Annotated in this window: 368 protein-coding genes, 3 rRNA genes, 10 pseudogenes and 3 riboswitches (2 of these 384 cut by a window edge); of the genes and pseudogenes, 221 read left to right on the top strand and 160 right to left on the bottom strand. The window is 71.6% G+C overall.

Going from position 1 to position 461,373, the window contains the following annotated elements:
• On the top strand, positions 1–1,260 hold the 3' portion of the coding sequence (locus tag ACK1X7_RS07235; protein ID WP_390792694.1) for an LVIVD repeat-containing protein. It extends 222 nt beyond the left edge of the window; only the last 1,260 of its 1,482 coding nucleotides appear in the window; the start codon falls outside the window, past its left edge; it ends in the stop codon at positions 1,258–1,260.
• Positions 1,261–1,272: 12 nt separating this feature from the next.
• Here ACK1X7_RS07235 and ACK1X7_RS07230 read toward each other — a convergent pair whose 3' ends face one another.
• Both ACK1X7_RS07230 and ACK1X7_RS07225 read right to left on the bottom strand, forming a co-directional pair.
• A complete protein-coding gene (locus tag ACK1X7_RS07230; protein WP_216340939.1) occupies positions 1,273–1,914 on the bottom strand; it encodes a TetR/AcrR family transcriptional regulator in 642 nt (213 codons plus the stop codon).
• Positions 1,915–2,075: 161 nt separating this feature from the next.
• Positions 2,076–2,282 (bottom strand): annotated as a pseudogene (locus tag ACK1X7_RS07225) (hypothetical protein); the annotation flags it as partial.
• A gap of 808 nt (positions 2,283–3,090) precedes the next feature.
• Here ACK1X7_RS07225 and ACK1X7_RS07220 point away from each other — a divergent pair.
• The 5 genes from ACK1X7_RS07220 (at position 3,091) to ACK1X7_RS07200 (ending at position 11,718) form a co-directional block, all read left to right on the top strand.
• Positions 3,091–5,934 (top strand): helix-turn-helix transcriptional regulator, encoded by a 2,844-nt coding sequence (locus ACK1X7_RS07220; RefSeq protein ID WP_413114785.1) that lies wholly within the window; start codon positions 3,091–3,093, stop codon positions 5,932–5,934.
• Between the two features lie 156 nt (positions 5,935–6,090).
• Positions 6,091–7,284 carry a cytochrome P450 gene (locus ACK1X7_RS07215; RefSeq protein WP_385139789.1) on the top strand — a complete coding sequence of 398 codons (1,194 nt, stop codon included), beginning with the start codon at positions 6,091–6,093 and terminating at the stop codon, positions 7,282–7,284.
• A gap of 42 nt (positions 7,285–7,326) precedes the next feature.
• Positions 7,327–7,521, top strand: coding sequence for a ferredoxin (locus ACK1X7_RS07210; protein WP_385139816.1), 195 nt, complete (start codon positions 7,327–7,329; stop codon positions 7,519–7,521).
• A 76-nt stretch (positions 7,522–7,597) separates the two neighbouring features.
• Complete coding sequence (locus ACK1X7_RS07205) at positions 7,598–8,662, top strand: 3-dehydroquinate synthase family protein (protein WP_385139792.1); 1,065 nt, start codon at positions 7,598–7,600, stop codon at positions 8,660–8,662.
• Positions 8,663–8,937: 275 nt separating this feature from the next.
• Positions 8,938–11,718, top strand: a complete 2,781-nt coding sequence (locus ACK1X7_RS07200; RefSeq protein ID WP_413114784.1) for a helix-turn-helix transcriptional regulator — start codon at positions 8,938–8,940, stop codon at positions 11,716–11,718.
• 99 nt (positions 11,719–11,817) lie between these two features.
• Here ACK1X7_RS07200 and ACK1X7_RS07195 read toward each other — a convergent pair whose 3' ends face one another.
• On the bottom strand, positions 11,818–12,474 hold the full coding sequence (locus ACK1X7_RS07195) for an O-methyltransferase (RefSeq protein ID WP_385139794.1): 657 nt from the start codon (positions 12,472–12,474) through the stop codon (positions 11,818–11,820).
• Positions 12,475–12,717: 243 nt separating this feature from the next.
• Between ACK1X7_RS07195 and ACK1X7_RS07190 the strand changes: the two genes are divergently transcribed.
• From ACK1X7_RS07190 to ACK1X7_RS07165, 6 genes are read left to right on the top strand one after another with little or no spacing between them, the layout of a single operon-like run.
• A complete protein-coding gene (locus ACK1X7_RS07190; RefSeq protein ID WP_383148081.1) occupies positions 12,718–13,584 on the top strand; it encodes a 3-hydroxyacyl-CoA dehydrogenase family protein in 867 nt (288 codons plus the stop codon).
• Positions 13,581–13,856, top strand: a complete 276-nt coding sequence (locus ACK1X7_RS07185; RefSeq protein WP_385139798.1) for an acyl carrier protein — start codon at positions 13,581–13,583, stop codon at positions 13,854–13,856. Before ACK1X7_RS07190 ends, ACK1X7_RS07185 begins: the two co-directional genes overlap by 4 nt.
• On the top strand, positions 13,853–14,965 hold the full coding sequence (locus ACK1X7_RS07180; RefSeq protein ID WP_413114783.1) for an acyl-CoA dehydrogenase family protein: 1,113 nt from the start codon (positions 13,853–13,855) through the stop codon (positions 14,963–14,965). Before ACK1X7_RS07185 ends, ACK1X7_RS07180 begins: the two co-directional genes overlap by 4 nt.
• The gene (locus tag ACK1X7_RS07175) at positions 14,962–16,074 is read left to right on the top strand and encodes an HAD-IIIC family phosphatase (RefSeq protein ID WP_385139804.1); all 1,113 of its coding nucleotides are present in this window, start codon (positions 14,962–14,964) and stop codon (positions 16,072–16,074) included. Before ACK1X7_RS07180 ends, ACK1X7_RS07175 begins: the two co-directional genes overlap by 4 nt.
• Before the next feature lie 52 nt (positions 16,075–16,126).
• The gene (locus ACK1X7_RS07170) at positions 16,127–18,193 is read left to right on the top strand and encodes a carbamoyltransferase family protein (RefSeq protein WP_390792697.1); all 2,067 of its coding nucleotides are present in this window, start codon (positions 16,127–16,129) and stop codon (positions 18,191–18,193) included.
• A gap of 37 nt (positions 18,194–18,230) precedes the next feature.
• Positions 18,231–18,536, top strand: a complete 306-nt coding sequence (locus ACK1X7_RS07165) for an O-linked N-acetylglucosamine transferase (protein WP_385139810.1) — start codon at positions 18,231–18,233, stop codon at positions 18,534–18,536.
• Positions 18,537–18,729: 193 nt separating this feature from the next.
• Here the strand turns inward: ACK1X7_RS07165 and ACK1X7_RS07160 are convergent.
• From ACK1X7_RS07160 to ACK1X7_RS07150, 3 genes and pseudogenes are all read right to left on the bottom strand, one after another.
• Positions 18,730–30,066: pseudogene (locus ACK1X7_RS07160) on the bottom strand (SDR family NAD(P)-dependent oxidoreductase); the annotation flags it as partial.
• A 128-nt stretch (positions 30,067–30,194) separates the two neighbouring features.
• Positions 30,195–40,451, bottom strand: a pseudogene (locus ACK1X7_RS07155) (type I polyketide synthase); the annotation flags it as partial.
• Between the two features lie 96 nt (positions 40,452–40,547).
• The gene (locus ACK1X7_RS07150) at positions 40,548–61,010 is read right to left on the bottom strand and encodes a type I polyketide synthase (protein WP_413114782.1); all 20,463 of its coding nucleotides are present in this window, start codon (positions 61,008–61,010) and stop codon (positions 40,548–40,550) included.
• Between the two features lie 352 nt (positions 61,011–61,362).
• Between ACK1X7_RS07150 and ACK1X7_RS07145 the strand changes: the two genes are divergently transcribed.
• Both ACK1X7_RS07145 and ACK1X7_RS07140 read left to right on the top strand, forming a co-directional pair.
• The gene (locus ACK1X7_RS07145) at positions 61,363–61,719 is read left to right on the top strand and encodes a hypothetical protein (protein WP_390795626.1); all 357 of its coding nucleotides are present in this window, start codon (positions 61,363–61,365) and stop codon (positions 61,717–61,719) included.
• A 172-nt stretch (positions 61,720–61,891) separates the two neighbouring features.
• The gene (locus ACK1X7_RS07140) at positions 61,892–62,362 is read left to right on the top strand and encodes a nuclear transport factor 2 family protein (RefSeq protein ID WP_385152980.1); all 471 of its coding nucleotides are present in this window, start codon (positions 61,892–61,894) and stop codon (positions 62,360–62,362) included.
• Between the two features lie 34 nt (positions 62,363–62,396).
• Here the strand turns inward: ACK1X7_RS07140 and ACK1X7_RS07135 are convergent, their stop codons facing one another.
• Complete coding sequence (locus ACK1X7_RS07135; RefSeq protein WP_390795629.1) at positions 62,397–63,899, bottom strand: FAD-dependent monooxygenase; 1,503 nt, start codon at positions 63,897–63,899, stop codon at positions 62,397–62,399.
• A 97-nt stretch (positions 63,900–63,996) separates the two neighbouring features.
• Here ACK1X7_RS07135 and ACK1X7_RS07130 point away from each other — a divergent pair, with 97 nt between their 5' ends.
• A complete protein-coding gene (locus tag ACK1X7_RS07130; RefSeq protein ID WP_385152974.1) occupies positions 63,997–64,638 on the top strand; it encodes a TetR/AcrR family transcriptional regulator in 642 nt (213 codons plus the stop codon).
• A 51-nt stretch (positions 64,639–64,689) separates the two neighbouring features.
• On the opposite strand, the gene ACK1X7_RS07125 is transcribed toward ACK1X7_RS07130, so the two are convergent.
• Positions 64,690–65,574: a helix-turn-helix domain-containing protein gene (locus ACK1X7_RS07125; protein ID WP_398162010.1), complete on the bottom strand. Its 885-nt coding sequence runs from the start codon at positions 65,572–65,574 to the stop codon at positions 64,690–64,692.
• Positions 65,575–65,733: 159 nt separating this feature from the next.
• On the opposite strand from ACK1X7_RS07125, the gene ACK1X7_RS07120 reads away from it, so the two are divergent.
• The 6 genes and pseudogenes from ACK1X7_RS07120 (at position 65,734) to ACK1X7_RS07095 (ending at position 71,060) form a co-directional block, all read left to right on the top strand.
• A complete protein-coding gene (locus ACK1X7_RS07120) occupies positions 65,734–66,519 on the top strand; it encodes an alpha/beta fold hydrolase (protein ID WP_413114781.1) in 786 nt (261 codons plus the stop codon).
• 204 nt (positions 66,520–66,723) lie between these two features.
• Positions 66,724–67,611: a serine hydrolase gene (locus ACK1X7_RS07115; RefSeq protein ID WP_385152965.1), complete on the top strand. Its 888-nt coding sequence runs from the start codon at positions 66,724–66,726 to the stop codon at positions 67,609–67,611.
• A 204-nt stretch (positions 67,612–67,815) separates the two neighbouring features.
• Positions 67,816–68,745, top strand: a complete 930-nt coding sequence (locus ACK1X7_RS07110) for a LysR family transcriptional regulator (RefSeq protein WP_390795632.1) — start codon at positions 67,816–67,818, stop codon at positions 68,743–68,745.
• A gap of 79 nt (positions 68,746–68,824) precedes the next feature.
• Positions 68,825–69,570 (top strand): annotated as a pseudogene (locus ACK1X7_RS07105) (NAD(P)-dependent oxidoreductase); the annotation flags it as partial.
• Positions 69,571–69,669: 99 nt separating this feature from the next.
• Positions 69,670–70,314: a LysE family translocator gene (locus ACK1X7_RS07100; protein WP_382956568.1), complete on the top strand. Its 645-nt coding sequence runs from the start codon at positions 69,670–69,672 to the stop codon at positions 70,312–70,314.
• A gap of 53 nt (positions 70,315–70,367) precedes the next feature.
• Complete coding sequence (locus ACK1X7_RS07095) at positions 70,368–71,060, top strand: M24 family metallopeptidase (protein WP_390795633.1); 693 nt, start codon at positions 70,368–70,370, stop codon at positions 71,058–71,060.
• Here the strand turns inward: ACK1X7_RS07095 and ACK1X7_RS07090 are convergent.
• Both ACK1X7_RS07090 and ACK1X7_RS07085 read right to left on the bottom strand, forming a co-directional pair.
• Positions 71,033–72,328, bottom strand: coding sequence for an MDR family MFS transporter (locus tag ACK1X7_RS07090; RefSeq protein WP_413114780.1), 1,296 nt, complete (start codon positions 72,326–72,328; stop codon positions 71,033–71,035). The genes ACK1X7_RS07095 and ACK1X7_RS07090 overlap by 28 nt on opposite strands.
• Before the next feature lie 109 nt (positions 72,329–72,437).
• The gene (locus ACK1X7_RS07085; RefSeq protein ID WP_413114779.1) at positions 72,438–73,367 is read right to left on the bottom strand and encodes a cobalamin-binding protein; all 930 of its coding nucleotides are present in this window, start codon (positions 73,365–73,367) and stop codon (positions 72,438–72,440) included.
• Between the two features lie 101 nt (positions 73,368–73,468).
• A riboswitch (cobalamin riboswitch) is annotated at positions 73,469–73,613 on the top strand.
• 38 nt (positions 73,614–73,651) lie between these two features.
• On the opposite strand from ACK1X7_RS07085, the gene ACK1X7_RS07080 reads away from it, so the two are divergent.
• The 4 genes from ACK1X7_RS07080 (at position 73,652) to ACK1X7_RS07065 (ending at position 76,055) form a co-directional block, all read left to right on the top strand.
• Positions 73,652–73,873 (top strand): CbtB domain-containing protein, encoded by a 222-nt coding sequence (locus ACK1X7_RS07080; RefSeq protein ID WP_014058848.1) that lies wholly within the window; start codon positions 73,652–73,654, stop codon positions 73,871–73,873.
• 21 nt (positions 73,874–73,894) lie between these two features.
• On the top strand, positions 73,895–74,656 hold the full coding sequence (locus ACK1X7_RS07075) for a CbtA family protein (protein ID WP_390792521.1): 762 nt from the start codon (positions 73,895–73,897) through the stop codon (positions 74,654–74,656).
• Positions 74,657–74,736: 80 nt separating this feature from the next.
• Positions 74,737–75,555 carry a CPBP family intramembrane glutamic endopeptidase gene (locus ACK1X7_RS07070; protein ID WP_413114778.1) on the top strand — a complete coding sequence of 273 codons (819 nt, stop codon included), beginning with the start codon at positions 74,737–74,739 and terminating at the stop codon, positions 75,553–75,555.
• Positions 75,556–75,674: 119 nt separating this feature from the next.
• A complete protein-coding gene (locus tag ACK1X7_RS07065) occupies positions 75,675–76,055 on the top strand; it encodes a VOC family protein (RefSeq protein WP_137964481.1) in 381 nt (126 codons plus the stop codon).
• A gap of 12 nt (positions 76,056–76,067) precedes the next feature.
• Here ACK1X7_RS07065 and ACK1X7_RS07060 read toward each other — a convergent pair whose 3' ends face one another.
• Together ACK1X7_RS07060 and ACK1X7_RS07055 are read right to left on the bottom strand one after the other, a co-directional pair.
• Positions 76,068–76,436: a DUF952 domain-containing protein gene (locus ACK1X7_RS07060; protein WP_385149301.1), complete on the bottom strand. Its 369-nt coding sequence runs from the start codon at positions 76,434–76,436 to the stop codon at positions 76,068–76,070.
• Positions 76,437–76,482: 46 nt separating this feature from the next.
• Positions 76,483–77,148 carry a hypothetical protein gene (locus ACK1X7_RS07055; protein ID WP_385149298.1) on the bottom strand — a complete coding sequence of 222 codons (666 nt, stop codon included), beginning with the start codon at positions 77,146–77,148 and terminating at the stop codon, positions 76,483–76,485.
• A gap of 163 nt (positions 77,149–77,311) precedes the next feature.
• Between ACK1X7_RS07055 and ACK1X7_RS07050 the strand changes: the two genes are divergently transcribed.
• The 10 genes from ACK1X7_RS07050 to ACK1X7_RS07005 all read left to right on the top strand — a co-directional run bounded on the left by ACK1X7_RS07050 (position 77,312) and on the right by ACK1X7_RS07005 (position 89,178).
• Positions 77,312–78,388, top strand: a complete 1,077-nt coding sequence (locus tag ACK1X7_RS07050; protein WP_413114777.1) for an ABC transporter substrate-binding protein — start codon at positions 77,312–77,314, stop codon at positions 78,386–78,388.
• Positions 78,388–79,470: a FecCD family ABC transporter permease gene (locus ACK1X7_RS07045; RefSeq protein ID WP_413114776.1), complete on the top strand. Its 1,083-nt coding sequence runs from the start codon at positions 78,388–78,390 to the stop codon at positions 79,468–79,470. Before ACK1X7_RS07050 ends, ACK1X7_RS07045 begins: the two co-directional genes overlap by 1 nt.
• Positions 79,467–80,237, top strand: coding sequence for an ABC transporter ATP-binding protein (locus ACK1X7_RS07040; RefSeq protein ID WP_385149289.1), 771 nt, complete (start codon positions 79,467–79,469; stop codon positions 80,235–80,237). The genes ACK1X7_RS07045 and ACK1X7_RS07040 overlap by 4 nt, the downstream gene beginning before the upstream one ends.
• Positions 80,238–80,356: 119 nt before the next feature.
• Positions 80,357–81,787, top strand: coding sequence for an MFS transporter (locus ACK1X7_RS07035; protein ID WP_385149286.1), 1,431 nt, complete (start codon positions 80,357–80,359; stop codon positions 81,785–81,787).
• 34 nt (positions 81,788–81,821) lie between these two features.
• Positions 81,822–83,648: an asparagine synthase (glutamine-hydrolyzing) gene (gene asnB / locus ACK1X7_RS07030; RefSeq protein ID WP_413114775.1), complete on the top strand. Its 1,827-nt coding sequence runs from the start codon at positions 81,822–81,824 to the stop codon at positions 83,646–83,648.
• 12 nt (positions 83,649–83,660) lie between these two features.
• Complete coding sequence (locus tag ACK1X7_RS07025; protein WP_413114774.1) at positions 83,661–84,917, top strand: cytochrome P450 family protein; 1,257 nt, start codon at positions 83,661–83,663, stop codon at positions 84,915–84,917.
• Positions 84,918–84,968: 51 nt separating this feature from the next.
• The gene (locus tag ACK1X7_RS07020; protein WP_398162030.1) at positions 84,969–85,904 is read left to right on the top strand and encodes an L-tyrosine/L-tryptophan isonitrile synthase family protein; all 936 of its coding nucleotides are present in this window, start codon (positions 84,969–84,971) and stop codon (positions 85,902–85,904) included.
• A 145-nt stretch (positions 85,905–86,049) separates the two neighbouring features.
• A complete protein-coding gene (locus tag ACK1X7_RS07015; protein WP_390795643.1) occupies positions 86,050–86,307 on the top strand; it encodes a hypothetical protein in 258 nt (85 codons plus the stop codon).
• On the top strand, positions 86,307–88,595 hold the full coding sequence (locus ACK1X7_RS07010) for a heavy metal translocating P-type ATPase (protein WP_413114773.1): 2,289 nt from the start codon (positions 86,307–86,309) through the stop codon (positions 88,593–88,595). Before ACK1X7_RS07015 ends, ACK1X7_RS07010 begins: the two co-directional genes overlap by 1 nt.
• Before the next feature lie 70 nt (positions 88,596–88,665).
• A complete protein-coding gene (locus ACK1X7_RS07005; protein ID WP_413114772.1) occupies positions 88,666–89,178 on the top strand; it encodes a copper chaperone PCu(A)C in 513 nt (170 codons plus the stop codon).
• Positions 89,179–89,314: 136 nt separating this feature from the next.
• On the opposite strand, the gene ACK1X7_RS07000 is transcribed toward ACK1X7_RS07005, so the two are convergent.
• The 5 genes from ACK1X7_RS07000 to ACK1X7_RS06980 form a co-directional block, all read right to left on the bottom strand.
• Complete coding sequence (locus ACK1X7_RS07000) at positions 89,315–90,049, bottom strand: GNAT family N-acetyltransferase (protein ID WP_390795645.1); 735 nt, start codon at positions 90,047–90,049, stop codon at positions 89,315–89,317.
• Positions 90,050–90,111: 62 nt separating this feature from the next.
• Entirely contained in the window at positions 90,112–91,080 is a 969-nt protein-coding gene (locus tag ACK1X7_RS06995; protein ID WP_413114771.1) for a pirin family protein, read from the bottom strand.
• The gene (locus ACK1X7_RS06990; protein WP_385149258.1) at positions 91,077–91,766 is read right to left on the bottom strand and encodes a phosphatase PAP2 family protein; all 690 of its coding nucleotides are present in this window, start codon (positions 91,764–91,766) and stop codon (positions 91,077–91,079) included. Before ACK1X7_RS06990 ends, ACK1X7_RS06995 begins: the two co-directional genes overlap by 4 nt.
• A gap of 145 nt (positions 91,767–91,911) precedes the next feature.
• Complete coding sequence (locus tag ACK1X7_RS06985; RefSeq protein WP_361505070.1) at positions 91,912–92,847, bottom strand: M56 family metallopeptidase; 936 nt, start codon at positions 92,845–92,847, stop codon at positions 91,912–91,914.
• A gap of 109 nt (positions 92,848–92,956) precedes the next feature.
• Positions 92,957–93,607, bottom strand: coding sequence for a DUF5134 domain-containing protein (locus ACK1X7_RS06980; RefSeq protein WP_385149255.1), 651 nt, complete (start codon positions 93,605–93,607; stop codon positions 92,957–92,959).
• Positions 93,608–93,822: 215 nt separating this feature from the next.
• Here ACK1X7_RS06980 and ACK1X7_RS06975 point away from each other — a divergent pair, with 215 nt between their 5' ends.
• Positions 93,823–94,242, top strand: a complete 420-nt coding sequence (locus tag ACK1X7_RS06975; protein WP_413114770.1) for a PPOX class F420-dependent oxidoreductase — start codon at positions 93,823–93,825, stop codon at positions 94,240–94,242.
• 151 nt (positions 94,243–94,393) lie between these two features.
• Here ACK1X7_RS06975 and ACK1X7_RS06970 read toward each other — a convergent pair whose 3' ends face one another.
• Complete coding sequence (locus tag ACK1X7_RS06970) at positions 94,394–94,780, bottom strand: VOC family protein (protein ID WP_361505079.1); 387 nt, start codon at positions 94,778–94,780, stop codon at positions 94,394–94,396.
• A gap of 141 nt (positions 94,781–94,921) precedes the next feature.
• Between ACK1X7_RS06970 and ACK1X7_RS06965 the strand changes: the two genes are divergently transcribed.
• On the top strand, positions 94,922–95,479 hold the full coding sequence (locus ACK1X7_RS06965) for a GNAT family N-acetyltransferase (protein WP_385149249.1): 558 nt from the start codon (positions 94,922–94,924) through the stop codon (positions 95,477–95,479).
• Between the two features lie 42 nt (positions 95,480–95,521).
• Here ACK1X7_RS06965 and ACK1X7_RS06960 read toward each other — a convergent pair whose 3' ends face one another.
• Positions 95,522–96,205 (bottom strand): glycerophosphodiester phosphodiesterase, encoded by a 684-nt coding sequence (locus tag ACK1X7_RS06960; RefSeq protein WP_385149246.1) that lies wholly within the window; start codon positions 96,203–96,205, stop codon positions 95,522–95,524.
• Between the two features lie 308 nt (positions 96,206–96,513).
• Between ACK1X7_RS06960 and ACK1X7_RS06955 the strand changes: the two genes are divergently transcribed.
• The 3 genes from ACK1X7_RS06955 to ACK1X7_RS06945 are packed head-to-tail and all read left to right on the top strand — an operon-like array spanning position 96,514 to position 99,805.
• A complete protein-coding gene (locus ACK1X7_RS06955; protein ID WP_385149243.1) occupies positions 96,514–97,911 on the top strand; it encodes a DUF6421 family protein in 1,398 nt (465 codons plus the stop codon).
• A 53-nt stretch (positions 97,912–97,964) separates the two neighbouring features.
• A complete protein-coding gene (locus ACK1X7_RS06950; RefSeq protein ID WP_390795648.1) occupies positions 97,965–98,747 on the top strand; it encodes an SDR family NAD(P)-dependent oxidoreductase in 783 nt (260 codons plus the stop codon).
• A complete protein-coding gene (locus ACK1X7_RS06945; protein WP_385158176.1) occupies positions 98,744–99,805 on the top strand; it encodes a threonine aldolase family protein in 1,062 nt (353 codons plus the stop codon). The genes ACK1X7_RS06950 and ACK1X7_RS06945 overlap by 4 nt, the downstream gene beginning before the upstream one ends.
• A gap of 75 nt (positions 99,806–99,880) precedes the next feature.
• Here the strand turns inward: ACK1X7_RS06945 and ACK1X7_RS06940 are convergent, their stop codons facing one another.
• The gene (locus tag ACK1X7_RS06940; protein ID WP_216347930.1) at positions 99,881–100,612 is read right to left on the bottom strand and encodes a lysophospholipid acyltransferase family protein; all 732 of its coding nucleotides are present in this window, start codon (positions 100,610–100,612) and stop codon (positions 99,881–99,883) included.
• Positions 100,613–100,788: 176 nt separating this feature from the next.
• On the opposite strand from ACK1X7_RS06940, the gene ACK1X7_RS06935 reads away from it, so the two are divergent.
• From ACK1X7_RS06935 to ACK1X7_RS06910, 6 genes are all read left to right on the top strand, one after another.
• Positions 100,789–101,154 carry a TlpA family protein disulfide reductase gene (locus ACK1X7_RS06935; protein WP_385158174.1) on the top strand — a complete coding sequence of 122 codons (366 nt, stop codon included), beginning with the start codon at positions 100,789–100,791 and terminating at the stop codon, positions 101,152–101,154.
• Positions 101,155–101,348: 194 nt separating this feature from the next.
• Positions 101,349–101,855, top strand: a complete 507-nt coding sequence (locus tag ACK1X7_RS06930) for a flavin reductase family protein (protein ID WP_413114769.1) — start codon at positions 101,349–101,351, stop codon at positions 101,853–101,855.
• A gap of 239 nt (positions 101,856–102,094) precedes the next feature.
• Positions 102,095–102,880, top strand: a complete 786-nt coding sequence (locus ACK1X7_RS06925; protein WP_386948215.1) for an electron transfer flavoprotein subunit beta/FixA family protein — start codon at positions 102,095–102,097, stop codon at positions 102,878–102,880.
• Between the two features lie 84 nt (positions 102,881–102,964).
• Complete coding sequence (locus tag ACK1X7_RS06920) at positions 102,965–103,927, top strand: electron transfer flavoprotein subunit alpha/FixB family protein (protein ID WP_413114768.1); 963 nt, start codon at positions 102,965–102,967, stop codon at positions 103,925–103,927.
• A gap of 180 nt (positions 103,928–104,107) precedes the next feature.
• Positions 104,108–105,397 carry a DUF6986 family protein gene (locus ACK1X7_RS06915; RefSeq protein ID WP_413114767.1) on the top strand — a complete coding sequence of 430 codons (1,290 nt, stop codon included), beginning with the start codon at positions 104,108–104,110 and terminating at the stop codon, positions 105,395–105,397.
• Between the two features lie 221 nt (positions 105,398–105,618).
• Positions 105,619–106,830 (top strand): hypothetical protein, encoded by a 1,212-nt coding sequence (locus tag ACK1X7_RS06910; RefSeq protein ID WP_413114766.1) that lies wholly within the window; start codon positions 105,619–105,621, stop codon positions 106,828–106,830.
• Positions 106,831–106,874: 44 nt separating this feature from the next.
• Here the strand turns inward: ACK1X7_RS06910 and ACK1X7_RS06905 are convergent, their stop codons facing one another.
• Positions 106,875–107,543: a GAP family protein gene (locus ACK1X7_RS06905; RefSeq protein WP_385141089.1), complete on the bottom strand. Its 669-nt coding sequence runs from the start codon at positions 107,541–107,543 to the stop codon at positions 106,875–106,877.
• 137 nt (positions 107,544–107,680) lie between these two features.
• Here ACK1X7_RS06905 and ACK1X7_RS06900 point away from each other — a divergent pair, with 137 nt between their 5' ends.
• Positions 107,681–108,064, top strand: a complete 384-nt coding sequence (locus ACK1X7_RS06900) for an SHOCT domain-containing protein (RefSeq protein ID WP_385141085.1) — start codon at positions 107,681–107,683, stop codon at positions 108,062–108,064.
• A 23-nt stretch (positions 108,065–108,087) separates the two neighbouring features.
• Here the strand turns inward: ACK1X7_RS06900 and ACK1X7_RS06895 are convergent, their stop codons facing one another.
• The gene (locus ACK1X7_RS06895; protein WP_390794596.1) at positions 108,088–108,540 is read right to left on the bottom strand and encodes a hypothetical protein; all 453 of its coding nucleotides are present in this window, start codon (positions 108,538–108,540) and stop codon (positions 108,088–108,090) included.
• Positions 108,541–108,708: 168 nt separating this feature from the next.
• Entirely contained in the window at positions 108,709–109,770 is a 1,062-nt protein-coding gene (locus ACK1X7_RS06890; RefSeq protein ID WP_385141079.1) for a LacI family DNA-binding transcriptional regulator, read from the bottom strand.
• A 145-nt stretch (positions 109,771–109,915) separates the two neighbouring features.
• On the opposite strand from ACK1X7_RS06890, the gene ACK1X7_RS06885 reads away from it, so the two are divergent.
• Positions 109,916–110,893, top strand: coding sequence for an ROK family protein (locus tag ACK1X7_RS06885; RefSeq protein ID WP_385141076.1), 978 nt, complete (start codon positions 109,916–109,918; stop codon positions 110,891–110,893).
• A 106-nt stretch (positions 110,894–110,999) separates the two neighbouring features.
• Positions 111,000–111,155, top strand: a complete 156-nt coding sequence (locus ACK1X7_RS06880) for a hypothetical protein (protein WP_385141073.1) — start codon at positions 111,000–111,002, stop codon at positions 111,153–111,155.
• 69 nt (positions 111,156–111,224) lie between these two features.
• Here ACK1X7_RS06880 and ACK1X7_RS06875 read toward each other — a convergent pair whose 3' ends face one another.
• The gene (locus tag ACK1X7_RS06875) at positions 111,225–113,282 is read right to left on the bottom strand and encodes an NPCBM/NEW2 domain-containing protein (RefSeq protein WP_385141070.1); all 2,058 of its coding nucleotides are present in this window, start codon (positions 113,280–113,282) and stop codon (positions 111,225–111,227) included.
• A 213-nt stretch (positions 113,283–113,495) separates the two neighbouring features.
• On the opposite strand from ACK1X7_RS06875, the gene ACK1X7_RS06870 reads away from it, so the two are divergent.
• The 4 genes from ACK1X7_RS06870 to ACK1X7_RS06855 all read left to right on the top strand — a co-directional run bounded on the left by ACK1X7_RS06870 (position 113,496) and on the right by ACK1X7_RS06855 (position 117,862).
• Positions 113,496–114,779, top strand: a complete 1,284-nt coding sequence (locus ACK1X7_RS06870) for an ABC transporter substrate-binding protein (RefSeq protein ID WP_216346083.1) — start codon at positions 113,496–113,498, stop codon at positions 114,777–114,779.
• A gap of 12 nt (positions 114,780–114,791) precedes the next feature.
• Complete coding sequence (locus ACK1X7_RS06865; protein WP_382956636.1) at positions 114,792–115,706, top strand: carbohydrate ABC transporter permease; 915 nt, start codon at positions 114,792–114,794, stop codon at positions 115,704–115,706.
• On the top strand, positions 115,703–116,620 hold the full coding sequence (locus tag ACK1X7_RS06860; protein WP_413114765.1) for a carbohydrate ABC transporter permease: 918 nt from the start codon (positions 115,703–115,705) through the stop codon (positions 116,618–116,620). The genes ACK1X7_RS06865 and ACK1X7_RS06860 overlap by 4 nt, the downstream gene beginning before the upstream one ends.
• A gap of 207 nt (positions 116,621–116,827) precedes the next feature.
• The gene (locus ACK1X7_RS06855) at positions 116,828–117,862 is read left to right on the top strand and encodes an NUDIX hydrolase (RefSeq protein WP_361504304.1); all 1,035 of its coding nucleotides are present in this window, start codon (positions 116,828–116,830) and stop codon (positions 117,860–117,862) included.
• A 127-nt stretch (positions 117,863–117,989) separates the two neighbouring features.
• Here ACK1X7_RS06855 and ACK1X7_RS06850 read toward each other — a convergent pair whose 3' ends face one another.
• Positions 117,990–119,351, bottom strand: coding sequence for a dipeptidase (locus ACK1X7_RS06850; RefSeq protein WP_390794598.1), 1,362 nt, complete (start codon positions 119,349–119,351; stop codon positions 117,990–117,992).
• 171 nt (positions 119,352–119,522) lie between these two features.
• Between ACK1X7_RS06850 and ACK1X7_RS06845 the strand changes: the two genes are divergently transcribed.
• The 3 genes from ACK1X7_RS06845 to ACK1X7_RS06835 all read left to right on the top strand — a co-directional run bounded on the left by ACK1X7_RS06845 (position 119,523) and on the right by ACK1X7_RS06835 (position 123,024).
• Complete coding sequence (locus tag ACK1X7_RS06845; RefSeq protein ID WP_385141060.1) at positions 119,523–120,728, top strand: geranylgeranyl reductase family protein; 1,206 nt, start codon at positions 119,523–119,525, stop codon at positions 120,726–120,728.
• A gap of 377 nt (positions 120,729–121,105) precedes the next feature.
• Positions 121,106–122,335: a sensor histidine kinase gene (locus tag ACK1X7_RS06840; RefSeq protein ID WP_385141057.1), complete on the top strand. Its 1,230-nt coding sequence runs from the start codon at positions 121,106–121,108 to the stop codon at positions 122,333–122,335.
• Positions 122,336–122,358: 23 nt separating this feature from the next.
• Positions 122,359–123,024 (top strand): response regulator, encoded by a 666-nt coding sequence (locus tag ACK1X7_RS06835; protein ID WP_413116856.1) that lies wholly within the window; start codon positions 122,359–122,361, stop codon positions 123,022–123,024.
• A 69-nt stretch (positions 123,025–123,093) separates the two neighbouring features.
• Here the strand turns inward: ACK1X7_RS06835 and ACK1X7_RS06830 are convergent, their stop codons facing one another.
• The 5 genes from ACK1X7_RS06830 to ACK1X7_RS06810 all read right to left on the bottom strand — a co-directional run bounded on the left by ACK1X7_RS06830 (position 123,094) and on the right by ACK1X7_RS06810 (position 126,872).
• Positions 123,094–123,999 carry a DUF2797 domain-containing protein gene (locus ACK1X7_RS06830; RefSeq protein WP_385141108.1) on the bottom strand — a complete coding sequence of 302 codons (906 nt, stop codon included), beginning with the start codon at positions 123,997–123,999 and terminating at the stop codon, positions 123,094–123,096.
• Positions 123,999–124,241, bottom strand: a complete 243-nt coding sequence (locus ACK1X7_RS06825; protein WP_385141054.1) for a DUF6332 family protein — start codon at positions 124,239–124,241, stop codon at positions 123,999–124,001. Before ACK1X7_RS06825 ends, ACK1X7_RS06830 begins: the two co-directional genes overlap by 1 nt.
• Positions 124,242–124,247: 6 nt before the next feature.
• Positions 124,248–124,757 carry a DUF4442 domain-containing protein gene (locus ACK1X7_RS06820; protein WP_385141051.1) on the bottom strand — a complete coding sequence of 170 codons (510 nt, stop codon included), beginning with the start codon at positions 124,755–124,757 and terminating at the stop codon, positions 124,248–124,250.
• A gap of 68 nt (positions 124,758–124,825) precedes the next feature.
• Complete coding sequence (locus tag ACK1X7_RS06815) at positions 124,826–125,560, bottom strand: maleylpyruvate isomerase family mycothiol-dependent enzyme (protein WP_385141048.1); 735 nt, start codon at positions 125,558–125,560, stop codon at positions 124,826–124,828.
• 55 nt (positions 125,561–125,615) lie between these two features.
• Positions 125,616–126,872 carry an MFS transporter gene (locus tag ACK1X7_RS06810; RefSeq protein ID WP_385141045.1) on the bottom strand — a complete coding sequence of 419 codons (1,257 nt, stop codon included), beginning with the start codon at positions 126,870–126,872 and terminating at the stop codon, positions 125,616–125,618.
• 17 nt (positions 126,873–126,889) lie between these two features.
• On the opposite strand from ACK1X7_RS06810, the gene ACK1X7_RS06805 reads away from it, so the two are divergent.
• Positions 126,890–128,119 (top strand): ROK family protein, encoded by a 1,230-nt coding sequence (locus tag ACK1X7_RS06805; protein WP_014058804.1) that lies wholly within the window; start codon positions 126,890–126,892, stop codon positions 128,117–128,119.
• 140 nt (positions 128,120–128,259) lie between these two features.
• Here ACK1X7_RS06805 and ACK1X7_RS06800 read toward each other — a convergent pair whose 3' ends face one another.
• A complete protein-coding gene (locus ACK1X7_RS06800; RefSeq protein WP_385141042.1) occupies positions 128,260–128,847 on the bottom strand; it encodes a DUF4865 family protein in 588 nt (195 codons plus the stop codon).
• Positions 128,848–129,073: 226 nt separating this feature from the next.
• Between ACK1X7_RS06800 and ACK1X7_RS06795 the strand changes: the two genes are divergently transcribed.
• Entirely contained in the window at positions 129,074–129,367 is a 294-nt protein-coding gene (locus ACK1X7_RS06795; RefSeq protein WP_385141039.1) for an SHOCT domain-containing protein, read from the top strand.
• A gap of 396 nt (positions 129,368–129,763) precedes the next feature.
• Here ACK1X7_RS06795 and ACK1X7_RS06790 read toward each other — a convergent pair.
• Together ACK1X7_RS06790 and ACK1X7_RS06785 are read right to left on the bottom strand one after the other, a co-directional pair.
• A pseudogene (locus ACK1X7_RS06790) lies at positions 129,764–130,219 on the bottom strand (ATP-binding protein); the annotation flags it as partial.
• Between the two features lie 185 nt (positions 130,220–130,404).
• Positions 130,405–130,740: a hypothetical protein gene (locus ACK1X7_RS06785; RefSeq protein WP_059145517.1), complete on the bottom strand. Its 336-nt coding sequence runs from the start codon at positions 130,738–130,740 to the stop codon at positions 130,405–130,407.
• A 179-nt stretch (positions 130,741–130,919) separates the two neighbouring features.
• Between ACK1X7_RS06785 and ACK1X7_RS06780 the strand changes: the two genes are divergently transcribed.
• Complete coding sequence (locus ACK1X7_RS06780; RefSeq protein WP_385141035.1) at positions 130,920–132,041, top strand: PLP-dependent cysteine synthase family protein; 1,122 nt, start codon at positions 130,920–130,922, stop codon at positions 132,039–132,041.
• 59 nt (positions 132,042–132,100) lie between these two features.
• On the opposite strand, the gene ACK1X7_RS06775 is transcribed toward ACK1X7_RS06780, so the two are convergent.
• Both ACK1X7_RS06775 and ACK1X7_RS06770 read right to left on the bottom strand, forming a co-directional pair.
• On the bottom strand, positions 132,101–132,574 hold the full coding sequence (locus ACK1X7_RS06775) for an SRPBCC family protein (protein ID WP_385141032.1): 474 nt from the start codon (positions 132,572–132,574) through the stop codon (positions 132,101–132,103).
• A 24-nt stretch (positions 132,575–132,598) separates the two neighbouring features.
• On the bottom strand, positions 132,599–133,444 hold the full coding sequence (locus ACK1X7_RS06770; RefSeq protein WP_014058797.1) for a DeoR/GlpR family DNA-binding transcription regulator: 846 nt from the start codon (positions 133,442–133,444) through the stop codon (positions 132,599–132,601).
• Between the two features lie 202 nt (positions 133,445–133,646).
• Between ACK1X7_RS06770 and ACK1X7_RS06765 the strand changes: the two genes are divergently transcribed.
• Entirely contained in the window at positions 133,647–136,031 is a 2,385-nt protein-coding gene (locus tag ACK1X7_RS06765) for a hypothetical protein (RefSeq protein ID WP_413114764.1), read from the top strand.
• On the opposite strand, the gene ACK1X7_RS06760 is transcribed toward ACK1X7_RS06765, so the two are convergent.
• The 5 genes from ACK1X7_RS06760 to ACK1X7_RS06740 form a co-directional block, all read right to left on the bottom strand.
• Positions 136,001–138,439 carry a right-handed parallel beta-helix repeat-containing protein gene (locus ACK1X7_RS06760; RefSeq protein WP_413114763.1) on the bottom strand — a complete coding sequence of 813 codons (2,439 nt, stop codon included), beginning with the start codon at positions 138,437–138,439 and terminating at the stop codon, positions 136,001–136,003. The two genes, ACK1X7_RS06765 and ACK1X7_RS06760, sit on opposite strands and share 31 nt — an antisense overlap.
• 211 nt (positions 138,440–138,650) lie before the next feature.
• On the bottom strand, positions 138,651–139,253 hold the full coding sequence (locus tag ACK1X7_RS06755) for an Rv1733c family protein (protein ID WP_385141024.1): 603 nt from the start codon (positions 139,251–139,253) through the stop codon (positions 138,651–138,653).
• 80 nt (positions 139,254–139,333) lie between these two features.
• The gene (locus tag ACK1X7_RS06750) at positions 139,334–141,091 is read right to left on the bottom strand and encodes a GAF domain-containing sensor histidine kinase (protein WP_385141021.1); all 1,758 of its coding nucleotides are present in this window, start codon (positions 141,089–141,091) and stop codon (positions 139,334–139,336) included.
• Positions 141,092–141,206: 115 nt separating this feature from the next.
• Positions 141,207–142,169 carry a universal stress protein gene (locus ACK1X7_RS06745; RefSeq protein ID WP_385141018.1) on the bottom strand — a complete coding sequence of 321 codons (963 nt, stop codon included), beginning with the start codon at positions 142,167–142,169 and terminating at the stop codon, positions 141,207–141,209.
• A gap of 79 nt (positions 142,170–142,248) precedes the next feature.
• Entirely contained in the window at positions 142,249–142,707 is a 459-nt protein-coding gene (locus ACK1X7_RS06740) for an ATP-binding protein (protein WP_361503079.1), read from the bottom strand.
• 218 nt (positions 142,708–142,925) lie between these two features.
• Between ACK1X7_RS06740 and ACK1X7_RS06735 the strand changes: the two genes are divergently transcribed.
• Positions 142,926–143,375, top strand: a complete 450-nt coding sequence (locus ACK1X7_RS06735) for a cyclic nucleotide-binding domain-containing protein (RefSeq protein WP_385141015.1) — start codon at positions 142,926–142,928, stop codon at positions 143,373–143,375.
• Positions 143,376–143,484: 109 nt separating this feature from the next.
• Entirely contained in the window at positions 143,485–144,192 is a 708-nt protein-coding gene (locus ACK1X7_RS06730; protein WP_385141013.1) for a response regulator, read from the top strand.
• A gap of 440 nt (positions 144,193–144,632) precedes the next feature.
• On the opposite strand, the gene ACK1X7_RS06725 is transcribed toward ACK1X7_RS06730, so the two are convergent.
• A complete protein-coding gene (locus ACK1X7_RS06725) occupies positions 144,633–145,127 on the bottom strand; it encodes a DUF6643 family protein (RefSeq protein ID WP_385141011.1) in 495 nt (164 codons plus the stop codon).
• A gap of 239 nt (positions 145,128–145,366) precedes the next feature.
• On the opposite strand from ACK1X7_RS06725, the gene ACK1X7_RS06720 reads away from it, so the two are divergent.
• Positions 145,367–146,773, top strand: coding sequence for a TerD family protein (locus ACK1X7_RS06720; RefSeq protein WP_413116855.1), 1,407 nt, complete (start codon positions 145,367–145,369; stop codon positions 146,771–146,773).
• 25 nt (positions 146,774–146,798) lie between these two features.
• Here the strand turns inward: ACK1X7_RS06720 and ACK1X7_RS06715 are convergent, their stop codons facing one another.
• Positions 146,799–148,103, bottom strand: a complete 1,305-nt coding sequence (locus ACK1X7_RS06715; protein ID WP_413114762.1) for a glycosyltransferase — start codon at positions 148,101–148,103, stop codon at positions 146,799–146,801.
• Positions 148,104–148,186: 83 nt separating this feature from the next.
• Between ACK1X7_RS06715 and ACK1X7_RS06710 the strand changes: the two genes are divergently transcribed.
• Positions 148,187–148,966 (top strand): glutamate racemase, encoded by a 780-nt coding sequence (locus ACK1X7_RS06710; protein ID WP_390794654.1) that lies wholly within the window; start codon positions 148,187–148,189, stop codon positions 148,964–148,966.
• Positions 148,967–149,064: 98 nt separating this feature from the next.
• Positions 149,065–149,622: a hypothetical protein gene (locus tag ACK1X7_RS06705; RefSeq protein ID WP_216347924.1), complete on the top strand. Its 558-nt coding sequence runs from the start codon at positions 149,065–149,067 to the stop codon at positions 149,620–149,622.
• Positions 149,623–149,756: 134 nt separating this feature from the next.
• Here the strand turns inward: ACK1X7_RS06705 and ACK1X7_RS06700 are convergent, their stop codons facing one another.
• Positions 149,757–150,752 carry an O-antigen ligase family protein gene (locus ACK1X7_RS06700; RefSeq protein WP_413116854.1) on the bottom strand — a complete coding sequence of 332 codons (996 nt, stop codon included), beginning with the start codon at positions 150,750–150,752 and terminating at the stop codon, positions 149,757–149,759.
• 231 nt (positions 150,753–150,983) lie between these two features.
• Between ACK1X7_RS06700 and ACK1X7_RS06695 the strand changes: the two genes are divergently transcribed.
• From ACK1X7_RS06695 to ACK1X7_RS06685, 3 genes are all read left to right on the top strand, one after another.
• On the top strand, positions 150,984–151,463 hold the full coding sequence (locus ACK1X7_RS06695; protein WP_364013177.1) for an NUDIX hydrolase: 480 nt from the start codon (positions 150,984–150,986) through the stop codon (positions 151,461–151,463).
• A gap of 55 nt (positions 151,464–151,518) precedes the next feature.
• On the top strand, positions 151,519–152,325 hold the full coding sequence (locus ACK1X7_RS06690; protein ID WP_390794606.1) for a 3-hydroxybutyrate dehydrogenase: 807 nt from the start codon (positions 151,519–151,521) through the stop codon (positions 152,323–152,325).
• 245 nt (positions 152,326–152,570) lie between these two features.
• Positions 152,571–154,625: a helix-turn-helix domain-containing protein gene (locus ACK1X7_RS06685; protein WP_385141005.1), complete on the top strand. Its 2,055-nt coding sequence runs from the start codon at positions 152,571–152,573 to the stop codon at positions 154,623–154,625.
• On the opposite strand, the gene ACK1X7_RS06680 is transcribed toward ACK1X7_RS06685, so the two are convergent.
• The 9 genes from ACK1X7_RS06680 to dhaK form a co-directional block, all read right to left on the bottom strand.
• Complete coding sequence (locus ACK1X7_RS06680) at positions 154,619–156,040, bottom strand: MFS transporter (protein WP_413114761.1); 1,422 nt, start codon at positions 156,038–156,040, stop codon at positions 154,619–154,621. The genes ACK1X7_RS06685 and ACK1X7_RS06680 overlap by 7 nt on opposite strands.
• A 197-nt stretch (positions 156,041–156,237) precedes the next feature.
• Positions 156,238–156,918 (bottom strand): TetR/AcrR family transcriptional regulator, encoded by a 681-nt coding sequence (locus ACK1X7_RS06675; protein ID WP_385141000.1) that lies wholly within the window; start codon positions 156,916–156,918, stop codon positions 156,238–156,240.
• A 157-nt stretch (positions 156,919–157,075) separates the two neighbouring features.
• Positions 157,076–158,437: a cytochrome P450 gene (locus tag ACK1X7_RS06670; protein ID WP_385140997.1), complete on the bottom strand. Its 1,362-nt coding sequence runs from the start codon at positions 158,435–158,437 to the stop codon at positions 157,076–157,078.
• A gap of 82 nt (positions 158,438–158,519) precedes the next feature.
• Entirely contained in the window at positions 158,520–159,890 is a 1,371-nt protein-coding gene (locus ACK1X7_RS06665; protein WP_390794609.1) for a cytochrome P450, read from the bottom strand.
• Between the two features lie 4 nt (positions 159,891–159,894).
• Positions 159,895–160,818 (bottom strand): terpene synthase family protein, encoded by a 924-nt coding sequence (locus ACK1X7_RS06660; protein WP_216347219.1) that lies wholly within the window; start codon positions 160,816–160,818, stop codon positions 159,895–159,897.
• Positions 160,815–161,894 carry a polyprenyl synthetase family protein gene (locus ACK1X7_RS06655; protein ID WP_361510648.1) on the bottom strand — a complete coding sequence of 360 codons (1,080 nt, stop codon included), beginning with the start codon at positions 161,892–161,894 and terminating at the stop codon, positions 160,815–160,817. Before ACK1X7_RS06655 ends, ACK1X7_RS06660 begins: the two co-directional genes overlap by 4 nt.
• A gap of 713 nt (positions 161,895–162,607) precedes the next feature.
• Positions 162,608–163,024, bottom strand: a complete 417-nt coding sequence (gene dhaM, locus ACK1X7_RS06650; RefSeq protein WP_390794610.1) for a dihydroxyacetone kinase phosphoryl donor subunit DhaM — start codon at positions 163,022–163,024, stop codon at positions 162,608–162,610.
• Complete coding sequence (gene dhaL, locus ACK1X7_RS06645; RefSeq protein WP_093468828.1) at positions 163,021–163,656, bottom strand: dihydroxyacetone kinase subunit DhaL; 636 nt, start codon at positions 163,654–163,656, stop codon at positions 163,021–163,023. The genes dhaM and dhaL overlap by 4 nt, the downstream gene beginning before the upstream one ends.
• Before the next feature lie 59 nt (positions 163,657–163,715).
• Positions 163,716–164,708, bottom strand: coding sequence for a dihydroxyacetone kinase subunit DhaK (gene dhaK, locus ACK1X7_RS06640; RefSeq protein WP_385157931.1), 993 nt, complete (start codon positions 164,706–164,708; stop codon positions 163,716–163,718).
• Between the two features lie 142 nt (positions 164,709–164,850).
• Here dhaK and ACK1X7_RS06635 point away from each other — a divergent pair, with 142 nt between their 5' ends.
• From ACK1X7_RS06635 to ACK1X7_RS06590, 10 genes are all read left to right on the top strand, one after another.
• Positions 164,851–166,959 (top strand): pyridoxamine 5'-phosphate oxidase family protein, encoded by a 2,109-nt coding sequence (locus ACK1X7_RS06635; RefSeq protein WP_385157933.1) that lies wholly within the window; start codon positions 164,851–164,853, stop codon positions 166,957–166,959.
• A gap of 136 nt (positions 166,960–167,095) precedes the next feature.
• On the top strand, positions 167,096–168,274 hold the full coding sequence (locus tag ACK1X7_RS06630) for an acyl-CoA dehydrogenase family protein (RefSeq protein ID WP_385148260.1): 1,179 nt from the start codon (positions 167,096–167,098) through the stop codon (positions 168,272–168,274).
• A 588-nt stretch (positions 168,275–168,862) separates the two neighbouring features.
• Positions 168,863–169,717: a universal stress protein gene (locus ACK1X7_RS06625; RefSeq protein WP_413114760.1), complete on the top strand. Its 855-nt coding sequence runs from the start codon at positions 168,863–168,865 to the stop codon at positions 169,715–169,717.
• A 354-nt stretch (positions 169,718–170,071) separates the two neighbouring features.
• A complete protein-coding gene (locus ACK1X7_RS06620) occupies positions 170,072–171,004 on the top strand; it encodes a potassium channel family protein (protein WP_385148266.1) in 933 nt (310 codons plus the stop codon).
• Between the two features lie 391 nt (positions 171,005–171,395).
• A complete protein-coding gene (locus ACK1X7_RS06615) occupies positions 171,396–172,550 on the top strand; it encodes a 4Fe-4S dicluster domain-containing protein (RefSeq protein ID WP_385148269.1) in 1,155 nt (384 codons plus the stop codon).
• Entirely contained in the window at positions 172,547–173,002 is a 456-nt protein-coding gene (locus tag ACK1X7_RS06610; RefSeq protein ID WP_385148272.1) for a cyclic nucleotide-binding domain-containing protein, read from the top strand. The genes ACK1X7_RS06615 and ACK1X7_RS06610 overlap by 4 nt, the downstream gene beginning before the upstream one ends.
• Positions 172,999–173,811, top strand: a complete 813-nt coding sequence (locus tag ACK1X7_RS06605) for an FAD/NAD(P)-binding protein (RefSeq protein WP_385148275.1) — start codon at positions 172,999–173,001, stop codon at positions 173,809–173,811. Before ACK1X7_RS06610 ends, ACK1X7_RS06605 begins: the two co-directional genes overlap by 4 nt.
• Before the next feature lies 1 nt (position 173,812).
• Positions 173,813–174,655, top strand: coding sequence for an oxidoreductase (locus ACK1X7_RS06600; protein ID WP_385148278.1), 843 nt, complete (start codon positions 173,813–173,815; stop codon positions 174,653–174,655).
• Positions 174,652–176,007, top strand: coding sequence for a Ni/Fe hydrogenase subunit alpha (locus tag ACK1X7_RS06595; RefSeq protein ID WP_385148281.1), 1,356 nt, complete (start codon positions 174,652–174,654; stop codon positions 176,005–176,007). Before ACK1X7_RS06600 ends, ACK1X7_RS06595 begins: the two co-directional genes overlap by 4 nt.
• Positions 176,004–176,516: a hydrogenase maturation protease gene (locus ACK1X7_RS06590; RefSeq protein WP_383147887.1), complete on the top strand. Its 513-nt coding sequence runs from the start codon at positions 176,004–176,006 to the stop codon at positions 176,514–176,516. The genes ACK1X7_RS06595 and ACK1X7_RS06590 overlap by 4 nt, the downstream gene beginning before the upstream one ends.
• A gap of 200 nt (positions 176,517–176,716) precedes the next feature.
• Here ACK1X7_RS06590 and ACK1X7_RS06585 read toward each other — a convergent pair whose 3' ends face one another.
• Positions 176,717–176,848 carry a hypothetical protein gene (locus ACK1X7_RS06585; protein ID WP_383147893.1) on the bottom strand — a complete coding sequence of 44 codons (132 nt, stop codon included), beginning with the start codon at positions 176,846–176,848 and terminating at the stop codon, positions 176,717–176,719.
• Here ACK1X7_RS06585 and hypF point away from each other — a divergent pair.
• The 5 genes from hypF to ACK1X7_RS06560 all read left to right on the top strand — a co-directional run bounded on the left by hypF (position 176,816) and on the right by ACK1X7_RS06560 (position 182,283).
• On the top strand, positions 176,816–179,035 hold the full coding sequence (hypF, locus tag ACK1X7_RS06580) for a carbamoyltransferase HypF (protein ID WP_385148311.1): 2,220 nt from the start codon (positions 176,816–176,818) through the stop codon (positions 179,033–179,035). The genes ACK1X7_RS06585 and hypF overlap by 33 nt on opposite strands.
• Positions 179,036–179,053: 18 nt before the next feature.
• Positions 179,054–179,353: a HypC/HybG/HupF family hydrogenase formation chaperone gene (locus ACK1X7_RS06575; RefSeq protein ID WP_078645775.1), complete on the top strand. Its 300-nt coding sequence runs from the start codon at positions 179,054–179,056 to the stop codon at positions 179,351–179,353.
• A complete protein-coding gene (gene hypD, locus ACK1X7_RS06570) occupies positions 179,350–180,471 on the top strand; it encodes a hydrogenase formation protein HypD (protein ID WP_413114759.1) in 1,122 nt (373 codons plus the stop codon). Before ACK1X7_RS06575 ends, hypD begins: the two co-directional genes overlap by 4 nt.
• Before the next feature lie 64 nt (positions 180,472–180,535).
• Positions 180,536–181,525, top strand: coding sequence for a hydrogenase expression/formation protein HypE (gene hypE / locus ACK1X7_RS06565; RefSeq protein ID WP_382958680.1), 990 nt, complete (start codon positions 180,536–180,538; stop codon positions 181,523–181,525).
• Positions 181,526–181,617: 92 nt separating this feature from the next.
• Positions 181,618–182,283 (top strand): CBS domain-containing protein, encoded by a 666-nt coding sequence (locus tag ACK1X7_RS06560; protein ID WP_385148287.1) that lies wholly within the window; start codon positions 181,618–181,620, stop codon positions 182,281–182,283.
• Between the two features lie 30 nt (positions 182,284–182,313).
• Here ACK1X7_RS06560 and ACK1X7_RS06555 read toward each other — a convergent pair whose 3' ends face one another.
• Positions 182,314–183,270: an Acg family FMN-binding oxidoreductase gene (locus ACK1X7_RS06555; protein WP_385148314.1), complete on the bottom strand. Its 957-nt coding sequence runs from the start codon at positions 183,268–183,270 to the stop codon at positions 182,314–182,316.
• Positions 183,271–183,384: 114 nt separating this feature from the next.
• Positions 183,385–183,546: pseudogene (locus ACK1X7_RS06550) on the bottom strand (DUF1918 domain-containing protein); the annotation flags it as partial.
• Positions 183,547–183,779: 233 nt separating this feature from the next.
• Between ACK1X7_RS06550 and ACK1X7_RS06545 the strand changes: the two are divergent.
• Genes ACK1X7_RS06545 through ACK1X7_RS06525 form a run of 5 tightly spaced genes read left to right on the top strand, consistent with a single transcriptional unit; the run spans position 183,780 to position 189,922 of the window.
• The gene (locus tag ACK1X7_RS06545; RefSeq protein ID WP_385148290.1) at positions 183,780–184,454 is read left to right on the top strand and encodes a CBS domain-containing protein; all 675 of its coding nucleotides are present in this window, start codon (positions 183,780–183,782) and stop codon (positions 184,452–184,454) included.
• Between the two features lie 36 nt (positions 184,455–184,490).
• A complete protein-coding gene (locus ACK1X7_RS06540; protein WP_390794617.1) occupies positions 184,491–185,345 on the top strand; it encodes a universal stress protein in 855 nt (284 codons plus the stop codon).
• A gap of 59 nt (positions 185,346–185,404) precedes the next feature.
• Complete coding sequence (locus ACK1X7_RS06535) at positions 185,405–186,280, top strand: universal stress protein (RefSeq protein WP_390794618.1); 876 nt, start codon at positions 185,405–185,407, stop codon at positions 186,278–186,280.
• Between the two features lie 34 nt (positions 186,281–186,314).
• The gene (gene ppk2, locus ACK1X7_RS06530) at positions 186,315–187,196 is read left to right on the top strand and encodes a polyphosphate kinase 2 (protein WP_385148299.1); all 882 of its coding nucleotides are present in this window, start codon (positions 186,315–186,317) and stop codon (positions 187,194–187,196) included.
• Positions 187,193–189,922: a GNAT family N-acetyltransferase gene (locus ACK1X7_RS06525; RefSeq protein WP_390794619.1), complete on the top strand. Its 2,730-nt coding sequence runs from the start codon at positions 187,193–187,195 to the stop codon at positions 189,920–189,922. The genes ppk2 and ACK1X7_RS06525 overlap by 4 nt, the downstream gene beginning before the upstream one ends.
• Before the next feature lie 25 nt (positions 189,923–189,947).
• On the opposite strand, the gene ACK1X7_RS06520 is transcribed toward ACK1X7_RS06525, so the two are convergent.
• Positions 189,948–190,826: a universal stress protein gene (locus ACK1X7_RS06520; RefSeq protein WP_390794620.1), complete on the bottom strand. Its 879-nt coding sequence runs from the start codon at positions 190,824–190,826 to the stop codon at positions 189,948–189,950.
• A 359-nt stretch (positions 190,827–191,185) separates the two neighbouring features.
• Here ACK1X7_RS06520 and ACK1X7_RS06515 point away from each other — a divergent pair, with 359 nt between their 5' ends.
• On the top strand, positions 191,186–193,765 hold the full coding sequence (locus tag ACK1X7_RS06515) for a cation-translocating P-type ATPase (RefSeq protein WP_413114758.1): 2,580 nt from the start codon (positions 191,186–191,188) through the stop codon (positions 193,763–193,765).
• An 83-nt stretch (positions 193,766–193,848) separates the two neighbouring features.
• Here ACK1X7_RS06515 and ACK1X7_RS06510 read toward each other — a convergent pair whose 3' ends face one another.
• The 3 genes from ACK1X7_RS06510 to ACK1X7_RS06500 are packed head-to-tail and all read right to left on the bottom strand — an operon-like array spanning position 193,849 to position 196,499.
• Entirely contained in the window at positions 193,849–194,580 is a 732-nt protein-coding gene (locus ACK1X7_RS06510) for an FAD:protein FMN transferase (protein ID WP_390794655.1), read from the bottom strand.
• Positions 194,581–194,623: 43 nt separating this feature from the next.
• A complete protein-coding gene (locus ACK1X7_RS06505) occupies positions 194,624–195,106 on the bottom strand; it encodes an FMN-binding protein (RefSeq protein WP_413114757.1) in 483 nt (160 codons plus the stop codon).
• Between the two features lie 34 nt (positions 195,107–195,140).
• Positions 195,141–196,499, bottom strand: coding sequence for a ferredoxin reductase family protein (locus tag ACK1X7_RS06500; protein ID WP_413116853.1), 1,359 nt, complete (start codon positions 196,497–196,499; stop codon positions 195,141–195,143).
• Positions 196,500–196,659: 160 nt separating this feature from the next.
• Here ACK1X7_RS06500 and ACK1X7_RS06495 point away from each other — a divergent pair, with 160 nt between their 5' ends.
• Both ACK1X7_RS06495 and ACK1X7_RS06490 read left to right on the top strand, forming a co-directional pair.
• On the top strand, positions 196,660–197,394 hold the full coding sequence (locus ACK1X7_RS06495) for a response regulator transcription factor (protein WP_385157462.1): 735 nt from the start codon (positions 196,660–196,662) through the stop codon (positions 197,392–197,394).
• The gene (locus ACK1X7_RS06490) at positions 197,391–198,857 is read left to right on the top strand and encodes a sensor histidine kinase (RefSeq protein WP_390794622.1); all 1,467 of its coding nucleotides are present in this window, start codon (positions 197,391–197,393) and stop codon (positions 198,855–198,857) included. The genes ACK1X7_RS06495 and ACK1X7_RS06490 overlap by 4 nt, the downstream gene beginning before the upstream one ends.
• 57 nt (positions 198,858–198,914) lie before the next feature.
• Here the strand turns inward: ACK1X7_RS06490 and ACK1X7_RS06485 are convergent, their stop codons facing one another.
• The gene (locus ACK1X7_RS06485) at positions 198,915–200,036 is read right to left on the bottom strand and encodes an FAD-dependent oxidoreductase (protein ID WP_413114756.1); all 1,122 of its coding nucleotides are present in this window, start codon (positions 200,034–200,036) and stop codon (positions 198,915–198,917) included.
• A 198-nt stretch (positions 200,037–200,234) separates the two neighbouring features.
• Positions 200,235–202,637: an ATP-binding cassette domain-containing protein gene (locus ACK1X7_RS06480; protein WP_398160558.1), complete on the bottom strand. Its 2,403-nt coding sequence runs from the start codon at positions 202,635–202,637 to the stop codon at positions 200,235–200,237.
• 247 nt (positions 202,638–202,884) lie between these two features.
• Here ACK1X7_RS06480 and ACK1X7_RS06475 point away from each other — a divergent pair, with 247 nt between their 5' ends.
• The 8 genes from ACK1X7_RS06475 to ACK1X7_RS06440 all read left to right on the top strand — a co-directional run bounded on the left by ACK1X7_RS06475 (position 202,885) and on the right by ACK1X7_RS06440 (position 212,927).
• Positions 202,885–203,313 carry a helix-turn-helix transcriptional regulator gene (locus ACK1X7_RS06475; RefSeq protein WP_385153845.1) on the top strand — a complete coding sequence of 143 codons (429 nt, stop codon included), beginning with the start codon at positions 202,885–202,887 and terminating at the stop codon, positions 203,311–203,313.
• Between the two features lie 10 nt (positions 203,314–203,323).
• Positions 203,324–203,740: a VOC family protein gene (locus tag ACK1X7_RS06470; protein ID WP_216346699.1), complete on the top strand. Its 417-nt coding sequence runs from the start codon at positions 203,324–203,326 to the stop codon at positions 203,738–203,740.
• 149 nt (positions 203,741–203,889) lie between these two features.
• Complete coding sequence (locus tag ACK1X7_RS06465) at positions 203,890–204,840, top strand: oxygenase MpaB family protein (protein ID WP_413114755.1); 951 nt, start codon at positions 203,890–203,892, stop codon at positions 204,838–204,840.
• Positions 204,841–204,862: 22 nt separating this feature from the next.
• A complete protein-coding gene (locus tag ACK1X7_RS06460) occupies positions 204,863–207,031 on the top strand; it encodes a tetratricopeptide repeat protein (RefSeq protein WP_390794625.1) in 2,169 nt (722 codons plus the stop codon).
• A 627-nt stretch (positions 207,032–207,658) separates the two neighbouring features.
• The gene (locus ACK1X7_RS06455; protein WP_385153854.1) at positions 207,659–209,215 is read left to right on the top strand and encodes a phytoene desaturase family protein; all 1,557 of its coding nucleotides are present in this window, start codon (positions 207,659–207,661) and stop codon (positions 209,213–209,215) included.
• Between the two features lie 120 nt (positions 209,216–209,335).
• Entirely contained in the window at positions 209,336–210,439 is a 1,104-nt protein-coding gene (locus ACK1X7_RS06450) for an NAD(P)H-dependent flavin oxidoreductase (RefSeq protein WP_385153857.1), read from the top strand.
• Between the two features lie 103 nt (positions 210,440–210,542).
• Complete coding sequence (locus ACK1X7_RS06445) at positions 210,543–212,099, top strand: acyl-CoA synthetase (protein ID WP_413114754.1); 1,557 nt, start codon at positions 210,543–210,545, stop codon at positions 212,097–212,099.
• 225 nt (positions 212,100–212,324) lie between these two features.
• Positions 212,325–212,927: a chorismate mutase gene (locus tag ACK1X7_RS06440; RefSeq protein WP_385156582.1), complete on the top strand. Its 603-nt coding sequence runs from the start codon at positions 212,325–212,327 to the stop codon at positions 212,925–212,927.
• 666 nt (positions 212,928–213,593) lie between these two features.
• On the opposite strand, the gene ACK1X7_RS06435 is transcribed toward ACK1X7_RS06440, so the two are convergent.
• Positions 213,594–215,219, bottom strand: coding sequence for an acyl-CoA synthetase (locus ACK1X7_RS06435; RefSeq protein ID WP_385156579.1), 1,626 nt, complete (start codon positions 215,217–215,219; stop codon positions 213,594–213,596).
• Between the two features lie 165 nt (positions 215,220–215,384).
• On the opposite strand from ACK1X7_RS06435, the gene ACK1X7_RS06430 reads away from it, so the two are divergent.
• From ACK1X7_RS06430 to ACK1X7_RS06405, 6 genes are all read left to right on the top strand, one after another.
• Positions 215,385–216,191, top strand: coding sequence for a crotonase/enoyl-CoA hydratase family protein (locus ACK1X7_RS06430; RefSeq protein ID WP_361508385.1), 807 nt, complete (start codon positions 215,385–215,387; stop codon positions 216,189–216,191).
• Between the two features lie 58 nt (positions 216,192–216,249).
• Positions 216,250–217,209, top strand: coding sequence for a Zn-ribbon domain-containing OB-fold protein (locus tag ACK1X7_RS06425; RefSeq protein ID WP_390794630.1), 960 nt, complete (start codon positions 216,250–216,252; stop codon positions 217,207–217,209).
• Positions 217,210–218,286 carry a thiolase domain-containing protein gene (locus tag ACK1X7_RS06420; protein ID WP_385156574.1) on the top strand — a complete coding sequence of 359 codons (1,077 nt, stop codon included), beginning with the start codon at positions 217,210–217,212 and terminating at the stop codon, positions 218,284–218,286.
• Positions 218,283–219,449, top strand: coding sequence for a thiolase domain-containing protein (locus ACK1X7_RS06415; protein ID WP_390794631.1), 1,167 nt, complete (start codon positions 218,283–218,285; stop codon positions 219,447–219,449). Before ACK1X7_RS06420 ends, ACK1X7_RS06415 begins: the two co-directional genes overlap by 4 nt.
• A 93-nt stretch (positions 219,450–219,542) precedes the next feature.
• A complete protein-coding gene (locus ACK1X7_RS06410; protein WP_086708648.1) occupies positions 219,543–219,788 on the top strand; it encodes a DUF397 domain-containing protein in 246 nt (81 codons plus the stop codon).
• A gap of 404 nt (positions 219,789–220,192) precedes the next feature.
• Positions 220,193–222,025, top strand: coding sequence for an AMP-dependent synthetase/ligase (locus tag ACK1X7_RS06405; RefSeq protein ID WP_390794632.1), 1,833 nt, complete (start codon positions 220,193–220,195; stop codon positions 222,023–222,025).
• Between the two features lie 7 nt (positions 222,026–222,032).
• Here the strand turns inward: ACK1X7_RS06405 and ACK1X7_RS06400 are convergent, their stop codons facing one another.
• Positions 222,033–223,175, bottom strand: coding sequence for an isoafricanol synthase (locus ACK1X7_RS06400; protein WP_413114753.1), 1,143 nt, complete (start codon positions 223,173–223,175; stop codon positions 222,033–222,035).
• Between the two features lie 250 nt (positions 223,176–223,425).
• On the opposite strand from ACK1X7_RS06400, the pseudogene ACK1X7_RS06395 reads away from it, so the two are divergent.
• The 3 genes and pseudogenes from ACK1X7_RS06395 to ACK1X7_RS06385 all read left to right on the top strand — a co-directional run.
• A pseudogene (locus ACK1X7_RS06395) lies at positions 223,426–223,926 on the top strand (AAA family ATPase); the annotation flags it as partial.
• 496 nt (positions 223,927–224,422) lie between these two features.
• Positions 224,423–226,354, top strand: a complete 1,932-nt coding sequence (locus ACK1X7_RS06390) for a hypothetical protein (protein ID WP_413114752.1) — start codon at positions 224,423–224,425, stop codon at positions 226,352–226,354.
• A gap of 61 nt (positions 226,355–226,415) precedes the next feature.
• Positions 226,416–226,916 carry a hypothetical protein gene (locus ACK1X7_RS06385; protein WP_014058743.1) on the top strand — a complete coding sequence of 167 codons (501 nt, stop codon included), beginning with the start codon at positions 226,416–226,418 and terminating at the stop codon, positions 226,914–226,916.
• A 128-nt stretch (positions 226,917–227,044) separates the two neighbouring features.
• Here ACK1X7_RS06385 and ACK1X7_RS06380 read toward each other — a convergent pair whose 3' ends face one another.
• Positions 227,045–229,069: an N-acetylmuramoyl-L-alanine amidase gene (locus ACK1X7_RS06380; RefSeq protein ID WP_385155342.1), complete on the bottom strand. Its 2,025-nt coding sequence runs from the start codon at positions 229,067–229,069 to the stop codon at positions 227,045–227,047.
• Between the two features lie 159 nt (positions 229,070–229,228).
• Complete coding sequence (locus tag ACK1X7_RS06375) at positions 229,229–230,332, bottom strand: aminoglycoside phosphotransferase family protein (RefSeq protein WP_385155345.1); 1,104 nt, start codon at positions 230,330–230,332, stop codon at positions 229,229–229,231.
• A 246-nt stretch (positions 230,333–230,578) separates the two neighbouring features.
• Here ACK1X7_RS06375 and ACK1X7_RS06370 point away from each other — a divergent pair, with 246 nt between their 5' ends.
• Positions 230,579–232,087 (top strand): hypothetical protein, encoded by a 1,509-nt coding sequence (locus tag ACK1X7_RS06370; RefSeq protein WP_385155348.1) that lies wholly within the window; start codon positions 230,579–230,581, stop codon positions 232,085–232,087.
• 176 nt (positions 232,088–232,263) lie between these two features.
• Here the strand turns inward: ACK1X7_RS06370 and ACK1X7_RS06365 are convergent, their stop codons facing one another.
• Complete coding sequence (locus ACK1X7_RS06365; protein WP_413114751.1) at positions 232,264–233,805, bottom strand: PP2C family protein-serine/threonine phosphatase; 1,542 nt, start codon at positions 233,803–233,805, stop codon at positions 232,264–232,266.
• 314 nt (positions 233,806–234,119) lie between these two features.
• On the opposite strand from ACK1X7_RS06365, the gene ACK1X7_RS06360 reads away from it, so the two are divergent.
• From ACK1X7_RS06360 to ACK1X7_RS06335, 6 genes are all read left to right on the top strand, one after another.
• Entirely contained in the window at positions 234,120–235,544 is a 1,425-nt protein-coding gene (locus tag ACK1X7_RS06360; RefSeq protein ID WP_390794635.1) for a HEAT repeat domain-containing protein, read from the top strand.
• A 334-nt stretch (positions 235,545–235,878) separates the two neighbouring features.
• Positions 235,879–237,045 carry a glycosyltransferase family 4 protein gene (locus tag ACK1X7_RS06355; RefSeq protein WP_385154062.1) on the top strand — a complete coding sequence of 389 codons (1,167 nt, stop codon included), beginning with the start codon at positions 235,879–235,881 and terminating at the stop codon, positions 237,043–237,045.
• A gap of 118 nt (positions 237,046–237,163) precedes the next feature.
• Complete coding sequence (locus tag ACK1X7_RS06350) at positions 237,164–238,393, top strand: glycosyltransferase (protein WP_385154065.1); 1,230 nt, start codon at positions 237,164–237,166, stop codon at positions 238,391–238,393.
• Positions 238,390–239,709, top strand: coding sequence for an SGNH/GDSL hydrolase family protein (locus ACK1X7_RS06345; RefSeq protein ID WP_390794636.1), 1,320 nt, complete (start codon positions 238,390–238,392; stop codon positions 239,707–239,709). Before ACK1X7_RS06350 ends, ACK1X7_RS06345 begins: the two co-directional genes overlap by 4 nt.
• Complete coding sequence (locus ACK1X7_RS06340) at positions 239,706–243,317, top strand: hydantoinase B/oxoprolinase family protein (RefSeq protein WP_413114750.1); 3,612 nt, start codon at positions 239,706–239,708, stop codon at positions 243,315–243,317. Before ACK1X7_RS06345 ends, ACK1X7_RS06340 begins: the two co-directional genes overlap by 4 nt.
• 271 nt (positions 243,318–243,588) lie before the next feature.
• A complete protein-coding gene (locus ACK1X7_RS06335; protein WP_385154074.1) occupies positions 243,589–243,855 on the top strand; it encodes a WhiB family transcriptional regulator in 267 nt (88 codons plus the stop codon).
• A gap of 181 nt (positions 243,856–244,036) precedes the next feature.
• Here the strand turns inward: ACK1X7_RS06335 and ACK1X7_RS06330 are convergent, their stop codons facing one another.
• From ACK1X7_RS06330 to ACK1X7_RS06320, 3 genes are read right to left on the bottom strand one after another with little or no spacing between them, the layout of a single operon-like run.
• Positions 244,037–244,954 carry a biotin-dependent carboxyltransferase family protein gene (locus tag ACK1X7_RS06330; RefSeq protein ID WP_385154077.1) on the bottom strand — a complete coding sequence of 306 codons (918 nt, stop codon included), beginning with the start codon at positions 244,952–244,954 and terminating at the stop codon, positions 244,037–244,039.
• Positions 244,951–245,619, bottom strand: a complete 669-nt coding sequence (locus ACK1X7_RS06325) for a 5-oxoprolinase subunit B family protein (protein ID WP_382948857.1) — start codon at positions 245,617–245,619, stop codon at positions 244,951–244,953. The genes ACK1X7_RS06330 and ACK1X7_RS06325 overlap by 4 nt, the downstream gene beginning before the upstream one ends.
• The gene (locus tag ACK1X7_RS06320) at positions 245,616–246,395 is read right to left on the bottom strand and encodes a LamB/YcsF family protein (RefSeq protein WP_385154080.1); all 780 of its coding nucleotides are present in this window, start codon (positions 246,393–246,395) and stop codon (positions 245,616–245,618) included. Before ACK1X7_RS06320 ends, ACK1X7_RS06325 begins: the two co-directional genes overlap by 4 nt.
• Positions 246,396–246,631: 236 nt before the next feature.
• Between ACK1X7_RS06320 and ACK1X7_RS06315 the strand changes: the two genes are divergently transcribed.
• The 8 genes from ACK1X7_RS06315 (at position 246,632) to ACK1X7_RS06280 (ending at position 259,238) form a co-directional block, all read left to right on the top strand.
• Positions 246,632–247,378: a GntR family transcriptional regulator gene (locus ACK1X7_RS06315; protein ID WP_390794638.1), complete on the top strand. Its 747-nt coding sequence runs from the start codon at positions 246,632–246,634 to the stop codon at positions 247,376–247,378.
• A gap of 140 nt (positions 247,379–247,518) precedes the next feature.
• Entirely contained in the window at positions 247,519–248,241 is a 723-nt protein-coding gene (locus ACK1X7_RS06310) for a DUF969 domain-containing protein (protein WP_385154086.1), read from the top strand.
• Positions 248,238–249,206 carry a DUF979 domain-containing protein gene (locus ACK1X7_RS06305; protein ID WP_390794639.1) on the top strand — a complete coding sequence of 323 codons (969 nt, stop codon included), beginning with the start codon at positions 248,238–248,240 and terminating at the stop codon, positions 249,204–249,206. Before ACK1X7_RS06310 ends, ACK1X7_RS06305 begins: the two co-directional genes overlap by 4 nt.
• An 11-nt stretch (positions 249,207–249,217) precedes the next feature.
• Positions 249,218–249,862 carry a pyroglutamyl-peptidase I gene (gene pcp, locus ACK1X7_RS06300; protein ID WP_413114749.1) on the top strand — a complete coding sequence of 215 codons (645 nt, stop codon included), beginning with the start codon at positions 249,218–249,220 and terminating at the stop codon, positions 249,860–249,862.
• A 128-nt stretch (positions 249,863–249,990) separates the two neighbouring features.
• On the top strand, positions 249,991–250,977 hold the full coding sequence (locus ACK1X7_RS06295) for a DUF2891 domain-containing protein (RefSeq protein ID WP_413116852.1): 987 nt from the start codon (positions 249,991–249,993) through the stop codon (positions 250,975–250,977).
• A 130-nt stretch (positions 250,978–251,107) separates the two neighbouring features.
• Positions 251,108–252,640, top strand: a complete 1,533-nt coding sequence (locus ACK1X7_RS06290) for a hypothetical protein (RefSeq protein WP_093468884.1) — start codon at positions 251,108–251,110, stop codon at positions 252,638–252,640.
• A 67-nt stretch (positions 252,641–252,707) separates the two neighbouring features.
• Complete coding sequence (locus tag ACK1X7_RS06285) at positions 252,708–253,568, top strand: hypothetical protein (RefSeq protein ID WP_385158459.1); 861 nt, start codon at positions 252,708–252,710, stop codon at positions 253,566–253,568.
• Between the two features lie 69 nt (positions 253,569–253,637).
• Positions 253,638–259,238: a hypothetical protein gene (locus ACK1X7_RS06280; protein ID WP_413114748.1), complete on the top strand. Its 5,601-nt coding sequence runs from the start codon at positions 253,638–253,640 to the stop codon at positions 259,236–259,238.
• A gap of 10 nt (positions 259,239–259,248) precedes the next feature.
• Here ACK1X7_RS06280 and ACK1X7_RS06275 read toward each other — a convergent pair whose 3' ends face one another.
• From ACK1X7_RS06275 to ACK1X7_RS06250, 6 genes are all read right to left on the bottom strand, one after another.
• Positions 259,249–268,908 carry an Ig-like domain repeat protein gene (locus tag ACK1X7_RS06275; protein ID WP_413114747.1) on the bottom strand — a complete coding sequence of 3,220 codons (9,660 nt, stop codon included), beginning with the start codon at positions 268,906–268,908 and terminating at the stop codon, positions 259,249–259,251.
• Between the two features lie 182 nt (positions 268,909–269,090).
• A complete protein-coding gene (locus ACK1X7_RS06270; RefSeq protein ID WP_385153621.1) occupies positions 269,091–270,557 on the bottom strand; it encodes an aldehyde dehydrogenase family protein in 1,467 nt (488 codons plus the stop codon).
• Positions 270,554–271,711 carry an aromatic ring-hydroxylating oxygenase subunit alpha gene (locus ACK1X7_RS06265; protein WP_390794643.1) on the bottom strand — a complete coding sequence of 386 codons (1,158 nt, stop codon included), beginning with the start codon at positions 271,709–271,711 and terminating at the stop codon, positions 270,554–270,556. Before ACK1X7_RS06265 ends, ACK1X7_RS06270 begins: the two co-directional genes overlap by 4 nt.
• Positions 271,712–271,930: 219 nt before the next feature.
• Positions 271,931–274,378 carry a GcvT family protein gene (locus ACK1X7_RS06260; RefSeq protein WP_413114746.1) on the bottom strand — a complete coding sequence of 816 codons (2,448 nt, stop codon included), beginning with the start codon at positions 274,376–274,378 and terminating at the stop codon, positions 271,931–271,933.
• Complete coding sequence (locus ACK1X7_RS06255; RefSeq protein WP_385153629.1) at positions 274,375–275,460, bottom strand: S-(hydroxymethyl)mycothiol dehydrogenase; 1,086 nt, start codon at positions 275,458–275,460, stop codon at positions 274,375–274,377. Before ACK1X7_RS06255 ends, ACK1X7_RS06260 begins: the two co-directional genes overlap by 4 nt.
• A gap of 321 nt (positions 275,461–275,781) precedes the next feature.
• A complete protein-coding gene (locus ACK1X7_RS06250) occupies positions 275,782–276,579 on the bottom strand; it encodes an IclR family transcriptional regulator (RefSeq protein ID WP_059145443.1) in 798 nt (265 codons plus the stop codon).
• Between the two features lie 151 nt (positions 276,580–276,730).
• On the opposite strand from ACK1X7_RS06250, the gene ACK1X7_RS06245 reads away from it, so the two are divergent.
• Positions 276,731–277,093: a bifunctional 3-phenylpropionate/cinnamic acid dioxygenase ferredoxin subunit gene (locus ACK1X7_RS06245; protein ID WP_385152950.1), complete on the top strand. Its 363-nt coding sequence runs from the start codon at positions 276,731–276,733 to the stop codon at positions 277,091–277,093.
• On the top strand, positions 277,090–278,301 hold the full coding sequence (locus ACK1X7_RS06240) for an NAD(P)/FAD-dependent oxidoreductase (RefSeq protein ID WP_398160527.1): 1,212 nt from the start codon (positions 277,090–277,092) through the stop codon (positions 278,299–278,301). Before ACK1X7_RS06245 ends, ACK1X7_RS06240 begins: the two co-directional genes overlap by 4 nt.
• Here the strand turns inward: ACK1X7_RS06240 and ACK1X7_RS06235 are convergent.
• Positions 278,249–278,668, bottom strand: a complete 420-nt coding sequence (locus tag ACK1X7_RS06235) for a hypothetical protein (protein WP_385152944.1) — start codon at positions 278,666–278,668, stop codon at positions 278,249–278,251. The genes ACK1X7_RS06240 and ACK1X7_RS06235 overlap by 53 nt on opposite strands.
• Before the next feature lie 363 nt (positions 278,669–279,031).
• On the opposite strand from ACK1X7_RS06235, the gene ACK1X7_RS06230 reads away from it, so the two are divergent.
• From ACK1X7_RS06230 to ACK1X7_RS06215, 4 genes are read left to right on the top strand one after another with little or no spacing between them, the layout of a single operon-like run.
• Positions 279,032–281,731, top strand: a complete 2,700-nt coding sequence (locus tag ACK1X7_RS06230) for a nitrate- and nitrite sensing domain-containing protein (protein WP_385152941.1) — start codon at positions 279,032–279,034, stop codon at positions 281,729–281,731.
• Positions 281,728–282,156, top strand: coding sequence for a roadblock/LC7 domain-containing protein (locus ACK1X7_RS06225; RefSeq protein WP_078645849.1), 429 nt, complete (start codon positions 281,728–281,730; stop codon positions 282,154–282,156). The genes ACK1X7_RS06230 and ACK1X7_RS06225 overlap by 4 nt, the downstream gene beginning before the upstream one ends.
• A gap of 16 nt (positions 282,157–282,172) precedes the next feature.
• On the top strand, positions 282,173–282,568 hold the full coding sequence (locus tag ACK1X7_RS06220) for a DUF742 domain-containing protein (RefSeq protein WP_385152938.1): 396 nt from the start codon (positions 282,173–282,175) through the stop codon (positions 282,566–282,568).
• Complete coding sequence (locus tag ACK1X7_RS06215) at positions 282,549–283,142, top strand: GTP-binding protein (protein WP_385152935.1); 594 nt, start codon at positions 282,549–282,551, stop codon at positions 283,140–283,142. The genes ACK1X7_RS06220 and ACK1X7_RS06215 overlap by 20 nt, the downstream gene beginning before the upstream one ends.
• Positions 283,143–283,215: 73 nt before the next feature.
• Here the strand turns inward: ACK1X7_RS06215 and glpK are convergent, their stop codons facing one another.
• The 4 genes from glpK to ACK1X7_RS06195 all read right to left on the bottom strand — a co-directional run bounded on the left by glpK (position 283,216) and on the right by ACK1X7_RS06195 (position 287,409).
• The gene (glpK, locus tag ACK1X7_RS06210) at positions 283,216–284,748 is read right to left on the bottom strand and encodes a glycerol kinase GlpK (RefSeq protein ID WP_385152932.1); all 1,533 of its coding nucleotides are present in this window, start codon (positions 284,746–284,748) and stop codon (positions 283,216–283,218) included.
• A 14-nt stretch (positions 284,749–284,762) separates the two neighbouring features.
• Positions 284,763–285,527 carry an MIP/aquaporin family protein gene (locus tag ACK1X7_RS06205; protein WP_385152929.1) on the bottom strand — a complete coding sequence of 255 codons (765 nt, stop codon included), beginning with the start codon at positions 285,525–285,527 and terminating at the stop codon, positions 284,763–284,765.
• A gap of 245 nt (positions 285,528–285,772) precedes the next feature.
• Entirely contained in the window at positions 285,773–286,963 is a 1,191-nt protein-coding gene (locus ACK1X7_RS06200; RefSeq protein ID WP_413114745.1) for a lipid-transfer protein, read from the bottom strand.
• On the bottom strand, positions 286,960–287,409 hold the full coding sequence (locus ACK1X7_RS06195) for a Zn-ribbon domain-containing OB-fold protein (protein ID WP_385152923.1): 450 nt from the start codon (positions 287,407–287,409) through the stop codon (positions 286,960–286,962). Before ACK1X7_RS06195 ends, ACK1X7_RS06200 begins: the two co-directional genes overlap by 4 nt.
• A 127-nt stretch (positions 287,410–287,536) precedes the next feature.
• On the opposite strand from ACK1X7_RS06195, the gene ACK1X7_RS06190 reads away from it, so the two are divergent.
• From ACK1X7_RS06190 to ACK1X7_RS06175, 4 genes are all read left to right on the top strand, one after another.
• Entirely contained in the window at positions 287,537–288,685 is a 1,149-nt protein-coding gene (locus ACK1X7_RS06190) for an ABC transporter ATP-binding protein (protein ID WP_413114744.1), read from the top strand.
• Between the two features lie 91 nt (positions 288,686–288,776).
• The gene (locus tag ACK1X7_RS06185) at positions 288,777–289,958 is read left to right on the top strand and encodes an ABC transporter substrate-binding protein (protein WP_413114743.1); all 1,182 of its coding nucleotides are present in this window, start codon (positions 288,777–288,779) and stop codon (positions 289,956–289,958) included.
• Between the two features lies 1 nt (position 289,959).
• The gene (locus tag ACK1X7_RS06180) at positions 289,960–290,805 is read left to right on the top strand and encodes an ABC transporter permease (protein WP_385152914.1); all 846 of its coding nucleotides are present in this window, start codon (positions 289,960–289,962) and stop codon (positions 290,803–290,805) included.
• A 47-nt stretch (positions 290,806–290,852) separates the two neighbouring features.
• Positions 290,853–291,665 (top strand): ABC transporter permease, encoded by an 813-nt coding sequence (locus tag ACK1X7_RS06175; RefSeq protein ID WP_385152911.1) that lies wholly within the window; start codon positions 290,853–290,855, stop codon positions 291,663–291,665.
• A 3-nt stretch (positions 291,666–291,668) separates the two neighbouring features.
• Here ACK1X7_RS06175 and ACK1X7_RS06170 read toward each other — a convergent pair whose 3' ends face one another.
• Complete coding sequence (locus ACK1X7_RS06170; RefSeq protein ID WP_413116851.1) at positions 291,669–292,469, bottom strand: M15 family metallopeptidase; 801 nt, start codon at positions 292,467–292,469, stop codon at positions 291,669–291,671.
• A 121-nt stretch (positions 292,470–292,590) separates the two neighbouring features.
• On the opposite strand from ACK1X7_RS06170, the gene ACK1X7_RS06165 reads away from it, so the two are divergent.
• Positions 292,591–292,836 (top strand): hypothetical protein, encoded by a 246-nt coding sequence (locus ACK1X7_RS06165; protein WP_208521121.1) that lies wholly within the window; start codon positions 292,591–292,593, stop codon positions 292,834–292,836.
• Positions 292,823–294,415: a serine hydrolase domain-containing protein gene (locus ACK1X7_RS06160; RefSeq protein WP_390794648.1), complete on the top strand. Its 1,593-nt coding sequence runs from the start codon at positions 292,823–292,825 to the stop codon at positions 294,413–294,415. Before ACK1X7_RS06165 ends, ACK1X7_RS06160 begins: the two co-directional genes overlap by 14 nt.
• A 39-nt stretch (positions 294,416–294,454) precedes the next feature.
• On the opposite strand, the gene ACK1X7_RS06155 is transcribed toward ACK1X7_RS06160, so the two are convergent.
• Positions 294,455–296,887, bottom strand: coding sequence for a glycoside hydrolase family 31 protein (locus ACK1X7_RS06155; protein ID WP_413114742.1), 2,433 nt, complete (start codon positions 296,885–296,887; stop codon positions 294,455–294,457).
• A gap of 209 nt (positions 296,888–297,096) precedes the next feature.
• Between ACK1X7_RS06155 and ACK1X7_RS06150 the strand changes: the two genes are divergently transcribed.
• Positions 297,097–299,118 carry an acetoacetate--CoA ligase gene (locus ACK1X7_RS06150; RefSeq protein WP_413114741.1) on the top strand — a complete coding sequence of 674 codons (2,022 nt, stop codon included), beginning with the start codon at positions 297,097–297,099 and terminating at the stop codon, positions 299,116–299,118.
• Here the strand turns inward: ACK1X7_RS06150 and ACK1X7_RS06145 are convergent.
• Positions 299,033–300,823: an aminotransferase class I/II-fold pyridoxal phosphate-dependent enzyme gene (locus tag ACK1X7_RS06145; protein ID WP_413114740.1), complete on the bottom strand. Its 1,791-nt coding sequence runs from the start codon at positions 300,821–300,823 to the stop codon at positions 299,033–299,035. The genes ACK1X7_RS06150 and ACK1X7_RS06145 overlap by 86 nt on opposite strands.
• A 48-nt stretch (positions 300,824–300,871) precedes the next feature.
• On the opposite strand from ACK1X7_RS06145, the gene ACK1X7_RS06140 reads away from it, so the two are divergent.
• Entirely contained in the window at positions 300,872–302,197 is a 1,326-nt protein-coding gene (locus ACK1X7_RS06140; protein WP_385157140.1) for an MFS transporter, read from the top strand.
• Positions 302,198–302,219: 22 nt separating this feature from the next.
• The gene (locus ACK1X7_RS06135; RefSeq protein WP_385157143.1) at positions 302,220–303,236 is read left to right on the top strand and encodes a hypothetical protein; all 1,017 of its coding nucleotides are present in this window, start codon (positions 302,220–302,222) and stop codon (positions 303,234–303,236) included.
• Between the two features lie 84 nt (positions 303,237–303,320).
• Here ACK1X7_RS06135 and ptsP read toward each other — a convergent pair whose 3' ends face one another.
• Both ptsP and ACK1X7_RS06125 read right to left on the bottom strand, forming a co-directional pair.
• On the bottom strand, positions 303,321–304,991 hold the full coding sequence (ptsP, locus tag ACK1X7_RS06130) for a phosphoenolpyruvate--protein phosphotransferase (RefSeq protein WP_361508310.1): 1,671 nt from the start codon (positions 304,989–304,991) through the stop codon (positions 303,321–303,323).
• 108 nt (positions 304,992–305,099) lie between these two features.
• A complete protein-coding gene (locus tag ACK1X7_RS06125; RefSeq protein ID WP_385157146.1) occupies positions 305,100–305,546 on the bottom strand; it encodes a PTS sugar transporter subunit IIA in 447 nt (148 codons plus the stop codon).
• Positions 305,547–306,106: 560 nt separating this feature from the next.
• Between ACK1X7_RS06125 and ACK1X7_RS06120 the strand changes: the two genes are divergently transcribed.
• The 13 genes from ACK1X7_RS06120 (at position 306,107) to ACK1X7_RS06060 (ending at position 322,594) form a co-directional block, all read left to right on the top strand.
• A 16S ribosomal RNA gene (locus ACK1X7_RS06120) occupies positions 306,107–307,633 on the top strand.
• Between the two features lie 283 nt (positions 307,634–307,916).
• Positions 307,917–311,038: ribosomal RNA gene (locus ACK1X7_RS06115) — 23S ribosomal RNA — on the top strand.
• Positions 311,039–311,130: 92 nt separating this feature from the next.
• A 5S ribosomal RNA gene (gene rrf / locus ACK1X7_RS06110) occupies positions 311,131–311,247 on the top strand.
• The 16S, 23S and 5S rRNA genes sit together here, the layout of an rRNA operon.
• Before the next feature lie 146 nt (positions 311,248–311,393).
• Complete coding sequence (locus tag ACK1X7_RS06105) at positions 311,394–312,002, top strand: CDP-alcohol phosphatidyltransferase family protein (RefSeq protein ID WP_014058691.1); 609 nt, start codon at positions 311,394–311,396, stop codon at positions 312,000–312,002.
• Positions 312,003–312,114: 112 nt separating this feature from the next.
• Positions 312,115–314,610: a mannose-1-phosphate guanyltransferase gene (locus ACK1X7_RS06100; RefSeq protein WP_351888660.1), complete on the top strand. Its 2,496-nt coding sequence runs from the start codon at positions 312,115–312,117 to the stop codon at positions 314,608–314,610.
• 117 nt (positions 314,611–314,727) lie between these two features.
• Entirely contained in the window at positions 314,728–315,654 is a 927-nt protein-coding gene (locus ACK1X7_RS06095) for a DUF881 domain-containing protein (protein WP_385158534.1), read from the top strand.
• Positions 315,651–315,983, top strand: a complete 333-nt coding sequence (locus tag ACK1X7_RS06090; RefSeq protein WP_014058688.1) for a small basic family protein — start codon at positions 315,651–315,653, stop codon at positions 315,981–315,983. The genes ACK1X7_RS06095 and ACK1X7_RS06090 overlap by 4 nt, the downstream gene beginning before the upstream one ends.
• A 659-nt stretch (positions 315,984–316,642) precedes the next feature.
• Positions 316,643–317,431: a DUF881 domain-containing protein gene (locus ACK1X7_RS06085; protein WP_385158542.1), complete on the top strand. Its 789-nt coding sequence runs from the start codon at positions 316,643–316,645 to the stop codon at positions 317,429–317,431.
• 130 nt (positions 317,432–317,561) lie between these two features.
• A complete protein-coding gene (locus ACK1X7_RS06080; RefSeq protein ID WP_413114739.1) occupies positions 317,562–318,389 on the top strand; it encodes an FHA domain-containing protein in 828 nt (275 codons plus the stop codon).
• A gap of 17 nt (positions 318,390–318,406) precedes the next feature.
• Positions 318,407–319,159 carry a MerR family transcriptional regulator gene (locus tag ACK1X7_RS06075; protein ID WP_390795396.1) on the top strand — a complete coding sequence of 251 codons (753 nt, stop codon included), beginning with the start codon at positions 318,407–318,409 and terminating at the stop codon, positions 319,157–319,159.
• Positions 319,160–319,211: 52 nt separating this feature from the next.
• Complete coding sequence (locus ACK1X7_RS06070) at positions 319,212–319,685, top strand: bifunctional nuclease family protein (RefSeq protein ID WP_014058684.1); 474 nt, start codon at positions 319,212–319,214, stop codon at positions 319,683–319,685.
• Between the two features lie 167 nt (positions 319,686–319,852).
• Positions 319,853–320,479 carry a MerR family transcriptional regulator gene (locus ACK1X7_RS06065; RefSeq protein ID WP_078645872.1) on the top strand — a complete coding sequence of 209 codons (627 nt, stop codon included), beginning with the start codon at positions 319,853–319,855 and terminating at the stop codon, positions 320,477–320,479.
• A 111-nt stretch (positions 320,480–320,590) separates the two neighbouring features.
• Positions 320,591–322,594 (top strand): DNA polymerase IV, encoded by a 2,004-nt coding sequence (locus ACK1X7_RS06060; protein WP_413114738.1) that lies wholly within the window; start codon positions 320,591–320,593, stop codon positions 322,592–322,594.
• Between the two features lie 143 nt (positions 322,595–322,737).
• On the opposite strand, the gene ACK1X7_RS06055 is transcribed toward ACK1X7_RS06060, so the two are convergent.
• Together ACK1X7_RS06055 and ACK1X7_RS06050 are read right to left on the bottom strand one after the other, a co-directional pair.
• Positions 322,738–322,932, bottom strand: a complete 195-nt coding sequence (locus ACK1X7_RS06055) for a hypothetical protein (protein WP_413114737.1) — start codon at positions 322,930–322,932, stop codon at positions 322,738–322,740.
• Between the two features lie 26 nt (positions 322,933–322,958).
• Positions 322,959–323,276, bottom strand: a complete 318-nt coding sequence (locus ACK1X7_RS06050; protein ID WP_014058681.1) for a PRC-barrel domain-containing protein — start codon at positions 323,274–323,276, stop codon at positions 322,959–322,961.
• A 124-nt stretch (positions 323,277–323,400) separates the two neighbouring features.
• A riboswitch (glycine riboswitch) is annotated at positions 323,401–323,498 on the top strand.
• 1 nt (position 323,499) lies between these two features.
• Positions 323,500–323,624: riboswitch (glycine riboswitch) on the top strand.
• Positions 323,625–323,689: 65 nt separating this feature from the next.
• On the opposite strand from ACK1X7_RS06050, the gene gcvP reads away from it, so the two are divergent.
• Complete coding sequence (gene gcvP / locus ACK1X7_RS06045) at positions 323,690–326,605, top strand: aminomethyl-transferring glycine dehydrogenase (RefSeq protein ID WP_385147219.1); 2,916 nt, start codon at positions 323,690–323,692, stop codon at positions 326,603–326,605.
• A gap of 126 nt (positions 326,606–326,731) precedes the next feature.
• Here the strand turns inward: gcvP and ACK1X7_RS06040 are convergent, their stop codons facing one another.
• Both ACK1X7_RS06040 and ACK1X7_RS06035 read right to left on the bottom strand, forming a co-directional pair.
• Positions 326,732–326,938 (bottom strand): DUF5999 family protein, encoded by a 207-nt coding sequence (locus ACK1X7_RS06040; RefSeq protein WP_043236576.1) that lies wholly within the window; start codon positions 326,936–326,938, stop codon positions 326,732–326,734.
• Between the two features lie 265 nt (positions 326,939–327,203).
• On the bottom strand, positions 327,204–327,791 hold the full coding sequence (locus tag ACK1X7_RS06035; RefSeq protein WP_361508029.1) for a hypothetical protein: 588 nt from the start codon (positions 327,789–327,791) through the stop codon (positions 327,204–327,206).
• Between the two features lie 446 nt (positions 327,792–328,237).
• Between ACK1X7_RS06035 and ACK1X7_RS06030 the strand changes: the two genes are divergently transcribed.
• Both ACK1X7_RS06030 and ACK1X7_RS06025 read left to right on the top strand, forming a co-directional pair.
• Complete coding sequence (locus ACK1X7_RS06030; RefSeq protein ID WP_385147216.1) at positions 328,238–329,740, top strand: glutamate--cysteine ligase; 1,503 nt, start codon at positions 328,238–328,240, stop codon at positions 329,738–329,740.
• 75 nt (positions 329,741–329,815) lie between these two features.
• A complete protein-coding gene (locus tag ACK1X7_RS06025; RefSeq protein ID WP_385147213.1) occupies positions 329,816–330,625 on the top strand; it encodes a CPBP family intramembrane glutamic endopeptidase in 810 nt (269 codons plus the stop codon).
• Positions 330,626–330,653: 28 nt separating this feature from the next.
• On the opposite strand, the gene ACK1X7_RS06020 is transcribed toward ACK1X7_RS06025, so the two are convergent.
• Entirely contained in the window at positions 330,654–331,478 is an 825-nt protein-coding gene (locus ACK1X7_RS06020) for a PhzF family phenazine biosynthesis protein (protein WP_385147210.1), read from the bottom strand.
• A 196-nt stretch (positions 331,479–331,674) separates the two neighbouring features.
• Here ACK1X7_RS06020 and ACK1X7_RS06015 point away from each other — a divergent pair, with 196 nt between their 5' ends.
• Positions 331,675–332,328: a PadR family transcriptional regulator gene (locus ACK1X7_RS06015; protein WP_413114736.1), complete on the top strand. Its 654-nt coding sequence runs from the start codon at positions 331,675–331,677 to the stop codon at positions 332,326–332,328.
• A 198-nt stretch (positions 332,329–332,526) separates the two neighbouring features.
• On the opposite strand, the gene ACK1X7_RS06010 is transcribed toward ACK1X7_RS06015, so the two are convergent.
• Complete coding sequence (locus ACK1X7_RS06010; RefSeq protein WP_386947793.1) at positions 332,527–332,955, bottom strand: type II toxin-antitoxin system Rv0910 family toxin; 429 nt, start codon at positions 332,953–332,955, stop codon at positions 332,527–332,529.
• A gap of 225 nt (positions 332,956–333,180) precedes the next feature.
• Here ACK1X7_RS06010 and ACK1X7_RS06005 point away from each other — a divergent pair, with 225 nt between their 5' ends.
• Complete coding sequence (locus ACK1X7_RS06005) at positions 333,181–333,708, top strand: Clp protease N-terminal domain-containing protein (protein ID WP_398161689.1); 528 nt, start codon at positions 333,181–333,183, stop codon at positions 333,706–333,708.
• Between the two features lie 31 nt (positions 333,709–333,739).
• The gene (locus ACK1X7_RS06000; protein WP_385147198.1) at positions 333,740–334,729 is read left to right on the top strand and encodes an EamA family transporter; all 990 of its coding nucleotides are present in this window, start codon (positions 333,740–333,742) and stop codon (positions 334,727–334,729) included.
• Positions 334,730–334,792: 63 nt separating this feature from the next.
• Here ACK1X7_RS06000 and ACK1X7_RS05995 read toward each other — a convergent pair whose 3' ends face one another.
• Positions 334,793–335,494, bottom strand: coding sequence for a pyridoxamine 5'-phosphate oxidase family protein (locus ACK1X7_RS05995; protein WP_413114735.1), 702 nt, complete (start codon positions 335,492–335,494; stop codon positions 334,793–334,795).
• Positions 335,495–335,530: 36 nt separating this feature from the next.
• Between ACK1X7_RS05995 and ACK1X7_RS05990 the strand changes: the two genes are divergently transcribed.
• Positions 335,531–336,859 (top strand): aminotransferase class I/II-fold pyridoxal phosphate-dependent enzyme, encoded by a 1,329-nt coding sequence (locus ACK1X7_RS05990; protein WP_390795400.1) that lies wholly within the window; start codon positions 335,531–335,533, stop codon positions 336,857–336,859.
• 137 nt (positions 336,860–336,996) lie between these two features.
• Here the strand turns inward: ACK1X7_RS05990 and ACK1X7_RS05985 are convergent, their stop codons facing one another.
• On the bottom strand, positions 336,997–337,950 hold the full coding sequence (locus tag ACK1X7_RS05985) for a DMT family transporter (protein WP_385147190.1): 954 nt from the start codon (positions 337,948–337,950) through the stop codon (positions 336,997–336,999).
• Positions 337,951–338,023: 73 nt separating this feature from the next.
• Here ACK1X7_RS05985 and ACK1X7_RS05980 point away from each other — a divergent pair, with 73 nt between their 5' ends.
• The gene (locus ACK1X7_RS05980) at positions 338,024–338,932 is read left to right on the top strand and encodes a LysR family transcriptional regulator (RefSeq protein WP_351888706.1); all 909 of its coding nucleotides are present in this window, start codon (positions 338,024–338,026) and stop codon (positions 338,930–338,932) included.
• A 77-nt stretch (positions 338,933–339,009) separates the two neighbouring features.
• Here the strand turns inward: ACK1X7_RS05980 and ACK1X7_RS05975 are convergent, their stop codons facing one another.
• Complete coding sequence (locus tag ACK1X7_RS05975; RefSeq protein WP_385147187.1) at positions 339,010–339,477, bottom strand: pyridoxamine 5'-phosphate oxidase family protein; 468 nt, start codon at positions 339,475–339,477, stop codon at positions 339,010–339,012.
• Between the two features lie 57 nt (positions 339,478–339,534).
• Between ACK1X7_RS05975 and ACK1X7_RS05970 the strand changes: the two genes are divergently transcribed.
• Entirely contained in the window at positions 339,535–340,239 is a 705-nt protein-coding gene (locus ACK1X7_RS05970) for a cysteine hydrolase family protein (RefSeq protein WP_385147184.1), read from the top strand.
• Here the strand turns inward: ACK1X7_RS05970 and ACK1X7_RS05965 are convergent.
• Positions 340,205–340,711 carry a Rieske (2Fe-2S) protein gene (locus ACK1X7_RS05965; protein WP_390795402.1) on the bottom strand — a complete coding sequence of 169 codons (507 nt, stop codon included), beginning with the start codon at positions 340,709–340,711 and terminating at the stop codon, positions 340,205–340,207. The two genes, ACK1X7_RS05970 and ACK1X7_RS05965, sit on opposite strands and share 35 nt — an antisense overlap.
• A 142-nt stretch (positions 340,712–340,853) precedes the next feature.
• Here ACK1X7_RS05965 and ACK1X7_RS05960 point away from each other — a divergent pair, with 142 nt between their 5' ends.
• The gene (locus ACK1X7_RS05960; protein ID WP_385147178.1) at positions 340,854–342,473 is read left to right on the top strand and encodes an ATP-binding cassette domain-containing protein; all 1,620 of its coding nucleotides are present in this window, start codon (positions 340,854–340,856) and stop codon (positions 342,471–342,473) included.
• Between the two features lie 121 nt (positions 342,474–342,594).
• On the opposite strand, the gene ACK1X7_RS05955 is transcribed toward ACK1X7_RS05960, so the two are convergent.
• From ACK1X7_RS05955 to ACK1X7_RS05945, 3 genes are all read right to left on the bottom strand, one after another.
• Positions 342,595–343,851, bottom strand: a complete 1,257-nt coding sequence (locus ACK1X7_RS05955) for a YbfB/YjiJ family MFS transporter (protein ID WP_385147175.1) — start codon at positions 343,849–343,851, stop codon at positions 342,595–342,597.
• A gap of 88 nt (positions 343,852–343,939) precedes the next feature.
• Entirely contained in the window at positions 343,940–344,320 is a 381-nt protein-coding gene (locus ACK1X7_RS05950) for a nuclear transport factor 2 family protein (RefSeq protein WP_413114734.1), read from the bottom strand.
• Between the two features lie 103 nt (positions 344,321–344,423).
• Positions 344,424–345,137 (bottom strand): SDR family NAD(P)-dependent oxidoreductase, encoded by a 714-nt coding sequence (locus tag ACK1X7_RS05945; protein ID WP_385147169.1) that lies wholly within the window; start codon positions 345,135–345,137, stop codon positions 344,424–344,426.
• A gap of 235 nt (positions 345,138–345,372) precedes the next feature.
• Here ACK1X7_RS05945 and ACK1X7_RS05940 point away from each other — a divergent pair, with 235 nt between their 5' ends.
• Positions 345,373–346,296: a LysR family transcriptional regulator gene (locus tag ACK1X7_RS05940; RefSeq protein WP_390795421.1), complete on the top strand. Its 924-nt coding sequence runs from the start codon at positions 345,373–345,375 to the stop codon at positions 346,294–346,296.
• 15 nt (positions 346,297–346,311) lie between these two features.
• On the opposite strand, the gene ACK1X7_RS05935 is transcribed toward ACK1X7_RS05940, so the two are convergent.
• The 4 genes from ACK1X7_RS05935 to ACK1X7_RS05920 all read right to left on the bottom strand — a co-directional run bounded on the left by ACK1X7_RS05935 (position 346,312) and on the right by ACK1X7_RS05920 (position 349,529).
• Complete coding sequence (locus ACK1X7_RS05935; protein ID WP_385147163.1) at positions 346,312–347,094, bottom strand: DUF899 family protein; 783 nt, start codon at positions 347,092–347,094, stop codon at positions 346,312–346,314.
• A 159-nt stretch (positions 347,095–347,253) separates the two neighbouring features.
• Positions 347,254–347,802 carry a YciI family protein gene (locus ACK1X7_RS05930; protein WP_398161683.1) on the bottom strand — a complete coding sequence of 183 codons (549 nt, stop codon included), beginning with the start codon at positions 347,800–347,802 and terminating at the stop codon, positions 347,254–347,256.
• A 135-nt stretch (positions 347,803–347,937) separates the two neighbouring features.
• Positions 347,938–349,113, bottom strand: a complete 1,176-nt coding sequence (locus ACK1X7_RS05925) for an RNA polymerase sigma factor (RefSeq protein ID WP_413114733.1) — start codon at positions 349,111–349,113, stop codon at positions 347,938–347,940.
• Positions 349,110–349,529, bottom strand: a complete 420-nt coding sequence (locus tag ACK1X7_RS05920; RefSeq protein WP_216341447.1) for a YciI family protein — start codon at positions 349,527–349,529, stop codon at positions 349,110–349,112. The genes ACK1X7_RS05925 and ACK1X7_RS05920 overlap by 4 nt, the downstream gene beginning before the upstream one ends.
• A gap of 247 nt (positions 349,530–349,776) precedes the next feature.
• Between ACK1X7_RS05920 and ACK1X7_RS05915 the strand changes: the two genes are divergently transcribed.
• Positions 349,777–350,385, top strand: coding sequence for a helix-turn-helix transcriptional regulator (locus ACK1X7_RS05915; protein ID WP_413114732.1), 609 nt, complete (start codon positions 349,777–349,779; stop codon positions 350,383–350,385).
• 25 nt (positions 350,386–350,410) lie between these two features.
• Here ACK1X7_RS05915 and ACK1X7_RS05910 read toward each other — a convergent pair whose 3' ends face one another.
• Entirely contained in the window at positions 350,411–351,136 is a 726-nt protein-coding gene (locus ACK1X7_RS05910; RefSeq protein WP_385146270.1) for an SDR family NAD(P)-dependent oxidoreductase, read from the bottom strand.
• 157 nt (positions 351,137–351,293) lie between these two features.
• Here ACK1X7_RS05910 and ACK1X7_RS05905 point away from each other — a divergent pair, with 157 nt between their 5' ends.
• The gene (locus tag ACK1X7_RS05905) at positions 351,294–352,331 is read left to right on the top strand and encodes an Lrp/AsnC family transcriptional regulator (RefSeq protein ID WP_385146268.1); all 1,038 of its coding nucleotides are present in this window, start codon (positions 351,294–351,296) and stop codon (positions 352,329–352,331) included.
• A gap of 14 nt (positions 352,332–352,345) precedes the next feature.
• Here the strand turns inward: ACK1X7_RS05905 and ACK1X7_RS05900 are convergent, their stop codons facing one another.
• Positions 352,346–354,772 (bottom strand): SpoIIE family protein phosphatase, encoded by a 2,427-nt coding sequence (locus tag ACK1X7_RS05900; protein ID WP_413114731.1) that lies wholly within the window; start codon positions 354,770–354,772, stop codon positions 352,346–352,348.
• A 336-nt stretch (positions 354,773–355,108) separates the two neighbouring features.
• On the opposite strand from ACK1X7_RS05900, the gene ACK1X7_RS05895 reads away from it, so the two are divergent.
• The gene (locus ACK1X7_RS05895; protein ID WP_413114730.1) at positions 355,109–356,242 is read left to right on the top strand and encodes an FAD-dependent oxidoreductase; all 1,134 of its coding nucleotides are present in this window, start codon (positions 355,109–355,111) and stop codon (positions 356,240–356,242) included.
• Positions 356,243–356,254: 12 nt separating this feature from the next.
• On the opposite strand, the gene ACK1X7_RS05890 is transcribed toward ACK1X7_RS05895, so the two are convergent.
• From ACK1X7_RS05890 to ACK1X7_RS05870, 5 genes are all read right to left on the bottom strand, one after another.
• Positions 356,255–356,638, bottom strand: a complete 384-nt coding sequence (locus ACK1X7_RS05890; RefSeq protein ID WP_385146262.1) for a VOC family protein — start codon at positions 356,636–356,638, stop codon at positions 356,255–356,257.
• Between the two features lie 87 nt (positions 356,639–356,725).
• Complete coding sequence (locus ACK1X7_RS05885) at positions 356,726–357,637, bottom strand: geranyl diphosphate 2-C-methyltransferase (protein ID WP_385146260.1); 912 nt, start codon at positions 357,635–357,637, stop codon at positions 356,726–356,728.
• 5 nt (positions 357,638–357,642) lie between these two features.
• Positions 357,643–358,956 (bottom strand): family 2 encapsulin nanocompartment cargo protein terpene cyclase, encoded by a 1,314-nt coding sequence (locus tag ACK1X7_RS05880; protein ID WP_413114729.1) that lies wholly within the window; start codon positions 358,954–358,956, stop codon positions 357,643–357,645.
• A gap of 99 nt (positions 358,957–359,055) precedes the next feature.
• Positions 359,056–360,468: a family 2B encapsulin nanocompartment shell protein gene (locus ACK1X7_RS05875; protein ID WP_390795412.1), complete on the bottom strand. Its 1,413-nt coding sequence runs from the start codon at positions 360,466–360,468 to the stop codon at positions 359,056–359,058.
• Positions 360,469–360,685: 217 nt separating this feature from the next.
• Positions 360,686–360,808 (bottom strand): hypothetical protein, encoded by a 123-nt coding sequence (locus tag ACK1X7_RS05870; RefSeq protein WP_385146254.1) that lies wholly within the window; start codon positions 360,806–360,808, stop codon positions 360,686–360,688.
• Positions 360,809–360,866: 58 nt separating this feature from the next.
• Here ACK1X7_RS05870 and ACK1X7_RS05865 point away from each other — a divergent pair, with 58 nt between their 5' ends.
• Positions 360,867–361,193: a PhzF family phenazine biosynthesis protein gene (locus ACK1X7_RS05865; protein WP_413114728.1), complete on the top strand. Its 327-nt coding sequence runs from the start codon at positions 360,867–360,869 to the stop codon at positions 361,191–361,193.
• 181 nt (positions 361,194–361,374) lie between these two features.
• Here ACK1X7_RS05865 and ACK1X7_RS05860 read toward each other — a convergent pair whose 3' ends face one another.
• Both ACK1X7_RS05860 and ACK1X7_RS05855 read right to left on the bottom strand, forming a co-directional pair.
• Complete coding sequence (locus ACK1X7_RS05860) at positions 361,375–362,559, bottom strand: pyridoxal phosphate-dependent aminotransferase (RefSeq protein ID WP_390795414.1); 1,185 nt, start codon at positions 362,557–362,559, stop codon at positions 361,375–361,377.
• 94 nt (positions 362,560–362,653) lie between these two features.
• Positions 362,654–363,274 carry a LysE family translocator gene (locus tag ACK1X7_RS05855; RefSeq protein WP_390795415.1) on the bottom strand — a complete coding sequence of 207 codons (621 nt, stop codon included), beginning with the start codon at positions 363,272–363,274 and terminating at the stop codon, positions 362,654–362,656.
• 112 nt (positions 363,275–363,386) lie between these two features.
• Between ACK1X7_RS05855 and ACK1X7_RS05850 the strand changes: the two genes are divergently transcribed.
• Together ACK1X7_RS05850 and ACK1X7_RS05845 are read left to right on the top strand one after the other, a co-directional pair.
• Positions 363,387–363,839, top strand: a complete 453-nt coding sequence (locus ACK1X7_RS05850; RefSeq protein ID WP_385146244.1) for an Lrp/AsnC family transcriptional regulator — start codon at positions 363,387–363,389, stop codon at positions 363,837–363,839.
• 86 nt (positions 363,840–363,925) lie between these two features.
• Positions 363,926–364,624, top strand: a complete 699-nt coding sequence (locus tag ACK1X7_RS05845; protein WP_385146242.1) for a hypothetical protein — start codon at positions 363,926–363,928, stop codon at positions 364,622–364,624.
• On the opposite strand, the gene ACK1X7_RS05840 is transcribed toward ACK1X7_RS05845, so the two are convergent.
• A complete protein-coding gene (locus ACK1X7_RS05840) occupies positions 364,587–365,633 on the bottom strand; it encodes a helix-turn-helix domain-containing protein (RefSeq protein ID WP_385146240.1) in 1,047 nt (348 codons plus the stop codon). The two genes, ACK1X7_RS05845 and ACK1X7_RS05840, sit on opposite strands and share 38 nt — an antisense overlap.
• Positions 365,634–365,717: 84 nt before the next feature.
• Here ACK1X7_RS05840 and ACK1X7_RS05835 point away from each other — a divergent pair, with 84 nt between their 5' ends.
• On the top strand, positions 365,718–366,851 hold the full coding sequence (locus ACK1X7_RS05835; protein ID WP_385146238.1) for an alpha/beta fold hydrolase: 1,134 nt from the start codon (positions 365,718–365,720) through the stop codon (positions 366,849–366,851).
• Positions 366,852–366,978: 127 nt separating this feature from the next.
• Here the strand turns inward: ACK1X7_RS05835 and ACK1X7_RS05830 are convergent, their stop codons facing one another.
• A complete protein-coding gene (locus tag ACK1X7_RS05830) occupies positions 366,979–367,773 on the bottom strand; it encodes an SDR family NAD(P)-dependent oxidoreductase (protein ID WP_385146236.1) in 795 nt (264 codons plus the stop codon).
• Between the two features lie 213 nt (positions 367,774–367,986).
• Between ACK1X7_RS05830 and ACK1X7_RS05825 the strand changes: the two genes are divergently transcribed.
• The 6 genes from ACK1X7_RS05825 to ACK1X7_RS05800 all read left to right on the top strand — a co-directional run bounded on the left by ACK1X7_RS05825 (position 367,987) and on the right by ACK1X7_RS05800 (position 374,169).
• Positions 367,987–369,282 carry a flavin-containing monooxygenase gene (locus ACK1X7_RS05825; protein WP_413114727.1) on the top strand — a complete coding sequence of 432 codons (1,296 nt, stop codon included), beginning with the start codon at positions 367,987–367,989 and terminating at the stop codon, positions 369,280–369,282.
• 10 nt (positions 369,283–369,292) lie between these two features.
• Positions 369,293–369,790 carry a RidA family protein gene (locus ACK1X7_RS05820; RefSeq protein ID WP_385146232.1) on the top strand — a complete coding sequence of 166 codons (498 nt, stop codon included), beginning with the start codon at positions 369,293–369,295 and terminating at the stop codon, positions 369,788–369,790.
• Complete coding sequence (locus ACK1X7_RS05815; protein ID WP_385146230.1) at positions 369,787–370,461, top strand: DUF1028 domain-containing protein; 675 nt, start codon at positions 369,787–369,789, stop codon at positions 370,459–370,461. Before ACK1X7_RS05820 ends, ACK1X7_RS05815 begins: the two co-directional genes overlap by 4 nt.
• A gap of 53 nt (positions 370,462–370,514) precedes the next feature.
• On the top strand, positions 370,515–371,663 hold the full coding sequence (locus ACK1X7_RS05810; RefSeq protein WP_413114726.1) for a M20 family metallopeptidase: 1,149 nt from the start codon (positions 370,515–370,517) through the stop codon (positions 371,661–371,663).
• 125 nt (positions 371,664–371,788) lie between these two features.
• Positions 371,789–373,156: an MFS transporter gene (locus ACK1X7_RS05805; protein WP_385146226.1), complete on the top strand. Its 1,368-nt coding sequence runs from the start codon at positions 371,789–371,791 to the stop codon at positions 373,154–373,156.
• A gap of 86 nt (positions 373,157–373,242) precedes the next feature.
• The gene (locus ACK1X7_RS05800; protein WP_385146224.1) at positions 373,243–374,169 is read left to right on the top strand and encodes a LysR family transcriptional regulator; all 927 of its coding nucleotides are present in this window, start codon (positions 373,243–373,245) and stop codon (positions 374,167–374,169) included.
• Positions 374,170–374,217: 48 nt separating this feature from the next.
• Here ACK1X7_RS05800 and ACK1X7_RS05795 read toward each other — a convergent pair whose 3' ends face one another.
• Together ACK1X7_RS05795 and ACK1X7_RS05790 are read right to left on the bottom strand one after the other, a co-directional pair.
• Positions 374,218–375,147: a universal stress protein gene (locus ACK1X7_RS05795; protein ID WP_385146222.1), complete on the bottom strand. Its 930-nt coding sequence runs from the start codon at positions 375,145–375,147 to the stop codon at positions 374,218–374,220.
• A gap of 231 nt (positions 375,148–375,378) precedes the next feature.
• Positions 375,379–375,777, bottom strand: coding sequence for an ACT domain-containing protein (locus ACK1X7_RS05790; RefSeq protein ID WP_385146278.1), 399 nt, complete (start codon positions 375,775–375,777; stop codon positions 375,379–375,381).
• A gap of 233 nt (positions 375,778–376,010) precedes the next feature.
• On the opposite strand from ACK1X7_RS05790, the gene ACK1X7_RS05785 reads away from it, so the two are divergent.
• The 3 genes from ACK1X7_RS05785 to ACK1X7_RS05775 all read left to right on the top strand — a co-directional run bounded on the left by ACK1X7_RS05785 (position 376,011) and on the right by ACK1X7_RS05775 (position 377,646).
• Positions 376,011–376,520 (top strand): GNAT family N-acetyltransferase, encoded by a 510-nt coding sequence (locus ACK1X7_RS05785; RefSeq protein ID WP_385146276.1) that lies wholly within the window; start codon positions 376,011–376,013, stop codon positions 376,518–376,520.
• Positions 376,521–376,623: 103 nt separating this feature from the next.
• Complete coding sequence (locus ACK1X7_RS05780) at positions 376,624–377,187, top strand: dihydrofolate reductase family protein (protein ID WP_413114725.1); 564 nt, start codon at positions 376,624–376,626, stop codon at positions 377,185–377,187.
• 105 nt (positions 377,188–377,292) lie between these two features.
• Entirely contained in the window at positions 377,293–377,646 is a 354-nt protein-coding gene (locus tag ACK1X7_RS05775; protein WP_385146218.1) for a VOC family protein, read from the top strand.
• Between the two features lie 60 nt (positions 377,647–377,706).
• Here ACK1X7_RS05775 and ACK1X7_RS05770 read toward each other — a convergent pair whose 3' ends face one another.
• A complete protein-coding gene (locus ACK1X7_RS05770; protein WP_385146216.1) occupies positions 377,707–378,402 on the bottom strand; it encodes an alpha/beta hydrolase in 696 nt (231 codons plus the stop codon).
• A gap of 534 nt (positions 378,403–378,936) precedes the next feature.
• Between ACK1X7_RS05770 and ACK1X7_RS05765 the strand changes: the two genes are divergently transcribed.
• From ACK1X7_RS05765 to ACK1X7_RS05750, 4 genes and pseudogenes are all read left to right on the top strand, one after another.
• Complete coding sequence (locus ACK1X7_RS05765; protein ID WP_385146212.1) at positions 378,937–379,563, top strand: HutD/Ves family protein; 627 nt, start codon at positions 378,937–378,939, stop codon at positions 379,561–379,563.
• Positions 379,564–379,604: 41 nt separating this feature from the next.
• Positions 379,605–380,447 (top strand): annotated as a pseudogene (locus ACK1X7_RS05760) (IS5 family transposase).
• Positions 380,448–380,977: 530 nt separating this feature from the next.
• The gene (locus ACK1X7_RS05755) at positions 380,978–381,781 is read left to right on the top strand and encodes an SDR family oxidoreductase (RefSeq protein WP_390795418.1); all 804 of its coding nucleotides are present in this window, start codon (positions 380,978–380,980) and stop codon (positions 381,779–381,781) included.
• Positions 381,782–381,973: 192 nt separating this feature from the next.
• Positions 381,974–382,207: a hypothetical protein gene (locus tag ACK1X7_RS05750; protein WP_385157843.1), complete on the top strand. Its 234-nt coding sequence runs from the start codon at positions 381,974–381,976 to the stop codon at positions 382,205–382,207.
• A gap of 16 nt (positions 382,208–382,223) precedes the next feature.
• Here the strand turns inward: ACK1X7_RS05750 and ACK1X7_RS05745 are convergent, their stop codons facing one another.
• Positions 382,224–383,426: an IS110 family transposase gene (locus ACK1X7_RS05745; RefSeq protein ID WP_398161669.1), complete on the bottom strand. Its 1,203-nt coding sequence runs from the start codon at positions 383,424–383,426 to the stop codon at positions 382,224–382,226.
• Between the two features lie 235 nt (positions 383,427–383,661).
• On the opposite strand from ACK1X7_RS05745, the pseudogene ACK1X7_RS05740 reads away from it, so the two are divergent.
• Together ACK1X7_RS05740 and ACK1X7_RS05735 are read left to right on the top strand one after the other, a co-directional pair.
• Positions 383,662–383,967: pseudogene (locus ACK1X7_RS05740) on the top strand (IS701 family transposase); the annotation flags it as partial.
• Entirely contained in the window at positions 383,964–384,125 is a 162-nt protein-coding gene (locus tag ACK1X7_RS05735) for a hypothetical protein (RefSeq protein WP_385157839.1), read from the top strand. The pseudogene ACK1X7_RS05740 and the gene ACK1X7_RS05735, both read left to right, overlap by 4 nt.
• Before the next feature lie 14 nt (positions 384,126–384,139).
• Here the strand turns inward: ACK1X7_RS05735 and ACK1X7_RS05730 are convergent, their stop codons facing one another.
• Entirely contained in the window at positions 384,140–385,132 is a 993-nt protein-coding gene (locus tag ACK1X7_RS05730; protein ID WP_385158046.1) for an aldo/keto reductase, read from the bottom strand.
• 468 nt (positions 385,133–385,600) lie between these two features.
• Here ACK1X7_RS05730 and ACK1X7_RS05725 point away from each other — a divergent pair, with 468 nt between their 5' ends.
• The 3 genes from ACK1X7_RS05725 (at position 385,601) to ACK1X7_RS05720 (ending at position 387,683) form a co-directional block, all read left to right on the top strand.
• A complete protein-coding gene (locus ACK1X7_RS05725; RefSeq protein WP_390796141.1) occupies positions 385,601–386,491 on the top strand; it encodes a helix-turn-helix transcriptional regulator in 891 nt (296 codons plus the stop codon).
• A 170-nt stretch (positions 386,492–386,661) separates the two neighbouring features.
• On the top strand, positions 386,662–387,213 hold the full coding sequence (locus ACK1X7_RS48285) for a zinc finger domain-containing protein (RefSeq protein ID WP_423247792.1): 552 nt from the start codon (positions 386,662–386,664) through the stop codon (positions 387,211–387,213).
• The gene (locus ACK1X7_RS05720) at positions 387,162–387,683 is read left to right on the top strand and encodes a recombinase family protein (RefSeq protein WP_423247806.1); all 522 of its coding nucleotides are present in this window, start codon (positions 387,162–387,164) and stop codon (positions 387,681–387,683) included. Before ACK1X7_RS48285 ends, ACK1X7_RS05720 begins: the two co-directional genes overlap by 52 nt.
• Positions 387,684–387,811: 128 nt before the next feature.
• Here the strand turns inward: ACK1X7_RS05720 and ACK1X7_RS05715 are convergent.
• The 3 genes and pseudogenes from ACK1X7_RS05715 to ACK1X7_RS05705 all read right to left on the bottom strand — a co-directional run bounded on the left by ACK1X7_RS05715 (position 387,812) and on the right by ACK1X7_RS05705 (position 389,456).
• Positions 387,812–388,581 (bottom strand): annotated as a pseudogene (locus ACK1X7_RS05715) (DUF899 family protein).
• A 39-nt stretch (positions 388,582–388,620) separates the two neighbouring features.
• Positions 388,621–388,962 (bottom strand): ArsR/SmtB family transcription factor, encoded by a 342-nt coding sequence (locus ACK1X7_RS05710; protein ID WP_385146840.1) that lies wholly within the window; start codon positions 388,960–388,962, stop codon positions 388,621–388,623.
• Complete coding sequence (locus tag ACK1X7_RS05705; protein ID WP_385146838.1) at positions 388,959–389,456, bottom strand: ATPase; 498 nt, start codon at positions 389,454–389,456, stop codon at positions 388,959–388,961. Before ACK1X7_RS05705 ends, ACK1X7_RS05710 begins: the two co-directional genes overlap by 4 nt.
• Before the next feature lie 1,154 nt (positions 389,457–390,610).
• Here ACK1X7_RS05705 and ACK1X7_RS05700 point away from each other — a divergent pair.
• The gene (locus ACK1X7_RS05700; RefSeq protein ID WP_390794775.1) at positions 390,611–391,159 is read left to right on the top strand and encodes a MarR family winged helix-turn-helix transcriptional regulator; all 549 of its coding nucleotides are present in this window, start codon (positions 390,611–390,613) and stop codon (positions 391,157–391,159) included.
• 32 nt (positions 391,160–391,191) lie between these two features.
• Here ACK1X7_RS05700 and ACK1X7_RS05695 read toward each other — a convergent pair whose 3' ends face one another.
• The 3 genes from ACK1X7_RS05695 to ACK1X7_RS05685 form a co-directional block, all read right to left on the bottom strand.
• Positions 391,192–391,740, bottom strand: coding sequence for a GNAT family N-acetyltransferase (locus tag ACK1X7_RS05695; RefSeq protein WP_413114723.1), 549 nt, complete (start codon positions 391,738–391,740; stop codon positions 391,192–391,194).
• Between the two features lie 183 nt (positions 391,741–391,923).
• Positions 391,924–392,505, bottom strand: a complete 582-nt coding sequence (locus ACK1X7_RS05690; protein WP_385146829.1) for a DJ-1/PfpI family protein — start codon at positions 392,503–392,505, stop codon at positions 391,924–391,926.
• A gap of 470 nt (positions 392,506–392,975) precedes the next feature.
• Positions 392,976–393,809 carry a PIG-L family deacetylase gene (locus ACK1X7_RS05685; protein ID WP_385146826.1) on the bottom strand — a complete coding sequence of 278 codons (834 nt, stop codon included), beginning with the start codon at positions 393,807–393,809 and terminating at the stop codon, positions 392,976–392,978.
• Between the two features lie 478 nt (positions 393,810–394,287).
• On the opposite strand from ACK1X7_RS05685, the gene ACK1X7_RS05680 reads away from it, so the two are divergent.
• The 6 genes from ACK1X7_RS05680 to ung all read left to right on the top strand — a co-directional run bounded on the left by ACK1X7_RS05680 (position 394,288) and on the right by ung (position 398,881).
• Positions 394,288–394,929: an SMI1/KNR4 family protein gene (locus ACK1X7_RS05680; protein ID WP_413114722.1), complete on the top strand. Its 642-nt coding sequence runs from the start codon at positions 394,288–394,290 to the stop codon at positions 394,927–394,929.
• A 171-nt stretch (positions 394,930–395,100) separates the two neighbouring features.
• Positions 395,101–395,925: a HipA family kinase gene (locus ACK1X7_RS05675; RefSeq protein WP_413114721.1), complete on the top strand. Its 825-nt coding sequence runs from the start codon at positions 395,101–395,103 to the stop codon at positions 395,923–395,925.
• Positions 395,922–396,317, top strand: a complete 396-nt coding sequence (locus tag ACK1X7_RS05670) for a DUF3037 domain-containing protein (protein ID WP_014058588.1) — start codon at positions 395,922–395,924, stop codon at positions 396,315–396,317. The genes ACK1X7_RS05675 and ACK1X7_RS05670 overlap by 4 nt, the downstream gene beginning before the upstream one ends.
• 182 nt (positions 396,318–396,499) lie before the next feature.
• A complete protein-coding gene (gene fabG / locus ACK1X7_RS05665; RefSeq protein ID WP_361498484.1) occupies positions 396,500–397,261 on the top strand; it encodes a 3-oxoacyl-ACP reductase FabG in 762 nt (253 codons plus the stop codon).
• 18 nt (positions 397,262–397,279) lie between these two features.
• Positions 397,280–398,041, top strand: coding sequence for an SDR family oxidoreductase (locus tag ACK1X7_RS05660; RefSeq protein WP_361498486.1), 762 nt, complete (start codon positions 397,280–397,282; stop codon positions 398,039–398,041).
• 159 nt (positions 398,042–398,200) lie between these two features.
• On the top strand, positions 398,201–398,881 hold the full coding sequence (ung, locus tag ACK1X7_RS05655) for a uracil-DNA glycosylase (protein ID WP_216341414.1): 681 nt from the start codon (positions 398,201–398,203) through the stop codon (positions 398,879–398,881).
• Between the two features lie 13 nt (positions 398,882–398,894).
• On the opposite strand, the gene ACK1X7_RS05650 is transcribed toward ung, so the two are convergent.
• Positions 398,895–399,302 carry a DUF3224 domain-containing protein gene (locus tag ACK1X7_RS05650; RefSeq protein WP_385146817.1) on the bottom strand — a complete coding sequence of 136 codons (408 nt, stop codon included), beginning with the start codon at positions 399,300–399,302 and terminating at the stop codon, positions 398,895–398,897.
• Between the two features lie 148 nt (positions 399,303–399,450).
• Between ACK1X7_RS05650 and ACK1X7_RS05645 the strand changes: the two genes are divergently transcribed.
• Positions 399,451–400,512, top strand: a complete 1,062-nt coding sequence (locus tag ACK1X7_RS05645; protein WP_398160807.1) for a helix-turn-helix transcriptional regulator — start codon at positions 399,451–399,453, stop codon at positions 400,510–400,512.
• A gap of 26 nt (positions 400,513–400,538) precedes the next feature.
• A complete protein-coding gene (locus ACK1X7_RS05640; protein ID WP_216341411.1) occupies positions 400,539–401,003 on the top strand; it encodes a hypothetical protein in 465 nt (154 codons plus the stop codon).
• A 33-nt stretch (positions 401,004–401,036) separates the two neighbouring features.
• Here the strand turns inward: ACK1X7_RS05640 and ACK1X7_RS05635 are convergent, their stop codons facing one another.
• Entirely contained in the window at positions 401,037–401,552 is a 516-nt protein-coding gene (locus ACK1X7_RS05635; protein ID WP_385146808.1) for a CGNR zinc finger domain-containing protein, read from the bottom strand.
• 265 nt (positions 401,553–401,817) lie between these two features.
• Here ACK1X7_RS05635 and ACK1X7_RS05630 point away from each other — a divergent pair, with 265 nt between their 5' ends.
• The 4 genes from ACK1X7_RS05630 (at position 401,818) to ACK1X7_RS05615 (ending at position 404,467) form a co-directional block, all read left to right on the top strand.
• A complete protein-coding gene (locus tag ACK1X7_RS05630; RefSeq protein ID WP_385146805.1) occupies positions 401,818–402,687 on the top strand; it encodes an alpha/beta fold hydrolase in 870 nt (289 codons plus the stop codon).
• Between the two features lie 138 nt (positions 402,688–402,825).
• Positions 402,826–403,497 (top strand): nitrile hydratase subunit beta, encoded by a 672-nt coding sequence (gene nthB, locus ACK1X7_RS05625; RefSeq protein ID WP_385146802.1) that lies wholly within the window; start codon positions 402,826–402,828, stop codon positions 403,495–403,497.
• The gene (gene nthA / locus ACK1X7_RS05620; protein ID WP_413114720.1) at positions 403,494–404,096 is read left to right on the top strand and encodes a nitrile hydratase subunit alpha; all 603 of its coding nucleotides are present in this window, start codon (positions 403,494–403,496) and stop codon (positions 404,094–404,096) included. Before nthB ends, nthA begins: the two co-directional genes overlap by 4 nt.
• Positions 404,093–404,467 (top strand): nitrile hydratase accessory protein, encoded by a 375-nt coding sequence (locus tag ACK1X7_RS05615; protein WP_413114719.1) that lies wholly within the window; start codon positions 404,093–404,095, stop codon positions 404,465–404,467. The genes nthA and ACK1X7_RS05615 overlap by 4 nt, the downstream gene beginning before the upstream one ends.
• 44 nt (positions 404,468–404,511) lie before the next feature.
• On the opposite strand, the gene ACK1X7_RS05610 is transcribed toward ACK1X7_RS05615, so the two are convergent.
• Positions 404,512–405,018 (bottom strand): DinB family protein, encoded by a 507-nt coding sequence (locus ACK1X7_RS05610; protein ID WP_385146793.1) that lies wholly within the window; start codon positions 405,016–405,018, stop codon positions 404,512–404,514.
• A 41-nt stretch (positions 405,019–405,059) separates the two neighbouring features.
• A complete protein-coding gene (locus ACK1X7_RS05605) occupies positions 405,060–405,716 on the bottom strand; it encodes a TetR/AcrR family transcriptional regulator (protein ID WP_385146790.1) in 657 nt (218 codons plus the stop codon).
• Between the two features lie 85 nt (positions 405,717–405,801).
• Between ACK1X7_RS05605 and ACK1X7_RS05600 the strand changes: the two genes are divergently transcribed.
• A complete protein-coding gene (locus ACK1X7_RS05600; RefSeq protein WP_390794767.1) occupies positions 405,802–407,019 on the top strand; it encodes an FAD-dependent monooxygenase in 1,218 nt (405 codons plus the stop codon).
• A gap of 22 nt (positions 407,020–407,041) precedes the next feature.
• A complete protein-coding gene (locus tag ACK1X7_RS05595; RefSeq protein WP_413114718.1) occupies positions 407,042–408,007 on the top strand; it encodes a Gfo/Idh/MocA family protein in 966 nt (321 codons plus the stop codon).
• On the opposite strand, the gene lnt is transcribed toward ACK1X7_RS05595, so the two are convergent.
• From lnt to ACK1X7_RS05580, 3 genes are all read right to left on the bottom strand, one after another.
• Positions 407,919–409,511, bottom strand: a complete 1,593-nt coding sequence (gene lnt, locus ACK1X7_RS05590) for an apolipoprotein N-acyltransferase (RefSeq protein ID WP_413114717.1) — start codon at positions 409,509–409,511, stop codon at positions 407,919–407,921. The two genes, ACK1X7_RS05595 and lnt, sit on opposite strands and share 89 nt — an antisense overlap.
• Positions 409,512–409,597: 86 nt before the next feature.
• On the bottom strand, positions 409,598–412,039 hold the full coding sequence (locus tag ACK1X7_RS05585) for a SpoIIE family protein phosphatase (RefSeq protein WP_385146779.1): 2,442 nt from the start codon (positions 412,037–412,039) through the stop codon (positions 409,598–409,600).
• 126 nt (positions 412,040–412,165) lie between these two features.
• The gene (locus tag ACK1X7_RS05580; protein ID WP_390794765.1) at positions 412,166–413,179 is read right to left on the bottom strand and encodes a sugar ABC transporter substrate-binding protein; all 1,014 of its coding nucleotides are present in this window, start codon (positions 413,177–413,179) and stop codon (positions 412,166–412,168) included.
• Between the two features lie 187 nt (positions 413,180–413,366).
• On the opposite strand from ACK1X7_RS05580, the gene ACK1X7_RS05575 reads away from it, so the two are divergent.
• The 4 genes from ACK1X7_RS05575 (at position 413,367) to aspA (ending at position 418,195) form a co-directional block, all read left to right on the top strand.
• On the top strand, positions 413,367–414,122 hold the full coding sequence (locus tag ACK1X7_RS05575; protein WP_361501688.1) for a FadR/GntR family transcriptional regulator: 756 nt from the start codon (positions 413,367–413,369) through the stop codon (positions 414,120–414,122).
• Entirely contained in the window at positions 414,119–415,558 is a 1,440-nt protein-coding gene (locus ACK1X7_RS05570; RefSeq protein WP_385146773.1) for an amino acid permease, read from the top strand. The genes ACK1X7_RS05575 and ACK1X7_RS05570 overlap by 4 nt, the downstream gene beginning before the upstream one ends.
• Before the next feature lie 160 nt (positions 415,559–415,718).
• A complete protein-coding gene (locus ACK1X7_RS05565; RefSeq protein ID WP_385146846.1) occupies positions 415,719–416,753 on the top strand; it encodes an asparaginase in 1,035 nt (344 codons plus the stop codon).
• A gap of 41 nt (positions 416,754–416,794) precedes the next feature.
• Positions 416,795–418,195, top strand: a complete 1,401-nt coding sequence (gene aspA, locus ACK1X7_RS05560) for an aspartate ammonia-lyase (RefSeq protein ID WP_390794764.1) — start codon at positions 416,795–416,797, stop codon at positions 418,193–418,195.
• A 24-nt stretch (positions 418,196–418,219) separates the two neighbouring features.
• Here the strand turns inward: aspA and ACK1X7_RS05555 are convergent, their stop codons facing one another.
• A complete protein-coding gene (locus ACK1X7_RS05555; RefSeq protein ID WP_390794763.1) occupies positions 418,220–419,527 on the bottom strand; it encodes a GAF domain-containing protein in 1,308 nt (435 codons plus the stop codon).
• Positions 419,528–419,737: 210 nt separating this feature from the next.
• The gene (locus ACK1X7_RS05550) at positions 419,738–422,197 is read right to left on the bottom strand and encodes a SpoIIE family protein phosphatase (protein ID WP_413114716.1); all 2,460 of its coding nucleotides are present in this window, start codon (positions 422,195–422,197) and stop codon (positions 419,738–419,740) included.
• 184 nt (positions 422,198–422,381) lie between these two features.
• Between ACK1X7_RS05550 and ACK1X7_RS05545 the strand changes: the two genes are divergently transcribed.
• A complete protein-coding gene (locus tag ACK1X7_RS05545) occupies positions 422,382–423,284 on the top strand; it encodes a DUF1396 domain-containing protein (RefSeq protein ID WP_385145255.1) in 903 nt (300 codons plus the stop codon).
• A 36-nt stretch (positions 423,285–423,320) separates the two neighbouring features.
• Here the strand turns inward: ACK1X7_RS05545 and ACK1X7_RS05540 are convergent, their stop codons facing one another.
• The 5 genes from ACK1X7_RS05540 to ACK1X7_RS05520 all read right to left on the bottom strand — a co-directional run bounded on the left by ACK1X7_RS05540 (position 423,321) and on the right by ACK1X7_RS05520 (position 427,728).
• Positions 423,321–423,569 carry a DUF5133 domain-containing protein gene (locus tag ACK1X7_RS05540; RefSeq protein ID WP_385145253.1) on the bottom strand — a complete coding sequence of 83 codons (249 nt, stop codon included), beginning with the start codon at positions 423,567–423,569 and terminating at the stop codon, positions 423,321–423,323.
• 77 nt (positions 423,570–423,646) lie between these two features.
• A complete protein-coding gene (locus ACK1X7_RS05535; RefSeq protein WP_385145251.1) occupies positions 423,647–424,213 on the bottom strand; it encodes a hypothetical protein in 567 nt (188 codons plus the stop codon).
• A 128-nt stretch (positions 424,214–424,341) separates the two neighbouring features.
• The gene (locus ACK1X7_RS05530) at positions 424,342–425,682 is read right to left on the bottom strand and encodes an ANTAR domain-containing protein (protein ID WP_413114715.1); all 1,341 of its coding nucleotides are present in this window, start codon (positions 425,680–425,682) and stop codon (positions 424,342–424,344) included.
• A 112-nt stretch (positions 425,683–425,794) separates the two neighbouring features.
• A complete protein-coding gene (locus ACK1X7_RS05525; RefSeq protein ID WP_413114714.1) occupies positions 425,795–427,249 on the bottom strand; it encodes a serine hydrolase domain-containing protein in 1,455 nt (484 codons plus the stop codon).
• A gap of 107 nt (positions 427,250–427,356) precedes the next feature.
• The gene (locus tag ACK1X7_RS05520; protein ID WP_390794758.1) at positions 427,357–427,728 is read right to left on the bottom strand and encodes a VOC family protein; all 372 of its coding nucleotides are present in this window, start codon (positions 427,726–427,728) and stop codon (positions 427,357–427,359) included.
• A gap of 118 nt (positions 427,729–427,846) precedes the next feature.
• Here ACK1X7_RS05520 and ACK1X7_RS05515 point away from each other — a divergent pair, with 118 nt between their 5' ends.
• Positions 427,847–428,935 carry an enoyl-CoA hydratase/isomerase family protein gene (locus tag ACK1X7_RS05515; protein ID WP_385145243.1) on the top strand — a complete coding sequence of 363 codons (1,089 nt, stop codon included), beginning with the start codon at positions 427,847–427,849 and terminating at the stop codon, positions 428,933–428,935.
• 121 nt (positions 428,936–429,056) lie between these two features.
• Here ACK1X7_RS05515 and rpsN read toward each other — a convergent pair whose 3' ends face one another.
• Together rpsN and rpmB are read right to left on the bottom strand one after the other, a co-directional pair.
• Positions 429,057–429,362 (bottom strand): 30S ribosomal protein S14, encoded by a 306-nt coding sequence (rpsN, locus tag ACK1X7_RS05510; RefSeq protein WP_385145241.1) that lies wholly within the window; start codon positions 429,360–429,362, stop codon positions 429,057–429,059.
• Positions 429,362–429,598 (bottom strand): 50S ribosomal protein L28, encoded by a 237-nt coding sequence (gene rpmB, locus ACK1X7_RS05505; protein ID WP_211127227.1) that lies wholly within the window; start codon positions 429,596–429,598, stop codon positions 429,362–429,364. Before rpmB ends, rpsN begins: the two co-directional genes overlap by 1 nt.
• An 89-nt stretch (positions 429,599–429,687) precedes the next feature.
• Between rpmB and rpmG the strand changes: the two genes are divergently transcribed.
• The 4 genes from rpmG to rpsR are packed head-to-tail and all read left to right on the top strand — an operon-like array spanning position 429,688 to position 431,573.
• Positions 429,688–429,852, top strand: a complete 165-nt coding sequence (rpmG, locus tag ACK1X7_RS05500) for a 50S ribosomal protein L33 (RefSeq protein WP_043238828.1) — start codon at positions 429,688–429,690, stop codon at positions 429,850–429,852.
• 5 nt (positions 429,853–429,857) lie between these two features.
• Positions 429,858–430,115 carry a type B 50S ribosomal protein L31 gene (locus ACK1X7_RS05495; protein ID WP_385145239.1) on the top strand — a complete coding sequence of 86 codons (258 nt, stop codon included), beginning with the start codon at positions 429,858–429,860 and terminating at the stop codon, positions 430,113–430,115.
• Positions 430,112–431,278 (top strand): GTP-binding protein, encoded by a 1,167-nt coding sequence (locus ACK1X7_RS05490; protein ID WP_385145237.1) that lies wholly within the window; start codon positions 430,112–430,114, stop codon positions 431,276–431,278. The genes ACK1X7_RS05495 and ACK1X7_RS05490 overlap by 4 nt, the downstream gene beginning before the upstream one ends.
• Positions 431,279–431,330: 52 nt before the next feature.
• Positions 431,331–431,573, top strand: coding sequence for a 30S ribosomal protein S18 (gene rpsR / locus ACK1X7_RS05485; RefSeq protein WP_361507075.1), 243 nt, complete (start codon positions 431,331–431,333; stop codon positions 431,571–431,573).
• A 4-nt stretch (positions 431,574–431,577) separates the two neighbouring features.
• On the opposite strand, the gene ACK1X7_RS05480 is transcribed toward rpsR, so the two are convergent.
• The 5 genes from ACK1X7_RS05480 to ACK1X7_RS05460 all read right to left on the bottom strand — a co-directional run bounded on the left by ACK1X7_RS05480 (position 431,578) and on the right by ACK1X7_RS05460 (position 437,874).
• Positions 431,578–432,948, bottom strand: coding sequence for an MFS transporter (locus ACK1X7_RS05480; RefSeq protein WP_385145235.1), 1,371 nt, complete (start codon positions 432,946–432,948; stop codon positions 431,578–431,580).
• 129 nt (positions 432,949–433,077) lie between these two features.
• Positions 433,078–434,595 carry a mannitol dehydrogenase family protein gene (locus tag ACK1X7_RS05475; protein WP_398160791.1) on the bottom strand — a complete coding sequence of 506 codons (1,518 nt, stop codon included), beginning with the start codon at positions 434,593–434,595 and terminating at the stop codon, positions 433,078–433,080.
• A 5-nt stretch (positions 434,596–434,600) separates the two neighbouring features.
• On the bottom strand, positions 434,601–435,821 hold the full coding sequence (manD, locus tag ACK1X7_RS05470; RefSeq protein ID WP_385145231.1) for a D-mannonate dehydratase ManD: 1,221 nt from the start codon (positions 435,819–435,821) through the stop codon (positions 434,601–434,603).
• On the bottom strand, positions 435,818–436,819 hold the full coding sequence (locus ACK1X7_RS05465) for a 2-hydroxyacid dehydrogenase (RefSeq protein WP_385145229.1): 1,002 nt from the start codon (positions 436,817–436,819) through the stop codon (positions 435,818–435,820). The genes manD and ACK1X7_RS05465 overlap by 4 nt, the downstream gene beginning before the upstream one ends.
• A complete protein-coding gene (locus tag ACK1X7_RS05460) occupies positions 436,816–437,874 on the bottom strand; it encodes a LacI family DNA-binding transcriptional regulator (RefSeq protein WP_385145227.1) in 1,059 nt (352 codons plus the stop codon). Before ACK1X7_RS05460 ends, ACK1X7_RS05465 begins: the two co-directional genes overlap by 4 nt.
• Before the next feature lie 193 nt (positions 437,875–438,067).
• Between ACK1X7_RS05460 and ACK1X7_RS05455 the strand changes: the two genes are divergently transcribed.
• A complete protein-coding gene (locus tag ACK1X7_RS05455) occupies positions 438,068–439,081 on the top strand; it encodes a cation diffusion facilitator family transporter (protein ID WP_385145225.1) in 1,014 nt (337 codons plus the stop codon).
• Positions 439,082–439,153: 72 nt separating this feature from the next.
• Here the strand turns inward: ACK1X7_RS05455 and ACK1X7_RS05450 are convergent, their stop codons facing one another.
• The 3 genes from ACK1X7_RS05450 to ACK1X7_RS05440 all read right to left on the bottom strand — a co-directional run bounded on the left by ACK1X7_RS05450 (position 439,154) and on the right by ACK1X7_RS05440 (position 441,816).
• Complete coding sequence (locus tag ACK1X7_RS05450) at positions 439,154–439,513, bottom strand: ArsR/SmtB family transcription factor (protein WP_014058546.1); 360 nt, start codon at positions 439,511–439,513, stop codon at positions 439,154–439,156.
• 102 nt (positions 439,514–439,615) lie between these two features.
• Entirely contained in the window at positions 439,616–440,446 is an 831-nt protein-coding gene (locus tag ACK1X7_RS05445; protein ID WP_413114713.1) for a recombinase family protein, read from the bottom strand.
• Between the two features lie 416 nt (positions 440,447–440,862).
• Positions 440,863–441,816 carry a GlxA family transcriptional regulator gene (locus ACK1X7_RS05440; protein WP_413114712.1) on the bottom strand — a complete coding sequence of 318 codons (954 nt, stop codon included), beginning with the start codon at positions 441,814–441,816 and terminating at the stop codon, positions 440,863–440,865.
• A gap of 88 nt (positions 441,817–441,904) precedes the next feature.
• Between ACK1X7_RS05440 and ACK1X7_RS05435 the strand changes: the two genes are divergently transcribed.
• Complete coding sequence (locus ACK1X7_RS05435; protein WP_385145219.1) at positions 441,905–442,627, top strand: DJ-1/PfpI family protein; 723 nt, start codon at positions 441,905–441,907, stop codon at positions 442,625–442,627.
• Between the two features lie 109 nt (positions 442,628–442,736).
• On the top strand, positions 442,737–442,994 hold the full coding sequence (locus ACK1X7_RS05430) for an isochorismatase family protein (RefSeq protein WP_413114711.1): 258 nt from the start codon (positions 442,737–442,739) through the stop codon (positions 442,992–442,994).
• A 26-nt stretch (positions 442,995–443,020) separates the two neighbouring features.
• On the opposite strand, the gene ACK1X7_RS05425 is transcribed toward ACK1X7_RS05430, so the two are convergent.
• Together ACK1X7_RS05425 and ACK1X7_RS05420 are read right to left on the bottom strand one after the other, a co-directional pair.
• On the bottom strand, positions 443,021–443,653 hold the full coding sequence (locus tag ACK1X7_RS05425) for a solute carrier family 23 protein (protein ID WP_413114710.1): 633 nt from the start codon (positions 443,651–443,653) through the stop codon (positions 443,021–443,023).
• Positions 443,654–443,927: 274 nt separating this feature from the next.
• Positions 443,928–444,800, bottom strand: a complete 873-nt coding sequence (locus tag ACK1X7_RS05420; protein ID WP_390794753.1) for a ketopantoate reductase family protein — start codon at positions 444,798–444,800, stop codon at positions 443,928–443,930.
• Positions 444,801–444,862: 62 nt separating this feature from the next.
• On the opposite strand from ACK1X7_RS05420, the gene ACK1X7_RS05415 reads away from it, so the two are divergent.
• Positions 444,863–445,492, top strand: a complete 630-nt coding sequence (locus ACK1X7_RS05415) for a TetR/AcrR family transcriptional regulator (RefSeq protein ID WP_413114709.1) — start codon at positions 444,863–444,865, stop codon at positions 445,490–445,492.
• Positions 445,493–445,514: 22 nt separating this feature from the next.
• Here the strand turns inward: ACK1X7_RS05415 and ACK1X7_RS05410 are convergent, their stop codons facing one another.
• The 3 genes from ACK1X7_RS05410 to ACK1X7_RS05400 form a co-directional block, all read right to left on the bottom strand.
• Complete coding sequence (locus ACK1X7_RS05410; RefSeq protein WP_119994161.1) at positions 445,515–445,706, bottom strand: hypothetical protein; 192 nt, start codon at positions 445,704–445,706, stop codon at positions 445,515–445,517.
• Positions 445,696–448,380, bottom strand: coding sequence for a Tn3 family transposase (locus ACK1X7_RS05405; protein WP_413114708.1), 2,685 nt, complete (start codon positions 448,378–448,380; stop codon positions 445,696–445,698). The genes ACK1X7_RS05410 and ACK1X7_RS05405 overlap by 11 nt, the downstream gene beginning before the upstream one ends.
• Positions 448,381–448,485: 105 nt before the next feature.
• Positions 448,486–450,612 carry a heavy metal translocating P-type ATPase gene (locus tag ACK1X7_RS05400; RefSeq protein ID WP_413114707.1) on the bottom strand — a complete coding sequence of 709 codons (2,127 nt, stop codon included), beginning with the start codon at positions 450,610–450,612 and terminating at the stop codon, positions 448,486–448,488.
• A gap of 104 nt (positions 450,613–450,716) precedes the next feature.
• Here ACK1X7_RS05400 and ACK1X7_RS05395 point away from each other — a divergent pair, with 104 nt between their 5' ends.
• Both ACK1X7_RS05395 and ACK1X7_RS05390 read left to right on the top strand, forming a co-directional pair.
• Positions 450,717–451,112 carry an ArsR/SmtB family transcription factor gene (locus ACK1X7_RS05395; RefSeq protein ID WP_390794750.1) on the top strand — a complete coding sequence of 132 codons (396 nt, stop codon included), beginning with the start codon at positions 450,717–450,719 and terminating at the stop codon, positions 451,110–451,112.
• Between the two features lie 3 nt (positions 451,113–451,115).
• Positions 451,116–452,381 carry an APC family permease gene (locus ACK1X7_RS05390; RefSeq protein WP_398160779.1) on the top strand — a complete coding sequence of 422 codons (1,266 nt, stop codon included), beginning with the start codon at positions 451,116–451,118 and terminating at the stop codon, positions 452,379–452,381.
• Between the two features lie 109 nt (positions 452,382–452,490).
• Here the strand turns inward: ACK1X7_RS05390 and ACK1X7_RS05385 are convergent, their stop codons facing one another.
• Positions 452,491–453,411 carry a glycosyltransferase family 2 protein gene (locus tag ACK1X7_RS05385; protein ID WP_413114706.1) on the bottom strand — a complete coding sequence of 307 codons (921 nt, stop codon included), beginning with the start codon at positions 453,409–453,411 and terminating at the stop codon, positions 452,491–452,493.
• 186 nt (positions 453,412–453,597) lie between these two features.
• On the opposite strand from ACK1X7_RS05385, the gene ACK1X7_RS05380 reads away from it, so the two are divergent.
• Positions 453,598–454,140 (top strand): hypothetical protein, encoded by a 543-nt coding sequence (locus ACK1X7_RS05380; protein WP_385157895.1) that lies wholly within the window; start codon positions 453,598–453,600, stop codon positions 454,138–454,140.
• 30 nt (positions 454,141–454,170) lie between these two features.
• Here the strand turns inward: ACK1X7_RS05380 and ACK1X7_RS05375 are convergent, their stop codons facing one another.
• The 6 genes from ACK1X7_RS05375 to ACK1X7_RS05350 all read right to left on the bottom strand — a co-directional run bounded on the left by ACK1X7_RS05375 (position 454,171) and on the right by ACK1X7_RS05350 (position 458,728).
• Positions 454,171–455,010 carry an MBL fold metallo-hydrolase gene (locus tag ACK1X7_RS05375; RefSeq protein ID WP_385157889.1) on the bottom strand — a complete coding sequence of 280 codons (840 nt, stop codon included), beginning with the start codon at positions 455,008–455,010 and terminating at the stop codon, positions 454,171–454,173.
• Positions 455,007–455,540 carry a hypothetical protein gene (locus tag ACK1X7_RS05370; RefSeq protein ID WP_385157891.1) on the bottom strand — a complete coding sequence of 178 codons (534 nt, stop codon included), beginning with the start codon at positions 455,538–455,540 and terminating at the stop codon, positions 455,007–455,009. Before ACK1X7_RS05370 ends, ACK1X7_RS05375 begins: the two co-directional genes overlap by 4 nt.
• Before the next feature lie 69 nt (positions 455,541–455,609).
• Positions 455,610–455,843, bottom strand: coding sequence for a hypothetical protein (locus tag ACK1X7_RS05365; RefSeq protein ID WP_413114705.1), 234 nt, complete (start codon positions 455,841–455,843; stop codon positions 455,610–455,612).
• Positions 455,818–456,327 (bottom strand): DinB family protein, encoded by a 510-nt coding sequence (locus ACK1X7_RS05360; protein WP_385157893.1) that lies wholly within the window; start codon positions 456,325–456,327, stop codon positions 455,818–455,820. Before ACK1X7_RS05360 ends, ACK1X7_RS05365 begins: the two co-directional genes overlap by 26 nt.
• A 157-nt stretch (positions 456,328–456,484) precedes the next feature.
• On the bottom strand, positions 456,485–457,501 hold the full coding sequence (locus tag ACK1X7_RS05355; RefSeq protein WP_385156777.1) for a sporulation protein: 1,017 nt from the start codon (positions 457,499–457,501) through the stop codon (positions 456,485–456,487).
• Between the two features lie 237 nt (positions 457,502–457,738).
• Positions 457,739–458,728 (bottom strand): LysR family transcriptional regulator, encoded by a 990-nt coding sequence (locus tag ACK1X7_RS05350; protein ID WP_390794747.1) that lies wholly within the window; start codon positions 458,726–458,728, stop codon positions 457,739–457,741.
• A gap of 180 nt (positions 458,729–458,908) precedes the next feature.
• Here ACK1X7_RS05350 and ACK1X7_RS05345 point away from each other — a divergent pair, with 180 nt between their 5' ends.
• Both ACK1X7_RS05345 and ACK1X7_RS05340 read left to right on the top strand, forming a co-directional pair.
• The gene (locus ACK1X7_RS05345; RefSeq protein WP_413114704.1) at positions 458,909–459,481 is read left to right on the top strand and encodes a DUF6817 domain-containing protein; all 573 of its coding nucleotides are present in this window, start codon (positions 458,909–458,911) and stop codon (positions 459,479–459,481) included.
• A 492-nt stretch (positions 459,482–459,973) separates the two neighbouring features.
• Positions 459,974–461,373, top strand: partial view of a phage tail sheath family protein gene (locus tag ACK1X7_RS05340; RefSeq protein WP_390794746.1) — the 5' portion only. It continues 448 nt past the right edge of the window; only the first 1,400 of its 1,848 coding nucleotides appear in the window; it begins with the start codon at positions 459,974–459,976; the stop codon falls past the right edge of the window.

Genomic DNA, 461,373 nt, shown 5'->3' with positions numbered 1-461,373 from the left:
GACAATGTCAGCCACCTCATCAACATCCCCAAGCAGGACCTCAAGGGCATCAACACCGACCTGGCCTTCCAGGGCAAGTACGCCTTCGCGGGCAACTACGACGGCTTCGTCATCTACGACATCAGCCGGCCGAAGAGCCCGAAGATCGTGAGCCAGGTGCTCTGCCCGGGCTCGCAGAACGATGTGTCGGTCTCAGGAGACCTGCTCTTCCTCTCCACCGACTCCTCGCGCAGCGACAACTCCTGCACCAGCACCACCCAGCCCGCGACCGAGAAGTCCTCCTGGGAGGGCATGAAGGTCTTCGACATCAGCGACAAGCGGAACCCGCAGTACGTCGCCGCCGTCGAGACCTCCTGCGGTTCGCACACCCACACCCTGGTGCCCGAGCGCAAGGACGTGTACATCTACGTCTCCTCGTACGCGCCCAGCGCCACCTTCCCGGACTGCCAGCCCCCGCATGACGGCATCTCCGTCATCAAGGTGCCCCGTAAGACGCCCGAGAAGGCCGCGGTGATCGACTTCCCCGTGCTCTTCCCGGACGGCGGAAACCCCGGCGGGCCCACCAACCCGGGCGTCTCGCAGACCACCGGCTGCCATGACCTCACCACGTTCCCCAAGCTGAAGCTGGCGGCGGGCGCGTGCATGGGCGACGGTGTCCTGCTCGACATCGCCGACCCCGCGAAGCCGAGGGTCATCGACCGGGTCGAGGACAACGTCAACTTCGCCTTCTGGCACTCGGCGACCTTCAACGAGCGCGGCACCAAGGTCGTGTTCACCGATGAGCTGGGCGGCGGCGTCGCCGCGACCTGCAACACCGAGGTGGGCCAGGACCGCGGCGCCGACGGCATCTACGACGTCGTGGGCAAGGGCGACAAGCGCAAGCTGGCCTTCCGGAGCTACTACAAGATCCCGCGCCATCAGGCCGACACCGAGAACTGCGTCGCCCACAACGGCTCGCTGATCCCGGCCAAGGGCCGCGACATCATGGTCCAGGCGTGGTACCAGGGCGGCGTCTCCGTCTGGGACTTCACCGACTCCGACAAGCCCAAGGAGATCGGCTACTTCGAGCGCGGGCCGCTCTCCACCGACTCGCTCATCACCGGCGGCTCCTGGTCCGCGTACTACTACAACGGCTACATCTACTCCAACGACATCGAGAAGGGCTTCGACGTCCTGAAGATCCACGACCGGCGCACCGACAGCGCCGCGTCGGTCCGGCTGGGTGAGCTGAACACGCAGACGCAGCCCGACTACCGCTGAGCGCGCGTCCGTTCACTCCAGCGTGCTCATCCGGCTCCCGTCGGGCGGCTCCTCGCCCGGCGGGAGCCCGAGCTCCCAGTCCAGTCCGTAGCGGTGGAACAGCTCCGCCCGCAGCCGCTCGGGCGGCATCGGCGCCCCCGGCAGCAGCACCGCGACCACGGCGCCCATCAGCAGAGCGCGCAGCAGCCGGTAGTCGGTTTCGGGGTCCTCGGAGCCGTACCGGGTGACGGTATCCCGCAGCAGAGTGGCCAGCCGCTGCTGCTCGGGGCACTGGATGAAGCCCTCGGCCGTGAGAATCCCCGCCATATGCGTGCGCATCAGCCGCGGCCGGTCCCGGGCCAGCCCCAGGATCGCGTCGATCGCCCGCGCCATCAGCTCCCGCCCGGTCTCCGCGCCCTCCGGACGCGGCTCCCGCTCGAGCCCCCGGGCCAGCTCCATATGCATCAGCCGGTGGACGGCCGTTTGCAGCAACTGCCGCTTGCCCGGGAAGTAGTACGAGACCAGGCCGCGGGCCGCTCCGGCCCGGTCGGCGATATCGCCGAGGGTGGTCGCCTCGTAGCCGTGCTCGTCGACCAGCTCGACCGTCGCCTCCAGCAGACGGACCTGGGATCGGCGGCGCAACTCCTCATTGACCGACGGGCTTCGGGGGACCATGCTGTAACTCCTGCGTTGGCTGGCTGTCAGCCAATATACTCAGGCGACGTTCGGTTGTCCGCCGATCCTTCCAGGGCCGCCGCATGTCTCCGCCGGTTCGGGCGACACGGGGGGATCGCCCGAACCGGTGGGTTCGCCCCACGGGATCCCTTTCGGGATCAGCCGATGTTGCTGACCACCGCGATCCGCACCCCGTGCCGGTGCAGCTCGGCCGGCCCCTCGGCGGCGTCCGGGTAGGGCTGCCGGGCCGCGGGCTCCAGGTGGCGGTCATAGAGGGCGTCGTACAGCTCGGTACGGAGCCAGGACTCGGTGGACTCGATTCGGAACAGAGTCCCGGAGAAGTCGAACAACGCGCCCTTGACGGTCACAGTTCACGCTCCCTCGTCTCTGATGTGGCCAGCAGTCAGGACTTCCGGCATCGTATGCCGCGGGGACGGTCCCGGGTTCGGTCCATGGCGCACCCGTTTCGGCCGTTTTGCAGGCAGATAAACCCCGGCCAAATCACGGCGCAGAGTTTAGGGGAATCATGGGGCGGCGGCCGTTTATGGTCGCGCTGGCGCGGTGAGCATGTAGGGGTCAATCCCCGTATCTCCGCGACGAGTCGGGGGCAGGCATTATCTGCTGAGGGGCGAGGAGGTTGCCGGGAATGGTATGCGACATGACTTTGAGGCAACCGGGGGATGGCCGCAGGTTGGACACTTGTCACTCCGGAGCCCGCTGGGACGGGCATGGAGCGGCGACCGGCCGGGGCGGCTGCTGGTAAGCCACCAGCTTTGCACAGGGTAAGGAATACTGCCGGGTCCATAACCGGTTCAGAGGCTGAGGTGCATTCGCGTCGGCATGCCGCACATCGCGTTTATCCTGCAAGCCGGCACTGGCGGCGTCCCGCCCTTCTCGGGGGTGCGAGGACGGGGCCGCCCGCTCAGTCGGGCACGTTCGCACGGGGTTTGGAAACCGTGGCTGATCATGATCGGTGGACGGTTTCGCTCCGGTTGTGACTCTGCTTGTATGAACGTCAAGGACATGGGCTCCCACCGGAGGTGATCCAGATCAGGGAATCAGCCGCCGTCGGCGCAGCGGTTATCTGTCTCGTCAGAGAAGGCTTCCTCCGCAGGGTGGGATGACCGCGGAGATCAACTCATCGCTCAGACGCACACACCCCCACAGCGAGGACTGATGAGTATGGGACTGACAGATTATCAATCAGAGCTTCGCGGCGTCCTCGACATGGCAGCACGAGGAAACGGCGGGCTTCTCAAAGTGACCGGGGGACCCGGTGTCGGAAAGACCTCCTTATTGGGCAGTCTGAAGGAGCAGGCGGCCGAATCGGGTGCGGTCTGTCTTATGGCGTCCGGATTCGCCGACGACACCGCGATCCCGTTCAATATAGTGGAACAGCTCATCTGGTCGTCCGCGTTCACGGATGAATTGGACGTCGTGGCGCGCTGGAGGACCGCCGGAGAGCGGTATTCGGAAGCCGAACCCGGCATGCTGAGAAGCCTGGTCCGAGAGATATCCGATGTGCTGCACCGCATCGCGGGCGGCAAGCAACTGATCATCGCGGTTGACGATGCCGAGCATGCCGACTACCCCTCCCTCATGTGCCTGCTGCATATCGCCAGGCATGCCTCCGGCACCCGTACGCTCGTCGTGATGACCTGCGGGCAGAGTCATCAGTTGTGTGTCGGCACTCACGGCTTCCATGAGCTCTACAAGATCAAGATCGATACACTCCCGGAATCCGGGGTCGGACACCTGCTGGAGCGGCACGGCGACGCCGACCTGGCCGACCGGATCCGCGCCTCCTGCCACGCCGTCAGCGGTGGCAATGCACGGCTGGTCAAGGCCCTGCTGCGGGACCATCTCCAGGCCGCTCCGGGCGGGTCGGAGACGGATGTCACCGTCGGCGCGGAGTTCCAGGAGACCTATCGCGGGTGCCTGTTGTCCCATCCGGCGTTGCTCCAGGTGGCACAGGCACTCGCGGTGCTGGACCGGTACGGCGGCCCGGGGCGGGTGGCCAGTCTGCTCGCCTGCGGCCGGGAACGCGCGACCCGGGCCATCACCGTCATGAACTCCGCCGGACTGCTGGAGGACGGACGGTTCCGGCACCCCGCGGCGCGATACATCACGCTGGAGACGCTGTCGGCGGAGGACCGGGCCCGGCTCAGCGCGAAAGCGGCCGAACTTCTGTATGCCGACGGGGCCGATCCGATCGCGGTGGCGGAACTCCTGGTCACCGCCGACAGAACGCCCGACCAAAAAGACGTCACCGTGCTCTGGCACGCGGCCCAGAAGAATCTCGACCACGGCCGTACGGAGGAAGCGATCGCGGGCCTGCGGCTCGCCGCCCGCGCGGACCTCGGCCGGCGCGAGCACATGGACATTCTCATGGCGCTGGTCGGCGCGTTATGGTCCAGCAATCCGGCGACCGCCGAACCCGAACTGGACCGTCTGATGGCCGCGATACGGGAGGAATTCCCCGCGGACATCCCGGAACAGTATCTGTGCTTCCTGCTCTTCATGGTGCTCTGGTTCGGCCGGTTCAGCGATGGGGAAGAAGCCTTCAAGTGGCTTTCGGGCGGTGGTGACACCGATAACGCGTCCAGCATGGCCGCTCTGCGGGTGACCCGGCAGTGGGCCACCTTCCTCAAACCGGCCCTGATCCATGACTTCCCCGACCAGGCTTCCTCGGACGGGGAAGTCGACGGACTGTGGGCGGCCAACCTGGAGCACGGTCTTCAGCTCTCCGTCGACGAACTGGGCATGGAGATCGGGCATTTCCAGGATCCCCGGCAGGTGGCGGACTTCTCTCCCGACACCATGCATCTGTTGTCGCCCTCCAACCACTTCTGGTTCGCCTACGCATACGCCTGCCGGATGGTCTGGGCATTGGCCGCGAGAGGCGAAGCGGAAACGGCGGACCGGCTGTGCGGCGCGCTTTTCACCGCGGCCGGCAACCTGAACATGAAGACGCCCGGCGCCGTCGCCCTGGCCATGCGCGCCTACATCAGATGCCGCCATGGGGACTTCACCTCGGCCATCGATCTCGCCGGCACCGCGCTGAAGTCCATCCCCCCGCGCGGCTGGGGCGTCGCCATCGGATTGCCGCTCTCCGTTCTGGTGGCGGCCCACACCGCCATCGGCAGACTCGATGAGGCCCAGCGATATCTGCATTACTGGGTGCCGAAGGAAATGTTCGACAGCGTTGTCGGGTTGGAGTACCTCCGGGCCCGTGGACAGTACTGCCTGGCCACCAACCGTCCCTACGCAGCGCTGAACGACTTCATGGTGAGCGGGATGCTGATGGACCAGTGGCCCGTGGACTTCGGCGACCTGGCGCCCTGGCGTATCGACGCCGCCGAGGCGTATCTGCGTGTCCAGGAGCCGGCGGAGGCCAAAAGACTCGCCCTGGAGGAACTCAAGCTGTCGCCCGACCGCCCCTTGAGCACCCGCGGCCGGGCGCTGCGCGTTCTGGCCATGGCCGAAGACCCGGACAAGCGCAGGCTGCTCCTGTATCAGTCCGCCAAGTGTCTGCGCGAGCACGGCGACCGTTTCGAACTCGCCCGTACGCTCGCCGAGCTCAGCCAGGACTTCCTCAGCACCGGGGAAACCCAGCAGGCCCGCGGCACCTGGCATGAGGCGCAGAAGCTGATGGACGAGTGCGGGATCAGCGCCCAGCACGAGAGCCGCAGGGACCTCGTCGTGGATGGCGCCGAGAGCCCCGCGGACGCGCGACTGCCGGAACCCGCCGGGGATACCGGGGAGCCCGAGGAGTCGGACCCCGCCGCCTCGGCCGAAGGCGCGGAGCAGCCCGTTCTCTCGGAGGCCGAGTGGCGCGTGGCGACCCTGGCCGCGTCGGGGATGTCCAACCGGCAGATCGCCAAGAGCCTCTACATCACGGTCAGCACCGTGGAGCAGCATCTGACCCGCATCTACCGAAAGCTCTCGGTCGGAAATCGGCAGGAGCTGTCGCGTCGGCTGTGGCAGCTCATCGGAGCCACCGGATCGTCCTCCTGCTGAGCGTCCTGCCGCCGGGGCACGGGGGGATACCCGCTCCCAAGCCAAGGGGGCATAGGGGAGTGGTTAGGGGAGTGGGGATCCGGTGCGCGGACCAGACTTGTCCATCCGTAGGGCGGCGCAGTGGTGGCGACGAAGCGACTGACGGGACGGACAGGCATGGACGAGATACGCGACTACCCCGAATTGCGGGCTGCTGCATGCCCGTTCTCACCCCCGCCGGGATACGAGGAACTGCGCGAGCGGTCCGCCGTCACGCGGGTGCGGATGTGGGACGGCAGCACCCCGTTTCTCGTCACCGGCTATCACGAGGCGCGGGCGGCGCTCGGCGACAGCAGGTTCAGCGCCGACGGCACGCACAAGGCGATGCCCCGCTTTGTGAAGTTCGAGGTGCCGGCCGAGGTGTTCAACCTCGGGAGGATGGACGATCCGGAGCACGCCCGGATCCGCCGCATGCTCACCGCGAACTTCACCATCCGGCGCACCGAGGCGATGCGGCCGATGATCCAGGGCATCGTCGACGGCCTCCTGGACCGGCTGATCGCCCAGGGCCCGCCGGCCGACCTGGTGGCCGACTTCGCCTTCCCCCTGCCGTCCCAGGTGATCGGCGTGATGCTGGGGGTCTCGGACGCCGACTTCGCGGAGTTCCAGCAGGCGTCGCAGGGCGTCATGGACTTCACCGCGTCGGCCGAGGAGATGGGCGCCGCGCTCGGCGTCATGGTGGACTACGTGACCCGGATGTGCGCGGCCAAGCGCGCCGACCCGGGCGACGATCTGCTCAGCCGGCTCATCGTCGACCAGGAGCCGACGGGCGGGCTCACCCAGCAGCAGGTGGTCGCCACCGCCCTGGTGCTGCTGCTGGCCGGGCACGAGACCACCGCCAACATGATCGCCCTGTCCACCGTCCTGCTGCTGAACCACCCCGACCAGCTCGCCCGGCTGCGGGCCGATGCCGGGCTGATGGGCAACGCGGTGGACGAACTGCTCCGGTACATCACGATCGTCCAGGAAGGCACCGGACGGGTGGCCGTCGAGGACGTCGAGGTGGGCGGCGTACTCATCCCGGCCGGTGAAGGGGTGATCATCAACCTGCCCAGCGCCAACCGGGACCCCCACTTCGCGGACGCCCACGAGCTGGACCTGAGCCGGCCCAACGCCCGCGAGCATGTCGCGTTCGGCTTCGGCGTGCACCAGTGCCTGGGGCAGACCCTCGCCCGGGTCGAGCTCCAGATCGCTCTGGAGACCCTGCTGCGCCGGCTGCCCACGCTGCGCCTGGAGGTCCCGCTCGAGGACCTGGCGTTTCTGTACGAGTCGATGAACTTCGGCGTCGCCCGTGTGCCCGTCGCCTGGTGACCGCGGAACGGATGACAGAAGGATGATGAGGGGAACACGATGGTGAAGGTCTCGGTGGATCAGGACAAGTGCTGCGCGGCCGGGCATTGCGCGCTGGCGGCGCCGGAGGTTTTCGACCAGCGGGAGGAGGACGGGACCGTGGTCCTGCTGGATGCGCGGCCGCCGCTCGAGCTGCGCGACAGCGTCGCCGAGGCGTCGTTCCTCTGCCCGGCCGCCGCGATCGCGGTCGAGGACTGAAAACGGCTCCGCACCCGATTCCGGCCCCGGCGAGACGGCTTCTCGCCGGGGCCGCGTCAGCGATGGGAAGGCAGTCTTGACCACGTCGACTTCCACTTCGGCCACCGGCTCCGCGTCCCCTGCCCGGCAGGTCACCGTCGGGCTGGCCGAACGCTCCTATACCGTTCACATCGGCCACGGTGTGCAGCGGCTGCTGCCACAGGTGGTGGCCGCCCTGGGCGCGCGCAGGGCGGTGGTGGTCACCGCGCGGCCCGCCGGGCAGACCCCCGACCCGGGAGTGCCCTCGCTCGTCGTGCCCGCCCGCGACGGGGAGGAGGCCAAGGACCTGGCCGCCGTGACGGACCTGTGCCGCCGGTTCGTCGGATTCGGACTCACCCGCTCGGATGTGGTGGTGTCCTGTGGCGGCGGCACCACGACCGACACGGTGGGCCTGGCCGCCGCCCTCTACCACCGGGGCACCCCGGTCGTTCATGTGCCGACCTCGCTGCTCGCCCAGGTGGACGCGAGCGTCGGCGGGAAGACCGCGGTGAATCTGCCCGAGGGCAAGAACCTGGTCGGCGCCTACTGGCAGCCCGCGGCCGTGCTCTGCGACCTCGAGCATCTGAAAACCCTGCCCGACCGGGAATGGCGCAACGGCCTCGGTGAGATCGCCCGCTGCCACTTCATCGGCGCGCCCGACCTCGACGGGCTGCCGCTGCTCGACCAGATCTCGGCCAGTGTGACGCTCAAGGCGGGCATCGTCGCCGCGGACGAACGCGACTCCGGCCTGCGCCACCTCCTCAACTACGGACACACCTTGGGGCATGCGCTGGAACGCGCCACCGGGTTCGCACTACGCCACGGCGAGGGCGTGGCCATCGGCACGGTCTTCGCCGGCCGGCTCGCCGGCGCGCTGGGGCGCATCGGCCCGGAACGGGTCGCCGAGCACCATGACGTCGTATCCCGCTACGGCCTGCCGACCGGGCTGCCGCCGGATGTCTCGGTGTCCGAGCTGGTGGAGCTGATGCGCCTGGACAAGAAGGCCACCGACGGGCTGACGTTCGTCCTGGACGGCCCCGAGGGGCCCGGACTGGTGCGCGGGATCCCCGAGGACACCGTCAGCACCACCCTCGCGGCGATGCCCCGCGCGCCCGCATGGTGATGCCTCACGGTGTCCGGGCCACCGAGACCTTTCTCCGCATGCGTTTTAGGGGCGCACGGACTCGATAGGGGGTTGACCGTGCGGCGCCCGCCACGGATAACTGAACAGCCCGATGCGGAGAACGAGATGTGGTGGGGCCGGTTAGGGGGCGGAGCTTCCGGTAGGGGTTGAGGCAGGCAGGGGCGTGCTGATGGAATCGTGTCCCGATCAACAATTTGGTCTGACTCAAGGGCCGCGAGTCCGCATTCCGTCGACCTCGATCGGGGACCATCACCATGCCCTACAGCTATGCCATGCCGGTGAATACCGAGCGGAATTCCCGTCCGCTGGGCGGGGTATTGAATACCGCGGTGCACCTCGGACATCCATTCGGTGACTCTTTGGTGCGGCCCGGGCAGGCTCTTCTCGTGGACGGACCGCTGGCATGCGGGAAGACGACCCTGCTCCGGTCGTTCGCCGAACGAGCCTCGGAATCCGGCTATCTCACCATCAGCGCGACATGCTCCCCCAGCGAGCGGGACCTTCCCTTCGGCGTCGTCTCGCAATTGGCCCGCGGCGCCTGGAAGTCACCGGGTGGGCCGCCCGAGGTACCGGGGCTGCCGGACATCCTCCGCGGGGCCGGCGATCCGGTGGACCGGGCCGGGATCGCCCGGCTGTGCCACCGGCTGTGCACCTCGCTGATCGACCACGCGGAACACACACCACTGCTCCTCGCCGTGGACGATGTCCGGCACAGCGACCCGGCCTCCGCAGCCTTCCTCCTGCAACTGGTACGGCGCCTGGACTCGGCGCGCATCGCGGCCGTATTCACCGACGACCTGAGCCTGTCCTCGTCCCTGCCGCTCCGCTACGAACTGCTGCGCGCCCAGCACCTGCGCCGCATCGGCCTGGGCCCCCTTTCCCCGGGTCAGGTGGCCGAAGTGGTCGTGGCGGAGCTGGGGGAGACCGCGCGCCGCCACGTCGGCGACATCCTCGCCGCCACCGGTGGCAACCGGCTGCTGCTGCACACCTTGCTCTCCGACTACCGTGAGTACGGCGAGGCCCGCCAGACCGGCTACGGCCAGTCCTTCCTGAGCTGTCTGCACCGCAATGAGCCGATCTTCCTGGACGTGGTGCGCGCGCTGGCCGTGGTGGGCTCCGCCCTGCCCGCCGCCGACCTCGCCTGGCTGACCGGACACGAGCCCGAGCCCATCAGCCAGGTGCTCGCGGCGCTGACCGGGGCCGGGCTGATGGACGAGGGCGCGTTCCGGCAGGAGACGGCCCGGCTGAGCGTGCTCAACGACATGCCCGCGCAGGCCCGCAGGACCCTGCACCAGCGGGCCGCGCGGCTGCTGCACGACCAGGGCAGGCCCGCCGCCACGATCGCCCGTCATCTGGTGCGGGCCGGGCAGATCCCCGACTCGTGGTCGGCCGAGGTGCTTCTGGAAGTGGCCGAGCAGGTGGCGGTGGGCGAAGAGGCGTCCATCGCCGTCGACTTACTGGAGCAGTCCTTCGAGCAATGCCCGCACGAAGAGCGCCGCGCCGCCCTGAGAGCGAAGCTCGCCGAGGCGGAGTGGAAGATCAATCCGTCCACCGCCACGCGGCACCACGCACCGCTGTACGGCGCCGTCCGGGCCGGCCGGCTCGGCCTCCCCGACAGCGTCACCCTGCTCATGCAGCTCCTGTGGAAGGGGGGACTGAGCGAGGTGGAGGGGCTGCTCGCCCATCTGCGCGCGGACCCCGCGGCCACCGACCAGCTCCATGCCATCGAGGCGGCACTCACCTGCACCTATCCCTGGCTGGCCGAGCGGCGGGCGGCACCGCCGCACCACGGTGGCGCCGCGGCGACACGGGCGGCGGCGTGGCCCCGGGCCGGTACGGTCCTGGCCGACGTGCTCACCGGCGGGCAGACCCATGACACCGTCCGCCGGGCCGAGGAGGTGCTGCGCGAACTTCAGCTCGGACACGACCCGGCCTGCCATGAGCAGGCGGGGCTGTTCGCCCTGCTCGCCCTGGTCTACGGCGGCCGGAACGACCTGGCGTCCGCCTGGTGCGAGGGTGCGCTCGGCGAGACCGGTGGTGGACCGCACGTCCCGATGCGGCAGGCGGTGCTGTCGGCCGCCAGGTCGGAGATCGCACTGCGCCGCGGTGACCTAGCCGAGGCCGCGGAGCAGTCCCGCGCCGCCCTCACCCACGCCTCCCCCGGCGCCTGGGGCGTCGCCATCGGACTGCCGCTCGGCGCCCTCATCCTGGCGTGTACGCGGATGGGGCGGCACGAGGAGGCGGGGTTCCATGTCGCGCAGACCGTGCCCAACGCCATGTTCAAAAGCTCCTACGGGCTGCACTACCTGTACGCGCGCGGCCACTACTTCCTGGCGGCGGGCCGCCACCAGGCCGCGCTCGCGGACTTCCTGCTCTGCGGCGAACTGCTCACCGACTGGGGGCTGAGCAGCGGCTGCGACCCGGTGCCGTGGCGGATCGGGGCGGCGGAGGCATGGCTGGCGCAGGGCAACCACGACCAGGCCCGGATCCTGGTGTACCAGCAGCTCAGCCGTCCGCACACGGACGGCGCCCGGGCCCGCGGACAGTCGTTACGCCTTCTGGCGGCCACCAGTTCGGCCAAGCGGCGGCCGCAGTTGCTCAACGAGGCGGTGGGCCTGTTCACCGAGCAGGAGGACAAGTACGAGCTGGCCCGCACCCTGTGGGACCTCAGCCAGGCGTACCACGCGCTCGGCGAGAAGAAGCAGGCCCGCCGGACCATGCGCCGGGCCTGGCATGTGGCGAAGATGTGCGACGCGGCGTCGCTGTACGAGGAGTGGCTGCCGGCCGACGACCAGGGCCATGCCACCGGGCCAACGCCGAAGTCGGACACCGCGATCGAGCGGCTGACACACTCCGAACGGCGGGTCGCGTCGCTGGCCGCCATGGGCTACACCAACCGGGAGATCGCCGGGAAGCTGTACGTCACGGCCAGCACGGTGGAGCAGCATCTGACCCGGGTGTTCCGCAAGCTGGACATCAAGCACCGGGAGCAACTGCCGACCGAACTGTACGCCGACCGGATGGAGTTGGCGTGACCGCGGTGCCGCGCGCCTGACCGCGGAGCAGCGCGGACGGCCATGTCCCGGGAGGATCCCGGAACATGGCCGTCAGACGTTCGGACCCCGGCCACGTGGTCAGCGTTTGACCGCGAGCGTGATGCCATCACCAACGGTGAGCATGCTGATCTCGACGCGTCCGTCCTCCCGGAGCAGCTTGTTCACCTCGCGCAGGGCGGCGGTGTCGGCGTCCTGCGCGGCGGGGTCGGTCACCCGGCCGAAGAAGAGGGTGTTGTCCAGGACGATGAGCCCGCCGCGCCGGAGCATCGCCAGCGACTCCTCGTAATAGTGCGCGTATCCGGTCTTGTCCGCGTCGATGAAGACCAGGTCGAACTCCCGGCCCTCACGCCGCAGCCCGGCGAGCGTCTCCTTGGCGTCACCGATGCGCACGTCGATGCGGTCCGCCACCTCGGCGCGCTCCCAGAACGGGCGGCCGAGCCCCGGCCACTTCGCCGTGATGTCGCAGGTCACCAGCGTGCCGTCGGTCGGCAGGGCCCGCGCCATGCACAGCGTGCTGTAACCGGTGAAGGTGCCGATCTCCAACACCGAACGGGCGCCGACGAGCCGTACCAGCAGCCCGAGGAGCTGGCCCTCCTCGGGCATCACCTGCATGGCCTGGGCGGCGGGCAGACCCGCGGTCTCCGCCCGCAGCCCGGCCAGGATCTCGTCATCGCGCAGGGACAGTTCCCGGACATATCCGAGAATTTTTTCGGTCACATCGACTTGCTGAGCCATCGGATTTCCGCACCCCGCAAAGCTGAAAAGGTAAGGACCAGGGAAAGGCAATGCGGCCCATGCTAAGAATCCGTCGACGCGCCGCGCAATGGCGTCTTCCAGAATGCTGGAACTCATATTCCGGCTGAGGGGGGTATAGGGGGGATCCTTAGGGGATTTGGGTGACCGCCCGGACAATACCGTGAACGCGGAAGCGCGTGTCATGGTCGGCACGTTGTTCACAACGCGCTGCGGAGGCGATTGATGAGCGGAGATGCGGAAGCGCCGCGGCTCACGGTGCTGGGCGCAGGAACGATGGGACTGGGAATCACCTCTCTCGCCGTCGGGCACGGAATCCCGGTGACGGTCGTCGAGGTGGACGAGGCCAAGGCCGGCCGAACACGGGCCGCGGTCACCGAACGGCTCCGCATGGCGCAGCTCATGGGAGCCCTGCCGGCCGGCCGCCCGCGGGGCGAGCTGACGGTCACCGCGTCCCTGGCCGACGGCCGGAACGCCACCGCGGTGGTGGAGGCCGTCACCGAGGACACCCCCACCAAGGCCAAGGTGCTCGAAGCGGTCGCCGGGCTCACCGGAGCGCGGGTGCCGCTGATCTCGAACACCTCCTCCATCCCGATCGACGAACTGGCCGGTCATATCGCCGATCCGGCACGGCTGGTCGGCACCCACTTCATGAACCCGCCCTATCTGATCCCCACGGTGGAGGTGATCCGCGGTCCCCGGACCGGGGAAGCGGTGATGACCGCCGTGACGGATCTGCTGCGTGCGCTGGAGCGCAAGCCGGTCGTCGTCGGCGACGGGCCGGGGTTCGTCACCAGCCGGGTGCTGCACCCGATGATCAACGACGCGATCCGGGTGGTGCAGGAGGGCACGGCCACGGTGGAGGCCGTGGACGTACTCATGCGGGACTGCCTGGGCCACCGCACCGGGCCGCTGCGCACCGCGGACCTGATCGGCCTGGACAACCTGGCCGACTCGCTGCGCGTGCTGCACGAGCGCACCGGCGACTCCCGGTGCGCGCCGAGCGAACTGCTGCTGAAGAAGGTCCGCGACGGCCACCTGGGCCGCAAGTCGGGCCGCGGGTTCTACGCATACGGGAAGGAACTGGCGTGACCATCTCATCCGAGCCGGGCAGCCACACCGCCGAGACGGTGGCGCAGGAGGTGCAGCAGTTCCTCGAACAGCGCACCAAGCAGACCTGGGACCCGGACACCGATCTGTTCAGCTCCGGTGCCGTGTCCTCGATGTTCGCCATGGAGCTGGTCGTGCACCTGGAGTCGACCTTCGACGTGGTGATCACCGGCCCCGACCTGGCGCTGGACAACTTCCGCACGGTCAACGCGATGACCGCGATGGTCCTGCGGCTGCGCGGGGTACAGCCGTGACCGACGCCGCCACCAGCCATACGGAGCTGGTCAGCGGGTTGATCGGGGACCGGGCGGACGCCTGGGACCTGGCCGGGGAGCTGCCCCGCGACCTCCTGGTCAAACTCGGCGCCTCCGGTGTGCTGTGCGCGCAGGTCGGCGCCGAGCACGGCGGCGCCGGACTGGACAGCCGTGCCAACGGGGAGCTCACCGCGGCGGTCGGCGCCCGGTGCAGCTCGCTGCGCAGCGTGATGACGTCCCAGGGCATGGCGGCGTGGACCGTACGGCGGCTGGGTGGCGCGGAACAGTGGTCCACCTTTCTGCCCTGGCTGACCTCCGGTGATCTGGCGGCGGTCGGATTCAGCGAGCCCGGGGCGGGCAGCGACCTGGCCGCGATGGAGACCGAGATCGCCGATGACGGCACACACGTGGTCGTCACCGGCCGCAAGGTGTGGATCACCGCCGCCCACTACGCCGATCTGCTGGTGGTGTTCGGGAAATATCGTGGCGGCGCCGCGGCCGTGGTCGTGCCCGCCCGGGCCCCCGGAGTCAGCATCACGCGGGTGCCCGACCCGCTGGGCTGCCGCGCCGCCGGCCACGCGGACATCACCCTGGACGCCGTCCGGGTGCCCACCGGCCAGGTACTCGGCGGCACCGGACTGCCACTGCCCCTGGTGACCACCGCGGCGCTCACCTACGGGCGCATGTCCGTGGCGTGGGGGTGCGTCGGCATCCTGCGCGCCTGCCTGGACGCCGCCGCCACGCACACCGCCACCCGGGAACAGTCCGGCCGCAGACTCGCCGAGCACCAGTTGGTGGCCCGGCACCTGGCCGAGCTGTACGTCGCGGAGCGGCACGCCACCCGGGCCTGCGAACACGCCAGCGCCTCCTGGGACACCGGCTCGCCCGATATGGCGGTCGACGCTGTGCACGCGAAGTACGTCGCGTCCCGCGAGGCGGCCGACGGCGCGGCACGCGCCGTACAGCTCCTGGCGTCGGCCGCCGCATCCGACGGCCATGTGGTGGCCCGGGCGTACCGCGACGCGAAGCTGATGGAAGTCATCGAGGGCACCAGCGAGATCTGCCAGCTCGTCCTCGCCCAGCACACGCGGAAGAAGGTGCAAGCATGACGGAGGGGAAGCCCGTGAGCGAGCCGCCGACGGCCGTCAAATGTCTCGTCTGGGACCTGGACAACACACTGTGGCGCGGCACCCTGCTCGAGGACGGCGAGGTGCTGCCCTTCGAGTGGGTGCGCGATGTCATCACCACCCTCGACGAACGCGGCATTCTCCAGTCCATCGCCAGCAAGAACGACCACGACCACGCCTGGGAGCGCCTGGAGGCCCTCGGCCTCGCCGAGTACTTCGTACTGCCGCATATCGGCTGGGGCCCCAAGTCCGCGTCGGTACGCGCCATCGCGGACCGGCTGAACTTCGCCGACCGCGCCATGGCGTTCGTCGACGACCAGCCCGCCGAACGGGCCGAGGTCGCCTACCGGCTCCCCGAGGTGCGCTGCTACCCGGCCGAGGACCTGGCCGGGCTCACCGGGCTGCCCGAGTTCAGCCCCGCCGTGGTCACCGTGGACTCCCGGCAGCGCCGGAACATGTACCAGTCCGGATTCCGCCGTGACGCCGAGCGGGCCGAGTTCAGCGGCCCCGACGAGGACTTCCTGCGCACCCTGGACATACGGATGGGCATCTCCCGCGCCACGGAGCGGGAGCTGTCCCGGGTCGAGGAACTGACCCTGCGCACCAGCCAGATGAACGCCACCGGCGTCCACTACCCCGACTCCGTACTGCGCGGACTGCTCACCGACCCCGCGCACGAGGTGCTGGTCATCACGATGGCCGACCGGTTCGGCCCGCACGGCGCCGTCGGCATCGTGCTGCTGGAACGGCACCCCGCGGTGTGGCATCTGAAACTGCTCGCCACCTCCTGCCGGGTGGTGTCCTTCGGCGCCGGGTCCACCCTGCTGAACTGGCTGGCCGATCAGGCGGCACAGGCCGGGGTGCACCTGGCCGCCGACTTCCGGCGCACCGATCGCAACCGGATGATGGAGGTGGCCTACCGCTTCGCCGGGTTCGCCGACACCACCTGCGCGTGCACCGCCGCGCTCGCGGCCCCCGACGAGGAGGGGGTCGAGCGCCTCCACCTCACCCCCGCGTTCCAGCCGGCCCCGACGACGCTGCGGCTGACGGCGCCTGAGCTGGCCGACCCGGCGCTGCCGCGCTCCCGGTGACCGGCGGGCGTCTTCCGCCCCGCATCCTCGCGTTCGCCTCCGACTGGTTTGGGTGATCACTGTGCTTGTGCTCGGGCTCAACGGCAACTTCTCCGCCGCGGACACCGATGTGGTGCCGCAGCTCGGCGAGGTGTTCTTTCACGACTCGGCGGCTTCCTTGATCCGCGACGGCGAACTCGTGGCCGCCGTGGAGGAGGAGCGGCTCAACCGGATCAAGAAGACAACCAAATTTCCCCTCAACGCGGTCCGTGAGTGCCTGGCCCTGGCCGGTGCGCGGCCCGAGGACGTCGACGCGGTGGGCTACTACTTCCCCGAGAACCACATCGACACCGTCCTCAACCACCTCTACACCGAATATCCGCGGGCCCCCCTGCGCTACTCCCGGGAGCTGATCCGGCAGCGGCTGAAGGAGGGCCTGGGCTGGGACCTGCCGGACGAGAAGCTGGTGTACGTGCCGCACCACGAGGCGCACGCGTACTCCTCGTATCTGCACTCCGGCATGGACTCCGCACTGGTCCTGGTGCTGGACGGCCGCGGCGAACTGCACTCCGGCACCGTCTACCGCGCCGAGGGCACGCACCTGGAGAAGCTGGCCGACTACCCGGTGCCCAAGTCGCTCGGCGGGCTCTATCTGAACGCCACCTATCTGCTCGGCTACGGCTTCGGCGACGAGTACAAGGTGATGGGCCTGGCCCCCTGGGGCAACCCCGAGACCTACCGCGACACCTTCGCCAAGCTCTACACCCTCCAGGACAACGGCGAGTACGAGTTGCACGGCAACATCATGGTGCCGAACCTGGTCAGCCCGCTGTTCTACGCCGAGGGCTTCCGGCCGCGCCGCAAGGGCGAGCCGTTCACCCAGGCCCACCGCGACTTCGCCGCCGCGCTCCAGGAGACGGTCGAGAAGATCGTGCTGCACATCCTCGAATACTGGGCGAAGACCAGCGGCCAGTCCCGCCTGTGCTTCGGCGGCGGCGTCGCCCACAACTCCAGCCTCAACGGGCTGATCCTCAAGTCCGGGCTCTTCGACGAGGTGTTCGTGCACCCCGCCTCGCACGACGCGGGCGCGGGCGAGGGCGCCGCCTACGCCGCCGCGGCGAGCCTCGGCACGTTGGAGCGGCCGAGCAAACGGCTGCTCAGCGCGAGTCTCGGCCCGGCAATGGGCGGCCGGGAGCAGATCAGGGCCCGGCTGGCCGACTGGGCGCCGCTGATCGATGTGGAGTTCCCGGACGACGCCGTGGAGACGGCGGCCGGACTCCTCGCCGAGGGACAGGTGCTCGGCTGGGCGTACGGCCGCTCCGAGTTCGGCCCCCGCGCCCTGGGCCACCGCAGCATCGTCGCGGACGCCCGCCCCGAGGAGAACCGGACCCGCATCAACGCGATGGTGAAGAAGCGCGAGGGCTTCCGGCCGTTCGCCCCGGTGGTCACGGCCGAAGCCGCCCGCGACTACTTCGACCTCTCCGGCGCGGACGGCAACCACGAGTTCATGTCCTTCGTGGTGCCGGTGCTGCCGGAGCGGCGTACGGAACTCGGCGCGGTCACCCACGTGGACGGCACCGCCCGGGTGCAGGTCGTCTCCGCCGAATCGGGCGAGCGGTTCCACCGCCTGGTGCGGCGGTTCGGCGAACTGACCGGCACCCCCGTGCTCCTCAACACCTCCTTCAACAACAACGCCGAACCCATCGTGCAGAGCCTCGACGACGTGGTCACCAGCTTCCTGACCACCGACCTGGACGTCCTGGTGGTGGAGGACTGCCTGGTACGCGGCAAACCCGCGCCTGACCTGGGCGTTCTGGTGCCGCGGTTCCGCCCGGTGACCCGGCTGGTCGAGCGCAGGACGGCCGGTCCGGACGCCTCGGCGGGAGCCAGGACCCACGAGATCCACCTCGACTACGACGGCGGCCCGTCCGCGAAGGTCTCGCCCGAGCTGTACGAACTGCTCGGCGCGGTGGACGGCACCACCACCCTCGGGGATCTGGCCAAGACCGTCGGCGGACTCTCGGAGGCACTGGCCACCGAGGTGTTCGCCCTGTGGGAGCAGCGGTTCCTCACCCTGGCCCCGGCCGGGGACCTCCCGACGGGCCACGGGCCCGCGGACGACGGTGCGCGGGGGCGTTGACCCGATGGCGGCGGACCCGAGGATGGCTGACTCGAGGGTGGCTGATCCGATGGTGGCGGACCCGATCGGCGAAGTGCACCGGGAGATCACCCGGCTGCTGACGGAGCTGGGCCGGGCCGGCGGGCGGCCGGACGCCCTCGTGGAGGCGTGCGTCGCCTGCCTGGAGGCGGCACAGTCCACCTCGGCCGCCGCCACCGGACAGCAACAGCCGGACTCCGCCGCCCAGGAGGCGCTGCACGCGGTCAACGCGGCGGCGCTGGCCATCAGGTACGCCCTGATCAAGGCGGGCGACGAGCGCCGCCGCGCGGCCCGGGCCGGGGAGAGCGTCACCTCGGACACCTAACGAGCGACGGCCGCCGGGCCGTGGAACCCGTCAGTGAAACTGGTCCCTTCCCCAAAGAAACCGGGGGAAGGGACCAGTCATGTTGCACGGCGTACGGCGGCGGCCTGGTGAGGAGGGCGGGGGAGCGCCCTACGGCAGCGTCCCCGGCCGCCACGGCGGCCGGGGACGCTGTTGTCCGTCTCAGGAGGCGTCCTCAGGAGGCGTCTTTCAGCGCGAGCTGTTCCTGGAGGTGTTCGGCGGCCATCGCCGGGGTGGGGTGGTCGAACAGCAACGCCGCCGGGAGCTGGAGGCCCGTGGCCGCGTTGAGCCGGTTGCGCAGTTCCACCGCGGTCAGGGAGTCGAACCCGATCTCGAAGAGCGGATCGTCCGGTCCCACCGCGTCCGAAGTGGCGTGTCCGAGCACGGCCGCGGCTTCGGCGCGGACGAATGCGGTGAGGTGCTGGAGCCGCTGGGCCGGATCGAGGGCGGCGAGTTGCTCGGGGAGGGGCGGGGCGGCGGCGGTCCGGGGGGTGGTGTGGGCGGTGGGGCGGTGGTGGCTTTGCGCCAGGGTGCGCAGCAGGGGCGGGAGGGTGTGGGAGGCGGCGCTGTTCCGGAGGGCGGTGCGATCGAGCTTGAGGGGGATCAGGTGGGGCTGGTGGGTGGTGAGCGCGGTGTCGAGGAGGCGCATGCCGTCGGCGTCGGTCAGGGGAATGACACCGCTGTGGCGGGTGCGCTGCTGATGGGTGGTGGACATCCCGGCCGTGAGGGCGCTGGTGGTCTCCCACAGACCCCAGGCGAGTGAGGTGGCGGGGAGCCCGGTGGCGTGGCGCTGCTGGGCGAGCGCGTCGGCGTAGGTGTTGGCGGCGGCGTAGTTGGCCTGACCGGGGGTGCCGAGCGCACCGGTGGCGGAGGAGTAGATGACGAAGGCCGCGAGGTCATGGTCGCGGGTGAGGTCGTGGAGATGGGTGAGGGCGTCGACCTTGGGGCGGAAGACGGTGCCCAGGCGTTCCGGGGTGAGGTCGGTGAGCAGGGCGTCGTCGAGGGCGCCGGCGGTGTGGATGACGGCGGTCAGCGGCTGGTCTGCGGGGATGGTGGCGAGGACGGTGGCGAGCTGGTCGCGGTCGGCGACATCGCAGGCGGCGATGCGGATACGGGCACCGAGCTGGGTCAGCTCCTCGCTCAGCCGGTCCGCGCCGGGGGCGTCCGGACCCTGGCGGCTGACCAGAAGGAGGTTGCGTGCCTTGTGGTGGGTGATGAGGTGGCGGGCGGTGAGGGCGCCGAGGGTGCCGGTGCCGCCGGTGACGAGGACGGTTCCCTCGGGCGCGAGGGTGAGGGGCCCGGGTGTTGGGGTGGGCGCGGGGGCCAGGTGGGGGGTGTAGGCGGTGGCGTCGCGGAGGGCGAGTTGGGGTTGGTCGGTGGTGGTGAGTGCTGTCGGCAGGGTGCGGTGGGAGTGCTCGTCGATGTCGATGAGCTGGATCCGGCCCGGGTGTTCGGACTGGGCCGAGCGGACCAGGCCCCAGACCGCGGCGGCGGCCGCATCCGTGACCTCGGCGGTGTCGTGGACCGCCATGGCACCGCGGGTCAGGATCACCAGCCGGGTGTCCGCCGGCTCGGGCCGGTCCACCCATTGCCGCAGCAGATCGAGGACTCGGGCACAGAGCGCGTGGGCGCGGTCGATGGGCGGCCCGGTGTTCTCGGGAGCCCATGCGGACACGTCGGCGACGAGTGCCGCGGGCTGTTCCCCGGCCGCCACGACCTGGGAAACATCGGCATAGTGAAGTGGGGAGTCCAGGAGTTGGCTCTCTCCGAGTGTGGCCCACTGTGCTTCCGTCGTGTCGTCGAGCCCGCATTCGGCCCATTCGACCGCCCACAAGGCATTGCCACCTGAGGTGGCGGAGAGGGCCCGCAACTGCTCGGGTGTGGTCTCCCGGAGCTGGAGCGAGCCAATGGTGGCGACCGGCAGTCCGTGCGGATCGGTGATCTGCACACACAGCCCGTCCGTGCCGGACGCCGTCGCCCGCACCCGTACAGCGGTGGCGCCCACGGCATGGAGCCGCACGTCGGTCCAGGCGAACGGCAGCATCGTGGGCCGGTCGCCGCCGGACCCCGCCTCGGCCAGTTGCTCGTAGAACCCCTCGAGGGCGACGGGTTCGGCCCCCTCGGGCGGCCACGGATGCGCTGTCGTGGCCGCCGCGGTGGCGGTTCCCCCGGTCAGCAGTGTGCCGGTGGCGTGCTCGGTCCACTGCCGTATGCCCTCGGGGCGGGAGTAGACCCCCACCTTGCGGCGTCCGCCTTCGTCGCCTTCCTCGCCGCCGACCAGCACTTGGACGTGCAAGGTTCCCTCGTCCGGCACCGCCATCGGTCGACTGATGATCAATTCCTCCAGTACGCGGGCCTCCGCCTCGTCTCCGGCTCGCACCGCCAGCTCCACCATCGCCGTACCGGGAAGCAAGACGGTGCCGGAGACGGCATGGTCGGCCAGCCAGGGGTGGGTGGTCAGGGAGAGCCGCCCGGTGAGCAGCACACCGTCGGTGTCGGGCACACTCACCACGGCCCCGACCAGCGGATGGCCGGTGTCCTCCAGGCCGACGGCACGGACATCACCCGGGCCGCTGCGGTCCAGCCAGAACGTCTCCTGCTCGAAGGGGTAGGTGGGGAGGGTGATGCGGGTGGGGTGTGTGCCGGTGAAGAGGGTGGGCCAGTTGACGGGTGTTCCGTGGGTGGTGAGGTGGGCGAGGTTGGTGAGGAGGCGGGTGGGGGTGTCGTCGTCGCGGCGGAGGGTTCCGGTGACGATCGCGTTGGGGGTGTTGTGTGTTTCGAGGGTTTCTTGGATGGCGGTGGTGAGGACGGGGTGGGGGCTGACTTCGATGTAGGTGCGGTAGCCCTGGTCGGCGAGGGTGGTGATGGCGGTGTGGAACTGCACGGTCTGGCGGAGATTGCGGTACCAGTAGGTGCTGTCGAGGGTGTTGGGTTCGATCCACTCCCCGTCGACGGTGGAGAGCCAGGGGAGGGTGCCGGGCTCGGTGGTGGTGTCGGCCAGGGTTTGGTGGAGTTCGTTCTTGATGGTGTCGACGTGTCCGGTGTGGGAGGCGTAGTCGACGGGGATGATGCGGGCTCGGATGCCTTGGTCGGTGTAGTGGGCGTGGAGTTGGTGCAGGGCTTCGGCGTCGCCTGCGATGACGGTGGCGTTGGGGCCGTTGTGTGCGGCGATCCAGAGTTTGCCGTGCCAGTTGGTGAGGTCGATGGTGTCGGCGGGGGTGGCGAGGGACATCATGCCGCCGTGTCCGGCGAGGTGGTCGGCGATGATCTGGCTGCGCAGGGCGACGATTTTGGCGGCGTTGGTGAGGGTGAGGTGTCCGGCGACGCAGGCTGCGGCGATTTCGCCTTGGGAGTGGCCGGTGACGGCGTCGGGGTGGATACCCATGGATTGCCAGAGGGTGGCGAGGGAGACGACGACGGCGAAGGTGGCGGGCTGTACGACGTCGACACGGTCGAGCGAAGGGGCATCGGGTGCGCCGGTGATGACGTCCATCAGGGACCAGTCGGTATACGGGGCCAGCGCGTCGGCACACTCGCGCAACCGGGCCGCGAAGACGGGCGAAGTGTCCAGGAGCTGTGCCCCCATCCCCACCCACTGCGACCCCTGCCCCGGGAAAACGAACACGGTCTTGCCCTGGGTGGTGGCGTAGCCCGTCGTGAGGCGGGGATGCGGCTGTCCGGTCACGAGGGCGGTCAGGGCGGCCGTGGCCTCACCGCCCTCGGCGCGCGTGTCGGTGTCGGTGTCGGTGAGGATTATGGCGCGATGGTCGTGGAGGGTGCGGGTGGTGGCCAGGGACCAGCCGATGTCGAGGGGGCGGCCGTCCACCCCGGATTCCAGGTGGTCCAGGAGGCGTTGGGCCTGAGCCCGCAGGGCCGTGGGGGTCTTGGCCGACAGGACCCAGGGCGCGATCCCGCCGGTGGCGACCAGACCAGGGATGTCGTCGGCCTCGTCCGCCTGCGGTGCGGCCGCTTCCGGGGCCTGCTCCAGGACCACATGTGCGTTTGTCCCGCTGACGCCGAAGGAGGAGATCCCGGCGCGGCGGAGGTGTCCGGTCTCCGGCCAGGGCCGTGCCTCGGTCAGCAGGGACACCGCGCCCGACGTCCAGTCCACCTGGGTGGTGGGTTCGTCGGCGTGCAGGGACCGGGGAAGCGTGCCCTGCCGCATCGCCAGGACCATCTTGATGACGCTGGATATGCCTGCGGCCGCTTGGGTGTGGCCGATGTTGGACTTCAGCGAGCCGAGCCACACGGGTTCGTCCCCCGGGCGGTCCTGGCCGTAGGTGGCGAGCAGTGCCTGTGCCTCGATGGGGTCGCCGAGGGCGGTGCCGGTGCCGTGTGCCTCGACCGCGTCCACGTCGGCCACTGTGAGCCCGGCATTGGACAGGGCCTGCCGGATCACTCGCTGCTGGGAGGGCCCGTTCGGAGCGGTGAGGCCGTTGCTCGCCCCGTCCTGGTTCACCGCGGTGCCACGGATCACGGCCAGCACCTCATGGCCGTTGCGGCGGGCGTCGGACAGTCGTTCCAGCAGCACCAGACCCGCGCCCTCCGACCAGTTGGTGCCGTCGGCGCCCTCGCCGAAGGACTTGCAGCGGCCGTCGGACGCGAGACCGCGCTGGCGGGAGAACTCGACGAATGCGCCGGGCTGGCCCATCACCGCGACACCGCCCGCGAGTGCCATCGTGCATTCGCCGGAGCGCAGAGCTTGTGCCGCGAGGTGGAGGGCCACCAGGGAGGAGGAGCACGCCGTGTCCACCGTGACCGCCGGACCGGTCAGGCCGAAGGTGTACGACAACCGGCCCGACGCCACACTCGTCGCGCCGCCCACCCCCAGATAGCCCTCCAAGCCTTCCGGAGCCGCGCCAGGACCGGTGCCGTACCCCTGGCCGCTGGCCCCGACGAAGACCCCGACCTCCTGTCCGCGCAGTGACGTGGGAACGATCCCGGAGCGTTCCAGGGTCTCCCACGCGGTCTCCAGCAGGACACGCTGCTGCGGGTCCATCGACAGGGCCTCGCGCGGGGAGATGCCGAAGAACGTGGCGTCGAAGCCGCCCGCGTCGGTGAGAAAGCCGCCCTCGCGGACGTAGGACTTGCCCAGGGCGTCCGGGTCGGAGTCGAAGAGCCCGGCCAGGTCCCAGCCCCGGTCCTGCGGGAACGGCCCGATCGCGTCGGTTCCGGCGGCGACCAGCCGCCACAGGTCCTCGGGGGTGCGGACGTCGCCGGGCAGGCGGCAGCCCATGCCGACCACGACGACCGGATCCTCGGCCGCGTCCGGAGCCGACCGGTCGCGCCGGGCCGGGCGGGGCGTGGCCTCGACCGCGCGCCCGCCCAGTTCGTCCCGTAGGAGCTCGGCGGTGGCCAAGGGGGTCGGGTGGTCGAAGACCAGCGTCGCCGGGAGCCGTAGTCCGGTGGCCGTGTTGAGGCGGTTGCGCAGCTCCACCGCGGTCAGCGAGTCGAACCCCATATCGCGGAATGCCTGCTCCGGCCCGATCGGGTCGACGGTCGGGAACCCGAGCACGGAAGCGGCCTGTTCGCGGATCAACTCGACCAGCAGACGCTCCTGTTCGGCCGCCGAAAGACCGGCCAGCCGCTCGACGAGGCCGCCCTCACCGGCCTTCGGCACCGGCCGGGCCGTACGCCGGGCCGGCCGGACCAGCCCCCGCAGCAGCGGCGGCGGTTCCGCGGCCTCCGCACCGAGGGCGGCGAGGTCGAACCGCAACGGCACCAGCAGGGACAGCCCGGACGCCACCGACCGGTCGAACAGGTCCAGCGCCTCCGCCGTGGACAGCCCGACGATGCCGCCACGCCGCACCCGGTGCAGATCCCCTGAGCCGAGCCCGGCCGTCATGCCACTGGTCTGCGCCCACATGCCCCACGCCAGCGAGGTGGCGGGGAGCCCGTGCGCACGCCGCCACTGTGCGAGGCCGTCCAGATAGGCGTTGGCGGCGGAGTAGTTGCCCTGGCCGGGTCCGCCGAGGACTCCGGCGGCGGACGAGTACACCACGAACGCGGCCAGGTCGTGGTCGTGGGTGAGGTGGTGGAGGTGGGTGACGGCGTCGACCTTGGGGCGGAAGACGGTGTCGAGGCGGTCCGGGGTGAGTGCGGTGAGGGTGCCGTCGTCGAGGGTTCCGGCGGTGTGGATGACGGCGGTGAGGGGGTGGTCGGCCGGGATGTCGGCGAGGGTGGTGGCGAGTTGGTCGCGGTCGGCGGTGTCGCATGCGGTGATGTGGACGGTGGCGCCGAGTTCGGTGAGTTCGGTGGTGAGGTCGGTGGCGCCGGGTGCGTCCGGTCCCCGGCGGCTGACCAGCAGTAGTCGGCGTGCGCCGTGCTGGGTGACGAGGTGGCGGGCGACGGTGGCGCCGAGGGTTCCGGTGCCGCCGGTGATCAGGACGGTGCCGTCCGGGTCCAGGGCGCGGGGGAGGGTGAGCACGATCTTGCCGGTGTGCCGCCCCTGGCTCATCCAGCGGAACGCCTCGGGGGCGCGGGTGATGTCCCACTGCCGCACCGGAAGCGGCTCTATCCGGCCCGCCTCGAACAGCTCCACCAACTGGTGCAGCAACTCCCGCACCCGCTCCGCGGGGGCCTCCCCGCCGAGGTCGAACGCCCGGTAGGTGACCTCCGGATGCCGTGCCCCGACCTCGCCGGGCTCCCGCAGGTCGGTCTTGCCCATCTCCAGGAACCGGCCGCCGGGATTGAGAAGTCCGAGAGAGGCGTCGATGTGCTCGCCGGTGAGGGAGTTGAGCACGACGTCGGCGGTGGGGAAGGTGGCGGCGTAGCCGAGGTCGCGGCTGGAGGCGAGCCGTTCGGCGGGCACGCCAAGCCGGTGGAGTGCGTGGTGCTTGGAGGGGTGGGCGGTGCCCAGGACGGTGGCGCCGAAGTGCTGTGCGAGCTGGACGGCGGCCATGCCCACACCGCCCGCGGCGGCGTGCACCAGGACCGTCTCGCCCGGCTGAACGCTCCCGAGGTCCTGCAACGCGTACAGCGCCGTCAGATAGGCCACCGGCACCCCGGCCGCCGTGCCGAACGACCAGCCATCCGGCATCCGGATCACCGTATGCGCGTCGGCGGTGGCCAGCGGCCCGAACGAGCCGGAGAACAGGCCCATCACCCGGTCGCCCACGGCCAGCTCCGCGACGCCCGGACCGACCTCGGTCACCACACCGGAGCCCTCCGTGCCGATCACCGACCGGCCCGGATACATGCCGAGAGCCACCAGGACATCCCGGAAGTTGAGCCCGGCGGCGCGGACCTCGATCCGCACCTGACCCGCTTCCAGCGGTGCGGGCTCGGCCTCGTCGGGCAGCAGCGCCAGATGGTCCAGAGTGCCGTACTCGGCCGAGTCCAGATGCCACGACGCCTGCGCGGGCACGCGCAGACCGGGCTCGACCCGGGCCAGGCGCGGCACCCACACGGCGCCACCGCGCACCGCCAGTTGGGGCTCCTCCCCGGACCACACCCCGGCGGGCAGCTTCTCGCACACCCCGTCGGCATCCACCAGGGCCACCCGCCCCGGGTGTTCGGCCTGGGCCGAGCGGACCAGGCCCCAGACCGCGGTGGCGGCCGGGTCGGTGACCTCGGCGTCGTCGCGCACCGCGACCGCGCCGCGGGTGACCACGGCCAGCCGGGTCCCGGCCATCGCGTCGTCGGCGACCCACCGCTGGATCTCCGCCAGCAGGCGGCCGGTGAGCCGGCGGGCCCGCGCGGTCGGCGGCCCGGTGAGGTCTTCGGCCCAGGCGCGCGTATCGGCCACGAGGACGTCGGGAAGGGCGCCTCCCGCGCTTCCGGTGTCTCCCATGGCCCCGGCGCCACCGGTGGCCGGATCGCCCAGCGCGGCCCAGGAGATCGCGCCGTCCGGCAGGGAGGTCTCGCTCCAACGGACCGTCCACAGCGCGTCGTCGGCCGTACCGATCTCCAGTTGGGCCGGATCCACCGCGCGCAGGGTGAGCGAGTCCACGGAAGCCACCGTCTGGCCCGAGCCGTCGGTCAGACGTACCGAGAAGGCGTCGTCGCCGACCGGGCGGACATGCACCCGGACCGCGGACGCGCCGCCCGCGTGCAGACGCACGTTGTTCCAGGCGAACGGCAGCAAGGTCACCTGTCGCGCCGGGTCCGAGGGCAGGCAGAAGCTGCCCGCGTGCAGCGCGGCGTCCAGCAGCGCCGGGTGGATGCCGAACCGTTCGGCCTCCGCGACGGACGCCTCCGGCAGCGCCACATCGCCGAAGATCTCACCGTCCCGGCGCCACGCGGCGACGAGCCCACGGAACGCCGGACCGTACGCGTATCCGGCGTCGACGAGCGAGCGGTAGAAGTCCTCCACCGGGATCGGCTCGGCTTCCGCGGGCGGCCACTGGACGGCGGCCCCGTCCCCGGCTCCGTACGCGCCCCCGTCCAGCGGTGCCGGGCCCTGCGCCGCGAGTGTGCCGGTGGCGTGCTCGGTCCAGTCGCTGCCCCCGTCGGTACGGGAGTAGATCCGCACCGTACGCCGCCCGCCCTCGTCCGCGCCCACGACGACCTGGACGCTCAGGGCGGTGTCGCCGGGCAGCACCATCGGCTGCCCGATCACCAGCTCCTCCAGCACCGGGGTGCCGGTCTCGTCCCCGGCGCGGACGGCCAGTTCCACCATGGCCGTGCCGGGCACCAGCACCGCCCCGGAGATGACGTGTTCGCCCAGCCAGGGCTGGGCCCGTACCGACAGCCGCCCGCTGAGCTGCACCCCGCCCGTCTCCGGGAGCTGCACCACCGCGCCCAGCAGCGGATGGCCCGCCTCCCCGAGCCCCACCGCGCCCACGTCACCGGATCCGGCGGCCCGCTCCAGCCAGTAGTGCTCGTGCTGGAAGGCGTACGTGGGAAGGGCGACGCGCCGGGCGCCGGACCCGGCGAACATCGCGTCCCAGTCCACCCGTACACCCCGTACGTACAGCCCGGCGAGCCCGGCCAGCACCGCGTGGGGCTCCTGGACACCCGGACGCAGGGACGGCACGAACGCCGCGTCCGCCTCGGGCAGACAGTCCTGCCCCATCGCGGTCAGCACCCCGTCCGGGCCGAGTTCCAGATGGGTGCGCACGCCTTGATCGGCCAGTGTGCGGACACCGTCGAGGAACCGCACCGCGCCCCGCGCATGCCGTACCCAGTACTCGGGGGAGCACAGCTCCCCGGGTTCGGCGACCGTGCCGGTGAGGTCCGACACCACGGGTATCCGTGGCGGCGCGTAGGTCAGCCGGGACGCCACCTCGCGGAACGCGTCCAGCATCCCGTCCATGTGCGGGGAGTGGAAGGCGTGCGAGACCACGAGCCGCTTGGTCTTGCGGCCCTGCCGCGCCAGCGTCTCCGCCACCGCCGTGACCACGTCCTCGTCACCGGAGACGACCACGGAGGTCGGGCCGTTGACCGCGGCGATGGAGACCTTGTGCTCCTTCCCCGCGAGCAGCGGCGCCACCTCGTCCTCGGCCGCCTCCACCGCGACCATCGCCCCGGTCGCGGTGAGTCGCTGCATCAGCCGCCCGCGCGCCCGTACCAATGTGCAGGCGTCCGGCAGGGACAGGACCCCGGCCACATGGGCCGCGGCCACTTCGCCGATCGAGTGGCCCAGCACATACGCGGGGCGCACTCCCCACGACTCCACGAGCCGGAACAGCGCCACTTCCAGCGCGAACAGCGCGGGCTGGGTGAACTCGGTCCGGTCCAGCAGCGCTGCCCTCGCCGACCCCTCCTCGGCGAAGACCACTTCGGCGAGCGAGACCTTGTCGTCCCCGTCGCGCAGGTCGCCGAACTGGGCGCACACGGCGTCGAAGGCCCGCGCGAACACCGGGTAGCCGCCGTGCAGTTCACGGCCCATTCCGGCTCGCTGGCTGCCCTGCCCGGTGAACAGCACCGCCACCTTTCCGGCGGCCACGGACCCGCTGACCGCCGACCGGGCGGACGCGCCCGAGGCCACCGCCTCCAGCCCCGCGACGGCCTGCTCGGCATCGGCGCACAGCACGACCGCGCGGTGGTCCAGCCGGGTCCGGGTGGTGGCCAGTGACCAGCCCACGTCCCGGAGGCCGTCGGCGGGCGTCTCCCGTACCTGGGTCAGCAGCCGGGCGGCCTGGGCACGCAGCGCCTCCCGCGTATGGCCCGAGAGCACCCACGGCACCACCTGGCCGGTGGCCACCGGACCGGGGTCGGCGGACTCCGCCGAGCGTACGGACGGTTCCTGACCGGCCGTGTTCTCCCCGGTCGCCTCGGCTTCCTCGGGGGCCTGTTCCAGGATGACGTGGGCGTTCGTTCCGCTGACGCCGAAGGAGGAGATCCCGGCGCGGCGGGCGTGTCCGGTCTCCGGCCACGCCCGCGCCTCGGTGAGCAGGGACACCGCGCCCGACGTCCAGTTCACCTGGGAGGTGGGCTGTTCGGCGTGGAGGGTCTTCGGCAGCCGGCCGTGGCGTAAGGCCATGACGGTCTTGATGACACTGGCGATGCCCGCGGCGGCCTGTGCGTGGCCGATGTTGGACTTGAGGGAGCCGAGCCAGAGGGGCTGGTCGGCGGGGCGTTTCCGGCCGTAGGTGGCGAGAACGGCCTGGGCTTCGATGGGGTCGCCGAGGGCGGTGCCGGTGCCGTGAGCCTCGACCGCGTCCACGTCGGCCACCGTCAGCCCGGCGTTGGACAGGGCCTGCCGGATCACCCGCTCCTGGGACGGGCCGTTGGGCGCGGTGAGGCCATTGGAGGCGCCGTCCTGGTTGACCGCGGTGCCCCGGATCACGGCCAGCACGTCGTGGCCGTTGCGGCGGGCGTCGGACAGCCGCTCCAGCAGCACGAGCCCGACACCTTCGGACCAGGTGGTGCCGTCGGCGCCCTCGCCGAAGGACTTGCAGCGCCCGTCGGGCGCCAGGCCACGCTGCCGGGAGAACTCGACGAAGGCGGTGGGCTGGCCCATCACGGCGACACCACCGGCCAGCGCCATGGAGCATTCGCCCGACCGCAGGGCCTGTACGGCGAGATGGGCGGCCACCAGCGAGGACGAGCAGGCGGTGTCCACGGTGACGGCGGGCCCGGTCAGCCCGAGCGTGTACGACACGCGCCCGGAGATGACACTGCCGGAAGCCCCGACCCCCAGATAACCCTCCAGGCCCTTGGGCGCGTCACCCGGACCGCCGCCGTACCCCTGGCCGCTGCCCCCGGCGAACACCGCGATGTCCCGGCCCTCCACCGACCGCGGATCCATCCCCGCCCGCTCGAAGGTCTCCCACGCGGTCTCCAGCAGCAGCCGCTGCTGCGGGTCCAGCGACAGGGCCTCGCGCGGCGAGATGCCGAAGAACGCGGCGTCGAACCCGCCCGCCCCCTCCAGAAATCCCGCCTCGCGTACGTAGGACTTGCCCACGGCGTCCGGATCGGCGTCGAACAGCGTCTCCAGGTCCCAGCCGCGATCCGTGGGGAACGGCCCGATCGCGTCCCGCCCCTCGTCCACCAGCTTCCACAGCGACTCCGGGTCGGTCACCCCGCCCGGCAGCCGGCACGCCATCGCCACGATCGCCACCGGTTCGGTGGACTCGGCGATCAGCCGGTCGTTCTCCCGCCTCAGCCGCTCGGCGTCCATCAGCGAGGTACGCAGCGCCTTGACCAGGTCTTCCCGGGACGCAGCCATATGTACTCCTCTCCGCAACCGCGGCGTCAGTGGTTTCCGAAGGTCGTGCCGCGCATCGCCCGGCTCACCAGCTCGTCGGCATCCAGCTCCGCGAGCGCGGAGGTCTCCGCCTCCGCGGCGGTGTCCAGGTCGCCCAGGTCGCGCAGACCGCTCGGGTCACCGGCCGCGGAGTCCGCGAGGCGCACCAGCGCGTCCAGCACCCCCAGCTCGTGGAAGCGGCGTAACGGCACCGAGGCCAGCACCCGCCGGATCTGCCGCTCGCGGCCCTCCGCGCCGACGGCCCCGCCATCCGCGGTCCTGTCCCCGTCCATGCCCCCGTTCGCGTCCCCATTCACGGCGGGGACCAGCTCCGTACGCAGCCTCCTCGCCAGCGTGGTCGGCTTCGGATAGTCGAACACCACCGTGGGGGAGAGCTGGAGCCCGGTGGCCGCGTTGATCCGGTTGCGCAGCTCCACCGCGGTCAGCGAGTCGAACCCGGTGTCCTTGAACGCACGCTCCGGCTCCACCGCGTCCCCGTCCGCATGCCCGAGCACGGCCGCCGCCTCACGCCGCACCAGATCGGTCAGGAACACCTCCTGCTCCGGGCCGGTCAGCTCGGCCAGGCTGCCCAGAAGCACCTCCCGCCGCGATGCGCCCCCGCCCCGCGCGTCCGCCGCCAGGATCTCGGCGACCTCGGGCAACTGCCGCAGCAGCGGCCGCTCCCGGGCCATCGTGTATCCCGGCACGAACCGCGCCCAGTCGACGTCCGCGACAATCGCATTCGGCAGACCACCGCCCACTGCCCGCGCCATCGCACGCAACGCGGGCGCCGGATCCATCGGCAGGATGCCGATACGGCGCCACTGATCGCCGCCGTCGGCGTCGATCATGCCGAGCCCGCCGCCCCAGCCGCCCCACGCCACCGATGTGGCCGCCAGCCCGTGGGCCCGCCGCCGGGCCGCCAGCCCGTCCAGGAAGGCGTTGCCCGCCGCGTACGGGGCCTGCCCGCCACTGCCCCAGACACCGGCGCCGGAGGAGAACAGCACGAACGCGTCGAGCTGCCGATCGCCGACGAGCTGGTCCAGCACCAGCGCCCCGCGCACCTTCGCCCCCGTCACGGCGGCGAACTCCTCGGCGGTCACCTCGGTGACCGGAGCCGAGGGCAGCCCGGCACCGGCGGTGTGCACCACCGCGGTCAGCGGATGGGTCCGCTCCGCCTCCGCCAGCACCGCGGCCACGGCCTCCCGGTCGGTCACATCACAGGCGGCGAGCGTGACCTGCACCCCCGCCAGGTCCGCCACCAGTTCGGCCGCGCCCGGCGCGTCACCGCCCTGCCTGCTGAGCAGCACCACATGGTCCGCCCCGCTGGTGGCGAGCCAGCGCGCCACATGCGAGCCGAGCCCGCCGGTGCCGCCCGTGACCAGCACGGTGCCGCGTGGCTTCCAGAGGCTGCCGGAGCCGTCCCGGTCGCGCACCATCCGGCGTGCGAACAGCCCGTCGGCGCGCACCGCGAGCTGGTCCTCCCCCTCCGGAGACGACAGCGCCGCGAACAGCCCGTCCGGCAGCGCCTCGCCGTCACCCTCCCTTTCGGCCGGCAGGTCGATCAGGCCGCCGAAGGTGTCCGGGTGGTCGAGCCCGAGCACGGCGCCGAATCCCCACACCGCCGACTGCACCGGGTCGGCCGTCTCACCGGCCACCGCGACCCCGCCACTGGTGACGCACCACAGCGGGGCGGTGATGCCGTGGTCCCGCAACGCCTGCGCCGCCGCGAGCGTGGCCGCGGTGCCCGTGGACACGGTGCCGTACTCGGTGTCGGCGCGGTCGTCCCACGAGAGCAGGGACACCACCCCGGCACCGCCGTCCGCCGACTTGACCTGGTCGCCCAGCGCCTCCCGGCCGGTCTCGGAGACCTCGGCGGCCACCACCTCGGCGCCCCGCGCGGCCAGCCCGTCCAGCACCGCTCGGACCCGCGCCGAGCCCGCCCGCACGGCCGGGACCAGCACCAGCCACCGGCCCGACATCTGTGGATCGGCCGCGGCCACCCGGGTCCAGCCGATCCGGTACCGCCATGCGTCCGTGAGGGAATCCTCCCGGCTGCGCCGACGCCATGAGGCCAGCGCGGGCAGCACCGTGCCGAGGGCCGCCGCGTCCACCTCGAGATCCCGTGCGAGGGACTGCGTGTCGCCGTCCTCGATGGCCGCCCACAGGGAGCCGTCGGCGGTCTCGGCCCGCGTCGGGGTCCTGGCGGGCTCCAGCCAGTAGTGCCGGTGCTGGAAGGCGTACGTGGGCAGCGGCACCCGGCGGGCCCCGGTACCGGCGAACAGAGCGCCCCAGTCCACCGGCACCCCGGCCGCGAACAGCCCGCCCAGCCCCGCGAGAACGCGGTCCGCGGCGCCGTCGTCGCGGCGCAGCGTCCCGGTGATGGTGGCCCGGACTTCGGGGAGGGTTTCGGTGGTCTCTTGGATGGCGGTGGTCAGGACGGGGTGGGTGCTGACTTCGATGAAGACGCGGTGGCCGTGGGTGAGGAGGGCTCGGGTGGCTTCTTCGAAGCGGACGGTGTCGCGGAGGTTGCGGTACCAGTAGTCGGGGTCGATGTGTGTGGGGTTGGCCCAGTCGGCGTCGACGGTGGACATCCAGGCGGTGTGGCCGGGTGTGGCGGTGATGCCGTCGAGTACGTTGTGCAACTGGTCTTTGATGGTGTCGACGTGTCCGGAGTGTCCGGCGAAGTCGACGCCGGGGAGTTGCCAGCGGTAGACCTTGGCTTTGGAGAGGGTGGTGCCGAATTCGGCGAGTGCGTCGGGGTCTCCGGATACGGAGACGGATGCGGGGCCGTTGACGGCGGCGATCCATAGGTGTCCGTGCCAGGGTGCGAGTGTTTCCTGGACCCAGGTGGGGGATGCGAGGACGGACATCATGGCGCCGTGTCCGGTGAGGTGGTGGGCGATGGTCTGGCTGCGGAGGGTGACGATTTTGGCGGCGTTGGTGAGGGTGAGGTGTCCGGCGACGCAGGCTGCGGCGATTTCGCCTTGGGAGTGGCCGATGACGGCGTCGGGGTGGATGCCGTTGGCCTGCCAGAGGGCGGCGAGGGAGACCATGATGGCGAAGGTGGTGGGCTGGAGGACGTCGACGCGGTCGAGCGAAGGGGCATCAGGCGCGCCGGTGATGACGTCGATGAGTGACCAGTCGGTGTAGGGGGCGAGAGCTTTGGCGCATTCGTGGAGGCGGGTGGCGAAGACGGGTGAGGTGTCGAGGAGTTGGGCTCCCATGCCTGCCCATTGGGCGCCCTGGCCGGGGAACACGAACACGGTCTTGCCATCACTGCCGGTCTCCCCGGTGATCAGGCTGGGGTGCGGCTGCCCTTCGCTGAGGGCGGTGAGGGCGGCGGTCGCCTGGTCGAGATCGGTGGCGAGGACGACCGCCCGGTGTTCCAGGGCGGCGCGGCTGGTGGCCAGCGACCAGCCCATGTCCACCGGGTCGGTCTCGGGGTGGGCGTGAAGGTGGGCGATCAGGCGTTCGGCCTGCGCCCGCAGGGCCGTTGGGCTCTTGGCGGACAGCACCCACGGCACCGCGCCGCCCGTGGCCACCAGCCCGGGAGCCTCCGGCTCCGTGGTCTCTGGTGCGGTGGCCGCCTCCTCCGGGGCCTGTTCGAGGATGAGATGGGCGTTGGTGCCGCTGACGCCGAAGGAGGAGATTCCGGCGCGGCGGGGGTGTCCGGTCTCCGGCCAGGGCCTGGCCTCGGTGAGCAGGGACACCGCGCCCGACGTCCAGTCGACCTTGGTGGTGGGCTCGTCGGCGTGGAGTGTCCTGGGCAGCATGCCGTGCCGCATGGCCTGGATCATCTTGATGACGCCCGCGATGCCCGCGGCGGCCTGGGTGTGGCCGATGTTGGACTTCAGTGAGCCCAGCCAGAGGGGCTGGTCGGCGAGGCGGTCCTGGCCGTAGGTGGCCAGCAGCGCTTGTGCTTCTATGGGGTCGCCGAGGGCGGTGCCGGTGCCGTGGGCTTCGACGGCGTCGATGTCGGTCGCCGACAGTCCGGCACTGGACAGGGCCTGGCGGATCACCCGTTGCTGGGAGGGGCCGTTGGGGGCGGTGAGGCCGTTGCTGGCGCCGTCCTGGTTGACCGCCGTACCGCGGACCACGGCCAGCACCTCGTGACCGTTGCGCCGCGCCTCGGAGAGCCGCTCCAGCAGCACGAGCCCGACGCCCTCGCTGAAGGTGGTGCCGTCGGCGCCCTCGCCGAAGGACTTGCTGCGGCCGTCGGGGGCGAGCCCGCGCTGGTGCGAGAAGCTCACGAACCCATCCGGGGTCGACATCACCGTCACGCCCCCGGCCAGGGCCATCGAGCACTCGCCCTCCCGCACCGCCTTGGCCGCCCAGTGGATGGCCACCAGCGAGGAGGAGCACGCCGTGTCGACCGTCACCGCGGGACCGGTCAGGCCCAGCGCGTAGGCCACCCGCCCGGACACCACGCTCCCCGATTTGCCCGTGCTCAGATAGGTCTCCGAGCCCTCGGGCAGCTCACCGGCGTTCGTCCCGTAGTCGTGGTAGATGACCCCGGCGAACACACCGGTGTCGCTGCCCTGCACCGACCGCGGGGCGATACCGGCCTGCTCGAAGGTCTCCCACGCGGTCTCCAGCAGCAGCCGTTGCTGCGGGTCCATCGCCACGGCCTCACGCGGGGAGATGCCGAAGAAGTCCGCGTCGAACTCGGTGGCCCCCGCCACGAACCCGCCCTCGCGGACGTAGGTCGCGCCCACCCGGTCCGGGTCGGGGTCGAAGAGCGTGTCCAGATCCCAACCGCGGTCGGTGGGGAACGCCCCGATGCCGTCCTCCCCGTCGGCCACCAGCCGCCACAGCCCGTCCGGGTCGGTCACCCGTCCGGGGAGCCGGCAGGCCATGCCGACGACGACCACGGGATCGTCCGCGTCGGCCCCCGGCCCGGCGACGGCGGCCGGGGCCGCCTCCGCCGGGCCGAACAGCTCGTCCCGCAGATACCCGGCCGTGATCGCCGGGGTCGGGTAGTCGAACACCACGGTCGCGGGGAGCCGCAGTCCCGTGGCCGCATTGAGGCGGTTGCGCAGTTCCACCGCCGTGAGGGAGTCGAACCCGACGTCGCGGAAGGGCTGGTCCGGCCCGATGCTGTCGATCGTCGTATGTCCGAGTACGGCCGCCGCCTCGGTGCGGACGAGCTCCGTGAGGTGCCGTAGCCGTTCGCCCTGGTCGAGGGCGGCGAGCCGTTGGGCGAGCGACAGGGTGTCGGCGGGGGCCGGTGTGTGGGCCGTACGGCGCGTGGGGCGCCGTACGAGGTGGCGGAGCAGCGGCGGAACGGGCTGCGCCGTGTCATCGGCCCGAAGGGAGGCCGGGCTGATCTTGATCGGGACGAGGTGGGGGTGGTGGGTGGCGGTGAGGGCCCTATCGAGGAGGGCGAGCCCCTCGTCGTCGGTCAGGGCGGCCACACCGCCACGGTGGGTGCGTCGGCGGTCCTCGGTGTTCATGGTGGCGGTGAGGGCGCTGGTGGTTTCCCATAGCCCCCAGGCGAGGGAGGTGGCGGGGAGCCCGGCGGCGTGGCGTTGGTGGACGAGGGCGTCGGCGTAGGTGTTGGCGGCGGCGTAGTTGGCCTGACCGGGGGTGCCGAGGGTGCCGGTGGCGGAGGAGTAGATGACGAAGGCGGCCAGGTCGTGGTCGTGGGTGAGGTGGTGGAGGTGGGTGACGGCGTCGACCTTGGGGCGGAAGACGGTGTCGAGGCGGTTCGGGGTGAGTGCGGTGAGGGTGCCGTCGTCGAGGGTTCCGGCGGTGTGGATGACGGCGGTGAGGGGGTGGTCGGCCGGGATGTCGGCGAGGGTGGTGGCGAGTTGGTCGCGGTCGGCGGTGTCGCATGCGGTGATGTGGACGGTGGCGCCGAGTTCGGTGAGTTCGGTGGTGAGGTCGGTGGCGCCGGGGGCGTCGGGCCCCTGGCGGCTGATCAGGAGCAGGTGCCGGGCGCCGTGGTGGGTGATGAGATGGCGGGCGGTGAGAGCGCCGAGGGTGCCGGTGCCGCCGGTGACGAGAACGGTGCCCTCGGGGTTGAGGGGGAGCGGCTGGGCGGGTGTGTCGGCGGGTGTTGTCGGGGTGAGCCGGGGCGCCCAGAGCGTGTTGTCGCGGAGGGCCAGTTGGGGCTGGTCGGTGGTGAGTGCGGTGGACAGTGCGCTGCGCAGTGTGTGGTCCGAGTGGCCGTCGGCGTCGATGAGCTGGATGCGGCCGGGGTGTTCGGACTGGGCCGAGCGGACCAGACCCCAGATCGCCGCCGCGGCGGAGTCGGTGACCTCGGCCGAGTCGTGTACGGCCATCGCACCGCGGGTGAGGACCGCCAGCCGTGTTTCCGACAGCTCAGGCAGCGTCACCCACCGCTGCAACAGGTCCAGCGCCCGCGTGGCCAGTTCGCGCGCCCGCGTGATGGGGTCGGCGTCCCGCGACTGCCATGCTGTCGTGTCGGCGACGATCAGCGCGGGCCGGTCCTCGGTCCCGGCGATCTCCGTGGCGGGCGCGGTGGCGATCTCTGTGACATCGGCGAAGGCCGGGGCTTCGGCGGCGGCGAGGACGGGTGAGACGTCCCCTAGGGTGCCCCACCGGATCTCGTCCGTGGTGGCGGTGTGTTCGGTCCAAGTGACCGTCCACAGCGCGTCGTTCACCGAGGTGGAGGCCAGCGCTTCGAGCTGCGCCGCGTCGACCTCCCGCAGAACCAGCGAACCGATCGACGCGACCAGCCCTCCGGCCGTGTCGACCAGGACCACGGAGAGGCCGTCGTCCTCGGTGTAACGGGCGTGTACGCGCACCGAAGTGGCACCGGTGGCGTGCAGGCGTATGTCGTTCCACGCGAACGGCAGCAGCATACGGCCGCCGGGCTCCCCGGGCAGGGAGTAGTTGCTCGCGTGCAACGCGGCGTCCAGCAGTGCCGGGTGGATGCCGAACCGGCCGGCGGCCTCCGTCTGCTCCTCCGGCAGCGCGGCCTCCGCGAACACCTCGCCCACGTCGCCGTCGCGGGTCCATACCGCCTTCAGGCCCTGGAACGTCGGTCCGTAGTCGTAGCCCCCCTCGGCCATCTGCTCGTACAGGCCCTCGACGGCCACCGGCTCGGCACCGGCGGGTGGCCATTCGGCGGCGGTGGGCGACGGAGGAGCCGTGGTGTCCTGGGCCAGCGTGCCGGTGGCGTGCACCGTCCACTGCGCTGATTCTTCTGCGGCGCGGGAGTAGATGCGTACGTCCCGACGCCCGGCCTCGTCAGGGCCGCCCACGACCACCCGGATGTCCAGGAAGCCACTGTCCGGTAGCGCCAGTGGCTGCTCGATGACCAGCTCATCCAGGGTGGGGGTGGCGGTCTCGTCTCCGGCCCGGATGGCGAGTTCGGCCATCGCGGCGCCGGGGAGGAGGACGGCACCGGACACGGTGTGGTCGGCCAGCCAGGGGTGGGTGGTCAGGGAGAGCCGCCCGGTGAGGACGGTGCCACCGGTGTCGGGGAGGTGGACGGCGGCGGTGAGAAGCGGGTGCGCGGGGTCGTGGAGACCGGCTGAGGCGATGTCGCCTGTGCTGGTGTTGCGGGGGAGCCAGTAGTGGTGGTGTTGGAAGGGGTAGGTGGGGAGGGTGATGCGGGTGGGGTGTGTGCCGGTGAAGAGGGTGGGCCAGTTGACGGGTGTTCCGTTGGTGGTGAGGTGGGCGAGGTTGGTGAGGAGGCGGGTGGGGGTGTCGTCGTCGCGGCGGAGGGTTCCGGTGATGGTGGTGTTGGAGGTGTCGTTGGCTTCGAGGGTTTCTTGGATGGCGGTGGTGAGGACGGGGTGGGGGCTGATTTCGATGTAGGTGCGGTAGCCCTGGTCGGCGAGGGTGGTGATGGCGGTGTGGAACTGCACCGTTTGGCGCAGGTTCCGGTACCAGTAGCCGCCGTCGAGGGTGTCGGGTTCGATCCACTGTCCGGTGACGGTGGAGAGCCAGGGGATGGTTCCGGGTTCGGTGGTGGTGTCGGCCAGGGTTTGGTGGAGTTCGTTCTTGATGGTGTCGACGTGTCCGGTGTGGGAGGCGTAGTCGACGGGGATGATGCGGGCTCGGATGTCCTGGTCGGTGTAGTGGGCGTGGAGTTCGTGCAGAGCGTCGATGTCGCCTGCGACGACGGTCGCCTGGGGGCTGTTGTGCGCGGCGATCCAGAGCTTGCCCTGCCACGGGGTGAGGTCTTCCTCGACCTGTTCCCGCGAGGCGAGGACGGACATCATGCCGCCGTGTCCGGCGAGGTGGTCGGCGATGATCTGGCTGCGCAGGGCGACGATTTTGGCGGCGGCGTCGAGGGTGAGGTGTCCGGCGACGCAGGCTGCGGCGATTTCGCCTTGGGAGTGGCCGGTGACGGCGTCGGGGTGGATACCCATGGATTGCCAGAGGGTGGCGAGGGAGACGACGACGGCGAAGGTGGCGGGCTGTACGACGTCGACACGGTCGAGCGAAGGAGCATCGGGCGCGCCGGTGATGACGTCGATGAGCGACCAGTCGGTATACGGGGCCAGCGCGTCGGCGCATTCGTTCAAGCGAGCCGCGAAGACGGGGGAGGTGTTGAGGAGTTGTGCCCCCATGCCCACCCACTGGGCCCCCTGGCCGGGGAAGACGAATACGGTCTTGCCGTCTGTTCCGGTCTGCCCGGTGACCAGGAGCGGGTCGGGCCGTCCCTCCGCCAAAGCGCGGGCGGTGGCGATGCCGTCCTCGGTATCCGTGGCGAGGATGACCGCGCGATGATCGAGGGCGGCGCGCGTGGTGGCCAGTGACCAGCCCACGTCCACCGCACGCGGAGCGTCCCCGGATTCCAGGTGGCTGACCAGACGCTCTGCCTGGGCGCGCAGCGCCGCAGGAGTCTTACCGGACAGCATCCACGGCACCACACCGCCTGTGGCCACCAGCCCAGGAGTGCCCGCCTCGCTGGCCTCTGCTTCGGGCACGGCCACCTCAGGCGGCGCCTGCTCCAGGATCACATGGGCATTCGTCCCGCTGACGCCGAAGGAGGAGATTCCGGCGCGGCGGGGGTGTCCGGTCTCCGGCCAGGGCCGGGCCTCGGACAGCAGCGACACCGCACCCTGCGACCAGTCCACCTTGGTGGTGGGCTCGTCGGCGTGGAGTGTCTTGGGCAGTACGCCATGCCGCATGGCCTGCACCATCTTGATGACGCCCGCGACACCCGCGGCGGCCTGGGTATGGCCGATGTTGGACTTGATGGAGCCCAGCCACAGCGGCTGATCCTCCGGGCGGTTCTGGCCGTAGGTGGCCAGGAGCGCCTGGGCCTCGATGGGGTCGCCGAGACTCGTGCCGGTGCCGTGCGCCTCGACCGCGTCCACATCGGCCACCGTCAGCCCGGCGTTCGCCAGTGCCTGGCGGATCACCCGTTCCTGGGACGGGCCGTTGGGCGCGGTGATGCCGTTGGAAGCGCCGTCCTGATTGACGGCGGTGCCACGGATGACCGCGAGCACCTCATGCCCATGGCGGCGGGCATCGGACAGTCGTTCCAGCAGCACAAGACCGGCGCCCTCGGACCAGTTGGTGCCATCCGCGCCCTCACCGAAGGACTTGCAGCGCCCGTCGCGCGCCAGCCCCCGCTGCCGGGAGAATCCGACGAAGCCGCCGGGGGTGGCCATCACCATCACGCCACCGGCGAGCGCCATGGAGCACTCCCCGGACCGGAGCGCATAACTGGCCAAGTGCATCGCCACGAGGGACGAGGAGCACCCGGTGTCCAGAGTGACCGCCGGGCCGAGCAGACCGAGCGAGTACGAGATGCGGCCGGACGCGATGCTGCCCGCGCCACCGAGACCCAGATATCCCTCGAACCCCTCCGGCACCTGGTCCACGGTCAGCGCGTAGTCACCGTTGGCCAGGCCGGTGAACACGCCGACGTCGCTGTCCGCCAGCGAACTCGGGTCGATTCCCGCGTGCTCGAGGGTCTCCCACGCGGTCTCCAGCAGCAGCCGCTGCTGCGGGTCGGTGGCCAGCGCCTCACGCGGGGAGATGCCGAAGAACTCGGCGTCGAACTCCGCCGCGTCGGCGAGGAAACCGCCCTCGCGCACATAGGAGGTGCCGACGGAGTCAGGGTCGGCGTCGAAGAGGTTCTCCAGGTTCCAGCCGCGGTCCTCCGGAAACCCGGCGATCGCGTCCCGGCCGTCGGCCACCAGATCCCACAGCCCGTTTGGGGTGGTCACGCCGCCCGGGAAGCGGCAGCCCATGCCGACGATGGCGATCGGCTCCTCCGTCGCCGCCTCGGCCTTGCGCAACCGTTCCCGCGTCTGGTGCAGGTCGGCGGTAACCCGCTTGAGGTAGTTGAGGAGCTTTTCGTCATTCGCCATCTGGACCTCGCCAAGAGCCTCGTGGGTGAAATCGGTGAGCGGAGACGAGACGGGGAATCAGTCCACGCCGAACTCCTGGTCGATGAAGGCGAACACGTCGTCGGCGTTCGCCGTGTCGAGTCGTTCGGTGACGGTTTCGCCGCCCGCGCCGTTGGCCTCGATCTCGGCGACCTTGGTGGTCATCCGCTGTAGCCGCGAGGTGATCCGGGCGCGTTCGATCTTCTCCTTCGGCAGCGCCGCCAAATGTGCTTCCAGCCGCTCCAGCTCGGCCAGCACCGAGTCCACCGACGAGGTGTCGGTCTGGCCGAGTTCGGTGCGGATACGGCGCGCCAGCGCACTGGGCCGCGGGTGGTCGAACACCATCGTCGCGGGCAGCTTCAGCCCCGTGCCGGCATTGAGGCGATTGCGCAGCTCCACCGCCGTCAGCGAGTCGAATCCGATCTCGCTGAACGGACGGTCCCCGGTGGCATCGGCGCTCGCGTGTCCGAGTACGGCCGCGGCCTCGGCCTGCACCAGCTCGGTGAGCAGCCGCTCCTGGTCCCCGGGGCTCAGCCCGGCCAGCCGTGCGATCAGCTCCGTCTGTCCCGCGCCGTCCTCGTGTGTGTCCTCGGTCAGCAGGTCGATGACATCGGGCAGTCCCCGCAGCAGAGGCCGGAACCGGGCCAGGGTGTAGCCGGGGGCGAACCGTTCCCAGTCGATGTCGGCCACCACCCCGTGGGCGGTGCCGCTGCCCACGGTGTGCGCCATCGCCAGCGCCGCCAGCCGCGGGTCCATGGTCATCAGACCCGTACGGCGCCACTGCGCGCCCATCGCCTCGTCGATCGTGCCAAGGCCGCCACCCCAGGCGCCCCACGCCACCGACGTGGCCGCCAGCCCCCGTGCGCGGCGGCGCTGCGCCAGCCCGTCGAGATAGGCGTTGCCGGCGGCGTAGGCGCTCTGGCCGCCGCTGCCCCAGGCCGCCGCTCCGGACGAGAACAGGACGAAGGCGTCCAACTCCCGTTCCCCCAGCAGATCGTCGAGGTGCCGCGCACCGGCGATCTTCGCCCGGCCGATATCGGCGAACTCGGCGAGTGTCATCTTCGACAGCGGCTTCTCCGGCAGCGCCAGCCCCGCGGCGTGGACCACGGCCGACAACGGCACGTCATCCGGAATCTCCGCCAGGACGGCCGCGAGCTGGTCCCGGTCGGTCACATCACACGCCGCGATGGTCACGTCCGCGCCCAGCGCGGTCAGCTCGGCCTCCAGCTCCGCCGCGCCCGCCGCCTGCGCACCCTGACGGCTGAGCAGCACCACACGCCGGGCGCCGTGACCCGCGGCCCAACGGGCCACGTACGAGCCGAGTCCGCCGGTGCCGCCGGTGATCAGCACCGTGTCCCGTGGCTGCCACGCCGGTGCCGACGTCACCGGTTCGCGCCGCATCCGCCGGGCGAACACCCCCGACGCGCGCACCGCGACCTGGTCCTCCGCGTCCACTCCGGCAAGCACCGAGCACAACCGGGCAAGGGCCGTATCATCCGGCGTCCGCGGCAGATCCACGATCCCACCCCAGGTGGACGGCTGATCCAGCCCCTGCACCACGCCCATTCCCCAGGCCAGCGGCTGGAACTCGCTGGTCACCTCGGAGGGTTCACGCACGGCGACCGCGCCACGCGTCAGGCACCACAGGGGAGCGGTGAGCCCGATCTCCTCCACGGCCTGCATCAGCGCCACGGTGGCCGCCACGCCCCGGGAGAGCGTGCCGGGTTCGCAGGTCCGCTCGTCCCATGCCAGCAGGGACAGCACCCCGGCGTACTCGTCATCGGAACCCGACATCCGCTCCCGCAGGAGGGCGGTCACCTCCGCCCGCTCCACCGTGTCCACCTCGACCACCACGGGATCGGCGCCGTGCGCGGCCAGCGCGGCGATCACGCCCGTCACCGCGGTGTCGCTCGTCTGCGGTGAGGCCACGGCCACCAGCCACGCTCCTGGCAGTACGGGCGCCTCCCCGCTGGCCACCGGATCCCAGGCGATGCGATACGACCAGGCGTCCACGGTGGACTGGTCCTGGTTGCGGCGCCGCCACGACGTCAGCCCCGGCAGGACGGGCTCCAGCGCCTTCTCCTCGACGCCGAGGGAATCGGCCAGGGAGGCGAGGTCGCCCCGCTCCACGGCCTCCCAGAACACACCGTCGGCCACCGCCTCCGGCACCTCGGACGGTGTGAGCCAGTAGTGGTGGTGTTGGAAGGCGTAGGTGGGGAGGGGCGTGGGGTGGGGGTGGGTGGCGGAGTAGAGGGCTGTCCAGTCGGGGGTGTGGCCGTTGGTGGTGAGGTGGGCGAGGTTGGTGAGGAGGCGGGTGGGGGTGTCGTCGTCGCGGCGGAGGGTTCCGGTGATGGTGGTGTTGGAGGTGTCGTTGGCTTCGAGGGTTTCTTGGATGGCGGTGGTGAGGACGGGGTGGGGGCTGATTTCGATGTAGGTGCGGTAGCCCTGGTCGGCGAGGGTGGTGATGGCGGTGTGGAACTGCACCGTTTGGCGCAGGTTCCGGTACCAGTAGCCGCCGTCGAGGGTGTCGGGTTCGATCCACTGTCCGGTGACGGTGGAGAGCCAGGGGATGGTTCCGGGTTCGGTGGTGGTGTCGGCCAGGGTTTGGTGGAGTTCGTTCTTGATGGTGTCGACGTGTCCGGTGTGGGAGGCGTAGTCGACGGGGATGATGCGGGCTCGGATGTCCTGGTCGGTGTAGTGGGCGTGGAGTTCGTGCAGAGCGTCGATGTCGCCTGCGACGACGGTCGCCTGGGGGCTGTTGTGCGCGGCGATCCAGAGCTTGCCCTGCCACGGGGTGAGGTCTTCCTCGACCTGTTCCCGCGAGGCGAGGACGGACATCATGCCGCCGTGTCCGGCGAGGTGGTCGGCGATGATCTGGCTGCGCAGGGCGACGATTTTGGCGGCGGCGTCGAGGGTGAGGTGTCCGGCGACGCAGGCTGCGGCGATTTCGCCTTGGGAGTGGCCGGTGACGGCGTCGGGGTGGATACCCATGGATTGCCAGAGGGTGGCGAGGGAGACGACGACGGCGAAGGTGGCGGGCTGTACGACGTCGACACGGTCGAGCGAAGGGGCATCGGGTGCGCCGGTGATGACGTCGATGAGCGACCAGTCGGTATACGGGGCCAGCGCGTCGGCGCACTCGTGTAGCCGGGTGGCGAAGGCGGGGGAGGTGTTGAGGAGTTGTGCCCCCATGCCCACCCACTGGGCTCCCTGGCCGGGGAAGACGAACACGGTCTTGCCATCCGTCCCGGTCTGCCCGGTGACCAGGAGCGGGTCGGGCCGTCCCTCCGCCAGGGCACGGACGGTCGCCGTGCCCTGCTCGGTATCCGTGGCGAGGATGACCGCGCGATGATCGAGGGCGGCGCGCGTGGTGGCCAGTGACCAGCCCACGTCCACCGCACGCGGAGCGTCCCCGGATTCCAGGTGGCTGACCAGACGCTCGGCCTGAGCCCGCAGCCCCGCAGGGCTCTTGGCGGACAGCACCCACGGCACCACACCGCCTGTGGCCACCAACCCAGGAGCGCCCGTCTCCGCCTCGGGCACAGCCACCTCCGGCCCCTGCTCCAGGATCACGTGTGCGTTCGTCCCGCTGATGCCGAAGGAGGAGATTCCGGCGCGGCGAGGGTGTCCCGTCTCCGGCCAGGGTCGGGCCTCGGACAGCAGGGACACCGCCCCCGACGCCCAGTCGACCTTGGTGGTGGGCTCGCCGGCGTGCAGTGAGGGCGGAAGCATGCCATGCCGCATCGCCAGCACCATCTTGATGAGGCCCGCGATGCCCGCGGCGGCCTGCGTGTGGCCGATGTTGGACTTCAGCGAGCCGAGCCACACGGGTTCGTCCCCCGGGCGGTCCTGGCCGTAGGTGGCGAGCAGTGCCTGTGCCTCGATGGGGTCGCCGAGGGCGGTGCCGGTGCCGTGTGCCTCGATCGCGTCCACGTCGGCCACTGTGAGCCCGGCGTTGGACAGGGCCTGCCGGATCACTCGCTGCTGGGAGGGCCCGTTCGGAGCGGTGAGGCCGTTGCTCGCCCCGTCCTGGTTCACCGCGGTGCCACGGATCACGGCCAGTACCTCATGGCCGTTGCGGCGGGCGTCCGAGAGCCGTTCCAGCAGCACCAGACCGATGCCCTCGCTGAAGGTGGTGCCGTCGGCGCCCTCGCTGAAGGACTTGCTACGGCCGTCCGGCGCGAGCCCGCGCTGGCGGGAGAAGCTGATGAAACCGCCGGGCTTGGCGATCACCGTCACGCCACCGGTGATGGCCATCGAGCACTCGCCCGCCCGCAGCGCCTGTACGGCCAGATGCAGCGCCACCAGCGACGACGAGCACGCCGTGTCCACCGTCACCGCGGGGCCTTCGAGGCCCAGCAGATAGGCCACTCGGCCGGAGGCCACACTCGTGGTGCTGCCGGTCATCAGGTAGCCCTCCAACTCCGGCGGGGGCGCCTCGGAGTGGGCGATGTATCCCTGGTCGATGACCCCGGCGAACACCCCGATGGCCTGTCCGCGCACGGACATCGGGTCGATGCCCGCCTGCTCGAACAGCTCCCATGAGGTCTCGGCGAGCAGTCGCTGCTGCGGATCCATCGCCAGCGCCTCGCGTGGCGAGATGCCGAAGAACTCGGCGTCGAAGTCACCGGCGCCGGTGAGGAAACCGCCCTCGCGTACGTAGGACTTGCCCACGGCGTCCGGGTCGAGGTCGAACAGCGTCTCCACGTCCCAGCCGCGGTCCGTGGGGAAGGGGCCGATCGCGTCCCGGCCCTGGGACACCAGATCCCACAGCTCCGCGGGGCCGGTGACCTTGCCGGGCAGTCGGCAGTTCATCGACACGATGGCCACCGGGTCGTCCGCCGGGGCCACCGCCGAAGCGGGCGCCGACGTCGACGGGGAGGCGGGGGCGGCCGTGTCTCCGGCCACCACGGACCGCAGATGTCCGGCCATCGCCTCCGGTGTCGCGTAGTCGAACACGACCGTCGCGGGCAGGCGCAGCCCGGTCGCGCCGGCGAGCCGGTTGCGCAGTTCCACCGCGATGAGCGAGTCGACCCCGATGTCGCTGAACGCGCGCCTGGCGTCCACGGCGTCCTTCCCGGTGTGCCCGAGCACGGTCGCCGTATGGTCCCGTACCAGGTCCAGCAGTAGCCGGTGCTGATCGGCCTCGGACAGCGCCGCCAGCCGGGCCGTCAGACCGCCTTCGCCGGATTGGCCCGACGTGGACCGCAGGGTGCGTCGGGTCGGCCGGACGAGCCCGGTGAGCAGCGGCGACACAGCGCCCGCGGCGGACTCGTGTGCGCCGGGGTCCAGCTTCGCCGGTACCACCAGGGGCAGCCCCAGGCCGAGGGCGGAGTCGAAGAGGCTCAGGGCGTGCTCGGTGGTCATCGGGCGGACGACACCGTGTCGGGTGCGATCCCGGTTGGCCGTGATCAGCGCGGCCGACAGCTCGCTGGTCTCCGCCCACAGGCCCCAGGCCAGCGACAGCCCGGCCAGCCCCGCCGCGCGCCGCTGCTGTACGAAGGCGTCGAGGAAGGTGTTGGCGGCGGCGTAGTTGGCCTGGCCCGCGTTCCCGAGGATTCCGGCGGCGGAGGAGTACACGGCGAAGAGGGCCAGGTCCTGGTCGCGGGTGAGGTCGTGCAGGTGGGTGACCGCGTCGACCTTGGGGCGGAAGACGGTGTCGATGCGGTCGGGGTCGAGTGTGGTGAGGGTGCCGTCGGCGAGGGTGCCGGCGGTGTGCACGATGCCGGTGAGGGGGTGGTCGGACGGGATGCCGGCGAGGAGTGCGGCGAGTTGGCCGCGGTCGGCGCTGTCGCAGGCGGTGATCCGTACTTGTGCGCCCAGTGCGGTCAGTTCGTCGTGAAGGTCGGCCGCGCCGGGGGCGTTCGGCCCCTGGCGGCCGGTGAGGACCAGGTTGCGTACACCGTGGTGGGTGACGAGGTGACGGGCGATGGCAGTGCCGAGGGTGCCGGTGCCGCCGGTGATCAGTACGGTGCCGTCGGGGTCGGGGGTGCGCGGGAGAGTGAGCACGATCTTGCCGGTGTGGCGGCCCTGGCTCATCCAGCGGAACGCGTCGGGGGCGCGGGTGATCTCCCACGGCCGGGTGGGCAACGGAGGGATCAGGCCCTGCTCGAACAGGTCCACCAGCTCGACCAGCAGTTCCTGGATGCGATCCGGCCCCGCGTCCGCGCCCAGGTCGAACGCGCGATAGGTGCGGTCCGGGTGCGTCGCGGCCACCTCGTCCACGTCCCGGATGTCGGTACGTCCCATCTCGATGAAACGGCCACCGGGGTTGAGCAACCGCAGCGAGGCGTCGATGTGTTCGCCGGTGAGGGAGTTGAGGACGATATCGGTGGTCGGGAAGGTGTGGGCGTAGGCGAGGTCGCGGCTGGAGGCGCGCCGTTCCGTGGCCACCCCGAGCTGTTCCAGGCTGTGGTGTTTGGCCGGGTGGGCGGTGGCGAGGACGGTGGCGCCGAAGTGGTGGGCGAGGTGTACGGCGGCCATGCCGACTCCACCGGCTGCGGCGTGCACCAGCACCGTCTCGCCCGGCTGGACATCGCCCAGATCCCGCAACGCGTACAGCGCGGTGAGATAGGCGACCGGCACCCCGGCCGCCGCCGTGAACGACCAGCCGCGCGGCATCCGCACCACCGTCCGCCGGTCCGCCACCACCAGCGGCCCGAACGAACCGGGCAGCATGCCCATCACACGGTCGCCCACGGCCAGATCCGCCACGCCCGGGCCGACCTCGGTCACCACGCCCGCGCCCTCGGTGCCGATCTCCGCCTCGTACATGCCGAGGGCGATGAGCACATCGCGGAAGTTCTGACCGGCGGCGCGTACCGCGATCCGCACCTGGCCCGCCTCCAGCGGCGCCTCCGCCCGAGGGTGGGGCACCAGGGCGAGGTTCTCCAGTGTGCCGTGTTCGGTGACGTCCAGATGCCACGCCGCGGTGGCCGGGACCGCCAGGCCCGGGCGCGCTCGCACCAGGCGGGGCACCCACGCGATTCCGCCACGCAGCGCGAGCTGGGGTTCCTCCGTGGCCAGCGCGGCGGGCAGGGCCTCGGCCGACCGGTCGTCGGTGTCGATCACGCACACCCGGCCCGGGTGCTCGGCCTGCGCGGCGCGCACCAGGCCCCACACCGCGGCGGCGGCCGGGTCGGTGACCTCGGTGTCGTCATGCACCGCCATGCCACCCCGGGTGAGCAGCACCAGACGGCTGTCGGCGAGTGCGTCGTCGCTGATCAGACGCCGTATCGCGGCCAATGCCCGGCCGGTCAGCGCACGGGCACGCTCCGGTAGTTCGCCGCCCTCCGCGGTGTATGCCCGGGTGTCGGCGACGACCACCGGCGGCCACGTGTCCTGGTCGGGCACGGCGTCCAGCGCCGCCCACGCCACCTCGTCCCGGGCCAGGGCATGTTCGGTCCACTCCACGGTGAACTGGGAATCCGCGGTGGACGAGGCCGATGTGGTGCGGAGCTGCTCCGCGGTGGTCTCCCTGAGCACCAGCGACCCGACGGTCACCACGGGCACCCCGTGCGGATCGGTCGCGTACAGGGACAGGTTGTCCGGCCCGGTGGAGGTGACCCGCACCCGTAGGGCGGTGGCGCCGTCGGCGTGCAACTGCACACCGTTCCAGGAGAACGGCAGATACGTCCCGCCGGCGGGCTCGTTGCCCGGGCAGAAGTTGCTCGCGTGCAGCGCCGCGTCCAGCAACGCCGGATGGATGCCGAAGCGGCGCGCGAGGTCATGCTGCTCCTCGCCGAGGGTGACCTCGGCGAACACATCACCGTCGCGCGTCCACGCCGCGGTGAGACCGCGGAACACCGGACCGTACTCATAGCCTGCCTCGGCCAGGCGGTCGTAGAAGCCCTCCAGGGCAACGGGTTCCGCCCCGGCGGGCGGCCACTGCCGCTCCGCCTCGACAGGTACGAGCGCCTGCGCGGACAGGATGCCGGAGGCGTGCTCGACCCAGGGCTCGGACTCGTCGCCGCGGGAGTAGACCCGCACCGTACGGCGCTCATCGTCCTCGGCCGCGCCGACCAGGACCTGCACCTGAAGCGAGCCGTCCTCGGGGAGAAGCATCGGCTGGCCGAGGACCAGCTCCTCCAACACCGGTGTGCCGGTCTCGTCCCCGGCCCGTACGGCCAGTTCCACGATCGCCGTACCCGGCACCAGGGCGACGCCGGACAGCATATGGTCGGCCAGCCAGGACTGCGCCGACGGTGCCAGCCGCCCGGTGAGCAGCACCCCTCCGGTGTCCGGCACGCTGACCACGGCCCCCAGCAGCGGGTGCGCCGCGTCGCGCAGTCCCACGGAGCCGACATCCCCGTGGTGGCCGGTGGCGGCCAGCCAGTAGTGCTGGTGCTGGAAGGGGTAGGTGGGCAGCGGAACTTGGGAGGGTGTGGTTCCGGCGTACGCGGTGGGCCAGTGGACCGGAATTCCGGCGGCGGAGAGCTCCGCGAGGCTGGTGAGGACGCGGTCGGGGCCGCCGTCGTCGCGGCGGAGGGTGCCGGTGATGGTGGTGGGGGTATCGGGGAGGGATTCGGTGGTGTCCTGGATGGCGGTGGTCAGCACCGGGTGGGTGCTGACCTCGATGAAGACGCGGTGGCCGTGGGTGAGGAGGGCTCGGGTGGCTTCTTCGAAGCGGACGGTGTCGCGGAGGTTGCGGTACCAGTAGTCGGGGTCGATGTGTGTGGGGTTGGCCCAGTCGGCGTCGACGGTGGACATCCAGGCGGTGTGGCCGGGTGTGGCGGTGATGCCGTCGAGTACGTTGTGCAACTGGTCTTTGATGGTGTCGACGTGTCCGGAGTGTCCGGCGAAGTCGACGCCGGGGAGTTGCCAGCGGTAGACCTTGGCTTTGGAGAGGGTGGTGCCGAATTCGGCGAGTGCGTCGGGGTCTCCGGATACGGAGACGGATGCGGGGCCGTTGACGGCGGCGATCCATAGGTGTCCGTGCCAGGGTGCGAGTGTTTCCTGGACCCAGGTGGGGGATGCGAGGACGGACATCATGGCGCCGTGTCCGGTGAGGTGGTGGGCGATGGTCTGGCTGCGGAGGGTGACGATTTTGGCGGCGTTGGTGAGGGTGAGGTGTCCGGCGACGCAGGCTGCGGCGATTTCGCCTTGGGAGTGGCCGATGACGGCGTCGGGGTGGATGCCGTTGGCCTGCCAGAGGGCGGCGAGGGAGACCATGATGGCGAAGGTGGTGGGCTGGAGGACGTCGACGCGGTCGAGCGAAGGGGCATCAGGCGCGCCGGTGATGACGTCGATCAGTGACCAGTCGGTGTAGGGGGCGAGAGCTTTGGCGCATTCGTGGAGGCGGGTGGCGAAGACGGGTGAGCTGTCGAGGAGTTGGGCTCCCATGCCTGCCCATTGGGCGCCCTGGCCGGGGAACACGAACACGGTCTTGCCGTGGGTGGTGGCGTGGCCGGTGGTGAGGCGGGGGTGGGGTTGTTCGGTCGCGAGGGCGGTGAGGGCGGCCGTGGCGTCAGCGCCCTCGGTGTCGGTGAGGATGACCGCGCGGTGGTCGTGGAGGGTGCGGGTGGTGGCCAGGGACCAGCCGATGTCGAGGGGGCGGTCGGTCACCCCGGACTCCAGGTGGTCCAGGAGCCGTTGAGCCTGAGCCCGCAGGGCCGTGGCGGTCTTGGCGGACAGCACCCAGGGCACGCTCCCGCCGGTCGCCACGAGCCCGGGAGTGGCCATGCCGTCGTCCGCCTTCGGCGCGGCTTCGGGCTCGGTCTCGGTCTCGGCCTGGGGTTCGGGCTGAGGGGCCTGCTCCAGGATGAGGTGGGCGTTGGTGCCGCTGATGCCGAAGGAGGAGATTCCGGCGCGGCGGGGGTGTCCGGTCTCCGGCCAGGGCCGGGCCTCGGTGAGCAGGGACACCGCGCCCTGGGACCAATCCACTTCCGGTGTGGGCTCGTCGGCGTACAGGGAGCGCGGAAGCGTGCCGTTCCGCATCGCCAGCACCATCTTGATGACGCTGGACACGCCTGCCGCGGCCAGCGTGTGCCCGGTGTTCGACTTCAGCGAGCCGAGCCATACGGGCTCGTCCCCAGGACGGTCCTGGCCATAGGTGGCCAGGAGTGCCTGGGCTTCTATGGGGTCGCCGAGGGCGGTGCCGGTGCCGTGTGCTTCGACGGCGTCGATGTCGGTGGCCGACAGTCCGGCGTTCGCCAGTGCCTGTCGGATCACGCGCTGCTGGGAGGGGCCGTTGGGGGCGGTGAGGCCGTTGCTGGCGCCGTCCTGGTTCACCGCCGTACCGCGGACCACGGCCAGCACCTCGTGGCCGTTGCGGCGGGCGTCCGAGAGCCGTTCCAGCAGCAGTACCCCGACACCCTCGCTGAAGGTGGTGCCGTCCGCACCCGCCCCGAACGCCTTGCACAGGCCGTCCGGCGCCAGGCCGCGCTGGCGTGAGAACTCCACGAACGCCGACGGCCGCCCCATCACCGTGGCGCCCCCGGCCAGCGCCATCGAGCACTCGCCCTGCCGCAATGCCTGTACGGCCCAGTGCATGGCCACCAGTGAGGAGGAGCACGCCGTGTCCACCGTGACCGCCGGGCCCTCCAGGCCCAGCACATAGGCCACCCGGCCGGAGGCGACACTCGTCGCCGAGCCGGTGAGCATATAGCCCTCGAGGTCCTCGGGAGCGGGACCGCTCCGCACGCCGTAGTCCTGGTTGATGACGCCGGCGAACACGCCGATGTCGCCGCCTCCCACCGCGGTCGGGTCCATGCCCGCCCGCTCGAACACCTCCCAGCAGGCTTCCAGGAACAGCCGTTGCTGCGGGTCCATCGCCAGCGCCTCACGCGGCGAGATGCCGAAGAAGTCCGCGTCGAAACCGGCCGCGTCCTCGAGGAACCCGCCACGCAGCACATAGGAGGTGCCACTCCGGTCCGGGTCGGCGTCGAACAGCGCCTCCAGGTCCCAGCCCCGGTCACGGGGGAAGTCGGTGATGCCGTCGCGCTCTCCGAGCAGCAGGTTCCACAGCCCGTCCGGGTCGGTCACTCCGCCCGGCAGACGGCAGCTCATCGCCACCACGGCGATCGGCTCGTCAGCGGCGGCGCGCACGGTCACCGGGGCCGCCGCGGCGGGTGCCGGGCCGCCGCCCAGCTCGGTGTGGAACAGCTCGGTGAGAAGAGCCGGGGTCGGGTGGTCGAAGAGCAACGTGGCGGGGAGCCGCAGCCCGGTCGCCGCATTCAGCCGGTTGCGCAGTTCGACCGCCGTCAGCGAGTCGAAGCCCATCTCCTTGAACGCCACCGTCGGCTCGATCGCCTCAGGCCCGGTATGGCCGAGGACCACCGCGGCCTCCGCCCGCACCAGGTTGAGCAGGAACTCCCGCTGCCCGGCGGGGGACAGCCCGGCCAACTGCCCCGACAGACCACCGGCCGCCGGGGCCGCGGTCCGCGCGGTGCGGCGCGCCGGGCGGGCAAGACCGCGCAGCAGCGGCGACAACTCGGCGTCCGGCGCGCGCAGGGCGGTGAGGTCGATCTTCGCTGCCACCAGCGCGGGCCGCCCGGACCGCAACCCGGTGTCGAACACCCGCAGCGCCTCGGCGTTGTCCATGCCCAGCACCCCCGCCCGCCGTGTGCGGCGCACGTCGGTGGCGTCCATCGTCGCGGTGAGCGTGCTGGTGTCGCTCCACAGCCCCCACGCCAGCGAGGTGGCGGGCCGATGGCGGGCGTGCCGCCACTGGGCGAAGGCGTCGAGGAAGGCGTTGGCGGCGGCGTAGTTGGCCTGGCCCGCGTTGCCGAGCGTTCCGGCGGCGGACGAGTAGATGACGAAGGCGGCCAGGTCGTGGTCGTGGGTGAGGTGGTGGAGGTGGGTGATGGCGTCGACCTTGGGGCGGAAGACGGTGTCGAGGCGGTCCGGGGTGAGTGCGGTGAGGGTGCCGTCGTCGAGCGTCCCGGCCGTGTGGATGACGGCGGTGAGGGGGTGGTCGGCCGGGATGTCGGCGAGGGTGGTGTCGAGTTGGTCGCGGTCGGCGGTGTCGCATGCGGTGATGTGGACGGTGGCGCCGAGTTCGGTGAGTTCGGTGGTGAGGTCGGTGGCGCCGGGTGCGTCCGGTCCCCGGCGGCTGACCAGCAGTAGTCGGCGTGCGCCGTGCTGGGTGACGAGGTGGCGGGCGACGGTGGCGCCGAGGGTTCCGGTGCCGCCGGTGATCAGGACGGTGCCGTCCGGGTCCAGGGCGCGGGGGAGGGTGAGCACGATCTTGCCGGTGTGCCGCCCCTGGCTCATCCAGCGGAACGCCTCGGGGGCGCGGGTGATGTCCCACTGCCGCACCGGAAGCGGCTCGATCCGGCCCGCCTCGAACAGTTCCACCAGCTCAGTGAGCAACTCCCGGATCCGGTCCGGCCCCGCGTCACCTCCCAGGTCGAACGCCTGATAGCCCACACCGGGATGTGCCGCGGCGACCACGGCGGGATCGCGGATGTCGTTCTTGCCCATCTCCACGAAGCGGCCACCGGTGCCGAGCAGCCCCAGTGAGGCGTCCACATACTCGCCGGTGAGGGAGTTCAGCACCACGTCCAGCGCGGGAAACGCCGAGGCGAAGCCGAGGTCGCGGCTGGACGCCAGATGCCCCTCCGGCACCCCCAACGCGGTCAGCACATGGTGCTTCGACGGATGGGCGGTGGCATACACGAGGGCGCCGAAGTGCCGCGCCAACTGGACGGCGGCCATGCCCACACCGCCCGCGGCGGCGTGCACCAGCACCGTCTCACCCGGCTGCACATTGCCCAGGTCCCGCAGTCCGTACAGCGCCGTCAGATAGGCCACCGGCACTCCGGCGGCCGTGGCGTACGACCACCCCTCGGGGATCGGCGCGACCGTTCGCGCGTCCGCGGTGGCCAGCGGGCCGAACGAGCGCGGGAACAGACCCATCACCCGGTCGCCCACGGCCAGGCCCTCGACCCCCGGCCCGACCTCGGTCACCACACCGGCGCCCTCGCCGCCCAGACCCTCCTGACCCGCCACGCCGCCGAGCGCGACGAGCACGTCCCGGAAGTTCTGACCGGCGGCGCGGACCTCGATCCGGACCTGACCGGTGGCCAGCGGCGCGGTGGCCTCCGGATCCGGCCGCAGCACCAGGTTCTCCAGGCTGCCCTTCTCCGAGACGTCGAGGTACCAGTGCTCGTGGGCGGGTACGGCGAGACCCTGCGACGACCGCACCAGACGCGGCACCCACAGCAGCCCACGGCGCAGCGCCACCTGCGGTTCGCCGGACGCCACCGCCTCGGGCAGCGCCTCCCGCGACGCGTCGTCGGTGTCCACCAGGGCGATCCGGCCCGGGTGTTCGGACTGGGCGGAGCGGACCAGGCCCCAGATCGCGGCGGCGGCCGGATCGGTGACCTCGGCGGTGTCGTGTACGGACACCGCCCCACGGGTGAGCAACACCAGCCGGACGTCGTCGAGTTCGGGTTGGGCTAGCCATCGCTGCACCAGGTCCAGCGCGCGGGCGGCCAGGTCCCTGGCCCGCGTGGGCAGCTCGGTGTCCCCGGCGGCCCAGGCCGTGGTGTCGGCGACCACGGCCCCGGGGCGGTCCTCTCCCGCGATGAGCGCGTCCATGGCTGCGTCCACGTCGGCGTGGGCGTGGGTGTCGCCGAGGGTGGTCCAGGAGACCTCGGTCCCCAGGGCGGTGGGGTGCTCGGTCCAGTCCACCGTGAACAGCGCATCAGCGGACCGATCGGCGCCGCCGGACGCGGCGGCGAGCTGCTCGGGACTGATCGCCCGGAGCACCAGGGAGTCCACCGAGGCGACGGGGGAGCCGGTACTGTCGTACAGGCTGATCGTGAACGAATCCGGGCCGGTGGCACGGGCGCGCACACGGACGGCCGTGGCTCCCGCCGCCAGCAGCCGTACGTCGTTCCACACGAAGGGGAGCAGCGTCTGGCCCGGGACCGGGGGCACACAGAAGTTGCTCGCGTGCAACGCGGCGTCCAGCAGTGCCGGGTGGATGCCGAACCGGCCGGCGGCCTCCGTCTGCTCCTCCGGCAGCGCGGCCTCCGCGAACACCTCGCCCACTTCGCCATCGCGCTTCCAGACCGCCTTCAGCCCGCGGAACGCGGGGCCGTACTCGTACCCGGCCTGGGCGAGGTCGTCGTAGAAGTGATCCAGAGCGATCGGTTCGACACCGGGCGGCGGCCACTCGGCCATGCCGTCTTCCCTGCCACCCTCGGCCGAACCGTCCGGCTGCGTGGCGAGCGTGCCCGAGGCGTGCTCCAGCCATTCCTGTTCCTGGGCCGCGTCGGGGCGGGAGTAGATCCGTACCCCTCGGCGCCCGTCCTCCTCGCCGCCGACCAGTACCTGGACGTGCAGCGCACCGTCTTCGGGCAGTGTCATCGGCTGGCCGATGACCAGTTCTTCCAGGGTGGGGGTGGCGGTCTCGTCTCCGGCGCGGATGGCGAGTTCGGCCATCGCGGCGCCGGGCAGCAGGACGGTTCCGGAGACGGCGTGGTCGGCCAGCCAGGGGTGGGTGGCCACCGACAGTTGCCCGGTGAGCAGCACACCACCGGTGTCGGGCACGCTCACCACGGCCCCGGCCAGCGGGTGGCCCGTGCCCTGGAGGCCCACGGCACTCACATCGCCTGTGGTGGTGTTGCGGCGGAGCCAGTAGTGGTGGTGTTGGAAGGGGTAGGTGGGGAGGGTGATGCGGGTGGGGTGTGTGCCGGTGAAGAGGGTGGGCCAGTTGACGGGTGTTCCGTGGGTGGTGAGGTGGGCGAGGTTGGTGAGGAGGCGGGTGGGGGTGTCGTCGTCGCGGCGGAGGGTTCCGGTGACGATCGCGTTGGGGGTGTTGTGTGTTTCGAGGGTTTCTTGGATGGCGGTGGTGAGGACGGGGTGGGGGCTGACTTCGATGTAGGTGCGGTAGCCCTGGTCGGCGAGGGTGGTGATGGCGGTGTGGAACTGCACGGTCTGGCGGAGATTGCGGTACCAGTAGGTGCTGTCGAGGGTGTTGGGTTCGATCCACTCCCCGTCGACGGTGGAGAGCCAGGGGAGGGTGCCGGGCTCGGTGGTGGTGTCGGCCAGGGTTTGGTGGAGTTCGTTCTTGATGGTGTCGACGTGTCCGGTGTGGGAGGCGTAGTCGACGGGGATGATGCGGGCTCGGATGCCTTGGTCGGTGTAGTGGGCGTGGAGTTGGTGCAGGGCTTCGGCGTCGCCTGCGATGACGGTGGCGTTGGGGCCGTTGTGTGCGGCGATCCAGAGTTTGCCGTGCCAGTTGGTGAGGTCGATGGTGTCGGCGGGGGTGGCGAGGGACATCATGCCGCCGTGTCCGGCGAGGTGGTCGGCGATGATCTGGCTGCGCAGGGCGACGATTTTGGCGGCGTTGGTGAGGGTGAGGTGTCCGGCGACGCAGGCTGCGGCGATTTCGCCTTGGGAGTGGCCGGTGACGGCGTCGGGGTGGATACCCATGGATTGCCAGAGGGTGGCGAGGGAGACGACGACGGCGAAGGTGGCGGGCTGTACGACGTCGACACGGTCGAGCGAAGGGGCATCGGGTGCGCCGGTGATGACGTCGATGAGCGACCAGTCGGTATACGGGGCCAGCGCGTCGGCGCACTCGTGTAGCCGGGTGGCGAAGGCGGGGGAGGTGTTGAGGAGTTGTGCCCCCATGCCCACCCACTGGGCTCCCTGGCCGGGGAAGACGAACACGGTCTTGCCATCCGTCCCGGTCTGCCCGGTGACCAGGAGCGGGTCGGGCCGTCCCTCCGCCAGGGCACGGACGGTCGCCGTGCCCTGCTCGGTATCCGTGGCGAGGATGACCGCGCGATGATCGAGGGCGGCGCGCGTGGTGGCCAGTGACCAGCCCACGTCCACCGCACGCGGAGCGTCCCCGGATTCCAGGTGGCTGACCAGACGCTCGGCCTGAGCCCGCAGCGCCGCAGGAGTCTTACCGGACAGCATCCACGGCACCACGCCGCCCGTGGCCACCAGCCCAGGAGTGCCCGCCTCGCTGGCCTCTGCTTCGGGCACGGCCACCTCAGGCGGCGCCTGCTCCAGGACCACATGGGCATTCGTCCCGCTGACGCCGAAGGAGGAGATTCCGGCGCGGCGGGGGTGTCCGGTCTCCGGCCAGGGCCGGGCCTCGGACAGCAGCGACACCGCACCCTGCGACCAGTCCACCTGCGTAGCGGGCCGCTCCGCGTGCAGCGTTTTCGGCAGCGTGTTGTGCCGCATGGCCAGCACCATCTTGATGACACCGGCCACGCCCGCCGCCGCCTGCGCATGCCCGATGTTCGACTTCAACGACCCCAGCCACAGCGGCTGACCCTCCGGCCGCTCCTGCCCGTAGGTGGCCAGGAGCGCCTGGGCCTCGATGGGGTCGCCGAGACTCGTGCCGGTGCCGTGCGCCTCGACCGCGTCCACATCGGCCACCGTCAGCCCGGCGTTCGCCAGCGCCTGCCGGATCACCCGTTCCTGGGAAGGGCCGTTGGGCGCGGTCAGGCCGTTGCTCGCCCCGTCCTGGTTCACCGCCGTGCCACGGACCACGGCGAGCACCTCATGCCCATTGCGGCGGGCATCGGACAGCCGCTCCAGCAACACCAACCCGACACCCTCGGACCAGTTGGTGCCGTCGGCGCCCTCCGCGAACGACTTGCAGCGGCCATCGGGGGCGAGGCCGCGCTGGCGGGAGAACTCGATGAACGACGTCGGCCTGCTCATCACCGCGACACCCCCGGCGAGCGCCAGCGAGCATTCGCCCGTACGCACCGCCTGAACCGCCAGGTGCAGCGCCACCAGGGAGGACGAGCAGGCGGTGTCCACCGTCACCGCGGGCCCGGTCAGGCCCATCGCGTAGGCCACGCGTCCGGAGACGACGCTCCCCGCGCTGCCCACGCCGAGATGCCCCTCCAGGCCCTCCGCCGCCGTCCCGGCGTCGGCCCCGTAATCGTGGTACATCACTCCGCTGAACACACCGACGTCGGTGCCGTGCAGCGAACCCGGGTCGATTCCGGCGTTCTCGAAGGTCTCCCACGCGGTCTCCAGCAGCAGCCGCTGCTGCGGGTCCATGGCCAGCGCCTCGCGGGGCGAGATGCCGAAGAAGGCGGCGTCGAATCCGCCCGCGCCGGTGAGGAAACCGCCCTCGCGGACGTAGGACTTGCCCACGGCATCCGGGTCGGAGTCGAAGAGCCCGGCCAGGTCCCAGCCCCGGTCCTCCGGGAACCCGGCGATCGCGTCCCGCCCGTCGGCCACCAGCCGCCACAGGTCCTCGGGCGTCGCGACCTCGCCGGGCAGGTGGCAGCCCATCGCCACGATCGCCACCGGCTCGTCGGACACCCCGCGCGCCCGCACCGGCGCCCGCACGCTTCGCTTCCCGGTGATCTCCCGCACCAGATGGCGTGCCAGCCCGGCGGGGGTCGGATGGTCGAAGACCACCGTGGCGGCGAGCCGTGCCCCGGTGGCCGCGTTCAGCCGGTTCCTCAGCGCGACCGCGGTCAGTGAGGTGAAGCCGAACGCGCTGAACGCCTGGTCGGCCTCGACCGGGTCGGCCGAGGCCAGCCCCAGCGCCGCCGCGGCGTGCTCGCGCACCAGCGCCAGTGCCATGTGCCGGCGGCCGGACTCGCTCTCGGCGGCCAGCCGCCGCCGGAACTCCGCGGCGGCGGGTTCGTCCGACGCCGGTACGCCGGACGGCGCGTCCACCAGGTGACGCAGCACCGCGGGCACCGGCTCGCCACCCGCCAGCCCCGTCGTACTCGGCCTGAGCAACACCAGTGGGCCCTGACCAGCCGTCAGCGCCGCGTCGAACAGGGCCAGCGCCTCGGGCAGGGGCACGGCACCGGCCACCGGTGCCGTGCCCTGCTCGCCCGGCAGCGGCCCCCAAGCCAGCGCCAGCCCGCTCAGGCCGAGCGCCCGGCGCCGCCGCACCAGGGCTTCGCCGAACTGGTCGACGGCCGCCAGGTCCGGGCGACCCGGCGAGCCCAGCACCCCCGCGGCGGAGGTGACGACGACGAACAGCGCGGGCCCGGCCGTCCGCGTCCGTTCCTCCAGGTGCGTCATGCCGCGCAGCGAGGTGGCGAGCGACCGTTCCGGACCCGGCTCCTCGATGTGTACGGCAGCGGTCACCGGCCGGTCCTGTGCGTCCAGCACCGAGTCCAGCGCCGCCCGCTCGGCCGGGTCGCACACGGCCATCGAGACCTGGGCCCCGTCCCGCGCCAACTCGGTCCGCAACGCGGCCGCCGCCTCTTCCGGCAGGCCATTCGCGCTGAGCAGCAGCAGGTTACGGGCGCCGTACGCGGTCACCAGATGGCGGGCCAGCGCGGTGCCGCGGGCGGTGTCGCCACCGGTGATCACGACCAGTCCGTCCGGGTCCAGGGCCGGGGCGGGCCCCGGCTCCGCCGGGACCGAGATCCGCGTCAGGCGCGGGACCAGCAGCACTCCGCCACGGATCGCCGCCTGGTCGTGCCCGTCCTGTACGGCCCGCAACAGCGCGGCCACCCGACCGTCCTCCCCGGCCCCGCCCCCTTCGTCGTCCACGTCCACCAGCGTCAGTCGGCCGGGGTAGGCGGCCTGGAGCGAGCGCACCACACCCCACAGCGCGGCCGACAGCGGCTCCGGTGCGTTCTCCTCGGAGCCGGTGGCCACCGCGCCAGTGGTGGCCACCACGAACGTCGTCCCGGCCAGCCGGTCGTCGGCCAGCCAGGTGCCCAGCCGGGCCGCCAGCCGGTCGGCCGCCTCGCCAGCCGTGACCCCGGCCTCGTCGGGGACCCCCGCTTCTTCGGGGAGGCCCACCACCTGAGGCGCAACCACGACCACGTCCGGAGCCGCACCGTCATCTCCAGCGACATCGGCCACCGGATCGGCCACGTAATCGGCCACCGGATCGGCCACGTCCACCCCCGCCGCCCGCAGCCCCTCCGCGAGCCCGGCCCCGAGCGCGTCCGCGTCCACCAGCGCCCAGGTTCCGGTCCCGGCCGGGGCGTCCGGCAGCGCGGGCTGCGGCACCCAGTCCAGCCGCAGCAGCGAGTCGTACTGGCCGTCCCCGGCGGCCCGCAGCCGTGCGGGCAGCTCCAGCAGTACGTGCCGGGTGATCTTCCCCGAGGCGGTGCGCGGCACCCGCGCGATCTCGTAGATCTCCTCCGGGACCTTGAAGTACGACAGCCGCTCACGACACGTGGCCAGCAGCGCCGACGGGTCGAAGCCGTCCGGGCCGGGCACCACGAAGGCCACCGGGACCTCGCCGAGCACCGCGTGCGGCTTGCCCACCACGGCCGCGTCCGCCACACCCGGCACGGTGCGCAGCACGGCCTCGACCTCACCGGGGTGGATGTTCTCCCCGGCCCGGATGACGAGTTCCTTGATCCGGCCGGTCACCGTGCAGAATCCGGCCTCGTCACGGCGGCCGAGGTCCCCGGTGCGGTACCAGCCGTCGCGCAGCGCCGCGGCCGTCGCCTCCGGCTGGTTGTGGTACCCGGCCATGATGTTCGGCCCGGACACCCAGAACTCGCCTTCCCGCCCGGCCGGAACGTCGACACCGGTGTCGGGGTCCACCAGCCGCACCGTCAGCCCCGGCACCGGCAGCCCGCACGACCCCTCGACCCGTGGGCCGGTGGGCCAGTTCACCGCGATCGCGCCACAGGTCTCGGTGGATCCGTAGGCGTCGACGAGTGGCACTCCGAAGGTGGCCTCGAACGACCTGACCAGGTCGGCCGTGGCCACCGCCCCGCCCACGAGCGCGATCCGCAGCTCGGGCGTGGCGAAGTCGCGCTCGCGGGCAGCCTCGATCAGATGGTGGTAGAGCGTCGGCACTCCGGCGATGAAGGTCGACCGCTCCTCGCGCAGCGCGTCCAGCACATCGGAGGTCGACACCCCGTCCACGATCCGGGTGCCGGCCCCGACGGCGGTGGCCGCCAGCAGACACACGATGTGCGAGAGGCTGTGGAACAGCGGCAGCGGCCACAGCACACGGTCCTCGGCGGTCAGCCCCGTCACCGGTACGTAGCAGGCGGCCAGGGACCACAGGCAGTTCCGCTGGGTGGACAGCACGCCTTTCGGCAGGCCCGTGGTGCCCGAGGTGTAGAGCATCCAGGCGACTTCGTCCAGGCCCAGGTCGTCGCGGGCCGCCAGGTCCGGCTCCGTGTCCGGCAGCGGCTCGAACGCGATGAAGCCCTTCGGCAGCGGCCCGTCCCCGCTGACCACCACCCTCAGCTCCGGGAACTGTTCCCGCAGCCGGTCGAACTGCTCGGCGTGGGCGACATCGGTGAGCACCAGCCGGGCGCCGCTGTCGGCGAGCAGATAGGAGAGTTCCGCATCGGTCGAACGCGGGTTGACCGGCACCGCCACGCCGTTCGCCCGCAGAACGCCGAAGTAGCTCTCCACCGTCTCGACGCGGTTGCCCAGGCAGATCATGGCGCGGTCGCCGGGGTGCAGCCGCAGTCCGGCGAGATGACCGGCCAGCCGCCGGGTACGGCGTTCGAGTTCGGCATGGCTGACCGTGCGGTGTCCGTCGGAACAGGCCGGCTTGTCACCGAAGCGATCCGCGTTGGCCCGGAGCAGTTCGGGCACCGGCCGGATCAGGTCAGTCCGTAGCATGCCGCCACACCTCTCGGTTCGAAGCAGGGCGCGCGGGAGGAGCGACCGGCCCGCGCGGGATCGCCCCTTGCGCGGGACAGCCGCGCTCCGGTTGCGCGGCCCAAGGGAAAGAAGGCCCGGGAGAGAAAGCTCCAACGAGCTTGAGGAAGCTCGCTGCTGTTGTTGTGATTCTTGTTCCGGCGGCGAGCGGGCCGTCCCCTAAACATCCCCCTCATTCCCCCTGACCACGGTGGCGGCAGTGGCCGTCAGGGGGAATGAGGGGGCTTCGGCCGCTCCGGCCGCCCCGATGGTGTGCGGTGGCCGCGCCGCCCCGTCCTGCGGACTTACGGTGGTTCGGGGGCACGGTCCCGGTGTGGGGCGACCCGCTCGCACCGGCACGGGAACCGGCGCTGTACAGGGCCGGTGTCCCTGGCCGGCCCGCGCCGTCTACGAGGGCTTTGTGGCGGCGAAGGAGGCAGGAGCCCGGCGGTACCGGCAGGGACGGCGACTGTACGAGGCCCCGTTCATGGTGCCCTGGCTGAACGCGCTGTACGAGGAGAACGCCGAGCTGATGACCGAGGACTGGTGGCCCTATGGCGTGGCCGCCAACCGCGCGGCCCTCGACACACTGCTGCGCTACCACCACGAACAGGGCCTGACCGCACACCGCTGGACGATCGAGGAGATCTTCCCCCCGACCTGCTGGAGACCTGACCTGCTGGAGACCTGACCGCCCGGGGTCGGTCACCCCTGGCCGTGGCCCAACTGCCCTCCATGAGCCCGCCGGTGTGCCGCCTGGGTGCGGTGCTCCTAGGCGGCGTTCGGCCTGGTCGGCGGTGCTCGACCGGTCCAGACTCGATCGGGCAGGACCGACCAGCACCCATGGACGAAAGAGGCCCGTCATGACAGCGACCGCCGACTACGACAGCCTGGCCCGCAGACTCCAGGCACTGGAGGACAAGGAAGCCCTGCGCGCCCTCATGATCCGCGGATGGCGGGCGCTGGACCGCAAGGACTGGCAGACCTGGATCGAATGCTGGGCCGAGGACGCGGTGCTGGAGTTCGGGCCGTGGGAGAAGATCCACGGAAAAGAGGCGGTCCGGGCCAAGGTGGAGGAGGTGGAATCACCCTACGCGAGCATGCAGCATCACATCCTCAACATGCACGTCGACGTGGCGGGCGACCGGGCGACGGGGATCGGCTACATGTGGTTCGTCGCCGTCACCGAGCCCGGGAGCACCTCCTCCCCCTACTCCATGGGCGGCCCCTACGACTGGGAATTCCGCCGGGGCCCGGACGGCTGGCTCCTGGTCCGCCAGCGGCTCGGCGTCTGGTGGACCGACGGCGAGGACACCTTGAGGGCCTTCGCGTAGGCGTCCTCCGTGTCACTCGGCCTTGTCACCCGGCTCAGCGCACCCTCGCGAGGTCGCCGGTGAGCGCGGCCAGCAGGGTGTCGCCGCAGGCGGCGGTGGTGTCCGTAGCCCAGCAGACATAGCCGTCGGGGCGGATGAGCAGGGCGGCGGCGCCCAGATCGTCGGCGCATGTGGCGCGGACGAGGTCGACTCGTGGCGGGAGCGGGAGGTCGGCCGGGACGGCTCCGGCCAGGTCGAGCAGGACGGCGTGCCCGGAGCCGAACAGTGTCGACAGCCGGGTGGTGCCGGTCTCGGTCACCAGATCGGCGTCCGGCATGCGCTGCCCGGTGAGCGGGTGATCGCCGGGCAGGTCGTAGCGCAGCGAGAGACCGGACATCAGCCCCGCGAGATGGCGGTTGGTGTCGGGCAGGCGCAGCAGGTCGGTGATGATGTCGCGCAGGGCGGCCACGTCCTCGCTCGGGTTCGGACTCGTCAGGACGCGCTGCGCCGAGGTGTGATGCAGGACCTGGGCCGCGACCGGATGCCGTTCGGCGTGGTAGCTGTCCAGCAACCCGCTCGGCGCCCGGTCCTGGAGGACCGCGGCCAGTTTCCACCCGAGGTTGAGCGCGTCCTGTACGCCGAGGTTGAGGCCCTGGGCGCCCAGCGGGGGGTGGATATGCGCGGCGTCCCCGGCGAACAGGACACGGCCCGTGCGGTAGTGCTCCAGTTGCCGTGTGGCATCGGAGAACCGCGAGGAGTTGTCCACGCCGCCGAGGGTGGTCTCGGGGCCGTACACGGCCTCCAGCGCGGCCGCGATCTCCTCGTGGGTGACGGCGGTGTCGCGGGCGGTGTCCGCCTGGTCCGCATGCCCGAAGGTGAACCGGTACCGGTCGCCGCCGACAGGGACCAGCATGGACCAGTAGCCCCGCGCCTGACGGGTCAGGGTGCTCATATGCCCCGCCTGCCGCGGCACCAGCGAGGAAACGGCGGACAGCCGGATATCGGCCAGCACCGCCTGATGCGTTCCGGCCCGGCCGGGAAACGGCAGCCCGAGCAGTTTCCGCACCGTACTGTGGCCGCCGTCGCACGCCACCAGGTAGTGAGCCCGCGCCCGCAGACCGTCCGCCGTGACGACCACACCATCGTCATCCGGCGCGACCCCTGAGACGGCGGCGCCGCGCAGTACCCGCGCGCCGGCGGCGGTCGCCCGCTCTTCGAGCACCTCCTCGATCTCCCACTGAGGGATCCCGATCGGAAAGGGGTGCTCGGTCCGCCAGGGGGTGCAGTCCAGGGGCACGGGCAGGGCCGCGAAATGGCCGCCCATCGGACCACGCGCGATGGCCCGCCGCAGCAGCGGCTCCAGCAGGCCGCGGGATTCCAGCAGTTCGGCGGTGCGGGGCTGAATCGTGCCGCCCTTCACCTGCTGGATCCGCTCTGGCAGCTTCTCCAGCACCAGGGTCTCGACCCCGGCCAGAGCCAGTTCGTACGCCAGCATCAGCCCGGTCGGGCCCGCGCCCGCGACAACGACCTCGGTCGTGCTCTCCGTCAACACCGTCACTCCATCTCATCTCAACGCTCCGGATCAGCTCACCGAGGGTAAATATATACCCGGTGCAGAAATTTACCAGGGGCAGTTTTCTGTTACCGTGGACGCCGTGGACGGCAAGCCAGGACTACGGGAACGAAAGAAGCAGCGGACCCACGCGGCGATCTCCGACGCGGCGATCTCGCTGTTTCTCGAACACGGCTTCAACCAGGTCTCGGTGGCCCAGGTGGCCGAGGCGGCCGAGGTGTCCAAGCGCACCCTCTTCGCCTACTTCCCGACCAAGGAAGACCTCGTGGTGCACCGCCTGGCCGACCACGAGACCGAATCCGCACGCGTCGTACGGGCCCGCCCGCCGGGCACCGACCCACTGACCGCACTGCGCGAGCACTTCCTCAAGGGGCTGCGCGAGCGGGATCCGATCACCGGGCTCAATGACCATCCCGCGGTGCGCAGGCTGCACCGCATGATCCTCGACGCGCCCTCGCTGGTGGCCCGGATGGCACGGTTCAAGACCGGCGCCGAGCACGCCCTGACCGAGGCACTGCGGGAAACGGCGGACATTCCGGAACTCACCGCGCGGCTCGCCGCCGTCCAAATCGTCGCGGTCCACTGGGCGTTGGCAGACGACAACGCCGAACGTGTGGCGTACGGGGAGCCGGCCGACGAGCGCTACGCGGGTGCCGTGGCCGACATGGAGCACGCCTTCGCCCTGCTGGAGAACGGATTGCGGCACCTGCCCCCGCAACAGTGAACCTGCCCCCGCACATCAGTGACTCTCCGGACCCCGGCCGCCGAGGGCGAGTCAGACGCCGCGTGTGCCGCCGGTGCTGTACGCGGCGCGCCACGCGGCGGGGGGCAGGCCGGTCTGGCGCCGGAAGAACGTGGTGAAGTTGCCGACGTCCCGGAAGCCGAGGCGTCGGCCGCAGCCGCTGACCGGCAGATCGGTGTGGGCGAGCAGCCGTTTCGCCTCCAGCAGGATGCGCTGGTCGAGAAAGGTCTTGGCGCCCGTGCCGGTGGCGGCGCGCGTTGCCCGGGTGAGGGTGCGTACGTCGTAGCCCAACGCCCGTGCGTAGTCGGCCACCTGGTGCCATTCGGCGAAGCGCTCTTCGACGGTGGCCCGATAGACCCGGAACACTTCGGTTGGCCGGCTGCCGGGTCTTGCCGCCTCGGCCGAGGGCGGTGTGCCCGGGAGTGCGCGCAGGATCAGCGCCGCCAGCAGGTGGGAGAGCAGGGCGGGGGATGCCAGGCGTGGTGTGTGCACTGCCGTGCTGTGCTCGCGGCCGAGATGTTCGGCCGCGAGCAGGGCGAGGGGCAGCCGCTGCCGGTCCAGATGCCAGCACGCCGGTGTGGTGGCCTCTGCCGCCGTGAAGCCGGAAAGGAAACCGGGCCGGAACAGGATCAGCGGGCCGTCGCAGGCGTCGATATCGCTCCAGCGGTGCACCATGCCCGGCCGGATCCACACGGCGCCGCCTTCCCCCAGCCGGTAGTTGTGGAAGTCCGCTTCATGGCTGCCGGTTCCGGAGCCGACCAGCGCGAACACATGGAAGTCGGGGCGCTGCGGCTGGGTACGACGGCGCTGGGTGTCCATCGAACGCAGCGCGGCGAAATCCAGGACCTCCACCCCGTACGCCGATCCCACGGCAGGCAGATAGCGCAGTTGCCGCACCGCACTGTGTCCGTTTTCCACAATGAACGTGTTCCTTTCCGCCAAGGAGTGGACACTCCCTCGCCTACGGTCGATTCCGCGCCTGATCGGCAGGTCAGGTTACTGGTTCCGAGCTGCGGCAGGACGACGGAGTCGCCTTCCGCGGCCGAGAGGGAAGGCGCGAAGATGATGGAAATGACAATGAGAGTTCCCGTGGCGGGCGGATCGCTCGATGTGCGAGTCGGGGGCGATACCGGTCCGACGCTGGTGTTCGCCCACTACTGGGGCGGCTCCGCCGACACCTGGAACGGTGTGCTCGGCCACCTGCCGCCCGGGCAGGCGACGGTCCGCTTCGACCAGCGCGGCTGGGGCACCTCGCGGGCGCTGCCCGGGCCCTATCACCTCGACCAGCTCGCCGACGATCTCGTCCGTGTGGTCGAGGAGCGGGTATCGGGGCCGTTCGTCCTCGTCGGCCACTCGATGGGTGGCAAGGCGAGCCAGCTCGTCGCGGCCCGCCGACCGGCCGGTCTGGCCGGTCTGGTGCTCGTCGCGCCCGCGCCGCCCCAGCCACCCGCCATGGTGACCGAGGAGTACCGACAGGGCCTGTCACACGCCTACGACTCGGCCGAGACGGTGGCGCACGCCCTCGACCATGTCCTGACCGCCACACCGCTGCCCGAGACGGTGCGGGCCACCGCGGAGCGCGACAGCCTCGCCTCCGGCGCCGAGGCCCGGCAGGAGTGGCCCCTGCACGGAATCGCGCGGGACATCACCGATGCCGCACGGCGTATCGAGGTCCCTGTGACGGTGCTTGCCGCGGAGAACGACATGGTGGAGCCGCCGCACATCCTGCGCGAACACCTCTTGCCCCACATCCCGCACGCGACCCTGATGACCGTCCCTGACGCCGGCCACCTGCTCCCCGCGGAAGCCCCCGGCGCCGTAGCCCGAGCCCTCGGAGACTTCCTCAGGGCCATTCGGCGCTGACCGGGTCCCGGCTCGTCCGCCGCACCGCGCCCGGTCCGCCCGGGCGCGGTGCCTATTGTGGAGCGATCTTGTGAGACTTGGACGCGTTCGTGAACCTCACCTGCCTCCGGCTCGTCATCCAGGGTCCGAGCACCCGGATGGCTTCGCGACGGAGCGAAGGCACCGCGTGTCCAACTGCCCCACGAACGAATGGACAAGCCCACCATGGGTCGACACCGACGAATAACCCAGCCTCCCCGTAGCACCCTGGCGACAAAGGCGGCGCTGGCCGCAGGGGTGCTCGTGCCGACGATCGCCTCGGTGGGGTCGGCACACGCGGCCACCCCGCAGGCGGCGATCTGCACCTCGGACCGGCCGGAACTCGCCGACAAGCTCTCCGAGGACATCAACTCGGCACTGGAGGGCTCCGCCGCCACCACGGCGATCAGCCTCCACGACCGCACCACGAACACCACCTGCACTCTGGACGCGGACCGGCACTTCGACTCCGCGAGCACGGTCAAGGTGACCGTGCTCGGCACCCTGCTGTGGGACGCGCAGAAGGACGATCGCGCCCTGACGCAGGAGGAGAAGGACCATGCCACCGCCATGATCACGAAGTCGGACAACGACGCCACCACCGCGCTGTGGAAGCAGCTCGGGGCCGACAAGATCAACGGGTTCCTGCACGCCGCGGGGATGACCAACACCACCCTCGACAGCGAGGGCCACTGGGGGCTCACCCAGATCACCGCGAACGACGAGGAAAAGCTCCTCCAACTGGTGACCCACAGCAACCCGGTGCTCAGCGATGACTCCCGCGCCTACATCCTCAAGCTGACGGGCGAGGTCATCCCCTCGCAGCGCTGGGGCACCCCGGCCGGTGCGCCGAGCGACGCCCAGGTGCATGTGAAGAACGGGTGGCTGGAGCGGGCCACCAACGGCTGGCGGGTGCACAGCCTCGGCGCCTTCACCGGCGGCGACCACGACTACACGATCACGGTGCTCTCGCAGGACAACGCCACGATGGACGACGGCATCGCCAACATCGAGGGCATCGCCCGCGCGGTCCACGAGAACCTCAACGCGCCCGCGTCCGGCGCTCAGTCGTAAGCAGCTTCGTTCGGGTCACCGCCACTGGCCGGACCCGTCTCGAAGGTCGTCCGATTCACCGGCCGGGGCCCTTTATGCGGGTCCCGGCCGTGTGCTGGTGAGCGACACCGAACTCCCCACCCGTCGACCACCTCGCGGACAGCCGCAGCCTGCACGATGCTGTACGCCGCGCCCTCGGGACGGGACGCGTCGTGGAGGTCACGCATGCAACTGCGCCAGTTGGAATACCTGGTCGCCCTCGCCCGCGAGCGCCACTTCGTCCGCGCGGCGGCCGCCTGCTATGTGTCCCAGCCGTCGCTGGCCGCCGCCATCCGCCGCCTTGAACACGAACTCGGTGTGCCGATCGTGCGCAGGGGACGACGGTACGAGGGGCTCACCCCGGAGGGCGAGGTGGTGCTGGCGTGGGCACACCGCATCCTCGCCGAGCGGGACGGGCTGCGGCAGGAGCTGTCGGCGTTGGGCGACGGCCTGACCGGTACCCTCCGCCTGGGAGTGATCCCCACCGCGATGCCCGCCGCGTCCCTCCTCACCAGCCCCTTCTGCGAAAGCCACCCGAGGGCCCGGGTGAGCATCGAGTCACTGTCCTCGATCGACATCACCCACGGGCTGGCCGAGTTCGAACTGGACGCGGCGATGACCTACCTCGACGACGACTCCCTGGGCGGCCTGCGCCGGCTCCCGCTGTACGAGGAGCGATACGTCACACCCGTCGACGGCTCGCTCGCCACCGCGGCCACGGCCCGCTGGGCGCAGGCGGCCGACCTCCCCCTGTGCCTGCTCGGCCCGCGGATGCGCAACCGCCGCATCATGGACGAGTGCTTCGCCGCCGACGGCGCCACCGTCACGCCCGCCATCGAGTCGGACAGCGTCGCCGGGCTGTACGCCCACCTGCCCGGCGGCCGCTGGTCCAGCGTGATCTCGCACGCCTGGCTGCATATGTTCGGCGTACCGGAGGGCATGCGGGTGGTGCCCCTGGAGGGGCCCGTGCACGGGCCGCGGGTCGGGCTGGTCACCGGCCCCGACGACCCGCCCTCCGTCCTCGCCGGGGCGCTGCTCACGGTGGCCCGGGAGGCCGACGTACGGCAGGCGCTGGACGAGCGCCTGCACACCTGCCTCAACGGACACGGGCGATAGCCGCCGACTATACGAGCATAGCGAGATTCGCTTTGACCAGGCCGTTCAGCGGCGAGGATGGTGAACCGCACCTGCCCACGTCACCTCCGACAAGGACGGCGACGGCTCGGTGTTCGACCGAGAGCCGCCCGATGCCGATGTCGTGATCTCGCAGCCGTTCTGGCCCGCGTACCTGACGTCCGAGCGCATCGCCGTCGCCAAGAACCTGAAGCTCGCCATCACCGCGGGCATCGGCTCCGACCACGTCGACCTCGACGCGGCGATCGCACACGGGGTGACGGTCGCCGAGGTGACGTACTCCAACAGCATCAGCGTCGCCGAGCACGTGGTGATGATGGCCCTGTCCCTGGTGCGGAACTATCTGCCCTCCCACCAGGTCGTTCTCGACGGCGGCTGGAACATCGCGGACTGCGTGGCCCGGCCATCAACGCGCCGCTGCACCCCGAGACCGAGGGCCTGTTCGGGGACGAACTGCTCGCCACGATGAAGCGCGGCGCGTACCTGATCAACACGGCCCGGGCCCGGATCGTGGACCGGGACGCCGTCGACCGTGCCCTGCGCAGCGGCCAGTTGGCGGGCTACGCGGGCGACGTCTGGTACCCGCAGCCCGCCCCCGCCGACCACCCCTGGCGCACCATGCCGCACCACGGGATGACCCCGCACATCTCCGGCTCCACCCTGTCCGCGCAGGCCCGTTACGCGGCGGGCACCCGCGAGATCCTGGAGTCCTGGCCCATGGGGCGGCCCATCCGCGACGAGTACCTGATCGTGGACGGGGGAGCACTCGCCGGAACCGGAGCGCACTCCTATTCCGTGACCAAGTAGGGGAGCGGCCACTGTCCGCGGGTGCCTGAGGCTGGAGTGGGCGTTCCGTCATCTGTTTGTATGTCCCCTGGACGGAGCGATTCAGGAGGTGGCGGACACGTGGTGTCCACGGAGAGTGTTCTCACGTTCGCGGCGATGTCGCTCTTGGTGATCGTGATCCCGGGGCCGAGTGTGCTGTTCGTGGTCGGCAGGGCCCTCGCCCACGGCCGCCGCACGGCGCTCGCGACGGTCCTCGGCAATGTGATCGGCTGCTACGCCCTGGTGGTCGCCGTGGCGTGGGGCCTCGGCGCGCTGGTGGAGAGCTCGGTGGCGCTGTTCATGGGCGTGAAGCTGGCAGGAGCGGCGTATCTCGTCTACCTGGGTGTGCAGGCGTTCCGGCACCGCAGGGAGATGCGCGTGGCGAACATGGACGCTCCGGCCGATGAGCGGCGTGGTGATCTGCGTTCGATCCTGGACGGCATTTTGGTGGGGGTCACCAACCCGAAGGGCATCGTCTTCTTCGCGGCGGTGCTGCCGCAGTTCGTCGACCACTCGGCGGGTCATGTTCCCGTCCAGATGATGGTGCTGGGCCTGGTCCCGGTCACCATCGGCCTGGTCACGGACACCTTGTGGGGCCTGGGCGCCTCGGCGGCCCGCTCCTGGTTCGCCCGCTCGGACCGCCGCCTCTCGATGGTCGGCGGGGCGGGCGGCCTCGCGATGATCGGCCTGGGTGTGACGGTGGCGGCGACCGGCCGCGCCGACTGAGGACTGCCTCATCCGGTTGCCGGGAAACGATCTAGCGGCCTACCGTCGGGCCCATGGCGGACGACGAACCCGCGCGCGCGGCACGGTTGCTGGATGCCCAGGCGAAGGCCGTACGGCTCTTCGCGGAGATCCAGGGGCGCGGGCTGGTGGCGCCGGGCGAGGGGGAGCGGGCGGTCAGCGACCGGATCCGGGACCTGGCGAACGAGATGTTCGGCACGACCCGGCACTGGCACAAGCGGATCGTGCGCTCGGGGCCGAACACGCTCCTGCCGTACCGGGAGAATCCGCCGGACCGGGTGATCGGCACGGACGACATCGTGTTCGCCGACCTCGGACCGATCTTCGAAGAGTACGAGGCCGACTTCGGCCGGACCTTCGTCCTCGGCGACGACCCGGTCAAGCGGCGGCTGCGGGACGATCTGCCCAAGGTCTTCGACGCGGGCAAGCGGTTCTTCGAAAGCGACCCGGAGATCACCGGGAAGCGGCTGCACGCCGAGGTGGACCGGCTGGCCGCCGGGGCCGGCTGGGAGCTGGGCGGCTGGCACGCCGGCCACCTGGTCGGGGAGTTCCCGCACGAGACGATCGACGGCGCGCGCGTGGAGTCGTACATCACGCCCGACAACGACACCCCGCTGCGGCACACCGACAAGGCCGGACGCCGCTGCCACTGGATCCTGGAGATCCACCTCGTCGACCGGGAACGCGAGTTCGGCGGCTTCTACGAGGAGCTGCTCACCCTGGGCTGATCCGGGCGGCGGGGCAGCAGTGTCACCGCGAGGGCCGGGACGGCGGCGAGGACGAGCCAGCGGGCGGCGGGCGGAAGGCCCAGGTCGAGCAGGGAGCCGGTGGCCGAGCTGCCGATGAGGACGATCAGGCCCGAGACGGACGACAGCGCCCCGGTGTAGAGGCCGAGCCGACCGTCCTCGGCGAGGTCGGGCACCCAGGCGCGGGCGGCCGGGACGACCAGCATCTGGCCGAGGGTGAGCAGCACGACGTAGCCCGCGGCGGGCAGCAATCCGACGGCGCCCGTCCAGGCGGCCGGGCGCGCGGCGGCCACGACCGCGAAACCGGCGGCGATGAGGAGCAGCCCGATGGTCATCGAGCGGCGCAGATCGAGCCGGTTGCCCGCCCAGTGGGTGACCGGGAGCTGGGCGAAGACGACCAGCAGGGAAGACAGGGCGAACAGCCACGACAGCGGCACCTGGGAGCCCGCCGCGCGCTCCACTTCGGCCGGGAGGGCCAGGTAGAGCTGGTTGTAGGCGAGCAGATAGGTGCCGTATGCGCAGCACAGGGCGAGGAATCGCCGGTTGCGCACCATCGCGCGGACGCCGCCCCGCTCCCGGTTACGGACCCGGCCCGGGATGTGCCGCGGCATCAGCCAGGCGTGCCCGGCGAGGACGAGGACGAAGACCCCGGCTCCGGCGAGGCACGCGGCGCGGAACTCCACGCCGAGCAGCAAACCGCCGAGGAGGGGACCGACGAAGGTACCGGCCTGGCCGGAGACGGTGAACAGGGCCAGGACCCGGGTGCGCGAACCGTGGCCCTCCTCCTCCCAGGCCACCGCCTGCCGGGCCACTTCGGATTCCACCGCGGGGGAGAACAGCGCGGCGGCGAAGCCGATCAGCAGCACCGCGCCGATCACCGCCCAGGTCCGCTCCGCGTAGCCGAGCCAGACGAAGCCCGCGATCCGCGCGGCACAGCCGGTCAGCACGACGGGGCGCACGCCGTAGCGGTCCACCAGCCAGCCGCCGACCACGAACAGCCCCTGCTGGCTGAAGGTCCGCAGACCGAGGACGAATCCGACCATCCATCCCGCCATGCCGATCGCGGTGCCCAGGTGCTCGGCGAGGAAGGGCAGGACCGCGAAGAAGCCGACGTTGAAGGCGAGTTGGGTCAGGATCAGCAGCCGCAGAAGCGGAGACAGATGCCTCCAGGTGCGCTCGCGCGGGGACTTCGGGGTCGGCGCCGTCCGGGCGGCTCGGCCGGTCAGGGCGCGGCGGATCAGGTCCGTCATGGGGTGTCGTCCGAGAGGGAGCCAAGACTGGTGCGCATCTTATGCATCAGCGCATCGTATGCAAGAAGCGCCGAGCACTTGCCGTGGCTTTTGGGCGGACGGAACCGCGTCACCGGCCGGGGGCGCCCGGGAACGGGTGTGCCTCGTCCGCCGTCACCGCGGTCCCGGCCCGTACACCGTGCAGGACGTGGGCGAGTACTTCCGCTCCGCGCACCACACGAGGGCCCGGGCGGTTGAAGTAGGCCGGCCCGTCCAGCACCCAGACCCGCCCGGCCCGTACGGCGGGCAGTTCCGTCCAGCCCGGGAGGCGGGTGAGGAGTTCCGTCTCGCGCAGGGTCCGTTCCGGCGGGAAGCCACACGGCAGGACCAGCACCACCTCCGGGCGGGCGGCGCGCACCGATTCCCAGGTCATCGGCTTGGTGTGCTCGCCGGACACGGCGAGCAGCGGTGCGCCGCCCGCGGCGCTGATCTGGTCGGGTACCCAGTGTCCGGCGGGCCACAGCGGGTCGAGCCATTCGATCGCCACGACCCGGGGCCGGGCGCGGCCCGCGACCGACCGGCGGATCCGCTCGAGGCGGTCGTGCAGCTCGGCCCGGCGCTGCTCGGCGCGCTCGCGCACGCCGAGCAGCTCACCCACGGTGACCAGGCAGTCCAGTACATCGTCGAGCGTGCGTGGCTCCAGGCTGAGGACGCGGGTGTCGGCGTCGAGCAGCCGGACGGCCCGGCTGACCCTCTCGTACGAGACGGCGCACACCTCGCACAGATCCTGGGTGAGCACCACGTCGGGGCCCAGGGCCGCGAGCGCTGCGGTGTCGAGGGTGTAGAGGGACGACCCGGAGTGCGTCGATCCGCCGACCGCGTCGGAGATCTCCCGGCTGGTGAGGGTGTTCTGGTCGAGGTCGGCTCCGGTGACCACGGGAACGGACGCCACGGTCCGCGGTGGCCAGTCGCATTCGTGCGTCCGGCCGACCAGGTGCTCGGCGAGTCCGAGTTCGGTGACGATGTCGGTCGCGGCGGGCAGCAGGGAGACGATGCGCATGCCGCGACCTTAGGGCCTGCCCGGGGCAGGCCCCGGCTCCCGCACCGTCCTCAGGACGTCCCGGCGCAGCGTCTCGCCAGGTGGGCGGTCTTGGCCATGAACGCGACACGCGGTACGGTCGGTGCGATATCGACGACGGTAAGACGGAAGCCGGTGGGAATCCGGCACGGTCGCGCCACTGTGAACCAGGGGTCCCGGATGGGATCTGTGGTGAGTCAGACCCGTAGCCGTCGTCCTGTGCACCACCGAGATGGGACGCGAACTCCCTTAAGGAGGGCCTGGTCATGGCGCAGCATGTCGCGCAGCCCACTGCCACCACCCCCGAACTGCCCGCCACGTTGCCGCTGAAGGCGATAGCTCCCTGGGCGGTCTTCTTCGGCATCCTGATGCTGGTCCTGCTGTATTTCGTCGGCGCCGAGCAGGGCGCCACCGCCGTTGTCTCCGGTGAGAACGTTCATGAGTGGGTGCATGACGCCCGTCATCTGCTCGGTTTCCCCTGCCACTGATGTGAGGGACGCCGCACAGTCATGAACTCCGCAATGGTGAGAAATCTGCTGATCCGGGGCATGCTCGCGGGTCTGGGGGCCGGTGTGCCGGCCCTGGTCGCCGCCTATTTCCTCGGTGAGCCGAACGTGGACCGTGCGATCAGCTTCGAGGGGGCCCACGCTCCCGCGCATGAGCATGAGGTCGAGCTGGTTTCGCGTGGTGTGCAGTCCACGGCCGGGCTGGCCACCGGTGTCCTGGTCTATGGGATCGCCTTCGGTGGTATCGCCGCTCTGGCGTATTGCGTGGCCCTGGGCCGTGTCGGCCGTTTCACGCCGCGGGCCACCGCGCTGTTGCTGTCGGGGTGTGCGCTGCTGGCGGTGTATGTGGTGCCGTTCCTGAAGTATCCGGCCAATCCGCCCGCGGTCGGTAACGCCGACACGATCGGTAAGCGTACGGCGCTGTACTTCCTGATGATGGTGCTCAGTGTGCTCCTGGCGGTGGGGGCCACGATGGTGGGCAAGCGGCTCGTGCCGAGGTTGGGTACCTGGTATGCGACCGTGGTGGCGGTGGCGGCGTTCGCCGTGGTGATCGGGGTGGCGTTTGCCTTCCTGCCTGTGGTCAATGAGGTGCCGGGGGACTTTCCCGCCACGGTGTTGTGGCGGTTCCGGTTGTCCGCGCTGGCCATGCAGGTGATTCTGTGGGGTGGGTTCGGTCTTCTCTTCGGTGAGCTTGCCGAGCGGTTGCTGAATCCCAGGCCCGCGACGGCCGATGAGAGCCGGACGGTGGCAACCGCCACGAACTGACGCCGACCGAGCAGGCCCAGCTTCTGGGCTGTGCGGCCGCCTGCCACGAAGTCCTGTCCGCGGCTACGCTCGGTCTCGTGATGAAGCGGTGGAAAGGCCACGTCATCCGTCATCCGCTCTGGGGCGCGGTGGAGTTGACCTTCGCATGGCATGCGGTGCTGCTGCTGTTCGCCGAGGTGATCCTGCCTCCGCTGGCGCCCTCGTGGTATCCGGATCTCGGCGCCACCCTGGTCAACGCGATCTGTGCCGCGGGGGTGTGGCTCGTCCTGTGGCGGTGGGGCTGGCTGCGCCGCTCCGCGGTGGCCGTACTCGGCCGTCCACGACGCTGGTGGCCGGCCGCGCCGATGCTGCTCATTGCCTGTTCGTACACCGTGGCGGGTCTCGACGGCAGTGCGACGGTCATCGTCAGCGGCCTGGTTTCGCTGCTGTGGGTCGGCATCAACGAGGAGATCTACAGCAGGGGCCTCGTCCAGCAGGCACTCAACCCGCTCGGTCCGATCCGCGCGACCGTCGGCGTCGCCGTCTTATTCGGAGCAGGACACCTCCAGAACTTCCTGTTCTTCGGCGATCCGCTCGACGACACGCTGTGGCAGATGCTGTCCGCCGGTCTCTTCGGCTTCACCTGTGCGGGTCTGCGTTACGCGATCGGCTCGGTCTGGCCGATGGTCGTCGTCCATGGGCTCGACGACTTCTTCCAGATCCGCTCGCCGGGCTCGGCCCCGGACTGGTGGCAGGTGAGCGTGTTCGTCTTCCAGGCCGCGTATGGCCTGTGGCTGCTGCGCCGATACGGGGCCGAAGGCGCCCACTCGGCTGCGGAGGCCGTCAGTCCCAGCCTCAGTCCCAGCTCCGGCTCCGGCTCCGGCGAGCGTCCCGAGGGAGACAGGCAGGCGAGGGCCTGAAATCCATTCGCCACTGCTCGCCTCGCCCGGTACGGTCCCGAGAGTCCTCACTGCGGGAAGCCTCTGAGATCTGCGCGCGGCCACCCCGGCAGTACCCACGCTGAGAGTAGGTTTCGTCAATGGCATGTCGTATCAGTGAACTCGTGCTCGGTTGCCGCGACCCCGAGGTGCTGGCGCGATTCTGGTGCGAGGTCCTGGACTTCGTGGTGCTCGATCGCGAGGACGACGGAACCCTCGAGATCGGGCCGCGCGAAGGGTTCGGCGGTCCGCAGCCGACGATCATCCTCAGCCGCAGGGACGAGCCGGAGCCCGGGAAATCCCGGCTGCACATCGATGTCAACGCCACCGACCGCGATCAGGACGCCGAGCTCGAACGCCTCCTGAAGCTCGGTGCACGGCGGGCCGACATCGGCCAGACCGGGGAGGAGCAGTGGCACGTCCTCGCCGATCCCGAAGGCAATGAGTTCTGCCTGCTCAAGGCCCGCCTCGCTCCACTCTGACGGCCCTCGTCGTCAGCGTGGGCGCACATCCGTCAACCCCACCGCCCGGCTCTCCGAGTCCCATACGATCTCCTGGATCCGCGCCACCGCCTCGCGGTTGAGCGGCCCGAAGACATGGGGAAACAGGCAGTTCTCGGCGACGCCGGGCGGCGGGGCGGGGTTCGCGGCCTCCCATTCGCATTTCGCGGTGAGCCGGTCCTCGTCGAGGAGCAGCGCCAGCAGCGGCCTCGGCGCATCGCGGTAGAAGGCGTTGACGACGGCCAGCGTGGTCGCCTCGTCGGGGGAGCAGTGGATGAAACCGTCCTCCGTGAGGGATGCGGGGCTGTAGGGGCGGTCGGGAGCGGTGTTCCACTCGGCAAGCGGTACGACGTGGTAGATCATGACTCGATTAAACCGCCATCATCTGCGGCAGGGTGGAAGGACCGCGCTACCGCAGCCCGGGCTTCGGTGGCGGTGCCACAACCTTCGGGTCCGGGTATTCGGGCGCTTCCCGGCAGTCGAGCTGCGACGTTGTCCTCTTCGCCGAGGCGATGAGCAGTTTGGCGTGGGAGTGGTCGCTGACGGTGAAGTGGTCGCGCAGGGCGAACTCCAGGGAACGACCCCCGCCCGACTCCGTCCCCCTTCCGCTGTCGATGTCACACGCGACCAGGAGCCTGCCGGCGTCCTCCGGACCGACGGTGGTCGTGTAGCGCACCGACCGGCCCGACGGGAGTGAGTGGGGAGTCCAGGCCACGGTGAGGGCGAGCAGCTCCTTCCCCTCGGCCTTGTCCGTCAAGGTACAGAGGTCCTCGGGCGTGCTCCTCCTGGCCGACTCCTCCCGCAGCGTCTTCGCCACGTGGCCGGTGCTCTCGGTCTCGACCGGATAGACCTCGCTGGGCCCGTTCGGCTCCCGGGCCTCTTTCGCGATGGCCTCGTCGAACAGGCCGCCGCAGGCTTGGGCGACAGGTATGAGCCCGGCGCCGGCGGTCGGCTTCGAGGTCGGCTCCGGAGCCCCGGATTCGCCGTCACCGCCGCCACAGCCCGTGACGGCGATGACAGATGTGCAGACGAGGGCTGCCAGCCGCCCCAGAGGCAGGCGGAGTTTGCGGTGCACGTTCTCTCCTGTCGACTCCATGCGTCACCGACGCCACGTACCTAGTCTGCCCTTCAAGTTCAGAGACTCTCACCGGCTCCCACTGAGCGGGAACCGATGCCGTATCCGCCACGACTACTGATCCGGGGCAACCCGGGTATCAAGTGGATCCAGGAGAGTTTCGATGCGTTCTCGTGTGTGGTGGGGTACGACGGCCGCGGTGCTGGGTGGCCTCCTCGTGGCGGGCTGTGGTGACGGAGGCGGCAGTGGCGGCGGTGACAAGGCGGGCCCCGCCGACGAGAAGTCGGCCACCGGCCACTACCCGGTCACCGTCACCGATTGCATGGACGCCAAGACCACGTTCTCCAAGGCCCCCGAGAAGATCGTCACCAGCAACGCCTCCAGCCTGGAACTGCTGCTGCGCCTCGGCGCCGGTGACAACGTCATCGGCACCGGCTTCCCGCCCGGCAAGGGAACGCTGCCCGGTGAACTCGACGCGCAGGCGCGGAAGGTGAAGGCGCTCGGGCAGTCCGTGATCCCGAAGGAGAAGCTCCTCGGCTCCGGCGCGGATCTGTACATCGACACCTTCGCCTCGATGAACATGGGCGGCGGCATGGGCGACGCGCCGACCGAGGAGGAGTTCAAGGCGGCCGGAATCAAGCACATCTACCTCAAGTCCACCGCCTGTGCGGCGCGGAACAAGGGCGCGGTGACCGACCTGTCCGCGGTGGAGGCCGACATCACCTCCCTCGGCGCGGTCACTGGCACCAGCGCGAAGGCGAAGGAACTCGTCGACGGCATGAAGGGGAAGCTGGACGCCGTCCGGAAGGCGGTCGGCCGGACGGCGGAGGGCGAGCGGCCGACGTACTTCTTCTTCGACTACGACGCCGGCACCAAGCAGCCCACCGTCGTCTGCAACCGCCAGGTCGCCAACGCGGTGATCACTCTGGCCGGTGCCCGCAATGTCTTCGCCGACTGCGACGGCGACTACAAGCAGGTCGGCTGGGAGGACGTCATTTCCCGGAACCCGGACTGGATCCAGTTGGGCGTCCGCGATCGGGGCAGCGAGGCGGCGAACCAGAAGGCGTTCGACGAGGCGCGGAAGTGGCTGGAGTCGAACCCCGCCACCAAGGGCCTGAAGGCCGTCAAGGAGGGCCACTTCCTGCGCATCGGCTCCGAGCGGACCACCATCGGCGGAGTCGAGAACGCCGACACCGTCAAGGAGATCGCCAAGGCCCTCCACCCGGGCAAGATCGGCTGATGGCGCTCGACACCACGGTGAGCCGGAAGGGCACCGATGCCCGTGTGCGCATCCGGCGCTCCATGCCCGCCGGGCCGCTGGCGCTGCTCCTGGCGGTCGCGTTGCTCGCGGCCCTCACAGCGGCGGTCGCCTGGGGTTCCACGTCGATACCGCCCGGTGAGGTGTGGAGCGTGGTCTGGCGCAGACTGAGCGGCGACGCGCCCCGGCCCGGCACGAACGATCTGATCGTGTGGCAACTGCGCCTGCCCCGCGCCCTGTTGGCGGCCCTGGTGGGTGCCGGGCTCGGCCTGGTCGGTACGGCGATGCAGGCGCTCGTCCGCAACCCGCTGGCCGACCCGTACTTCCTGGGTGTCTCCAACGGCGCCTCCCTCGGTGCCGTCGCCGCCATCGTCCTCGGCCTCGGCAGCGGGGGAGCGCTGGGCCTCGGTCTGTCCGGTGCCGCTTTCGCGGGAGCCCTGGCCACCTTCGCTCTCGTCTGGGCGGTGGCGCGGCGCGGTGGCGGATTCGCGCCGCTCAGGCTGGTGCTCGCCGGGGTGGCCATCGGGCAGTTCCTGTCCGGCTTCACCAGCTACCTCGTTCTCCAGGCCGGGGACGAGCAGCAGACCCACAGTGTGCTGTTCTGGCTGATGGGCAGCCTGAGCGGGGCGAGCTGGCCGCTGCTGGCCGCCCCTGCGGTGGCGGTTCCGGCGGTCCTGCTGCTGTTGCAGGCCCGGGCCCGGGGCCTGAACGCGCTGCTGATGGGCGATGAGACGGCGGCCGGGCTCGGCATCGACGTCGTACGGCTGCGCCGTGAGCTGTTCGCGGTCACCAGCCTGCTCACCGGCGTCCTCGTCGCGGTCTCCGGGGCCATCGCCTTCGTCGCCCTCATGGTCCCCCACGTCTGCCGCCTTGTCGTCGGCGGCGACCACCGCCGACTGCTGCCCGTGTCGGCGCTCTTCGGCGCGCTGCTGCTGGTGGTGGTCGACATCGTGTGCCGCACGGCCATGGACACGCAGGAACTGCCGGTCGGGGTCGTCACCTCGCTCATCGGCGCTCCGGCTCTGCTGTATCTGCTGGACCGGCGCTTGGGGAGCGGGAGTTGAGGATCGATATCGAGGACCTGCGGGTCGCGTACGCCGGACGTACGGTCGTGGCCGATGCCCACCTCATCGCGGCCGAAGGCGAGATCACCGGTCTGGTGGGGCCCAACGGCAGTGGCAAGTCCACTCTTCTGCGGACCGTGTACCGGCATCTGAAGCCCGCCGCCGGACGTGTGCTGCTCGACGGCTCCGACATCCGCGAGCTGAGCCCCGCGCGGTCGGCCCGGCACATCGCCGCGCTCCCACAGGAGCGGGGCGGGGACTTCGAGCTGACCGTACGTGAGGTGGTCGCCATGGGCCGCACCCCCTACAAGCGGGCGTTCGCCGGGGAGGACGCCGCCGACCGGGACATCGTCGCGGGTGCTCTCGCGGACGTCGGCATGGGGGACCACGCCGACCGCCACTTCAGCGAGCTGTCCGGCGGCGAGCGGCAACGTGTGTTGCTGGCCCGTGCGTTCGCCCAGCAGACGGACGTCCTGGTCCTGGACGAGCCGACGAACCACCTCGACGTACGCCACCAGGTCGAACTCCTCGCCCTGCTGCGCGGCCGACGCCGTACGACCCTGGTGTCGCTGCATGACCTCAACGCCGCCGCCTCCGTGTGCGACCGGCTGCATGTCCTGCACGAGGGTCGCGTGGTCGCCTCCGGTACACCCCGCGAGGTGCTGCGACCGCCCCTGCTGGCCGAGGTGTTCGGCGTACGTGCGGCCGTGGTCGAGCATCCGCTGACCGGGGACCCGCTGATCGCCTTCGACCACCGGGAACTATGAAATGGGAACCATGAAATCCAGCCGTTTTTCCTGATACATCCGGGAACTCACTCCGCGGTTCGCCCGACTTCTAGAGCGAGGCCGTCGCCCGGCGGCCGACCTGCCAGAGGGAGGGGTGCATGACCGACGACGCGTCCGGTGCGGATCAGGCCGGGGACGTACCCGAGCGGCCGGCGGATCCACCCGAAGTCCATGACCGCTGGCTCCTGGTGGCCGTGGCGGGCGCGCTGGCGTTCGTGGCGATGCTCGACATGAACATCGTCAACGTGGCGCTCGCGGACATCTCCCAGGGCCTGCGGGTACCGGCGGCGACCGCCCAGTGGGCGGTACTCGGCTACCAACTCCCCGTCGTCGCCCTCCTGTTGCCTGTCGGCCGCTGGCTCGACGACGTGGGCACCCGCCCCGCGCTGCTGGTCGCCACCGGTGGCTTCGCGCTGTGCAGCGCGCTTGCCGCCGCGTCCCCCTGGGCGGCCTGGCTGATCGCCGCCCGGATCGGACAGGGCGCGTGCGGCGCGGTGCTGTTCGTGCTGATGCCGGTGCTGGCGCTCCGCTCGGTGCGGCCCGAGCTGCGCGGGCGGGCGATGAGCGTGCCCGCGACCCTCGGCCCCCTGGGCGCCGTCGCCGGACCGGCGGTCGGCGGTCTGCTCCTGGACCACCTGGGCTGGCGCTGGATCTTCCTGGTCAAGATCCCGTTCTGTCTGCTGGCGCTGGCCGTGGTGTGGCGGGCGATGCCCCGGGACGGCCGCCTGCGCGGCGCGGACCGGCGCTTCCTCGCCGACACCGCCCTGATAGCCACCGGTGTAACGATCCTCCTGCTCTCCCTGACCCTGGCCTCCGATACCCCCGCCTGGCTGCCGCTCGCCCTCGTCGCCGCACCGCCGCTGTGGTGGTGGCTGCGGGGTCCGGGCGGCCGTCCGGTGGCCGGTGTGCTGCGGGCGGCGGGACTGCTGCGGGCGCATGGCGCGGTGCTGGCGCTGGCGGTGGGTTTCGCCGCCATGCACTACGTGGTCGCCCTCCACCTCCAGCGTGACGAGGACGTCAGCGCGACCACCACCGGCCTGACGGTGCTCGCCTTCCCCCTCGGCATGGGGCTGGCGGGCCCGCTCGGCGGACGGCTCGCCGACCGGTACGGGGCCCGGCCCGTCGCGGTCACCGGCGCCGCGCTCACCACCGTCGGCCTGCTGCTGCTCGTCCCGCTGGGCGACGGCTGGTCCCCTCCCGACGTGGCCTGGCGGCTCGCCCTGGCCGGACTCGGCATGGGCCTGGCCGGCGGCCCGGCCCAGGCCCTGGTCATGGGGGCCGCCCCGCCGGACCGCGCCGCCACCGTCGGCTCGACCGTCCAACTCGCCCGCAGCCTCGGCTTCACCCTCGGACCGGCCCTGGCCACGGCGGCCTGGGGGATGGCGGGCCAGGACGACGGCGTACGGGCGGGGCTCGCCCTCGCCGCCCTCGCCGCCTGCCTCGCCGTACCGCTGCTCGCCCGGCCCGCCCGCGGTCCCGCGAACCGCACCGAGAAGACCACCGACGCGGCGCCCGCCGCACCCCGCTGAGCCACCGCCCCACCCTCACCGAGGAGTCGCACCCATGTGCGGAATCACCGGCTGGGTGTCCTTTCACCAGGACCCCCGCACCCAGGCCCCGGTCATCGAGGCCATGACCGCCACCCTGGCCCCGCGCGGCCCCGACGCGGCCGGAGTCTGGCTCGGCCCGCGCGCCGCGATCGGCCACCGCCGCCTGGCCGTCATCGACCTCGCCGGTGGCGTCCAGCCGATGACCGACCGGCCCGACGCCCCGACCACCGTGCTCACCTACAGCGGCGAGATCTACAACCACCATGAACTCCGCTCACAACTGAGCGGCCTGGGACACGAGTTCCGCACGCGCAGCGACACCGAGGTGGTGCTGTGCGGCTACGCCGAGTGGGGCGAGAAGGTGGCCGACCACCTGGACGGCATGTTCGCGTTCGCCGTCTGGGACGAGCGGGCCCAGCGGCTGCTCCTGGTCCGCGACCGGCTCGGCGTCAAGCCCCTCTTCTGGGCGGAGGTGGACGGCGGTCTGGCCTTCGCCTCCGAACCCAAGGCGCTCTTCGCCCATCCGGAGATACGGCCACGGGTGGACGCGGACGGGCTGCGCGAGGCGTACAGCCTGCTGTTCAACACCGGTCCGACGGTGTGGTCCGGCGTGCGGGAGGTCGAGCCCGGCGGTCTGCTCCTCCTGGACCGGGACGGCATCCGCGAGCGCCGCTACTGGCAGTTGGAGGCCGACGCCCACCCGGACGACCGGGACGCGACCATCGCCCGGGTGCACGACCTGGTGAGCGCCGCCGCCCGCGCCCAGCTCGAGGCCGACGTCCCCCTGTGCTCCCTGCTGTCGGGCGGCATCGACTCCACCGTCCTGACCGCCCTGCTCGCCGACGAACTGCGGCTGCGCGAGGGCCCGGGCGCGCGTATCCGCTCCTACGCCGTCGACTACAGCGACCAGGCCGAGAGCTTCACCGGTGATGTGCTGCGCACCGGCCACGACACCCCGTACGCCACCGAAGCGGGCGCGTTCCTCGGCACCGACCACAGCACGGTGGTACTGGACCCGCGTGCCCTGCTCGACCCCGAGCACCGCAGGGCCGTGGTCGTGGCCCGCGACTCGCCGATCGGCGTCGGCGACATGGACACCTCGCTCCACCTCCTCTTCGGGGAGATCCGGAAGCACTCCACGGTCGCCCTGTCCGGCGAGGCGGCCGACGAGGTCTTCGGCGGCTACCCCTGGTTCCACAACCCCAAGGCGCTCGCCACCGCCACCTTTCCCTGGCTGCTGGTGACCGGAGACGAGGCCGCGATGCCGCTCAACCCCGAACTGGACCTGCGCATCGGCGAGTTCCGGGACGACACCTATCGCACCGCCCTGGCCGCCGTACCGCACCTCGACGGCGAGACGCCCACCGAGCACCGGCAGCGCGAGATGCAGCACCTCTCGCTCACCCGCTGGCTGCGTCAACTCCTCCACCGCAAGGACCGGTTGAGCATGGCCCAGGGCCTGGAGGTGCGCGTCCCCTACTGCGATCACCGGCTTGTCGAGTACGCCTTCACCACCCCCTGGACCCTGAAGAACTTCGACGGCCGGGAGAAGAGCCTGCTGCGTGCGGCGGGCACCGGACTGGCCCCCGACTCGGTGCTGCACCGCCCCAAGAACCACTACCCGGCCACCCACCACCCCGACTACAACCGCGGCCTGCAGAACATGGCCCGCGACGCCCTCGCCGACGACACCGTCCGCTCCCTCGCCGACGAGACCCGCCTCAAACCCTGCCTCGACACCCCGCCCGGCCAACTGGAGTGGGGCCACCGCCTCCGCCTCGAACGCGTCGTCGACCTCGCCCTGTGGCTGGACCACTACCAGCCCGAACTCGCCCTCTGAGGAGCACCTTCCATGACCCTCCAGGAATCCGGGACGGCCCCCGAGGCCCTGCCCGAGCCCGTGCCGCTGATGGGCTGCCCCTACAAGAGCAACCCGTACCCCCTCTACGAGCGGATGCGCGAGACCGGCCCGGTGCACCGCGTCCGCTTTCCCAGCGGCGTACTCGCCTGGCTCGTCACCGGCTACGACGCCGCGCACTCCGCACTGGGCGACGAGCGCCTCGGCAAGAACCACGACCGGGGCAACGACCGCTGGCGCGCCCGCGCCTCGATCATGCCCGAGCCCCAGCACTCCCAGCTCCAGGTGCACCTCCTCCACCAGGACCCACCGACCCACACCCGCATGCGGCGCTTCGTCACCGACGCCTTCACCCCGCGCCGCATCGAGCAACTGAGGCCCCTCTTCCAGAAGCTGGCCGACACCCTCGTGGACGCCCTCCCGGAAACCGGCCCCGCGGACCTGGTCACCGGCTTCGCCGCCCGCTTCCCCTTCCAGGTCCTCGCCGAAGTCATCGGCCTGCCGGATGAGTTGGCGGCCCGCTTCGACCGCGACTGGGGCAAGGTCGTCCAGCCGGTCGGACCGGCCGACCCCGGACGCCCGCTGTACGAGGCCCGTCTGCACGGACTCCAGAGCTACATAGCCGAGGTCGTCGCCCATAAGCGCGAACACTGGGCGGACGACCTGCTCAGCCGCCTGGTCGTGGCCCATGACCGCCGCGAACTCTCCCAGGAGGAGCTGGACTCGATGATCTTCCAGCTCCTCGTGGCGGGCCAGGAACCGGTCACCAACCAGATCACCACCGCCCTGATCGCCCTCTTCCGCCACCCCGCCGAACTCGCCCGGCTGCGCGACAACCCGGAGCTGATGCCCCGCGCGGTCGACGAACTCCTCCGCTACGACAGCGCCTTCGAGCTGACCACCTGGCGCTTCTTCGACCAGGACAGCGACCTGCACGGCACCGAGGTCCCGGCCGGCGACTCGGTGATCATCTCCCTATGCGCCGCCAACCGCGACCCGCGCCGCTTCCCCGACCCCGACATCCTCGACCTCGACCGCTCGCCCAACCCCCACCTCGCCTTCGGCCACGGCATCCACTTCTGTCCCGGCGCGGCCCTGGCCCGCGCCGAACTCCAGATCGCGCTGGGCACCCTCCTGACCCGCCTCCCCGGAGCGCATCTGGCCATCGACGACGGAGACATCGAGTGGATCCCGGCCGTCCTCGGCCGGGGGACCAACCACCTGCCCGTCGGCTACGACCGACGCGTCTGACGCATGCCCCCATGCCCGCGTCGCGCACACCCTCACGGAGGAACCCACCTCATGCCGCTGACGACCGCACCGGACACCCGCTCCACGAGCGGCATGAGCGCCGCCATCCTGGACCTGCTGCTTCCGTACCACCGCACGACCGACCCCACGCCCACGGCGGCGGAGTCGTTCGCGCACCAGTTGCGCCAGATCGGCGGGTTCGTCCGCGCCGGAGAACCCGTGGTCCTCACCCTGCCCGGCTTCCCCTGCAAGTCGCCCAACCCCGCCAAGGTTCTCGGCCACCTCCCCGACCAGGGCGAACGCCTCTCCCTCGGCTTTCTGAACACCCTGTGCGAGGAGATCGAGCGGGTCCACCCGCCGGGCGCCCGCGTGATCATCTGCTCCGACGGCCATGTCTTCGGCGACCTGATCCGCGTCCCGGATGACCACATAGACGCCTACGCGGACGAACTCAGACGCCTCATACGGGAGTTGGCACTGCACCGCCTCTCCGTCTTCGACCTGCGCGACATCCTGGGCGACCTGCCCCACCACACCAAGCGCGCCCAGGTGCACGAGCGGTACGCCCCCACCCTGGAGGCGCTGCGAGCCGAGGTCCGCTCCGAGGACCACACCCTCGCCCTGTACCGGGGCATCACCCGGTTCCTCGTCGACGACACCGCCGACTTCACCGGCACCCGCTCCGCCCTCCAACGCGCATGCCGCACCCGTGCCTACGGCGTCATCCAGCGCAGCCGGGCCTGGGGCGACCTGATCGCCGAACACCACCCCGGCTCCGTACGGCTGTCCATCCACCCCCAGCCCATCGGCGCCGCCAAATTCGGCATCCGCCTCCTGGACGCCGCCGATGTCTGGACCACCCCCTGGCATTCGGCCGCCCTGCACCGCACCGACGGCACCTGGACGCTCATGCCCCGCGCCCGCGCGGAGCGGCTCGGCCGTCTCGTCCACCGTGACGGCAGACCGAGCCACTATGAACAGGGCTGAGCAGGTCAGGCGCTCGCCGGACGAGCCCGGTGTCATGACGCGCATCACAGCACGGCGCCGGAACTCGGCTGCCGGTCGTCCCGACTCCTCTACCGGTACGGCCGGATCCGCTGAAGCCGTACGGAGTGATTGGAAGTTTCCTCATATGGCGCAGCCCCGCCCATCTGCCCGCCGGACACCGGGTGCGTTCCTGTCCAGGGCATTGCCCCCGCCGGCGCTGTGCGGATTCCTGCTGCTGCTGGTGATGGTGTTCGCCGCCTCCTACGCCGTCGGCGCGGGCGCCGGGCCCGTCGCCCCCGGCATGCACGGCAGCAGCACGACAGACGGCGGCTCGGGAGACGGCCACGGCGGTGGCGGCATGGACATGGGCGGCATGGACACGGACCAGGGGAGTGGACGCTGATGGCCGACGAACCGACGGCCTTGGCCGCCATGACCGACCTCTCCATCGGCGGCATGACCTGCGCGGCCTGTGTGAAGCGTGTCGAGAAGAAGCTGGCCAGGCTGGACGGGGTCACGGCCACCGTGAACCTCGCCACCGGCCGGGCCCGGGTGAACCACCCGCCCGAGGTCGGCCCGGACCAGCTCATCGCCACCGTCGAGCAGGCCGGCTACACCGCCGCGCTGCCCGAGCCGCCCAGGAAGGAACGGAGCGAGGACGGGGACGCGGCGCAGGACGCCCGGCGGGAGCGCGACCGGCTGGTGGTCACGGCGTTGCTCGCGGTCCCGGTGCTGGTCGTGTCGATGGTTCCCGGTCTCCAGTTCCGCAACTGGCAGTGGCTGTGCTTCGTGCTCGCCGCCCCCGTCGTCGTCTGGGGAGCCTGGCCCTTCCACCTGCGGGCGGCGCGCGGCCTGCGCCACTCGGCGGCGACCATGGACACTCTGGTGTCGCTGGGTGTCGTGGCCTCCTTCGCCTGGTCCTCCTACGCGCTGTTCTTCGGCGGGGCCGGCGAACCCGGGATGCGGATGCCCTTCAGCCTGGTGCCCACCGCCTCGGACGGCGTGGCCCATGTCTATCTGGAAGCCGCCGTCGGCGTACCGCTGTTCGTCCTCGCCGGCCGCTTCCTGGAAACGCGGGCCCGGCGGGGGACCGGCGCGGCACTGCGCGCCCTGGCCCGGCTGGCCGCCAAGGAGGTATCGGTACGCGACGGCGACGGCGAGCGCCTGGTCCCGATCGAGGAACTGCGGGTCGGCCAGGTCTTCGTCGCCCGGCCCGGCGAGCGCCTGGCCACCGATGGCACGGTGGTGGAGGGCAGCTCGGCCGTCGATCTGTCCCTGGTCACCGGGGAGAGCGAGCCGGTGGAAGTCGGCCCCGGCACGCCCGTGACCGGCGGTGCCGTCAACGCGGGGGGCCTGCTCCTGGTACGGGCCACCGCGGTCGGCGCCGATACCCAACTGTCCCGGATCACCCGGCTGGTGACCGAGGCCCAGGCGGGCAAGGCACGGGCGCAGCGGCTCGCCGACAAGGCCGCGGGCGTCTTCGTCCCGGTCGTGCTCACCCTGGCCGTCACCGTCCTCGGATTCTGGCTCGGGGCCGGTGCCGAGCCACAGGCCGCGATCACCGCGAGCGTGGCCGTCCTGGTCGTGGCGTGCCCCTGCGCGCTGGGCCTGGCGACCCCCACCGCGCTGATGGCGGCGACCGGCCGGGGCGCCCAACTGGGCGTCCTGGTCAGCGGACCGCAGGCGCTGGAGGGGCTGCGGCACCTGGACGCCGTCGTACTGGACAAGACCGGCACCCTCACTTCCGGGCAGATGAGTGTCGCCCGGGTCACCGCCGTACCGGGCGGGCTCGGCGAGGAGGAACTGGTCCGGCTGGCGGGCGCGGTCGAACAGGGATCGGAACACCCGCTGGGGCGTGCCATCACCGCCCATGCCCGGCGCACCGTTCCCGGAAAGTCCCTCCCGGCCGTGGCCGACTTCGTCGCGCTGCCGGGCAAGGGCGTGCGCGGGCGGGTGGCGGACCGGCTGGTCGAAGTCCTGGCCCCGGACGACGCGTTGCCCCCGGTATTGGCTCAGGCGCTGTCGGCCTCCGAGACCGCCGCCCGTACACCGGTCGTGGTCCGCGTCGACGGCGAGACCGAGGCACTGATCGAGGTCGGTGATGTGCTGCGCCCGGGAAGCTACCGGGCCGTGGAGCGGCTCCGCCGCCTGGGCGTGCGACCGGTGCTCGCCACCGGCGACCGCGAGGCGCCCGCCCGCGCCGTCGCCACCGACCTCCGCATCGAGGAGGTGCACGCCCGGTGCACCCCGGAGGACAAGGCCGCCCTCGTCCGGGAGCTGCGGGAGCAGGGCTACCGGGTCGCCGTCGTCGGTGACGGGGTCAACGACGCGGCCGCCCTGGCCGGCGCCGACCTCGGCATCGCCATGGGCACGGGCACGGATGTGGCGATCGGGGCGGCCGATGTGACCCTGGTACGCGGTGACATCGAGACCCTGGCGGACGCGGTCCGCCTCGCCCGCAGTGCGCTCGCCACGATCCGCGTCAATCTGCTCTGGGCGTTCGGCTACAACGCCGTGACCGTACCGCTGGCCATGGTCGGCCTGCTCAACCCCATGCTCGCGGCGGCCGCGATGTCGGTCAGCTCGCTGCTGGTGGTCGGCAACAGCCTGCGGCTACGCGCCTGGCAGCCGTCGCCGGCCGGCCACCGCCCTTCCCGGCCCGCCGCACCTGCCGCGCGGAAGCCACTGTGACGCCCCTGTACGCCGCCGCTGGGCGACCCGCCCGCAGCAGCGACCCGACACCAAGGTGGAGATCCGCCCGATGACGACCCTCTCCTGGACGCCCACCCGCCGTCGCCTCACGGATACCCTGCGGGCCGCGGCCGCTCCGTTCTGCGCCTGTGTCCTCGCGCTGGGCGGCCTCGCCACGTGGACCGCCTCGGGCAACGCGGGCAGCCCCCCGCGTATCGGCGTCACCGACGCACAGCTCTTCCTCCCCGCCCCGGGAGTGCCCCGGACCGCCGCGTTCTTCCGCATCACCAACACGGGCGGTGCGCAGGACCGGTTGGTCGAGGTGACCTCCTCCGCCGTCGCCGAGGAGATCTCGCTCAGCCGTCACCGGATGACCGGGCGGGGAACCGGCTCCCGGCAACTCGCGGACTCCCTGCCGGTTCCGGCGGGCGGCACGCTCGACATGTCACCGTTCACCAGCGATGTGACCGTCCCGGCCACGGCCCGCTGGCGGCCCGGAGACCTGGTGCCCTTCACCCTCCGCTTCGAACACAGCGGACGTGTCGAGACCATCGCCGTCGTCGTACGCCCCGGCGATCGGTGAGCACGCCCGGGCCGCCCCCGGCTCGGCACGCTGGTGAGTCCGGTGTCGGCCAGTGACTCCGGGGACCCTGGCGCCCCCTTGTCGGGGGCCGGTCCGGAACGCGTCCCGGCGGCCCCCGGCCGCCGTGGCGTGAGCGCTACGAACTGACCGGGGTGCGGAACCCGCGAAACGTCACCGGCTTGCGGGCCTCGAAGCCCAGCCGTTCGTAGAGCGCGATGGCGGCGGTGTTGGTGTCGGCCACATGCAGGAAGGGGCGCTCGTCCCGGGACACGATGCGCCCGGCGAGCGCACTGACCAGGCGGGCGGCGTACCCTCGCCCACGGGCCTCGGGGGCGGTGCAGACCGCGCTGATCTCGGTCCAGCCCGGGGGCCGCAGCCGTTCCCCGGCCATCGCCACCAGCGTGTCCTTGTCGCGTATGCCGAGGTAGGTGCCGAGTTCGAGGGTGCGCGCCCAGAACGGCCCCGGCTGCGTCCGCCCGGCCAGGTCGAGCATCTCGGGCACATCGCCCGGGCCCAGCTCGACCATGCCGGCCCTTGCCTCGACCATGCCGGTCCTTGCCTCGGCCTGGGAAGGGACGCGCGAGCCGGGGCCCGGCCAGATCATCTGGCGTCCTTCGAGGACGAAGACAGATTCCCAGTGCGACGGCGGGATCGACGGGCAGTCGAACAGGTCTGCGAACTCGCCCTGCCCCAGCAGCCGGGTGAGATCGGCCCACTCCGCCGGTCCCGCCCCGGCGGGCACCGCCGAGAAGGTCGCCACTCCCGGCAGGTAGGTGACGGCCCCGCCGTGTCCGCGGGCGAGATGCGCGTGGTGGCCGCGGAGTGACGCGCCCACCGGATCGTCGAGTACGACAGCGTTGCCGCCCGCCATGGTGCAGTGCCTTTCGTCTGGGGCCCGTCTGCCCGCCTGCCTGCCTGCTTGCCGCGCGAGGGTCAGCGTGTGCGGCCGCGGGGTTTGAGGGGCACGGGCGGGAGCTCCGGGGCAGGGAGTGGGTCACCGTCGTAGCCGTGCACCGTGCCGAAGCGGGTGCCCGCCGCCCAGTCCTCGCGCGCCCGGGTGATCTCATCGTGGGAGCGCCCGATGAAGTTCCACCACATCACGATCTTCTCCTCGAAGGGCTCCCCGCCCAGCAGCATGAACGCGCTGTCCACATCCGCGCGCAGCGGCAGTTCGGTGCGCCCGCAGCCGAGGTAGAGGAGGGAGCCGGGGGCGAGGCGGACCCCGTCGACCTCGGCCTCGCCGGACATGGTGAGCGCCGCGTACTCGAAGTCGGGCCGCACCGGCAGCCGGGTGTCGGTACCGGCGGCGAGGGCGATGTCCGCGCCCATCAGCGGGGTGAACGTGGTGCCGGGCGAGGCCGCGCCGTCCAGTTCGCCGAGGATGACCGTCGCCCGCAGCCCTCCGCCACCGGACACCCGGGGCAGCTCGGCGTGGTGCTCCCACATGGGGGCGATATGGCGGTCGCCGTCGGGCAACGCGACCCATAGCTGTGCCCCGTGCAGCAGGCGGGCGTGCTCGCGCGGGGACTCCTCGGAGTGCGCGATGGCCCGGCCCGAGGTCATCAGCCCCAATTCGCCGGGGCGCACGGTTTGCAGGCTGCCGACGCTGTCGCGGTGCAGCACCTCGCCGTCGTGCAGCCAGCTCACCGTCTGCAGCCCCATATGCGGATGCGGAGGGACCTGCATGCCCGGCTCCTGGGCGATGTCGTCCGGGCCGTAGTGGTCGATGAAGCACCAGGCGCCGACCATGCGCCGCCCGAAGCTGGGCAGCAGCCGGCGCACCATCGTGGATTCGCCCAGCGCGACCTGTTTGGCGGCCAGCAGTTCGCGAACCGGCTGGGCGGTGACGTCATCGCGGCCGCCGCATACGGTCGCCGCGGGCCTCACATCGAGATTGCTCATGACCGCACTCTCCCATCAGGGGATGACTCACGCTCACTCGTATGGCTCTGGGCGTAGCCGTACGCGGCGATCGCCCCGCACACCAGCGCCGTGCCCAGCAGCCAGCCGCCCAGCACATCGCTGGGCCAATGGACGCCCAGATACAGGCGGGTGAAGCCGACACCCAGCACGGACACCGCTGCGACGGCGGCCATGAGCCGCAGCCACTTCGGCGGAGCGCCGTGCAGTGTCATCAGCCACAGCAGCAGCCCGAAGGTGACGGTCACGGTCAGGGCGTGGCCGGAGGGGAACGCCGCGTAATGCGCCGTATCCACTGGATCCGGCCACCGGGGGCGCTCGCGGTCGACGGCGGCCTTCACCGCCTGCTGGAGCGCCGTGCCCACCGCCGCCGTGACGGCGACCCACAGGGCGAGCCGCCGCTCCCGGCGCCACAGCAGCCACCCCACGGCCACGGCCAGCAGCGCACGCATCGTCCAGGGGTCCCAGATCCAGTCCGTGAGCACTCTGTTGGCCCGGGTCCAGCCGTGATGCTCCACGGCGGAGCGGTGCAGGGCGACGACGATCTCCCGGTCGACGCTCCCCAGGGGCCCCCAACGGGCGGCCACCAGGGCGAGCAGCACCAGGAAGAGCGCGGTGAACACGGCCGCGGTGCGGGCGGCTCGGCGGTGGAGGGTTGCCGACTGCATGGGTCGATGATCGCCGACGGGCGGGCCTCGGAGCCAGGGGCCCCTGTGACAGCTCCGGGGCCAGAAGGCGTCTGCGACAGCTTCGGGGCCAGGCGGCCCTTGTGACTGACGGCCGCCGGGGCCAGTAGCCGCGTGCCGCGAACGGCTACCCCAGCACCCGCAGCGCCGGGACGAGCGTGACCAGGAGTGGGACGGCCGGGACGAGCGCCGCGGTGGCCGTGAGGCGCCAGCGGCGCCCCACCGAGAGGCGGGAGGCCGGTGCCAGCAGCCGGTCCACCCGCTGCGGGACCTGGGCGAGCGCGCTGGGGCTGGGGCCGAACACCCCACGGTCCTCGTTGAGTTCGACCAGCGCGAGCGCGGTGGTCGTCCGCCCGAAGCGCCGGGACGCGGAGTCGTCGGCGGCCAGTTCGACCAGCCGGTGCACCTCGTCGCGGAACGCCGCGAACATGGTCACCTGCGGAAAGCCGCTGGCCAGCGCGCCCGAGCAGTGCAGCAGCCAGTGGTGGCGGGCGCGGGCGTGGCCCTGCTCATGGGCGATGACGGCGTCCAGCCGACGGCCCTTGAGGCGGCGCAGCGCCGCCGTGGTGATGACGAGCTGAGGTGTGGTGCCCGGCAGCAACCAGGCGTCCGGCTTGTCGCCCTCCAGGACGACCAGACGCTCCCCGCTGGGCTCCTCGCCGGGCAAGACGGGGGAGCGGACGAGGAGTTCGGCGCGGTGCTGCCTGCGCCAGGCTCGGGCGCGGCCGATCTCGCGGGTGAGCATCACCGCGCTCCAGACGGCCCCGAGGGCGAGCACAAGGGCGACGGGCGCGGCCAGCGGCCCGTAGCCGGAGAGCGCGTACGCCTCCACCACGCTCTTGGGCGCGGGGGCGAAGACATTGCCGCGCACGGCCTCCCAGGCGGCCGCGGCGGTGAGCGCCATGGTCAGCGCGCAGCACAACAGCACCCCGACGACCACGCACTGCCACACCCACAGGGCGAGGACAGGTTCGCGGTCGATCCAGTCGGAGCGGGACAGCAGGCGCGGCGCCATTGCCGCCGCCAGTGCGCCGAGGCCCATCAGCGCGAACGGGACCAACATGGCGGTCACCCTATGATCGCGAAGCTCGGACCGGGTACGTTCACGACGGGGAAGTGACGCATACCACGGTGCGGCCACGGGCGCGGCTACGGCCGGGCCCGCCGCCCTCTCACAGGGCCAGGAGCATCGCGAACATCCCTATCCCCATCGACAGCCGGCAGGCATGCCGCAGCTCGGGCCGCCGTGACCAGCCGATACCGGACGAGCCCGCCCCCGCGCGGGCCCCGGCGCCCGCCCCCGCACCGTCCACGGCTCTGGTCCCCGCGCCGTCCAGTGCGCCGTCCGTCATCGGTACGAGCCGCAGCCCGGACCGTACGACGTAGACCGCGAAGTACACGAGCAGCAGCCCGGTCAGCAGCGGCACCCCGCCCGCCATCCGGCCCGGTGCCATCTGGCCGGTGTGATGGTGGCCGCCCGTGGTGCCCGTCATCATCGCGAGCGCCATATAGACCATCGCCAGCGCCCCGATGGCGTGATGCAGACGGTGCCCCGGAAAGCCCGCGCCGCGCACCATCGGCAGCAGAGCCCTTACGGCGGCCACGGCGAAGACCGCCGCGAACGCGGGCGGACCCCATGGCCGGGTGTCCAGCACGGTGGAGGGCACCGCCATCGCCGCCATCCCCCACCCCATCAGTGCCTCGGCGCCAGCTATCCGCCGCCCCGGCCCGGGCGGCTCACCGCGCATCTGAAGCAGACAGTAGGCACCCGTGGCCGCGCACAGCGCGACCAGCAGCCAGCCGACGAGCGGAGCTCCGTGCACGGCACACCTCCCGAAGGGGGACGTAATACCAGGAGACATCCCCTGCCGCGGCCCCACACATGGGAGCGCATGGGCGCAGTGGGGGAGCGCGAAGCGCGCGGTGTGGCAAGGGGCGCGCGGCGCGGTATGGCACCGTGAGAGTCGCGGCCCGTGGATCAAGCAGGCCCCCGCCGCACCACGGGTCGTGAACAGCCGTTCTACGAGGAGGAGAGCCCGTGTCGAATCCACCGCTTCCCGAGACCGCGGTCGCCATGCTCGAGAAGCCCAACCCGGCCGTGATCGCGACGATCCGGTCCGACGGCCAGCCGGTGTCCACCGCCACCTGGTACCTCTGGGACGACGGCCGGGTCCTGGTCAACATGGACGAGGGCCGCAAGCGGCTGGGCCATATCCGCAACGACCCCAGGGTCACGCTCACCGTGATCGACGAGGCGAACTGGTACAACCACATCAGCCTCATCGGCCGGGTCGTCGAGCTCAAGAAGGACGAGGACCTGTCCGGAATCGATCGGCTGTCCCGGCAATACCTCGGCAAGGACTACCCGCAGCGGGACCGCGGCCGGGTCAGCGCCTGGATCGAGATCGACCGCTGGCACGGCTGGGGCGAGCAGAAGGAGAACAGCCAGCCCGGCTGATCCCCCGGAACCGCCCGCCGTCCGCCCCGCCACCCTCGGCCACCGCGAGCCGGGGCGGGCGGGCGGACGGCTCGGGCGCCGGGGCGGCCGAGCGGCGGCAGGGTGCCCGGCCGCCGTCGGGCGATGGGTGCGTAAAGGCTTGCGGACGGCGTCAGGGCCGGTAGCGCATCGGATGGTCCTCGGGGACCTCCACGACCGCGATCCGCACACCGTCCGGATCCGCGATCCACATCTCCACCAGCCCCCACGGCTCCTTCTTCGGCGGGCGCAGCACCTCGACCCCCTGCGCGGTGAGCTCCTTGTGCGCCGCCGCCGCGTCCGCGACCTGGAGCCAGAGCTGGAGGCCCGGGGCGGGCGGGGTCTCGGAGCGGCCGGAGACCTCCAGGAAGCCCCCGCCGAGGAAGTAGACCGTGCCCCGCTCGGGGCCCGTCCCGAACTCCCGGAAGACCGCGAGACCCAGCGCCTCGCCGTAGAACGCCCGGGAGCGCTCGGGGTCCGTCGGCCGCAGCAGAATGCGGCTGCTCAGTACGTGAACCATGCCGCGACCTTACGCAACCCGACCCGCCTGGGGCAGGTTAAGGTCACTTTGCCGCCACCACCGCCGACCGCCCCCACCCTCGCCGACCGCCCCCACCCTCGCCAATGGACCCCCACCCCCCGAAGGGACCCTGCCGACGCCATGGACACCGCGGACGCCACCGTACGAGCCACCGCCCCGCTCACCTTCCGCCCGGCCACCGAGGCCGATGTGGAGGCGCTGGTGCCCCTGATCGAGTCCGCCTACCGCGGGGACGCCAGCCGCGCCGGATGGACCACGGAGGCGGACCTCCTGGACGGGCGGCGCACCGACCCGGAGGGTGTCGCGGCCGTGGTGCGGGACGAGAACAGCCGCATGGTGATCGTCGAGCGGGGTGGTGAGCTGATCGCCTGCTGCCAGCTCGAGCACCGCGGCGAGCACGCCTACTTCGGCATGTTCGCGGTCCGGCCCGCGCTCCAGGGCGGGGGACTGGGCAAGGCGATCCTCGCCGAGGCCGAGCGGTTCGTACGGGCGGAGTGGGGTGCGACGCAGATGCATATGACGGTGATCACCGCCCGTGAGGAGCTGATCGCCTGGTACGAGCGGCGCGGCTACGCCCGTACCGGCAAGCTGACCCCGTTCCCGTACGGCGATGAGCGGGTCGGCGTGCCGCGCCGTGCCGACCTCGAGTTCGAGCTGCTGGTCAAGCCCCTCGACTGAGCGCCGCTTACGCCGTACGGGTGAAGGTGGCCGGTAAGGGCGTCACGCCGTGAAGCGCGCCGCCCGCCGGATCTCCGGGAAGTCGGTGGTGGCGCCGTCCAGCCGGAGGCCGCGGACCAGCTTCAGATGGTCGGGGGTGTTCACGGTCCAGCCGATCACCCGGAGGCCGGCGGCGTGTGCCCGCTCCACCAGCTCCAGGGTCACCCTGCGGATGTTGAGCACCAGCATTCCGGCGTCGACGGCCTGCGCCCGGTCGATCACATCGAGGCCGTAGCGGCTGGCCACCAGGGCGGTGCGGGCGGTGGGGAGCAGGGTACGGATCTCGGCGAGCGCCTCGTCGTGGAAGGACAGCACGTCCACCCGGTCCAGCAGATCGCGGCCGGTCAGCACCTCCGCCAGCGCCCGGGCGGCCGCCGTGTCCTTGATCTCGGCCTGGAGCGGCGCCTTGACGGCGTCCACGACCTCCTCGAAGACCGGGATCCGCTCGCCCTCCCCGGCGTCCAGCTCACGCAGCTCCGCGAGGGTGAAGTCGCTGATCGGGCCCTTCCCGTCGGTGGTGCGGTCGACGTCCGCGTCGTGCATCACCACGAGCGCGCCGTCCTTGCTGAGATGCAGGTCCAGTTCGATGACGTCCATGCCCTCGTGCTCGGCCCGGACAAAGGATCGGAGGGTGTTCTCCGGCTCGACGCCCATCACTCCGCGGTGTCCGATGGTGAGAAAAGTCAACGCTGTCTCGCTCTTCTGACGGCCCTTGACGGCCTTCGTCGGGTCGTCTCGTCGGGTCGGGGGGAGGCAGTGGGGAGGCAGATTCGTCGGCTCTCGGCGGGCGGGCCGCCGGACCGGCGCACACCATACCGGCCGCTCATGACAGGACTGCTCAAGCGGGGCCGTGGCATGAGCCGGGCCAATGGGGGCAGGAAAAACTGCGGTGGTGCGGGTGTGACGCAGGATGATTTCCCGTACCGTCGCTTGAGCGAAGGAGTGTCTGGTGGCTACGGTGGTCGTACGCAAGTTTCTCCGGTTAAGGAGTGGTCATGACGGAAATTCTTTCGTCCCCGATAGCTGAAGGTGGCGTTCTGTCGGCAGAGCGTGTGGTCGAACATCCGGCCTGGCCGACCCTCAAGGACGCCGTCGAAACGTTTCGCCCGTGGCAGTCCAAGGACGGCTCCATCGACTTCGACGCCGAGGGCGCACCCACCCGCGAGACCGCCGCGGCGACCATCGCCCAGGTGATCGAGGCCATCGAGAAGCTCGCCCCGCTGCTGCCGCACGACGCCGACTACCACCGGGCACTCGTCGCGGATCTGCGCCGCTGGGCCGAGGGCGGCTTCGCGGTCCCCGACTTCCTCGACTCGCTGCTCGCCTTCCAGCCCGCCCGCACGCGCGCCGACGGCCTCCCGCACCTCGTCGTCTTCCCCATGTACACGCAGAACGGCAACCCGGACCGCAACCTGGAAGCCGTGGTGCTGCGCATGGTCTGGCCGGACTGGCTGGCCGAGCTGGAGCGCACCCGCTATGACAACCCGCTCTACTGCGGCCTGGCCTTCGAGGACTTCACCTCCGGCTACGACACCAACTCCGCGGTGCTCTTCCCGGAGACCATCGCCGTCCGCGAGGCCCCCGAGCGGTTCACCTGGGGCGGCATCTTCTGCGACCGCGAGGCGGCCCGCTTCCGCCGGGTCAGCGATGCCGCCGTCCGGACTCTCGGGCTCGAACTCCCCGAGGACATCCGGGACATGCTCGCCGACCAGCGCCGCTGCCAGGAGGCGTTCGCCCTGTGGGACATGGTCCACGACCGCACCCACAGCCATGGCGACCTGCCGTTCGACCCCTTCATGATCAAGCAGCGGCAGCCGTTCTGGATGTACGGGCTGGAGGAGCTGCGCTGTGACCTCACGGCCTTCAAGGAGGCCGTGAAGCTGGAGGGCGAGGGGGTCGCCCAGGGCCGTGACGTCCAGTACGCCGTGATCTTCGACCGGATGTTCCGGTTCCCCGTCACCGGCGCGCGGGTCCGCAACTACGACGGGCTCGGCGGTCAGTTGCTCTTCGCCTACCTCCACCAGCACGACGTCGTACGCTGGACGGACAACACCCTGCATATCGACTGGTCCCGCGCCTCGCAGGTCACCAACCAGCTCTGCGGCGAGATCGAGAAGCTCTACCGCGACGGCATCGACCGCCCCAAACTGGTCCACTGGTTCAAGGCGTACGAGCTGGTGTCGACGTATCTCGCACCTCACCCCGGCTCGGTCTGGGCCAAGGGTCCGGAAGCCCTGGACCTGGCCCAGCCGCCGCGCAAGCTCGTCGATGACGTGCTCCCCGACGAGTTTCCGCTGAGCATGTTCTACGAGGCACTTGCGAAGAAGCTGCGTGACGTGGTCGCCTCCACCAAGGGGATCACGGCCGACAGCGACCTACCGGCGGCGGCATGAGCCCCGCGACGGCGGACAGCCGCCGAGCGGGGAAGAACGAGGAGGCAGCGAGCATGACCACACCGACGTCGAGCCCCAGCCCGAACGAACCGGGCCAGCGGCCGCTGGACGGTGCGGTGGTGGCGGTGGCCGGCGCGGCCGGGCCCGCGGGCCGGGCCACGCTGCTCCGCCTCGCCGAGGCCGGCGCCACCGTCGTCGCCTCCGACTCCGACCCGGTGCGCTTGGCCGAGGCCGTGGACGCGGCGCGCTACGCCCACGGCGGCGCCAGTGTCACCGGCGAGACGGTCGACCTGCTCGACCTCGACGCCGCCCGCGCCTGGGCCGACCGCACCGAGAAGGAGTTCGGCCGGGTCGACGGGCTGATCCACCTGGTCGGCGGCTGGCGCGGCAGCAAGACCTTCGCCGACGCCCCGCTCGCCGACTGGGACACCCTGCACAATCTGCTGATCCGCACCGCCCAGCACACCTCCCTTGCCTTCCACGACGCCTTGCTGCGCAGCGGCAAGGGCCGCTTTGTGCTGATCAGCGCGGGGGGCGCGGCCAAGCCCACCGCGGGCAACGCCGCGTACGCCGCCGCCAAGGCCGCCGCCGAGGCATGGACGCTCGCGCTCGCCGACTCCTTCCGCAAACTGGGGGGCGAGGGCAACCCCTCGGCGGCCGCTGCCATCCTGGTGGTCAAGGCGCTGGTGCACGACGCCATGCGCGCGGAGCGCCCCAACGCGAAGTTCGCGGGCTTCACGGACGTCAAGGAGCTGGCCGAGGCCATCACCGGACTCTGGGACCAGCCCGCCCAGGAAGTGAACGGAACCCGCCTGTGGCTGACCCCCAAGCCGTGAGGACCGACGCCCGTCGCCACCACGACCCCGAGGTGAGCGGCTTCGCCAGCGACAACTACGCCGGCGCCCACCCCGAGATCCTCGCCGCGCTCGCGCTCGCCAACGGAGGCCATCAGGTCTCCTACGGCGAGGACGACTACACCGCGCATCTCCAGTTCGTCATGCGCAGCCACTTCGGCCCGCACGCACAGGCGTTCCCGGTCTTCAACGGAACCGGCTCCAATGTCGTCGCGCTCCAGGCGCTCACCGACCGATGGGGCGCGGTCATATGTGCCGAGACCGCCCATATCAACGTCGACGAGTGCGGGGCGCCCGAGCGCGTCGGAGGGCTCAAGCTGCTCACCGTCCCCACCGAGGACGGCAAGCTCACCCCCGAGCTCATCGACCGCCAGGCATGGGGCTGGGACGATGAGCACCGGGCGATGCCGCAGGTCGTCTCGATCGCCCAGAACACCGAGCTGGGCACCGTCTACACGGTGGACGAGATCCGGGCCATCTGTGATCACGCCCATGAGCGCGGGATGAAGGTCCACCTCGACGGCGCCCGGATAGCCAACGCGGCCGCGTCCCTGGATGTGCCGATGCGCTCGTTCACCAATGCGGCGGGCGTCGACATCCTGTCCTTCGGCGGCACCAAGAACGGGATGCTCTTCGGCGAGGCCGTCATCGTCCTCGACCCGGACGCGGCGGGCGCCATGAAGCATCTGCGCAAGCTGTCCATGCAGCTCGCGTCCAAGATGCGGTTCATCTCCGTCCAGCTCGAGGCCCTGCTCGCCCGCGATCTGTGGCTGCGCAACGCCCGCCACGCCAACGCCATGGCCCAGCGGCTGGCCGACGGGGTGCGCACGGTGGACGGAGTGGAGATCCTCCACCCGGTCCAGGCCAACGCGGTCTTCGCCCGCCTCCCGCACGAGGTGACCGAGCGCCTCCAGAAGCGCTACCGCTTCTACTTCTGGGACGAGGCCGCGGGCGATGTGCGCTGGATGTGCTCCTTCGACACCAAGGAGGAGGACGTCGACGGATTCATCACCGCCGTCAAGGAGGAGATGGGCCGCTAGGGCCCGGAGGCGGTACGGGCCCAGGGCCCGGGTGCGGTACGGGCGGGCCACCGGGGCCCGCCCGCGCAGGTTTGGTTACCGGCCCCGGTCCAGGGCCAGCGCCTCGGCCGGGGTGGGAGCGGTGCCGCCCAGATGGGCCGGGACCCACCAGGTGTCGTCCGGGCCCTTGGGCCGCACCGGATACGCCCGCTGCGCCGCCTCCAGCAGCTCCTGCACCCGGCCGCGCAGCCGCTCGGTCAGGGTGTCCGAGGGCTCGGTCGGGTCGGCCTCCATCGGCTCGCCGACCCGCATCGTGATCGGGAAGTGATGGCGGCCCAGCGCCCGCTTCTGACCCTTGGTCCACAGCCGCTGCGTGCCCCACAGCGCCATCGGCAGCAGCGGGACGCCCGCCTCCTGCGCCAGCCGGGCCGCGCCCGACTTGAAGTTCTTCAGGGCGAACGACCGCGAGATCGTCGCCTCCGGGAAGACCCCGATGATCTCGCCGGAGCGCAGCGCCCTCAGGGCGTGCTTGTACGCGTCCATACCCGCCGCGCGGTCCACCGGAATGTGCTTCATCGCGCGCATCAGCGGCCCGGAGACCTTGTGCCGGAAGACCGACTCCTTCGCCATGAACCGCACCAGCCGCTTCGCCGGACGGGCGGTCAGCCCGCAGAAGACGAAGTCGAGATAGCCGATGTGGTTGCTCACCAGAACCGCGCCGCCCGCCTGCGGGACATTCTCAGTGCCCTTGATGTCGAAGCGCAGATCGAGCGCCTTGAACATGGTGCGGGCCATGCCGATCACCGGCGGGTAGACGAGCTCTGCCATTGAGGACCCTTCGTCGTATGCCCTGGGAGGGTTCTCCGGGCGGAAGTTACGCGGCCGTAGGTTTCCGGCTTCTGGCAGATGGTGCCCGATGTCGTCCCGATGTGCTACCGGACGGCGCCGCCCGGCCGGGAGATCCTCATCACGTCGGGGGCCTCCGGGGAATCTCCGGGCCGCCCATGACGCTGAACGGGGGAGGTCCCACCGGGAGGAGACAGGTGCGAGACGGCGACGGAGACCGGCGGCTGGGCGCCGCCGAGCTGGGCGCGGAACTGGGGGAGCGGGCGACGCTGCTCCAATTCTCCAGCGCCTTCTGCCAGCCCTGCCGGGCCACCCGGCGGACGCTGTCCCAGGTGGCCGCGATGGTCGACGGGGTGGCGCATGTCGAGATCGACGCCGAGGCGCGGCTGGAGCTCGTCAGGGCCCTGGGCATCGCCCGTACCCCCACCGTGCTGGTCCTCGACGCGGCCGGGCGGATCGTGCGGCGCGCCTCCGGGCAGCCGCGCCGGGCCGATGTCATCGCCGCTCTGGGTGATGCCGTGTGAGCCACCGCGCCCCGGACCCACTTGACGGTCCGCATCCGACGTGGCCAGGGTGAACATCATGCGGCCTGGACTCCTTCTCTGTGGACGTGTGCACGAGAGCCCGGTGCGGACGGCCGGCGCACGGTGTCCGGGCGGGTGAGCGAACGACGACAAGCACCGCCCCCCGCCCGTACCTCCGGCAGAAGGACAACTCAATGACGGCAACGCACGACCTCGGTACGTCCTCGCTCGCGACGTCCGACCTCTTCCGCTCCGTCTTCCGGCGGCACGCCTCCGGCGTCGCCGTGATCACCGCCCGGGGCGCCCGCCCCGTCGGCTTCACCGCCACCTCCCTCGCCTCCGTCGCCGCCGAGCCGCCGCTGCTCTCCTTCGGCGTGGGCAGCGGCTCCTCGAGCTGGCCGGTGCTCTCCGAGGCCGAGCACGTCGGCGTCCATATCCTCGGCGAGCACCAGCGGGAACTGGCCGCGACCTTCGCGCGCAGCGGTGCCGACCGCTTCGGACCGGCCACCGGCTGGCGCTCGGGCCCTGAGGGCGTACCGGTGCTGGACGGGGTGCTGGCGTGGCTGGTGTGCCGGGTGGTGGCCCGCATACCCGCCGGGGACCACCGGGTGGTGATCGGCGAGGTGACTGCGGGCACCGCGGCCGGGGCAGGCCGTCCGCTGCTGTACCACCAGGGGCGCTTCAACGCGCTGCGCGACTGAGCCGTGCGCTCCCGCCGGCGTGCGCTCAGCCCGTTGATCGCCACGTTGGCAAGGTCACAGTTCACGCGGCTTGCATCCGGGGAATGAGCTGGGTGTACTGACGAGTAATATTTTGCTGCGGTGCATGGGCCGCCCCGGCAGGAAACCGCCCGCGGTAGCGCCCGGGTCCCGCCCCCGAAGGCGCCTATGCTGCCAGCAACAAGGCAGCTCGGTAGAGACGATGCAGTAGGAGAGCCGGCGTGAGCTTGAGGATCGTTGTCTGTGTGAAGTACGTGCCCGACGCCACCGGCGACCGGCACTTCGCCGAGGACCTGACCGTCGATCGCGACGATGTGGACGGCCTGCTGTCGGAGCTGGACGAGTATGCCGTTGAGCAGGCCCTCCAGATCGCCGACGAGGCCGACGATGCCGAGATCACCGTGCTGACGGTGGGTCCGGAGGATGCCAAGGACGCGTTGCGCAAGGCGTTGTCGATGGGTGCGGACAAGGCCGTGCATGTCGAGGACGACGATCTGCACGGTACGGACGCGCTGGGTACGTCGCTGGTGCTGGCCAAGGCCGTTGAGAAGACCGGCTATGACCTGGTGGTCTGCGGTATGGCGTCCACGGACGGGACGATGGGTGTGCTTCCGGCGATGCTGGCGGAGCGGCTGGGTGTGCCGCAGGTGTCGCTGCTGTCGGAGGTGTCGGTCGAGGACGGCACGGTGAAGGGGCGCCGTGACGGGGACAGTGCGACCGAGTTGCTGGAGGCGGCGCTTCCGGCGGTGGTGTCGGTGACCGACCAGTCGGGTGAGGCGCGTTATCCGTCGTTCAAGGGCATCATGGCGGCGAAGAAGAAGCCGGTGACCTCCTGGGACCTGGAGGACCTGGAGATCGAGTCGGACGAGGTCGGTCTCGAGGGCGCCTGGACCGCGGTGGACGGCGCCACGGAGCGCCCGGCCCGTACCGCGGGCACGATCGTCAAGGACGAGGGCGAGGGCGGCAAGCAGCTCGCCGCCTTTCTCGCGGAGCGCAAATTCATCTGATGCCGCCTCGCGGGTCAGAAGTTCATCTGAGCCCCGCTGTCCTTACCGTCCGTTTCTTTCGCATGTCGCAGGAGAGCGATTCCCATGGCTGAAGTCCTTGTCTATGTCGACCACGTGGACGGTGCCGTCCGCAAGCCCACCCTGGAGCTGCTGACTCTGGCCCGCCGTATCGGCGAGCCCGTCGCGGTCGCGCTGGGCGCTGGTGCGGAGAGCACCGCGTCCGCCCTGGCCGAGCATGGTGCGGTGAAGGTGCTGACCGCTGACGCGTCCGAGTTCGCCGACTACCTCGTGGTGCCGAAGGTCGACGCGCTCCAGGCCGCGTATGAGGCGGTGTCCCCGGCCGCCGTGCTGTTCCCGTCCTCCGCGGAGGGCAAGGAGATCGCGGCGCGTCTCGCGGTCCGTATCGGGTCGGGCATCATCACCGACGCGGTGGATCTGGAGGCCGGTGACGAGGGCCCGGTCGCCACGCAGTCGGTGTTCGCCGCCGCTTTCACCACCAAGTCCCGGGTGTCCAGGGGGACGCCGGTGATCACGGTGAAGCCGAATGCGGCGGCTGTGGAGGCCGCTCCGGCCGCGGGTGCGGTCGAGGCGCTGTCGGTGTCGTTCTCGGAGCAGGCGACGGGGACGAAGGTGGTCTCGCGTACGCCGCGTGAGTCGACGGGCCGTCCGGAGCTGACCGAGGCGGCGATCGTGGTCTCCGGTGGGCGTGGTGTGGGCGGTGCGGAGAACTTCCCCGTCGTCGAGGCCCTCGCCGACTCCCTGGGTGCGGCCGTGGGTGCGTCGCGTGCGGCGGTGGACGCGGGGTGGTATCCGCACACCAATCAGGTCGGTCAGACCGGTAAGACGGTTTCGCCGCAGTTGTACGTGGCGGCGGGTATCTCGGGTGCGATCCAGCACCGGGCCGGTATGCAGACCTCGAAGACGATTGTGGCGGTCAACAAGGACGCCGAGGCTCCGATCTTCGATCTGGTCGACTACGGCGTGGTCGGTGACCTCTTCGAGGTCGTCCCGCAGTTGACCGAGGAGGTCAAGACCCGCAAGGGCTGATCCTCCGCGATCCCCGCAGGGCATTCCGTGAGGCCCCGTACGCGATGCGCGTACGGGGCTCACGTCTGCCGAAGGGGGTGTTGACCAGCCGTCGAGTGCCCGGATAACTTCGCGCTACGGATCATCGTTTCCGTAACGTGGAAACAAGCTGGATGTGGTGGGAAGGGCGAAGGAGCGGACATGAAGCCTCGGGAGACCGTGCCGACCAGCCTGCCCGGTGCCGTACGGGCATCCGTCGCAGACTCCCTCGCCGCCGTCGACGCCGAGCTGGCCCGCCGCTATCCGGGCGACCCGGGAACCCGCCAGCCCGTCCACACCGTCTACGTGCCCGCCGATCTCCTCACCGCCACCACCGTGCGCGACTGGGGCGACCAGGCGCTGGCGGCCCTCGACCAGCACGCCCCCGACGCCGACTCCTTCGCCGCCGTCCTCGGCCTCCCCGATGACCTCGCCGAACTCGTCCACGCCCGGGTGCGGGCCAAGCTGGAGCGCGAGCCGGTGGAGGATCTGCGCATCGACTTCGAGGACGGCTACGGCCCGCGCCCCGACGCCGAGGAGGACGCCGCGGCCGCCCGCGCCGCCTCGCTCCTCGCGGCCGCCTGCGCGGAGGGCACCGTGCCGCCCTACGCGGGCATCCGCATGAAGTGCATGGAGGCCGCCGTACGCGACCGGGGCATCCGCACCCTCGACATCTTCCTCACCGGGCTCATGGCGGCGGGCGGACTGCCGGACGGCCTGGTGCTCACCCTCCCCAAGGTGACGTACGCGGAGCAGGTCACCGCGATGGTCCGGCTGTGCGAGGAGTTCGAGAAGGCCCGGGGGCTCGCCCCGGGCCGCATCGGCTTCGAGATCCAGATCGAGACCACCCAGGCCATCCTCGGCTCCGACGGCCGGGCCACCGTCGCCCGGATGATCGACGCCGCCGAGGGGCGGGCCACCGGACTGCACTACGGCACCTTCGACTACAGCGCCTCCTGCGGGGTCGGCGCCGCCCACCAGTCCATGGACCATCCCGTCGCCGACCACGCCAAGGCGGTGATGCAGGTCGCCGCCGCCGGCACCGGCGTACGGCTCTCCGACGGCTCGACCAACGTCCTGCCCGTCGGCCCCACCGAGCGGGTCCACGACGCCTGGCGGCTCCACCACCGCCTGGTCCGGCGGTCATTGGCCCGCGCGTACTACCAGGGCTGGGACATGCACCCCGGCCACCTCCCCACCCGTTACGCCGCCGTCTACGCGTTCTACCGCGAGGGCCTGGAGGCCGCGGCGGAACGGCTCGCCGCGTATGCGGCCCGTACGGCCGGAGGCACCGGCATCGCCGACGAACCGGCCACCGCCAAGGCGCTCAGCGGCCATCTGGTGCGCGGGCTGGACTGCGGGGCCCTCGACGGCGCCGAGGTCGAGCGGCTGACCGGCCTGGGCCGCGCCGAACTCGACGCGCTGGCGGGCCGCGCCCCGGCCGCATCCTGACCTCGCCGGCCGCCCGGTCCGCCGGGAGCCGCGGACCGGCCGGAGGCCGTCTCGCGGGAGCCCGTAGACCCGACTGAGCCCGCCCGTCCGCTGAGGACCGTCGCGCCGGAGCCCACGGTTCCACCCGGGCCGCCGGGCCCGCTGATCCGCTTGGCCATATCCGCTCACCCGCACGTGTCACCCGGGATGCGGCCCCGCCGGAGAAGGCGGGAGATGGGGACATGGCCAGAAGCGCCGTGTCGGCCCTGCTGATCCTGCTCGGCTGCCTCCTCGTACCGGTGTCCGTGCTGACGGTGTGGGTCCACGACATCGTCCTGGACACCGACCGCTACGTGGCGACGGTCGCCCCGCTGGCGAAGGACCCGGCGATCCAGGACACCGCCGTGGACCAGGTAAGCCAGGCCGTCGACATCCGCCACAACAGCCGGGAGGTCACCGCCGACATCGCCTCCTGGCTGCGCGCCCACGGCCTCCCGGAACGGGCCGCCGACACCATCGAGGGGCTGGCCCCGCAACTGGACTCGGCCCTGGACCAGGCGGTGCGGAAGGTGGCGGCCCATATCGTGCGCAGTGAGCAGTTCCCCGCCGTGTGGACAGGCGCCAACCGGGCCGCCCACACCGCCGTCGTGGGCGCACTCACCGGTAAGGGCGGCGGGCCGGTCGGCGTCGAGGGCCACACCGTCACCCTCAACGTCGGCGCCGCCGTGGAGCGGGTCAGACAGCAGCTCGTGGACGCCGGGCTCCCCGCGGTGACCGGCATCCCCGACATCCACCAGAGGCTCGTCCTCTTCCACTCCGACCGGCTCGACACCATCAGACGGTCGGCGCGCTTCCTCGACCTGGCGGGCAACTGGCTGCCCGCGCTGACGGTGACCCTCGGCGGCACCGGAGTGCTGCTCGCCCACCGGCGCCGCCGGGCGCTCGCCCGCGCGGCCCTGGGCACCGCGCTCGCCTCCCTCGCCCTGGCGCTGGCCCTGGCGGTGGGCCGTGGCTACTACCTCGACCATGTGCCGGTGAGCGTGCTGTCCAGGGAGGCCGCCTCGGTCCTGTTCGACACGGTGGTGCGCTTTCTGCGGGTCACCGTGCTCACCGTGCTGGTGCTCGGCGTAGTGGTCGCGCTCGGCGCCTATCTGGTCGGCCCGGGGCGGTTGCCGAGCACGGTACGCGGCACCGCCGAGGTCCTCGCCGACAGCGCGGCCCGCTGGGGCGCCGCCCATGGGATGCGTACCGGCCGGGCCGGTACCTGGACCGCGGACCACCGGCGGGGGCTGACATCGGCGGCCCTGCTGGTGCCGGTCGCGGTGTTCGCCCTGTGGAACCACCCCACCGTGCTGACGGTCCTCTTCCTGGTGCTGATCCTGCTGGCCGCCCTGGCGGTGATCGCCCTCCTGGCCGCCACGGGCCGCACGGGGGCGCACGGCAGAGGCCGTTAGGGGCCACAGGCCGTCAGGGGGCCAGCGGGCCAGGGGCCAGACCATCAGGGGGTCAGGATGAGCACGATGAAGATCAGGCATGCGGCGACATTGACCACCCAGCTATGCGTGGTGAGCCACTCCCGGAGCCGCGGCATCGCGCGCTGCGCCCGGTGGCCGAGGAGGAGGTAGACCAGCAGCGGCAGCGCCGCGATCAGTACGGTGGCGGCGATGAACGGCAGCGCCGCCGCCAACCCCGCCCGGTGCTGCTCCAGATTCGCCCCTACGGTCAGCATCACCACGATGTCGGACGGCATGAACAGGATGATCAGGAAGCCGGTCGTGAGCGCCTTACGGGGACCGGCTTCCATCAGCGAGCCCAGCCACTTCGGCGGCTCGACCGTCCGCCGCCGCACCACGTTCTTGACAGCGACCAGTGCCAACAGCCCCACCAGCACCAGTTGGACGACCGACGCGGCCGATCCCCGTTGGTCCGGGCTGCCCGGCGAGACCACCTGCCCCAGCAGCCCGCACAGCCACCGGGCGAGAGCGACCCCCGCCGCGGTCGCGACCGCCACCCCGAGCAGAAACGCCAGGGACACCCGCACCGGCCGCGCGGTGGTCACCAGGATGACCGCGGCCACGATCTGAGGACCGGCCATCATGGTGACGGCCAGGGGGAGAATCTGGAGATCCACGGCCGCCTGCCCTTCCAGCCCGCGTCGCCCGGTCACACTCCCGACTCCCATTTCTACGCACGGCCCGCCGCCACGGCATCCGGCGCTGCGCCGACCGTGGCGCCGTAAGCTGGAGACGTGGGCCCGACGGAGCGCTCACGGCTGCGCCGGGCGTGGCCGACGGGAGGCTGACGATGACCTACCCACTGCTGAATGTTTTCCTGACCACGATGTGGGTCTTTCTCTGGATCCTCTGGCTGGCGCTTCTGTTCCGCGTCTTCACCGACCTGTTCCGTGACGACTCGCTGAGCGGCTGGGCCAAGGCGGGCTGGACCGTCTTCACCCTCCTGCTGCCGTTCCTCGGGGTCTTCGTGTACCTGGTGGCACGGGGGCGCGGGATGGGCATGCGCGAGATGAAGCGTGCCGAGCAGGCGGAGAAGGACTTCCGGGAGTACGTGCGCACGAGCGCCACCACCGGCCGGGCGGAGGAGCTCGAGCACCTCGTGGAGCTCAAGAACCACGGCGACCTCACGCCCGAGGAGTACGAGCGGGCCAAGGCCAAGGTCCTGGCCGCTTGACCGAACCATCGGCACCGCGGTGATCAGTACCGCACCGCGGTGCCCACCTGTGCCGTGATGCGTCCGGTGAGCTTGCGGTGGCTGCGGGCGGTGGCCTTGGTGGGCCGGTGCGGGGGCACCTTGGACAGATGCAGGACGACGGCGTCGACCAAGTCCCCGCCCGCGTTGCGGAAGTTGACCTCAATGGCGTAGTTGGCCGTGTGCTTACCCCGGTTGGTCACGGTCAGCGGAGCCACGGACCGTCCCGCGCCGTTGCGGGTCACCTGGCCGGCCTTCACCTCGTGCTTGGCCTGGGAGCCGCCCTTGATCTTGTCCAGCTCGGCCTGGGCCGACGCCCGCGCGGAGGCGATCGCGGCGGAGGCCCGGGACACTTGGGACGACGGGGTGCCCCCGCCGCCCGAACAGCCGACGGCGGCCGGCGCCAGCACGGCCATGAGGCTCACCGCGCAGATCGTCCGCGTTCGGCGCCCGCTCATCGCGTCTCCCTCGTTCCGGCGGCCGGGGTCCCGGGCCCTCCGCATCCACCCTCGGGGCGGTGGGGGACCGGGGCAACCGGAGCGGGGCCGTCCAGGCGTTCGGGGGAAACCCGTCGTTCGGGGATGGGCTCAGCGACGCGGGAAGGCGGGCCGTTCGGGGCGGGCCGGTCAGGGCGTGGACGTCGCGGGCGGGGGCAGTTCGCCCGAGCCACGCGGGATCAGCCGGGTCGGCAGGACGACCCGCTGAGGGTCCCCGCCCGCGCCGTCGAGGCGGCGGAAGAGCAGATCGGCGGCGGTGCGGCCGAGCTGGGCCGAGTCCTGGGCTATGACGGTGATCCCGGGGGAGAGCAGATCGGCGAGCTCGAAGTCGTCGAAGCCGACGAGGGCCACCGGCGGGGCGGGCGCGGGGCGCTCGGCCAGGACCCGTACGACCGTGACGGTGACCCGGTTGTTGCCCGCGAAGAGCGCGGTGACCGGCTCGGCGGCGTTCAGCATCGCGGTGGCCGCGGCCCGGACCCGCTCCGGATCGGTGGGGCCGAGCGACACCCAGGCGTCATGGACCGGCAGCCCGGCATCGCTCATCGCCGCGTGATAGCCGCGCAGCCGCTCGGTGGCGGTGTGGATGCCCGGCAGGTCGCCGAGGAAGCCGATCCGGCGGTGGCCGTGGGCGATCAGATGGGCGATGGCGTCGCGGGAACCGCCGAAGCTGTCGGAGAGGACCGCGTCGGCGTCGACACGGCCCGCGGGCCGGTCGACGAAGACGGTGGCGACCCCGGCCGCCATCTCGGGGGCCAGATAGCGGTGGTCATGACCGGCCGGGATGATGACGAGGCCGTCGACCCGGCGCGCGCACAGGGCGAGCACCAGCTCCTGCTCGCGCTCGGGGTCCTCCGCGCTGGAGCCGTTGATCAGCAACGCCCCATGGGCCCGGGCGATCTCCTCGACGGCGCGGCTCAGCGGACCGTAGAAGGGGTCGGCCAGATCCTCCAGGACCAGTCCGATGCTCGCCGTACGGCCCTTGCGCAGAATGCGGGCGCTGTCGTTGCGGCGGAAGCCGAGTGCGGTGATGGCCTCCTGGACGCGGCGCTCGGTGTCGGGGGTGACCCCCGGTTCGCCGTTGACCACTCTGGAGACGGTCTTGAGGCCGACCCCGGCCCGTGCGGCGACATCCTTCATCGTGGGCCGGGTGCCGTAACGGCGTGTTGCGGTGCTCGGGGCGGTGTCGGTCACAGTGCGCTCGTCCCGTCGCTGGTCGTCGTGGGGGAGGGAGTGACGAGCATAGCCCCTGGACAACGTTGTCAGCGCCGGGAAGACTGTTGTCGCACAGCGAACACGTCCATGCCCACCAGCATGCCCACCAGGAGAGTCGACACCTATGCCACGTGACCTCATCGCCGCACTGGACATCGGCGGGACCAAGATCGCGGGCGCTCTGGTGGACGGGAGCGGAAAGCTGGTCGTACGGGCCCGCCGCGCCACCCGTGCCCAGGAAGCCGGCGCGACGGTGATGCGGCAGGTCACCGCCGTGCTCAAGGAGCTCGCGGCCACCGCGCACTGGTCGCGGGTGGCCGCCGTCGGCATCGGCAGCGCGGGCCCGGTGGACGCCTCCGTGGGCACCGTCAGCCCCGTCAACATCCCCGGCTGGCGCGATTTCCCGCTGGTCGCCGGGGTCCGGGAGACCACCGGCGAACTTCCGCTGTCGCTGGTCGGCGACGGGCCCGCGATGACGGCCGCCGAGCACTGGCAGGGCGCGGCGCGCGGCCGTAAGAGCGCGCTGTGCATGGTGGTCTCCACCGGCGTGGGCGGCGGGCTGGTCCTGGGCGGCCTGCTGCACCCGGGCCCGACCGGCAACGCCGGGCACATCGGACACATCAGTGTGGAGCTGAACGGCGACCTGTGCCCCTGTGGCGGACGCGGCTGCGTGGAGCGGATCGCCAGCGGCCCCAACATCGCCCGCCGCGCCCTGGACGGGGGCTGGCGCCCGGGTCCGGACGGCGACACCAGCGCCCAGGCAGTCGCCGCCTCGGCACGGGACGGCGACCCGGTCGCGCGGGCCTCCTTCGAACGGGCCGCCCAGGCCCTGGCCGCCGGGATCGCCGCGACCGCCGCGCTCGTCGAGATCGAGGTGGCGGTCATCGGCGGCGGAGTGGCGGGCGCCGGGGACGTGCTCTTCACGCCCCTGCGGCACGCCCTGCGCGACTACGCGACCCTGTCGTTCGTCCAGGGGCTGGAGGTCGTCCCGGCACAGATGGGCACCGACGCGGGGCTGGTGGGCGCTGCCGCCGCGGCCGCGCAGGAGGCGCGGCTGGAGGGGTTCGGCCCGGTGGCGGGCACGCATCCGACCGGCGATTGAGCCCCGCTGTCACCGTCTCCCCCTATGCCGTTCGCCCTCAGCCCGAAGCCCTGAAGCCCGGCAGCGGCCAGGCGGGGCCGAGGAGAGCGCGAGGGGGAGCGGAGCGGTGGCACCGGTGGAGATGGGCGGCGATCTGTCCGGCAGGCTCCTGGGCGGGCGGTACCGGGTGACGGGCCGGCTCGGCCGGGGCGGCATGGGCGTGGTCCTCTACGTCAAGGCCGGCGATGACGACGAGCCCCTCCCCGGGCTGCCCGAGTGCTGAGCCCGGGCGGCCGCGGGAAGGGGCGGATCTCCGTGTGGTGGAGAGGTTTCAGCGTGGGGTGGAAAGGTCTCAGCAGGTGAAGGAGGCGTCGGCCCAGTCGCCGTGATCGCTGGTGATCCCGTCCCCGCCGTCGGTGACGACGAGCCGGACCGTGTTCGCCTGGCCGATGGCGGCGTCAAGGGCGGCGGCCGGATCGGCGTTGGTCAGTGTCTTGGACGACGCCACCTTGGTGTCGTCCGCCCACACCTCGAAGGCGACCGATCCCTCGGTGCCCTCCTCGTCGTCCACGCCGACCTGCGCGGTGAAGCGCGAACACCGGCCCCCGGTGTAGTACGTGACCTCGCTGGGCGCGTGCACGCCCAGGCCCTTGTCGTAGGTGGTGCCGCCGACGGTGAGCGGATGGCCGTCACCCGCCCCGCTCTCGCCGACGCTGGTGTTCTTCTCCACCGGACCCCAGCCGTTGAGCGCGCTCAGCCAGGGCAGATCGCTCGCGTACGACCTGCCGGAGGGCGGTGCGACCACCACATGGACCGCCGAGACCAGCCGCGCGTCGGCCTTGGCGCCCTTCGGTGAGCGGTAGTCGGCGCCGACCGTCAGATCGTACGCACCGGGCGCCGCCCCGGAGGGCGCGGTGACCTGCCAGCGCGTGGCCAGCTTCGAGCCGGTGGGCAGCGAGGCGGCCCGGGTCGGGGAGGTGGCCTTGATCCGCCAGCCGTCGGGGCCGGTGAGGCGGACCGAGACCTGATGGGCCGGGGTGCGGCCGAGGTCGGTGAGGGTGGTGACGACCTGGGCGGTGTCCCCGGCCTCGGTCAGCGCGGTGCCGTCGATGCCGAGTTCGGCGAGGGGCGGGTAGGAGGCCCAGCGCGTGTCGGCCGAGGCCCGGTAGAGCACGGTGCCATGGGCCGGGACGGTGGCCGAAATGGCTCCGGCGGTGTTGTAGTCCTTGTGCGACCACAGGTCGCGCAGCCGGTACGCGGTCGACTTCGGCAGCCCGACCCCGGTCGCCGTGGTGGCGATGTGCTGCGGCCGGTCGGTCTCGTTGAACAGCGCGACGGCGCGGCTGCCGTCCGCCATCTCCTTGGCGATGACCCAGCGCCCGCCCTCGGAGGAGACTACGGTGCCCTGCTTGCCGAGCGGGTCCTGGTCGACGCCGATGACCTCGCGATTGCCGAGGATCTCATAGGTCTCGTCGGTGGCCTTGCGCAGATCGGTGCCGATCAGCAGCGGTGCGGCCATGATCGACCACAGCGAGAAGTGGCTGCGGTACTCGGTGTCCGTCATGCCGCCGTTGCCGACCTCCAGCATGTCGGGGTCGTTCCAGCGGCCGGGTCCGGCGTGCTGCGAGAGCGGCAGGTTCTGCTTGGCGATCGACAGCATGCTGCCCCAGCTATCGCTGATGTCGCCCGTGGTCCGCCACAGTTGGCCGAATTCACCGGCCCATTCCCATGGCTTGTTCTCGCCCCATTCGCAGATGCTGTAGACGATGGGGTGGCCGGTGGACTCGGACGCGGCCTTCAGCGCGTCGCGCATGGCGCGGTAGCGCTGCTTGGCGTCGACACCCTGGTTATTGCAGTTGTCGTACTTGAGGTAGTCGATGCCCCAGTCGGCGAACTGCTGGGCGTCGGACTTCTCATGGCCGAGTGCCCCGGGGAAACCGGCGGTGTTGCAGGTCTTGGTGCCCGCGCTGGTGTAGATGCCGATCTTCAGTCCCTTGGAGTGGACATAGTCGGCGACGGCCTTGATGCCGTTCGGAAAGCGGACCGGGTCGGGGACCAGCTTGCCGTCCGCGTCGCGCTGCGGCAGCGCCCAGCAGTCGTCGAGGTTGACGTACTGGTATCCGGCGTCCTTCAGCCCCTTCGCCACGAAGATATCGGCGATGCCCTTGACCATCGCCTCGTTGAACTCGGCGCGGCAATGGGTGGAGTTCCAGTTGTTGAAGCCCATCGGAGGGGTGAGGGCGAGCCCGTCACCGGGCGCGGCGCCCGGCGCGGAGGCCGGTGTGGTGACCTCGGCGGGGTGCGACGGCTGGGCGACGGCCGGGAGGGCCAGGCCGGCCGTCGCCAGCAGGCCGGCGCTCAATGCTCCGATGACTCTTCGCTTCGAGGGGCGAAAACAGCGGTGGCGCACGATGCGGGTCCTCCGTTCTCGACGGGGGTGACGCAGTGTCATGGCTGCGTCACATGCGAGCGTTTACGGTAGACCCTGTTGGAGTCTGTTGGAAGAGATGCGATAACAGTTGTTCGATATCTCGTCAAAACCCTTGACGATTCGACTGGGTGCCGGGTGAGATCCCCTCACTCGCGTTCGGTTGTGTTTGATTGGACCTCTGTGGAGGGGCACATGGCACCGTCATTGTCAGGACATCGGATCTCCCGCCGTGCGCTGCTACGAGGTACCGCGGCCGGAGCCGGCGCGGTCGCCCTCCCGACGCTGCTGACCGCCTGCGGTGGTCCGGGCAACGAAGTGAAGATCGGCTCCAATGCCTCCGACGCCGTGCCCCGGAAGGCGTTCGCCGAGGTGTTCAACGCGTACGAGAAGAAGTCGGACAAGAAGGTCAAGGTCAACACCGTCAACCACGAAGCCTTTCAGGAAGGCATCAACCGCTATCTGAAGGGCACCCCCGACGACGTCTTCATGTGGTTCGCCGGGTACCGCATGCAGTTCTTCGCCGAACAGGGGCAGCTCGCCGAGATCAGCGATCTGTGGAAGGGCTTCGACGGCTTCTCCGACGCGCTCAAGGCGCAGTCCACCGGCAAGGACGGCAAGCAGTACCTCGTGCCGTACTACTACTACCCCTGGGCGGTCTTCTACCGGAAGAGCGTCTTCGCCCAGCGCGGCTATGAGATCCCGAAGACCTTCGACGAGTTCCGGGCCCTCGCCAAGCGCATGGACAAGGACGGCCTCGACGCCATCGCCTTCGGCGACAAGGACGGCTGGCCCGCCATGGGGACCTTCGACTATCTCAATATGCGGGCCAACGGCTACGACTTCCATATCTCCCTGATGGGCGGCAAGGAGTCCTGGACCGATCCCCGGGTCAAAAAGGTCTTCGACCTGTGGCGCGGGCTGATGCCGTACCACCAGAAGGGCGGCAACGGGCGGACCTGGCAGGAGGCCGCCCAGAGCCTGGCGCAGAAGAAGTCCGGTATGGCGGTCTTCGGACTGCCCCACCCCGGCCAGCAGTTCTCCGCCGCCGACCGCGACGATCTGGACTTCTTCGCCTTCCCCGAGATCGACTCCGCCTATGGTCAGGACGCGGTCGAGGCGCCGATCGACGGCTTTTTGCTGGCGAAGAAGTCCAAGCGGCAGAAGGAGGGCAAGGAGCTGCTGAAGTACCTCGCCACACCCGCCGCCGAGGAGATCTACCTGAAGCGGGACCCGAACAACATCGCGGTCAACGACGGCGCGTCCACCTCCTCGTACAACGCGCTCCAGAAGAAGGCCGCCGAACTCGTCTCGAACGCGAAGCAGATATCCCAGTTCATGGACCGCGACACCCGGCCGGACTTCGCGTCCCAGGTGATGATCCGGGCCATTCAGCAGTTCATCAACAAGCCGGACGACATCGACTCCCTGACCAAGGACATCGAGTCCCAGAAGAAGACCATCTTCGCCGGCAATTAGGAGATTCGCGCCGTGCCGCTGATCAACGCGCGGCGTGCCAAACGGCGGGGTCCCCGGAGGTTCACCTCCCGCGACCTCGCCGTTATCGGCGTGCTGCTGGGCATACCCATCCTGCTCGACCTGGCCCTGATCTGGGGCCCGACCCTCGCCTCCATCGGCCTGTCCTTCACCAACTGGGACGGGATCGGCGATATCCACTGGGTCGGCATCGACAACTACAAGACCCTCTTCACCGACTATCCGCCGTTCTGGCCCGCCGTCCGCAACAATCTGCTCTGGGTGGCCTTTCTCGGCCTTGTCGCGACCCCCTTCGGGCTGCTGCTGGCCGTACTGCTGGACAAGGGCGTCCGGTTCAGCCGGTTCTACCAGTCCACCCTCTATATGCCGGTGGTGCTCTCCCTCGCCATCGTCGGCTTCATCGCGCAGTTGATCTTCTCCCGTGACCAGGGTGCGCTGAACGCGATTCTGGCCAACAAGGACAACCCGGTGGACTGGCTGGGAGATCCGGAACTCAATATCTGGATGGTGCTGCTGGCGGCCGCCTGGCGGCACACCGGGTATGTGATGATCCTCTATCTGGCCGGGCTGAAATCCGTCGATCCCTCGCTCAAGGAAGCGGCCGCGATCGACGGTGCCAGCGAGACCCAGACCTTCTTCCGGGTCGTGCTGCCCACACTGCGGCCGGTCAATGTCATCGTCGGTGTCATCACCGTGATCGAGGCATTGCGCGCGTTCGACATCGTCTACGCCATCAACCATGGCCGTAACGGGCTCGAACTGCTCTCGGTGCTGGTCACCGACAACATCATCGGCGAGGCCAGCCGGATCGGCTTCGGCTCCGCGATCGCCGTCGTCCTGCTGGCCGTGTCCATGGGATTCATCGTGACCTATCTGGTGCAGGAACTGCGAGGGGGGAAGAAGGGATGACCATCACCCGGACCGCCCCCGTACGGAGCGTGACGCCGGTGACCGGCACCGGCAAGCGCCGGGTGACCCGTGGAAGGCTCGGGCTGCACGCGTTCTTGATGACCGTGTCGCTCGCCTTTCTCGCCCCGCTGCTGCTCGCCGTCTACGCCTCGCTGCGGCCCTACGAGGAGACCGCCAAATACGGCTATTTCTCGCTGCCACGCCATCTGTCGTTCGACTACTACGCGCAGGCGTTCAACGACTCCGGAATGGGCAAGTACTTCATCAACTCGCTCATCATCGCGGTGCCCGGAGTGCTGTTGACGCTGTTTCTCGCCTCGTTCGTCGCCTTCTGCGTGACCCGGCTGAGAATGCGCGGTGGGCTCGTGCTGCTGATGGTGTTCTCGGCGGGCAATCTGCTGCCGCAGCAGGTCATCGTCACCCCGCTCTATGTGCTCTTCACCAAGATCAATCTGCCCTATTGGATGTCGGACTCGATGACGATGTACGACTCCTACTGGGCCGTGCTCTCCGTCCAGGTCGCCTTCCAGGTGGGCTTCTGCGTCTTCGTCCTCGCCAACTTCATGCGCACCCTTCCCGAGGAGATCACGGAGGCGGCACGGGTGGATGGCGCGGGGGTGTGGACGCAGTACTGGAACATCACGCTTCCGCTGTGCCGGCCGGCGCTCGCCGCGCTCGCCACATTGCAATTCACCTGGATGTACAACGACTTCCTGTGGGCGCTCGTCTTCATCTCCGACGGTGACAAGCTGCCCATCACCTCCGCGCTCAACAATCTGCGCGGCCAGTTCTTCACCGACTACAACCTGCTCGCGGCGGGCTCGGTGATCGTGGCGCTGCCCACGGTGCTGGTCTTCCTGCTGTTGCAGCGCCACTTCATCGCCGGACTCACCCTCGGCGCCAGCAAGGGCTGATACGACAGGGGTCACCGTGGTCCATGTGGCCGCGGTGACCCCTGTGGCACAAGGGCCCCACGACCCCCGACCGCGCCCCACCGCACCGCCCCGCCTCATGCGCCCATACGGTCCGGAGCGGCCCGATCCGTCACTCGGTCGTCTTCGGGCGTTTCCGTGGCAGGGTGATGCGGGCAACTGTCAGGAGGCGATGGATTAGGGGGAAATGTGATCGTCTGGCTGAACGGTGCGTTCGGTGCGGGTAAAACCGCCACGGCCCGTGAATTGGTGGACTTCATGCCCGGCAGCACGTTCTACGACCCGGAGCTGGTCGGTAACGGTCTGCGGATGATGCTTCCGCGTAAACGTCTTGAACAGGTGTCCGACTACCAGGATCTGCCCTCCTGGCGCCGGCTGGTCGTGGACACCGGGGCGGCGCTGATCGCGGAGGTCGGCGGTCCGCTCGTGGTGGCGATGACGGTCCTCAGACAGGAGTACCGGGATGAGATCTTCGGTGGTTTCGCGGCCCGTCGCATCCCCGTGCGGCATGTTCTGCTCCACACCGATGAAACGATCCTTCGCGAGCGGATAGCCGGGCGCGAGGAGATACCCGGGGACCCGGACGCGAACGAGTCCGTACGCCAGTGGTGCCTGGCCCAGCTCGCTCCCTACCGGGCCGCCCTGCCCTGGCTGACCGCCGATGCCCATGTCGTGGACACCACCGGCAGCACCCCGCGCCAGACCGCCCAGCACATCGCCGACGCCGTCCGCGAGGGCGCCGGGAGCTGCGACATCGTGCAGACCCCGGAGCCGACGGCGGAGACGCTGGCCGCCGGGGTGCTGCTCTTCGACGAGGAGGACCGGGTGCTGCTCGTCGACCCCACCTACAAACCCGGCTGGGAATTCCCCGGTGGCGTCGTCGAACCTGGCGAACCCCCGATGTGCGCCGGGGTGCGCGAGGTCACCGAGGAACTGGGTGTACGGCTGGATGAGCCCCTGCGGCTGCTGGTCGCCGACTGGGAGCGCCCCCAGCCGCCCGGCTACGGGGGCCTGCGGCTGCTCTTCGACGGCGGCAAGCTCTCCAGCGCGGCCGCCCGGGAGGTGCTGCTGCCCGGCTCCGAACTGCGCGGCTGGCGCTTCGTCACCGAGAGCGAGGCCGCCGCGCTGCTGCCACCGGTGCGGCTGAGCCGACTGCGCTGGGCGCTGCGCGCCCGCGAGCAGGGCCGCCCGCTCTACCTCGAAGCGGGCGTCCCGACCGGCTGACCCGCCGGCCCGCTCGTACCTCGTCCGCCCGCCCGTGCCTCACCGGCCCGCCGCGTCACCCAGCGGGACCGGGCCCTCGCCCCACGGTCCGGAACCGGCCGCGGGGCGACGGCGGGGAGGGGGAAGCTCAGCCCTTGCCCGCCGCGTACATCCCCAGGAACAACGCCTCGGTCAGCGAGAGCTTCTCCAACTCCTGCGGCGAGACGCTCTCGTTGACCGCGTGGATCTGCGCCTCCGGCTCGCTCAGCCCGATCAGCAGGATCTCCGCATCCGGGTAGAGCGAGGCCAGCGTGTTGCACAGCGGGATCGAGCCGCCCTGCCCGGCGATGGCCATCTCCTGGCCGTCGTACGCCAGGCGCATCGCCTCCCGCATCGCCGTGTACGCCGGGCTCGTGGTGTCCGCGCGGAACGGCTGGCCCTGGCCGACCTGCTCCACCGAGAGCCGCGCGCCCCACGGCACCGAGGACCGGAGGTGCTCGGCGAGCAGCCGGCTGGCCTCGGCCGCGTCCACGCCCGGCGGCACCCGCAGGCTGATCAGCGCCCGCGCGCTCGCCTGGACGGACGGGGTGGCGCCGACCACCGGCGGGCAGTCGATGCCGAGCACGGTGACCGCGGGGCGCGCCCAGATGCGGTCGGCGACCGTACCGGAGCCGACCAGCCCGACCCCGTCGAGCACCTTGGCGTCCTTGCGGAACGCCTCCTCCGGATACTCCAGCCCGTCCCACTCCGCGTCCGCCTCGAGGCCCTTGACGGTGGTCGAGCCGTCCTCGGCGCGCAGCGAGTCCAGGACGCGGATCAGCGCCGCGAGCGCGTCCGGGGCCGCCCCGCCGAACTGGCCCGAGTGCAGATTGCCCTCCAGGGTCTCCACCGAGACCCGCAGCAGCGTCATACCGCGCAGCGTGGCCGTGACCGTCGGCAGCCCGACCCGGAAGTTGCCCGCGTCGCCGATCACGATCGTATCGGCGGTCAGCAGCTCCGGATGGGCCTCGGCATAGCGCTCCAGGCCGCCCGTGCCCTGCTCCTCCGAACCCTCCACGATCATCTTGACGTTGACCGGGACCCCGCCCTGCTCCTTGAGCGCCCGCAGGGCGGTGAGATGCATGATCACGCCACCCTTGCAGTCCGCGGCGCCCCGCCCGTACCAGCGGCCGTCGCGCTCGGTCAGCTCGAAGGGCGGGGTGTGCCAGGCGTCCTCGTCCAGCGGGGGCTGCACATCGTAGTGCGCGTAGAGCAGCACGGTCGGGGCACCGGCCGGACCGGGCAGAAAGCCGTAGACGGACTGGGTGCCGTCGGGGGTGTCCAGCAGCGTCACATCCTCGAACCCCTCGGCGCGCAGGGCGTCGGCGACCCACCGGGCGGCCGCCTCGCACTCCTCGCGCGGGAACTGCGCCGGGTCCGCGACCGACTTGAAGGCCACCAGCTCGGCCAGCTCGGCCCTGGCGCGCGGCTGAAGGGCGGCTACGGTGGCGGCGAGAGGCGCCTTCTCCATGGGGGTCACTCCTTGGGGGTGCGACGGGCGAGCGGCGGGATGCGCCGCGATGGGCACGTATGTACGGCTTGGTGCCGCGTGGCCGATCATCCCACAGCGGGGTCATCCGTCGGGGAGCCGTAGGATGCCGGGAAGGCGCATCAGGTCGGTCGATTGGGAGCGGATCCACACGTGAGCAGCGACAACGCAGCCCCGGACAATGAGACGGTATGGGACGTCGTCGTGGTGGGCGCGGGCCCCGCGGGTGCCTCCGCGGCCCATGCCGCCGCCTGCGCCGGACGCCGGGTGCTGTTGTTGGAGAAGGCCGAACTACCGCGCTACAAGACGTGCGGCGGCGGCATCATCGGTCCCTCGCGCGACGCGCTCCCGCCGGGCTTCGAACTGCCGCTGCGGGAGCGGGTGCACGCGGTGACCTTCTCGCTCAACGGCAAGCTGGCCCGCACCCGCCGCTCCAAGCACGCGCTCTTCGGGCTGATCAACCGGCCGGAGTTCGACGCGGCCCTGGTCGAGGCCGCCAAGGACGCGGGCGCCGAGGTCCGTACGGGCGTCGCGGTCACCCGCGTCGAACAGCACGGCCCGGCCGTGCCCGACCGGCGCACGGTCGCCGTGGTGCTCGCCGACGGTGAGACGGTGCTGGCGCGGGCCGTGGTCGGTGCGGACGGCAGTGCGAGCCGCATAGGCGCGCATGTCGGCGTGAAGCTGGACCAGGTGGACCTCGGCCTGGAGGCGGAGATCCCCGTTCCGGAGACCGTCGCGGAGGACTGGGCGGGCCGGGTGCTCATCGACTGGGGCCCGATGCCGGGGAGTTACGGCTGGGTCTTCCCCAAGGGCGACACCCTGACCGTCGGCGTCATCTCGGCGCGCGGCGAGGGCGCCGGGACCAAGCGCTATCTGGAGGACTTCATCGCCCGGCTCGGCCTCGCCGGATTCGAGCCGAGCATCTCCTCCGGCCATCTGACCCGCTGCCGCGCCGACGACTCGCCGCTGTCGCGCGGCCGGGTCCTGGTGTGCGGGGACGCGGCCGGGCTCCTGGAGCCGTGGACGCGCGAGGGCATCTCCTACGCGCTGCGCTCGGGCCGGCTCGCGGGGGAGTGGGCGGTGCGCGTCGCCGAGGCGCATGACGCGGTGGACGCCCGCCGTCAGGCCCTGAACTACGCCTTCGCGATCAAGGCGGGGCTCGGTGTGGAGATGGGCGTCGGCCGCCGTCTGTACACGATCTTCGCCCGCCGCCCCGGGATGTTCCACGCGGCGCTCACCGGCTTCCGCCCGGCGTGGCGCACCTTCACGAAGATCACCCGCGGCACCACCACCCTGGGCGACCTGATCCGCACCCACCCGGCCGCCCGCCGGGCCCTGGCGGCGATGGACCGGGGCTAGCCGCTTCAGCTCGGGCGTCGCGCGGCCGCGACGCGCCGGGCGGCGGTGATGCGTCGCGCGTCGCGTGGCGGTGACGCGCCGGGCGGCGGTGGCGTCGTGTGACGCGTGGCTGTGATGCGCCCGGCGGGGGTGGCGTCGCGCGGCGGTGATGCGTCGCGCGGCGGTTCCGCGTCTTCGTCGGTAGTGCGGTGCGCGGCGGTCCCGAGCCTTCGCCGGTGATACGTCGTGCGACGGTCCCGCGGCCTCGCCCGTGACGCGCAAGACCGGGCGCATCCCGGCGGTCCGGGCTCGGCCGGTGCGGCGTACTCCGGCGGGAGTACGTGCGGGCACCGCGCAAGGGGGACGCCGGGCCCGCCCGGCCGGTTTAGCGTTGCCGTATGCACGGATTCACGGGGGAGCCCGGCCCCTGGCACCGGCCGGGCGGACGCCGGCGCGAGATGCCCTTCGGCCCACCGCGCTCGGCCGTACCCTGGCCCTCCTCGCTCGCCATCGCCGTCGTCCAGCTCATGGGCACCGGGTTCGCCGCGCACGACCAGACCGCCCGGGTGGGCCTGGGGCCCGGGGCCGGTGCGCTGCTGCTCGCCGGGCCCGCGCTGCTGCTCCTGCGCCATCGCCACCCCGGGACCGTCGTGGTCGGCACGGCGGTGGTGACGGTGGTCTACATCGCCGCCGGATATCCGTACGGGCCCGTCTTCCTCAGCGTCGTCGTCGCCTGTGTGGCGGCCGTCGCCGCCGGGCGGCGGATCGCCGCGTGGAGCGCGCTCGGGCTGCTGTGGGGCAGCCATCTGCTCATCGGCCACTGGCTCTACCGCTGGCTGCCGCCGGCCGGTGACGGGCCCGTCGGATGGGAGCAGGAGCTGGGGATCACCGCCTGGGCGATGGCGATCGTCGCCGCGTCCGAGCTCGTTCGCGTACGGCGTGAACGGTGGGTGCGCGAACGGGCCGAACGGGAGGCGGCGGCGCGGCGCCGGGCGGATGAGGAGCGGCTGCGGATCGCCCGCGAACTGCATGACGTCCTCGCCCACAGCATTTCGGTCATCAACGTCCAGGCGGGCGTCGGCCTCGCCCTCCTCGACCAGGACCCCGAACAGGCCCGCACCGCGCTGACCACCATCAAGGCGGCCAGCAAGGAGGCGCTGGGCGAGGTCCGCCAGGTCCTCGACACGCTGCGGACCTCCGGCGCGTCCGACTCCGCGCCGCGCTCGCCCGCGCCCGGCCTGGACCGCCTGGAGGAGCTGACCGGGCAGGCGGCGGACGCGGGGCTCGCGGTGCGGGTGGAGGTGGAGGGCGAACGGACCGCCCTGCCGCCCGGCGCCGACCTCGCGGCGTTCCGTATCGTGCAGGAGGCCCTGACCAATATCGTCCGCCACTCCAGCTCCCGGAACGCCCACGTCCTGTTGCGCTACGCCCCCGGTGAGTTGGAGCTGCGGGTGGACGACGACGGTCCGGCGGCCGGAGGCGAGGTGACGGGCGGCGGCAACGGCCTGGTGGGCATGCGCGAGCGGGCCGCCGCGCTCGGCGGCACGGTGGCGGCGGGCACCCGCCCGGACGGCGGCTTCCGCGTCCGGGCCCGGATCCCGTTCAGGGGCGGGAGGGAGACACCATGAACGAGGGGGACAGGGCAGACGCCGTGATCCGTGTCGCGCTCGCCGACGACCAGATCCTCGTCCGCGCGGGCTTCCGCGCCCTGCTGGCCGCGCAGCCGGATATCGAGGTGGTCGGCGAGTCGGCCGACGGGGAGCAGGTGCTGGCGCTCGTGCGGGAGCGGCACCCCGATGTCGTCCTCATGGACATCCGCATGCCGGTGCTCGACGGCCTCGCCGCGACCCGCCGGATCACCGAGGACCCGGCCCTCGGCGAGGTGAAGGTGGTCATGCTGACCACCTTCGAACTCGATGAGTACGTCTTCGAGGCGATCCGCTCCGGCGCCTCCGGCTTCCTGGTCAAGGACACCGAACCGGAGGAGCTGCTGCGGGCGGTGCGCGCGGTCGTCGGTGGCGACGCGCTGCTGTCGCCCGGGGTGACCCGCCGCCTCATCGCCGAGTTCGCGGCCCGTTCCAGGGAACCCGCGCCCGCGGCGGCGCTGGCGGAGTTGACCGAGCGGGAGCGGGAGGTGATGGCCCTGGTCGGCATGGGGCTGTCGAACCAGGAGATCGCCCGGCGGCTCGTGGTCAGCCCGCTCACCGCCAAGACCCATGTGAGCCGCACGATGGTCAAACTGGGCGTCCGGGACCGTGCCCAACTCGTCGTGCTCGCCTATGAGTCGGGTCTGGTCCGGCCCGGCTGGCTGGGCTGAGGAAGGCCCCGCGCTCGGGGAGCGGTGGCGAGGGTGCCAGGTGCACAGGGTGTTCTCTGAGTCCTTCGTTCAAAACAGCCCCTCCGGGGCCTCCGCGTCCCGCTCCCGCGCCGCCACCGGCGCCGTCGTCGGGGCGTCCGCCGCGGCCGCCGTCAGCGGCCAGCCCGCCAGTTGGCGGCTGTCCAGCAGCAGGATCCGGCCGTCCGTCGCGGCCAGGTGGATGTCCGGGCCCGCCACGGCGTCGATCCGACCGGCCACCGTGGTTTCGGGGACGAGCCGGACCAGCCCCAGCGCGGGGCGCACCCGGTCCAGATGGAACGCCGCGTCATGGTGCACCGGCTCGAACGGCGCCAGGGCGAGCGACTCCGGCAGCCCGGCCAGGCCGCGGGCCCGCTGGTGGAGCGCGGCCAGGTCGACGGCCCGCCGCTCCGGGGGCGGCGCGGCCTCGCGGGCGGTGCGCTTCGCGGCGTAGGGGAAGCGGTCCGGGACGCCGAGCGCTGTGCCCAGCACGGCCTCGGCGCGGCGCGCGGCCATCAGCGGGCCACGGCCCAGCAGACAGTACGAGAGCGCGGCCTGCTCCAGCAGCCGTGCCCCCTCCCGCTCGGCCGCGGTGATCCCGACCTTGATCAGATCCGGGCCGAACCAGGCGAGATAGACGTCGTAGGGGCGCGGGTCGTCCGTACGGGTGTCGGCGGCCACGGAGTACGAGCGGTCCAGCCGGGCGCAGTCCGGGCACTGCGCCGATACGGCGGCGGCCGGGACCTCGGCCCCGGCCGGGCACGGGGTGTGCCGGGCGCCTCTGCGGACGCCGACGCAGTCGCGCCGGGGCCCGGTGGTGAAGGAGAGCGGGCGGTCCGGTGTCAGCGGGGAGAGCCGTTCACCCTGGGCCGGATGGCGCCAGACGAGCGCGGGCCCGCGGTGGCCCCAGCGCGATCCCGCGCACTGCCACCGTGCCGGCCGCGGGCCCTGGGCCATCAGCGCCGCTGCCGGGAGAAGAGCCACAGCGCCCGCACCAGGCGGACGGCGAATCCGGCGGTGGCCACCGCGAAGGCGGCGCCCTTCCAGGCCGTCTCCCGGGCCCGGCCCAGATCGCCGAAGAGCGCGGGGCTCGCGACGGCGATGTAGAGCACCGCCGCCAGCAGACCGGCCGTGACCAGGGCGAACACTATCTCGACGGTGAGCGCGTCGCGCTCGTCCTGGGAACGGGGTCCGGTCATCTCGAATCAGTCCTCCGTCTGCTGTCCGGTGGCTGCCGCCGAGTCGGTCCGCCCCGGCTCGCGCTGCCCGTCACGCTGCTTGAGGCGCACATAGAGCTGCTTGCGCACCCGTGCCACGACCGTACCGTCCGCGGCGACCACATCGTTCTCGAACCACGGCAGCGCCTTGCCGCCGCCCGCCGTGGCCTCGCGGATCTCCTCCAGCCGCTCCTCGGTGAGCTTGAAGTCGGCGAACACATCGCCGCGGCCGGGCGAGACGAAGTCGATCTCGCCGGCCTTGTCCCAGACGATGTAGTCCCGGCCGAGCCGGTTCATCACCAGCAGCATCCAGAACGGGTCGCTCATCGCGAACAGCGAACCGCCGAAATGGGTCCCCACGTAGTTGGAGTTGAACCGGTGCAGCCGCAGCCTGACCCGGACACCGCTCCAGTCCTCCGCGAGGTGGACCACCCGCACTCCGGCGAAGAGATAGGGCGGCCACCAGTTCATCGCGCGGCGCAGGCGGCGCGCGGACATCGATCGACGTGACATATCAGGAAGCTAGCACGTGTTATTACTCGCCGGTAACCCAATGGCTGGGCGTCTCAGATGCCCGAGTGCTCCCGCCACAGCTCGGCCAGCTTCTCGTCCCCCTCCGTGTGCAGCGCGGTGATCGGCAGCCGGTTCCAGAGCGCGAGATAGAGGTCGGCGGCCGGGCCGCTCAGCTCGCAGTCGGCCGCCCCCTCGCCGTCGCGCACGGTGTGCGGAACGTCCTGCGACAGCCGCATCGTCCACACCGCGTCATGGTCCGTGGCCCTGACCCGGAGCGTGCGCGGGGTGTCCGTGCGCACCCGGGACCGGTCCAGGCTGTGGAAACCGACCAGCAGCTCATCGACGCCGTCGGCTGCGAACTCCGGGGTGAACGGGGAGAGGGCCCCGCCCCGCGCCGACTCCGCGTCGACCCGGTGGATGGCCGTCTCATGGGCCTGGCGCCGGGCCCAGAAGCCCAGCGGGAACTCCGAGGGCAGGAAGGTGAAGCACTTCAGCTCGGGGTCGGCATCGGTGAGGGCGCCCACCATCCGTCCATGGACCTCGCGGTACCAGGACACCAGCTCGGCATCGGCCGGGGCCGGCTGGAGCGTCGGCCGGACCGGGTCCGTCAGGCCCTCGCCGACGATCCGCGCGGCCCAGCCGTGCACCTGGCCGATGTGCGACAACAGGTCACGGACGCGCCAGTCGGGGCAGGTGGGCACCGGGGCGTCCACTCCGGCCTCGGCCACGGCGTCGGCCAGCAACTGGCCCTCGCGGTCCACGATTTCGATCAACTCGGCAGTATCCATGGCGGAATCATGCCAGCCGCCTCCGACATCGGCCGGGACCGGGACGGCGGGGGCGTCAGTTTCCGGCCGGGCGCACGGCGTTCCGCGTGCCGTAGGCGACCACCGCCGCCACGGCCGCCAGCGCCGCGACCGTGGTGAGCGCGATCGGCAGCGAGTACCAGTCGGCGAGGAAGCCGATCGTCGGCGGGCCCAGCAGCATCCCGCCGTAGCCGAGCGTGGAGGCCGCGGCGACCCCGCCCGGCCCCGTCAGCGCGCCGGCCCGCGCGATGGCGACGGGGAAGAGGTTGGCCAGCCCCAGCCCGGTGACCGCGAAGCCCAGGAGCGCGAGCCAGACCGTGGGCGCGAGCGAGCCCAGCAGCATGCCGGCCGCGGCCGTGGCGCCGCCCGCGATCAACGTCCTGGTCTGGCCGAGCCGTTCGAGCAGGGTGGTGCCGCTCAGCCGGCCGACGGCCATCATCAGCGCGAAGACGGAGTAGCCCGCGGCGGCGAGTCCGGCGGACGCGTCGAGGTCCTGGTGCAGATGGAGGGCCGCCCAGTCGGCCATCGCGCCCTCGCCGTACGCCGTGCAGAGCGCGACCAGGCCGAAGACGCCGACGAGCCACCGGGCGCGGCCCGGCCGCTCCGCGCCGGGCGGCGGTTCGGGGGCGGCGCCGTTCCCGGACTCGGCCGCGGGCCCGGCGGCGTCCCGTGGCGCGGGCACCGGCAGCGAGATCAGCGTCCGGCCGGCGGCGGCCGCGAGCAGCAGCCCGAAGACCGCCAGCAGCGACAGATGGCGGGTGGGGGAGAGGTGGTCGGCGATCAGCCCGCCGAGCCCGGCCCCGGCCATCCCGCCCAGGCTGAAGGCGGCGTGGAAACCGGGCATGACCGGCCGGCGCAGAGCGGCTATGAGGTCGACCGCCGCGCTGTTCATGGCCACGTTGAGCGCGCCGAACCCGGTGCCGAAGACCAGCAGCACCAGGCCGAGGGCGAGTGCGGAGTGGGTCAGCGGCGGCAGCGCGACCGAGCCCGCGAACAGGACACCGGCGGCCACCGTCGTCGGATGGTTGCCGAAGCGGCGGCACAGGCGTCCGGTGGCCATCATGGTGGCCGTCCCGCCCGCGGACACGCCGAGCAGGGCCAGCCCCAGCGCGCCCTCCGAGGCGCTCGTCTGGTCCTTGATCGCGGGGATCCGGGCGACCCATCCGGCGAACACGAAGCCGTCGAGGAAGAAGAACGCGGTGATGGCGGCGCGGAGTCGGGCGAGGTCGCGATCGGCGGTGACGGAGCGGCGCGCGCCCAGAATGGCCGTCCGTGTTTTGTTTGGAGTCGGCACAAAGTGAGAATAGGGGCGTGACCCAGACACGGACAAGGCTCGAGCGCGGCCGAAGCGCTCTTGGCCCGGCACTGGCACTCGTCCACACCGGCCGCGCGCCCACCCGCGCGGTGCTCACGGCCGAGCTCGGGGTGACCCGCGCGACCGCGGGCGCCGTCGCAGCCGAGCTGGAGGCGCTCGGCCTGATCCAGGTCGACTCACGGCCGCTCGGGGCCGCCGGGGCGCAGGGCCGTCCCTCGCACCGGCTGTCGATCGCCCCCCGAGGGCCGGTCGCGCTCGCCGCCCAGGTGCACGCCGACGGCTTCCGCGCGGCGCTCGTCGGGCTCGGCGGCCGGACCGTGGCCACCGCCCCGGGCTGCATGACCGTGCCCGCGGACCCGGCGCATGTCATCGACGCGGTCGTGGAGGCCGGTGCCCGGCTGCTGCGAGAGACCGGCCGCCGCTGTGTGGGCGCGGGGCTCGCCGTCCCGTCCGCGGTCGCCGAACCGGAGGGCACCGCCCTCAACCCGCTGCACGTCGCCTGGCCCGCGGGCGCTCCGGTGCGCGAGCTGTTCAACCGCAGCCTCGCCGCCGCCGGTATCCGCGGCGACGACGGGGAGCCGGTCACCGGCTTCGCGGGCAATGACGTCAACCTGGCCGCGCTCGCCGAACACCGCCATGGCGCGGGCGGCGGCGCCCAGCATCTGCTCTGTGTCGCCACCGGGCACCGGGGCGTCGGTGGCGCGCTGGTGCTCGACGGAAGGCTGCACACGGGCAGCGCCGGGCTCGCCCTCGAAGTGGGCCATCTGACCGTCAACCCCGAGGGCCCGCCCTGCCACTGCGGCAGCCGCGGCTGTCTGGACATCGAGGCCGATCCGCTCGCCTTCCTCACGGCGGCCGGGCGCGACCCGGGCCCGGAGGTGTCCCTGCTCCAGCAGGCCCGCGATCTGCTGCGCGAGGAGTACGCCACGGAGCCGTCCGTACGGGCCGCCACCTGCCAGCTCATCGACCGCCTCGGCCTCGGGCTCGCCGGTCTGGTCAACATCCTCAACCCGGACCGCATCATCCTCGGCGGGCTGCACCGCGAACTCCTGGAAGCCGACCCGGAGCGGCTGCGCGCGGTGGTGGCGGAGCGGAGCCTATGGGGCCGGAGCGGGGGCGTGCCGATTCTGCCGTGCACCCTGGACCACAACAGCCTGGTGGGCGCGGCGGAGTTGGCGTGGCAGCCGGTGCTGGACGACCCCTTGGCGGCCCTGGGCGTGGGCTGACCCGCCTATGGCCGGTGGCCCGGGAGGGCGCGGACCTTACGACGGTCACCGGGGACCACCGCGCGGTCCTTACGGCGCTCACCGGACCACCGCACGCTCCTTACGGCGCTCACCGGACCACCGCGCGCTCCTTACGGCGGTCACCACTGGCGGCCCGGGGGGAGCGCGGCCAGGTCCGGGGTCGACAGATGGAGCACCTGGTAGCGGTCGCCGGGCTCCGAGGGCGGTGCGGAGTCCTCCCAGAGCGTGAAGTGGATCAGCTCCCAGCCGCGCGGGTCGATGCCGAGTGCCGTCGTGTGGACGCCGTCCGTACGGGCGCGCTCGGCCAGTCGCGCCAGCGCGTCCTCGACGACGGAGGCGGGATCGGCGGCGGCCGGGACCGGCGCGGCGTGGCGGGTGGCGGCGCGCGGCACGGCGCCCGCGGCCGGGCCCCGTTCGAAGGCGAGCCCCTGCCAGTGCTCGACCGCGGGCCTGCCGAAGTCCCGGACGATGCCATGGAATCCAGGGCCCCACAGAAAGCGGTTCATGGCCTCGGGCGCGGTCCACAGATAGAACGGGGCGTACTGATGGACCGGCGAGCCGCCCACACCGCGCTCCCGGATGCCGTACGCCTTGAGGCCGAGCCCTGAGAAGTCGTCGAGCAGCGGCCCCTTCGTCGCCACCCGGTCCCGGATGATCCTCATGTCGTAGTCGGCGGGCAGGGTGATCCGGTACTGCATGACGAGCATCGGTGAACTCCTGTCGGCGGGGCGTGCGTTCGTGTCCGGTCGCTGCGGTCGATTCGATCGTACACACTAGTAGGTACAGAACGGGATGCCCCTGGCGCGCGTACTCCCCAGGAGGTAACGGGAGTGTCGTCGGCCGTACGACGACCGGGGCACCGTAAGGGAGTGATCCTCGAAGTGGCCATGAGAAGTGGCCATGAGGCAACCACTCCCGAGGAGCGCGATCATCATGAACACCCTGGCGCACGGCTTCGCCGACGGCGGCGGCCCCGGACCGTGGATTCTGCTCTTCCCGCTGATGTGGGCGCTGGTCGTCGGCGGTGCGGTCTTCCTCTTGAGGCGCGCCGGGTGGCGCGGACGCGCCCACTGGCGGCGGGGGCCCGTGGAATTCGGCGAGCGCTCGCCGATCGCGGTGCTGGGCCGTCGCTTCGCGGCCGGTGAGATCGACGAGGACGAGTACTGGCGCCGACTGTCCGTCCTGGACGAGCAGTTCGGACGCCATGCGAAGGGCGGAGCCCGCTGACCGCTGACGGTGGGGCGCCGGCGCAGGACGTTCGGGCCGGGGACGCCCAGGCCGTCAGGGCGGTCGGGGCCGTCCGGACCGTCCCGCCTCGCCGGAGGCGGGACGCCTGCGTGCTCAGCGGGAGGCTGTCGACCGGGCGGCCGCGGGAGCCCGCTCGCGCACCGCAGGCGCCGGGGCCGTGGCAGCGGCCGGTGCCGGGGCCGCGGCGACGGGCGTGGGGGCCGGTGCCGGGGCGACGGGTGCGGGGGCGACGGGTGCGGGGGTGGGCGCCGGTGCGACGGGCGTCGGTGCCGGGGCGACCGGTGTCGGGGCGGTGGCGGGTCCGGGTGTGGGCGCGGGGCCGGTGATGGGTGTGGTGGGCGCCGGTGCCGGGCGGGAGGCGTCCATGCGATGGGGCGGTGCGGTACGGCCCGCTCCATGCGCCGTGAGGGGCGACTTGGCGGTGGCGGCGGGCCGCGGCACGGCCAGCGTGAACCACACGACCTTCCCGCTGCCGTCGTCCCGCGCGTGCATCCCCCAGCTCTGACTGACGGCCGCGACCAGCGCGAGCCCCCTGCCATGCGTGGCGACGGGATCGCAGGCCCGAAGGCGGGGCAGTCGCGGATCCTGGTCGCGGACCGAAACGGTCAACCGGTCCAGCATGAGAACGATCTCAACTGTGCACTGCTTGTCCGGCTCGGCATGCCGATGCACATTGGTGAGCAGTTCGGTGACGCCGAGCGCCGCCGGGTCGATGAGCGGATCCAGATGCCAGTAGCGCAACTGCGCCGACACGATTCTGCGGACCTGTCCGATCCGCGACGGCAGGGCCTCCAGCTCCACCGTGCACTGCCTGCTAGGACGACTGATCACGGCTGCGACTCCCTGAAGAAGTTGGGGCTAGCCTGATTCAGATGCGGGCGACGAACACGTTCAGCAGTGGTGGCTGCTGGGCGCGACCGGTGGGACGGTTCTCAGCGTCACCGCTTGTTGACCCTCAGTGATACTGATACTCGTCCAGGGTCGGCCCCACCGCGCGCATGCGCAACTCGGCCACTTCACCGCTTCTGGGAGTGCCCCCGAGCGGACCGGACGGCGTCGAGGAAGCGGCTGGCGGCCCCCGAGCCGGACTTGGCCGAGGTGGACTTGGTGTCCTGCGAGCCGAGGGTGAGACGGTAACGGGTGCCGTTCACGGTGGCCATGGCCTGGTCCCCGTCGACGAACCAGGGCTTGCTGGCGCGCACCGACTGCACCGGCGCGCTGTCGATCTCGCGGCCGTAGCTGGTCAGCAACTCCAGCCTGCCGTCCTTGATCAAGACCTGTCCGGCGCGGGTGACCGAGCGCAGGAACCGCTCGATCCGCACTCCCCTGGCGTTGAACTCGTTATCGGCCATCACAACCGCCTCCCCGATGGCTCCGACTGGCGCTTCTGTCGCCGTCTCTCATTTTCCCTGCTGCGCAGTGTGCCCGGGACCGGCCCCGGGCACCAGGGCGCACTGGGGGACAATGAGGATCGAAACGGCACGAGTATGCCACCTGGGCTGGGCGTGGGCACAAGCAGGAGGAGTGGGCGTTGGACGGCACGGCGCGCGGGATCATCAAGACGATCGACGTGGACCGCAGCGACCACGGCTATCGCGGATGGCTGAAGGAGGCCGTCCGAAAGGTCCAGGCGGACGCCCAGCGATCGGCGGACACCCATCTGCTGAGCTTCCCGCTGCCCGAGCGCTGGGGGATCGACCTCTACCTCAAGGACGAGTCCACCCACCCCACAGGGAGTCTCAAGCACCGTCTGGCACGCTCGCTGTTCCTCTATGGGCTGTGCAACGGCTGGATCCGGCCGGGCAAGCCCGTGATCGAGGCGTCCAGCGGCTCGACCGCCGTATCCGAGGCGTACTTCGCCAAGCTGATCGGGGTGCCCTTCATCGCGGTGATGCCCCGCACGACCAGCCGGGAGAAGTGCCGCCTGATCGAATTCCATGGCGGCCAGTGCCATTTCGTGGACGACCCGCGGACCATGTACCAGGAGTCCGCCGCCCTCGCGGCGGAGTCCGGGGGTCACTACATGGACCAGTTCACCTACGCCGAGCGGGCCACCGACTGGCGCGGTAACAACAACATCGCCGAGTCGATCTATCAGCAGATGCGTCTGGAGCGCTATCCCGAACCGGCATGGGTCGTCGCCACGGCGGGCACCGGAGGCACCTCGGCGACCCTCGCCCGCTATGTCCACTACATGCAGTACGACACCCGGGTATGCGTCGCCGACCCGGAGAACTCCTGCTTCTTCGACGGCTGGGTCCACCATGACGACGGCGCCTCCAGCGACCACGGTTCACGCATCGAGGGCATCGGCCGCCCCCGGATGGAGCCCAGCTTCGTACCGGGCGCGATCGACCGGATGATGAAGGTCCCGGACGCGGCGAGCGTCGCGGCCGTCCGTGCCCTGGAGCGGGCCATCGGCCGTAAGGCGGGCGGTTCCACCGGGACGGGGCTGTGGAGCGCGCTGCGGATCGTCGCGGAGATGGTCGCCGCGGGGCGGACCGGGAGCGTGGTGACGCTGCTGTGCGATCCGGGGGAGCGGTATCTGGACAAGTACTACTCGGACGCGTGGCTCGAAGGGCAGGGGCTGGACATCGAGCCGTATGTGAAGACGCTCGACATCTTCCTCACCACGGGCAACTGGACCGACTGACGGCGCTCACGGCCGGACCGGCCGGCCTCTGCCCCGCCGGCCTGAGGCCCGTACGGCCCTCAGGCCGCCGCCACCATCCGGTCCAGGTTCCGCACCGCCTGGTGGAACGCGCGCCGCAGACCCGGCCGCATCGCCCGCACGACAGCGCGCAGCAGTGCGGTGCCGTCCACCGCGAACACATAGCGCACCACGGTGCCGCCGCTGTCCGTGGGCCGCAGTGTCCACTCCTCCAGCAGCGCCCGCAGCCCCGGTGCGTTGGTCTCGTCGACGCGGTAGGCATAGCGCTCGTGCGGCTCGACCGCCATGACCGTTTCGCGGAAGCGGCCGCCGCCCACGAGGCGGATCGCCCTGCCCTTGCCGCCGTCCGTGGAGCGGGCTTCCTTCACCGATGTGAACCACCGCGGCCAGCCCTCGACATCGGTGAACGCCTCGAACACCGCCTCGGGAGAGGCCGAGATCTCGGCGACGAAGACGAGCCGCAACGGGGCGGTCTCGACGTACTCCAGTCCGACGGCACGCAACCGGTGTGTCATGGACACACGATAACTGTCGGGGTGTCAGATGTCTGCGGTGCGGGACGGCTCGCCCGCCACCACCAGCTCCGGCAGATACTCGGAGATCTCCGCCCGTGCCTCCTCCGGCAGCCCCGGGTCCGTGACCAGCGCGTTCACCTGGTCCAGCGAGGCGAAGGAACTCAGCCCCACCGTGCCCCACTTGGTGTGGTCCGCGACCACCACGACCCGCCGCGCGGCCCTGACGAAGTGGCGGTTGGTCTCCGCCTCCGCGAGATTCGGCGTCGACAGACCCGCCTCCACCGATATGCCGTGCACTCCGAGGAAGAGCACATCGAAGTGGAGCGAGCGCACCGCCGCGTCCGCGACCGGCCCCACCAAAGTGTCCGACGGCGTGCGCACCCCGCCGGTGAGCACGACGGTGGCCGCACCCGGGCGCGGGCCCACCCCGCCGAGCGCCGCCGACCGCTGGGCGTTGTAGAACACATCGGCCACCCGGACCGAGTTCGTCACCACCGTCAGATCCGGCACCTCCAGCAACTGCTGGGCCAGCGCGAAGGCCGTGGTGCCCCCGGCCAGACCGATCGCGGTGCCCGGCGTGGCCATCGCGGCCGCCGCCTTCGCGATGTCCTCCTTGGCGCTCAGCTCGAGGCCCGACTTGGCCTCGAACCCGGGCTCGTACGTGCTCGCCTCGGCCACCGGCACGGCCCCGCCGTGCACCTTCTCCACCACGCCCAGCCGGGCCAGCGCGTCCAGATCGCGACGAACCGTCATGTCCGAGACATTGAGCTTGCGCGTCAGCTCATTGACCCGCACCCCGCCGCGCCGCCTGACCTCGTCGAGGATCAGGGCGCGGCGCTGCTCCGCGAGGAGGTTCTGGTTGTCGCTCACCCTGCCTCGTCTCCCTCCGGTCGGCCCTCGTCGCCCGCGCGTTCATCTTCGCATGAGGTGAGGACAGCCGGTCGCCACAGCACCCGGGGTTACGATTTCGCCACGCCCGCCCTGTCAGGGTCGGGTGAGGCGGCCGATGGGCACAATCCTGGAGCAGAACGACCGCACCACACCGGAATCGGGGGACACGGTGCCAGCGACCATGCCTACGGACACGCCGGCCGACGGGGCGCGACGGGCGACGGCAGCCCGTAAGGGCGGAGCGCCGCCGCCCGATCTCGAACTCCTCGTCCACGGAGTGGGCGGCACCACCCCCGAGGAGATGCTGAGCGATCCGCGCACCTGCCGGGTCACCGGCGACGAGACCGCGGCGGTCTACCGCAGGGCGGACGAGGTCGACGCCGAGCAGCGCCCGCCGGAGGACCGGGAGGGCCCGGACCGGGATGGTCCGATCCGCGAGGCGTACGTATGGTGCAACCTCACCTCGGGCAACAGCTCGCGCGCCCTGTGGCTGCTTTTACTGCCGTTCATGGTCGCCAACCTTGCCCACTGGATGCGGCCCCCGGCCGACCGGCGCGAGCGGACCGTGCGCACCTACGGCCTGTTCGTCCGGCTCGTGGCGCTCAGCCTGACCGTGCTGCTGATCGCCGGGGCCTGCGAGGTGGCCCTGGACCTGATCGCCTGGCAGTGTGCCGGTTCGGCCGACTGCGCCGGTGGCAAGTCCTGGCTCGGCTTCCTGTCCCCGGAGAACCACGGCTGGTGGAGCCAGCCCGGCCGCAGGCTCGCGCTCGCCGCGGTGCTGCCCGGCGCGCTCACCGGACTGCTGTGGTACCTGTCCAACCGCACCTGGAGCGCGTACGAGTCCTCCCCGCCGCTGGAGCGCCCGGTCGACGAGTCCGCCCCCGAGGCGGGCAACCGCCCCGCGCTGTGCCTGCCCGGCTTCTGGTACGGCCGCAGGATCGTCGCCCGGCTGCGCGCCGCGCACACCGCCGCCGGGTTCCTCACCATCGCGGCGGGCCTGACCCTGCCCACCACCACCTACGACCGCAGGCCGGGCGGCGGCGGGCTGGAGGACGCCGCGGGCTGGGCGCTGCTGACGCTGCTCGCCGTGGGCGCGGTCGCGGTGGTGGCCGTGGTGTGCTACCGCGGCCGCAGCGAGACCAAGGTCGACGGGGAGCTGGACCGCGTCACCATCACCGCGCTGCCCGGTGCGGCCCTCGCGGTGCTGGCGCTCTCCGTGCTGTACGCCGGGTGGTCCCGCCCCGGCTGGGCCTCCACCGGCAAGCTGTCGGGCAACCAGGCGTTCTGCGCCATCGCCATAGGGGAGGGCGCCCTGATCGTGGCCATGGCGGTGTGCGCCCTGGTCCTCCACCGCTCCGCTCCCGGCCGCACCCCGCTGTACGGGCTCGCCGGGCCCGCCGTCGCCGTGCTGGCCTGCGGGCTCGGCGCGGTGCTCGCGGGCGGTGTCGCCCAGCGCTTCGCCGACTGGCTGGACGGCGGCGCCACCCCCGGTGAGGGGCCGGGCATCGCCCCGCCGGTGCTGCTGACCTGGCTGGCCACGGCCATCCCGGCGCTGCTGCTCGCCCTGGTCGTACTGCTGCTGATCTTCACCGTAAGGGTGTGGCGGGTGCGCAACCGGCTGCTGCCGACCATCATGGACGGCTATCCGGGGGAGCGGCCCGACGCGGTGCGCACCCGGCGGATCGCGCGCACGATCGCCCGCGCCGGCCTCACCGACTCCGCCCCGTGGATCGTCGGCCCCGTCGCGCTGCTGACCCTGCTGTTCGGCGCCGCCGCCGTCACCGGGGCCTGGGCCACGGACCAGGTGCCGGGGCGGGCCGCCGACGACGCGCCCGGGGCCGTGGACGCCGCCGCCCAGACCGCGCAGGCGCTGGGCTCCTGGCTGATGGGGCTGGCCTTCCTGATGCTGGTCACCTGGGCCCGCCGTGCCTACCGCAGCCCCTCCGCCCGCCGCACCATCGGCATCCTGTGGGACGTGGGCACCTTCTGGCCGCGCGCCGCCCACCCCTTCGCGCCCCCGTGCTACGCCGAGCGGGCGGTGCCCGATCTGACCTGGCGGATGGAGACCTGGACCCGCCGCTACGGCGGCCGGCTGGTCATCTCCGGCCACTCCCAGGGCAGTGTGCTGGCCGCCGCGGCGGTCTGGCAGCTCGACCACCGCACCCGCGGCCAGGTCGCGCTGCTCACCTACGGCTCACCGCTGGAGCGGCTCTACGGGCGCTGGTTCCCCGCCTACTTCGGCCCCACGCAGTTGCTCTCGCTCCACGGCGAGGTGCGCTACTGGCGCAATCTGTGGCGCTACACCGACCCGATCGGCGGCCCCATCCGGCTGCCCGACGGCAGCGGGCCCGAGGTCGACTGCGGCGCGCTCAAGGATCCGCTGGTCTACGGCCGTACGCCCGAACACCCGCTGCCCGCGCCGATCCTGGGGCATGGGGACTACCAGGCCGATCCCGTCTTCGACCGGGAGCGGGCCGGGCTGCTGGCCCGGCTCCCGGAGCAGACGCCGCCGCCTGGGCAGGAGGGGGCCGCCGGTCAGAGGAGCTCCGGCAGATCCTCGGGATAGAGCAGCGTGAGGTCGTCCGTGGTCGGGTCGCTGAGCTGGGCGACCCGGCCCGCATGCCGCTCCACCATCGCCTCGAAGGTCTGCCGGGCGGTGCGTCCGTTGCCGAACGCCGGGCCCTTGGGAAGCGCCGTGAAGTACTTCAGCAGCGCCTCCGCCGCCCCCTCGCCGATCCGGTACTCATGCTCCTCGGCCTGCTGCTCCACGATCCGCAGCAGCTCCTCCGGGGCGTAGTCGCCGAAGGTGATGGTGCGCGAGAAGCGGGAGGCCACACCGGGGTTGACGGACAGAAAGCGCTCCATCTCGGCGGTGTATCCCGCGACGATGACCACGACCGCTTCCCGGTGGTCCTCCATCAGCTTGACCAGGGTGTCTATCGCCTCCCGGCCGAAGTCCCGGCCGGAGTCCTCCGGGGAGAGGGCGTACGCCTCGTCGATGAACAGCACCCCGCCGCGCGCCCGGTCGAACGCCTCCTGGGTGCGTATGGCCGTGGAGCCGATGTGCTCACCCACCAGGTCCACCCGGGAGACCTCCACCAGATGGCCGCGCTCCAGCACCCCGAGGGAGGCCAGGATCTCCCCGTAGAGCCGGGCGACGGTCGTCTTACCGGTGCCCGGGGAGCCGGTGAAGACCAGATGGCGGCGGACGGAGGCGGCCTTGAGCCCGGCCTCCTGACGCCGCCGGCCCACCTCGATCATGTCGGTGAGAGCGCGCACCTCGCGCTTGACGCTCTCCAGCCCGACCAGTGTGTCGAGTTCGCCCAGCACCGCCGAGGACGGGCGGACCGAGACCGGGGGCTCGACGGCGGGCGCGGAGGTCTGGACGGACCGCTGCGAGGGGACACCGCCCAGCAGCCCGCCCGTCGAGGCGGCGGTCTCCACGGCGGGCGCGGTGAGCGGCGGGTGGCCGGGTGTGGTCGGGGAGCCCAGCGCCGTGGTGGCGCTCTCGTCGCTGGTGCAGTCCTCGACCAGCGGCCCCGCCTCGGAGAACTCGTACCCGCCGCGCGCGCACCGCTCCGTACGGCACCGGGTCAAGGTGGAGCGGCAGCCGTCGATGATGTGGAAGCCGTAGCCCCCGCTGCCGGTCACCCGGCAGCCGGTGAACGTGCCCCGGCCCTCGGCGGACACATAGAACCCGGCCTCCGTCGGCCCCGAGACCGTGGTGCGCTCGACCGTCGGATCGGCGCCCTTGGTGACGATCACTCCGGTGGCGGCCCCGTCTATCGTGCAGTTGGCGAGCGTGCCGCCGCTGCCGTGGTCGCGGAACCACGCCCCGGTGGCCGCCTCCCGGATGCGGCAGTCGTCCAGTTGGACGATGGCCCCGTCACTGACCGAGACCGCGGTGGAGCGCACCTGCGACAGATCGCTGTCGACCACATCGACCCGCGACCCGCGGTCCAGGACGAACAGCGCGTCCGGCACCTCGCGCACCCGGCACGAATCGAGCACGGCGGTCGCCCCGTCGCTCACCCACACCGCCGGATAGTCGCCGGTGCTCTCGTGCAGCTCGCACTGGTTGGCGTCCACCCGGGTGCCCGGGTCCCACACCGACAGGCCGTTGCGCCCGAACCGGCGCACCGTGGAGCGGGTCAGCGTCAGCACCGAACGCGACCTCAGGTCGATCGCGTTCTCCGGGATGTCATGGATCTCGCAGTCGGCGAGCGTGAGCACCGCGTCCGTGTCCAGGTTGACCCCGTCGGACGTCGTACGGTGCACCCGGCAGTCGGTGAGATGCCCGGTCGCGCGCCCGGAGACCTGCACCCCGGCGCCCCTGATCTCGTACACCTCGCAGCCGACGGCCTCCAGCGAGGTGCCCTCGCCGGTCAGCGAGAAGCCCGCCCCGGACGCGTGGTGGACCCGGCAGCGGTCCAGGCGCGGACGGGCGCCGCCGCGCACCGCCACCCCGGACTGCCCGGCGGCCACCACCTCGCACTCCTCGAACACCCCGCCCGCGCCGTCCAGCACGCTGAGCCCGACGCCCGCGGGGTTGTCCACGGTGCAGCGCCGCACGGTCGGACGGGCGCCGCCGCGCACCTCGATGCCGACCGCCGAGCGCGTGGCGACCCGGACGTCCGACACCTCGGGGGTGGCGTCCTCGATCAGCAGCGCGGGGGCGGCCGAGTCCTGGCCCTCGACATGCAGATCCTGGACCACGGCGGAGGCACGGATCGTCAGCGCGACTCCGTCCACCGGCGCGATGCGCACCGAGCCGCGCGCCGAGCCCTCGGGGCCGCGCAGTGTGACGGCCCGGCCCACCACCAGATTCTCGCGGTAGGTGCCGGGCGAGATGGAGAGCACATCACCGTCCCCGGCGGCCTCCAGGGCCGCCGTGAGGGAGGCGTACTCTCCGGTGCGGCGCCGCCACCGAGACGTTCCGCTGTGCGTCACCTGGACGACCGAGCCCTGTGCCATGGTGCTGCTGTGCCCCCACCTCGTGCGTTGCCGGTGTGCGCGCCCGACTGCCGCTGCCGACCGCCGCTGCGCATATGGAATGCCCCACCGTAGCGTGCGCACGGCACCATGAGATGACCTGCCTGTGGACCACGGGCGGAGTTGGCGTTTATATGACAACTCCCGCCCGTGCGCTGCCCAGTCGCAGGGGCCGACGGCCCGCTCGCGGGGGCTAGCTGTCGGCGTCCGCCCGGCCCCAGTCCTGACCGGCTCGCTCCCAGGCGATGTCCCACTGTGTGTAACGCCGGCGCATGAGCCGCCATACGACCAGCCGCCGGGCGCCGTCCACCAGGACCGCCGTCGCCCCGGCCGCGCCGATCCCGGCCAGCACGGCGTGGGTGGTGGCCGTCGCGGTGTCCAGTGGGCGGCCCACCGGGCGGCCCTGGTCGTCGGTCCAGATCCGGAACCGCTCACCGGGGTCGGCCCCGGGGTGGGCCCCGAGCGTGCCCTGGTGTCTGCTGCCGTCCGGCCCCGTCCAGCGCGCGAGGACACGGCGGTGCGCGTCTCTCGCGGAAGCGGTCTCGGGATCGGAGTCGATGGGCGGATGCGGCAGTACCTTCAGCACGGTGGCCGAGAGCGGATGGCGCTCGGCCCGCTGTTCGTGCGCGGCCCTCACCAGCGCCCCGTGCGCCAAGGACCCCGATGCCCAGCCGGCTGCGGGGGCGACGAGCAGGATGAGCGCCGCGGCGATCATCGCCGCGCACGCCTCCACGATGTCGGTCTTACGGCGCAGCGGATTACGCCGCCAGCGCCACAGCCCCCAGATCATTCGCATGGATCACATACCCCCTTCCCCGTTCGTGGGTACCGCATGGCGGGCCGGATATGCGCGGATTCGGTGAAGAGAGAGCAATATCACGGGGCCAGCCCTTTCGCCGTTCCGGCGGGCCGTCGGCGGTTCAGAGGGACACACCAGACCAGCCGGGTGCCGCCCGCCTCGGGCGCCTCGATGTCCAAGGTGCCGCCCAGGAGTTCGGCCCTGGACCGCATGTTGACCAGCCCCCCGCTGGGGGCGGCGCCCCCGATGCCCACTCCGTTGTCCGCGACCACCAAGGTGATGTCGGCGCCCACGGTCAGCCGCACCTCCACCCGCTGGGCATGGGCGTGCCGCACCGTATTGCTGAGCGCCTCGGCGAGCACCGCCAGCACATGGTCGCCGGTCGTATCCGGCACATCGGTGTCCACCGGGCCGTCCATCAGCAGCGACGGTGCGAAGCCCAGGGTGTCGGAGGCCGACCGGACGGCCTTGACCAGCCGGCGCCGCAGCGTGGCGGGTTCGCCGCCGTCGTCCCCGACCGTGCGCAGGGCGAAGATGGTGGAACGGATGATCTTGATGGTCTCGTCCAGGTCGTCCACGGCCCGCCCCACGCGTTCGGCCGCCTCCGGGCGTTCGATCAGCCGGCCCGCGCTCTGGAGGGTGAGACCGGTCGCGAAGAGCCGCTGAATGGCCAGATCATGGAGGTCCCGGGCGATCCGGTCACGGTCCTGGAGCAGCGCCATATGCTCGGACTCGGCGCGGTGCCGGGCCAGTTCCAGCGCGAGCGCCGCCTGCGCCGCGAACCCCGAGAGCAGCTCCACCTCATGGTCGTCGAAGGGCTGCCGCCCGGCGAGCCGGCACAGCCGCAGCGCACCGGAGGCCCGCGCGCCCGCGACCAGCGGAACGGCCACCACCGGGCCGAACTCGCTCTCCGGAGCCGGCAGCGGCCAGGACCGGGCCCGGGAGTCCACCCGTACGTCCGAGGCGACCGCGGGGCGTCCGGTGCGGGCGGCGAGCCCGGCCAGCGAGCCGTCGGACGGCACCATGAGCCCGCCGATGGCCTCCGCGTCATGCCCCTCGGCCACCTCGACCACCAGGGAGTCGGTGCCCGCGGCCGGCAGCAGGATCGCCGCCGAGTCGGCGAGGGCCACCTGAAGGGCGAGCCGGGCGATCAGGCTCAGCGCCTCGCTCGCCTCGGTGCCCGCCAGCAGCGTACGGGTGATGACGCCGAGCGCCTCCAGCCACTGCTCGCGGCGCCGGCTCTCGTGGTACAGCCGGGCGTTGTCGATGGCCACCCCGGCCGCGACCGACAGGGTGGTCAGCACCGCCTCGTCATCGGCGTCGAACTGGGCGCCGCCGCGCTTCTCGGTCAGATAGAGATTCCCGAAGACCTCGTCACGGACCCGGATCGGCACGCCCAGGAACGAGCGCATCGGCGGATGGTGCTCCGGGAAGCCGTAGCTCGCCGGATGCTCCGACAGATCGGTGAGCCGCAGCGACTGGGGGTGGCGGATCAGCTCGCCGAGCAGTCCGTGACCACTGGGCAACGGGCCGATGCGGTGCGCCCGTTCCTCGGATATGCCCACCGGCAGGAACTGCGAGAGCCGATGCCGGTCGATCACACCCAGCGCGCCGTACTCCGCGTCGGCCAGCACCACCGCGGACTCCACGATCCGGCGCAGCACCTGCTCCAGATCCAGCTCGCGGCCCACGCTGAGCACGGCCTCCAGCAGGTTGTGCATCCGGTCCTGGGTGGACCGGGCGGCGTCCAGCCGCGCCTGGAGCTCATCGAGAAGCTGGTCGAGCCGGAGTTGGGGGAGGGCCGGATGGCGTCCCTGATCCGCACTGCCCGACACCTGGCCACCGTCCCCCCCATGAGCCCCTCACCAGCAGAGTAGCCGGGGCCGGCGTCGGTGGTGGCGGCGATGGAAGGAACTCGGCCAGGGTCAGGCGCCGCTGGGGGACGGGAGCCTAGGAAACCGGCACCACGGCGACCGGGCACTTGGCGTGATGCAGTACGGCGTGGTTGACAAGCCCGAGCTGCATGCCGAAGTGCCCCTGCCGCCGCCGCGCCCCCACCACCAGCAGATCGGCGTGGGCGGAGGCGTCCAGCAGCGCCTTGCGCGCCGAGCCCTCGACCGGGCGGTGCGCCACCGGCACCGGCGACAGCCCGGCCGCCGTGGCGCCGCCCAGCGTCTCGTCCAGGAGCTCGGCGGCGCGCCGCGCGTGATCCTCGCGCGACGCCCCGCGGCCCTCGTGTCCTCCGTGGTTCTCGCGTGCCCTGTGGCCGTCATGTGCCCCATGGTTCTCGCGCGCTCGGTGGTCCTCGGGACCCGCGCAGCGCCATGCGTGCACCGCCTCCAGTTCTCCGCCGCGCAGCCGGGCCTCGCGCAGGGCGAACGCGACGGCTGCGGACGGCGGCGCGGGCTCCCGCTCGCCGGGGCGCTCGCGCTCGGCGATCCCCACCACCACCCGGTTCATCCCGCCGTGCACGTTCTCCGGGCGGCCGCGCACCACGACCACCGGGCACTGGGCGCGGGCCGCGATGCCCAGTCCGACCGAGCCGAGCAGCAGGGAGGCGAATTCGCCGCGGCCGCGCGAGCCGACCACCAGCGCCTCGGCGCTCTGCCCGGCGCGCAGCAGGGCGGTGACCGCGTCGTCGGCCGCCAGGTCGGTCATCACCTTCAGGGCCGGCACCCGCCGCCCGGCCCGCTCGGCCGCGGTGGCCAGCACCGCCTCGCTGTGGAGCCGCTCGGCGGGGCGGTCGGCGGCCGTTCCGGCGACGTAGCCCTCGTACCGCTCCCACAGGGAGGCGTGGACGACGCGCAGCGGCAGCCCGCGGCGCCCGGCCAGCTCGGCCGCCCAGTCCAGGGCGTCCGAGGCGGCGTGTGAACCGTCGACCCCGACGACCACGGGAAGCTCCACCGTGCCCACCGCCTCTCCTGCCGGCACATGGGTGTGTCCCCTCCCATTGTCCCGCCGAAGCGGTCGCCGAGGGAATCCGGCGGCCCACTCAGCGCAGCCGCATGGCCAGCGTCACCACGGCGCCCACCGCGCCCGCGCTGATCGCCAGTCGGTCGGTGACGAGCTGGGTCAGCCACAGTCCGCGGCCGCTGGTGGCGCCGTCCAGCCCCGGCAGGATCCGGGGGATGACGTCCTCGGAGAAGCCGGGGCCGGAGTCGCTGATCCGGCACTCCAGCTCGTCGCCGATCCGCCGCAGCAGCAGGGAGCCGGTGCCGCCCGCATGCTCGATGGCGTTGTTGGCGATCTCGTCGACGGCCAGCACGAAGTCCCCGCGACGGGCCTCGCAGAGCCCGGCCCAGGCCGCGCACTCCTCGATCTGCACCCGCAGCCGGGGCAGCTCGTCGGCGGTGAAATGGCGGTGGAGCAGGTGTTCTCCGGCTCGATCGGCGGACCGACGAGGGTCGGCTAGCACCAGTGCCTCCCGTTTGGTGACGAGTACGAGCGACATCGCAGGGTCGGTGAAGCAGCCGAGGGTACGGGGAGTGGGGCCTCATCGGTCATCATGACCACGAATGACGTGTCATATCGGAAACGTGACCGGAAATGGGTAAGGGTTAAGCGATACCCGATCGTCGGCGTATCGCTTTGGATCGCTGCCTCTCGTTGTCTCGTCAGCACAGTGACCGCCGAGGGGCGAGGGGGGAGAGGAAACGGCAGAGTGAGGTCATGATGGGACTTCTGAGCGCGCTGAAGACCGAACATCGTGAACGGGTGATGGCGCTGGCCCGCGATGTGTCCTTCCCCGCGGGCGGCCGCATCTTCGAGGAGGGCCGTAAGGCCGACCGCTTCTGGATCATCCGTACCGGTGCGGTCACCCTCGATCTGCATGTTCCGGGGCGCCGGGCCGCGGTGATCGAAACCCTCGGCCCCGGAGAGCTCATCGGCTGGTCCTGGCTCTTCCCGCCGGACACCTGGCATCTGGGCGCGGAGGCGCTCAGCCCGGTGCGCGCGCATGAATTCAACGCGGAGGCGGTGCGCCGGCTGTGCGACGAGGACCCGGAGCTCGGCTACGCCCTCGCGCTGGCCTGCGCCCAGGTGATCGGGGGCCGGTTGCAGAGTGCCCGCACCCGGCTGCTGGATCTGTACGGGCCGTACGCGGGCGGGATCTCGCCATGATCGGGCCGGACGGCGCGGAGAGCGGCCCGGGGGCCGAATGGCCCCTTACGCTGCCCCGCGGCAGAACGTAAAGCTGGGCAGCCGGATCGCGACCGGCGACCCGTGCGCCATGGATGGAGAGGCCGTGCCCCAGACAGCCGACCCCGACGGCCCCATCAGGGTCTTTCTGCTCGACGACCATGAGGTGGTGCGGCGCGGACTGCGTGACCTGCTGGACGCCGAATCCGATCTGAAGGTGGTCGGCGAGGCGGCCAACGCCCGCGAGGCCATCGCCCGCGCCCCCGCCGTACGGCCACGGGTCGCGGTGCTCGACGTACGGCTCGGCTCCTCGGGCGACGGCGGGGACCACGAAGGGATCGAGGTCTGCCGGGAGTTGCGGGCCCGCCTCCCCGGCCTCGCCTGTCTGATGCTGACGTCCTTCGACGACGACGAGGCGCTGTTCGACGCCATCATGGCCGGGGCCGCGGGCTATGTGCTCAAGCAGATCAACGGGTCCGACCTGGTGTCGGCGGTGCGCACCGTGGCCGACGGCCGCTCCATGCTCGACCCCGGCGCCACCGCCCGGGTGATGGCCCGGCTGCGCGGCCCCGCGCCCAGCGGGCCCGTGGAGCTGGAGAACCTGTCACCGCGGGAGCGGGAGATCCTTCAGCTCATCGGCGACGGGCTGACCAACCGGCAGATCGCCGAGCGGCTGTTCCTGGCCGAGAAGACCGTCAAGAACCGCATCTCCGCGATCCTGTCCAAGCTGGGCGTGGGGCGGCGCATTCAGGCCGCGGTGATCGCCGAGCGGATCAAGGAGCGCGAAGCGGGTCAGTGAGCCCGTGAGCGGTACGGCCAGGAGCCGATGACGTCCTTGCGGCGGGCCGGATGACGTGCCTGCGGTGCTCCTGGTGACGTCCTTACGGTGGGCCGGGCGCCGCGGTTCGCATGGAGCGCGAGACCGGCTCCCCTGCCGGCCCCGCGCCCCACACCGAACGAGCCGGACCGGCCGAGACGCCCTTCACCGCAGTGGAGTGAGAGCCCGGTCCGCCGCCGCGATGGAGATGGCTCGCGGAATTGCCCGCTCCAGCATCGCGATGTGTTCCGCCGCGGGGGAGGGGCCGAACGGCCCTCTCGAGAGTCGGGACCGTACCGGCCCCGGAAATCCATGGGCCGGACGGCCCGCACAAAAATCAGGGGCCGGACGGGGATGTCCCATCCGGCCCGATCCTTCCCGCGACCGGGCACCGGCCCGGTCGCACCACCTCCCGACACGCGTCAGTAGCCGCCTCCCGGGTGCGGCGACCGGCCGCCCGGGTACTGCTGACGCCCGTAAGGGTCCTCGTAGGGAGACTGCGCGGGGGCCGCCGGACGCGGCGCGGCCGGACGCGTCATGGCCGGGCGCATCGCCTCGTAGCCCATCGGCGCTGCCGGGGCGGGCCGCTGCATCTGCGGCTGCTGAGCGCCCGGGTAGCCCCGCGGGCCGGTCGGCTGCGGCGGGATGTAGGGCGCGTGCGCCTGCTGCAACCCGGTGGGCTGCGGCTGCTGCTGGTAGCCCTGGTGCATGGGCTGCGGCGAGGGCGCGGCCGGCAGCGCGGGAAGCGCTGAGGGCAGGGCCGGAAGATGACTTCCGGTGTCGTAGGCGGACGGCACCCTGATGGGTGCGATCTGTGGTGTGCCCCGCTCGGCGACAAGGCTGTCGTAGATGGGGGTGTCCGGGAAGGACGGCGAGGAGTAGTAGCCGCCACCGTAAGTGCTGCGGGGGGAGGTCATAGACCATAAGTTAAGCCCACCATGTGCTGATTGGGGAGTCCGGTAGGAGGGTTGTTTTCAGTGTTCGGAGTGGCCGCGGATCCCCAATCCGAGCGAACCAGGGAAAATCGGTCGTCAGGGTACGTTGAGATCGTGTAAAGGGCGCGTTTTCAGCGGGTAACCACGGGTCGTCCGCGGTATGTGGCGGCCGAGTGGCCCGGTGACCGAGCGAACAGAGAGGCAGGGGGACGGAAATGGCGATGCGCAAGGGCGGTAACACGCCAGTACCGGCAAGTGCGGTGCGGATCGAGCTCGGTTGGCGCGCCGGACCGGGGGCGCCGGACGTGGACGCCTCGGCGCTGCTGCTGATGTCCGGAAAGGTCAGGTCCGACGGGGACTTCGTCTTCTACAACCAGGCGGCGCACTCTTCAGGCGCGGTGCGCCACGAGGGGAAGCGGACCACGGGTGACACCGTGACCGACACCCTTTCGGTGGACCTCGCCCGCGTCGAGCCCGCCATCGACACCGTGGTCCTCGCAGCTTCGGCCGATGGCGGAACGTTCGGTCAGGTCCCCGGTCTGCACATCCGGGTGCTGGACGCGGCGGGCGGCGCGGAGGTCGCCCGCTTCGACAGCGAGGACGCCACCATCGAGACCGCCTTCGTCCTCGGCGAGCTGTACCGCAGGCAGGGCGCCTGGAAGTTCCGCGCGGTGGGCCAGGGGTACGAGAGCGGACTGGCGGGGCTCGCCACGGACTTCGGCATCAGCGTCGACGAACCGCGGCAGACGCCGGCTCAGCCCGCCGCCCCCGTCCCCGCCCCCGCCGCGCCGCCGAACGCCGGGCAGAACCCGTACGCGGCCCAGACCCCGCACGCGACCGCGCAGAACCCGTACACCGCCGCCGCGCCGCCGTCCGGCCCCCCGGCCGGGGCCTACCCGCCTCCGCCGCCCACCGCCCCCGCCACGCCCCTTCCGCCGCCCCCGCCCACCGCACCGGCCGCCCCGGCCCCCGCGCCCGCCACGGCGCCGGTGAGCCTCAGCAAGGTCACCCTGACGAAGGAGGCGCCCGCGGTCTCGCTCACCAAGCAGGGCGGCACCTCCGGCACCATGCGGGTCAACCTCAACTGGCAGGTGCACAAGCAGTTCTCGGGGTGGGCCTCCAAACTGGGCAAGGCCATGGCGATGCACAATGAGCTCGATCTCGACCTGGGTGCGCTGTTCGAACTCTCCGACGGCAGCAAGGGCGTGGTCCAGGCACTCGGCAACTCGTTCGGCTCGCTGCACCAGCCGCCCTTCATCCACCTGGACGCCGACGACCGGACCGGTGCCCGGGCGGCCGGTGAGAACCTCACCATCAACCTCGACCACCTGCGGTCGTTCCGCCGGATCCTGGTCTTCGTGACCATCTACGAGGGCGCCCGCAGTTTCGCCAACCTCCACGCCACGGTCACCCTCCAGCCGCAGTTCGGCGCCCCGATCGACTTCTCGCTCGACGAGTGCACCGTTCCGTCCCCGGTCTGCGCCCTCGCGCTCATCACCAACACCGGCGGCGATCTCGTCGTACAGCGCGAGGCCCGCTATCTGGTCCCGCAGCGTGGCGTCAGCCCGCAGCGCACCCTCGACCACGCCTACGGCTGGGGCATGAACTGGACACCCGGCCGCAAGTGAAGACCCGGTGCACGGGGCGCGGCCGTCAGGGCGCGGCGCTGGGGCGGGCGTAGGTGCGCCCCTTCCAGGCCGCGCCCTGTCCGAGGTGGTGCCGCACCGCCGAGTCCACGGTCATCAGGAGGTAGAGAAGGGCCGTCAGGGGCAGCAGCGGCGCCAGCCACAGGGTCTGTCGGTAGTAGCGCAACATCGGGATGTAGCTGCCCGCCATCAGGGCCCAGGCGGCGGCGCCCAGCGCCAGTAGCGCGGGACGCTCCGTCAGCACCCCGGCGACCACGGCCGCGGGCGGCACGAGATACACCACCGCCAGCCCCGCGACCGTCATCAGCAACAGCAGCGGATGGTGGCGGAGCTGGGTGTACGCGCTGCGCGAGACCATCCGCCACAGCTTGCCCAGCCGCGGATACGGCCGCACGCTGTCGACCCGGTCGGCCAGCCCCAGCCAGATCCGCCCGCCGGACCGTTTCACCGCGCGGGCCAGCGCCACATCGTCGATGACCGACTGCCGGATCGTCTCCGGGATCCCGGCCCGCTCGGCGGCCTCCCGGCGCAGCAGCACACAGCCGCCCGCGGCCGCCGCGGTGCGCCCCCGGGGCCGGTTGACCCACCGAAAGGGGTAGAGCTGGGCGAAGAAGTAGACGAAGGCGGGCACGATCAGCCGCTCCCAGCAGGTCGCCACCCGCAGCCGCGCCATCTGGGAGACGAGGTCCACTCCGTTCGCCTCGGCCGCGCGCACCAACTCCCGCAGGGAGTCCGGTTCATGTGCGATATCCGCGTCCGTCAGCAGCAGGTAGTCGACGCCGACGTCGTCCTTACGGTCGCCCTCGTCCTTACGGTCGCCCTCGTCCTTACGGTCGCCCTCGTCCTTACGGTCGCCATCGTCCTCATGGTTGCCGTCGTCCTTACGGTCGGCGGCGATACGGGTCGTCGCAAGCGCCATGCCGTGCCGCACCGCCCACAGCTTCCCGGTCCAGCCGGGGCCGGGCTCGCCGGGGGAGTCGACGGTCAGCGGCAGCCCGCCGTACTCCTCGGCCAGTTCACGGGCGAGCTTTCCGGTGCCGTCCGAGCTGCCGTCGTCGATCAGGAAGATCTCCGCCGGCCCCGGATAGTCCTGGGCGAGCAGCGAGGGCAGGCTGGCCGGAAGCACGGCGGACTCGTCCCGGGCGGGCACCACGACGGCCACCGAGGGCCATCCCGCGGGCTCCGGCGGGCCGGAGCCGACCGGGCCCCTCCGGGGCAGCCGGATGTCCGTACGCCAGAAGAAACCCTGGCCCAGCAGCAGCCACAGCCATGCGGCCAACGACCCGGCGGCGATCCACATCAGCGCGCTCACCCGCCGAAGTCTGCCCGAAGGTGTGCCCGGCCGTCGGGCGCACCGGACCGATCCATTAAAGTGACCGGGTGAAGATCGCGCTTATGGACTCCGGAATCGGGCTCTTGCCCACCGCCGCCGCGATGCGCCGACTGCGGCCGGACGCCGATCTCGTTATCTCCTCCGACCCCGCCACCATGCCGTGGGGACCGCGCACTCCCGAGGACGTCACCGGGCTCGCCCTGGGCTGCGCCCGGGCCGCCGCCGCGCACCGCCCCGACGCGCTGATCGTCGCCTGCAACACCGCCTCCGTCCACGCCCTGCCCGCGCTGCGCGCCGAGCTGGAGCCCGTGCTGCCGGTCGTCGGGACCGTGCCCGCCATCAAGCCCGCGGCGGCCGGGGGCGGCCCGATCGCGATCTGGGCCACCCCGGCCACCACCGGCAGCCCGTACCAGCGCGGACTGATCCGCGACTTCGCGGACGGCGTCGAGGTGACCGAGGTACCGTGCCCGGGGCTCGCGGACGCGGTGCAGCACGCGGACACCGAGGGGATCGACGCCGCGGTGGCCGCCGCGGCGGCCCGCACCCCGCGTGAGGTAACGACCGTCGTCCTGGGCTGCACCCATTACGAACTGGTCGCCGACCGCATCCGGGCCGCCGTACAGCAGCCGGACGCGCCGCCGATCGCCCTCCATGGCTCGGCCGGGGCCGTCGCCGCCCAGGCCCTGCGCCGGATCGGCGCCGACCCCTTCCCGCCGGACGGCGCGGTCGCCCCCGGCGGGCTGACCGTCATCCTCAGCGGGCGCGAGGCCCCCTTGCCGGAGGTCGCCCTGACCTACGCCGAAGGAGTGCTGCTGGCACCCGTCGCCCCGGCGCGCGGTTGACGGCGGCGCCTCGTGCGGTGAGCTGACCGCAACGCTCTCCACCAGCGGAATCACTCTCCCCGCTGCCGGGCGGCCGGAACCTGAGTACGCTGCCAACCATGAGGCACCACGACCACGGAACGCCGAGCGCCCCCGGGCAGCCGCCCGCGGTCTGGACCGGACGAGCCCACAACCGCGTGCAGTGGGTGCTGGCCGTGGCGGGCGCCGCGTGCCTGGCGCTCGGTGTCGACCTCGCCGTGGACTCACCATGGGGCTCGGGCCTCGCCCCGCTGCTGATGTCCGTCATCGGCTGTGTCACCGCCGGGCTGCTGATGCTCTTCGGCACCCTCGCCTTCGTCCATGTGGCGGTGCGGGTCGACGACGAGGTGCTGGAGATCCGCTGCGGCCATATGGGGCTCCCGCGCCGCCGCATCCCGCTCAGCGATGTGGTCCACGCCGATGTGGCCCGTAAGGTCACCCCCTGCCAGTGGGGCGGCTGGGGCTACCGATGGCGCCCCGACAAGGGCACGGCGGTGGTGGTGCGCCGAGGCGAGGGCGTGGTGGTCCGCCTCGGGGACGGGCGCGTCTTCACGGTCACGGTGGACGACGCGGAGGCGGCGGTCCGGGTCATCCGCGACCGGCTGCGGCTGATCGCGGCGCGCACCTCCCAGGTCTAGCCGGTCCCCGATCCCCTCTTTCGGGGGACGGGGATGTCTTTCGGGGGACACGCCGTCCCTCGCGGCCATCAGGGGCCCGCATTCCCCTTCGTCGGACGCGGGTGAGGGCGCGTTCTCTCTCGCCGCGCCGGGTCTCATGGCACCGCTCCCGGGTCGTCGTTCAGGCGGGCGGTCGCCAGTCCGGCGAGGAGGCCCGCTCCCGCGGTGATCTGGGAGAAGCTCAGCGCGTTGCCCAGGCAGGACACGACGGCCAGGGACGTGAGGGTCGCGGCCGCCGTAAGGACCACCGGAGTCGGGCGCGGAGAGCGCCACAGGGCGTGGAGCATCCAGCCGAAGGCCGCGCCCAGCAGGACCACCCCGGGCAGCCCCTGACCGGCCGCCTGCTGGAGCGGCGCCGAATGGGGCTTGGCCTCCGGGCCCTGCGGCTGGGCCGCAACGGCGCTCAGCTCGCCGAAGCGGGCCGGGCCCGCACCGCGCAGCGGGTCCGTCTCCTCGATGCGGGCCGCGTCCTGCCACAGCCGGATCCGGTGCTCGGTGAGATGGGCGCGCAGGGCGGGCGGGAGGCCGCCCGGGACCGCGTCCTTGGCCACCGCCCAGGTGCCGCCGACCGCGACCGCCGCGATCAGCGCGCACACGGCGAGCGCCGGCAGCCGGTGCCGGTTCCGGGCGGCGGTGAGCGAGCACAGCAGGACGGCGCCGCTCGCCACCGAGCCCGCCGTCGAGCCCGTCACCGCGGCCGTCAGCGTGATCGCCGCGGCCGGCAGCCACAGCGCCGGGCGGAGGGCCCGCGGGGCGGCCCAGGCCGCACAGCAGACCGCGCCCGTGGCCAGGGTGAGCTGGCCCGCGCCCGCCCCCTCATGGCCGGTGAGCCCGTACGGCGAGGCACAGGCCAGGCCGAACCCCGCGAGCCCGGCGGTAGCCGTCGCGGCGAACGGCAGCAGCGATCCGGCGATCCGGCCGCATGCGTAACCGGCTGCCACCGCCAGCACCGACAGCAGCACCCCCTCGGGGCGGGCCGGCCGCCCCATGGCCGCGATCAGGGCCCAGACGGCGCAGCCGGCCAGGATCAGGACCCCCGTGAAATCGGACGCGCCGGCGCATCCGTCGGCCGGTCTGCCGTGGTCCTGCACGACAGGCTCCACCACTGATGACGTCATCCCGTCGACCCCCCGTCGTGACGGGCACCGCACCGACACGCCTTACGGCGGTCGTGCGAGCCATGACATCCGAAACCGTAGCGCTTGTCGTAAGGAATGTGTATATGGTGCGCAGAAACGATGAGTCGGTCGTGAAACGCCCACCGTGGAAGGCGCCGTTCGGCCGCCGTGCGCGCCCCCTTTTTCGCCCGATACCCTCGGCCCATGCCGACCCCCGACTTCATCCGTGACCTCAGGGCCTCCATCGGCCACCAACTGCTCTATCTGCCGGGCGTGAGCGCCGTGGTCTTCGACGACCAAGGGCGGGTGCTGCTGGGCCGCCGGGCCGACAACGGCCGCTGGACGATCATCTGCGGCATCCCCGAACCCGGTGAGCAGCCGGCCACGGCGGTGGTCCGCGAGGTGGAGGAGGAGACGGCAGTGCGCTGTGTCCCCGAACGCATCGTGCTCGTACGGACCCTGGCGCCGGTGACCTACCCCAACGACGACCGGTGCCAGTTCGTGGACGTCTGCTTCCGCTGCCGCGCGGTCGGCGGCGAGGCGCGGGTGAACGACGACGAGTCGCTGGACGTCGACTGGTTCCCGCTCGACGCGCTGCCCGAGATGGAGGACTTCTCCCTGTCCCGGATCAAGCAGGCGCTCGAGGACGGCCCGACATGGTTCGAGCCCACCGTCGCGGAGTGAAGTATGTGCCGCCCCCACATCGGACCGGGCCCGGTGGCTGCCTAATGTGCCCCTCATGAGCGCGTCCACCACACCAGGCCCGGGCCCCCGGCCGTCCGACGGCCTCGATCTGTCCCGCCTTACCGCACTCGTCACGGGCGCCGCCGGGGGCATCGGCCGGGCCTGTACGCTGCGGCTGGCCACCGCCGGGGCGCGGGTGCGGGCCGTCGATCTGGACGCCGAGGGCCTCACCGGCCTGGTCACCGCGGCCTCCGGACTGCCCGGCCCGGTCGAGGCCCACCCCCTCGACCTCACCGACCTCGACGCCGCCGAACGGGCCGCCGCCGGTATCGACATCCTGGTCAACAACGCCGGGCTCCAACTCGTCCGGCCCATCGAGGACTTTCCGCCCGAGGTCTTCTCCCGGGTGCTCACCGTGATGCTCGAGGCCCCGTTCCGGCTGGTGCGCGGCGCGCTGCCGCATATGTACGCGCAAGGCTGGGGCCGGATCGTCAACATCTCCTCGGTGCACGGGCTGCGCGCCTCCCCGTACAAGTCGGCCTATGTGGCCGCCAAACACGGTCTGGAGGGGCTCTCCAAGGTCGCCGCCCTGGAGGGCGCGGCGCACGGAGTGACCTCCAACTGCGTCAACCCCGGCTATGTGCGCACCCCGCTCGTCGAACGGCAGATCGCCGACCAGGCCGAGGCCCACGTGATCTCGCCGGAGCGGGTCGTCTCCGAGGTATTGCTGGCCGATACGGCGGTCAAGCGGCTGGTCGAACCCGAGGAGGTCGCCGAGGCCGTCGCATATCTCTGCGGTCCGCACACGTCCTTCGTCACCGGTGCCTCGCTCAGCATGGACGGCGGATGGACCGCCCACTGAGCGGGCCACCGGGTCGGTCACCGGGTGACGAAGGCCGATTGGCTCAGCCACCGGGCCACGAAAACGGATTGGCTCAGCCAATGGCGGACAGTGGCCGATTGGCTCAGCCACTGGCGGACGGACTGGCGCAGCCATCGACGGACGGTGGCCCATTGGCTCAGCCACCGGACCGCGTATTGCCCGGCCGCCCCGTCCAAGGAGCACCGGGCCGCCCTACGGCTGGCGCGCCCGGGCCCGGCGGGAGTATGCCTGTGCCCATGCCCGACGACCGGCCGGAGGCCCCCTACCTGGAATTGCTCGCACGCGGCGCGCCCGCCGAGGCGTACGAGCGCCCGGTGCTGCGCGCCCGCGCCGACAAGGCCCCCGCCGACCGGCTGGCGGCCCTGGAGCGCGCCAAGCTGCTCGCCCTGCGGGTGCGCGGCGAGCTGGAGGGACGACGGCGCCGCGAGGCCGAGCTGTCCGCGCTCTACGAGACCGCCCACGACTTGGCGGGGCTGCGCGATCTGGACGCGGTGCTCCAGGCCATCGTGCAGCGCGCCCGCTCCCTGCTGGGCACCGAGGTCGCCTATCTGACGCTGAACGACCCGACGGCCGGTGACACCTATATGAGGGTCACCGACGGTTCGGTCTCGGCCCGTTTCCAGCAGTTGCGGCTCGGCATGGGGGAGGGGCTCGGCGGTCTGGTTGCCCAGACCGCCCGCCCCTATGTGACCGAGAGCTACTTCCACGATCCGCGGTTCCAGCACACCCACACCATCGACGCGGGCGTCAGGGACGAGGGACTCGTAGCCATCCTCGGGGTGCCGCTGGTGCTCGGCAGCGGGGTCATCGGTGTGCTGTTCGCGGCCGACCGCCGGGCCCGGGTGTTCGAACGTGAGCAGACAGCGCTGCTCGGTTCGTTCGCCGCCCACGCGGCCGTGGCCATCGACACCGCCCATCTGCTCGCCGAGACCCGTACGGCGCTCGCCGAGCTGGAGGCCGCCAACGAGATCATCCGGGACCGCAGCCGGGTCATCGAGCGGGCCTCCGAGGTCCACGACCGGCTCACCGAGCTGGTGCTGCGCGGTGGCGGGGTGCACGACGTGGCCGATGCCGTGGCCGAGGTGCTCAGCGGTTCCGTGGAGTTCCTCGAGGTCGACGCGGCGCCCGCGGCGGCCGTCGACCGGTCCCGGGCCGACGGCCACGCGGTGCGCGACGGCGAGGAGGACTGGGTCGCCGCCGTCTCGGCGGGTGGCGAGCTCCTCGGCGCGCTCGTGCTGCGCGGCCACCCCCGGCTGGACCCCATGGACCAGCGCACCCTGGAGCGCGCCGCGATGGTCACCTCGCTGCTTCAGCTCGCCCGCCGCTCGGCGGGTGAGGCCGAACAGCGGGTGCGCGGTGAGCTGCTGGACGACCTCCTCGACACCCCCGACCGCGAGCCCCGGCTGCTGCGCGAGCGCGCCGCGCGGCTCCGGGCGGACCTGGACACGCCCCATGTGGTGCTCGCCGCGGGCATCGAGGCCCCGGACACCGGCACCCCCGCCACCGGCCCTGGCCCCGGCCCCGGCAGCGGCCCTGGCGGCCCACCCGGAAGCGGCCCCGGCGCCACCCCCGGAAGCAGATCGGTGGGCACCCCCGCCACCGCTCCCGGCAGCGCGCCCGCCGAGGACGCCGAGGGCCGTCGGCGGCTGTGGTCCGCCGCGTCCCATCTGGCGGCCACCCGGCACGGTCTGGCCGCCGCCCGCGACGGCGGCACCGTGCTGCTGCTGCCGCTGGCCGACGGCGACACCGCCGACGCCCTCGCCCGCCGCACCGCCCGCCAGTTGGGCACCGCCGTCCACGCCGCGGTCACCGTCGGCGCCTCCGCACCCGTCCCCGCGCCCGCCGCACGGCCCGGGGAGGTCGCCGCGGGCTATGCCGAGGCGCGGCGCTGTCTGGCCGCCCTGCGGGTGCTGGGCCGGGCCGGACAGGGCGCTGCCGCCGAGGACTTCGGCTTTCTCGGTCTGCTGCTGGCCGGTACCCGCGAGGGCGCCCCGGACGGCACCGGCGTCCAGGACTTCGTGACCCGCACCGTGGGCGCGGTCATCGACTACGACGAGCGGCGCGGCACCGAGCTGATCCGCACCCTCGACGCGTACTTCGCGGGCGGGATGAGCCCCGCCCGTACGAAGGACGCCCTCCACGTGCACGTCAACACGGTGGCGCAGCGGCTGGAGCGGGTCGGGCGGCTGCTCGGCCCCGACTGGCAGTCACCCGCCCGCTCCCTGGAGATCCAGCTCGCCCTGCGGCTGCACCGCCTGGCCTCGGCCGTGGGCTACTGAGCCGAGGCCGAACGGGCCGTGCGCTCCGCCGCCTCCGCTGCCGGCCGCGGGGACGGGGCCGAGGTCGGTTCGACGGCGGCCAGATCGCGGTCCCGGGTCTCCTTGGCGACGCCCACGGCCACCAGGGTGAGCAGGGCCGCCGCGATCACATAGAGCGCGATCGGGGTGGCGCTGTCGTAGTCGGCCAGCAGCGCGGTGGCGATCAGCGGGGCGGGCGCACCGGCCGCGACGGATGAGAACTGCGCGCCGATCGACGCTCCCGAATACCGCATCCGGGTCGCGAACATCTCGGAGAAGAAGGCCGCCTGGGGCGCGTACATCGCGCCGTGGAAGACCAGCCCGACCGTCACCGCGAGCAGCAGCGCCGGGAAGCCCTTGGTGTCGATGAGGAGGAAGAAGGGGAAGGCCCACGCGCCGACGCCCACCGCGCCCAGGAGATACACCGGGCGGCGCCCGATCCGGTCCGAGAGCGCGCCCCATGCCGGGATGACCGCGAAGTGCACGGCCGAGGCGATCAGGACGGCGTTGAGCGCGGTCTGCTTGCCGAGGCCCACATGGTCGGAGGTCGCGTAGACGAGGACGAAGGCGGTGATGACGTAGTAGCTGATGTTCTCGGCCATCCGCGCGCCCATGGCGATCAGCACATCCCGCCAGTGGTGGCGCAGGACCGCCACCAGCGGCATCTTCTCGGTGACCGCCTCGTCCGCGGCCGCCTTACGGGCCTCGGCACGGGCCTGCGCCGCCTTGAACACCGGCGATTCATCGACAGAGAGACGAATCCACAAGCCCACCACTACCAGCACCCCCGAGAGCAGGAACGGCACCCGCCACCCCCATGCCTCGAAGGCGTCGTCGGAGAGCAGGGCGGTGAGCGCGGAGAGCACCCCCGTGGCCAGCAACTGCCCGGCCGGGGCGCCGGTCTGCGGCCAGGACGCCCAGAACCCGCGCCGCCGCGGGTCCCCGTGCTCCGACACCAGCAGCACCGCCCCGCCCCATTCGCCGCCGAGCGCGAACCCCTGGATCAGACGCAGCGCGGTGAGCAGTACGGGCGCCGCCGAACCGACCGTGGCGTGGGTGGGCAGCAGCCCGATGGCGCAGGTCGCGCCGCCCATCAGCAGCAGACTCAGGATCAGCAGCTTCTTACGGCCGAGCCGGTCGCCGTAATGGCCGAAGACCAGGGCGCCGACCGGCCGGGCGGCGAAGCCGACCGCGTAGGTCAGGAACGACAGCAGGGTGCCGACGAGCGGATCGGAGTCCGGGAAGAAGAGCTTGTTGAAGACGAGCGCGGCGGCCGAGCCGTAGAGAAAGAAGTCGTACCACTCGATGGTGGTGCCGATAAGGCTCGCGGCGACGATTCGGCGCAGTGCGCCGGGTGGGGTCGGGGGAGCGGAGGCCGGAGAATCCGGGGTGGTCATGGGTCACCACTTCCGAGCGGGGTACGGGGACGTTTTTGTGTTGCCACACCGTAGAAATGCGCAGTTCGGCTCGGATATGTAGGCGGGCGACACACTTCACCCGGCCACTGTGGTGACACGCCCCGCCCAGCAAGCCCCGAGTCGGCGCGGCCCCTACCGACATGCGCCGGGTTGGCGCGTCCTGCCCCGAATGCCCCCTAGTCGGCCCGCCCCGTACGCGGCCGTCGCACCTTGCCGAGCTGGAGCATGGCGGCCCCGAGCTGGTCCCCGGTGAGCGAGGGGGCCGGGAGCGGGTGGGACCCCTCGGGGCGCAGCCCGTCGAGCAGCAGGGCCAGATAGCGGCGCCAGGCCAGCGGCGCGGCGACGGTCGAGCCGGGGACCGCGCGGCCGAGCGCGGCCAGCAGGAACAGCAGGTCCTCCGCGGTGGCGTCCTTCCGGGCCGCGCCCTGCTCCTGGGCGCGGCGCAGAAGGACGTCGAGCGTCTTGTGGTTCTCCCTGCGGAGCGCGTCCAGCGAGGGGACGCCCTGGATGCCGGTGGTCATCAGGTCGTTGGTGCCCCGGTCGGCGGCGAGCAGCCCGAATATGCGCTCCAGATAGGCTGTCAGGCCGATCCAGGCGTCCGGCGCCGAGCGGGCCTCCTCGGCGGCCCGCAGGATGTCCCGCAGGGAATCGCCGAATACCGCCTCGATGAGTTCCGCCCGGCCGGCGAACCGCCGGTAGAGAGTGGCGCTGCCGACTCCGGCCCGACGGGCGATGTCGTCGAGCGGGGCGTCCACACCCTGATCCGTGTAGATCTCCCGGGCGGCAGTTATCAGCATCTCGCGGTTGCGCCGTGCGTCTCGGCGCAACGGTGTCTCTTTCTCCACACGGCTGCCCATGGCCCGAAACCTTAACACTAACCGGGGGAATCTCTCCGGTTAGGTGTTAAGATCATCGAAGGTACGGGGAACTGTCCCCGATTCGACCGTGCCGGCCGCCGGTACGGTTCACCCCCACTCCCGACACCTGAACTACGGGGTCCGAGGGGCGGAGCGTTCAGCGTGGTTCCGGAATCATGCGCAGCGGACCGGCGGTGAGGCTCATCTGCGGCCTCGGCCGGATCTTCGTCCGCGGAATCGGGCGCATCCGCCAGCGGCCCGCGATCGCGGCCAGGGCCAGCGTCGCCTCCGTCATGCCGAAGACATCGCCGATGCACTTCCGGCTGCCACCGCCGAACGGCAGATACGAGCCGCGCGCCACGTCCTTGGCCCGCTCGGGAAGCCAGCGGTCGGGGTCGAAGGACTCCGGGTCGGGGAAGAGCGCCGGATCGCGGTGCAGCACATACGGGCTGATCAGCACGTCCGACGCCGGGGGCAGCCGCCGCCCGCCGAGCTCGGTGGCCTCGGCGGTGGTCCGGGTGAACAGCCACGCGGGCGGGAAGAGCCGCAGCGCCTCGCTGAACACCCGCTGGGTGTGGGCGAGCCGGGGAACGTCGGCGTAGCGCGGGGCCCGTCCGCCCAGCACCTCGTCGACCTCGGCGTGCAGCGCGGCCTCGGCCCGGGGATTGCGGCCGAGCAGGAACCAGGCCCAGGTCAGCGCGGAGGCGGTGGTCTCGATCCCGGCCAGCAGCAGGGTCATGACCTGGTCGTGGATCTCCTGGTCCGACATGGTGCCGCCGGTCTCGTCGTCCTGCGCGGCGAAGAGCGCGGAGAGCACATCGCCGCGGTCGCCGTCGTCCGCCCGCTTATAGTCCTCGATCATGCGGTTGATGAGCTGGTTGAGCCGGGTGAGCGCGTCGTCGAAGCGCCGGTTCGCCGCGAGCGGGAGCCTGGCCAGCAGCCCGGTGGGGTCGATCGCCTGCCGGTAGGCGCCCTCCACGACGATGGGCAGGCAGTGCTGGATCTCGGCCACGGCATGCGGCGCCATATCGGTCGAGAAGAGCGCACGGGCCGTCACCCGCGCGGTGAGCGCGAGCATCTCATGGCTGACGTCGATGGGTCTGCGGGCGGTCCACGCCGTCGACTCGGCCTCGCACTCCCGCTCCATCACCTCGGCGTACGTGGCGATCCGGGCGGCCTGGAAGGCGGGCTGCACCAGCCGGCGCTGCCGTCTGTGATCCGCCCAGTCGGAGGTGATCAGGCCGTTGCCCAGGATGGGCTTCGCCTTCTCCTTGACCGGCCCGCCGGTGTCGTAGACCCGCGCGTTCACCAGCACCTGCTGGACCAGCTCCGGATGGCAGGGCAGAAACACGGGCCGGGGCCCCAGCCGGAGCTCGACCAGATCGCCGTAGGCGGGCAGGGAGGCCAGGAACTGAAGCGGTTTGCGGCCCATCAGCAGGGCGTGGCCGGCCAGCGGAAGTCCGCCGGGGGCGAGGGCGTGCCGCCAGTGGCGTGTCGCCGGGTGCTGCGCGGTCCTCATGCGGAAGATGTCCTTCGCTCGCGAGGTGGGGTACGGAAGGTACGGGGCGTCCGGTCCGGGGCGCACCCCGGACCGGACGTCGTCAGCGTGGCTCGCACACCATGGGCAGCGGGCCGGGTTCGAGCGTCGCCTTCGGCTCGGGGCGCAATGTCGTCCCGGGCACCGGGCGAAGGCGCCACCGGCTCGCGATCGTCGCCACGATGAGGGCGGTCTCGGTCAGCGCCAGGACGTCCCCGATGCACTTGTGGCTGCCCGCGCCGAACGGGAGCAGCGCCCCGCGCGGCACCTCCTTGGCGCGGTCGGGGAGCCAGCGCTCCGGGTCGAACCGCTCGGGGTCGGGGAACAGCTCGGGGTTGTGGTGCAGCGCCTGGGCGCTGTAGAGGATCATCGTGCCCGCCGGGATGGTGCGGCCGCCGAGCTTCGTCTCGGCCGCCGTGACCCGCATCGCCATCCAGGACGGCGGATACAGCCGCAGCGACTCGGTGATCACCCCGCGGGTGTACTCCAGGGACGGCAGGTCCTCGAAGGTGGGCGAACGGCCCCCCAGAGCCTCGTCGATCTCGGCGTGCACCCGCTTCTCCACCTCCGGGTGGGCGCCCAGGAGATGGAAGACGAAGGCGAGCGTCGAGGCCGTGGTCTCGCTCCCGGCGACCAGGAAGGTGACCACCTGGTCGAGGACCTCGCCGTCGTCCAGCCCCTCGCCGGTCTCGGGGTGTTCGGCGCGCAGCAGCGTGGAGAGCAGATCGCCGAGGTCGGCGCCGGAGCGCCGGCGGTCGCGGATCATCTCGTCCACGATTCTCCGCAGCCGGGCATTGGCCCGGTCATAGCGGCGGTTGCCCGGGGTGGGGAGCTTCTCCATGATCCCCAAAGGCGCCATGGTGCGCTTGTAGATGCCGTGCGAGACGATGCGCAGACAGTGGCGGGCCTCGTCGATCGTCGCCTCGTCGATCCCGGTGGAGAACAGCGTCCGCGCGGCGACCCGCATCAGCAGCGCGTGCATGGTGTCGCCGAGGTCCAGGGTCCGCCCCGGCTCCCAGGAGCCGATCGCGGCGCGGGTGTCATCGGCGACCGCGGCGGTGTAGTCGGCGATCTTCGGGGTGTGGAACGCGGGCTGGATCATCCGCCGCTGAGTGCGGTGGTCCTCGCCCCGGGAGACCGAGAGGCTGTTCCCGAGCAACTGCCGCGCCTTGTCGAAGACCCCGCCCTTGTCGAACACACGGGGATTGAGCAGCACATGGCGGACCAGCTCGGGATGGCAGGCCAGATAGGCGCGGCTGGGCCCCAGCCTGACCTCCACCAGATCGCCGTGGGAGGGCAGGGAGGCCAGGAACTCCAGCGGACGGCGCCAGAGCGCCGCAGTGTGCCCCAGCAGCGGCACCGAGCCGGGCGCCGTGCCGGTGGTCCAGGAGTGCTCCGGCTGTGCGGAGCCCTTCGTGGAAGTCACGGTTCCCATTCCCTTACTGAATACGAGAGTTGACGTCGTTGACGGCCGTCTTGTAGCGCTTGTTGCTGATGGTCCAGACGAAGTTGCCGTAGATCAGATCGAGGAAGACGTCCTGCGTCAGTTGGTCGAACACCTTGATGCACTCAATGTCCTCGATCATGTCATCCAGCCGCGCCTGGAAGAACTCCTTGAACGTCGTCTCGTCGCTCACATCGCAGAGCCGGAAACAGTTGGTGATCTGGCCCAGTGAGACCTCGCGGTCATAGGAGTAGAAGTCGTTGACGATGGTGAGTCCGCGGGTGGTCATCCGTGCGGCCAGGCTTGTCCTGGCGTGCTCGGTGAACTCCGGATGCCGGTAGATCGGGTACGACATCTTCATCCAGAAGTCGACACCGATGTCCGTGACCCGGAAACGGAAATACTGCTCCGGGGAGGTGGTGCACAGCGCCGCCTTGATCGGCGAGTCGCGGAACATGTGGTCGCTGGTGACGAAGGCGCGCGCGGCCTCGTACGCGACCTCCGCGTCCTCGGGGCCGTAGTACTTCTCGCAGATCGCGCGCAGCTTCGGCAGGAAGAGATCGAAGTCATGGAGGGCGGGATCCATGTCGTCCCACACGAACGTCACGCAGTTCAGGACGCAGACGGCCTTGAACGCCTCCATGTCCTTGATATGGCGGGGGCTTTGAGACCAGAGCACCACCCCCATATAGGATATCCAGCGCTCATCGGAAACGGATTTACCGAGCGGGGCCACCGCCGCGTTGCAGTCGTCGATGACCTCGCGCAGTTCGGCGTCGGTCAATTCGACCTTGGTGGGCCGGGTGACGACATGGCGGTCGAACATCTCCTGGAAGCGGCCGGTGCACTCCTCCAGGTACGGGCGGACGCTGCTCCGGCTGATGTCCTGGGCCCCGGCCGCGGAAAGTCCTGTCGTCATGAGTTCCTCACAGTGGCCATGCGGGCGATCAGCTTCAGCGCGTTGACCGCGTCCGCGGTGAATGGGGCGTCGTCGAGGGCCCGCAGGGCCTGTGTCCGGCGGTCGTCGATCATCTGCTCGACGGCCTCCCGGGCGGTGGTGGCGGCGAAGATCTCCTGGATGGTCACGGCGTCCGACTCGTCGAGCAGCGGATTGCCGATGAGGCTGCGCAACCGCGCGGCCTGGGCGCTGTCGGAGCCGCGCAGGGCGAGCGCGATCAGGGTGGTGTTCTTCCCGGCCCGCAGATCGTCGAGCTGGGACTTGCCGGTGGACTCCGGATCGCCGTACACGCCCAGCAGATCGTCGCGGAGCTGGAACGCCTCGCCGAGCGGCAGGGCGTAGGCGGTGAACGCCTCCATGGCCTCCGGGGCGGCGCCCGCGATGGCGGCTCCGACGTGCAGCGGACGCTCGATGGTGTACTTGGCGGTCTTGTACCGGTTGACGGTGAGGGTGGCCTCGACGTCGTCCGTCAGCTCCCCGGTGGCCTGGAGATCGAGGTACTGGCCCAGCATCACCTCGGTGCGCATCTCCGACAGCAGCGGCAGTACGGCCTCGAACTGGGCGGGGGTGAGGCCGGCCGAGTGCAGCAGCTCGTCCGACCAGGTGAGCGCGAGGTCGCCGAGCAGCACCGCCCCGCTGACCCCGAACCGCTCGATCTGGTCCGGCCTGCGGTCGGCGGCGCACAGGGCGGCCAGGGTGCGATGGATGGTCGGCCGGCCGCGGCGGGTGTCGCTGTCGTCCATGACGTCGTCGTGGATCAGCGCGAAGGCGTGGAACATCTCCAGGCAGGCGGCCACCCGGAACACCGTGTCGGTGTCCTCACCGCCGCCGACGGCCTGCCAGCCGGTGACACACAACAGCGGCCGTATGCGCTTTCCGCCGGACAGGAAATCCTTGAGCAGTCCGGAGAGATACGGCAGATGGTGTTGCGGAGTGGTGTGGGCCTTGGCCGTCAGAAAGTCTTCGAGTACGACGTCCACCGACTCGCGGACGGTATCCGCGTCCAAGCGGCCGGGGCTGAGCGTGGGTGTGGTCATGCGACTGACTCCTCCACGTCGAAATGTCGAAATCCGTTGATTAAAGAGAAGAAAACAGGCACGCGGAAACCCTTGCTTCTCTGGAAAGATGGATTGCCGTCCGTGCTGTGTACGGCACCATGAAGGCAGAAGGCGGGATGTGACCGCTGCCCCATGGTCGATAGGTCGAACGCGCCGGTCGATGGGTCGAACGCGCCGCGACGGGCGCGAAGATCAGACGCTCAGGGGACCAGGGGATCGGCGCGGGTGGGGCATTTCCGCGCATGGAATCCAAGCCGGCCCGCAATGGGGCCCTGGCCGGTGCGACACCCGCGTCGACATCATCGGTTCGATGGATGCCAGGTGTGCGCGGGCACACTCAATTACGCCCATTTATTCCCCCTGAGTGCCGCCAGTCCCCCCACTCGGACATCAGCAGTCTAGACGCAAGATCGACGGATTCGGAAGCCCGTTCTGGTATCGCGCCTATCACTTGACGGCCGGGGGCCGGTGAGGTCTCGCCGCGCCGGGAGCGGTCCGAAACGGGCAACTCGCCCCGTACGCGGCGAGTATCAGGAGAATAAGCGGTGCGCAATATTGCGACAGAGGGTTCGTCGAAGGCTGAACGGGGCTCCGCCTTCCCCGGCGGAGCCCCGTTCAATAGCCTTGTGGTGTCCGATCTTGTGGTGCCGGACGTCGCCGTGCCGGACCTTGCGCTGTCAGACCTCGCGGTGTCAGACCTTGCGGTAGTCGTACGCCTCCGAGGCGGCCTGGAGCACCCCGTCCACATCCGCCCCGGTGGAGGCGGTGACGAGCGCCGCGACCGCCCCCTCCACGAGCGGCGCGTCCACCAATCGGGTGCCCTCCGGCAGTTCATCGCCCTCGGCCAGCAGCGCCTTGACGGCCAGGACCGCGCTGCCCAGGTCCACCAGGACCGCCACTCCGGCGCCCCGGTCGACCTCGTGGGCCGCCTCCGCTATGAGCTCCGGACTGGTGCCGAACCCGCCGTCCGCGGTGCCGCCAGCCGCGCGGACCGGTGCCGAGCCACCGCCGGACAGCCCCTTCGCCATCTCGGCCACCGAGTCCGCCACCGCCGCGCTGTGCGACACCAGCACTATGCCGACCAGCTTCTTCTCGCCCTCGTCGGTCATCGGGCCGCCTCCGCCAGTGCCGCGATGAGCAGTGCCGACGAGGTGGCGCCCGGGTCCTGGTGGCCCACGCTGCGCTCACCCAGATAGCTGGCCCTGCCCTTGCGCGCCAGCATGGGCACGGTGGCCAGGGCGCCCTTCTCGGCGGCCTCGCCCGCGGCCGCGAACGACCCGGTGGCCCCGCCCAGCGCCTCGACCGCGGGGAGCAGCGCGTCCAGCATCGTCTTGTCGCCGGGCGCGGCGCCGCCGAGCTGCGCCACCGCGTCCACCCCGGCCCGCAGCGCGTCCGCCAGTTGCTGCGGGGTGATCTGCTCGGCGTCGCCGAGCGCCTTTCCGGCCCGCCGCAGCAGCGTCCCGTACAGCGGTCCGGAGGCCCCGCCCACCTTGGAGATGAGCTGGCGCCCGGCCAGGATGAGGGTGGCCCCGGGCGAGCCCGGCGGCTCCTTCTCCAGCGCCTCGGCCACGGCGGCGAAGCCGCGCTGCATATTGGTGCCGTGGTCGGCGTCGCCGATCGCGGAGTCCAGATCGGTGAGACGGGCCGCCTCATGGCTCACGGACGTGGCCGCGGCGGTGAGCCATCGGAGGAAGAAAGGGGTGTCGAGCGTGTCATCGACGGCGGGTTCACTGCTGGACACAGGCGCCTCCTCGGTCGTAGCCAACGGCGACAGCGTACGTATCGGGGGCCGGCCGGCCTTCAGGCACCCCAGCGCAGCCCGGCGGTCCGCACGGGCGCGTCCCACAGCCGCAGGAGGTCCTCGTCGACCTGGCACAGCGTGATGGAGGCGCCCGCCATGTCGAGTGACGTGACGTAGTTGCCGACGAGCGTACGCGCCACCGTCACCTGCCGCTCGCCGAGCGCCCGGTGCACCTCGGCGGCGAAGCCGTACAGCTCGAGCTGCGGGGTCGCCCCCATGCCGTTGACCAGGAGCAGCACCGGGTTCTCCGGGCGCAGGTCCTCGACCACCACCTGCACGGCGTAGTCGGCGATCTCGTGGGAGGTCATCATCGCCCGTCGCTCACGCCCCGGCTCGCCGTGGATGCCAACCCCCAACTCCAGCTCCCCGGCGGGAAGTTCGAAGGTGGGGCCGCCCTTGGACGGGGTGGAACAGGGGCTGAGCGCGACGCCGAAGCTCCGCGAGAGCTCGTTCACCCGCCGGGCGATCGACTCCACCCGCTCCAGCGGCGCGCCCTCGGCGGCCGCCGCGCCCGCGATCTTCTCCACGAACAGGGTGGCCCCGGTGCCGCGCCGGCCCGCCGTGTAGAGGCTGTCGGTCACCGCCACATCGTCGTTGACCAGGACCTTCGCGACCTGGATGCCCTCGTCCTCGGCGAGCTCGGCGGCCATGTCGAAGTTGAGCACATCGCCCGTGTAGTTCTTGATGATGAACAGCACGCCCTGGCCGCTGTCCACCGCCGCCGCGGCGCGCACCATCTGATCCGGCACGGGGGAGGTGAACACCTCGCCGGGGCAGGCGGCGTCGAGCATGCCGCTCCCCACGAAACCGCCGTGCAGCGGCTCGTGTCCCGATCCGCCTCCGGAGATCAGCCCCACCTTGCCCTCGACCGGCGCGTCCCGCCGGACGATCACCCGGTTCTCGACGTCGACGATCAGTTCGGGGTGGCAGGCGGCCATTCCGCGCAGCGCGTCGGCGACCACCGTCTCGGGGACGTTGATGAGCATCTTCATGGGTGTGTCCGTCCTCCGCCGGATGGGGGCTGTGCACCGCTGCAACAGCCTACGGATCCGCCGCGTCCATGGCACCCCTTGGACACTGAGCCGGATGGCCCAATAGGACGAAAAAGGTACATAGATATCATATGGTGCGCGCATGGAGAATACTGCCGCACCGGCGGCCGCCGTCCTGCCCCCGCGCCCCCAGCCACGCCAGCCGCGGCGGTACCGCCGCCCGGCCCCCTGGCTCGGGCTGGTGGCCATCGGATACGCCGTGGTCCAGCTCGCCATGGTGATCCCGCACACCGGCCACGCGCTGGGCTGGGACGAGTCCGTGTACGTCTCCCAGGTCGATCCGCGCACCCCGCCCGCGTACTTCAGCGCACCCCGCTCGCGCGGCGTCAGTTTCCTGGTCGCGCCCCTCGTCGCCGCGACCGACTCCATTCCGGCGCTGCGGATCCTGCTCATGCTGATGTCCGCGGGCGCGCTCTACGGCGCCTTCCGGGTCTGGACCCGGCTGCTGCCCCCGGCTCAGGTCGCCCTGGCCGCGCTGCTGTTCTCCGGACTGTGGATCACCCAGATCAGCGGGCCCGCGGTGATGCCCAACCTCTGGGTGGCGATCGGCGCCGTCGCCGCCGTCGGCTGGTTCCTCCGCGCGCCGCACGAGACCAACGCCCGCTGGTGGCTGGCCGCCGTCCTCGCGGGCGTCACCCTGGTGCGCACCCCCGACGGAGGATGGCTCGCCCTGCCGCTCCTCGCCGGCGCGATCGGGGTGCGCACCTGGCGGCCCGCCCTGCCCGCGCTGATCGGCGGCCCGCTGCTCGGCGCCGCCCAGTGGATCGGTGAGGCGTACGACCGCTTCGGCGGCGTCGGCGAGCGGCTGAACGCCTCCAGCGAGGTCGAGGGCGGCATGGGCCTCCACTTCAGCGTGGGGGCCGCGCTGCGCAGCCTCAACGGACCTCAGCTCTGCCGCCCCTGCGAGGTGCCGCTGCGCCACCCGGAGCTGACCGTATGGTGGCTGGCGCTGCCCGTGCTGACCCTCCTGTGCGTCCATGCCGCGCTGCGCGACCGCCAAGAGCTGCGCCGGGTGCGGGTGGGGTTGGGCAGACCGGCCGTCCGGCTCCCGGCCGTACCGCTGACCGTGCTGCCCATCGTCTGCGCGGCCACCCTCGCCCTGCCGTATCTGCTGCTCATCGGCTACTCCGCACCGCGCTTCCTGATGCCCTCCTACGCGCTGCTGGCGCTGCCGATCGCCGGGCTGGTGTTCCGCGCGGTGCGGGCCGCGCGCTCACCGCAGCATCTGGCCGTCGCCCTCGGGGTGGTCATCACCCTCCATCTGGCCAGCCAGTTCGTCATCCTCCACCACACCGCCGAGCAGTCCGACCGCACCACCGGGCGCTATCGCACCGCCGCGCAGGGGCTGGAGCGGCTGGGGCTGCGGCCGCCCTGTCTGGTGACCGGCGACCGCGCCCTGCCCGTCGCGTACCACGCGGGCTGCTCCTCCGCGCAGACCAGCGGCAACAACCGGTCCACCACCCTGCCCACGCTGCTGCGCCGCGCCGCCCGTGAACCCACCGCGCTGCTGCTGCCGCGCGGCCGGACCCGGCCGCCGTCCTACGCCCGGACCTGGGTCGGCTATCCGCTGCCGGGCACCGAGTGGAACGCGTATCTGCCACCGGATCAGGCGCGGGAGTCGGAAGCCGGGAAATCCCGACAGGAGATGTCCGGAAACGGCCCGAGCATGGGCGCCATGACGATGACCTACCCGACCACGAGCTGGGCCGGATTCGCGGCGGCCGAGCCCGCCTTCGCCGACTACGCCCAGGACCGCTTCGGCCGCTACCGCCACCATGTGCTGGCCACCCTGCGCCAGGACGGCTCCCCGCGGGTGACACCGCTCGAAGTCAACTTCCTCTCCGGCGAGTTGTGGCTGGGCATGATGCCCGACTCGCGCAAGGCGCTGGACCTGCGCCGCGATCCGCGGTTCTCGGTGCAGGCCAACCCCGGCCCCGGCGACGGGCTGACCGAGGGCGATGTGCGGGTGAGCGGCCGGGCGGTCGAGGTGACCGACCCCGGGACGGTCGCCCGCTTCGCCCAGGAGGTCAGGCCGCCCGAGCCCTTCCACCTCTACCGTGCCGAGCTGACCGAAGTGGTGCACACCGCCCTGGAGAACGGGGAGATGGTGCTGCGCACCTGGCGTCCGGGCCAGCCGGTTCAGGTCGTACGGCGCGGCACCGACGACAGCCCGCCCCGGGTGGAGGGCTGAGGCCCGGGCCGTGGACCGGGTCGACGGGCCCGGTCCACGGCCCTTCCGTATTGTTGGAACACGTTCTACCGTGCCCCTCGATCCCAGGACGCTCCCAGACCGCCGACACGGCGCACGCGAGACTCCAGGAGGGGCCGTGGACCTCGAATACACCCCTGATCAGCGGCGGTTGCGCGATGAGCTGCGCGCGTACTTCGCCGAGCTGGTCCCCGATGACGCCTACGCCCGCTACGCCGACTCCACCGGGCAGAAGCGGTTCTACCGCGAGACCATCCGCCGGCTCGGCACCGACGGCTGGCTGGGGGTCGGCTGGCCCCAGGAGTACGGCGGGCGCGGGCTCGGCCCGGTCGAGCAGTTCATCTTCTTCGACGAGGCGGCCCAGGCCGGCGTGCCGCTGCCGCTGATGGCGCTCAACACGGTCGGGCCCACGATCATGCGGTTCGGCACCGAGGAGCAGAAGGCGTACTTCCTGCCCAAGGTCCTCTCCGGCGAGATCGACTTCGCGATCGGCTACAGCGAGCCCGACGCCGGTACCGACCTCGCCTCCCTCAAGACCCGCGCGGTGCGCGAGGGCGACGAGTACATCGTGAACGGCCAGAAGACCTGGACGACCAACGGCGACACCGCCGACTGGGTCTGGCTCGCGGTCCGCACCGACCCGGACGCCAAACCCCACAAGGGCATCAGCATCCTGCTGGTCCCGACCGCCGACCCCGGCTACTCCGCCACCCTCATCAAGACCCTCGCCTCCCACGACACCACCGCCAGCTACTACGAGAACATCCGCGTCCCGGTCACCCGCCGGGTCGGCCCCGAGAACGAGGGCTGGCGCATGATCACCACCCAGCTCAACTTCGAGCGGGTCACCCTCGCCGCCCACGGCACCATGGCCATCCGCGCCCTGCGCGGCGTCCGCCAGTGGGCCGCCGACACCAAGCTCCCCGACGGCCGCCGGGTGATCGACCTGGCCTGGGTACGCGGCCGGCTGGCCCGTACACACGCCCGGCTGGACGCCATGAAGGTGCTCAACTGGCAGATGGTGGACGCCCTCCAGCGCGACACGCTCACCCCGCAGGACGCCTCCGCCGTCAAGGTGTACGGCTCCGAGGCGCGCCGCGACGCCTACGCCTGGCTGATGGAGATCGTCGGCGCCGCGGGGCCGCTCAAGGAGGGCTCGGCGGGCGAGGTCCTCCATGGAGAGCTGGAGCGCGGCTACCGCAGCAGCGTCGTCTTCACCTTCGGCGGCGGCAACAACGAGATCCAGCGGGAGATCATCTCCTGGATCGGCCTGGGGATGCCGCGGGTGCGCCGCTGAGCCGCCGCGGCGGCCTCGCGCAACTGCCCCCGCACGCCCAGCACGTCGCTCAACGGTCACCATCGAAGCAGGACGGACTCCCGTCGGATGGCCCGGTCGCAGGGGCGGTGGGAGACGCGGTTTCGTCCTCCACACGCCCACGACATGTGGTGATGGCACGGGATTCTTATCGTGGGGTGGGAAGCGAGCGCCGGACGTTCACAAGGGACCGGACCTGTCAGCGGCCACGACCCCGGTCGTCGAGCGGCTGCGGAGGCTTCGTCGCCCTGGTCGACGGCTGCACCGCGTCGTGTGGCGAGGCGCTCGAAAGCAGGTCCGGACTACTACCCGGGGACTTATGGGTGAGGGTTCCCACGAGGGGCTTGCGCTCCGACCCAGGCTCGAGAACGAGGACATGGTCGACCTGCAAACCGGGTCGCACTCGGCGATTGCCCGGCTCTCTGGCTGGCGCGCGGCCAGTGCTGCACCGGTTCGCCCATGGACCACTCGGTCGCCGGTGTGGATCGGTGCTCCATGGGGCGAGGGCGGCGCACCGGAGAGCATGGATACGGTGCGGTCGCCTGACGCCCGGCGCCAGAGGAGGCACCGATGGTGCGAGCTGTAACCGTGGGACTCGCCGGTTCAGTCGAGAGCCTGGTCGCGGCCGGTTGGGCGGCCCGTGAGGCGCGGTTGCGCGACGCTCCACTGCGCATGGTGAACGCGTGGCCGGGCCCCGATCAGCCGGCGCTGACCCCGGGCCGGGAGGTGGCCTGGCAGTACTGGGCCGAACAAGCCCTGCGGGCTGTGCGGGCCGAGTTGGGCACCGATGATCCGGAATTGGAGATTCTCACCGCGCAGATTTCCGGCTATCCCGCGCGTGTGCTGCTGGCCGAGGCGGAAAGCTCCCAGGTGTTGGTGGTCGGCTCCCGCGCGATCGGGCCGGTCGCCGGGTTTTTTCTCGGCTCCGTCGGCCTGGAGGTCGCTGCCCGCGCCGCCTGTCCTGTCGCTTTGGTCCGGGCAGAGGGCGCCGCCATTCGGCACGGCGATGTGGTTGCGGGTGTCCAGCTCAAGGGCCGATACGACCACGTGCTGGCGTTCGCATTCGAGGCTGCCACCCGGCGTGGCGCGGCGCTTCGGGCCGTGTACGCCAGCAGATGCCTTGCCATCCGGGACTCGGTGCCCTGGGAGGCCGGCGTGGGGATGAGCGGCGTGGGGGAGGAGGCGGAGTGGGCGCTGGGCGAGGTGCTGGCGAGCTGGCGGCACAAGTTCCCCGATGTGCGGGTGTTCGCGGAGGTCACGGCGGACAGCCCGTCCCGGCGACTGGTGGGCGCCGCCGCCGGGGCGGCGCTGATCGTTGTTGGCCGGGGTCGGCGCCAGATGGGCCTCGGGCCCCGGCTGGGGCCTGTCGGACAGGCTGTGGTGCACCACGCGGCCTGCCCGGTCGCGGTTGTTCCCCGCGATTGACTTCTTCATCCCCATTCCGGCGCGGAATCACCCAGGAAGACCGTTTTCGGTAGATGGTGGCGCCCGGCCGTCCAGTCGGACCCGCCGCTCAAGGGGAGTTCGCGGGCGTGGTCAGGGGGATACTCGCCAGCGTCACGACGGCCCGTATCGGTAGCGGGAGGCTCAGCCGTGGGTGGCCTTCTGCCACAGGGATCGCGACCGCACCGGCATCTGGGCACGGCGATTCGACGCTGTGGGGTGCTGTCGCCCGATTAGGCTTCGAGAGCTGGGTCAGCATGGTCGGTAGGAGCTGCTGACGGTGGCCTGGGCTGCCTGAGGCCGTGGCCTCACGGGACAGGGCCGTGGGAGACATGTATGGAGTGGTTGGTCTCGCTGGTTGGCGTCGGGCTGGTCATGGCTGCCCTGCGAGACCTGTTCCACACCCTCTGGCACCCCACCCGCCATGGCGGTCTGAGCCGCCTCGTCATGACGGCCCTGTGGAGACTGGCGCGGCATGTCCGTGCACGCAGGCGTGTGGTCGGGCTCATCGGGCCGCTCGCCATGGTGACGGTGATTGGCATGTGGGCCGTCATCATCATCCTGGGATGGGCCATCGTCTATTGGCCTTACATGCCAGAGGCATTCACCTTCACGCCCGGTTCCAAGGCGGCGCAGCAGCCGGCGCTGCTCGACTCCGTGTACCTGTCGCTTGTCACCATCGCTACTCTGGGGCTGGGGGACGTCGTGCCCACCGAAGGCTGGCTCCGACTGGTTTCGCCGTTGGAGGCGCTCATCGGTTTCGTTCTCCTGACCGCCACGGTCTCCTGGATGCTCGAGATCTACCCGGCGCTGACTCGCAGGAGGGTCCTGGCCATCCGGCTGGCGCTACTGCGTGGCTCGAACCCGACGGCCGGGCAGCTCGACTGCGCTGTGGGGGCTCTGCTGCTGGACAGTCTGGCCACTGACATCGTGCGCGTCCGCATCGACTTCACCCAGTACGCCGAGGCCTACTACTTCCATGATGGCGAGGACCACGCCTCTCTCGCGGCCACGGTGGGCTATGCCGCTGCCCTCGCTGAGCGCGGGCAGGCAGCTCGGCGTCCGGACGCGTCTCTGGCCGGTGACCTGCTCGCTCGTGCGCTGGAAGACCTCGCTACTACCCTTGACCAGCGTTTTCTCCATACGGGGGGCACACCGACGGAGGTTTTCGCCGCCTACGCCGCTGACCACGGCCGCTGCCGCCGTCCTGATGACTCTGCCCAGGCGGCCTCCTCGGTGCCGCCTGGCGCGGATGGTCCACAAGGATGAGCGGAGCGCTCTCGCTTCCGCCCGTCGTCGTGAAGGAATCCCTCGGTCTGTCGTTCATCGGCTCGGCTCCTCGGCGTCAGCACCTTGAGAAAGCGGGTCCGGCCTTCCACGGCGGTGGGATGAGCCGTGTCTCGGCCCGAGCCTCTTTCAGCGCGACTGGCAGCGGCTCCAGCTCAGCCGCGAGTTCCGCCGTGCGATCCGCGGGTACGTCCCCGGACCGGAGAGGTACCCGCTGCCCGGCAGCGATGTCCGGCCCGCATTCGCCCGCACAGCGGTGCGGGTGTGCGCATTCGGTCGACCACTCCCGTGTCGGGGCCGGAATTCCCACCCTCACGACCGGATGTGTGCACAGATTGAGCCCAGTGCCAGGCCGATGACCGGGGTGAGCTGTGTGAGCACGGAGACTCTTCCTTCGGCCGAGGGATCCATCATCGGCAAGGCTGGTCTGGCCGCCCTGGTCGATGTTCTGCGGGTGCGCGGATACACGGTGATCGGCCCCACGGTGCGGGACGGTGCCATCGTCCTGGAGGAGCTGGAATCCGCGGCTCAGCTACCGTACGGATGGGGCGTCGATCTGGAAGCCGGACAGTACCGGCTGCGGTCGCGTACGGATGGTGCGGCCTTTGCCAACGCGGCCGGTCCGCAGTCGTGGAAGACGTTTCTGCACCCCGCCAGGGTTCGCCAGTGGACGGCCGAACGAGCGGGTGGAGAGCTGGTCATCGAGCCGGACGTCACCCCGCCTCCCCGCTTCGCGTTCCTCGGTGTCCGCTCCTGCGATCTGCGGGCCATCGCCGTCCAGGACCGGGTGCTCACCGCCGGGCCGCACCCCGACCCGGTCTATCGGGGCAGGAGGTCCGGGGCGTTTCTGGTGGCGGTGGAGTGCACGGAGCCCGGTGGGACCTGCTTCTGTGTCTCAATGGGCACGGGCCCGGCCGCCGGGCCCGGGTACGACCTGGTGCTGACCGAGCTGGTCGACGACGAGGGGCACCGGTTCTGGATCCGCAGTGGCAGCTCCGAGGGGGCCGAGATCCTGGCGGAGCTGCCGGGCGAACCGGCTTCCGAGGCCGTCTGCCGGGCCGCCGCGGGCGCCGTCGCGTCCGCCGCCGACCGGATGGGCCGCACGATGCCGGACACCGACCTGCAACGGCTGATGGCGGAGACGCTGGAAGCGCCACGCTGGGACGATGTCGCCTCTCGGTGCCTGACCTGCGGCAACTGCACCATGGTGTGTCCGACCTGCTTCTGCACCACCACCGAGGATGTCACCGACCTGACGGGGGACCACGCCGAGCGCTGGCGGGTCTGGGACGTCTGCTTCGACCTGGACTTCTCCTACTTGCCGGGCGGACCCGTACGCGCCTCGCCGCGCAGCCGCTACCGGCAGTGGCTCACCCACAAACTGGGCACCTGGTACGACCAGTTCGGGTCCTCGGGATGTGTGGGCTGCGGGCGGTGCATCGTCTGGTGTCCGGTCGCCATCGACATCACCGAGGAGGCCGCGGCCCTGCACGACTGGACCCGGCGTGCGGAGGACGAGCCACGATGACCGGGTGGCCACTGCTGCTGGAGACCCTTCCGCGGGTCCAGCGCGACCGGCTGTTCACGCTCGCCGACGAGCGGGACTTCTCCGCGGGCAGCACCCTGTTCGACGAGGGCGGCATCGCCGACCGGTTCTGGCTGATCCGTTCCGGTGAGGTCGCCCTGGATGTGTACGTCCCCGGCCGTCGGGCTCAGGTGGTGGAGACCCTCGGGCCGCGGCAGCAGCTCGGATGGTCGTGGATCTTCCCGCCGTACCGCTGGCATCTGGGCGCCCGTGCCTTGGGGGCCGTGCGGACGTGGGAGTTTCCCGCTGCCGAGGTGCGTGAGTTGTGCATGGCCGATACAGAGCTCGGATACGAGCTGATGCTGCGCTGCGCGGCGCTGATCGCCGACCGGCTCCAGGCCACCCGGTTGCGGCTGCTCGACCTGTACACACCGCATGGAAGCGTCCCGTCGTGACCACCGTGCCCTTGCCATACCGGGTGACCGCCGTCTCGGAGGAGACCGCGGACTGCGTGTCGCTCGAGGTGACACCGGTGGGACGAGCGCTGCCGGAGTTTTCGCCGGGCCGGTTCGCCATGGTGTACGCCTTCGGCGTCGGTGAGGTGCCGATCTCGGTCAGTGCGATCCGTGACGGCCACCGTCTGGTGCACACCGTGCGCGCGATCGGGGCGGTCACCGGCGCGCTGTGCCGGCTCAGGGCGGGGGACGCGGTCGGCCTGCGGGGCCCCTACGGCATCGGCTGGGACCTCGACGCCGCGGCCGGATCCGACGTCCTGGTGGTCGCCGGCGGCATCGGGCTCGCCCCGCTGCGCCCGGTGGTGCGCCATGTGCTCGACCACCCCGGCCACTACGGCCGCCTCCACGTGCTGATCGGGGCCCGCACCCCTGCGGATCTGCTCTTCGGAGAGGAACTGGAGCACTGGCGGCGCGCCTCGGCACAGGTGGAGGTGACCGTCGACCGGCCCGGCCCGGGCTGGCGTGGCAGCGTGGGCGTGGTCACCACTCTGCTGGACCGGGCCGACTGGCGCCCGCCTCGGACCACCGCGCTGATCTGCGGTCCCGAGGTGATGATCCGGCACACCGCCCGGGCGCTGCTCGCCCGCGGCCTGCCCGTGCCTCGGATCCAGGTGTCGTTGGAGCGGAACATGCGCTGCGGTACCGGCCACTGCGGGCACTGTCAGCTCGGGCCGCTCCTGCTGTGCCGGGACGGCCCGGTGGTCGGCTACGACCGTACCCGGTCCCTGCTGGCCGTGAGGGAGCTGTGAGATGGATTCCGACGCCCGCCCCTCCCTCGCCGTGTGGAAGTTCGCCTCATGCGACGGCTGCCAGCTCACCCTGCTCGACTGCGAGGACGAGCTGCTGCCGCTCACCGGCCGGCTGCGCATCGCACACTTTCTGGAGATGTCCACTGCTGAGGACTCACAGGAGCCGGCCACTCTGGCGGGGACCGGACCGTACGACCTCTCCCTGGTCGAGGGATCCGTCACCACCGCCGAGGACGTCCAGCGCATCCACCACATCCGGCGGATCTCCCGCCGCCTGGTCACCATCGGGGCCTGTGCCACCGCGGGCGGCGTCCAGGCGCTGCGCAACTTCGCGGACGTCGAGGAGTTCCGCGCCGCGGTCTACGCCGGCCCGGAGTACATCGCGACCCTGGACACCTCCACCCCGATCTCGGCGCATGTACCGGTCGACTTCGAGCTGCGTGGGTGCCCGATCGACCGCGGCCAGCTACTGGAGGTGATCACGGCGTTTCTGGCCGGGCGCAGGCCGAACATCTCCGGTCAAAGCGTCTGCTTCGAGTGCAAGCGGCGCGGCACGACCTGTATCACCGTCGCGCACGGCACTCCCTGCCTGGGGCCGGTCACCCACGCCGGGTGCGGTGCCCTCTGTCCCGCCTACGGGCGTGGCTGTTACGGCTGCTTCGGGCCGGTCGCGCAGCCCAACCTGGAATCCATGGTGAGCCAGTTGCGTCATGACGGCATGTCCGAGCGGGATGTCCTGCGCGTCTTCCGCACCTTCAACGCGGCCTCGCCCGAATACGCCCCCGTACCCGGGCTCGCCGCCCAGGGGCCCACCGAGCCCCCGGCGGAGGAAGAGCCCCGATGAGCCACCGCGGATCCCGCGTCCTGCGCCTGGACGCACTCGCCCGGGTGGAGGGCGAGGCCGGCCTCCATCTGACCGTGCACGACGGGACGGTGGCCGAGGCGCGGCTGCGGATCTACGAGCCACCCCGCTTCTTCGAGGCGTTCCTCGTCGGGCGCGGGCACGGCGAGCCGCCCGACATCACCTCACGGATCTGCGGGATCTGCCCGGTCGCGTACCAGATGACCGCATGCCAGGCCATCGAGCAGGCCTGCGGGGTGACGGTGGGCGGACCGCTCGCGGAACTGCGGCGGCTGCTCTACTACGGCGAATGGATCGAGAGCCAGTCCCTGCACATCCATCTGCTGCACGCCCCCGACTTCTTCGGCCACCCCAGCGCGGTCGAACTCGCCCGCGACCAACGCGGCGCCGTGGAACGCGGCCTGCGGATCAAACAAGCGGGCAACGCCATCATGGAACAACTCGGCGGCCGCGCCATCCACCCGATCAACGTCCGCATCGGCGGCTTCTACCGCGCACCCGCTCCGGCGGAACTCATCCCGCTGGCCGAGCGGCTGCGCCGGGCTCATGACGACGCGCTGGAGACCGTGCGCTGGGTGTCCGGCTTCGACTTCCCCGATGCCGCCTACGACGGCCCGCTGCTGGCGATGCGGGACCCCGGCCGGTACGCCATCGACTCCGGAACCCCCGCCGTCATGGCCGCGGGGGCCGGCTCAAACGGCGCCACCCCCGTAGGAGCGCTTCCGGTGGAGGAGTTCGAGCACCACGTGGTGGAACGGCAGGTCCCCCACTCGACCGCCCTGGTGTCCGAGCTGGACAGTCACCACTACCTGACCGGCTCACTGGCCCGGTACGCGATCAGCGGACAGTGGCTCCACCCTTCGGCCCTCGAAGCCGCGTGGGAGGCGGGGCTCGGCGATCCGACCACCGGGGCGGTGTGCCGCAATCCGTTCCGGAGCATCATCGTCCGCGCCGTCGAGGTGGCCCACGCCGTGGCCGAGGCACTGCGGATCATCGACGCCTACGAGCCGCCCTCCCGGCCGTACGTCGAGGTGCCACCGCGCTCGGCGACCGGCTGCGCGGCCACCGAGGCGCCGCGCGGGCTGCTCTACCACCGCTACGCCATGGACGCGGACGGCACCCTCACCCTCGCCCGTATCGTGCCACCCACCGCGCAGAACCAGGCCGCCATCGAGGACGACCTCCGCCGCCAGGTGCAGTCCCGCCTGGACGGGCCGGGCGAGCCGGCCGACGACGAGGAGCTGACCGCGCTGTGCGAGCGGGCCGTTCGCAACCATGACCCGTGCATCTCCTGTTCGGCGCACTTCCTGGACCTGACGGTGGAGCGCGGATGACGGGCCGGGTGGTGGTCATCGGCGTGGGCAATCCGTTCCGCCGGGACGACGGAGCCGGCCCGGCCGTCATCGAGGCACTGCGCGCCAATCCGCCGGGGGACACGCTGCTGCTCGACAGCGACGGCGAGCCCGGGAGGATGCTCGGCCTCTGGCACCGTCTGGACGCCGTCGTCGTGGTCGAGGTGGTGCACGCGCATCCCGGGCAGCCGGGGCGGCTGCACACCCTGACGGCAGAGCAGGCCGCGCGTTCGGCGGCGCGCCCGGCCAGTACGCACGCCTTGGGCCTCGGTGAGACGTTCGCCCTGGCCGCGGCGCTCGACCGGATGCCCCGGGAGCTCACGGTGCACGCCGTCGAAGGGGCCGATTTCAGCCTCGGGCGCGGGCTCAGCCCGCCGGTGGCCGACGCGTTCCCCGCATTGCTCCGCCATGTGGCCAGGGCCATCGCCGACGCTCACGACCGCCTGCGGCACACAGTCGGTCAACTGATGGGGCATCAGGAGACCGCATAGCCGACGGTCTCGGCGGCGTCGCGCCTGGCTTGAGCCGTTCGGGGCGTTGGGGGCGACCGCCCGCGCGTGGTTTCCCACGCTGGCCGATCCGGTTCCTAGCATGACCGAGGGCCCGGCCAGGCGGCTTCCGCCCCACGGCCGGGCCCGGGCTCCGCGCACAAGCTCACGACCACACCGGACGGAAGTGCCGCCCCCATGGATCAGCCGGCCATCGCTCCCCATTCCACCCCACCGGGGCGGGCGTGAGGGCTGTCGACCATCAGCGGCCGGTCCGCCGCCTGGTGGCCGTCGGTGGCGTGGTGCAGGGTGTCGGCTTCCGTCCCTTCGTCCATGCCTTGGCCACCGAACTGGGCCTGTCCGGACGAGTGGCCAACGGACCGGCCGGGGCCCGCATCGAGATCGAGGGCGGCCCCGACGCGGTGGCCGCCTTCTGCCACCGGCTGACGGCGGACGCACCCCCGCTGGCGGACATCGTCTCGGTGGCCACCTCCGAGATGCCCTCGACCGGCGGCACCGGCTTCGCGATCGTGCCCTCCACGACGGGCCACGGCCGCACCCTGGTCCCGCCCGACGCCGCCACCTGCGACGCCTGTCTGACGGAGCTTGCCGATCCGGCCGACCGCCGCCACCGGCACCCGTTCATCACCTGCACCGACTGCGGCCCGCGCTTCACCATCACCACCGTCATGCCGTACGACCGGGCCATGACCACCATGGCGGCGTTCCCGATGTGCCCGGACTGCGCGGCGGAATACACGGACCCGTCCGACCGGAGGTTCCACGCCCAGCCCATCGCCTGCTGGGCCTGCGGGCCACGCTTGAGACTCACCGGCGCCGTACGACGGGAGGACGGGGCCGCGTTGGCCGAAGCCCGGCGGATGCTGGAGGCCGGGGCGATCCTGGCGGTCAAGGGCATCGGCGGCTATCACCTGGTCTGCGACGCCACCGCCGCGAGGACCGTGGGCGAACTGCGACGCCGCAAGGCCCGTGGCGACAAGCCGTTCGCCGTCATGGCGCCTGATCCCGACACCGCCGCCCGGCTCGGCCACCTCGGCCCGGCGGAGCGCCGCGTGCTCACGGGGCGGTCGCGTCCCATCGTGCTGTTGCGCCGCCGAACTCCGTCTCCGCTCGCACCGCAGGTGTGTCCGGGCAGCCCGGACATCGGGGTGATGTTGCCCTACACCCCGTTGCACCGGCTCTTGTTCGGCCTTCCGGGCGATCCACCTGGTCCCGGCGTCTTGGTGGTGACCAGTGGGAACATCTCCGGCGAGCCGCTGGTGACCGACGACCGGGAGGCGCTGCGCCGTCTGGACGGGCTGGCCGATGCCCGGCTCTCGCATGACCGGCCCATTGTGGTCGCCTGTGACGACTCGGTGGTCCGGGTCCGTGCGGACGGTTCGCCGCTGCCGGTCCGCCGCTCGCGCGGCTTCGCCCCGGTGCGCATCCGTCTTCCGGTGGCCGTCCGTCCGGTTCTCGCGGTCGGTGGGGATCTGAAGAACACCCTGTGCTTGGCAGAAGGCGACTCCGCCTGGCTGTCCGCCCACATCGGGGACATGGACAGCCTGGCCGCCCAGCGGGCCTTCGAGCGCGCCGAGGGGCATCTGCGCGCGCTCACCCGCGTCGAGCCGGTCCGCGTCGCGGCTGATCGCCACCCCGGCTACCGGACCGCGCGATGGGCACGGCGTGACGGACGGCCGCTCACCCTGATCCAGCACCACCACGCCCACATCGCTTCCGCCATGGTGGAGCACGGACTGGACGAGCCGGTGCTCGGCGTCGCCTTCGACGGCACCGGCTACGGCGACGACGGCGCCGTCTGGGGCGGCGAGGTGCTGCTGGCCGACTACGCGGGCTACCGCCGCCTGGCGCACCTGGCGTACGCACCCCTGCCGGGCGGTGACGCGGCGGTGCGCAATCCGTATCGGATGGCACTGGCGCATCTGCGCGCGGCCGGTCTCGCCTGGGCGCCCGACCTGCCGTGCGCGGCCGCCTGCCCACCCGAAGAACTTCGGCTGCTGGAAAGCCAGTTGGCGCGCGGTATCGCGTGTGTGCCGACCTCCAGCATGGGGCGGCTGTTCGATGCCGTGTCCTCGCTGGTCGGCGTCTGTCACCGGGCGGGGTACGAGGCTCAGGCCGCCGTGGAGTTGGAGGCCGCGGCCCTGACCGCCGACGGGGCGCGGGACGGCTATGCCTTCGCGCTCGAGGATCCCGCATCGCTGCTGGGCGCGATCGTGGCCGATCTCCGCACGGGTACGGCGGTCCCGCTGATCGCCGCCCGCTTCCACCTGGCGGTCGCCGGTGCGGTCCGCACGGCCTGCCGGAAGGCACGCCGGAGCACGGGAGCGCGGACGGTCGTCCTCACCGGCGGGGTGTTCGCCAACGCCCTCCTGGACGAGATGTGCACCGCCGGGCTGGGCGAGGACGGTTTCACCGTCCTCGGGCACACGGTGGTGCCGCCCGGCGACGGCGGCCTGGCCCTGGGACAGGCGGTCATCGCCGGCCGCGTCGCCGACGACTGAGGAACCGAGGAGGAGCACATGTGCCTGGCGGTACCCGGCCGCGTGGTCGGCATCGAGGAACGGGACGGCACGCCGATGGCGCGGGTCGACTTCGGCGGGGTGGTCAAGGACGTCTGCCTCGCCTATCTGCCGGAGATCCAGGTCGGTGAGTACGCGATCGTCCACGTCGGCTTCGCCATCCAGCGGCTCGACGAGGAATCCGCCCTGGCCACCCTCCGGCTCTTCGAGCGGATCGGGGCACTGGACGAAGAGTTCGGCGATGCCTGGGAACGTGCGGCGGCCGAGGTGGAAAGGGCGCCCGAGGAGGAGAACCGGTGAAATACATCGACGAATTCCAGGATCCTGCCCTGGCCCGACGGCTCCTGGACGACATCGCCCGGACGGTCACCCGGCCCTGGGCGATGATGGAGGTCTGCGGTGGTCAGACCCACTCGATCATCCGGCACGGCATCGACCAACTGCTGCCCGAGAACATCGATCTGATCCACGGGCCGGGCTGTCCGGTCTGCGTCACACCGCTGGAAGTGATCGACAAGGCGCTGGAAATCGCCTCGCGCCCGGGCGTGGTCTTCTGCTCGTTCGGCGACATGCTCCGGGTGCCGGGAAGCGACCGCGACCTGTTCCGGATCAAGAGCGACGGCGGTGACGTCCGTGTCGTCTACTCACCGCTGGACGCGCTGCGGATCGCCCAGCAGACTCCGGACCGGCAGGTGGTGTTCTTCGGCGTCGGCTTCGAGACCACCGCGCCCGCCATCGCCATGGCGGTCCACCAGGCCAAACGGCTCGAGGTCCGAAACTTCAGCCTGCTGGTCTCACATGTCCGGGTGCCGCCGGCCATCGAGGCGGTCATGCGATCACCGGACTGCCGCGTCCAGGCGTTCCTCGCCGCCGGGCACGTATGCAGCGTGATGGGCACCACCGAGTACCCCGGCCTCGCCGACACCTACAAGGTGCCCATTGTGGTGACCGGATTCGAGCCGCTGGACATCCTGGAGGGCATCCGGCGGGCGGCCCGCCAACTCGAGCGAGGAGAATACCGCGTCGAGAATGCCTACCCACGCGCCGTGCGCCCGCAGGGCAATCCGGTCGCCCTGAGTGTGCTGAGAGAAGTGTTCACCACCACCGACCGCGCCTGGCGCGGCATCGGCACCATTGCGGACAGTGGCTGGCGGCTGTCGGATGCCTACCGTGACCACGACGCCGAGCACCGGTTCGATGTCACCGGACTGGTCACCGAAGAGCCCGCGGTGTGCCGCAGCGGAGAGGTGCTCCAGGGCCTGATCAACCCCCACGAATGCGCGGCCTTCGGCACCACCTGCACTCCGCGCACACCGCTCGGCGCGACCATGGTCTCCAGCGAGGGCACGTGCGCCGCCTACTACCTGTACCGGCGTCTGGCCACGCCCCGCACGGAGGAGACGGCTTCCGTTGACTGACATCACCGCCGACACCGAAGGCTGGTCCTGCCCGACGCCGCTGCGCGACCACCCGGTGGTGGTGATGGGCCACGGCGGCGGGGGAGCGCTTTCCGCGGAGCTGACCCGGCACCTCTTCCTCCCGGCCTACGGCAGCGAGGCGCTGCGAGGACTCACCGACTCGGCCGCCGTCACGCTCGGCGGTGCCCGGCTGGCCTTCTCGACCGACTCCTACGTCGTCCGCCCGCTGTTCTTCCCCGGCGGCGGCATCGGGGATCTGGCGGTCAATGGCACCGTCAACGACCTCGCCATGAGCGGAGCCGTCCCCGCGTACCTGTCCTGCGCGTTCATTCTGGAGGAGGGCACCAGGCTGAGCACCGTCGGCCGGATCGCCCAGGCACTGGGCGCGGCCGCCCGAGCGGCGGACGTCACCGTGGTCACCGGCGACACCAAGGTGGTCGACTCCGGCCACGGCGACGGTGTCTACGTGAATACGGCGGGCATCGGGCTGATCCCCGAGGACGTGGACATCCGTCCACAACGTGCCCGGCCCGGTGACGTCGTGATCGTCAGCGGGCCGATCGGACAGCACGGCATCGCCATCCTCAGTGTCCGCGAAGGGCTGACGTTCGGCACCGAGGTGGTCAGTGACACCGCGCCTCTGGCCGGACTGGTCCAGGCGATGCTCGCCGTCACCCCCGAGATCCACGTCCTGCGCGACCCGACGCGCGGCGGCCTGGCCGCCGCGCTCAACGAGATCGCGACCGCCTCGGACACCGGAGTCATCCTGGAGGAGGGGGCGGTGCCTGTCCCGGAGGCGGTGGCCACCGCCTGTGCCCTCTTGGGCCTGGACCCTATGTACGTGGCCAACGAGGGCCGCCTGGTGGCCTTCGTGCCCAGGAAACATGCCGATGCGGTACTGGACGCGATGCGTGCCCATCCGCTGGGACGTGAGGCGGCCGTGATCGGCACGTGTGTGGCCGAACACCCCGGCATGGTCGTCGCCCGCACCGGACTCGGCGGGACCCGGATCGTCGATCTGCCGCTGGGCGAGCAACTGCCCCGGATCTGCTGAACGGCACGGTCTCCAGGTGGCAGGAAGACAGCCGCGGACCGGACACTGGAAGTGGAAGAGCCGCCGAACGCCGTGCGGAGGGAGGAACTCCAGTGTCCGAGACCCCGCACATCGTGAGCGATGTGATGACACGGACGGTGGTCGCCGTCGGGCGTGACGCGTCGTTCAAGGAACTGGTGCAGACGCTGGGCCAGTGGCGCGTGAGCGCCATGCCGGTGCTGGAGGGTGAGGGGCGTGTCATCGGCGTCGTCTCCGAGGCGGATCTGCTGCCCAAGGAGGAGTTCCGGGACAGCGATCCGGACCGCTTCGAGCAACTGCGCCGGCTCCCCGACCTCGCGAAGGCGGGGGCGGTGACGGCGGAGGAGTTGATGAGCTCCCCGGCGGTGACCGTGCACCCGGACGCCACGTTGCCCGAGGCGGCTCGGATCATGGCCGTCAGAGGGGTCAAACGGCTTCCCGTGGTCGACGCCGAGAGCAAGTTGCAGGGAATCGTCAGCCGGGGGGATCTGCTGAAGGTCTTCCTCCGCTCGGACCTGGACATCGAGGAAGAGGTCCGTCGCACGGTGGTGGCCTACCTTCTCCCCGGCAGCAGTGTCCATGTGCAGGTGCGGGAGGGAGTCGTGACGCTCAGCGGACACCTCCGCGACACCGCGCTGATCCCCGTGGCCGCTCGCCTTGCTCGGGCCGTGGAAGGTGTCGTGGACGTGGAATGCCATTTCCGGGGCGTCGGACCGGACGAGGCGGAGCGCACGGCCTGAGGGCGATCCCTCCGGGACACGCGACCGGTACTACGGCTCAATGTCCAGCACATCCTGGACCGGCCGCCGAGGGGTCCGCGTACCCGGAGGGCCGTATCCAAGCCGCAGCACCATCTGCACATAGGCCATGCCCGCCATCGGGTCGCGCAGTGGCCAGCGCAGGTCGTGCCACTCGAGGGCCTGAGCGACGAACGAGGCGGCCAGTCCCTCCAGCGTGGCCCGCAGCAGCACCCGCTCCACCGCCTGGCCGGTGCGCAGCCACTCCACGGGGCGGTCGCGTGAGGTGCTCAGCAACGCCAGGTGAGGGGAGGTCTCGAAATCGGCGGTCGCGCGGCCGGGGATCGACTTGCCGCCCGCGAAGTCACGCATGGGGGCTTTGCCGATCCGGCGGCGCGGCCCGAAGGCGTACTCCGGGACCCCTTCGGTGGCCGGACGCGTATCGTCCGCCCTGCGGGTGAAGCGGTCCAGGTCCGCGGCGGCGCCTGCATCGGTGAGGTTGCGGGCCTCACCTTCTCGCACCAGGTCCAGGACGGACTGCAGATGCCAGCCGGAGGCGAAGGACAGCGAAACGTGCTCCTGGTCCGCTGCGTCGACCAGGGCGGTCCGCACGGACATGGGGATCTCTGTCTCGGCGAAGGGATACCGGCTGCTGTGCCGGGTGCGCACGGCGGGGTACAAAGCGGCCGGGTCGTCTTCATCGCCGAGCGGGCCGGTCAGCGTCAGGGAGGCCAGCAGCATCGGCTCGCTGGGGTCGGGCAGCACCCGGGTCGTCGCCTGCCAGCCTTCATGGGCGACCGCGACCCGCAGGTTCATCAGGGCGGCGCCACAGCCGATGTGCAGGGCCCGGAGCACGGGGTCGGTGTGCGGCAGGGAGCCGCGGAGGTCGGCCCGCAGGTGGAAGACGCGGTTGCGCCGGGAGTACTGGAAGCGCCAGGGCTGGGCGTTGTGCATCGACGGGGCGGCCGTGGCGTCCCGTACCAGAGCCATGACCACCGCTTCGGAGAGCGAACGCGCACTGCGGTGCGTCGCTGGGGACCCGCGGGGGCCGGTCGCCTCCCGTTGCCCTTCCGGCCTGTGCCCGCTGGGGTGAATGTGTGCGTCCGGACCGGGGAACACAAGGGTGACCTGGCCGGTGTCCGACCACCGCACGTCATAGGGAGGTGTCCCGTCGTCGTGGTGGAGTCCGACGATCTCACCATCCCGTTTGGTGGCACCGCTGGTGGGGCTTTCGACAATCAGTTCGTCGCCGACTTGGGCACGCATCGACATCCCGCCTCTCTGCCTGACTTCCAATGTGTCACCGCCGGTGAGCGGTGTCCTGGGGGCGGAGAGCCCTCGAGCGAGGGGCCGAACGGCCCCTTTGTGGGCCGTGTGGCCACGAGAGGGAGCCATGAGGCTCATTCGGCGGCGGGGACGAGTCGGCAGGCTGTATAGCTGGCATGCTCTATAAGGGAACACGGGCCGACCCACCGCGAGTCTGCGAGAGGAGTCGGGACATGCACCACAGAACGGTCGGAGACCTCATGACACGTCCGGTGGTCCAGGCACCGCGTGACATGCCGTTCAAGGAACTCGTACAACTGCTCACGGAGCACGATGTGACCGCCGTGCCGGTCGTGGACGGTTCGGGACGTCCGGTCGGCGTCGTGTCCGAGGGTGATCTGCTGCGCAAATCGTCCGGCCAGGCGGACCCGTCCGGTCTCCTCCCGGTCCCGCATCTGGAGGCGTGGGAACGGGCGAAGGCGCAGGGCGCGAAGGCGGAGGAGCTGATGTCGGCACCCGCGGTGTGCGCGCGCCCGGAGTGGACGGTCGTCGAGGCGGCCCGGGTGATGTCGGACGGGAACATCAAGCGGCTTCCCGTGGTGGACGAGACCGACAAGCTGCTCGGCATCATCAGCCGTGGCGACCTGCTGCGGGTCTTTCTGCGTCACGACGACGCGATCCTCGACGAGATCGAAAGGGATCTGCTGCGACGGACCCTGCGACTGGCTCCCTCGGCCGTGACAGTCGATGTGCGGGAGGGCGAGGTCACACTGGACGGATCGGTCGAGGCCAGGAGTCTGGTCCCGGTCATTGTGCGGTTGTGCCGGGGCGTGGACGGGGTGGTATCGGTCACCGAGCACATCGCCTACGGCACCGATGACACCGGCGGTTCCGCCGCGGCCGCGTGAAACCCGGCACCCCAGCACCCGGCAGGAGGCACTGCCATGGAACAAGTGGTCACCGTGGGTCTCGACGGCTCGGCCGAGAGCCTGGCCGCCGCTCGCTGGGCCGCCGACGAGGCGGAGCGGCGTGAGCTGGCGCTGTGCCTGACGCACGCGTGGATCCTGCTGTGCCCGCCCACACCCGACAGCCCAGCGGCGGAAGAACAGAACTACTGGGCGAAGCGGATCGTGCACGACGCGCACACCGAACTGGCCAGCGGCCATCCGAAGCTGACCATCATCGAGGACCTGGTCGCGGACGAGGCCGAGACGGCCCTGCTCGACGCGGCGGCGCGGTCCCGCATGCTGGTGCTCGGGTCGCGGGGGCTGGACCGGGTGGCGAGCTTCTTCCTGGGTGACATCGGGTTGCACACCATCGCCCGAGCCGAGCGGCCGGTGGTGCTGATGCGCGCGGGGCGGGAAGCGGACGGACGCCGGCGACGCGTGGTCGTGGGCCTGAGTCTGCACGGTCCGCAGGACAACCTCCTGGAGTTCGCCTATGTCACCGCCTTCACTCGCGATGTGCCACTGCACGCCGTCCACGGAAGAAGGCCCGACCGGGTCCACACCGCCCGGGGCGGGGAATCCGACGTGGCTCAGGAGACCGTGGAGCAGGCGCGACGGGAGCTGGATGAGGTACTGCGGCCCTGGCGGGAGAAGTTCCCCCGGGTGCGGGTCGTCGACGAGGTCCGGCTGGAGAGCCCGGCCCAGGCCGTCGTACAGGCCGCGACCGACAGCGATCTGCTGATGGTCGGGCGGCGGAAGCACCCACCCGCGCTGGGTCCCCGCCTGGGGCCCGTGGTGCAGGCGGCGGTGCACCACGCGGACTGTCCGGTCGCCGTCGTCCCCCACGAATGACCGGGGCGCGGCATTGGCGGGACGGATGACCATCCGCATTCCCGACGACGGAGATCCCCATGGTTCACCCCATCACCGCAGGCTTGGACGGGTCACTCGAAAGCCTGGCCGCCACCGACTGGGCGGCGCGGGAGGCACAGTGCCGTCGTGCACCGCTGCGGCTGATCCACGCCTGGATGCTGCCGCCGCAGACCGCCCGTACCGCGCAGGCACCCGAGATGCGCAAGCTCTGGGCGCAGGAGGCCCTGGAGCATGCCGAGGCACGTGTGCTGGCCGCCTACCCGGAGGTGCCGGTCTCCACCGAACTGCTCCCCGAGACGGCCGTCGAGGCCCTGCTGGCCCAGGGTGCGGCCTCCGAGATGCTGGTGCTCGGCTCACACGGACGCGGCGCCATGGGTGGCTTTCTGCTCGGGTCGGTCGGCCTGCGGGTACTCGCGCTGTCCACGAACCCCGTTGTGCTGGTGCGAAGGGATGACGGGAAGCGAACCGGGTCTCGCACCGGCGATGTCGTCGTAGGCATCCAGGATCCACCGGAGTCTGCCGCGCCGATCGAGTTCGCCTTCGCCTCCGCCGCGGCGCACGGAGTGGGGGTGCGGGCGGTACGGGCTTGGGCGTCGGCGCCCCTGTTCGCCCACAGCCTGCCGTCACGGCCGCCTCACGACGAGACGCGGAGCCCCGAGCCCGGCGAACGGGATCGGGGACGGTTGGCAGAAGCCGTCGAACTGTGGCGGGAGAAGTATCCGGACGTCCCGGTCACCGAGCGGGTCGAGCACGGCCACGCGGCGGAGGTCCTGCTGGGAGCTGCGTCGCAGGCCGGGCTGATGGTGGTCGGCCGCCCCATCGATCGGCCCACCGTGGGCCCACGCCTCGGCCATGTCGCTCACGCGCTCCTCCACCACGCCGCGTGCCCCGTCGCTGTCGTGCCCCACCCATGACGTCACTGTTCGGCCGGTCCGGAAGGGAGCACCGATGGCTCGCCGCTCACCGCGGGACGAAGACGGACCAGGACGGCTGCCGCGTGCCCGGTACGAGGAGGAACTACGCCGTCTGCAGATCGAACTGGTGAAGCTCCAGGAGTGGGTGCGGGCCGAGGGACAGCGTGTCGTGGTGGTCTTCGAGGGGCGGGACGCGGCTGGGAAGGGCGGCGCGATCAAACGGGTCACCGCACGCCTCAACCCGCGCGTCGTACGCACCGTAGCCCTGCCCGTGCCCACGGACCGCGAACGCACCCAGTGGTACTTCCAGCGTTATGCCGGGCAGTTTCCCGCCGCGGGGGAGATCGTGCTCTTCGACCGGAGCTGGTACAACCGGGCCGGAGTCGAGCGCGTCATGGGCTTTTGCACCGAGGAGGAGCACCAGCGCTTCCTCCGCCAGTGCCCGGTCTTCGAGCGGATGCTGGTCGAGGACGGGATCCTGCTGCGCAAGTACTGGTTCTCCGTGAGCGACGCCGAGCAGGATCGGCGGTTCCACCAGCGGCTGAGCGATCCCACGCGGCGCTGGAAGATCTCCGCGATGGACCTGGAATCCGTCACTCGCTGGGAGGCGTACTCCCGCGCCAAGGACGAGATGTTCGCGTGCACCGACATCCCCGAGGCTCCGTGGTACGTCGTCGACAGCGACGACAAGCGCGCCGCCCGGATCAACATGATCGCCCACCTGCTGTCCACCGTGCCGTACGGCGACGTGAGGCTCCCGGAATTGCGCCTGCCGTCCCGCCCCGCGTCCACCGGCTACCAGCGGCCGCCCAAGAGCCTGCAGACCTTCGTGCCCGACCACGCGGCCTCGCTCCTGGCGCCGGGGCATGGACCAGCCCCCGACACGGACACGGCCGACGCAAGGGGACCCGGATGACGGACACCACACACCGTCCCGATACGGTCCACGCCCTGCTCGCCGACGGCAGCACCGTTGAGATACGCCCCGCGCGACCACAGGACCGGGACGAAGTACTGCGCATGCATCAGGAGATGTCTCCCGAGGCCATGCGGCTGCGCTTCTTCGCCGTCAACCCGCGCTACGCACAGGAGGCGGCGGAGCGCATCTGCGCACCGGGACACCGTGGCTACCGTGCGCTCGTCGCCTTGGCCGACGGCCGGGTGGTCGGGGTGGCCGAGTACACCACGCTGCCCACAGCCCCTGGCCAACCGGTGTCCGCGGACATCGCCCTGGCCGTCGCCGAGGGCCGCCATGGCCAAGGCATAGGCACCCTGCTGCTCGAACACCTCGTCCACGCTGCCCGGGAGGCGGGCATCTCCGGCTTCACCGCCGAAGCGCTCGCAGAGAATCACGAGGTGCTGAAGGTCTTCGCCGATCTGGGGCTGCGCACCTCCCGCCACTTCGACGGCACCGACGTCCGCTGCACCGTCCACCTGGAGCAGGACGAGCACTACCTGGCGGCGGTGGACCGACGGGGCCGGATCGCCGATGTGGCCAGCCTGCGGCCACTGCTGCGACCACGCTCGGTGGCCGTCGCGGGGGCGGGCCGGCGGCCGGGATCGGTCGGGCGGGCGGTGCTGAGAAACCTGCGGTCAGGTGGTTTCACCGGGGCGCTGTACGCGGTCAACCCGCACGCCCGGGTCATCGAGGGGACAACGGCGTTCCCCTCCGTGGCGGCCCTCCCGCTCGTACCGGATCTCGTCGTGCTCGCCGTACCGGCACCCGTGGTGCCCGACGTCGCCGGGCAGTGCGGCACGGCGGGTGTGCGGGCGCTGGTCGTCCTGACGGCGGGGCTCGACACCGGCCAGGCGGAGGCGCTGTTCACCTGCTGCCGACGCCACGGGATGCGGCTGGTGGGCCCCAACTGTCTGGGCATCGCCGACACGGCCGACGAGGCGAGGCTGAACGCCACGTTCGCCGCGCATCCTCCGCTGCCAGGGTGCGCGGGGGTCGCCGTGCAGTCCGGGGGCGTCGGCATCGCGCTGCTCGAACGGTTCGGCCGTCTCGGCGTCGGCGTGTCCAGCTTCGTCTCGCTCGGCGACAAGTACGACGTCAGCGGCAACGACATGCTCCAGTGGTGGGAGGCGGACCCCGGCACCCGGCTCGCCGTACTCCACCTGGAGTCCTTCGGTAATCCCCGGGCCTTCTCGCGCACCGCGCGCCGCGTCGCCCGCACCATGCCGGTGCTCACCGTGGACGCGGGCCGCTCGGAAGCCGGACGGCGCGCCGCCGCCTCGCACACCGCCGCCGCGGCCACCCCCACCATGACCCGCGGTGCCCTGTTCACCCAGGCGGGAATCATCGCCACCCGGAGTATCGCCGAACTGGTCGACACCACGGCCCTGTTGCACGCCCAGCCGCTGCCCACGGGCATCCGGGTCGCGGTGGTGAGCAACGCGGGAGGCGCCGGTGTGCTCGCCGCCGACGCCTGCGCCGACGCGGGACTCACCGTCCCCGCATTGGACATCGGCCTGGCCGGTGAACTGCGGGCGGTCCTGCCGCCCGGCGCTGCCACCAGTAACCCCGTGGACACCACGGCCGCCGTCACCGCCGACCGGATGCGCTCCTGCGTGGACCGGCTGGCGGCGCACGGAACCGTGGACGCCGTGCTGGTGGTGCTCGTGCCCACCGCGCTCGCCACCGGAACGCGGGACGACCCGCTGCTGGCCCTCACCGACGCACCGGGACCGCGGCCCCGGCCGGTGGCCGCGGTCCTCCTCGACCAGGAGGCCCCCGTACGGCTCCTCACAAGCGCCGACGACCGCCCCGTACCCGCCTTTGCCGAGCCGCAGTCGGCGGCGCGCGCACTGGCCCATGCCGCCCGCTACTCGCGCTGGCGAGCCGAACCGCCGGGCACCCTGCCACCGCTGTCGGGCATCGACCCCGCCGGTGCAACGGCCCTCGTGGAGGACTTCCTCACCCGTCACCCCGACGGGGGCTGGCCCGACCCCCGTGCCTGCGCCGCGCTGCTCGATTGCTATCGCATCCCCCAGTTGCCCTGGGCCTGGGCCGAGGACGAGGACACCGCCGTGGCCGCCGCACGGCACCTGGTGGCAGACGAGCGCGACCGGGTGGCCGTCAAGGCGTACTGGCCAGGACTGGTGCACAAGAGTGACCAGGGAGCGCTGCGGCTCGACCTGGAGGGACCGGACCAGGTACGCCACGCCTACCGCGACCTGCGGGCGCACTTCGGGGACCGGATGGCCGGTGCGCTCCTCCAGCCCATGGCCCGCCGCGGCGTGGAACTGTTCGCGGGCGTCATCCAGGACGAGGTGTTCGGCCCTCTGGTGCTCTTCGGTCTCGGCGGCACCGCCACCGAACTCCTCGCCGACCACGCCGCCAGGCTCGCCCCGCTCACCGACCGCGATGCGCACAGCCTCCTCACCGCCCCGCGCTGCGCCCCGTTGCTCTTCGGCTACCGGGGCGGCGGGCCGGTGGACCTGGAGGGGCTGGAGCAACTGCTGCTGAGGCTGTCCCGGATGGCCTGCGACCTGCCCCAGCTCGCCGAGACCGACCTCAACCCGGTGGTGGCCCGACCCGACGGAGTCGTCGCCCTGGACGTCCGGCTGCGCATCCTGCCACGCCACGCGCACGACCCCTACTTGCGGCGGCTGCGCGCCGCCCGGCGGTGGCGAGCCTGAGCACGCACGCCCGTGCTGCGCGCGGTCACACCTGCTGCGGGACAATCGCGACCGGGCATGCGGAGCGGTGGAGTACGGCGTGGCTGACCCGGCCGAGCTGCAGACCCGTGTGGTCACGCCGCTGGAGGGCGCCGACCACCAGCAGATCGGCCTGCTCCGACACGTCCAGCAGCACCCGGTGCGCCGGCCCCTCGATGACTTCGCGGTGGACCGCGATGTCGTCGTGCTCGCGCTCGACCTGATCCAGCACCTGGCTGAGGACGCCCGCCGCCTGCTCCTCGTAGATCAGGCTGGTCGCCTCACGCTCGAGCAGCGACTGGCCCGCATGGGGGTGCGCGGGGCGCCGCCAGGAGCGTACGGCGTGCAGTGCGGCGTCCCGCGCCCGCGCCTCACGGAAGGCGAACCGGACGGCCACCGACCCCTCCACCAGGTCGCCGACCGCGAGAACCACGCGCCCGAGGGCGCCCGTGCGGTTGCTCTTCCCACCACGGACCACGACCACCGGGGAGACAGCACGTGCCGCCACCGCCAGACTGACCGACCCCAGCAGCGTCTCCGCGAGCGCACCTCTGCCACGGGACCCTGTGACCACGGCGAACGCCTCACGGCTCTGCTCCAGCAGCGCCGTCACGGTGTCTTCGGGCAGGACCTCGGCGGACACCTTCACATCAGGGTGTAGCAACGTCGCGCGTTCCGCGCAGGAGGCGACGATGTTCTCGGCCGTTATCTCCCCCGAGGGGCGGTCGGTGCCGAACGAGGGGAGACGTTCCTCGTACCGCTCCCATCGGGAAGCATGGACCAGGTGCAAGGGCAGCCCATGGCGTGCCGCCTCGTCCACGGCCCAGTCCAGGGCCTGAAGGCTGGACTCCGATCCATCGACACCCACGACCAGCGGAAGCGCCATCTTCCCCCCCGCCTTTCCTGCGGTCGACTCGTCCGCATGTGGGTACCCCGTGACCGCGGACACACCGTCCCGCTTCCTGGTTGAACCGATCACTTCTGATGGCGGCGGTGGTCGGTCTGCTTGGTTCCCCCGCCGGTCCCGTAGGCGCCGGATGCGATCCGGGAACATCGGCCACACGATGAAGGCATGCCGACCCCTCGCCCAGCCGAGCGCTTTGGCTCCTCGCGGGCCCTGGCCGCCCGGCGAGGGCGGCCAGGGAACCCGCCCCACGCGCAGACCACGACAGCTCACCGTCCGCAGACCCGGGGGCTCGAGCACAAGGTATTCGCGGTGCTGCTCGCAGCGGAGGACGACCCCTGGTGACGGCGGGGCTGTCGAGGGAGGAGGCGGTGCGACGGCTGGGGGAGTACGGGGCCAACGTCGTCACTCAGGAGCGGCGCACCCCGGTGTGGCGCCATGTGCTCCAGCAACTGCGCGACCCGCTGATCGTGGTGCTGCTCGTGGCCGCCGCGCTGACCCTGGCCACCGGAGATCTCCCGGACACCGCCGTGATCCTGCTCGTCATCACGGTGAACACCGTGGTCGGCATCGTCCAGGAGGTACGGGCGGAACGGGCCGTGGCCGCACTGACGGCCCTGAGCGCGCCCGCCGCCCGGGTGGTGCGCGACGGCGCGGAGTCTTCCGTACCGGCCGCCGACGTGGTGCCGGGAGACCTGATCCTGCTGGGCGAGGGGGACATCGTGCCCGCCGACGGTGAGATCCTCGACGCGGCCCTGCTTCTGGTCGACGAGTCGGCGCTGACGGGCGAGTCCGTCCCGGTGGAGAAGACCCCCGGCGCGGACCGGTCGCTCTCCACGGTGTCCGCGGGCACGGTGGTTGTCCGCGGCCGCGGGCGTGTCGAGGTCACCGGCACAGGGTCGGACAGTGCGCTCGGCCGGATCGCCGCGCTGATGGGCACCGCGCCCGGGCTGACCCCGTTGCAGCGACGACTGGCCCGGTTCGGCCGGGTACTGGCGGTCGTCACCGTGGCACTGTGCGCGGTGGTGCTCGCCTTGGGGCTGGCACGCGGGCAGCCGGTCGAGCTGATGGTCGTGACCGCGATCAGTCTCGCCGTGGCTGCCGTACCCGAGTCCCTGCCCGCCGTGATCACCCTCGCCCTCGCCCTGGGGGCACGGCGGATGGCGGAGCGGCACGCCATCGTCCGCCGGCTGCCCGCGGTGGAGACCCTGGGTTCGGTCACGGTGCTCGCCACCGACAAGACCGGCACCCTGACCGAGGGCCGGATGGCCGCGGAGAGACTGTGGACGCCCCAGGGCGAGGCCACCGTCAGCGGCATCGGCTACGGCCCCGAGGGCCGCGTCGCACGCGACGACCGCACGGTGACCGCGGGCGACGCCCCCGATCTGGCCGCGCTGCTGCGCGCCGCGGCCTTGTGCAACGACGCCGCGCTGGAACCTCCCGCGGACGGTCACGGACAGTGGCGCGCGATGGGCGACCCCACGGAGGCCGCCCTGCTCGCGGCCGGAGCCAGGCTCGGTCTGGACCTGGCGGCGCTGGAACGCGCACTGCCACGGGTCGACGAGATCCCTTTCGACAGCGCACGCAAGCGCATGACGACAGTGCACCACGCACCGGGCGGCGGACTGCGGGTCGTATGCAAGGGAGCCCCCGAGGTCATGCTCCGGCCGCCGGTCCTCACCGATCCCCTGGACATGCGGACCCGGGCCGCCGCCCAGGCCGAGGAACTGGCCCGGAACGGATACCGGGTCCTCGCCGTCGCCTCCGCCGACCACGACGAGATACCGCCCCCGAGCCCCGACATCTGGGAGTCGGGGCTGTCGCTGCTCGGCCTCGTCGGCATCCTCGATCCACCCCGAGACACCTCCCGGACCACCATCGCCGCGTGCGAACGCGCCGGCATCATCCCCGTCCTGATCACCGGCGACCACCCCCTCACGGCACGGGCGGTGGCCGCGCGTTCGGGCATCATGGCCCGGCAGGACGAGGTCACCACGGGGACGCGCATCCGCCAGGGCACCGCGGGCGAGTTGACCGCCCTGCGCGTCTACGCCCGGACCACGCCCGATCAGAAGCTGGACATCGTCCAGGCGTGGCGCGCCTCGGGCCATGTGGTGGCGATGACCGGTGACGGCGTCAACGACGGCCCCGCGCTGCGCCGGGCGGACATCGGCGTGGCCATGGGACAACGCGGCACCGAAGTGGCCCGCCAAGCGGCCGACCTCGTGCTCGCCGACGACAATCTGGCCACCGTCGTCGCCGCCGTCGAGGAAGGCCGCCGGGTCTATGCCAACGTGCGTCGCTTCCTGCTCTACGCCCTCGCCGGAGGAACGGCGGAAATCCTGGTCATGCTCCTCGGCCCGTTCCTCGGCATGCCCCTGCCCCTGCTCCCTGCCCAGATCCTGTGGATCAACCTGCTCACCCATCGCCTCCCCGGTGTGGCGCTCGGAGCCGAACCCGTGGCCCCGGACGTGATGCGCCACCCGCCACGCCCGCCCGACGAGAGCGTCCTGGGCGCCGGACTCTGGCCCCGCCTCCTGGCCATGGGGGCCCTCGTCGCCGGTGTCACTCTGGTTGCCGGCGTCTGGGCGCGGGAGACCGGCCGCCCATGGCAGTCCATGATGTTCCTGGTGCTCGGTGCCACCCAGCTCGGTGTCGCGCTGGGCTCCCGCGCCCGCCCGGGCAGCCTTGCCAATCCGTTCCTGCTGCTGGCCGTGGCCACAGCCCTGGCCCTGCAAGCGGCGGGCATCTATCTGCCGCCTCTGCGCGCCCTGTTGGGCACCGAATCGCTGCCACCCGTCGACCTCGCGATCGCCTGTGCGCTCTCCGGCCTCGGGCACGTCGCCATGCGCGTACACAGGCGGCTCTTCCCGGGGCGCCCACCCCGCGCCCGCTCAGCGCCCGGCCCAGCTCCTGGCTGAGTCGGGATGCCTGGGCGTGCGCGAGGACGTATGGACACCGCGTCCGAGGGGACGGCCAAGAGGTCCTGACCGGACGCCGTCCGTCACGGCCCCGCCCCGGTGGCCACGGGAAGTCCTGGGGTGCGCCAGACCTCACCCGCCGCGGTGATCCCCAGAGCCTCGTGGCCGTCGAGCGCCTCGACCCAGTCACGGGCCCCGGCGCCCATGGCGAACGCGGCCGTGGCGTAGGCGTCGGTCCTGGTGAGGTGGCGGCCGGTCAGGGTGAGCGAGAGCAGGGCGGTCGCGGGCCGGCCGGTGTGCGGGTCCAGCACATGCGCGCCGCGCTCGGCCGTCCCCGAGGTGGCGACGGCCAGATCACCTCCGGTGACCACGGCGGCCAGCTCACCGGGGCGGGCGGGGTGGGCGATGCCGATCCGCCAGGGCGTGCCCGGGGCGGCTTCGCCACGCGACTGGATGTCGCCGCCGCCATTGACGCAGGTATTGCGCGCGCCCGCCGCGTACAGCATCCGCGAGACCCGTTCGACCGCCCAGCCCTTGACCATCCCGGAGGGGTCGAGTCGGCCGCCGGGGGTGTGGCTGAACCAGCCGCCGGTGGTGTGCGCCGCTTCCTCGCACAGCGCGAACACCTCGGCCACCTCCGGCCCGTACCGCTCAGGGACCGGCTCGCCTCGGCCCAGGCGGCTGATCACGCTGCCGGGCCGGTAGGTCGAGAAGACCTCGTCCACATGGTGCAACCAGGCCACGGCCTCCTCCAGCGCCCGGCGGACGGGCCGGGTGACCGGGTCACGGAGATCGAAGGAGAACACCGTGCCCATGGCGTGCTCGACGTGACGCAGCCCGCGCGCGGGGGCGGACACATCAGACACCGGCTTTGTCCAGTGCGCTCTGTAGGGACCGCGTGTACCCCTCGCTGGTGTAGGTGGCGCCGGAGACCGCGTCGATGTGGGCGTTCTGGGCACGCAGCGCCTCCTGGGTCAGTCGCGGCACGGCGTCGGAGGCGATCTGCTGGGAGCGGGGGCGGTCGGACGGTGTCCGGAGCGCCTTGACGGCGGTGATCCTGCCGTGCGAGAGCGTGACGGACACCTGGACCGGTCCGTACGCGGTGTCGCTCACGTCGCCGGTGTACGTGCCGGACGTGCCGCCCGAGGACGTGTGCCCGGTCGGTGCGGGGGACGAGGCTCTCGACGGGCCGGTGCCGGGCGACCGGGACGACGACGCGCCCGGCCCGGAGGGTGGCGGCGACTCAGCCATGGCCGTGGCCGGGTCCCGGTGCGGTTTGAGCGACAGCAGCAGGACGATGCCCGCCACGGTCGAGACGGCGGTGACGGCGGCCTTGCGCACGGTGGGTCTCCTTCGGGTACGGCGCGGGTCGGACTCAGAGCGCGAACGACTCGTGGTGGACACGGCGGCGCGGCACCCCCGCGTCATGCAGGGCGCGCAGCGCGGCCTCCGTCATGCCCGGCGGGCCGCACAGGTAGACATCGCGTTCGGCGAGGTCGGGCACCAGGCCGCGCAGTGCCCCGGCGGTCAGCGGGGAGGAGCCGGCGGCCGGCTCGCCGACGACGTAGTGGACGATCGCCCCGCGCGCGGCGGCCACACCGTCCAGTTCGGCACGGAGTGCCAGGTCCTCGGGGCGCCGGGCCCGGTAGACGAGGATCACCTCGCCGGGCAGCGTCTCGAAGAGGGTCCGCAGCGGGGTGATCCCGACGCCGCCGCCGAGAAGAAGGGTCTTGCGGGTGCGGCGGCGGCGTGCGGTGAAGGCGCCGTACGGGCCTTCGGCGAGCACCCGGGTGCCGGGCTGGAGATGGGCGAGGGCCGCGCTGTGGCCGCCGGACGCCTTGACGGTGATCCGCAGGTACGCGGGGTGCGGGGCGGCCGACAGGGAGTAGGGGTTGGCGGCCCACCACAGGCCGCGGGTCAGGAACCGCCACCGGAAGAACTGGCCGGGTTCGGCGCGCAGCTCCGCCAGCCTGCTGCCCGACAGGTACACCGATACGACGCCCGGAGCCTCGGGCCGGACCTCGGCGACGTACAGCCGGTGGCGCAGCGCCCGGCGTACCGGGACGGCGAACCGGTACCAGGCCAGCAGGGCCGCCACTCCGATGTAGAGGACGTACCAGGCCGCCTGGGCGGGGCGGTCGCCGACGAAGTCGGCCCCGTCGGAGAGCTGGTGCCCGAAGGCCAGGAAGACCGCGAGATAGGTCGCGAAGTGCAGAAAGTGCCAGGTCTCGTACGGGACGCGGCGGCGCACGGCGCGCGCGGACATGATCGCGGTGAGGAGGAACAGCAGGAAGCCGATCGTGCCCTTGAGCAGGTCCGGGTAGTGGAGGACCAGGGTGGTGGTCTGGCCCACCACGCCGGTGTGCGATTCCAGCGAGTATCCCCAGATGATCAGCAGGACGTGAGCACAGGCCAGCGAGATCGTGTATCGCCCGCCCATGGCATGCCAGCGGGCCAGCCGGTCGGTGCCGATGGCGCGGTCCAGCAGCGGTACGCGCGCCATCAGCAGCAGGAGGATCGCGCATGTGTAGCCGGCGAGCAGTCCGGTGATCCGCCCCGCGCCGGTCAGCCAGCCCGCGGCACCGACGACCGAGGGGGTGTCGCTCCACCACAGCGCCAGGACGGCGGCGGCCCCGCCCCAGATCGTCAGGTGCGCGAGCACCGGGACGGGGCTGGGCGGGCGCGGTGCGGACCGGGACGGGCGGGTCATGGCCGGGGCCGGGGCCGGTGGCATCGTGCTGGGCATGGCGGTCCTCTCGGTGATGTGCCAGGTCAGCGTCACCGGTGAAGCTCTGAGAACCCTCTGAACCCGGACGGAGGCGTTCGGATTCAGAGGAAACTCAGAGAAAGGGCGGGCCTCGGCACGGCGCACCGCGAGGGATGCTGGATGCATCATGGATACGCACACCACCAGCCGTTTTCTGCACAGGCCCGACGGTGCCCGGGTCCGCGTCCTCGTCGTCGACGACGAGCCCGATCTGACCGAGGTGCTGTCGGGGGCGCTGCGTTACGAGGGCTGGGAGGTCCGCACCGCCGCCGACGGCGCGTCCGCGCTGGACGCCGCGCGGGCGTTCCGCCCGGACGCGGTGGTGCTCGACTGGATGCTGCCGGACACCGACGGGCTCGCGGTGCTGCGCGCGGTGCGGGCCGGGCTGCCGGATGTGTGTGTGCTCTTTCTCACCGCGCGCGACGCGGTCGAGGACCGGATCGCGGGCATCACCGCGGGCGGCGACGACTACGTGACCAAGCCGTTCAGCCTGGAGGAGGTGCTGGCCCGGCTGCGCGGCCTGCTGCGGCGGGCCGGGATGGCGCGGGAGCCGGGCGAGGATCGGCTGGTGGTCGCGGATCTGGTGATGGACGAGCAGGCGCGGGAGGTGACCCGCGGGGGTGTGGCCGTGGAGCTGTCCCGCACCGAGTTCGAACTGCTGAGGTTCCTGATGCGCAACCCCCGGCGGGTGCTGTCCAAGGCACAGATCCTGGACCGGGTGTGGAGCTATGACTTCGGCGGCCAGGCCCATGTGGTCGAGCTGTACATCAGCTATCTGCGCAAGAAGATCGATGCGGGGAGGGCACCGCTGATCCACACCGTGCGCGGGGTCGGCTACGTGCTGAAGGCGGAGGGTTCATGAGGCGCCGGCTGCCCGCGGGGCTGCCCCGTACGCTGCGTGCCCGGCTGACCGCCGGGCTGGTGGTGCTGCTGGCGGTGGCCAGTCTGACGGTGGGGCTGACCACGGTGTTCGCCCTGGAGGGGTTCCTGGTGCGCCGGCTGGACCAGCAGTTGACGGCGGCCGGAGGCCGGTTCCCGGCCAGCCTGGAACACGGCGAGCGGCGCCCGGACGCCGACAACCGGCCCGACACCCGCGGCCAGTCGGACCGCACGTTCGGCGCCCGGCTGCTGCGGGATACGACCACCGACGCGGCGGTGGTGCGCGACCAGACGGACGCCGCCGTACCGCTGACCGGCGCCGACCGGCGGGTCCTGGCGGAGCTGCCGGTGGACGGCGACGGCCACAGCGTGCATCTGTCCGCGCTCGGCGGCTACCGTGTGGTCGCCGTCCACGGGGACGACGGCGATGTCCTGGTCACCGGGCTGCCGCTGCGGCCGGTGGAGGAGACCGTGCACCGGCTGGAGATCGTGGAGACCGTGGTCTTCGGCAGCGCATTGCTGGTCACCGGGGTGGCCGGGGCACTGTGGGTACGCCTGTCGCTGCGGCCGCTCCGGCGGGTGACCACGACCGCCACCAGGGTGGCCGAGCTGCCGCTGGCCAGCGGTGAGGTGGCCATGCCGCCGCCGGTGCCGGACACCGATCCGCGCACCGAGGTGGGCCGGATGGGCACCGCACTCAACCGGATGCTCGGCCATGTCGGGGACGCGCTGGCCCGCCGGCAGGCCGGCGAGGAGCGGCTGCGGCACTTCGCCGCCGACGCCAGCCATGAACTGCGCACCCCGGTGGCTTCCATCCGCGGCCACGCCGAGCTGGCGCTGCGCCACCCGGGTCCGGTGCCGGATGAGGTGCGGCACGCGCTGGGGCGGATCCAGGCCGAGTCGGAGCGGATGTCCACGCTCGTGGACGATCTGCTGCTGCTCGCCCGACTCGACGCGGGCCGGCCGCTGGCCCGCCGACCGGTCGATCTCACCCGGCTGGTGCTGGACGCGACGGGCGACGCACGCGCCGCGGGGCCGGACCACCGCTGGACGCTGGAGCTGGCCGAGGAGCCGGTGACGGTGCTCGGCGACGAGCACCGTCTCCAACAGGTCGTGGGCAACCTGCTGGCCAACGCCCGTACCCACACCCCGCCCGGCACCCGGGTCACGGTCAGGCTGGCACCGGTGGGCGGGGACTGGGCGGAGCTCAGCGTGGCGGACGACGGGCCGGGGGTTTCCGAGGCGCTCCAGGACGAGGTGTTCGAGCGGTTCGCCCGCGCCGACCCGGGGCGGGCCCGGACCGCCGGGGGCACCGGGCTGGGGCTGGCGATCGTCCGGGCCGTCATCGCGGCGCACGGCGGCACGGTCACGCTTGCCAGCGTGCCGGGCGACACCGCGTTCCACACCCGGCTTCCCCTCCTTGCCGCGGCGCCCGGTCCAGACTGACCCGACGCCGCGAAAACTTCGGGAGTGGCCGTCACCGTGGCGGTCTCGGCCGGTGGCTCATGAGGGCTGCTCGTCCAGGGCGTAGATGTTGATCACGTCCTGGAGGGTGGGATGGTCGGGGTCCTCGGCTGTCGCGAGCTGCTCGGCGCTGCGCGGGAACATCACTCGCTCGTATGCGAAGAGCGCGGTCTCGATGTCGCCGGGGTGTGCGGCGAGGGCCTCACCCAGGTCGGCGCCGTCCAGCATGGCCAGGTTGGCGCCCTCGCCGTTCGGGGGGATGAGGTGGGCGGCGTCGCCGACCAGGGTCACCCCGGGCACCCGGTCCCACCGGTGCCCGGCCGGCAGCGAATAGAGGGGGCGCAACACCGGTGCGGTGTCGCTCTCGGTGATCAGGGCGGTGAGTTCCGGTGCCCAGCCGTCGAATGCCCGCGCCACCTGTGCGGCGGCCGCGGCGGGATCGTCGAAGTCGATACCGCCGAACCACTCCAGCGGCTCGGACAGCATCGCGTAGACGTGCAGGGTCTCGTCCTTCTCGCGTTGCGCCCCGATCTTCCGGGTGCCATGGTCGCCCGCGAACATCGACCCGCCACCGACCGCCTTCGCGGCAGCGGGGTGCCGCGTGGCGGCGTCGAACAGGTAGGTCTCGACGAACGACGTACCGGCGTACCCGGGGCTCGCGGTGGAAAGCACCGGCCGGACCCGTGACCACGCGCCATCCGCGCCGACCAGCAGGCTGGTGACGATGGTGCCGCCGTCGGCGAAGGTCACCTCATGGCGGCCCTCGCCGAGGGCCCGGACATCGCCGACCTTGTGCCCCCACCGGACGGTGCCCGCCGGGAGCGAGTCGAGGAGCAACTGCCGCAGCTCGCCGCGCTGCACCTCGGGGCGTCCGCCCGTGCCGTCGTCGGCCTCGTCGACCAGGACGTTTCCCTCCCGGTCGAGACTCCGCAGCGCCTGACGGCCCTCCAGGACAATGGCGTGGAACTCGTCCATCAGACCGGCCGCCCGCAGCGCCAGTTGGCCGTTGTAGTCGTGGATGTCGAGCATCCCGCCCTGCGTACGCGCCGTCGGCGAGGACTCCGCCTCGTAGACGGTGGCGGGGATGCCATGGACGTGCAGGACGCGGGCGAGCGTGAGCCCGCCGAGCCCGGCGCCGATGATCGTGACATGAGTGGCCATGCTGATTCCTTGCCTGCCGGATGGCTGTCGGATGCCCGCCGGATGGGCACCCGGCAGGCTCTCCGGCAAGGCTGTGGCCCTCCGCCGACAAACCACCGGTCCTGCGCCGACAAGCCACCGGCAGCGGACCGACAGCCCCGAGATATCACCGACACCGCGGCTCCGGCGAGCTCTCGTGGCCCGCGCCCGCCACCTCGGTCAGGCGCCGATGTACGCCGCGAGATGTTCGCCGGTGAGGGTGGGGCGCTCGGCGACGAGGTCGGCGGGGGTGCCCTCGAAGACGATCCGGCCACCGTCGTGACCGGCACCGGGGCCGAGGTCGATGATCCAGTCGGCGTGTGCCATGACCGCTTGGTGGTGCTCGATGACGATGACCGACTTGCCGGAGTCGACGAGCCGGTCGAGCAGGCCGAGCAGTTGCTCGACGTCGGCGAGGTGCAGACCGGTGGTCGGTTCGTCGAGTACGAAGACCTGGCGGTCGCCGCCCTTGTCGGCCATGTGGACGGCCAGCTTGAGCCGCTGGCGCTCGCCGCCGGAGAGGGTGGTGAGCGGCTGGCCGAGGGTGAGGTAGCCGAGTCCGACGTCCGACATCCGCTGGAGGATCCTGTGGGCCGCCGGTGTGCGCGCCTCACCGCTGCCGAAGAACTCCTCGGCCTCGGCCACCGACATCGCGAGCACCTCGCTGATGTCACGGCCGCCGAGGTGGTACTCCAGCACCGATGCCTCGAACCGCTTGCCCTCGCACTCCTCGCAGGTGGTGGCGGCGCTCTGCATGATCGCCAGGTCGGTGTAGATCACACCGGCGCCGTTGCAGGTGGGGCAGGCGCCCTCGGAGTTGGCGCTGAACATCGCCGGCTTGACGCCGTTGACCTTCGCGAACGCCTTGCGGATCGGGTCGAGCAGTCCGGTGTACGTCGCCGGGTTGCTCCGGCGCGAGCCGCGGATCGGGGTCTGGTCCACCGAGACCACACCCTCCGGGGCCGGGATGGAACCGTGGAGGAGTGAGCTCTTGCCGGAGCCGGCGACGCCGGTGACGACGCAGAGCACGCCGAGCGGGATGTCGACGTCGACGTTTCGCAGGTTGTTCGCCGTCGCGCCGCGGATCTCCAGGGTGCCGGTGGCCTTGCGGACCGTCTCCTTGAGCCCGGCCCGGTCGTCGAGATGGCGGCCGGTGACGGTCTCGCTCGCCCGCAGCCCCTCGACGGTGCCCTCGAAGCAGACGGTGCCGCCCGCCGTACCGGCGCCGGGGCCGAGGTCCACGACATGGTCGGCGATGGCGATCGTCTCCGGCTTGTGCTCCACCACCAGCACCGTGTTGCCCTTGTCCCGCAGCCGCAGCAGCAGATCGTTCATCCGCTGGATGTCATGCGGGTGCAGGCCGATGGTGGGCTCGTCGAAGACGTAGGTGACATCGGTGAGCGAGGAGCCGAGGTGGCGGATCATCTTGACGCGCTGCGCCTCGCCGCCGGAGAGCGTGCCCGAGGCCCGGTCGAGCGAGAGGTAGCCGAGGCCGATCTCCACGAACGAGTCGAGGGTGTGCTGCACCTTGGCGAGCAGCGGCGCCACCGACGGCTCGTCCAGTTGGCGGACCCATTCGGCCAGATCGCGGATCTCCATCGCGCATGCCTCGGCGATGTTGATCTTGCCGATCCGGGCGGAGCGGGCCAGCTCGCTGAGCCGGCTGCCGCCGCATTCGGAACACTCGGCGAAGGTGACCGCCCGGTCCACGAACGCCCGGATATGCGGCTGCATCGACTCGCGGTCCTTGGCGAGGAACGACTTCTGGATCTTCGGGATCAGCCCCTCGTAGGTGAGGTTGACTCCGTTGATCTTCACCTTGGTGGGCTCGCGGTAGAGGAAGTCGTGCCGCTCCTTCTTGGTGTACTCCCGGATCGGCTTGTCCTTGTCGAAGAAGCCCGATTCGGTGATGACCCGCACGACCCAGCCGCCACCGGTGTAGGTGGGGATGGTGAACGGGTCCTCGGCGAGCGACTTGGAGTCGTCGTAGAGCTGGGTGAGGTCGATGTCGGAGACCGAGCCCCGGCCCTCGCAGTGCGTGCACATGCCGCCGGTGCGGCTGAAGCTCACCGTCTCGGTCCTGGTCTTCTCGGCGCCGCGGTCGACCGTGAACCCGCCCCTCGCCGAGACCGAGGCCACGTTGAAGGAGAACGCGCCGGGCGGGCCTATATGCGGCTCGCCGAGCCGGCTGAAGAGGATGCGGAGCATCGCGTTGGCATCGGTGGCGGTGCCGACGGTGGAGCGGGGGTCGGATCCCATCCGCTGCTGGTCGACGATGATCGCGCTGGTCAGTCCGTCGAGTACGTCCACCTCGGGCCGCGCCAGGGTCGGCATGAAGCCCTGCACGAAAGTGCTGTAGGTCTCGTTGATCAGCCGCTGCGACTCCGCGGCGATCGTGGTGAACACCAGTGAGCTCTTGCCCGAGCCGGAGACGCCGGTGAACACCGTCAGCCGGCGCTTCGGGATCTCGATGCTGACGTCCTTGAGGTTGTTCTCGCGCGCGCCGTGCACCCGGATCAGATCGTGGCTGTCGGCGGCGTGGGGCACAGGCGACCGCTGGTCCGTGTCCGTGGCCATGCTCATCGTGTCTCCATCTGTTCGGGCGGGGCCGCCTTCGCGATCTCCAGCGGTGTCGCCTGGCTCGATCCGACCAGGTTCGAACAATACGTCCGGTTCGCGGATCGTGGCTGCCGGGGCCGCCACCATGACGCTAGCCGCACCCACGTGACCGGGGCTTCTCCATTCCTGACCGGTCCGGCCGGCGGTTTCCTCCGGCCGGTCGGTCCTCAGGTCCTCATCCCCGGCCCCGGCGCTGTGGGAAACTGAGCCGGTGAAACGGCAGGATCTCGATGACCTCGTCCGGCTGCGGCGGGCCCGTGACCGGATGGACCGCGACTACGCCGAGCCGCTCGACGTCCCGGCGCTGGCGCATGGCGCCCTGATGTCGCCGGGCCACTTCTCCCGCAGCTTCCGCGCCGCCTTCGGCGAGACGCCGTACAGCTACCTGATGACCCGGCGCATCGAGCGGGCCAAGGCGCTGCTGCGGCGTGGCGACCTCACGGTGACCGAGGTCTGCGTCGCGGTCGGCTGTACCTCGCTCGGGTCGTTCAGCTCGCGCTTCACACAACTGGTCGGCGAGAGCCCGAGCAACTATCGGGCCCGGAGCCATGACCACGGCGCCGCCATCCCGGCCTGCATCGCCAAGATCCACACGCGACCGGTCAGGAACGGAGAAGCGAGTCCCGCCGCCCGGCCGTAGCGTGAGCCCCATGGACATCACACTCTCCAGTTGCTTCATCGCCGTCGACGACCACGACAAGGCGCTCACCTTCTACCGCGACGCCCTCGGCCTCGAAGTCCGCAACGACGTCGGGTTCGAGGGAATGCGCTGGGTGACCGTAGGGGCGCCCTCGCAGCCGGACGTCAACATCGTCCTGGAACCGCCGCTCGCCGACCCCAACGCCTCGCCCGAGGACAGACAGGTCATGGCGGAGCTGATGGCCAAGGGCCTGCTGCGCGGTGTCATCTTCGGGACGGACGACTGCGACGCCACCTTCGAGCGCGTCAGCGCCGCGGGCGGCGAGGTGCTACAGGAGCCCATGGACCAGCCTTACGGCGTCCGCGACTGCGCGTTCCGCGACCCCTCCGGCAATATGCTGCGCTTCACCCAGCCCCTGAAGAAGTGAGCCCTTCAGGGGGTCCCGCCCAGGGGGCCGGCGCCGCCTACGGGGTGTCCGGCGGACCACGCGGCGGAGCCGCAGAGGGAGCAGCCCGCCGCCGCAGGCGTCACGATCCGCCGGACACCTCCTAGGCTGGCCGTCGGGAGGTGGTGGCCATGGCGGTGGCCATACGGCAGGGCGGATCGGACGCCGACCCGGGGCTCTACGGCCCCAGGTCGGTCACCTGGCAGATGCACGGCGACCCGGTGATGTGGATCGCCGGGGTGCGCGCCCTGTACCTCCAGGCCCTGCATCCGCTCGCGGTGCGCGGCGTCACCCAGAACTCCGACTTCCGCAAGGACGCCTGGGGCAGGCTGCTGCGCACCGCGCGGTTCGTCGCCACCATCACCTACGGCACCACCGAGGCCGCCGAGCGGGCGGGCGCCAAGGTCCGGGGCATTCACCGCAGGCTCTCCCTCACCGACCCCGTCACCGGCGTCCGGTACGGCGTCGACGAGCCCGAGCTGCTTTTGTGGGTGCACTGCGCCGAGATCGACTCGTACCTCCATGTGATGCGGCGCTCCGGCTATCCGCTCACCGACGCCCAGGCGGACGCCTATGTCGCCGAGAACGTGGTGTCCGCCCGGCTGGTCGGCCTCGACCCCGCCGGCGTACCGGCCGATACGGCGGCACTCGCCGCGTACTTCACCAAGGTGCGCCCCCAACTCGCCGACACCCCCGAGGCCCGCGAGGTGGACGCCTTTCTGCGGCGGCCCCCGGTCCATGCCCTGCTCGTCCCGGCGCGCGAGGCGATCTGGGGGCGCTTCGCCGCGCTCGCCTACGGGTCGCTGCCCCCGTACGCCCACGAACTGTACGGGCGCCCCGCACCCCCGCCCCCCGTGGTCACCCGCCGATTGCTGGCGATGGGCACGGCGCTGCGCTGCATCCCGCCCACGGCCCGCTGGCAACTGCCGCCGAAGCACATCTTGCGGGCGGTCGAGCGGCTCGGACCGGGCAGCCGCCCCTCGCCCTACAAACTGCGAAGAAACGCGGCCATACTGGACAGCGGGGATGCGACGGGGGCCCGGCCGCACGCGGCCGGTCTCCACGGGGGCGGCGGAAGCTGACTTCCGCCAAGGCAGGGGGAGCATGGCGGACATCAGGCTGATCCAGGGCCGGTACCGGCTGCTGGACCGGATCGGGCGCGGGGGAATGGGCGAGGTGTGGCGGGCGCGCGATGAGTCGCTCGGCCGGCGCGTCGCCGTCAAATGCCTCAAACCGCTGGGGTCGCGCCACGACCCCTCGTTCACCGGTGTGGTGCGGGAGCGCTTCCGCCGGGAGGCGCGGGTGGCCGCCGCGCTTCAGCACCGCGGGGTCACGGTGGTGCATGACTTCGGCGAGTACGAGGGCGCGCTGTACCTGGTCATGGAGTTGCTGGAGGGCCGTAACCTCAGCGAGCTGCTGAAGGACAACGAGCGCCGCCCGCTGCCGGTCCCCGAGGTGCTGGACATCGCGGAGCAGGTCGCCGCGGCCCTCGCCTACACCCATGACCAGGGCGTGGTGCACCGCGATCTGAAGCCTGCCAACATCATGCGGCTCACCGACGGCACCGTGAAGCTTTGCGACTTCGGCATCGCCCGCCTCGGCCATGACGTCGGCTTCACCTCCCGGCTCACCGGCACCGGCGTCGCCATGGGCACCCCGCACTACATGTCGCCCGAGCAGATCGCGGGCGGCCCGGTCGACCATCGCAGCGATCTGTACTCCCTGGGCTGTGTGCTCTACGAACTGGCCACGGGGGCGCCGCCGTTCGCCCTCGACGACGCCTGGGCGGTCCTCGTCGGCCACCGCCACACACCGCCCGCCCCGCCGCGCGGCCACCGGCCCGAACTCCCCGAGCGGTTCGAGCGGGCCGTCCTCGATCTGCTGGCCAAGACCCCGGAGGGCCGTCCACACGACGCCGCCGAGCTCGCCCGGCGGATCGCCCCGGCCCGCGCGTCCCGGTGGCCGACGGCGCCGCCGGTCCCCGCGCCGCGCGGCGCGCTTCCGGCCGCCGGACCACGGGCTCCCCGGCTTCCGGCCTGGGCCCGGGACATGACCACCGGGTCCAAGGCGCACACCGGCGGCGTGGGACTGCTGTCGGCGACCCCGCCCGACGCCACGGCCGCGCTCACCGGTGCCGCCTGGACCGGTGGCCGCGGCGCCGCTCAGCCCTCGCTGCCGCCGCCCGGGGTCCGGGCCCGGCTCGCCGACCGGCACCGCGCCGCGCTGGATCTGGGGCGGCTGGGCCGTTGGGAGGAGGCCGTGGCCACGCACCGTACGGTGGCCGCCGAGCGCGAGCGCGCGCTGGGCGCCGACCACCCCGACACCCTCACCAGCCGCTACGAGACCGCCTTCGCCCTCGGGATCCTGGGTCGCCCCGGCGACGCGCTGCGCGAGTACGAGCGGGTCGCGGCGGGCCGCCGGCGCGTCCTGGGCCCCGACCACGCGGACACCCTCGCCGCCCGCCAGGAGGCCGCGTTCACCCTGGGCCGCCTCGGCCGCTTCACCGAGGCCCAGCGCCTCTATGTGGCCGTGCTCGCCGCCCGCGAGCGCACCACGGGCGCCGACCACCCCGACACCCTGCGCTGCCGCCACAACCTCGCCTTCAACCTGGGCTGTCTGGGGCGCCTTGAGGAGGCGCACCGCATGGCGGAGGGGGTGGCCGCCGCGCGCGCCCGGGTGCTGGGCCCCGACCACCCCGACACGCTGGTCACCCGCTACGAGGTGGCGTACGCCCTCGGCCGCCTCGACCGCTGGCGGGAGGCCCTGGGCATCTTTCGCGAGGTGGCCGCCGCGCGCGCCCGGGTGCTGGGCCCCGACCATCCCGACACCCTCGCCGCCCGCTATGAGATCGGCGTCGGCCTGGGGAGGCTGGACCGCGGTGTGGAGGCCCTCACGGTCTACCGCGCCCTCGTCGGGGACCGCACCCGCGCCCACGGCCGGGCCGATCCGGAGACCCTGCGCGCCCGGCACGGCCTCGGCGTCAGCCTCGGCCGGCTGGGCCGCTGGGAGGAGGCGCTGACCGAGGCACGGGAGGTCTGCGCCCTCCGCGAGCGCGCGCTGGGCCCCGACCATCCGGACACCCTGGTCAGCCGTCGTGAGGTGGCCGTCGCCCTGGGCTGGCTCGGCCGCTGGTCCGACGCCCTGGACGGCTACCGCCGGGTGACCCGAGCCCGCGCCCGCGTCCTGGGCCCCGGCCATCCCGACACCCTCGTCAGCCGCGGCGACGAGGCCCACTGCCTGGAGCGACTGGGCCGGGGCGCCGAGACGGCCTAGCGGCCGAGAGGGCCGAGCGGCCGGGAGGGTCTGGGCGGCCGAGTGGGCTTAGGCGGGGGCCATGGCCGAGGCGGCGGGGCCGGACGGGACGGCCGAGCGGGTCCAGGTTGGCCGAGCGGGCTTAGGTGGCGGCCATGGTCGAGGCGGCGGGGCCGGGCGAGAGGGCCGAGTGGGCCTAGGTGGCCGAGCGGGCCTGGGTGGCCGAGTGGGCTTAGGTGGCGGCCATGGTCGAGGCGGCGGGGCCGGGCGGGACGCCCGAGGCGGCCGAGCGGGTCCAGGCGGCCGAGCGGGTCCAGGCGGCCGAGTGGGCCTAGGTGGCGGCCATGGTCGAGGCCGCGGGGTCGGGCGAGAGGGCCGAGTGGGCCTAGGTGGCTGCCACGGCCCAGGGGCAGGGCCGGGCGAGGGGGCCGAGTGGGCCTGAGTGGCGGCCATGGTCGAGGCGGCGGGGCCGGGCGAGGCGGCGGCCGGGAAGGTCTAGGCGGCGGATCCGGGCGAGGCGGCCGAGCGGGCCCAGGCGGCCGGGACGGCCTAGGCCGTGGCCACGGCCCAAGCGCGGGGACTGCGGGCGCGGCTGGGGTGACCTGCGGCGCCCTGGCCCCGGCGATCAGCGCGTGCTAACCAGAGGGCATGTCTCACAGCGATGCGTATGACGTCGTCATCGTCGGCGGCGGTCACAACGGTCTGGTCGCCGCCGCGTATCTCGCCCGCGCCGGGCGGAGCGTGCTGGTGCTCGAGCGCCTCGGTCACACCGGTGGCGCCGCCGTGTCCACCCGGCCCTACCCCGGCGTGGACGCACGGCTCTCGCGCTACTCCTACCTGGTCAGCCTGTTGCCGCGGCGGATCGTCGACGACCTCGGACTGCGCTTCGCGGTGCGCAAGCGCGCGGTGTCCTCGTACACGCCCGAGGTCCGGGGCGGGCGCCACACCGGGCTGCTGGTGGACGCAGGCTCCTCCGCCCGGACGCGTGCCGCGTTCGCGCGGCTGACCGGCTCGGAGCGGGAGTACGAGTCGTGGCAGCGCTTCTACGGCATGACCCAGCGCGTCGCCGAGCGCGTCTTCCCCACGCTGACCGAGCCGCTGCCCACCCGGGAGGAGCTGCGGACGCGGATCGGGGACGACGCGGCGTGGCAGACGCTGTTCGAGCGGCCGCTGGGGGAGGCGGTCGAGGCGGCGTTCGACGACGACCTCATCCGGGGCGTGGTCCTCACCGACGCGCTCATCGGCACCTTCGCCCGGGCCCACGACCCGTCGCTGCGGCAGAACCGCTGCTTCCTCTACCACGTGATCGGCGGCGGCACCGGCGACTGGGACGTCCCCGTCGGCGGCATGGGCGCGCTCACCGACGCCCTCGCCGACGCCGCCCGCGCGGCGGGCGCCCGGATCGCGACCGGGCGCGAGGTCACCGCGATCGCCACCGACGGCACCTCGGCCGAGGTGCGGTACGAGGGCGAGGCGGGGGAGGGGACCGCGGCCGCCCGGTATGTGCTCGTCGGGGCCGCACCGCGCGAGCTGGCCCGGCTGCTGGGCGAGGAGCCGCCCGCTCCGCCCGCGGAAGGGGCCCAGCTCAAGGTGAACATGCTGCTGCGCAGGCTGCCCGCGCTGCGCGACCGCGAGGTGGACCCGCGCGAGGCGTTCTCCGGGACGTTCCACATCGCCGAGGGGTATGGCGCCCTGGAGGACGCGTACCGCCAGGCGGCCGCGGGGGAGCTGCCGCACCGGCCGCCGTCGGAGATCTACTGCCACTCGCTGACCGATCCGTCGATCCTCGGCCCGGAGCTGGCCCGCGAGGGCTATCAGACCCTGACCCTGTTCGGACTGCACACCCCCGCCCGGCTGTTCACCGAGGACAACGACGCGGCACGCACCGAGCTGCTGCGCGCCACCCTCGCGGAGCTGGACGCGCATCTCGCCGAGCCGATCACCGACTGTCTCGCCCATGACGCCGACGGCCGGCCGTGCATCGAGGCCAAGACCCCGCTGGACCTGGACGCCGAGCTGCGGCTGCCCGGCGGCAACATCTTCCATCGGGATCTGGCCTTCCCGTACGGCCAGGAGGGCACCGGCCGCTGGGGCGTGGAGACGCGCCACGCCAATGTGCTGCTGTGCGGCGCGGGGGCGGTGCGCGGCGGCGGGGTGAGCGGAATTCCTGGACACAACGCGGCCATGGCGGTGCTGGGGAGGTGACGCCCGAAAGTCCCCGGAGAGTCCCGCGGACGGCCTGGGAAGCGCTTTTCTTTCATCGAATCTGACGTAGCGTCAGAAAAACTCTTCCCTCGTCCGCCGCCCTGCGGCATCCTGCCGACCATGCAGACGGAGCTGAGCACAAGGCTGGGTGTCGAGCACGCCGTCTTCGGCTTCACGCCGTTCCCCGCCGTGGCCGCGGCGATCAGCCGGGCCGGTGGCTTCGGTGTGCTCGGCGCGGTCCGCTACGGCGCGGGCGAGGAGCTGGCCCGCGACCTCGACTGGATGGAGGCGCACGCCGACGGCAAGCCCTACGGCCTGGACGTCGTGATGCCCGCGAAGAAGGTGGAGGGGGTCACCGAGGCCGATATCGAGGCGATGATCCCCGAAGGCCACCGCGCGTTCGTCCGGGACACCCTCGCGGGGCACGGCGTCCCCGAGCTGGCCGAGGGCGAGGCGTCCGGCTGGCGGATCACCGGCTGGCTCGAGGAGGTGGCCCGCAGTCAGCTCGACGTCGCCTTCGACTACCCCGTCAAACTCCTGGCCAACGCCCTGGGCTCGCCCCCGGCCGATGTCGTCGCCCGCGCCCATGACCACGGCATCCTGGTGGCCGCCCTCGCGGGCAGCGCCCGTCACGCCCTCCACCACAAGGAGGCGGGGCTCGATGTCATCGTCGCCCAGGGGTACGAGGCGGGCGGCCACACCGGCGAGATCGCCTCCATGGTGCTCACCCCCGAGGTGGTGCGGGCCGTGGACCCGCTGCCCGTGCTCGCCGCGGGCGGCATCGGCAGCGGTGAGCAGATCGCCGCCGGGCTGGCGCTGGGCGCCCAGGGCGTCTGGATCGGTTCCCTCTGGCTCACCACCGAGGAGGCCGAACTGCATTCGGCGGCCCTCATCCGCAAGCTGCTGGCGGCCGGATCCGGGGACACCGTGCGCTCCCGCGCCCTCACCGGCAAACCCGCCCGCCAGTTGCGCACCGAGTGGACCGACGCCTGGGAGGACCCGGCCGGCCCGGACCCGCTGCCCATGCCGCTCCAGGGACTGCTGGTCGCCGAGGCCGTCTCCCGCATCCAGAAGCACGAGGTGGAACCGCTGCTCGGCACGCCGGTCGGCCAGATCGTCGGCCGGATGGACGAGGTCCGCCCGGTCCAGGCCGTCTTCGACGATCTGACCCGCGGCTTCGAGCGCGCCATCGACCGCGTCATCCGCATCGCCAAGCGCGCCTGACCGCGCCTGCCGAACCCGCCTGACCTCGCCTGATCTCGTCCCACACCGCCTGACCTCGTCCCACACCGCCTGACACCGCCGTCAGAAGGAGGACCGGACCGCCATGTCCCCTACACCCAACGGCTTCTGGGCCCAGGCCGCGCTCGAGCCCGACCGCACCGTGCTCATCGCCCCGGACGGTGAGGAGTGGACCGCCGGGCGGCTGCACAGCGCGTGCAACCGGCTCGTCGCCGGGCTGCGCGCCGCCGGGCTGCGACGCGGCGACGCCCTGGCGGTCGTCCTGCCCAACGGGGTGGAGTTCTTCGTCGCCGCCCTCGCCGCCACTCAGGCCGGGCTCTATCTGGTGCCGGTCAACCACCATCTGGTCGGCCCCGAGATCGCCTGGATCGTCTCCGACTCCGGCGCCAAGGTGCTGATCGCCCATGAGCGCTACGGCGGGCAGGCGGCCGCGGCCGCCGACGAGGCGGGGCTGCCCGCGACCCATCGCTACGCGGTCGGCTCCATCGACGGCTTCCGGCCGTACGCCGAGCTCATCGAGGGGCAGCCGGAGGAGCCGCCCGCCGAGCGCGAGCTGGGCTGGGTCATGAACTACACCTCCGGCACCACGGGCCGTCCGCGCGGCATCCGCCGTGCGCTGAACGGAAAGCTCCCCGAGGAGAGCCACCTCGGCGGCTTTCTGCGCTTCTTCGGCATCACACCGCGCTCCGAGGAGCCCGACCACGTCCATCTGGTGTGCTCACCGCTCTACCACACCGCCGTACTACAGTTCGCGAGCTCGTCGCTGCACATCGGCCACCCCCTGGTGCTCATGGACAAGTGGACGCCCCAGGAGATGCTGCGCCTCATCGACACCTACCGCTGTACGCACACCCATATGGTGCCGACCCAGTTCCACCGGCTGCTCGCCCTCCCCGACGAGGTCAAGCGGTCGTATGACGTCTCCTCGATGCGCCATGCCATCCATGGCGCCGCACCCTGCCCCGATCATGTCAAGCGCGCGATGATCGAGTGGTGGGGCGGCTGTGTCGAGGAGTACTACGCGGCCAGCGAGGGCGGCGGCGCCTTCGCCACCGCCGAGGACTGGCTGAAGAAGCCGGGGACCGTCGGCCGCCCCTGGCCCATCAGCGAGCTGGCCATCTTCGACGACGAGGGCACCCGGCTCCCGGCCGGTGAACTCGGCACCGTCTATATGAAGATGAGCACCGGGGGCTTCGCCTACCACAAGGACAAGAGCAAGACCGAGAAGAACCGCATCGGCGACTTCTTCACCGTCGGCGACCTCGGTCTCCTGGACGACGACGGCTATCTCTACCTCCGCGACCGCAAGATCGACCTGATCATCTCGGGCGGGGTCAACATCTATCCCGCCGAGATCGAGGCCGCGCTGCTCACCCATCCGGCCGTCGCCGACGCCGCGGCCTTCGGGATTCCCCACGAGGACTGGGGCGAGCAGGTCATCGCGGTCGTGGAACCCGTCGAGGGGCATGCGCCGGGGCTCGATCTGGCCGCCGAGATCCTCGCCCACTGCACGACTCGGCTGGCGGGCTACAAATGCCCCAAGTCGGTGGACTTCGTCGTGGAGATGCCGCGCGACCCCAACGGCAAGCTCTACAAGCGGCGGCTGCGGGCGCCGTACTGGGAGGGTGCGCAATCGCAGTGAGCCTGGGGGCCGGTCGGCCCGGTGAGTGCCAGTGCCGCCGGATCCGGCCATCGCGCCACGGGGCCGGTCCCGCTTATCCGCGGGACCGGCCCCGTGGCGTGCCGACGGTGCGGCGTCCTATCGTTCCAGAACCCGTCGGTCGCCCCGGGCCGCCGGGGCGATGCCGCCGGGCCGCCGGGGCGACGCCTCGGGCCGCACGTACCGCCGAGAGAGGAACCCCCGCCTATGCGACCGCATCTGTCCCCGCGTCATGCGCTGATCGCCGCGCTGGCCACCGCCGTGCTGGCCACGGGGGCCACCGCCGCCTTCGCCGCTCCGGCCGGTCCGGTCCGTGTCCACGGCACCCTGCGGCCGCTGGTCGAGCTGTCCGCACAGCGGGTGCTGGTGGCCGATGAGGTCGCCGCCGCGAAGTGGGGCACGGACAGCCCGATCGACGACCCGGCCCGGGAGCGGGAGGTGCTGGACGATGTGGCCCGGCAGGCCGAGGAGTTGGGCGCCGACCCCGTGGCGACGTCGAGGATCTTCCGCGACCAGATCGAGGCCAGCAAGGTCGTCCAGCGCGGCCTCTACCGCCGCTGGGACGCCGACCCCGCACAGGCGCCCACCGAACGCCCCGACCTCGGGCGGATCCGGCTGGAGATCAACCGGATCAACGGCGAACTCGTGCGCGCCATCGCGGACTCGGCAGCCGTGCGGGAGGCGCCCTCCTGCGTGGGACGCCTTACGGCCGGGGCCGTGGCGGTGGTCCATGGGCGGCACCTGGATGCGCTGCACAGTGTGGCGCTGGGGCGGTCGCTGCCGTCGGTGTGTGAGCGGGGGGCGCGGTAAGGGGGCGGTGCGGGTTGGTTACGAGGGTCAGCCTTACGAGGCGCCCGGCGGATCTTTCCCCTACCCGCCCCTCCCCGAAACCGGGGGCCCGGCCCCCGGCCCCCGGCTGGGGCTCCGCCCCTGGCCCCCGCTCCTCAAACGCCGGAGGGGCTGGATCGGCTCCCCCGCCCCTCCCTCAAACCGTGGCCTGGCCCCCGGCCGGGTCTCCGCTCCTCAAGCGCCGGAGGGGCTGGATCGCGCCCGGCCCCTTCCTCGAAATCGGGGCCTGGCCTCCAGCCCCCGCTTCTCTAGCGCCGGAGGGGCTGGATTGGTTCCTCGTCCCTTCCCGTTACCGGGGGCTTCGCCCCCGGACCGCGGGGGTTTGGGACGAGCCCCGGTTTCCGGAAGGCCCCCTGGGCGGCGGGGGTCTGGGGCGGAGCCCCACCACGCGGCGGAGCCGCATATCGATGCTGCTGCGGGAAGGGGCGGGGTGGGAAAACAGCCCGCCGCAGGCGTCACCATCCGCCGGACAGGCCCTGATCGCAGGGCGGAGCGGCCCAGCCGTGGTGCGGAGCGGCCCAGCCGTGGTGCGGAGGGTCAGCCGTGGTGCGGAACGGTTCAGGCCGCCGTGCGGAGGGGGCGCAGGCCGCGTTGCGGAACGGGTCAGCCGCCGCCGTGCGCAACGGTTCAGCCGTGCCGGCTGTCCCCGTCCGCCTCCTGCGCCACCGCCCGCGCCCAGCGATAGTCCGCCTTGCCGCTGGGCGAGCGCTGGATGCGGTCCGTGAAGACGACCGTACGCGGGATCTTGTAGCCCGCGAGCCGCTCCCGGCAGTGTTCGCGGATCGCGTCGGCCGTGAGGCCGGACGGTTGTGTCCGGGGCTGGACGACGGCCGCGACGCGATGGCCCCAGCGGGGGTCGGGGACGCCCGCCACCAGGGCGTCGTATACGTCCGGATGGGCCTTCAGGGCCTGTTCGACCTCTTCGGGGTAGACCTTCTCGCCGCCGGTGTTGATGCACTGCGAACCGCGCCCGAGAACGGTGATCACGCCCTGCTCGTCGACGGTGGCCATGTCGCCCAGCAGCACCCAGCGCTCCCCGTCCGCCTCGAAGAACGTCTCGGCGGTCTTCTTCGCGTCGTTGTAGTAGCCGAGCGGCACATGGCCGCGCTGGGCGATCCGGCCGGGCTCGCCGGGGGCCACCGGGGCGAGGGTCGCGGGGTCCACCACCGTCGTACGGGCGTTGACGTGCAGCCGGAAGCCCTTCTCGGGGCCGGAGTCGTCGGTGGCCGTGCCGTTGAATCCGGACTCCGAGGAGCCGAAGTTGTTCAGCAGCAGGGTGTGCGGGGCGAGTTCGGCGAACTGGGCGCGTACGGTCTCCGACAGGATCGCGCCCGAGCTGCTGACGCTGAGCAGGGAGGAGAGGTCGGTGCCCTTGAGGGGGCCGGTCAGGGCGTCCACCAGGGGGCGCAGCATCGCGTCGCCGACCAGCGAGACGGTGGTGACCTTCTCCTTCTCGACCGTCCTCAGGACATCCTGGGGGACGAACTTTCGGTGCACCACCACCTTCTGACCGAAGTTGAACGCGATGAAGGCCGTAAGGGTGGAGGTGCCGTGCATCAGCGGCGGGGTGGGGAAGAAGACCAGCCCCTCGCCGCCCGTGGCCACCCGCTCGGCCAGTTCCTCCGGGCGCCCGACGGGCCGGCCGGTCGGCGCGCCGCCGCCCAGCCCGGAGAAGAAGAGGTCCTCCTGCCGCCACATCACGCCCTTGGGCATACCGGTGGTGCCGCCGGTGTAGATGATGAAGCGGTCGTCGGCGGACCGTGCCGGAAAGCCGCGCTCGGGTGACCCGGACGCCTCGGCGTCGGCGAACGCCACGGACGTACGGGGGCCGCCCCCGGTGCCGACCCGCACCAGATGGCGCAGGCTGTCGGTGTGCGGCAGCGCGGCGGCCACCCGCTCGCCGAACTCGGCGTCGTAGACCAGTGCGGCCAGGTCCGCGTCGCGGTAGAGATAGACCAACTCGTCTTCCACGTAGCGGTAGTTGACGTTCACCGGCACCGCCCGGATCTTCACGCAGGCCAGAGCGGTCTGGAGGTACTCCACGCCGTTGCACAGATGCAGTCCGACATGCTCGCCCGGGGCGATACCGCTGTCCCGCAGATGGTGGGCGAGCCGGTTGGCGGCCGCGTCGAGCTGGGCGTAGGTGAGCCGCCGCTCGGCTCCGGTGCCGGGATGGTCCAGGTACACCAGCGCCTCTCTGCCTGGCACCGTGTCGACGATCGACTCGAACAGGTCGGCAAGGTTGTACTCCATGGCTCCTCCTGACCCCTCGATCCGGCGGCTCGGCGCTCATTAGAGCCGCGCGGGGGTGAGGTGGGAAGGCCCCCGGCCGAAGAAATCTGACTGAGCATCAGATTTCTCTTGAAGTCGGCCTTCCCCTGCTGCAACCTGTTCTAGGTCTCGAGACGGGAGGACGTCGTGACAAGCGGGACCGAACACCTCATCGTCGAGCGCGTCGGCGCGACCCTGGTGCTCACCCTGAACCGGCCGGAGGCCAGGAACGCGCTCTCGCTGCCGATGCTGGTCGGGCTGTACGACGGCTGGACCGAGGCCGACGAGGACGACGCCGTGCGCTCCGTGGTGCTCACCGGCGCCGGTGGGGCCTTCTGCGCGGGAATGGACCTCAAGGCGCTCGCGGGCGGCGGCCGGATGGACGGGCAGCACGTCCGCGACCGCCTCGCGGCCGACCCCGATCTGCACTGGAAGGCGATGCTCCGCCACCATCGGCCACGCAAGCCGGTGATCGCCGCTGTCGAGGGCCCCTGTGTCGCGGGCGGCACCGAGATCCTTCAGGGCACCGACATCCGGGTCGCGGGCAGCGGCGCCACCTTCGGGCTCTTCGAGGTCCGGCGCGGGCTGTTCCCCATCGGCGGCTCCACCGTACGGCTGGCCCGCCAACTGCCCCGCACCCACGCCCTGGAGATGCTGCTGACCGGGCGCCCCTATCCGGCCGAGGAGGCGGCGCGGATCGGGCTGATCGGCCATGTCGTCCCGGACGGCACGGCGCTGGAGAAGGCCCTGGAGATCGCCGAGCTGATCAACGCCAACGGCCCGCTCGCCGTCGAGGCGGTCAAGGCGTCCGTCTACGAGACCGCCGAGATGACCGAGTCCGACGGCCTGAAGTCCGAACTCGAACGCGGCTGGCCGGTCTTCGACACCGCCGACGCCAAGGAGGGTTCGAAAGCCTTCACGGAGAAACGGCCGCCGGTCTACCGCCGGGCGTGATCCCCCAACACCTCAGGCCGCCGCCCCACGCCGGCCGCGCGGAAGGAGAGGCACCCCCATGACCCCGGCTCCCTCACCCGAGGTGCTCCAGGCGCCTTTGGTCGTCGAGTTCCCGTTCACCCGCTCCCTCGGACCGGTGCAGAGCGCCTTCCTCACCGGACTGCGCGAACGCACCGTACTCGGCGTGCGCACCACCGACGGCCGGGTGCTGATGCCGCCCGTCGAATACGACCCGGTCACCGCCGACGAGCTGTCCGACCTCGTCGAGGTCGCCCCCACCGGCACCGTCACCACCTGGGCCTGGAACCCCGCACCGCGCCGCGGCCAGCCCCTGGACACCCCCTTCGCCTGGGTGCTGGTGCGGCTGGACGGCGCGGACACCGCCCTCCTCCACGCCCTCGACGCACCCGGCCCCGACGCCGTGCGCACCGGTATGCGGGTGCGGATCCGCTGGGCCGGGGAGCGCGTGGGCGCCATCACCGACATCGCCTGCTTCGAGCCGTACGACGGCGCCGAGGGCGGCGAAGCCGTGCCGCACAGCGGGGAGTTCACCGACCCGGTCACCGGCATCGTGGCCCCCGCCCGCCTCGACTACACCTACGCACCCGGCCGCGCCCAGTCGCGCTATCTCAAGGCCCTCGCCGACCACACCACCCGCGGGGAGCGCTGCCCGTCCTGCCGCAAGGTATACGTCCCGCCCCGGGGCGCCTGCCCCACCTGCGGGGTCGCCACCGACGAGCAGGTGGAGGTCGGCCCGCGCGGCACCGTCACCACCTTCTGCATCGTGAACATCAAGGCCCGCAACCTCGATATCGAAGTGCCGTACGTCTACGCCCATATCGCCCTGGACGGCGCCGGTCTGGCCCTCCACGGGCGCGTCGGCGGCATCCCGTACGACCAGGTGCGCATGGGGCTGCGCGTGGAGCCCGTATGGAGCGAGGACAGCCGCTACCCCGACCACTACCGCCCCACCGGCGAACCCGACGCCGACTACGACACCTACAAGGAGCTGTTGTAGATGCGAGAGGTTGCCATCGTCGCCTTCGGCCAGAGCGACCACCGGCGCGAGAGCGCCGAGGTCTCCGAGGTCGAGATGCTGATGCCCGTCCTCCACGAGGTACTCGACGCCGTCGGACTCCGGGCGGGCGAGATCGACTTCACCTGCTCCGGCTCCTCCGACTATCTGGCCGGCCGGGCCTTCTCCTTCACCATGGCCCTCGACGGCGTCGGCGCCTGGCCGCCGATCTCGGAGTCCCATGTGGAGATGGACGGCGCCTGGGCGCTGTACGAGGCGTGGACGAGGCTGCTGACGGGCGAGGCGGAGACCGCGCTCGTCTACTCCTACGGAAAGTCCTCGCCGGGCGATCTGCGGGAGGTCCTGACCCGTCAGCTCGACCCGTACTACGTGGCGCCCCTGTGGCCGGACTCGGTCTCCCTCGCCGCCCTCCAGGCCCAGGCGCTGCTCGACGCGGAAGACGGCGAAGGCACCGTCGCCGACGAGCGGGCGCTGGCCGCGGTCGCCGCGCGCAGCCGGACCGCGGCCGAGGACAACCCGCATGCGCAGGTGACCGGTTCACCGCCGCCCGAGGCCCTCCTGGAGGACCCGTATCTGGTGCGGCCGCTGCGCCGCCACGACTGCCCGCCGGTCGGCGACGGCGCGGCCGCCGTCGTGCTCGCCGCCGGGGACACCGCGCGCCGGCTGTGCCGCCGCCCGGCCTGGATCCGCGGCATGGACCACCGGATGGAGGCGCACAGCCTCGGCGTACGGGACCTCACCCGCTCCCCGTCCACCCGGCTCGCCGCCGAGCGCGCGGGCGCCTTCGAGGCCCCCGCCGACCTGGCCGAGCTGCATGCGCCGTTCACCTCGCAGGAGCTGATCCTCCGCCGTGAGCTGGGGCTGGGGGAGGGCGTACGCGTCAATCCGTCGGGCGGGGCGCTGGCCGCCAACCCCATGATGGCCGCCGGGCTGATCCGCCTCGGCGAGGCCGCCGCCGCCATCCACCGCGGCGCCGCCGACCGGGCCCTCGCCCATGCCACCTCGGGCCCCTGTCTTCAGCAGAACCTGGTGGCGGTCCTGGAAGGGGATGTCCTGTGACCAAGGAGCCGGTGGCCGTCGTCGGGATCGGCCAGACCAAGCACACCGCCGCACGCCGGGACGTCTCCCTCGCCGGGCTGGTCCGGGAGGCCGCCGTACGGGCCCTGGAGGACGCCCAGTTGATTTGGGCGGACATCGACGCCGTCGTCATCGGCAAGGCGCCCGACTTCTTCGAGGGCGTCATGATGCCCGAGCTGTACCTCGCCGACGCGCTCGGCGCGGTCGGCAAGCCGATGCTGCGCGTGCACACCGCGGGCTCGGTGGGCGGCTCCACCGCACTGGTGGCCTCGGGCCTGGTCGCCGCCCGGGTCCACCGGACCGTACTCACCCTCGCCTTCGAGAAGCAGTCGGAGTCGAACGCCATGTGGGGACTGTCCCTGCCCATCCCCTTCCAGCAGCCGCTGCTGGCCGGGGCGGGCGGCTTCTTCGCCCCGCACGTACGGGCGTATATGCGGCGCACCGGCGCGCCCTCCGGTATCGGCGCCCTCGTGGCCTACAAGGATCGCCGCAACGCCCTGCGCAACCCCTACGCGCATCTGCATGAGCACGATCTGACGCTGGAGAAGGTGCGGTCGTCCCCGATGCTGTGGGACCCCATCCGCTACTCGGAGACCTGCCCCTCCTCGGACGGCGCCTGCGCCATGGTGCTCACCGACCGGGCCGGCGCGGACCGTGCCCCGTATCCGCCCGCCTGGATGCACGGCGGCGCCATGCGCAGCGAGCCGACGCTCTTCGCGGGGAAGGACTGCGTCTCGCCGAGGGCGGGCCGGGACTGCGCGGCCGATGTCTACCGGCAGGCCGGGATCACCGATCCGCGCCGGGAGATCGACGCGGTGGAGATGTATGTGCCCTTCAGTTGGTACGAGCCCATGTGGCTGGAGAACCTGGGCTTCGCGGAGGAGGGCGAGGGCTGGAAGCTCACCGAGTCGGGGGTCACCGAGATCGACGGCGAGCTTCCGGTCAACCCCTCGGGCGGGGTGCTGTCCACCAACCCCATCGGCGCCTCCGGGATGCTGCGGTTCGCCGAGGCCGCGCTCCAGGTGCGCGGGCGGGCGGGCGAACACCAGGTCGACGGCGCCCGTAAGGCGCTCGGCCACGCCTATGGCGGAGGCTCGCAGTTCTTCTCGATGTGGGTGGTCGCGGACACGCCGCCCGCCGATTGAGTCTCCTCCTTAGTCCTTCTTTCGTGGCCTGTGCGGCACCGGTCACGATCGCTAGGGTGGGGCGCGGACGACGATCCGGGAGGATGAGCTGACGTGGCCGACACCACCACCACCGCACAGCCACTGACAGGAAGCGCAGAGAAGCCCGATCTCGATCTCTCGGGCGCCCAGTGGCAGTCGAGTAGCCAGGGTGTGGGCGATGTGGAGATCGCCTTCGTCGAGGGCTTCATCGCGATGCGCCACGGCCGTCGTCCCGAGGGCCCGGCACTGATCTTCACCCCGGCCGAGTGGCGTGCCTTCGTCCTGGGCGCGCGTGAGGGCGAGTTCGACCTCACCTGAACCGGGACCGCCGATCAGGGGCGGGCTGGTCCGGCCGGACCAGCCCGCCCCTGGCATGTCGCCCCTCGGAAGGGCACGCCGCGGCGCCCCGCCCCGCGGCGGTGGGTGCGTTATCGGCCAGAGTCAGGACGCGGAACGCCCTGCTGGATCCGCTTATCGCCGGACAAGGCCACGGGATCCGTTTTTCCATGCGTTCACCAGAGGTTCACGACTTCTGTATGTCCCGTGCCGAAACCTGAGGGTGACTCACGGTAACACTGGCAGGTCGCGGCAGGTCGCGGCAGGTCTCCACGGGCCGGAACGGAATCGTCCACCGCTCTATGCAGCCCCGGCCCCGGCGGGTAGTTTTCCCTCCCACTTCCCCGTGGTGCGGGGCGGCAAGTCGGCCGAAAACAGGGGGTGTCGTGCGCGAATTCAGTCTCCCTCACATGGTGGAACCTCTGCGCGCGGGCGGGCTCGCGGACTCGGTCTACGAACTGGCGGACCGCGAACCGGACAGGGCCCAGCTCGCCCGGCGGGATGCCACCGACCGCGGCCGGTGGACTCCGGTGACCGCCGGGACCTTCCGGGACGAGGTGCTGGCGCTGGCGAAGGGCCTGCTGGCCGAGGGCGTGCGGTTCGGGGACCGGGTGGCCCTGATGGCGCGGACGCGGTACGAGTGGACGCTGTTCAGCTATGCCCTGTGGTCGGTCGGCGCCCAGGTGGTGACCGTCTACCCGACGTCCTCCGCGGAGCAGGTGCGCTGGATCCTGGCCCAGACGCGGGCCGTGGCCGTGGTGGTCGAGGGCGAGGACCACGCCATGACGGTCGGCGCCGTCTGCGACGCCCTCCCCTGGCTGCGCTCCATCTGGCAGATGGACCAGGGGTGCGTGGCGGAACTGGGGCGGCGGGGCGCCGATGTCCACGAGGAACTGGTCACCGAGCGGCGCTGGCTCGTGGAACCGCGCTGCACCGCGGTCATCTGCTACACCTCGGGCACCACCGGACAGCCCCTGGGGTGCCTGATCACCCATGCCAATCTCGCCGCCGAATGCGACACCCTGTTCGCGGGCTGGAACGGACTGTTCGCCGAGCCCGGGGTGCAGCCCGCCATCCTCGCCTTCCTCCCGCTGGCGCACATCTACGGGCTGATGGTCCAAGTGCTCTGTGTGCGGGGCGGCATCCTCATGGGGCATGAACCCGAGCTCACCCCGTCCATCCTGCTGCCGTCCTTCCAGAGCTTCCGCCCCACCTGTGTCTTCGCGGTGCCCTACATCTTCGAGAAGATCCTCGGAGCCGCCCGGACCGCCGCCCAGGACGCGGGCAGGGGCGTGGTCTTCCAGAAGGCCATGGCCACGGCGGCGCGCTACGCCGCGGCCGTCGAGCAGCGGTCCCAGGGCGGCGGGAAGGGGCCGGGCCCAGGACGCAGGGCCGCGCACGCCGTCTTCGACCGGATGGTCTACCGGCGCCTGAGAGCCGTCCTGGGCGGCCGGGTGCGCTACGCGGTCACCGGTGGCTCACCGTTCAGCCGGGAGCTGGGGCTGACGTTCGCCGGCGCCGGGATCACCGTCTACAACGGCTACGGCCTCACCGAGACGACGGCGGCGATCACCGCGCAGCCGCCCGGCCGCCCCCGGCACGGCACAGTGGGCCGCCCGATGCCGGGCACGACGGTGCGCATCGCCCCGGACGGCGAGGTATGGGTGCGCGGCGGCACCGTCTTCGAGGGCTATCTGGACGATCCGAAGGCCACCGGGGCCGCGCTGCGCGACGGCTGGCTGCACACCGGAGACGTCGGATTCCTCGACGGCGAGGGCTATCTCACCATCACCGGCCGTAAGAAGGACATCATCATCACCAGCGGCGGCAAGAGCGTCTCCCCGCTGCCGCTGGAGGAGCGGCTGCGGGCGCATCCGCTGATCTCGCAGTGTGTCCTGGTGGGCGACAACCGCCCCTTCGTGGGGGCGCTGATCACCCTGGACGCCGAGATGCTGGCGCGCTGGCGCAAGGCGGTCGGCGCGCGGCTTCCCGTCGGCCGGGAGCACGCGTCGGCGAACAAGGCGCTGCACGCGGAGATCCAGCAGGCGGTCTCCACGGCGAACCTCTCGGTGTCCAGGGCGGAGTCGATCAGGGCCTTCCGTATCCTCCCGAAGGAATTCACCGTGGAAGAAGGGCTGTTGACGCCCTCGCTCAAACTGCGGCGCGACGCGGTCTACAAGATGTGCGCCGCGCAGATCGAGCAGCTCTACGCGAGCTGAACCCCGGTCAACGGGAGCCCGGGCCGCTGCCCAGCGGCGGCAGCGGCGCGCCCCGCCCCGCGCGGACCAGCTCCTCCGCGCCGGTGAGCTGGGCCCAGGGCCGCTGCCGGCCCCCGCTGACCGCCTCGGTGCCCCGCTCGTCGTAGCGTGCCGTCCGCACCGACCAGCCCAGATTGCCGGTCATCACATGCCGCATACCGTCCACATAGCGCCCCACGGCGTGGTGGGTGCCCGGGTCCGCCCGCGCCTCGGTGAGCAGCGCCGGCAGCCTGGCCGCGGTCTCCTCGAACCAGCGGTAGCGGGCGTTTGCGAGGTCGGCGATATGGCGTACCGCGTCCTCCAGTTCACCACCCGCGCGCTCCCACTGGACGATGACACTGTTGTGGACGTCGCCGACGGCCAGTTCCTTGTCCAGGGAAGCGATGTCATTGGTGAAGACCACCACATCGTCCGTAGCCTCCCGCATGCGCGCCATGGGGAAGCCGCCGTGCAGCGCGGGCGGCAGGGTGTAGCCGCCGAATGGCTCATTCAGGTCGAGACAGGGCTGTACGCCTATCGAGTGACGCCGCAGCGCCAGCACGGCCTCCACCGAGCGCGGTGCGTCCCGGCCGGGCCCTGGCAGGGCGCCGGTCCGTTCCAGGGCCTCGTGGTGGTAGGAGTGCAGATACTCCAGCCAGTGGTGGCGGAAGCGGTCCCGCCACACCTGTGGCCGCCCGGAGTTGATCCGGCGCCACAGGTCGCGGAAGCTCTCCAGGAGCGGCCCCTCGCCACCCTGCGCCGCGCCCTCCTCGGTGATCCGGATGACGTCCGCCACCAGCCGTGCCACGGCCTCCGGACGGGAGCCCAGCTCCCCGTCGAACTGATCGTCGAAGACGAAGTACCAGCCCACGAGGTCACTGCCCAGGTTCAGATCGGCGCCGCTCTCCCGTGGGTAGAACAGGCCCGCCAGCACGTCGAAGCGGAGCGCGTCGTACTCCGCGACGGACTCATGGTCCTCGAAGACGCCGAACCGTGAAAGCCATTGGATGGTGTGGTGCCTGGCCGCCTCGGTGCCGGGACTGAGGTCGGCGGAGGCCGGAAAGTCGAACAGGGCCACCCGTCGCAGCAGTGTCGTCTGCCGGGCCTGTGGTCGCGAAGCGTGCGCGTGCATGAGTCGTGTCCGCCCCCTTCATAGGTCGGGCGGCCGAGGCCGCATATACCACAGGCTTGCGCGGCATCTGGCCAACCCGATGAATCCGGTCATCCTCGCGTGCGGAACGTGGCATCGATAGAGGAGACAGTGAAATGGCGTGTGCCACTGGCAATGCCCGGCGGAAATACCCCCATTGAGGAGCTACGGAGCGTGCCATCCGCGCTACGCTCGGCGTCACCTGCCGGAGGGGAAGAACGTGGCGGAGGACATGAGCCAACAGGACCGGACGCGCCGGGCACTGCTGGAGCGGGATCGGGAGCTGCGCGCGGTGGACGCCGCGCTGACCGAACTGTGCGGGACGGATCCCGCCGACCCGGCCGAGACCCGCGGCGGCGGAGTGATCGCCTTCGAGGGCCCCGGCGGCGTCGGCAAGACCGCGCTGCTCGGCGAGGCGCGCCGGAGGGCCGCCGCACGCGGCTGCACCGTGCTCCGGGCCCGTGGCGGTGAGCATGAACAGGGCGCGGCCTTCCATGTGGTGCGCCAGCTCTTCCAGCCGGTGCTCGCGGCGACCGGCGAGGACGAGCACCGCAGGATCCTCGGCGGCTGGTACGACATCGTCGCGCCCGCGGTCGGCCTGGTGGTCTCGGGCAGCGGCGGCGCACCCGATCCGCAGGGCGTCCGCGACGGCCTCGACTGGCTGGTGACCCGCTTCGCCGTGGAACACGCCCCGGTCGTCATGATCCTCGACGATGTCCACTGGGCCGACCCCGAATCGCTGGACTGGCTGACCCGGTTCGCCTCGCGCACCGCGGACCTGCCCCTGCTGCTCGCCGTCGGCTACCGCCCGGAGGGCCTGACCGCCGACGTCGCCGTGATACGGGCTCTTGTCGAGCGCCAGGGATCACGTCCCCATGTGCTGGCGCCGCTGACTCCGAGCGGAGTCGGGCGGATCGTCCGGGAAGTCCTCGGGGACCACGCCGACGACGCGTTCTGCCGCGAGTGCTGGGCGATGACCGGCGGCAACCCCTGGGAGATCACCGAGCTCACCGCCAAGATCCGCGACCGCCGGCTGAAACCGCAGTCGGAGAACCTGCCCGCGCTGCGCGAACTGGTCTCCTCGGCCAAGGACAGCGGGCTCAACGACCGGCTCACCCGCCTCGGCACCGCCGCCGTCCGCCTCGCCTGGGCCGTCGCCGTCCTCGGCATCGAGGCCACCCCGGCGCTGACCGCCAATGTCGCCGGGCTCAGCGAGACCGAGGCCGTCGATGTGGTGGCGCGGCTCGTCGACGCGCGGATCCTGGCCCCGCCGCGCCCCGGTAATCGGCACCCGGCCCCTCGAATACCTCCACCCGCTCATCGCCACCGCCGTCTACCAGGCCATCCCCGGCGCCCTGCGGGTGGCCATGCACGGCCAGGCCGCCACCGTGGTCCTCGGCGCGGGCCTGGGCTCCGCGGCCGCCGGCCGTCATCTGCTGGAGCTGCACCCCGAGGGCGACCCCTGGGTGGTGCACCATCTGCGGGCCGCCGCCCGGGAGTATCTGCGCGCCGGAGCCCCCGACGCCGGGCGCCGCTGTCTGGCCCGGGCGCTGCGCGAACCACCCGCCCTGGAGGAGCGCCCCGCCGTGCTCTACGAGCTGGGCTGCGCCGCCCAGCTCACCGAGCCCGACGTCACCGTCAACCATCTGCGGGCCGCGCTCGGGGAGCCCGCGCTCGGCACCGACCTGCGCGAGGCGATCACCTACCGGCTCGCCCAGGCATACGGCCACAGCGGCCGGATGGAGGAGGCCGCCCAGGTCGTCGCCGCCGAGATCGGGCGGGCCACCAGCGCCCGCACCCGGCTGCGGATGCAGACCGAGCAGCTCATGTGGAACATGTTCCGCGCCGACGAGAAGGAGTCGCCCGCCCGCTCCCGGCGGCTCGCCCGGCTCGCGGACCACCTCACCGGCCGCGGCATGGCCGAGCGCTATCTGCTCGGACTGCGCGCCTGGGACGCGATGACGCGCGGAGAGCCGGTCGCCACCGCGCTGCACTACGCGGAGGAGGCCCTCGGCGACGGCCTGAGCTGGACCGATGACGACTGGGGCTTCGAGGTTCCGATCCTGGTCGCCCTGGTCTTCCTCCACTGCGACCAGCCCGGGCGCGCCGAGGAGCTGTTCAACACGGGCATCGCCGAATGCGAGCGCAAGGGCTGGCGCGGCTCCCATCTGGCGTTCGGCTTCACTCTTCTCGGCTACGCCCGACTGCGCCGCGGCGCGCTCGGCGAGGCGGAGGAGCTGGCCCGGGAGGGGATGCGGATCGCCGATCTGGTGGGCTCCTCGACACCCGCGCACTGGACCGCGGTCGGCACCCTCATCGGCACGCTGATCTGCCAGGGCCGGGTCCGCGAGGCGCAGGAGTTCGCGGCCGGGCACCGCGGCGAGACCCTTCCGCAGGCCACGCTCTGCCCCGACGTACCGGCGGTCCGCGGTGAGCTGCTGCTGGCCGCCAATCTCCACCGCGAGGCCCGGCACCAGCTCACCGAGGTCGGCCGCCGCATGGACGGGCGCGGGATGCGCAACCCCGCCTGGTGCCCCTGGCAGCTCCACCTCGCCCAGACCCTCGCGCTGACCGATCCCCCGCAGGCCGCCGAGGTCGCCGACGACGCGGTGCGCCGGGCCCGTCAGTTCGGCACCCACTCCGCGATCGGCAAGGCGCTGCACGCCGCGGCCACCGTGACCCAGGGGCCGGACCGGATCAAGCTGCTGGCCGAGGCCGTCAGCCATCTGATGCGGTCACCGGCCGCCTACGACCTGGCCGTGGCGCTGGTCGACCACGGCGCCGCGCTGCGCCGCATCGGCCTGCCCCAGGAGGCCGGTGACCGGCTCTACCGCGGTCTGGAGGGAGCGGTGCGCTGCGGGGCCGACGCGCTCGCGGCCCGGGCCCGCGATGAGCTGTCCGCGGCCGGGCTGCGCCCCATGCAACTGCGGGTCGATCACACCAGCCCGCTGACCTCGCAGGAGCAGGCCGTCGCCGAGCGGGCCGCAGAGGGCTGGCCGGACGCCCGGATCGGCGAGGCGACGGGGCTGGAGGAGCGTGAGGTGGCCCGGCTGCTGTCCGATGTCTACCGTAAGGTCGGCACCGACCGGGCCGGGCTGGCGAAGCGGCTGATCACCCCCACCGTCGGCCTTCCCCAGCGCCCGGCGACGGACCCCGGATGAGGGGTGCGGCCCGCCCGCTCCCCGGCACGGTAACCGGCACGCGGCCACGTACCATGTCCGCATGTCCTTCCTCCGCCGCCGCAGCGCCGCCACGCCCACCGGGCCGGACTTCGACGTCCTCGCCATGGACCCGGGCGACTGGCCCGGCGACCTCGGGGCGGGGCTGCTGCCCGCTCCGGACGGCACCTGCCAGGGCGTCTTCCTGCGCTACGACCTGTTCGGCGGCCGCGGCCCGGCGATGATCATCGGCAATCTGCCCGAGGGATCCCCGGCCCGGGAGGTGGCCGAGGGCCAGCCGCCGTTCGAGGTGACCCAGCTCCTGGCGGCGCTCGGGAACGATGAGCCGGTCCATGTGGTGGACACCGAGGACAGCCCGGTCATGCATGAGGACAACCTCCTCATCGTCCGCCGGATCAAGCTCTCCGAGGGCCGGATCTCCTGCGCCCAGTTCGACCGCAGCGACGGTGTGCTCGTCACCATCGCCAGTTGGGACCGGCCGATCACCGACGATCTGTACCGGCTGCTCAAGCCGCTGCCCGCGGAGATGTTCCAGCAGCGCTGAGGAGTGCCGCCGAGGGGCCGTGAGACCCGCCCGTACGGCACCCGCCGACACGGTCGCTCACGGCCCCCGGACGGGCCCTGGACGGCCCGTCTACCACCCTCCCGGGGCGGACTGACGGCCCGCCAGGCTCACTTCCCCGAGCGCCGGACCGTCACATCGGCGGCCCGGACGAACGCCACCCGGTGCCCGAACTGGATCTGGTAGTACACGTCCTGGCCGCGCACCACCTTGTGACCGGCCGGATCGAAGGTGGTCGCCCACAGATACTCGCCGCGTGTCCTGCGCCCCAGCGGATAGGACTGCCCGGCGAGCAGCTTGTACGGCAGCGGCGAGACCGCCTGCACCGGCACGCCCTCCGGATAGGCCGCCTGCTCCGGATAGGCGCGGCCGTACACCGGAACCTCCTTCGCCCCGGCCTTGGGCGTCACGACAAGCCCCTTGGCGCTCACCGCCGTCGGCCGCCGCTTGGGGTCCTGGAACCAGGCCCGCTGGCCGAGGTACCAGATCGCCGTCCAGTCGCCCTCACGGCCCGCGACCGCGAACTGCTGCCCGGTGGTGGCGCGGGCGCCGGTGTCATTGACCCCGGTCGTCGAGTCGGAGCCGTCGGGGCGCAGCCCGATGTCCTTGACCAGCGGGGCGTCCGCACGCGGCGCGGTGTGCAGCCGCACCGCGGCCGAGCCGTGCGGGGCACATGCCTGGCCCGCCGTCTCGCAGCTTGTGTAGACGGGCCGGTTGGTGTCGTAGTCGGGGCGGATGGTGACCAGGCCGCCGGAGGAGCCCGCGGTACGCCGGAAGGGCGCGCCGAGCAAGGTGAAGTAGTGCGCCCAGTCCCAGTAGGGGCCCGGGTCGGTGTGCATGCCCGCGATGGTGGCGGTGGTGGTGCCCGGCACATTGTCATGGCCCAGGATGTGCTGACGGTCCAGCGGAATGTCGAACCGCTTGGCGAGATAGCGCACCAGCCGCGCCGAGGAGCGGTACATCGCCTCCGTGTACCAGGCGTCCGGGGCGGTCAGGAACCCCTCGTGCTCCACGCCGATGGACTTGGCGTTGATGTACCAGTTGCCCGCGTGCCAGGCCACGTCCTTGAGCGGCACATGCTGGGCGATATGCCCGTCGGCGGAGCGCAGGGTGTACTGCCAGGACACATAGGTGGGGTCCTGGACCAGCTTGATGGTGGTGTCCCAGGAGCCCTCGGTGTCATGGATGACGATGTAGTCGATGGACTGCGAGGCGGGGCGGTCGGCCAGGTCGTGGTTGCCGTAGTCGTTGTCCCCGAACTCCTGGTAGGGCGCCGGGATCCACTCGCAGGACACATCCTTGGGGGCTTCGACATGCGGATCCCGGGCACGGGACGGCAGACCGAGCGACCGCAACTGCCGGGTGTCCGGCGCGAGAGCGGGCGCCGCGTCGAGGGAGACACGCTCGCCGTCGGCGGTCGTCCGCGTGGCACCGCCGCGGATCACCTCGTACACCTCGTCGGCGAAGGCGGCCGCGGCCGTGGCGTCATCGGCGCCGGCGTAGGCCGCCACCGCCGCGTACCAGCCGGCCGGGTCCTTGCTCGGCGGCAGCCCCAGCCGCTTCTGCGTGGCGGCCAGCAGGGCGGCGCCACCGCGCACATTGGCGCTCTCATCGCCGCGCAGCGCCTCCGCGGACAGCCCGGTGAGCTCCGCGGCCCGGCCGAGGGTGCGCAGCCGCGCGGGCAACTGCCGGGGCTCGGGAACGGTGGCCTTGGGGACCCTCAGGGGGCGGGCCAGATCGCCGCGCGCGTCCTCGGTGCCCTGGCTGTGGTGCGGGGCGGTGAGCAGGGCGGTGTGGGCGTCGGTGAGATGCATGGGCCCATAGCCGCCGGTGACGCTGGGCGCGCCGCGGTGGCCGTCCCAGCGCGACTGGAGATACGAGACGCCCAGGAGCACGCTGAGCGGAACGCCGTACTCGGCGGCCGCGGCCGCGAAGGCGCGCTGGAGTGCGCCGCCGTCGGCAGGAGGACCGTCGGCCAGCGGCTGGTCGGCATGGGCGGCGGGTGTCGCCGAGACCAGCGGGAGCAGAAGGGCGGCGGAGGCCGCGGCTCCCGCGGTCCGCAGTGTGGTTCTCCGGGTGGGGCCGGACGGGGTTCTGTTCGCGTCGTGGGCGCTGTCCTGTGCGGATTCTGGCATTGCAGCCTCCTCAAGCGGGCCGGGCGAGCCACTTAGAGATATGCGCTGCCAGGCGTGACGTCAATCGCCGTCACCCAGACGCGTGTTCGCATGTCAGCCCGACTGCGGCGCGTCACCGGTCCAGACCGGTGACGCGCCCCTGCCGCCATCCGCCTCCGCTCAGCGGGTGCCGACCGCCGCCCGCACCGCGCGCCGAGCCAGCGCGCAGTCGTCATGCAGCCGGCGCAGCAGCAGCCGCTGCTCCTCACCGGCCGGGACCGCGCCCGGCACCACCGGGGCGGGATCGTGCATGGTGCGCTGCACCGCGGTCTCGTACTGGCGGATCTCCCGCGTCAGCACCAGCATCAGATTCACCAGGAAGGAGTCCCGTGCGGCCGGACCCGCGGCCTGCGCCAACTGGCTGATCTGGCGCCGGGTGACGGGGGCGTCGCCCAGCACCGTCCACAGTGTGGCCAGGTCATAGCCGGGCAGATACCAGCCCGCGTGGTCCCAGTCGAGGAGCACCGGGCCCGCGGGGGACAGCAGGACATTGTTCAACAGGGCGTCGCCATGGCAGAACTGTGCCGGGCTCTGCCGCCCCCAGGCGTGCGAGACGCCGCGCAGCAGCTTCTGTAGATCGCCCATGTCCCGGTCGGTCAGCAGCCCCAGGTCGTGATAGCGGGTCAGCCGGGCGGCGTAGTCGATGGGGGCGTCGAACAGATCGGCGGGCGGCCGCCACTGGTTGATCCTGCGGATGGCGCCCAGCACCGCCCCCAGATCGGCGCGCGGCGGGGGCTCGGTGGGGTGGCGCTGCGCGGCCGCGATCCGCCCGGGCATCCGCTCGATGACCAGCGCGCAGTTGTCCGGGTCGGCGGCGATCAGCCGGGGCACCCGCACCGGCGGACGCTGGCGGACGAACGCGCGGTACATCGCTATTTCCCGGCGGAACCGCTCGGCCCACGCGGGGGAGTGGTCCAGCAGGCACTTGGCCACCGCGGTGCTGCGCCCGGTCGCCCCGATCAGGAGCACGGACCGTCCGCTGCGCCGCAGCACCTGCACCGGGTTGAACTCCGGACAGATGCGATGGACCGAGGTGATCGCGGTGCGGAGCTGCGCACCCTGTGGACCGGACAAGTCGAGTCTCCCGCGAGGCGGCAACGTGCCGAGGGCGGCGGTCCGCCGGGCCCGGCCGCCGTGGGCGGGATCGAGGTACGGCCCAGAGCCGGGCAGCGGGCGCCGGTACGGCCGGGGCGGGGCGGACACGGAGGACGACGCTGCGTACATGGGCGATACAGATCCCTTCGTGTGCCGACGAGTTGCGTACGCACCCGGCCCCGAGACGGGGCCGCACCCTGGGGAATGCGGTCGGTTCAGCTCGATCCGCCACGGGGCCGGGTAACGCACTCCTACATCACACCCCTGTGCGGGTGGCACACCATCTGGCGGACCCTGGCGAACCCTGGCGAATAGTCGCACGGCTCGTGACGGGACCGTTACTGTCAAGTCAGCCGAGGAACCTGGGGGCTTGACGTGACGAGGGAACCCAACACCCGTCTTGCGGACCTGTTCGGCCTCGCCGGCTGGTCCAAGGGGGAGCTCGCGAGGCTCGTGAACCGGAAGGCGGCGGCCATGGGCCATCCGCAACTGGCGACCGACACCTCGCGGGTGCGGCGTTGGATCGACACCGGCGAGACGCCGCGCGATCCCGTGCCCAAGGTGCTGGCGGCCCTGTTCACCGAGCGTCTCGGTCGAGTCGTGACCACTGAGGATCTCGGGTTCGGACGAGGGGGGCGCTCGGGAAAGGGGCAGCCCGCCGACGGGCTGCGCTGGCCGCCCGAGTCCACGGCCGCGGTCCTCACCGAATTCACGGGAATGGACCTTATGTTCAACCGACGCGGCTTGGTGGGTGCGGGCGCCGCGCTCGCCGCAGGATCCGCCATCACCGGTGCCATGAGCGAGTTTCTGCTCTCCGACCCCACCCTCGCCAACGACGCGCCCCGTACCGACAATCCCCTGTCCCTCGACCCCGTGGGCTTCGACCGCTATGAGGCCGCCCCCGTGGGCTCCCAGGAGATCGACGCCCTGGAGACCTCGGTCGAGGTCTTCCGCGCCTGGGACGCCGCCCGCGGCGGCGGGCTCCAGCGCAAGGCCGTGGTCGGCCAGCTCAACGAGGTGGGCGGCATGCTCGCCTACCGCCACCCCGAGCATCTCCAGCGCAGGCTGTGGGGGGTGGCGGCCAATCTGGCGGTGCTCGCCGGCTGGATGTCCCATGACGTCGGCCTGGAGCCCACCGCCCAGAAGTACTTCGTCATGGCCGCCCACGCGGCCCGCGAGGGCGGCGACCGGCCCCGGGCGAGCGAGGCGCTCTCCCGGGCCGCCCGGCAGATGGTCCACCTGGGCCGCCCGGACGACGCCCTGGATCTGATGAAGCTGGCCAAGACCGGCGCGGGCGACGCGGCGCTGCCCTGCACCCGGGCCATGTTCTGCACCATCGAGGCATGGGCGCAGGCGTCCAAGGGCCACGGCCAGGCGGTGCGCCGCGCCCTGGGCGAGGCGGAGGAGCTGTTCATCTCGGCCCGGGACGAAGGGCCGGCGCCGAGCTGGATGCAGTTGTTCAACGAGGCGGATCTGTACGGGATGCAGGGGCTGGTCCACCGCACCCTCGCCGAGCACGAGCCGGGCGCGGCGGGCATCGCCGAGAGCCATGCCAAGAAGGCGCTGCGGATGCGGGAGGGCGGGCGCCAGCGGTCCCAGATCTTCGACCACATCTCCATCGCCTCGGCCTGCTTCATCGGCGGCGATCCCGAGCAGGCCGACCGCTACGCCCGGCTGGCCCTGCTGACGATCGAGCAGAACTCCTCGCATCGCACCTGGGACCGACTGCGCGAGATGTACCGGCTCACCGGGCGGTACAGCACGACACCGGCCATCCGGGAGCTGCGTGAGGAGATCCAGCAGGTGATGCCGAAGAGCGGCGCGGGGAAGGGCGGCGCGGGGCTGAAAGGATCCGGCTCCATCGCCAGGAGCGCGGCCGTCTAGCGGCCGGGCCACACCTCAAAACGGGCCACACCTCAAAACGGGCCACACCTCATAAGGGGCCCGACGAGGGGGCAACGCCTTACGACGAGTCAACCCTTACGAGACAAGTCACCCGTACGGGAAGTCAACGCCTTACGAGGGCCGATCACCACGTCACGCCGACGCGGGAAGCCGCGTCATGCGCCGGCACCGGTGACCCTGGCGATCAGCACACAGGCGTCGTTCTCGCGCGGCTCGTCGCCGAACGTCTCGGCCACGGTCCGTACGCACTCCTGTGTGCCATGGGCGGCGGTCAGCCGTGGCGCGAGCGCGAGCAGCCGCTCGGTGGCGTCCTCGGCGTCCCGGGCGAGCCGTCCGGTGTGCAGCACCAGCAGATCGCCCGGCTCCAGCCGCTCCTCGGACTGGGTATACGCGGCGCCCGTGGTGGCGCCGAGCAGCACGCCGTCGGGAGAGCGCAGCGGGCGCCCCGTCCCGTCGCGGAAGAGCAGCGGGGCGGGGTGTCCGGCCTGCGCCCACACCAGGGTGCGGGTGCGCGGGTCGTACTGTCCGCAGGCGGCGCCGACCAGTGCGGGCTGGGAGGAGACGGCGAGCAGTTGGTTGAGCCGCCCCATCAGCGGGCCCGGCTCGATCCCGGCCACCGCCATGCCGCGCACCGCGCCCAGCAGCATGGCCATCCCGCAGGTCGCGGTCACGCCATGGCCGGTGAGGCCGCCGACGCTCAGCAGGGTCCGTCCGTCCGGCAGTTCGAGCGCGTCGTACCAGTCGCCGCCGATCTGGGTGCTGGACTCGGAGGGGAGGTAGTGGGCGGCGAGGTCGAGCGCGGCACCGTCGGCTGCCGGGCCGGCGCCCGGAAAACCGTCACCGGCCGGAAGCCGGAGGGAGCCGCGCCACGGCGGCAGCACGGCCTCCTGCACCTCCACCGCCAGCCGACGCTCGGTCCGCGCGATCCGCCGCTGGTGGCTGAGGGTGTCCCGGCTTTCGCGCACCGCCCGTTCGCTGCGGCGCAGCTCGCTCACGTCCCGGAGCACGGCCCACATGGAGGCGGTGCTGCCGTCGGTGTCGAGCACCGGCTCGCCCGCCATATGGATGGTGCGGACCGCCTCGTCCGCGCGCACGACGCGGAACTCGCCGTCGATCGGCTTTCCGTCCACCAGGCAGTCCGTGACCATCGCGGTCAGGATCGGCTGGTCCTCGGAGAAGACCCAGGAGGGCAGCTCGTCGAGGGTGAGCCCGCCGTCCCCGGGGTCGCGGCCGAAGATCCGGCACAGCTCCTCGGACCAGGTGACCTCGTCGGAGAGGAGGTTCCACTCGGCGCTGCCGACCCGGCTCAGCAGCGAACCGCGGCCGGTGGCATCGCTCGCGGCCGGGGCCTCGGCCGTCACCCCCGCGTCGGCTTCCGTCCCCCCGTCCGTCTCCGCCGCGTCGGCCTCTGTCCCCTTGTCCGTCCTGTCGTTCGTCCCGGGGGGGCCGGCGAGCAGACCCTCGCGCAGCTCGCCCAGATGCCGGTCCAGATCGTCCAACTGGTGGACGGCGAGCTGGCACAGCGCACGCTGCCAGCGCACCTGCGCGTCGTCCGTACCGCCCAGGTCCGCGACGGTGTCGCGGCGGACGGCGTCGAGCCCGCCGCGGAGCCGCTGGGTCTGCGAGATGAGGGCGTCGACCGTGTCACGCTGGGGCGGTGGAACGGCGGGATGGTCCGCGGAGCGGGGGGACGGCATGACGTTCTCCGATACGGGCGCGGCGCGGCCGGGTCTTGAGGGGAGGGACCGGTAACGACTCTTGCACAGGCTGCGACATCCCGTAAGCGGTTTGGCAATACCCGATCCGGTGGTGCTTGCGGCATATGCCGATGGCCTTCCGGGGGTATATCGGCCGGGAATCGGCGGAGGGCACGATTCCGGGTAGGCTGCGGCGCTCGGGAGTCCCTCAGTCCCACGCCGTTCATCAGGCATACGGCGCCAGGACATCGGCAAGAATGCCGATCGACGGAAATCCCGTTGCCAGCGAACCTCCCGCACCGGATGCTGACCTCATGTTCGATCCAGACATAGCGCCCAGCGGCACCCTGCTCGGCCTCCTTCAGCGAGGCCGCGGCGACGGGACCCTGCATGCCCTCGCCGCGCCGCGGGCCGAGGCGCTCGCGGCACTGCACCACTGTGTGCTGCGCGACCCCCGCCGTGACTGGCAGGTCGAGAACCGCTCGCTCTATTACGCCAGGCTCTGCCTGGACCTCGACGCCGAGCTCGATGAAATCGAACAGCATCTGTTCCACCCCGACGACCTGGTCAACGACGACGAGGCGCGCACCGGGCTCGCCCTCTCCGTCCTCGGCCACCTCGCCGCCTACGGCAGGGCCGATGCCCTGCGGCTGCTGCGCCGCTACACCGCGGCCGGCAGCAACTGGCAATGGGCCCTCGACGAGCTGGCCCTGCGCGACGACGACCCCGGGCTGCGCGGCCTCGCCCCCGCGGTCCTCGCCCGCTTCCCCGAGACCTCCGAGGGCGACGCCGAGCTGGCCGCCGTCGTACGCGGCGCCTACGAGCCCCGGCCCTGGCGGCTGTGGGCCGGCGATCCGCACCATGGGCCGCGGGTGCGCGCGGCGGCGGAACAGGGCGCCTTCGACCGATGGCAGCGCCAGATGCGGCCCTCGGGGCCGCGTCCCGGATGGAGCGTCCACGACATCCTGCTGTGGGCCCAGCGGGAGCACGATCTGAAGCCGGACGCCCGCCGCCCCGACGCGGCGGCCCGCTGTCTGGCCGCCGTCGCCGGTCCCGAGGACCGGCCCGAACTCCTCGCCGCCGCGGCGTCGGCCCCCGACGCCGCCCGCGCCGCCGCGCTGCGGCATCTCGCGGAGATCGGCGACCCCGAGGTGCTCGATCTGATCGAGGCTGCCGTCACCGAGCCGGACGCCTCCGAGCTGGTCTCCCAGGCGGCCCTCTCCGCCTTCGAACGCATGCGCAGCATCTCCGCCCTGGACCGGGCCCGGGTCTGGGCCCACCGCCCCGACGCCCTCGGTGACGCGGCGGCCGCGATGCTCTCCTGCCGCGGCGGTCAGTACGACACCCCCCTGGTGCTCGCCGCCCTGCGCCGCAAGGTCCGGGCCGAGGGCCCGGACGCCCAGATCCTGTGGACGCTCGTCGACGGCGCCGGGCGCCTGACGATCTCCTGCGCCGCGCCCGTACTGCGCCATGTCTACCGCGAGACGGCCTCCTCCCACTTGCGCGGCCGCGCCGCCCGCGCGCTGGCCGCCACCGATCCGTCCTTCGCGGCGGGCTTCGCCGTCGAATGCCTCTGGGACTGCGAGGAGAGCACCCGCGAACTCGCCGCCCGGCACGCCGCCACCGCCGACACCCGCGTGGTCGAACAGCTCCGCCGGCTGGCCGCCGACCCGGCGGAGGAGGCCGAGGTCCAGACGGCGGTCCGCAGCCGCATCGCGCCCGAGACCCCGGACTTCTGATCCCGCCGCCCGCCCCGGAGCGCGATCTCGCGCCGGAGCGCGATCTCGCGCCGGAGCGCGCAACCTCGGAGGCGGCAGACGCGTCTTCCCCGGCAGGGTGAAGAGATCGTCACCCTCCGTACCTCCGCGCCACCCGAACAGGGTGTTCACCCAGACGACAGTTTCACGCCGAGTGACCGGTCGCTCATTGGTGCGGGTTCATCCGGGTTCGATGTGATCTCGTCGGGGTCCTGAACAGGGCCCGGGGAGCGCGAAGGCCAACGCTCATGGGACGTTCTACGGCGCGAAACGTGCACGATGCCGGAGCCACCCTTCGTACGCCGACAACACCGGTATGCGTGTCGCCATCGTGACTGAATCCTTCCCACCCGACATCAACGGCGTCGCTCACTGCACGCTGCAAACGGCCGACCATCTTCACCGCCGTGGTCATCACCCCCTGGTCATCGCACCGGCGGGTCCCCCCGGAGGCCCACCGCCCGCCACGGCCGGCGGGCCACCCGAGAGCCAAGGGGAGCTCGACCGGTCGCATCCGTACCCCGTGGTCCGTATCCCCTCCCTGCCCCTGCCCGGCTATCCGCAGGTCCGGGTCGCACTGCCCAGCCGTAAGCTCGCCGCCGCCATCACCTCCCACCACAGCGACGTCGTCCACCTCGCCAGCCCCTTCGTGCTGGGCGCGCGCGGGATGACGGCCGCGCTCCGGCTGCGGATACCGGCGCTGGCCGTTTACCAGACCGACCTCGGCTCCTACGCCCGCACCTACCTCGGCGCGGGCGAGAACGCGGCCTGGCGGCGCATCCGTGCCGTGCACACCGCCGCCGACCGCACCCTGGCTCCGTCCACCGCCTCCGCCCGCGACCTCGAGGAGCACGGGGTGCCGCGGATCCGGCTGTGGCCGCGCGGGGTCGACACCGAGCGCTTCCACCCCTCCCGCCGCGACCCGGAGCTGCGCCGCTCCCTCGCCCCCGGCGGTGAGCTGATCGTCGGATACATCGGCCGCCTCGCCCCGGAGAAGAACGTCGAGCTGCTCGCCCCGCTGAGCCAGTTGCCCGGCGTCCAGGTGGTCGTGGTCGGGGACGGGCCGAGCGAGCCCGCGCTGCGGGCGGCCATGCCGAAGGCCCGCTTCCTCGGCCGCCGCACCGGCGACGACCTGGCCCGCGTCTTCGCCTCCCTGGACGTCTTCGCCCACACGGGGCCCCAGGAGACCTTCTGCCAGACCGTGCAGGAGGCCCAGGCCAGCGGCGTCCCGGTGGTCGCCCCCGCGGCGGGCGGCCCCCTCGACCTCATCGACCACGGGCGTACCGGGCTGCTGGTGCCGCCCGGGGACGCGACCGAGGTGACCGACGCCGTATCGCTGCTCTCGGCCGACGCGAAGCTGCGCGCGGCACTGGGCCACGCCGGCCGGGAGGCGGTCGAGGGCCGCACCTGGGCGGCGATCGGCGACCAGTTGATCGACCACTACACCGAGGTGCTCGCGGCCCGTACGGCGGTCGCGGCATGAGCGCCGCACACGCGGCCGCCGGGCCGCACGTGGCCGTGATGCCCGCGCCTCTGCGCCGCGTGGGCGGAGCAGCGAATGAAAGGCACACAGCGTGAGTTCCGTGGGAGGAGAGAGCAGCATGAGCGACGGCAAGGGCCTGCGCATCGTCCGGCTGGCCAACTTCGTCACCCCCGCTTCCGGCGGCCTCCGCACCGCGCTGCGCGAGCTCGGGGCCGGTTATCAGGCGGCCGGGCACGAGGCCGTCCTGGTGGTGCCGGGCGAGCGGGTCTCGGACGAGCAGACCCGGCAGGGCCGGGTGATCACGCTCCCCGGGCCGACCATCCCCGGCACCGGCGGCTACCGCGTCCTGACCGACCGGCGGCGGCTGACCCGGCTGCTCGACGGCCTGGCACCGGACCGGCTCGAGGTGTCGGACCGCACCACCCTCCGCTGGACGGGGGAGTGGGCGCGGCGCGCCCGCGTACCGGCCGTGATGGTCTCCCATGAGAGCGCGGACGCCGTGCTGCGCACCTGGGGGGTGCCGGACGGGTTCGCCCAGGGCGCCGCGGACCGGCTCAACCTCCGTACCGCGCGGGCGTACTCGCGGATCGTCTGCACCACCGAGTGGGCGGCGCGCGAGTTTGTACGGATCGGCGCGCGGAATGTCGTACGCGCCCCGCTGGGCGTGGATCTCGGCCACTTCCACCCCTCCCACCACGACGCCGCGCTGCGCGACCACCACCGCGGCGAGGCTGCCGTTCTCCTCGCCATGTGCTCGCGGCTCTCGCCCGAGAAGCGGCCGGGCCGGGCGCTCGACGCGCTCGCCGAGCTGCGGCGGCGGGGCGTCTCCGCGGCGCTCGTGGTCGCCGGGGACGGGCCGCTGCGGCCGCGCCTGGAGGCCCGCGCCCACGCCGAAGGGCTTCCGGCCGTCTTTCTCGGCCATGTGGCCGAGCGGGCGGGGCTCGCCGCCATCCAGGCCAGCGCCGATGTCGTGCTGGCGCCGGGCCCGGCGGAGACCTTCGGCCTCGCGGCGCTGGAGGCGCTGGCATGCGGTTCGCCCGTCGTCGTCAGCGCGCTCTCCGCGCTGCCCGACATCGTCGGCGCCGCGGGCGACACCGCCGCGGACGACGGGACGGCCTTCGCGGACGCCGTGGAGCGCGTCCTGGGCCGCTCGGAGCCCCTCCGCCGGGCGGCGGCCCGGGCACGCGCCGAGCGCTACGGCTGGCCCGCCGCGGTCGCCGCCTTCCTGACCGCCCATGACGCGTCCACCGAGGGCGTCCGGTGCGCCGACGGCGGCCGGGTCCCGGCCGCGTCGCTCCCGGCCGCCACGGCGGTCTCCGCGTACCGGGCAGTCGGCGGTGTGCGGTGAGCGCAGCCGGCGCTCACACGGGGGACCGCGCTGGTACGGAACCGTCTCGTACGGAGAACGTCCTTACGGAGGCCGTCGTAACGGAGAACGTCCTTACGGAGGCCGTCGTAACGGACACCGTCCTTACGGAGGCCGTTCTTACGGACACCGTCCTTACGGAGGCCGTCCTTACGGACACCGTCCCTACGGAGGCCGTCCTCACTGAGGCGGAGACGGAGACGGAGGGTGCGGGGCAGGGTTCCACCACTGCCCCGCACCCGGCGGCCGGGCGGACACCCGGCCCCACGCCGGGCACGGGGGACGGCGCGGAGCCGCGCAGGCTGCGATTCGCCGCCCTCGGCGACTCGCTCACCGAGGGGCTCGGCGACCCGGCGCCCGGCGGTGGATGGCGTGGCTGGGCCGCGCTGCTGGCGGCCGCCACCGGGCCGCATCCCGATGAGCCGGTGGAGTTCGTCAATGTGTCCCGCAGCGGGGCGCTGGCCGCCGATGTCGCCGACGAGCAACTGGCCGAGGCCCGCCGCGCCCGTCCGCATCTGGCCTCGGTCGTGGTCGGCGGAAACGACACGCTGCGTGACTCGTTCGACATCCACCGGGTCGCCGAGGCCCTCGACCGCACGATCGGCGCGCTGCGCGCCGACGGCGCCGTGGTGCTCACCGCCTGCCTGCCCGACCCCGGGCGGATGCTGGGGCTGCCCTCCGCGCTCGCCCGCCCGCTGGGTCGCCGGATGCGCGCGGTGAACACCGTGGTGCACGCGCTGTCCCAGCGGTACGAGGCGGTCCATGTGGAGCTGGGCGACCACAGTTGGGTCGCCGAGCGGCGGGCCTGGAGCGTGGACCGGCTGCATCCGAGCGAGCTCGGGCACCGGCTGCTGGCCAGGGAGTTCCACAGCGCCCTGCGCGCCCGGTCCATCGCGACCGGCGCCCCGCCGTCCCTGGAGCTCGACGGCATCGCGCCCTCACGCGCCGCCTCCGCGTGGTGGATGGCGACCCGCGGCACCCGCTGGATCGCGGACCGCTGCACCGACCTCCTCCCCGGCCTCGTCGCGCTGGCGGCCCTGGAATGGAGGCACCGCCTCCGGGGCACCGCGCATCTGCTGGAGGAGCGGGACCGGCGGGCGACTCTCGCCGCGCTCACCGCGGTGACCAGCGGCCCGGCCCCCGCCCTGCTCCCTCACCCGCCCGCCGGCGCCCTCACCGAGCCGCCCCCGCCCCCGTCCGCCGCCCCGCAGCCCGCCCCCACCGCGCCGCTGTCCCACCCGCCCGCCGATCCGCTCATCGCCGACCCACCGCCGCCCGCTGCGACAATGGCGGGGTGACGGGTCGCTGGGAATTCTGGATCGACCGGGGCGGAACCTTCACGGACGTCGTCGGCAAGCGTCCGGACGGCCGCCTGGTCACCCGCAAGCTGCTCTCCCACCACCCCGAGCGCTATACCGACGCCGCTGTTGCCGGGATCCGGCAGACGCTGGGGCTCGGCCCCGGTGAACCGGTCCCGGCCGACATGATCGACGTCGTCAAGATGGGCACCACGGTCGCCACCAACGCCCTGCTGGAGCGCAAGGGCGAGCCGACCGTCCTCGTCGTCACCGAAGGCTTCCGGGACGCCCTGCGCATCGCGTACCAGAACCGCCCCCGCCTCTTCGACCGCCGGATCCTGCTCCCCGAGGCGCTGTACGACCGGGTGGTGGAGATCCCCGAGCGGGTGGACGCCCACGGCGAGATCGTCCGCCCCCTGGACCTGGACGCCGCGGCCGAGGCGCTGCGCACCGCCCACCGCGACGGCTTCCGCAGCGCCGCAGTCGTCCTGCTGCACGGCTATCGGCACGCCGCCCACGAACAGGCCATCGCCGCGGTGGCGCGCGACCTCGGCTTCCCGCAGGTGAGCTGCTCCCACGAGGTCAGCCCGCTGATGAAACTGGTGTCACGCGGCGACACCACCGTGGTCGACGCGTATCTCTCACCCATCCTGCGCCGCTATGTGGAGGACGTGGCCGCCGAACTGCGCGGTATCCGGCTGATGTTCATGCAGTCCAACGGAGGGCTGCGGGAGGCCGCGCACTTCCGGGGCAAGGACGCGGTGCTGTCCGGACCGGCGGGCGGTGTGGTGGGCATGGCGCGCTCCTCCGGCGAGGCCGGACACGACCGCGTCATCGGCTTCGACATGGGTGGCACCTCGACCGATGTCTCGCACTACGCGGGCGAGTTCGAGCGCGTCTTCGGCACCGAGGTCGCCGGGGTGCGGATGCGCGCCCCGATGATGAACATCCACACCGTGGCGGCGGGCGGCGGTTCGGTGCTCCACTTCGACGGGCGGCGCTATCGCGTGGGGCCGGACTCGGCCGGGGCGGTCCCCGGTCCCGCCTGCTACCGGCGCGGCGGTCCGCTGACCGTGACCGACGCGAATGTGATGCTCGGCCGGATCCAGCCGGACCACTTCCCGGCGGTCTTCGGCCCGCACGCCGACCGGCCGCTGGACGCGGCGACGGTCCGGGAGCGCTTCGCCGCGCTCGCCGAGGAGATCGCGGAGGCCACCGGCGACCGGCGCGGACCGGAGGAGGCCGCGGCGGGCTTCCTGGACATCGCGGTGCTCAATATGGCCAACGCGGTCAAGAAGATCTCCGTACAGCGCGGCCGTGACGTCACCCGCTACGCGCTCACCAGCTTCGGCGGCGCGGGCGGCCAGCACGCCTGCGCGGTCGCCGACGCGCTCGGCATCGGCACGGTGATCGTGCCGCCGCTGGCCGGAGTGCTCTCCGCGTACGGCATCGGGGTGGCCGACGCCACCGCCATGCGCGAGCAGGCCGTCGAGGCGGAGCTGGGCGAGGGGACGCTGGAGCGCGTGCGCGAGCTGTGCGGGCGGCTGGCCGGCCGGACCCGCGGCGAACTGCTCGCGGACGGTGTCCCGGAGGACACCCTGGACACCGTCGCCCGGGTCCATCTGCGGTACGCCGGCACCGACTCCAGCATCCCCGTACCGCTGGGCTCCGTCCCCGCGATGACCGAGGACTTCGTCCGGGCGCACCGCGCGCGCTACGCCTTCACCATGGACAAGCCGCTGGTCGTCGAGGCGGTGTCGGTGGAGGCGGTCGGCGCGTCCGGGCCCGTCGGCGGCCATGCCGTTCAGCGGCCGCCCAGGGAGGGCGAACTGGCGCCCGTGACGACCGTAAGGATGTTCACGGAAGGGCGATGGCAGCGGACCGCCCTGTATGAACGCGACCGTATGCGCCCGTCGGACCGGGTCACCGGGCCCGCGATCATCGCCGAGGAGGACGCCACCACCGTGGTCGACCCCGGCTGGCAGGCCACCGCGGGCGAAAGCGGCCATCTGCTGCTCACCCGGGTCCGGCCGCGGCCGAGCAGCACCGCGGTCGGCACCGAGGTGGACCCCGTGATGCTGGAGGTCTTCAACAGCCTCTTCATGGCCATCGCCGAACAGATGGGCGTGCGCCTGGAGCACACCGCCCACTCCGTCAACATCAAGGAGCGGCTCGACTTCTCCTGCGCACTCTTCGACGCCGAGGGCAATCTCATCGCCAACGCCCCGCACATCCCGGTGCACTTGGGCTCCATGGGCGAGTCCATCAAGGAGGTGCTGCGGCGCAACGGGGACACGATGCGCCCCGGCGATGTGTACGCGATCAACGACCCGTACCACGGAGGCACCCACCTGCCGGATATCACCGTGGTCAGCCCGGTCTTCGACGAGGCGGGGGACGAACTGCTCTTCCTCGTCGCCTCGCGCGGCCACCACGCCGAGATCGGCGGTATCACCCCCGGCTCCATGCCCGCCTTCAGCCGCACCATCCAGGAGGAGGGCGTCCTCTTCGACAACTGGCTGCTGGTACGGGACGGGGTACTGAGGGAGCGGGAGAGCCGTGAACTGCTGACCGGCGGGCCGTATCCGTCCCGCGCCCCGGACGCCAACCTCGCCGATCTGCGCGCCCAGATCGCCGCCAACGAGAAGGGCATCCAGGAACTGCGCCGGATGATCGGGCAGTTCGGCCTCGACGTCGTGCACGCCTATATGGGCCACGTCCAGGACAATGCCGAGGAGTCGGTGCGCCGCATCCTGACCGGCCTCGGCGATGGCTCGTACCGCTACGAGACCGACAGCGGGGCGGTCATCCGCGTCACCCTTACGGTGGACCGCACGGCGCGCGGCGCCCTCCTGGACTTCACCGGCACCTCGCCCCAGCGGCCGGGCAACGACAACGCGCCCAGCTCGGTGGTCATGGCGGCCGTGCTCTATGTCTTCCGGACGCTGGTCGCCGAGGACATCCCGCTCAACAGCGGCTGTCTCAAGCCCCTTGAGGTCCGCATCCCCGAGGGCTCCATGCTGGCGCCGGTCTTCCCGGCGGCCACGGTCGCCGGGAACGTCGAGACCTCCCAGGCCGTCACGGGCGCCCTGTACGCGGCCCTGGGCGTCCAGGCCGAGGGCTCCGGCACGATGAACAACGTCACCTTCGGCAATGACCGCGTCCAGTACTACGAGACGGTCGCCAGCGGCTCCGGCGCCGGAGACGGCTTCGACGGCGCGGACGCCGTACAGACCCATATGACCAACTCCCGGCTGACCGACCCCGAGGTGCTGGAGTGGCGCTATCCGGTGCGGGTGGAGAGCTTCGCGATCCGCCCGGACAGCGGCGGCCGCGGCCACTGGCGCGGCGGCCACGGCGTCACCCGCCGCATCCGCTTCCTGGAGCCGATGACCGTCGCCCTCCTCACCGGCCACCGCCGGGTGCCCCCGTACGGCATGGCGGGCGGCGAACCGGGCGCGCTGGGCGCGAATCTGATCGAGCGCGCCGACGGTTCGGTGGACCACCTGGAGGGCCGCGACGCGACGGACGTCGGGGTGGGGGACATCCTGGTCGTCCACACGCCGGGCGGCGGCGGTTACGGCCCGGCGGAGGCGGCCGGGGACTGACCGCCGGTGGCCGGTGCCGGGCTCACCGCGTGGCGTGGCGGGACCGACGCCTCGGGACGGGCCGAGGCGGCCCCTGGGGCTCACCGAGGATGCCCGGTGTGAACCATGGCCTGTTCGGATCCGTTTGCCGCCGCCACGATCGGAAACCCGACCCATATCGAAGCCCGCCAGGACGCGCCCGCACGATTCCCGGGCGGCGCCCGCTCGCGAACCATGCGTGTGAGTCCGATGGCGGGCGCTTACAGCACCGTCGTTCACGGAAGGGGCAGCCATGGCCTGGTGGCAGAAGGCCGAATGCACGCACGAGGACCCGGAGCTGTTCTTCCCGGTGGGGGTGGCGGGCCCGGCCGCCCAGCAGCAGGAGGCGCGGGCCAAGGAGGTCTGCCACCGCTGTCCGGTGATCCAGGAATGCCTGGAGTACGCGCTGGAGACCGGGATGACCCACGGGGTCTGGGGCGGCGTCGGTGAGGAGGGGCGCCGCGCCCTGCGCCGCAAGGCGCAGCGCAGGGAGCGGGTCGGCGCACGGCGGGCCCGCTAGGGGCTGCCGGGGCCGGGTCCTGTCCGGGCCCGGGACGGTTACGGGGTGTCCGGCGGACCATGCGGCAAAGGCTCGCCCCTGGACCCGGGGCCCGGGGCGGAGCCCCAGTTGAGGGAAGGGGCGGCGAGCAGCCCGCCGCGGGCGTCAGGATCCGTCGGACACCTCCTGGCGCGAGGGCCTGTCAACAGCCGGGCCCGTCCGCGACGGCGCGCCGCGCGGGCGGTCCCCAGGAGGCCCGGCCCAGCGGGGTGAACCGCACCGGCGTGCCGGGGACGGCCTGCGCGGCGGCGGCCAGATACGGCTCCGGCACGACGCCCACGACCGGGTAGCCGCCGGTCGTCGGATGGTCGGCCAGGAAGAGCACCGGCCGTCCGTCCGGCGGGACTTGGAGCGCGCCGAGCGCCATCCCCTCACTGGCCAGCTCACCGTCCTTCGCCCGCTCCAGCGAGGGGCCCTCGGTCCGGAGCCCGATCCGGTTGCTCGCGGCCGCGACCCGGAAGGCCCCGGTGGTGAGGGTGCGCAGCCCCGCCGGGGTGAACCAGTCGTCGCGCGGGCCGAGCACCACCGGAAGCACCAACTCCGGTGCGACGCCCCGATGCGGCACCCCGTCCACACCGGGCGCGGGCCCGCCCGGCGGCCCCAGCCGCAGCACCGCGCCGTCCGCGAGCGGCGCCGGGCCCAGCCCGGAGAGCACATCCGTGGCCCGGCTGCCCAGCACCGGCTCGGCCTCGACACCGCCGTCGAACGCCATATAGCTGCGCACCCCGTGGGCGGCGGCCCCGGCCTCCAGGAGCGCGCCCGCGGGCACTCGTACGGCCGCTCCCCACGCGGCGGGGCGGCCGTCGACCGTCACCGGGCAGGGCGCGCCGGTGACCGCGACCGTCGCCGGGCGGCGCAGCCGCACCGCACAGCCGGTCAGCGTGGTCTCCAGGGTCGCGGCCCCTTCGGCGTTGCCCACCAGGCGGTTGGCGAGCCGGTGGGCGGGCTGGTCGAGCGCACCCGAGCGGGGCACCCCCAGATGGGCGTGGCCGACCCGGCCCAGGTCCTGGACGGTGGTCAGGGCTCCCGGCCGTACGACGACGAAGGCGCTGTCGGTCATGGCGCCGTCCCTCCCGGAGTGGGGCCCGGCACCGGGCCCGCCGCGCCCCGTACCGGGACGAAGCGGACACGGGTGCCGGGGGTGAAGAGCGCCGCCGGTTCCCGCGCGGTGTCCCACAGCACGGCGTCCGTGGTGCCGATGAGCTGCCAGCCGCCGGGGGACGCGCGCGGATAGACGCCCGTGTACCCGCCCGCGAGGGCCACCGAGCCGACCGGCACCCGGGTCCTGGGCGTGGCGTGGCGCGGCACATGGAACCGCTCGGGCAGCCCCGTCAGATAGCCGAAGCCGGGCGCGAAGCCGCAGAAGGCCACCCGGAACTCGGTGCCCGAGTGGATCCTTACGGCTTCCTCGGGCGTCACCCCCCACCGCTTCGCGACCTCGGCCAGATCGGGCCCGTCGTAGCGCACGGACACCTCGACGATCTCGCTGTCGCCGCGGTCCAGCGGCGGTATCCGCCAGCCGGGCAGCTCGGCGGCGAGCCGCCCGGGGTCGGCGAGCCCGTCGAGGAACACGGTGCGGGCGGCGGGCACGATCTCGCGTACGGCGGGCAGCTTCCGCGCGGCGGCACGGCGCAGCAGCTCGGCGTGGAGCGCCTCGGCCGCCTCGCCGCTGTCGACCTCGATGAGCAGCCCGTGCTCGCCGACGGGCAGGGACCGCAGGGTCATATGAACGCCGCCACGCGCACTCCGGCGGCCGTCAGCTCGTCCCGCACCCGGCGGGCGAGGTCGGCGGCGCCGGGGGTGTCGCCGTGGACGCACAGCGAGCGCACATCCACCTCGATGCGCTGTCCGTCGATCGAGGTCACCGCGCGGTCCCGGGCGAAGCCGAGGGCGCGCTTGACCACCGTGTCCGGGTCGGAGACCACGGCGCCGGGCTCGCCGCGCGGTACGAGGGTCCCGGCGGCGGTGTAGGCGCGGTCGGCGAACGCCTCGGCGATCACCGGCAGCCCGGCCGCGCGGGCTGCCTCGTGCAACCGGGACCCGGGCAGCCCCAGCACCGGCAGCGGACCACCCGCGGCCAGCCGGACGCCCTCGACCACGGCGGCGGCCTGGGCCTCGTCGTGCACGCTGCGGTTGTAGAGCGCGCCATGCGGCTTGACGTAGTGCACCCGCGCCCCGGCGGCGCGGGCGAAGATCTCCAGCGCGCCGATCTGATAGGCGATCTCGTCGGTCAGCTCCCGCGGCGGGACGTCCATGCTGCGCCGGCCGAAACCGGCCAGGTCACGGTAGGAGACCTGGGCCCCGATGCGCACCCCGTGCTCGGCGGCCAGCTCGCACACCCGGCGCATGGTCGAGGGGTCCCCGGCGTGGAAGCCACAGGCGACATTGGCGCTGGTGACGATGGACAGCAGGGCCTCGTCGTCGGTGAGCCGCCAGCGGCCGAACCCCTCACCGAGGTCGGCGTTGAGATCGATGGACAGGTTCGCCAAGGATGCGGTCATATCCGTCCGTTCGGGGCGTGGGGGATACGTGAGGGGCTGTGGATGGCATCACAAGGTAAGCGATCGTTGAACGATCCGACAAGATGGTTGTTGTCCGGTGACGGTTTCTGGGCTTGACTTCTCGCTATACGGGACGAACGAGACATCGAACAGGGGCTGATGTGGCGAACGGGGCAAAAGGCGTAAATCGCCGGTCCGGTGAGTCGTCGGGGGAATCGGCGGACGAGTCGCCGGGGATGCCGGAGGCGGGGGAGGCGGCACAGACGGCGGAGGCGCCCGGGTACCCCCGGGTCTCCGCTCTCGCCGCCGGGCTCGAGGCCGACCGGGCCCTGCTGGGGCGCACCAGCACGGCGGAGCGCGTCGCCGACATCCTGCGCGACCGCATCGCCGAGGGGTTCTTCCCGCCCGGCACCCGGCTGTCCGAGGACAGTGTGGGCGGCGCGCTCGGGGTCTCGCGCAACACCCTCCGCGAGGCGTTCCGCCTGCTGACCCATGAGCGGCTGCTGGTGCACGAGCTGAACCGCGGGGTGTTCGTCCGCGTCGTCACGGTCGACGACCTCAATGACATCTACCGCGTGCGCCGGCTGGTCGAATGCGCGACGGTGCGCGGCCTGGGGGAGCCGCCCCACGCGGTCCAGGCGGTCGAGGCGGCGGTCCTCGCGGGCGAGCGCGCCGCACGCGACCGGGCCTGGCAGGACCTGTCCACCGCCAATATCCGCTTCCATCAGGCGATCGTCTCCCTCGCCGGAAGTCCCCGCGCGGACGAGCTCATGCGCGGGGTGCTGGCCGAGCTCCGGCTGGTCTTCCATGTCATGGCCGACCCCCGCCGCTTCCACGCCCCCTATCTGGTGCGCAACCGCCAGATCCTGGAGGTGCTCCAGAGCGGCGACGCGGTGGAGGCGGAGCGGCTGCTCGCCTCCTATCTGGACGATTCCCAGGGGCAGTTGGCCGATGCCTACGGACGGAAGATGTCCCGGCGATAGAGGTTTCCCAGCGGTAAACGATCCGGCGGAGCCGGAACAAGTTCGTTTCAGGCTCTTGTCGGATCGTTGAACGAACGCCTAGCCTCCGGTGCACTCTCCTCACGCCTCCGTGAGGTCCTTCTGCGCGGAAGGCTGGACGCATGATCGTTCTCCTTGGCGTCCTCGTGGTGATCCTCGGTTTCGCCACACGACGCAACCCGTTGCTGGTGGTGGGGGTCGCCGGCATCGCCACCGGACTGCTGGCCAAGCTCTCGCCCCAGGAGATCCTGGCGGCCTTCGGCGACGGCTTCGCCTCCAGCCGCTCGGTGACGATCTTCGTCATCACCCTGCCCGTGATCGGACTCCTGGAGCGCAACGGCCTCCAGGAACAGGCCCGGACCCTCATCGGGCGGCTCGGCAAGCTCACCACCGGCCGGTTCCTCGCCCTCTACCTGGCGCTGCGCCAGCTCACCGCCGCGCTCGGCCTCACCAGCATCGGCGGCCCCGCCCAGAGCGTGCGGCCCATGGTCGCCCCGATGGCCGAGGGTGCCGCGGAACGCCGCCACGGCCCGCTGCCCGAGCGGGTCCGCGAGCGTGTCCGCTCGTACTCCGCCAGCGCCGACACGGTCGGGCTGTTCTTCGGCGAGGACTGCTTCCTGGCCATCGGCTCGATCCTGCTGATCACCGGATTCGTCAACACCACCTACCACACCCATCTGGAGCCGCTCCAGCTCGCGCTGTGGGCCATCCCCACCGCCGTCTGCGCGTTCCTCATCCACGGCTTCCGGCTGCTGCGCCTGGACCGCTCCCTGGACCACGAACTCGCCGCCTCGCGCGGCCGATCCGCTGCCGAGGGCAGCCGCACCGCGGAGGAAGCCAAGTGATCAAGGCGGAGTGGTTCTACTGGCTCGTCGGCGCCGTCTTCCTCGCCATGGCCGCCCAGATGGCCGTCGACCGCAGCAACCCCAAGCGCCTTGGCTCGGCCGCCTTCTGGGGGCTGCTCGGCGGCTGCTTCTTCTACAGCAGTTGGGTGGTGGAGAAGAAGGCCCCGGCCGAACCCCTGGGCGTCGCCGTCCTCGCCATGGTCTGCCTGGGCGGCTTCCAGCTCACCGGGCGGGGCGTGCCCAACACCACCACCCCCGAGCAGCGCACCGCCACGGCCGCCCGGCTCGGCAGCAAGCTGTTCGTCCCGGCGCTCACCATCCCGCTGGTCGCCGTCGTCTGCGCGTCGGCCGTCAAGCACTGGCACATCGGGGGCGAACCGGTCCTGGAGGAGGGCAGCGAGACCATCCTCGGCCTCGGCTTCGGCGCGATCGCCGGGCTGCTGGTCGCCATGGTCGTGGTGCGCGAGCGGCGGCCCTCGGTGCCCCTGCACGCCGGCCGGAGCCTGCTGGAGTCCATGGGCTGGGCGCTGCTGCTGCCCCAGTTGCTCGCCGTACTCGGCTCCATCTTCCAGGTGGCCGGGGTCGGCACCCAGGTCGGCAAGATCACCGAGCAGTTGCTGCCGGACGGCCAGAAGTACATCGCCGTGGCCGTCTACTGCATCGGAATGGCCCTGTTCACCATCATCATGGGCAACGCCTTCGCCGCCTTCCCGGTGATGACCGCCGCCATCGGCTGGCCCGTGCTCATCCAGCAGATGAACGGGGATCCGCCCGTCGTCCTCGCCGTCGGCATGCTGGCCGGTTTCTGCGGCACGCTGGTGACGCCCATGGCCGCCAACTTCAACCTGGTGCCCGCCGCGCTGCTGGAACTCAAGGACCAGTACGGGCCCATCAAGGCGCAGATCCCCACCGCCGGGGCGCTGCTGGTCTGCAATATCGCCATCATCTCGCTCTTCGCCTTCTGAAGGGGGCCGCTGTGACCCGAGTTCTGCTCACCGGCTTCGAGCCCTTCGCGGGCTCGGACGTCAACCCGTCGTGGCAGGCCGTCTCCCTCGTCGCCGCCGCTCCGCCGCCCGACACCGAGATCACCGCCGTACAGCTCGCATGCGTCTTCGGCACCGCACTGGAGCAACTGGCCGCCGCCGTGGAGGCGGCCGACCCCGACCTGGTGCTGTGCGTGGGCCAGGCCGGCGGCCGTCCCGGTGTCACCGTCGAGCGGGTCGCGATCAACGTGGACGACGCCCGCATACCCGACAACGCCGGACGCCGGCCCATCGACGAACCGGTCGTCGAGGGCGGCCCGGCCGCCTACTTCGCCTCCCTGCCCGTCAAGGCGTGTGTCGCGGCCGTCCGCGAGGCCGGGATCCCGGCCGCGGTCTCCCAGACGGCCGGAACCTTCGTGTGCAACCACGTCTTCTACGGCCTGGCCCATCTCATCGCCACCGAGCGGCCCGCGCTGCGCGGCGGCTTCGTCCACCTCCCGTACGCGCCGGAACAGGTCGTGGACCGCGCCGAACCCGCCCTGCCCGCCGCGATGTCCGCCGACGCGCTGCGGGCGATCATCGGGGCGGCCGTGCGCACCCGGACCGACCTGCGCATCGCCGAGGGAGCAACGCATTGAACGAGCCGCACGAGCCGCACGAGCCGCACGAGCCGCACGAGCCCACCGAGCCGCACGAGCCCAACGAATCCGAGGAGCCGGACGAAAGGGGCGGCGAACTCGGCCGGTACGCGGCCCGGTTCGCCGCCCTGGCCACCGCCAACGTCACCCGGGCCTATCCCAACGCCCCGGCGCATCTGCTGCGCGGGCCCGAGGACTTGGTGGAGCCGCGCCGGCACCACCCTGCCTTCTACGGCTCCTACGACTGGCACTCCGCGGTCCATATGCACTGGCTGCTGGTCCGCCTGCTGCGCCGCTGCCCCGACCGCGTCCGTGCCGACGAGGTCACCGCCGTACTGGACGGGCACCTTACGGCCGATGCCCTGGCCGCCGAGGCGGACTATCTCCTTGCCCATCCCTCCTTCGAGCGCCCTTACGGATGGGCCTGGCTGCTCGCGCTGACCGCCGAGTGCCGGAGCCTCCCGGGCCCCGCGGGCGAGCGCTGGGCGAAGGCCCTGGGACCGGCCGCCGACGCGGTCAGCGCGCTGCTGCTGAGCGGATGGCTGGCACGCGCCACCTATCCGGTGCGGCACGGCGTCCACACCAACAGCGCCTTCGCCCTCGGTCTGGTCCTGGACAGCGCGGCCGCCGCGGGCGTCGAGACGATCGTCGAACCGGTCACCGAGGCCGTCCTCGGCTGGTTCGCCGACGACCATGACGCCCCCGTCCACTGGGAGCCCTCCGGGCAGGACTTCCTCTCGCCCGCGCTCACCGAGGCCGAGGCGATGAGCCGGGTGCTGCCGGAGGAGGAGTTCGCGCGCTGGCTGGAACGTTTCCTGCCCGGCGTCGAATGGGGTGCGCCCGTCACCGTGCTCACCCCGCCCGTCGTCTCCGACCCGGCCGATCCGCAGATCGGCCATCTCCTCGGCCTCATCCTCAGCCGGGCCGCCGCGCTCCGCCGCCTGGCCGCCGCCCTGCCGCACGGCGATCCACGGGCGGACGTGCTGCGGACGGCGGCCCGTGACCATCTGGCCGCCGGGCTCCCGGCCACCGACTCCGGGGACTTCACCGGCGACCACTGGCTGGCCACCTTCGCGGCGCTCGCCCTGGACGGACCACCGGCCGGTGAGCCGTAGACTGACGGATCGGTGAGGTGCGGGGGACGCGCCGGTGTACGCGCGTGCACGCCCGGGGGATCTGGTGCCTCATACCGGGATCTCCGTGCCGTTTCGTACGTTGTCGGTGCGACCGCCTACTCTGTGCGACGTGACATCTCCACCCCCGGGGGCCGCCGCGCCCCAGCTCAACACCGCTGAAGGGGCCGCCAGGCCGGCCCCGGGCCCGGCCGCCGACGAGGGCCTGGCCCGGCGGCTGCGCGCGCTCGCCTGCACCGCGCCGCTGCACGACCTCGACGCGCGCAAGGCCAATCTGGCGGGGGAGTACGGGGTGTACGCGATGGCGGAGGTCGCCCTCGCCGCCATCGATCTCGTCACGCTCCATATGGACTTCGACACCGGCGCCGACCACGAGCAGATAGTGGCCAGGCTGCTGCCCCGCGTCGCGGCCCAGGCCCCCGGGCGCCCCGCCGCCGAGCATGACCGGGTCGCCCGCTGGGTGCTGGAGAACCTGATCAACGTCGGCAGTGTGGACCGCGGCTTCCGCGCCGTTTACGGCACCTTCGGGCCCGATGGGGTGTATGTCCGCAGGGACTATGACTTCAAGCTGATCGAAGAGGTGCCCGGCCCCGGCGGCAGCGTCTATCTGCGCACCACCGACGAGGCGGTCAACGTCCTGGTCGGCGCCCTCGACACGGATGTCACCAGCGCCCAGATCGCCGCCGAGGTCAAGCTGGAGGTCCTCATCAGCCGGGGCCGGCTCGCCGATGCCCAACTCGCCGCCGAGCAGGCCCGCTACCGCACCGTGCAGTACTCGGAGACGCTGCGCCGCACCCTCGACGCCACCCGGCGCAACGTCCGCGCCGTCGACTGGCTGAGCACCGTCCCCGAGCTGATCAGCGAGGCGCTCGACCACGTCGCCGACCGCTACCGCCATGAGAACGCGATCCTCACCAACATCCGTAAGGCGCGCGACGAGGCGGAGAGCGCCGAGCACAAGCGGCGCGCCGCCGAGCTCGTCGACATCGTCAAGGACTGCATCCGGCGCCACACCCAGCTCCAGTCCCGGCTGCTGGAGGCCGGTCCGCTGTTCCGCGCCGAGCAGGACCGGCAAGCCTTCGCACCCCCCGCCCCGCGCTCCGGATACGACCTGTACGGACAGTTGCTGGCCCCCGTCCTCCCGCTTCCCCTCGACCGCGCGGGCCGGGTCACCGACGCGTTCTTCGCCCGCGGCACCGGCCTGCGCACCCCGACCTCGGTGCGCATGGGCGACCTGGTCGAGATGCTGCTCACCCCGCCGGTGGAGCGCGAGCACCTCGGCGCCGAGATGCCCGAGCCGGACCTCATCGCCACCCCCGACGACAGCCGCTTCAGCGAGGAGCAACTGGCGGTGGCCATGGAGCTGCTCGAGCTGCCCGCCGACGCCCCCCGCCGGCTGTCCGGGCTGCTCGCCGACGCCCGCCGCCGCGACCCCGAACTGCCCTATCTGATCGCCCTCCTCGCCGTCCACGCCGCCAGCCCCCCGGTCGGCACCGCCTACCGCCAGGGCGAGCAGCGGCTGCTGTTCGCCGTGGACGACGGCACCGAGCTGGACGACCCCGAGTTCGGTGGTGCCGACCTGATAGTGGGCACCGCCCTGCTGGACGCGGTCGGTATGGCGGCCGACCGGGCGGAGGTGGCCTGATGGCCCAGACCAGTGCATACGCCCCGTGCGAGGAGGTTCAGCCGTGACCGAGTACGACATCGACGACATGACACCGCCGGACGCGGCACCCGCCCCGGCGGCGCCCGGGATCACCCCCGCCGACGCGGCCGACGCCGCCCGGCTGGTGGCCTTCGGACTCCAGCCCAAGCTGCTGCCCGCGCGGGACGTCGAATACGCCGAGCTGCTGCGCCGCCACCGCGACGAACCGGCGTTCGCACGCCTCGCCGACGCCGTCGCCGCCGGGCTCGGGCTCATCGTGCTGGAGGTCTCGACGCGTGCCGGAATGGCCGTGACCGCCGCCGAGGACTCCGTCTTCGCCGTCCGCATGGGCGACTACGCCCGCCGGGCCGCCACCGACTCCGCCGACCGCTTTCTGCACGGCCTCGCCCATCTCGCCGTCGCCGCCCTGGCGTTCCCCCGCCCCGAGGACCTCGCCGACGACGGCTATATCGGCCGGGTCACCGTCAACGGTGTGGACGCCTTCGTCCGCCAGGCGTGCCGTCGGCTGGAGGAGCGCGCCGAGGAGCAGGGGGAGAACACGGACCCGGCCACCGGCGCGCCCGGGCTGGAATCCGCCTGGCGGGTGTACGCCCGGCGCAGCGCGACCGGCGCCACCAAGGACGCGCGCAGGCTGGCCGGTTCCACCACCGGCATCGTCGGCAAGGCCCTCGCCTTCCTGGTCGACTCCGGCTTTCTCCAGCGCACCGGGGACGAGTCCGGCGGCACCTACCGCACCACCGCCCGCTATCAGCTCCAGGTGCGCGACATGGCGGCCACCGCCGCCATGGCCGAGCTGCTGGAGCTGGGTGTCGTCCCCGTCGGCGACGGCAGCGCGACCCTGCTGCCGCCCGACGAGGGCGACGACCTCGATCTGGTGGCCGACGCCGGTCTCCCCTTCCACTCCTGAACCCCGCCCCTGCCCCGTCGCCCGCCCGCCCGGTATCACCGCCCCTTCCCACAACGAGAGTCCGCCGCCATGTACGAGCTGTCCCGGATCCGCCTCTACTCCATCGGGCCGGCCGGTGCGCGTTACGCCGACACCGTGCTGGACCTGCGCGGAGTCGGCGAGCCGGTGCCCAGCCCCGCGCCCACCCAGGCGGAGTTCTTCGAGGAGGAGCCGGTCGGCCCGCCGCGCCGCCCCGCCCCCGCCGGTGTGCTCTTCCTGGAGAACGGCGGCGGCAAGTCCGTCCTGCTCAAGCTGATCTTCTCGGTGATGCTGCCCGGCCATCGCAACACCCTGGGCGGCGCCAGCTCCGGTGTGCTGCGCAAGTTCCTGCTCGCCGACGACTGCGGGCATGTCGCGCTGGAGTGGCAGCACACCGTCACCGGTGAGACCGTCGTCGTCGGCAAGGTCAGCGAATGGCGCGGCCGTCAGGTCTCCAACGACCCGCGGAAGTTCGCCGAGGCGTGGTACTCCTTCCGGCCCGGTCCCGGGATGAGCCTGGACTCGCTGCCGGTCGCCGAGTCCGCGGCGGTGCGGCCCGCCGTCGAGGGCGCCTCCACCGCACGTGGCCGCCGCCGCACCATGAAGGGCTTCCGTGACGCCCTTACGGAGGCCGGCAAGGCGTATCCGCATCTCGACGTGGTCTGGGTGGAGATCCACGAGCGCTGGAACGAGCACCTCGGCGAACTCGGTCTCGACCCCGAACTCTTCCGCTACCAGCGGGAGATGAACGCCGACGAGGGCGAGGCCGCCGGGCTCTTCGCGGTCAAGAACGACTCCGACTTCACCGACCTCCTGCTGCGCGCCGTCACCGACACCCGTGACACCGACGGGCTCGCCGACCTCGTCCACGGCTTCGCCCACAAGCTGGGCCGCCGCGCCGAGCTGACCGCCGAGCGCGACTTCACCGCCGGTTCGCTCGATCTGCTCCAGCGCATCGCGGAGGCCGCGGAGCGGCGTGAGCAGGCCCGCGGTGTGCACGCGGGCGCCGAGCGCCGCACCCGTACGCTCGCCCGGCGGCTGTCCGCGCGCGGCGGGGAGGAGCGGGCGCGCGCCGCCGAACTCGCCGAGCGGGTCGGCTCCGCCGCCCAGGCCGTCACCGACGCCGAGTCGGCGCGCAGCCGCAGCGGCCTCGTCGCCGCCGAACTCGCCTACCGCCACGCCTCCTTGGCGCTCGCCGCCGCCGAGAAGGGCGCCGCGGCGCAGCGCCGCGAGCTCAACGACGCCCGCACCCTGCACTCCGCCTGGCAGGCCGCCGAGACCGTGCTGCGCCACCGCGCCGCCGCCGACCGCTCCGCGCGCGTGGCCGCCGCCATCCGCGAGGCCGAGCGGGACGCCGCCCCCGCGCTCGCCGCCCGCGCCAAGGCCGCCGGCGACCTCGTCCGCGCCCTGCACGCGGCGGCGGCGGACGGAGAGCGGGTCGCGGGCGAGGAGGAGGAGCGCTCCGCCGCCCTCCAGGAGGCCGGCGAGGCCGCCCACCGCGACGCCACCTCCGCCGCCACGGCGGCCCAGCGCGCCCGCAGTGACGCCGAGCATCTGCGCCAGCGGCTCGCCGAGGTCGAGCAGGAGACCGCCGAGGCCGTCCGCGCCGGCTGGCTCGACGACTCCGCCCCCGACGCCGACCCGGCCCGCGCCGCCCTCGCCGCGAGCGACGCCGAGAAGACCACGGTCGCCGCCTTCGACGAGGCCCGCGAGACCGCTCGGCGCACCGCCGACCACGCGAAGTCGGCCGCCGCCGAGGAGGCCCGCGCCGACCTGGCCGCGGCCCGAGCGGTGGACGCGGCGCGGGCCGCGGAGTCCGCGTACGACGCGGAGCGGCGCGCCGCGGAGGCGCTGGGCGCGGAGCAGCGCCTGGTCGAACTGCTGGGCCTGCCTCAGCCCTCCGCCGCCGTCCCCGCCCCGCGCGGTGGCGCCGCCCGCCCGTCGGCGGCGGACGCGCGCGCGGCGGGCGGGGTGACGGTGCGCATTCCGGACGCGGGAGCCCTGGGCCGGCGGGGCACCCGCGCACTGCCGACCGACTCCGACCGAGCCGGGTGGATCACGGTCCGCGTGGACGAGGAGGACGCGGACGACATCGGCCTCTCCCAACTCCCGGCCGCCTTCCGCGCCTCCACCCGCACCATCCCCCTGGACGCGGAGCCCGCACCCCCCGACCACGCCTACGCCTTCGAGGAGCCCCCCGCAGACACCCGCGAACACTTCCCGGGCACGGGAGGCGGCGAGCCGGGCGCCGACCCGGCGTACGCCACCGGCGACTTGACCGCGCCCCCGGAGAACGAGGCCGCCGCTCCAGGCTCGGCCGCGACCGGCCCGGCGGCCCGGTGGACGGATGGCGCCGCGGGCGCGATGGGCCCTGCCGGGCCCATCGAGGGCGATCCCGCTTCCGTTGGCGATTGGCGGGCGGCTGCCGGAGCGGTGGGTGAGACGGAGGAGACGCCTTCCGCTCCGCAGGGAATGGCCCTTGGCGAGGACGCGGAGGCGGGGCCGGAGCAGGCCCATCGGCGTCGTCCGCTCGCGGCGGAGTCGCGGGCCGCGGGGCGGGTGACGGTGCGGATCGACGAGGCCGAGGACACCCTGCTGGGCGACGGCGGCCCGTGCCCGGACGGCCCGCGCGACGGCGCCCGGACCGTGGCGGCCGACTCCCGGCCGCCCGGGGAGGTATCGGCTCGGGTCGGGGACGGCGACGACGGGCGGGCCGAGTCGGAGGCTGCTACCGGCACCGCCGACGGCATCCACGCCGAACCCGAGCCCGGCACCTACAACACCGACACCGACAGCAACACCGACCCCACCGACGACTCCGATTGCTGGGCCCCCGAGCCCGGTGACGCACCCGGCCGGGGCCGCGGTGACCGTTCCCGCCCCGCCCCCCGGCCACTCGGTGACGGGCCGCTGACCGGCGAGGAGTTGGACCGTAACGCCGAGGCGTTGCGGGAGCTTCTCGAGGAGAGCGTGGCCACCGCCGAGCGGCAGCTCTTCGAGTTGCGGACCGCCGCCGCCGAGGACTCGCGGATCCTGGGCGCGCTCGGTGACGGGGGGCTGCTGCCGCCCAGCCCCGATGTGCTGGCGGCCGTCGAGTACCTCGGTGAGCACGGCATCCCCGCCCTCCCCGGCTGGCGTTACCTCGCCCAGGCCGTTGACCCGGTCGACCACGCCGCCGTGCTCGCGGCCCGCCCCGAGCTGGTGGACGGTGTCGTCATCACCGACCCCGACACCCACGCCCGCGCCCGTGCGGTGCTCGCGCAGGCGTCGCTGCTGCCGCGGTCCGCCGTGGCCGTCGGGACGTCCGCCGCGCTGCTCGCGCCGACGCCCGCCCCCGGCACCGAGGACAGCGGGGTCTTCCTCGTGCCGCCGAACCCGGCGATGCACGACGAGCGCGCCGCCGACGACGAGCGGCGCGAGCTGCGGGCCCGCGCCACCGAGCGGGACGAGGAGATCAGGGCGCTCGCCGCCCGGCTGGCCGGGGACCGGGCGCTGTCCGCGCGGCTCGCCTCCTGGCGCACCGGCTGCCCGCCCGGGCGGCTCGCGGAGCTCGCGGCGGCGGCGGAGACCGGCCGGGAGACCGCCGACGCCGCGCAGCGCGAGCTGGTCGAGGCGCGTTCGGCCCGGGCGGAGGCCGACGAGGCCGCCACCGAGGCCGCCCGCGTCCGCGACGAGCGCCAGGAGGCGGCGCAGCGGGCCCGCCGGGTGGCGGACGCGCTGGCCGGTCTGGCGTACCGGCTGCGGGAGCGCGCCACCTGGCAGACCCGGCTGCGCGAGCTGGCCGAGGAGGCCGCAGAGTACGAGGAGCGCGCCGCGGGCTGTGTGGACCGGGCCCGCTCCGCCGACGAGGACCGGCGCGCCGCCCAGCGCGCGGCCGACGACGCGCACCGCACCGCCCGCGCCCTGCGCGCCGAGCGCGCGGAGATCGCGGGCGTCCCCGACGACCTCGGCGAGGACACCGAGCCACCCACCACCTCGCTGCCCGCGCTCCGCGAGGCGTACCGCGCCGCCTCCCAGGTCTACGAGAAGGTCGGCGTCGGCGCCGATCTGCGCGCCGAACAGGCCCGCGCCGAAAGCGACGAGAGCGCCGCCCTCGCCTCCCTCGACCGGCTCACCAACAAGGTCCGCACCCGCGCCGCCCAGCTCCTGGAGGGCACCGACGGCGCCGACGGACCCTCCCGGCAGGCCGCCGCCGCCCGCGCCGAATCACTCGTCCAGATGCTGGAGGGCCGTGCGTCGGCGGCGAGCGAGCAGCTCGGTCGGCTGCGCGGCGAGGCCGAGCGGCTCGCCCCCGCCGACGGCGACGCCCACACCGAGCTGCCCCAGGAGACCGTCCCGGCCGACGCCGAGCAGGCGAAGGAGCTGCTGCGCACCGCCAACGGCGAACTGGCCGCCCGTACGGACGCGTTGGACACCGCCCGTACCGCCCACGCCGACCTGGTGCGCGCCCACCGCTCCGCCGAGGACGCGGCGGGCGGCTTCGACGAGACCGCCGCCCTGCTGCGGGATCTGCTGCGGGATGGCCCCGGCGCGGAGGACGACGGCGAGCGGCCCGAGCCGTACGCCGGCGATCTCGCGGAGGCCCGGCAGGCCGCCGCCGAGACCCGCCGCTCACTGCGCGGCTGCGCCGCCGACCTGTCGGCGGCCGACTCCTCGGTGCGGGAGGCGAGCGACGTCCTCGTACGGCACGCCAACTCCACCCGCTACGAGCAGGTGCGCACCCCCGCCCGCCAGCAGATCCGCGAACTGCCCGCGGCCGCGCTGCCCGAGCACGCCGCCGCCTGGGCCGACGCGTTCGCGCCCCGGCTGCGCGTGCTCACCGACGAGCTGGAGCAACTGGAGCGCAACCGCGACTCCATCGTGGACCGGCTGCGCGGCCTGGTCGAGTCCTGCCTGGCCACCCTGCGCTCGGCGCAGCGGCTCTCCCGGCTCCCGGAGGGGCTCGGCGAGTGGTCGGGGCAGGAGTTCCTGCGGATCCGCTTCGAGGACCCCGACCAGGCCACGCTCGCCGAGCGGCTCGGCGAGGTCATCGACGAGGCCACCCGCTCCGCCGTCCGGAAGAACTCCGATCTGCGGCGGGACGGCATGTCGCTGCTGCTGCGCGGGGTCCAGGCCGCGCTCCAGCCGCGCGGGGTGGCCGTCGAGATCCTCAAACCGGACGCGGTGCTGCGGGCCGAGCGGGTGCCGGTGGGACAGATGGGCGATGTGTTCTCCGGCGGCCAGTTGCTGACCGCCGCCATCGCGCTGTACTGCACGATGGCGGCCCTGCGCAGCAACGACCGGGGCCGGGACAAGCACCGCCACGCGGGCACCCTCTTCCTCGACAACCCCATCGGCCGGGCCAACGCCACCTATCTGCTGGAGCTTCAGCGGGCGGTCGCGGACGCGCTCGGGGTCCAGCTCCTCTATACGACGGGGCTGTTCGACACCACGGCGCTGGCCGAGTTCCCGCTGGTGATCCGGTTGCGCAATGACGCGGATCTGCGGGCCGGGCTGAAGTACATCAGCGTCGAGGAGCATCTGCGGCCGGGCCTGCCGGTCCGGGAGCCGGAGGAGGAGCAGCAGGTGCACGGCCAGATCACCGCGACACGGATGTACCGCCGCCCCGAGGCGGACGCGGAGGCGTCCGACGGGGCGGCGGAAGGGCCGTGAGCCCGGCGGGCTACCCCTGACCGGTGAGCACCGTCTGTGTGGTGGTCCCCGAGGAGGTCGCGAAGTTGACGTCGCCGTTGTAGTTGGCGGTGACGGTATACGTCCCCTTCGGCAGCGGGTTGAACGTCGCGGTGGCCGTGCCGGCCACGAGCGGCACGGTCAGCGGGCTGCGCCCGGTGAGGGCGATCGTGACCGTTCCGGTGGGCGTCCCCGCGCCGGGGGCGACGGGGGACACGGTCGCGGTGACCGTCACCGGATCGCTCACCAAAGAGGGGTTCGGGGAGGAGACCACGGACGCCCTGGTGGCCGCCTTGTTGACGGTCTGGGTGTCGGTGCCGCTGGAGGTGGCGAAGTTCTCGGTCCCGTTGTAGGTGGCCGTGATGGTGAACGGGCTCCCGGTGGTGGTCGTGTAGGTGTGGATGACGGTCGCGATACCGCCGGCCAGGATTCCCACGGCGGTGTTGGTGCCGTCTCCGAAGGAGAAGGTGACCGCCCCGACCGGGGTACCGGTCGGGGACGAGACCGTCGCCCTGATGGTCACCGGCTGACCCACCACCGAGGGGTCCGGGGACGAAGTCACCGTGGTGGTGGTCGCGGTCTTGGCGCTGATGGTCTGGGTGTCGGTGCCGCTGGACGCGCTGAAGTTGGTGTCCCCGTTGTAGGTGGCCGTGATGGGGAAGGGGCTGCCGGTCTTGGTGGTGTAGGTGTGGGTGAGGGTCGCGACGCCGCCGGAGAGGGGCGCGGTGGCGTTGCTCGTACCGTCGCCGAAGGAGAAGGTGACGGTGCCGGTCGGGGCGCCGGCGCCCGGGGAGACCGATGCCACGGTGGCGGTGAGGGTCACCGACTGCCCGATCGCCGAGGGGTCCGGGGCGGAGACCACGGCCGTGGTGGTGGCCGCCCGGCCCACGGTCTGGGTGTCGGTGCCGGTGGACGGCGTGTAGTTGGCGTCCCCGTTGTAGGTGGCGGTCACCGTGAAGGGGCTGCCGGTCCGGGTGGTGTAGGCATGGGGTGTGGTGGCCGTGCCACCGGACAGGGGCGCGGTGACGGTCGGGGTGCCGTCGCCGAAGTCGAAGGTGACCGTCCCGGTCGGGATTCCGGCGCCGGGCAGAAGGGACGCCACCGTGGCGGTGAGCGTCACGCTCTGGCCCGTGACACTGGGGTCGGGCGAGGAGGCGACCGTCGTCGAGGTGGCCGCCCGGTTGACCGTCTGGGTGTCGCTGCCGGTGGACGTCGTATAGCCCGCGTCCCCGTTGTAGGTGGCGGTGACGGCGTAGGGGCTGCCCGAGGTCCCCGCGTAGACATGGGTCACGGTGGCCACGCCCTGGGCGACCGGCACCGTGGCGGCCGGTGTGCCGTCGCCGTAGGTGAAGGTGACGGTGCCGGTCGGGGTTCCGGAGCCGGGCCCGACCGCGGCGACGGTGGCGGAGAGGGTCACGGTCTGGCCGGCGACGGTGGGGTCGGGCGAGGAGGTGACGGTCGTGGTGGTCGCCGCCCGGCCCACCGTCTGGGTGTCGGCGCCGGTGGACGCGGTGTAGTTGGTGTCCCCGCTGTAGGTGGCGCTGACGGCGAAGGGGCTGCCGGCGGCGCTGGTGTAGGCGTGAGTGGCGGTGGCCGTGCCACCGGACAGGGTCGCGATGATGGCCGGGGTGCCGTCGCCGGGGATGAAGGTGACGGTGCCGGTGGGCGTCCCGCTGCCGGGGGCGAGCGGGGAGACCGTCGCGGTGAGGGTGACGGTCTGCCCGGTGACGCTGGGATCGGGGGAGGAGGTCACCACCGTCGTGGTGGCCGCCCTGTTGACCGTCTGGACATTGGTGCCGGTGGACGCGGTGAAGCCGGCGTCCCCGTTGTAGGTGGCCGTGACCGTGTACGGGCCGCCGGCGGCACCCGTGAAGGAGTGGCTGACGGACGCGAGGCCACCGGACAGGGGCGTGGTGACGGTCGGGGTGCCGTCGCCGAAGGAGAAGGTGACCGTCCCGGTCGGCACCCCCGCCCCCGGGGCGATCGGCACCACCGTCGCCGTGAGGGTGACGGGCTGCCCGCTGACCGTGGGGTTCGGCGAGGAGACCAGCGTCGTGGCGGTGGCCGCCTGGTTCACGGTCTGGGTGTCGGTGCCGCTGGACGAGGTGTAGCTGATGTCACCGGCGTAGGCCGCGGTCACCGTGAAGCCGCCGGTGCTCGCATAGGCGTGGTTGATCGTGGCCACCCCGCCGGCAAGCGACGCCGACGCGGCCGGAGAGCCGTCGCCGAAGTCGAAGATGACGGTGCCGGTGGGCACCCCCGCGCCCGGGGCGACGGGAGCCACGGCCGCCGTGAGGGCCACCGGCTGGCCGACCACGGAGGGATCCGGTGCCGAGGCCACCGTCGTGGTCGTCGTCGCCGGGGTGACCGTCTGGGTGTCCGTGCCCGCGGAGCTGCTGAAGTTGACGTCCCCGCTGTAGCCGGCGGTGACCGTGTACGGGCTGCCCGCCGCGGTCGAGTAGGCGTGGACGACGGTCGCCACGCCCGCGGACAGCCTCGCCGTGGCCGGCGCCGTGCCGTCGCCGAAGTCGAAGGTGACCGTGCCGGTGGGCACCCCGCCGCCGGGCGGGGTCGGTGCCACGGTCGCGGTGAAGGTCACCGGCAGGCCCGTCACCGAGGGGTCCGGCGAGGAGGTCACGGTGGTCGATGTGGTGGCGGCGCTCACCAGCACCGTATGCGTCCCGGTGGCGGTGGACGGGGCGAAATCGGGGTCTCCGCCGTAGGCCGCGGTGACCGTGAAGGGGCTGCCGACCGAGGTGGCGTAGGCGTGGGTGGTGCTCGCCACGCCGCCGGTGACCGGTGCGGTGACGGTCGGTGTGCCGTCGCCGAAGTCGAAGGCGACGGTGCCGGTGGGGGAGCCCGCCCCCGGAGCCACGGCCGAGACCCGGGCGGTGAGGGTGACCATCTCACCCGCCACGGACGGATCCGGAGAGGTGCCCACGGCGGTGGCGGTGGCCGCCTGACCGACCGTCTGGGTGTCCGTGCCGGTGGAGGCGGTGAAGTTCGTGTCGCCGCTGTAGGCGGCCGTGATGGTGTAGGGGCTTCCGGAGGTGCCGGTGTAGATGTGGGTGATGCTCGCCGACCCCGCGGTGAGCGGCGCGGTGACCGGCGGGGTGCCGTCGCCGGGGTCGAAGATGACGCTGCCGGTGGGGACTCCGCTTCCGGGCGCGGCCGGTGCGACGGTGGCGCCGATGGTCACCTGCCGGCCCGGCACCGACGGGTCGGGGGACGAGGTCACCGTGGTGCCGGTCGCGGCCGGGGCGACGCTCTGGGTGGCGGTGCCGCTGGACGGGGCGAAGTCGGCGTCGCCGCTGTAGGCGGCCGTGATGGTGTACGGACTGTTGAGAGCGGTCGGATAGCCATGGGTGACGGTGGCCGTCCCACCGGTGACCTGCGCGGTGACGGTCGGTGTGCCGTCGCCGAAGTCGAAGGTGACGGTGCCGGTGGGGGTTCCGGCCCCCGGGGCGATGGCCGATACGGTCGCGGTGACGGTCACCGGCTGGCCCGTGACGGACGGATTCGGTGACGAGTCGACCGTCGTACTCGACGACGCCCGCTCGACGAAGTGCGTTTCGGTGTCCACGGAGCCGATGAAGTGGTCGTCCCCGCCGTAGGCGGCGGTGACCGTGTACGGGCTGCCCGCCGCGGTCGCGTAGGTGTGCACGGCGGTCGCCACACCGTCCGTCACCGGGATGTCGACCGGCGCGGTTCCGTCGCCGAAGTCATAGGTCACCGTGCCCGTGGGCGAGCCCGCCCCCGGGGCGACCGGCACCACCCTCGTCCGGAACGTCACCGGCTGGCCCGTGAACGAGGGCTCCGGCAGATCGCTGACGGTGGTGGTGGTCGAGGCGAGGCCGACGGTCTGGGTGGCGGTGTCGCTGGAGGCGGTGAAGTCGGCGTCGCCGCTGTAGGTGGCCGTGATGGTGTACGGGCTGCCCGAGGCGTCGGTGTAGGCGTGGGTGACGGTCGCCACGCCCCCGGTCAGGGAGGCGGTGACGGGGGCCGTGCCGTCGCCGGGGTCGACGATGACGGTGCCGATGGGGGTTCCGGCCCCCGGGGCGAGGGTGGAGACGGTCGCGGTGATGGTCACCGGCTGGCCCGTCACCGATGGATCGGGCGAGGACACCACATCGGTGTGGGTGTCGGCCGGGGCGACCGTGTGGGTGATGGTGCCGCTGGACGCGGTGAAGTCGCCGTCGCTGCTGTAGGTGGCCGTGACGGTGTACGGGCTGCCCGAGGTGTCGGTCCAGGCGTGCGTGGCCGATGCCACCCCGGCCGTGACCGGTGCGGTGACGACCGGTGTGCCGTCGCCGAAGTCGAAGGTGATGGTGCCGGTGGGGGTTCCGGCCCCCGGGGCGAGCACCGAGAGGGTCGCGGTGACGGTCACCGGCTGGCCCGCCACCGACGGATCCGGTGTCGAGGTCACCGCCATAGAGGTCGGGGCCCGGCCGACGGAGTGGGCGACGGTGTCGGCGGAGGCCGTGAAGTTCGGATCGCCACCGTAGGTGGCGGTGACGGGGTACGGACTGCCCGCCGCACTCGTATAGGCGTACACGGCCGTCGCCAGGCCGTCGACGACCGGGACCGACGCCGGGGCGCTGCCGTCGCCGAAGTCGAATGTCACCGTCCCGGTCGGCGAGCCCGCGCCCGGTGCCACCGGCGCCACGGTCGCCGTGAAGGTGACCGGCCGGCCCACGACGGACGGCTGCGGCGTGGAGCTCATCGTGGTGGTCGTCGCGGCCGGCAGGACCGTCTGGGGCTCGGTGTTCACCGAGGACCTGAAGTCGGCGCCGCCGTTGTACGTGGTGGTGATGGTGTACGGGCTGCCGAGGCTGCTCGCGTAGGCGTGCGCGAGGATGGCGGCGCCTCCGGCCAGCGGCAGGGTGACCGGTGCCGTGCCGTCGCCGAAGTCGAAGGTGACCGTGCCGGTCGGCACCCCGGCCCCCGGCGCAAGCGGTGCGACCGTCGCCGTGACCGAGAGCTGCTCGCCCACCAATGACGGATCGGGATCGGCGGTCACCGTGGTGGCGGTCGAGGCCGGATGCACGGTGTGGACGTCGGTGCCGGTGGAGGAGGCGAGGTCGCCGTCGTCGCCGTAGGTGGCGGTGATGGTGTACGGGCTGCCGGAGGTCCCCGTGTAGGCATGGGTGACCGTCGCCACTCCGGCCACGCTGGTGGCGGTGACCGTCGGTGTGCCGTCGCCGAAGTCGAAGGTGACCGCGCCGCCGGGTGTGCCCGACCCCGGGGCGAGCACCGTGACATTGGCGGTGACCGTCACCTGCTGGCCCGACTGGGACGGGTCCGGTGAGGAGAAGACGGTGGTGGAGGTGGCCGCCGGGTTCACGGTCTGGGTGCCGGTGTCCGTGGATCCGGTGAAGCTCGCGTCCCCGCTGTAGGTGGCGGTGACGTCGTACGGGCTGCCCGCGGTGGTGGAGTAGGCGTGGACGGCGGTTGTCGTCCCGTTGGTCAACGGCGCCCTGACCGGCGCGCTGCCGTCGCCGAAGTCGAAGGTCACCGTGCCGGTCGGGGTACCCGCACCCGCCTGCCCCGGGGTGACGTTCGCGGTGAAGGTGACCGGCTGGCCCGTAACGGACGTATCCGGAGCGGAACTCAGCGCCGTGGACGACGAGGACGGGGTGACCGCCTGGGTGTCGAGCCCGGTCGACCCGGTGAAGTCGTCGTCGCCGCTGTAGGTGGCGGTGATCGTGTAGGGGCTGCCCGCGGTGGAGGTGTAGACATGGCTGGTCGTCGCCGTGTCGCCGGTGAGCGGGACGGTGACGGCCGGACTGCCGTCGCCGAAGTGGAATGTCACCGTCCCGGTGGCGGTGCCCGCGGCGGGCGGCAGGACCGCGACCGTCGCGGAGACCGTCACCGACTGGCCCGCGATGGACGGGTCCGGGCTGGAGCTCACCGTGGTCGAGGTGGCGGAGACGCTCATCGCCACCTGGTGGGCGGTGGCGCCGGTGGAGGTGGCGAAGTTGTCGTCCCCGCCGTAGGTGGCGGTGACCGTGTACGGGCTGCCCGCGGTGGAGGTGAAGGAGTGTGAGGTCGTGGCCACACCGCCCGCGATCGTCGCGGTGGCGGGCCCGCTGCCGTCGCCGAAGTCGAAGGTGATGGTGCCGGTCGGCGCGCCCGCGCCCGGCGGCACCGGAGCCACCCGCGCGATCAGCGTCACGCTCTGGCCCACCGCCGACGGACTCGGCGACGAGCTCACGACGGTGGTGGTCGCGGCCGGTGCGACGGCGTGCTCGATGGTGTTCTCGGACGGGGCGAAGTCGGTGTCGCCGCCGTACTCGGCCGAGATGGCGTAGGGGCTGCCGGCCGTGCTGGTGTAGGCGTGGACGACCGACGCGGAGCCCGCCACCAACTCGGCGGTGACCGGCGGGGTGCCGTCGCCGAAGTCGATGGTGACCGGCCCGGTCGGGGTGCCCGCGCCGGGCCCGGTGGGGGCCACGGTGACCGTGACCAGCTCGCCCGTGACGGTCGGGTCGGGCGTGGCGGTGATCGTGGTGCTGGTCGCGGCCGGGTCGACGGTGTGGAGGCCGGTGCCGACGGATGGCACGAAGTTGGCGTCGCCGTCATAGCCGACGGTGAACGTGTACGGGCTGCCGGCCGCGGTGGTGTAGGCGTGATCGGTGGTGGCCGTACCGCCGGTGAGCGGGAGGGCGACGGGCGCGGTGCCGTCGCCGAAGTCGAAGGTGACCGTGCCGGTCGGGGTGCCGGAGGCGGGTGGGGCGGCCGAGACGGTGGCGGTGAAGGTCACCGGCTCGCCGGTCACCGAGGGGGACGGCGAGTCGGTCACCACCGTGGTCGACACGGCCTGGACGACCTGCTGGGTGTCCGCTGCCGAGGACGGCTGGAAGTTCGTGTCGCCGCTGTAGGTGGCCGTGACCGTGTACGGGGTCGCGGTCTCCGGGTTGGTGTGGACGACCGTGGCCGTGCCGCCGGTGACGGGCGCCGTGACGGGCGGGGTGTTGTCGCTGAACTCGAAGGTCACGGTGCCCGTGAGCGAACCGGCCGCCGGAGTCCCGGGGGTGATCTTCGCGATGAACGTGGTGGCCTGGCCCACGGTGGAGGGGTCGGGCACCGAGGCGACGGCGGTGTCGGTGGCGGCCGGTTCGACGGTCTGGGTGTCGGTGCCGCTGGAGGAGGTGAAGTTCGTGTCGCCGTTGTAGGTGGCGGTGACCGTGTACGGGCTGCCGGCGGTGTCGGTGTAGGCGTAGGTGGCGGTCGCCGTGTCGCCGCTGAGGGTCGCGGTGATGGGCGGGGTGCCGTCCCCGGGGTCGAAGGTGACCGTGCCGGTGGGGGCGCCCGCGCCGGGCGGAACGGCCGTGACCGTGGCGGTGAAGGTCACCGGATCGCCCACCGCCGAGGGGTCGGGTGTGGTGGTCACGGCCGTCGCGGTGGCGGCCGGCTGGACGGTCTGCGAGTCGGTGCCGAGAGACGTCCGGAAGTCCGCGTCACCGCTGTAGGTGGCGCTGATGGGGTACGGACTGCCCGCGGCGGAGGTGTAGGTGTGGGTGGCGGTCGCGGTGCCGCCGGTGAGGGGCGTGGTGACGGGCGGGGTGCCGTCGCCGAAGTCGAGGGTGACGGTGCCGGTGGGTGTTCCGGCCCCCGGGGAGACCGCCGTGACCGTGGTGGTGACGGTGACCGGCTCGCCGGTCGCCGAAGGGTCGGGGGTGGAGGCCACGGCGGTCGTGGTCGAGGACTGCCCCACCGACTGGAGGTTGGTCCCCGTGGAGGCCGAGAAGTTGCTGTCGCCGCTGTAGGCGGCGGTGATGCTGTACGGGCTGCCGGTGGCGCCGGTGTAGGTGTGGGTGGCGGTCGCGGTGCCGCCGGTGAGGGGCGCGGCGACGGGCGGGGTGCCGTCGCCGAAGTCGAGGGTGACGGTGCCCGTGGGTGTTCCCGCTCCCGGGGAGATCGCCGTGACCGTGGTGGTGACGGTGACCGGCCGGCCCACCGTCGAGGGGGCGGGCGCGGAGGTCACGGAGGTGGCCGTGCCGCCCTGCACGACGGTCTGGCCGTCCGTTCCCACGGAGGAGGTGAAGTTGGTGTCGCCGTTATAGGTGGCGCTGACCGCGTACGGGCTCCCGGCGACGTCGGTGTAGGTGTGGGCCACCGTCGCGGTCCCGTTCGCCAGCGGCAGGGTGACGGTCGGGGTGCCGTCGCCGAAGTCGAATGTCACCGTGCCGGTCGGCGCACCGGCCCCCGGCGGCGCGGGGGCCACCTGGGCCACGAAGGTGACGGACTGTCCGGGCACGGAGGGATCGGGGGTGGCGACCACCGTGGTGGTGGTCGCCGCCGACTGGACGGTCTGGGTGTCCGCCCCGGCGGAGGCCGTGAAGTACGGATCGCCGCCGTACTGGGCGGTGACGGCGTACGGGGTGACCGACGGTGCGGTGTAGACATGGCTGACCGTGGCCGTGCCATCGGTGAGGGAGACGTTCACACTCGGGGTGCCGTCGCCGAAGTCGACGGTGACGGTGCCGGTGGGGGTGCCCGCCGTGGGCGGCACGGCCGTCACCGCGGTGGTGAAGGTCACCGGCTGGCCGACGACGGAGGGATCGGGCGCGGAGGTGACCGCCGTCGTGGTCGACGCCGTGTAGGTGAAGCCGCCCGGCACCGTCACACTGCCCCCGGCGGTGGTGACGGTGATGTCGGCGGGGCCGGGGACGCCCGGAGGCGTCACCACGGCGAGCAGGGTGTCGGAGTACGACTCGAAGGACGCCGCGGGCACTCCGCCGATGGTGACGCCGGTGACAAAGGTGAGCCCGGTGCCCGTCAGGACGATGGTCTCGCCGCCCGCGACCGACCCGGTGGACGGGCTGACATCGGTGACGACCGGCACGGGTGCGTAGGTGTAGAGCAGCCGGTTGCTCACTCCGCCCACGGAGATGACGTACAGCGAGACCGTGCCGGGCCCCGAGGCCGGGGGAGCGGTCACGAGCAGGTGCTGGTCGGAGACGGCCGTGGGGGAGGCGATGGCGGTGCCGAAGAGCACCAGCCGCGCGGTGCTCAGATTGACGCCGGTGAGCTCGACGATATTGCCGCCGCCGATCGGACCGGCGATGGGCAGGAGCCCGGTCAGGGTGGGCCAGGCGACGTAGTAGAAGCAGCCGATGGGGGCCGTACCGCCCGGAGTGGTGACCTTGACCGGGACCGCTCCGGTCCCCGAGGGGCTCACCGCGATGATGGTCTGGTCGTCGAGGACGGAGAAGCTCGCCGCCCGGCGGGGCCCGAAGAACACGGCCGTGGCGCCCGAGAAGTGGCTGCCGATGATGGTCACCAAGGTCCCGCCGCTGTAGGGGCCCTGGTCGGGGAAGATCCCGGAGAACTGGTTGAACAGCTCGAATGTGCCCAGCGGACGGGCGACTTCGATACCGGGCCACTCACCCGGCCCCACCCCGGTGACGTCCGGCCCGTCCGGGGCGCCGGGGAGGCTGTCCAGCGGGGTGCCGCGGTGGAAGGCGGCCAGCGCGTCGAGACCGTCGAGCGCGGTGTGCACCACCAGCCGGTCGGGCATGCGCCGCGCCGGGAGCGGGATCGGTGCGCTGAGCGTCGGGACGAGCCTGCGGGACTCGGGATCGACGACGGCGATGCAGTTCTCACCTGGATCGGTGACGAGGATGAGTCCATGCGGGCGACAGGGCATGACGGCTCCGATCTGGCAAGGCGTCTTCCACTCCACCGGAAAGGATGGGCAGCCCACCGGAATCGGACGGATTCAGTAACCCATTCCGGTGGGGCGCGGGCAATGTCCTTGACCGGAGCTCACCCGAATGGCGCAGCGCGGCCCTCGCCGCACCGCCGTGCCGCCCCCGGGCGGATGCCCCGTCAGGCGAACCAGCCCTGCGGACGGGGCCGGGTATTGCGCCAGATGTGCTTGGCCTCCCGGTACTCCGCGAGCCCGCAGGGCCCCAGCTCCCGTCCGCTCCCCGACTGTTTGAACCCGCCCCACTCCGCCTGCGGCAGATAGGGGTGGTAGTCGTTGATCCATACGGTGCCCAGCCGCAGCAGGGAGGCCACCCGCTGCGCCCGCCCCTCGTCGCCGGACCATACGGCCCCGGCGAGCCCGTACACGGTGTCGTTGGCCAGCCGTACCGCCTCGTCCTCATCGGCGAAACGTTCCACCGTGAGCACCGGCCCGAAGGACTCGTCGGCCAGCACCGACATACCGCTGTGGCAGCGGTCGAGCACGGTCGGCAGAAAGTAGTAGCCGTCGGCCAGGGCCGGATCGTCCGGACGGGCGCCGCCGCAGCGCAGCCGGGCGCCCTCCGCGAGCCCCGTCGCCACATACGCCTCGACCTTGGCCCGGTGCGCGGCGGAGATCAGCGGGCCGGTCTGGGCCCGCTCGTCGAACGGCCCGCCCAGCCGGATCCCGCGGGCGCGGCGCACCACCTCCTCGACGAAGGCGTCGTGCACGGGATCCTCCACCAGCAGCCGGGCCCCGGCCGAGCAGACCTGCCCGGAGTGGAGGAAGACCGCGGTGAGCGCGTAGTCCACGGCCGTTTCGAAGTCCGCGTCGGCGAAGACGATATTGGGGTTCTTGCCGCCCAGTTCCAGCGAGGTCCGCTTGACCGTGCCCGAGGCGGCGGCCATGATCCGGCGCCCGGTGCGCAGACCCCCGGTGAAGGACACCATGTCCACATCGGGGTTGTCGGTGAGCGGGGCCCCGGCCTCGGCGCCCGGGCCGAGCACCAGATTGGCCACCCCGTCCGGCAGCCCGGCCTCCGCCAGCAGCCGCATCAGGGCGATCGCCGTGCTGGGGGTCAGCTCACTGGGCTTCAGCACGAAGGTGTTGCCCGCGGCGAGCGCGGGCGCGACCTTCCACGAGGTCTGGAGCAGCGGATAGTTCCATGGGGTGATCAGCGCGCAGACCCCGACTGGTTCATAGACCACCCGGCTGACGGTGTCCTCGGTGCCGGTGTCCACGACCCGGTCCGTCTCGGTGCGCACCAGTTGCCCGTAGTAGCGGAAGCACGCCACCACCCCGTCGATGTCCAGCTCGCTCTCGGCCAGTCGCTTCCCGGTGTCCAGCGATTCCGCCCGGGCGAGCCCGGCCTTGTCGCGCTCCACCAGACCGGCGACGCGCAGCAGCAGATCGCCGCGCGCCCCGACCGGGGTCCGGGGCCAGGGCCCCTGGTCGAACGCCTGCCGGGCGGCGGCCACCGCCTCGGCCGCGTCCTTGCCGCCGCCCTCGTCGACGACCGCCACCAGCGATCCGTCGGCGGGGCAGCGGATCTCCCGGGTGCGTTCGTCGATCGCTTCGGTCCACTGGCCACCGATGAAGAGGTCCGTCACGGGCATTCCTCCGCGTCGGGGGTCGGGACATGGTCGGTCACCCATCGGTGAAAGGCGCCGATGTGGTGCTCGCTGGGGACGAGCACCCCGCCGTCGCGGTAGGCGCGGGAGTCCATGGCGGGCTGGGTGCGCTCACAGGCGTCGAAGTCCTGGGCGTTGACCCGGTGGAACAGCTCCACCGACTTCGACAGATCCCGCTCGGACGCCACCACTTCGGGTGCGTAGAGCCAGTCGCATTCGACCAGTGTGCGATCGGGAGCGAGCGGAAACATCCGGTGCATGATCACGTGGTCGGGGACCAGATTGAGGAAGACCTGCGGCCGTACCGTGATCGCGTAGTAGCGGCGGTCCTGTTCCTCGGCGATCCCCGCGATGCGGCCGAACCCTTCGCTGCCGTCCACCGTGAACCCCTGGGCCTCCTCGGCGAATTCGGCGCCGTGCCCGACGAAGTACTGCGCCGCGAGGCCATCGGCGAACTCCGGCAGCACCTCGGTGAGTTCGGGATGGATCGTCGCGCAGTGGTAGCACTCCATGAAGTTCTCGACGATCAGCTTCCAGTTGGCCCGGACGTCATAGGAGATCCGGCGGCCCAACGCCAGCCCCGCCACGCCGTAGCGCTCCACGGACGCCGCGTCGCCGAGCCGGTCGGCCACCGCCCCGATGACCGTCTCCTCGAACGATGGTGGCTCCTCGGCCAGGCAGAGCCAGACATAGCCGAGCCATTCGCGAAGCCGTACCGGCACCAGTCCGCGCTCGACCCGGTCGATATCGGGCATCTTCTGAAGGTTGGGGGCGGCGGTGAGCCTGCCGTCCAGATCGTAGGTCCAGGCGTGGTACGGGCACTGCAACGAGCGCCGCACCGTCCCGGACTCCTCGGTGCACAGCCGGGCGCCGCGGTGACGGCAGATGTTGAGGAACGCCCGCAGCTCACCCCGGCGGTTGCGGGTGATCAGCACGCTCTCCCGGCCGATCCGCACGGTGCGGAACGCACCCGGCCGGTCCAGGTCGGCCCCGCGCACCGCGCAGAACCACATGGCCTCGAACAGGTGCTCCTGCTCCCGCCGGAAGATCCCGGGAGCGGTGTACCAGTGGCCGGGGAGAGTGGCGAGCAGACTGGGGGTCGTGGCGGCGGGGGACTCGGGAGCCACAGCCATGGGGTTCTCCTCAGGCGGACGCGGCGAACAGCCGGCGGGGTCGAAGAGTTCGAGGGGGTGGGCGGCGGCCGGGCCCATGCCGCCGGGGCCCGGGACGATCACAGCGTGGTCGGGGGCCATCAGGGGTCCTCCAAGCGGGTCGGTTCCCGCACTCGCGGACGCTTCGTGGCCGCGCTCTCGGCATGCGCTTACGGCACGCGGTCTCGGTACGCGCTCGCGTCAGCGGCGGATGCGCTCCATGCGCGGGTCGAAGAGGGGCTCGGCGGCGACGGTCGCGGGGACCTTCTCGCCGAAGTACTCGATGTGGACCGCGGTGCCGGGCACGGCTGCCGCGGCGGGCAGCCAGGCATAGGCCACGGTCCGGCCGATGGTGTAGCCGTAGGACGCGCTGGTCACATAGCCGGCCGGGACGCCATCGGCGTACACCGGCTCCTTGCCCATGACGACCGCGGCCGGGTCGTCCAGGGTGAGGCAGGTCAGCCTGCGCGCCGCCGTCTCCTCGCCGCGGCCCTCGAGCGCCGCACGCCCGATGAAGTCGCCCTTGTTCATCCGGACGGCGAAGCCGACCCCGGCCTCGTAGGGATTGTGCTCGGTGGTCATGTCATGGCCCCAGGCGCGATAGCCCTTCTCCAGCCGCAGGCTGTTGAAGGCCGAGCGCCCGGCGGCGATCACGCCGTGGCGCTGTCCCGCCTCCCACAGGGTGTCCCACAGCCGCAGCCCCATATCGGCGGTGGTGTACAGCTCCCAGCCGAGCTCGCCGACGTAGGACAGCCGCATCGCGGTCACCGGGACATGGCCGATATAGGTCTGCCGGGCCTTGAAGTAGCCGAACGCCGCATGCGAGAAGTCGTCCCGGGTCAGCGGCTGGACCAGCTCCCGGGCCAGCGGGCCCCAGACGCCGATACAGCAGGTGCCGGGTGTGATGTCGGCGATATGGATGTCGTCCGGCGCATGGCGCAGCAGCCAGTCCAGGTCCAGTCCGCCATTGGCGCCGATCTGGAAGTGGCGCTCCGACAGCCGGGCGACGGTGAGGTCGCTGCGGATGCCCCCGGCCTCGTCCAGCAGCAGGGTGTAGGTGACCGCACCGGGCTTCTTCGCCAACTGATTGGTGGTCATGCGCTGGAGGAAGTCCAGCGCCCCGGGCCCGCTGACCGCCAGCCGCTTGAGCGGGGTCATGTCGTACAGCGCGACCCGCTCCCGGGTGGCCCTGGCCTCGGCGGCGGCGATGGGCGACCAGTACCGGGCCGACCAGGCGTCGCGCGGGGGAAGGTCGATCGACTCGGCGAGCTGGGCGTTCGCCTCGTACCAGTGCGGCCGCTCCCAGCCCGCGGCCTCCAGGAAGTACCCGCCCAGCTCCCGCTGCCGGATGTGGAAGGGGCTGACCCGCAGCGGACGGGGCCGCTCCATCGGCTGGAGCGGATGGATGACGTCATAGACCTCGACGAAGTTCTGGGCCCCGCGCTCGGCGACATAGGCGGGGGAGGCTTGCGCGTCCTCGAAGCGGTAGAGATCGCATTCATGGACGTCCATGCCCGGCCGCCCGTCCGTCAGCCACTCGGCCACGGCCCGGGCGACGCCCGCGGAGTGGGTCACCCACACCGCCTCGGCCAGCCAGAAGCCGCGCACCTCGCGGGACTCGCCGATGACCGGCATACCGTCGGGGGTGAAGGAGAAGACCCCGTTGAAGCCCTCCTCGACCCGGCTCGCGCCGAGCGCGGGGAGCAGTTCGACGCTGTCCTCCCAGCTCGGGGCGAAGTCCTCGGCGGTGAACGGCAGCGAGGACGGCATCACCGGGGCCTCGTCGTACGCGGGCAGCCGCGCCGGGTCGACGGGGAGCGGGCGGTGGGCGTAGCTGCCGATGCCGATGCGGTCGGTGTGCTCGCGGAAGTAGAGATCGCGGTCCTGGAAGCGCAGGATCGGCCGGCTCGCCTCCGTACGGGGGTCGTTGACCCCCGCGAGCTCGGGCAGCGGCCCGGTCCTGGCGTACTGGTGGGCCAGCGGCTGAAGGGGGACGGGGACCCCCGCCATCGCGCCGATCAGCGGGCCCCAGAACCCGGCGGCGGAGACCACGATATCGGCGGGGAAGGTGCCCCGGTCGGTGACCACGGCGGTGACCCGGCCGTCCGCCCGCTCGATGGCGGTGACGGTGTGCCGGTCCAGGAAGCGGGCGCCGTGCGCGGTGGCCCGCTCCATCTGGGCGCGGGAGGCGAGCAGCGCCCGGGCCAGCCCGTCGTCCGGGGTGTGGAAACCGCCCAGGATCCGGTCCGGGTCCAGCAGTGGCCACAGCTCGGCGCACCGGGCCGGGCCGAGCAGCTCGCCCCGTACGCCCCAGGAGGCCGCCAGCCCGGCCTTGCGGTGCAGCTCGGCCCAGCGCTCCTCGCTGGTGGCGATCTCCAGACCGCCCACCGGGTTGAAGCAGGACAGCCCGTCGACCTCGAGGGAGGAGAACTTCTCGACGGTGTAGACGGCGAAGTCGGTCAGGGTCTTGGAGGGGCTGGTCCGGAAGACCAGGCCGGGGGCGTGCGAGGTCGAGCCGCCGGGGGCGAGCAGCGGACCCTGCTCCAGGACGGTGACGTCCCGCCAGCCGCGGGCGGTCAGCTCATCGGCGAGCGAGCAGCCGACGATCCCGGCCCCGACGATCACAACACGGCTGCTTCGAGTGCTCACAGGACCACCACCGACCGCAGCACCTCGCCGCGCTGCATCTTGGCGAACGCGGTCTCGACCTCGTCCAGCGTGATCGTCTCGCTGACGAACGCGTCCAGATCCAGCTTGCGGCTGAGATGGAGGTCGACCAGGACCGGGAAGTCGCGGCTGGGCAGGCAGTCGCCGTACCAGGACGACTTGAGCGCACCGCCCCGCGAGAACAGATCGATCAGCGGCAGATCGATGCGCATCTCCGGATCCGGCACCCCGACCTGCACCAGCACCCCGGCCAGGTCGCGCATGTAGAAGCCCTGGGAGTAGGTCTCGGGGCGGCCCACCGCGTCGATCACCACATTGGCGCCGAAGCCCCCGGTCAGCTCGCGCACCGCGTCGACCGGGTCCGTACCACGGGAGTTGACGGTGTCGGTGGCGCCGAAACGGGTGGCCGCGTCCAGCTTGGCGTCGTCGATGTCCACCGCGATCACCCGGCGCGCCCCGGACAGCGAGGCCCCGGCGATCGCCGCGTTGCCGACGCCGCCGCAGCCGATGACCGCGACCGTGTCGCCGTTGGACACCCCGCCGGTGTGCACGGCCGCGCCGTAGCCGGCCATCACCCCACAGCCGATCAGGCCCGCCGCCTCGGGGCGGGCCGAGGGGTCGATCTTCACCGCCTGCCCCGCCGCGACCAGCGTCTTCTCGGCGAACGCGCCGATGCCAAGCGCCGGGTTGAGCGGGGTGCCGTCGGTCAGGGTCATCGGCTGGGCGGCATTGCGGCTGTCGAAGCAGTACCACGGGCGGCCCCGGCGGCAGGAGCGGCAGCCGCCGCACGGCGCCCGCCAGGCCAGGACCACATAGTCACCGGGTGCGAGTCCGGTGACGCCGGGGCCCACGACCTCGACCATTCCGGCGGCCTCGTGCCCGAGCAGATACGGGAATTCGTCACCGATCGCGCCGTCCCGGTAGTGCAGGTCGGTGTGGCACACGCCGCACGCCTGGACTCCCACCAGCACCTCACCGGGGCCGGGTTCGGGCACGAGAACGGGCAGCACCTCCACGGGGGCGCCCTTTTTGACCGCGACGACGGCGCGGGCTTCTTGCGGCATGGCTCACTCCTCTGTTCTCCTGCGATCGCAGGGACCGGTGCACGGGAGCTGGCATGACTGCCTCGATGGAGGGTGAGGCCGAGGCCGTTTCAACGGCCACCGGTTACCACCCAGTTGCGTATAGCGCGGCATGTTGCGCGATGAGAGACATCCTGAAAGTCGCCGCCCCGTGCGGTCAAGGGGTTCGCGAAAACCGCCTGTAAACCGGCGCTGACTGGGGGTTTCGCGTCGGCCATACGCCCCTGGGCCCGGGCCGCGGACGCGACGAGGGGGCCGGAGTCGTCCGGCCCCCTCGTCGGGTGGGTGGGGTGATGTGGCGGCTCAGCCGGGGAAGCCCATCCGCCGGGACAGCTCCTCGGCGGTCTTCACGGCGTACTCGGCCAGATCGGGCAGCCGGCTCTGCGCCATCCGGTACGCCGGGCCCGAGACACCGATCGCCCCGATGAGCGCGCCGTCATGGCCGCGCACCGGCGCCGCCACCGCGTTCAGCCCGATCTCCAACTCCTCGCAGGAGTAGGCGTAGCCGCGCTCGGCCGCCGTCTCGAGCTGCTGCCGCAGCTCGGCGGAGGTGGTGATGGTGTGCTCGGTGAACCGCGGCAGCTTCCGCGTCACCAGCCGCTCCCGGCGCTCGCCCGACAGATGTGCGAGCAGCACCTTGCCGCTCGCGGTCGCGTGCAGCGCGGTGCGCCGCCCCAGCCAGTTGAAGGCGGTCACGGCCGCGGCGCCGCGCGCCTGCATGATGTTGACCGCCGCGTCCCCGTCCAGGACGGCGATATTGGCCGTCTCGCCGGTCTCGTCGGCCAGCGCCCGGCACACCGGGGCGCCCTCCTGCGAGATGTCCAGGCGGATGGCGGCGGCGCCGGCGAGTCTGAGCACTCCGGCGCCCAGGTAGTACTTCCCCCGGTCGCGTTCCTGCCCGACGAGTCCGCGGTTCTCCAGAACGCCGAGCAGCCGGAAGGCGGTCGACTTGTGGACCCCCAGCTCGTCGGCGATCTCGGTCACTCCGGCCTCGCCGAGCCTGGCAAGGATCTCCAGGACGCTCACCGCCCTGTCCACCGACTGCACTGCCCCGGCGGCCCCCCGCTTCTCCTCGGCCCGATCCTCGGTCGTGTTCGTCATGGTTCTGATCTCACCATCCGGTGGCTCTGCGTGGGGCCCCTCGGTCCGGGGAACTCTTGACGGCTGCCTTCCCGATCTGGATTCTGTTGCGCATCGCGCTTTTCAGTGCACTATCCACAACGCATGATACCGATCAACGTGAGGGGGGCCAATGATTCCCGTCTGCCGTATCGAGGACTTGCCGGAGGGTGAGTCGCTGCGTGTCCAGGCCGGCGACGCCACCGCGGCGATCGCGGTGTTCCACACCGACGGAGCGTTCTACGCCATCGATGACACTTGCAGCCACCAGGACGCCTCCCTCTCCGAAGGGTGGCTGGAAGGCTGCTACGTCGAATGCCCGCTGCACGCCGCGCTGTTCGATCTGCGGTCCGGCGAGCCGACCTGTCTGCCCGCCCGCAAGCCCGTACGGACCCACGCTGTCACGGTCGTGGACGGAATGCTGTATGTCCACCCCGCGGTGCGCACCGTTCCCGGCGAGCCCGTGCACGCGGCACCGGAAGAAGCCGTGGCATGACGACGGTCCAGGCGCTCACCACGGTCACGGTGGTCGGGGCCTCGCTCGCGGGACTGCACGCGGCGCGGGGCCTGCGCTCCCTGGGATACGACGGGCGGCTGGTCGTCGTCGGGGAGGAGCGCCACCGCCCCTACGACCGCCCGCCGCTGTCCAAGGAGTTCCTGACCGGGGACGGCGACCCGGGCGACGGGCCGGGCCGCCTCGCCCTGACCGACCCCGAGGAAGAGGCCGAACTCGATGCCGAATGGCTGCTCGGCGTCCGGGCCGAGGCGCTGGACACCGCCGCCGGGGAGATCCGTCTCACCGGCGGCCGCGCCCTGCGCACCGACGGCGTCGTCATCGCCACCGGGGCCACCCCGAGGACGCTGCCCCTTCCACGGCTGGACGGGGTGCACACCCTGCGCACCCTCGACGACGCGACCCGGCTCCGCGCCGCGCTTCGCGCGGGCGCCGCACGGGTGGTGGTGATCGGCGCGGGTTTCATCGGCGCCGAAGTGGCCTCCTCCTGCGCCGCCCTCGGACTCGATGTCACCGTGGTGGAGGCCGCGCCGCTGCCGCTGGTGCCCCAACTGGGCGAGGAGATGGCCCGGGTGTGCGCCGGGCTGCACGCGCGGGGCGGGGCCACCCTGCTGTGCGGCACCGGCGTCGAGGGCTTGCGCGGCAGCGGCCGGGTCACCGGCGTGGAGCTCACCGACGGGCGGGTGCTGCCCGCCGATGTGGTGGTCGTCGGCGTCGGGGTGCGTCCGGTCACCGGGTGGCTGGAAGGCTCCGGTCTGGCCCTGGACGACGGGGTGCGGTGCGACGCAGGCTGTGTCACCGCGCTGCCCAATGTCGTGGCCGTCGGGGACGTGGCCCGGCTGGCCCAGCCGGGCACCGCGCGCACCGTCCGGGCCGAGCACTGGACCAGCGGAATGCTTCAGGGCGCCGTGGCCGCCCGCAATCTGCTCGCCGGGTCCACCGTCGAACCCTTCGAGGCGCTGCCCTACTTCTGGTCCGACCAGTACGGCACCCGTATCCAGTACGCCGGGCGGCGCGCACCCGGTGACACCGTCCGGATCACCGAGGGCGACCCGGCCGACGGCGGTGGCTTTCTCGCCGTCTACGAACGTGACGGGATCTCCACCGCCGCCCTGGGCGTCGACCGGCCCAGGCCCTTTATGCGGCTGCGCCGCGAGCTGTCCCGCGCTCCGCAGCCGGCCGGGAGGTGACCGGCTCCGCCTCACCGGCCCGGCGGCGCTGCCGGCGCATCTCCCGGGCCGTGCTGCTGGGCCGGGACACCACTCCGTATCGCTGGCGCCAGACCTGCCGGGTCACCCATACGTCCAGCACGCCCCAGGTCGCCACCACCGTGCTCGCCACCGTGGCCAGCACGGTGGGGAAGGCGGACCATGAGCCCGCCAGGGTGCACAGGAGCGCGACCATCGTCTGAACCAGCGTCACGGCGATGATGATGACCGCCCGCACCGCCGCGGTGCGGACGGGATCGGGCAGCCGCCGCCTGCGCGCCGGCTCCTCGGTCCACAGCGGCCGGGCCCCGTGTGCCGGGATGTCGCGATCCTTGTCCATCGCGTCCATGACGCTCCCACCCCTTTCCAAGGCTGCCCCGGTGCGGCCGAGTCAGATAGCGGGACTTGGGTTGTATGCCCCCCTAGTGTGCTCCTTTGGATCACGAATGGCACCGACCGGAGGTTCCCCCGGGGAGGGGAAAACCAGCCAACCGCGGCCGAATGGCGGCATGTGGTGCTCGGGAGAAGGGCCCCGAGCGCGGGGGGTAAGTCGGGGAATCGCCCGACAACTCCTGATCACGCAGTGTAAGGAGTTCCCCGCATCAAGTGGACATGCCTTCGATATGGCCAACTGGCAGTAGTAGGCTCGCGCCGCTCGTTGTCGGAACTCGGAACACCGCCCCCGCGATCCGGGGTTGACGTTAGGGAGGCCATGCGCTTTCGCGGTAAGTCCATCCGCAGGAAGATCGTGGCGCTGTTGCTGGTGCCGCTCATATCGCTGACGGCGATATGGGCCTTCGCCACGGTGATCACCGGTCGCGAGGCGATCCAACTGCTGGACGCGGCCGACATCATCGACAAGGCGGGCCAGCCGGCCGAGGACGCGGTGCACGCCGTCCAGAAGGAACGCCGGCAGACGCTCATCCTGCTGGCCGATCCGCGGCAGTCGGACGCCCTGCCCGTGCTCCACTCCCTACAGCGCAGAACCGACCAGGCCATCGACAAGCTGCGGGCCGCCGAGTCGGACGGCACGACGCACGGCAAGATGAACGACGACTCCGAGGAACAGCTCGACAACATCCTCAAGGCCGCCGACGGGCTGGACAGCCTGCGCCGCAAGGTCGAGGACGACGGCATTTCCTCGACCCAGGCATATGAGTATTACAACAAGCTCGTCGACCTCTGCTACACCTTCCGCAGCTCCCTCCACGCGGTGCCCGACACCGACCTCGACAAACAGGGCCGCGCGCTGGTCGCCATGATCCGCGCCCGGGAGGCGCTCTCCCGCGAGGACGCGCTGTATGTCTCGGCGCTGACGGCGCGCAAGATGACGATGGCGGACCTCCAGGCGATGTCCGACCTCATCGCCGAGCGCACCCTGCTCTACGAGATCAACCTGCCGATCCTCCCCGACTCCGAGCAGAAGGTCTTCGCCGACTACCGGCGCACCAACGCCGCCCCCGCCGCCCTGCGGGTGGCCGAGGGCAAGGTCCTCTCCTCGATGGACCCCGCCACGGCCATCAGGGCCCTGGACCAGGAGCACTGGGAGGCCGCGGCCCATCCCGTCCTCAACGACTACGACCGGCTGGGCGACGAGGCCACCGACCGGCTCAAGAAGCGCATCGACCCGGTGGCCAGCAGCGTGTTGCTGAAGGCGGGGATCGCCGGCGTCCTCGGCCTGATCGCGCTCATCGTCTCCATCTTGGTCTCGTTCCGGATCGGCCGCAGCCTGGTCCGCGATCTGTCCCGGCTGCGCAGGGACGCCCAGGAGGTCTCCAGCGTCCGGCTGCCGAGCGTGATGCGCCGCCTCGGCGCGGGCGAGCAGATCGACGTGGAGACCGAGGCACCCCGGCTGGACTACGGCCCCGATGAGATGGGCCAGGTGGGCCTGGCCCTCAACACCCTCCAGCGGGCCGCCGTCGAGGCCGCCGTCAAACAGGCCGAACTGCGCCAGGGCGTCTCCGAGGTCTTCGTCAACCTCGCCCGCCGCAGCCAGGTGCTGCTGCACCGTCAGCTCACCCTCCTGGACACCATGGAGCGGCGCACCGAGGACACCGACGAGCTCGCCGACCTGTTCCGGCTGGACCATATGACCACCCGTATGCGGCGGCACGCCGAGGGCCTGGTCATCCTCTCCGGCGCCGCCCCCTCCCGGCAGTGGCGCAAGCCGATCCAACTGATGGACGTCGTGCGCGCGGCCGTCGCCGAGGTGGAGGACTACGAGCGGATCGAGATCCGCCGGCTGCCCCGGATCGCGGCCGTCGGCCCGGCCGTCGGCGACCTCACCCACCTGATCGCCGAACTCCTGGAGAACGCGACCGTCTTCTCGCCGCCGCACACCGCCGTCCAGGTGCACGGCGAGCGGGTCGCCAAGGGCTTCACCCTGGAGATCCACGACCGGGGCCTCGGCATGACGCCCGACGCGCTGCTGGAGGCCAACCTCCGGCTCGCCGAGACCCCCGAGTTCCAGCTCTCCGACACCGACCGGCTCGGACTGTTCGTGGTCAGCCGGCTCGCCCAGCGGCAGGGGGCGCGGGTCTCGCTCCAGCCCTCCCCGTACGGCGGCACCACGGCCATCGTGCTCATCCCCTCCAATCTGCTCACCGACGAGGGCGGCCGGGGCGAGACCGAGGACCGCGACAGCGCCGGGCGCGACACCGGCGGGCGCTTCGCCGACACCGCGCGGCGAGGCGTGGGCGACGTACGGCTCGGGCCCGTGGATGAGGCCGAGCCGGCCTCCCAGCTCGCCTCCCTGACCTCGTCCCTCGCACCCGAGGCTCACGAGGGCGCCGACGAGGACGAGGAAGTGGGCGGGATCTTCCGGGCCCGCGGCCTGAAGGCGCGTCAGCCCGGACGCACCGGGCCCGCCCCGTCCACCGTGGAACAGCATCAGCAGACTCCGGACGGCCCGGACCCGGCATCGGACGGCGGCCCCGCGCCGCTGCCCCGCCGGGTCCCGCCGGTACTGGTCGCCGACCACGGCCGGCCGGTCGAGGGCACGTCCGGCGGACGGCAGACCCGTTCGCAGGGCCCGGGACAGCCGTCCTGGGCCGACCGCTCCGAACGCCAGGGCCAGGACCAGGCCCAGGGCCGAAGCCAGGGCCCGCGGCGCACGGGGCCGGAGCGCAAGGGCCCGGAGCAGAGCCCGGTACCCACCCAGCGGGCGGCCTCCGGCCTCCCCAAGCGGGTACGGCAGGCCAGCCTGGCCCCGCAGTTGAAGCACGACCCCGCACCCCCGGACGAGGCGGACCGAACCGCTGCCGAGATCGATCCCGAGCGCGAAGCCGAGCAGGCGAGGGCCACCATGGCCTCGCTCCAACGGGGTTGGCAGCGCGGTCGGCGGCAGTCGGCCACCGGATCCGGCGGTGCGGACGCAAGCCCGGGAACCACACATGAGGGGGACGGTCGATGACCGCATCGAACGCCGCAGCATCCAACGGCTCGCCGAACGGATCGGGCGAACTCAACTGGCTGCTCGACGAACTGGTCGGCAGAGTGGGCAGCATCCGCAAGGCGCTGGTGCTCTCCGGGGACGGGCTCGCCACCGGCGGCTCACGCGATCTGTCCCGGGAGGACGGTGAGCATCTGGCCGCCGTGGCCTCCGGCTTCCACAGCCTCGCCAAGGGGGTCGGCCGCCACTTCGACGTCGGCCGGGTCCGTCAGACCATCGTCGAACTCGACGACGCCTTCCTGTTCGTCACCGCGGCGGGCGACGGCAGTTGTCTCGCCGTACTCGCCGACGCCGACTCCGATGTGGGCCAGATAGCATACGAGATGACGCTGCTGGTCAAGCGGGTGGGCGTGCATCTGGGCTCGGCTCCGCGCTCCAGCGGGTGACGGAGGCCGGGGGAAGATGAGCGGAGACCCGGAAGGCGTCGCCCGGTGGTTCGACGACGCGGCGGGACCGGTGGTCAGACCGTATGCGATGACGCGGGGACGCACCCGCAGCGCCGCGGAGGGCAAGCTGGATCTGATCGCGGTCGTCGTCGCCGACAGCGCGAACCACCGGACCGTCGCCGACCAGATGTTGTCCCCGGAGCACATCGACATCGTCGAGCTGAGCCGGGACAGTCCGCAGTCCGTCGCCGAACTGGCGGCGGAGCTCGACCTTCCGATCGGCGTGATCCGTGTGCTCATCGGCGATCTGCTCCACGCCGCACTCGTCCGAGTGTCGCGGCCCGTACCTCCGGCGGAACTGCCGGACGAGAGGATTCTGCGCGAGGTGATCAATGGGCTACGGGCACTCTGACCTGGTCCGCCCACATGTCGTCGAACCGGTCACGCTGAAGATACTGGTGGCGGGCGGCTTCGGGGTGGGCAAGACGACCCTGGTGGGGGCGGTCAGCGAGATCAGGCCGCTGCGCACCGAGGAACTGCTCACCGAGGCGGGCCGGCCGGTCGACGACATCGCGGGGGTGGAGTCCAAGACGACCACCACCGTCGCCATGGACTTCGGGCGCATCACGCTCCGCGAGGACCTGGTGCTGTATCTGTTCGGCACTCCGGGACAGGACCGCTTCTGGTTCCTGTGGGACGAGCTGGCCACCGGCGCGCTGGGCGCGGTGGTGCTGGCCGACACCCGCCGTCTGGAGGACTGCTTCGCCGCCATCGACTACTTCGAGCGGCGGGACATCGCCTTCACCGTGGCGGTCAACTGCTTCCAGGGCGCCGACCGCTATCCGGAGGACTCGGTGCGCGACGCGCTGGACCTCGACCCGGGCACCCCGGTCGTCCTGTGCGACGCCCGGGAGCGCGAGTCGGTCAAGCATGTGCTGATCTCGGTGGTGGAGCACGCGATGCTGGCCACCGCGCCCAGGGCCTGACCGCGCGGCACGGCCCGTACCCCGCCGTCCGGGGTACGGGCCGCCGTTCGCGGGCGAGGGCACCGTACGCGGCTCAGGAGCCCTCGGCCCGCTGCTCTTCCCTGTGCCAGCCGAGGCTGCGCTCCACCGCCATCCGCCAGTTGCCGTACTCGCGCGTCCTGTCCTCCTCGGACATCCCCGGGGTCCACTCGGTGTCCCGCTTCCAGTGGGCCCGCAGCTCGTCGAGGTCCTGCCAGGCGCCGGTGGCCAGCCCCGCCGCGTACGCCGCGCCCAGGCAGGTGGTCTCGGCGACCACCGGGCGGATCACCGGGACGCCCAGCACATCGGCCTGATGCTGCATCAGCAGGCCGTTCGCGGTCATTCCGCCGTCGACCTTGAGCGAGCTGATCCGCACCCCGGAGTCCTGGTACATCGCGTCGACCACCTCGCGGGTCTGCCAGCTCGTCGCCTCCAGGACGGCACGGGCCAGATGCGCCTTGGTGACATATCGGGTGAGGCCGGTGATCACGCCACGGGCGTCCGAGCGCCAGTACGGGGCGAACAGACCCGAGAAGGCCGGGACGATATACGCCCCGCCGTTGTCGTCCACGCTGGCGGCGAGCGGCTCGATCTCGTCGGCCGAGCGGATGATGCCGAGCTGATCGCGGAACCACTGCACCAGCGCCCCGGTGATCGCGATCGATCCCTCCAGGCAGTAGACGGGCCGCTCACCGCCGAGTTGGTAGCCCATGGTGGTCAGCAGCCCGCTCTTGGACGGCACCGGGCGGTCACCGGTGTTCAGCAGCAGGAAGCTGCCGGTGCCATAGGTGTTCTTGGCCTCGCCGACGCCGTAGCAGGTCTGGCCGAAGACGGCGGCCTGCTGATCGCCGAGCGCGGAGGCCACCGGCACCCCGGCCAGTTGCCCGACCGCCGTGCCGTACACCTCGGCGGATGAGCGGATCTCCGGGAGCATCGCCTCGGGCAGGCCCATGGCGGCCAGGATCGAGCTGTCCCACTGGAGGGTCCGCAGATCCATCAGCAGTGTGCGTCCGGCGTTGGTCACATCGGTGACATGCACTCCGCCGTCGGTGCCGCCGGTGAGGTTCCAGATCAGCCAGGAGTCGATGGTGCCGAAGGCGATCTCGCCCTGCTCGGCCCGGTGGCGCAGCCCGGGGACCTGTTCCAGCAGCCAGGCGGCCTTGGGCCCGGAGAAGTAGCTGGCGAGCGGAAGTCCGGTGGTGTCCCGGAAGCGGTCCTGTCCCACCTCGCCACCGAGTTGGTCGCACAGTCCGGAGGTGCGGGTGTCCTGCCAGACGATCGCGTTGTGCACCGGTTTGCCGGTGCGGCGGTCCCACAGGACCGTCGTCTCGCGCTGGTTGGTGATGCCCAGCGCGGTGAGCTGGTCGGCCCGCAGCCCCGCCCTGGCCAGCGCACCGGCCACCACGGCCTGCACCTTGGCCCAGATCTCGGTGGCGTCGTGCTCGACCCAGCCGGGCTTGGGGAAGATCTGGCGGTGCTCGCGCTGGTCGACGGCGACGATCGCGCCGTCGTGGTCGAAGATGATGCAGCGGCTGGAGGTGGTGCCCTGGTCGATCGCGGCGACGTAGGTGTCCGTCGGCTGCGGCATGGCGTCTCCTTCGGTCAGAAGGCTGCGTTGAAGACGAGACCCGCCAGCACGGCCCCGATCAGCGGGCCCACCACCGGGACCCAGGCATAACCCCAGTCCGAGGTGCCCTTGTTGGGGATGGGCAGCAGGGCGTGGGCGAGGCGGGGCCCGAGGTCGCGGGCCGGATTGATGGCATAGCCGGTGGGCCCGCCCAGGGAGAGGCCGATGCCGACCACCAGGAACGCGACGAGCAGCACGGAGATGCCCGAGCCGAGGACCACGGTGCCGCCGCCGTCGGCGACCGGGCCGATCCCGATGCCGTCGACCTTGCCGAACGCGAGCAGCGGCAGCACCAGCGCGGCCGTCGCGATGATCTCGGTGGCGAGATTGGCCACCGGATTCCGGATCTCCGGAACGGTGGCGAAGACCCCGAGCGTGGGCAGGGCGTTCTTCCCGTCCGCGTTGGCGGCGAACTGCGCGTAGTACAGCGCCCAGGCCAGCACCGCGCCGATCACGGCGCCGATGAGCTGCCCGAGGATGTAGAGCGGCACCTTGTCCCAGTCGCCGGTGTCCACGGCGACGCCCACGGTCACCGCCGGATTGAGATGGGCTCCGGACAGCGGGGCCGCGGTGTACGCACCGGCCATGACGCCGAAGCCCCAGCCGAAGGCGATGACGATCCACCCCGAGTCCTTGGCCTTGGAGTGGTTCAGCGTGACGGCGGCGCATACGCCCGCCCCGAAGAGAATCAGTATCGCGGTGCCGATGACCTCACCGGTGAAGATGTCCCCATTGCTCATGTCGGCTCCTAGGACCTCGCCCGGGGCGGGTGGCCCCGGTCCTCCGTGCTGGGTCGTTTCGAGCGTGCGGGTGCATCGGAATCGCCCATGGGGGTGAACGTCGAAAGAGCCTGCGCGCGGCGACGCCGACTGACACCGCAGCAGTGTTCACCGGTGGTCAGGGGGCGTCAAGGTGATGAACGGCAACGGTGTTCGTGACAACCGTAAGGACGTCGCCCTGGTACCGGCGCGCCCTCGGGCACCGTTCAGCGCACCGCGACGACCGACGAGCCATGCCCGAACAGCCCCTGGTTCACGGTGATTCCGGCGCTCGCCCCCGCCACCTGCCGCTCGCCCGCCCGGCCCCGCAACTGCTCGGTCAGCTCGCACACCTGGGCGATGGCCTGCGCCGGAACCGCCTCCCCGAAGGAGGCCAGCCCTCCGCTCGGATTGACCGGAATCCGCCCGCCCAGCGCCGTCGCCCCCTCGCGCAGCAGCTTCGCGCCCTCCCCGGGCCCGCACAGCCCGAGGTCCTCGTACCACTCCAGCTCCAGGGCGGTGGACAAGTCGTACACCTCGGCCAGCGACAGATCCTCCGGCCCAAGACCCGCCTCCTCGTACGCCGCCCGGGCGATGGAGGGCCGGAACGGATCGGAGGCGGGGGAGCCCGGCGGGGCCGAGTCGGTGGCGATGTCCGGCAGATCCAGCGCGGTGCGCGGATAGGTGGGGGAGACGGACGAGACGGCGCGGATCCGCACCGGGCGGCTCATCCCGAGCCGTCGCGCCGTCTCCATGCTGCCGAGCACCAGCGCCGCCGCCCCGTCGGAGGTCGCGCAGATGTCCAGCAGCCGCAGCGGATCGGCGACCACCGGGGACGCGGCGACCTCCTCGGCGGTGAGGGGGGAGCGGTAGCGGGCGTACGGATTGGCGGCGCCGGCGGCCGCGTTCTTCACCTTCACCCGCGCGAAGTCCTCCGCCGTATCGCCGTACAACGCCATCCGGCGGCGGGCCCAGAGCGCGAAATAGGCTGGGTTGGTGGCGCCCAGCACCCGGAAGCGCAGCCAGTCCGGATCGTCCGGCCGCTCACCGCCCGCCGGGGCGAAGAACCCCTTGGGCGCCGCGTCGGCGCCCACCACCAGAACCGTGTCCGCCATCCCGGACAGGATCTGGGCGCGGGCGGTGTCGATGGCCCGCGCACCGGACGCACAGGCCGCGTAGACGCTGGTGACCCGGGCGCCCTGCCAGCCCAGCGCCCGGGCGAAGGTCGCGCCCGCGACCTGCCCGGGATAGCCGCAGCGCACGGTGTTTGCACCCACCACGGACTGGATCGCGGACCATTCGAGCCCGGCGTCCGCGAGCGCGGCCCGCGCCGCCTTCGTGCCGTACTCCACGAAACTGCGGCCCCACTTCCCCCACGGATGCATCCCGGCGCCGAGCACCGCCACCTCACCGGTCATGACGCCTCCCCGCCGACGGGCCGCCAGTGCCAGGTGGTGAGGGCGCGCCCGCCCTCCTCGCCCAGCACCCCGGGCACCACCTCGACCTCCATCCCGACGGCCAGATCGGCCACGGTCAGCCCGGGGGCGCCCTGCCCCAGCACCACCATCCGCTCGGCGGCCAGCTCCACGGCGAGCAGTGTGTACGGCCGCCACTCGCCCTCGGGTCCTGACGGATAGGGGGCGGGCGGCCGGTAGCGGCCGTCGGTGTAGGACCACACCCGGCCGCGCCGGGACAGCGGCACCTCCGCCAGCTCGGTGCCCGCGCAGCCCGGGGCCCGGCAGAAGACGTCCTCCCGCGGGAAATACACCGCCCCGCAGCCCCGGCAGCACGTCCCCAGCAGCCGGAACTCCCCGCCCTCGGAGCTGAACCACCCGTCGACCACGGGCACACGCGTGGGGGACACGGCCCCTCCCGATACCTGGTAACTGACGATGTGTCAGAAGTGTGGCACGGGGACCGCAGTGCGCGTAACCCCGGTACAGTGACCGCGATCACGGTCCTGATCAGCCGAAGGGCGAGGGGAGCGGTCGGTGGCGGAGACGCAGACGCAGACGCAGGCCCGGGCCACGACGCGGACCGGCCCGGCCGTCCGGCTCGAGGCCGTCACCAAGGACTTCGGCACGGTGCGCGCGGTGGACGCCGTCGACCTCACCGTCCACCAGGGCGAGTTCTTCACCCTGCTCGGGCCCTCCGGCTCCGGGAAGACCACTTTGCTGCGGCTGGTCGCGGGGTTCGAACAGCCCACCGGCGGCCGTGTCGAACTCGCCGGCGACGACGTCACCGCGACCCCGCCCAACCGCCGCGATGTGCACACCGTCTTCCAGGACTACGCGCTCTTCCCGCAGATGAGCGTCGAGCAGAACGTGGCCTACGCCCTGACCGTGCGCGGCGTCCGCAAGGCCGAGCGGCTCGCCCGCGCCCACGAGGCGCTGACCACCGTACGGCTGGACGGCTTCGCCGCCCGCCGCCCCGCCGAGCTCTCCGGCGGCCAGCGCCAGCGCGTCGCCCTCGCCCGCGCGCTGGTCGACCGTCCCGCCGTGCTGCTGCTCGACGAACCGCTCGGCGCGCTCGACCTGGCGCTCCGGCAGGAGATGCAGACCGAGCTGAAGGAACTTCAACGCACCACCGGCATCACCTTCCTCCTGGTCACCCATGACCAGGACGAGGCGCTGACCATGAGCGACCGCATCGCCGTGGTCCGCGACGGCCGCATCGAACAGACCGGCCCGCCGGTCGAGGTGTACGAACGCCCCGCCACCGCCTTTGTCGCGGGCTTCGTCGGCACCACCAACCTGCTGCGCGGCGAGGCCGCGGTCCGCGTCGTGGGCCGTCCCGGCACCTACTCCATCCGGCCCGAGCGGATCCTGCTCACCGACCCCGCCGAAGCGTCCGCCCGGGAGCCCGCCGAAGCGTCCGCCCGGGAGCCCGCCGAAGCGTCCGCCCAGGAGTCCGCCGAAGCGTCCACTGAAACGTCCGCAGACGGCCGGCGGACCGTCACGGGGCGCATCACCGATATCGTGCACGCCGGGGCGCACACCCGCTTCACGATCGTGCTTCCGCACGGCGACCGGCTCACCGTGCACCGCCAGAACCTCACCGGACTCCCCGAATCCGCCCGCCCGGACGGCGAGATCGGGCTCTCCTGGGACGAACGGGACGCCTTCCCCGTACCGAGTTGACCTTGTCATTGCCGACGGCACCCTGGCGGGGCCATACCGACCGCCTGATACTGGCCGAGCCTCAAGTGCCAAGCGGGACGAGGAGGACCGGATGCGGAAACGGAAGATGTCTGCGTGGAGGTCCGCGGCCGCCATCTGCGCGCTGCTGCTGACCGCCGCCGGATGCGGCTCCGGAAACGACGACGACAAGGGCGGCCACGCACCCGACAAACTCGGTAAGGGCGAGGGCAAGGTCAACATCATCGCCTGGGCCGGCTACGCCGAGGACGGCTCCAACGACCCCAAGGTCGACTGGGTCCACCCGTTCGAGAAGAAGACCGGCTGCCAGGTGAACACCAAGACGGCCGGGACCTCCGACGAGATGGTCTCGCTGATGAAGACCGGGCAGTACGACACGGTCTCCGCCTCCGGCGACGCCACCCTGCGCCTCATCGCCTCCGGCGACGCGGCCCCCGTCAACACCAAGCTGGTGCCGAACTACAAGGACATCTTCCCGGCCCTCAAACAGCAGCCGTTCAACTCCAAGGACGGCCGGATGTACGGCATTCCGCACGGCCGGGGCGCCAACCTCCTGATGTACCGCACCGACAAGGTCACCTCCGCGCCCGACTCCTGGCGCGCCGTCTTCGACGACGCCGCGCGGTACGACGGCCATGTCACCGCCTACGACTCGCCCATCTACATCGCCGACGCCGCGCTCTATCTGATGAGCGCCAAGCCCTCGCTCGGCATCAAGAACCCCTACGCGCTCGACCAGAAGCAACTCGACGCCGCCGTCGCTTTGCTGAAGAAGCAGCACCAGGCGGTGGGGGAGTACTGGAGCGACTACCAGAAGGAGATCACCGCCTTCAAGGGCGGCGACAGCGTCATCGGCACCACCTGGCAGGTCATCGCCAACCTCACCAAGGCCGAGAAGGCCCCGGTCAAGGCGGTGCTCCCCAAGGAGGGCGCCACCGGCTGGTCCGACACCTGGATGGTCTCCGCCAAGGCCGAGCACCCCAACTGCGCCTACGAATGGCTCGACTGGATCGTCTCGCCCAAGGTCAACGCCCAGGTCGCCGAGTACTTCGGCGAGGCTCCGTCCAACCGTAAGGCGTGCGCCGAGACCGCCGCCCCCGACCACTGCGCGATCTTCCACGCGGACGACGAGAAGTACTTCCAGCGCGTCCACTTCTGGACCACGCCCATCAAACAGTGCCTTGACGGCCGTAAGGACGCCGACTGCACCGACTACGCCCAGTGGACCAGGGCCTGGACGGAGGTCAAGGGCTGAGATGTCCGCCGCGCCCACCCCAGGCTCGCGGCTGCGGCTGACCGCCCTCCTCGCCCCGCCCCTGCTCTGGCTGACCCTGGCCTATCTGGGCTCGCTCGCCATCCTGCTGCTGTCGGCCTTCTGGGCCACCGACTCCTTCACCTCCGATGTCGTCCACACCTGGAACACCGACAACTTCCATGAGCTGCTGACCACCCCCGTCTACCGCACCATCGCCCTGCGCACCCTGTCCATCGCGGCCGCCGTCACCCTCGTCGACGCGCTTCTCGCCCTGCCCATGGCCTTCTTCATGGCGCGGGTCGCGGGCCGGCGCTGGCGGCGGCCGCTGCTGGTCGCCGTGCTCACCCCGCTGTGGGCCGGCTATCTGGTCAAGGCGTACGCCTGGCGGGTCATGCTCGGCGAGAACGGCGTGGTGGGCGCCGCCCTCGCCCCGTTCGGGCTGCACGGCCCCGGCTACGGCACCACCGCCGTCGTCATCGTCCTCGCCTACCTCTGGCTGCCCTACATGATCCTGCCGGTGTACGCGGCCCTCGAACGGCTTCCCGAGCGGATGCTGGAAGCCTCCGCCGACCTCGGCGCCGGCGCCTGGCGCACCCTGCGCTCGGTCGTCCTGCCCGTCGTACGCCCCGCCGTGCTCGCCGGATCCGTCTTCACCTTCTCGCTCAGTCTGGGCGACTACCTCACCGTGCAGATCGTCGGCGGCAAGACCCAGTTGCTGGGCAATGTCATCGCCTCGCAGGTCACCCTGGACCTGCCGATGGCCGCGGCGCTCTCCGCCGTGCCGGTGGTCCTCATCGTCTGCTATCTGGCCGCCGTACGCCGTGCGGGCGCCCTCGACTCGCTCTAACCGCTCGATTCCCTCTGACCGCTTCAGTCGCTCCAGGAGGTGGACCCATGCGCATCTCGCGCACCGCCCGCGTGGCCCTCGGCTGTGTCACCGCGGCCGGCCTCGCGATCGTCTACGTCCCGCTGTTGCTGGTGCTGCTCAACTCCGTCAACACCGACCGCTCTTTCGGCTGGCCGCCCAGTGGTCTCACCGGCCGCTGGTGGCGGGCCGCCCTGCACAGTGAGGGTGCCCGCCAGGCCCTGCTCACCTCGCTCAAGGCCGGACTCGCCGCCACCGCGATCGCCCTGGTGCTCGGCACTCTGGCCGCGTACGCCGTCCACCGCCACCGCTTCTTCGGGCGGCGGACCGTGTCCTTCCTGCTCGTCCTGCCGATCGCGCTGCCCGGCATCGTCAGCGGCATCGCCCTCAACGCCGCCTTCCGTACCGTCCTCGACCCGATCGGCATCGGTTTCGGCCTGTTCACGGTGGTCGTCGGGCACGCCACCTTCTGCGTCGTCATCGTCTTCAACAACATCGGCGCCCGGCTGCGCCGTATCGCGCCCTCGCTGGCCGAGGCGTCCGCGGACCTCGGGGCGCGCCCCTGGCAGACCTTCCGGTACGTCACCTTCCCCGCCATGCGCTCGGCGCTCTTCGCGGGCGGACTGCTGGCCTTCGCGCTCTCCTTCGACGAGATCGTCGTCACGACCTTCACCGCCGGGCCCGGCACCCGCACCCTGCCCATCTGGATCTACGAGAACCTGGCCCGCCCCCACCAGGCCCCCGTCGTCAACGTCGTCGCCGCGCTCCTCATCCTGGCCTCCGTGATACCCGTCTACATCGCCCAGCGGCTGTCCTCGGACACCGCGGGGGGACGGCTGTGAGGCTCAGCCGGTCAGCGAGCGGCGCGAGACCGGAAAGTCGAAGTAGGTGTCCGGGAACAGCTCCGGCTTGTAGGTGTAGTGCCACCACTCCTCGGCCAGATTGACGAACCCGAGCTTCTCCAACGTCCCCTTGAGCAGCAGCCGGTTGGTCCGCTGGGCGCCCTTGATCCGCGGATCGAGCGTATGCGAGAGCGTGTCGAAGCAGTCGTACCCGGTCCCCATGTCCACCGAGTTGTCCGGGAAGCGGTCCTTCTTGGCCGCGTAGCACGGCACCAGCTTCTCGCCCGGCAGATAGGGCCGGGTGGGCAGCGCGGGCAGCCGCACGATCGTCAGATCCATGGTGCTGCCTCGGCTGTGCCCCGACTTCTCCGCGATATAGCCGTCCTCGAACAGCCGGGTCTTGTCGACCTCCGGATAGAACTCGCCCTTCATCCGCTGATCGCCCAGGTCCTTGGCCCACTCCACGAAGTCGTTCACCGCCCGCTGCGGCCGATAGCAGTCGTACACCTTCAACGTATAGCCCCGCCGCAGGAGTTGCCGCTGCGCCCGGTGGAGCGCCTCGGCGGCCGGGCGGGTCAGGATGCACATCGGCCGGCGGTAGCCATCCACCGGATCGCCGGTGAAGTTATGCGGCGTGAAGTAGCGGATCTCCTGAAGGATCGTCGGATCGACGTCACCGAGGGCCACAAACTCCTTCGGAGCCTTCGGCTCCGGCTTCGCCTGCGCCGGAGCGGACGGAGCGACGGCCAGCAGAGCGGCAACGGGCAGAGCGAGCGCACGCAGCGCGACGGCGAGTCTTGGCATGCCCATCACTTATCCCACCCCCCAGAACCGGAAACAAGCCACCGCCCACAATTCCCCGGCCCTGCCTCCGTCATGAGCAACTGTAGTTGACTAACCCTATTAGTCAACTACAGTTGCTTGCATGTCCGCCGCCAAGAATCCCCTGCCTCAAGAGCCCGCTGACAGCCTGGCGGCTGTCGTGGCGTTGCGGCGCCTTGCCGATCAACTGGAGGACGCCGCCGTCGAGCAGGCCATGCGAGCGGGCTGGAGCTGGCCGCAGGTCTCCGAGGCACTCGGTGTCACCCGCCAAGCCGTTCACAAGAAGCACGCCAAGCGGCTGATCGCCGCCGGAGTCAAGCTGAGGAGGCGCGGCGATGAGCGCGTTTGACAAGTACCTGCACGCGGTCATCGTGCGGGCGACGCACGAAGTCCACGAGGACGGGTCGGCGACGATCGACGCGCACCATCTCCTGTTGTCGCTCGCCGCCGACCAGGGGTCTACCGCACAGCGGGTCCTGGCCTCGGCCGGGCTCGATCACGCTGCTGTCCGCGAGGCACTGGACCGAGAGTTCGAGCACAGCCTGAGCATGATTGGTGTGTCTCCGGGCGCCTATGACCTTCTCAGGCCGAGTCACGCTTCCCGGCAGCCCAAGTTGGGTGCGTCCGCCAGACTCGCACTGGAGCGGAGCTTCGCCTCCGCCCGCAAGAAGGACCTGGGGTCAGCGCATCTGCTGCTCGGGATCCTGAAGGCTCACATCGGTACCGTGCCGCGCGCGCTCGCCTTGGCCGGTGTCGATCAGGCCGAGTTGGCGGACCGCGTACGGCAGACGCTCAGCGCCCGATCGGGAGCCGAACCAGCCAAGGCTGCGGGCGCCGTATCCGAGTCTGCGCCGGACTCAAAAGCCCAGGGCTACGAGGCGATCCGGCGATTACTTCAGCAAGCCGTGGCTCAAGGCGGCCTTCCCGGCATTCTTGCTGAGGTCCGCGACGGCGACCGGCAGTGGTTCGGGACCGCAGGAGTGGCCGACACCCGAACCGGCCGCGAGCGCTCACAGCAGGACCGGTTCCGGATCGGCAGCATCAGCAAGACGTTCGTGGCCACCGTCGTGCTGCAAATGGCGGCCGAAGGCAGGCTGAGCCTGGATGACACCGCCGAACAGTGGCTGCCCAGCGTGGTCCACGGCCACCACCACGACGGTTCTGGCGTGAACATCAGGATGCTGCTCAATCACACCAGCGGGATCTTCAACTACACCGATGACCAGGAAGAGCTGAACCGTTCCGAGACACACACCCCCGAGTCACTGGTGCGGATCGCCGTATCCCATCCGCCCACCTTCACACCGGGTTCGGGCTGGGCCTACTCCAACACCAACTACATCCTCGCAGGCTTGATCATCGAACGGGCCACCGGCCGCGCGCTTGCCGAGGAGATCGCGGAGCGGATCTCCCGCCCACTCGGCCTGACAGGCACGTACCTGCCGCACGGCAGCGACCCGACGATTCACGGGCCACACTCCCGGCACTACACAAAGCTGTTCCGGACCGACCCCGGCGCGCCGGTCCACGACGCGACCGAGCTCGATTCATCCATGTTCTGGGCAGCCGGCGGCATGATTTCCACCTCCGGTGACCTCAACCGGTTTTTCGGCGCACTGCTTGGGGGCCGGATACTGCCACCGGACCAGCAACACGACATGTTCACCACCGTGCCCACCCGCGACTGGATTTCCAACGCCGCCTACGGACTCGGGGTTTCCTCAGTGCGGCTGCCCTGCGGGGAAACGGTCTGGGGCATGGGGGGTGCGCTCTTCGGATCGTGGTCCTACAGCTACGGCGCTCGTGGCGGCGAACACATGGTCACCGCCAACGTCAACGGCGACTGGTGCGATGGCGGTTGGAAGGACCCCATCGGGATCTTCACCGATCTACTCCAGGCGAAGTTCTGCGGCCGGAGCGGTACCTGAACACCGGCCGCCGCAGAGCGACTCGCGACGCGCACCCCCTCAACTCGTGCGACGCGGCGGCTTGCCCTCCTCCGGGGGTGCCTCGCCCCGTATCCGTACCGGATATCCCACCTCGCCACCGCCCTCCCGCTCTATCGTCAGCGCACCGTCCCGCAGCCGGGTGGCGAACCGCAGCAGCTCCGGCTTCTCCCAGCCGTCGCCCGTCTCCACGGCCAGCGTGCCCGCTCCCGCGCCCTTACGGCCCAGACACGGTGTCCACACCTCCAGCTCCACCCCGCCGTCCGGCCCCGTCACCGGAACCACCGAACCGGCCCGGGCCAGTACCGGGATGCCCGACAGCGGGGCGTCCAGGACCACCTTGCCCGGGCCGCCGTAGGCCCGGCCGGTCACCGTGTCGTACCAGCGGCCGCGTGGCAGCCGTACCGGCCGCCGGCGGGCGCCCTCCTCCAGGACCGGCGCCACCAGCAGCGCGTCGCCCAGCAGAAAGGCGTCCTCGCAGTCGCGCAGCGCGCGGTCCTTGGGGGTCCGCCACCACACGGGGCGGACATACGGGGCGCCGGTGCGCGCGGCCAACTGGGCCAGGGTCGTGAAGTAGGGCATCAGCCGCTGCCGTTCGCGCAGCGCCGCCGTCGCGTGCTCCAGCACCTCCGAGCCGAACTCCCATGGCTCCCGCCGCCCCGCCGTGATCGCCGAATGGGTGCGGAACAGCGGCAGATACGCGCCAAGCTGGAACCAGCGCAGATACAGCTCCGGCGACGGGAAGCCGGTGAAGCCGCCGATGTCGGGCCCCGAATACGGCACGCCGGACAGGCCCAGCCCGATCACCAGCGACAGCGAGGCCCGCAGCCCCGCCCAGCCGGTGGCCACATCGCCGGACCAACTGCCCCCGTACCGCTGGAGCCCCGCCCACCCCGAGCGCGAGAAGAGAAACGGCCGCTCGTCGGGGCGCAGCTCGCACAGCCCCTCGTAGCCGGCCCGCGCCATCGCCAGCGCGTAGACGTTGTGCGCCTCGCGGTGGTCGCCGCCGCGGCCCTCCAGGGCGTGCCGGGCCGAGCGCGGCAGGGTGGTCTCCCCGAAGGCGGCGAACGACACCGGCTCGTTCATGTCGTGCCACACCCCGGAGAAGCCCTGCGCCAGCCGCTCCGCGTACAGCCCGCCCCACCACTTGCGCACCCGTGGATCGGTGAAGTCGGGGAACACCGATTCACCCGGCCACACCACTCCGCGCACCTCACGGCCCCGGGTGTCGCGTACGAAGACGTCATCCGCCGCCCCGCTCGCGTACACCGCGTCGCCCGGCTCCGCCTTCACCGCCGGGTCGACGATCGACACCAGCCGCACCCCGTCCTCGAGCAACTCGGCGGCGAGCCCCGGCAGATCGGGAAAGCGCGCCCGGTCCACCGTGAACACCCGGTGGCCGGCGTAGTGGTCGATGTCCAGATGCAGCACGGACAGCGGCAGATCCCGCTCCCGGTAGCCCGCCACCACCCGGCGGACCTCCCGCTCGTCGTGGAACCCCCAGCGCGCGTGGTGATGGCCGAGGGCCCACCGCGGCGGTACGGCCGGGGCGCCCGTCAGCGCCGTCCAGCCGTGCAGCACCCGCGCCGGGGTGCCCACGATCACCCAGTAGCGCAGCGGGCCGCCCTCCATCCGCGTCCGGCAGCCGCCGGGCCGGTCGTGGCCGGAGCCCGCGCCCTCCTCGCCCTCCCGCAGGGTGACCGAGCCGTCCCAGGAGTTGTCGTGGAACACCAGATGGGTGCCCGCGTCGGCCACCACCAACTGCACCGGCATGGTCAGATACAGCGGATCGTCCCCCGGCCCGAAGCTGCCGCCCGGATCGGTGTTCCACAGCCGGTACACCCCGTCCCGCAGCCGCGGCCCCGACGCCCGTCCGCCGAGCCCGAAGAACCGCGCGTCCGCCGCCACTTCGGACCGCTGGAGCCAGCGCGCGCCCTGCCCACCCGCCCCCGGCTCCAAGGGGCCCGGCGCCCCGGCCGGCTCCCACCAGCGGGGCGGCAGATCCCGCCGCAGCACCACCCCGCCCGGGGTACGCACCTCCACCGTGCCGGTCCGCGACACCATCACCGTGACCCGCTCGGACACCACCCGCCAGCCGCCGCCGGTGTCCGGCTCCAGCTCCGCCCGCTCGTCCGGCTCCGGACAGGGCCCGTCCAGCGCGTACGACGGCTCCGGCTCGGCCCCGTCCCAGCCGCAGAACACCGCGCCACCCGTGGTCACCCGCACCCGCAGCGAGGACCTGGCGAACCGCACCACCCCGCCCCCCGGCTCCGGCTCGGCCCCCTCCACCTCACCCGGCACCCTGGCCAGCTCGGTGCCCCGGCGGGGCAGCCCGACCGCGTCGGAACGCCGACGCCGCCAGGCCGAGCGCAGTGACCGCAGCCCCTGCGCCGTGCAGATCACCTTCATCGACCGCACCAGCTTTTCCGACCGCACCAGGTCACGCGCATCCATACTGATCAGCCTGCCATTGCCGACGCCCGGCAGGGATATGGTTCAACTGCCGTTCACCTGTGGTCCTCGCACATGATCCCGCCCTGTGATGTGGAGTGGCGCCCCTGGTGTCGGAGTCGATCACGTGGCATCGTCCTGACCGGACGCATACGAGGCGGATGCATCCCCCACGGACACATCCGACGCGGACAGCCCGGGAGCCGACACCCATGACCACCGCAGCGCACTCCGACCATCGGCCACAGCCCCTGTGGCAGCCCGGCGCGGACCGGATCGACCGGTCCCGGCTGACCGCCTTCCACGCCTGGGCGGCCGAGCGTCATGGCGCGCCCGCGCCCGCCAAGGACGACCCGACGGCGGACTACGCCGCGCTGCACCGCTGGTCGGTGGAGAAGCTGGAGACCTTCTGGCAGGCGGTCGCCGAATGGTTCGAGGTGCGCTTCACCACCCCGTACGAACGGGTGCTCGCCGACGCCACCATGCCCGGCGCCCGCTGGTTCCCCGGCGCCACCCTCAACTATGCCGAGCACGCCCTGCGCGCCGCCGAGGACCCCGCCCGCGCCGCCGAGCCCGCGCTGCTCCACGTCGACGAGACCAATGACCCGCGCCCGGTCACCTGGGCCGAACTGCGCGGCCAGGTCGGCGCCGTCGCCGCCGAGCTGCGCCGCCTCGGCGTCCGCCCGGGCGACCGGGTCAGCGGCTACGTCCCCAACATCCCGCAGGCCACCGTCGCCCTCCTGGCCACCGCCGCCGTCGGCGCCGTATGGACCTCCTGCGCCCCCGACTTCGGCGCCCGCAGCGTCCTGGACCGCTTCCAGCAGGTCGAACCGGTGGTGCTCTTCACCATCGACGGCTACCGCTACGGCGGAAAGACCCACGACCGCACCGAGACCGTGGCCGAGCTACGCGCCGAGCTGCCCACCCTGCGCGCCGTCATCCACATCCCGCTGCTGGGCACCCCCGCCCCCGAGGGCGCGCTCCTGTGGGACGACGTCGTCCGCGAACCGGCGGAGCCGGTCTTCGAGCCGCTGCCCTTCGACCACCCCCTGTGGGTGCTCTACTCCTCCGGCACCACCGGCCTGCCCAAGGCGATCGTCCAGTCCCAGGGCGGCATCCTGCTCGAACACCTCAAGCAGCTCGGCCTCCACTGCGACCTCGGCCCCGGCGACCGCTTCTTCTGGTACACCTCCACCGGCTGGATGATGTGGAACTTCCTGGTGTCCGGGCTGCTGGTCGGCGCCACCGTGGTCCTCTACGACGGCAGCCCCGGCCATCCGGACACCGCCGCCCAGTGGCGCGTCGCCGAGCGCACCGGGACCACGCTCTACGGCACCTCCGCCGCGTACGTCATGGCCTGCCGCAAGGCCGATGTCCACCCGGGCCGCGACTTCGACCTCTCCCGCATCAAATGCGTCGCCACCACCGGCTCCCCGCTGCCGCCCGACGGCTTCCGGTGGATCCACGACGAGGTGGCCGAGGACATGTGGATCGCCTCCGTCAGCGGCGGCACCGATGTGTGTAGCTGCTTCGCGGGCGCCGTACCCACCCTCCCCGTCTACATCGGCGAGCTTCAGGCCCCCGGCCTCGGCACCGACCTCCAGGCATGGGACCCACAGGGCCGGCCGGTGGTCGACGCGGTCGGCGAGCTGATCGTGGCCCGCCCCATGCCGTCGATGCCGGTCCGCTTCTGGAACGACCCCGACGGCAGCCGCTACCGCGACAGCTACTTCGAGATGTTCCCCGGCGCGTGGCGCCACGGCGACTGGATCACCCTGACCTCCCGCGGCACCGTCGTCATCCACGGCCGCTCCGACTCCACCCTCAACCGGCAGGGCGTCCGGATGGGCTCCGCCGACATCTACGAGGCCGTCGAACGGCTCCCGGAGATCCGCGAATCCCTCGTCATCGGCGTCGAACAACCCGACGGCGGCTACTGGATGCCACTTTTCGTCCACCTAGCCCCCGGCGCCACCCTGGACGAGGAACTCCTGAGCCGCATCAAGACCACCATCCGCACCCAGCTCTCCCCACGCCACGTCCCGGACGAGATCATCGAGGTCCCCGGCGTCCCGCACACCCTGACCGGCAAACGCATCGAGGTCCCGGTCAAGCGCCTCCTCCAGGGCACCTCCCTGGACAAGGCGGTCAACCCGGGCTCGGTGGACGACGTGGAGCTCCTGCGGTACTACGAACGCCTGGCAGAGGAGAAGCGCGGCGCGGCTGGGGCTTGAGAGGGAGGTCGTCCGGGGCGGAGCCCGCACCCCCAGTCCTTCCGGACCGAAGCTCCTCCCGACCCCACCCCTCCGGCTTCCCAGCTTCTCCGAACCTCCCAGCCTCTCCGGACCCTCCCAGCCCCCTCCGAACCCTTTGGACCCCCAGCTCTCTCCGCCCCCAGCCCCTCCGGCGTTTGAGGAGCTGCCCCCAAGCCCCTCCGGCGTTTGAGGGGCTGCCCCAGCCCCTCCGGCGTTTGAGGAGCGGGGTCCAGGGGCGGAGCCCCGGCGGGGGTCCGGGGGCGGAGCCCCCGAAACGGGGTCTGGGGCGCAGCCCCAGCGGGGCCCGGGGCAGCGCCCCGGTTCGGGAAGGGGCGGGGTGGGGAAACCCCCCGCCTACCCCCCATACGTGGGCTGCGCCTCCCCCCTCCCCCAACACCCCCACCAAATCCCCCGCCAACACCCCCGCATCCCCTTCCCCCAACCCCGCCGTCGTAATGCGCACCCCCACCCCCGCACCCAGCCGAAACCTCGCACCGGCCGCCACCCACCACCCCCGCGTCCGCAACCCGTTCACGACCGCCGCCTCGTCCCGCACCGGCACCCACACATTCATCCCGCTCGCCCCGTGCGCGGCGATCCCCCGAGCCGACAGCTCGGCCAGCAGGGCCTCACGCCGCCGCGCGTAGGCGGACCGGGCGGCGGCCACCAGGCCCTGCGTCCCGGGGTCGGTCATCAGCCGGCTCACCGTCTCCTGGAGCACATGGCTGACCCACCCCGAGGTCAGCACCATCCGGCCGTCATGCCGCGCCAGCGTCGTACGGTCGCAGGAGAGCGCACCCCAGCGCAGGTCCGTCCCCAGGTGCTTGGAGACCGTGCGCACCTGCGCCCAGCGCGCCAGGCCGCCCGTGGTGAGGCTGTGCAGCGGCACTCCCGCGATGTCCGCCGCGTGGTCGTTCTCGATCACCAGCACCTCGGACGGCGCCGCGTCCAGCACATCGAGCAGCGCCTCCCGGCGCCGCGCCGAGAACCAGCCGCCGTAAGGGTTCTGCGCGCGCGGGCTGCACACCAGCGCACGCGCCCCGGAGCGCAGCGCCGCCCGCAGCGCGTCCGGCCGGATCCCCTCGTCGTCCACGGCCACCGGCACGGTCCGCAGCCCGAGCGCCGGGACGAGGTCCAGCAGATGGTGGTAGCCGGGGTCCTCCATCGCCACCGCGTCACCGGGCCTCAGCTCGACCGACAGCAGCCGGGCCACGCAGTCCAGCGCGCCATGGGCGAAGGTGAGGTGCTCGGCCGGCACGCCATCGCGCTCGTACCAGGCGCGGGCCAGGTCCTCAAGACCGGCCAGCCGGGGCTGGGCACGGTGTGACCGGACTCCGGGGGAGAGGCGGGCGGCCGGGAGCAGCGCGGGGAGGAAGGCCGGGTCGGGGTGACCGCCCGCCAGATCGCGCACCCCCTCCGGCACCGGCGGCGGGCGCCGCGAGGCGACGGCGGGCGTCGGGGCGATCACCGTGCCGCCCCGCCCGTGGGTCACCACGATCCCGCGCCGCCGCAGCTCCTTGTAGGCGGTCGCGACGGTGCCGGGGCTGATGCCCAGCCGCTCGGCCAGCCGGCGCACCGGAGGCAGCGCGGTGCCGGGCGCCAACGCCTCCTCCACCACGCCCTGTTCGACGGATGCGGCAATCCCCTTGGCCGACGCACCAGTGATCTCATATTGTGTCGCCACAGAAAACATGTTGTATCAATACAAAATCGAATGTCAAGGGGGACCAGGGTGGGCAAGCCAACGTGGCGCACCGCGCTGAGCGACCGCATCCCCGGCGGCCGGGACGGCCGGCGCATGCTGACCGTCACCTTCGTCGACCGGATCGGCTCGGGCCTGTGGGGCGCGACCGCGACGCTCTACTTCACCTACGCCGCCGGGCTCAGCACCGCCGAAATCGGCGTACTGCTCGCCGTGTCGGGAAGCGTCGGCATCGCCGGTCCGCCCCTCGGCGGCCTCCTCGCCGATCGCGTCCCGCTGCGCCCGCTCCTGATCATCGTCCAACTGGTCCGCGCCGTCGCCTCACTCGCCCTCCTCACCACCACAGACCTCGGGCTTCTGCTCGCCATCACCTCGGTGGGCAGCCTCGGCGACCGCGCGGCCTCCGTACTGACCAAGCTGTACGCGACCCGCGTCGCGGGCCCCGAGCGCGTCCGCTACCAGGCCATCAGCCGTACCGCCATGAACGTGGGCTGGGCCGTCGGCGGCCTGGCGGCGGCAGCGGCACTCACCGGCGGTACGGTCACCGTCTACCGCTGGCTCCTCATCGGCGACGCGCTCTCCTTCCTCGCCTCCGCGCTGTTCACCCTCGGCTGCGCCGAACCACCGTCGGCAGCCCGCATCGCGGCCAAGTCCAGTCCCGTACCCAAGGAATCCGCGGAATCCGCGCTCAACGAACCCACGCCCAGCGAATCCGCGTCCCGGAAGACCACCGCCCCCAACCCCTGGCGCGACCGCCGCTATCTCACCTACACCGCCAGCGAGGCCGTCCTCTTCCTCGACGACTCCGTCTTCAAGATCGGCCTGCCGCTGTGGGCCGTGACGGCCACCAACGCACCGCATCAACTCGTCCCCCTGCTGCTCGTCCTGAACAACGTGCTCGTGGTGCTCTTCCAGGTCCCGTTCGCCCGCTTCGGCGCCACCCCGCACACCGCTCGCACCTCGCTGTGGCCGCTGGCCGGCGCCTTCCTCCTCGGCGGGGCCGCGCTGGCCGCCTCGACCGTCGGCACGCCCTGGCTCGCGGCCGTCACGCTGGTGCTGGCCGCCACCGCCTTCACCGTCGCGGAGATGCTGCACGCCACGATCTCCTGGGAGCTGTCCGTCGTCCTCGCCCCGCCCACCGCACAGGGCGCCTACCTCGGCGTGCACGGCCTGGCCCAGGCCGTCCAGCGCAGCGCGGGACCACTCGCGGTGACGGCGGCGATCGCGGCGGGCCCCCTCGGCTGGCTCGGCCTCGGCGCCGGGCTCGCCGCGATGTGCGGCGCCCAGCACCACCTGGTACGGGACCGCGGCGACGGAGCGTTGTCAGTGGCCCCGGTTACGGTGAGTGAGCACTGAACATCCGCGCTGAGGGGGAGTCATGGCGCACACCGGACAGCGGAGCGAGGACTGGAGCCGCCCCGGCAGGCACCGGGGCAAGCACGGCAAGCCGAAGCCACATCCGAAGACAGCAAAGCCGAAGACGACGAAGCCGAAGACAGCGAAGGCGAATTCGAGGACGCGACACCGGACGCGGAGCCAGACCGCCCGGCGCGCCCTGCGCAAAGAGGTGCCCAGCACGGTGGCCCTGCTCGCCGACGAGCGGGACTTCGCGGCGATGCGGCACTACGCATCGTTCGTCTTCGACGACCACGGCGTGTATCTACGGCAGATGGAAGGGCTGCTGAAGTCGCTCGCGGCCAAGGGCGTCCACACCACCGTCGCCCTCTTCGACCCCGTCGCCTACGAGGAGTTCTGCGCGGACACCCGGCTCGACCCGGACACCCCCGCCAGCCGCACTCGCTATACGGCGGAGCTGGCCGCCGCGGGCGGCACCGTCATCTATGAGGGCCAGCCGATCGACCGCCTGGTCCCACGGCTCATCGGCGTCGCCGACGAGCAGGCCACCTGGGAGTACGCCACGGCGCTGCTCTCCCGCGCCGGCCACCGCGGGGAGTGCCGCGACGACACCACCGCCCGCGCCGCGTTCGACCGCGCCGGGGCCGCGTTGCGCAAGGTCGTCGAGGCGGCCGGGCCAGGCGTCCACCATCTGGTGTGCAGCGTCCCGGCGGACGGCACCTCGCTGGTCGCCGTGCTCCACGCCGACGCCCGGGAAGCGGGCCCGCCGAAGCTGCCCGAGCCCTCGGGGCTGGTCTTCCGCACCGTCCTGGCCTGCGGGTTCGCCCTGCGCAGCCCCGGCGGCCTGGTGCTGCGCAGCATCGTGGCGGACGCCCCCGAGACGGTCCGCGGCTGGGCGCTGCACGACGGCTGGCTGCGTCCCCTGAGCGAGGCGGAGGTGTTCACCGCGTACTGCACCGACGCCGAGACCGGCGAGCCCATCCCACCGGAGCACGGCGTCGAATACCGGGCGGGCATCCCGCTCGGCGGCCCGGAATGACCGAAGGCGTCCCGCCACCCGGCGGGACGCCTTCACCAAGACCTCATCGACAGCTCACCGGCTCACGGTCACGGGCTCACCGGCTCATTCGCCGGACAGCACCGCCTGCGCCGCCCGGCGGGCATCCTCGGCGGTGTCCGCGGCGCGCGCCGCGGAGGCGGCCCGCTCGCACTGCGCGAGCGTGTGCTTGGCCAGCGTCGCACGCACATACGGAATGGAGGCCGCACCCATGGAGAGGCTGGTGACGCCCAGACCGGCCAGCACACACGCCAGCAGCGGATCGGAGGCGGCCTCACCGCAGACACCACAGCTCTTGCCCTCGGCCTGCGCGGCCTCCGCCGACGCCGCCACCAGGTCGAGCAGCGCGGGCTGCCACGGGTCCTGGAGCCGCGAGACCGCACCCACCTGACGGTCGGCCGCGAAGGTGTACTGCGCCAGGTCGTTGGTGCCCAGCGACAGGAACTCGACCTCCTGAAGGATCGAGCGCGCCCGCAGCGCGGCGGACGGAATCTCCACCATCGCGCCGAACTTGGCCCGCAGCCCCGCCTCACGGCACGCGTCCGCGAACGCCTTGGCGTCCAGCCGGTCGGCCACCATCGGGGCCATGACCTCGAGATAGACCGGCAGCCCCTCCGACGCCTTGGCCAGCGCCGTGAGCTGCGTCCGCAGCACCTCGGGGTGGTCCAGCAGAGTACGCAGACCGCGGACACCCAGCGCCGGGTTGGGCTCATCTGCCGGGGTGAGGAAATCCAGCGGCTTGTCCGCGCCCGCGTCCAGGACCCGCACCACCACCCGGCCCTCGGGGAACGCCTCCAGCACCTGGCGGTACGCCTCGACCTGCTTCTCCTCCGACGGCGCCTGAGTGCTGTCGTCGAGGAAGAGGAACTCGGTGCGGAAGAGGCCCACACCCTCGGCGCCCGCCTCGACCGCCGCCGGTACATCGGCCGGTCCGCCGACGTTCGCCAGCAGCGGCACCTTGTGCCCGTCCGAGGTCGCACCCGGACCTGAGGAGGCGGCCAGCGCGGCCCGGCGCTCCTCGGCGGCCCGCGTCAGCTCGGCCCGCTTCTCCTCGCTCGGGGACACGAAGATCTCACCCGTGCTGCCGTCCACGGCGATCAGGGTGCCCTCGACCAGATCCCCGGCACCGGGCAGCGCGACCACGGCCGGCACCCCCAGGGCACGGGCGAGGATCGCGCTGTGGCTCGTCGGCCCGCCCTCCTCGGTCACGAACCCCAGCACCAGCGTCGGGTCGAGCAGCGCGGTGTCGGCGGGGGCGAGGTCCCGCGCGATCAGCACATACGGCTCATCACTGTCCGGCACACCCGGCATCGGCACACCCAGCAGCCGCGCCACGATCCGGTTCCGCACATCATCGAGGTCGGCCACCCGGCCCGCCAGATAGTCCCCGGCCCCCGCGAGCAGCGCCCGGTAGGCGGCGAAGGCGTCGTACACCGCGCGCTCGGCGGTGCTGCCCACGGCGATACGCCGCTCGACATCGGCCATCAGCTCCGGGTCCTGCGCCATCATGGCCTGCGCCTCGAGCACGGCCTGGGCCTCGCCGCCCGCCAGATTGCCGCGCGCGATCAGATCGGCCGCCACGGCCTCCACGGCCTGGCGCGCCCTGCCCTGCTCACGCGGTGCCTCATCGGCCGGAATCTGCCTCGCTGGCGGCTCCAGGACCGCCGTCCCCATATGGCGCACCTCGCCGATGGCCACCCCGTGGCTCACGCCGACGCCTCGCAGCGTTGTCTCCATGTCACCCGTCCCCGGTCGATACGGCGGAACCCCGCCATGGTGGATGTCGTACCAGCAGTGCGCGCCGCCCGGCCCCGGTCCCCACCGGCCCCCGAGCGTACGCGCGGCTCACCAGTGGAAGAGCGTGTCGCCCGGCTTCACATCGACGTCCTGCTTGACGTCGGACAGGGCGTCGGCCGTGGCCTCGAGCGCCACGATCGGACAGATCGGCGACTTGCCCGCGGCCACGGCGGTGGCCGGGTCCCAGCGCACGATCGCGTCGCCCCGCTTGACGGTGTCCCCCTTGTTGATGAGCACCTCGAAGCCCTCACCATTCAATTGCACGGTGTCGATGCCGAGATGGGTGAGCACACCGTGCCCCTCCCCGTCCACGACGACGAACGCGTGCGGGTGCAGAGAGACGACGATGCCGTCCACCGGAGCCACGGCCACAAAGGGCTCGAGCACCGGGTCGATCGCCGTGCCCGGACCGACCATGGCGCCGGAGAACACCGGATCGGGAACCGCTTCGAGTCCGATCACGCGGCCGGTGACCGGTGAGGTCACGCTGGTCATGGGGGCCTCCCGGGGTGAAGAATCATCACGCGCCGTCACCGTCTGTCCCGGACAGCGCACTGCCCAGAAGAGTAAGTCATAGGAACTTCGGATTCCGCACACGTGGCGCTGGCAGAGTGGACGCTCGGGCCTGGAATCGATTTGCCACGGCCGCGAGAGGCCCTGTACTGTCGTACCCCTGCCCACCGGATGAAGCACTGCGGTCATCTGCGTGTACATCCAGGTTCAGGGCGGCGCCATCAGCTACTTGATCCAAATCTCGGATCCGCTTTCGCATGCCTTGCGAAAGACACCGGTTCGGAGAGCGGGAAATGGTCTGATAGCGTGTGAAACACCGAAGGGAAGCGCCCGGAGAAACCGGTGAAACGGTTTCGAAGGAAGCGTCCGTTCCTTGAGAACTCAACAGCGTGCCAAAAGTCAACGCCAGATATGTTGATACCCCGTCCATCTCGGACGAGGTTCCTTTGGAAAATACACAGCGAGGACGCTGTGAGCGGACTGGATTATTCCTCTGGTCTGCTCCGCTCTCGTGACTGTGTTGCCGGGATATCCCGGAAGCATTCACGGAGAGTTTGATCCTGGCTCAGGACGAACGCTGGCGGCGTGCTTAACACATGCAAGTCGAACGATGAACCGGTTTCGGCCGGGGATTAGTGGCGAACGGGTGAGTAACACGTGGGCAATCTGCCCTGCACTCTGGGACAAGCCCTGGAAACGGGGTCTAATACCGGATATGACACGCTCCCGCATGGGATGTGTGTGGAAAGCTCCGGCGGTGCAGGATGAGCCCGCGGCCTATCAGCTTGTTGGTGGGGTGATGGCCTACCAAGGCGACGACGGGTAGCCGGCCTGAGAGGGCGACCGGCCACACTGGGACTGAGACACGGCCCAGACTCCTACGGGAGGCAGCAGTGGGGAATATTGCACAATGGGCGAAAGCCTGATGCAGCGACGCCGCGTGAGGGATGACGGCCTTCGGGTTGTAAACCTCTTTCAGCAGGGAAGAAGCGAGAGTGACGGTACCTGCAGAAGAAGCGCCGGCTAACTACGTGCCAGCAGCCGCGGTAATACGTAGGGCGCAAGCGTTGTCCGGAATTATTGGGCGTAAAGAGCTCGTAGGCGGCTTGTCGCGTCGGATGTGAAAGCCCGGGGCTTAACTCCGGGTCTGCATTCGATACGGGCAGGCTAGAGTTCGGTAGGGGAGATCGGAATTCCTGGTGTAGCGGTGAAATGCGCAGATATCAGGAGGAACACCGGTGGCGAAGGCGGATCTCTGGGCCGATACTGACGCTGAGGAGCGAAAGCGTGGGGAGCGAACAGGATTAGATACCCTGGTAGTCCACGCCGTAAACGTTGGGAACTAGGTGTGGGCGACATTCCACGTCGTCCGCGCCGCAGCTAACGCATTAAGTTCCCCGCCTGGGGAGTACGGCCGCAAGGCTAAAACTCAAAGGAATTGACGGGGGCCCGCACAAGCGGCGGAGCATGTGGCTTAATTCGACGCAACGCGAAGAACCTTACCAAGGCTTGACATACACCGGAAACATCCAGAGATGGGTGCCCCCTTGTGGTCGGTGTACAGGTGGTGCATGGCTGTCGTCAGCTCGTGTCGTGAGATGTTGGGTTAAGTCCCGCAACGAGCGCAACCCTTGTTCTGTGTTGCCAGCATGCCTTTCGGGGTGATGGGGACTCACAGGAGACTGCCGGGGTCAACTCGGAGGAAGGTGGGGACGACGTCAAGTCATCATGCCCCTTATGTCTTGGGCTGCACACGTGCTACAATGGCCGGTACAATGAGCTGCGAAGCCGTGAGGTGGAGCGAATCTCAAAAAGCCGGTCTCAGTTCGGATTGGGGTCTGCAACTCGACCCCATGAAGTCGGAGTCGCTAGTAATCGCAGATCAGCATTGCTGCGGTGAATACGTTCCCGGGCCTTGTACACACCGCCCGTCACGTCACGAAAGTCGGTAACACCCGAAGCCGGTGGCCCAACCCTTGTGGGGGGAGCCGTCGAAGGTGGGACTGGCGATTGGGACGAAGTCGTAACAAGGTAGCCGTACCGGAAGGTGCGGCTGGATCACCTCCTTTCTAAGGAGCGCATAGCCGACTGCGAGCAAGTGTCTCGCACGGTTTGCTCATGGGTGGAACGTTGACTATTCGGCATCGTCTGGATGCTCTTCTCTGTCAGTACTGCTTCGGCGTGGAACACAGAGTGAGCGGAGAGAGGGTGTTGGGCACGCTGTTGGGTGTCTGAGGGCACGGGCTGGAAACACGCTCGTCCTTCGGCCGGTCCCGGTGAACCATGCGGTGAGTGTGGGTGACGGGGTACGGGTCGTTGTTTGAGAACTGCACAGTGGACGCGAGCATCTGTGGCCAAGTTTTTAAGGGCGCACGGTGGATGCCTTGGCACCAGGAACCGATGAAGGACGTGGGAGGCCGCGATAGGCCCCGGGGAGCTGTCAACCGAGCTTTGATCCGGGGGTGTCCGAATGGGGAAACCCGGCAGTCGTCATGGGCTGTCACCCATACCTGAACACATAGGGTATGTGGAGGGAACGCGGGGAAGTGAAACATCTCAGTACCCGCAGGAAGAGAAAACAACCGTGATTCCGGGAGTAGTGGCGAGCGAAACTGGATGAGGCTAAACCGTATGTGTGTGATACCCGGCAGGGGTTGCGCATGCGGGGTTGTGGGAGTGGACTTCAGTCGTCTGCCGGCGGCTGGGTGAGTCAGAAACCATTGCGATAGGCGAAGGACATGCGAAAGGTCCGGCGTAGAGGGTAAGACCCCCGTAGCTGAAATCGTAGTGGCTTGCTTGTCTGTTTCCCAAGTAGCACGGGGCCCGAGAAATCCCGTGTGAATCTGGCGGGACCACCCGCTAAGCCTAAATATTCCCTGGTGACCGATAGCGGATAGTACCGTGAGGGAATGGTGAAAAGTACCGCGGGAGCGGAGTGAAATAGTACCTGAAACCGTGTGCCTACAAGCCGTGGGAGCGTCGCGCAGGGATTCGTCTCTGCGTCGTGACTGCGTGCCTTTTGAAGAATGAGCCTGCGAGTTTGCGGTGTGTTGCGAGGTTAACCCGTGTGGGGAAGCCGTAGCGAAAGCGAGTCCGAATAGGGCGTTAGAGTAGCGCGCTCAAGACCCGAAGCGGAGTGATCTAGCCATGGGCAGGTTGAAGCGGAGGTAAGACTTCGTGGAGGACCGAACCCACCAGGGTTGAAAACCTGGGGGATGACCTGTGGTTAGGGGTGAAAGGCCAATCAAACTCCGTGATAGCTGGTTCTCCCCGAAATGCATTTAGGTGCAGCGTCGTGTGTTTCTTGCCGGAGGTAGAGCACTGGATAGGCGATGGGCCCTACCGGGTTACTGACCTTAGCCAAACTCCGAATGCCGGTAAGTGAGAGCGCGGCAGTGAGACTGTGGGGGATAAGCTCCATGGTCGAGAGGGAAACAGCCCAGAGCATCGACTAAGGCCCCTAAGCGTACGCTAAGTGGGAAAGGATGTGGAGTCGCAGAGACAACCAGGAGGTTGGCTTAGAAGCAGCCATCCTTGAAAGAGTGCGTAATAGCTCACTGGTCAAGTGATTCCGCGCCGACAATGTAGCGGGGCTCAAGCGTACCGCCGAAGTCGTGTCATTGCAGCATGTGGTCCAACGACCGTTGTGATGGGTAGGGGAGCGTCGTGTGCCGGGTGAAGCAGCCGTGTAAGCGAGTTGTGGATGGTTCACGAGTGAGAATGCAGGCATGAGTAGCGATACACACGTGGGAAACGTGTGCGCCGATTGACTAAGGGTTCCTGGGTCAAGCTGATCTGCCCAGGGTAAGTCGGGACCTAAGGCGAGGCCGACAGGCGTAGTCGATGGACAACCGGTTGATATTCCGGTACCCGCTTTGAAGCGCCAACGTCGAACCAGGCGATGCTAAGTCCGTGAAGCCGCCCTGATCTCTTCGGAGTTGAGGGGAGTGGTGGAGCCGACGGTCCAGACCTGTAGTAGGTGAGTGATGGGGTGACGCAGGAAGGTAGTCCAGCCCGGGCGGTGGTTGTCCCGGGGTAAGGGTGTAGCCCGAGGAGTAGGTAAATCCGTTCCTCATTCAAGGGTGAGACCTGATGCCGAGCCGATTGTGGTGAAGTGGATGATCCTATGCTGTCGAGAAAAGCCTCTAGCGAGTTTCATGGCGGCCCGTACCCTAAACCGACTCAGGTGGTCAGGTAGAGAATACCGAGGCGTTCGGGTGAACTATGGTTAAGGAACTCGGCAAAATGCCCCCGTAACTTCGGGAGAAGGGGGGCCATTGCTGGTGATGGGATTTTCTCCTTGAGCTGGTGGTGGCCGCAGAGACCAGCGAGAAGCGACTGTTTACTAAAAACACAGGTCCGTGCGAAGCCGTAAGGCGATGTATACGGACTGACGCCTGCCCGGTGCTGGAACGTTAAGGGGACCGGTTAGTCACATTTCGGTGTGGCGAAGCTGAGAACTTAAGCGCCAGTAAACGGCGGTGGTAACTATAACCATCCTAAGGTAGCGAAATTCCTTGTCGGGTAAGTTCCGACCTGCACGAATGGCGTAACGACTTCTCGACTGTCTCAACCATAGGCCCGGTGAAATTGCACTACGAGTAAAGATGCTCGTTTCGCGCAGCAGGACGGAAAGACCCCGGGACCTTTACTATAGCTTGATATTGGTGTTCGGTTCGGCTTGTGTAGGATAGGTGGGAGACTGTGAAGCATTAACGCCAGTTAGTGTGGAGTCATTGTTGAAATACCACTCTGGTCGTGCTGGATGTCTAACCTGGGTCCGTGATCCGGATCAGGGACAGTGTCTGGTGGGTAGTTTAACTGGGGCGGTTGCCTCCTAAAGGGTAACGGAGGCGCCCAAAGGTTCCCTCAGCCTGGTTGGCAATCAGGTGTTGAGTGTAAGTGCACAAGGGAGCTTGACTGTGAGACCGACGGGTCGAGCAGGGACGAAAGTCGGGACTAGTGATCCGGCGGTGGCTTGTGGAAGCGCCGTCGCTCAACGGATAAAAGGTACCCCGGGGATAACAGGCTGATCTTCCCCAAGAGTCCATATCGACGGGATGGTTTGGCACCTCGATGTCGGCTCGTCGCATCCTGGGGCTGGAGTCGGTCCCAAGGGTTGGGCTGTTCGCCCATTAAAGCGGTACGCGAGCTGGGTTTAGAACGTCGTGAGACAGTTCGGTCCCTATCCGCTGTGCGCGTAGGAGTCTTGAGAAGGGCTGTCCCTAGTACGAGAGGACCGGGACGGACGAACCTCTGGTGTGCCAGTTGTTCTGCCAAGGGCATGGCTGGTTGGCTACGTTCGGGAGGGATAACCGCTGAAAGCATCTAAGCGGGAAGCCTGCTTCGAGATGAGGACTCCCACCCACTTGATGGGTTAAGGCTCCCAGTAGACGACTGGGTTGATAGGCCAGATATGGAAGCCGGGTAACTGGTGGAGTTGACTGGTACTAATAGGCCGAGGGCTTGTCCTCAGGTGCTCGCGTCCACTGTGTTGGTTCTGAAGCAACGAACCGTATTTGAACCCCCCTCTTGGGGTGTGGTTCCGGTTCAGGTTTCATAGTGTTTCGGTGGTCATAGCGTTAGGGAAACGCCCGGTTACATTTCGAACCCGGAAGCTAAGCCTTTCAGCGCCGATGGTACTGCAGGGGGGACCCTGTGGGAGAGTAGGACACCGCCGAACAATTCTTCAAAAAGACCCCGATGGGAATCTGATTCCCTCGGGGTCTTTTTATGTCCATGTCCGGTACGCCCCGGTGCGGGACCCATGCGGGCCTACCGGTAGAGTCATGGGGCATCATCGGCCTGTTTCTCACGGGAGGCTCCCGGGTGGAGGTACAGGAGACACGAGTTCAGACGGACCGTGTGCTCACCATCCCGAACATCCTCAGCGCTGCGCGCCTCGTCGGCGTGCCGCTTTTCCTGTGGTTGATCCTCCGGCCCGAGTTCGGCGGGCCCAACAGCGACGGCTGGGCACTGCTGGTGCTGGCGTTCAGCGGTGTCAGCGACTATCTCGACGGGAAGCTGGCCCGCCGCTGGAACCAGATCAGCAGCCTCGGCCGGCTTCTGGACCCCGCGGCCGACCGGCTCTACATACTGTCGACGCTTGTCGGCCTCACCTGGCGCGAGATCCTGCCCCTCTGGCTGACCGCGGTCCTTCTCGCACGAGAGCTGGTCCTGCTGGTGATGGTGGGCATCCTCCGGCGCCACGGCTATCCGCCGCCCCAGGTGAACTTCCTCGGCAAGGCGGCGACCTTCAACCTGATGTATGCCTTCCCCTTGCTCCTTCTGAGTGAGGGAAGTGGCTGGCTTCACACGACCGCCGCAATTTTCGGATGGGCGTTCGCCGGATGGGGTACAACACTCTATTGGTGGGCAGGAGTCCTCTACGTGGTTCAGGTCCGCCGACTTGTCAGGGCGGACACCGCGGCCGACTGAGCTCGCCGTAGCGGCGTCCATAGAGCCGGGGCCCGTAGCGCGGTAGGTGTAAGGGCCATCGGGCGTGCGCGGTCGGCATGACCGTCGTCTCTTCAAGGAGGACGCTTCCGACATGAAGGCCGTCGTGATGGCAGGGGGCGAGGGAACTCGTCTGCGCCCGATGACCTCGACCATGCCCAAACCGCTGCTGCCCGTGGCCAATCGGCCGATCATGGAGCATGTGCTGCGGCTGCTCAAGCGGCATGGGCTCAGCGAGACCGTGGTGACCGTCCAGTTCCTCGCGTCCCTGGTCAAGAACTACTTCGGTGACGGCGAGGAGCTCGGTATGGAGCTCACGTACGCGAATGAGGAGAAGCCACTCGGCACCGCCGGTAGCGTCAAAAACGCGGAGGAAGCGCTCAAGGACGACACCTTCCTTGTGATCTCGGGCGACGCCCTGACGGATTTCGACCTTACGGATCTGATCAATTTCCATAAGGAAAACGGCGCCCTTGTCACCGTCTGTCTGACGCGCGTCCCCAATCCCCTGGAGTTCGGCATCACCATCGTCGACGAGGGCGGAAAGGTCGAGCGTTTCCTGGAGAAGCCCACCTGGGGTCAGGTCTTCTCCGACACGGTCAACACCGGCATCTATGTCATGGAGCCGGAGGTCTTCGACTATGTCGAGCCCGATGTTCCGGTCGACTGGTCCGGAGATGTCTTCCCTCAGTTGATGAAGGAGGGCAAGCCCATCTTCGGGTATGTCGCCGAGGGCTACTGGGAGGACGTGGGCACCCATGAGAGCTATGTGAAGGCCCAGGCCGACGTTCTCGAGGGCAAGGTCGACGTCGAACTCGACGGATTCGAGATCTCTCCCGGCGTATGGGTCGCCGAAGGGGCGGACGTGGATCCGGAGGCCGTGCTCCGCGGCCCGCTCTACATCGGTGACTACGCCAAGGTGGAGGCCGGTACCGAGATCCGTGAGCACACCGTCGTCGGCTCCAATGTCGTGGTGAAGAGCGGCGCCTTTCTTCACAAGGCGGTGGTGCACGACAATGTGTACGTCGGTCAGCAGAGCAATCTGCGCGGCTGTGTCATCGGCAAGAACACCGACATCATGCGCGCCGCCCGGATCGAGGACGGGGCCGTCATCGGCGATGAGTGCCTGATCGGCGAGGAGTCGATCGTCCAGGGCAATGTCCGGGTCTATCCGTTCAAGACCATCGAGGCGGGTGCGTTCGTCAACACCTCGGTGATCTGGGAGTCGCGGGGGCAGGCCCATCTGTTCGGCGCCCGCGGAGTCTCCGGGATCCTCAATGTGGAGATCACCCCGGAGCTCGCGGTGCGGCTCGCCGGAGCGTATGCGACGACCCTCAAGAAGGGCTCCACGGTCACCACGGCGCGTGACCACTCCAGGGGCGCGCGGGCGCTCAAACGGGCGATGATCTCCGCCCTTCAGACCAGCGCCATCGACGTACGGGACCTGGAGAACGTACCGCTGCCGGTGGCCCGGCAGCAGACCGCGCGCGGCAGTGCCGGCGGCTTTATGATCCGGACCTCGCCCGGGGTGCCGGACTCGGTGGACATCATGTTCTTCGACGAGCGGGGCGCCGATCTGTCCGCGGCCGGTCAGCGGAAGCTGGACCGGGTGTACGCCCGCCAGGAGTACCGCCGGGCCTTCCCGGGCGAGATCGGTGACCTCAGCTTCCCGTCGAGCGTCTTCGACTCGTACACGGGCTCGCTGCTGCGCGCCGTGGACATCAGCGGTATCGCCGAATCCGGTCTCAAGGTCGTCGTGGACGCCGCCAACGGAAGCGCCGGGCTGGTGCTCCCGAGCCTGCTGGGACGGCTCGGGGTGGACGCGCTGACCATCAACCCCGGCCTGAACGAGGCGCGTCCGACGGAGACCGCCGACGCCCGCCGGTCGGGGCTGGCCCGGCTCGGCGAGATCGTCGCCTCGGCGCGTGCCGCGTTCGGAGTGCGGTTCGACCCGGTCGGTGAGCGGTTCTCGCTCGTCGACGAGCGGGGCCGCATCGTCGAGGACGACCGGACGCTGCTGGTGATGCTGGACCTGGTGGCCGCGGAGCGGCGCAGCGGGCGGGTGGCGCTTCCGGTGACCACGACCCGTATCGCCGAGCAGGTGGCGGCGTATCACGGCACGCAGGTGGAGTGGACGACCACCGCGGCGGACGATCTGACCCGGGTCGCCCGGTCGGAGACCACCATCTTCGGCGGTGACGGGCGCGGCGGATTCATCATCCCCGAGTTCAGCAGCGTCTTCGACGGTACGGCCGCCTTCGTCCGGCTGATCGGGCTGGTGGCGCGCACTCAGTTGACGCTGAGTCAGATCGACGCACGGATCCCGCGGGCGCATGTCCAGCGGCGTGATCTGGCCACCCCCTGGGCGGTCAAGGGCCTGGTCATGCGGCATGTGGTGGAGGCCGCGGGCGACCGTAGCGTGGACACCACCGACGGGGTGCGGGTCGTGGAGGCCGACGGCCGGTGGGTCATGGTGCTGCCCGACCCGGCCGAGGCGGTCACCCATCTGTGGGCCGAGGGCCCGGACGACGCGTCCGCGCAGGCCCTGCTGGACGAGTGGTCGAGCGTCGTGGACAGCGCGGGGCGCTGATCCCGAGGCCGTCTCCGCACGTCTGAGCGCGTGGAGGCCGCCGTCCCGAGGTCCCCGATCCGGCACGCCGGAGGGGCCATTCGGTGGCGGCGGCCCCCACGTGCGACGATGTGCGGCATGTCGCAGCCGCCCCCCGTTCGGAGCACAGCATCGCCGCGCCCTCGCCCGCGCCTCGACGCGTCCATGTCGCTGCTGACCAATGTGATGGACCACAGCCTCGACGACGGTTACGCCGAGGCCGCCGCGCGGCGCGGTGAGACAGGTCGCTCGCACCTGCCGCGCACCATGCGGGCCAAACTGGGGCTGGCTCTCGGCCTCGTCCTGGTCGCGGTGGTCATCACCGTCGGCGCCGCCGAGGCGCGGATATCGGCGCCCACGCTGGCCAAGGAGCGGGGAGAGTTGATCGACCGTATCGAGACGGGGAACTCGAACGCGGACAAGCTCGCCAGGGGCGTGGACAAGCTCCGCGGCGAGGTCGGGGAGAAGCAGCGGCAGGCACTGGAGAAGCACGGCGGAGCCAAGGCCGATCTGGTCGCGCTGCTCTCGGGGGCCAACGAGGTGACGGGCCCCGGGGTGAAGCTGGTGGTCGACGACGCCAAGGGCGCGGCCGGCAGCGGCGGGGGACCCCGGGAGAGCGCCGACTTCTCCGATACCGGCCGGGTGCGCGACCACGATATGCAGCGCGTCGTCAACGGCCTGTGGGAGTCGGGCGCGGAGGCCATCTCGATCAACGGGCAGCGGCTGACGGCGCTCTCGGCGATCAGGGCGGCGGGAGACGCCATACTGGTCGACAACAAGCCGCTGGCGCCGCCGTACACGGTGCTCGCGGTGGGGGACGGGCAGCGGCTGAGCACCGCCTTCCAGAACAGCGCGGACGGCCAGTATCTGCATGTGCTTCAGCAGAACTATGACATCCGCACGAGCATTTCCACCCAGGACTCGCTCCGGCTCCCGGCCGCGCCGAGCCTGATCGTACGCACCGCGGAACCGATAGCCGGTGGCTCCGGCAAGGGTGACGCCGACACAGGGAAGGGCACATCGTGATCGCCGTATTGGGGCTCATCGTGGGAGTCGTGGTCGGGCTTGTGGTCCGACCCGTGGTGCCGACGGTGGTCGAGCCCTATCTGCCGATCGCCGTCGTGGCGGCGCTCGACGCGGTCTTCGGGGGCTTCCGGGCGATGCTGGACGGGATCTTCGACGACAAGGTCTTCGTCGTATCGTTCCTGTCCAATGTGGTGGTGGCCGCACTGATCGTCTTCCTCGGTGACAAGCTGGGCGTCGGTGCCCAGCTCTCGACGGGAGTCGTGGTCGTGCTCGGTATCCGGATCTTCTCCAACGCGGCCGCGATCCGCCGCCATGTCTTCCGGGCGTGAGGCCGATGACGACCGACGACACCCCTGAGAAGCCCGAGCGGCCGGAGTCGGCCGAAAGCCCAGGTCCGGCCGAAACGCCGCGACAGTCGGCCGAAACGCCGCGACTGGCCGAGCGGGACGCGAGGCCCGAGGGGCCCGAGCGGGCAGCGAAGGCCGAAGAGACCGAACCGGGCGCTGAGCGGGCGCGGCGGCCGCCCGAGCCGCCGCGACGGCCGGAGACGGCCGGGAAGCCCGCGCCCTCCGGGGAGCCGCGCGAGCAGGCGCGGCCGGAGCGACAGGCGGTGGCCGAAACGCCGCGGCCGGGCGCCCCGTCGCCCGCCCGGAAGCCCGAGCACCGTGACGTACGGGAGCAGCCGGGCAGGTCCGCCGGGCCCACGCCGACGCCCCCGCGGGGTGAGCAGGGCAGGCACGCCGGGCCCGCGCGGGGCGAGCCGGGCAGGCCGCCCGCGCCCCCGCGGGGTGAGTCGGGCAGAGTTGCCGGGCCCCCGCCGGGCGGTCTCAAGGATGTCGCTCTCAGGACGCCCCTGCCCAAGGCCGTGCTGCCCGAGGCCCTGCCGCCGCAGGCCCAGGGCCGGCCCGTCAAGGCCGGCGACACGCCCACGGCGGGCGCCGAGGGCACCAGGCCCCCCGGCGGGCCCGGGAGCGGCCCCGGAGAGCGTGTGGGGCCCGCCACCGGCCCCGGAGAAGGGCCGGGCGGCCCTGGCGCCGGGCAGGGGCCGGAAGAGGCCCAGACCGGCCGCCAGCGGCTGCTGAAGGGCGTATGGCCGCCGCGGCTGACCCGAGCGCAGCTCATCGTCGCCCTGCTGCTCTTCGGCCTCGGCCTCGGCCTCGCCATCCAGGTGCGCTCGACCAACGAGAACAGCGTGCTGCGCGGCGCCCGGCAGGAGGACCTGGTCCGGATCCTCGACGAGCTGGACTCCCGCACCCAGCGGCTCCAGGACGAGAAGCGCCGGCTGGAGAACCAGCGCACCGAGCTGGAGAACAGCTCGGACCAGGCCGAGGAGGCCCGCAAGCAGACGCTCCAGAAGGAGCAGCAGCTCGGCGTGCTCGCGGGTACGGTGGCAGCACAGGGTCCCGGCATCACGATCACGATCGACGACTCCCGGGGCTCCGTGGAGTCGGACATGCTGCTCGACACGGTGCAGGAGCTGCGCGCGGCGGGCGCCGAGGCGATCCAGATCGGCAAGGTGCGGGTGGTCGCCGGCACCTACTTCGCGGACAGCGGCGGCGCGATCCAGATCGATGGACAGAAAGTGACGCAACCGTATGTTGTGAAGGTGATCGGCAAGCCGGAAGATCTGGAGCCGGCGCTGAACATCCCCGGCGGGGTGGTGCAGAGCCTGGAGAAGGAGCAGGCCACTGTGTCCGTGCGGCGGGAGAAGAAGATCGTTGTGGATGCCTTGCGATCGGCGAAGCGGCCTGACTACGCTCGGTCGTCATCACGGTGAGGCGGTTCGAAATGAGGGTCTCTCGGGGAGACCATGTGGACGCGGGGGGTCAACGCACCAGAAGATCCGCGCGTGATGGAAACTGTCTGGTGGTCACGGACGTTGTGAGGATGTCCGGACCGTCTGGTGTGTGCATCGAGGGTTTGTCCTGCCCCACGGGCGGGTCTGTTTCAGTCAAGGGGAATCGCCCGTGAAGTTGTTCGGGAAGTTGTTCGGCAAGAGTGCCCGCCAGGATGGCGGCAGCAGCACCGCTCGCCACCGCGCCTCGCGTGCCGGGGAGGAGAGCGGCGGGGGGACCGAGGAGCGCCCGCTGTTCCGGGACCAGGTCGGCGCGCAGGGCGCGTCTGTTGACCCCTCCGCGACCGGCCCCATAGGTTTCCAGGAGCCATCGGCCGCTCAGAGTGGTGGAGGGTTCGGCTTGCCTGTCTGTCAGCGGTGCGGCCACCGGAACGCGGAGGCCAGCCGGTTCTGCTCCAATTGCGGCGCCCCGCTGCGGGGCGGCGCGCCCTCCGAGCGCGCCTCGGAGACCACCTCCACCATTTCGATCTCGGGTCTCGAGGCGTACGACTCCGAGATGACCGGGCAGACGCCGCTGCCGTCGCTCAGCCCGGAGGCGCAGGCCGCCGTCGAGGCGCTGCCGATGGGATCGGCGCTGCTGGTGGTCCGCCGCGGGCCGAACTCGGGCAGCCGCTTCCTGCTGGACAGTGATATCACCACGGCGGGCCGTCACCCGCAGAGCGACATCTTCCTGGACGATGTGACGGTCTCCCGCCGCCATGTGGAGTTCCGGCGCGGCCAGGACGGCAGCTTCACCGTCTCGGACGTCGGCAGCCTCAACGGGACGTATCTCAACCGGGAGCAGATCGACGCGCCGGTGGTGCTGACCAGCGGCGACGAGGTGCAGATCGGTAAGTACCGGCTGGTCTTCTACCCGAGCCAGCGGGGCGTCGGCATCTGACCCGTCAGGGGAGGTCCATGCTTCAGACACCGTCGGGCGGTGCCGGTACCGGCACCGCCCCCACGGGCAGCCGGTCGATGAGCATCGGCACCGTGCTGAATCTGTTGCGGGACGAGTTCCCCGAGGTCACCATCTCCAAGATCCGCTTCTTGGAGTCGGAAGGTCTGGTCGAGCCGCGGCGGACGCCCTCCGGCTATCGCAAATTCAGCCGGCGGGATGTGGAGCGGCTCGGCCATATCCTCCGGATGCAGCGTGACCACTACCTGCCGCTCAAGGTCATCCGGGAGCATCTGGACGCCCTGGAGCGGGGCGAGCCGTTGCAGCTTCCTGCCGTTGCGCAGGGAGCGCGGCAGCCCGGTGTGGTCGACGGCGGTATCGGGGCGGCCGCGGACGGCCCCACGGCCGCCCGGCTGGGCCGTGCCGAGCTGCTGGCAACAGCCGAGGTCAGCGAGGTGCTGCTGGCCGAATGGGAGTCGTACGGGCTGCTCGCGCCGAGCGCGGACGGCGGCTACGACATGGAGGCGGTGACCGTCGCCCGGCTCATCGCCGAACTCGGTCGTTTCGGCCTGGAACCACGTCATCTGCGAATCATGAAAGCCTCCGCCGAGCGCGAGGCGGGAATGGTCGAGCAGGTGGTCGCTCCGCTGCGGTTGCATAGAAACCCGCAGACCAGAGCCCATGCGGAGGCCAGTGTGCGGGAGCTCGCCACGCTCTCCGTACAGTTGCACGCGGCCCTGGTGCGGTCGGCTCTGAGGGTCCAGGACCGGTGACCGACCGGGCCCCGACTATCCAAACCGGCCGGGCACGTCCTAGGGTTGCTGTGTGAACGAGCTCGACGTCGTGGGTGTCCGGGTGGAAATGCCCTCCAACCAACCGATCGTGCTCCTGCGTGAAGTGGGAGGCGACCGGTACCTCCCCATCTGGATCGGACCAGGTGAGGCGACCGCGATCGCCTTCGCTCAGCAGGGCATGGCTCCGGCGCGCCCGCTGACCCATGACCTTTTCAAAGACGTACTCGAAGCGGTCGGCCAGCAGCTCACGGAGGTCCGGATCACGGATCTGCGCGAGGGGGTCTTCTACGCGGAGCTGGTCTTCGCCAGCGGCGTGGAGGTCAGTGCCCGGCCGTCCGACGCCATAGCGCTCGCGCTGCGCACCGGAACGCCGATCTACGGCAGCGACGGCGTGCTGGACGACGCCGGTATCGCGATCCCGGACGAGCAGGAGGACGAGGTGGAGAAGTTCCGCGAGTTCCTCGACCAGATCTCGCCCGAGGACTTCGGAACCAGCAGCCAGTGAACGATATGCCGGTCCTCGCTCGCGCATTCGAGTAGCCTTTCCCGGACGAGGGACACGGGAAACCACCCTTAGGGTGATTATCACTCGGCGTGCCGAGTGTGGCGATCGTTGACGCACCCCGGGTGACTGCCTACCTTCAAGATGGCAGGTCGAGGACGGAGGTCGGCGTGAGAAGCACCGGCGACGGCACGGCAGCCGGCGGCCCGTATACGCTCCAGGGGAGCGCACCGGCCGATCCGGCGTTGAAGGCTCGGGTCGCGGCACAGGCAGCACCGCCGCGTGAGCCCGCCGCGGGGGAGACGGAGCGGGTCGGATACCGCGGACCGACCGCATGCGCGGCCGCGGGCATCACCTACCGCCAGCTCGACTACTGGGCCCGCACCGGGCTGGTGGAGCCGAGCGTCCGGCCCGCGTACGGCTCGGGCAGCCAGCGGCTCTACAGCTTCCGGGACGTGGTCGTCCTCAAGATCGTGAAGCGGCTGCTGGACACCGGCGTATCCCTTCAGAACATCCGGGCGGCGGTGACCCATCTGCGCGCCCGGGAGCTCGACGACCTGGCCCAGATGACGCTGATGAGCGACGGCGCGACGGTCTACGAGTGCACCTCGCCCGATGAGGTCGTGGACCTCCTCCAGGGCGGCCAGGGTGTCTTCGGGATCGCCGTGGGCGTCGTCTGGCGGGATGTCGAGAGCGCGCTGTCCCAACTGCACGGCGAGCGGGTGGACACCGGGGAGACGCTGATCCGGCCCAACCCCACGGATGAGCTCGCGGCGCGTCGCAACCGGGCCGGTTGAGCGCTCGCCCTTTCCTCAGGCGCCGCCCGGCCCGCGGGCCGAGCGGCCCCTGCGCCCGCCTTCGGGCCGTCGTGCCGCCCATTGTCAGTGGTGTGCGGCAGCATCGTAGGTGTGAGGGGTGCGCCGACGATTCTCCATCTGGACATGGATGCCTTCTACGCCTCGGCGGAGCAGGCATCCAAGCCCAGCCTGCGCGGTAAGCCGGTGATCGTGGGGGGTCTGGGGCCGCGTGGCGTGGTCGCCACGGCCTCCTACGAGGCCCGGGTGTTCGGGGTGCACTCGGCCATGGCGATGGCCCAGGCCCGCCGCCTGTGTCCGAACGCGGCGTTCCTCATCCCCCGCTTCACCCTCTACCGCTCGGTGAGCGATGTGGTGATGGCGCTCCTGCATACGCTCTCGCCCCTGGTGGAGCCGCTCAGTCTGGACGAGGCGTTCGTCGATCTGGAGGCGGGCGGCACGGAGCCCACCGTGGGGGCGGCGCGCGCGGTGGGGGAGCGGCTGCGGGACGACATCAGGGCGGTCACCGGGCTCACCGGTTCGGTGGGGCTCGCCGGATCCAAGATGCTCGCCAAGATCGCTTCGGAGCAGGCCAAGCCCGACGGCCTGGTGGTCATCGACCCCGGGACGGAGCGTGAGCTGCTCGGCCCCATGACGGTGCGGACCCTCCCGGGAGTCGGCCCCGCCACGGCGGAGACGCTGCGCCGGGCCGGGATCCACACCGTGGCCGAGACGCGGGAGGCGGGCGAGGCCGAGCTGGTGCGGCTGCTGGGCCGGGCCCACGGCGCGTCGCTGTTCCTGATGGCCGAGGGCCGGGACGAGCGGCCCGTCGTAGCCGAGCGGGACGCCAAGTCCATCTCGGTGGAGGACACCTTCGACGTCGACCTCACCGACCGCACCCGGGTGCAGTTGGAGATCGCACGGCTCGCCGACCGCTGTGTACGGCGGCTGCGCGAGGCGGGCCGCTCGGGGCGGACGGTCGTGATCAAGGTGCGGCGGTACGACTTCTCCACGCTGACCCGTTCGGAGACCCTGCGCGGGCCGACCGACGATCCGGGGGTGGTGCGGGAGGCCGCGGCGCGGCTGATCGATGGTGTGGACACCACGGCGGGTGTGCGGCTGCTGGGGGTGGGGGTCAGCGGTCTGGCGGACTACACCCAGGAGGATCTCTTCGCGCAGGCGGCGCAGGCGGCGCAGGCCGCGCAGGCCGCCCAAGCGGCCCATGAGGCCCTGGGGGACGCCCGGAGCGTGCCGGGCCCCGAGAGGCCGGAGTCTGTGGCAGAGGGCGCGGGAGAGGCCCCTGAGGACGCTGGGAAGCCGCGACGCTGGATGCCGGGCTCCGATGTGCGGCACGCCGAGTACGGGGCGGGCTGGGTGCAGGGGAGCGGGGTGGGCCGGGTGACCGTGCGCTTCGAGGAGCCGTGGTCGCGGCCTGGGCGAGTACGAACGTTCGCCGTGGACGACCCGGCCCTGGAACCCGCCGAACCACTGCCCCTGCTACGACCGGACGAGAACGGGCCCCCGGGCGTGGACGTTGTCCTGGAAGAGGTCGCGGGCCCGGGCGCGGGCGGGGCTCCGGACGTGGACCCGGAACCGGACGCGCATCTGGCCCCGAAGGAGGCCGCGAGCCCGGACGCGGCCGTGAACCCGGCCGCGGGGGAGGGCGCGGGGTCGGTTCAGGAGGACGTCGCGAGCCCGCGCCTGGACGTGGCCGGTGAGATGGTCGCGAACCCGGACCTGGGCCCGGAGAAGGGCCCTGAGCCCACCGCCCTCCCGGACCCCGATGTGGCCCGGGAGGGGTTCACGGACCCGGGCCTCGGCCCCGAGGAGGCCGCGGGCCCGGGCGTGGCCCGGGAGGCGGTTTCGGACCGGGAGCCGGACCTGGACCCAGTCCCGGAGGAGGCCGCGAGGCCGGTCCCGGACATGGCCCGGGAGGCGGTCGCGAACTCGGACCCGGACGCGGACCTGGACTCAGCCGTGGGGAAGGTCGCGGGCTCGATCCCGGAGGATGCCGCGGGCCTGGGCGCCGACGTGGTCCCGGAGGGGGTTTTGGACCTGGCCCCGGGCTGGACCACGGGCCGGGAGGGACAACGGGCCTGGACCCGGGGGAGCCCATAACCCCGGATCCAGAGCAGACCGAAGGCCCGGATGACCTGGCCGCGAGACCGGGCGGCCTGGCCGCGGGCGCGGATGGGCTGGCCCCGGGACCGGGCGGCGGATCCGAGCGGGCGCAGGCCCCGGGCTACGAGCAGGGCCGGGCCTCAGGCCAGATGCAGGGCCACGGCCCAGGCCACGGGCAGGTCCCGGGCCACGGGCAGGCCGCGGGCCGCGAGTAGGCCCCGGGCCGTACGCAAGCCCCGGCCCCAGGCCAGATGCAGGGCCACGGCCCAGGCCACGGGCAGCTCCCGGACCACGGGCAGGTTCCAGGCCGTACGCAGGCCCCGGCCCCCGGCCACATGCAGGGCCAGCCTCAGGGCCGGTCTCAGCCGGTGACGTCCAGTCCGTAGTGGTGGTAGAGCTGCAACTCCTGCTCGGGGGAGAGGTGGCGGCCGACGCCGAAGTCGGGGGCGTCCTTGATCAGGGCCCGGTCGTACGGCACCCGCAGGGTGTCGCCGACGACCTCGCTCGGTTCGAGCGGTACGAAGACGTCCCGGCTGAACAGCCCGGTGCGTACCGCCGCCCATTCGGGCTCGCCGGTCGCGTCGTCGAGATAGACCTCGTCCACGGTGCCGATCTTGGAGCCCTCGCGGTCGAATGCCTTGCGGCCGATCAGGGTCCGCGGGTCGATATCGGTCTGCACGCTCTCTCCCACTGGTGGCAAGTGGCCATTGATACCTACAAAAAGCCACATCGCCGCGCTCGGCCACTCGAACGCAGGCGACCGTCCCCCACGGTAGAACCGCTGGTACGCTGACTGTGGCTGTAAACCCCGTGCGGGAGAGTCCTCCGCCGACGCTGTCGGAGGCGCCGAAGGAGCAAACCCTCCCCGGAATCTCTCAGGCACACGTACCGTGCGGGTGAGGTCACTCTGGAAAGCAGGGCGGGCCACGGGCGAGCAGAGCTCCGGAACCCCTCCTCACCGACGGTGAAAACCGGTCAGGCGGTTTGTGGACCGGTGAAGCTCTCAGGTTGAGATGACAGAGGGGGAGGCCGTCCGGGCACCCGCGCCGCGGTGCCCCTCGCCGGTCGTTACAGACCAGGAGGCCCCCGCAGATGACCGCCAATCGCATCGCACTCTCCGACTTGGAACGCGGTACTCCGTTCGAGCAGCGCCATATCGGCCCCGACGGCGAGGCGCAGGCCAAGATGCTCGCCCACGTCGGTTTCGGCTCGCTGGACGAGCTCACCGAGGCCGCCGTACCGGATGTCATAAAGAGCACCAAGGCGCTGGATGCGCTGCCCCCGGCCCGCAGCGAGCCGGAGGTCATCGCCGAGCTGCGCGGACTTGCCGACCGCAACCAGGTGCTGCCGTCGATGATCGGCCTCGGCTACTACGGCACCCATACCCCGCCGGTGATCCTGCGCAATGTGCTGGAGAACCCCGCCTGGTACACCGCGTACACGCCCTATCAGCCGGAGATCTCCCAGGGCCGGCTCGAGGCCCTGCTCAACTTCCAGACCGTGGTCGCCGATCTGACCGGGCTGCCCACGGCCGGTTCCTCGCTGCTGGACGAGGCCACCGCGGCCGCCGAGGCGATGGCGCTGTCGCGGCGCGTCGGCAAGGTCAAGGAGGGCGTCTTCCTGGTCGACGCCGACTGCCTGCCGCAGACCGTCGCGGTCCTGCGGACCCGCGCCGAGCCGACCGGTGTCGAGGTCGTCGTCGCCGATCTGGCCGAGGGCATTCCGGACGAGATCGCCGAGCGCGGGGTCTTCGGCGTGCTGGTGCAGTATCCGGGCGCTTCCGGCGTGGTGCGCGATCCGCGCCCGGTCATCGAGCGCGCCCATGAGCTGGGCGCCGTCGTCACCGTCGCCGCCGATCTGCTCGCGCTCACCCTGCTCACCTCGCCCGGTGAGCTGGGCGCGGACATCGCGGTGGGCAACAGCCAGCGATTCGGCGTCCCGATGGGCTTCGGCGGACCGCACGCCGGATTCATGGCGGTGCGCGACGCCTACGCCCGCAACCTTCCCGGCCGGCTGGTCGGGGTCTCCGTGGACGCCGACGGCGACAAGGCGTACCGGCTGGCGCTTCAGACCCGTGAGCAGCACATCCGCCGGGAGAAGGCCACCAGCAACATCTGCACCGCCCAGGTGCTGCTGGCCGTGATGGCCGGGATGTACGCCGTCTACCACGGCCCGGACGGGCTCGCCGCGATCGCCCGCCGCACCCACCGCTACGCCTCCGTGCTCGCCGAGGGGCTGCGGGCCGGCGGGGTCGAGGTGGTGCACGGCGCGTTCTTCGACACCCTCACCGCGCGGGTGCCGGGCCGGGCCGCCGAGGTCGTCGCCGCGGGCCGGGAGGCCGGGGTCAACCTGCGGCTGACCGACGCCGACCACGTCGGCATCGCCTGTGACGAGACCACCGCCCGTGCGCAGCTCGCCGCCGTGTGGTCCGCCTTCGGGGTGGACGGCGGAAACGGCGACGCCGCCGGGATCCCCGGCGTCGACGAGCTGGACGCCGCGGCGCCGGACGCGCTGCCCGCCGCCCTGCTGCGCCACGACGGCTATCTGGCCCACCCGGTCTTCCACCAGCACCGCTCCGAGACGGCGATGCTGCGTTATCTGCGGCGGCTGGCCGACCGGGACTACGCCCTGGACCGGGGCATGATCCCGCTCGGCTCCTGCACCATGAAGCTCAACGCGACCACCGAGATGGAGCCGGTCACCTGGCCCGAGTTCGGCGCGCTGCACCCCTTCGCACCGGCCGAGCAGGCCCAGGGCTATCTGACCCTGATCCGTGAGCTGGAGGAGCGGCTGGCCGAGGTCACCGGCTATGACAAGGTCTCCTTGCAGCCGAACGCCGGATCCCAGGGCGAGCTGGCCGGGCTGCTCGCGGTGCGCGCCTACCACCGGGCCAACGGGGACCCCCAGCGCACCGTCTGCCTGATCCCGTCCTCGGCGCACGGCACCAACGCCGCCAGCGCCGTGATGGCCGGAATGAAGGTCGTCGTGGTCAAGACCGGTGAGGACGGCGAGATCGACACCGGCGACCTGCGCGCCAAGATCGAGAAGCATGGTGCCGAACTGGCCGTGCTGATGGTCACCTACCCCTCCACCCACGGTGTGTTCGAGGGGCACATCACCGAGATCTGCGCGGCCGTGCACGACGCGGGCGGCCAGGTCTACGTGGACGGCGCCAACCTCAACGCGCTGGTCGGGCTGGCCGAGCCGGGCCGGTTCGGCGGCGATGTCTCGCATCTGAACCTGCACAAGACCTTCTGCATCCCGCACGGCGGCGGCGGCCCCGGCGTCGGTCCGGTCGCGGTGCGCGAGCACCTGGCGCCCTACCTCCCCAACCATCCGCTCCAGCCCGCAGCGGGCCCGGCCACCGGCGTCGGCCCGGTCTCGGCCGCACCGTGGGGCTCGGCGGGGATCCTGCCGATCTCCTGGGCGTACATCCGGCTGATGGGCGCCGAGGGGCTGCGCCGGGCGACCCAGGTCGCGGTGCTCGGCGCCAACTATGTCGCCAAGCGTCTCGAGCCGCACTACCCGGTGCTCTACACCGGCCCCGGCGGCCTGGTGGCCCATGAGTGCATCGTGGATCTGCGGCCGCTGACGAAGGCCACCGGCGTGACGGTCGACGATGTGGCCAAGCGCCTGATCGACTACGGCTTCCACGCGCCCACGATGTCGTTCCCCGTCGCGGGGACGCTGATGATCGAGCCGACCGAGAGCGAGGATCTGGCGGAGCTGGACCGGTTCTGCCAGGCGATGATCGCCATCCGGGCCGAGATCGAGAAGGTCGGCTCCGGCGAATGGGCCAAGGAGGACAACCCGCTGCGGAACGCCCCGCATACGGCGGCGTCGCTGACCGGGGAGTGGGACCGCCCGTACTCCCGGGAGGAAGCGGTCTTCCCGGCCGGGGTCTCGGCGGCCGACAAGTACTGGCCGCCGGTGCGGCGGATCGACGGGGCCTACGGGGACCGTAACCTCGTCTGCTCCTGCCCGCCGCTGGAGTCCTACGAGGGCTGAGGGGCTTCCCCTCGACAAAAGCGGTAAACGCGTCAATGGGGCCGGTGCGGCGAATACGCCGGGCCGGCCCCTGCGGGTACGTGCCGTCGACGGCGGGTCAGACCGTGGTGACGGCGTGTGCGGCGGTCAGGCCGCGGTGACGATGTGCTCGGAACCCCGCGGCCGGCACGGGGCGATGACGCGCCCGTCCGGCAGCAGCTCACCGGTGTCCTCGAAGAGCAGGACGCCGTTGCACAGCAGGCTCCATCCCTGCTCCGGATGGTGCGCCACCAGATGGGCGGCCTCCCGGTCGGCGGAGTCGGCTGACGGGCAGGGTGGTTGATGCTGGCACATGACAGGGTTCTTTCGCTGCGGAGTGGTGAATGTCCTGCGGCTCGCTGCGGCGTTCATGGCCGCCCCCCGTAGTTTTGAGTCGGTTGATTGCTCCAGTGTTGCCCTGCGGGCTGGAATCCGCAGGGATTTCGCGGTACCGGTCTCGCTAGATAATGACGCATCACCCGTCCGGACGGTTCATCGCCGCAGGACTGTTACGAGGATGCTGCGGAGCGCCCCGTGACCCGGCGGTCACGGGGCGCTCCCAACCTGATGAAGGCCCAGGTCAGGCGGGTGAGCCAAGCAAGGGAGCCCGGGTGAGCCGGTGGGTGAGGACCGGCAGCAGATCGGTTGCGCGATGCGCCCGGTGGGGCGCGATCCCCGGTGGTGCCGGGGCGAGCGGCACCAACAGGTCCCCCGCGCCGAGGCCGCCTTCGGCGCCGTCCGCCGTCAGGTCGCCGTGCAGCCAGAGCGTGACCATGTAGAGCTCGGGGATGGACAGCAGCCGCGGTTGGTACGCCGACGGCAGTGACTCGGCCTGGCTCAGGGCGAGTTCGGCCGAGCGGACATAGGGACCCTCGGAAAAGTGTGAGAAGGCCCAGCCGTCTGCGGTGAGCATCGCCTCGGCGGCGGCCACCGTACGGTCGCCGTCGCGGATCAGGAAGCGCCAGCCGGTGAGCCGGGTGCTCGGCGGGCCGTCGGCGGTGGTGATGTCGTCCAGGACATGGACGGGGAGCGGGAGTTCGGGTTCGAAGGGGCCGGTGAGCGTGGAGAGTACCGGGGTGCGGGCCTCGCGGACGGCGGTGGGGGAGTCAAGGGCCGTGAGGACGCTGCGCAGGGCGGGCGCGGGGGCCTGGGGCACATGCAGCGGCATGGTGGGTCGCCTCTCGCTTGGAGACACGGTGAAGCGATAGCGGGCCGGGTTTGGGCGGCGCTGTCGGTGGAACACGGGTCAGAGGGGAACCGGAACAGACCGTTCGGGCCTTATCTCTCTGCCTCGTTAGCCGAGTTTATACGACAAGTGTTCCCGTTGTGTTTCATCTAGCCGCTGCCCGCATTGCCGACAAGAGGTTATCCAGACCGCGAGAAGGCGGGGATTTTCCCCGATTCTGTGCTAGATGAACGGATATGACCTGGCATTTTGGGGTCGGCGCGGTAGGCTGGAACTCGCCGGTCTCATTTTCCGGCGCAATGAGCAGTTCCAGAGAGCCTACTGGCTGGGTGGGGATCGCGGGGCGTTATCGATCACATTGGTGGGCATCATCGAGCGTGGTGTGCAGACGGCTGGCACCGATGATCCACTCGAGGAGGGACGCTTCGATGGGGGACAAGCTCATAGCCGGTGAGTTCGACCCGTCCGGCCGGCGACGGCAGCGCGTCCGGTTGCGGCAATGCCTCGACGGGCTGGGCCGGCTCCTGGCCGACAAGCGATTCGACCGCCCGAAGAATCTGATGGGGCTGGAGATCGAGCTGAATCTCGCCGGGGCCGACGGACTGCCGAGGATGATGAACGCGGAGGTTCTGGAGCGCATCGGGAGTCATGATTTCCAGACCGAACTCGGGCAGTGCAATCTTGAAGTAAACATCGTGCCCCACCGTTTGCGCGGACGCGTTCTCGATCAGCTCTCGGAAGAGCTTCGAACCGGTTTGTCATATGCCGATCGCAAGGCGCGGGAAGTGTCCTCCGAGATCGTGATGATCGGAATTCTGCCGACCCTCGCCGCGGACGATCTGGGATCCACGAGCCTCTCCTATGACGACCGTTACAAACTGCTCAACGAGCAGATGCTGGCCGCCCGCGGCGAGGATTTCCTCATCGACATCGAGGGCCGTGAGCGGTTCACCTACGCCAGCGCCTCCATCGCCCCCGAGGCGGCCTGCACTTCCGTCCAGCTCCATCTTCAGGTCACCCCGGGGCGCTTCGCGGACGCGTGGAACGCGGCGCAGGCGGTGGCCGCCGTCCAGATCGCCATGGGTGCCAACTCGCCCTTCGTCTTCGGCCATGAGGCATGGCGCGAATCCCGGCCGCCGCTGTTCCTCCAGGCCACCGATGTGCGTCCGCCGGAGATCGCCGCCCAGGGGGCGCGCCCGCGCACCTGGTTCGGCGAGCGCTGGATCGATTCCGCCTACGAATTGTTCGAGGAGAACCTGCGCTATTTTCCGCCGCTGCTCTCCACCGGCGAGGACGAGGACCCGCTGCGGCTGCTCGACGAGGGCGGGGTGCCCGAGCTCCAGGAACTGGCGCTGCACAACGGCACGATCTACCGCTGGAACCGGCCTGTCTACGACGTCGTGGACGGAGTGCCGCATCTGCGCGTGGAGAACCGCGTGCTCCCGGCGGGGCCTACCGTCACCGATGTCATCGCCAACGCCGCCTTCTACTACGGACTGGTCAGGGCGCTCGCCGAGGAGTCCCGCCCGGTGTGGACCCGGCTGCCGTTCGCGGCCGCCGCCGCCAACTTCGACGCGGCCTGCCGGCACGGCATCGACGCGGTTCTCCAGTGGCCCAAATCCGGCCGCTCGGCCTCCCTGGCCCGCACCTCCGCCGTCCGGCTGGTCCGCGAGGAGCTGCTGCCGCTCGCCGCCTCCGGCCTCGACTCCTGGGGCGTGGAGCCCGCCGACCGCGACCGCTACCTCGGCGTGATCGAGGAGCGCTGCAAGCTGCGGGTCAACGGCGCGTCCTGGCAGACGGCCACCTACCACCGCGCGCTGGCCGGCGGGCTGGACCGGGACGCCGCGCTCGCGGCCATGACCCGCCGCTACTGTGCCCTGATGCGGACCGACGCACCGGTGCACACCTGGCCCACCGATCTCTCCGGGTGACGCCCACACCGCCGACCATGACACCGTATTGTCCGGTGAGCGGGTCGGTGCACCCGATGAGGCGGACAAGCGGAAGTGGGGACAGGAGTGCGGTCACAGGCGCGGGGCGCGGATGCCCCGGTCGAGGACGGGCTCTCGCGGCGGATGCTGCGCAATGAGACGCTGCTCGTGCTGGCGCTGTCCCTCGGCGCGAGCGGGCTGTCCGCACTGATCAGCTTTATCGGCTCGGTGACCAGACCGGGCGGGCTCAAGGACCAGACGGCCAATCTCAACTCCTCCGCCGCGCCGGGGCGGCCCTGGCTGGATCTCGCCTGGCAGCTCTTCGGCATCTCGACCGCGCTGGTGCCGGTCGCGCTGGTGGCTCATCTGCTGCTGCGCGAGGGCGCCGGGCTGCGGGCGATCGGCTTCGACCGCGACCGGCCGCGGTTCGACCTGGCCTGGGGCACCACGGTCGCGGCCGCGATCGGCGGCACCGGGCTGCTGTTGTATCTGGGGGCGCGGGCGGCCGGGGGCAATCTGACGGTGGTGCCCGAGTCGCTGCCCGATGTGTGGTGGAAGATCCCCGTACTGATCGCCTCCGCCGTGCAGAACGCGGTGCTGGAGGAGGTGATCGTGGTCGGCTATCTGCTGCGCAGGCTCGGGCAGTTGGGCTGGACCCCGATGGCCGCCCTGCTGGCCAGCTCGGTGCTGCGCGGTTCGTACCACCTCTACCAGGGGATCGGCGGCTTCTTCGGCAACCTGGCGATGGGCGTGATCTTTGTGCTGCTCTACCGCCGCTGGGGGCGGGTCGGACCGCTGGTCGCCGCGCATGCGCTGATCGACATCGTGGCCTTCGTCGGATACGCCCTGCTGGCGGGACGGGTGGACTGGCTGCCCACGGCCTGACCCACCCGCCCGCCGCGACCGAGGGGACTCAGGCCAGCAGCTCGCCGTCGATGACGGTGACGGCGCCGCCCGTCAGCAGCGTACGGTCGCCGCGTAGCACGGTGCGGACCAGGCCGGTGCGCGCGGACACCTGCAATCCGGTCAGCTCGTCGCGGCCGAACCGGGCCGACCAGTAGGGCGCGAGCGCGGTGTGCGCGCTGCCGGTGACCGGGTCCTCGTCGATGCCGACGGCCGGGGCGAACATCCGCGAGACGAAGTCGTAGCCGCGCGTGGGGTCCTCGGCGGCCGCGGTCGCGATGACGCCCCGGTGGCTGATCCGCTTGAGCGCGGCGAGGTCGGGGGCCAGGGCGCGCACGGTCTTCTCGTCGGCCAGCTCGATCAGCAGATCGTCGATATGCGGGCCCGCGTGATGGGCGGACACGACCTTGGCGCCGAGGGCTCCGGCGACCTCGGCCGTCCGCTGGGAGGCCGGGAGTGCGGTCAGCGCGGCCGTGGGGAAGTCCAGCGTGATCGAGCCGCCGTCGTCGGCCGTCGCCGACAGGACCCCGCTGAGGGTGGCGAAGCGGACCGTGCCGGTCGCGGCCCCCGTGGTCTTCAGGACATGGGTGGTGGCGAGCGTGGCATGGCCGCACATGGGCGCCTCGGTGACCGGGGTGAACCAGCGCAGCGCCCAGTCCGCCTCCGCGGCCTCGGGGAGCGGGTGGGCGAAGGCGGTCTCGGCCAGATTGACCTCCGAGGCGACCCGCTGGAGCCAGCCGTCGTCCGGGAAGGCGTCGGTGTCGAGGAGGACGACCCCGGCCGGGTTGCCGGCGAAGGGGCGCTCGGTGAACGCGTCGACGATACGTATCCGCATAGCGCCGACCGTAGGCGGCGGGCGGCGGGGCAGCCATGGCCAATCACTCGCGCGTGGCACCTTCCGGGGAGCGGCGGCCGGGGTCCGCGGGTGAGCGCGCGGGGCGGCATCGGCGAGCGAAGGGGGTTGGCATCCGATCGGTTCCGATATATCGTTGAAGTGTCGTGATGGATCGACGATAGAAAGGAGTGTCACGATGCGTTCCCAAGGACATGGACGTGAACACTGCGGACCCGGCCACCGCGGCCGGGGCGAGGGTGAGGGGCGGCGCGCGGCATTCGGCCCGTTCGGCCCTGGTTTCGAAGGCCCCTTCGGCGGGCCCCCGTTCGGCGGCCGTGGCCGCGGCGGACCCGGTGGCCGCGGGCCGCGTGGGCGGGCGCGGCGCGGCGATGTGCGCGCCTCGATCCTGGCCCTGCTGAAGGACCGCCCGATGCACGGCTATGAGATGATCCAGGAGATCGCCGAGCACAGCGGCGGAGCCTGGCGGCCCAGCCCCGGCTCGGTGTATCCCACGCTTCAGTTGCTCGAGGACGAGGGGCTGATCGGCAGCGAGAGCGAGGGCGGCAAGAAGCTCTTCGCGCTCACCGACACCGGCCGCACCGAGGCCGACGCGGGGCCCGCGGCCCCGTGGGAGGAGGCCGGGCGCGGTATCGACTGGGAGGCCATGCAGGAGGTCCGCCAGGCCGGCTTCGGGCTGATGGAGGCGTTCTCCCAGGTCTGGCGCACCGGCAGCGCTGAGCAGCGGCAGAAGGCCGTCTCCGTGATCAATGAGTCGCGCAAGCGGCTGTATCTCATCCTCGCCGAGCAGGACGAGGAGAAGGGCGGCGCCGAGCGGGGCGCCGAGAGCTGATCCCGATCGGACGGGGGAACGGCCGCACGGGGGCGGCGGAGCGGGACGCGGGACCAGGTGCCTGCCCGGCGCCAAGCGCTCCGCTGGAAGTGTCGCGATGCGTCGTCGGCCGACTGCGGCGCCGTCGTGGCTGGTCGCGCAGTTCCCCGCGCCCCTTCGGGGCGCTGCCCGAACCGTAGCGGACTTCCTCTGACCTGCTTAGACGACCAGCGCGCTGAGCTTGCGCAGCGACTCATTGAGCGCGCTGGTCGCCGAGTCCTTCAGCTTCCCGGCCATCAAGGAGACCGCCGCCCCCGTGAACTCCCCGTCCACGCGCACCGTCGTGGCATCGCCGTCCGGTGTGAGCGAATAGCGCATGGCGAGATTCACGCCCATCGGGCCCTTGCCCCGGGTGGCCAGCAGCCGGGCGGGTTCGCACTCCTCGACGGTCCAGGTCACCTCGGCCGGAAAGCCCATCAGTTTCATGTTCTCCTCATAGGTCGCCGCCACTTCCAGCGTGGCCGGGCCGCCCCGCGGAAAGCTGGTGTGGGTGGCGTTCCAGTCGCCGTAGGTGGAGAAGTCCGTCAGCCGGGCCCAGACCTTCTCGGCCGGTGCCTCGATGCGTATCTGCGCGCTGACATCGGCCATGGGGAAGTCCCTTCGGCGGGTTTCTGCGGTGTGTGGTGCGACGGTGCCGGGCAACGTAGCCCCGGGGTCCGGAACATTCAATACTGACGGATCGTCAGTTCCCGCCTTTCCGCCTCCCCTCCTCCCCGAGGATGAGAACCGGTCCTCCGCGCACAACCACGGTCGGATGCGTACATGCTTCCCGGCGAGGATGCTCCGGCCGCAAGGGACTGATGGGGTGAGAGTGTGCCAAGCCATACCCTTTCCGCCGGTCCGGAGGACGCCCGATGCGAGGACCGGGTCGGCGAAGTGGTGGCCGCCGTGATCGCGGGGGCCCGCCGGCGCGCCGTACGCGATGGTGACGCGCAGATCGACACCGCCCATCTGCTGCACGGCCTCCTGGAGACCGACCCGGAGGTACGGGAGGTGTTTCCCGGCGGCCCGCCCCAGGTGATACGGCTGCTCGGGTATCTGGTGCAGCGCGTCATCGGCTACGGGCTCCGGTGGAGCGGCACCGTCGAGGTCTCGGGGGCGGCGCCGTCGGCGGGGAGCGGAATGGCCGGATGGTCGCCCGCCGCGACAGCCGCCCTCGATGCGGCGGTCCGCCGCGCCGCCTCCCGTGGCGGGTCCCGCGCCGGTGGCCTCGACCTCCTCGCCGCGCTCGTCCGCGACCGGGAGTGTCGTGCCATGGAGGTGCTGAGGCGCGCGGGCGTCGCCATCGAACCGCTGGTCACCGCCCTGGCCGTGGAGACTTGCCAGCAGTCAACGGGATGACGGTGCTGACGTGAGCTGACATGATGGCCCGGTGCAGCTATCCGGAGGCCACTCACAGCAAAGGAAGGTCGGCCTGGGGCTCGCCCTGGTGTCGGCGCTCACCTTCGGCGGATCGGGCGTCGCCGCCAAACCGCTGATCGAGGCGGGGCTCGCGCCGATCGAGGTCACCTGGCTGCGGGTGACCGGCGCGGCCCTGGTCCTGCTGCCCCTGGCCTGGCGCCATCGCCGGCTGCCGACCCGCCGCCCCGCCCTGCTGGTGGGGTTCGGCCTGCTGGCCGTCGCGGGGGTGCAGGCGTGCTACTTCGCGGCGCTCTCCCGGATTCCGGTTGGCGTCGCGCTGCTCGTCGAATACCTGGCGCCCGCGCTGGTGCTGGGGTGGGTGCGGTTCGTCCAGCGCCGGCCGGTGAGCCGGGCCGCGGCGATCGGCGTCGTCCTGGCTGTCGGCGGGCTCGCGTGTGTCGTGGAGGTCTGGTCCGGGCTGAGCTTCAACCCCCTTGGACTGCTGCTCGCCTTTGGCGCGGCCTTCTGCCAGGTGGGCTACTTCGTCCTCTCCGACCACGGCAGCGACGGCCAGGACCCGGCGGATCCGCTCGGCGTCATCGCCTACGGACTGCTGGTCGGAGCCGTGGCGCTGACCGTGGTCGGCCGCCCCTGGGGAATGGACTGGACGGTTCTCGCCGGCGGCGCCGATCTGGCGGGCGCCCGTGTTCCCGCACTGGTGCTGCTCGCCTGGATCGTGCTGGTGGCGACGGTGATCGCGTATCTCACCGGGGTGCTGTCGGTGCGCCGGCTCTCACCGCAGGTGGCCGGGGTGCTCGCCTGTCTGGAGGCGGTCATCGCGACCGTTCTGGCGTGGGTGCTGCTGGATGAGCACCTGGGCCTGGCGCAGGTCGTCGGCGGTGCGGTGGTGCTGACCGGCGCCCTGATCGCCCAGACCTCCACCCCGAAGGCCGCCGCCGCCGAGCCGGTGGCGGCCTCGGCGCCGGTGGAGGGGGATCGGGAGTACACGGCGGGAGGCTGACCGCCCCCGTCCCGGCGTGCGGCGGGGCGTTCCCGGTCCCGGCGTGCGGCGGGGCGTTCCCGGTCAGAGCCGGGTGAGATAGCCGGGCACCGGCGTGTCGGGCGCGAGGTCGTCGGCGGGGTCCGGCGCGCCGTAAGTACGGGCGACGGGCACCACGCCGCTCCAGTGGGGGAGTCCCAGATCCTCGGCGTCGTCACTGGGCCCGCCGGTGCGGATCTTCGCGGAGACCTCTTCGAGGTCGAGGCTGAGCACGGCGGTGGCGGCCAGCTCCTTGGCGTTGGCCGGCCGGGAGTCGGCGGCGCGGCCCGGCACCACATGGTCCACCAGGGCGTCCAGGGCCGCGGTGCGTTCGGCCGGATCGGTCACCGGGCGGGCGATGCCGTGCACCACCACCGAGCGGTAGTTGATGGAGTGGTGGAACGCCGAGCGGGCCAGGACCAGCCCGTCGACATGGGTGACGGTGAGACACACCGGCAGCCCCGGCTTCTCGCCGCCCGGCGCGCCCGCCATGCGCAGCGGACGCGCGCCCGTCGAGCCGTGGAGGTACAGCCGCTCCCCGACCCGGCCGTAGAGGGTCGGCAGGACGACGGGGGCGCCGTCGCGTATGAAGCCCAGATGGCAGACGTAGCCCTCGTCGAGGATCGCGTGCACCACCTCCCGGTCGTACGACGCGCGCTCGCGGGAGCGGGTGGGCACGGTGCGGCCGGTCGGTGTGTAGGCGTTGTGGGGCGCGTTGGTCGCGGCGGTGGCGTCCGGGGCGGGCATTTGCGTCCTCCGTTGCACTAGTGCAAAATAGCGTTTGTGCTAGGAGAATATCCGATCGTCGGGCGTCGCGCAGCCGAGATCGTGGCCAGTGTGGAGCGCGCGATCGGTGCCGGTGAGCTGCCGCCGGGCCAACTGCTGCCTCCCCTAAGGGAGTTGGCGCAGCGGCTGGGCGTGAATCCCAATACGGTCGCGGCCGCCTATCGCGTGCTGCGCGAACGGGGCGTGATCGAGACGGCGGGGCGCCGGGGGAGCCGGGTGCGCTCCCGCCCCTCCAGCACGCCCCGCGAGTGGATCGGCGTCGACGCCGGCGGCGCGCGCGACCTGTCGAGCGGCAACCCCGACCCCGCGCTGCTGCCCCCGCTCGGCCCGCCGCTCGCGGCGGCCGCGGCCCGCGCGGCGGAGCGCCCCACGCTGTACGGCGCGCCGGACGTCGTCCCCGAGGTCGCCCAACTCGCCCGGGCCGCCCTCGACGCGGACGGGGTGCCGGCCGGGCCGGTCGCCGTCACCTCCGGCGCGCTCGACGCGATCGAGCGGGTGCTGGCCGCGCATCTGCGTCCCGGTGACGCGGTCGCGGTCGAGGACCCCGGCTGGGGCAGTCTGCTCGATCTGATCCCGGCGCTCGGACTGCGCGCCGTCCCGGTCGGGGTCGACGACGACGGACCGCTGCCCGAGCGGGTGGACCAGGCGCTGGCCCAGGGCGCGCGGGCGCTGGTGGTCACCGACCGGGCGCAGAATCCGACCGGCGCGGCGGTGAGCGCGACACGCGCCCGCGAGCTGCGCACCGTGCTCGCCGCCCACCCTTCCGTGCTGCTGATCGAGGACGACCACGGGCACGGCATCGTGGACCTCCCGCTGCGCCCCCTGGCCGGGGGCACGGACCACTGGGCGCTGGTCCGCTCCACCGCCAAGGCGTACGGCCCCGATCTGCGGCTCGCCGTGCTCACCGGCGACCCCGTCACCCTGGACCGGGTGCGCGGCCGCCAGCGGCTGGGGCCGGGCTGGGTCAGCCATCTGCTCCAGGACGCGGTCGGTGGGCTGTGGCGGACGGGTGCGGTCGACGCGGCGGCGGTGGCGGCGTCGTACGACACCCGGCGCGCCGCGCTGGTGCGGGCGCTGCGGGAGCGGGGGATCGCCGCGCACGGGCGGAGCGGGATGAATGTGTGGGTGCCGGTTCCGGACGAGACCGGCGCGGTCGCCCGGCTGCTGGCGTCGGGCTGGGCCGTCGCCCCGGGGGCGCGCTTCCGCGTGGCCTCGCCGCCGGGGGTCCGGCTGACGGTCTCGCCGCTGGCCGCCGACGAGATCGAGCCGGTGGCCGCCGCGGTGGCCGCGGCGGCGGGGGCCACGGTCTCGGGGCGGCTGGACTAGTGTCCGGGATTCCGTACGCCGACCACGCGGGGCACGGGCTCGACACCAACCGGCAGGCGCGTCCGCGCCCTGCCGCCGGCGCCCGCCGCGCTGAGGTGACGGAAGGCGCTCGACCGGCCAACGGGGCGGCGGGGCGGCTACCGGGCGGTGGGGCGCCGCTGGGTCAGGGCCGCGCCGATGAGAACGACGGCCGCGCCCACCGGTGTGTTCCAGGTGAGGTGTTCCCCGAGGATCGCCACGCCCGCGGTGGTGGCGATCACCGGGACGAAGTAGGTGACCATCATCGCCGTCGTCGGGCCGACCTCGTCGACGAGCCCGTACTGGACCAGGAACGCCACCCCGGTGCCCAACGCGCCCAGGGCGAGCACGGAGAGCAGCGGCAGCACCGGGAAGGAGGTGGGCGTCTTCGCGAACACCGGTGCGACGAGGGCGAGTTGCACCGTGCCGAGCAGAAGCTGACCGCCGGACATCGACAGATGGGAGTGGCCCGTATCGCTCAGCGTGCGCCGGACGTACTGCCAGCCGACCGCGTAGCTGGCCGAGGCGATCAGTGCCAGCACCGTGCCCAGCGGGTCCTGGCCGGAGAAGCCCTGCCAGGCGCCCAGCACGATCAACACGCCGATGAAGCCGAGCCCCAGACCCGCGACACGCTGACGGCTCGGCCGGTCGTCGGAGACCACGATCACCGCGAGCAGCATCCCCCACAGCGGCGAGGCGGCGTTGCAGATACCGGCCAGCGTGGAGGGGATGGTCAGCTCGGCGTAGGCGAACAGCGAGAACGGCAGCGCGTTGAGGAAGAACGCGGCCACCGCCAGATGGCCCCAGACCCGCGCCCCGCGCGGCAGCCGCTCCCGCCGCACCACCAGCGTCACGAGCAGTACGGCGGTGCCGAACAGCATCCGGCCGAGCGTGACGTACAAGGGGGCGAACGCCTCATTGCCGACCTTGATGAAGAGAAAGCTGAAACCCCAGATCAGGGAGAGCACGCCGAAGCGGATGCGCCAGTCGAGGAGTGGTCTGCGGGCGGGGGAGGAGGAGGTCTCCGCCGTGGCGGCGGCGGCAGGGGGCGCCGGGGCGGTCGCTGAGGTCATGCCATTACGATGTGGGCTACAACCTCTTAGGACAAGCGAGATTTCGTTCGCGGTATCGCGTAGGATTCCTTATATGTTGAACCTGGATCGCCTACGGACCTTGCACGCCGTGGCCCGCCACGGCTCCGTGAGCGGCGCCGCCGAGGGGCTGCATGTCACGACCTCCGCCGTCTCCCAGCAACTCGCCAAGCTGGAGCGGGAGACCGGTCAGCAACTGCTCGCCAAGAACGGGCGCGGGATCCGCCTCACCGACGCCGGGCGGCTGCTCTCCGATCACGCGGCGCGCATCCTCTCCCAGGTGGAGCTGGCCCAGGCGGATCTGGAGGCGCAGCGCGGCCATGCCGTCGGCGAGCTGCTGCTGGGCGCGTTCCCGACCGCCGTCCGCGGTCTCTTCCCGGACGCGCTGGGCCGGCTGCGCACCGAGCATCCGCAGTTGAATGTGCGGCTACAGGAGATGGAGCCCGATGAGTCGGTGCCCTCGGTGGTGCGTGGCGATATCGATCTGGCCGTGGTCCTGGACTGGTACAACAAGCCCCTGCCGATGCCCGGCGGGCTGGTGAAGGCCGCCCTGCTGGACGACCCGGTGGATGTGGCGATGCCCGCCGACCACCCCCTCGCCGACCGCCACGCGGTCGAGCCGGAGGACTTCGTGGACGACGAGTGGGTCTCCTGGCCCAAGGGCGGGTTCTGCTACGACTGGCTGATGGTGACCCTGCGCGGCAAGGGCATCGAGCCGAGGATCCGGCACACCGCGCATGAGCACCACACCCAGCTCTCGCTGATCGCCGCCGGTCTTGGCATCGCGGTGGTGCCCCGGCTGGGCCGCGGACCGGTGCCCGAGGGAGTGCGGATGGTGCCCGTCAGCCAGCCCACGATGCGGCGGCACATCTACGCGATCTGGCGCGCGGACGCCGATCGCAGGCCCTCGATCCGCGCGGCGGTCGAGGTGCTGCGATCCGTCGGCGAGAAGATCATCGACTGAGCACCGACTGACCGCGGACTCACCGCCGACGGACCGGGGAACGGGGCCCGGAGCCCGCCCCGGGCCCCGCTCCCGGGTCAGCCCTGCGGCATCTTGCGGAAGTCCCAGGAGCGGATCGCCTCGGGGGCAAGGCGCAGCCAGGCGTGGCGCCCGTCGTGCGGCATGGTGTCCAGGCCAAAGTACTTCGCCGCGAACATCCGCTCGGGCGTGTCGAGTTCGGGGCACGACACGCCGGTGCGCGGCGCCTCGCCGACCAGGACCGCCTCGCCGGAGAGCTCCACCCCGCGCAGTTCGCCGTATTCGTGCCCGTCGTCGACCACCACCGCGATCCGCGGATCGCGGCGCAGCTCGGCCCAGCGGCGGCTGCGGGTCAGAGAGTACAGCCACAGGGCGGCGCCGTCCCAGCAGAACCACAGCGGGCTGATATGCGGCCGCCCGTCCGCGGCCACGGTCGCCACCCGGCAGGTGCGCTGTTCGGCGAGGAAGGCGTCCAGCTCGTCCTGGGCCATCATGATGCGGCGTCCCCGCCGCTGGGTGACGGTCATCCGACCCCGTACCTCCCGGTGACTGGATATGCGGCACAGGATGATGGCTCTTCCTTGATGACGCAAGGGGCGCTACTCTCCCGCGCCGTGACCCCACGCCTCCGCGAAGACCTGGTGGAACTGCTCCGGCCGGAAGGCTGCGCCCTGCTCACCGTCGAATGCCAGCGCGGTGTGGTGGGCCCGGACAGCGCGCTGCCCGAACTGGCCGCCGTGGCCCAGGAGTCCGGTGCGCTCGGGCGTGTCGCCCAGTTGGTGTCGGCCGCCCATGACACGGGCGTCCAGGTGCTGCACGCGGTGGCCGAGCGGCGCGCCGACGGACGCGGCGCGAGCCGCAACGCCCCGCTGTTCCGGGCCGTCGAGCGGCTGCCGGTCCGGCAGCTCACCGGGAGCGCGGCGGTGGAGATCGCCGAACCGGTTCCGGTGGCCGCCGAGGACCTGGTCGTACGGCGGCTGCACGGCCTCTCGCCGATCGCCGGGACCGACGTGGACGCGCTGCTGCGCAATCTGGGCTGCCGCACGCTGGTCATCACCGGCGTGTCGGCCAATGTGGCGATCCCGGCCGCCGTCTTCGACGCCGTCAACCTCGGCTATACGGCCGTGGTGCCCGAGGACGCGATCGCCGGGGTGCCCGCCTCGTACACCCCGGCGATGGTCCGCCACACCCTCGCCCTGGTGGCCGCCGTCACCACGGCCGACGAGGTGGTCGCCTGCTGGCGGAGGATGGCCGTCACGCCATCCAGATCGAGCTTCCCTGCACCTTGATCTGCGCGCCCGGCAGCGGCTTCTGCGCCGGTCCGCCCTTCACGCTGCCGTCGGTGATGTCGAACTTGCTCTGGTGGCACGGGCAGTTGATGGTGCCGCCGGTCACATCGCCGACCGAGCAGCCCTGGTGCGTACAGATCGACGAGAACGCCTTGAACTCGCCCGCCTTGGGCTGGGTCACCACGACCTTGTGGTCCTTGAAGACCATGCCGCCGCCCTCGGGGATCTGGGACGTCTTGGCCAGTTCCATGCCGTCCCCGCCGCCCGACTGGCCGCTCTCCGCGCTCTGTGACGCGCCCTGCGACGGCTGCGCGGCCCCGGCGTCCTGGGCGCTGCCCGCGCTGCCGCTGCCCGAATCGCCGCCGTCGTCCTTGCCGCATGCGGCAAGCGTGGCGGCCAGCCCGGCCACTCCCGCCGCGGTGACGACGGCGCGGCGGGTGGTGCCCTGCCCGTTGATTGCCGACTGCGTCATGGTGGTGCCTCCTGATCAGGGGACGTTTCTCTGCCATACGGATGGCGGAGCCCGCGCGTTCAGCCGCATGCGGGCATCCTTGGGCCCCAGTCCGGGAAATCGCTTTGCCGACCGGGCGGCCGGACCGTGAGAATGCCCAACCATGGGACATCTGGAGGCCGCGCACCTCGCCTATTTCCTGCCCGACGGACGGCTGCTGCTCGGCGATGTGTCGTTCCGCGTCGCGGAGGGCACGGTGGCCGCCCTGGTCGGGCCCAACGGGGCGGGCAAGACCACGCTGCTGCGGCTGGCCTCCGGCGAGATGGAGCCGCACGGCGGTACGGTCACCGTCAGCGGTTCGCTCGGGGTGATGCCGCAGTTCATCGGCTCCGTACGCGATGAGCGGACGGTGCGCGACCTGCTGGTGTCGGTGGCCCAGCCCCGGATCCGCGAGGCCGCCCGCGCGGTCGACGAGGCCGAGCTGGCGATCATGGAGCGGGACGACGAGGCCGCCCAGATGGCCTACGCCCAGAGCCTGAGCGACTGGGCCGAGGCGCGTGGCTACGAGGCCGAGACGGTATGGGACATGTGCACCATGGCGGCGCTCGGAGTGCCGTACGAACGGGCGCAGTGGCGCCAGGTGCGCACCCTCAGCGGGGGCGAGCAGAAGCGGCTGGTGCTGGAGGCGCTGCTGCGCGGGCCCGACGATGTGCTGCTGCTGGACGAGCCGGACAACTACCTGGACGTACCGGGCAAGCAGTGGCTGGAGGAGCGGCTGCGCGAGACCCGTAAGACGGTGCTGTTCATCAGCCACGACCGGGAGCTGCTGGCCCGCGCGGCCGACCGGATCGTCAGCGTCGAGCCGAGCCCGGCGGGCAGCGATGTGTGGGTGCACGGCGCCGGTTTCGCCACCTACCACGACGCCCGCGAGGAGCGGTTCGAGCGCTTCGAGGAACTGCGGCGGCGCTGGGACGAGAAGCATGCCCAGCTCAAACGGCTGGTGCTGGACATGCAGCGGTACGCCGCCCGCAGCGATGAGATGGCCTCCCGCTACCAGGCCGCCAAGACCCGGCTGCGGAAGTTCGAGGAGGCCGGGCCGCCGCCGGAACCCCCGCGTAAGCAGGACATCACCATGCGGCTCGCGGGCGGACGCACCGGGGTGCGGGCACTGACCTGCCGGGCGCTGGAACTGGAGGGGCTGATGCGCCCCTTCGACCTGGAGGTCTTCTACGGTGAGCGGGTGGCCGTCCTGGGCTCCAACGGCTCGGGCAAGTCCCACTTCCTGCGGCTTCTGGCGGGCCAGAGCGTCGGCCACCGGGGGGAGTGGAAGCTGGGCGCGCGGGTCGTGCCCGGTCACTTCGCCCAGACCCACGCCCATCCGGAGCTCTTCGGGCGCACGCTGGTCGACATCCTGTGGACCGAACACGCCCGGGACCGGGGACGCGCGATGAGCGCGCTACGGCGCTATGAACTCGACCGCCAGGGCGACCAGAACTTCGACCGGCTCTCGGGCGGTCAGCAGGCCCGGTTCCAGATCCTGCTGCTCGAACTGGCCGGGACGACCGCGCTGCTGCTGGACGAGCCCACGGACAACCTGGACCTGGAGTCGGCCGAGGCGCTCCAGGACGGGCTCGGGGCCTATGCCGGGACGGTGCTGGCGGTCACCCATGACCGCTGGTTCGCGCGCTCCTTCGACCGCTTCCTGGTCTTCGGCTCGGACGGTGTCGTCCGCGAGACGGCGGAGCCGGTCTGGGACGAGCGCCGCGTCGACCGGGTCCGCTGAGCGCTCCGCTGGATGTGCCGCGCCGTGCGTCGGTCGTCTGCGGCGCCATCGTGGCTGGTCGCGCCCACGCGGCGGAGCCGCACACTGTGCACCTGCCGATCTCTCTTCCGAGGGATGGCCGTCAGGTCGTGATCTTCGCCGTGGCCGGTCCGCCCGGTGCGGGTTCCGAGCGTGCGACCGGGTGGCCGGGCGTGGGCATGTGGTGGGGGAAGCCGATCCGGAGGAGGGCCGCCGCGAGGGCGGACGCCAGGACGACGGCGGCCGCGAGGATCAGGGCCTGCTCGTACCCGTGGTGCAGCAGAGGGGTGGCGACCAGGGGGCCGAGGATCTGGCCCACCGAGTATCCGGCCGTCAGCAGGGCGACCGCACGCGGGAAGCGCAGATGTGCGCCGGTCGCGAGCGCGAGCGTGCTGACGCCGATGAACGTGGCGCCGAAGAGCACCGCGGAGATCAGCGCGGCGGCGACGCCACCGATCAGCGCGGGCAGGGCGATGCCGACGGCCTGGACGGCCAGGGCGGTCAGCAGGAGGCCCGGTCGGGACCAGCGTCGGCCCAGCCCTGCCCACAGCGCGGAGGACGGGATGGCCGCGAGGCCGACCAGCACCCAGGCACCACTGCCGATCCAGCCGGGAGAACTCTGCTCGATCGCGGCCACCAGGAAGGTGCCCGCGATGATGTAGCCGATGCCCTCCAGCGTGTAGGAGGCGAGGAGCGCGGTGAACCACCGATGGGTGCGCGGGCCGGTCGTCCGCCGCTCCGCTCCGGGCGTGGCGGACGCGGACGGGGGCGCGGGTTCCGGCCGCAGGAACCACGCGGGCAGGGCGAGCAGCGCGGTCAGCACGGCGGAGGCCCACCACGCGGCCTGCCAGTCGGCGATGGTGCGCAGCGCGAGGACGAGCAGTCCGGACAGGGCGATTCCCGCCCCGACTCCTCCGAAGGCCCACCCGGGCAAGTGGGCGGGGTGGTCGCGCAGATGGCTGAGCAGGGAACTGGCGGCGATGACGAAGATCAGCGCACTGGCCACGCCCGCACACAGCCGGAGCAGCAGCCATACGCCGGGGGAGTGGGTCAGTGGCATCGCGGCCAGGGACACCGCCAGCCCCACCAGGCAACTCCGCAGCAGGGCAGGGGAACGCACCAGCCGGGGCAGAAAGGTTCCGGCGAGCGCGCCGAGCAGATAGCCGACGTAGTTGGCGGTGGCGAGATTCGCCCCCGTGGCGGCGGACAGTCCGGCCTGAGCGTGCATCAGGGGAAGAATCGGGGTGTAGACGAAACGGCCCACACCCATGCCCGCCCCCAGTGCGGCGGCGGCCTGTACGACATGGGCCCAGGGTGAGTGGCGTAGTACGCCTCGGGAGTCGGTGACATGCTGCTGCATGGCCCCAGACTGCGGCCGCCACCAGGGAGAATGCCAGGATCGGCTTCCTCCCTGCTGGTAGGCCCGGCCTCTTACGGGCGCCGCCCCATCAGTGATCAGCGGCGATGCGAGAGACGTGGTACTGGCGGATCCGCCAACTGGCGCCCTCGCGTTGAAGGACCAACGACAGATGCACCGGGGCCTCCCAGCCCGTCGGATCCCGGAAGGTGACGTCGGCGAAGCCACCGGCCACGTGTTTGCCGATCCGGTAGCCGTGGACGTTCCCCAGATGGGCCCTGCGGTAGTCCGGAACGGCCGCGTAGTAGCCGCGTACCGCGTCCCGCCCGGAGATCGTCTCGGGCCCGAACCCCTGGAAGAGGGCGTCGGGCGTGAACAGGTCGGCCATCGTGTCCGTCTGGTGGCCGTCGAAAGCGGCCTGCCAGCGGCTCAGCACCTCGTGCAGGGGGTCCTTCAGTACGTCAGTACTCATGGTGTCAGCTCCAACGCGTGGGACAGGGGGTGCGGCGTCGCCTGAGAGCCGACGCCGAGAGGGGCGCCCGGACGGCGGGGTGTGACGCCCGGGCGGTGTGTGGTCAGTGGCCGGCGCTCTGGCCGCCGTCGACGTGGAGGATCTCGCCGGTCACGAAGGGGGCGTTCTCCAGGTACGTGACGGCGTCGACGATGTCGCTGATCTCTCCCATCCGGCCGACCGGGTGGAGGGCGGCGAGGGTGTCGTGGTACTCCGCCGGGTGCATCGGTGTCCTGATGATGCCGAGGGACACGGCGTTGCTGCGCACCCCGCGGGTCGCGTATTCGATGGCCAGGGCCTTGGTCGCCGACTGGAGTCCACCCTTGGTCAGGGAGGCCAGTACGGAGGCGACCGCCGAGTTGGCGTGGTCGACGAGGCTGGTGGTGATCTGGACGACGTGCCCGCCGCCCTGACGGAGCATCTGCTCGACCGCGAGCTGGGTGATGCGGAAGAAACCGCTCAGGTTGACGCCGGTGACCGCGTCGTAGTCCTGCTCCGTGTACTCCGTGAACGGCTTGGCGACGAAGATGCCGGCGTTGTTGACCAGCGTGTCGATGCGGCCGAAGCGCTCTATCGCGGCACCGGCCACCCGCTCGGCGGTGGCGGGGTCGGCGATGTCGCCCTGGACGGTGTGGACCTGCGGGTCCGCTGAGGGGGCGATCCCGCGCGAGGTCGCGACGACGGCGTAGCCGAGCTTCCGATAGGCATCGACCAGGCCCGCGCCGATGCCCTGGGACGCGCCGGTGATGATGGCGACCTTCTGGTCAGGAGTGCTCATGGTGACTGTCTCCACTGGGGGTTGTCCGGACCGGTGTGCATGACCGGCTCCCCATGAACATAGACGACCGGTCGACAAAAGCCCAAGGAGGGCAAGAGCCTCCCGCCCGCCCCGGCACGGCTGTGACCTGCGGTGGGAGGCAGCGCCTAGCAGACGGGAGGAAGCCGGTCATACGGACGCCCCCGGTACGAGACCGCCGAGGGCGGGACGGGCCGTGGCCCCGGCCGCGGGTAGCATTGCGGGCGTGGAGCTGCGCCAGTTGCGGTATTTCGTCGCGGTAGCCGAGGAGCTGCACTTCGGCCGGGCCGCGGAGCGGCTCCTGATCGCCGGCCCCTCCCTGTCCCAGCAGATCAAGTCGCTGGAACGGGATCTCGGCGTCCGGCTCTTCGACCGCGACCGCCGTTCGGTGGCCCTCACTCCGGCCGGAGCGGCCCTGCTCCCGCACACCCGGGCCCTGCTCGAGCGCGCCGACGATCTCCGTAACCGCGCCGCCCGGATCGCGGGCTCGGAACCGGTCCGGCTCGGCTACGTCAACTGGCTGCCCGCGGACCTGACCGCCCGCGCCTCGTCCGTGGCGCGTCTGCACATCGACGCATGGGTCGCGCCCTCCCACGCCCAGGCCGCCCGTGTCGCGGACGGCGGCCTCGACCTGGCGGTGTGCTGGATCCGCACCGACGACCTGGAGAAGCTCGGACTCAGCGCCCGGCTGATCGGCGCGGAGCGGCTCTACGCCGTCTCGGCCGGGCAGGACACCGGCGAGGTCCGCGCCCAGGACACCGACGTCCTGCTGGACGACGACACCACCACCTGGCTGTCCTGGAACGACTACGCGGAGCGATTGGCCGAGGAGACCGGCGTCCCCGCCGTGCGCATCACGGACGGTGGCATCACCGGTCCCGTCTTCTTCGACCATGTGCGCCGCAGCAGGCGGCCGATCCTCAACTCGCCCAAGGGCCAGACCACTCCACTGCCGCCCGATCTGGCCGTACGCCCCGTGACCGGGCCGAAGGTCTACTGGACCTGGTCTCTCGTCTGGCGCCGGGACGAGCTCCGCCCGGCCGTACTGAGCACCGTCGACGCCCTGACGGAAGGCGTCGGCGACCTCGGCATCCACGCACCGGACGCATGGCTCCCCGACGGGGATCCGTACAAGCGGTAGACCGGGCCGGATCGGTCAGTGGTGGTGGCCCTGCCGGCCGAGGGTCTCCACCGGCGTCGCGCCGGGGCGGGTCCACTGCGGCACCGGGCGGCTGGTCGGGCCCCAGGTGGCGGTCCCATCCGCGTCCGTGCGCCAGGACCAGCACGGGCCGTGCCCCTCGGGCCAGCCCTCGGGGTCGTCCTGCCACGCCTCGCGGCGGCCGTAGGGCGTCATATCGAGCAGGCCGAGGGAGCCGTTGACCCGCTCGTTGCCACGGCCCGTCGTGGAATAGGTGAGGAACGCGCGGTCGCCGTCGCGCAGGAAGGAGGTGAGGTAGCCCATGTCCCCGCCGACCGGCGCGGCCACGTCGCGCACCGAGTACCAGGGCTCGGTGTATCCCATGAACTCCACGTAGGAGGCCACCTCGTCCCACCGGCCCGTGGTCAGGATGGCGAACGAGACGCCGCCGGCGTTGAGGTAGGCGGAGTCCTGAAGGTGCCAGGCGGTGGTGGTGCAGCCCTCGCACTGCCCCTGGTGCGGCGCGCCGTCGTGCCACATGTGCTGGTAGACCACCAGCTCGTCGCGGCCCTGGAACAGCTCCAGGAACGGGACCGGGCCGTCGGGCCCCACGACCTCGACCGTCCCGTCGAACTCCACCATCGGCAGCCGGCGGCGGGCCGCGGCGATGGCGTCGCCCTCGCGGGTGTGAGCCTTCTCGCGGACCAGCAGCTCGTCACGGGCGGCCTGCCAGGTGGCCAGGTCGACGATGGGCGGGCGGCCGGGCAGCGCGGTGGTCGGGTCGTCCGGTGCGGTCGTCATGGTGTCCTCCGTGGTGTCTCGTGCCGGGCGTGACGTCTCGTGCCGGGCGGCGTCGTACGGCGTCCTTACGACGGTCACCAGAACAGACTCGTGTCCCGGCCGGAACTCATCGCGGCAGCGGCGCGCACTCGGCCGAGCCCGCACCGACCACGCCGGGCGTCACCGCCGCCCCCCGAACTCCCAGTCATGGACCTCGATGGCGGCATACCGGTCCGGAGTCAGGACGGCGCGTGCCGTATCCGGGTCCGGGGCCCGCAGCAGCACCGCCGTACCCAGCCAGCCGGTGCCGTCGTCGGACAGCAGCGGCCCGTACGCGATCAGCTCGTCCCGGCCCGGCGGCACGGCGAGGTCGGCGGCTTCCCCCGAGCCGAGGCCGAGCACCAGATACCGATGGCCACCGGTCCGGCCGCCCGGGAAATCCCACATGGTGCGCCCCAGCACATTGCGCCACCGTCGCAGCAGCACGTCCCGGTACGCGCCGGCCTGGTAGTTCGGCTCGTCGAAGGCGAACGCACGGGCGGCGGCGGGATCCGGCAGGCCGAGGATGTGCACGCTGCCGGTGGGCGTTTCGCCGTCGTCGGCGAAGGTCGGGCCGCGAGCGATCATCTCCGCCGCGTACCGGTCCATATACGACCAGTGCTCTTCCCCCAGCTCCTTACGCAAGGTGAGGGAGCCGGGCCGATCGCGGTGATAGCAGAAGAAATCCATGCCACCGACCCTCCCCGACATACGGCGGCGCCTCAATGGAATTTGGCGCCGATGACGGCACGCTCCGCACCCGCGCAGCACTCCGCCGGACGGTGGCCGCGCCCGGCGCCGCGGGAAGCGTCCGGGCGCGGCTCGTCAGCCGCGCCGAAGGGTGTTCAGCCGGGCGGCCTGGCGGGTCAGGTAGTCGCGTTCGGCGAGGTTGGGTGCCTGGTGGGCCGCCTCGGCGTACAGCCGTGCCGCCGTCGCCAGGTCGCCGTCCCGCTCGTGGAGGTACGCCGCCACCGCGGTGTAGCGGGGCATGGGCGAACCCCTGCTCGCAGAGGTCGGCGCAGCGTCGTTCAGCTCCGCGAGCGCCGCCAGACCGGCGCGCGGGCCGTCGGCCTCGCCGACGGCCACCACGCGGTTGAGCCGGACGACCGGGCTGTCGGTCAGGCGCACCAGCTCGTCGTACCACTCCAGGATCTGCACCCAGTCGGTCTCCTCGACGGTGGGCGCGTCGGCGTGGAGTGCCGCGATGGCGGCCTGGGCCTGGAACTCGCCCAGCCGGTCGCGGGCGAGGGCCGCCTGAAGGATCGCCACGCCCCGGGCGATCATCCCGGTGTCCCACCGGGCGCGGTCCTGCTCGGCGAGCGGCACCAGGCCGCCGTCCGGCGCGGTCCGGGTGGCGCGCCGGGCGTGGTGGAGCAGCATGAGGGCGAGCAGCCCCGCCACTTCGGGGTGGTCGATCCGGGCCGCGAGCTGCCGGGTGAGCCGGATGGCCTCGGCGGAGAGGTCGACATCGCCGGAGTAGCCCTCGTTGAAGACCAGGTAGAGGACGCGCAGCACGGTGGCGACGTCGCCGGGCTGGTCGAAGCGCACATCGGAGACGGTGCGCTTGGCCCGGCTGATGCGCTGCGCCATGGTCGCCTCGGGCACCAGGTACGCCTGGGCGATCTGGCGGGTGGTGAGCCCGCCCACGGCGCGCAGGGTGAGCGCGACCGCGGACGACGGCGTCAGCGACGGGTGGGCGCACAGGAAGTAGAGCTGGAGCGTGTCGTCCACCGCGGGCGTGGGCCCGGGCGCCGGCTCCTCCTCGACGCGGTCCTCACGACGGCGGCGGGCGGCATCCGAGCGGGTGGCGTCGAGGAACTTGCGCCAGGCCACGGTGACCAGCCAGCCCTTCGCATCCCGCGGAGGGTCGGCCGGCCAGCCGCGGACCGCCTCGACCAGCGCGTCCTGTACGGCGTCCTCGGCCGCCGCGAAGTCGGCTCCGCGGCGGACGAGGACGGCGAGCACGCTCGGCGTGAGGCTCCGGATCAGGGCCTCGTTCATCGATGAGGGCACTCCGTGACGGTGGAGTGCTCGGCCAGGAACGGGCGCAGCTCGAGCCACTCGTGGATCGGGTTGCCGCCCGCCCCGGGGGCGGCCGACAGCTCCCCGGCCAACTCGACGGCGCGCTCGTAGCTGTCGACGTCGATCACCATCCAGCCCGCGATGAGGTCCTTGGTCTCGGCGAACGGGCCGTCGGTGACCGGCGGGCGCCCCTCACCGTCGTACCGCACCCATGTCCCCTCGGGGGCGAGTGCCTGGCCGCCGACGAACTCGCCGGTCTCCTCCAGCCGCGCCGCGAAGTCGTTCATGTACTTCAGATGCGCCGAGACCTCCTCCGGCGCCCACTGGTCCATGGGCACGTCGTTGACCGCGGCCGGAGCGCCACGGTAGTGCTTGAGCAGCAAGTACTTGGCCATCGTGTTTCTCCTCGGTGCTGATGCGACCCATTGTGGTCGCGTTCACCTCGGGGACGGAGCCGCTCACGGGTTCTCGACATCGCCGCGAGAATTTTTTTCGGGGGGCTGGTTCCAGGAGCGCGGCTTCTCGGGGTTGAGGACGACCCAGACAGGGCCGGCACGGCGCGGCGGCGGCACTCACCGGCGGCTTCGGGGACCGTGAGCCGACGCGGCTGCTCGCGGTGGGCCGTCCCACTGGCCCGGCATCGTGCGCATCGCGCTCCGCGGCGAGGCCCCGTCGGCCGCGCAGGCCGTGTCCGGCGCACTGGACACCCTGACCGCGCGGGACGACAGCCGGCAGATCATCGGGGCGGTCCGGGCCCATGTGGACGGCCTGCTCCACCGCGACCCCCGCGCACTGGCGTCCGCGATCACCGCCTACCGGAGCGGTGACAGGCCGCTGGCCCTGGTCGCGGCCTGCGAGGACCTCGGCGAGTTGCAGGCCACCTCGGCCGATACGACGGCGGCGATCCCGCACTTCGAAGAGGCGGCCGAGCTGGCGTCGGCCTCGGGAGCCCTGCGCGATCACGAACGGATCAGGCGCCGCCTGCGCCGGCTCGGTGTACGCACCGGCGCCCCGCGACTCCAGACGACCGGCCCCCCGGAGTGGGGAACCCTGACCGAATCGGAGCGGAAACTGATCCCGCTCGTCGTGGACGGTCTCACCAACCGCGCCATCGCCGACCGGCTCTATGTGTCCGTGCACACCGTCAACACCCACATGAAGCACATCTTCACCAAGCTCGATATCAACACGCGGGTCGAACTGACCCGGCTGGCGATCGAACGGGGTGCGGTCGCGGGCGGGGCGGACTGAGCGGTGCCCGCTCCCGGGACCGGGCTCACCAGGGGACGGTCTGACCGAAGCGATCCAGATACGCCAGACCGGGCTTCCCCAGCCGCGACAGGAGAACGTCCACCACCCGCGGGACGCTGTCGCCGATGGTGAGCGGCGCGTCCGGTCCCCCCAGGGCGGTGCTGACCCAGCCGGGCGCCATGAGGACGAAGGCACGCCGGGTCTCGTGCAGTTGGGCCTGTCGGACGGAGAAGCCGCGCATGAACATGTTCAGGGCTGCCTTGCTGCCCCGGTAGACCTCGCGCGACGCGGTCGTGTTGTTGGTGATGCTGCCCTGCCCGGAGGACATCGCCCCGATGAGCCCGGTCGGAGAGACGAGGTCTTCGAGTGCTTCGATGACGCGCATCGGACTGAGCGCGTTGGTGACCATCACGTCCACGAAGTCGGCCGTCGGAACGGCACCGATCGGCGTCGGCTCGTTGTTCGTGGTCCCCGCGTTGACGAAGAGCATGTCGAGTCCGCGATGGGCGAGACGCTCGTGGAGGGGCGCCAACTGGGTGGGTTCGTTGATGTCGAGGTGCTCGACGCGGACGCGCCCGTCGGAGCGGTCCGCGAGGTCGTGCAAGAGGGTGCGAGCGGGCGCGTCCCGGACCGTGCCGATGACGTTCCATCCCCTGTCGAAGAGTTCGGCCGCCATCGCGTGTCCGAGACCGCGCGACGCCCCGACGATGAGAGCGGTTGGCGAGTGCCGGTCCGCGTCAGTTGACGACATTCGGCGTCATCCCCTTTGTATCGAGTTCCGGAGTGCCGACTGCGGCGAGGGGCACCCCTGATGTGCTTCTGATGCGCTGCAAGCCTCGCCGCTCCATCGCACTCGGGGCACGTCCGGGGCCCGGATTTGTACGATTGCCCTTATGACAGGAGCGCCGATGGCTGAATCCGCCGCTCTCCAGCCCGATGATGTGCGAGTCATTCGGGCACTCCAGGTGGCTCCGCGGGCCTCGTTCGCCTCGATCGCGGCGGTGCTCGGCCTCTCCGAGGGGGCCGTCGGCCGCCGATATCGCCGGTTGCTCGCCGATGGCGTCATCCGCGTAGCCGGTGTGGTCGATCCGGGGGCGCTGGGACAGAGCAGGTGGCTGGTGCGACTGCGGTGCCGCCCCGGCAGCGGCACGGCGATCGCCGACGCACTCGCCAAGCGCGACGATGTCGGCTGGGTGGCCCTCGGCGCCGCGGGCTCCGAAATCACCTGCGCGGTCCGGTCGCGGACGCGCGAACAGCGCGAGGACCTCCTCGGCCGGCGACTTCCGCGCACCGCGGCCGTCATCGACATCAACGCGTCCGCGATACTGCGCCAGTTCGTCGGAGGCCGCGGCCACTATTGGGCCGCGCTACGCGGCACGCTGACGCCAGAGCAGGAGTCGATGCTCGGAAGCGATGGCGCCCCCTTCACGGAATCCCCGGTCGTCCCCCGCGTTCCGGTGCGCCTCAGCCCCGAGGACGAGAAGATGCTCGACCTTCTCGCCGCGGACGGCCGCGCCGGCCTGGTCGATCTCGGCGCGGCGGCGAACCTCACGCCCGGGCGCGCATCACGCCGTCTTCACGCCCTGCTCCGGCGCCGGGTCGTCCACATCGATGTCGAGATCGTCGCGGCCGCGCTGGGCTATCACGCTCGGGCGAACCTCTGGCTCCGCGCGCACCCGACGGCGGTCAAGGACATCGGGCGCACCCTCGCGCGGGAACCCGAAATAGCCTTCGCCGCGGCCGTCTCCGGGCCCTACAACCTCCATGCCGTCGCACACTGCCGCGACCTCGATGAACTGTTCGAATACACCTCGGACCGCATCGGGTCGCTGTCCGGTCTCCAGAGCATGGAGGTCTCTCCTCTGCTTCAGCAGATCAAGCAGGCCGGCACGCTCGTGTCCGGCGACCGTCTCGTCCCGCCGCACAGCGCTCGGGCGCGACGCTGACGGCGCGGGCTCTGTCAGCCGACGACCGATTGCGGATGGAGCAGAAGCAGGGCGATGTCATCGCTGTGGGGATCGGTGTGCGGGTCGTGGTGGACGAGGGTGTCGGCTAGGGCGTCCATGGGCTGGCCGCAGCCCTGTGTGAGCTGGTCGGCGAGGTGGGCGGTCGCGTCATCGAGATCGACGCCGGGACTCTCGACGAGGCCGTCGGTGTAGAGGGCCAGCACGGCGCCGGGCGGCAGCGGGATCTCGGTGGCCGGGTAGCCGGCGCCCGGATCGATGCCCAGCAGCAGGCCGGGTGGCAGGTGGAGGACCTCGGTGTGTCCGTCGGGGTGGCGCAGGAGCGGGGGCGGATGCCCGGCCGTGGCCAGATGGGCGACGTGGTGTGCCAGGTCGATGTGGGCGTACAGGCAACTGGTGAACAAGCCGGGGTCGAGGTCGGTGAGCAGGCGGTTGGTGCGGGCGAGGACTTCCCCGGGATGTGCCCCGGCGGTGGCGTGGACGGCGGTGCGGACCTGTCCCATGAGGGCGGCGGCGTTCACGCTGTGGCCCTGGACGTCGCCGATGGCCGCGGCGACGGTGGTGGCGTCGCAGCGGATGAGGTCGTAGAAGTCGCCGCCGATGTCCATGCCGCGAGCCGTGGGCAGATAGCGGGCCGCCACCTCCAGCCCGGGCACCGTCGGAAGCGCGGCGGGGAGCAGGCCGCTCTGGAGACCGTGGGCAAGCTGGTGTTCGGCGTCGTAGAGCCGGGCGCGGTCCAGGGCCTGGGCGATCAGTCCGGCCAGCGAGGTCAGGACGGCGCGTTCGTCGGGAGTGAAGTCGTGGGGCCGGTCGTAGGAGACCACGCAGCAGCCGACCGGGCGACCGGAGGCCAGCAGCGGCAGGAAGGCCCAGGCCGCCCTCTTGGTCAGCCGTGGGATGTGCGGAGCGAGCTGATTCAACTCGTGCTGGGACGCGAAGAACAGGGGTGCTCCCTTGGTCACGGCGCGCACGCTGGGGGACGTGTCGTCCCGGAACGCCGGGATGTCGAGGCGGTTGAGAAGCTCGGGTGGGTATCCACGCTCGCCGACGATACGCAGCCGGTCGCCCTCCGCCACGGACAGGACGAAGCCCTGGGCGCCGAAGGCGGGCAGGACCAGGTCGGCGGTCAGCTCGACCACGTCCTGAACGCCGACGGCCTCGGTGAGCGCGCCGGCCAGGTGCATCAGGTCGTACAGCCTGCCGGACCGGGTCGGTGTGGCGATATCCGCCTCGCGCCCCGGGCGGTCGATGGGTTCGGTGTCGTCGGTGTCGTCGGTGGGGGAGACGCGCACACTGACACCGGAGGCATCCGGGCAGAGCTGGAAGGACAGCCACCGGTCCGGCGGGCGCAGAACGGTGAAGGACGTGGGCCGGTGGCCGAGCACCGCGGCCCGGTAGCGGTCGTCGAAGACCGGGCCGTCCAGCCATGGCAGCGCCTCCCACAGCGGTGCGCCGAGCAGCTCCGGGACGCTCCCACCGACCAGCTCGGCGGCGGTGGCGTTGAGGAAGGTGATCCGGCCCGCCACGTCCAGCGCGCAACAGCCCTCCGGGAGACGGTCGGCGAAGTCCACCGCGGCCTGTGCCTGGACCGGCCCAGCGGTCCACACTTGCGGCGGGGCCGCCACATGCGGCTCTTCGGGGGCTGCCGGGTGCCCGTCCGCGGCGGCATGCCGCAGGAATGCCCCCATCCGGTCGCAGGTGGAGCCGATCACGGCGCGGTCATGGGCGCTCAGGTGAGGGCGGCGCGGACTGGGCCACAGCAGCGCCAGTCCGCCCCAGACAGTGGTGCCGGAGGTGATCGGTGCGGCGGCGAGCGCCACCGGGTAGGGCCATACCAGCGCTGCCCTCGGGTAACGGCGCGCCAGCTCCGCCTGGCTGGCGAGCCACACCAGGTGCCGCTCACCCACCGCGTCCGCCAACGGACCCGAAGCCGGGAACCGCAACCGTTCCCACAGCTCGGCAACCTTCGGCGGCATACCGGTCATCATGGCCAGCCGCAGTACCTGTCCGCCGGGCGGCAGCAGATACACCAGGCCCGTGGCCGCGCCCGCTTCCCGTACCGCCGTGCACAGAAGCGCATCCAGCGGCTCCATACCGGAGTCGGTGGCGGGCATGGCACCCTCTCGCGTCCCCTGCCCCGCCTCCGAGATGTGCCCCTCCTCCGCGATGTGCCGCGCCCGCCCGAAGCGGCGCCTGGCCGTCTCGGCGCTGATCCCGAAGGCGGCACCGATCCGTGCCCAGCCGACCCCGGCCTGCCGATCGGCCAGCACCGCGGACCGCACCAACCGCTCGGCCAGCCCGGGAACCTCCGCCACCGCGGCACAGTGGCGGCCCACCGCGGCTTCCCGCGCCGGGGGCACCTCACCCGCCTGCTGCGCCGCCGCCCGCACCCGGTCCAGCAGCTCCGTGCCCGCGAGCACCATCGCCTGCCGCGTCTCGGCCGCCGCCGGCCACCGAGACCGCGCCCGCCAGGCCGCCTGCCGGTGTGCCGGACTGCAATACCGCCGGTTGCGGCCGGACTGATTCGGTAGCGGCGCATCGCACCAACCGCACCGAACATCACCCATATGCACACATTACGCCCGTCACGGGTGACGACGACCCCGGTACGCACATGCTTGTCGGTGGCTGTCGGTGGCTGTCGGTGGCTGTCGGTGGCTGTCGGTCGCGTTGTCGGTGGCGTGTCGGCGGGATCTGGAACTTTTCAGGAGATCCTGCCGGATGCCCATTCGGCAGGCGTGCGACAGCGAGGAACCACCATGACCACTCACGTCACGATCATCGGTGCCGGACTCGGCGGCCTGACGCTCGCCCGCGTCCTGCACTTCCACGGCATCCCGGCCACGGTCTACGAGGCGGAGGTCTCTCCGACGGCGCGTACGCAAGGCGGAATGCTCGACATCCACGAGGGCAGCGGACAGCCCGCCTTGCGGGCGGCCGGTCTGATTGACGAGTTCCGCGGCCTCGTCCTGGAGGGCCGCCAGGCGGTACGGGTTCTCGACCCGGACGGGACCGTCCTGGTCGACCATGCCGACGACGGTACGCGTGGCAACCCCGAGGTGCTGCGCGGCGAGCTGCGGCAGATGCTCCTCGACTCGCTCCCGGCCGGGACCGTCCGGTGGGGCCACAAGGTCCGCGTTACCCGTGCCCTCGGCGCGGGCCGCCACGAGGTGACCTTCGCCGACGGCAGCACCGTCTCCACCGGCCTGCTGGTCGGCGCCGACGGCGCGTGGTCCCGAGTCCGGCCACTGCTCTCCCGCGCGGCACCCGAGTACATCGGCATGTCGTACGTCGAGACCTGCCTGTTCGACGCCGACACCCGGCACCCGGCCAGCGCGAAGGCCGTCGGCAATGGGTCGCTGTTCGCGCTCGCGCCGGGCAAGGGATTCCTGGCGCACCGGGAGAGGTCCGGCACCCTGCACGCCTACGTGATGCTCGCCCGGCCACGGGACTGGTTCGCGGCCATCGACTTCACCGACTCCGCCGCGGCCACCGTACGGATCGCCCAGGAATTCGACGGCTGGGCACCGGAACTCACCGCGCTGATCGCCGACGGTGACACCGCACCGGTCCCGCGGTCCCTCTACGCCCTGCCCATCGAGCACCAGTGGGAGCGGCAGCCGGGGGTGACCCTGCTCGGCGACGCCGCCCACCTCTCGCTCCCGAACGGCGAGGGCGCCAACCTGGCCATGTACGACGCCGCCGAACTGGGCAGGGCCCTCGCCGCGCGCCCCGAGGACGTCGAGGCCGCGCTCACCGAGTACGAGCAGGCCATGTTCCCCCGCAGTGCCGCGGCCGCCGCCGAAGGAATCCAGGTGCACGAGATGTTCTACGGAGCGGGCGCACCCCACAGCCTGGTCGACATGCTCACCGGCCACGAGCGGACCCCATGAGAGGCGCTCTGGTCAGGAGTGCTGGAGCCGGGCGTGCAGGAGGCAGAACACATTGCCTTCCGGGTCGGCCAGGACGTGCCAGTTCTCGGTGCCGGTCTGGCCCACGTCGGCGGGCCTGGCGCCGAGAGCGAGCAGCCGCTCCAGCTCGGCGTCATGGTCGCGGTCGGTGGCGTTGACGTCGATGTGCAGGGGGAGCTTCCCGGTCCGCGGGTCGTTGCTGGGGCTGAGCACGAGGGTGGGTTGCGGACCGCCGAAACCGGTGTCGGGCGGCCCGATCTCGATGCTTCCGTCGGCTTCCCGGCCGAGTTCGACGTAGCCGAGGACCTCGCTCCAGAACGCGGCGAGCCGCTCGGCGTCGGCACAGTCGAGGACCAGTTCACTGATGCGGCATGCCATGCCCGTCAGTGTACGGAGACAACCCGGGAGTCGGCCGACAGCACGTCGCCCCACCACACGGCGACGGGGCGATGTGCCAGGAGGCGGTCAGACGCGGTCGGCCGCGATCAGGAGGTACTGGAAGGAGCCGTCCTTGTAGGAGTTGATGAACGCCTCCTCGATGCCGGTGACCAGGGAGGACGTGGCCCGAAGCTCCCAGTACGGCAGGGTCGCGGCGGTGAGGTCGATGACGGCCTGCGGTACGAGCCGGTTGTCGGCCATGGCGCGCAGATACTCCCGGCGGGAGTGGATGTTGCACTCGAAGTGTGCGTTGATCTGGGAGACCCACTTCGAGGGCTGGCCGTAACGGGGGTTCCAGCAGCCGGTGATGGTCACATAGCGACCGCCGACCGCGAGGATGCGGGAGTGCTCGGCGAAGAGGTCGTGCAGGTCGACGTACATGCTCGACTCGTTGTTCCACGAGGCCGCGATCCGCCCGGTCTCGAAGGGCGTGCCGAGCATATTGCAGACACGGGCGTGGACATGGTCCTCGATGCCGAGCTCGTGGGCACGCTGGTTGGCGAAGTCCGCCTGCTTGGCCGACAGGGTGACGCCCTCGACCTTGCACCCGAAGCGCTGGTGGGCCATGACCATCGAGCCGCCGCGACCGCAGCCGGCGTCCACCAGCGTGTCGTCGCGCTCCAGGGGGCCGAGGTGGTCCAGGAGGAGTTCGGCCTGCGCCGATTCCAGGCGGTGGAGTTCGGCGATCAGCTTCTTCTCGTACGCACTGTCGTCGGTGTCACCGAGGGCGGTGCGGTCAACGGCGCCGATGCCGTAGTGATGGTGGTAAAGGCCGTCGACATCGCCGAGACGCAGGTTCACCGGCCTGGCCTCGCCGTCCCAGTAGCGGGCGATGTCCCCCTGGTAGGGCGTCGCCGGGGCGGGGATGAACACGGAGGCGGCGCTGGTGGAGAGGGCGGCGTCGGTGGTGAAGTCGGTGCTGGTCACAGATAAGTCCATTCTTCTCACCAGAAGTCGGGCAGGCTGTAGCGATAGGTGTTGGTCCGGTGCCAGTAGTGGTTGCCGTCGACCCACGCGGCCACGCCCCGCAGAAAGCGCTGCACGCTCGGGACGGGGCAGTCGGCGGCCAGGGCCGCGGCCGCGGCCTCGAAGTCGTGCATGAGGTCGTTGTGGACCTCGACCGACTTCAGATAGGCATCGCGGTCGGAGATGCCCTCGCGTTCGGCGATCACCACGGGCAGGTTCAGGTGATGCCCGGGGGAGGCGAGCTCCTTGGTGTACGAGTACAGGTCGTTCACGATGGTGGTGGCGTTCCCGGCGAGCGCGATGACGCGCTGCATGGCGGGCGTGGCGTGCAGGTCCGCGGGCAGCTCATAGCCGCCGACGGTGTCCGTAATGGTGGGGCAGGGGCGGAAGTTGTTGAACTGGCGCATCGCCAGGTATTCCCACACCTCGGGCAAGTGGTCCGTCTGGGCCCAGGCGGCCTCGGCGAGGTACCCCATGTGCAGACGGGCCATGTCATGCCGGAACCGGTCCGACTGGGAGGCGCCGGCCGCTTGGACGAAGTACTCCATGGCGGAGCGGTACGCGCGCCGGGGCGCGTCCGAATGGAGCGACTCCGCCCACCGCGGCTGGTACTCCTCCGTCGTGTACAAGGGGTCGAGGGCGGTGTGCGCCAGCAGCAGCCGCCCGCCGAGGCCGATGGGCGATCCCCCGTGGTCCTCGCAGTAGCAGTCGTCCACCGCGTTCTCGGCGACCATCAGGCGCGTGGCGAGCATCAGATGGTCGACGGTGGGAGCGTCCGGATGGCAGGCGACCATATAACGCCCCACGGAGAAGCCGTCGAACTGGTCCTCCCAGTCCTCCGGGTACAGATCGACCTCGTCCAGCGCCCAGGTCTTGATCCTGCGGCTGACCTCCTCCACCCGCACCGGGTCGGGCTCCGGCACCGGATGGTGGTAGAGGCCCGGGACCGGGGTGCCTTCCGCCGGAGCCGCCGGAGCCGTCGGCGGCTCCACCGGTGCCGATGTGCTCTCGCACCGGGCCAGGTGCAGACCCACCGTGCCCAGGCCACTGGGGCCACGCAGGATCCGGCCCAGCTCGGCGCCCGCGGCGCGCACCTCGGTGGCAGGAACGTCGGCGGCCGGGGCCTCGGTGGGAGGCGGTGCGGGCAAGGACGGCGCGGGGGATCTGCCGCCGCCGAAGGCGGTCCTGATGTCGCGGGCGCGGGCGGCGGCCTCAGCGAGGACACGCGCCCCGGAGGGGGAACCGGCCGCGGGCGGACTCGGCTGCGGAGGGGAAGGCTCAGGCGCGGGCATCCATAGCTCCTCGATGGGGTGGGTGGCTGTCCCGGATCTCGGGCATGCTCGGCCGACTGGGGCGCCGGGCTCTCGTAGCCGCCGGGCAGGGCAGGACCTCTAGTCGCGGCTGCGGGCGATCTGTACGTTCTCCAACACACCGAGCGCGTCCGGCACCAGGATGGCGGCGGAGTAGTACGTGGTGACGAGGTAGGAGATGACCGCCTTTTCGTCGATGCCCATGAAGCGCACCGACAGACCCGGTTCGTACTCCTCCGGCAGGCCGGTCCGGCGCAGACCGATGACGCCCTGGTTGTCCTCGCCGGTGCGCATGACCAGGACCGAGCTGGTGTTCTCCTTCGTGATGGGGATCTTGTTGCAGGGCAGGATCGGTACGCCGCGCCAGGCCGGGACCTGCTGCCCGCCCAGGTCGACATGGGTCGGGTAGAGCCCACGGGAGTTGAACTCCCGCCCGATCGCCGCGATCGTCCTGGGGTGCGCGAGGAAGAACTTTGAGCCGCGGCGGCGGCACAGCAGCTCGTCGAGGTCGTCCGGGGTGGGCGGGCCCGAGTGGGTCTGGATGCGCTGCTTGAAGTCGGCGTTGTGGAGCAGACCGAACTCCCGGTTGTTGACCAGCTCATGCTCCTGGCGCTCACGCAGCGCCTCGATGGTGAGCCTGAGCTGCTCCTCGGTCTGGTCCATCGGCTCGTTGTAGAGGTCGGCGACCCGGGTGTGGATCCGCAGAATGGTCTGCGCGACGGAGAGTTCGTACTCGCGCGGCTTCAGTTCGTAGTCGACGAATGTGCCGGGCAGCGTGGGTTCGCCGGTGTGACCGGCCGCCATGGCGATCTCGGCCTCGCCGCGATGGTTCTGCGCGTGGCCGCGGAGCGAACTGAACTCCCGGAGGTGGGCCTGGAGGCTCGGCGCCGCGGACAGCACGGCGGCGAAGTCGGCGCGGGAGAGGGTGAGCAGGGTGCCGGAGGTCTCGGCGGTGGCGGTGTAGTCCCACCGGGCATCCTCGTTCAGCAGAGCGCCCTCACCGAACCGGTCGCCATCGGCCAGTACGGCGACGGCGGTCTCGTCGCCGTACGGACCGACGGAGGTCTGGCTGACGCGGCCGTGGGCGATCAGATGGAACTCCTCGGCGGGCCTGCCGCGCTCCACCAGCGTCTCGCCCGCGCGGAAGTCGCGCTGGACGCACCGGTCGGCGATGGCGGTCAGCACCTCGACGTCCTCGAAGCCACGCAGCAGGGCGAGTTCGCCGAGTTCGCGGGGGATCACCCGGACCTCGGCACCGTCCTGGACGAACTCGACGCGCCCGTCGCCGACGGTGTAGCTCAGCCGGCGGTTCACCCGGTAGGTGCCGCCCTTGACCTCCACCCAGGGGAGCGTCCGCAGCAGCCAGCGCGAGGTGATCCCCTGCATCTGCGGGGCGGACTTGGTCGTGGTGGCGAGGTTGCGGGCGGCCGCCGTGCTCAGGCTGGACTGCCGAGGCGGCTCCAGAGGCGCTTCCGAGCTGGTACCAACAGTCATCGGGCGAGCTCTCCTTCGTGAGGGCGATGGCTGGCGTGCGTGCGCGTCACCGGCAAAGAGGAAAGGAGGGGGCAAACATCCTGGAATCCGTCCAGACCCCGGGAACAGTAGCGGCCGGTGCGCCCAGTCGGCCTCGGAGAGCCGCTGGCATTAACTCGATAAGATGATCGTGCCCCGCCCGGGGTTTGCCCCGGTGGCCGACGGTATTCGGACGCGGTCACGGCACATGGGCGGCAACCCGGTCGCCGTCGTCCTCGATGGGGCGGATATCACCGACGAGGAGTACCTGAACCGGATCGTCGCCGCGTTCGGTATCGAGCGGGATCGTGTCATCGGCCACCAGTGGGTCGGCAACGGACCCGGCTGGGCCGTGGTCCGGTTGCCCACGGGCCCAGGAGGTGCTCGCCCTCGAACCCGACCCGTCCCTCATCCCGGACGCGATGGTCGGGGCGATCGGTGGCCACCCCGAGGGATCCGGGCACGACTTCGAGATGCGCACCTTCGCTCCCGGCGTCGGCGTGGCCGAGGATCCCGTATGCGGCAGCATGAACGCCTCGGTGGGGCAGTGGCTCACCGCCACCGGTGCGGTGCCGCCCGCCTACCGGGTCTCCCAGGGCGCCCGCCTGGGCCGGGCCGGGACCATCGAGATCGTCGCCGACGAGGACGGCACCGTCTGGGTCGGCGGCGCCGCCACCAGGTGCGTCCGCGGCACCATCACCCGCTGACCCGTTCGGTTCTCCGCACCGACCGCGCAGGCGGGGGTCCGACGACATCGACCAGCTCCTCGACGTGGTCCGCCGCCACACACTCTGACGGGCCCGGCCGGAGGCGGCGCCGCGTGGACCATCGCCGGCCTGGCCGCCAGTCAGCGGTCGCGCTGTCGACCAGGGCGGGTTGCCGCCCGCCCTACCGAAGCGTGGCCACGAACGTCCCGAGCCGGGCGATGCCCTCGCGGAGCTCGTCGGCCGACGCCGCGTACGAGAGGCGGACGTGGCTGTCCGCCGTGTGGACGCCGAAGTCCCTGCCCGGAGTGAGGGCGACATGCGCCGATTGGAGCGCCCGTTCGCAGAACTGCCACGAGGTGAGCCCCGTGCCGCTGACGTCGAAGTAGACGTAGAAGGCGCCGTCGGGCGGGACCGGCACCGGCAGGCCGATCCGTGCCAGGCCGTCGAGGACGAGTGCGCGCCGCTCGGCGAACTCGGCGCGGCGGGCCTCGCAGACCGCGAGGGACTCGGTGGTGAAGCAGGACAGCGCGGCGTGCTGGGCGGGGGCGGAGGCGCAGAGGAAGTAGTTCTGTGCCAGGCGTTCCATCGCCGGTACGAGCGGCTCGGGTACGACACACCAGCCCAGCCGCCAGCCGGTCATGCCGAAGTACTTCGAGAAGCTGTTGATGACGATGGCGTCGGGGTCGTACGACAGCGCGCTGCGCGGGGGTTGGCCCTGTGCGTCATGGTCGCTGAGGTTGAGGTAGATCTCGTCGACGACGCGCCACGCGCCGCGCTCGCGTGCCATGTCACAGACGGCCGCGAGTTCGTCGGCCGGCACCGAGGTGCCCGTCGGGTTCGAGGGGGAGGCGATCATGATCCCGCGGGTGCGGTCCGTCCAGTGCGAGCGCACCGATTCCGCGTCCAGTTGGAAGCGGGTTCCGGCCGTGGTGGGTACGAGCGTGACGCGGGCGCCGAAGCTCTCGGCGATCTGCCGGTTGCAGGGGTACGACGGGTCGCCGATGAGCACCTCGTCGCCGGGATCGACGAGCGCGGCGGTGGCCAGCACCAGGGCTGCCGAGGCCCCGGCCGTCACGACGACCCGGGAAGCAGCGACCTCGACACCGTGCTCGTCCTGGTAGAACCGCGCGATGGCCTGCCGCAGAGCGGGCAGTCCGAGGGCCTCGGTGTAGGGCATGGGCCGTCCGTCCATCGCCCCGCGCATCGCCTCCAGGACGGCCGGGGGCGCGCCGAAGTCCGGTTCGCCGATGCTGAGTTTGACGATGTGATGCCCCTGTGCCTCCAGCGCGGCGGCCTGCTTGCCGAACTCCATGGCGTAGAACGGGGCTACGGCCTGGGCGCGCTGCGAGATCTGTATGGTGCTCATGCCGCGACCTCCGGATCGATGGCGGACGTAACTGCCGGGACGGCGACTCCCGTTGGCCTTCCCTCATCACATGATTCGTACGGGCGGGGCGGGTTCACGAGCCCGCCAGGCGTTCCACCAGCAGAAGACCGCCGATGGCGATCATCATGACACCGGAGACCCGGGTCACCGCCCGGGCCGCCGAGGGCCGGGTCTTCAGCACGGTGCGGGCCAGGACGCCGACGGCGAGATAGACGGCCGCGCAGGCCGTCATGTGGACCGTGCCGAGCAGCCCGGTCTGCGCGGCGACGGGCCAGCCGCCCGAGGGGTGGATGAACTGCGGGAAGAGCGAGAAGTACAGCAGCAGCGCCTTCGGGTTCAGGCCGCTGATGCCGGCCCCCTTGAGCGCGATCTGCCAGCGTGAGGAGGCCATGGTTTCCGTGGACGCGGTCAAGGTGGCGGGCTGTCTCAGTACGCCACAGCCCAGCCACATCAGGTAGGCGGCGCCGGCGACGGTGAGCACGGTGAGGACCGTGGCCGAACTCGCCACGAGCACCACCAGACCGGCCACGGCGAGCAGCGTGTACCCCGCGTATCCGGCTATCAGTCCGGCGACCGCCGGGACGACCGAACGGTCCCGCAGCCCGGCCGCGATCGCATAGGCCCAGTCCGCGCCGGGGGTGAAGACCAGCAGCAGGTCCACTGCCAGGAAAGCCGCCACCGTCGTCGTGTCCATCGACCGATCCCTCTCACATTCCTTGTTCCGAGGGGGAAGATTACGTGCGATTTGCCCGAAAGTGTTTGCGCTTCAGTCTCGTAATCGCGCCGAATGAGGGAGAATCTTCTCCGTGGACGCCCTGGACCGGAAAATTCTTACCGAGCTACAGCTCGACGGCCGCCTGACGATCACCGAGCTGGCCGCCCGCGTGGGGCTGAGCGTCTCGCCCTGCCATCGCCGCCTGCGGGACCTCGAACGCGAGGGCGCCATCAGCGGCTACCGCGCCGTCGTCGATCCGGCCGCCGTCGGCCTGGACTTCGAGGCCGTGGTCTTCGCCACCCTGCGCTGGGAGGACGCAGACACCGTCACCACCTTCGAAGCGGCCGTGGCCGCCATCCCGCACGTCATCCAGGCCCAGCGGCTCTTCGGCGACCCCGACTACCTGCTGCGCGTCGCCACCACCGACCTGTCCGCCTACCAGCAGCTCTACGACCAGCGGCTGGCCAAACTCCCGGGCGTCCAGCGCCTGAACTCGACCCTCGTCATGAAGAACGTCGTCCGCGACCGACCCCTGCCCCAGTAGCCCGTTGTCGGACAAGCCAGGGGCGCGGCGCACCGACTGGTCCTAAAATGGGATGGCTTGGGACCGACGGGGGAGAGGTGGCGAGCGTGGAGTTGACACCGGGGCTGGTGGTGATCGCCTTGCTCTGCTGGTTGATCTACGCCCTGTTCGTATGGATCCGCGGAATCGTGCATCGGCGGCGGCTGCCGGAGCCGTCGGTCGCCCCCGACCACTTGGAGATGTATCAGGGGCAGGCATTCCGCGAGATCTGCCGACGGGCGGCGAACCCGGGCCGGCGCGTGACGATGACCGACTACTTCGCCCAGCGAGGATGGAACCGGGCGGACGCCATGCGCATCCTGGCCGAGCCGCTCAAGCACAAGCTGATCGATGTGGAGGGTTGGCGGTTCGGCAGATACAGCGTGACGTACAAGGGCTGGACCGAGTACGAGGGCAAGTTCATCTGGACGGGAGGCGAAGGGGTGCACATCTCCACTGGACCGGGCGGCTTTGTCGTGGCGAACGTCAACAGCCATCATTCGGTGGTCCATGGCGGCTACGGCAATCGGGCCAACGCGCTCGACATCCCCCATCAGCAACTGATCGACGCCCTGCGCACGGACGCGGACACCGCGACGTCCGATGAGGCGGTAAGAGCCCGGGAGTACGCCGACGACCTCGCCGCGGCCGTCGACGCGCAGGATACCGACAGGACCGCTCGCATCCTCGGCAGGATCAACGCACTCCTGTCCACCGCGACGGCCGCCTTCACCCTGGCCCGCGGACTCCTGCCACCGGGTTCGTAGCGCCACGGTTCTGGATCGGCGTCGAGGCGTTCCCGCCGTCGGCCACGCCGTCGGCCAGCAGCAGTTCCGCCAGGGCCGTCCGCTCATGCCGCACCGAGCGGCCCGTGCGGGTGGTGGTGAGGAGACCGGCGGCGCGCAGGGCCGAGGCGTGGGCGGAGGCCGTCGCGGCGCTGACGCCGATACGGCGGGCCAGCCCCGTGGTCGTACGGGTTTCGTCCAAGGCGCGCAGCAGGGCGAGCCGGGTGCGCCCGAGGACTCCCGCGAGGCGCTCGTCCAGCGCGTCGCTCCCATCCGGGAGAAGCGGCAGCCCCCGGCCCGCCGGGTAGGCGAACGACACCGGACGGTCCGGCAGGTCCTGGATGAGCGGGGTGCTGGGCCAGTGAAAGGTCGGCCGCAGGATCAGCCCACGTCCGCCGAGCCGGACCTCCCGCACGCCCGGGGCGCCCGGCAGGGGCCACTCCCAGACCGTGTCGCGCAGCCGTGACCCCGGGGCCAGGCCGGTCAGCGCGACGCCGAGGCCCTGTTCGGCGACGGTCACGGCATGGCGGGTGAACTCCGCCCGGTGCAGGTGCTGGACCTGCGGCCACACCGGCGCGAGAATCGTCTCGTACGCCGCCCGCTGCGCCCGTCCGAGCGTCCGCCAGGCACCGGCGTCCCCACCGTGCAGGGCGCGGATCCACGGCGGCGCCGGACGTCGCGCGTACACCTGCTCGATCCCGGCCCGCACGAACTCGGCACGGGCCGTCCTGATCAGCTCGACCCCCTCGTCCAGCGTGTCGCCGAGGACGTCGAGGAAGGCGGGGGCCACCCCGTCCGGCACCAGATCCGCGAGCGGCTCGACCGCACTCGGCAGGCCCCGCAGCAGCCTGCTCCGCCAGCGCCCGAACAGCAGCGCCTCATGCGGGGCGCCCAGCATCATCAGGGCGGCGTGCAGTTCGGGCACGGGCGAGGGCCGCGGCGCGAACCGCACCCGGGCGAAATCGTCCGCCGTGAAATGGATCCGGATCACGCACATCCCCCTGCTCCGCGCCAGCCTTTAGGCTCCCGCCGCAAGCTTCGCCCCGGCCCGGCGCCCGCCCCCAGGATGCCGTCCATGACTTCTTCCTCCGCACCCGGCCGCCGCATTCTCGTCAAGGGCGCCCTCGCCGGCGCCGCCGCCCTGCTGTTCGGCGCCGCCCCGGCCCCGGCCGCCGCCCGCGACGCGGCCCCGCTACTGCGACTGCGTCTGCCGGCGCCCGGCGGGCCCTACCCCGTCCGCGCCGACACCCAGTACCTCGCCGACCCCTCCCGCAACGACCCCTGGGACCGCGAGATCGGCGTACGCGAGCTCATGGTCACCGTCCTGCGGCCGGCCGCCCCCGGCCACCGCTTCCCGCGCGCTCCGCAGATGACCCCGGGCGCCGCCGCGTCCTTCACCGACCTCGCCCACTGGATCCACCAGCCGCTGCCGCGGACGGGAGTCGACTGGGCGGCCACGCTCACCCACGCACGGACCGGCGCCCGGCCCCGGCCCGTGCGTGGGCGCCCCGTACTGCTCTACAGCCCCGGCGGCGGCGACGCCCGCACGATGGGCAGCTCCCTCGCGGTGGACCTCGCCTCGTACGGCTGGACAGTCATCACCGTCGACCACCCCGGAGACGCGAGCGAGGTGGAGTTCCCCGACGAGCGGCCGAACCGCGAACGGGTACGGGAGACCGTACTGCTCGGCCCACCCGACGCGGCCACCTTCCGCACCATGATCGACACCCGGGTGGCCGACCTCCGCTTCGTCCTGGACGCACTGGGCCTCGACCGGGTCGGCGTCTACGGCCATTCCGCGGGCGGCACCGCGGTCGCACAGGCGCTCCACGAGGACCGGCGGATCGCCGCCGCCGTGAACCTGGAGGGGTATCTCGACCAGATGGACGGCGAACTCCTCCCGGTGGCCAGGCAGGCGACGGACCGGCCGCTGCTCCTGGCCGGCACGGACGGCTTCCGCGACGCCCGCCTGGACCGCTCCTGGGCAGCGCTCCTCGCCCACGGTGGCCCGGTCGCCCGGCGGCAGCTCGACAACACCCAGCACTGGGCCTTCACCGACTACGCGTCCCTCGTCCCCCAGCTCCAGCGGGCCGGCCTGATGACCGCCGCCGGACGCGCCGCCATGGTGGGCCGAGCCGACCCGCGCGCCACCGTGCCCGCCGTGCGCCACCTCGTACGCTCGTTCTTCGCCCGCCACCTGCCGAAGTGAGCGCCGCCAAACCGTTGACCAGCGCCGTCGCTTGACTGGTTCTGGCTCAACTTCTGTGGTGTGGGCACGCTGAGCGATGACTGCCTACTCGAGATCGTTCCCCTCGAGACGTTGCTCGACCAGGCCGTTACGGCACCGACGCGATGCCTCCGTCGACGCGCAGGTCGATGCCGTTGATGTAGCCGGCCAGCGGACTGACGAGAAACGCGACCGCTGCCGCGACATCTTCCGCAGTGCCGAGCCTGCCCGTCGGGTTCGGGGCGTACTCGGCCACCACCTGCGGTTCCAACTCCGTCCATTGCCCTGGCCGGCCTCGTGCCGCCGCTCCCTCTTCGAACATCCGCCGCATGCCGTCCGTGACGATGACACCGGGGCTCACCGTGTTCGCGGTGATGCCGGATCCGGCCAGATGCTGGGCCAGGCCGGTTGTCATGTTGACCACCGCCGCCTTCGCCGCCGAATACTCGACCATGTTCGGCAAGGGAGTTGTCGCGGCCCGGCTTCCCACATTGACCACCCGCCCCCACCCGCGCTCGCGCATCCGAGGCACCAGGGCCTGGATCATCCGCACGGCGGACACGACGTTCCCGTTGATCGCGTCCAACCACGCCGCCGGCTCCGCCGTTTCCCAGTCATGCTCGGCGAATGGGCCGGCGTTGTTGACCAATATCTCCACGCCCCACGCGCGGGCCCGCGCGGCCACCGCACCGGCGGCATCGTCATCAGCAAGGTCCCCCAGCACGGTGTCCACTACCCCGCCAGCGGCACGAAGCCGTGCCGCGACCCCGCCGACACGCTCAGGGTCGCGACCGTGCACCAAGACGGCGCACCCTTCATCGACCAGCCGCTGGGCCACCGCAGCGCCGATCCCTCCGCTGCTCCCCGTCACCATCGCTCGTCGTCCCGCCAGTTCCAGGTTCATATATCGGGAGGCTAGTCCGGGCCTGTGACGGGCGTTCGCCGGCCACCACCCGACCCCACTCGCAGATGTCTAAATCTGAAAATCAGATCGCCTACAGCGGAAACATCTGTTGGACAGCACTACGGCCATGGCCAAGGATCCCTCGTGCGGTAGCACCCACAGCACAGTCGACGCGACACCGGGATGCACTACCGCCTGAGTGGAGGCTGAAAGTTGAGTGAAGAGACTGAGGTAGTCGTCGTCGGCGCGGGCCAGGCGGGCGTGGCGATGAGCGAGCACCTGGGAGCCCACGGGGTGCCGCATATCGTCCTGGAGCGGCACCGTATCGCCGAGCGGTGGCGCTCGGAGCGGTGGGATTCCCTGGTGGCGAACGGGCCCGCGTGGCACGACCGGTTCCCGGGTTTGGAGTTCTCCGACGTCGACCCGGACGTCCACCCCGACGCCTTCGCCTCGAAGGAGCAGATCGCCGACTACTTCGTCACCTACGCCGAGAAGATAGGCGCCCCGATCCGGTGCGGTGTCGAGGTGACCTCGGTACGGAGGCGGACCGGTCGGCCCGGCTTCCGGGTCGAGACCTCGCAGGGCCCCATCGACGCGCGCTTCGTCGTGGCCGCGACCGGGCCGTTCCAGCGGCCCGTGATCCCGCCCATCGTCCCGGACGGCGCCGTCCCCGTGCAGCTCCACTCCAGCGGGTACCGCAACCCGGAGCAGCTTCCCGAGGGCGCGGTCCTCGTGGTCGGGGCCGGCTCCTCGGGGGTCCAGATCGCCGATGAGCTGCGCCGCTCCGGCCGCCGGGTCTTCCTCTCCGTCGGCCCGCACGACCGTCCCGCCCGCCAGTACCGCGGACGTGACTTCTGCTGGTGGCTCGGTGTGCTCGGGCGCTGGGACGCCGAGACGCCTCCCCAGGGTGCCGAACACGTCACCATCGCGGTGAGCGGCGCCCGCGGCGGCCACACCGTGGACTTCCGGGCCCTGGCCGCCGACGGCGTCGAACTCGTCGGTCTGACCGCGTCCTACGAGAACGGTGTGCTGCGCTTCGCGCCGGATCTCGCCACCAACATCGCGCTCGGCGACGCGAAGTACCTCGAGCTCCTCCGGGCGGCCGACGCGTATGTCGAGCGCAATGGGCTCGACCTCCCCGAGGAGCCGCAGGCCCACGACCTCGGGCCGGACCCGGAAGGCGTGGCCGACCCCCGGCTGGAGCTCGATTTGGCCGCGGCCGGTGTCACCTCGATCGTCTGGGCGACGGGCTTCGCCACCGACTACGGCTGGCTCGAGGTCGACGCGTTCGACGAGAACGGCCGGCCGGACCAGCGGCGCGGGGTGTCCGGCGAGCCCGGCGTGTACTTCCTGGGCCTGCCCTGGCTGTCCCGCCGCGGATCGAGCTTCATCTGGGGCGTGTGGCACGACGCCGGATACATCGCCGATCACATCACGACCCAGCGGGGCTATCTCGCGTACGGCACCACCGACCGGCCCGGCGCCGCGTCGGCGGCCTGGAAGAACTGAGGAGCAGACGATGACCTCCACGAGCGAAGGCCGCCGGGCGAACGCCGTCAAGGCCCCGGTCGTTGCCGGCGGGCACACCCGGATCCGTCCGTTCAACACCCGCGACACCTATCCCGAGCAGAACCTCGACAACGACCTCTGCCAGGCCGTCGTCGCCGGCGACACCGTGTACGTCCGCGGCCAGATCGGCCAGGACCTCGACACCAGCGAATCGGTGGGCATCGGCGACGCCGAGGCACAGGCCGAACAGGCCATGGCGAACATCAAAATGCTGCTCGAAGAGGCGGGCAGCCGGATGGAACACCTGGTCAAGCTGACCATCTATCTGATCGACCCGCGCTACCGCGAGGCGGTGTACCGCACCGTGGGCCGCTGGACCAAGGGCGTCCACCCCATCTCCACCGGCCTGGTCGTCTCGGCCCTGGCCCGTCCGGAGTGGCTGTGCGAGATCGACGCCGTCGCCGTGATCCCCGCCGTCGCCGTGATCCCCGAGGAGGCGCGGGCATGACCTTCTCCCTGGTGGTCCGCGACGGCGAGCGGTTCGGCATCGCGGTCAGCTCGTCCAGTCCGGCGGTCGCCGCCCGGGTCGCCCATCTGCGGCCCGGGGTCGGCGCGGCGGCGTCCCAGAACGTCACCGACCCCACGCTCGGCACCAGCCTGCTGGCGGAACTGGCGGACCACGGCGACGCGGAACGCGCCCTGGCCAGTGTCACCGGCGCGGCGCGGAACGTGAAGTCCATCGCCCACCGTCAGCTCACCGTGCTGGGCCGCTCCGGGCCCGGGTTCGTCCACAGCGGCGCGCACACCCTGGGCAAGCACGCCTCGGCCACCGCCGAGGGCGCGGTGGCGGCGGGCAACATGCTGTGCGGCGAGCACATCCCCCGCGTTCTCCTCGACGCGTACTCCGCCGCCCCGGGGGAGCTGGAGGAGCGGCTGGTCACCGCCCTCAAAGCCGCGGTCGAGGCCGGTGGCGAGGAGGGGCCGGTGCACTCCGCGGGCCTCGCGGTCGTCGCGGACGTGGACTGGCGGGTGACCGACCTGCGCGTGGACTGGGCCGACGACCCCGTCGACCGGCTCGCCGAACTCCTCGCCGTCTGGCTTCCGCAGCGGGACGACTATGTGCGCCGTGGACTCGACCCCGCCTCCGCCCCCTCGTACGGCGTCCCGGGCGACCTGTGATGGGGACGATGGGGACCAAGGGGACGACGGAGACCACGGGGACGATGGGCACGATGGGCAGGCTCAAAGAGGCCGCCCGGCGCGAGGTCGACCGGCACGCCGAGGAGCTGATCCGGCTGTCCGAGCGGCTGCACGCCGACCCGGAGACGGCCTGGGAGGAACACCGGGCGGCGGCCGCCGTACCCGAGCCGCTGGAGCGCGCCGGATTCGACATCACCACGTCCTACCTGGACCTGGAGACCGCCTTCCACGCCCGGTTCGGCAGCGGGCCCGTGCGGATCGCGCTGTGCGCCGAGTACGACGCGCTGCCCGGCCTCGGCCACGCCTGCGGGCACAACCTCATCGCGGCGAGCTCGGTCGGTGCCGCGCTCGGCCTCGCCGCCGTCGCCGACGACGCGGGCCTCACCGTCGAGGTCTATGGCACCCCGGCGGAGGAGGGCGGCGGCGGCAAGATCGAGATGCTCGACCGGGGCGCCTTCGCCGGGGCGGACCTCGCGATGATGGTGCACCCGGCGCCGGTCGACGTGGCCGAGGCCCGTCCGTTCGCGGTCAGCCACTCCAAGATCTCGTACACCGGTAGGTCCGCACACGCCGCGGCCTACCCCGAGGCCGGGATCAACGCGGCCGACGCCTTCACCGTGGCCCAGGTCGCGATCGGGCTGCTCCGCCAGCAACTGCCCGCCTCCGCCCGGGTGCACGGCGTGGTGACCCACGCCGGGGACGCCCCGAACGCCATCCCGGAGCGGGCCACCGGCCGCTGGTACGTCAGGGCGGAGACCCTCGCCGAACTGGCCGAGCTGGAGCCACGGGTCATCCGGGCCTTCGAGGCGGGCGCCCTCGCCACCGGGTGCGAGCTGGAGATCGAGCCGGAGAGCAAGCCGTACGCGGAGTTCCGCACCGACGAGGCCGCTCTTGCCCACTACCGCGCGAACGCCCTCGCCCTGGGACGGGAGTTCGCGCCACCGGGCCAGGCCGCCCGGATGAACCGCGCCTCCACCGACATGGGCAACGTCTCGCAGACGGTGCCCGCCATCCACCCGTACATCGGCATCGGCTCGCTGCCCGCCACCAACCACCAGCACGAGTTCGCCGCGTACTGCGTGGGCGCAAACGCCCAGCGGGCCCTGCTCGACGGGGCGGTGGCGCTGGCCTGGACCGGTGTGGACCGGAGCGCGAGCCGAGACGCGAGCGCGAGTTCCTGACCGAGGCGGACCCGTACACACCTCCCTGACCGAGGCGCCCCCCGCACACGGCGCCCGCACCGTCTCCCGACCGAGGCGCCCCGCACAGCTCCGGCTTCTCCCACCCCATCCCCAAGGAGGCGCGCATGCCCACCACTCACACCGACGTCACCACGTCCGAGGTCGACGTGGCCACCGACGTCGTCGCACTGCGCAGAAGCGTTGCCGCGGGAGCCGTCGGCGTGTTCGTGCACTGGTTCGACTGGGCCGCCTACGCCTATCTCGCCGGCACCGTCGCGACCGTGTTCTTCCCGGACGAGAACAGCACCACCGGACTGCTCGCCGTGTTCGGCGTGTTCGCCGTGTCCTTCGGCATCCGGCCCATCGGCGCCCTGGTGTTCGGACCGCTCGGTGACCGGATCGGCCGCAAGCGCACACTGTCGCTGGTCATCTTCATGATGTCCGGCGCGACCCTGACGATCGGTCTGCTGCCCGGCTACGCGGCGATCGGGGTCGCCGCCCCGGTGCTCCTGGTGGTCCTGCGCCTGATCCAGGGATTCGCGGCGGGCGGCGAGTTCGGCAGCGCGGCGAGCTTCCTCGCCGAGAGCGCACCCCGGCGCCGCCGCGGATTCGGGGTGAGCTGGCTGGAGGTCGGCTCGCTGCTGGGCTTCCTCGCCGGTTCGTTCGTCTATCTGCTGCTGTCGACGGGGCTCGACGAGGACCAGTTGACCGCCTGGGGCTGGCGCGTTCCCTTCCTCGTCTCCGCGCCGCTCGGCGTCATCGGCTTCATCATCCGCAACAAGATCGAGGACACCCCCGAGTACCGGACGCTCGAAGCCAACGACACCGTGCCGCGCACCCCCGTCCGGGAGTTGCTCCGCCGCCACAAGCGGCATCTGCTCCAGGCCGCGGGCCTGATGGCCGCCATGCACGTGCCCTTCTACATGGTGCTGACGTACCTGGTCACCTACGAGACCGACCACCTGGGACACTCGGCCGGCAGCGCCGCCCTGCTGTCCACGGTGATCTCACTGCTGGGGCTGGTGCTGGTCCCGGTGTTCGGGCTGCTGTCCGACCGTGTGGGCCGCAAACCGGTCTTCGTCGGGGCCACCGCGGCCCTCCTGGTCCTCGCCACCCCCGCGTTCCTCCTCATGCGGACCGGGCTCGCCGGAACCTGGATCGCCGGGCTGCTGCTCGGCGCGATCCTCGCCGCGATCCTCGGCACCTACGCGGTGTGGTCGGCGGAGATCTTCCCCACCCGCACCCGCCAGAGCGGCCTGTCCATCGCCTACAACCTCACCGCCGCCCTCTTCGCCGGCACCGTGCCGTACCTGATGACCGTGCTCATCTCCGCGACCGGCAGCACCCTGCTGCCCGGCCCCTACCTGATGGTGTTCGCCGTTGGCGGCCTCATCGCCGCCCTGTCCCTCGAGGAGACCGCCGGTTCGGCCCTGCTGCGCCCCGAGGACGTCTCCGACGCGCCCGCGCAGCGCCACCAGGCACCGCCCGCATAGGTCCGCCTAGGGGTCCGCCCAGGGGCCGGCCGCCGCATAGGGTCGGCAGCGGCACGGACACCGATCACCAGGCGCGAGGGTCAGGCATGACGTCACCGGTGGGTTTCACCCTCCTCCAGCTTCGCTACTTCCTCGTGGCCGCCGAGCGCGGTTCGATGACGGAGGCGTCGGGGGCGCTCCATATCGCGCAGTCCGCCGTGTCCGCGGCCATCCACAACCTGGAGCGCGACCTGCGGGTGCAGTTGTTCATCCGCCGCAGGGGCCGGGGACTGACCCTGACACCCGCGGGGGAGCGGCTTCAGCAGCAGGCGCGGGAGCTGCTGGCCCGTGCGCGCGAGATCGAGCGGGAGGCCCGGGGGGACGGCGAGACGATCTCCGGGCCGGTGGCCGTCGGCTGCTTCGTGACGCTGGCCCCGTACTATCTGCCGCCCCTGTTCAGCGAATGCACCGACCGCTACCCGGGCATCGAGATCGACGTGGTGGAGGGAGAGACGGACCAGCTCGTCCAGGCCCTGGGCGCGGGGCGCATCGACTTCGCCCTCACCTACGACCTCGGGCTCACGGCCGAGATGGATCTGCGCAGCGAGACGATCGCGCGGGCCCCGGCGTATGTCATCGTCGCGGCCGACCACCCGCTGGCCCGGCAGGGCTCCGTGGAGCTGGCCGAACTGTCCGCGGAACCCCTCGTCCTGCTCGATCTGCCCCACAGCCGCGACTACTTCCGCTCCCTGGTCGCCGCCACCGGCACCGCACCCGATGTCCGCTACCGCACCCGGAGCTATGAAACCGTACGTTCCCTGGTGGCGCGGGGGCTCGGATACTCCGTGCTGAACCAGCGGCCGGCGACCGGCCAGACCTACGGCGGCGGCGAGATCGCGGAACTGGAGCTACGGGACGGAAGCCCCCCGCTCGAAGTCAAGATCGCCTCGGTGAAGGGCATGACCCAGACCGGCCGCGCCCGTGCGGTGATGGAGCTGCTGCGGGAGATCGCCCCCCGCCCCGCCGGGGCCTGAACAACACGGAACCGGACCGGGCCCCCCTGGGGCCGCGGCCGTCCGTGGTCAGGCGCTCGGCACGGCGATGACCGGACAGCGCGCATGCTGCGTCACGCCCTGGCTGACGGAGCCCAGCAGCAGACCGGTGAACCCGCCGTGTCCGCGTGTGCCCACGACCAGGCCGAGGGAGTGTTCGGACGCCTCGGTCAGGACCTGCACCGGATGGCCCGGTACGACCTCCTGGCGCAGCTCCACCTCCGGATGGTCGGCGGTACGCCCCGCGACGGTCTCCGACAGCAGCCGACGGCACTCCTGGACGGCGGCCTCCTCGTCCGGGTTTCCGAGCCGCGGAGGTTGCCATACGCAGAGGGCGCGCAGGGCCGAGCCATGCACGGCGGCCTCGTCGAAGGCGAAGTCGACGGCGGCCGCGGAATGACGGCTGCCGTCGACCCCGACCACGAAATGCGGCTGCCGCGCGGGGACGTGCTCCGCCTCGGAGACATGCTCTCCCCCGGGGGCATGTTCCGCCTCGGGGACGTGCTCCGGCTCCGGCACGACCACCACGGGGCAGGGCGCGTGGGCGATGAGCGGCAGGGCGACGGCGGCGGAGGTGAAGACCTCCTGAAGAGCGCTCAGACGCCAGGATCCGACGACCACTACCGTGGCGTTCCGCGCCTGCTCACGCAGCACCCACGCAGGATGCCCCTCGGCCAGCAGCCCCGATACCCGCACCCGCGGATGCCGGGACTCGACGAAGGCCACCGCCTCCTTCAGCAGGCGATCCCCCGTCGTGTGCAGCGACTCGTTCCACTCCTCCCAGGACGGCCGCCCACCCGTCGGCCGGTACCCGGGGGTCGGCAGGTTCTGCGCGAGGACCAGCAGCAGCGGCAGCCGGCGCCGGTCCGCCTCGTCGGCGGCCCAGCCGAGCGCCGCGCGTCTGCCCGGATCGGGGTCGAGGCCGACCACGATCGGTTCATCTCCGTGTGCGTGCGCCATCGCCGACCTCCTATGGCTCCTCCGACCGGCACATCGCGCCGGAGCGTCCCCCGGCGTCCACGCCCCTCGGCCACACGGCCTCGGCCGTCGCTTCCGTGGGCTCGGCCAGTCATGGCCTGTCACCTCGCGAAACGACGGCAGCCGGCCACTTCCATGCTGCGCGCCCCCGCGCCACCCTGCGAATCGGACACCGAACGCTCGCAGCGGGGTCGGCCGTGACCGCGCGGCAGCTCAGGCGGAGCGCCGCGCCAGACTCTCCAGGACGGCCACCGCCCGATCGGCGTCCTCATACGGGACGAACAGGTGGTCGTGATGGAACCCGGCGACGACGTTGCAGCTCAGCCCGGCATCGGCGAGCTCCCGCGAGACCGCGGCAGTCAGCCCGACCGCCTCGAGCGCGGAATGGACACGCAAAGTGATCCAGCCGGCCACATAGCCGTATGCCAGCCCGGCCGCATCCGCCTCGGCACGGGGGACCACCAGGGTGAGGCCCTCATCCTCGGCGACTGTGACCACAGGGGTGACACCGGAGGGGATACCACCCTCGACCGTGGTGAACACGAAGCGGCCGGGATTCAGCTCCGGACGCATGCCACTCAACAGTTTCCGCAGGTCACTCTCGCCGGTCATGACCGCCACCTTACGCACTACGGTCGGCCCTCGCGGCTCGCCGGACCGGTCCGAAAGCAAGCCCGCCCGCGCGCTCGTAGAGGCGCAAGGCCCACGTGGATCACTCCGGAATCGGCTGGACGTCTTCCGCGCATTCCACGATCATTCACGCCGTGACAGATGAAGCCGATCGCCAGCGGCCGTTCCCCGTCAGCCGGAAGCCCGTGCGCTTCGTCGAACTGTCCGGCGAGGTGATGTCCGCTCTACTCGACGGGGACCTGCCCGCGGCCAGCAGGATGGCTGGGGTGGCTCTCACTGGGGACTTCGTCAGCGACAGGGCGCGGTGGCTGTGGAGGTTGCGACTCGGACAGATGGACGCGGATCCCGGCCAGGCCCGGTGGATGGCGCGGCAGGCGGCAGTCGGGGATGAGGGTCTCGTCGTAGGACACGCGGGGTTCCACGGACCACCCGATGAGGGGGGCATGGTCGAGATCGGCTACTCGGTTGCTCCCGAGTTTCGCCGTCGGGGGTATGCGCGGGCCATGCTGATCGAGTTGCTGCGTCGGGCCGCCGCCGAGCCTGCGGTCACGACCGTGCGGGCGACGATCAGTCCCGACAATCTCGCGTCCTTGGCCACGATCTCCGGCTTCGGTTTCGTGGAGGTCGGGGAACAGTGGGACGAAGAGGACGGTCTCGAACTCATCTTCGAAGTCCCCGCCGACCGGAACCAGGATCGGGCCGCCACGGGCAGCCGAGCATCATGACGGCCACCACGCCCAGGACCAGCGCGGTATTACCAGTGGTGGCGATGAGTCCTGCGGCGTTCGGCAGTCGTACTGTCGAACCCGTTACGGAGGAGGACTTCCGATGCGCAGCGTGACCTATTCGATGGGCGTCTCACTGGACGGCTACATCGTCGGGCCGGACGGCGGCTTCGACTGGACGGCGCCCAGCGAGGACGTCTTTCGTCTCTCCATCGACGAGATCCGTGAGGTCGGCGTCCACCTGATGGGACGCCGACTGTACGAGACGATGCTGTACTGGGAGACCGCCGACCAGGACCCATCGCTCGATGACTCCATGCTCGAGTGGGCCGCGCTCTGGAAGCCGCTCCCCAAGGTGGTGTTCTCCACCACGCTGTCGGCGGTGCAGGGCCATGCCCGCCTGGTCTCCGGCGGCCTGGCGGAGGAGATCGAGCGGTTGCGAGCCGAGCCGGGGGAGGGCGATATCGCGATCGGCGGCGCGACTCTCGCCGCCGAGGCGGACGCGTCGGGTCTGATCGACGAGTACCGGGCCAGGGTCTACCCGGTGCTGGTCGGCGGTGGCATTCCGTTCTTTCCCCGGCACGAGCGCCGGGTGGATCTCGAACTCGTGGAGACCCGCACCTTCAGCTCGAAAGTCGTCTACCTCCGCTACCGCGTGGCGCGCTAGCCGACTCGTCCGCCGAACCCGGAAATGGTCGTGGCTGAGGAGACGTCAGGAAGCCCTCTTCACGCTTGCCTGTTTTCGAAGTCCTGGCAGGTCTAGGCTCGCCTGGTGACCTTGGAATGGCGACATGTAATCGTTCACACCGCAGATCCGGCGGCCCTGGGACAGTGGTGGGCCGAGGCTCTTGGCTGGGTTGTGGTCCACTCCTCTGATGTGGAGTTCGCGATCCGCCCGGAGCCGGATCGTGTGCCGGGGTTGGAGTTCGTCCTGCTCGATGAGCCCAAGAAGGCCAAGAGCCGACTGCATCTCGACTTCGTCCCTGACGATCAGGAAGCCGAGGTGGCTCGCCTCGAGGCTCTTGGCGCACAGCGTGTCGATATCGGCCAGGGTGACCAGCCGTGGGTTGTCATGGCAGACCCCGAAGGCAACGAGTTCTGTGTCCTCGGCCGGCGGCGCCAGTAACTGAGCGCCGTCGGCCCGGCTCGACCGCGGCTGCCGTCACAGGCTCATTGGCTGACAGGCTCACAGGCTCAGCAGCAGGTCCCGGACCGCTTCAGGCTGGGAGAGGAACGGGTGGTGGCCGGCGTCGAGTTCGACGACGCTGTCGGCCCGGCGGGCGAACTCCCGCTGTAGCCGCGCTGGGGTGCCCCGGTCCTGGGCGCAGACGAGGTACGTCGAGGGCAACTGCTGCCATGCGGCCGCCCCGACCGGCTGCCCGGTCACCCGCACGCTCTGCCGTGCGAGGTGGTCCGCCGCCTGTGCCTGGAGCTCGGGGTCGCAGTCTCGCAGGAACGTGTCCACGAGCAGTTCGGGGCGGACCCCGAACGTGCCGGCGTCGGGATCGACGTCGAGGAACGGGGCGGGGCCGCCGTCCCCGAAATCCGACAGGCTCTGCCCGACCTCGGGCAGATAGCTGGAGACCAGCAGCAGGTGGCGCACCGACCCGACTCCCGCGGCGGCTTCCGCGGTGACGATGCCGCCGTAGCTGTGGGCGACCACGACGGTCGGCTCGTCGCCTGCCTGGAGCACCTGCCGCACCGCGGCCACATCCTCTGGCAGTCCCGGCCCGCCGACACCACCGGGCGGGCCCGCCTCGCCGCAGCTCGGCAGCGCCGGTGTCACGCTCGGCACCCCTCGCTCCTTCAGCAGCTCGGCGGTGCGGTGCCACCACCACGACCCGTCCCGTACGCACGCCCCGTGCACGAACACAACCCTCATAGCCACCTCCACGTCGGCCCCGACCGCCCTGCCGGAATATAGACGTAGTAGCCGTTACGTGATCCATCACTTCGGCACCCGCGGCGCCCTGCTGCGGGCCGTCCTCGGGCGGGCGTGCCCGAGCCTGCCAATGAGCCCGCGCGTGAATACGCGCCCGGTTCCCCGGAAGCGATTCGGCTGCGTGCCGAGATCGACCGGATTCGCGGGAACACGGTCCTCACCCTCACCGATCGCACCAGCCCGCGCTGCGCGACACTACGGGCATGACCTACGTCAACGACAAGCCCCGCCGGGGCGCTCATGGGCCGGCAGTACTTCGGCGGACCTACCCCTACATGGCCACCGCCGGAAACTGAACCAGGAGCAGGAGCAGGAGCAGGAGCAGGAGCAGGAGCAGGACCAGGACCAGGACCAGGAGCTGAGCACCCGCACCGCCCCCGTACTGCCCCGGACCCAAGCCGTACCCCCGACACTCCGACACTCCTGCCACTGAACCCGATCGGCCAGGCCGGCCGGGATGGAGACGAACTCGACATGCAATCACCGAAGAAGCCCACCGGAGAACCGGGAAACGGCTCGGCCGACACCGCACACATCATCCCGATGGACACGCTCGAACCCCAGCGGTGGGCCAACGGACGAGGCTGGACCCGCGAGATCCACCGTGAGCCCGCCGCGGATTCCCCGGAGACGGCCGCGTGGCGGCTGAGCCTCGCGGACATCGAGGACACCGGCCCCTTCTCACCCTTCCCCGGGATGCAGCGCCATCTGCTGTCGGCCGCCCCCGTGCCCCTTCAGCTCTCCATCGACGGCGCCGTCCACGATCTGCGGTACACCCAGATCGTCACGTTCGCCGGGACCGCCGAGGTGGCCACGACCGCCGTTCACGGCAGGGCGCGGGCGCTCAACCTCATGGTGCGCAGCGACATCCGCGGCAGCCTCGACCTCCTCGGGGGCGACGCGCAACTGTCGGTCTCGGCCGCGTTCGCCACCGCTCTGGTGGTCCTCGACGGCACTGTCGCGCTGGGCGGCCGACGGCTGGAGCGCTTCGACACGATCCTTCCCGGCGCCGAAGAGACACCACTCACTCTCCAGGACGCGACCGTGGCCCGGGTCCGTGTCGAGACGTCGGCGACGGATGCCACGCCCGCCCCCGCCTAGGCAGTGGCTTCAAAAGGTCATCGTTGGTGGATCATGGTGTGGTGATACGTCGGCATGAACTGTCCGATGCCGATTGGGAGTTCGTCCGGCCACTGCTGCCCGAGTCGTTGCGGGGGCGGAAGCGGCTGGACGACCGCAGGGTCCTGAGCGGGATCGTGTGGAAGTTCCGGGCTGGGACGGCCTGGCGGGATGTGCCCGACCGTTACGGGCCGTGGGCCACGCTGCATACGCGTTTCCGCAGGCGGGCGGCGGACGGGACGTTCGACCGGATGCCGCGGGCCGCGCAGGCGAAGGCGGACGCCGCGGGCGACGTCGAGTGGCCGATGTCGGTCGGTTCCACGATCGTCCGCGCCCACCAGCACGCGGCCGGAGCCCGAAAAGGGGGGCTCCGCGACCCGGCCCTCGGCCGGTCCCGAGGCGGTCTGACCAGCAAGATCCACCTGACCTGCGACGGCCGGGGCCGTCCGCTCGCCTTCGTCGTCACGGGCGGCAACACCGACGACTGCACCCGGTTCACCGCCGTGATGGAAGCGATCCTGGTGCCCCGGACAGGGCCGGGACGACCCCGGACCCGGCCCGGTCACGTCCTCGGCGACAAGGACTACAGCTCGAAAGCGATCCGCACCTGACTCCGTCGGCGGGGCATCCCGCACACGATTCCCGAGCGGGCCGACCAGGTCCGCAACCGGGCCCGGCGAGGCAGCTGCGGAGGCCGCCCGCCGGCCTTCGACCGTCAGCTCTACAAGCGGCGCAACGTCGTGGAGCGCTGCCTCACCCGCCTCAACCGCCTCAAGCAGCGGCGCGGCATCGCCATTCGCTACGACAAGACCATCCAGTCCTACGAAGCAGCCGTCACCCTCGCATCACTCCTGATGTGGGCGTGACATTTGACGACAGAACCTAGGGCGACGGCCTCGTCCATTTCGGCCGCGCCGCGATAACTCCCCGTGAGGTCGTATGCCTCCAGGATTTCCTGGATCTCCCTGCTGTTCTTCACACCGGCCAGCTTCGCTGGCCGGTGCCCGTCCAGGTCCGGGGAGGTATCGGCCGCCAGTGGGGAAGCTCGCGGCCACAAAATACTAGATAAACGGCCGCCTACGGGGAGTATCCACTGGCCGCCGTCAACCAGGCAAGGGTGGCTCTCGCAGTACCTGTATCACCAGGGTCTCCCAGACGTCCAGGACGCCTGTCAACCTGTTTGAGTCGGCTCCCAGCTACACAGAGGAGAAGTAATGGATCCACGGGAGGCGCGCACGGCGGCCGCCCGAGAACCCGTCCCAGGCGCCCTGAACGAAAGCGCCGACAACACTCCATGGACACGCACTGCAGCTTTACCCCCCATCAGTTCAATTCAGATGCACCGGACGCGCGACCGTGTCAGCACATGCTTCCACGACATAAGGGACGAAGACCAATGGCGGACAACCAGTTCACCACTCACGCAGACCTTTTCGATCTGAGTGGAAAGTGCGCACTTGTCACTGGCGGCACCAGGGGCATTGGGATGATGATAGCGCGCGGCCTTCTGCAGGCGGGCGCCCGCGTCATTATCAGCTCACGCAAGGCAGACACGTGCGCGGAGGCACAGCATCTACTGTCCGAATTCGGCGACGTTCAAGCAATCCCCGCCGACCTGTCCAGGTACGACGAGTGTCAGCGCCTCGCTGATCTTGTCAAGGCCGACTCGGAACGCCTGGACATCCTCGTCAACAACGCGGGAGCGATGTGGCGCGAGCCGCTGGAGACGTTCCCGGACGAGGCCTGGGACGCAGTGATCGACCTCAACCTCAAGTCGCCGTTCTGGCTGGTGCAGGCGCTGCTCCCCGCACTTCGCAGGGCGGGCACCGCCGATGATCCCGCGCGGATCATCAACATCGGCAGTATCGCCGCCATCCACGTCGCCGAGTCGCCCAACTACTCGTACGCCAGCAGCAAAGCGGCACTCCATCAACTCACCAGAGTGCTTGCCAGAGAACTGGGCCCACAGCACGTCACGGTGAACGCGGTGGCCCCAGGACCGTTCCCGTCGCAGATGATGGCGTCCACGCTCGATGCCATCGGCGACACGATCGCGGCGAAGGCCCCTCTGCGCCGGCTCGGCCGCGACGACGACATGGCAGGTATCGCCGTGTTCCTCGCTGGCCGGGCCGGATGTTACCTCACGGGCACCATCATCCCGGTCGACGGCGGCATCGCCACGACCGCATCAGGTACCTAGGCGTCGGCCGGTTCGGGCGGCGGCGGCTCTCGGTGGGTGCGGGCTCCCATGGCCCGCGGGAGTACGCCTGGGCCCGGGTCCCGATCCGCATCTGCTGGGCGCCGGGCCGGGGGGTGCCCCTATGTGTTTGGTCAAGGTCGAAGGCCAGTAGGTTCGTGTGGTCGAGAGTGGGGTCAAGCCGTAGGGGTGTGCATGGGGGATGGCCAGGTCACGATCAAGCTCACGAGTGACGAGGCACTGGTGCTGTCGCACTGGCTGGAGAAGCTCCAGATGACGGACCTCAGTCGCGTCGTCGACGATCCAGCGGTCTGGGCACCGATCCATCGGATCGCCGGAACGCTGGACAAAGTGCTTCCTGAGCTGTTCGCCCCTGACTATGACCAGCGGCTTGAGGACGCTCGTCAGCGACTTCGACCGGATGACTGACCGATCGGTCTGACCCTCATCTGGCCTCTGCGGGTTGGGGTTCATAGAAGGTGCCGTCGCGGAGCATGGCGAAGAGGACGTCTGCCCGGCGTCGGGCCAGGCAGAGCAGGGCCTGGGTGTGGTGCTTGCCCTGGGCGATCTTCTTGTCGTAGTGGGCCCGGGATGCGGGGTCGCCCAGGGCGGCGAACGCGGATAGGAAGAAGGCCCGTTTGAGCTGCTTGTTTCCTCTCCTGGATGGCTGTTCGCCGCGGATCGAGGAACCCGAGCTCCGGGTCGCCGGGGCGAGTCCGGCGTAGGCGGCGAGGTGGCCGGCGGTGGGGAAGGTGCTGCCGTCACCGACCTCGATCAGGATGCGGGCTCCGGTCCTGACGCCAACTCCCGGCATGGACGTCAGGGCCTTCGAAAGAGGGTGGGCCTCCAGGAGTTCCCCGATCCGCCCGGCCAGCAGCTCGCGCTGGTCAAGGACGGCCGTCAGCGAAGTGGCCGGGCTCGGGACGATCAGTGCGGCCGCCTCAGTGCCGGGAACGGTGACGGTCTGCTCGTCCAACGCGGCGAAGATTTCCTCGACCAGCCGCTCGGCCATCCTCGGCGCCTTCGGCCGCAGCAGCGTGACCAGCCGCCGACGGCCGGCGTTGCGGATCTGGGCCGGGGATCCGAACCGTTCCAGCAGCGTGAGGACGGCCGGGTGCTGTAACCGCGGCCCCAGCACCCGTTCCAGCGACGGATGGATCTGCGTCAACAGGCCATGCAGCCGGTTCGCGACCCGGGTGGCCTCGTCGGCCAGGTCGTCATCGAAGCCCACGATCATCTCCAGCTCGGCGATCGTCTCGTCCTCGCCGTCGATCGCCCGCAGCGTGTGGGGCATCGCGCGGGCCGCGTCCGCGATGATGAACGCGTCCTTCGCGTCCGTCTTCGCCTCACCCGGATACAAGTCTGCGATCCGCCGCATCGTCAGACCCGGCAGATAAGCGACCGGGCAGCCCATGTCCCGGGCCACCGCGAGCGGTAGTGCCCCGATCGAGGCTGGCTGGTCCACGACGACCAGCACCGTTCCGTGCTTGGTCTGGAGCTTCGCGAACAGCTCGCGGAGCTTGGGCTCAGTGTTGGGAAGGCGCTTGTCGAACGCCTTCTTTCCGGCCGGGGTGACGGCAGTGGCGTGGTGTTCGCCCTTGCCGACGTCCAGGCCGAGGAAGACGTCGATGTCACCGGTTTCGATCACGTGCAGGCCCCTCCATCACGCTTTCGTCCGGCCTGCCACGGCACCGAGCTGCCACATCCACGTTACGGAGAGTTCTTCCGGCCCGGGTGAAGCCGGTGCTCAAGCCCCTCATCAGCGGTCCGTCGATGCCTCCGGACCCGGTGACACCACCCCACGGATCATGAACAACAAGGGGGAAGTCATGCCGGACCCGAAGGCCGGGGGCCCCATTACGGAGCCACGAAAAGGTAACGGGGGGCACTGGCTGCTCGCCCGACGGTCCACCTCGAGCGGCGAGATCGCCTACTACATCTGCTTCGGGCCCCGACGAGCCACCTTGTCGAACCTGGCCTGGATCGCCGGATCACGCTGGGCCATCGAGGAGTGCTTTCAGCAGGCCAAAGGCGAGGCCGGGCTGGACAAGTACCAGGTCCGCGACTACCGAACCTGGTACGTCCACACCACCCTGTCCATGCCGGCCGCCGCATGGCTGGCCGGCACCCGCGCCGCGGTCGCCCCGCAGACGGCCTCGGCAAACACCACGCCCAGCTCGAAGGCATGATCAACTGCACGCTGCCCGAGTTGCGGCGGCTGACCGCCGCGTTGCTGCTGGCGACACGCCCTCCCGTCGAACGCGTCTGGTCCTGGTCCCGATGGCGCCGCCGACGACAGCACCAAGCCCGCCTCTGCCACTACCGACGCCGCGGCTACATCATCTAGGCGCCGTTGCAGTATTAGCGGCCGAACACAGACTTCAACCGTTCGGGGACGCGCTCACCCTGGATCTGGATTTGGGCCGCGGCCGCCTCGATGCGTTGCAGGTCGCCGGACGTCAATTCGACATCGAGCGCTCCCAGGTTCTCTTCCAAGCGATGCAGTTTGGTTGTGCCGGGGATCGGCACGAACCACGGCTTCTGCGCCAGCACCCAGGCGAGAGCGATCTGGGCTGGTGTGGCTCCCTTGTCGTCGGCGATCTGCCGCAGCAAGTCGACCAGTGTTTGATTGGCCTGCCGTGCTTCAGGAGTGAAGCGCGGCAGCATGCGGCGGAGGTCGTTGTCGGCCAGCGATGTACGGGAGTCGATTGTGCCGGTCAGAAAGCCCTTGCCCAGCGGGCTGTATGGCACTAGGCCGATGCCCAGCTTCTCCAAGGTCGGAATGATCTCGGCTTGGTGGTCTCGCGTCCAGAGCGAGTATTCACTTTGCAGCGCCGTCACAGGCTGCACGCGGTGGGCTCGGCTAATCGTCGTCGCACCTGCCTCCGATAGACCGAAGTGCTTGACCTTACCTTCGGTGATCAGCTCCTTGACCGTGCCTGCTACGTCTTCGATGGGCACGTCGGGATCGACGCGGTGTTGGTAAAGAAGGTCAATGCAATCCGTTTGCAGACGCTGGAGCGAGGCCTCGGTCACTCGACGGATCTGCTCGGGTCGGCTATCGAGCCCCGACGCCGGGGTCGGCCCCTGCTCTCCGTGCTTGAGACCGAACTTGGTGGCAATCACCACCTGGTCGCGGACCGGCGCCAGCGCCTGACCGACCAGCTCTTCATTGGTAAAAGGGCCATAGACTTCGGCGGTGTCGAAGAATGTCACGCCGCGGTCAACCGCAGCCCGCAGCAGCCTCGTCATCTCGGCTGGGTCCGGGGACGGACCGTAGAAGAAACTCATGCCCATGCAACCGAGTCCCAGGGATGAAACTTCGAGGTGCTGTCCAAGTTTGCGTTTCTGCACTGGAGAATGCTCCTTCGGTACAGGTCATCTGACCCATTGTTCCGGCTGTTCAGCCGGAACCGGTCACAGCAGGTTAAGCCCGCCTTGCGGGCGGCGGGGAGGCCCTCCTGATACAGGTACTGTCGATGCCACCCTTGTCCGGCGGGCTGGCACTCTGTCCACGTGGAATTCTTCGTGCTGAGCTCGCGAATCGCCACGAAAGTGATTGAGCCACTTGTCGGGTCGGCATCAAGGGTGACAATGAATCGATGCGATCGGCGACGCGATCGCGGGGTCGGCCCCGCTACGCCGGCTTGGCCGCGACGACGACATGGCGGGATCGCCGTGTTCCTCGCCAGTCGGGCCGGGTCCTACCGCGGGCCTTTTCCTGCTACGACGCTGGGCGCATGCCGCGTGTGAGGGGGTGCGTAGCCATCGGGGTACCAGCAGAACCTCCCTTCGCCTGCGGACAGGGCCTATGGTGAAGGGGTGGCCACGATCGATCTACGCACTGAGATCAAGGAATTCCTGAGCTCCCGTCGCGCGCGGATCGCGCCCGAGCGGGCCGGACTGCCCGCCTACGGCGGCAACCGCCGGGTCAAAGGTCTGCGTCGCGAAGAGGTAGCTCTACTAGCAGGGGTATCGGTCGACTACTACGTGCGTATGGAGCGCGGCAGCCTCACCGGCGCCTCCGACGGGGTGCTCGACGCGTTGGCCTCTGCCTTGCAACTCGACGAGGCCGAGCGCGATCACCTATTCCACCTTGCGCGGCAGTCCAGGGCGCCCAGCGGTCCACGCCGCCGGCGACCCGCCGTGACGGTGCGTCCGGCGCTTCAGCAGGTGCTCGACGCCATCACCGATGCGCCGGCTTGGATTTGCAACGGCCGTTATGACGTGCTGGCCGTGAATCAACTTGCCCGCGCGCTGTATTCACCGGTGCTGGCCGACACGCGACGGCCGGCGAACACCGCGCGGTTCGTGTATCTAGATCCCGAAGCGGCAAAAACGTTCTTCGTCGACTATGACCGAATCGCCTGCGATGTGGCCGCGAAGCTACGCATGGAAGCCGGCCGCAATCCGCACGACGAGGAGCTGATCGCCCTAGTCGGTGAACTATCAACACGCAGTGAACTATTTAGGCAGCGGTGGGCATCTCGGGACGTTCGGCTCCACCGGTCCGGACGCAAGCGTGTGCACCATCCGGTAGCGGGCCAGCTCGACCTGGACGTCGAGTCGATGGAGCTGCCTGCCGAACCCGGCCTGCTCCTGAACGTCTACACCGCGCCCGCTGGCACGGCGACCGCGGACGGTCTAGCCCTATTGGCGTCGTGGGCGGCTAGCCAGGAGAGGCTTGCGACCGAGATTCAAGCACTCAGATGATATTCCAACCTTTTCAGTCCGTCTGAGTCAGCGCTGAACGATCGGCGAGAGCGTCGGGCCCACGTTGGGAATGCCTTTCGAGTGATCGTAAGTTGACTTGGGCTCCCGCAGTTGGGGCGCAGGCAAACCCAGTCGGGGTCGCCGTAGTACTCGCCGAAAATCGGGCGGATATGGCGAGTTGCGAAGTTATGGCCGGCGAGCCAAGACGCGGACCGAGTATCTGGGGGCCCGCCGGGATACTCGCGAAAGGGGCGGCCGTGCTGTCGGACGCTGATGAGGTCGAGCGGCACCCGTGCCCGCGCTGCCTGGCCGGGCCGGGCTCGCCCTGCCGGTCCCGTTCCGGCGCGGTCGCCGGGACGTATCACACCGGCCGGTTCGCCAAGGTCGCTCGACTGGCGAAGGAACTGCGCGTGCCGACTCCGGCCGACCGCGGACCGGGACAGCCATGGCGGCCAGGCACCCCGTCGTCGGCGCCGATCGCGCCGGACGCCCCGAGCGCGGACATCCGCATCGGCTACGCCCTGCTCACACCTCAGCCAGGAACTCCAGTCCCAGCTCGACGCCCTCGCAGCGCTCGGCATCGGCCGCGACAAGATCTTCTCCGAGAAGATCTCCACCCGCATCCGGGTCCGGCCCCAGTTCGAGGGCCGCGCTCGAGGCGGCTCGGCAGATCAAGGCCCACGCCCCGCACTGCCGGGTCATCTTCACCGTCTACGAGATGAAACGCCTCGGCCGCGACTCCGCTGAGCTGACCGCGCTCGCCGACCACCTCACCGCGCACGGCATCCTGCTGGAAATGCTCGCCGGGCCGATCGCCGGGATCTACGACCCCTCCGGGACTGGCCGGATGCTGTTCGGCTTCTTCGCCGCCATGGCCGAAACTGACCGCGAGACCATCCGCGAATCCACCCTGGAAGGGCTCAGTGTCGCTGCCCGCAAGGGAAATCACGGCGGGCGGCCACCGGTGATCACCGACGACATGCTGCACACCGTGGTGCGCCGACGCGCGAAGGGCGAGTCCGTCGAGGACATCCGCCGGGATCTGTACATCCCGACCGGCAAACGCCGGGGGAAGAACCCCAGCATCGCCAGCATCTACCGAGCCCTGGCCGAGCACGAGAAACGGCAGGCTCACCCCGAGGCTGTCGGCCAGGCCCATGCCGACTTCGCCGCAGCGACAACCAGCACCTGATCAGCCAGACACCACCGCGAATACCCGCTGGTCGCGCGGCCCGCACGACGACTCATTGCCCCTTTCGCGCGTATCTCGGAACCGGCGGCTGATCGTCAACCACCCGGGACTGCGCGCCGACTGTGCCGTCACGGTCGAGGGGTGAGGTCGTCGGAGCGCCCGGCCTCGATGCGGGACCACTGGGGGATGGGACGTCCGTTGCTCCGCAGGCCGACGTGGTCGGCGGGTGTTCCCTGGCCACGCAGCCAGTTGGGGGGCGAGTCCTCCCACGGTTCCTGGCGTCCGTACACGGTGAGGTCCATGAGTGCGTAGCTGTAGTCCGTCGTCTCCACCCCGCGCAGCGTCGTCCAGTAGGTCTCGTAGACGCGGTCGCCGCGCGCAGGTAGCAGACCAGGTGCATCATGCCGACGTGGCGTCCGACCAGGAGCTCGTCATGCGACGGAAGGGCCGAGTACCACGGCACCTCCCAGCCCATGAAGTCCCGGTAGCGGCGGCTTTCCTCGTACGGGCCTTGGCAGAAGACCGCGTAAGTGATGTCGCGGGAGTGCAGGTAGGACAGCTCCTGCACCTGGGTGGTGACCCAGGTGCAGCCCTCGCACTGCCCGGCCGCGTCGTGGCCGTCGTGCCACATGAAGTAGTAGGCGATGAGCTGCCGGCGCCCTTCGAACGCGTCGAGCAGGGCGACCGGCCCGTCGGGCCCGGTCAGTTCGAGGTCGGCGGCCACCTCGACCATGGGCAGCCGGCGCCGGGCCGCGGCGATCGCGTCGCCTTCCCGGGTGTGTGCCTTCTCGCGGACTCTCAGCTTGTCCAGTTCGGCCTGGAAGGCGGCCCGCTTGGCCACCGGCGGCAGCGCCGGCGCGCGGTCGGGGTCCCCACTCCTGCTGTCGTACTCGGTCACGATCGTGTCCAATCGTCGTAAGCCATCAGTCGTCTCCCGTCACTCGGAGGCTTCTGGGGCTACCGGGCCGGGGCGCTCCGCCAGTTCCTTGAGCCGCAGCAGGCGGGTCTCCCAGGAGCGGCCGATCCGGTCCAGTTCCCGGGCCAGCGCGCCGAGCCGGGCGCCGACCGCGAGATAGACGACCTCGCGCCCGCGCTGCTCGGACTCGATCAGCCCGACCTCGCGCAGCACCTCCAGGTGCTTGCCGATCGCCTGTCGGCTCACCGGCAGCACCCGGGCCAGCGTGGACGCCGACTTGGGGCCCTCGCCGAGCCGGGTGAGGATCTCCCAGCGCGTCGGGTCGCCGAGCGCCGCACACATGACGGGGAGAGTGGCGGTCACGGTTGCGTCGTCGGGGTCGGTGCGGACTTCTCGACGAACGCCTTCGCGGCCTCCAGTTCGGTGAGCCACCCCTTGTCGTTGCCCTCGCGCTCCTTCAGCCACGCGGCCGGGTCGTCGGCGAGGCCGGAGAATCCACTCTCGACGACGCGTAGCGTCACCCCGCCGCCGTCCCGCTCGTCGATCCAGAACTGGACGAGGGTCGAGGGCGTCGACTCATCCCGGAACGGGGTACCGATCCAGCGGAACGCGGCGTAGCGCGGCTTGTCCAGCGTCACTGTCCGGAACCGGAACTCGCCCAGCGTCGGATGGCGCACCACGGCCACGTCGCCCTCGTAGCACATGTCCGGGTCGGCCTGGACCGCGCCGTCGTTGACATACCAGCCGGGGCGCGCGACCAACTCCCAGACCCGCTCTGCCGGGGCGTCGATGTCGATCTGCCGGGCGATCCGGTCAAGCTCGGTGAGCTCGGCGTCGGTGTAGGTGGTGTCGTTCATGGCTTCCTCCCTCGGGTGTTTCCCGCGCATCGATCCGCAACTCAACGGTTGCACATCGAAGCCCGTAACTGCAACCCAACGGTTGCAGTTGTGTCCCGCCATTGAGCACCACCCTGCGCCGCACCCCCATTGGCGTACCGCAGCGGCGGCCGCACACCACGCGCCTCAACGCCTGCGAACCACAGCGGGATCAGTAACGACACCACCGTCCGCCTTGCTGAAGGAGCCGGGGGGACCTGGCGCCACAACGCCCCCTGTAATCACTCACGGTGATCACGAGCTCTCGCGCGCCGAGGAATACGCGACTCCCAATTACGCGAGGTCGCCAGTTCGGGCCCCTTCATCAAGCCGCAGCCCTACCAGCTCAAGGCGCTCGCCGACGCGACCGGGATGTCGATCTCCGGCACCCGCAGCTCCTACACGGTCGAGGAGATCGCCGCCGTCGCCCGACGTATCGGTCGTCAGCCGTGGTTCCGGGCTAAAGCGTGTTGCACATGGCCGTGAACTGGCAGCCTGAGCTGCGGGGGTGGCGCGGTCGGCTCATGCTGTGGGCGAGGTTGTGCATGTGGGCGACGGCTTGGACGGCGTGATGGAGGCCGTTGCCGTGCTGTCCCCACCCACACCCGCTCAGCCCTCAACGCCCCAGCCATACACGGGAGATGCCCAGTTCACGGCCATGTGCAACACGCGTTAGCACCGCCCGAACTCACACCTGACCGTCCGAGCGATCACACCCGGCCGCCGACGACGGCAGTTCCCATGGCTCGGCCCGCATCTTCCGCTACGCCTACCCGGGTCCGGCGCACTCGACTTCGGCGCGCGGCGCACACCCCGCCTGCTCGCCGAGGTGCTGGACCGGGTCGGCGTCGAACACACACTGCTCAGCGCCGACGCCGCCGGTGAGCGCTGGCCGCGGAGGTCCGGCCTTGACGGGCACGGACACGGTCAACGGACTGTTCGCCGAGATCGCCGACGCCGGACCGACGCGCGCCGTGGAGGCTGTACACGCCCCGTGTACTCCAACGGGGAGCTGGAGCTGCGTAAATGGTTCACCTGTCACGCGGGGTGGAGGAAATGCGCCGAGCCACCGCGACGGCGGTTGATGCGACTTTCGACAGTGTTCAGGTCGGGTGCGCGGATGTAGCGTCATGATCATGGACTTCCCGACTGGCACCACCACCGACCAGGCGCCGGCCGATCCGGCTGCCACTGACGACATGCTGGCCGGCCAGCCCATCGGCTACTGGAGTGGTCAGGTTCACGCGGTCGTTACCCGGCATCTGCGTGACGCCATGGCCGGGATCGACGTCACGCAGCCGCAGTACTGGGTACTCAACAGCATCAAGTACTGGCCCGCGGCGCCGAGCCGCGACGAGATAGCAGCCCAGCTTCTGCCCCTCGCAGACGGACAACACGAGATCCCCCGTGTCGTCGCCCAATTGCTCCACCGCGGCTGGCTGCGGACCGACGCCGGACATCGTCTGTATCTCACCGACGCAGGAGAAGCCGCCAGGGTGCGGCTGCGCGAGCTGGTAACCGAACTTCGTGCTGTGGTCCACGACGGCATCAGCGACGAGGAGTACGTGGCCGCGCTCAAGGTGTTACGCAGGATGATCCGGAATGTCGAGACCCCGGCCCCGACCGACCGACGACCAGCCGCGGCTCGGGAGCACCCGGACGCCGTCGAAGACGACGAAGGCTGACGGCCGACACACCACCTCGTCCGGGCACGAGCTCAAGCGGGCGGCGTGTCCGGGGACCACACGCCCATCCACTGTGCGGCGCCCCACGCCTCGTACCGTTGCACCTCGGTGAACCCCAGCTTCGCCGCGAGGCGCATCGAGCGGTCGTTGGCGGTCTGGGTGCAGAGCACCACCGGCTCGCCGGGAAGCGCGTCGGCGAACCAGTCGAGCGCCGCCGCGCACGCCTCGGCGGCGTACCCGTGTCCCCACGCCTCTGGCAGGAGCAGGTAGCCGAGTTCGGCCTCCCCGGCATCCGGACGGACATGACTCCGACGCTCCGCGTCGCGCCGGTTGAGCTCGATGGTGCCGATCATCGCTCCGTCGAGCTCGATCACGAAAAGGCCGGGACGCCTCTCGGGTGTTTCAGGCAACGCACGCTCGCACTCATCACGCGGTCGAGGGCCGCCCAGGTAGGTGTTCACCTCCGGCGAGGTGAACAGCTCGATGAACGCCGCACGGTCCCGGGCCTCGGACTCGCGGAGTACGAGCCGCTCGGTCTTGATCGGGGCAGGTGGCCAGACGACGGACCCTGATTCAGTCATGGCGGGGAACCTATCGCACGCTCGCCGAGCGGCACGTGCTCCCACACCTCACCAACAAGGCCACGGCTCCTCCAGGCATGAGGGATAAAGGGGGCGACCAACTTCCACAGGCCGTCAGGAACCAGCCGCCGCTGCGCTGCGCCGAGTTCAGTGATTCAGTGACGATGCTCAGCGCGATGGCGATCAGGCGCTTCGCCAGACGACACCGCGCTGCTCGTACTCCATGATGGACTCGACGCCTGCGGCGATCGATGCGCCGCACTCGCGGGTGATCATCCATAGCGCCAGATCGATTCCGCTGGTGACACCGCCCGCGGTCACCAGGTTCCCATCGTCAACGACTCGTGCGTCGACCACCTTGCCTCCCTGGGCGGCCAGAGCGGCCTTGGCGAGGTGGTGTGTCGTGCACGGGCGGCCTTTGGTCAAGCCTGCCGCGGACAGCACCATGACTCCTGTGCAGACACCGGCGACGATGACTCCGGCCCGCTGCGCCCGTACGAGGTCCCGTAGGACATCCGGATCGTTGATCAGCCGGTCGCTGCCGCCCGGCACGATCAGAAGATCGGTGTCGGTGGGCTCCCATGCGGCCGGCACCGTGACTTTGGTGCCGAAGAAACATGTCACCTCGCCAGGAGCCGATGGCCGCACCAGCGTCGTCCGTATCTCGCCGCCCGCCGACTCGGCGTGCCCGAGAACGTCACGCGGCCCGATGACGTCCTGCTCCTCCACCCCGTCGTACATGAGGATCTGAACGCGCAGAGGCATCGGCTATGTCTCCTTCGTCGGTGGAGCGCTGCCCTGCCCTACAAGTCGGCCGCACCGGCCGAATAGTTCCCGGCCGGCCATCCCCCGGGGCCGCGGATCCCTCGGTCTGTTCCTGCCGAAGTCAATCGTGGATGGCAAGGTCAGCAAGCGAGGGCGGGTGAAGGTGGTCCAGGTGCTCGTGGCTGAGGATCACCGCGTCCGGCATGGGCATCGCCGCGGTGTCGACCGTGCGCGGCGGCCAGATCGCGAACTCCATTTCCGGCCCCGAATGCCTCGGCCAGGATCGGGCCGAGCAGCACCGTTGAGAGGCCGCCGGTGATGTGCCACGTCTGGTGGCCAGGAGAGTCAGCTCCAGCCCGGCGGGAGCGGCCATGGCGCATTTGCTCTACATGGCCGTGAGACGCACGGCCGGGGAGCGGCCAGGGACGCTTACGACGTCCCCGGCCGCTGTACCGGGATCAGGAGTCAGGTCAGCGCAGTCCGGCGAAGAGATCGTTCTCGGGTAGGGCCGCGCCGGTGGCGTCCTGGACGCGTAGGAAGGTCTCCATGCCCATCAACTCGCCGAACCCCTCCTTGCCCATTTTGAGAAAGAAGATGTTCTCGCCCTGACTCGAGTGCGCGGCCAGCGCGTCGAACTTCTGGTCGCTGAATGCGGTGGTGTCCACCCATGTGGTGACCTCGTCGTCGGGGAGGCCGATCTCGGCCATCGCGGCGGCATCGGCGGGATCCGGCTCCGGCATGTCCTCATTGAACTCGCGCATGATCTCCCCGAACCGCCGCATCGTCGAGTGGGGCATCGTCGTCCAGTACACCTTCGGTGTCAGCGCGGTCATCTCCAGCGCCGCCATCGTGATGCGGTTGGCCTGGATGTGGTCGGGGTGGCCGTAGAAGCCGTTCTCGTCATAGGTGACGACCACATCGGGGCGGTAGTGCCGCATGAGTTCCGCGAGTCGGGCGGCGCCTTCCTCCACGGGGGTCTGCCAGAAGGATCCGGGGGCGTCGTTGCTCGGCCAGCCCGTCATCCCGGAGTCGGCATAGTCCAGCATCTCCAGATCGCTGATCTTCAGGACCTCACAGCTCGCTTCGAGTTCCTGACGGCGCATCGAGGCAACGGCCGCCGGATCGTGCCCGGGATCGCCCGGCTTGATACCTCCCGGTCCATCACCGCAACCGCCGTCGGTACACGTCACGAGAACCGTACGGATGCCTTCCGCCGCGTACCGTGCGAGGACCCCTCCGGTTCCGGTGGCCTCGTCGTCGGGGTGGGCATGCACTGCCATCAGCGTCAAGGGCCGGTCAGTCATAAAACAGTCCTCCTGAACAAATATGTCTTGGTCCGAGTGCGCGGCGGGCGTTCCGCGATCCCGGGGCCCGGATCCTCTCGGGGCGGATGACCTTGTGCCCACCCGTGCGACGCCGGTCCTCGGTCGATGCAACATGCCGGCCGGACCGGCTGTTCCCGGGGCGGCCGCTCGGCCCTCCCGGGCGTCGGCGTGAGAACTCCGGCCCCGGCGAACCGCGGCGGGCGACGGGGATGCAGGTTCTCAAATTTCGTGTCGGAATCTCACGGCCAGTGCTGAAGGGAAGTCGGATCCGACGTGTCGCTGAGACATGCATGCCACGCGCGTACCGCGTTCGAAGATCCTTGAAGGACTGGCCGGCGCGGGCCCCGTTGGAGGCGATGGCGACGCTGTTCTTCTCCTCGCGTTCGCGTGGGATGGCTGGGGCCGAATTCAGCGATGAGCATGGTTGTGCCGGCCGGCGTCCGACAGGGGGTTCAGCATGAGTGATGATACGCAACGGGTGGCTGCGGCCTGGGGGCGGATCGAGACGTGGCTGCGTGAGCACGCTGCCGCTTCGGCCGATGTACTGCGCCCGCCGGCTGGTGAAGCCGACATCAGAGCGGCGGAGGTGGCCATAGGAGTGGAGCTTCCGGCGACGCTCGCGGCCTGGTATCGGATCCATGATGGTTTCGACGAGGGCCATGGTTCTGGGATTTTGCCGTCCAGCATGACGATGTTGCCGCTCGTCGACCTGGTGGATGAGTACCGGAGACGTACGCGGGACTGGGAGCGGGAGGCCGGCATTGTGCCGTTCGCGCGGACGGCCGGGGATACCTGGTCCGGCTGGTATGTGGACGCGCGCAGGGGCGGGCCCTCCTACGGCCACCTGGGGCATTGGTCGGTCGACGGTGGAGACGATCTGTACCCGTTGGGGCGCGGCGGTTGGCCGCTGGTGGAGTGGCTGGAAGAGATTGCCGCGGCGCTGGAGGAGGGCCGGTGTCTGCACCGGCCGGATGGCATGGACGAGAGGTACGACTGGCCGGTGCTGACCGGCGGCCAGGGGCTGACCTGGATTGATCCCAGGGATCCACGGGTGTTCCCCGACGGGATGATCAAACTGGACCGTCCCCGTCAGGGCTGACAGCGAGGGGCCGCACCGTGCTTGACGGGCTGCCGGGGAGGCGAGTGATCGGCGGGCCGGGCGAAAACGCTCCGGATTCTCCCCAGGGCTTATGGCAGCGGACTTTTCGGTCTGTTTCTGCCCGGAGTCGATTGTGAATTGCAAGGTCAGTATGTCGGATAGCCTGGGAAAATGTTGACCGAAGTCACCGCGATCCGCTATGTCACGCCCTTGCGTGAGGGCGGATCGCTGCCGGGCATCGTCGAGGCCGACGATTTGGGCACCTATGTCATGAAGTTCACCGGCGCCGGGCAGGGGCGCAAGACGCTCGTCGCCGAGGTCGTCTGTGGCCAGTTGGGTCGTCGGCTGGGGCTGCGGGTCCCGGATCTGGTGCGGATCCAGCTCGACCCGGTGATCGGTCTGAGCGAGCCCGACCAGGAGGTGCAGGAGCTGCTCAAGGCCAGTGGCGGGCTCAACCTGGGCATGGACTACCTTCCCGGGTCGCTCAGCTTCGACCCGCTCGCCTTCGAGGTGGGTGCGGAGGAGGCCGGCCGGGTGGTGTGGTTCGACGCGCTCATCGGCAATGTGGACCGCTCCTGGCGCAACCCCAACATGCTGGTGTGGCACGGGCAGTTGTGGCTCATCGACCACGGCGCCACGATGATCTGGCACCACGGCTGGCGCGGCCTGGACAAGGCCGCCGGTAAGCCCTACGACGCCTCCGAGCATGTGCTCGCGCCGTTCGCACCGGATGTCGCCGCGGCGGCCGAGGCACTGGCACCGCTGATCACCGAGGAGCTGCTGACCGAGGTGGTGGCGGACGTCCCCGACGAGTGGCTGACCGATGAGCCGGGCTTCGACGGGCCGGACGCGGTGCGCCGCGCCTATGTCGAGGTGCTGCTGGAGCGGGCGGCCACGGTCGGCGCGGGGATCACGCTCGGCGAGCGCGCCGGTGAGGAGCCGTCCAGGGCGCCGGAGTGGCTGCGGGTGTGGGTCGATGGAAAGGCGTCGAAGTGAGCGGGTTCCACAACGGCCGGGATGTCTTCGAATACGCCGTGCTGCGGGTCGTGCCCCGGGTCGAGCGCGGTGAGCAGATCAACGCGGGTGTCGTCGTCTACTGCCGCGCCACGTCCTTCGTGGCGGCCCGGGTCCATCTGGACGAGGACCGGCTGCGCGCCCTCGATCCCTCGGCGGACGTGCGGGCGGTACGGGCCGCGCTGCGCGCGGTGGAGTGCGTCTGCTGCGGGGGAGAGCGGGCCGGTCAGGCGGCGGAGGACGACCCGGGGCGGCGCTTCCGCTGGCTGGTCGCGCCGCGCTCCACGGTCGTCCAGCCGGGGCCGGTGCACACGGGGCTGACGGCGGACGCGGAGGCGGAGGTCGAGCGGTTGCTCGATCTGCTCGTGCGGTGACACGCCGGCTGCTGGTGCGGTGACACACCGGGTGAAAGCGCCCGGAGGTGAGCGAGTGCATAAGGGCGGTCGTTGACAGGCGGTGGCGGGCCTCATAGCGTCTCGTGCGCAGGAGAGACTAAGCGGTTGCTCACTCCCGGGGCCGGGACGGTGAGCCGCCATCGATGCGAGGGAGAACCCGCATGTCCACCACCGAGCAGCGCGTTGCCATCGTGACGGGCGCGGCCCGCGGCATCGGCGCGGCGACCGCCGTGCGCCTGGCCGAGGAGGGTCGCGTCGTCGCCGTGCTCGACCTCGACGAGGGGTCCTGCGCGGACACCGTGGCGAAGATCACCGAGGCGGGCGGCAAGGCCATCGCCGTGGGCTGCGATGTGTCGGACGCCGAGCAGGTCGAGGCCGCCGTCGCGCGTGTCGCCGAGGAACTCGGCGCGCCGACGATCCTGGTCAACAACGCGGGTGTGCTCCGCGACAATCTGCTCTTCAAGATGAGCGAGTCCGACTGGGACACCGTGATGAACGTGCATCTGCGGGGCGCGTTCCTGATGTCGCGCGCCTGCCAGAAGCACATGGTGGACGCCGGCTTCGGCCGGATCGTCAACCTCTCCAGCAGCTCGGCGCTGGGCAACCGCGGCCAGGTCAACTACTCCGCGGCCAAGGCCGGAATGCAGGGCTTCACCAAGACCCTCGCCATCGAGCTCGGCAAGTTCGGCGTCACCGCCAACGCCGTGGCCCCCGGGTTCATCGCCACCGACATGACCGCCGCGACCGCCCAGCGCGTCGGCATGGGCTTCGAGGACTTCCAGAAGGCCGCCGCCGGCCAGATCCCGGTGCAGCGGGTCGGCGAGCCCGGCGACATCGCCAACGCGGTCGCCTTCTTCACCGGCGAGGCGGCCGGTTTCGTCTCCGGCCAGGTCCTGTACGTGGCCGGCGGCCCGCTCAACTGATCAGGAGTCACCCACCAGATGACCGCGCAGATACAGGACAGCGGCAAGGCCGCGCTCATCACCGGGGCGAGCCGGGGGATCGGTTACGCCATCGCCGAGGCGATGGTGGCCCGCGGCGACCGGGTGTGCATCACCGGGCGCAACGAGGACGCGCTCAAGGAGGCCGTGGAGCGGCTCGGGCCCGACCGTGCGATCTACGCCGCCGGGAAGGCCCATGACCAGGCGCACCAGGCGGCCGCCGTCGAGCGGACGATGGAGGCGTTCGGGCGGATCGACCACCTGGTCAACAACGCCGGCACCAACCCGGTCTACTCGCCCATCGCCGATCTCGACCTCGATGTGATCCGCAAGGTCTTCGAGACCAATGTCGTCTCGGCACTGGGCTTCGCCCAGCGGACCTGGAAGGCATGGCAGCAGGAGAACGGCGGCACGATCGTCAACATCGCCTCGCTCGCCGGGATGTCGTCCTCGCCGTTCATCGCGGCGTACGGCGTCAGCAAGGCCGCCATGATCAACCTCACGGTGCAGCTCGCCCAGGAGTTCGCCCCGCGGGTGCGGGTCAACGCCATCGCTCCGGCGGTGGTGAAGACCAAGTTCGCCACTGCCCTGTACGAGGGGCGGGAGGAGGAGGCCGCCGCGGCCTATCCGCTGAAGCGGCTCGGCGCGCCGGAGGACATCGGGGGCGCGGCCGCCTTCCTCACCTCCGACCAGGCGGCGTGGGTCACCGGCCAGACGCTCGTGGTGGACGGCGGCATCCTGCTGGGCGCCGGGATCGGCTGACCGGCGCCCGGTCCGGCCCCGCGCCATGGGCGCCGCGGGCCGGTGCCGGGTCCATATGAGGCTGGGCACCGTGGGCCGGTGCCCGGTCCACATGAGGCGTTGTCAGTGGCCGCCGGTAGGTTCTGTGCCCTAGACGGAACACGACCGGAGGTTGTAGACGTGCCCTATGTGCTGCCCGAATCCTGGCGCGGGGTCCTCGGCGAGGAGCTGGAGAAGCCCTATTTCAAGGAGCTCACCGAGTTCGTCGAGGAGGAGCGGGACAAGGGGCCGGTGTACCCGCCGCGCGAGGAGGTGTTCGCCGCCCTGGAGGCCACGCCGTTCGACCAGGTGAAGGTGCTCGTCCTCGGGCAGGACCCGTACCACGGCGAGGGTCAGGGCCACGGTCTGTGCTTCTCGGTGCGGCCGGGCGTCAAGACCCCGCCGTCGCTGCGGAACATCTTCAAGGAGATGAAGGAGGAGCTCGGCCACCCGGTGCCCGACAACGGCTATCTGATGCCGTGGGCGCGGCAGGGTGTGCTGCTGCTCAACGCGGTGCTGACGGTCCGGGGCGGCGAGGCCAACTCCCATAAGAGCAAGGGGTGGGAGAAGTTCACCGACGCGGTGATCCACGCGGTCGCCTCGCGCCCCGATCCGGCCGTCTTCGTGCTCTGGGGGAACTACGCCCAGAAGAAGCTGCCGCTGATCGACGAGTCGCGGCACGCGGTGGTGAAGGGGGCGCACCCGTCCCCGCTGTCGGCGAAGAAGTTCTTCGGCTCGCGCCCCTTCACCCATATCGACGAGGCGGTCAAGGCCCAGGGACACACCCCGATCGACTGGCGGATCCCGGACCTCGGCGCCTGACCGGACCACCCGGCTAGAGCGTGTAGTCGAAGCTGTAGGGGATCTCGGTCTCCCCGCGTACGGCGGCGAAGGTGCCCGATCCGGTGAGCCCGGTCAGCTCGCCGGTGCCGGATCCGGGCACCACCTCGAAGGTGCAGTGGACGGTGGCGTCCTCGCCCCAACTGCCGTGCTGTAGTACGACGAAGCTGCCCGCGCGCCCGTCGAGGGTGCCGGTCAGCAGCTCGTAGCCGCAGCAGACGCCGGCCTTCTCGGACAGATAGGTGATCGCGTAGTCGCAACTGGTCCGGGGTGCCTCGATGCCACCCGAGAAGGCGTTCGTCACCACGGCCTGGGCCAGCTTCACGCCGCCGTCCTGGGCCTCTTCGAGGGCGGTCTCCTTCCAGTCGGCGTAGGTGAAGTGGCCGGTGGTGTGCGTGGTCATGGCGGGTCCTTTCATGGGCCGGTCAGGGCCGGTCGGGGCTGATCAGGGGCTGACCAGGGGCCGGATCGGCTGTGGATCGGCCGTGGATCGGCCGTGGAAGTCACCCTGGCCGCCATACCTGACATCCTTTGTCAGGTATGGCGGCACAATGGACCGCATGCGCGCCGACCGCCTTCTCTCGCTGCTTCTGCTGCTTCAGAACCGGGGCCGGATGACCGCGCCCGAGCTCGCCGCCGAGCTGGAGGTCTCGGTGCGCACCGTCTACCGCGATGTGGAGGCGCTGAGCGCGTCCGGTGTGCCGGTGTACGCCGACCGCGGCCCGGCCGGGGGCTACCGGCTGCTCGACGGCTATCGCACCCGGCTGACCGGGCTCACCGGCGACGAGGCCGACTCGCTCTTCCTCGCCGGGATGCCGGGCCCGGCCGCCGAGCTGGGCCTGGGCGCCGACCTCACCACCGCCCAGCTCAAGCTGCGGGCCGCGCTCCCGGCCGAGCTGGGGGAGCGCTCCCGCCGCATCCAGGAGCGCTTCCACCTCGACGCGCCGGGCTGGTTCCGGGACGCCGAGCCGGTGCCCCATCTGGCGGCGGCCGCCGAGGCCGTATGGGAGCGGCGGCTCCTGCGGGTGCACTACCGCCGCTGGCGCGGCGAGGTGCGGCGGGAGCTGTGCCCGCTGGGCCTCGTCCTCAAGGGCGGCATCTGGTATCTGGTGGCGAGGGTCGAGGACACCGTGCGCAGCTACCGGGTCTCCCGGATCCTCACCGCCGAGGTGCTGGAGGAGGTCTTCGAACGGCCGGCCGGGTTCGATCTCGCCGCCTACTGGGAGGAGTCGTCCCAGCGCCTGGAGTCCTCGCGCTTCCAGGGCGAGGCCGAACTCCTGCTCTCCGAGCGCGGGGTGAAGCTGCTCCCGATGCAGTTCGGGGCGGTGGGCGCGGAGGCGGTGGCCGTGGCGGGCCCGCCCGACGACCGGGGGCGCCGGCGTGTCGTCCTCCCCGTGGAGTCGCTGCCGGTCGCGGTCCACGACATGCTGCGGCTGGGCACCGACGCCGAGGTGCTGGGACCGCCCGAGCTGCGGTCGGCCGTCGCCCGCGCCGTCGCCGAACTGGCCCGCCGCTACGGCGCGCCGAAGGACGACACCCCCGGGGCCCCGCCGATCCACGACACGCCGAACGGGGCCGGGCGAACGGTGCATGATCCGCAGGACACCCCCTAGCTCCGCGCGAAGGACGGGAGGCCGCGATGACGGAAGCGCAGCGGGAGGCGCCCAAGGGCGATGCCGTACTGACCCGGATCGGGCAGGCGGTCATGCTGCACCGGGGCGGTGACCGGGAGGAGGCGCGCAATCGCCTCGCCGCACTGTGGCAGGAGATCGAACGGGACGGCGCCCCCTTCCACCGCTGCGCCCTCGCCCACTATCTGGCCGACACCCAGGACGATCCGCTCGACGAGCTGATCTGGCACCTGCGGGCGCTCGCCGCCGCCGACGGGCTCACCGGGGCCCTGGCACCGCGCGCGTTCTTCCCCTCCCTTCACCTCAATGTGGCCACCGGCTATCTGAAGCTGGGCCAGAAGGAGGCGGCCCGGGGCCAGTTGGCGCTGGCCCGGGCGGCGGCCGGTGCGCTCGGCGAGGACCCGTACGGCGACGGGGTACGAGCCGCCATCCTGCGGCTGACGCTGGCTCTGGAGGGTGCCGTCGAGGATTAGAGGCCGAGGCTGCTGCCGTTTCCGTTGCGACGGCTACTCGGCCGCTCCGTCGCGGGTGCGCTGGTAGTGGCGCCTGGCCTTCATCCTGTTGCCGCAGACCGCCATCGAGCACCAGCGGGCCTTGTTGGTCTTGCTGCGGTCGAGGAGGAAGCGTCGGCACTCCGGGTTGGCGCACGGCCGCAGCCGCCCGGACATCGTCTCCCGCAGCGCGCTCCAGGCCAGTACCGCCTCCACCGCCATCCGGCGCTCCTCCGGGGCGTCGAGCTCCCAGGACACACCCTCGGAGGAGACCCCGGGGCGGGAGGTGACCCCGTCGAGGAGTGGAGCCAGCGAATCGGCCGGCCGGCCGCCGCGCACCACGTCCTGGAGTGCGTCCCGCGCGCGCAGGAGCCAGCCGTGCTCCTCCGCGGTGCCGCTGCCGCCGTGCGCCTGCTGCCAGGGCCTTGCCGTCTCCGGATCCGCCAGTTGGTCCTGGACGACCCCGCGGACCACCGGTGTGCTGTTGAGGAGTTCCAGCAGCGTGTCCTGCTGCTCCTGCGTGGTCACCATGACACGTCCTAACCGTTTTGCCTCGTGTGACAGGTTAGCGCAGCGTGCGAGCGGTCGTATCAGGTGTCGCGGGGCGACTCGACGCCGACCGCACTGGCCGCACTGGCCGACGGTCGCGGACGGGCGGAGGCTGGAATCAGGGCGCCGCTGTACGGAGACGGCGACCCAGGATTCAATCTAACCCTCTAAATCTTCTTGACTGGTTAGCTCGGCCGTGTTCGACTGGGTTGTGTAACCACTGAAGCCGTATAGAAAGGTTAGAGTGATGACTGCCGTAGTCCACCACCGCACCGCCACCGTCGATGGCCTGGAGGTCTTCTACCGGGAGGCCGGTGACCCCGAGGCGCCGGTCGTGGTGCTGCTGCACGGCTTTCCGACCAGTTCGCATATGTTCCGCCACCTGATCCCGGCGCTCGCCGACCGGTACCGCGTCATCGCCCCCGACCACATCGGGTTCGGCCAGTCGGCGATGCCCTCCCTGGAGGACTTCCCCTACAGCTTCGACGCCCTCACCGAGGTCACCTCAGGCCTGCTGCGGAGCCTGGGCGTCGACCGGTTCGCGATGTACGTACAGGACTACGGCGCCCCCATCGGCTGGCGGCTCGCGCTGCGCGACCCGGACCGCATCACCGCGATCATCACCCAGAACGGCAACGCCTACGTCGACGGCTTCGTCAAGCCGTTCTGGGACGGTGTGTTCGCCTACGCCGAGGCTCCCGGCCCGGAGACCGAGGGCCCCATGCGCGGCGCCCTCACCGCCGAGATCACGCGCTGGCAGTATCTGAACGGAGTCGCCGACCCCACCCTGGTCAGCCCGGACAACTGGGTGCACGACCAGGCGCTCCTGGACCGGCCCGGCAACGACGAGATCCAGCTCAGGCTCTTCCGCGACTACCCCACCAACGTGGACCTCTATCCGCGGGTCCAGCAGTACTTCCGCGACTCCCGGGTCCCGCTGCTGGCGGTCTGGGGCGCCAATGACGAGATCTTCGGCCCGGCGGGCGCGGAGGCGTTCGGCCAGGACCTGCCCGACGCCGAGATCCACCTGCTCGACTCCGGGCACTTCGCCCTCGAAAGCCATCTGGGGCCCATCACCGACTACATCCGCGACTTCCTCGGCCGCGTCCTGGTCTGACCCGCCCAGGTGCCGGGATCGCAGCGTTCGGGTGCGGTCCCGGCGCCTTCGCGGCGCCGTCAGTGCGGCCCGGATGACACCCGTCGCATACGATTCGTGCCCATACCTACGTTATGTGGCTATATGGGGAGGCGTGCCATGGAGGGCATCGCTGATATGGGCGGCACCCCGGGATGGGGTCCGGTTCATCCACCGAGGCGCGATGAGCCGGTCTTCGAGGAGCCCTGGCAGGGCCGGGCCTTCGCGCTGGCCACTCTCTCCAGCCGTATCGCCTCCGGTGGCATCAACGTGGACGCCTTCCGGCACGGGCTCGAGCGATTGGACCGCGCCGCCTACCTGGACGACGGCTACTACGGGCGCTGGCTGGGCGGTGCGGAGCTGATGCTCACCGACAGTGGCATCCTCGCGCCGGGCGCGATCGGTGCCCGCGCCCGCAATCTGCGGGGCGAAGGCGTGGCGGAGCCGCCGATCCCCGAGCCCGCCGTGCCCGACTACGCGCCGAGCGCCGCGGGCTCGCTGCGCCCGGTGGACCGCGAGCCCGCCTTCGCTGCCGGCGAGCGGGTGCGGACCAAGGCCATGCCGGTGCCCGGGCACACCCGGCTGCCGCGCTACGCACGGGGACACACCGGAGTCGTCGAGGCCGTCCGGCCCGCCTTCGTACTGCCGGACACCAACGCCCACTTCCAGGGCGAGAACCCGCAGTACGTCTACTCGGTGCGCTTCGACTCCCGCGAGCTGTGGGGCGCCGACGCCGAGCCCTTCGCGGTCACCGCCGAGCTGTTCGAGAACTACCTGGAGACCACCTCATGACCACCACCGACGGCGGACCGGGCGAGGCCCCTCCCGTGGCCCTGCGCACCGAGGCGCTCGAGCAACTGCTCACCGAGCGGGGCCTGATCGACCCGAAGGTGATGAACGAGATCATCACCACCTACGAGACCAACGTGGGCCCGCTCAACGGCGCCAAGGTCGTCGCCAGGGCGTGGACCGACCCGGCGTACCGGCGGCGGCTGCTCCAGGACGGCACCGCGGCGATCGCGGAACTCGGCTTCTCGGGGCCGCAGGGCGAGCACATCGTCGTCGTGGAGAACAGCGCGACCACCCACCATGTGGTGGTGTGCACGCTGTGCTCCTGCTATCCATGGCCGGTGCTCGGCCTGCCGCCGAGCTGGTACAAGGACCCCGCCTACCGCGCCCGCGTGGTCAAGGAGCCGCGCACGGTGCTGTCCGAGATGGGCCTCGAGTTCGACGACGATGTGCGGATCACCGTCCACGACTCCACCAGCGAGGTGCGCTGGCTGGTGCTGCCCGAGCGTCCGGCCGGCACCGAGCACCTCTCCGAGGAACAGCTCGTGCCGCTGGTCACCCGGGAGGCGATGGTCGGCGTGGCCAAGGTGGTGGCACCATGACCGCGCCGCTGGACATCGAGGGCCCGGCCGCACCACCGCGCTCCAACGGCGAGTTGGTGTTCGCCGAGCCCTGGGAGCGCCGTGCCTTCGGCATGGCCGTCAGCCTGTACGAGGCGGGCGCGTTCACCTGGCCGGAGTTCCAGGCCGCGCTGATCGCCCGGATCGCGGCCTGGAAGGCCGCGGCGGCACCCGACGAGCCGTATCACTACTACCGGCTCTGGCTGGCCGCCTTGGAGGACACACTCGCCGGGCGGTGCGCCGTGACCGCGGTCGAAGTCACCGCCCGCACCCTCGCCCTGGCACAACGGCCCCCGGGTCACGACCACCGCGCCGGCCACTGCCACGGCCACGAGCACCACCACGCCCACTGACACCCCGGGGCGCCCTCGATACGTGCGATACGTGCGATACGTGCTTATTCGCCGGTGACGCCGTCGATCCGCTCGCGTATGAGGTCGGCGTGGCCGTTGTGGCGGGCGTACTCCTCGATCATGTGCAGATAGATCCAGCGCAGGTTGTAGTCCCCACGGTCGGGACGGGTGACGACCTCGTCCAGGGAGTGGCCCGCGGCGGCCTCCCTGGCCTTGGTGATCTCGTCCCGCCAGATGGCGAAGGCACCCTCCGCGGTGTCCCCGTCGGCGATGTGGAACTCCCCGTCCGGGTCCTGGTCGCTGTACCAGATCGGCGGCGTGTCCTCGTGGGCGAACACCCGCCGGAACCAGCTCCGCTCGACCTCGGCCATATGCCGTACGAGGCCGAGCAGGGTCAGTTCGGACGGCGGCGCCGACGCCTCGCGCAGTTGCTTGTCGTCCAGCCCCTCGCATTTGAGGGCGAGGGTCGCGCGGTGGAAGTCCAGCCACCCCTCCAGGCTGGTGCGTTCATCGGCGGTCCGGGGCGCTTCATGGCGTTCTGCGGTCGTCATGGCGGTCATGATGGCGGTCCGGCCACCCGGCCCGCCACGCGTTATTCGTTCAGCATCCCGCGCAGCAGCTCCGTGAAGCCGGTGCGCAGTGTCGCGCGGTCGGGTACGGCGTCGTGGTCGGCGCCCGCGGCGCAACTGAACATCAGCCCCTCGCACCAGGCGACCAGCGACCGCGCGTGCCGCCGGGGCTCGGTGGAGCCCAGCGCCGTCATCATCGCCTCGAGCGGCTCCCGGAAGCCGCGCCCCGTCGCGTCGTAGAACTCCCGCAGCTCGGGGCGGCGGGTCGCCTCCAGCGCGAGCTCGTAGCGGGCGATCAGCAGATCGCGCTGGGCGGTGAGCGAGCGGTGCAGGGCGAGTGAGAGCGCGTCGGCCAACTCGGCGACCGGATCGGCCCCGTCCGGCGCCGCCTCGGCGGAGCGCGGCATCTCGTCCGGTGTCAGCACCTCCGCCTCCCGCTGGGCCAGCCGCCGGACCGCCGCCTTGAGCAGGGCGGCGCGGGTCCGGGCGTGGTTGGAGGTCGAGCCGAGCGGCAGCCCGGCCGCCTCGTCCACCGCACGGTGCGTCAGCCCCCGCATCCCGCGCTCGGCAAGCAGCCCCAGGGCGGTGTCGGCGATCAGCTCGGCACGGGAGGCGGCGGACGTGGCCGATGCGGAGACGGACGCGGCCGATGCGGAGGCGGCGGTTCGATCAGCGGTCATGAGGCCAACCTAAGCCCATCCGCCGCCCGCACTACAAATGTAGTAACATCGTGAGTACTACACCTGTAGTCGGCTTGGAGGAGTCATGCAGCAGCCCCGTGCCGTCGTCATCGGTGCCGGAGTCGGCGGGCTCACCGCCGCCGCGGCCCTGCACCGCCGCGGCTGGTCCCTCACCGTCCTGGAGCGGGCCGCCCGCCTCGAGCCCGTCGGTGCCGGTATCTCGCTCGCCCCCAACGCCCAGCGCGCCCTGGACGCCATCGACCTCGGCGACGACGTCCGCGCGCTCGCCGCCTGGCAGGGCGGCGGCGGACTGCGCACCCCCGGCGGGCGCTGGCTCTCCCGGCTGGACAGCGCGGCGACGGCCGAGCGCTTCGGCGGCCCGCTGGTCCTCCTCCACCGGGCCACCCTCGTCGACCTGCTCGTCTCCCGGCTCCCCGAGGGCGTGGTCCGCACCGGGGCCGCCGCCCGGCTGGCCGACCCCGGCGGCGCCGGCCGCCCGGCCCGGGTCACCACCGAGGACGGCGCGTACGAGGCGGACCTCGTCATCGGCGCCGACGGCATCGACTCGGCCGTCCGGCGCACGCTCTTCCCCGGCCACCCCGGGCCCCGCTACGCCGGATTCACCACCTGGCGTGTCGTCATCCCCGCCCCCGACCGGCCGTTCGAGCCCCATGAGACCTGGGGGAGGGGCCGGATCTGGGGCACCCAGCCACTCAAGGACGGCCGGGTCTACGCCTACGCGGCGGCCGTCGCCCCGCCCGGCGGCCGGGCCCCCGACGACGAGAGGTCCGAACTGCTGCGGCTCTACGGCGACTGGCACCGGCCCGTCCCCGACATCCTGGCCGCCGCCGCGCCCCAGGACGTGCTGCGCCATGACATCCGCTCCATGACCGAGCCCCTGCCCGCTTACCACCGGGGCCGGGTCGCCCTCCTCGGCGACGCCGCCCACGCGATGGCCCCCACGTTGGGGCAGGGCGGCAACCAGGCCATCGAGGACGCCGTCGTCCTCGCCCACCATCTGGCCCCCGGCACCGCCGACCCCTCCGCCGCCCTGGCCGCCTACACCCGCGACCGGCTGCCCCGCACCATGGACGTGGTACGCCGCTCGGCGCGCACCGCCCGCATGGTCACCCTCACCAGCGCCCCGGCCGTCGCCCTGCGCGACACCGCGATCGCCGCCGTCGGCCGCCTGGTCCCCGGTCTGGCCCTCCGCTCCTTCGACGGCATCGCCGACTGGCATCCGCCCACCCGCACGTATCCTTCGGGGGGCACAGCCCCTTCGGGGGCACAGCGGAAGGCATGACCGAGGACTGCGGGGAGCACATATGAGGGTCGGCTGCGTCGGGCTCGGCGACATCGCGCAGAAGGCGTATCTGCCCGTGCTCATGGCCCGCCCCGGCCTGGAGCCGCATCTGCACACCCGCACCCCCGCCACCCTCCAGCGGGTCGCCGACACCTATCGCGTCCCGGACGCCCAGCGCCACACCGACCTCGACTCGCTGCTCGCGGCCGGGCTCGACGTCGCCTTCGTGCACGCTCCGACCGACACCCACGCCGACCTCGTCACCCGGCTGATCGAGGCCGGGGTGCCCACCTACGTCGACAAGCCGCTCGCGTACCACCTCGCCGACAGCGAGCGGATCGTGCGGCTCGCCGAGGAGCGCGGGGTGAGCCTGATGGTCGGCTTCAACCGGCGTTACGCGCCCGGCTACGCGCAGTGCCTGGACCATCCGCGCGATCTGATCCTGCTTCAGAAGAACCGCGTCGGCCTCGCCGAGGACCCGCGCACCCTGGTCCTGGACGACTTCATCCATGTCGTCGACACGCTGCGCTTCCTGGCGCCCGGGCCGGTGGACCATATCGATGTGCGCGCCAGGATCCGCGACGGGCTGATACACCATGTGCTGCTTCAGTTGTCCGGGGACGGGTTCACCGCGCTCGGCGTGATGAACCGGATGAGCGGCTCCACCGAGGAGGTCCTGGAGGTCTCCGGCCAGGACACCAAGCGGCAGGTGCTCAACCTCGCCGAGGTCATCGACCACAAGGGCCAGCCGAGCGTGCGCCGCCGGGGCGACTGGGTGCCGGTGGCGCGGCAGCGCGGGATCGAGCAGATCACCGACGCCTTCCTGGACGCGGTGCGCTCCGGGCGGCGGATCGGTGCGAAGGACGCGCTGCGCACCCATGAGCTGTGCGAACGGGTCGTCAGGGACGCCCTGGAGTCGGCTGGTCTGTCCGCTGGTCCGGCGAATGGTCCGTCCCCTGCCCGGGCGGCCGGTCCGTCCGCCGTCTGAGCACCCGGCCACCCTCGGCCGCGCAGAAGACGGCGAGCGCGGCAATCGCCCCGTACACCGGCCAGGGCCCGATCCGTACATACGGGCTCGTGCCCTGCCCCAGCGGCACCGTGTAGACGGTGGCCGCGCTGGCATTGGTGGACATCCGGGGGCCCACCGGCTCGCCGCGCGGCCCGAACACCGCGCTCTCCCCGGTCAGCGTGGCATGCACCATCGGCCGCCAGGTCTCGGCGGCGCGCAGCGCGGCCAGCGAGGCGTGCTGCGCCGGCGCCCAGCTCTTCTGGAAGGTCGAGGTCGAGGACTGGACGACGAGCACCTGCGCCCCGTCCCGCGCCAGGTTCCGGCTCATATCAGGGAACGCCGACTCGAAGCACACCAGCGGCCCGATCCGCAGGGAATCCGGGAGCTTCATCACCACCGGCCTGGTGCCCCGGTGGCGGTCCTCACCGGCCGCCTTGCCCACCGAGGTGGCCCAGCCCAGCAGCGGCCGGGCGGGGATGTACTCCCCGAAGGGGACCAGCCGCATCTTGTCGTAGCGCTGCCCCGTCGGCCCGTGCGGCCCGATCAGCACCGAGCTCTTGTAGATCCCGGGCGTATCGCCGCGCCGCGCGTCCACGTTGACCAGCAGATCCGCGCCGACCGTCCGGGACAGCCCGGCCAGCCGCCGGCTCAGCCCCGGATGGGTGGTCAGATCCTGGGCCACGCTGCTCTCGCCCCACACCACCAGATCGACATGGCGGTCGGCCAACTGCCGGGTCAGCTCCGCGCTGCGCTCGAAGCGCGGCCCCGGCACCGGGATGACCCCCGGCTGCACCACCGCGATCCGTGCCGTCCCGGGCTCCTTGGCCGGTGGCACCCAGGCCCACACCCCGGCCGCCGCCGCGCCGCACGCGGTGAGCCCGGCCAGCGCCACCGTACGGGCCCGGGCCACCGCGATCAGCACGGTCACCGCGACATTCACCACGACCAGCAGAAAGCCGAGCAGCCATACCCCGCCCACCGAGGCCAGCCGCAGCGCGGGCGCCACCTGCCACTGGCTCGCGCCCAGCAGCCCCCAGGGCCCGCCGAGGTACTGCCAGGACCGCACCAGCTCGGCCATCAGCCATACGGACGGCAGCAGCACCAGGGCCGCCGCCACCCGCCCGGAGCCCGGGCGGCCGTGCAGCAGCCGGTGGGTCAGCCACCCCCAGGGCACCCACAACAGCCCCAGCAGCAGCGCCAGTATCACGATGAACACGTGCAGGCTCGGCATCAGCCAGTGGTGCACCGCGAGCAGGAACCCGGCGCCGCCCAGCCAGCCGTCCAGCATCGCGCGGCGGCCGGTGGGTGCCGCGCGCATGAGCAGCAGCCAGGGCACCAGGGCGACATACGCCCACCACCACAGCGAGGGCTCGGGAAAGGCCAGTGCGGGCAGCGCGCCCGCCAGCAGCGCCATCGCGCCGCGCCACCACCGGGAGGCGAGCCGCCGCTCCCATAGATCCCCGCCGCCGACCGGCCTTCGCACCTCGGGCGCCCCCCTCCTGTTGGCACAGGGCCAGTGTGCGGGAGTCGGCCGATCATGAACAGGGCGGGGGTGCGCCGTAGCGTGCTTCATGCCGGTTCCGGGAGGTCTTGTTCGGCCCAGATGAGCTTGCCGCCCTCGGTGTAGCGGGTCCCCCAGCGGCGGGAGAGCTGGGCGACGAGGAACAGCCCGCGGCCGCCCTCGTCGGTGGTGCGGGCGTGGCGCAGCCGCGGTGAGGTGCTGCTGGTGTCGGCGACCTCGCAGATCAGCACGTCGTGCCGGATCAGCCGCAGCCGGATGGGGCCGATGCCATGCCGGATGGCGTTGGTGACCAGCTCGCTGACGATCAGTTCCGTGGTCGTCATCACCTCCTCCAGGCCCCACTCGGCGAGCTGGCGCATCGCCAGCGAGCGGGCGCTGGCGACGACGGCCGGATCGCAGGGCAGGTCCCAGGAGACGACATGTCCGGTGCCCAGCGCGCGGGTACGGGCCAGCAGCAGGGCCACATCGTCGGTCTGCGGGGAGGTCAGCAGGGTGTCGATCACCATGGAGCAGAGCTCCTCCAGCGGCAGCGCGGCCTGGCCGAGGGCGTTGCTCAGCCGGCCCAGACCCACATCGATGTCCTGGTTGCAGGTGACGATAAGCCCGTCGGTGTACAGGGCGATCAGGCTTCCGGCGGGCAGTGCCAGCTCCGCCGACTCGAACGGCAGCGACCCGAGGCCCAGCGGGGGACCGGCGGGCAGCGCGGGGAAGGAGACCTCGCCCGAGGGGTCCACGATCGCGGGGGTCGGGTGTCCCGCCCGCGCCATCGTGCACCGCTGGGTGACCGGGTCGTAGATCGCGTACAGACATGTGGCGCCCAGCACCGCGGCCGCCACCTCCTCCTGTCCGCTCTCTTCCTCGGTGAGCCGGATGACCAGGTCGTCGAGGTGGGCCAGCAACTCCTCGGGCGGCAGGTCCATATCGGCGAGCGTGTGCACGGCGGTGCGCAGACGCCCCATGGTGGCCGCGGCGTTGATGCCGTGCCCGACCACATCGCCGACCACCAGCGCCACCCGGGCACCGGACAGCGGGATCACATCGAACCAGTCGCCGCCGACTCCGTTGCGCGCGTCGGTGGGGAGGTAGCGCGAGGCCACCTCGACGGCCTGGCCGCCGCTGAGGGCGTGCGGCAGCAGACTGCGCTGGAGGGCCAGCGCGGCGGCGTGCTCACGGCTGTAGCGGCGGGCGTTGTCGATGTTCAGCGCGGCCCGCGCGACCAGTTCCTCGGCGAGCAGCAGATCGTCCTCCTCGAACGGGTCCGGATGGCGGGAGCGGACGAACGAGGCCACGCCCAGGAGGGCGCCGCGCGCCCCGATCGGCGCCACCATCAGCGACCGCATCCCGAACTCGCGCACCTTGGCCGTCCGCGCCGGATCGTCCCCGGACCAGGCGCTGATGGAGCTGTCCATCACGGGGTCGAGCAGGGCCTCCCCGGAGAAGAAGCAGCAGGCGAAGGGGGATGTGGGGGAGACGGCGACCGCGTCCCCGGGCCTCGCGATGGACTCCGGGCAGCCCTCCCGGATCGATGTCTGACCGGCGCGGCGGAAGGCGGGCAGGGTGTCCCCGGTGGTCTCCAGGGGCTCCTCGCCGCGCAGTACGGAGTCCAGCAGATCGACGGTGACGAAGTCGGCGAGCCGCGGCACCGCGAAGTCGGCCAGCTCCTGGGAGGTGCGCATGACGTCCAGGGTGCTGCCGATGTTCGCGCTGGCCTCGTTGAGCAGCGCCAGCCGCTCCCGGGCCAGCCAGCGGTCGGTGACGTCGATGCCCATGTAGCACACGCCCACCGGACGGCCCTCGGCGTTGTCCAGGCGGAAGAAGGAGGTCGAGTACGCGTGCTCGCGGTGCGGATGGGCGATCGTCCAGCCCCGGTACTCGTAGTCGATCACCGGCCTGCCGGTCTTCAGCACCTGCCGCATCTGCGCCTCGAGCGCCTCGGTGTCCAGCCCCGGCAGGCACTCCGCCATCCGGCGCCCCATCCGCTGCTCGCGCGGCAGCCCGCCGTAGCGCTCCAGCGTGTCGTTCATCCACACATACCGCAGATCCGGGCTGAGCACGGCCATCCCGATCGGCGACCGGGTGAGGAACGCCTGGAGCAGCGAGCCGCTGAGCGCCCAGGCCGGGACGGAGCCCACATCGATCCCGGAGACCAGCCAGCAGGTGTCGCCGCCCGGATTGCGCATCGCGCCCACCCGCAGCCCCACCTCGATCCGGCGGCCGTCCCGGTGCCGGAGCCGTCCCAGGCCGCCCCAGCCGTCGTGCGCCTGGCACCACGAGCCGATCGCCTCGGCCTGCGCCGCGTCCTCGGGCGCCACCAGCAGCATCCTGGCCGGCTGCTTCATCGCGTCGGCCGCCGGATAGCCGAGCAGTCTCTCCGCCGCCGGGGTCCAGCCGATGATGATCCCTGTGGCGTCGATCAGCGCCGAGGCCGCATCCGCCATGTCGAACGGGACATGCGTCTCGGTCGGCGCGATTCCCTGGGGGATGGCCATCGCACCCGTCCCATCTGCGGATACATTTCCCTTAATACTATGACTTCTGAGCCTTCCCGGTGGTGCGCCGTGCGACGACGAATACGCTGTTCCCGCGCGCCTCGGCCGGCGGGGGCGGCTCCTCGGTCATACCTGGTTGCCCCACAGGGAGCGGTTGTCGACATTGGACCTGGTCACCAGCGGAGCGGGTAGCTGATCCTCCAGATTGCCGCCGGGCAGCCGGACGATCGTGCTGTGGTGGCGGGTCGGCCCCGTCCTGAAGGGCTTCCCGGCCATGGCCTGCTTGATGTAGCGCATCGCGTAGACGGCGTAGAGATTCGCCGGCTGGGAGACGGTGGCGTCGATGAGACCCTCGCGGATCGCGGCCAGCTCCTGCGGGATCCCGTCGTTGGAGACGATGGCGATGTGGCCGCGATGGCCCACCGGGACCAGGGCATGGTGACTCTGGAGGATGCGCAGGGTGGGCGCCAGATAGACGCCCCCCGCCTGGAGGTAGATGCCCTTGATGCCGGGGTAGGCGCTGTAGAGGGCCTCCAGGCCGGCCGCCGCCCGCTCCGCCTGCCAGGCCGCGGGGATGTCCAGGACCTTGATGTCCGGGTAGTGCCGCGCCATGCAGTGGTCGAAGCCGGCCGTGCGGTCCCGGCCGTTGTCCGAGGCCAGATCGCCCTGGATCTGCACCACCGTGCCCCGCCGCACGGCCCGGCCGAGGCTCCGGCACGCCTTGACGCCGTACGCCCGGTTGTCGGCCCGTACCACGATGGCGACCTTGCCCCGGTCGGGGGCCACATCGACGGCGACGACCGGCACATGGGCGCGCCGGGCGGCGTTCAGGCCGGGGCCGATGGCGGCGGAGTCGATCGGGGAGACGACCAGGCCCTTGACCTCCTGGGCCAGCAGAATGTTGATATCGGTGATCTGTTTGCCCGGTTGGTCATTGGAGTTGACCGTCGGCAGGATCCGCACGCCCGCCTTCGTGGCCTGCTTCGGGATGTCGTTGTTGTACGCCTCCCAGAAGGGCGAGGTCAACAGCGGCAGCACCACGCCGACCCGGTGCGGGTCCACCTTGCCGCCACAGCCCGCCGCGGCCGGGCCGCACAGCAGGAGAAGGGCCGCGGTGGCGGTGGTGAGGCGGTGGCGCATGGTGCTCTCGGCTCCTGAATCCGGCTCGGTGGAACGGACGGTCTCGGACGCCGCGCCTTGGTCGTCGGCTGCGGGCCCAACGGTCTTCGGCGTTCGGGATGAATACCCCATATCAGCACAGAAGGGTCGGTGAGTAGGGGAAAGCCGACCCTTGACAACCCTCCGGTGTACGCCTGAGGATCACCGCGTGAACTTGTCAGACAGCCAGACAGGTGGTGCGGAGTTCGACTTCCCCCGCCGCATCAGCGCGATGGAAGCGGTTCTCACCCATCTCCGCCAGGCGATCGAGCGCGGCGACTACGCGGTGGGGGACAAACTCCCCTCCGAGGCGGAGCTGTGCCGTCGCCTGGAGGTCAGCCGACCGGTGCTCCGCGAGGCCCTGCGGGCCTTGCAGACGATGGGGCTGACCGCCTCACGCACCGGCAAGGGCACCTTCGTCATCTCCAGCGGGCCGGTGGAGGATCCCACCTTCGGCGACTACGCCGCAAGTGACCTCCTGGAGGTGCGCCGGCACGTCGAGATCCCGGTGGCGGGCTACGCGGCACTGCGCCGCTCCGCCGAGGACCTCGACCACCTGTCCCATCTGCTGGAGCGGATGGAGCGGGAGACCGACACCACCGCATGGGTGGCGATGGACACGCTGTTCCATCTCGCCGTCGCCCAGGCGGCCCGGAATCCGGTCTTCCGTCGGGTCATCGAGGAGATCCGCGATGCCCTGGCCCGGCAGTCTGCATTTCTCAACGAGCTCGGCGGCCGCCGAGAGCAGTCCAACCGAGAACACCGGGCGATCGTCGAGGCGCTCGCCGACGGGTCCGAGCACGACGCGGTGGAAGCGATGACCCACCACCTCGAACGCGTGGAGACCACCCTGACCTCCATCGTGCGGCCCGCCACGGCGGACGACCGGACGACAGTACCGACGGAAGGCGGACAGCAGGCGTGAGCGAGCAGTCCCTCCGGCAAGAAGACCGCGAACAGCAGCAGGCCGGGCACCCCGCGCATGTGGACGCGGGCGACGCCGGTTACAGCAAGTCCCTCAAGGCCCGGCATGTCAACATGATCGCCATCGGCGGCGCGATCGGCACCGGCCTCTTCCTCGGCGCCGGCGGGCGGCTCAAGGACGCCGGGCCGTCACTGGCCGTGGCGTACGCGGTCTGCGGCATCTTCGCCTTCCTGGTGGTGCGCGCCCTGGGCGAGCTGGTGCTGCACCGGCCGTCCTCCGGCGCGTTCGTCTCCTACGCCCGTGAGTTCCTCGGCGAGAAGGGCGCCTTCGTCGCGGGCTGGATGTACTTCCTGAACTGGGCCACCACCGGGGTCGCCGACATCACCGCCGTTGCGACCTACACCCACTACTGGGGGATGTTCACCGAGATCCCTCAGTGGGTGATCGCCCTGATCGCGCTCGCCGTGGTGCTCACGGTCAACCTGATCTCGGTGAAGATCTTCGGCGAGATGGAGTTCTGGTTCGCGATCATCAAGGTCGGCGCCCTCGTCGTCTTCATGGCGATCGGCATCTTCCTGCTGGTCACCCGCGAGCAGGTGGCCGGCAACAGCACCGGCCCCAGCCTGATCACCGACCACGGCGGCGTCTTCCCGCACGGTGCGCTGCCGATGCTGCTGGTCATCCAGGGCGTCGTCTTCGCCTACGCCTCCGTGGAGCTGGTCGGCGTGGCCGCCGGTGAGACCGAGAACCCCGAGAAGATCATGCCCAAGGCGATCAACTCCATCATGTGGCGGGTGGGCCTGTTCTACGTCGGCTCCGTGGTGCTGCTCTCGATGCTGCTGCCCTCCGACTCCTACTCGGGCGACCAGAGCCCCTTCGTCACCGTGCTGTCCAAGATCGGCGTCCCGGCGGCCGGCGGCGTGATGAACCTCGTCGTGCTCACCGCCGCGATGTCCAGCCTCAACTCCGGTCTCTACTCCACCGGCCGGATCCTGCGCTCGATGGCGATGTCCGGCTCCGCGCCCAAGTTCACCGGCGCCATGAGCCGCACCCAGGTGCCCTACGGAGGCATCCTCCTCACCTCCTTCTTCTGTGTGCTGGGCGTGGGCCTGAACTATGTGGTGCCGGACAAGGCGTTCGAGATCGTGCTCAACTTCGCCGCGATCGGCATCCTCTCCACCTGGGCCGTGATCATGCTCTGTCATCTGCTGTTCTGGCGGCGCGCCCAGGCCGGCCACCTCACCCGCCCCGGCTACCGGCTGCCCGGCTCCCCGTACACCGAGATCGTCACCCTGGGCTTCCTGGCCTCCGTCCTCGTCCTGATGTGGGCGGACGGCGGACCGAGCCGGCTCACCGTGATGGCGCTTCCGGCGATCCTGGCGGCGCTGGTCATCGGCTGGTTCGCGTCCCGCGGCCGGATGAAGGACCCCCGGTGAGCCCATGCCGCGGTGAGCCCATGCCGGTGAACCCGCCGGTGAGCCCCCACTGAGGAATCGTTTCTCCAAGCGGCCGGGGCCACCCCTCGGCCGCCCTCCCCTCCACCACCTCCTGGAGGAATCCCACCCCGTGAACACCCCCGACCACGAGAGCACCACCATGAACAACCCCCTCGGACGGACCCTCGACGCGACCCGCCGCACCCCGGCCGAGCCCCCCGCCCTCCGTGAACCCGGCCATGTGCCGCTCGCCCATGTCGTACGCGGCGGGGTCATCGAGGGCGTCCACCACGGCTCGGTCGTCGTCCTGGCCGCCGACGGCCGGGTCGAGTTCCAGGCCGGCGACATCGACGTGGCCTTCTACCCGCGCTCCGCGCTCAAGCCCGTCCAGGCCGTCGCCCTGCTACGGGCCGGGCTGCCGCTGGACGGGGAGCTGCTGTCGCTCACCGCCGCCAGCCACTCCGGCCTGCGGCGCCATCTGGACGGCGCGCGCCGCATCCTCGACCAGGCCGGGCTCACCGAGGCCGATCTGCGCAACGTCCCCGACCTGCCGTACGGCGCCGCCGAGCGCGACGCCTGGCTGCGCGACGGCGGCGAGCCCACCCGGCTCGCCCAGAACTGCTCCGGCAAGCACGCCGCGATGCTGCTCACGGCCAAGCTGCGCGGCTGGCCGCTGGAGGACTATCTCGACCCGGCCCATCCGCTACAGCGGCTGATCGCCGAAACCGTGGAGGACCTCACCGGACAGCGCGTCGCCCAGGTCTCGGTCGACGGCTGCGGCGCGCCGCTGTTCTCCGTCTCCCTGCACGGGCTCGCGACGGCCGCCGCCCGGATCGCCTCGGGCGCCATGGACACCCCCGAGGGCCGGGTCGCGGCAGCCCTGCGCGCCCACCCGGACATGGCGTCCGGCCCCGACCGCGATGTGGCCCGGCTGATGCGCGCCGTACCGGGCCTGATCGCCAAGGACGGCTTCGAGGGCGTGCAGATCGCGGCGCTGCCCGACGGCCGGGCCGTCGCCGTGAAGATCGGCGACGGGGCGGACCGCGCCCGGATGCCGGTGACCGCGGCGGCCCTCGCCCACTGCGGGATCGACCCCGGTGTGCTCACCGAATTCGCCACCACTGCGGTGTACGGCGGCGGAGTCACCGTCGGCGGTGTGCACCCCACCGACGCCCTCGCCCCGCCCGCCGCCTGACCCTCCCACCCTCCCCGAGGAACCAAGGAAGACCGCACGCCATGACTGCCACCGGCTATCGCCGCGAACACGATCTGCTCGGCGACCGCGACGTCCCCGCCGACGCCTACTGGGGCATCCACACCCTGCGCGCCGGCGAGAACTTCCCCATCACCGGCACCTCCATCTCCGCCTATCCGCACCTGATCAGCGCCCTGGCCGCCGTGAAGGAGGCCGCCGCCCGCGCCAATGAGGACCTCGGGCTGCTCACCTCCGCCAAGGCCGACGCCATCGCCGCCGCCTGCCAGGAGATACGCCGGGGCGCCCTGCACGACCAGTTCACCGTCGATGTGATCCAGGGCGGCGCCGGGACCTCGACCAACATGAACGCCAACGAGGTGATCGCCAACCGGGCGCTGGAGCTCCTCGGCCGGGAGAAGGGCGACTACGCCCACCTCCACCCCAACGAGGACGTCAACCTCAGCCAGTCCACCAACGACGTCTACCCGACCGCCGTCAACGTCTCCACGATCATCGCCGTCCGTGAACTCCACTCGGCCATGGAGACGCTGCGCCAGGCGTTCGCCGCCAAGGCAGAGGAGTTCCGCGACGTCCTCAAGATGGGGCGCACCCAGCTTCAGGACGCGGTGCCCATGACGCTGGGCCAGGAGTTCTCGGCGTACGCGGTGATGCTGGAGGAGGACCAGAACCGGCTGCTGGAAGCCGCCACCTTGGTGCACGAGATCAACCTCGGCGCGACCGCCATCGGCACCGGCCTCAACGCCCCCAAGGGCTACGCCGAGGCCGCCCGCCGCCACCTCGAGGCCATCACCGGACTGCCGCTGGTCACCGCCGCCAACCTGGTCGAGGCCACGCAGGACTGCGGCGCCTTCGTCCATCTGTCGGGCGTCCTCAAGCGCATCGCCGTCAAGCTCTCCAAGAGCTGCAACGACCTGCGGCTGCTCTCCTCGGGCCCGCGGGCCGGGCTCAACGAGATCAACCTGCCCCCGGTGCAGGCCGGTTCCAGCATCATGCCCGGCAAGGTCAACCCGGTGATCCCCGAGGTGGTCAACCAGGTCGCCTTCGAGGTGATCGGCAACGACGTCGCCATCACGATGGCAGCCGAGGCCGGACAGCTCCAGCTCAACGCCTTCGAGCCGATCATCCTGCACTCCCTCTCCGAGAGCGTCACCCATCTGCGCGCCGCCTGCCTGGTGCTGGCCGAGCGGTGCGTCGTGGGCATCACCGCCAACACCGAGCGGCTGCGCACCTCCGTGGAGAACTCCATCGGCCTGGTCACCGCGCTCAACCCGTACATCGGCTACAGCGCGGCCACCAGCATCGCCAAGGAGGCGCTCGCCACGGGGCGCGGCGTGGCCGAACTCGTCCTGGAGAAGGGGCTGCTGCCCGCCGACCGGCTGGCCCAGGTGCTCCGCCCGGAGGAGATCGCGGGAAGCCGCTGAACCACTTGGAGGTGGATGACACCTCTACATCAGGGGCTGGTTGCGTAGTTGGGTGATGGCCGGGGCCGAGCTGGAGGGGAGCAGATCGGCGGGGTGGTCCGGGCTTGCCACCTCGATGCGGACGCTGTCGGCGATGCGGTAGGGGCGGTGCGCCAGCACCGCCCCGATGCGCCCGCGCAGCCGGGACATCGCTGCCCGCACCGTCACCGTTCGCGTCGGGTCCCCGAACAGGTCCTCGGCCAGTTGCGCCGCCGTCCGCCCCTCGGGGTGCGCGGCGAGCAGCAGCAGCACCTCGGCCTGGCGGGCGCTGAGTTCATGCGTCCAGGCGCCCGAGGGGCCCGAGAAGGTCAGGGTCCAGCGGTGCGGATGGCGTACGTCCAGCAGCAGATCACCCCAGCCCGCCGGACCGCCCCCCTCGGCGGGCTCGCCGTCCAGCACCCGCAGCAGATGGCCGCCGGGCAGCGGCTCCACCGCGCACGCGCCGAGCGCCGGCAGCCAGACCGGCCCCTCGTACGGCGCCTTCGGCAGCAACAGCCGGCGCTCGCGCGGGGTCACCCCGGTGACCCCGGCGATCCAGCCGTGGTGATCGACCACGACGGCCTTGCCGCGGATCCGCGCCAGGAGCGGGGCGGCGACGGCGCGCAGGCCCTCCAGGTCCCGGCTGTGGGCGAGGCGCAGTTCGCCCTCGGCCCACCGGGCGGTCGCGGTGACCAGGGAGAGCACCGTCGGATGGGCGGTCCCGGCGGGGCCGCTGACGTCGATGACGCCCAGCAGCCGTCCGTCCCGCGGGTCGTGGACGGGGGCGGCGGCGCAGCTCCAGGTGTGGAAGGCGCTCACGAAATGCTCGGCCGAATGCACCCGTACGGGGGATTTCACGGCCAGCGCGGTGCCGATTCCGCTGGTCCCGGCGGCGTCCTCGGCCCAGTGCGAACCCTCCACGAGCGCGATGCCGTCGGCCTGCCGGCGGACGCCCCGATGGCCGTCGAGCCACAGGATCCGGCCCTCCGCATCGGCGATGATCATGATGTGGCCGGCCGCCTCCGCCGCCTCCAGCAGCCCGTTGTGCAAGGTGGGCAGCACCTCGGCCAGCCGGGTCTGCCGCCTCCGCAGCTCCAGCTCGTCCAGACCCAGCGGCCGCGGGGCGCGGCCGCGATCCGGATCGAGGCCCAGGCGCAGCATCCGGTCCCAGGAGGCGCCGATCACGGGGCGGGCGGGCAGCGGAAGCCGTCCCCGGCTCAGCGCCGCCTCGCGGATCACCGCCATGAGACGGGCCGATTCGGCGGGGCTCAGCGCGGCCAGGGGACCGGCGTCGCGTGGGTGCTGGGAACGCATGGATGGCAGCCTTCAGCCTCTGCTGAGCGGGGCTTCGTTGCTCCGCGATTGTAGTGAAACCGTGCGGCGGGAGCTGCTGTTGTGGAGCCGTCCGGGGCGGCCGTTGTCGTGCGGCCGTCCCGTTGCGGCCGCCGTCGTGCAGCCTCGGGCCCTGGGCCCCTACAGGATGCCCGTACCGACGCTCCTACGGGACGCCCGCACACGACGCCCCTACAGCGTCGGCACGGCCAGCTCGGCCCAGATGGTCTTGCCCGTGGCGGTCTGCCGGGTGCCCCAGCTCTCGGTGAGCTGGGCCACCAGCAGCAGTCCGCGGCCACCCTCGTCGAAGGCGCGGGCCCGGCGCAGATGCGGTGAGGTGCCGCTGCCGTCGGAGACCTCGCAGATCAGCGCCCGGTCATGGATCAGGCGCAGCCTGATGGGCGGCGTGGCATGCCGGATGGCGTTGGTGACCAGTTCGCTGACCACCAACTCCATGGTGAAGGCGGCCTCTTCGAAGCCCCAAGCGGCCAGCCGCCCGGTGGCCTCCCGGCGGGCCCGGGCCACCACGGCCGGGTCGTCCGGCAGCTCCCAGGTGGCCACGTGGTCCGCGCCCAGCCCCCGGGTGCGGGCCAGCAGCAGGGCGACGTCGTCGGCGGGGTGGCCGGGAAGCAGCTTGGCCAGCACCGTCCGGCACAGGCCGTCCAGCGAGTCGGCGGGCCGGGCGAGCGTGCGGCGCAGCGTGTCGACCGCCTTGTCGACGTCCTGGCCGCGGGCCTCGATGAGACCGTCGGTGTACAGGGCCAGCAGGCTGCCCTCGGGCAGTTCGAGGTCGACGGCCTCGAACGGCAGGCTCCCCAGCCCCAGCGGCGGTCCGCTGGGCAGGTCGAGGAGGGTGGCGGTGCCGTCGGGCGTGACCAGCACGGGTGGCGGATGCCCGGCTCGGGCCAGGGAGCAGCGGCGGGAGACCGGGTCGTAGACCGCGTACAGACAGGTGGCGCCGAGCTGTGCGTAGGCCGCCTCCGCCGCGTCCGGGTCGCCGGCGCCGCTCTCCGACTCGGCGGTGAGATGGTTGATCAGATCGTCCAGATGGGTGAGCAGCTCATCGGGGGGCAGATCGACGTCGGCGAGGGTGCGCACCGCCGTCCGCAGCCGCCCCATGGCCGCCGACGCGCGGACGCCATGGCCCACCACATCGCCGACGACCAGGGCGACCCGCGCGCCCGCCAGCCGGATGACGTCGAACCAGTCGCCGCCCACCCCGGACCGGGAGGCGCCCGGCCGATAGCTGGACGCCAGCTCCACCGCGGCGCTCGGGGGCAGGGTGCGCGGCAGCAGACTGCGCTGGAGGGACAGCGCGGTGTGCCGCTCATGGGTGTACCGCCGGGCGTTGTCGACGCAGACGGCGGCCCTGGCCGTCATCTCCTCGGCGAGCAGCAGATCGTCGTGCTCGAACGGCTCGGGGCGGCGGTGCCGGGAGAAGGTGGCCACGCCGAGGGTGACGCCACGCGCCCGCAGGGGCACGGCCATCGTCGAATGGAACCCGAACCGGCGGACCATGGCGGCCCGGTCCGGGTCCTCGGCGGCCCACCGGGCGACGCCGGGGTCGGTGTCCCGGTACAGCATCGCCCGCTCGGCCTTCAGGCATTCGGCCGCGGGGGAGAAGTCCGGGTAGGCGGTCACCTGCCCGGGCCGCAGCACGGCCTCCGGGACGCCCGCGAAGACCGACTGGGCGGCCACCCGGCGCAGCAGCACATAGCCGCCCGGCGGGCCGGGGCGCGGTTCGCTCCCTTCGTGGACGGTGGGCAGCAGATCGACCGTCACGAAGTCGGCGAGCGCCGGGATGGCCACATCGGCCAGTTCCTGCGCGGTCCGGTCGATGTCCAGCGTGCTGCCGATCCGGACGCTGGCCTCGTTGAGCAGCGTCAGCCGCTGCCGGGCGGTCCGCGGGCCGGTCATGTCATGAGCGGACAGCATCAGGCCCGCCACCCGGCCCTCGTCGTCGAGCAGCGGGGCGAAGACGATGGACCAGGCGAGGGGGCGGGGCTGGCCGGGTATGGGCGTGGTCAGATCCAGATCCCGCCGCTCGCCCGTCTCCAGCACCCGCCGCATCGTCCGCTCGGCCGCCTCGGATTCGGGGCCGGGCAGCAGCTCCGGCAGCCGCAGCCCGCGCATCTCCTCCTGGTCCAGGCCCAGCACCCGCTCCAGGCCGTGATTGGCCCGGCGCAGCCGCAGCCCGGGGTCGTAGAGCGCCATCGTGCAGGGCCCCTGGAGGAAGGCGTGCCGCACCAGCTCCTCGTCCTCGACGGCGGGTACGGGGCGTGGCAGGGCGGAGACGACCAGCCACTCGGGGGCCCCGGCGGCCGAGGTGCGGCGATGCGCCAGCAGCCCCAGCTCCACGGTGGAGCCATCGCGGCGCAGCAGCGTCGCCCGCCCGTTCAGCCGGGCGGGCGGGGAGGGGGAGCGCAGTGCGGCCAGCACCTCGGCGCGGGCGGGCGAGGCGTCGTGGAGCAGATCGGCCGCGGGCCTGCCCACGATCTCGGCCGGGAGGTAGCCGAGCAGCCCGCGGGCCGCCTCGTTCCACCGGGTGACGATGCCGTGCCCGTCGACCGTGGCCTTGGCGGTGGCCCCCTTGCCGGGGAGATCGCCCGACCGGACGGACCGCTCGTCCCGCGGGGTGTCCGGTCGCGTCATGGTGTCATCTCAACCCTTGGCGGAGAGTGAACCAATGGTCGCGCCTTCAAGTATGCCCACGGTGAGAGGGGTCGGCACACGCCGCGCGGTGTGCGCATGACCGTCGGGAGTCGGCTGTCACCCGCTGCTGGTACTGTCCCGGATCACAGAGAAACGAACAGAAGTTCTGCAAGGGGTGGGGTATATGGCCATGGTCGTATATGGGGGACATGGCAGAGGCACTCGCGCGGCCGGTGCCGTGCTCGCAGCCGTGCTGCTCTGTGGCGGTGCGGTCGGCTGCGGTTCGTCCGGGGCGGACGGGAAGCCGGAGGGCAAGGCGGGGGAGAAGTCCTCGGAGCAGGTGCGGATGGCCCCGGCGGCGGCCGTGCGGGCCGCCGCGAAGAAGAGCGAGAAGCTCACCTCGTTCCGCTACCGGATGACCGGGCGCACCCCCGAGGACGGGCGGATCGAGGGCGAGGCGGCGATGAGCACCAAGCCCGTCGCGGTCCGGATGACGATGCGCGCGGTCGGCCAGGGTGCCGACGCGGCGGTGGAGATCCGGCTGGTCGACGGGGCGATGTACCTCGACGGGGGCAAGGAGGCCGCCGGCGAGCTGAACGGGAAGAGCTGGCTCAAGCTGGACTTCTCGGCCCTGGGCGAGAAGGCGACCGGTGCGCTGGGCGGCGGTTCGCTCTCCCGCCAGGCCGACAAGAACCCGGCGGACGACTCGGCCTTCCTCTCCGGCGCCGACGATGTGAAGCGGGTCGGCGAGGAGACCATCGACGGGGTGCGCACGACGCACTACCGGGGCACCATCACCGTCCCCCAGATGCGCGAGAGCCTCAAGGACGAGGACGCGGCGACCCGCAAGCGCCGCGAGAAGAACCTCAAGGAGTACGAGAAGATGGGGGTCGACCGGCTGTCCATGGACATGTGGATCGACCCGGACGGCCACACCAAGCGGTTCCGCATGCGCGGCGAGGGGGACAAGGGCCCGCTCGACATGACCATCACCTTCTCCGGCCTCAATGAGCCGGTCACGGTGAAGGCGCCGCCCGCGAACCAGACCATGGACCTCGCCGAGTTGGCCGAGGGGATCGAGGGCTGATCCGGCGGCGCCTCCACCGTGGGCGGCGCGGCGGGCTCAGCCGCCCGATGCGCCCGCCCCGGCCGTGAGGGCCGAGTCGTCCCCCACACGGGCGCCGGGCAACTGGTGCCGGGCGGCGATGAGGGCGGCGTCCACATCCCGGGTCCCGGTGGAGACGCACAGGGTGTAGGCGAGGTCGTCCATCCGCTGTCGTACCTCGGTGCCGCCCGATTCGGCGTGCAGCATCCGCAGCGTCTCGTACTGCTCGATGAGGTTCTGAAGTACGACCGGGTGGGCCATCAGCACGGCGGTGGTCCTTTCGCAGCCGGAGAGGTGACGCCAGCGCGTGTACCCCCATGGCCCGAGGCCATGTGCGTTTCTCATCAGGCGTCGCCGGGCGGATGCCGCCCGGACGCGGCCTGCGCCGGGGCGTCGGCCGAGATCAGCGCCGAGGCGGCCCGGGAGTGCAGCGAGTCCAGGGCCGTGAGCTGCTGCCCGGCCCGCTCCAGCAGTTCGGCCAGGCGGCCCGTCCGGAGGCGGGTGTCATGGACGGCCACGGCGAGCAGCGAGCGCCACAGCAGCGCCTTGCCCTCCACACCCACCCGGAGCGCCTCCAGCCCCACCAGCGTGTTCACCCCCGAGCGCCGCCGCGGCCGGCCGCCCGGCGTCAGCCGTGCGGCGCGCTCGGCCGCCCGCGCCGCGCGGACCTTGCCGCGGCGGACGGGGACGTCGAGCGAGGCCATGCACCACAGCAGTGACCTGCGGTCCTGGACGAACTCCGCCGTGAGCCTCGCCAGTTCGCCACCGTAGGCCGAGCGCCGGTGCCTGCGGGTCATCCGGCGGGCCGGCGCGACCGCCGCGGTGGCGGCGGCCAGGTGGTCGTTGAGGTAGATCCCCAGCCATGGCGGCGCGTGGATGCCGCCGGAGCGGGTCGCGGCCGGTACAGCCATGGTCGTCCTCCCGACGCCGGGCCCCGAGCAGCGGTGTGCACGACCCTGCCGGGTACCCCCTGGGCGGACTCTCAAGAGACGACCGCCGGGGCGCCGCCTCCGGGGGCTGATCGTCAGGGCGCCGCTCGTCAGGGCGCCGATCCGGAGTCCGGCCGCCGAGGGGCCGCTTCCCGAGGGGCCGCTTCGGGGCCCGACGGCCGGGGAGCCGCCTCGGGGTCGGCGCCCTGGGCGCGCTGATGCAGATCTTCCAGCGCGTCCAGCACGACGCTGCGCTCATGCCACTCCAGCCACAGCCCCGCCCGGGTGGCCAACTGGTGGAGTATCCCGGCCTCGGCGTTGGTCAGGCCGCGCCCCGCCTGGGAGCTGTGGACCGAGAACACCCCGACGACCCGGCGGGAGGCGCCGGTCATGGGGATGCTGTGCGCGGTGCGGGAACCGGTCGCCAGGATGACCTCGCGGGCGGTGTCGGAGAAGACGCCGTCGGTGGCGATGTCCGACATCACCGGCCGGGCGCGGGCCGCCGCCGTGGCACAGGAGGTCTCGCCCTCGCCGACGTGGGCGAAGAAGTCGAGGAATTCCCTGCCGAACCCGTGGTGCTGCTCCATCCGCAGCCCGCTCACCGGATTCGCGAGCTGCACATCGCCCATATCGGACCCCAGCACCTCCAGGGCCTGGCTCAGCACCGTCTTCACCACCGTGCCGCGATTGACCTCGCCGGGCCGTACACCCGGCAGGAACGGCAGCGCGGGGGCCTCCTCGGGGGTGCGCTGCGGAAACCACAGCGGGCTGTCCGGATCGGGCCGGTCCATGCGCAGCAGCGCGGCCGCCAGGGTCCGCAGTTTGACGTTGTGCGTCTGTGAACTGCGCTGGAGCAGGGCGAACGCCGTCTGCGGATCGGGCAGCCGGTAGCGCTCCCGCAGTACGCCCTGCGCCTGTGCGATCAGAGGGTGCGAGCGCAGTCTGGCGCGCAGATCGACGGTCTCCCGGCGCAGCCGTATGACCTCGGGCACCGCCGTTCGGCCGCCGTCCCGCGCGATGGCGTCCGCCCTCGACGCAGCCGCGCCGCAGGCGGCGACGGCCGCCTCGACGGTGTCGTGGATCCGGATCGGGCCGTCCACCAGCGCCACCCGCAGCAGCCGCGCCACGGGCTCGTCGGCCCCGGCGAGGAGCAGTGCGGCACCGGCTTCGGCCAGGGCCCGCGCGCAGTGCAGCAGCCCCCGCACCCCGTCCGCCGTGATCTCCCGGACCTGCGAGAGATCCACGATCACGGCGGTGATGGGTCCGTCCCGGCCGACCTGCCACGCGCCGGTGAACAGGGGATGGTCCGGCCGCTCGAAGCCCCCGTCGGGGCGCAGCACCCACACCGCGCCCGCGGATCCCGCACCCGCCGCCGGGTGCGCCCGCCCGCCCGGCGCAGCCTTCCGTACGCCCTGGCCCTCGGCCCTGCCCGTCGCATCGGTCTCGCGCATCTCAGCCTCGTTCCGCAGTCCGCCCGCAAGGGGGCCTTGGTCCATCCCGGGGCTGCCCCGGACCAGGGCCCCACCCTTGCAGAACGGCGCCCTTCCAGAACGGCGGAACGGGTCAACGCGGCCTGGGTGCGCGCATGGCGTGCAGCGGGGCCCGGTGCAGCGGAACCGTGCGCCACCGTGCGGTGAAGACGCGGTCCGCGAGGGAGCAGGTGACCACCAGGTGATGCGGGGTCTCCAGGAACGCCACGTCCACGGTCAGGGTGTCCGGATCCGTCCACCCCCCGCTCACCGCCGTGGGGACGGGCGCCCGCGGCCCGTCGTGGACCCGCCACCCCGCGCCGTCCAACCCCAGGTCCAGCCGGGACGCCTCCTCGGCCAGCGAGACGGTCCAGCCGCCGGAGCCGTCCTCGGCCACGGTGACCCCCGTCAGGGTCGGCTGATCCGCGCAGGCGCCGCCCTCGGGGCCGAACTCCGCGCCCGACCAGACGCCGGGGTCCGTGAGCGGCGCGGGCTTCGCCGCGAGGGGCGGCAGGGCGAGCCGGGACAACCGCCGCTCCAGCGCGGCGTCCTCGTCCTCGCGGCCGGTCGGCGGCGCCTCGCCGAACGCGGGCAGCAGATGCTCCCACACCGCGTCCAGCACGGCCTGCATCCGCTCGGTCTCCGCCGTCGTGGCGATCACCACGTCATGCTCGGGCAGCACCAGGCAGAACTGCCCGAACGCCCCGTCGCCCCGGTACCCGTGCCGGGACATCCAGAACTGGAATCCGTACCCCCGCCGCCAGTCCGGCCCCGAGCCATTGACCATGGCCTCCTCGGTCGCGATGTGCTCCCGCGTCGCCTCGGCGACCCAGGAGGCCGGAAGCAGCCGCTCGCCCTCCCACTCGCCGCCGCGCAGATACAGCAGCCCCAGCCGGGCGATCGCGTCGGTGGCGGCGAACAGCCCGCTGAAGCCGAGGTCACGCCCGGCCGGCACCTGAAGCCAGGCCGTCTCGCCGATGCCCAGCGGATCGAAGAGGCGCGGCCGCAGATACTCCGTCAGCGACTGCCCGGTCACCCGCTGGACGATCGCGGCGAGCGTGTACGTGGCGGGCTGGTTGTAGGCGAAGACGGTGCCGGGCGCGTGGTCCGGCGGAATCCGCAGGAAGCCGCGCACGGGTTCCTCCGGGTCGCCGCCGAACGCCCGCTCCAGGGTCTCCTCGGCATGTCCGCTGGCCATGGACGCGACATGGCGGACGAGCATGGCCCGGCTGCCCGGGTCGGTGATCTCCGCCTCGAACTCGGGGAAGTACGAGATCACCGGATCGTCGAGGTTCAGCAGCCCCTCGGCGGCGGCCAGCCCCGCCGCCGTGGAGGTGAAGCTCTTGCTGAGGGAGTAGAGCAGATGCGGCCGCTCTGCGGTGTACGGCGCCCACCAGCCGGAGGCGATGAGCCGGCCGTGGCGCAGGATCATCAGACTGTGCGGCTCGATCTCCGGTGCGCTCTCGAGGGCGTCGAGGAAGGCGTGGACGCCCCGCGCGTCCACGCCCTCGGCGGCGGGGGTGCTGGTGGGCAGCGGATGAGCAGTCATCAGACGGGTCCTCGGGGGTCAGTGATGGGCCGCGCCCACCCTCCCCGGCGGGGCGGCGGGTGTCCAGAGGGTTTTGTGCCGCGTCGCTCGCGGTGCGAAAGCCGGTCTCAGCCGCGGCCGGTGTCGATGACGCAGAAGCGGTTTCCGTCCGGGTCGGCCAGGACGATGAAATCGGCGTCCGGCGGATACAGCTCCCAGCGGACCCGCCGGGCGCCGAGCGACACCAGCCGCTCGACCTGGGCGGCCTGATCGGCCGCGTCCCCCGCGTAGAGATCCAGATGGACCCGCGGGCGGCCCTGGACCGGGGTCTCGCTGCGGCCGAGCGACAGCCGGGTCCCGGTGCGCCCGTCCGCGGGGACCAGCACCACCCAGTCGTCCTCGATCTCCCCGCGCGGGACGTATCCCAGGGCCCGCGTCCAGAACGCCGCCGCGCGCCGGACGTCCGAGACCCCCAGCACCACGGAACCGATCGACAGCATGTGTCCAGTCAAGCAGAGGGCGCGGCTGTCCCGGGCCGATGGCCCGTTGAGAGGATCGGCGGTGACGGATCGGTGGTGATCCGCGAACGCACCAGACGCCGGAAGGACCGAACACCCCGTGAGCGACTCCGTGACCGACCGCGTGACCGAATCCGTGATCGACGACGACGCCGTGCTGACGCGCACCGAGGGCCGCGCAGGACATCTCACCCTCAACCGCCCCCGCGCCCTCAACGCGCTCACCCATCCGATGGTGACCCGGATCGCCGAGGCCCTCATCGCCTGGGAGCGGGATCCGGCCGTCCAGGCCGTGGTGATCGGCGGGGCGGGGGAGCGCGGGCTGTGCGCGGGCGGCGACATCCGCATGATCCATCGGGATGTGACCGCGGGCGGTGGCGCGGCCTCGAGGGCGTTCTGGCGCGACGAGTACACGCTCAACGCCCGGATCGCCCGCTATCCCAAGCCGTATGTGGCCCTGATGGACGGCATCGTGATGGGCGGGGGCGTCGGGGTCTCGGCGCATGGCAGCGTGCGGATCGTCACCGAGCGCTCCCGGGTGGCCATGCCCGAGACCACGATCGGCTTCGTACCGGACGTCGGTGGCACCTATCTGCTGTCCCGCGCACCGGGCGAACTGGGGACGCATCTGGCGCTCACGGGAGCGTCGGTGGGCGCCGCCGACGCGCTGCTCTGCGGGCTGGCCGACCATGTCGTCCCCTCCGAGCTGCTGCCCGCGCTGACCCGGGACCTGGCCGCTGACCCGGTGCCGGACGTCCTTCCCCGGTACGCGGTGGACGCCCCGGCCGGGACCCTGGACGGTCAGCGGGAGTGGATCGACCACTGCTACGCGGCGGACACCGTCGAGGAGATCGTGGACCGGCTGATGGCTGTCGGGGAACCGGCCGCCAAGGAGACCGCCGAGACCCTGCTCGCCAAGTCCCCCACGGCGCTGAAGGTCACGCTGGCCGCCGTGCGCGGGGCCCGGGCGCTCGATTCGCTGGAGCGCGTCCTGGAGCAGGAGTACCGCGTCTCCTGTGCGGCCCTGGCCCGCCCGGACTTCGTCGAGGGCGTCCGCGCCCAGGTGATCGACAAGGACCGCCGCCCCCGCTGGACCCCGGCCGCTCTGGCCGAGGTCACCGACGCGCAGGTGGCCGGGTTCTTCGCACCGCCCGCCGACGGCGACCTCCGCCTGGCCGACGCCCCGTAGCCGAGCCCTGCCGACGCCGACCGGCGCCCTGCCGACGCCGACGGGTGAGCCGTCGGCGTCGGCACAGGATTAATAGTGTGCCAAGCGGCACCTCAGTGGAGTGACCCGCAACGGTGGCGGATCACCAACTGCTCTTGGTCACTCCCGGGAGTTCACCCGCGTGTGCCATCTCGCGCAGCCGGATGCGGGAGAGGCCGAAGGCGCGCAGATGGCCGCGGGGGCGGCCGTCGATGGAGTCGCGGTTGCGTACGCGGGTGGCGCTGGCGTCGCGGGGCTGGCGGCGCAGTTCCCGCTGGGCGTCGAGGCGTTCCTCCACCGAGGCCCGGGGGTCGGCGATGACCGCCTTCAGCTCGGCGCGGCGCTTGGCGTAGCGCGTCACGATCACGCGCCGCTGCTCATTCTTTGCGATCTTGCTCTTCTTGGCCATCAGACCTTCCCTCCCCGGGCGCGGATACGGGCCACGGCCGCTTCGATGCCGATCACGTCGACGGTCCTGATGGCCTTGGTGCTGAGGGTGAGCCGGATGTGGCGGCCCTCGCTCGGCAGCCAGTAGCGCTTGTGCTGGATGTTGGGGTCGAACCGGCGCTTGGTGCGGCGGTGGGAGTGGGAGATGTGGTGGCCGAAGCCGGGCTGCCGGCCGGTGAGTTGGCAGTGGGCGGACATGAGTCCTCCGTTCGGTGGTGTGGGGTGGATGTCGCGGCAGCGTAGCAGTTAGATGAAAATGAAAACCACTTCCGTGTATGCTCTGGCTCATGGCACGCAATGAACTACGCCCGATCATCAAGCTGAGGTCCACCGCGGGCACCGGCTACACGTATGTGACCCGCAAGAACCGGCGGAACGACCCCGACCGGATGACCCTCCGCAAGTACGACCCGGTCGCCGGCCGCCACGTCGACTTCCGTGAGGAGCGCTGACCGCCATGAGGCCCGGAATTCACCCCGCGTACCGGCCCGTCGTCTTCCGTGACCGGTCCGCCGACTTCGCCTTCCTCACCCGCTCCACCGCCACCAGCGACAAGACCGTGGAGTGGCGGGACGGCAACACCTATCCGGTCATCGACGTGGAGATCTCCTCGGCGAGCCACCCCTTCTACACCGGCAACCAGCGCGTCGTGGACACCGCGGGCCGCGTCGAGCGGTTCGAGCGGCGCTACGGACGAGGGCGGAGGGGCCGGTGATCGCGGACGAGAACCGGCTGGCCGTCGCGGTCGTGGGCGGACTGCACGCCGACGCCCGCCGCGCCGCCGTCGAGGAGATCCTGCGCACGGTGCCCGGCTCGGTGGCGCTGCACCACGACCTGTCCGCCGCCACCGACCGCGCCGTGCGCCGCACGGTGCGCGATGCCTCCGGGCCGCTCGGCGAGGGCGAGGCGCCGCTGGTGAACGACTGCGCGTGCTGTGCGCTGCGCGAGGACATGGTTCCCGAGCTGCTGCGCCTGGCCACGGGCGGCGGGCACCGGCTCGCCGTCGTCGAACTGTGGGAGTCGGTCGAGCCCCAGGCCATGGCCGCCGTCATCGCGGCCGAGGGCGCACCGCTGGAGCTGACCGGGGTGGCCACCGCGGTCGACCCGGCCCTGATGGTGCCGTACCTCGCCAATGGCGACGACCTCGCCGAGGCCGGTCTCGCCGCCGCCCCGACCGACCAGCGCACCATCGCGGACACCTTCGCCCGGCAGCTCGAGTACCCCACGGTGATCGCCGTCGCCGAGGACGAGACGTCCGAGGAGTCCGCGGACGACGGTGACCTGGCCCTGCTCACCCACCTCACCCCGGGCGCACGGCAGACGCGGCTCGGCGAGGGGGCCTTGGGGCCTGCCCTGCTCCAGGGCTTCGACATCGCGGCGGCGGCCGCACGTCAGCATCCGGCGTGCGCGCTGCTGCCGCAGGAGGGCGACGACCACGGGGTGGCCACCCTCGTCTGGCGGCGCGAGCGGCCCTTCCACCCGGGGCGGCTCTACGCCGCGCTGGAGGACCTGACCTGCGCAGCGGCCCGCAGCCGGGGCCGTTTCTGGCTGGCGGACCGGGGCGACACCCTGCTGTCGTGGGACGCGGCGGGCGGGGCGCTGTGCGTGGAGTCGGCAGGGCCGTGGCTGGCCGCGCTGCCGGACGCCGCCTGGGAGATGGTCCCGGCCGAACGGCGGGTGGCCGCTTCGATGGACTGGCATCCCGACCACGGCGACCGCTGTCAGCACCTCACCTTCACCTCGCCCGGCCTCGACCGCGACGGGCTGCTGGCCCTGCTCGACTCGTGTCTGCTGACCGACACCGAGTACGCGGCCGGACCGGCCTCCTGGCGCCGGCTGCCGCACGCCTTCGACGAACTGCTCGACCAGGTGTCCTGACCGGAGCACGGAGCACGGACACCGCACGCACTACATGGACAAGGACCCGATGATGGCCCGACGACTCGACCCCACCCGCCGGGACGCCCGGCGCAACCGTGTGAACCCGCTGGACAAGGCGGGGATCACCTATATCGACTACAAGGACACCGAGCTGCTGCGGAAGTTCATCTCCGACCGCGGCAAGATACGCAGCCGCCGGGTGACCCGGGTGAACGCGCAGCAGCAGCGCCAACTGGCCCGTGCCATCAAGAACGCGCGGGAGATGGCGCTGCTGCCCTACGGGTCGCGCTAGGGCCTCACCGGTTCACCGGATCGGTGGCGTCGGCCACGGTGTTCAGATCGCGGTCGAGGGTCTCCGGGGCCATCCGGGTGGCGACGAGGCTGACCGCCGTGACCACGGTCATGTAGATGGCGACCGGTATCCAGGAGCCGGAGAACGCGGTGACGAGCGCGCTGCAGATCAGTGGTGCGACCCCGCCTCCGATCACGGAGGAGAACTCCCGGCCCAGCGTGACGCCCGCATAGCGGTAGCGCTTGCCGAACAGCTCGGGGAAGTAGCTCATCTGGACGCCGACCGAGCCGTGGCAGGCGAGGATGAAACCGATGACGATGGCCACGGCGATCGCCAGATGCGATCCGGTGTTCAGCGCGATGAAGGTGGGGGCGGGCAGCAGCACCAGCGCGGCGGCGATCGTGGAGTACACCGGGCGCCGCCCGAGGCGGTCGGAGAGCGTGCCGAAGCAGATGGCGGCGAGACCGCCGCACAGGGCCCCGATCAGCAGCACCTGGGGGACGAAGTCCTTGTCGACGCCGACGCTGGACACCAGATAGGAGGCCATGAAGACCTGGTAGGTGTAGGACTGGGTGCTGACGCCGAAGTTCATGAACAGCACCAGGAGCATGGGCTTCCGTCCGTGCCGGAAGACCTCCTTGACCGGTGAGGCGGGCCGCTCCCGCTGTTCCTTGAGCTCGGTGAAGACCGGGCTCTCGTGCAGCTTGCGGCGTAGCACCATGGCGATCACGGTCACGATGAGACTGCTGCCGAAGATCAGCCGCCAGCCCCAGCTCATCAGGGCGTCGTCGGGCAGGCGTTGGGCGAGGATCCAGGCCACCGCGCCCAGGGCGGTGCCCAGCGCCGCGCCGGTCATGACGAGGGAGGACAGTCTGCCGCGGCGTCCGGTGGCGGCCGTCTCGGTGAGCAGGGTGGCGCCGCCGGACTGCTCGGCCCCGGCTCCGAAGCCCTGGCCCATACGGCAGATCAGCAGGAGGATCGGGGCGAGCAGCCCGACCTCGTTGTAGGTCGGCAGCAGTCCGATGGCGAGGGTGGAGCCGCCCATCAGCAGCAGGGTCGTGACCAGCACCCACTTGCGGCCCAGCCGGTCGCCGTAGCGGGAGAAGAAGAGCCCGCCGAGCGGGCGGGCGGCGAAGCCCACCGCGTAGGTGCTGAAGCTGGCCAGGATGCCCACGGACGGTGAGGCGTTGGGAAAGAACAGATCGCTGAAGATCAGCGCCGAGGCGGTGCCGTAGATGACGAAGTCGTACTGCTCGAGTGCGGTGCCGATGAGACCGGCCCAGGCGGCGCGGCGCACCGCGCCGGGGTCGGCGGGTGGGTCGGAGGGGGCGGGCGATGGGGGACGCGTCGTGGCGGGGGTGGGATTGCTGTTCATGATCCATGCCTCCTTGAACGGATCGATGCTGGCAGCGGAGCGGGGGAGGGGAGGACAAGGGGAAGGGGATGGGGAACGGGAAGAAGGGGGACGGGGCAGGGGCGTACGGGGCCGGTGTCCGGGGAGGGGTCAGCGGTGTGCGGGGGCCCGGCGGGTCCCGGCGGCGTCCGCGGCCGCGGCGGCCGGCCCGTGGCGGACGATGAGGTCGATCAGCTCGGAGACCCGGGCGGCGAAGTCCGGGTGGTCCGTCAGTCCGTCGCCGAGCAGCCCGCTGTCCAGGACGGCTTCGACGAAGGGCGGCCCGGATGAGGTGGCGCCGCGGCCGGCGATCGTGGCGAGGGCCGCACGGGCGGGGTCCGCCATCGCGGTGGCGTGGGGACCGGGGGAGAAGCCGGGGCGCGGTGCCACGCAGCACAGATAGGCGGCGACGGTGAGCGCCAGATGGTGGGGCATGTGGCCGGCTCGCAGGTGGAACAGGGCGGGTTCGGGGACCCGTTGGCGCAGTTTGACCGAGCCGTCCGAGCCGACCTGCCGGGTGCGGTGGCCCAGGGCGGTGTTGGCCCAGCGCTCGAAGAGCTGTCCTGCGTAGTGGTCGAGGTCGATGTCGGCGGGCACGGTGAGGGTCGGCAGATACTCGTCGTGGAGCACCGCGCGGGCGGCTTCGGCGATGAACGGCTGTGCGGTCGCGTCCGGGATGGTCTCCTTTCCGTCCAGCGCGCCGAGGTAGGCGATGAGGGAGTGGGTGCCGTTGAGCAGGCGCAGCTTGAGCAGTTCGTAGGGTTCGACGTCGTCGGTGAAGAGTGCCCCGCCCGTCTCCCAGCGCGGGCGCCCGGCGGCGAAGCGGTCCTCCATCACCCACATGCTGAAGGGTTCGGCCGGCACCGGGACGGTGTCCCGTACGCCGAGGTGGGCGGCGACGGCCTCGCGGTAGGTGTCGGTGGTGGCGGGGACGATCCGGTCGACCATGGAGTTGGGGAAGGTCACCGCGGACTCCAGCCAGGGCGCGAGGTCGTCGCGTTCGGCCGCCGGGAGGGCCTGGGTGAACTCGTGGACCAGCCGCCTGGTCTGTGCTCCGTTGCCCACGAGGTTGTCGCAGCTCAGCACGGTGACGGGCCGGGCGTGGGCCAGCGTGCGGCGCTGGAGGCCGCGGACGATCTGTCCGATGGTGGTCCGTGGCGGCGCGTCGCCCCGCAGGTCGGCCCGGACGGCGGGGGCATCGAGGTCGAGGCCGCCGGTGCGCGGGGAGAAGGTGTAGCCGTGTTCGGTGACGGTCAGGGTGATGACGGCCGTGGCGGGTGCCGCGAGGGCGTCGAGGACATCGTCGGGCTGCTCGGCGGCCAGCAGGGCGCCGGTGTGCACGGCGGGGACGGTGACGCGGGTGTCGTCGGGGGAGATGTCCACGACCGCGTAGGCCATCTCCTGGTCGCGCATCGCCCGCACCACGGTGGCGGAGCGGCTGGCGATACCGAGGATGCCCCAGGGGCCGTCGGTGTGGCGCAGTGCCGCCGCGGTGTGGACGGCCTGGTGGGCGCGGTGGAAGTTGCCGAGGCCCAGGTGCACGATGCCGGTCTCGGCGGGCGGGTGCGGGAGGGTGAGGGCGGCCGCGGGGGCGGTGGCGCGGCGGAGGCGGGGGAGGCTGTGCGGCATTGGTGTCACCAGTCCGTCATCGAGCCGTCGAGTTGTCGCGCGACCGGCAGATAGGCGGGTTCGTAGGGGTGGCGGGCGGCGAGCTCCTCGTCGATCTCGACGCCGATTCCGGGTGCGTCGCCGGGGTGGAGGTGCCCGTCGGCGTAGGACCAGGCGTGCCGGAACACCTCGTGGACCAGGGGTTCGTAGCCCATGTACTCCTGGATGGCGAAGTTTGGGGTGGCCAGGCCCAGGTGGAGTGAGGCGCCCAGGGCGACGGGGGAGATGTCCGAGGGGCCGTGCGGTCCGAGCCGTACCTGCCAGAGGTCGGCGAGGGTGGCGATGCGCCGCAGATGGCTGATGCCGCCCGCGTGGCTCACACAGGTCCGGATGAAGTCGATGAGCTGCTCGGTGATCAGTGTCTGGCACTCCCAGACGGTGTTGAACACCTCGCCGATCGCCAGCGGGACGGTGGTGTGGTGCCGGATGTGCCGCAGCACCTCCTGGTTCTCGGCCGGGGTGACGTCCTCCAGCCAGAAGAGGTCCGCCGGTTCCAGGGCTCGGCCGAGCCGGGCGGCTTGGCCGGGGGTGAGCCGGTGGTGCGCGTCGTGGAGCAGTTTCAGCTCGGGGCCCACGTGTTCGCGGACCGCCGTGAGGACGCGGGGGACGTGGCGGAGGTAGGCGTCGGTGTCCCAGGTCTCTTCGACGGGGGCGGTGCCCCGGCCGGCCGGTTCGTATCCGGTGCCGCTTCTGCTGACTCCGTAGACCATCTCCAGGCCGGGGACGCCGCTTTGGGCCCGTACGGCGCGAAAGCCCCGGTCCCGCCGTGCCTCGATGGATTCGAGGAGCTGGGGGAGGTCCCAGCCGGTGGCGTGGGTGTAGGCGAGGATCCGGTCGCGGACCGCGCCGCCCAGCAACTGGTAGACGGGCTGCCCGGTGGTCCTGCCCTTGATGTCCCACAGCGCGGTGTCCACCGCGCCGATGGCGGTCATGGTCACCGGTCCGCGGCGCCAGTAGGCCCCGCGGTAGAGGTACTGCCAGGTGTCCTCGATCCGTGCCGGGTCGCGGCCGATGAGGAGGGGGGCGAGATGGTCGCGCAGGTAGGAGGCGACGGCGAGTTCGCGCCCGTTGAGGGTGGCGTCGCCCCAGCCGGTGACCCCGTCCGCGGTGGTGATCTTCAGGAGGACGAAATTGCGGCCGGGGCTGGTGACCAGCACATCGACGGCGGTGATGGTGTCGGTGCTCACGGGGCCACCGCCACCACGTTGTGGAGTGGTTCGCCCGCGGCCAGCCGGCGGATGTTGGCGGTGATGTCGGCGGCGCGGTGGGCGAAGGTCTGGCGGGTGAGGCCCGAGGAGTGGGGGGTCATCAAGACGTTGTCCAGAGTGTCGAAGGGGTGCTTGCTGGGGGCGCCGGTGTGCCCGTCGACCGGGTACCGGTACCAGACGTCGATCGCGGCGCCGCCGATGGCGCGGTCGCTCAGCGCCTGGTAGAGCGCGTCCTCGTCCACCACCGGGCCACGGCCGACGTTGACGAGGACGGCGGCCGGGTGCATCCGGGACAGTTCGGCCGCACCGATCAGCCCGGTGGTGTCGTCGGTGAGCGGCACGGACACCACCACGGCGTCGGAGCTTTCCAGCAGGCTGCCGAGGTTCTCAACGGTCCCGGACCACAGCAGTCCGTGGGCGGCCGCGTCCACGTTCCCGCCGCGGGTGACGGCGATGCCCCGCGCGCCGAACGCCTGGAACAGCCGCCAGCAGCGGGCTCCGATGTGCCCGAAGCCGATGAACCCGACGGTGGCGGTGGTCAGGTCCTCGGCCCAGGGGGCCCGTGGGTCATGGGCGGGGGTGTCCCAGTGCGCCTCGCGGCGCAGTGCGGTGTGTTGGCGAAGGAAGCCGCGGCGCATCAGGATCGTGGCGGACACCGCGTATTCGGCGATGGCGTTCTCGTGGTGGAAGGTGTTGGCCACTTGGGTGCCCGGCGGCAGCGCGGCGATGCCGATGTTGTCCGTCCCGGCCCCGGCGGCGTGGACCAGTCGGAGCCGGGTGGCGGCCGCGGCCATGGTGGCGGTGCACCGGCCCGACACCAGGACGTCCGCGCCTTTCATGGCGGCTTCGACCGCCTCGGTGTGCCGGGGGTCGGGCCAGTGGACGACCGTGCCGTGGGGGAGGGCGGCCTCGAACTCGGCGCGCAGCGGGGTGAGATTGGGGTCGGCGACCACCACGGTCAGGGGGGCGGTGGTCATGAGGCGTCCTTGGTGGCGGGCGTGGCGGGCGTGGCGGGCGTGGCGGGCTCGTGCCGGGGGGCGCGGGTGGCGGGGCCCGTGGAGTCGCGCACGATGAGCTGGGTGGACAGCCGGTGGGTACGGGGGATCTGCCGTTCGCCCGCGAGGACCTGTCCCAGCATCTGGAGGCTGAGCGCCCCGGCGCGGGCCATCGGCACGGAGATGCTCGTCAGGGACGGCTGTGACACCTCGGTGAAGGGGATGTCGTCGACTCCGATGACGCTGAGGTCCTCGGGCACGCTCAGCCCCAGCGCCCGGGCGCCGGTCAGCACGCCGAACGCCATCAGGTCGTTGTGGGTGATGACGGCGGAGGCGCCCGAGGCCATGACGCTCGCGGCGGCGGCGGTGCCGCCCGCCACCGTCTCGGACTGCCATCCGAGCAACTCCAGGTCCAGCCCGGCTCGTTCGGCCTCGGTGCGGATGAGGTCGACGCGGTGGGCGTTGGACCAGGAGCGTCGCATGCCCTGGACGTAGGCGATCCGCCGGTGCCCGAGGGCGGCCAGGTATTCCAGGGCCTGGCGCATCCCGTGGGCGGCGTCGGCGATCACACAGTCGGTGCCGGCCGTTTCGCGGTTGACCAGGACGGCGGGGGTGTGGCCGCAGATGTCGAGCACATCGTCCGCGTCGAGCCGGGGAGAGCACACGACCAGGCCGTCCGCCCGCTCCTTCATCTGTGCGATGACCTCGCGCTCACGGTCCGGGTCGAGGTCGGTGTCGGCGAGGACGACGGTTTGCTTGCGGTGCCGGCACTCGCCCTGTGCGGCCTTGACGAAGGCCCCGAAGACGGGGTTGGCGATATCGGGGACGACGAGTGCGACGGTGGCGGTCTCGGCTCCGGCCGCGGTGGCGGTCTCGGTGGCACGCGCCACGGGCGGTTCGTATCCGAGCTGCTGCGCGACGGTCAGCACCTTGCGCAAGGTCTGGGGACCGAGTCGGCCGGGGTCGCTGAATGCCCGGGACGCCGTGGACAGTGCGACGTTGGCGCCCTTGGCGACATCGGTCAGGGTGGGGGCCATGGCAGCCCGCTACCGGTGCGATGAAGTGGGGTGGATGAACGGCATGTGGCATGGTCTTCACCCTTGCGCAACCTTGTCAATGCTTGCCAAAACATTGGCAAGGCCGGTCGGGCGCGGAGGCTCGATGTGATCCGGGGGAGCCTTCCGTGATCCAATGGGTGCACGTGTGCATGAGTATGCACATAATGGAGTCATGGAGTCCCGTCATCATCACGGACGCTGGTCCCATCGGCGGCACCAGCTCGCGCATCTGCTGAAACCGCACTCCCATGAGTCGGCGCGGAAGGTCGACTCCGCGCTGGAGTCATCGGCCGAGGGCATGCGTGCCCTGTGGCTCTCCCTCGCCGTCCTGGGCGTCACCGCGCTGCTCCAGGCCGGGGTCGTCCTGCTGTCCGGCTCGGTGGCGCTGCTGGGCGACACCGTCCACAACGCCGCCGACGCGCTCACCGCGCTGCCGCTCGGCGTGGCGTTCGTCCTGGGCCGCCGCGCGGCGAATCGCCGGTTCACCTACGGCTACGGCCGGGCCGAGGACCTGGCCGGGATCGTCATCGTCCTGACCATCGCCGCCTCTGCGGCCCTGGCCGCCTACGAGGCCGTGGACCGGCTGCTGCACCCGCGCGACATCTCCCATCCGGGCGTCGTCGCGGTCGCGGCGATCCTCGGCTTCCTCGGCAATGAATGGGTGGCCCGCCACCGGATCCGGGTCGGGCGGCGGATCGGCTCGGCGGCCCTGGTCGCCGACGGACTGCACGCCCGCACCGACGGCTTCACCTCGCTGGCCGTGCTGGTGGGCGCGGGCGGTGTGGCGCTCGGCTGGCAGCGGGCCGATCCGCTCGTCGGCCTGGCCATCACCGCCGCGATCCTGCTCGTCCTCAAGGACGCGGCCCGCGAGGTGTTCCGGCGGCTGATGGACTCCGTCGACCCGGCGGTGGTCGACGCGGGCGAGGCCGCCCTGCGCGCGGTCCCCGGAGTGCTGAGCGTGACCGAACTCCGGATGCGCTGGATCGGCCACCGGCTGCGCGCCGAGGTCACGGTCGAGGTGGACGGCGGCCTGGATCTGCGTACGGCGCACGAGGTGGCGGTCGAGGCCGAACACGCCCTCCTCCATGCGGTGCCCCGGCTGACCGCCGCCCTGGTGCACACCGATCCGGCCCCTGGGCCGGGCGCGCGGGATCCGCATCACCTGCTGGCCCATCACGCCGGATGAGGAATTGCGGCGACGCCGGGGTGCCCGTGGCCGGTGGCCGGTGCGATCGGCGGTTCCGCCGCGCCCCGGCGCTCAGTCGTGCGGCGGGGCCCCGGTGACCATGTGGTCCGCGTGGTTGACGGCCTCGGTGACCAGTCGGCGCAGATGGCCGTCGTGCAGGGAGTACACCGAGCGGCGGCCCTCCTTGCGCACCTGGACCAGCCCGGCCAGCCGGAGCTTGGCCAGATGCTGGCTCACCGCCGGGCGGGCCGCCCCGCTGGCCTCGGTGAGGGTGTTGACATCGGCCTCGCCCCGGGCGAGGGACCACACCAGGTGCAGCCGGGTCGGGTCGGAGAGCAGCGAGAAGACATTGGCGGCCGTGGAGAACTGCGCCGCGCCGCTGTGATGCGCATGCGAACGGGTCGCAGTTGAGGAGGGTTCGCTGACCGGCATGTTCCCATCGTAGAGCGGTGGGCCGAGCGGAGACCCCGCTCGGCCCGCACGGCGCTCAGCTTCGGCCCCGGTGTCCTAGCTCAGACACCAGCCGCAAAGTATCTACGAGTGATGCTCAGGCCGTAGGTCGCCGAGGGTGCTGACCCGGTTCGCGTACTCGCGGCGAGCCTTGCGCTGTGCCGGGATCGCTGCGGCGTTGTCGAGGGGCTGGCAGCGGTCGAGGAGTTGGCGGTGTACCGCCGGGACGGCGCTGACGCGCAGGGTGTAGCCCTGGCCGCGCCGTACGCTCACGCCCTGGTCGAGCACGGCGCGTTCGGCGGGCTCCAGGTCGGCCGCGCGGAGGAAATCGGCGACCTTGCCCGGCATGTCGAGGACGACCGGCAGCTCCGGGGCCGGGGCGTCCTCCGGGTCGACGGTGGCGTGCTCGGGCATGAGGTCGGCGACCACCGTGCGGATGGCGCCGCGGCTGACGCGGTGGTCGCGGGCCAGGGCGGGGATGGATTGGCCGCCGAGGTAGGCGGCGCGGACGGCGATAGCTTTCGCGGCTGTGACGGCCGGGCGGCGCCCGCCCTTGTTGCCCTTCGCCTCGGCGGCTCGCAGCCCGTCGTAGGTCAGCTCGCGTTGGAGGTCGCGCTGGAGTTCGCCGGCGGCGGCGAGGGTCTGCACCATGAACTTCACCGTGGACAGCAGCTCGCCGGTGCGTGGGTGGCGGGCGGTGAGGTCCATCGCGGAGATGTGCACGGTGTCGCCCGGCCGCGCGTAGGTGAGCAGTTCGCCGAACTTCGGCCGCTGAAGCGGGTGGAGGCGGCTGGAGGTGCCGGCCTGTTCCTCGAAGACGACCGGGTCCTCGATCCCGGCCTCGGCCAGGACGAGGTTCTGGCGGTCGGTCGACTGCTGGTCGGTCGACACCCGCTTGTAGACGAGATTGGCCACGCTCTTCGCCGCTCCTGTCGGCGCATCGGACCTCGTCTGTCATCTAACCCTGTCGTCAACCGTCATCGGATCTCATTGGATCCGAGCGTCGTCAGGCCCCGGAAAGGCTGGGTTCACTGGACGCCCGTCGTGCCTGTCGTCATTCGATCGTTTGCCGACAGCAACAGGCTGCGGCAGTTGCGCTCGAAGTGCTATGCCTGCGGGGTGCTCGAGGTGTCGTTTCGCCAATCGTCGACCGAGGCTGGCTTTGACAGTGGTTGATGGCCCCACTTGTCAGCTTGGGTTCTAGAGGTGGTTGCAACACCTGACCCTGCGGGGTGTTGCGATGGCCAAGCTGACAGACGGGGCCAGTTCACGCTGTCGAAGCCAGCCGGCCGCTCATCCGTCTGCTGACTCATGGCCTTGCGCAGCAGGCTTCAGCCGTGCCGGGCCGCCCGCCGGTACGCCGACGGCGTGGTTGCGAACAGATCGGCGAAGGCATGCCGCAGCGTCTCGGTCGTTCGCAGCCCGCACTGGCGGGCGATGGTGGTGAGAGGCAGGCCGGTGGCCGCCAGCTGATGGGCGGCGGCTTCGGCGCGCACGGCGCGCACGTGCCGGGCGGGCGTGGTGCCAAGCTCCGCGGCGAACAGCCGGGTGAGATGGCGCGGGCTCACCCCGGCGATTCGCGCCAGGGTGGCAGCGTCGAGGTCGGCGTCCAGGTGGGCGGTGATGTGTTCGCAGACCTCTCGAATCAGCCGGTGCCCGGGCGGCGGCGCCGCCAGGTGCATGCTCACCTGCGCCTGGTTGCCTGGCCGCTGCAGGTACGCGACCAGCGACCGGGCCACCTGGCGGGCCAGCGCCGAGCCGTGGTCCTGCTCCACCAGGGCGAGCGAGAGGTCAATCGCGCTGGTGACGCCCGCCGAGGTATGGACGTTGCCATCAGAGACGAACAGTGACGCGGGGTCCACGGTGACGGCCGGGTACTGGGCGGCCAGTTCCGCCGCCCACATCCAGTGCGTGGTCGCCCGACGCCGGTCCAGCAGGCCGGCCGCGGCCAGCAGGGTGGCGCCTGTGCACACCGAGACCACCCGACGGCTGAGCCCGGCCAGGCGGCGCAGGTGGACGAGCAGCCGGGCGTCCTCGGCAGCGGCCTCGTGCCCCGGCCCGCCCGCCACCACCACGCTGTCCAATCGGCCGCCGACCCGCTCCAGGGCGCCGGCGGCGAGTGTCAGGCCGCAGCTCGTCCGCACCGGCAGGCCACCGAGCGAGACCAGCTCGACCCGGTATCCAGGTTCCGCGCCACAGCGCGTGGCCGCGTCGAACACGCCTGCCGGGCAGGAGATGTCGAGCAGCTCGGTATCCGGGTACCCGATCACGACCACGCGGCGCATCAGCGACTCCTGGTGTCCGAAAGACAGGGATCACAGGATTCCAGACACGGTCCGCCCGACGGCCGCTCACCCCGACAAAGCTGGAGGCATGACAGCGACCAGGACCATCGCGTTCGTGCTCTACCCCGGCCTGACCGCCCTCGACTTCGTCGGGCCGCTCCAGGTCATCAGCGCCTTGCAGGAATTCGGACTCGGCTTCGAGGCCGTCACGGTGGCAGCGGCCCGGGAGCCGCTGCCGACGGACAGCCCGGTGTCCGTGACCGCCTCCCACACCTTCGAGCAGGTGCCCGCCCCGTACGGCCTGATCGTCCCGGGCGGCGGTGCCCCGACCTTCGCCGCCCTCGCGGACGAACAGCTGACCGGCTACGTCCGGCAGGCGGCCCGCAGCGCCAAGGTGGTGGCTTCGGTCTGCACCGGCTCGCTGATCCTCGGGTCCGCCGGTCTGCTCGAGGGCCGCGAGGCGGTCACCCACTGGGCTGCCATGCCGATGCTCCGCGCCTTCGGCGCGACACCCGTGTCCCGGCGCTGGGTCGCGGACGGGCACGTGCTTACGGCCGCCGGAGTGGCGGCGGGCATCGACATGGCCCTGCACTTGGCCGCCGAACTGGTGGGCGAGGATGCCGCCCGGATGATTCAGGCCGCCATCGAGTACGACCCGCAGCCGCCGCTCGGCCCGATCGACTGGGATCGCGTGGACCGCGCGTCCATGGAGTCCTCGATCAAGTCGATGGCCGAGAAAGGCTTGGCAGACCAGCCAGAGCTACTCGCCCGCCTCACTACGGCCGGCGGGGCCAAGAGCGTGTCCCCTTGACGGCCCGGCGTCCCATTGCCGACACGAGCCGCACCGTAGTGATGATCGAGGCTCGGGCCGTGCGGCGGCGGCAACGCCGACCTGGTCGGCCAGCGGCTGCTGGAGCCGGGTGTGCGGATCGCCGCGCCGGGCACACCGGGCAGCGAACTCGCCCCCCGAGATCGTCCCCGCAAGCGCCGCCCGGGCTCGACCGGATGTACTGCTGGCCGGATGGCCGCAGCGGCTTGGCCCCGACGACTGGGCGGTGTTCAAGCCGCGCTGGGGCGCCTTCTCCCGCACCTGCTTGGAGGAACTGCTCACCGAACTCGGCGCCCACACGCTGGTGTTCGCCGGCTGCAACTTGCCCAACACCCCAGCAGCAGTGTGACGTCCCTGCAGGCCGTCCCTGAAGCCTCAGGTGTACCTGCGGGAGCGTTCCAGCCGCGCCGCAGTCAGCTCGGCGAAGCGCCCCAGTACCAGGTCCCGGTGGAGAGCCGGGACCGCCAGACGGCGAGGGGCTCCGGGAGCGCGGATGCGCGCCCCCGGAGCCCGTGGGGAAGTGCCGGGGTGGCGGGGGCAGGACGTGGCGGCGGGTTCGGCGGGTGCTGCTTCGGCGGGGGCGGTCTTCGCCTTGTTGAGGCCGGGGGTGTGGTTGAACAGGAGGTTGAGCAGGAAGGCGGCGATGGTGGCGCTGGTGATGGCGCTGCCGCCGATGATCTGCACCCAGGTGGGGAAGGTGTGGTAGATCGTCGGGGCGACGACGGGGAGCATGCCGATCCCGATGGAGACGGCGACGATGAGCAGGTTGTTGGTGCCGTCGAACTCGACCTTGCGCAGGGTGTTGATGCCGACCGCGGTGACGGTGGCGAACACAACCAGGCCGGCGCCGCCGACGACCGGTCCGGGCAGGGAGGCGACGACGTCGCCGAGCTTGGGGATGAGGCAGAGCAGGACGAGGATGCCGCCGGCGACGGCGGCGACGTAGCGGCTGCGGACCCTGGTCATGCCGACCAGGCCGACGTTCTGCGCGAAGACGGTGACGATCACAGACACCTCCCGCCAATGGATACCCCCAGCAGCCACAGCCGTGCCCTGAACCACACACCGCGACGCGAGGGTGGGGCCAAAACACACTGCCGCGGCTTGGCCATCGCAACACCCCGCAGGGTCAGGTGTTGCAACCACCTCTGGAACCCAAGCTGACAGACGGGGCCAGTTCACGCTGTCGAAGCCACGAGGCGGAGGGTGCCGAAGGTCCGGAGGGAGATCCCGGCTGCGCACTCAGCTGCGATGCGCCCGAGGAGCCACTGCCGCCGATGGCCTACCGGACCTTCGCATGGGCACGCATCTGTTCTGCCAGCCGCCCTAGTTCGGCCGCCGTCGCAGGGGAGACGTCGCTGAGCCCGCTGTGTACGGCCGTTGGGCTGCGCAGGAAGCGCCGCAGCAGGGCCACGAGCAGCCCTTCCGGCAGGGTCTGCAGTGCGGCGAACGCTCGGGGGACCGGCGGGCTCGGCAGGGCGGCGAGGTTCTGCCGCATGAGGTGGAGCATGCCGCGGACCGCGTCGGGATCGTCGGCCAGCGCTACCGGGCCGCCCGCCGTGTACACCGCCTGCCCGAGGGGTACCTCGAACGCGGCGTGTGTCTTGAGCCAGGCATCCATCCGCGGCTCGGCCTTGGCTTTGATCCCGGCGGTGCGGAACTCCCGGACGATCCGTTCCAGGCGCGGGGTGGTTCGGCCGTCGGGTTCGCCGATTGGCATTGGGACCCGGCTGGTCATGAAGTTGGTCGCGCGGTAGCGGACTACGTCGCCGTCCATCGTGCCGCCCAGTGCCGGGAAGCCGAGCAGTACTCGCTCGTGGCCGATCGCCGCGCCCAGCGGCTCCGCGCCGCCCGCCCAGTTGTGCAGGAACAGCACGTCGCCTTCGAGGCCGGCGAGTGACTCCAGCACCGCGTCAACTTGATGGGTGCGGACGAGGACGGCGGTCAGGCCGTACCCACCGGCCGGGTGCTCGACCACCGGTACGGGTACCCGCCTGACGGCAGGGCTGTCTTCCTCGGCGAGCTGCACGCCGTGCCGGCGCAGGGAGGCCAGACGCTCGCCCCGGGCGAGGAGCGAGACGTCGAGCCCGGCCTCATGCAAGCGGGCGGCGAACAGGCTGCCGCAGACCCCGGCGCCGTAGACGAGCAGTTTCATGACAACCTCTCCCCACATGAGTTAAACGTTCGTTTCAATCGAACGTCTGTATAGTACGGCACATGGCGCTACCCGATACCCGGACCAAGATCCTCGACGCGGCCGAACGCCTCTTCGCCGAGCACGGCTACCGCGGCACCTCGGTCCGCGCGATCACCGACCTTGCCGGAGCGAACCTGGCCGCCGTCGGCTATCACTTCGGCTCGAAGGCGGAACTCCTGGCCGCGGTTGCCCGCCGCGTGACCGAGCCCATCACCGTCGCCCAGAGCGCCGGGCTCGACAAACTGCTCGCCCGGACTCCGGACCCGCCGGTCGCCGAACTGGTGGAAGCATTCGCAGGGCCGCTCTTCGACGGGATGCCCGCTGGCGATGAGAGCGGAGCCCGGAGGTCCCGGCTGATCGTGACGATCCTCAGCGACCCGGCCGAGGAGGCGCGCAGCTGGACCGGCCCGGACGAGGACACGGTCGGCGAGCGCTACCTGGCGGCTTTCGCGCGCGCACTGCCCGGCCTTGCCCCACAGGAGCTGTTGTTCCGGATGCGGGGGATCCTCGCCGTGACGGCCGTGGACCGCGTCGAGGTCTACAACCCGCCCTCCCCGGCCTGCCCGACGGCGACGGAAGGCGAGGAGGCCCGGCACTGGGCGATCACGTTCCTGACGGCAGCAATGAGCGCGCCACCGACCCGGGCCTGACGATAAGCCTGGGGCGGCTCACTCACCGCCCTCGTCGCCGTCCTCGGACACGTTCGGGTCGCGCAGCGGCGGGGCCCGGCTCGACGCCCTTGGATACCTCGTTGATCGCGTGCAGGGCGAACGCGAGGACAAGCGCCGCGGCCGGAGAGCCGTCCTTGACGAAGGCGCCGGTGTCGGCGGCGCTGATCCAGCGTCCGCACTGTTCAGCGGGCATGGCGGGACTCCGTTGCTGGTTGGCCGGCGGCGCTGACCGGTGTCCGGGGATGGGGCGCGGTGAGCAGGGCGAAATCGAGCCGCTTGTCCATCTCCAGCCGGAACGTGCCGTACGGGTTGATGTTCGACCAGAAGAGCGCGGTCAGCCCGCGCCGGTCCTCGTCCGAGAGCTTCTTCGCCCACACCGGTTCGGCAAGAACGCGCTGAAGCGGCAGGGTGTTGATATGGACCAAGCTGGACTGGAGAAGGTGGAGCGCGAGCATCGAGGTCTCGGCGTGCTCCTTGTCCGGGCCGGTCAGCGCGCCGTCCTTGCCATAGTGCAGCACGGTGTTCGCCGAGTTCCAGTTCTCCATGACCTGGAGGCCGCCGTGGATCTCGCGGCGCAGGTCCGGGCTGGCGAGGTAGTCGCAGGCGAAGATGGTGCGTACCGCGCGGCCGAGTTCTTCGAGCGCGGCGTAGGTGGGATGTTTGGGGCCGCCGCGGGTGAAGCGGCGCAGGACCTGCTCGGCCTCCGCCGTCCCCAGCCGCAGGGCGGTGGCGTACTTGACCATCTGGTCGTACTGCTGGGCGATCAGGTCCCACTTGATGGCCCGGGTCGTCAGTGAGCCGCCGAGCGCTGGCCAGCCGGGCGGGGTTTCGGCCGGGCGGTACAGGCGGATGCTGCCGATGTTCTTCAGCCGGGGCAACAGCCTGAAGTTGAGCAGCTCGGTGAAGGCGAACCCGACGACGGACGCGCCGTGCGTGTCGACGTAGTTCGACTCGATCTCGGTGCCCGTGCAGTGCCGCAAAAGTCCCTCGATCATCGCCGCGACCTCGGACGACGAACAGCTCTTGAGCTGGGAGTAGATGCAGACGTTCTTCCGCTCCACATGCCAATAAATCATCACGCCGTTGCCGCCGTAGCGGGCGTGGTACTCGGTCATGAAGTTCGAGGACCAGGACCCGAACTTCTTCGAGTCCGACGCGCACGAGGTGCCGGCGCCCCACCATGCGGTGTCCCGAGCGGCGAAGGTGGCGTTCACCAGCTTGCGCACGGCGGCCCGCAGGTTGTCGACGGTGATGAAGTGCCGGCGCACGTGCCGCAGGGCGGCTTCGGTCTCGCCGTGCTCGCCGGTCGCCACGATGGCCCGGATGCCCATGTTCGTCCCCAGCGCGAACAGGGCCAAGAGGAGGCGTCGTTGTAGGACGGTGCGATCGATGCGCTCGTACGCGGCGATGGAGGCGAACTCGTCGGTGAAGCCGATGTCGAAGTCGGCGTTCTTGAGCACGTCCAGGAGGTCGAGCACACCCCACCGTCGTACGACCTCGTCCTTGAGCGCCGTCAGGCCGGTGGGCTCGTCCAGCTTCTCCAGCTTCGGCACGGAGATCCACGGCTCGCCGTGCCGGGTGGTCACCTTCACCCCGCCCGAGGAGCCGTCCGCCAGCGCGGCCGTGAGCCGGTCCAGGCCGTTCGTCATCCGCTGCTTCAGATCCGCGATGAACTCCGCCGCGTCCATCACCGGCCGGTAGGCAGTGTTGTTGCAGCGGAAGCCCAGCGTCCGCAGCAGCGGCGGCAGCATCTGCCGGTAGTACGAGCTGTACGAGGAGCGCAGCGTGGTGCGGACCTTGGCCTTGAAGACCTTCTGGTTCGCCTTCGCCTCGGCGACCAGGTCGCGCAGCGTCTTCTCACCCACCACCGGGTAGAGGGCCGTGCGTACGGTCTCGTCGGGCTGGCCGATCGCCGCGTCCGCCAGCTTGAAGAGGATGCCCTCCTTGCCGCGGACCTTCTTCAGCTCGGCGGTGAGCTGCCTCTCGACCCGCCGCTCGGCGCGGGCGTTGATCTTCTGCACCAGGGCGATCAGCAGGTCCCCCAGGGCGTCGGTGATCTCCGTCTGCCGCGACGAGCACAGCACCGCGAGCAGTGTGATCCGTACGTCCTCGGCGGTGTCGCGGAAGTCCGAGGGGTACATCTTGATCGCCCGCGCCCGCCACGCGGCCAGCAGTTTCTCCGAGCGGTCCACGAACAGCCCGTCGGGCAGGCCGAGTTTCCGCACGTCGTTCAGCTTGGTGATCTCCGTCAGCAGCGACTCCAGCCCGACCGCGCCCGGGTCCCGTTTGAGCAGCGCGGCGCCGTCCTCGTTGCCCTCCGCGACCAGCGACAGCAGCCGGGACATCCCGACCTCGCCCAGGCGCTCGATCGCCCGCGCACAGAACGCGGCCTCCCACCGGTTACGGGCCGCGACCAGTACCTTCTCGATCCGGGTCCGCCCCGGCGGCTCGATGCTCCGCGCCCGGTACTCGACCAGCAGGGCCTCCCGCTGCCGGTCCTCCACGAGCTCGACCGGACAGACCTCCTTGGCCAGCCACACAGTGAGCTGCTCTTCGTCCTCCAGCGTCGCCGGCCGGAACCCCAGAGCCTCCCGTACCTGCGCGCGGTGGTACTCGGCGGTCCGCCCCGTCAGGGAGTACTTCGCGAAGTCGGCGGCCGGGACCTTCACCAGCCCGGCCACGTACTCCACCGCGACCTGCGGGACCTCTTCCAGCAGATCCGGGAACCGGCCCTCCAACTCGAAGAACTTCAGCAGCAGACTGAAGCCGAGCCGCGTCGCCCCGGTCTTGTTGGCCACCGACTTCCAGTCGCCGTCCACCAGCGTCCAGCTCGCCAACAGTTCTTCCGGCGACCACTCCTGACGCATGCCCGCCCCTCCCCATACCAAGCTCGATCGAGTCACTCGATCGGCCCAACGAGGGCTCCGGGACCGGGGAAACGGGCTGTCTGACGACGCGAAAACTACCGACGGTTACCTTGCGGCCGGTGTCTGAGCTAGGACACCAGGGCCGCTTCCGGCGGCGGCCCGGGGGCGGGCCCGCATCGCGCCCGGCCAGGCGGAGGTGCGCAGCAGTCGCAGACCGTTGAGGCCCACCAGCACGGTGGAGCCCTCATGGCCCGCCACGCCGAGCGGCAGCGGCAGATGGCCGAACAGATCCCACACCACCAGCGCGCCGATGCACACACACGCGATGACCAGGTTCTGTGCCACCAGGCGGCGGGCGCGCCGCGACAGGGTCACCAGCGAGGGCACGGCGGCCAGTTCGTCGCGGACGACCACGGCGTCGGCGGTCTCCAGCGTCAGCGCGGAACCCGCCCGCCCCATGGCGACACCGGTGTGCGCGGCCGCCAGCGCCGGGGCGTCGTTGACCCCGTCGCCGACCATCAGCACCCGCTCCCCGGCGTCCCCCCATCCCCGTACGGTCGCCACCTTGTCCTGCGGCAGCAGCCCGGCCCGTACGTCGGCGATGCCGACCTCCTCGCCCAGCCGGGCGGCGGCACGCTTGTTGTCGCCGGTCAGCAACACCGGTGGGGTGCCGGTGAGCCGGCCCAGCGCGGCGACGGCTTCGGCGGCTCCGGCGCGCAGTGGAGCGGCGATGGCGAGGACGGCGACGGGGCGGCCGTCGACGAGGACGGCGACGGCGGTGGCTCCGCTGTGCTCGACCTCCGCGACGGCCGTACCGACCGGGCAGTCGTCCCTGGCGGAGGTACGGACCGCGGCGTCTTCGATGCCGGTACGGACCGCGTCGTCCCCGCCGGTGAGCGGTGCCGGGTCGCCGGGGCTCTCCACATGCGCCGCCGCGCCGCCCAGCAGTGCCATGGGGCTGCCCACCTGGACGGTGCGACCCGTGACCACCGCCCGTACGCCCCGCCCCGGGGCCGAGGCGAAGTCGGCCGCGGGCTCCAGGCGCAGACCGCGTTCCCGCGCGGCGGCGACCACCGCACGGGCCAGCGGATGCTCGCTGGGCCACTCGGCCGCGGCGGCCAGGGCCAGGGCCTGGTGCTCGCTGAGGCCACTGCCCGGGAGGACCCGGATCCCGCGGACCAGCGCCGACTCCTCGGTGAGTGTTCCGGTCTTGTCCAGCGCCACCCGCGTGACGGCTCCCAGGCGTTCCATGGCCGCGGCGGACTTGACCAGCACGCCGTGGCGTCCGCAGGTGGCGATGGCGGACAGCAGTGGCGGCATGGTGGCGAGTACCACCGCGCAGGGGGATGCCACGATCATGAAGGTCATGGCCCGCAGCAGGGTTTCGGTGAGGTCCGCGCCGAAGGCGAGCGGCACTGCGAACAGCGCGAGCGTGGCGGCCACCACGCCGATGGCGTATCGCTGCTCGACCCTCTCGATGAAGAGCTGGCCGGGAGCCTTGTGCTCGCTCGCCTCCTCGACCATGGCCACGATCCGGGCGATGACCGAGGCGGAGGCGTCCCGGCCCACCGTGACGCGCAGCGCGCCCGTCCCGTTCAGCGTGCCCGCGAACACCTCGTCCCCGGGCCCCTTGTCCACCGGCAGCGGTTCGCCGGTGATCCCGGCCTGCTGGACGTCGCTCGCTCCCTCGTGCACGGTGCCGTCGGCGGGCAGCCGCTCACCGGGCCGGACGAGCACGGTGTCGCCGACGCGCAGCGCGCCGACGGCCACCCGCTCCTCGCCGCCGCCGGGGGGGATTCGCGCGGCGGTGTCGGGTGCCAGATCCAGCAGTCCGCGTACGGAGTCGGCGGTGCGCCGGGTGGCGAACGCCTCCAGCGCGCCCGAGACCGCGAAGATGACGATCAACAGGGCGCCGTCGAGGAACTGCCCGATCGCCGCCGCCCCGAGCGCGGCCACGACCATCAGCAGATCGACGTCGAGGGCCCGTTCCCTGAGGGCGCGCAGCCCCGTCAGGCCCGGCTCCCAGCCCCCGGCGGCGTAGCAGACCGCGTAGAGCGGGCCCCACAGCCATGCGGGGGCGCCCGCCAGGTCGAGCGGGAAGGCGGGCAGGAACGCGGCGGTGGCCAGTGCGGCCCACCGCACCTCGGGCAGATCGCGGACGCGGGTCCGGCGCGGCCGTACGGGCGGTGGAGCGTCGGCGGGCGGCCGTTCCTCGATGAGCTCGGCGGACACCGTGGCACACCTCTTCCTCGGGCGGTGGGGTGATGGTCGAACCCCGCCACCATACTGGAACACATGAAGAGCTCTTCAATTGTAGCTGTGGATACGATGGCGCCATGGGACACGGAGCCGACAGTCAGACCACCCCGGCAGCGCATCTGGACGCGGACTCCGCCGCCACCATCGCCGCCACCCTCCAGGCCCTGGCCACCCCCTCGCGGCTGATGATCCTCACCCGCCTCCGCCAGGCCCCCTGCGCGGTCACCGAACTGGCCGAGGCGGTCGGCATGGAGCAGTCCGCGGTCTCCCACCAACTCCGGCTGCTGCGCGCCCTCGGGCTGGTCACCGGGTCACGGCAGGGCCGCCGGATCGTCTACAGCCTCTACGACAACCACGTCGCCCAGCTCCTCGACGAGGCCGTCTACCACATCGAGCATCTGCGGCTCGGCGCACGCGATCTGCCGACGAAGGCCGACGTCGGCACGGCCGATCCCGGCACGGACCGGGGCTGAGCGGTGGGCGATACGGCGGACACCCCGGCCGGGCCGGGGGAGTTGCGGCGCCGCTTGGGGGTCTTCGACGCGGTCGTGGTCGGCCTGGGGTCGATGATCGGCGCGGGCATCTTCGGGGCGCTGGCGCCCGCGGCGCGGGAGGCGGGGTCGGGGCTGCTGCTCGGCCTGGTCGCCGCCGGAGTGGTGGCGTACTGCAACGCCACCTCCTCCGCGCGGCTGGCCGCCCGCTATCCGCACTCGGGCGGCACCTATGTCTACGGCCGTGAGCGGCTGGGCGACTTCTGGGGGTATCTGGCCGGCTGGGGGTTCGTGGTCGGCAAGACCGCCTCCTGTGCGGCGATGGCCCTGACCGTCGGCTCCTATGTCTGGCCCGATCAGGCACATGCGGTGGCGGTGGCGGCCGTGGTGGCGCTGACGGCCGTCAACTACGTGGGGGTGCACAAGGCCGCCTGGCTGACCCGGGCCATCGTGGCCGTCGTGCTCGCGGTCCTGGCCGCCGTGGTCGTCGCCCTCCTCACCTCCGGACAGGCGGACGCGGCGCGGCTGGAGATCGGCCGGGACGCCACTCCCGGCGGGGTGCTGCGCGCGGGCGGCCTGCTGTTCTTCGCCTTCGCCGGATACGCCCGTATCGCCACCCTCGGCGAGGAGGTCCGCGACCCGGCACGCACCATTCCGCGTGCCATCCCGCTCGCGCTCGGCATCACCCTGGCCGTCTACGCGGCGGTCGCGATCGCCGCGCTGACCGTGCTGGGCAGCGGCGGGCTGGCCGCGGCGGGCGCCCCGCTGGCCGAGGCCGTGCGCGCGGCCGGGCCCGCTTGGCCGGCGCCGGTGGTGCGGGCGGGCGCGGCGGTGGCCGCGCTCGGTTCGCTGCTCGCGCTGATCCTCGGCGTGTCCCGGACCACTTTGGCCATGGCCCGTGACCGGCACCTGCCGCCCGCGCTGGCCGCCGTGCACCCCCGGTTCGCGGTGCCGCACCGCGCCGAACTGGCCGTGGGCGCGGTGGTGGCGGTCCTGGCGGCGACGGCGGATCTGCGCGGTGCGATCGGGTTCTCCTCGTTCGGGGTGCTGGCCTACTACGCCGTCGCCAACGCCTCCGCCTGGACCCTCACCCCGGCCGAGGGCCGCCTACCGCGGATCGTGCCGGGTCTCGGCCTGGCCGGTTGTCTGCTGCTGGCCTTCGCCCTGCCCGTCTCCTCGGTGGTCTCCGGCGCGGCGGTGCTGGCCCTGGGCGCCGCGGCCTATTTCGTGCGGCGGGCGGCCACCAGGTAGGCGGCTTCGCCGCCGGTGCGCCGCTGGTCGGCCGCCCGTGCGTCTGCGGTCCGCTGTCGGTGACGAGCACGGGCGGCAACTCGGGCGTTCGGTTGGCCGGTTCAGCCGGTCATCGGTCGTGGGTGGCGACTTGCCTCTCGTCCGGCCGGAGCCCCTCGTCCGCGTGCTGCTCGTCCACCCGCCGGGCGGCCTCCTCGATCCACGGGGGCAGCGGGCGGCGCAGCCACAGCGCGGCCGGTAGCCGGGCGAGCAGATCGCGCAGCGCGGTCCGCGCAACCGGGTCGCTCCCGGCCTCGGTGAGGAGTGCGGCGGTGCGGCGGGCCGAGAGGGGCAGTGGGCGGCGCAGCCAGCAGCCGATCAACTCATCGCACCGCATCGCGGCGGTGTGCTCTCCGGACGGCGAGGGGGCCGGTTCGTGGTGGGCGATCACCTCGGGGCAGTACGAGATGCCCCAGCCCATCGCCGCGAGGTCGTAGGCGAGCAGGGTCTCCTCGCCGCCGGAGACGACCAGCGGATGGAAGCCGCCCGCCTCCAGGAAGGCGCCGCGGCGCACCACGGCCGCACAGGCGAGGAAGTCGTAGACCTCCGGTCCGGGGAGGTCCTCGGCGCGGCCGACGGGGGAGGCGGCCAGCATCGCGTCCCGCGGATCGGGCCGCTCGGCCGGGCCGATCCGCAGTTGGCCGGCCAGCGCCCCCAGCCGCGGATGGCCGTTCAGCAGGGTGGCGGCCCGGGCCAGGGCGCCGGGGTGCCACCAGGAGTCGTCGTCGCTGAAGGCCACGTAAGGGGTACCGATGGCGCGTACGCCGTCGTTGCGGGCGAGCGCCCCGTGGTCGTCCCCCTGGGCAAGGACCCGAACGTCGGGATACCGTTCGGCGATCATGGCCCTGGTGTGGTCCGTCGAGCCGTTGTCCACGACGACGACCGGTGGCCGCTCCGGCAGGGCGGTGAGGTGTTCCAGAGCCGTGGCGAGCCGCTCCGCGCGATCGCGGGTGGCGACGACCACGCCGACGGCGGGGCCTGGGGCGTTCATGGGCCCCGAGTACCCGGCCAACCAGCCACTATGCGGTGCGCGCCCGGCGTCGAAGGGGCTCGGCGCGCCGACGTACGGCGTGATGTGTGTCATGCCGGAGCCCGTCAACGTGATCTACGTCATGTTAGACACCGCCGTCCCGAGGGTACGGTGCTGACACTGATCGCGTACGAGGAGCGGCTTCGTTTGTCCCTGGACCTGGCATCCGTCATAGCGGCGACCACGCGGTGGCTAGTCAGGGCCTATCCGGCGGCCGACGGAGCGACGAACGCGGCGCTCGCCGAGGCCCAGGCGCGGCAGGCCGTGACGGTGGCCGCCTGGCTGCGCTACCCGACTTCCACCGACTCCGCCCTGCTGACCCTGGCCGGACCGGGCGGTTCCTTCCGGCTGGACTGGCTCGCGGACGCGGAGCCGTATGAGATCAACGGCCCCGATGGCATCTGGCGCACCTATGTGGACGAGGTCGTGGCGAGCTGGGCGGCGGCCCTGCTCACCTGCTCCACGCTGGCGTCCCAGGCCGTGGCGGCGCTCGATGGCTGTGAGCACGGCGCCGGGACCCCCGGGGAGTTCCGGCGGCTCACGGCACCCGACGCGCATGACTGCCGGGCCGCACCGCTGCTGCGCCATCCGGATCTGACGGCGCTCGTCGTGGACCTGCACCGTCCGCAGTTGGTGGAACGTCTGCGGCGGCTGCACAGCGACGACCAGACGCCCACCACCGCGGTCTGACGGCGGGCCGACCGCGACTGACCGCGGCCGTCACGGTGCCGTGAGCACCCCTTGCGCGTTCACCGTGACGCGTTCCCCGCGGGCGCAGTGGACCACCGTGGACGGGAAGTCCGGGTGTCGGCTCTCCTCCAGGAACGCGGAGAGCGGGCTGCTGAAGGCGGCGTAGTCGTCGTAGTGCACCGGCAGTACCCGTTCTGGCCGGACGGCCCTGACCAGACCGGCCCCCTGGAGCGCGTCCATGGTCACGATGAGCCCGCCCGGAAGCCGGGTGCCGCCCAGGTGGACCACCGCGAGATGCACCTCCGGGTAGCGCCGGGCGATCTCATGGATGCCCGGGAACATCAGCGTGTCCCCGGTGATGTACACCCGCAGCCGGGGAGGCTGCCCCGGCGCGCCGAAGTCCAGCAGGCTTCCCATCACCGGTGGCAGCAGCTTCTGCCACCGGCCGGGGGCGTGTCTGCCCGGCAGCGCGGTGACCCGCACCTGGCTGTGATCCTTCACCAGGACCTGATCGTGCCAGGTGGGCAGTCCGGTCGCCCGGCTGAATCCATGGACGCCCTGTAGCCGCCGGGAGGCGTGCGGGGTGGTGATGATGGGCAGTGAGTGGTCCAGCCGCCGGCGCGCCACCCGGTCCCAGTGGTCGCCGTGCAGATGCGAGAGCACCACGGCGTCCAGGTCGGACGGTATGTCGGCGGCGGCCAGGGCGGGCTCGGTCAGCCGCCGGGACATCAGCCCCTTGCCCAGATAGGCGTACTGGCCCCGGTGCAGGAAGTTCGGGTCGGTGAGCAGCTTCAGCGCGCCGTAGCGGATGAGGAGCGTGGCGTTACCGACGAAGAGGAACTCGGCGGCGCCGTCCGGCGGAGGCGTCATGTCCCGACCACCGCCTCTCGCGACTCCGCCCGTTCGGAGGTGAGCATCGTGCCGGCCGTGGCGTCGTGCAGCGACTCCAGCACCCCGCGCTGCCGCCGCGCCCGGTTCAGCAGCTCGGTGAGCCGATCCGGGTCCAGCCGGGCGTCCTGGCCGGTCGCGGCCAGCAGCGACTGCCACAGCAGCGCCTTGCCCTCCACCCCGATCCGCAGCGACTCCAGCTCGACGACCGTGCTGAGCCCGGAGCGGCGCCGCAGATTGCCGTTGGGCTTCAGCCGCCCGGCCTTCTCGCCCAGCCAGCCCCCGTAGATCTTGTAACGGCGTACGGGCACCTCGAGGTCGGCCATGACGGCCAGCAGCGCCGCACGGTCCTCCATGATCTGTACGGCGAGGTCCTCCAGCTCGCCGCCGAAGGGCGACCGCCGGTGCTCGCGGGCGGTGCGGCGGGCCAGCTCCGTTCCGGCCGTCGCTCCGGCCAGGTGGTCATTGAGGTAGATGCCGAGCATGCGGGGGGATGTCCTGGGCTCGCTCATGATCGTCCTTCCGGCTTCGGCAAGGTCGTATCAGGTCACGCGCCCCCGGAGTGCCCAGCTCCGGCCGCCTCAACCAGCTCCCGGGGCCGCGCGGTCCCAGCTCTCCGGGACCACCTGCCGGCGGTAGTGCGGGCACCGGGTGAGGTCGTCGTGCTCGCAGCCCAGGGCGCATGCGACGAGCGTCGGCGAGTCCCGCGCGGCGGCGATGCGGGAGCGCAGCGTCTCGGCCTCGTGCCGCAGGATGTCGCGCCGTTGTCCGGTCTCCCGGGCGAGGGGCTCAGGCCCCCACGACCCCGTCCACACCCTCGCGCAGGAAGTCCGCGTGCCCGTTGTGGCGGCCGTACTCCAGCAGCACATGCACCAGCACCATCCGCAGCGACACCTCCTCCTCCCATCGCGGCTGATAGCCCACCAGGTCGAGCGATGCCGCCTCCCGCTCGATCCGGCGGGAGGTCTCGACCTCCGCCTCCCAGGCCGCGAACGCCTCGGCTCCGGACGACCCGCTCACGTCGTACGCCGCCTGGAAGTCGATCACCGTCGACCAGACCATCGGCGCCTCGTGGTCCTCGAACACCCGCCGGAACCAGGCCCGTTCCACCTCGGCCAGATGCCGCACCAGGCCCAGCAGCGTCAGCGTCGAGGGCGGCATCGAGCGCTGCCGCAACTCCTCGTCGGTGAGCCCCTCGCACTTCATGGCGAGCGTCGCTCGCTGGTAGTCGAGGAAGGCGCGCAGAGTCGCGCGTTCGTCGCCGAGGTGGGGCGGCTCCGGGCGGCTGTCGGCGGTCATGGTGGTACGTCCTCCTCGACGGCGGATCCGGTCGCCGGCCGGCGATGTGACCCCATGGGACCACGGCCATTGGGCCGAGGCCGCACCGGGGAGGCTCAAACGCCGTGAACGGGTGCGGAGTTCCCGGCCCGGGGCCCGCCCCGGGCCGGGGCGGCCGTCAGTCCTCGTCCTCCTCGTCCTCGAAGGCGTCGCCGATCTCGTCGACGACCTCCGCGGCGACCATTCCGCCGACGACGCCGACCGCGACACCCGCCGCGACGCCACCGACGATCGCCGCGGTGCTCGGGCCGGAGCGCCGCCCGCCGTCATGGTGGTGGTCCGCATGGCCGTGACCGTCGTGGTGGCCGTAGCCGGGCGCGCCGTACTCGCCGTGGCCGTACGAGCCGTGGGAGCCATGCGCGGCGCGCCGCTCGACGAGGTCGCGGATCCAGGCGTCGACCTCGGTGTTCCAGTCGCGGTGCTCGACGCCCTCATGGCCGACGGTGAAGAGCGTGAGGGCGTCGCCCCCGGAGGAGAAGAGCCCGCCGCGCTTGTCGGCCTCCAGGACGACGTCCATGCCGCCCGGGTTCGCCAGGAAGGTCACCTCGAGCTCGTTGATGGCGTGGGCGTACTGGGGGGCCGGGGCGAGTTCGATCTCCTGGTAGAACGGCAGCCGCTGCCCGGTGCCGCCCACATGGCCCAGTTCCAGATCGGCGGACTTGAAGCCGAAGCCGAGCTGTCCCAGCGCCTCCAGAACGGCCTCCTGGACCGGCAGCGGATTCACGGTCAGTTGGTCGAGGTCGCCCTTGTCCTTCGCGCCCGCGATCTCCAGCCCGGTGCGGACGCCGAGGATGATGCCCAGCGGCTGCCCGTACAGCTCGGTGATCGGGGTCTCCCAGGGGAGGTGGGCCGTGAACGGGAGGCTGCGCTGCTCGCCCTCGGCGAGCCGGAAGCCGCCGCCGACGGTGAAGCGGTCGAAGAGGACGACCCCTTCCCGCTCCTCCTCGCCGCGCTCGTCCTCCACCCGGGCCACCAGCTCCAGCGTGATCTGCTCGATCTCGAAGTCCGCCGTGCCGCCACGGAGATGGACCTGACCGGTCAGCGGCCCGCCGGGGCGTACCGGGCCGGGGTCCAGCACCGTGTCCACGGTGGGCCCGCCGACACCGAGCGAGCCGAGCAGTCGTTTGAACACCATCGTGGCGTTCACTCCTTCGCTATGCCTACTGCACGCGTGAGCGTGGGGGTTACGGGCGCGTGCGGTGGAGGACGGCGGTCGCGCGACAACGGGTGATGGGCCGCGGAACGTTCGCGGCCCATCGCACGTTCACCGTGCGTCCGCCCTCCGTGCTTCTACACGCATGTAGAAGCATAGGGGTGTGCGCCCCCTGGAGATGGCCATCTCCGTGCCTTGGCGGCGGAAGTCCGAAAATGATCACTCGGCGGGCCGGGCGTAGGACCGTTCGGAGGAGTGCCGTTCGGAGGAGTGCCGTTCGGAGGAGTGCCGTTCGGGGGAGCGCCGTTCGCGGGAGGCGTCTTCGCCCAGGGCGCGGACCACCGTGTCCGCGAAGGCCCGGGCCAGCGGCGGCAGCGCGTCCCAGCGGCGTGCGGCCCAGCCGACCGGCAGTGGCGGCAGCGCGGGGATCGGGACGAGTCGCAGCGGCCCCTCGCTCCCGGGCATCGGCAGCCCCGGCAGGGCGGGCACCACGGCGCGCCCCAGGCCGAGTTCGGCCAGCAGCAGGGCCGTGTCCCAGTCGGCGACGCCGGTATCGGAGCCGGCCCGGATGCCCAGCTCGGCCAGTGCCGCGTGGAGGCGCCCGCCGGAGGTGGAGTTCGGCGGCAGCCGTAAGAGCCGGACATCGGCGAGGTCGGACACCTCCACGTGCGACCGGGCCGCGAGCGGATCCCCGGCCCGCATGGCGAGCACCCAGGGCAGCTCGGCCACCGGCCGCTGCTCGACACCGCGCACCGGGGCGCCGAGGGTGATCCAGGCCAGATCCAGATGGCCGGCGATGAGCGCGTCGAGACAGCCGCGGCTGGAACTCTCGGTCTGGAACTCCAGGTTCACGTTCGGATAGCGGCGCCGGAAGGAGACGATCGCCCCGGCCATGAAGTGCCGCACAGTGGTGCTGCCGGTGGTGATCCGCACGGCCCCGCTCTCCCCGTGCACGAGATCGCTCAGGCGGCGCAGCGCCAGATCGAGCCCGGCGATCCCGTCGGCGGCGGCCTCGCACAGAGTGCGCCCCGCCGCAGTGGGCACGACACCGCGCGGCTGGCGCTCCAGCAGGCTCACGCCGGTCTCGCGTTCCAGCCGCTTCACCCGCTGGCTCACCGCCGACTGTGTGCAGGTCAGCTCCCGGGCGACGGCGCTGAGGCTTCCGGCGCGGCACACGGCCACGAACACCCGCAGATCATCGAGAGTCATAACCCCCAAGTTAGAGCTTGGAGTTGGCGAGCAATCCCCAGGATTGACTGGGGTGGCCGCTGGTCGGGACGATCGTTGCAGGGCTCAGGCGGCAACCCGTACGGCGCTCGCACGAGGATCCGGACCGGGTGCCGGTGCGGTACGGGTGCCGACCTGCCCAGCACCGAAAGGACCGGACCTGTGCCTGCTGCTCCCCCTCCCGCCGCCGCCGACCGGGCCGTCACACTTCTGCGCCGCCTGGGCGCCGCGCGCATCGCCCACCCCGGCGGCACCCTCCTCGCCCACCTCCAGCGCGTACGGGCCCGGCTCGCCGCCTGGGGCGCCCGCCCGGAGCTCCAACTCGCCGGGCTGTGCCACGCGTTCTACGGAACCGACGGCTTTCCCGTCACCCTGCTGCCCCTCGGGCGTCGCGGCGAACTCGTGGCGGTGATCGGCGCGGAGGCCGAAGCCATCGTGTACCTCTACGCGAGCTGCGACCGTAGGGCCACCTGCCGGGCGCTCGGGGACGCCGACGTGGTCTTCCACGACCGTTTCACCGGCCGCACGCACACCCCGGAACCCCGGCTGCTCCGGGACTTCGCCGAGCTGTCGGCCGCCAATGAACTCGACCTCGCCCGCCGGGATTCCGCCCTCCGGGAGCGGCGTGGCCCCGAACTCCTCGCCCTGTTCACCCACTTCCGTCCGCTGCTCAGCCGGCCGGCCTGGCTGGACGGGCGCGCGGTCCTCGCGCCGTCGCCCCTCGCCCGCGACTGAGGGCCGTGCGCACGGCTGAGGGCCTGGCGGACGACCGACGCCCTGGTCACCATGCGTGTGGCCCGCGGGCGCGGGTGTGATAACGCCCGGAGCGCGGGACCGCAAAACGCCGCGCCGCACCGTTCACCTTTTCGGCTCGTTCTCGTCGTCCGTACGCTCCGGACGGAATTTCGCGATCACGAATTGCCGGAAGCGTTCGCGCACGGTAATGGCTTGGTCAACTCTGTGGAGACCGCAAAACGATCTAGTAATTCACCGTGGAAGAGATGACCGGATCAATGTCTTGACCGGAATCATGCCGGGCGCGGAGACTCAAAGCGCACTCACGCATCAGGAGCCGCAAGCGACGTTCCGAATCCTGCGATACCGGTTTCGCGGGGGCGTGCGACCGGGGGAAGTGTAAGGAGATTGTGTGCGCACGGCGGGAAATCCGTACGTGTGATCTTCACTTCCCCTCCTCATCTCTTGATGCGCGAAGAGAATGGAGGGGGAATGCCGACGCCCGCGGGCTATCCCGGTGTCTACATCGAAGAGCTTCCCAGCAGCGTCCGTACCATCGCCTCGGTCACCACCTCGGTGACCGCGTTCGTGGGCCACACCCGGCGGGGCCCGCTCAACACCCCGGTGCGCATCACCAGTTTCGCCGACTTCGAGCGCCGCTTCGGGGGCCTGACCTCGCAGAGCGCCGTCGGCTACGCGGTGCACCAGTTCTTCGGCAACGGCGGCACCGTGGCGGTCGTCGTCCGCGTGACCAAGGCCGGCACCGGCAAGGCCGCCTGCGTCACCCTCGACTCCACCGAGGGCCACAGCGAATGCCCGGTGCTGGAGGTGCACGCCAAGGAGCCCGGCCACTGGGGCTCGGGCCTGCGGCTGGCCGTCGACTACGACACGCCGTGCCCGGAGGAGACCTTCAACCTCCATGTGCTCGACGCCCGGGGCACCTCCCGGGAGACCTTCACCAGCCTGTCCATGGACCCCGCCCACGGCCGCCACGCCGAGACCGTGATCAACGCCGGGTCGGCACTGATCCGGGTCAAGGCCGTCGGCGAGGGCCGGCCGGACCCCTCCGGCACGGTCTCCAAGCCGTTCGCGGGGGAACTCCCCGATCTGGGCGTCGAGCTGACGGTCAAGATCGGCGAGGTGGAGCGGTCGTTCACGCTGTACGACCCGGACTGCGACGGCGAGGCTCCGTGCGACGTCACCGAGCTGGCCCTGCTCCTGGAGCGCAAGTTGCGCGCACTGCCCGACGCGCCCGGCAAGCACGCCTTCGCGGGCACCGAGGTCACCGCGTTCGGCCGCCGACTCCAGGTCGTCGCCGGCTCCATCGACCCCGATGACGTGGTGCGCTTCCTGGGCGAATGCGCCAATGACCTCGGCCTTGAGGCATCGGTCAACCCGCCCGTCTTCCCGCTGTCCGGCGGCGAGGACGGCGCCCCGCCCGGCCCCCGCGACCTCATCGGCGGCGAGGCGGACAAGACCGGCCTGCAAGCGCTGCGCGACATCGAGGACGTCAACCTGCTGTCGCTGCCCGAGCTCGCCGGGTACGAGTCCGTCGGCGACATGGTCACCGTGCTGTCGGCGGCCGACCGGCTGTGCCGGGAGCGGCGGATCTTCCTGCTCGTCGACGCGCCCTCCGCCTGGGGCAGCGTGGACGCGGCCCGCGCCGGGATCGGCGCCTTCGAGCCGGTCCGCAGCGACCACGCCGCGCTGTACTTCCCGCAGTTGCGGCTCACCGACCCGCTCACCGGGCGGCTGCGCGCCTTCCCGCCCTCCGGGGCACTCGCGGGCGTCATCGCCCGTACGGACAGCGAGCGCGGCGTGTGGAAGGCACCGGCCGGGACCGAGGCGCGGCTGGCCGGGGTGTACTCGCTCGGCGTCCAGTTGACCGACCG

This window comes from Streptomyces sp. CY-1, from assembly GCF_047218265.1.
GTDB classification, from domain to species: domain Bacteria; phylum Actinomycetota; class Actinomycetes; order Streptomycetales; family Streptomycetaceae; genus Streptomyces; species Streptomyces niphimycinicus.
Note: the sequence above shows the minus strand (reverse complement) of the source record. Positions and strands in the feature narration are given on the sequence as shown.

Coding starts and splice junctions, on each gene's coding strand:
- ACK1X7_RS07230 (WP_216340939.1), bottom strand. CDS start 1,914: ATGGTCCCCCGAAGCCCGTCGGTCAATGAGGAGTTGCGCCGCCGATCC.
- ACK1X7_RS07220 (WP_413114785.1), top strand. CDS start 3,091: ATGAGTATGGGACTGACAGATTATCAATCAGAGCTTCGCGGCGTCCTC.
- ACK1X7_RS07215 (WP_385139789.1), top strand. CDS start 6,091: ATGGACGAGATACGCGACTACCCCGAATTGCGGGCTGCTGCATGCCCG.
- ACK1X7_RS07200 (WP_413114784.1), top strand. CDS start 8,938: ATGCCCTACAGCTATGCCATGCCGGTGAATACCGAGCGGAATTCCCGT.
- ACK1X7_RS07195 (WP_385139794.1), bottom strand. CDS start 12,474: ATGGCTCAGCAAGTCGATGTGACCGAAAAAATTCTCGGATATGTCCGG.
- ACK1X7_RS07190 (WP_383148081.1), top strand. CDS start 12,718: ATGAGCGGAGATGCGGAAGCGCCGCGGCTCACGGTGCTGGGCGCAGGA.
- ACK1X7_RS07175 (WP_385139804.1), top strand. CDS start 14,962: ATGACGGAGGGGAAGCCCGTGAGCGAGCCGCCGACGGCCGTCAAATGT.
- ACK1X7_RS07150 (WP_413114782.1), bottom strand. CDS start 61,010: ATGCTACGGACTGACCTGATCCGGCCGGTGCCCGAACTGCTCCGGGCC.
- ACK1X7_RS07140 (WP_385152980.1), top strand. CDS start 61,892: ATGACAGCGACCGCCGACTACGACAGCCTGGCCCGCAGACTCCAGGCA.
- ACK1X7_RS07120 (WP_413114781.1), top strand. CDS start 65,734: ATGAGAGTTCCCGTGGCGGGCGGATCGCTCGATGTGCGAGTCGGGGGC.
- ACK1X7_RS07115 (WP_385152965.1), top strand. CDS start 66,724: ATGGGTCGACACCGACGAATAACCCAGCCTCCCCGTAGCACCCTGGCG.
- ACK1X7_RS07110 (WP_390795632.1), top strand. CDS start 67,816: ATGCAACTGCGCCAGTTGGAATACCTGGTCGCCCTCGCCCGCGAGCGC.
- ACK1X7_RS07095 (WP_390795633.1), top strand. CDS start 70,368: ATGGCGGACGACGAACCCGCGCGCGCGGCACGGTTGCTGGATGCCCAG.
- ACK1X7_RS07090 (WP_413114780.1), bottom strand. CDS start 72,328: ATGACGGACCTGATCCGCCGCGCCCTGACCGGCCGAGCCGCCCGGACG.
- ACK1X7_RS07085 (WP_413114779.1), bottom strand. CDS start 73,367: ATGCGCATCGTCTCCCTGCTGCCCGCCGCGACCGACATCGTCACCGAA.
- ACK1X7_RS07080 (WP_014058848.1), top strand. CDS start 73,652: ATGGCGCAGCATGTCGCGCAGCCCACTGCCACCACCCCCGAACTGCCC.
- ACK1X7_RS07075 (WP_390792521.1), top strand. CDS start 73,895: ATGAACTCCGCAATGGTGAGAAATCTGCTGATCCGGGGCATGCTCGCG.
- ACK1X7_RS07070 (WP_413114778.1), top strand. CDS start 74,737: ATGAAGCGGTGGAAAGGCCACGTCATCCGTCATCCGCTCTGGGGCGCG.
- ACK1X7_RS07065 (WP_137964481.1), top strand. CDS start 75,675: ATGGCATGTCGTATCAGTGAACTCGTGCTCGGTTGCCGCGACCCCGAG.
- ACK1X7_RS07060 (WP_385149301.1), bottom strand. CDS start 76,436: ATGATCTACCACGTCGTACCGCTTGCCGAGTGGAACACCGCTCCCGAC.
- ACK1X7_RS07050 (WP_413114777.1), top strand. CDS start 77,312: ATGCGTTCTCGTGTGTGGTGGGGTACGACGGCCGCGGTGCTGGGTGGC.
- ACK1X7_RS07045 (WP_413114776.1), top strand. CDS start 78,388: ATGGCGCTCGACACCACGGTGAGCCGGAAGGGCACCGATGCCCGTGTG.
- ACK1X7_RS07035 (WP_385149286.1), top strand. CDS start 80,357: ATGACCGACGACGCGTCCGGTGCGGATCAGGCCGGGGACGTACCCGAG.
- asnB (WP_413114775.1), top strand. CDS start 81,822: ATGTGCGGAATCACCGGCTGGGTGTCCTTTCACCAGGACCCCCGCACC.
- ACK1X7_RS07025 (WP_413114774.1), top strand. CDS start 83,661: ATGACCCTCCAGGAATCCGGGACGGCCCCCGAGGCCCTGCCCGAGCCC.
- ACK1X7_RS07020 (WP_398162030.1), top strand. CDS start 84,969: ATGCCGCTGACGACCGCACCGGACACCCGCTCCACGAGCGGCATGAGC.
- ACK1X7_RS07015 (WP_390795643.1), top strand. CDS start 86,050: ATGGCGCAGCCCCGCCCATCTGCCCGCCGGACACCGGGTGCGTTCCTG.
- ACK1X7_RS07010 (WP_413114773.1), top strand. CDS start 86,307: ATGGCCGACGAACCGACGGCCTTGGCCGCCATGACCGACCTCTCCATC.
- ACK1X7_RS07005 (WP_413114772.1), top strand. CDS start 88,666: ATGACGACCCTCTCCTGGACGCCCACCCGCCGTCGCCTCACGGATACC.
- ACK1X7_RS07000 (WP_390795645.1), bottom strand. CDS start 90,049: ATGGCGGGCGGCAACGCTGTCGTACTCGACGATCCGGTGGGCGCGTCA.
- ACK1X7_RS06995 (WP_413114771.1), bottom strand. CDS start 91,080: ATGAGCAATCTCGATGTGAGGCCCGCGGCGACCGTATGCGGCGGCCGC.
- ACK1X7_RS06990 (WP_385149258.1), bottom strand. CDS start 91,766: ATGCAGTCGGCAACCCTCCACCGCCGAGCCGCCCGCACCGCGGCCGTG.
- ACK1X7_RS06985 (WP_361505070.1), bottom strand. CDS start 92,847: ATGTTGGTCCCGTTCGCGCTGATGGGCCTCGGCGCACTGGCGGCGGCA.
- ACK1X7_RS06970 (WP_361505079.1), bottom strand. CDS start 94,780: ATGGTTCACGTACTGAGCAGCCGCATTCTGCTGCGGCCGACGGACCCC.
- ACK1X7_RS06965 (WP_385149249.1), top strand. CDS start 94,922: ATGGACACCGCGGACGCCACCGTACGAGCCACCGCCCCGCTCACCTTC.
- ACK1X7_RS06955 (WP_385149243.1), top strand. CDS start 96,514: ATGACGGAAATTCTTTCGTCCCCGATAGCTGAAGGTGGCGTTCTGTCG.
- ACK1X7_RS06950 (WP_390795648.1), top strand. CDS start 97,965: ATGACCACACCGACGTCGAGCCCCAGCCCGAACGAACCGGGCCAGCGG.
- ACK1X7_RS06940 (WP_216347930.1), bottom strand. CDS start 100,612: ATGGCAGAGCTCGTCTACCCGCCGGTGATCGGCATGGCCCGCACCATG.
- ACK1X7_RS06935 (WP_385158174.1), top strand. CDS start 100,789: ATGACGCTGAACGGGGGAGGTCCCACCGGGAGGAGACAGGTGCGAGAC.
- ACK1X7_RS06930 (WP_413114769.1), top strand. CDS start 101,349: ATGACGGCAACGCACGACCTCGGTACGTCCTCGCTCGCGACGTCCGAC.
- ACK1X7_RS06920 (WP_413114768.1), top strand. CDS start 102,965: ATGGCTGAAGTCCTTGTCTATGTCGACCACGTGGACGGTGCCGTCCGC.
- ACK1X7_RS06915 (WP_413114767.1), top strand. CDS start 104,108: ATGAAGCCTCGGGAGACCGTGCCGACCAGCCTGCCCGGTGCCGTACGG.
- ACK1X7_RS06910 (WP_413114766.1), top strand. CDS start 105,619: ATGGCCAGAAGCGCCGTGTCGGCCCTGCTGATCCTGCTCGGCTGCCTC.
- ACK1X7_RS06900 (WP_385141085.1), top strand. CDS start 107,681: ATGACCTACCCACTGCTGAATGTTTTCCTGACCACGATGTGGGTCTTT.
- ACK1X7_RS06895 (WP_390794596.1), bottom strand. CDS start 108,540: ATGAGCGGGCGCCGAACGCGGACGATCTGCGCGGTGAGCCTCATGGCC.
- ACK1X7_RS06885 (WP_385141076.1), top strand. CDS start 109,916: ATGCCACGTGACCTCATCGCCGCACTGGACATCGGCGGGACCAAGATC.
- ACK1X7_RS06870 (WP_216346083.1), top strand. CDS start 113,496: ATGGCACCGTCATTGTCAGGACATCGGATCTCCCGCCGTGCGCTGCTA.
- ACK1X7_RS06860 (WP_413114765.1), top strand. CDS start 115,703: ATGACCATCACCCGGACCGCCCCCGTACGGAGCGTGACGCCGGTGACC.
- ACK1X7_RS06850 (WP_390794598.1), bottom strand. CDS start 119,351: ATGGAGAAGGCGCCTCTCGCCGCCACCGTAGCCGCCCTTCAGCCGCGC.
- ACK1X7_RS06840 (WP_385141057.1), top strand. CDS start 121,106: ATGCACGGATTCACGGGGGAGCCCGGCCCCTGGCACCGGCCGGGCGGA.
- ACK1X7_RS06830 (WP_385141108.1), bottom strand. CDS start 123,999: ATGGCCCAGGGCCCGCGGCCGGCACGGTGGCAGTGCGCGGGATCGCGC.
- ACK1X7_RS06825 (WP_385141054.1), bottom strand. CDS start 124,241: ATGACCGGACCCCGTTCCCAGGACGAGCGCGACGCGCTCACCGTCGAG.
- ACK1X7_RS06820 (WP_385141051.1), bottom strand. CDS start 124,757: ATGTCCGCGCGCCGCCTGCGCCGCGCGATGAACTGGTGGCCGCCCTAT.
- ACK1X7_RS06815 (WP_385141048.1), bottom strand. CDS start 125,560: ATGGATACTGCCGAGTTGATCGAAATCGTGGACCGCGAGGGCCAGTTG.
- ACK1X7_RS06800 (WP_385141042.1), bottom strand. CDS start 128,847: ATGCTCGTCATGCAGTACCGGATCACCCTGCCCGCCGACTACGACATG.
- ACK1X7_RS06795 (WP_385141039.1), top strand. CDS start 129,074: ATGAACACCCTGGCGCACGGCTTCGCCGACGGCGGCGGCCCCGGACCG.
- ACK1X7_RS06785 (WP_059145517.1), bottom strand. CDS start 130,740: ATGGCCGATAACGAGTTCAACGCCAGGGGAGTGCGGATCGAGCGGTTC.
- ACK1X7_RS06775 (WP_385141032.1), bottom strand. CDS start 132,574: ATGACACACCGGTTGCGTGCCGTCGGACTGGAGTACGTCGAGACCGCC.
- ACK1X7_RS06765 (WP_413114764.1), top strand. CDS start 133,647: ATGCCTACGGACACGCCGGCCGACGGGGCGCGACGGGCGACGGCAGCC.
- ACK1X7_RS06760 (WP_413114763.1), bottom strand. CDS start 138,439: ATGGCACAGGGCTCGGTCGTCCAGGTGACGCACAGCGGAACGTCTCGG.
- ACK1X7_RS06755 (WP_385141024.1), bottom strand. CDS start 139,253: ATGCGAATGATCTGGGGGCTGTGGCGCTGGCGGCGTAATCCGCTGCGC.
- ACK1X7_RS06740 (WP_361503079.1), bottom strand. CDS start 142,707: ATGTCGCTCGTACTCGTCACCAAACGGGAGGCACTGGTGCTAGCCGAC.
- ACK1X7_RS06735 (WP_385141015.1), top strand. CDS start 142,926: ATGATGGGACTTCTGAGCGCGCTGAAGACCGAACATCGTGAACGGGTG.
- ACK1X7_RS06730 (WP_385141013.1), top strand. CDS start 143,485: ATGGATGGAGAGGCCGTGCCCCAGACAGCCGACCCCGACGGCCCCATC.
- ACK1X7_RS06725 (WP_385141011.1), bottom strand. CDS start 145,127: ATGACCTCCCCCCGCAGCACTTACGGTGGCGGCTACTACTCCTCGCCG.
- ACK1X7_RS06720 (WP_413116855.1), top strand. CDS start 145,367: ATGCGCAAGGGCGGTAACACGCCAGTACCGGCAAGTGCGGTGCGGATC.
- ACK1X7_RS06710 (WP_390794654.1), top strand. CDS start 148,187: ATGGACTCCGGAATCGGGCTCTTGCCCACCGCCGCCGCGATGCGCCGA.
- ACK1X7_RS06705 (WP_216347924.1), top strand. CDS start 149,065: ATGAGGCACCACGACCACGGAACGCCGAGCGCCCCCGGGCAGCCGCCC.
- ACK1X7_RS06695 (WP_364013177.1), top strand. CDS start 150,984: ATGCCGACCCCCGACTTCATCCGTGACCTCAGGGCCTCCATCGGCCAC.
- ACK1X7_RS06690 (WP_390794606.1), top strand. CDS start 151,519: ATGAGCGCGTCCACCACACCAGGCCCGGGCCCCCGGCCGTCCGACGGC.
- ACK1X7_RS06685 (WP_385141005.1), top strand. CDS start 152,571: ATGCCTGTGCCCATGCCCGACGACCGGCCGGAGGCCCCCTACCTGGAA.
- ACK1X7_RS06680 (WP_413114761.1), bottom strand. CDS start 156,040: ATGACCACCCCGGATTCTCCGGCCTCCGCTCCCCCGACCCCACCCGGC.
- ACK1X7_RS06675 (WP_385141000.1), bottom strand. CDS start 156,918: ATGGGCAGCCGTGTGGAGAAAGAGACACCGTTGCGCCGAGACGCACGG.
- ACK1X7_RS06670 (WP_385140997.1), bottom strand. CDS start 158,437: ATGAGGACCGCGCAGCACCCGGCGACACGCCACTGGCGGCACGCCCTC.
- ACK1X7_RS06665 (WP_390794609.1), bottom strand. CDS start 159,890: ATGGGAACCGTGACTTCCACGAAGGGCTCCGCACAGCCGGAGCACTCC.
- ACK1X7_RS06660 (WP_216347219.1), bottom strand. CDS start 160,818: ATGACGACAGGACTTTCCGCGGCCGGGGCCCAGGACATCAGCCGGAGC.
- ACK1X7_RS06655 (WP_361510648.1), bottom strand. CDS start 161,894: ATGACCACACCCACGCTCAGCCCCGGCCGCTTGGACGCGGATACCGTC.
- dhaM (WP_390794610.1), bottom strand. CDS start 163,024: ATGACCGACGAGGGCGAGAAGAAGCTGGTCGGCATAGTGCTGGTGTCG.
- dhaK (WP_385157931.1), bottom strand. CDS start 164,708: ATGAAGATGCTCATCAACGTCCCCGAGACGGTGGTCGCCGACGCGCTG.
- ACK1X7_RS06635 (WP_385157933.1), top strand. CDS start 164,851: ATGGAGAATACTGCCGCACCGGCGGCCGCCGTCCTGCCCCCGCGCCCC.
- ACK1X7_RS06625 (WP_413114760.1), top strand. CDS start 168,863: ATGGTGCGAGCTGTAACCGTGGGACTCGCCGGTTCAGTCGAGAGCCTG.
- ACK1X7_RS06620 (WP_385148266.1), top strand. CDS start 170,072: ATGGAGTGGTTGGTCTCGCTGGTTGGCGTCGGGCTGGTCATGGCTGCC.
- ACK1X7_RS06610 (WP_385148272.1), top strand. CDS start 172,547: ATGACCGGGTGGCCACTGCTGCTGGAGACCCTTCCGCGGGTCCAGCGC.
- ACK1X7_RS06600 (WP_385148278.1), top strand. CDS start 173,813: ATGGATTCCGACGCCCGCCCCTCCCTCGCCGTGTGGAAGTTCGCCTCA.
- ACK1X7_RS06595 (WP_385148281.1), top strand. CDS start 174,652: ATGAGCCACCGCGGATCCCGCGTCCTGCGCCTGGACGCACTCGCCCGG.
- ACK1X7_RS06590 (WP_383147887.1), top strand. CDS start 176,004: ATGACGGGCCGGGTGGTGGTCATCGGCGTGGGCAATCCGTTCCGCCGG.
- ACK1X7_RS06585 (WP_383147893.1), bottom strand. CDS start 176,848: ATGGACGAAGGGACGGAAGCCGACACCCTGCACCACGCCACCGACGGC.
- ACK1X7_RS06575 (WP_078645775.1), top strand. CDS start 179,054: ATGTGCCTGGCGGTACCCGGCCGCGTGGTCGGCATCGAGGAACGGGAC.
- hypE (WP_382958680.1), top strand. CDS start 180,536: ATGGGCCACGGCGGCGGGGGAGCGCTTTCCGCGGAGCTGACCCGGCAC.
- ACK1X7_RS06555 (WP_385148314.1), bottom strand. CDS start 183,270: ATGGCTCTGGTACGGGACGCCACGGCCGCCCCGTCGATGCACAACGCC.
- ACK1X7_RS06545 (WP_385148290.1), top strand. CDS start 183,780: ATGCACCACAGAACGGTCGGAGACCTCATGACACGTCCGGTGGTCCAG.
- ACK1X7_RS06540 (WP_390794617.1), top strand. CDS start 184,491: ATGGAACAAGTGGTCACCGTGGGTCTCGACGGCTCGGCCGAGAGCCTG.
- ACK1X7_RS06535 (WP_390794618.1), top strand. CDS start 185,405: ATGGTTCACCCCATCACCGCAGGCTTGGACGGGTCACTCGAAAGCCTG.
- ppk2 (WP_385148299.1), top strand. CDS start 186,315: ATGGCTCGCCGCTCACCGCGGGACGAAGACGGACCAGGACGGCTGCCG.
- ACK1X7_RS06525 (WP_390794619.1), top strand. CDS start 187,193: ATGACGGACACCACACACCGTCCCGATACGGTCCACGCCCTGCTCGCC.
- ACK1X7_RS06520 (WP_390794620.1), bottom strand. CDS start 190,826: ATGGCGCTTCCGCTGGTCGTGGGTGTCGATGGATCGGAGTCCAGCCTT.
- ACK1X7_RS06510 (WP_390794655.1), bottom strand. CDS start 194,580: ATGGGCACGGTGTTCTCCTTCGATCTCCGTGACCCGGTCACCCGGCCC.
- ACK1X7_RS06500 (WP_413116853.1), bottom strand. CDS start 196,499: ATGCCACCGGCCCCGGCCCCGGCCATGACCCGCCCGTCCCGGTCCGCA.
- ACK1X7_RS06495 (WP_385157462.1), top strand. CDS start 196,660: ATGGATACGCACACCACCAGCCGTTTTCTGCACAGGCCCGACGGTGCC.
- ACK1X7_RS06490 (WP_390794622.1), top strand. CDS start 197,391: ATGAGGCGCCGGCTGCCCGCGGGGCTGCCCCGTACGCTGCGTGCCCGG.
- ACK1X7_RS06485 (WP_413114756.1), bottom strand. CDS start 200,036: ATGGCCACTCATGTCACGATCATCGGCGCCGGGCTCGGCGGGCTCACG.
- ACK1X7_RS06480 (WP_398160558.1), bottom strand. CDS start 202,637: ATGAGCATGGCCACGGACACGGACCAGCGGTCGCCTGTGCCCCACGCC.
- ACK1X7_RS06470 (WP_216346699.1), top strand. CDS start 203,324: ATGGACATCACACTCTCCAGTTGCTTCATCGCCGTCGACGACCACGAC.
- ACK1X7_RS06465 (WP_413114755.1), top strand. CDS start 203,890: ATGGCGGTGGCCATACGGCAGGGCGGATCGGACGCCGACCCGGGGCTC.
- ACK1X7_RS06460 (WP_390794625.1), top strand. CDS start 204,863: ATGGCGGACATCAGGCTGATCCAGGGCCGGTACCGGCTGCTGGACCGG.
- ACK1X7_RS06455 (WP_385153854.1), top strand. CDS start 207,659: ATGTCTCACAGCGATGCGTATGACGTCGTCATCGTCGGCGGCGGTCAC.
- ACK1X7_RS06450 (WP_385153857.1), top strand. CDS start 209,336: ATGCAGACGGAGCTGAGCACAAGGCTGGGTGTCGAGCACGCCGTCTTC.
- ACK1X7_RS06445 (WP_413114754.1), top strand. CDS start 210,543: ATGTCCCCTACACCCAACGGCTTCTGGGCCCAGGCCGCGCTCGAGCCC.
- ACK1X7_RS06440 (WP_385156582.1), top strand. CDS start 212,325: ATGCGACCGCATCTGTCCCCGCGTCATGCGCTGATCGCCGCGCTGGCC.
- ACK1X7_RS06435 (WP_385156579.1), bottom strand. CDS start 215,219: ATGGAGTACAACCTTGCCGACCTGTTCGAGTCGATCGTCGACACGGTG.
- ACK1X7_RS06425 (WP_390794630.1), top strand. CDS start 216,250: ATGACCCCGGCTCCCTCACCCGAGGTGCTCCAGGCGCCTTTGGTCGTC.
- ACK1X7_RS06420 (WP_385156574.1), top strand. CDS start 217,210: ATGCGAGAGGTTGCCATCGTCGCCTTCGGCCAGAGCGACCACCGGCGC.
- ACK1X7_RS06400 (WP_413114753.1), bottom strand. CDS start 223,175: ATGCACGCGCACGCTTCGCGACCACAGGCCCGGCAGACGACACTGCTG.
- ACK1X7_RS06390 (WP_413114752.1), top strand. CDS start 224,423: ATGTGGTGGCGCGGCTCGTCGACGCGCGGATCCTGGCCCCGCCGCGCC.
- ACK1X7_RS06385 (WP_014058743.1), top strand. CDS start 226,416: ATGTCCTTCCTCCGCCGCCGCAGCGCCGCCACGCCCACCGGGCCGGAC.
- ACK1X7_RS06380 (WP_385155342.1), bottom strand. CDS start 229,069: ATGCCAGAATCCGCACAGGACAGCGCCCACGACGCGAACAGAACCCCG.
- ACK1X7_RS06375 (WP_385155345.1), bottom strand. CDS start 230,332: ATGTACGCAGCGTCGTCCTCCGTGTCCGCCCCGCCCCGGCCGTACCGG.
- ACK1X7_RS06365 (WP_413114751.1), bottom strand. CDS start 233,805: ATGCCGTCCCCCCGCTCCGCGGACCATCCCGCCGTTCCACCGCCCCAG.
- ACK1X7_RS06360 (WP_390794635.1), top strand. CDS start 234,120: ATGTTCGATCCAGACATAGCGCCCAGCGGCACCCTGCTCGGCCTCCTT.
- ACK1X7_RS06355 (WP_385154062.1), top strand. CDS start 235,879: ATGCGTGTCGCCATCGTGACTGAATCCTTCCCACCCGACATCAACGGC.
- ACK1X7_RS06350 (WP_385154065.1), top strand. CDS start 237,164: ATGAGCGACGGCAAGGGCCTGCGCATCGTCCGGCTGGCCAACTTCGTC.
- ACK1X7_RS06335 (WP_385154074.1), top strand. CDS start 243,589: ATGGCCTGGTGGCAGAAGGCCGAATGCACGCACGAGGACCCGGAGCTG.
- ACK1X7_RS06330 (WP_385154077.1), bottom strand. CDS start 244,954: ATGACCGACAGCGCCTTCGTCGTCGTACGGCCGGGAGCCCTGACCACC.
- ACK1X7_RS06325 (WP_382948857.1), bottom strand. CDS start 245,619: ATGACCCTGCGGTCCCTGCCCGTCGGCGAGCACGGGCTGCTCATCGAG.
- ACK1X7_RS06320 (WP_385154080.1), bottom strand. CDS start 246,395: ATGACCGCATCCTTGGCGAACCTGTCCATCGATCTCAACGCCGACCTC.
- ACK1X7_RS06315 (WP_390794638.1), top strand. CDS start 246,632: ATGCCGGAGGCGGGGGAGGCGGCACAGACGGCGGAGGCGCCCGGGTAC.
- ACK1X7_RS06310 (WP_385154086.1), top strand. CDS start 247,519: ATGATCGTTCTCCTTGGCGTCCTCGTGGTGATCCTCGGTTTCGCCACA.
- ACK1X7_RS06285 (WP_385158459.1), top strand. CDS start 252,708: ATGACACCGCCGGACGCGGCACCCGCCCCGGCGGCGCCCGGGATCACC.
- ACK1X7_RS06280 (WP_413114748.1), top strand. CDS start 253,638: ATGTACGAGCTGTCCCGGATCCGCCTCTACTCCATCGGGCCGGCCGGT.
- ACK1X7_RS06275 (WP_413114747.1), bottom strand. CDS start 268,908: ATGCCCTGTCGCCCGCATGGACTCATCCTCGTCACCGATCCAGGTGAG.
- ACK1X7_RS06265 (WP_390794643.1), bottom strand. CDS start 271,711: ATGGCTGTGGCTCCCGAGTCCCCCGCCGCCACGACCCCCAGTCTGCTC.
- ACK1X7_RS06255 (WP_385153629.1), bottom strand. CDS start 275,460: ATGCCGCAAGAAGCCCGCGCCGTCGTCGCGGTCAAAAAGGGCGCCCCC.
- ACK1X7_RS06250 (WP_059145443.1), bottom strand. CDS start 276,579: ATGACGAACACGACCGAGGATCGGGCCGAGGAGAAGCGGGGGGCCGCC.
- ACK1X7_RS06245 (WP_385152950.1), top strand. CDS start 276,731: ATGATTCCCGTCTGCCGTATCGAGGACTTGCCGGAGGGTGAGTCGCTG.
- ACK1X7_RS06240 (WP_398160527.1), top strand. CDS start 277,090: ATGACGACGGTCCAGGCGCTCACCACGGTCACGGTGGTCGGGGCCTCG.
- ACK1X7_RS06235 (WP_385152944.1), bottom strand. CDS start 278,668: ATGGACGCGATGGACAAGGATCGCGACATCCCGGCACACGGGGCCCGG.
- ACK1X7_RS06230 (WP_385152941.1), top strand. CDS start 279,032: ATGCGCTTTCGCGGTAAGTCCATCCGCAGGAAGATCGTGGCGCTGTTG.
- ACK1X7_RS06225 (WP_078645849.1), top strand. CDS start 281,728: ATGACCGCATCGAACGCCGCAGCATCCAACGGCTCGCCGAACGGATCG.
- ACK1X7_RS06220 (WP_385152938.1), top strand. CDS start 282,173: ATGAGCGGAGACCCGGAAGGCGTCGCCCGGTGGTTCGACGACGCGGCG.
- ACK1X7_RS06215 (WP_385152935.1), top strand. CDS start 282,549: ATGGGCTACGGGCACTCTGACCTGGTCCGCCCACATGTCGTCGAACCG.
- glpK (WP_385152932.1), bottom strand. CDS start 284,748: ATGCCGCAGCCGACGGACACCTACGTCGCCGCGATCGACCAGGGCACC.
- ACK1X7_RS06205 (WP_385152929.1), bottom strand. CDS start 285,527: ATGAGCAATGGGGACATCTTCACCGGTGAGGTCATCGGCACCGCGATA.
- ACK1X7_RS06200 (WP_413114745.1), bottom strand. CDS start 286,963: ATGACCGGTGAGGTGGCGGTGCTCGGCGCCGGGATGCATCCGTGGGGG.
- ACK1X7_RS06185 (WP_413114743.1), top strand. CDS start 288,777: ATGCGGAAACGGAAGATGTCTGCGTGGAGGTCCGCGGCCGCCATCTGC.
- ACK1X7_RS06180 (WP_385152914.1), top strand. CDS start 289,960: ATGTCCGCCGCGCCCACCCCAGGCTCGCGGCTGCGGCTGACCGCCCTC.
- ACK1X7_RS06175 (WP_385152911.1), top strand. CDS start 290,853: ATGCGCATCTCGCGCACCGCCCGCGTGGCCCTCGGCTGTGTCACCGCG.
- ACK1X7_RS06170 (WP_413116851.1), bottom strand. CDS start 292,469: ATGCCAAGACTCGCCGTCGCGCTGCGTGCGCTCGCTCTGCCCGTTGCC.
- ACK1X7_RS06165 (WP_208521121.1), top strand. CDS start 292,591: ATGTCCGCCGCCAAGAATCCCCTGCCTCAAGAGCCCGCTGACAGCCTG.
- ACK1X7_RS06160 (WP_390794648.1), top strand. CDS start 292,823: ATGAGCGCGTTTGACAAGTACCTGCACGCGGTCATCGTGCGGGCGACG.
- ACK1X7_RS06155 (WP_413114742.1), bottom strand. CDS start 296,887: ATGGATGCGCGTGACCTGGTGCGGTCGGAAAAGCTGGTGCGGTCGATG.
- ACK1X7_RS06150 (WP_413114741.1), top strand. CDS start 297,097: ATGACCACCGCAGCGCACTCCGACCATCGGCCACAGCCCCTGTGGCAG.
- ACK1X7_RS06135 (WP_385157143.1), top strand. CDS start 302,220: ATGGCGCACACCGGACAGCGGAGCGAGGACTGGAGCCGCCCCGGCAGG.
- ptsP (WP_361508310.1), bottom strand. CDS start 304,991: ATGGAGACAACGCTGCGAGGCGTCGGCGTGAGCCACGGGGTGGCCATC.
- ACK1X7_RS06125 (WP_385157146.1), bottom strand. CDS start 305,546: ATGACCAGCGTGACCTCACCGGTCACCGGCCGCGTGATCGGACTCGAA.
- ACK1X7_RS06100 (WP_351888660.1), top strand. CDS start 312,115: ATGAAGGCCGTCGTGATGGCAGGGGGCGAGGGAACTCGTCTGCGCCCG.
- ACK1X7_RS06095 (WP_385158534.1), top strand. CDS start 314,728: ATGTCGCAGCCGCCCCCCGTTCGGAGCACAGCATCGCCGCGCCCTCGC.
- ACK1X7_RS06075 (WP_390795396.1), top strand. CDS start 318,407: ATGCTTCAGACACCGTCGGGCGGTGCCGGTACCGGCACCGCCCCCACG.
- gcvP (WP_385147219.1), top strand. CDS start 323,690: ATGACCGCCAATCGCATCGCACTCTCCGACTTGGAACGCGGTACTCCG.
- ACK1X7_RS06040 (WP_043236576.1), bottom strand. CDS start 326,938: ATGTGCCAGCATCAACCACCCTGCCCGTCAGCCGACTCCGCCGACCGG.
- ACK1X7_RS06035 (WP_361508029.1), bottom strand. CDS start 327,791: ATGCCGCTGCATGTGCCCCAGGCCCCCGCGCCCGCCCTGCGCAGCGTC.
- ACK1X7_RS06030 (WP_385147216.1), top strand. CDS start 328,238: ATGGGGGACAAGCTCATAGCCGGTGAGTTCGACCCGTCCGGCCGGCGA.
- ACK1X7_RS06020 (WP_385147210.1), bottom strand. CDS start 331,478: ATGCGGATACGTATCGTCGACGCGTTCACCGAGCGCCCCTTCGCCGGC.
- ACK1X7_RS06015 (WP_413114736.1), top strand. CDS start 331,675: ATGCGTTCCCAAGGACATGGACGTGAACACTGCGGACCCGGCCACCGC.
- ACK1X7_RS06010 (WP_386947793.1), bottom strand. CDS start 332,955: ATGGCCGATGTCAGCGCGCAGATACGCATCGAGGCACCGGCCGAGAAG.
- ACK1X7_RS05995 (WP_413114735.1), bottom strand. CDS start 335,494: ATGCCCGCCCCGGACGCCACCGCCGCGACCAACGCGCCCCACAACGCC.
- ACK1X7_RS05985 (WP_385147190.1), bottom strand. CDS start 337,950: ATGACCTCAGCGACCGCCCCGGCGCCCCCTGCCGCCGCCGCCACGGCG.
- ACK1X7_RS05980 (WP_351888706.1), top strand. CDS start 338,024: ATGTTGAACCTGGATCGCCTACGGACCTTGCACGCCGTGGCCCGCCAC.
- ACK1X7_RS05975 (WP_385147187.1), bottom strand. CDS start 339,477: ATGACCGTCACCCAGCGGCGGGGACGCCGCATCATGATGGCCCAGGAC.
- ACK1X7_RS05970 (WP_385147184.1), top strand. CDS start 339,535: ATGACGCAAGGGGCGCTACTCTCCCGCGCCGTGACCCCACGCCTCCGC.
- ACK1X7_RS05965 (WP_390795402.1), bottom strand. CDS start 340,711: ATGACGCAGTCGGCAATCAACGGGCAGGGCACCACCCGCCGCGCCGTC.
- ACK1X7_RS05960 (WP_385147178.1), top strand. CDS start 340,854: ATGGGACATCTGGAGGCCGCGCACCTCGCCTATTTCCTGCCCGACGGA.
- ACK1X7_RS05955 (WP_385147175.1), bottom strand. CDS start 343,851: ATGCAGCAGCATGTCACCGACTCCCGAGGCGTACTACGCCACTCACCC.
- ACK1X7_RS05950 (WP_413114734.1), bottom strand. CDS start 344,320: ATGAGTACTGACGTACTGAAGGACCCCCTGCACGAGGTGCTGAGCCGC.
- ACK1X7_RS05945 (WP_385147169.1), bottom strand. CDS start 345,137: ATGAGCACTCCTGACCAGAAGGTCGCCATCATCACCGGCGCGTCCCAG.
- ACK1X7_RS05935 (WP_385147163.1), bottom strand. CDS start 347,094: ATGACGACCGCACCGGACGACCCGACCACCGCGCTGCCCGGCCGCCCG.
- ACK1X7_RS05930 (WP_398161683.1), bottom strand. CDS start 347,802: ATGGATTTCTTCTGCTATCACCGCGATCGGCCCGGCTCCCTCACCTTG.
- ACK1X7_RS05925 (WP_413114733.1), bottom strand. CDS start 349,113: ATGAACGAGGCCCTGATCCGGAGCCTCACGCCGAGCGTGCTCGCCGTC.
- ACK1X7_RS05920 (WP_216341447.1), bottom strand. CDS start 349,529: ATGGCCAAGTACTTGCTGCTCAAGCACTACCGTGGCGCTCCGGCCGCG.
- ACK1X7_RS05910 (WP_385146270.1), bottom strand. CDS start 351,136: ATGTCGTCAACTGACGCGGACCGGCACTCGCCAACCGCTCTCATCGTC.
- ACK1X7_RS05905 (WP_385146268.1), top strand. CDS start 351,294: ATGGCTGAATCCGCCGCTCTCCAGCCCGATGATGTGCGAGTCATTCGG.
- ACK1X7_RS05900 (WP_413114731.1), bottom strand. CDS start 354,772: ATGGTGCTCGCGGGCACGGAGCTGCTGGACCGGGTGCGGGCGGCGGCG.
- ACK1X7_RS05895 (WP_413114730.1), top strand. CDS start 355,109: ATGACCACTCACGTCACGATCATCGGTGCCGGACTCGGCGGCCTGACG.
- ACK1X7_RS05890 (WP_385146262.1), bottom strand. CDS start 356,638: ATGGCATGCCGCATCAGTGAACTGGTCCTCGACTGTGCCGACGCCGAG.
- ACK1X7_RS05885 (WP_385146260.1), bottom strand. CDS start 357,637: ATGGACTTATCTGTGACCAGCACCGACTTCACCACCGACGCCGCCCTC.
- ACK1X7_RS05880 (WP_413114729.1), bottom strand. CDS start 358,956: ATGCCCGCGCCTGAGCCTTCCCCTCCGCAGCCGAGTCCGCCCGCGGCC.
- ACK1X7_RS05875 (WP_390795412.1), bottom strand. CDS start 360,468: ATGACTGTTGGTACCAGCTCGGAAGCGCCTCTGGAGCCGCCTCGGCAG.
- ACK1X7_RS05860 (WP_390795414.1), bottom strand. CDS start 362,559: ATGAGCACCATACAGATCTCGCAGCGCGCCCAGGCCGTAGCCCCGTTC.
- ACK1X7_RS05855 (WP_390795415.1), bottom strand. CDS start 363,274: ATGGACACGACGACGGTGGCGGCTTTCCTGGCAGTGGACCTGCTGCTG.
- ACK1X7_RS05835 (WP_385146238.1), top strand. CDS start 365,718: ATGACTTCTTCCTCCGCACCCGGCCGCCGCATTCTCGTCAAGGGCGCC.
- ACK1X7_RS05830 (WP_385146236.1), bottom strand. CDS start 367,773: ATGAACCTGGAACTGGCGGGACGACGAGCGATGGTGACGGGGAGCAGC.
- ACK1X7_RS05820 (WP_385146232.1), top strand. CDS start 369,293: ATGACCTCCACGAGCGAAGGCCGCCGGGCGAACGCCGTCAAGGCCCCG.
- ACK1X7_RS05815 (WP_385146230.1), top strand. CDS start 369,787: ATGACCTTCTCCCTGGTGGTCCGCGACGGCGAGCGGTTCGGCATCGCG.
- ACK1X7_RS05810 (WP_413114726.1), top strand. CDS start 370,515: ATGGGCAGGCTCAAAGAGGCCGCCCGGCGCGAGGTCGACCGGCACGCC.
- ACK1X7_RS05805 (WP_385146226.1), top strand. CDS start 371,789: ATGCCCACCACTCACACCGACGTCACCACGTCCGAGGTCGACGTGGCC.
- ACK1X7_RS05800 (WP_385146224.1), top strand. CDS start 373,243: ATGACGTCACCGGTGGGTTTCACCCTCCTCCAGCTTCGCTACTTCCTC.
- ACK1X7_RS05795 (WP_385146222.1), bottom strand. CDS start 375,147: ATGGCGCACGCACACGGAGATGAACCGATCGTGGTCGGCCTCGACCCC.
- ACK1X7_RS05790 (WP_385146278.1), bottom strand. CDS start 375,777: ATGACCGGCGAGAGTGACCTGCGGAAACTGTTGAGTGGCATGCGTCCG.
- ACK1X7_RS05785 (WP_385146276.1), top strand. CDS start 376,011: ATGTCCGCTCTACTCGACGGGGACCTGCCCGCGGCCAGCAGGATGGCT.
- ACK1X7_RS05780 (WP_413114725.1), top strand. CDS start 376,624: ATGCGCAGCGTGACCTATTCGATGGGCGTCTCACTGGACGGCTACATC.
- ACK1X7_RS05770 (WP_385146216.1), bottom strand. CDS start 378,402: ATGAGGGTTGTGTTCGTGCACGGGGCGTGCGTACGGGACGGGTCGTGG.
- ACK1X7_RS05765 (WP_385146212.1), top strand. CDS start 378,937: ATGCAATCACCGAAGAAGCCCACCGGAGAACCGGGAAACGGCTCGGCC.
- ACK1X7_RS05755 (WP_390795418.1), top strand. CDS start 380,978: ATGGCGGACAACCAGTTCACCACTCACGCAGACCTTTTCGATCTGAGT.
- ACK1X7_RS05750 (WP_385157843.1), top strand. CDS start 381,974: ATGGGGGATGGCCAGGTCACGATCAAGCTCACGAGTGACGAGGCACTG.
- ACK1X7_RS05735 (WP_385157839.1), top strand. CDS start 383,964: ATGATCAACTGCACGCTGCCCGAGTTGCGGCGGCTGACCGCCGCGTTG.
- ACK1X7_RS48285 (WP_423247792.1), top strand. CDS start 386,662: ATGGCGAGTTGCGAAGTTATGGCCGGCGAGCCAAGACGCGGACCGAGT.
- ACK1X7_RS05705 (WP_385146838.1), bottom strand. CDS start 389,456: ATGAACGACACCACCTACACCGACGCCGAGCTCACCGAGCTTGACCGG.
- ACK1X7_RS05700 (WP_390794775.1), top strand. CDS start 390,611: ATGGACTTCCCGACTGGCACCACCACCGACCAGGCGCCGGCCGATCCG.
- ACK1X7_RS05695 (WP_413114723.1), bottom strand. CDS start 391,740: ATGACTGAATCAGGGTCCGTCGTCTGGCCACCTGCCCCGATCAAGACC.
- ACK1X7_RS05690 (WP_385146829.1), bottom strand. CDS start 392,505: ATGCCTCTGCGCGTTCAGATCCTCATGTACGACGGGGTGGAGGAGCAG.
- ACK1X7_RS05685 (WP_385146826.1), bottom strand. CDS start 393,809: ATGACTGACCGGCCCTTGACGCTGATGGCAGTGCATGCCCACCCCGAC.
- ACK1X7_RS05680 (WP_413114722.1), top strand. CDS start 394,288: ATGAGTGATGATACGCAACGGGTGGCTGCGGCCTGGGGGCGGATCGAG.
- ACK1X7_RS05675 (WP_413114721.1), top strand. CDS start 395,101: ATGTTGACCGAAGTCACCGCGATCCGCTATGTCACGCCCTTGCGTGAG.
- fabG (WP_361498484.1), top strand. CDS start 396,500: ATGTCCACCACCGAGCAGCGCGTTGCCATCGTGACGGGCGCGGCCCGC.
- ACK1X7_RS05660 (WP_361498486.1), top strand. CDS start 397,280: ATGACCGCGCAGATACAGGACAGCGGCAAGGCCGCGCTCATCACCGGG.
- ACK1X7_RS05650 (WP_385146817.1), bottom strand. CDS start 399,302: ATGACCACGCACACCACCGGCCACTTCACCTACGCCGACTGGAAGGAG.
- ACK1X7_RS05645 (WP_398160807.1), top strand. CDS start 399,451: ATGGACCGCATGCGCGCCGACCGCCTTCTCTCGCTGCTTCTGCTGCTT.
- ACK1X7_RS05640 (WP_216341411.1), top strand. CDS start 400,539: ATGACGGAAGCGCAGCGGGAGGCGCCCAAGGGCGATGCCGTACTGACC.
- ACK1X7_RS05635 (WP_385146808.1), bottom strand. CDS start 401,552: ATGGTGACCACGCAGGAGCAGCAGGACACGCTGCTGGAACTCCTCAAC.
- ACK1X7_RS05630 (WP_385146805.1), top strand. CDS start 401,818: ATGACTGCCGTAGTCCACCACCGCACCGCCACCGTCGATGGCCTGGAG.
- nthB (WP_385146802.1), top strand. CDS start 402,826: ATGGAGGGCATCGCTGATATGGGCGGCACCCCGGGATGGGGTCCGGTT.
- nthA (WP_413114720.1), top strand. CDS start 403,494: ATGACCACCACCGACGGCGGACCGGGCGAGGCCCCTCCCGTGGCCCTG.
- ACK1X7_RS05615 (WP_413114719.1), top strand. CDS start 404,093: ATGACCGCGCCGCTGGACATCGAGGGCCCGGCCGCACCACCGCGCTCC.
- ACK1X7_RS05610 (WP_385146793.1), bottom strand. CDS start 405,018: ATGACGACCGCAGAACGCCATGAAGCGCCCCGGACCGCCGATGAACGC.
- ACK1X7_RS05605 (WP_385146790.1), bottom strand. CDS start 405,716: ATGACCGCTGATCGAACCGCCGCCTCCGCATCGGCCGCGTCCGTCTCC.
- ACK1X7_RS05600 (WP_390794767.1), top strand. CDS start 405,802: ATGCAGCAGCCCCGTGCCGTCGTCATCGGTGCCGGAGTCGGCGGGCTC.
- ACK1X7_RS05595 (WP_413114718.1), top strand. CDS start 407,042: ATGAGGGTCGGCTGCGTCGGGCTCGGCGACATCGCGCAGAAGGCGTAT.
- ACK1X7_RS05585 (WP_385146779.1), bottom strand. CDS start 412,039: ATGGCCATCCCCCAGGGAATCGCGCCGACCGAGACGCATGTCCCGTTC.
- ACK1X7_RS05580 (WP_390794765.1), bottom strand. CDS start 413,179: ATGCGCCACCGCCTCACCACCGCCACCGCGGCCCTTCTCCTGCTGTGC.
- ACK1X7_RS05565 (WP_385146846.1), top strand. CDS start 415,719: ATGAACAACCCCCTCGGACGGACCCTCGACGCGACCCGCCGCACCCCG.
- aspA (WP_390794764.1), top strand. CDS start 416,795: ATGACTGCCACCGGCTATCGCCGCGAACACGATCTGCTCGGCGACCGC.
- ACK1X7_RS05555 (WP_390794763.1), bottom strand. CDS start 419,527: ATGCGTTCCCAGCACCCACGCGACGCCGGTCCCCTGGCCGCGCTGAGC.
- ACK1X7_RS05550 (WP_413114716.1), bottom strand. CDS start 422,197: ATGACGCGACCGGACACCCCGCGGGACGAGCGGTCCGTCCGGTCGGGC.
- ACK1X7_RS05545 (WP_385145255.1), top strand. CDS start 422,382: ATGGCCATGGTCGTATATGGGGGACATGGCAGAGGCACTCGCGCGGCC.
- ACK1X7_RS05535 (WP_385145251.1), bottom strand. CDS start 424,213: ATGGCTGTACCGGCCGCGACCCGCTCCGGCGGCATCCACGCGCCGCCA.
- ACK1X7_RS05530 (WP_413114715.1), bottom strand. CDS start 425,682: ATGCGCGAGACCGATGCGACGGGCAGGGCCGAGGGCCAGGGCGTACGG.
- ACK1X7_RS05525 (WP_413114714.1), bottom strand. CDS start 427,249: ATGACTGCTCATCCGCTGCCCACCAGCACCCCCGCCGCCGAGGGCGTG.
- ACK1X7_RS05520 (WP_390794758.1), bottom strand. CDS start 427,728: ATGCTGTCGATCGGTTCCGTGGTGCTGGGGGTCTCGGACGTCCGGCGC.
- rpsN (WP_385145241.1), bottom strand. CDS start 429,362: ATGGCCAAGAAGAGCAAGATCGCAAAGAATGAGCAGCGGCGCGTGATC.
- rpmB (WP_211127227.1), bottom strand. CDS start 429,598: ATGTCCGCCCACTGCCAACTCACCGGCCGGCAGCCCGGCTTCGGCCAC.
- rpmG (WP_043238828.1), top strand. CDS start 429,688: ATGGCACGCAATGAACTACGCCCGATCATCAAGCTGAGGTCCACCGCG.
- ACK1X7_RS05495 (WP_385145239.1), top strand. CDS start 429,858: ATGAGGCCCGGAATTCACCCCGCGTACCGGCCCGTCGTCTTCCGTGAC.
- rpsR (WP_361507075.1), top strand. CDS start 431,331: ATGGCCCGACGACTCGACCCCACCCGCCGGGACGCCCGGCGCAACCGT.
- ACK1X7_RS05480 (WP_385145235.1), bottom strand. CDS start 432,948: ATGAACAGCAATCCCACCCCCGCCACGACGCGTCCCCCATCGCCCGCC.
- ACK1X7_RS05475 (WP_398160791.1), bottom strand. CDS start 434,595: ATGCCGCACAGCCTCCCCCGCCTCCGCCGCGCCACCGCCCCCGCGGCC.
- ACK1X7_RS05465 (WP_385145229.1), bottom strand. CDS start 436,819: ATGACCACCGCCCCCCTGACCGTGGTGGTCGCCGACCCCAATCTCACC.
- ACK1X7_RS05460 (WP_385145227.1), bottom strand. CDS start 437,874: ATGGCCCCCACCCTGACCGATGTCGCCAAGGGCGCCAACGTCGCACTG.
- ACK1X7_RS05455 (WP_385145225.1), top strand. CDS start 438,068: ATGGAGTCCCGTCATCATCACGGACGCTGGTCCCATCGGCGGCACCAG.
- ACK1X7_RS05450 (WP_014058546.1), bottom strand. CDS start 439,513: ATGCCGGTCAGCGAACCCTCCTCAACTGCGACCCGTTCGCATGCGCAT.
- ACK1X7_RS05440 (WP_413114712.1), bottom strand. CDS start 441,816: ATGCGCCGCGTGGTCGTGATCGGGTACCCGGATACCGAGCTGCTCGAC.
- ACK1X7_RS05435 (WP_385145219.1), top strand. CDS start 441,905: ATGACAGCGACCAGGACCATCGCGTTCGTGCTCTACCCCGGCCTGACC.
- ACK1X7_RS05420 (WP_390794753.1), bottom strand. CDS start 444,800: ATGAAACTGCTCGTCTACGGCGCCGGGGTCTGCGGCAGCCTGTTCGCC.
- ACK1X7_RS05415 (WP_413114709.1), top strand. CDS start 444,863: ATGGCGCTACCCGATACCCGGACCAAGATCCTCGACGCGGCCGAACGC.
- ACK1X7_RS05410 (WP_119994161.1), bottom strand. CDS start 445,706: ATGCCCGCTGAACAGTGCGGACGCTGGATCAGCGCCGCCGACACCGGC.
- ACK1X7_RS05405 (WP_413114708.1), bottom strand. CDS start 448,380: ATGCGTCAGGAGTGGTCGCCGGAAGAACTGTTGGCGAGCTGGACGCTG.
- ACK1X7_RS05395 (WP_390794750.1), top strand. CDS start 450,717: ATGGGACACGGAGCCGACAGTCAGACCACCCCGGCAGCGCATCTGGAC.
- ACK1X7_RS05385 (WP_413114706.1), bottom strand. CDS start 453,411: ATGAACGCCCCAGGCCCCGCCGTCGGCGTGGTCGTCGCCACCCGCGAT.
- ACK1X7_RS05375 (WP_385157889.1), bottom strand. CDS start 455,010: ATGACGCCTCCGCCGGACGGCGCCGCCGAGTTCCTCTTCGTCGGTAAC.
- ACK1X7_RS05370 (WP_385157891.1), bottom strand. CDS start 455,540: ATGAGCGAGCCCAGGACATCCCCCCGCATGCTCGGCATCTACCTCAAT.
- ACK1X7_RS05360 (WP_385157893.1), bottom strand. CDS start 456,327: ATGACCGCCGACAGCCGCCCGGAGCCGCCCCACCTCGGCGACGAACGC.
- ACK1X7_RS05355 (WP_385156777.1), bottom strand. CDS start 457,501: ATGGTGTTCAAACGACTGCTCGGCTCGCTCGGTGTCGGCGGGCCCACC.
- ACK1X7_RS05350 (WP_390794747.1), bottom strand. CDS start 458,728: ATGACTCTCGATGATCTGCGGGTGTTCGTGGCCGTGTGCCGCGCCGGA.